425 protein-coding genes, 2 tRNA genes and 14 pseudogenes (1 of these 441 cut by a window edge) are annotated in these 450,476 nt (G+C 67.7%); 250 read left to right on the forward strand and 191 right to left on the reverse strand.

The features are described from left to right. From KO481_RS21135 to KO481_RS21145, 3 genes are all read left to right on the forward strand, one after another. Positions 1-203 carry the end of a C40 family peptidase gene (locus tag KO481_RS21135; RefSeq protein ID WP_215919047.1) on the forward strand. 385 nt of this gene lie to the left of the window's left edge, so the window shows 203 of its 588 coding nt (coding positions 386-588); the start codon falls outside the window, past its left edge; it ends in the stop codon at positions 201-203. 194 nt (positions 204-397) lie between these two features. Beyond that, on the forward strand, positions 398-1,408 hold the full coding sequence (locus KO481_RS21140; RefSeq protein WP_215919048.1) for an NlpC/P60 family protein: 1,011 nt from the start codon (positions 398-400) through the stop codon (positions 1,406-1,408). Between the two features lie 30 nt (positions 1,409-1,438). Then, positions 1,439-2,446: a peptidase MA family metallohydrolase gene (locus KO481_RS21145; RefSeq protein ID WP_215919049.1), complete on the forward strand. Its 1,008-nt coding sequence runs from the start codon at positions 1,439-1,441 to the stop codon at positions 2,444-2,446. A gap of 54 nt (positions 2,447-2,500) precedes the next feature. Here KO481_RS21145 and KO481_RS21150 read toward each other — a convergent pair whose 3' ends face one another. After that, entirely contained in the window at positions 2,501-2,845 is a 345-nt protein-coding gene (locus tag KO481_RS21150) for a nuclear transport factor 2 family protein (protein WP_215919050.1), read from the reverse strand. A 97-nt stretch (positions 2,846-2,942) separates the two neighbouring features. Between KO481_RS21150 and KO481_RS21155 the strand changes: the two genes are divergently transcribed. The 8 genes and pseudogenes from KO481_RS21155 (at position 2,943) to KO481_RS21190 (ending at position 9,590) form a co-directional block, all read left to right on the forward strand. Continuing rightward, positions 2,943-4,106, forward strand: a complete 1,164-nt coding sequence (locus KO481_RS21155) for a glycosyltransferase family 4 protein (protein WP_215919051.1) — start codon at positions 2,943-2,945, stop codon at positions 4,104-4,106. Positions 4,107-4,197: 91 nt separating this feature from the next. Beyond that, positions 4,198-4,608 carry a polyketide cyclase / dehydrase and lipid transport gene (locus KO481_RS21160; RefSeq protein ID WP_215919052.1) on the forward strand — a complete coding sequence of 137 codons (411 nt, stop codon included), beginning with the start codon at positions 4,198-4,200 and terminating at the stop codon, positions 4,606-4,608. Between the two features lie 46 nt (positions 4,609-4,654). After that, positions 4,655-5,092: an SRPBCC family protein gene (locus tag KO481_RS21165; RefSeq protein WP_215919054.1), complete on the forward strand. Its 438-nt coding sequence runs from the start codon at positions 4,655-4,657 to the stop codon at positions 5,090-5,092. 26 nt (positions 5,093-5,118) lie between these two features. Further along, entirely contained in the window at positions 5,119-6,429 is a 1,311-nt protein-coding gene (locus KO481_RS21170; protein ID WP_308166719.1) for an ArsA family ATPase, read from the forward strand. Next, positions 6,426-6,953 carry a hypothetical protein gene (locus KO481_RS43170; protein ID WP_245401278.1) on the forward strand — a complete coding sequence of 176 codons (528 nt, stop codon included), beginning with the start codon at positions 6,426-6,428 and terminating at the stop codon, positions 6,951-6,953. The genes KO481_RS21170 and KO481_RS43170 overlap by 4 nt, the downstream gene beginning before the upstream one ends. Then, positions 6,950-7,924 (forward strand): annotated as a pseudogene (locus tag KO481_RS21180) (ROK family protein); the annotation flags it as partial. The gene KO481_RS43170 and the pseudogene KO481_RS21180, both read left to right, overlap by 4 nt. A 436-nt stretch (positions 7,925-8,360) precedes the next feature. Next, entirely contained in the window at positions 8,361-9,086 is a 726-nt protein-coding gene (locus tag KO481_RS21185; RefSeq protein WP_215919056.1) for a lysophospholipid acyltransferase family protein, read from the forward strand. A gap of 27 nt (positions 9,087-9,113) precedes the next feature. Next, positions 9,114-9,590 (forward strand): MBL fold metallo-hydrolase, encoded by a 477-nt coding sequence (locus tag KO481_RS21190; RefSeq protein ID WP_215919058.1) that lies wholly within the window; start codon positions 9,114-9,116, stop codon positions 9,588-9,590. 3 nt (positions 9,591-9,593) lie between these two features. On the opposite strand, the gene KO481_RS21195 is transcribed toward KO481_RS21190, so the two are convergent. Continuing rightward, complete coding sequence (locus KO481_RS21195) at positions 9,594-10,091, reverse strand: polyadenylate-specific 3'-exoribonuclease AS (RefSeq protein WP_215919611.1); 498 nt, start codon at positions 10,089-10,091, stop codon at positions 9,594-9,596. Positions 10,092-10,252: 161 nt separating this feature from the next. Between KO481_RS21195 and KO481_RS21200 the strand changes: the two genes are divergently transcribed. The 3 genes from KO481_RS21200 to KO481_RS21210 all read left to right on the forward strand — a co-directional run bounded on the left by KO481_RS21200 (position 10,253) and on the right by KO481_RS21210 (position 12,830). Next, the gene (locus tag KO481_RS21200) at positions 10,253-11,638 is read left to right on the forward strand and encodes a class II 3-deoxy-7-phosphoheptulonate synthase (RefSeq protein WP_215919060.1); all 1,386 of its coding nucleotides are present in this window, start codon (positions 10,253-10,255) and stop codon (positions 11,636-11,638) included. 13 nt (positions 11,639-11,651) lie between these two features. Continuing rightward, positions 11,652-11,978: a hypothetical protein gene (locus tag KO481_RS21205; protein WP_215919062.1), complete on the forward strand. Its 327-nt coding sequence runs from the start codon at positions 11,652-11,654 to the stop codon at positions 11,976-11,978. Positions 11,979-12,257: 279 nt separating this feature from the next. Next, positions 12,258-12,830 carry a hypothetical protein gene (locus KO481_RS21210; protein WP_215919063.1) on the forward strand — a complete coding sequence of 191 codons (573 nt, stop codon included), beginning with the start codon at positions 12,258-12,260 and terminating at the stop codon, positions 12,828-12,830. Here KO481_RS21210 and pknB read toward each other — a convergent pair. After that, a complete protein-coding gene (gene pknB / locus KO481_RS21215) occupies positions 12,805-14,769 on the reverse strand; it encodes a Stk1 family PASTA domain-containing Ser/Thr kinase (protein WP_308166720.1) in 1,965 nt (654 codons plus the stop codon). The genes KO481_RS21210 and pknB overlap by 26 nt on opposite strands. A gap of 151 nt (positions 14,770-14,920) precedes the next feature. On the opposite strand from pknB, the gene KO481_RS21220 reads away from it, so the two are divergent. Next, complete coding sequence (locus tag KO481_RS21220; RefSeq protein ID WP_215919064.1) at positions 14,921-15,289, forward strand: Rv2175c family DNA-binding protein; 369 nt, start codon at positions 14,921-14,923, stop codon at positions 15,287-15,289. 49 nt (positions 15,290-15,338) lie between these two features. Here the strand turns inward: KO481_RS21220 and KO481_RS21225 are convergent, their stop codons facing one another. The 4 genes from KO481_RS21225 to KO481_RS21240 form a co-directional block, all read right to left on the reverse strand. Beyond that, positions 15,339-16,313, reverse strand: a complete 975-nt coding sequence (locus tag KO481_RS21225; RefSeq protein ID WP_215919065.1) for a phytoene/squalene synthase family protein — start codon at positions 16,311-16,313, stop codon at positions 15,339-15,341. After that, positions 16,310-17,935 carry an alpha-(1->6)-mannopyranosyltransferase A gene (locus KO481_RS21230; RefSeq protein ID WP_215919066.1) on the reverse strand — a complete coding sequence of 542 codons (1,626 nt, stop codon included), beginning with the start codon at positions 17,933-17,935 and terminating at the stop codon, positions 16,310-16,312. The genes KO481_RS21225 and KO481_RS21230 overlap by 4 nt, the downstream gene beginning before the upstream one ends. A gap of 129 nt (positions 17,936-18,064) precedes the next feature. Continuing rightward, complete coding sequence (gene crtI, locus KO481_RS21235) at positions 18,065-19,591, reverse strand: phytoene desaturase family protein (RefSeq protein ID WP_215919615.1); 1,527 nt, start codon at positions 19,589-19,591, stop codon at positions 18,065-18,067. A 21-nt stretch (positions 19,592-19,612) separates the two neighbouring features. Beyond that, positions 19,613-20,779, reverse strand: a complete 1,167-nt coding sequence (locus KO481_RS21240; RefSeq protein WP_215919067.1) for a polyprenyl synthetase family protein — start codon at positions 20,777-20,779, stop codon at positions 19,613-19,615. A gap of 259 nt (positions 20,780-21,038) precedes the next feature. Here KO481_RS21240 and KO481_RS21245 point away from each other — a divergent pair, with 259 nt between their 5' ends. Both KO481_RS21245 and KO481_RS21250 read left to right on the forward strand, forming a co-directional pair. Continuing rightward, positions 21,039-22,058 carry a methylenetetrahydrofolate reductase gene (locus tag KO481_RS21245; RefSeq protein ID WP_215919068.1) on the forward strand — a complete coding sequence of 340 codons (1,020 nt, stop codon included), beginning with the start codon at positions 21,039-21,041 and terminating at the stop codon, positions 22,056-22,058. Between the two features lie 164 nt (positions 22,059-22,222). After that, positions 22,223-22,987: a hypothetical protein gene (locus tag KO481_RS21250; RefSeq protein WP_215919069.1), complete on the forward strand. Its 765-nt coding sequence runs from the start codon at positions 22,223-22,225 to the stop codon at positions 22,985-22,987. Here the strand turns inward: KO481_RS21250 and KO481_RS21255 are convergent. The 5 genes from KO481_RS21255 to KO481_RS21275 all read right to left on the reverse strand — a co-directional run bounded on the left by KO481_RS21255 (position 22,971) and on the right by KO481_RS21275 (position 28,202). Further along, positions 22,971-24,179, reverse strand: a complete 1,209-nt coding sequence (locus tag KO481_RS21255; RefSeq protein WP_215919070.1) for a glycosyltransferase family 2 protein — start codon at positions 24,177-24,179, stop codon at positions 22,971-22,973. The two genes, KO481_RS21250 and KO481_RS21255, sit on opposite strands and share 17 nt — an antisense overlap. 163 nt (positions 24,180-24,342) lie before the next feature. Next, the gene (locus KO481_RS21260; protein ID WP_215919072.1) at positions 24,343-25,035 is read right to left on the reverse strand and encodes an LppM family (lipo)protein; all 693 of its coding nucleotides are present in this window, start codon (positions 25,033-25,035) and stop codon (positions 24,343-24,345) included. A gap of 148 nt (positions 25,036-25,183) precedes the next feature. Then, the gene (locus KO481_RS21265; RefSeq protein WP_215919074.1) at positions 25,184-25,960 is read right to left on the reverse strand and encodes a carotenoid biosynthesis protein; all 777 of its coding nucleotides are present in this window, start codon (positions 25,958-25,960) and stop codon (positions 25,184-25,186) included. Then, positions 25,957-27,555 carry a phytoene desaturase family protein gene (locus tag KO481_RS21270; RefSeq protein WP_215919076.1) on the reverse strand — a complete coding sequence of 533 codons (1,599 nt, stop codon included), beginning with the start codon at positions 27,553-27,555 and terminating at the stop codon, positions 25,957-25,959. Before KO481_RS21270 ends, KO481_RS21265 begins: the two co-directional genes overlap by 4 nt. Then, positions 27,552-28,202 carry a GNAT family N-acetyltransferase gene (locus tag KO481_RS21275; protein WP_215919078.1) on the reverse strand — a complete coding sequence of 217 codons (651 nt, stop codon included), beginning with the start codon at positions 28,200-28,202 and terminating at the stop codon, positions 27,552-27,554. The genes KO481_RS21270 and KO481_RS21275 overlap by 4 nt, the downstream gene beginning before the upstream one ends. Before the next feature lie 239 nt (positions 28,203-28,441). On the opposite strand from KO481_RS21275, the gene KO481_RS21280 reads away from it, so the two are divergent. From KO481_RS21280 to ileS, 22 genes are all read left to right on the forward strand, one after another. Then, complete coding sequence (locus KO481_RS21280) at positions 28,442-28,882, forward strand: SAV_6107 family HEPN domain-containing protein (protein WP_245401279.1); 441 nt, start codon at positions 28,442-28,444, stop codon at positions 28,880-28,882. Between the two features lie 122 nt (positions 28,883-29,004). Further along, positions 29,005-29,424, forward strand: a complete 420-nt coding sequence (locus KO481_RS21285) for an SCO2097 family morphological protein (RefSeq protein ID WP_215919080.1) — start codon at positions 29,005-29,007, stop codon at positions 29,422-29,424. A gap of 439 nt (positions 29,425-29,863) precedes the next feature. Next, positions 29,864-30,295 carry a division/cell wall cluster transcriptional repressor MraZ gene (gene mraZ, locus KO481_RS21290; RefSeq protein WP_215919082.1) on the forward strand — a complete coding sequence of 144 codons (432 nt, stop codon included), beginning with the start codon at positions 29,864-29,866 and terminating at the stop codon, positions 30,293-30,295. Positions 30,296-30,482: 187 nt separating this feature from the next. Further along, positions 30,483-31,454, forward strand: a complete 972-nt coding sequence (gene rsmH / locus KO481_RS21295; RefSeq protein WP_215919084.1) for a 16S rRNA (cytosine(1402)-N(4))-methyltransferase RsmH — start codon at positions 30,483-30,485, stop codon at positions 31,452-31,454. A gap of 40 nt (positions 31,455-31,494) precedes the next feature. Next, positions 31,495-32,523, forward strand: coding sequence for a cell division protein FtsL (gene ftsL / locus KO481_RS21300; RefSeq protein ID WP_215919086.1), 1,029 nt, complete (start codon positions 31,495-31,497; stop codon positions 32,521-32,523). Positions 32,524-32,669: 146 nt separating this feature from the next. Beyond that, positions 32,670-34,430, forward strand: a complete 1,761-nt coding sequence (locus KO481_RS21305) for a peptidoglycan D,D-transpeptidase FtsI family protein (RefSeq protein WP_215919617.1) — start codon at positions 32,670-32,672, stop codon at positions 34,428-34,430. A 174-nt stretch (positions 34,431-34,604) separates the two neighbouring features. After that, complete coding sequence (locus tag KO481_RS21310; protein WP_308166721.1) at positions 34,605-36,296, forward strand: UDP-N-acetylmuramoyl-L-alanyl-D-glutamate--2,6-diaminopimelate ligase; 1,692 nt, start codon at positions 34,605-34,607, stop codon at positions 36,294-36,296. After that, the gene (locus tag KO481_RS21315) at positions 36,293-37,768 is read left to right on the forward strand and encodes a UDP-N-acetylmuramoyl-tripeptide--D-alanyl-D-alanine ligase (protein WP_215919088.1); all 1,476 of its coding nucleotides are present in this window, start codon (positions 36,293-36,295) and stop codon (positions 37,766-37,768) included. Before KO481_RS21310 ends, KO481_RS21315 begins: the two co-directional genes overlap by 4 nt. Beyond that, positions 37,765-38,841 carry a phospho-N-acetylmuramoyl-pentapeptide-transferase gene (gene mraY / locus KO481_RS21320; protein ID WP_215919089.1) on the forward strand — a complete coding sequence of 359 codons (1,077 nt, stop codon included), beginning with the start codon at positions 37,765-37,767 and terminating at the stop codon, positions 38,839-38,841. Before KO481_RS21315 ends, mraY begins: the two co-directional genes overlap by 4 nt. Before the next feature lie 49 nt (positions 38,842-38,890). Then, entirely contained in the window at positions 38,891-40,339 is a 1,449-nt protein-coding gene (gene murD / locus KO481_RS21325; RefSeq protein ID WP_215919619.1) for a UDP-N-acetylmuramoyl-L-alanine--D-glutamate ligase, read from the forward strand. Positions 40,340-40,429: 90 nt separating this feature from the next. Beyond that, positions 40,430-41,893, forward strand: a complete 1,464-nt coding sequence (gene ftsW, locus KO481_RS21330) for a putative lipid II flippase FtsW (protein WP_215919090.1) — start codon at positions 40,430-40,432, stop codon at positions 41,891-41,893. A gap of 98 nt (positions 41,894-41,991) precedes the next feature. Next, entirely contained in the window at positions 41,992-43,113 is a 1,122-nt protein-coding gene (locus tag KO481_RS21335; RefSeq protein WP_245401334.1) for a UDP-N-acetylglucosamine--N-acetylmuramyl-(pentapeptide) pyrophosphoryl-undecaprenol N-acetylglucosamine transferase, read from the forward strand. After that, positions 43,110-44,669: a UDP-N-acetylmuramate--L-alanine ligase gene (gene murC / locus KO481_RS21340; protein ID WP_215919092.1), complete on the forward strand. Its 1,560-nt coding sequence runs from the start codon at positions 43,110-43,112 to the stop codon at positions 44,667-44,669. Before KO481_RS21335 ends, murC begins: the two co-directional genes overlap by 4 nt. Continuing rightward, positions 44,666-45,349: a cell division protein FtsQ/DivIB gene (locus KO481_RS21345; protein WP_215919093.1), complete on the forward strand. Its 684-nt coding sequence runs from the start codon at positions 44,666-44,668 to the stop codon at positions 45,347-45,349. The genes murC and KO481_RS21345 overlap by 4 nt, the downstream gene beginning before the upstream one ends. A gap of 361 nt (positions 45,350-45,710) precedes the next feature. Beyond that, on the forward strand, positions 45,711-46,934 hold the full coding sequence (ftsZ, locus tag KO481_RS21350) for a cell division protein FtsZ (protein WP_215919094.1): 1,224 nt from the start codon (positions 45,711-45,713) through the stop codon (positions 46,932-46,934). A 99-nt stretch (positions 46,935-47,033) separates the two neighbouring features. Then, positions 47,034-47,756, forward strand: a complete 723-nt coding sequence (gene pgeF, locus KO481_RS21355; RefSeq protein ID WP_215919095.1) for a peptidoglycan editing factor PgeF — start codon at positions 47,034-47,036, stop codon at positions 47,754-47,756. Between the two features lie 76 nt (positions 47,757-47,832). Next, positions 47,833-48,585 (forward strand): YggS family pyridoxal phosphate-dependent enzyme, encoded by a 753-nt coding sequence (locus KO481_RS21360; protein WP_215919097.1) that lies wholly within the window; start codon positions 47,833-47,835, stop codon positions 48,583-48,585. Positions 48,586-48,716: 131 nt separating this feature from the next. Then, positions 48,717-49,505: a cell division protein SepF gene (locus KO481_RS21365; RefSeq protein WP_215919098.1), complete on the forward strand. Its 789-nt coding sequence runs from the start codon at positions 48,717-48,719 to the stop codon at positions 49,503-49,505. Between the two features lie 124 nt (positions 49,506-49,629). Further along, positions 49,630-49,932, forward strand: coding sequence for a YggT family protein (locus tag KO481_RS21370; RefSeq protein ID WP_215919099.1), 303 nt, complete (start codon positions 49,630-49,632; stop codon positions 49,930-49,932). Between the two features lie 73 nt (positions 49,933-50,005). Then, entirely contained in the window at positions 50,006-50,839 is an 834-nt protein-coding gene (wag31, locus tag KO481_RS21375) for a DivIVA-like cell division protein Wag31 (RefSeq protein ID WP_215919100.1), read from the forward strand. A gap of 100 nt (positions 50,840-50,939) precedes the next feature. Continuing rightward, positions 50,940-51,140 (forward strand): hypothetical protein, encoded by a 201-nt coding sequence (locus KO481_RS21380; RefSeq protein ID WP_215919101.1) that lies wholly within the window; start codon positions 50,940-50,942, stop codon positions 51,138-51,140. 312 nt (positions 51,141-51,452) lie between these two features. Continuing rightward, positions 51,453-54,629 (forward strand): isoleucine--tRNA ligase, encoded by a 3,177-nt coding sequence (gene ileS, locus KO481_RS21385; RefSeq protein WP_215919102.1) that lies wholly within the window; start codon positions 51,453-51,455, stop codon positions 54,627-54,629. Between the two features lie 73 nt (positions 54,630-54,702). Here ileS and KO481_RS21390 read toward each other — a convergent pair whose 3' ends face one another. Continuing rightward, positions 54,703-55,365 carry a VOC family protein gene (locus tag KO481_RS21390; protein WP_215919103.1) on the reverse strand — a complete coding sequence of 221 codons (663 nt, stop codon included), beginning with the start codon at positions 55,363-55,365 and terminating at the stop codon, positions 54,703-54,705. A 10-nt stretch (positions 55,366-55,375) separates the two neighbouring features. Next, on the reverse strand, positions 55,376-57,022 hold the full coding sequence (locus tag KO481_RS21395) for a PucR family transcriptional regulator (RefSeq protein ID WP_308166723.1): 1,647 nt from the start codon (positions 57,020-57,022) through the stop codon (positions 55,376-55,378). 88 nt (positions 57,023-57,110) lie between these two features. Here KO481_RS21395 and pruA point away from each other — a divergent pair, with 88 nt between their 5' ends. The 5 genes from pruA to KO481_RS21420 all read left to right on the forward strand — a co-directional run bounded on the left by pruA (position 57,111) and on the right by KO481_RS21420 (position 62,345). Then, entirely contained in the window at positions 57,111-58,760 is a 1,650-nt protein-coding gene (gene pruA, locus KO481_RS21400) for an L-glutamate gamma-semialdehyde dehydrogenase (protein WP_215919106.1), read from the forward strand. Between the two features lie 4 nt (positions 58,761-58,764). After that, positions 58,765-59,739: a proline dehydrogenase family protein gene (locus KO481_RS21405; protein WP_245401280.1), complete on the forward strand. Its 975-nt coding sequence runs from the start codon at positions 58,765-58,767 to the stop codon at positions 59,737-59,739. A 330-nt stretch (positions 59,740-60,069) separates the two neighbouring features. Beyond that, positions 60,070-60,228 carry a hypothetical protein gene (locus KO481_RS21410; protein WP_215919108.1) on the forward strand — a complete coding sequence of 53 codons (159 nt, stop codon included), beginning with the start codon at positions 60,070-60,072 and terminating at the stop codon, positions 60,226-60,228. A 109-nt stretch (positions 60,229-60,337) separates the two neighbouring features. Beyond that, a complete protein-coding gene (locus tag KO481_RS21415; protein WP_215919110.1) occupies positions 60,338-61,570 on the forward strand; it encodes a helix-turn-helix domain-containing protein in 1,233 nt (410 codons plus the stop codon). Positions 61,571-62,036: 466 nt separating this feature from the next. Next, positions 62,037-62,345, forward strand: a complete 309-nt coding sequence (locus KO481_RS21420) for a hypothetical protein (protein WP_215919112.1) — start codon at positions 62,037-62,039, stop codon at positions 62,343-62,345. A gap of 378 nt (positions 62,346-62,723) precedes the next feature. Here the strand turns inward: KO481_RS21420 and KO481_RS21425 are convergent, their stop codons facing one another. From KO481_RS21425 to KO481_RS21470, 11 genes are all read right to left on the reverse strand, one after another. Next, entirely contained in the window at positions 62,724-63,050 is a 327-nt protein-coding gene (locus KO481_RS21425) for a hypothetical protein (protein WP_215919114.1), read from the reverse strand. Then, complete coding sequence (locus KO481_RS21430) at positions 63,050-63,418, reverse strand: hypothetical protein (protein WP_215919115.1); 369 nt, start codon at positions 63,416-63,418, stop codon at positions 63,050-63,052. Before KO481_RS21430 ends, KO481_RS21425 begins: the two co-directional genes overlap by 1 nt. Positions 63,419-63,532: 114 nt before the next feature. Then, entirely contained in the window at positions 63,533-64,279 is a 747-nt protein-coding gene (locus KO481_RS21435; protein ID WP_215919116.1) for a hypothetical protein, read from the reverse strand. Positions 64,280-64,319: 40 nt separating this feature from the next. Further along, positions 64,320-68,819, reverse strand: coding sequence for a transglycosylase SLT domain-containing protein (locus tag KO481_RS43175; RefSeq protein ID WP_245401281.1), 4,500 nt, complete (start codon positions 68,817-68,819; stop codon positions 64,320-64,322). 89 nt (positions 68,820-68,908) lie between these two features. Beyond that, the gene (locus KO481_RS21445; protein ID WP_215919117.1) at positions 68,909-69,076 is read right to left on the reverse strand and encodes a hypothetical protein; all 168 of its coding nucleotides are present in this window, start codon (positions 69,074-69,076) and stop codon (positions 68,909-68,911) included. A gap of 180 nt (positions 69,077-69,256) precedes the next feature. After that, the gene (locus KO481_RS21450; protein WP_215919119.1) at positions 69,257-69,589 is read right to left on the reverse strand and encodes a helix-turn-helix domain-containing protein; all 333 of its coding nucleotides are present in this window, start codon (positions 69,587-69,589) and stop codon (positions 69,257-69,259) included. Positions 69,590-69,708: 119 nt separating this feature from the next. Beyond that, positions 69,709-71,679, reverse strand: a complete 1,971-nt coding sequence (locus tag KO481_RS21455; protein ID WP_245401282.1) for a hypothetical protein — start codon at positions 71,677-71,679, stop codon at positions 69,709-69,711. Continuing rightward, a complete protein-coding gene (locus tag KO481_RS43985) occupies positions 71,676-71,879 on the reverse strand; it encodes a DUF6011 domain-containing protein (RefSeq protein WP_281066160.1) in 204 nt (67 codons plus the stop codon). The genes KO481_RS21455 and KO481_RS43985 overlap by 4 nt, the downstream gene beginning before the upstream one ends. 41 nt (positions 71,880-71,920) lie before the next feature. Then, a complete protein-coding gene (locus KO481_RS21460; protein WP_215919121.1) occupies positions 71,921-72,199 on the reverse strand; it encodes a hypothetical protein in 279 nt (92 codons plus the stop codon). Between the two features lie 52 nt (positions 72,200-72,251). Next, the gene (locus KO481_RS21465; RefSeq protein WP_215919123.1) at positions 72,252-72,668 is read right to left on the reverse strand and encodes a hypothetical protein; all 417 of its coding nucleotides are present in this window, start codon (positions 72,666-72,668) and stop codon (positions 72,252-72,254) included. Between the two features lie 101 nt (positions 72,669-72,769). Then, positions 72,770-73,015: a helix-turn-helix transcriptional regulator gene (locus tag KO481_RS21470; protein ID WP_245401283.1), complete on the reverse strand. Its 246-nt coding sequence runs from the start codon at positions 73,013-73,015 to the stop codon at positions 72,770-72,772. 138 nt (positions 73,016-73,153) lie between these two features. Between KO481_RS21470 and KO481_RS21475 the strand changes: the two genes are divergently transcribed. From KO481_RS21475 to KO481_RS21490, 4 genes are all read left to right on the forward strand, one after another. Further along, positions 73,154-73,738, forward strand: coding sequence for a helix-turn-helix domain-containing protein (locus KO481_RS21475; RefSeq protein WP_215919125.1), 585 nt, complete (start codon positions 73,154-73,156; stop codon positions 73,736-73,738). After that, positions 73,735-74,871 (forward strand): tyrosine-type recombinase/integrase, encoded by a 1,137-nt coding sequence (locus tag KO481_RS21480; protein WP_215919126.1) that lies wholly within the window; start codon positions 73,735-73,737, stop codon positions 74,869-74,871. Before KO481_RS21475 ends, KO481_RS21480 begins: the two co-directional genes overlap by 4 nt. Then, positions 74,872-76,161: an MFS transporter gene (locus tag KO481_RS21485; protein WP_215919127.1), complete on the forward strand. Its 1,290-nt coding sequence runs from the start codon at positions 74,872-74,874 to the stop codon at positions 76,159-76,161. A gap of 284 nt (positions 76,162-76,445) precedes the next feature. Continuing rightward, on the forward strand, positions 76,446-77,105 hold the full coding sequence (locus tag KO481_RS21490; RefSeq protein ID WP_245401284.1) for a C40 family peptidase: 660 nt from the start codon (positions 76,446-76,448) through the stop codon (positions 77,103-77,105). A 41-nt stretch (positions 77,106-77,146) separates the two neighbouring features. On the opposite strand, the gene KO481_RS21495 is transcribed toward KO481_RS21490, so the two are convergent. Both KO481_RS21495 and KO481_RS21500 read right to left on the reverse strand, forming a co-directional pair. Further along, positions 77,147-77,341 carry a hypothetical protein gene (locus KO481_RS21495; protein WP_215919128.1) on the reverse strand — a complete coding sequence of 65 codons (195 nt, stop codon included), beginning with the start codon at positions 77,339-77,341 and terminating at the stop codon, positions 77,147-77,149. Between the two features lie 380 nt (positions 77,342-77,721). Beyond that, entirely contained in the window at positions 77,722-78,600 is an 879-nt protein-coding gene (locus KO481_RS21500) for a UTP--glucose-1-phosphate uridylyltransferase (RefSeq protein WP_215919129.1), read from the reverse strand. 164 nt (positions 78,601-78,764) lie between these two features. On the opposite strand from KO481_RS21500, the gene KO481_RS21505 reads away from it, so the two are divergent. The 3 genes from KO481_RS21505 (at position 78,765) to KO481_RS21515 (ending at position 84,324) form a co-directional block, all read left to right on the forward strand. Further along, positions 78,765-80,258, forward strand: a complete 1,494-nt coding sequence (locus tag KO481_RS21505) for a DNA polymerase IV (RefSeq protein ID WP_215919626.1) — start codon at positions 78,765-78,767, stop codon at positions 80,256-80,258. 106 nt (positions 80,259-80,364) lie between these two features. After that, positions 80,365-80,883 (forward strand): WKL family lipoprotein, encoded by a 519-nt coding sequence (locus tag KO481_RS21510; RefSeq protein ID WP_215919130.1) that lies wholly within the window; start codon positions 80,365-80,367, stop codon positions 80,881-80,883. A gap of 177 nt (positions 80,884-81,060) precedes the next feature. Then, on the forward strand, positions 81,061-84,324 hold the full coding sequence (locus KO481_RS21515) for an arabinosyltransferase domain-containing protein (RefSeq protein ID WP_215919628.1): 3,264 nt from the start codon (positions 81,061-81,063) through the stop codon (positions 84,322-84,324). A gap of 81 nt (positions 84,325-84,405) precedes the next feature. Here the strand turns inward: KO481_RS21515 and KO481_RS21520 are convergent, their stop codons facing one another. Both KO481_RS21520 and KO481_RS21525 read right to left on the reverse strand, forming a co-directional pair. After that, entirely contained in the window at positions 84,406-85,128 is a 723-nt protein-coding gene (locus KO481_RS21520) for a sensor domain-containing protein (RefSeq protein WP_215919131.1), read from the reverse strand. Next, the gene (locus tag KO481_RS21525) at positions 85,125-86,075 is read right to left on the reverse strand and encodes a hypothetical protein (RefSeq protein WP_308166725.1); all 951 of its coding nucleotides are present in this window, start codon (positions 86,073-86,075) and stop codon (positions 85,125-85,127) included. The genes KO481_RS21520 and KO481_RS21525 overlap by 4 nt, the downstream gene beginning before the upstream one ends. Before the next feature lie 87 nt (positions 86,076-86,162). Here KO481_RS21525 and lspA point away from each other — a divergent pair, with 87 nt between their 5' ends. The 3 genes from lspA (at position 86,163) to KO481_RS21540 (ending at position 88,477) form a co-directional block, all read left to right on the forward strand. Beyond that, positions 86,163-86,822 carry a signal peptidase II gene (gene lspA / locus KO481_RS21530; RefSeq protein WP_245401285.1) on the forward strand — a complete coding sequence of 220 codons (660 nt, stop codon included), beginning with the start codon at positions 86,163-86,165 and terminating at the stop codon, positions 86,820-86,822. 94 nt (positions 86,823-86,916) lie between these two features. After that, entirely contained in the window at positions 86,917-87,825 is a 909-nt protein-coding gene (locus tag KO481_RS21535; protein WP_215919632.1) for an RluA family pseudouridine synthase, read from the forward strand. Continuing rightward, positions 87,797-88,477 carry a hypothetical protein gene (locus KO481_RS21540; RefSeq protein WP_245401286.1) on the forward strand — a complete coding sequence of 227 codons (681 nt, stop codon included), beginning with the start codon at positions 87,797-87,799 and terminating at the stop codon, positions 88,475-88,477. The genes KO481_RS21535 and KO481_RS21540 overlap by 29 nt, the downstream gene beginning before the upstream one ends. A gap of 169 nt (positions 88,478-88,646) precedes the next feature. On the opposite strand, the gene KO481_RS21545 is transcribed toward KO481_RS21540, so the two are convergent. Beyond that, positions 88,647-89,216 (reverse strand): Uma2 family endonuclease, encoded by a 570-nt coding sequence (locus KO481_RS21545; RefSeq protein WP_215919134.1) that lies wholly within the window; start codon positions 89,214-89,216, stop codon positions 88,647-88,649. A 197-nt stretch (positions 89,217-89,413) separates the two neighbouring features. On the opposite strand from KO481_RS21545, the gene KO481_RS21550 reads away from it, so the two are divergent. Next, entirely contained in the window at positions 89,414-91,876 is a 2,463-nt protein-coding gene (locus tag KO481_RS21550) for a cation-translocating P-type ATPase (protein WP_215919135.1), read from the forward strand. Between the two features lie 117 nt (positions 91,877-91,993). After that, positions 91,994-92,812, forward strand: a complete 819-nt coding sequence (locus tag KO481_RS21555; RefSeq protein WP_215919136.1) for a PhzF family phenazine biosynthesis protein — start codon at positions 91,994-91,996, stop codon at positions 92,810-92,812. 37 nt (positions 92,813-92,849) lie between these two features. Here the strand turns inward: KO481_RS21555 and KO481_RS21560 are convergent, their stop codons facing one another. Beyond that, a complete protein-coding gene (locus tag KO481_RS21560) occupies positions 92,850-93,896 on the reverse strand; it encodes a beta-ketoacyl-ACP synthase III (RefSeq protein WP_215919137.1) in 1,047 nt (348 codons plus the stop codon). Between the two features lie 117 nt (positions 93,897-94,013). Here KO481_RS21560 and KO481_RS21565 point away from each other — a divergent pair, with 117 nt between their 5' ends. The 3 genes from KO481_RS21565 (at position 94,014) to KO481_RS21575 (ending at position 96,048) form a co-directional block, all read left to right on the forward strand. Beyond that, a complete protein-coding gene (locus KO481_RS21565) occupies positions 94,014-94,595 on the forward strand; it encodes a TetR/AcrR family transcriptional regulator (protein WP_215919138.1) in 582 nt (193 codons plus the stop codon). A 302-nt stretch (positions 94,596-94,897) separates the two neighbouring features. Next, positions 94,898-95,542 carry an NADPH-dependent F420 reductase gene (locus KO481_RS21570; protein WP_215919139.1) on the forward strand — a complete coding sequence of 215 codons (645 nt, stop codon included), beginning with the start codon at positions 94,898-94,900 and terminating at the stop codon, positions 95,540-95,542. Positions 95,543-95,649: 107 nt separating this feature from the next. Further along, positions 95,650-96,048, forward strand: coding sequence for a VOC family protein (locus tag KO481_RS21575; RefSeq protein WP_215919140.1), 399 nt, complete (start codon positions 95,650-95,652; stop codon positions 96,046-96,048). A 51-nt stretch (positions 96,049-96,099) separates the two neighbouring features. On the opposite strand, the gene KO481_RS21580 is transcribed toward KO481_RS21575, so the two are convergent. Further along, positions 96,100-97,365: an SLC13 family permease gene (locus tag KO481_RS21580; RefSeq protein ID WP_215919141.1), complete on the reverse strand. Its 1,266-nt coding sequence runs from the start codon at positions 97,363-97,365 to the stop codon at positions 96,100-96,102. 415 nt (positions 97,366-97,780) lie between these two features. On the opposite strand from KO481_RS21580, the gene KO481_RS21585 reads away from it, so the two are divergent. Together KO481_RS21585 and KO481_RS21590 are read left to right on the forward strand one after the other, a co-directional pair. Next, entirely contained in the window at positions 97,781-99,553 is a 1,773-nt protein-coding gene (locus KO481_RS21585; protein ID WP_245401287.1) for an ATP-binding protein, read from the forward strand. Then, positions 99,550-100,269, forward strand: a complete 720-nt coding sequence (locus KO481_RS21590; RefSeq protein ID WP_215919143.1) for a response regulator — start codon at positions 99,550-99,552, stop codon at positions 100,267-100,269. Before KO481_RS21585 ends, KO481_RS21590 begins: the two co-directional genes overlap by 4 nt. A gap of 13 nt (positions 100,270-100,282) precedes the next feature. Here KO481_RS21590 and KO481_RS21595 read toward each other — a convergent pair whose 3' ends face one another. Further along, positions 100,283-100,900, reverse strand: a complete 618-nt coding sequence (locus tag KO481_RS21595) for a class I SAM-dependent methyltransferase (RefSeq protein WP_215919145.1) — start codon at positions 100,898-100,900, stop codon at positions 100,283-100,285. A gap of 343 nt (positions 100,901-101,243) precedes the next feature. Here KO481_RS21595 and treZ point away from each other — a divergent pair, with 343 nt between their 5' ends. Beyond that, positions 101,244-102,983, forward strand: coding sequence for a malto-oligosyltrehalose trehalohydrolase (gene treZ / locus KO481_RS21600; RefSeq protein WP_215919147.1), 1,740 nt, complete (start codon positions 101,244-101,246; stop codon positions 102,981-102,983). A 220-nt stretch (positions 102,984-103,203) separates the two neighbouring features. On the opposite strand, the gene KO481_RS21605 is transcribed toward treZ, so the two are convergent. Together KO481_RS21605 and KO481_RS21610 are read right to left on the reverse strand one after the other, a co-directional pair. Further along, the gene (locus KO481_RS21605) at positions 103,204-103,773 is read right to left on the reverse strand and encodes a hypothetical protein (RefSeq protein ID WP_215919149.1); all 570 of its coding nucleotides are present in this window, start codon (positions 103,771-103,773) and stop codon (positions 103,204-103,206) included. A 54-nt stretch (positions 103,774-103,827) separates the two neighbouring features. Then, positions 103,828-104,592 carry a class I SAM-dependent methyltransferase gene (locus KO481_RS21610; RefSeq protein ID WP_215919151.1) on the reverse strand — a complete coding sequence of 255 codons (765 nt, stop codon included), beginning with the start codon at positions 104,590-104,592 and terminating at the stop codon, positions 103,828-103,830. Positions 104,593-104,652: 60 nt separating this feature from the next. Here KO481_RS21610 and KO481_RS21615 point away from each other — a divergent pair, with 60 nt between their 5' ends. Further along, the gene (locus KO481_RS21615; protein ID WP_215919152.1) at positions 104,653-105,342 is read left to right on the forward strand and encodes a winged helix-turn-helix transcriptional regulator; all 690 of its coding nucleotides are present in this window, start codon (positions 104,653-104,655) and stop codon (positions 105,340-105,342) included. Between the two features lie 221 nt (positions 105,343-105,563). Then, positions 105,564-106,832 carry a serine hydrolase domain-containing protein gene (locus KO481_RS21620; protein ID WP_215919153.1) on the forward strand — a complete coding sequence of 423 codons (1,269 nt, stop codon included), beginning with the start codon at positions 105,564-105,566 and terminating at the stop codon, positions 106,830-106,832. A 171-nt stretch (positions 106,833-107,003) separates the two neighbouring features. Here KO481_RS21620 and ilvA read toward each other — a convergent pair whose 3' ends face one another. Further along, positions 107,004-108,359: a threonine ammonia-lyase IlvA gene (gene ilvA / locus KO481_RS21625; protein WP_215919154.1), complete on the reverse strand. Its 1,356-nt coding sequence runs from the start codon at positions 108,357-108,359 to the stop codon at positions 107,004-107,006. Between the two features lie 221 nt (positions 108,360-108,580). Here ilvA and KO481_RS21630 point away from each other — a divergent pair, with 221 nt between their 5' ends. Beyond that, the gene (locus KO481_RS21630) at positions 108,581-108,805 is read left to right on the forward strand and encodes a hypothetical protein (protein WP_215919155.1); all 225 of its coding nucleotides are present in this window, start codon (positions 108,581-108,583) and stop codon (positions 108,803-108,805) included. A 347-nt stretch (positions 108,806-109,152) separates the two neighbouring features. Next, positions 109,153-110,190 (forward strand): LacI family DNA-binding transcriptional regulator, encoded by a 1,038-nt coding sequence (locus KO481_RS21635; RefSeq protein WP_308166727.1) that lies wholly within the window; start codon positions 109,153-109,155, stop codon positions 110,188-110,190. Positions 110,191-110,211: 21 nt separating this feature from the next. On the opposite strand, the gene dnaE is transcribed toward KO481_RS21635, so the two are convergent. Then, entirely contained in the window at positions 110,212-113,763 is a 3,552-nt protein-coding gene (gene dnaE / locus KO481_RS21640; protein ID WP_215919156.1) for a DNA polymerase III subunit alpha, read from the reverse strand. Positions 113,764-114,079: 316 nt separating this feature from the next. Here dnaE and KO481_RS21645 point away from each other — a divergent pair, with 316 nt between their 5' ends. Next, entirely contained in the window at positions 114,080-115,252 is a 1,173-nt protein-coding gene (locus KO481_RS21645; RefSeq protein WP_215919157.1) for a T6SS phospholipase effector Tle1-like catalytic domain-containing protein, read from the forward strand. Between the two features lie 119 nt (positions 115,253-115,371). Here the strand turns inward: KO481_RS21645 and treY are convergent, their stop codons facing one another. Further along, positions 115,372-117,783 (reverse strand): malto-oligosyltrehalose synthase, encoded by a 2,412-nt coding sequence (gene treY, locus KO481_RS21650; protein ID WP_245401288.1) that lies wholly within the window; start codon positions 117,781-117,783, stop codon positions 115,372-115,374. 113 nt (positions 117,784-117,896) lie between these two features. Continuing rightward, a pseudogene (gene glgX, locus KO481_RS21655) lies at positions 117,897-120,026 on the reverse strand (glycogen debranching protein GlgX); the annotation flags it as partial. Positions 120,027-120,235: 209 nt separating this feature from the next. Between glgX and KO481_RS21660 the strand changes: the two are divergent. Both KO481_RS21660 and KO481_RS21665 read left to right on the forward strand, forming a co-directional pair. Beyond that, positions 120,236-121,093, forward strand: a complete 858-nt coding sequence (locus KO481_RS21660) for a helix-turn-helix transcriptional regulator (RefSeq protein WP_308166728.1) — start codon at positions 120,236-120,238, stop codon at positions 121,091-121,093. Positions 121,094-121,162: 69 nt separating this feature from the next. Beyond that, on the forward strand, positions 121,163-122,143 hold the full coding sequence (locus KO481_RS21665; protein ID WP_215919160.1) for a quinone oxidoreductase family protein: 981 nt from the start codon (positions 121,163-121,165) through the stop codon (positions 122,141-122,143). A 5-nt stretch (positions 122,144-122,148) separates the two neighbouring features. Here the strand turns inward: KO481_RS21665 and KO481_RS21670 are convergent, their stop codons facing one another. Beyond that, on the reverse strand, positions 122,149-122,487 hold the full coding sequence (locus KO481_RS21670) for a GNAT family N-acetyltransferase (RefSeq protein ID WP_215919162.1): 339 nt from the start codon (positions 122,485-122,487) through the stop codon (positions 122,149-122,151). Between the two features lie 38 nt (positions 122,488-122,525). Between KO481_RS21670 and KO481_RS21675 the strand changes: the two genes are divergently transcribed. From KO481_RS21675 to KO481_RS21690, 4 genes are all read left to right on the forward strand, one after another. Continuing rightward, positions 122,526-122,777: a hypothetical protein gene (locus tag KO481_RS21675; protein ID WP_215919164.1), complete on the forward strand. Its 252-nt coding sequence runs from the start codon at positions 122,526-122,528 to the stop codon at positions 122,775-122,777. Between the two features lie 2 nt (positions 122,778-122,779). Then, positions 122,780-123,178, forward strand: coding sequence for a DNA-binding protein (locus tag KO481_RS21680; protein WP_215919166.1), 399 nt, complete (start codon positions 122,780-122,782; stop codon positions 123,176-123,178). A 113-nt stretch (positions 123,179-123,291) separates the two neighbouring features. Further along, positions 123,292-124,560 (forward strand): adenosylmethionine--8-amino-7-oxononanoate transaminase, encoded by a 1,269-nt coding sequence (locus tag KO481_RS21685; protein WP_215919168.1) that lies wholly within the window; start codon positions 123,292-123,294, stop codon positions 124,558-124,560. 142 nt (positions 124,561-124,702) lie between these two features. After that, positions 124,703-125,563, forward strand: coding sequence for a class I SAM-dependent methyltransferase (locus KO481_RS21690; protein ID WP_215919170.1), 861 nt, complete (start codon positions 124,703-124,705; stop codon positions 125,561-125,563). A gap of 11 nt (positions 125,564-125,574) precedes the next feature. On the opposite strand, the gene KO481_RS21695 is transcribed toward KO481_RS21690, so the two are convergent. Beyond that, on the reverse strand, positions 125,575-125,757 hold the full coding sequence (locus KO481_RS21695) for a hypothetical protein (protein WP_215919172.1): 183 nt from the start codon (positions 125,755-125,757) through the stop codon (positions 125,575-125,577). A 201-nt stretch (positions 125,758-125,958) separates the two neighbouring features. On the opposite strand from KO481_RS21695, the gene KO481_RS21700 reads away from it, so the two are divergent. Both KO481_RS21700 and bioD read left to right on the forward strand, forming a co-directional pair. Next, positions 125,959-127,146, forward strand: coding sequence for an 8-amino-7-oxononanoate synthase (locus KO481_RS21700; RefSeq protein WP_215919640.1), 1,188 nt, complete (start codon positions 125,959-125,961; stop codon positions 127,144-127,146). 34 nt (positions 127,147-127,180) lie between these two features. Continuing rightward, positions 127,181-127,861, forward strand: coding sequence for a dethiobiotin synthase (gene bioD, locus KO481_RS21705; protein WP_215919174.1), 681 nt, complete (start codon positions 127,181-127,183; stop codon positions 127,859-127,861). Positions 127,862-127,972: 111 nt separating this feature from the next. Here the strand turns inward: bioD and KO481_RS21710 are convergent, their stop codons facing one another. Continuing rightward, a complete protein-coding gene (locus KO481_RS21710; protein ID WP_215919176.1) occupies positions 127,973-128,575 on the reverse strand; it encodes a TetR/AcrR family transcriptional regulator C-terminal domain-containing protein in 603 nt (200 codons plus the stop codon). 112 nt (positions 128,576-128,687) lie between these two features. On the opposite strand from KO481_RS21710, the gene bioB reads away from it, so the two are divergent. From bioB to KO481_RS21735, 5 genes are all read left to right on the forward strand, one after another. Beyond that, positions 128,688-129,707 (forward strand): biotin synthase BioB, encoded by a 1,020-nt coding sequence (bioB, locus tag KO481_RS21715; protein WP_215919178.1) that lies wholly within the window; start codon positions 128,688-128,690, stop codon positions 129,705-129,707. A gap of 121 nt (positions 129,708-129,828) precedes the next feature. Continuing rightward, positions 129,829-130,038 (forward strand): biotin synthase auxiliary protein BsaP, encoded by a 210-nt coding sequence (bsaP, locus tag KO481_RS21720; protein WP_215919641.1) that lies wholly within the window; start codon positions 129,829-129,831, stop codon positions 130,036-130,038. Further along, on the forward strand, positions 130,038-130,757 hold the full coding sequence (locus tag KO481_RS21725; protein WP_215919179.1) for a DUF2567 domain-containing protein: 720 nt from the start codon (positions 130,038-130,040) through the stop codon (positions 130,755-130,757). The genes bsaP and KO481_RS21725 overlap by 1 nt, the downstream gene beginning before the upstream one ends. Before the next feature lie 263 nt (positions 130,758-131,020). Next, on the forward strand, positions 131,021-131,215 hold the full coding sequence (locus KO481_RS21730; RefSeq protein ID WP_215919180.1) for a hypothetical protein: 195 nt from the start codon (positions 131,021-131,023) through the stop codon (positions 131,213-131,215). A 71-nt stretch (positions 131,216-131,286) separates the two neighbouring features. Further along, positions 131,287-132,483: a dipeptidase gene (locus KO481_RS21735; protein WP_215919181.1), complete on the forward strand. Its 1,197-nt coding sequence runs from the start codon at positions 131,287-131,289 to the stop codon at positions 132,481-132,483. Positions 132,484-132,497: 14 nt separating this feature from the next. Here KO481_RS21735 and KO481_RS21740 read toward each other — a convergent pair whose 3' ends face one another. Further along, a complete protein-coding gene (locus tag KO481_RS21740) occupies positions 132,498-133,142 on the reverse strand; it encodes a DedA family protein (protein ID WP_215919182.1) in 645 nt (214 codons plus the stop codon). A 91-nt stretch (positions 133,143-133,233) separates the two neighbouring features. Further along, on the reverse strand, positions 133,234-133,992 hold the full coding sequence (locus tag KO481_RS21745; protein ID WP_308166729.1) for an NUDIX hydrolase: 759 nt from the start codon (positions 133,990-133,992) through the stop codon (positions 133,234-133,236). Between the two features lie 77 nt (positions 133,993-134,069). On the opposite strand from KO481_RS21745, the gene nadA reads away from it, so the two are divergent. From nadA to nadC, 3 genes are all read left to right on the forward strand, one after another. Continuing rightward, positions 134,070-135,095 (forward strand): quinolinate synthase NadA, encoded by a 1,026-nt coding sequence (nadA, locus tag KO481_RS21750; RefSeq protein WP_215919184.1) that lies wholly within the window; start codon positions 134,070-134,072, stop codon positions 135,093-135,095. Positions 135,096-135,097: 2 nt separating this feature from the next. Then, entirely contained in the window at positions 135,098-136,888 is a 1,791-nt protein-coding gene (locus KO481_RS21755) for an L-aspartate oxidase (RefSeq protein WP_215919185.1), read from the forward strand. Between the two features lie 66 nt (positions 136,889-136,954). After that, on the forward strand, positions 136,955-137,815 hold the full coding sequence (nadC, locus tag KO481_RS21760; RefSeq protein WP_215919186.1) for a carboxylating nicotinate-nucleotide diphosphorylase: 861 nt from the start codon (positions 136,955-136,957) through the stop codon (positions 137,813-137,815). 126 nt (positions 137,816-137,941) lie between these two features. On the opposite strand, the gene KO481_RS21765 is transcribed toward nadC, so the two are convergent. Next, positions 137,942-139,114, reverse strand: coding sequence for a winged helix DNA-binding domain-containing protein (locus tag KO481_RS21765; RefSeq protein WP_215919188.1), 1,173 nt, complete (start codon positions 139,112-139,114; stop codon positions 137,942-137,944). A 170-nt stretch (positions 139,115-139,284) separates the two neighbouring features. Between KO481_RS21765 and KO481_RS21770 the strand changes: the two genes are divergently transcribed. Next, the gene (locus KO481_RS21770; protein ID WP_215919190.1) at positions 139,285-140,175 is read left to right on the forward strand and encodes an arylamine N-acetyltransferase family protein; all 891 of its coding nucleotides are present in this window, start codon (positions 139,285-139,287) and stop codon (positions 140,173-140,175) included. 258 nt (positions 140,176-140,433) lie between these two features. Further along, entirely contained in the window at positions 140,434-141,996 is a 1,563-nt protein-coding gene (locus tag KO481_RS21775; RefSeq protein WP_215919192.1) for a serine/threonine-protein kinase, read from the forward strand. Positions 141,997-142,121: 125 nt separating this feature from the next. Here the strand turns inward: KO481_RS21775 and KO481_RS21780 are convergent, their stop codons facing one another. Both KO481_RS21780 and KO481_RS21785 read right to left on the reverse strand, forming a co-directional pair. After that, the gene (locus tag KO481_RS21780) at positions 142,122-142,325 is read right to left on the reverse strand and encodes a hypothetical protein (protein WP_215919194.1); all 204 of its coding nucleotides are present in this window, start codon (positions 142,323-142,325) and stop codon (positions 142,122-142,124) included. Positions 142,326-142,345: 20 nt separating this feature from the next. After that, on the reverse strand, positions 142,346-142,747 hold the full coding sequence (locus KO481_RS21785; protein WP_215919196.1) for a PPOX class F420-dependent oxidoreductase: 402 nt from the start codon (positions 142,745-142,747) through the stop codon (positions 142,346-142,348). A 189-nt stretch (positions 142,748-142,936) separates the two neighbouring features. Here KO481_RS21785 and hisD point away from each other — a divergent pair, with 189 nt between their 5' ends. The 4 genes from hisD (at position 142,937) to hisH (ending at position 146,820) form a co-directional block, all read left to right on the forward strand. Next, a complete protein-coding gene (gene hisD, locus KO481_RS21790) occupies positions 142,937-144,274 on the forward strand; it encodes a histidinol dehydrogenase (RefSeq protein ID WP_215919198.1) in 1,338 nt (445 codons plus the stop codon). An 85-nt stretch (positions 144,275-144,359) separates the two neighbouring features. Next, positions 144,360-145,484: a histidinol-phosphate transaminase gene (locus KO481_RS21795; RefSeq protein WP_215919642.1), complete on the forward strand. Its 1,125-nt coding sequence runs from the start codon at positions 144,360-144,362 to the stop codon at positions 145,482-145,484. A 2-nt stretch (positions 145,485-145,486) separates the two neighbouring features. Then, a complete protein-coding gene (gene hisB, locus KO481_RS21800; RefSeq protein WP_215919200.1) occupies positions 145,487-146,155 on the forward strand; it encodes an imidazoleglycerol-phosphate dehydratase HisB in 669 nt (222 codons plus the stop codon). Then, positions 146,152-146,820: an imidazole glycerol phosphate synthase subunit HisH gene (hisH, locus tag KO481_RS21805; RefSeq protein WP_308166730.1), complete on the forward strand. Its 669-nt coding sequence runs from the start codon at positions 146,152-146,154 to the stop codon at positions 146,818-146,820. The genes hisB and hisH overlap by 4 nt, the downstream gene beginning before the upstream one ends. Before the next feature lie 126 nt (positions 146,821-146,946). Here hisH and KO481_RS21810 read toward each other — a convergent pair whose 3' ends face one another. After that, on the reverse strand, positions 146,947-147,477 hold the full coding sequence (locus KO481_RS21810) for a hypothetical protein (RefSeq protein WP_215919202.1): 531 nt from the start codon (positions 147,475-147,477) through the stop codon (positions 146,947-146,949). Positions 147,478-147,696: 219 nt separating this feature from the next. On the opposite strand from KO481_RS21810, the gene priA reads away from it, so the two are divergent. From priA to hisI, 4 genes are all read left to right on the forward strand, one after another. Further along, entirely contained in the window at positions 147,697-148,428 is a 732-nt protein-coding gene (gene priA, locus KO481_RS21815) for a bifunctional 1-(5-phosphoribosyl)-5-((5-phosphoribosylamino)methylideneamino)imidazole-4-carboxamide isomerase/phosphoribosylanthranilate isomerase PriA (protein ID WP_215919204.1), read from the forward strand. Between the two features lie 3 nt (positions 148,429-148,431). Further along, positions 148,432-149,265 carry an inositol monophosphatase family protein gene (locus KO481_RS21820; RefSeq protein ID WP_215919206.1) on the forward strand — a complete coding sequence of 278 codons (834 nt, stop codon included), beginning with the start codon at positions 148,432-148,434 and terminating at the stop codon, positions 149,263-149,265. Between the two features lie 4 nt (positions 149,266-149,269). Then, the gene (gene hisF, locus KO481_RS21825; protein ID WP_215919208.1) at positions 149,270-150,043 is read left to right on the forward strand and encodes an imidazole glycerol phosphate synthase subunit HisF; all 774 of its coding nucleotides are present in this window, start codon (positions 149,270-149,272) and stop codon (positions 150,041-150,043) included. Positions 150,044-150,110: 67 nt separating this feature from the next. Continuing rightward, positions 150,111-150,467, forward strand: coding sequence for a phosphoribosyl-AMP cyclohydrolase (hisI, locus tag KO481_RS21830; protein WP_215919210.1), 357 nt, complete (start codon positions 150,111-150,113; stop codon positions 150,465-150,467). A 33-nt stretch (positions 150,468-150,500) separates the two neighbouring features. On the opposite strand, the gene KO481_RS21835 is transcribed toward hisI, so the two are convergent. The 3 genes from KO481_RS21835 to KO481_RS21845 form a co-directional block, all read right to left on the reverse strand. Continuing rightward, positions 150,501-151,010 carry a MarR family winged helix-turn-helix transcriptional regulator gene (locus tag KO481_RS21835; protein ID WP_308166731.1) on the reverse strand — a complete coding sequence of 170 codons (510 nt, stop codon included), beginning with the start codon at positions 151,008-151,010 and terminating at the stop codon, positions 150,501-150,503. 157 nt (positions 151,011-151,167) lie between these two features. Beyond that, positions 151,168-151,770 (reverse strand): permease, encoded by a 603-nt coding sequence (locus tag KO481_RS21840; RefSeq protein ID WP_215919212.1) that lies wholly within the window; start codon positions 151,768-151,770, stop codon positions 151,168-151,170. Between the two features lie 115 nt (positions 151,771-151,885). Then, positions 151,886-152,107, reverse strand: coding sequence for a hypothetical protein (locus tag KO481_RS21845; protein ID WP_245401289.1), 222 nt, complete (start codon positions 152,105-152,107; stop codon positions 151,886-151,888). A gap of 599 nt (positions 152,108-152,706) precedes the next feature. Between KO481_RS21845 and KO481_RS21850 the strand changes: the two genes are divergently transcribed. The 11 genes from KO481_RS21850 to KO481_RS21900 all read left to right on the forward strand — a co-directional run bounded on the left by KO481_RS21850 (position 152,707) and on the right by KO481_RS21900 (position 164,135). Beyond that, entirely contained in the window at positions 152,707-154,266 is a 1,560-nt protein-coding gene (locus KO481_RS21850) for an anthranilate synthase component I (protein WP_215919216.1), read from the forward strand. 25 nt (positions 154,267-154,291) lie between these two features. Beyond that, positions 154,292-155,095: a TIGR02234 family membrane protein gene (locus KO481_RS21855; protein ID WP_372452101.1), complete on the forward strand. Its 804-nt coding sequence runs from the start codon at positions 154,292-154,294 to the stop codon at positions 155,093-155,095. Between the two features lie 213 nt (positions 155,096-155,308). After that, positions 155,309-156,133 (forward strand): indole-3-glycerol phosphate synthase TrpC, encoded by an 825-nt coding sequence (gene trpC, locus KO481_RS21860; protein WP_215919220.1) that lies wholly within the window; start codon positions 155,309-155,311, stop codon positions 156,131-156,133. After that, entirely contained in the window at positions 156,130-157,392 is a 1,263-nt protein-coding gene (gene trpB, locus KO481_RS21865) for a tryptophan synthase subunit beta (RefSeq protein ID WP_215919222.1), read from the forward strand. Before trpC ends, trpB begins: the two co-directional genes overlap by 4 nt. Continuing rightward, a complete protein-coding gene (gene trpA / locus KO481_RS21870) occupies positions 157,389-158,180 on the forward strand; it encodes a tryptophan synthase subunit alpha (RefSeq protein ID WP_215919224.1) in 792 nt (263 codons plus the stop codon). Before trpB ends, trpA begins: the two co-directional genes overlap by 4 nt. Before the next feature lie 73 nt (positions 158,181-158,253). Further along, a complete protein-coding gene (gene lgt / locus KO481_RS21875; protein ID WP_215919226.1) occupies positions 158,254-159,435 on the forward strand; it encodes a prolipoprotein diacylglyceryl transferase in 1,182 nt (393 codons plus the stop codon). Positions 159,436-159,675: 240 nt separating this feature from the next. Further along, positions 159,676-160,167: a TM2 domain-containing protein gene (locus tag KO481_RS44830; RefSeq protein ID WP_215919227.1), complete on the forward strand. Its 492-nt coding sequence runs from the start codon at positions 159,676-159,678 to the stop codon at positions 160,165-160,167. A gap of 121 nt (positions 160,168-160,288) precedes the next feature. Continuing rightward, positions 160,289-161,047: a transporter substrate-binding domain-containing protein gene (locus KO481_RS44390; RefSeq protein ID WP_245401290.1), complete on the forward strand. Its 759-nt coding sequence runs from the start codon at positions 160,289-160,291 to the stop codon at positions 161,045-161,047. A gap of 15 nt (positions 161,048-161,062) precedes the next feature. Next, entirely contained in the window at positions 161,063-161,731 is a 669-nt protein-coding gene (locus KO481_RS44395) for an amino acid ABC transporter permease (protein WP_215919229.1), read from the forward strand. Between the two features lie 81 nt (positions 161,732-161,812). Next, a complete protein-coding gene (gene pyk / locus KO481_RS21895) occupies positions 161,813-163,234 on the forward strand; it encodes a pyruvate kinase (RefSeq protein WP_215919230.1) in 1,422 nt (473 codons plus the stop codon). Between the two features lies 1 nt (position 163,235). Continuing rightward, positions 163,236-164,135, forward strand: coding sequence for an acyl-CoA thioesterase (locus tag KO481_RS21900; RefSeq protein ID WP_245401291.1), 900 nt, complete (start codon positions 163,236-163,238; stop codon positions 164,133-164,135). A 150-nt stretch (positions 164,136-164,285) separates the two neighbouring features. Here KO481_RS21900 and KO481_RS21905 read toward each other — a convergent pair whose 3' ends face one another. The 4 genes from KO481_RS21905 to KO481_RS21920 form a co-directional block, all read right to left on the reverse strand. Continuing rightward, on the reverse strand, positions 164,286-164,744 hold the full coding sequence (locus KO481_RS21905) for a hypothetical protein (protein WP_308166732.1): 459 nt from the start codon (positions 164,742-164,744) through the stop codon (positions 164,286-164,288). A gap of 97 nt (positions 164,745-164,841) precedes the next feature. After that, the gene (locus KO481_RS21910; protein ID WP_215919231.1) at positions 164,842-165,489 is read right to left on the reverse strand and encodes an arsenate reductase/protein-tyrosine-phosphatase family protein; all 648 of its coding nucleotides are present in this window, start codon (positions 165,487-165,489) and stop codon (positions 164,842-164,844) included. Positions 165,490-165,639: 150 nt separating this feature from the next. Beyond that, entirely contained in the window at positions 165,640-166,152 is a 513-nt protein-coding gene (locus KO481_RS21915; protein WP_215919232.1) for a phenylacetaldoxime dehydratase family protein, read from the reverse strand. 165 nt (positions 166,153-166,317) lie between these two features. Further along, positions 166,318-166,404 (reverse strand) — tRNA-Leu (locus tag KO481_RS21920). A 199-nt stretch (positions 166,405-166,603) separates the two neighbouring features. Between KO481_RS21920 and KO481_RS21925 the strand changes: the two genes are divergently transcribed. The 11 genes and pseudogenes from KO481_RS21925 (at position 166,604) to KO481_RS21970 (ending at position 177,729) form a co-directional block, all read left to right on the forward strand. After that, on the forward strand, positions 166,604-167,221 hold the full coding sequence (locus KO481_RS21925) for an ANTAR domain-containing response regulator (protein WP_215919651.1): 618 nt from the start codon (positions 166,604-166,606) through the stop codon (positions 167,219-167,221). A 173-nt stretch (positions 167,222-167,394) separates the two neighbouring features. Next, complete coding sequence (locus tag KO481_RS21930; protein ID WP_372452096.1) at positions 167,395-168,645, forward strand: branched-chain amino acid ABC transporter substrate-binding protein; 1,251 nt, start codon at positions 167,395-167,397, stop codon at positions 168,643-168,645. Between the two features lie 135 nt (positions 168,646-168,780). Continuing rightward, positions 168,781-169,818, forward strand: coding sequence for a branched-chain amino acid ABC transporter permease (locus KO481_RS21935; protein ID WP_215919233.1), 1,038 nt, complete (start codon positions 168,781-168,783; stop codon positions 169,816-169,818). Further along, positions 169,818-171,047, forward strand: a complete 1,230-nt coding sequence (locus KO481_RS21940) for a branched-chain amino acid ABC transporter permease (RefSeq protein ID WP_215919234.1) — start codon at positions 169,818-169,820, stop codon at positions 171,045-171,047. The genes KO481_RS21935 and KO481_RS21940 overlap by 1 nt, the downstream gene beginning before the upstream one ends. Further along, positions 171,044-171,988: pseudogene (locus tag KO481_RS43190) on the forward strand (ABC transporter ATP-binding protein); the annotation flags it as partial. The gene KO481_RS21940 and the pseudogene KO481_RS43190, both read left to right, overlap by 4 nt. Before the next feature lie 249 nt (positions 171,989-172,237). After that, entirely contained in the window at positions 172,238-172,933 is a 696-nt protein-coding gene (locus KO481_RS43195) for an ABC transporter ATP-binding protein (protein WP_245401359.1), read from the forward strand. 83 nt (positions 172,934-173,016) lie between these two features. Next, a complete protein-coding gene (gene polA / locus KO481_RS21950) occupies positions 173,017-175,752 on the forward strand; it encodes a DNA polymerase I (protein WP_215919236.1) in 2,736 nt (911 codons plus the stop codon). A 101-nt stretch (positions 175,753-175,853) separates the two neighbouring features. Next, a pseudogene (locus KO481_RS44835) lies at positions 175,854-176,012 on the forward strand (type II toxin-antitoxin system Phd/YefM family antitoxin); the annotation flags it as partial. Positions 176,013-176,104: 92 nt separating this feature from the next. Further along, positions 176,105-176,503, forward strand: coding sequence for a type II toxin-antitoxin system VapC family toxin (locus KO481_RS21960; RefSeq protein WP_215919238.1), 399 nt, complete (start codon positions 176,105-176,107; stop codon positions 176,501-176,503). 88 nt (positions 176,504-176,591) lie between these two features. After that, on the forward strand, positions 176,592-176,801 hold the full coding sequence (locus KO481_RS21965; protein WP_215919239.1) for a DUF4351 domain-containing protein: 210 nt from the start codon (positions 176,592-176,594) through the stop codon (positions 176,799-176,801). A gap of 490 nt (positions 176,802-177,291) precedes the next feature. After that, positions 177,292-177,729, forward strand: a complete 438-nt coding sequence (locus KO481_RS21970) for a 2-isopropylmalate synthase (protein WP_215919240.1) — start codon at positions 177,292-177,294, stop codon at positions 177,727-177,729. 87 nt (positions 177,730-177,816) lie between these two features. Here KO481_RS21970 and trxA read toward each other — a convergent pair whose 3' ends face one another. Beyond that, the gene (gene trxA / locus KO481_RS21975) at positions 177,817-178,185 is read right to left on the reverse strand and encodes a thioredoxin (RefSeq protein WP_215919241.1); all 369 of its coding nucleotides are present in this window, start codon (positions 178,183-178,185) and stop codon (positions 177,817-177,819) included. A gap of 312 nt (positions 178,186-178,497) precedes the next feature. Between trxA and KO481_RS21980 the strand changes: the two genes are divergently transcribed. The 6 genes from KO481_RS21980 to KO481_RS22005 all read left to right on the forward strand — a co-directional run bounded on the left by KO481_RS21980 (position 178,498) and on the right by KO481_RS22005 (position 185,185). Further along, positions 178,498-180,435 carry an alkyl/aryl-sulfatase gene (locus KO481_RS21980; RefSeq protein ID WP_215919242.1) on the forward strand — a complete coding sequence of 646 codons (1,938 nt, stop codon included), beginning with the start codon at positions 178,498-178,500 and terminating at the stop codon, positions 180,433-180,435. A gap of 139 nt (positions 180,436-180,574) precedes the next feature. Continuing rightward, entirely contained in the window at positions 180,575-181,654 is a 1,080-nt protein-coding gene (locus KO481_RS21985) for an isocitrate/isopropylmalate dehydrogenase family protein (RefSeq protein WP_215919244.1), read from the forward strand. Between the two features lie 260 nt (positions 181,655-181,914). Then, a complete protein-coding gene (locus tag KO481_RS21990) occupies positions 181,915-182,823 on the forward strand; it encodes an ABC transporter substrate-binding protein (protein ID WP_215919246.1) in 909 nt (302 codons plus the stop codon). A 70-nt stretch (positions 182,824-182,893) separates the two neighbouring features. Beyond that, entirely contained in the window at positions 182,894-183,802 is a 909-nt protein-coding gene (locus KO481_RS21995) for an amino acid ABC transporter permease (RefSeq protein WP_245401363.1), read from the forward strand. Next, positions 183,799-184,590, forward strand: a complete 792-nt coding sequence (locus tag KO481_RS22000) for an amino acid ABC transporter ATP-binding protein (RefSeq protein ID WP_281066150.1) — start codon at positions 183,799-183,801, stop codon at positions 184,588-184,590. The genes KO481_RS21995 and KO481_RS22000 overlap by 4 nt, the downstream gene beginning before the upstream one ends. A 115-nt stretch (positions 184,591-184,705) precedes the next feature. Further along, a complete protein-coding gene (locus KO481_RS22005; protein WP_215919250.1) occupies positions 184,706-185,185 on the forward strand; it encodes a DUF4383 domain-containing protein in 480 nt (159 codons plus the stop codon). A 10-nt stretch (positions 185,186-185,195) separates the two neighbouring features. On the opposite strand, the gene KO481_RS22010 is transcribed toward KO481_RS22005, so the two are convergent. Then, positions 185,196-186,113 (reverse strand): LysR family transcriptional regulator, encoded by a 918-nt coding sequence (locus KO481_RS22010; protein ID WP_215919252.1) that lies wholly within the window; start codon positions 186,111-186,113, stop codon positions 185,196-185,198. Positions 186,114-186,184: 71 nt separating this feature from the next. Between KO481_RS22010 and KO481_RS22015 the strand changes: the two genes are divergently transcribed. Beyond that, positions 186,185-187,549, forward strand: a complete 1,365-nt coding sequence (locus KO481_RS22015) for an FAD-binding oxidoreductase (protein WP_215919254.1) — start codon at positions 186,185-186,187, stop codon at positions 187,547-187,549. Between the two features lie 126 nt (positions 187,550-187,675). Here KO481_RS22015 and KO481_RS22020 read toward each other — a convergent pair whose 3' ends face one another. Continuing rightward, a complete protein-coding gene (locus KO481_RS22020) occupies positions 187,676-188,386 on the reverse strand; it encodes an SDR family NAD(P)-dependent oxidoreductase (RefSeq protein ID WP_215919256.1) in 711 nt (236 codons plus the stop codon). A gap of 88 nt (positions 188,387-188,474) precedes the next feature. Between KO481_RS22020 and KO481_RS22025 the strand changes: the two genes are divergently transcribed. Together KO481_RS22025 and KO481_RS22030 are read left to right on the forward strand one after the other, a co-directional pair. Next, complete coding sequence (locus KO481_RS22025) at positions 188,475-189,086, forward strand: TetR/AcrR family transcriptional regulator (protein WP_215919258.1); 612 nt, start codon at positions 188,475-188,477, stop codon at positions 189,084-189,086. A 297-nt stretch (positions 189,087-189,383) separates the two neighbouring features. Next, the gene (locus KO481_RS22030; protein WP_215919260.1) at positions 189,384-190,319 is read left to right on the forward strand and encodes a hypothetical protein; all 936 of its coding nucleotides are present in this window, start codon (positions 189,384-189,386) and stop codon (positions 190,317-190,319) included. A 76-nt stretch (positions 190,320-190,395) separates the two neighbouring features. On the opposite strand, the gene KO481_RS22035 is transcribed toward KO481_RS22030, so the two are convergent. Then, the gene (locus KO481_RS22035) at positions 190,396-190,659 is read right to left on the reverse strand and encodes a hypothetical protein (RefSeq protein ID WP_215919262.1); all 264 of its coding nucleotides are present in this window, start codon (positions 190,657-190,659) and stop codon (positions 190,396-190,398) included. Positions 190,660-190,873: 214 nt separating this feature from the next. Next, positions 190,874-191,062 carry a hypothetical protein gene (locus tag KO481_RS22040; RefSeq protein WP_215919264.1) on the reverse strand — a complete coding sequence of 63 codons (189 nt, stop codon included), beginning with the start codon at positions 191,060-191,062 and terminating at the stop codon, positions 190,874-190,876. A 177-nt stretch (positions 191,063-191,239) separates the two neighbouring features. On the opposite strand from KO481_RS22040, the gene KO481_RS22045 reads away from it, so the two are divergent. Continuing rightward, positions 191,240-191,713 carry an alpha/beta fold hydrolase gene (locus KO481_RS22045; protein WP_215919265.1) on the forward strand — a complete coding sequence of 158 codons (474 nt, stop codon included), beginning with the start codon at positions 191,240-191,242 and terminating at the stop codon, positions 191,711-191,713. Positions 191,714-191,929: 216 nt separating this feature from the next. Then, the gene (locus tag KO481_RS22050; RefSeq protein WP_215919266.1) at positions 191,930-192,274 is read left to right on the forward strand and encodes a TraB/GumN family protein; all 345 of its coding nucleotides are present in this window, start codon (positions 191,930-191,932) and stop codon (positions 192,272-192,274) included. 400 nt (positions 192,275-192,674) lie between these two features. On the opposite strand, the gene KO481_RS22055 is transcribed toward KO481_RS22050, so the two are convergent. From KO481_RS22055 to KO481_RS22070, 4 genes are all read right to left on the reverse strand, one after another. Further along, positions 192,675-193,493, reverse strand: coding sequence for a class I SAM-dependent methyltransferase (locus KO481_RS22055; RefSeq protein ID WP_215919267.1), 819 nt, complete (start codon positions 193,491-193,493; stop codon positions 192,675-192,677). An 8-nt stretch (positions 193,494-193,501) separates the two neighbouring features. Continuing rightward, positions 193,502-193,960 (reverse strand): GbsR/MarR family transcriptional regulator, encoded by a 459-nt coding sequence (locus KO481_RS22060; protein ID WP_215919268.1) that lies wholly within the window; start codon positions 193,958-193,960, stop codon positions 193,502-193,504. 32 nt (positions 193,961-193,992) lie between these two features. After that, positions 193,993-194,928 carry an alpha/beta hydrolase gene (locus KO481_RS22065; protein WP_215919269.1) on the reverse strand — a complete coding sequence of 312 codons (936 nt, stop codon included), beginning with the start codon at positions 194,926-194,928 and terminating at the stop codon, positions 193,993-193,995. Positions 194,929-195,030: 102 nt separating this feature from the next. Next, a complete protein-coding gene (locus tag KO481_RS22070) occupies positions 195,031-195,222 on the reverse strand; it encodes a hypothetical protein (protein WP_215919270.1) in 192 nt (63 codons plus the stop codon). 181 nt (positions 195,223-195,403) lie between these two features. On the opposite strand from KO481_RS22070, the gene KO481_RS22075 reads away from it, so the two are divergent. Next, positions 195,404-195,574 carry a hypothetical protein gene (locus KO481_RS22075; RefSeq protein WP_215919272.1) on the forward strand — a complete coding sequence of 57 codons (171 nt, stop codon included), beginning with the start codon at positions 195,404-195,406 and terminating at the stop codon, positions 195,572-195,574. A gap of 77 nt (positions 195,575-195,651) precedes the next feature. Further along, the gene (locus KO481_RS22080; protein WP_215919274.1) at positions 195,652-196,362 is read left to right on the forward strand and encodes a PIG-L deacetylase family protein; all 711 of its coding nucleotides are present in this window, start codon (positions 195,652-195,654) and stop codon (positions 196,360-196,362) included. Positions 196,363-196,375: 13 nt separating this feature from the next. On the opposite strand, the gene KO481_RS22085 is transcribed toward KO481_RS22080, so the two are convergent. Continuing rightward, complete coding sequence (locus KO481_RS22085) at positions 196,376-196,933, reverse strand: HD domain-containing protein (protein ID WP_215919279.1); 558 nt, start codon at positions 196,931-196,933, stop codon at positions 196,376-196,378. 19 nt (positions 196,934-196,952) lie between these two features. Continuing rightward, on the reverse strand, positions 196,953-197,423 hold the full coding sequence (locus tag KO481_RS22090; protein WP_215919281.1) for a cupin domain-containing protein: 471 nt from the start codon (positions 197,421-197,423) through the stop codon (positions 196,953-196,955). 211 nt (positions 197,424-197,634) lie between these two features. Between KO481_RS22090 and KO481_RS22095 the strand changes: the two genes are divergently transcribed. Further along, complete coding sequence (locus KO481_RS22095) at positions 197,635-198,792, forward strand: glycosyltransferase (RefSeq protein WP_215919283.1); 1,158 nt, start codon at positions 197,635-197,637, stop codon at positions 198,790-198,792. Positions 198,793-198,841: 49 nt separating this feature from the next. After that, positions 198,842-199,036 carry a DUF3046 domain-containing protein gene (locus tag KO481_RS22100; RefSeq protein WP_215919285.1) on the forward strand — a complete coding sequence of 65 codons (195 nt, stop codon included), beginning with the start codon at positions 198,842-198,844 and terminating at the stop codon, positions 199,034-199,036. A gap of 15 nt (positions 199,037-199,051) precedes the next feature. On the opposite strand, the pseudogene KO481_RS22105 reads toward KO481_RS22100, so the two are convergent. Beyond that, positions 199,052-199,237, reverse strand: a pseudogene (locus KO481_RS22105) (CGNR zinc finger domain-containing protein); the annotation flags it as partial. On the opposite strand from KO481_RS22105, the pseudogene KO481_RS22110 reads away from it, so the two are divergent. From KO481_RS22110 to recX, 6 genes and pseudogenes are all read left to right on the forward strand, one after another. Beyond that, positions 199,237-199,557: pseudogene (locus KO481_RS22110) on the forward strand (pyridoxamine 5'-phosphate oxidase family protein); the annotation flags it as partial. The pseudogenes KO481_RS22105 and KO481_RS22110 overlap by 1 nt on opposite strands. Positions 199,558-199,797: 240 nt before the next feature. Then, positions 199,798-200,700, forward strand: coding sequence for an SAM-dependent methyltransferase (locus tag KO481_RS22115; RefSeq protein ID WP_215919287.1), 903 nt, complete (start codon positions 199,798-199,800; stop codon positions 200,698-200,700). Between the two features lie 83 nt (positions 200,701-200,783). Further along, positions 200,784-201,719, forward strand: coding sequence for a hypothetical protein (locus KO481_RS22120; RefSeq protein WP_215919288.1), 936 nt, complete (start codon positions 200,784-200,786; stop codon positions 201,717-201,719). A 109-nt stretch (positions 201,720-201,828) separates the two neighbouring features. Then, entirely contained in the window at positions 201,829-202,863 is a 1,035-nt protein-coding gene (locus KO481_RS22125; RefSeq protein WP_215919289.1) for an Lrp/AsnC family transcriptional regulator, read from the forward strand. Positions 202,864-203,005: 142 nt separating this feature from the next. Next, the gene (gene recA, locus KO481_RS22130; protein WP_215919290.1) at positions 203,006-204,049 is read left to right on the forward strand and encodes a recombinase RecA; all 1,044 of its coding nucleotides are present in this window, start codon (positions 203,006-203,008) and stop codon (positions 204,047-204,049) included. Between the two features lie 607 nt (positions 204,050-204,656). Beyond that, positions 204,657-205,271 (forward strand): annotated as a pseudogene (recX, locus tag KO481_RS43200) (recombination regulator RecX); the annotation flags it as partial. Positions 205,272-205,578: 307 nt separating this feature from the next. On the opposite strand, the gene KO481_RS22140 reads toward recX, so the two are convergent. From KO481_RS22140 to bla, 3 genes are all read right to left on the reverse strand, one after another. Continuing rightward, a complete protein-coding gene (locus KO481_RS22140; RefSeq protein ID WP_215919291.1) occupies positions 205,579-206,754 on the reverse strand; it encodes an erythromycin esterase family protein in 1,176 nt (391 codons plus the stop codon). Positions 206,755-206,801: 47 nt separating this feature from the next. After that, the gene (locus KO481_RS22145) at positions 206,802-207,785 is read right to left on the reverse strand and encodes an MBL fold metallo-hydrolase (RefSeq protein ID WP_245401293.1); all 984 of its coding nucleotides are present in this window, start codon (positions 207,783-207,785) and stop codon (positions 206,802-206,804) included. Positions 207,786-207,903: 118 nt separating this feature from the next. Next, on the reverse strand, positions 207,904-208,776 hold the full coding sequence (gene bla / locus KO481_RS22150) for a class A beta-lactamase (protein WP_372452102.1): 873 nt from the start codon (positions 208,774-208,776) through the stop codon (positions 207,904-207,906). A gap of 231 nt (positions 208,777-209,007) precedes the next feature. Here bla and KO481_RS22155 point away from each other — a divergent pair, with 231 nt between their 5' ends. After that, positions 209,008-209,919, forward strand: a complete 912-nt coding sequence (locus KO481_RS22155) for a LysR family transcriptional regulator (RefSeq protein ID WP_245401369.1) — start codon at positions 209,008-209,010, stop codon at positions 209,917-209,919. A 25-nt stretch (positions 209,920-209,944) separates the two neighbouring features. Next, positions 209,945-210,931, forward strand: coding sequence for a serine hydrolase (locus KO481_RS22160; protein WP_215919294.1), 987 nt, complete (start codon positions 209,945-209,947; stop codon positions 210,929-210,931). A gap of 141 nt (positions 210,932-211,072) precedes the next feature. Here KO481_RS22160 and KO481_RS22165 read toward each other — a convergent pair whose 3' ends face one another. The 3 genes from KO481_RS22165 to KO481_RS22175 form a co-directional block, all read right to left on the reverse strand. Next, positions 211,073-212,314, reverse strand: a complete 1,242-nt coding sequence (locus tag KO481_RS22165) for a serine hydrolase (RefSeq protein WP_215919295.1) — start codon at positions 212,312-212,314, stop codon at positions 211,073-211,075. Positions 212,315-212,619: 305 nt separating this feature from the next. After that, a complete protein-coding gene (locus KO481_RS22170) occupies positions 212,620-213,963 on the reverse strand; it encodes a bifunctional o-acetylhomoserine/o-acetylserine sulfhydrylase (RefSeq protein WP_215919297.1) in 1,344 nt (447 codons plus the stop codon). Positions 213,964-214,058: 95 nt separating this feature from the next. Then, on the reverse strand, positions 214,059-215,237 hold the full coding sequence (locus KO481_RS22175; protein ID WP_215919299.1) for an FAD-dependent monooxygenase: 1,179 nt from the start codon (positions 215,235-215,237) through the stop codon (positions 214,059-214,061). Between the two features lie 102 nt (positions 215,238-215,339). On the opposite strand from KO481_RS22175, the gene KO481_RS22180 reads away from it, so the two are divergent. Continuing rightward, entirely contained in the window at positions 215,340-216,230 is an 891-nt protein-coding gene (locus tag KO481_RS22180) for a LysR family transcriptional regulator (RefSeq protein ID WP_215919301.1), read from the forward strand. A 135-nt stretch (positions 216,231-216,365) separates the two neighbouring features. On the opposite strand, the gene KO481_RS22185 is transcribed toward KO481_RS22180, so the two are convergent. Next, positions 216,366-217,193: a glutamate ABC transporter substrate-binding protein gene (locus KO481_RS22185; protein WP_215919303.1), complete on the reverse strand. Its 828-nt coding sequence runs from the start codon at positions 217,191-217,193 to the stop codon at positions 216,366-216,368. 65 nt (positions 217,194-217,258) lie between these two features. After that, on the reverse strand, positions 217,259-217,987 hold the full coding sequence (locus KO481_RS22190) for an amino acid ABC transporter ATP-binding protein (RefSeq protein ID WP_215919656.1): 729 nt from the start codon (positions 217,985-217,987) through the stop codon (positions 217,259-217,261). Positions 217,988-218,096: 109 nt separating this feature from the next. Here KO481_RS22190 and miaB point away from each other — a divergent pair, with 109 nt between their 5' ends. From miaB to KO481_RS22205, 3 genes are all read left to right on the forward strand, one after another. Then, positions 218,097-219,635: a tRNA (N6-isopentenyl adenosine(37)-C2)-methylthiotransferase MiaB gene (gene miaB / locus KO481_RS22195; protein WP_308166734.1), complete on the forward strand. Its 1,539-nt coding sequence runs from the start codon at positions 218,097-218,099 to the stop codon at positions 219,633-219,635. 444 nt (positions 219,636-220,079) lie between these two features. Continuing rightward, positions 220,080-220,829, forward strand: a complete 750-nt coding sequence (locus tag KO481_RS22200) for an Rv2732c family membrane protein (RefSeq protein ID WP_308166735.1) — start codon at positions 220,080-220,082, stop codon at positions 220,827-220,829. A 127-nt stretch (positions 220,830-220,956) separates the two neighbouring features. Next, positions 220,957-222,696, forward strand: coding sequence for a DUF8728 domain-containing protein (locus KO481_RS22205; RefSeq protein WP_245401294.1), 1,740 nt, complete (start codon positions 220,957-220,959; stop codon positions 222,694-222,696). A gap of 13 nt (positions 222,697-222,709) precedes the next feature. On the opposite strand, the gene KO481_RS22210 is transcribed toward KO481_RS22205, so the two are convergent. Both KO481_RS22210 and KO481_RS22215 read right to left on the reverse strand, forming a co-directional pair. Further along, on the reverse strand, positions 222,710-223,333 hold the full coding sequence (locus KO481_RS22210) for a flavin reductase family protein (RefSeq protein ID WP_215919305.1): 624 nt from the start codon (positions 223,331-223,333) through the stop codon (positions 222,710-222,712). Positions 223,334-223,472: 139 nt separating this feature from the next. Continuing rightward, positions 223,473-224,999, reverse strand: coding sequence for a DUF349 domain-containing protein (locus tag KO481_RS22215; RefSeq protein WP_215919307.1), 1,527 nt, complete (start codon positions 224,997-224,999; stop codon positions 223,473-223,475). A gap of 351 nt (positions 225,000-225,350) precedes the next feature. Here KO481_RS22215 and KO481_RS22220 point away from each other — a divergent pair, with 351 nt between their 5' ends. The 9 genes from KO481_RS22220 (at position 225,351) to KO481_RS22260 (ending at position 235,044) form a co-directional block, all read left to right on the forward strand. Next, positions 225,351-226,133: a class III extradiol ring-cleavage dioxygenase family protein gene (locus KO481_RS22220; protein ID WP_215919308.1), complete on the forward strand. Its 783-nt coding sequence runs from the start codon at positions 225,351-225,353 to the stop codon at positions 226,131-226,133. After that, positions 226,130-227,041, forward strand: a complete 912-nt coding sequence (gene miaA / locus KO481_RS22225) for a tRNA (adenosine(37)-N6)-dimethylallyltransferase MiaA (protein ID WP_215919310.1) — start codon at positions 226,130-226,132, stop codon at positions 227,039-227,041. The genes KO481_RS22220 and miaA overlap by 4 nt, the downstream gene beginning before the upstream one ends. Before the next feature lie 129 nt (positions 227,042-227,170). Further along, positions 227,171-228,064 (forward strand): diaminopimelate epimerase, encoded by an 894-nt coding sequence (gene dapF / locus KO481_RS22230; RefSeq protein ID WP_215919661.1) that lies wholly within the window; start codon positions 227,171-227,173, stop codon positions 228,062-228,064. A gap of 70 nt (positions 228,065-228,134) precedes the next feature. Then, positions 228,135-229,655 carry a GTPase HflX gene (gene hflX, locus KO481_RS22235; protein ID WP_215919312.1) on the forward strand — a complete coding sequence of 507 codons (1,521 nt, stop codon included), beginning with the start codon at positions 228,135-228,137 and terminating at the stop codon, positions 229,653-229,655. A 254-nt stretch (positions 229,656-229,909) separates the two neighbouring features. Further along, on the forward strand, positions 229,910-231,076 hold the full coding sequence (locus tag KO481_RS22240) for a PucR family transcriptional regulator (RefSeq protein ID WP_215919663.1): 1,167 nt from the start codon (positions 229,910-229,912) through the stop codon (positions 231,074-231,076). A 43-nt stretch (positions 231,077-231,119) separates the two neighbouring features. Beyond that, on the forward strand, positions 231,120-231,671 hold the full coding sequence (locus KO481_RS22245) for a nuclear transport factor 2 family protein (RefSeq protein ID WP_215919314.1): 552 nt from the start codon (positions 231,120-231,122) through the stop codon (positions 231,669-231,671). Between the two features lie 119 nt (positions 231,672-231,790). Then, positions 231,791-232,663: a lysophospholipid acyltransferase family protein gene (locus KO481_RS22250; RefSeq protein WP_215919316.1), complete on the forward strand. Its 873-nt coding sequence runs from the start codon at positions 231,791-231,793 to the stop codon at positions 232,661-232,663. A gap of 158 nt (positions 232,664-232,821) precedes the next feature. Then, on the forward strand, positions 232,822-233,967 hold the full coding sequence (locus KO481_RS22255) for an acyl-CoA dehydrogenase family protein (protein ID WP_215919318.1): 1,146 nt from the start codon (positions 232,822-232,824) through the stop codon (positions 233,965-233,967). Positions 233,968-234,231: 264 nt separating this feature from the next. Next, complete coding sequence (locus KO481_RS22260; RefSeq protein ID WP_245401296.1) at positions 234,232-235,044, forward strand: IS3 family transposase; 813 nt, start codon at positions 234,232-234,234, stop codon at positions 235,042-235,044. A 64-nt stretch (positions 235,045-235,108) separates the two neighbouring features. Here KO481_RS22260 and KO481_RS22265 read toward each other — a convergent pair whose 3' ends face one another. Beyond that, positions 235,109-236,023, reverse strand: coding sequence for an IS3 family transposase (locus KO481_RS22265; RefSeq protein WP_215919665.1), 915 nt, complete (start codon positions 236,021-236,023; stop codon positions 235,109-235,111). Then, positions 235,966-236,277 (reverse strand): transposase, encoded by a 312-nt coding sequence (locus KO481_RS22270; RefSeq protein ID WP_215919322.1) that lies wholly within the window; start codon positions 236,275-236,277, stop codon positions 235,966-235,968. Before KO481_RS22270 ends, KO481_RS22265 begins: the two co-directional genes overlap by 58 nt. A gap of 650 nt (positions 236,278-236,927) precedes the next feature. Between KO481_RS22270 and KO481_RS22275 the strand changes: the two genes are divergently transcribed. Next, the gene (locus tag KO481_RS22275; RefSeq protein WP_245401297.1) at positions 236,928-237,782 is read left to right on the forward strand and encodes a terpene synthase family protein; all 855 of its coding nucleotides are present in this window, start codon (positions 236,928-236,930) and stop codon (positions 237,780-237,782) included. Between the two features lie 122 nt (positions 237,783-237,904). Beyond that, positions 237,905-239,185 carry a sensor domain-containing diguanylate cyclase gene (locus tag KO481_RS22280; protein ID WP_215919667.1) on the forward strand — a complete coding sequence of 427 codons (1,281 nt, stop codon included), beginning with the start codon at positions 237,905-237,907 and terminating at the stop codon, positions 239,183-239,185. A gap of 87 nt (positions 239,186-239,272) precedes the next feature. Here the strand turns inward: KO481_RS22280 and KO481_RS22285 are convergent, their stop codons facing one another. Further along, positions 239,273-240,079, reverse strand: a complete 807-nt coding sequence (locus KO481_RS22285) for a helix-turn-helix domain-containing protein (RefSeq protein ID WP_215919326.1) — start codon at positions 240,077-240,079, stop codon at positions 239,273-239,275. Positions 240,080-240,358: 279 nt separating this feature from the next. Between KO481_RS22285 and KO481_RS22290 the strand changes: the two genes are divergently transcribed. After that, the gene (locus KO481_RS22290; RefSeq protein ID WP_215919328.1) at positions 240,359-240,532 is read left to right on the forward strand and encodes a hypothetical protein; all 174 of its coding nucleotides are present in this window, start codon (positions 240,359-240,361) and stop codon (positions 240,530-240,532) included. A gap of 324 nt (positions 240,533-240,856) precedes the next feature. Here the strand turns inward: KO481_RS22290 and KO481_RS43205 are convergent. After that, positions 240,857-241,165: pseudogene (locus tag KO481_RS43205) on the reverse strand (XdhC family protein); the annotation flags it as partial. Between the two features lie 424 nt (positions 241,166-241,589). Between KO481_RS43205 and KO481_RS44840 the strand changes: the two are divergent. Together KO481_RS44840 and KO481_RS22300 are read left to right on the forward strand one after the other, a co-directional pair. Beyond that, a pseudogene (locus KO481_RS44840) lies at positions 241,590-241,811 on the forward strand (cupin domain-containing protein); the annotation flags it as partial. A 44-nt stretch (positions 241,812-241,855) separates the two neighbouring features. Next, positions 241,856-242,035, forward strand: coding sequence for a hypothetical protein (locus KO481_RS22300; RefSeq protein WP_215919331.1), 180 nt, complete (start codon positions 241,856-241,858; stop codon positions 242,033-242,035). A gap of 286 nt (positions 242,036-242,321) precedes the next feature. On the opposite strand, the gene KO481_RS22305 is transcribed toward KO481_RS22300, so the two are convergent. The 3 genes from KO481_RS22305 to KO481_RS22315 all read right to left on the reverse strand — a co-directional run bounded on the left by KO481_RS22305 (position 242,322) and on the right by KO481_RS22315 (position 244,219). Continuing rightward, positions 242,322-242,735, reverse strand: a complete 414-nt coding sequence (locus tag KO481_RS22305) for a nuclear transport factor 2 family protein (protein WP_215919332.1) — start codon at positions 242,733-242,735, stop codon at positions 242,322-242,324. A gap of 72 nt (positions 242,736-242,807) precedes the next feature. Further along, positions 242,808-243,269 (reverse strand): SRPBCC family protein, encoded by a 462-nt coding sequence (locus KO481_RS22310; protein WP_215919333.1) that lies wholly within the window; start codon positions 243,267-243,269, stop codon positions 242,808-242,810. Positions 243,270-243,328: 59 nt separating this feature from the next. Continuing rightward, complete coding sequence (locus tag KO481_RS22315; RefSeq protein ID WP_215919334.1) at positions 243,329-244,219, reverse strand: helix-turn-helix domain-containing protein; 891 nt, start codon at positions 244,217-244,219, stop codon at positions 243,329-243,331. A gap of 656 nt (positions 244,220-244,875) precedes the next feature. Between KO481_RS22315 and KO481_RS22320 the strand changes: the two genes are divergently transcribed. After that, positions 244,876-246,579, forward strand: coding sequence for an alpha/beta fold hydrolase (locus KO481_RS22320; RefSeq protein ID WP_215919335.1), 1,704 nt, complete (start codon positions 244,876-244,878; stop codon positions 246,577-246,579). Positions 246,580-246,611: 32 nt separating this feature from the next. On the opposite strand, the gene KO481_RS22325 is transcribed toward KO481_RS22320, so the two are convergent. The 6 genes and pseudogenes from KO481_RS22325 to KO481_RS22350 form a co-directional block, all read right to left on the reverse strand. After that, on the reverse strand, positions 246,612-248,141 hold the full coding sequence (locus KO481_RS22325; RefSeq protein ID WP_215919336.1) for an alpha-keto acid decarboxylase family protein: 1,530 nt from the start codon (positions 248,139-248,141) through the stop codon (positions 246,612-246,614). A 261-nt stretch (positions 248,142-248,402) separates the two neighbouring features. Further along, the gene (locus KO481_RS22330) at positions 248,403-248,777 is read right to left on the reverse strand and encodes a nuclear transport factor 2 family protein (protein ID WP_215919337.1); all 375 of its coding nucleotides are present in this window, start codon (positions 248,775-248,777) and stop codon (positions 248,403-248,405) included. A 40-nt stretch (positions 248,778-248,817) separates the two neighbouring features. After that, positions 248,818-249,531: an SDR family NAD(P)-dependent oxidoreductase gene (locus tag KO481_RS22335; RefSeq protein ID WP_215919339.1), complete on the reverse strand. Its 714-nt coding sequence runs from the start codon at positions 249,529-249,531 to the stop codon at positions 248,818-248,820. A 108-nt stretch (positions 249,532-249,639) separates the two neighbouring features. After that, positions 249,640-249,921: pseudogene (locus KO481_RS22340) on the reverse strand (muconolactone Delta-isomerase family protein); the annotation flags it as partial. Positions 249,922-250,057: 136 nt separating this feature from the next. Further along, complete coding sequence (locus KO481_RS22345; RefSeq protein ID WP_215919341.1) at positions 250,058-251,473, reverse strand: MFS transporter; 1,416 nt, start codon at positions 251,471-251,473, stop codon at positions 250,058-250,060. A 418-nt stretch (positions 251,474-251,891) separates the two neighbouring features. After that, positions 251,892-252,230 (reverse strand): annotated as a pseudogene (locus KO481_RS22350) (IS1380 family transposase); the annotation flags it as partial. A gap of 133 nt (positions 252,231-252,363) precedes the next feature. Between KO481_RS22350 and KO481_RS43995 the strand changes: the two are divergent. After that, positions 252,364-253,350, forward strand: coding sequence for a LysR family transcriptional regulator (locus KO481_RS43995; protein WP_215919343.1), 987 nt, complete (start codon positions 252,364-252,366; stop codon positions 253,348-253,350). Between the two features lie 229 nt (positions 253,351-253,579). Next, complete coding sequence (locus KO481_RS22360; protein WP_215919345.1) at positions 253,580-253,828, forward strand: hypothetical protein; 249 nt, start codon at positions 253,580-253,582, stop codon at positions 253,826-253,828. 364 nt (positions 253,829-254,192) lie between these two features. Here KO481_RS22360 and KO481_RS22365 read toward each other — a convergent pair whose 3' ends face one another. From KO481_RS22365 to KO481_RS22385, 5 genes are all read right to left on the reverse strand, one after another. Next, positions 254,193-255,599 (reverse strand): MmgE/PrpD family protein, encoded by a 1,407-nt coding sequence (locus tag KO481_RS22365; protein ID WP_215919346.1) that lies wholly within the window; start codon positions 255,597-255,599, stop codon positions 254,193-254,195. A gap of 827 nt (positions 255,600-256,426) precedes the next feature. Further along, positions 256,427-256,798: a DUF2255 family protein gene (locus KO481_RS22370; protein ID WP_215919347.1), complete on the reverse strand. Its 372-nt coding sequence runs from the start codon at positions 256,796-256,798 to the stop codon at positions 256,427-256,429. A gap of 13 nt (positions 256,799-256,811) precedes the next feature. Beyond that, complete coding sequence (locus KO481_RS22375) at positions 256,812-257,843, reverse strand: zinc-binding dehydrogenase (RefSeq protein ID WP_215919348.1); 1,032 nt, start codon at positions 257,841-257,843, stop codon at positions 256,812-256,814. A gap of 64 nt (positions 257,844-257,907) precedes the next feature. Beyond that, positions 257,908-258,228, reverse strand: a complete 321-nt coding sequence (locus KO481_RS22380; RefSeq protein WP_215919349.1) for a carboxymuconolactone decarboxylase family protein — start codon at positions 258,226-258,228, stop codon at positions 257,908-257,910. Positions 258,229-258,491: 263 nt separating this feature from the next. Continuing rightward, positions 258,492-259,385 carry a helix-turn-helix transcriptional regulator gene (locus KO481_RS22385; protein WP_215919350.1) on the reverse strand — a complete coding sequence of 298 codons (894 nt, stop codon included), beginning with the start codon at positions 259,383-259,385 and terminating at the stop codon, positions 258,492-258,494. 238 nt (positions 259,386-259,623) lie between these two features. Here KO481_RS22385 and KO481_RS22390 point away from each other — a divergent pair, with 238 nt between their 5' ends. The 4 genes and pseudogenes from KO481_RS22390 to KO481_RS22405 form a co-directional block, all read left to right on the forward strand. After that, positions 259,624-260,079, forward strand: a complete 456-nt coding sequence (locus KO481_RS22390) for an alcohol dehydrogenase catalytic domain-containing protein (protein WP_215919351.1) — start codon at positions 259,624-259,626, stop codon at positions 260,077-260,079. A gap of 92 nt (positions 260,080-260,171) precedes the next feature. Continuing rightward, positions 260,172-260,876, forward strand: a complete 705-nt coding sequence (locus KO481_RS22395) for a tetratricopeptide repeat protein (RefSeq protein ID WP_215919352.1) — start codon at positions 260,172-260,174, stop codon at positions 260,874-260,876. A gap of 49 nt (positions 260,877-260,925) precedes the next feature. Continuing rightward, on the forward strand, positions 260,926-262,452 hold the full coding sequence (locus KO481_RS22400; protein ID WP_215919354.1) for an amino acid permease: 1,527 nt from the start codon (positions 260,926-260,928) through the stop codon (positions 262,450-262,452). Positions 262,453-262,567: 115 nt separating this feature from the next. Further along, positions 262,568-262,896 (forward strand): annotated as a pseudogene (locus KO481_RS22405) (integrase core domain-containing protein); the annotation flags it as partial. Between the two features lie 538 nt (positions 262,897-263,434). Here the strand turns inward: KO481_RS22405 and KO481_RS22410 are convergent. Beyond that, positions 263,435-263,920 carry a hypothetical protein gene (locus tag KO481_RS22410; RefSeq protein ID WP_215919355.1) on the reverse strand — a complete coding sequence of 162 codons (486 nt, stop codon included), beginning with the start codon at positions 263,918-263,920 and terminating at the stop codon, positions 263,435-263,437. 101 nt (positions 263,921-264,021) lie between these two features. Here KO481_RS22410 and KO481_RS22415 point away from each other — a divergent pair, with 101 nt between their 5' ends. Further along, entirely contained in the window at positions 264,022-265,245 is a 1,224-nt protein-coding gene (locus KO481_RS22415; protein ID WP_215919356.1) for an alpha/beta fold hydrolase, read from the forward strand. Between the two features lie 213 nt (positions 265,246-265,458). Here the strand turns inward: KO481_RS22415 and KO481_RS22420 are convergent, their stop codons facing one another. Beyond that, positions 265,459-265,809, reverse strand: a complete 351-nt coding sequence (locus KO481_RS22420) for a DoxX family protein (RefSeq protein WP_215919357.1) — start codon at positions 265,807-265,809, stop codon at positions 265,459-265,461. A 49-nt stretch (positions 265,810-265,858) separates the two neighbouring features. On the opposite strand from KO481_RS22420, the gene KO481_RS22425 reads away from it, so the two are divergent. Further along, positions 265,859-266,230, forward strand: a complete 372-nt coding sequence (locus KO481_RS22425; RefSeq protein WP_308166736.1) for a winged helix-turn-helix transcriptional regulator — start codon at positions 265,859-265,861, stop codon at positions 266,228-266,230. 92 nt (positions 266,231-266,322) lie between these two features. Here the strand turns inward: KO481_RS22425 and KO481_RS22430 are convergent, their stop codons facing one another. After that, entirely contained in the window at positions 266,323-267,348 is a 1,026-nt protein-coding gene (locus KO481_RS22430; protein WP_215919358.1) for a TIGR03617 family F420-dependent LLM class oxidoreductase, read from the reverse strand. A gap of 33 nt (positions 267,349-267,381) precedes the next feature. On the opposite strand from KO481_RS22430, the gene KO481_RS22435 reads away from it, so the two are divergent. Together KO481_RS22435 and KO481_RS22440 are read left to right on the forward strand one after the other, a co-directional pair. Continuing rightward, positions 267,382-267,549: a hypothetical protein gene (locus tag KO481_RS22435; RefSeq protein WP_215919359.1), complete on the forward strand. Its 168-nt coding sequence runs from the start codon at positions 267,382-267,384 to the stop codon at positions 267,547-267,549. Between the two features lie 96 nt (positions 267,550-267,645). After that, a complete protein-coding gene (locus KO481_RS22440; RefSeq protein ID WP_215919360.1) occupies positions 267,646-268,293 on the forward strand; it encodes a PadR family transcriptional regulator in 648 nt (215 codons plus the stop codon). A 247-nt stretch (positions 268,294-268,540) separates the two neighbouring features. Here KO481_RS22440 and KO481_RS22445 read toward each other — a convergent pair whose 3' ends face one another. The 6 genes from KO481_RS22445 to KO481_RS22470 all read right to left on the reverse strand — a co-directional run bounded on the left by KO481_RS22445 (position 268,541) and on the right by KO481_RS22470 (position 277,164). After that, a complete protein-coding gene (locus KO481_RS22445) occupies positions 268,541-271,033 on the reverse strand; it encodes a beta-glucosidase family protein (protein ID WP_308166737.1) in 2,493 nt (830 codons plus the stop codon). A gap of 44 nt (positions 271,034-271,077) precedes the next feature. After that, positions 271,078-272,718, reverse strand: coding sequence for a sulfatase family protein (locus KO481_RS22450; RefSeq protein WP_215919362.1), 1,641 nt, complete (start codon positions 272,716-272,718; stop codon positions 271,078-271,080). A gap of 51 nt (positions 272,719-272,769) precedes the next feature. Beyond that, the gene (locus tag KO481_RS22455; RefSeq protein ID WP_215919364.1) at positions 272,770-273,015 is read right to left on the reverse strand and encodes a hypothetical protein; all 246 of its coding nucleotides are present in this window, start codon (positions 273,013-273,015) and stop codon (positions 272,770-272,772) included. A gap of 113 nt (positions 273,016-273,128) precedes the next feature. Further along, positions 273,129-274,409, reverse strand: coding sequence for an MFS transporter (locus KO481_RS22460; RefSeq protein ID WP_215919366.1), 1,281 nt, complete (start codon positions 274,407-274,409; stop codon positions 273,129-273,131). Next, positions 274,406-275,278, reverse strand: coding sequence for an alpha/beta hydrolase (locus KO481_RS22465; RefSeq protein WP_215919368.1), 873 nt, complete (start codon positions 275,276-275,278; stop codon positions 274,406-274,408). The genes KO481_RS22460 and KO481_RS22465 overlap by 4 nt, the downstream gene beginning before the upstream one ends. Further along, positions 275,275-277,164 carry a sulfatase family protein gene (locus KO481_RS22470; protein WP_215919370.1) on the reverse strand — a complete coding sequence of 630 codons (1,890 nt, stop codon included), beginning with the start codon at positions 277,162-277,164 and terminating at the stop codon, positions 275,275-275,277. The genes KO481_RS22465 and KO481_RS22470 overlap by 4 nt, the downstream gene beginning before the upstream one ends. Before the next feature lie 224 nt (positions 277,165-277,388). Here KO481_RS22470 and KO481_RS22475 point away from each other — a divergent pair, with 224 nt between their 5' ends. The 5 genes from KO481_RS22475 (at position 277,389) to KO481_RS22495 (ending at position 283,090) form a co-directional block, all read left to right on the forward strand. Continuing rightward, complete coding sequence (locus KO481_RS22475) at positions 277,389-278,348, forward strand: formylglycine-generating enzyme family protein (protein ID WP_443677999.1); 960 nt, start codon at positions 277,389-277,391, stop codon at positions 278,346-278,348. Between the two features lie 70 nt (positions 278,349-278,418). Beyond that, the gene (locus tag KO481_RS22480; protein ID WP_215919374.1) at positions 278,419-280,185 is read left to right on the forward strand and encodes a sulfatase; all 1,767 of its coding nucleotides are present in this window, start codon (positions 278,419-278,421) and stop codon (positions 280,183-280,185) included. A 319-nt stretch (positions 280,186-280,504) separates the two neighbouring features. Continuing rightward, entirely contained in the window at positions 280,505-281,275 is a 771-nt protein-coding gene (locus KO481_RS22485) for a DUF8020 domain-containing protein (RefSeq protein ID WP_215919376.1), read from the forward strand. Then, positions 281,272-282,027 carry a DUF8020 domain-containing protein gene (locus tag KO481_RS22490; protein ID WP_215919378.1) on the forward strand — a complete coding sequence of 252 codons (756 nt, stop codon included), beginning with the start codon at positions 281,272-281,274 and terminating at the stop codon, positions 282,025-282,027. Before KO481_RS22485 ends, KO481_RS22490 begins: the two co-directional genes overlap by 4 nt. 157 nt (positions 282,028-282,184) lie before the next feature. Beyond that, positions 282,185-283,090, forward strand: coding sequence for a TIGR03619 family F420-dependent LLM class oxidoreductase (locus KO481_RS22495; protein ID WP_215919380.1), 906 nt, complete (start codon positions 282,185-282,187; stop codon positions 283,088-283,090). Here KO481_RS22495 and KO481_RS22500 read toward each other — a convergent pair. The 8 genes from KO481_RS22500 to KO481_RS22535 form a co-directional block, all read right to left on the reverse strand. Further along, positions 283,078-283,683: a TetR/AcrR family transcriptional regulator gene (locus KO481_RS22500; protein ID WP_215919382.1), complete on the reverse strand. Its 606-nt coding sequence runs from the start codon at positions 283,681-283,683 to the stop codon at positions 283,078-283,080. The two genes, KO481_RS22495 and KO481_RS22500, sit on opposite strands and share 13 nt — an antisense overlap. Before the next feature lie 88 nt (positions 283,684-283,771). Next, positions 283,772-284,602: an IclR family transcriptional regulator gene (locus KO481_RS22505; RefSeq protein WP_215919384.1), complete on the reverse strand. Its 831-nt coding sequence runs from the start codon at positions 284,600-284,602 to the stop codon at positions 283,772-283,774. 175 nt (positions 284,603-284,777) lie between these two features. Then, on the reverse strand, positions 284,778-286,226 hold the full coding sequence (locus tag KO481_RS22510) for an NCS1 family nucleobase:cation symporter-1 (protein ID WP_215919386.1): 1,449 nt from the start codon (positions 286,224-286,226) through the stop codon (positions 284,778-284,780). A 27-nt stretch (positions 286,227-286,253) separates the two neighbouring features. Then, positions 286,254-287,753, reverse strand: coding sequence for a CoA-acylating methylmalonate-semialdehyde dehydrogenase (locus tag KO481_RS22515; RefSeq protein WP_215919388.1), 1,500 nt, complete (start codon positions 287,751-287,753; stop codon positions 286,254-286,256). Between the two features lie 56 nt (positions 287,754-287,809). Continuing rightward, positions 287,810-289,129 carry an aspartate aminotransferase family protein gene (locus tag KO481_RS22520; RefSeq protein ID WP_215919390.1) on the reverse strand — a complete coding sequence of 440 codons (1,320 nt, stop codon included), beginning with the start codon at positions 289,127-289,129 and terminating at the stop codon, positions 287,810-287,812. Beyond that, on the reverse strand, positions 289,126-290,151 hold the full coding sequence (locus KO481_RS22525; protein WP_215919391.1) for a TIGR03842 family LLM class F420-dependent oxidoreductase: 1,026 nt from the start codon (positions 290,149-290,151) through the stop codon (positions 289,126-289,128). Before KO481_RS22525 ends, KO481_RS22520 begins: the two co-directional genes overlap by 4 nt. Positions 290,152-290,165: 14 nt before the next feature. Then, positions 290,166-291,587, reverse strand: a complete 1,422-nt coding sequence (gene hydA / locus KO481_RS22530; RefSeq protein WP_215919392.1) for a dihydropyrimidinase — start codon at positions 291,585-291,587, stop codon at positions 290,166-290,168. 15 nt (positions 291,588-291,602) lie between these two features. Beyond that, complete coding sequence (locus KO481_RS22535) at positions 291,603-292,451, reverse strand: nitrilase-related carbon-nitrogen hydrolase (RefSeq protein WP_215919393.1); 849 nt, start codon at positions 292,449-292,451, stop codon at positions 291,603-291,605. A 109-nt stretch (positions 292,452-292,560) separates the two neighbouring features. On the opposite strand from KO481_RS22535, the gene KO481_RS22540 reads away from it, so the two are divergent. Continuing rightward, entirely contained in the window at positions 292,561-293,979 is a 1,419-nt protein-coding gene (locus tag KO481_RS22540; protein ID WP_215919394.1) for an aminotransferase-like domain-containing protein, read from the forward strand. A 51-nt stretch (positions 293,980-294,030) separates the two neighbouring features. Here KO481_RS22540 and KO481_RS22545 read toward each other — a convergent pair whose 3' ends face one another. Beyond that, positions 294,031-294,873, reverse strand: coding sequence for an alpha/beta fold hydrolase (locus KO481_RS22545; protein ID WP_215919395.1), 843 nt, complete (start codon positions 294,871-294,873; stop codon positions 294,031-294,033). Between the two features lie 124 nt (positions 294,874-294,997). Here KO481_RS22545 and KO481_RS22550 point away from each other — a divergent pair, with 124 nt between their 5' ends. Continuing rightward, the gene (locus tag KO481_RS22550) at positions 294,998-295,561 is read left to right on the forward strand and encodes a TetR/AcrR family transcriptional regulator (RefSeq protein ID WP_215919396.1); all 564 of its coding nucleotides are present in this window, start codon (positions 294,998-295,000) and stop codon (positions 295,559-295,561) included. Positions 295,562-295,715: 154 nt separating this feature from the next. Here KO481_RS22550 and KO481_RS22555 read toward each other — a convergent pair whose 3' ends face one another. Together KO481_RS22555 and KO481_RS22560 are read right to left on the reverse strand one after the other, a co-directional pair. Continuing rightward, the gene (locus KO481_RS22555) at positions 295,716-296,723 is read right to left on the reverse strand and encodes a HEAT repeat domain-containing protein (protein WP_215919397.1); all 1,008 of its coding nucleotides are present in this window, start codon (positions 296,721-296,723) and stop codon (positions 295,716-295,718) included. A 4-nt stretch (positions 296,724-296,727) separates the two neighbouring features. Continuing rightward, positions 296,728-297,393 (reverse strand): HEAT repeat domain-containing protein, encoded by a 666-nt coding sequence (locus tag KO481_RS22560; protein ID WP_215919399.1) that lies wholly within the window; start codon positions 297,391-297,393, stop codon positions 296,728-296,730. A gap of 288 nt (positions 297,394-297,681) precedes the next feature. Here KO481_RS22560 and KO481_RS22565 point away from each other — a divergent pair, with 288 nt between their 5' ends. Together KO481_RS22565 and KO481_RS22570 are read left to right on the forward strand one after the other, a co-directional pair. Beyond that, complete coding sequence (locus tag KO481_RS22565) at positions 297,682-298,743, forward strand: alpha/beta hydrolase (protein ID WP_215919401.1); 1,062 nt, start codon at positions 297,682-297,684, stop codon at positions 298,741-298,743. A 220-nt stretch (positions 298,744-298,963) separates the two neighbouring features. Continuing rightward, entirely contained in the window at positions 298,964-299,920 is a 957-nt protein-coding gene (locus KO481_RS22570; protein ID WP_215919403.1) for a cyclase family protein, read from the forward strand. A gap of 372 nt (positions 299,921-300,292) precedes the next feature. On the opposite strand, the gene KO481_RS22575 is transcribed toward KO481_RS22570, so the two are convergent. The 4 genes from KO481_RS22575 to KO481_RS22590 are packed head-to-tail and all read right to left on the reverse strand — an operon-like array spanning position 300,293 to position 302,193. Continuing rightward, positions 300,293-300,859, reverse strand: a complete 567-nt coding sequence (locus KO481_RS22575) for an NADPH-dependent F420 reductase (protein ID WP_215919405.1) — start codon at positions 300,857-300,859, stop codon at positions 300,293-300,295. Further along, positions 300,856-301,311 (reverse strand): nitroreductase/quinone reductase family protein, encoded by a 456-nt coding sequence (locus KO481_RS22580; protein WP_215919407.1) that lies wholly within the window; start codon positions 301,309-301,311, stop codon positions 300,856-300,858. The genes KO481_RS22575 and KO481_RS22580 overlap by 4 nt, the downstream gene beginning before the upstream one ends. A 44-nt stretch (positions 301,312-301,355) precedes the next feature. Continuing rightward, on the reverse strand, positions 301,356-301,805 hold the full coding sequence (locus tag KO481_RS22585; protein ID WP_215919409.1) for an iron chaperone: 450 nt from the start codon (positions 301,803-301,805) through the stop codon (positions 301,356-301,358). Between the two features lie 31 nt (positions 301,806-301,836). Continuing rightward, positions 301,837-302,193 (reverse strand): VOC family protein, encoded by a 357-nt coding sequence (locus KO481_RS22590; protein ID WP_308166738.1) that lies wholly within the window; start codon positions 302,191-302,193, stop codon positions 301,837-301,839. Positions 302,194-302,353: 160 nt separating this feature from the next. Between KO481_RS22590 and KO481_RS22595 the strand changes: the two genes are divergently transcribed. After that, entirely contained in the window at positions 302,354-305,155 is a 2,802-nt protein-coding gene (locus tag KO481_RS22595) for an ATP-binding protein (protein WP_215919411.1), read from the forward strand. A gap of 480 nt (positions 305,156-305,635) precedes the next feature. On the opposite strand, the gene KO481_RS43215 is transcribed toward KO481_RS22595, so the two are convergent. The 3 genes from KO481_RS43215 to KO481_RS22610 form a co-directional block, all read right to left on the reverse strand. Then, complete coding sequence (locus tag KO481_RS43215) at positions 305,636-306,199, reverse strand: DUF3558 family protein (RefSeq protein WP_245401299.1); 564 nt, start codon at positions 306,197-306,199, stop codon at positions 305,636-305,638. Between the two features lie 749 nt (positions 306,200-306,948). Further along, positions 306,949-307,125: a hypothetical protein gene (locus KO481_RS22605; protein ID WP_215919415.1), complete on the reverse strand. Its 177-nt coding sequence runs from the start codon at positions 307,123-307,125 to the stop codon at positions 306,949-306,951. A 250-nt stretch (positions 307,126-307,375) separates the two neighbouring features. After that, the gene (locus KO481_RS22610) at positions 307,376-307,981 is read right to left on the reverse strand and encodes a response regulator transcription factor (protein ID WP_215919417.1); all 606 of its coding nucleotides are present in this window, start codon (positions 307,979-307,981) and stop codon (positions 307,376-307,378) included. 173 nt (positions 307,982-308,154) lie between these two features. Here KO481_RS22610 and KO481_RS44400 point away from each other — a divergent pair, with 173 nt between their 5' ends. From KO481_RS44400 to KO481_RS22635, 5 genes are all read left to right on the forward strand, one after another. Continuing rightward, positions 308,155-309,783 (forward strand): sensor histidine kinase, encoded by a 1,629-nt coding sequence (locus tag KO481_RS44400; RefSeq protein WP_215919419.1) that lies wholly within the window; start codon positions 308,155-308,157, stop codon positions 309,781-309,783. Positions 309,784-309,937: 154 nt separating this feature from the next. Continuing rightward, positions 309,938-310,228 (forward strand): hypothetical protein, encoded by a 291-nt coding sequence (locus KO481_RS22620; protein ID WP_215919421.1) that lies wholly within the window; start codon positions 309,938-309,940, stop codon positions 310,226-310,228. Positions 310,229-310,248: 20 nt separating this feature from the next. Next, positions 310,249-310,596, forward strand: coding sequence for a DoxX family protein (locus KO481_RS22625; protein WP_215919423.1), 348 nt, complete (start codon positions 310,249-310,251; stop codon positions 310,594-310,596). A 164-nt stretch (positions 310,597-310,760) separates the two neighbouring features. Further along, positions 310,761-310,922, forward strand: coding sequence for a hypothetical protein (locus KO481_RS22630; protein ID WP_215919425.1), 162 nt, complete (start codon positions 310,761-310,763; stop codon positions 310,920-310,922). Then, a complete protein-coding gene (locus tag KO481_RS22635) occupies positions 310,919-311,170 on the forward strand; it encodes a hypothetical protein (protein ID WP_245401300.1) in 252 nt (83 codons plus the stop codon). Before KO481_RS22630 ends, KO481_RS22635 begins: the two co-directional genes overlap by 4 nt. A gap of 137 nt (positions 311,171-311,307) precedes the next feature. Here the strand turns inward: KO481_RS22635 and KO481_RS22640 are convergent, their stop codons facing one another. Further along, positions 311,308-312,159, reverse strand: a complete 852-nt coding sequence (locus tag KO481_RS22640; RefSeq protein ID WP_215919427.1) for an isocitrate lyase/PEP mutase family protein — start codon at positions 312,157-312,159, stop codon at positions 311,308-311,310. A gap of 396 nt (positions 312,160-312,555) precedes the next feature. On the opposite strand from KO481_RS22640, the gene KO481_RS22645 reads away from it, so the two are divergent. Together KO481_RS22645 and KO481_RS22650 are read left to right on the forward strand one after the other, a co-directional pair. Then, complete coding sequence (locus tag KO481_RS22645; protein WP_215919429.1) at positions 312,556-312,837, forward strand: hypothetical protein; 282 nt, start codon at positions 312,556-312,558, stop codon at positions 312,835-312,837. Positions 312,838-312,839: 2 nt separating this feature from the next. Beyond that, positions 312,840-313,325, forward strand: coding sequence for an SLOG cluster 4 domain-containing protein (locus tag KO481_RS22650; protein ID WP_308166739.1), 486 nt, complete (start codon positions 312,840-312,842; stop codon positions 313,323-313,325). On the opposite strand, the gene KO481_RS22655 is transcribed toward KO481_RS22650, so the two are convergent. Further along, positions 313,302-313,472: a hypothetical protein gene (locus tag KO481_RS22655; protein ID WP_215919692.1), complete on the reverse strand. Its 171-nt coding sequence runs from the start codon at positions 313,470-313,472 to the stop codon at positions 313,302-313,304. The genes KO481_RS22650 and KO481_RS22655 overlap by 24 nt on opposite strands. Positions 313,473-313,883: 411 nt before the next feature. On the opposite strand from KO481_RS22655, the gene KO481_RS22660 reads away from it, so the two are divergent. From KO481_RS22660 to KO481_RS22675, 4 genes are all read left to right on the forward strand, one after another. Next, positions 313,884-314,522 carry an HD domain-containing protein gene (locus KO481_RS22660; protein WP_308166740.1) on the forward strand — a complete coding sequence of 213 codons (639 nt, stop codon included), beginning with the start codon at positions 313,884-313,886 and terminating at the stop codon, positions 314,520-314,522. Positions 314,523-314,829: 307 nt separating this feature from the next. Then, positions 314,830-315,672, forward strand: a complete 843-nt coding sequence (locus KO481_RS22665) for an SH3-like domain-containing protein (RefSeq protein WP_215919433.1) — start codon at positions 314,830-314,832, stop codon at positions 315,670-315,672. Positions 315,673-315,711: 39 nt separating this feature from the next. Then, positions 315,712-316,419, forward strand: a complete 708-nt coding sequence (gene scnC, locus KO481_RS22670; protein ID WP_215919435.1) for a thiocyanate hydrolase subunit gamma — start codon at positions 315,712-315,714, stop codon at positions 316,417-316,419. Position 316,420: 1 nt separating this feature from the next. Then, a complete protein-coding gene (locus tag KO481_RS22675) occupies positions 316,421-316,831 on the forward strand; it encodes a thiocyanate hydrolase (RefSeq protein ID WP_245401301.1) in 411 nt (136 codons plus the stop codon). Between the two features lie 253 nt (positions 316,832-317,084). On the opposite strand, the gene KO481_RS22680 is transcribed toward KO481_RS22675, so the two are convergent. After that, entirely contained in the window at positions 317,085-317,780 is a 696-nt protein-coding gene (locus tag KO481_RS22680) for an aquaporin (RefSeq protein WP_245401302.1), read from the reverse strand. A 306-nt stretch (positions 317,781-318,086) separates the two neighbouring features. Here KO481_RS22680 and KO481_RS22685 point away from each other — a divergent pair, with 306 nt between their 5' ends. From KO481_RS22685 to KO481_RS22700, 4 genes are all read left to right on the forward strand, one after another. Then, positions 318,087-318,986, forward strand: coding sequence for an NAD(P)-dependent oxidoreductase (locus KO481_RS22685; protein ID WP_281066152.1), 900 nt, complete (start codon positions 318,087-318,089; stop codon positions 318,984-318,986). After that, positions 318,983-319,621, forward strand: a complete 639-nt coding sequence (locus KO481_RS22690; RefSeq protein WP_215919438.1) for a TetR/AcrR family transcriptional regulator — start codon at positions 318,983-318,985, stop codon at positions 319,619-319,621. Before KO481_RS22685 ends, KO481_RS22690 begins: the two co-directional genes overlap by 4 nt. 60 nt (positions 319,622-319,681) lie before the next feature. Next, positions 319,682-320,647, forward strand: a complete 966-nt coding sequence (locus tag KO481_RS22695) for an aldo/keto reductase (RefSeq protein ID WP_215919439.1) — start codon at positions 319,682-319,684, stop codon at positions 320,645-320,647. Between the two features lie 257 nt (positions 320,648-320,904). Then, positions 320,905-322,143 carry a thiolase family protein gene (locus KO481_RS22700; protein WP_215919440.1) on the forward strand — a complete coding sequence of 413 codons (1,239 nt, stop codon included), beginning with the start codon at positions 320,905-320,907 and terminating at the stop codon, positions 322,141-322,143. 235 nt (positions 322,144-322,378) lie between these two features. Here the strand turns inward: KO481_RS22700 and KO481_RS22705 are convergent, their stop codons facing one another. Continuing rightward, positions 322,379-323,008 (reverse strand): TetR family transcriptional regulator, encoded by a 630-nt coding sequence (locus KO481_RS22705; protein WP_215919441.1) that lies wholly within the window; start codon positions 323,006-323,008, stop codon positions 322,379-322,381. Between KO481_RS22705 and KO481_RS22710 the strand changes: the two genes are divergently transcribed. Next, positions 323,007-323,447, forward strand: a complete 441-nt coding sequence (locus KO481_RS22710; protein WP_215919442.1) for a winged helix DNA-binding protein — start codon at positions 323,007-323,009, stop codon at positions 323,445-323,447. The genes KO481_RS22705 and KO481_RS22710 overlap by 2 nt on opposite strands. Positions 323,448-324,503: 1,056 nt before the next feature. Here the strand turns inward: KO481_RS22710 and KO481_RS22715 are convergent. Beyond that, the gene (locus KO481_RS22715) at positions 324,504-325,889 is read right to left on the reverse strand and encodes a hypothetical protein (protein WP_215919443.1); all 1,386 of its coding nucleotides are present in this window, start codon (positions 325,887-325,889) and stop codon (positions 324,504-324,506) included. Positions 325,890-326,323: 434 nt separating this feature from the next. Continuing rightward, positions 326,324-326,944, reverse strand: a complete 621-nt coding sequence (locus tag KO481_RS22720) for a TetR-like C-terminal domain-containing protein (RefSeq protein ID WP_215919444.1) — start codon at positions 326,942-326,944, stop codon at positions 326,324-326,326. A gap of 44 nt (positions 326,945-326,988) precedes the next feature. On the opposite strand from KO481_RS22720, the gene KO481_RS22725 reads away from it, so the two are divergent. Together KO481_RS22725 and KO481_RS22730 are read left to right on the forward strand one after the other, a co-directional pair. Then, positions 326,989-327,318 (forward strand): hypothetical protein, encoded by a 330-nt coding sequence (locus KO481_RS22725; protein ID WP_215919445.1) that lies wholly within the window; start codon positions 326,989-326,991, stop codon positions 327,316-327,318. Between the two features lie 134 nt (positions 327,319-327,452). Then, complete coding sequence (locus KO481_RS22730) at positions 327,453-327,782, forward strand: hypothetical protein (RefSeq protein ID WP_215919447.1); 330 nt, start codon at positions 327,453-327,455, stop codon at positions 327,780-327,782. 208 nt (positions 327,783-327,990) lie between these two features. On the opposite strand, the gene KO481_RS22735 is transcribed toward KO481_RS22730, so the two are convergent. Continuing rightward, a complete protein-coding gene (locus tag KO481_RS22735; protein ID WP_215919449.1) occupies positions 327,991-328,662 on the reverse strand; it encodes a lysophospholipid acyltransferase family protein in 672 nt (223 codons plus the stop codon). A gap of 594 nt (positions 328,663-329,256) precedes the next feature. Here KO481_RS22735 and KO481_RS22740 point away from each other — a divergent pair. Then, entirely contained in the window at positions 329,257-329,469 is a 213-nt protein-coding gene (locus KO481_RS22740; RefSeq protein ID WP_215919677.1) for a cold-shock protein, read from the forward strand. A 345-nt stretch (positions 329,470-329,814) separates the two neighbouring features. On the opposite strand, the gene KO481_RS22745 is transcribed toward KO481_RS22740, so the two are convergent. After that, positions 329,815-330,405, reverse strand: a complete 591-nt coding sequence (locus KO481_RS22745; RefSeq protein ID WP_215919450.1) for a GNAT family N-acetyltransferase — start codon at positions 330,403-330,405, stop codon at positions 329,815-329,817. A 395-nt stretch (positions 330,406-330,800) separates the two neighbouring features. Continuing rightward, positions 330,801-331,955 (reverse strand): BTAD domain-containing putative transcriptional regulator, encoded by a 1,155-nt coding sequence (locus KO481_RS44845; protein ID WP_372452098.1) that lies wholly within the window; start codon positions 331,953-331,955, stop codon positions 330,801-330,803. Between the two features lie 314 nt (positions 331,956-332,269). Here KO481_RS44845 and KO481_RS22755 point away from each other — a divergent pair, with 314 nt between their 5' ends. The 4 genes from KO481_RS22755 to KO481_RS44000 all read left to right on the forward strand — a co-directional run bounded on the left by KO481_RS22755 (position 332,270) and on the right by KO481_RS44000 (position 336,160). Then, a complete protein-coding gene (locus KO481_RS22755) occupies positions 332,270-332,716 on the forward strand; it encodes a hypothetical protein (protein WP_215919452.1) in 447 nt (148 codons plus the stop codon). Between the two features lie 110 nt (positions 332,717-332,826). Then, entirely contained in the window at positions 332,827-334,287 is a 1,461-nt protein-coding gene (locus KO481_RS22760) for a serine/threonine-protein kinase (protein WP_308166741.1), read from the forward strand. Between the two features lie 18 nt (positions 334,288-334,305). Continuing rightward, positions 334,306-335,802, forward strand: a complete 1,497-nt coding sequence (locus tag KO481_RS22765; protein ID WP_215919453.1) for a serine/threonine-protein kinase — start codon at positions 334,306-334,308, stop codon at positions 335,800-335,802. Between the two features lie 229 nt (positions 335,803-336,031). Next, the gene (locus tag KO481_RS44000) at positions 336,032-336,160 is read left to right on the forward strand and encodes a hypothetical protein (RefSeq protein ID WP_281066153.1); all 129 of its coding nucleotides are present in this window, start codon (positions 336,032-336,034) and stop codon (positions 336,158-336,160) included. Between the two features lie 30 nt (positions 336,161-336,190). On the opposite strand, the gene KO481_RS44850 is transcribed toward KO481_RS44000, so the two are convergent. Further along, positions 336,191-336,376, reverse strand: coding sequence for a hypothetical protein (locus tag KO481_RS44850; protein ID WP_372452104.1), 186 nt, complete (start codon positions 336,374-336,376; stop codon positions 336,191-336,193). Here KO481_RS44850 and KO481_RS22770 point away from each other — a divergent pair. The 3 genes from KO481_RS22770 (at position 336,290) to KO481_RS22780 (ending at position 338,726) form a co-directional block, all read left to right on the forward strand. Next, entirely contained in the window at positions 336,290-336,574 is a 285-nt protein-coding gene (locus KO481_RS22770) for a hypothetical protein (RefSeq protein WP_215919454.1), read from the forward strand. The genes KO481_RS44850 and KO481_RS22770 overlap by 87 nt on opposite strands. 449 nt (positions 336,575-337,023) lie before the next feature. Beyond that, a complete protein-coding gene (locus KO481_RS22775) occupies positions 337,024-338,028 on the forward strand; it encodes a quinone oxidoreductase family protein (RefSeq protein WP_215919455.1) in 1,005 nt (334 codons plus the stop codon). After that, positions 338,025-338,726: an SDR family NAD(P)-dependent oxidoreductase gene (locus tag KO481_RS22780; RefSeq protein WP_215919456.1), complete on the forward strand. Its 702-nt coding sequence runs from the start codon at positions 338,025-338,027 to the stop codon at positions 338,724-338,726. Before KO481_RS22775 ends, KO481_RS22780 begins: the two co-directional genes overlap by 4 nt. 162 nt (positions 338,727-338,888) lie before the next feature. Here the strand turns inward: KO481_RS22780 and KO481_RS22785 are convergent, their stop codons facing one another. The 3 genes from KO481_RS22785 to KO481_RS22795 are packed head-to-tail and all read right to left on the reverse strand — an operon-like array spanning position 338,889 to position 339,785. Next, positions 338,889-339,038: a hypothetical protein gene (locus KO481_RS22785; protein ID WP_215919457.1), complete on the reverse strand. Its 150-nt coding sequence runs from the start codon at positions 339,036-339,038 to the stop codon at positions 338,889-338,891. 8 nt (positions 339,039-339,046) lie between these two features. Next, entirely contained in the window at positions 339,047-339,367 is a 321-nt protein-coding gene (locus tag KO481_RS22790) for a putative quinol monooxygenase (RefSeq protein ID WP_215919458.1), read from the reverse strand. Between the two features lie 25 nt (positions 339,368-339,392). Beyond that, positions 339,393-339,785 (reverse strand): nuclear transport factor 2 family protein, encoded by a 393-nt coding sequence (locus KO481_RS22795; RefSeq protein ID WP_215919460.1) that lies wholly within the window; start codon positions 339,783-339,785, stop codon positions 339,393-339,395. Positions 339,786-339,875: 90 nt separating this feature from the next. On the opposite strand from KO481_RS22795, the gene KO481_RS22800 reads away from it, so the two are divergent. Beyond that, entirely contained in the window at positions 339,876-340,730 is an 855-nt protein-coding gene (locus tag KO481_RS22800) for a MerR family transcriptional regulator (protein ID WP_215919462.1), read from the forward strand. 140 nt (positions 340,731-340,870) lie between these two features. Here KO481_RS22800 and KO481_RS22805 read toward each other — a convergent pair whose 3' ends face one another. The 4 genes from KO481_RS22805 to KO481_RS22820 all read right to left on the reverse strand — a co-directional run bounded on the left by KO481_RS22805 (position 340,871) and on the right by KO481_RS22820 (position 346,113). After that, entirely contained in the window at positions 340,871-341,536 is a 666-nt protein-coding gene (locus tag KO481_RS22805) for a peroxiredoxin-like family protein (protein ID WP_308166744.1), read from the reverse strand. A gap of 122 nt (positions 341,537-341,658) precedes the next feature. After that, positions 341,659-342,282 carry a TetR/AcrR family transcriptional regulator gene (locus KO481_RS22810; protein WP_215919466.1) on the reverse strand — a complete coding sequence of 208 codons (624 nt, stop codon included), beginning with the start codon at positions 342,280-342,282 and terminating at the stop codon, positions 341,659-341,661. Positions 342,283-342,521: 239 nt separating this feature from the next. Further along, positions 342,522-345,803, reverse strand: coding sequence for a protein kinase domain-containing protein (locus KO481_RS22815; RefSeq protein ID WP_215919468.1), 3,282 nt, complete (start codon positions 345,801-345,803; stop codon positions 342,522-342,524). Positions 345,804-345,861: 58 nt separating this feature from the next. Continuing rightward, positions 345,862-346,113, reverse strand: coding sequence for a hypothetical protein (locus tag KO481_RS22820; RefSeq protein ID WP_215919470.1), 252 nt, complete (start codon positions 346,111-346,113; stop codon positions 345,862-345,864). Here KO481_RS22820 and KO481_RS22825 point away from each other — a divergent pair. After that, on the forward strand, positions 346,098-346,538 hold the full coding sequence (locus KO481_RS22825) for an SDR family NAD(P)-dependent oxidoreductase (protein WP_281066154.1): 441 nt from the start codon (positions 346,098-346,100) through the stop codon (positions 346,536-346,538). The genes KO481_RS22820 and KO481_RS22825 overlap by 16 nt on opposite strands. Before the next feature lie 43 nt (positions 346,539-346,581). Next, positions 346,582-346,833, forward strand: a complete 252-nt coding sequence (locus KO481_RS22830; RefSeq protein ID WP_215919474.1) for a MoaD/ThiS family protein — start codon at positions 346,582-346,584, stop codon at positions 346,831-346,833. On the opposite strand, the gene KO481_RS22835 is transcribed toward KO481_RS22830, so the two are convergent. Then, complete coding sequence (locus KO481_RS22835; protein WP_215919475.1) at positions 346,746-348,272, reverse strand: MFS transporter; 1,527 nt, start codon at positions 348,270-348,272, stop codon at positions 346,746-346,748. The genes KO481_RS22830 and KO481_RS22835 overlap by 88 nt on opposite strands. Before the next feature lie 106 nt (positions 348,273-348,378). Here KO481_RS22835 and KO481_RS22840 point away from each other — a divergent pair, with 106 nt between their 5' ends. Next, entirely contained in the window at positions 348,379-348,801 is a 423-nt protein-coding gene (locus KO481_RS22840; protein ID WP_215919476.1) for a MarR family winged helix-turn-helix transcriptional regulator, read from the forward strand. A 343-nt stretch (positions 348,802-349,144) separates the two neighbouring features. On the opposite strand, the gene KO481_RS22845 is transcribed toward KO481_RS22840, so the two are convergent. Both KO481_RS22845 and KO481_RS22850 read right to left on the reverse strand, forming a co-directional pair. Next, positions 349,145-349,306, reverse strand: a complete 162-nt coding sequence (locus KO481_RS22845; RefSeq protein WP_215919477.1) for a hypothetical protein — start codon at positions 349,304-349,306, stop codon at positions 349,145-349,147. 10 nt (positions 349,307-349,316) lie between these two features. Next, entirely contained in the window at positions 349,317-350,009 is a 693-nt protein-coding gene (locus KO481_RS22850) for an alpha/beta fold hydrolase (RefSeq protein ID WP_215919478.1), read from the reverse strand. A 153-nt stretch (positions 350,010-350,162) separates the two neighbouring features. On the opposite strand from KO481_RS22850, the pseudogene KO481_RS22855 reads away from it, so the two are divergent. Then, positions 350,163-350,432: pseudogene (locus KO481_RS22855) on the forward strand (transposase); the annotation flags it as partial. A 1,707-nt stretch (positions 350,433-352,139) separates the two neighbouring features. Here the strand turns inward: KO481_RS22855 and KO481_RS22860 are convergent. Together KO481_RS22860 and KO481_RS22865 are read right to left on the reverse strand one after the other, a co-directional pair. Further along, positions 352,140-352,799 carry an HAD family hydrolase gene (locus KO481_RS22860; RefSeq protein WP_215919479.1) on the reverse strand — a complete coding sequence of 220 codons (660 nt, stop codon included), beginning with the start codon at positions 352,797-352,799 and terminating at the stop codon, positions 352,140-352,142. Next, a complete protein-coding gene (locus KO481_RS22865) occupies positions 352,796-353,641 on the reverse strand; it encodes a GntR family transcriptional regulator (protein WP_215919480.1) in 846 nt (281 codons plus the stop codon). Before KO481_RS22865 ends, KO481_RS22860 begins: the two co-directional genes overlap by 4 nt. Positions 353,642-353,850: 209 nt before the next feature. Between KO481_RS22865 and KO481_RS22870 the strand changes: the two genes are divergently transcribed. The 5 genes from KO481_RS22870 to KO481_RS22890 all read left to right on the forward strand — a co-directional run bounded on the left by KO481_RS22870 (position 353,851) and on the right by KO481_RS22890 (position 357,757). Next, positions 353,851-354,687, forward strand: a complete 837-nt coding sequence (locus KO481_RS22870) for a helix-turn-helix domain-containing protein (RefSeq protein WP_215919481.1) — start codon at positions 353,851-353,853, stop codon at positions 354,685-354,687. 110 nt (positions 354,688-354,797) lie between these two features. After that, the gene (locus tag KO481_RS22875) at positions 354,798-355,520 is read left to right on the forward strand and encodes a hypothetical protein (RefSeq protein WP_215919483.1); all 723 of its coding nucleotides are present in this window, start codon (positions 354,798-354,800) and stop codon (positions 355,518-355,520) included. Between the two features lie 493 nt (positions 355,521-356,013). Further along, entirely contained in the window at positions 356,014-356,235 is a 222-nt protein-coding gene (locus tag KO481_RS22880) for a helix-turn-helix transcriptional regulator (protein ID WP_215919485.1), read from the forward strand. Further along, the gene (locus tag KO481_RS22885; RefSeq protein WP_215919487.1) at positions 356,235-356,453 is read left to right on the forward strand and encodes a helix-turn-helix domain-containing protein; all 219 of its coding nucleotides are present in this window, start codon (positions 356,235-356,237) and stop codon (positions 356,451-356,453) included. Before KO481_RS22880 ends, KO481_RS22885 begins: the two co-directional genes overlap by 1 nt. Then, positions 356,453-357,757, forward strand: a complete 1,305-nt coding sequence (locus KO481_RS22890; protein WP_245401305.1) for a site-specific integrase — start codon at positions 356,453-356,455, stop codon at positions 357,755-357,757. Before KO481_RS22885 ends, KO481_RS22890 begins: the two co-directional genes overlap by 1 nt. 43 nt (positions 357,758-357,800) lie before the next feature. Here the strand turns inward: KO481_RS22890 and KO481_RS22895 are convergent. The 6 genes from KO481_RS22895 to KO481_RS22920 all read right to left on the reverse strand — a co-directional run bounded on the left by KO481_RS22895 (position 357,801) and on the right by KO481_RS22920 (position 361,618). Further along, positions 357,801-357,874 (reverse strand) — tRNA-Pro (locus tag KO481_RS22895). Between the two features lie 110 nt (positions 357,875-357,984). Beyond that, complete coding sequence (locus KO481_RS22900) at positions 357,985-358,407, reverse strand: hypothetical protein (RefSeq protein ID WP_215919489.1); 423 nt, start codon at positions 358,405-358,407, stop codon at positions 357,985-357,987. A 123-nt stretch (positions 358,408-358,530) separates the two neighbouring features. Next, the gene (locus KO481_RS22905) at positions 358,531-358,743 is read right to left on the reverse strand and encodes a hypothetical protein (RefSeq protein ID WP_215919490.1); all 213 of its coding nucleotides are present in this window, start codon (positions 358,741-358,743) and stop codon (positions 358,531-358,533) included. Between the two features lie 132 nt (positions 358,744-358,875). Next, complete coding sequence (locus tag KO481_RS22910) at positions 358,876-359,370, reverse strand: carboxymuconolactone decarboxylase family protein (RefSeq protein WP_215919491.1); 495 nt, start codon at positions 359,368-359,370, stop codon at positions 358,876-358,878. Between the two features lie 580 nt (positions 359,371-359,950). After that, positions 359,951-360,679 carry a uracil-DNA glycosylase gene (locus KO481_RS22915; protein ID WP_308166745.1) on the reverse strand — a complete coding sequence of 243 codons (729 nt, stop codon included), beginning with the start codon at positions 360,677-360,679 and terminating at the stop codon, positions 359,951-359,953. 72 nt (positions 360,680-360,751) lie between these two features. Then, on the reverse strand, positions 360,752-361,618 hold the full coding sequence (locus KO481_RS22920) for an LLM class F420-dependent oxidoreductase (protein WP_215919492.1): 867 nt from the start codon (positions 361,616-361,618) through the stop codon (positions 360,752-360,754). Positions 361,619-361,775: 157 nt separating this feature from the next. Between KO481_RS22920 and KO481_RS22925 the strand changes: the two genes are divergently transcribed. Then, positions 361,776-363,017 (forward strand): kynureninase, encoded by a 1,242-nt coding sequence (locus tag KO481_RS22925; RefSeq protein ID WP_215919493.1) that lies wholly within the window; start codon positions 361,776-361,778, stop codon positions 363,015-363,017. On the opposite strand, the gene KO481_RS22930 is transcribed toward KO481_RS22925, so the two are convergent. The 3 genes from KO481_RS22930 to KO481_RS22940 form a co-directional block, all read right to left on the reverse strand. Next, positions 362,997-363,995, reverse strand: a complete 999-nt coding sequence (locus KO481_RS22930) for a serine hydrolase (RefSeq protein WP_215919494.1) — start codon at positions 363,993-363,995, stop codon at positions 362,997-362,999. The two genes, KO481_RS22925 and KO481_RS22930, sit on opposite strands and share 21 nt — an antisense overlap. A gap of 133 nt (positions 363,996-364,128) precedes the next feature. Then, entirely contained in the window at positions 364,129-364,809 is a 681-nt protein-coding gene (locus tag KO481_RS22935) for a PASTA domain-containing protein (protein WP_215919495.1), read from the reverse strand. Between the two features lie 120 nt (positions 364,810-364,929). Further along, a complete protein-coding gene (locus tag KO481_RS22940) occupies positions 364,930-365,790 on the reverse strand; it encodes a LysR family transcriptional regulator (protein WP_215919496.1) in 861 nt (286 codons plus the stop codon). A gap of 145 nt (positions 365,791-365,935) precedes the next feature. On the opposite strand from KO481_RS22940, the gene KO481_RS22945 reads away from it, so the two are divergent. Next, a complete protein-coding gene (locus KO481_RS22945) occupies positions 365,936-367,123 on the forward strand; it encodes an MFS transporter (RefSeq protein WP_245401396.1) in 1,188 nt (395 codons plus the stop codon). A gap of 144 nt (positions 367,124-367,267) precedes the next feature. Here the strand turns inward: KO481_RS22945 and KO481_RS22950 are convergent, their stop codons facing one another. The 8 genes from KO481_RS22950 to KO481_RS22985 form a co-directional block, all read right to left on the reverse strand. Then, the gene (locus KO481_RS22950) at positions 367,268-367,738 is read right to left on the reverse strand and encodes a MarR family winged helix-turn-helix transcriptional regulator (protein ID WP_308166747.1); all 471 of its coding nucleotides are present in this window, start codon (positions 367,736-367,738) and stop codon (positions 367,268-367,270) included. Further along, on the reverse strand, positions 367,735-368,562 hold the full coding sequence (locus KO481_RS22955) for a class I SAM-dependent methyltransferase (protein WP_215919500.1): 828 nt from the start codon (positions 368,560-368,562) through the stop codon (positions 367,735-367,737). The genes KO481_RS22950 and KO481_RS22955 overlap by 4 nt, the downstream gene beginning before the upstream one ends. A gap of 120 nt (positions 368,563-368,682) precedes the next feature. Continuing rightward, positions 368,683-369,777, reverse strand: a complete 1,095-nt coding sequence (locus KO481_RS22960) for a phosphotransferase family protein (RefSeq protein ID WP_215919502.1) — start codon at positions 369,775-369,777, stop codon at positions 368,683-368,685. Beyond that, positions 369,774-371,003 (reverse strand): acyl-CoA dehydrogenase family protein, encoded by a 1,230-nt coding sequence (locus tag KO481_RS22965; protein WP_215919504.1) that lies wholly within the window; start codon positions 371,001-371,003, stop codon positions 369,774-369,776. Before KO481_RS22965 ends, KO481_RS22960 begins: the two co-directional genes overlap by 4 nt. A gap of 106 nt (positions 371,004-371,109) precedes the next feature. Beyond that, positions 371,110-372,048 carry an alpha/beta fold hydrolase gene (locus KO481_RS22970; RefSeq protein ID WP_215919506.1) on the reverse strand — a complete coding sequence of 313 codons (939 nt, stop codon included), beginning with the start codon at positions 372,046-372,048 and terminating at the stop codon, positions 371,110-371,112. A 97-nt stretch (positions 372,049-372,145) separates the two neighbouring features. After that, positions 372,146-373,477, reverse strand: a complete 1,332-nt coding sequence (locus tag KO481_RS22975; RefSeq protein ID WP_215919508.1) for a class I SAM-dependent methyltransferase — start codon at positions 373,475-373,477, stop codon at positions 372,146-372,148. Between the two features lie 259 nt (positions 373,478-373,736). Continuing rightward, positions 373,737-374,270 carry a hypothetical protein gene (locus KO481_RS22980; protein WP_215919510.1) on the reverse strand — a complete coding sequence of 178 codons (534 nt, stop codon included), beginning with the start codon at positions 374,268-374,270 and terminating at the stop codon, positions 373,737-373,739. Between the two features lie 253 nt (positions 374,271-374,523). Beyond that, complete coding sequence (locus tag KO481_RS22985; RefSeq protein ID WP_215919512.1) at positions 374,524-375,606, reverse strand: DNA polymerase III subunit beta family protein; 1,083 nt, start codon at positions 375,604-375,606, stop codon at positions 374,524-374,526. Positions 375,607-375,811: 205 nt separating this feature from the next. Here KO481_RS22985 and KO481_RS22990 point away from each other — a divergent pair, with 205 nt between their 5' ends. After that, the gene (locus KO481_RS22990) at positions 375,812-377,551 is read left to right on the forward strand and encodes an amidohydrolase (RefSeq protein WP_215919514.1); all 1,740 of its coding nucleotides are present in this window, start codon (positions 375,812-375,814) and stop codon (positions 377,549-377,551) included. 3 nt (positions 377,552-377,554) lie between these two features. On the opposite strand, the gene KO481_RS22995 is transcribed toward KO481_RS22990, so the two are convergent. Continuing rightward, positions 377,555-378,424: an RNA polymerase subunit sigma-70 gene (locus KO481_RS22995; protein ID WP_215919516.1), complete on the reverse strand. Its 870-nt coding sequence runs from the start codon at positions 378,422-378,424 to the stop codon at positions 377,555-377,557. A 468-nt stretch (positions 378,425-378,892) separates the two neighbouring features. On the opposite strand from KO481_RS22995, the gene KO481_RS23000 reads away from it, so the two are divergent. The 3 genes from KO481_RS23000 to KO481_RS23010 all read left to right on the forward strand — a co-directional run bounded on the left by KO481_RS23000 (position 378,893) and on the right by KO481_RS23010 (position 384,578). Then, positions 378,893-381,331 carry a beta-glucosidase family protein gene (locus tag KO481_RS23000; protein WP_215919518.1) on the forward strand — a complete coding sequence of 813 codons (2,439 nt, stop codon included), beginning with the start codon at positions 378,893-378,895 and terminating at the stop codon, positions 381,329-381,331. 640 nt (positions 381,332-381,971) lie between these two features. After that, on the forward strand, positions 381,972-384,035 hold the full coding sequence (locus tag KO481_RS23005; protein WP_215919519.1) for a neutral/alkaline ceramidase: 2,064 nt from the start codon (positions 381,972-381,974) through the stop codon (positions 384,033-384,035). Positions 384,036-384,098: 63 nt separating this feature from the next. Beyond that, positions 384,099-384,578, forward strand: a complete 480-nt coding sequence (locus KO481_RS23010; RefSeq protein WP_215919520.1) for a nitroreductase family deazaflavin-dependent oxidoreductase — start codon at positions 384,099-384,101, stop codon at positions 384,576-384,578. Positions 384,579-384,590: 12 nt separating this feature from the next. Here the strand turns inward: KO481_RS23010 and KO481_RS23015 are convergent, their stop codons facing one another. Further along, positions 384,591-385,076: a universal stress protein gene (locus tag KO481_RS23015; RefSeq protein WP_215919521.1), complete on the reverse strand. Its 486-nt coding sequence runs from the start codon at positions 385,074-385,076 to the stop codon at positions 384,591-384,593. 78 nt (positions 385,077-385,154) lie between these two features. On the opposite strand from KO481_RS23015, the gene KO481_RS23020 reads away from it, so the two are divergent. Next, positions 385,155-385,658, forward strand: a complete 504-nt coding sequence (locus tag KO481_RS23020) for a gluconokinase (protein ID WP_245401306.1) — start codon at positions 385,155-385,157, stop codon at positions 385,656-385,658. A 32-nt stretch (positions 385,659-385,690) separates the two neighbouring features. Here KO481_RS23020 and KO481_RS23025 read toward each other — a convergent pair whose 3' ends face one another. After that, complete coding sequence (locus tag KO481_RS23025) at positions 385,691-386,605, reverse strand: dienelactone hydrolase family protein (RefSeq protein WP_215919522.1); 915 nt, start codon at positions 386,603-386,605, stop codon at positions 385,691-385,693. Positions 386,606-386,884: 279 nt separating this feature from the next. Here KO481_RS23025 and KO481_RS23030 point away from each other — a divergent pair, with 279 nt between their 5' ends. Next, entirely contained in the window at positions 386,885-388,333 is a 1,449-nt protein-coding gene (locus tag KO481_RS23030; protein ID WP_215919523.1) for an ammonium transporter, read from the forward strand. Between the two features lie 150 nt (positions 388,334-388,483). Here the strand turns inward: KO481_RS23030 and KO481_RS23035 are convergent, their stop codons facing one another. Next, positions 388,484-388,900, reverse strand: a complete 417-nt coding sequence (locus tag KO481_RS23035) for a MarR family winged helix-turn-helix transcriptional regulator (protein WP_215919524.1) — start codon at positions 388,898-388,900, stop codon at positions 388,484-388,486. Then, positions 388,890-390,266: an MFS transporter gene (locus KO481_RS23040; RefSeq protein WP_215919525.1), complete on the reverse strand. Its 1,377-nt coding sequence runs from the start codon at positions 390,264-390,266 to the stop codon at positions 388,890-388,892. The genes KO481_RS23035 and KO481_RS23040 overlap by 11 nt, the downstream gene beginning before the upstream one ends. 155 nt (positions 390,267-390,421) lie before the next feature. Here KO481_RS23040 and KO481_RS23045 point away from each other — a divergent pair, with 155 nt between their 5' ends. Further along, the gene (locus KO481_RS23045; protein ID WP_215919526.1) at positions 390,422-391,843 is read left to right on the forward strand and encodes an amino acid permease; all 1,422 of its coding nucleotides are present in this window, start codon (positions 390,422-390,424) and stop codon (positions 391,841-391,843) included. A 27-nt stretch (positions 391,844-391,870) separates the two neighbouring features. Here the strand turns inward: KO481_RS23045 and KO481_RS23050 are convergent, their stop codons facing one another. After that, the gene (locus KO481_RS23050) at positions 391,871-392,500 is read right to left on the reverse strand and encodes a LysE family translocator (protein WP_215919527.1); all 630 of its coding nucleotides are present in this window, start codon (positions 392,498-392,500) and stop codon (positions 391,871-391,873) included. A 297-nt stretch (positions 392,501-392,797) separates the two neighbouring features. On the opposite strand from KO481_RS23050, the gene KO481_RS23055 reads away from it, so the two are divergent. Next, positions 392,798-393,208 carry a hypothetical protein gene (locus tag KO481_RS23055; protein ID WP_215919528.1) on the forward strand — a complete coding sequence of 137 codons (411 nt, stop codon included), beginning with the start codon at positions 392,798-392,800 and terminating at the stop codon, positions 393,206-393,208. Positions 393,209-393,264: 56 nt separating this feature from the next. On the opposite strand, the gene KO481_RS23060 is transcribed toward KO481_RS23055, so the two are convergent. Together KO481_RS23060 and KO481_RS23065 are read right to left on the reverse strand one after the other, a co-directional pair. Further along, a complete protein-coding gene (locus KO481_RS23060) occupies positions 393,265-394,401 on the reverse strand; it encodes an acyl-CoA dehydrogenase family protein (protein WP_215919529.1) in 1,137 nt (378 codons plus the stop codon). A 54-nt stretch (positions 394,402-394,455) separates the two neighbouring features. Beyond that, positions 394,456-395,604 carry an acyl-CoA dehydrogenase family protein gene (locus tag KO481_RS23065; RefSeq protein ID WP_215919530.1) on the reverse strand — a complete coding sequence of 383 codons (1,149 nt, stop codon included), beginning with the start codon at positions 395,602-395,604 and terminating at the stop codon, positions 394,456-394,458. 158 nt (positions 395,605-395,762) lie between these two features. Between KO481_RS23065 and KO481_RS23070 the strand changes: the two genes are divergently transcribed. Continuing rightward, positions 395,763-396,371 carry a TetR/AcrR family transcriptional regulator gene (locus KO481_RS23070; protein WP_215919531.1) on the forward strand — a complete coding sequence of 203 codons (609 nt, stop codon included), beginning with the start codon at positions 395,763-395,765 and terminating at the stop codon, positions 396,369-396,371. Positions 396,372-396,377: 6 nt separating this feature from the next. On the opposite strand, the gene KO481_RS23075 is transcribed toward KO481_RS23070, so the two are convergent. After that, entirely contained in the window at positions 396,378-396,779 is a 402-nt protein-coding gene (locus tag KO481_RS23075) for a hypothetical protein (RefSeq protein ID WP_245401307.1), read from the reverse strand. Between the two features lie 272 nt (positions 396,780-397,051). On the opposite strand from KO481_RS23075, the gene KO481_RS23080 reads away from it, so the two are divergent. Both KO481_RS23080 and KO481_RS23085 read left to right on the forward strand, forming a co-directional pair. Continuing rightward, a complete protein-coding gene (locus KO481_RS23080; RefSeq protein WP_215919532.1) occupies positions 397,052-397,414 on the forward strand; it encodes an ACT domain-containing protein in 363 nt (120 codons plus the stop codon). Between the two features lie 9 nt (positions 397,415-397,423). Beyond that, positions 397,424-397,849 (forward strand): pyridoxamine 5'-phosphate oxidase family protein, encoded by a 426-nt coding sequence (locus tag KO481_RS23085; protein ID WP_215919533.1) that lies wholly within the window; start codon positions 397,424-397,426, stop codon positions 397,847-397,849. A gap of 113 nt (positions 397,850-397,962) precedes the next feature. Here KO481_RS23085 and KO481_RS23090 read toward each other — a convergent pair whose 3' ends face one another. Beyond that, on the reverse strand, positions 397,963-399,321 hold the full coding sequence (locus KO481_RS23090) for a wax ester/triacylglycerol synthase domain-containing protein (protein ID WP_215919534.1): 1,359 nt from the start codon (positions 399,319-399,321) through the stop codon (positions 397,963-397,965). A 128-nt stretch (positions 399,322-399,449) separates the two neighbouring features. Next, positions 399,450-400,643: an MFS transporter gene (locus KO481_RS23095; protein ID WP_215919535.1), complete on the reverse strand. Its 1,194-nt coding sequence runs from the start codon at positions 400,641-400,643 to the stop codon at positions 399,450-399,452. Positions 400,644-400,799: 156 nt separating this feature from the next. Between KO481_RS23095 and KO481_RS23100 the strand changes: the two genes are divergently transcribed. After that, the gene (locus KO481_RS23100) at positions 400,800-401,291 is read left to right on the forward strand and encodes a MarR family winged helix-turn-helix transcriptional regulator (protein ID WP_215919536.1); all 492 of its coding nucleotides are present in this window, start codon (positions 400,800-400,802) and stop codon (positions 401,289-401,291) included. Between the two features lie 476 nt (positions 401,292-401,767). Further along, positions 401,768-402,157: a hypothetical protein gene (locus KO481_RS23105; RefSeq protein ID WP_215919537.1), complete on the forward strand. Its 390-nt coding sequence runs from the start codon at positions 401,768-401,770 to the stop codon at positions 402,155-402,157. Positions 402,158-402,237: 80 nt separating this feature from the next. Here the strand turns inward: KO481_RS23105 and KO481_RS23110 are convergent, their stop codons facing one another. Further along, complete coding sequence (locus KO481_RS23110; protein ID WP_215919538.1) at positions 402,238-404,235, reverse strand: APC family permease; 1,998 nt, start codon at positions 404,233-404,235, stop codon at positions 402,238-402,240. Between the two features lie 368 nt (positions 404,236-404,603). Beyond that, complete coding sequence (locus tag KO481_RS23115) at positions 404,604-405,452, reverse strand: LLM class flavin-dependent oxidoreductase (RefSeq protein WP_245401308.1); 849 nt, start codon at positions 405,450-405,452, stop codon at positions 404,604-404,606. Between the two features lie 110 nt (positions 405,453-405,562). Here KO481_RS23115 and KO481_RS23120 point away from each other — a divergent pair, with 110 nt between their 5' ends. Further along, the gene (locus KO481_RS23120) at positions 405,563-405,997 is read left to right on the forward strand and encodes a T6SS immunity protein Tdi1 domain-containing protein (RefSeq protein ID WP_215919540.1); all 435 of its coding nucleotides are present in this window, start codon (positions 405,563-405,565) and stop codon (positions 405,995-405,997) included. A 672-nt stretch (positions 405,998-406,669) separates the two neighbouring features. On the opposite strand, the gene KO481_RS23125 is transcribed toward KO481_RS23120, so the two are convergent. Further along, on the reverse strand, positions 406,670-407,140 hold the full coding sequence (locus KO481_RS23125; protein ID WP_215919541.1) for a DIP1984 family protein: 471 nt from the start codon (positions 407,138-407,140) through the stop codon (positions 406,670-406,672). A 735-nt stretch (positions 407,141-407,875) separates the two neighbouring features. Next, a complete protein-coding gene (locus KO481_RS23130) occupies positions 407,876-409,966 on the reverse strand; it encodes a trehalose-6-phosphate synthase (protein WP_215919542.1) in 2,091 nt (696 codons plus the stop codon). 98 nt (positions 409,967-410,064) lie between these two features. On the opposite strand from KO481_RS23130, the gene KO481_RS23135 reads away from it, so the two are divergent. The 4 genes from KO481_RS23135 to KO481_RS23150 all read left to right on the forward strand — a co-directional run bounded on the left by KO481_RS23135 (position 410,065) and on the right by KO481_RS23150 (position 413,042). Further along, positions 410,065-411,051 carry a carbohydrate kinase family protein gene (locus KO481_RS23135; RefSeq protein ID WP_215919543.1) on the forward strand — a complete coding sequence of 329 codons (987 nt, stop codon included), beginning with the start codon at positions 410,065-410,067 and terminating at the stop codon, positions 411,049-411,051. A gap of 135 nt (positions 411,052-411,186) precedes the next feature. Further along, a complete protein-coding gene (locus KO481_RS23140; RefSeq protein WP_215919545.1) occupies positions 411,187-411,378 on the forward strand; it encodes a hypothetical protein in 192 nt (63 codons plus the stop codon). Positions 411,379-411,388: 10 nt separating this feature from the next. Further along, on the forward strand, positions 411,389-412,294 hold the full coding sequence (locus tag KO481_RS23145) for a hypothetical protein (protein ID WP_372452105.1): 906 nt from the start codon (positions 411,389-411,391) through the stop codon (positions 412,292-412,294). A 412-nt stretch (positions 412,295-412,706) separates the two neighbouring features. Continuing rightward, the gene (locus tag KO481_RS23150) at positions 412,707-413,042 is read left to right on the forward strand and encodes a hypothetical protein (RefSeq protein WP_215919549.1); all 336 of its coding nucleotides are present in this window, start codon (positions 412,707-412,709) and stop codon (positions 413,040-413,042) included. Between the two features lie 223 nt (positions 413,043-413,265). Here the strand turns inward: KO481_RS23150 and KO481_RS23155 are convergent, their stop codons facing one another. After that, entirely contained in the window at positions 413,266-413,697 is a 432-nt protein-coding gene (locus KO481_RS23155) for an actin-binding ADF family protein (RefSeq protein ID WP_215919551.1), read from the reverse strand. 157 nt (positions 413,698-413,854) lie between these two features. Between KO481_RS23155 and KO481_RS23160 the strand changes: the two genes are divergently transcribed. The 3 genes from KO481_RS23160 (at position 413,855) to KO481_RS23170 (ending at position 417,292) form a co-directional block, all read left to right on the forward strand. Next, positions 413,855-414,391, forward strand: coding sequence for a GNAT family N-acetyltransferase (locus tag KO481_RS23160; protein WP_215919553.1), 537 nt, complete (start codon positions 413,855-413,857; stop codon positions 414,389-414,391). 893 nt (positions 414,392-415,284) lie between these two features. Next, the gene (locus KO481_RS23165; RefSeq protein WP_215919555.1) at positions 415,285-416,175 is read left to right on the forward strand and encodes a GNAT family N-acetyltransferase; all 891 of its coding nucleotides are present in this window, start codon (positions 415,285-415,287) and stop codon (positions 416,173-416,175) included. Positions 416,176-416,536: 361 nt separating this feature from the next. Further along, entirely contained in the window at positions 416,537-417,292 is a 756-nt protein-coding gene (locus tag KO481_RS23170; protein ID WP_215919557.1) for an alpha/beta hydrolase family protein, read from the forward strand. Between the two features lie 455 nt (positions 417,293-417,747). Here KO481_RS23170 and KO481_RS23175 read toward each other — a convergent pair whose 3' ends face one another. After that, positions 417,748-418,446, reverse strand: a complete 699-nt coding sequence (locus KO481_RS23175) for an SDR family NAD(P)-dependent oxidoreductase (protein WP_215919559.1) — start codon at positions 418,444-418,446, stop codon at positions 417,748-417,750. Between the two features lie 154 nt (positions 418,447-418,600). On the opposite strand from KO481_RS23175, the gene KO481_RS23180 reads away from it, so the two are divergent. Continuing rightward, positions 418,601-419,443, forward strand: a complete 843-nt coding sequence (locus KO481_RS23180; RefSeq protein WP_308166750.1) for a helix-turn-helix transcriptional regulator — start codon at positions 418,601-418,603, stop codon at positions 419,441-419,443. 169 nt (positions 419,444-419,612) lie between these two features. Here the strand turns inward: KO481_RS23180 and KO481_RS23185 are convergent, their stop codons facing one another. Both KO481_RS23185 and KO481_RS23190 read right to left on the reverse strand, forming a co-directional pair. Continuing rightward, a complete protein-coding gene (locus KO481_RS23185; RefSeq protein ID WP_215919560.1) occupies positions 419,613-420,284 on the reverse strand; it encodes a CoA transferase subunit B in 672 nt (223 codons plus the stop codon). After that, positions 420,281-421,027 (reverse strand): CoA transferase subunit A, encoded by a 747-nt coding sequence (locus KO481_RS23190; RefSeq protein WP_215919561.1) that lies wholly within the window; start codon positions 421,025-421,027, stop codon positions 420,281-420,283. The genes KO481_RS23185 and KO481_RS23190 overlap by 4 nt, the downstream gene beginning before the upstream one ends. 168 nt (positions 421,028-421,195) lie before the next feature. Here KO481_RS23190 and KO481_RS23195 point away from each other — a divergent pair, with 168 nt between their 5' ends. Next, on the forward strand, positions 421,196-421,975 hold the full coding sequence (locus tag KO481_RS23195; protein WP_215919562.1) for an IclR family transcriptional regulator: 780 nt from the start codon (positions 421,196-421,198) through the stop codon (positions 421,973-421,975). 33 nt (positions 421,976-422,008) lie between these two features. Here the strand turns inward: KO481_RS23195 and KO481_RS23200 are convergent, their stop codons facing one another. The 4 genes from KO481_RS23200 to KO481_RS23215 form a co-directional block, all read right to left on the reverse strand. Next, complete coding sequence (locus KO481_RS23200) at positions 422,009-422,818, reverse strand: carbohydrate ABC transporter permease (RefSeq protein ID WP_215919690.1); 810 nt, start codon at positions 422,816-422,818, stop codon at positions 422,009-422,011. A gap of 38 nt (positions 422,819-422,856) precedes the next feature. Next, complete coding sequence (locus tag KO481_RS23205; RefSeq protein WP_215919563.1) at positions 422,857-423,810, reverse strand: carbohydrate ABC transporter permease; 954 nt, start codon at positions 423,808-423,810, stop codon at positions 422,857-422,859. Beyond that, on the reverse strand, positions 423,807-425,111 hold the full coding sequence (locus KO481_RS23210; protein WP_215919564.1) for an ABC transporter substrate-binding protein: 1,305 nt from the start codon (positions 425,109-425,111) through the stop codon (positions 423,807-423,809). Before KO481_RS23210 ends, KO481_RS23205 begins: the two co-directional genes overlap by 4 nt. Before the next feature lie 393 nt (positions 425,112-425,504). Beyond that, entirely contained in the window at positions 425,505-425,936 is a 432-nt protein-coding gene (locus tag KO481_RS23215; protein ID WP_215919565.1) for a VOC family protein, read from the reverse strand. A gap of 1,228 nt (positions 425,937-427,164) precedes the next feature. On the opposite strand from KO481_RS23215, the gene KO481_RS23220 reads away from it, so the two are divergent. The 11 genes and pseudogenes from KO481_RS23220 to KO481_RS44405 form a co-directional block, all read left to right on the forward strand. After that, positions 427,165-427,986 (forward strand): FAD binding domain-containing protein, encoded by an 822-nt coding sequence (locus KO481_RS23220; RefSeq protein ID WP_215919566.1) that lies wholly within the window; start codon positions 427,165-427,167, stop codon positions 427,984-427,986. After that, positions 427,983-430,697 carry a molybdopterin-dependent oxidoreductase gene (locus tag KO481_RS23225; RefSeq protein WP_215919567.1) on the forward strand — a complete coding sequence of 905 codons (2,715 nt, stop codon included), beginning with the start codon at positions 427,983-427,985 and terminating at the stop codon, positions 430,695-430,697. The genes KO481_RS23220 and KO481_RS23225 overlap by 4 nt, the downstream gene beginning before the upstream one ends. A 16-nt stretch (positions 430,698-430,713) precedes the next feature. Next, positions 430,714-431,685, forward strand: a complete 972-nt coding sequence (locus KO481_RS23230) for an antibiotic biosynthesis monooxygenase (protein WP_215919569.1) — start codon at positions 430,714-430,716, stop codon at positions 431,683-431,685. Positions 431,686-431,732: 47 nt separating this feature from the next. Further along, positions 431,733-432,821, forward strand: a complete 1,089-nt coding sequence (locus tag KO481_RS23235; RefSeq protein WP_215919571.1) for a hypothetical protein — start codon at positions 431,733-431,735, stop codon at positions 432,819-432,821. Beyond that, complete coding sequence (locus KO481_RS23240; protein WP_215919573.1) at positions 432,818-433,324, forward strand: nucleoside deaminase; 507 nt, start codon at positions 432,818-432,820, stop codon at positions 433,322-433,324. Before KO481_RS23235 ends, KO481_RS23240 begins: the two co-directional genes overlap by 4 nt. 165 nt (positions 433,325-433,489) lie before the next feature. Further along, a complete protein-coding gene (locus tag KO481_RS23245) occupies positions 433,490-435,658 on the forward strand; it encodes an acyltransferase family protein (RefSeq protein ID WP_215919575.1) in 2,169 nt (722 codons plus the stop codon). A 239-nt stretch (positions 435,659-435,897) separates the two neighbouring features. Beyond that, a complete protein-coding gene (locus tag KO481_RS23250; protein ID WP_215919577.1) occupies positions 435,898-437,070 on the forward strand; it encodes an aminoglycoside phosphotransferase family protein in 1,173 nt (390 codons plus the stop codon). 170 nt (positions 437,071-437,240) lie between these two features. Continuing rightward, a complete protein-coding gene (locus KO481_RS23255; protein ID WP_215919579.1) occupies positions 437,241-438,500 on the forward strand; it encodes a cytochrome P450 family protein in 1,260 nt (419 codons plus the stop codon). 819 nt (positions 438,501-439,319) lie between these two features. Then, on the forward strand, positions 439,320-442,838 hold the full coding sequence (gene car, locus KO481_RS23260) for a carboxylic acid reductase (protein WP_215919581.1): 3,519 nt from the start codon (positions 439,320-439,322) through the stop codon (positions 442,836-442,838). Between the two features lie 84 nt (positions 442,839-442,922). Beyond that, the gene (locus KO481_RS23265) at positions 442,923-443,660 is read left to right on the forward strand and encodes a hypothetical protein (protein ID WP_215919583.1); all 738 of its coding nucleotides are present in this window, start codon (positions 442,923-442,925) and stop codon (positions 443,658-443,660) included. Beyond that, positions 443,641-443,859, forward strand: a pseudogene (locus tag KO481_RS44405) (transposase); the annotation flags it as partial. The gene KO481_RS23265 and the pseudogene KO481_RS44405, both read left to right, overlap by 20 nt. Positions 443,860-444,111: 252 nt before the next feature. Here KO481_RS44405 and KO481_RS23275 read toward each other — a convergent pair. The 7 genes from KO481_RS23275 to KO481_RS23305 form a co-directional block, all read right to left on the reverse strand. Further along, positions 444,112-444,951 carry an SAM-dependent methyltransferase gene (locus tag KO481_RS23275; protein ID WP_215919585.1) on the reverse strand — a complete coding sequence of 280 codons (840 nt, stop codon included), beginning with the start codon at positions 444,949-444,951 and terminating at the stop codon, positions 444,112-444,114. Between the two features lie 170 nt (positions 444,952-445,121). After that, complete coding sequence (locus KO481_RS23280; RefSeq protein ID WP_215919587.1) at positions 445,122-445,889, reverse strand: ESX secretion-associated protein EspG; 768 nt, start codon at positions 445,887-445,889, stop codon at positions 445,122-445,124. Further along, entirely contained in the window at positions 445,886-447,232 is a 1,347-nt protein-coding gene (locus tag KO481_RS23285; RefSeq protein ID WP_215919589.1) for a hypothetical protein, read from the reverse strand. Before KO481_RS23285 ends, KO481_RS23280 begins: the two co-directional genes overlap by 4 nt. After that, positions 447,232-447,648 carry a hypothetical protein gene (locus KO481_RS23290; protein ID WP_215919591.1) on the reverse strand — a complete coding sequence of 139 codons (417 nt, stop codon included), beginning with the start codon at positions 447,646-447,648 and terminating at the stop codon, positions 447,232-447,234. Before KO481_RS23290 ends, KO481_RS23285 begins: the two co-directional genes overlap by 1 nt. Before the next feature lie 67 nt (positions 447,649-447,715). Next, positions 447,716-448,285, reverse strand: coding sequence for a DUF3558 domain-containing protein (locus KO481_RS23295; RefSeq protein ID WP_215919593.1), 570 nt, complete (start codon positions 448,283-448,285; stop codon positions 447,716-447,718). Between the two features lie 352 nt (positions 448,286-448,637). Then, positions 448,638-448,838, reverse strand: a complete 201-nt coding sequence (locus KO481_RS23300) for a DUF397 domain-containing protein (protein WP_215919595.1) — start codon at positions 448,836-448,838, stop codon at positions 448,638-448,640. After that, entirely contained in the window at positions 448,835-449,728 is an 894-nt protein-coding gene (locus KO481_RS23305) for a DUF5753 domain-containing protein (protein WP_215919597.1), read from the reverse strand. Before KO481_RS23305 ends, KO481_RS23300 begins: the two co-directional genes overlap by 4 nt. Before the next feature lie 480 nt (positions 449,729-450,208). Here KO481_RS23305 and KO481_RS23310 point away from each other — a divergent pair, with 480 nt between their 5' ends. After that, on the forward strand, positions 450,209-450,400 hold the full coding sequence (locus KO481_RS23310) for a hypothetical protein (protein WP_215919599.1): 192 nt from the start codon (positions 450,209-450,211) through the stop codon (positions 450,398-450,400). Positions 450,401-450,476 lie beyond the last annotated feature (76 nt).

The following is a 450,476-nucleotide window of genomic DNA, read 5'->3' on the forward strand; positions in this document are numbered from 1 at the left end:
GCACCAGCTACGAGCAGCTCAATGCCGGTGCGCCCGTCGCGCTGAACAGCCTGCAGCCCGGCGATGTCGTGTCCTACTACGGTGGCAGCCACTCCGGCCTGTACGTCGGCAACGGCAATATCGTGCACGCCTCCACCTACGGCAAGCCCGTCGCCGTCGCGCCGCTGTACTCGATGCCGATCGCCGGGGCGCGCCGCTACTGATTCACCAATGGTCCAGCGACCGTGATCATTTCGTGCCCTGCTGGACACGGGCGGTCGCCATTCCGTAACCTGATCGAGACCTTCGTGATGACCAGCTCGGAACACGAAATGAGGCAGCGCAGGCAGTGACCGCCCAGTATCGGAACAGACGAACCAGACGCCTGGTAGGAGGGTCACTGGCGGTAGGCGCGCTGATGCTCAGTGCCGGATCCGGCGGTGGCGCCTCCGCCGACCCGGTCGGCGCGCCCACCAGCGCGAGCGACGCGGTGCAGAAGCTGCTGGATCTGTCGCATCAGTCCGAGCAGCTCAATCAGCAGGCCCTGAAGGCGCAGGATGATCTGAACGCCAAGCAGGCCGTCGAGCGCGACGCCGACGGGAAGCTGGGCATCGCCAATCAGGCCGTCGCCGCGGCGCAGGCGCAGGTCCACAAGTATCAGCCCGCCGTGGACCGGACCGCCATCGCCGCCTATATGGGCGCCCGCACCAACCGACTGTTCTCGGTGCTGGCCAGCGATTCCCCGCAGCAGCTGCTCGATCAGATGTCCACGCTGGATGTGCTGCAGACCCAGACCAGCGCGCAGCTCGCGCAGTACTCGAAGGCCACCAACGCGGCGACCGCGGCTCAGTCGATCGCCTCGAAGGCCGCGGACTCCGCACACGCCGCGGAGCAGAAGGCGGACGCGGTACGCACGGATCTGGAGCGCAAGCGCGCCGATCTCCAGGGCGCGATCGCCCAGGTGATCCGCGCGTGGGGCCAGCTGTCGGCGGGCGACCGGGCCTCGCTGTCCGGTTCGCTGTTCCCGCCCGGTTTCGATCGATCGACGCTGCTGCGGGGTCTGGTTCCCGGCAGCGGCACCAGTGCGCTGGCCGCCGCGCTCACCCGGGTCGGCGATCCGTATGTCTGGGGCGCCACCGGTCCCGACCAGTTCGACTGCTCGGGTCTGGTGCAGTGGGCCTTCCATCAGGTGGGCATCAACCTGCCGCGCACCAGCGAGGAGCAGGTCACGGTCGGCACCCCCGTGGCCCGGGATCAGTTGCAGCCGGGCGATGTGGTGTTCTTCTACTCCGATGTCTCGCACGTAGGGATCTACGCCGGGAACGGAATGCTGTTGCATGCGTCGACATTCGGCGTGCCTGTTCAGGTGCAGCCGATGGGGTCGTTCCCCTACTACGGGGCGCGGCGGTACTGGATCGGGATGCCGTAACCACACCGAAGTGAGCGTGAGCGTGCTGATATGACTGCGTTGACGCAAGTTCGCGGCTGGCTGGCCGCAAAACGACGGTTCGAATTCGTCGCCACCGTCGCGACCGTGATAGCCCTCACCGCCATCGGGGGCGCGCTGGTGCTGCTGCCGCGCTCGGCCCTGCCGCTGCGGCCCACCCCCGCGGCGGCGGAGGCGGCCGAGCCGGCGCTTCCGGCCGATCCGCAGCTCACCGAGCTGCGCCGGACCATGGAGTCCTACGGACCCGTTGTCACACAGCAGGTTTCCGATACGGACGGCCGGCTGTCCGTGGTGCTGGGGCACCCCTACCAGCGCGCCGACGTCGACACCTTGGCCGGTGACATCGGGGCGGCCGTCGCCTCGGTCACCCAGCTCTGGGGGACCGACTGGGCGCGGGCCGCGGTGGTCGCGGTGGCGTCGGGCCCCGCCGAATTCGCCGCCCTCACCCACGCCACCGGCGAGGTGTCCGATCAGATTGCCGCCGCGTCGGTCTCGGATCCCTTCGTCCCGGGCACCCGGCCTACCGGGCAGCGCGTCGTCTTCAGCGCCGGCGCCGGCCATCGCCTGGGCGCCGATGGCCTGCGGGACACGTTGCGCCACGAGCTCACCCACGTCGCCGCCCGCGCCGTGACCGTCGACGGGTCCCCGCAATGGGCCCTCGAGGGCTTCGCCGAATACTCCGCCCACCGCGGGGAGAATCGCGCCTTCGCCCAGCTCGCCCCCACCCTGACCGCGAACGCTCGCGCGGCGGTACTACCCGCGGATCTGCCGTCCGACGACGCCTTCGCTCCGGCCCCCGGCAGCAACGCCGCCCTGGCCTACGAGCAGGGCTGGTCCGCGAATGCCTTTGTCGCCGACCGGTACGGCGAGCCGAAACTCGTCGATTTCTACCGTCATATGGCAACCGGTCCCAAGGATGCGGCCGCGCTCGACGGCGCGCTGCGCGAGACGCTCGGCATCGGCCACGCCGGGTTCGTCGCCCGCTGGCGCGACTGGATCAAATCCCACGCGACGGCGTGACCGGCCGCCGTCACGACGGTCCAGCGGCAGGAATCGCGGCGTGTCGGCGCACCGTTATGCGGCCCCGTTGGGGATCCCCTTGGCGCCCCACAACTCGGCGATGCGACCGTCGGCGACGCGGAAGATCTCGACCAGCGTCGCGGTCTGGCCGTTCTCGGTCATGCCGTGCACCGTGGAGCGCAGGGCGACCCGGTCACCGTCGCCGAAGATATCGTCGATCGCGGTGAACGACTGCGGGTACATCGACGCCATGGCCTCCCAGGCCGAGCGGACGGCGTCACGGCCCGCGTCCAGGGGATGGCTGTAGAAATCGGGGGCGAAGAGCTCCGTGATCGCGTCGAAGTCGCGGTTATTGAAGGCCTCGTGCATTCGGCGGCCGAGTGCGATGGAATCAGTCACGTGTCCATACCACCGGCGATCAGGATGCGGCACAAGTTATTTCACGGCCGTCGAGCCGGGGCGAACGGTGTCGCCCACTCTCGTTAGACTCGCCCGCATGGCGCGCACCCTGCTGGTCACCAACGATTTCCCCCCTCGACCGGGCGGAATCCAGTCGTACCTGCACGCGCTGGCGCTGCGGTTGCCGCCCGACGAACTGGTCGTCTACGCGCCGCGGTGGCGCGGGGATTCGCACCTGAAGTTCGACGCGCAGCAGCCCTTCCAGGTGATCCGCCATCCCACCACGCTGATGGTGCCGACGCCGCTGGTGCTGCGACGGGCGGCGAAGCTGCTGCGCGACGAGCGTTGCGACACGGTCTGGTTCGGCGCGGCAGCGCCGCTGGCGTTGCTGTCGCCGATGCTGCGGCGCGCGGGTGCCCAGCGGATCCTGGCCAGCACCCACGGGCACGAGGTCGGATGGTCGATGCTGCCGGGCGCGCGGCAGTCGCTGCGCGCGATCGGCAATACGACCGACACCATCACCTATGTCAGCAAGTACACGCGGCGGCGGTTCGCGGCCGCGTTCGGACGGCATGCGGCACTGGAATATCTGTCGCCGGGCGTGGATGCCGAGACCTTCCGACCGGATCCGGCCGCGCGTGCCGAGCTGCGCGCCCGCTACGGCCTGGGCGAGCGGCCGACCATCCTGTGCCTGTCCCGGCTGGTTCCGCGCAAGGGGCAGGACATGCTGATCATCGCGATGCGGGAGATCAAGGACCGGGTCGACGGCGCGGTGCTGGTGATCGCGGGCGGTGGCCCGTACGAGGATCGCCTGCGCGCGCTGGCGACGGCCCTCGAGCTGGACGATCACGTCGTGTTCACCGGCCGGGTGCCCTCGGCCGAGCTCGCGGCGCACCACACCATCGCCGACGTCTTCGCGATGCCGTGCCGCACGCGCGGCGCCGGGCTGGACGTCGAGGGGCTGGGCATCGTCTATCTCGAGGCCTCGGCGAGCGGTGTTCCGGTGGTGGCCGGAAAATCCGGCGGCGCACCGGAAACCGTGCAGGAGGGCCGCACCGGACATGTGGTCGACGGCCGCTCGCCGGTGGAGATCACCGATGCGATCGTCTCGGTGCTGTCCGACCGGGATGCCGCCGCGGAGATGGGCGCCGCCGGACGGGAGTGGGTGCGGTCGCAGTGGCAGTGGGACGCCCGCGGTGCGCGGCTGCGCGACCTGCTCGACGGGAAGGTGCGGTCGAGCGGCGCGGATCGTTTGGGCTAGGCGTACCTCCGCATTCGCTCCGGCCGCATTCGCTCCGGCCATCCGCGGTCTCGGGACGGCTGCGCCGACAGCGTCCACTAAGCTCACCCGCATGAGTAGCATCCAGGTGGCCGACCAGACATTTGTCGCAGCCCCCGGGTCCGCCGTCGGCGAGCTGCTGGCCGATCGGGCCCGGTGGCGCCGCTGGTGGCCCGATCTCACCCTGGAGGTGCGAGAGGACCGGGCCGACAAGGGAATCCGGTGGACCGTCGGAGGCGCGGTGACCGGCACCATGGAGGTGTGGCTCGAGCCCTCGCTGGACGGGGTGATCCTGCACTACTTCCTGCATGCCGAGCCGGCGCGGCCCGTGACCGCGGGCCCGGCGGCGATGCGCGAACTGCTGGCGGTCAATCGGGCCCGCCGCGTCGCGGGCAAGAAGATGTCCTTCGAGATCAAGGCGCGCCTGGAGGCAGGGCGCGCGGCCGGGGAGCCGCCCGCCCACTCCCGCCTCGTCACCACCTGAATCCCGTTCTCCCGCACCGCACGCCGGAAAGGAATCGCTTTCAGCCATGGCCGACCGGACCCAGAGGTCGATCATCATCGATGCCCCGTCGGATCAGGTGATGGCCGTCATCGCCGACCTGGAGTCGTACCCGGAATGGGTGGCGGCCGCGCGTTCGGTGGAGATCCTGGACAAATTTCCCGACGGCCGCGCGCACACCGCGCGGTTCGTGCTCGACGCGGGCGTCGTCAAGGACACCTATGTGCTGTCCTATACCTGGCGCCCGGACGGCAAGGCGGTGAGCTGGCAGCTGTCCAGCGGTGACCTGCAGAAGGCCCAGGACGGCAGCTACGAGCTGATCGCGCAGTCCGACGGCACCACCCAGGTCGTCTACGAACTCACCGTGGACCTGACCATCCCGATGATCGGCATGTTCAAGCGCAAGGCCGAGAAGGTCATCACCGATACGGCCCTGAAGGAACTCAAGAAGCGGGTCGAGGGCTGAGGCGAAGCGGACCGGGGCGAACCGGCGTGCCGACCCGGCTGGAGCTGTTCGCGGGCAAGGGCGGCGTCGGGAAGACGACGCTCGCCTGTGCGGCCGCGATGTCGTACCGCGATGCGGGGGAGCGGGTGCTGCTCGCCTCGCTGGACCAGGCGCACTCCCTGGGCGATGCGCTCGGCTTCCGGTTCCCGCACGACCCCGGCACGGTGGCCGGGATCACCACGGTGCTGCCCGATCTGGATGTCATCGAGCTGGATTCCCTTGCGCTGCTGGAGGATCGCTTCCGTGACGTGGTCCGCACGCTGGACGGCGCCGGCCACGAACACGGGGTGGACATCGCGGCGCTGGACCCGGCCGAGCTGACCGGGCTGCCCGGCGTGCAGGAACTCTTGATGCTCACCGAGATCGCCGAATTCGCTGCCGACGACGACTGGGACGTGATCGTCCTGGACTGCCCGCCCTCTGCGGACATGCTCCGCATCGTGACCGGTCCCGACACGCTCCTGGGCTACCTCGAGCGGATCTGGCCGGCGCACTCGCGTGCGTTGAGCGCGTCCGGCCGGAACGTGCGGCTCGCGGTCCTGGCCGCGACCGTGGAGCGCATCGCCACCGCGGTGACCGGGGTGCGCGACCTGCTCGCCGATCCCGAACGCACCGGTGCGCGACTGATCACGGTCGCCGAGCAGGTCGCGTCGGCTGAATCGGCGCGGATGCGTTCGGCGGCGGCACTGCTGGGGCTGCGGCTCGAGGAGGTGGTGGTCAACAAGGTGCTGCCGCCGCTGGAACCGGCGCCCGCCGCCGCGGATTCCACCCGGCATCCGGCGGTCGAGTGGTATGCGCGGCGCCGCGCCGAACAGCTCGCCGTCGTGGCCGCGCTGCGCGCGGGAATACCGGAGGTTCCGGTCCGGATCGTCCACCACAGCGGGCCCGAGCCGGTGGGCCTGCAATCGTTGGCGGCCCTGTCCTTCGTGCCGCTCGCGGCGGTGCCGGGGGCGCCGCTCGCGGTGATGGACATGCCGGGAAAACGGGCGGAGGACGCCGGAGACCCTATGCTTGGCGACGACACCGCGGCCGCGCGGCCCGTCGAGGCGCAGGTACAGCTGGAATCGGGTACGGGGCTGCGGTCGGTGTACACATTGCGACTGCAACTACCCGTGGTCGACCCGGCGACGCTGCGCCTGGGACGAGTGGAGGACGATTTGATCGTGGGAGCGGACGGAATCCGGCGCAGGCTGCGCCTGGCCCCGGTGCTGCGGCGATGTGCGGTCGAGGGCGCCGAACTCGACGGCGGCCGCCTGGTCGTGCGTTTCCGTCCCGATCCCGAGGTGTGGCCGCGATGACGGACGACCGGCAGGGCCCGGAGGGGAGCCCCGACGACTGGCACGACCCGTCGCACGAGTCGGGTCTGGGCGAGCTCACCGAAGAACTGCGGCTGCTGGCCGAGGCGGTACTAGAGCGGGTCGAGCCGATGCTGCGCCGCGCGTCGGCCGAAGGGCGTGCCGAATGGGGTGGCTGCGGCTGGTGCCCGGTGTGCGCGGCGGCGGCACTGGCGCGCGGAGAGCACCACGACGTGGTCGCCGCTCTGGCCGGGCACGGGACCGCGATCGTGACGGTGTTGCGCGAGGCGCTGGCCGGTATGCCGGTCGACCCCGTCATGCCCACCGATTCCGGCACCCCGCCCGAGGGGCGGATCGGCGAGCCCGGCGATGCGGCCCAGTTCCCGGCCTCCGGTGAGACGTCCGGCACCGCCGGGGATCGCGCCGCGCCCGGACCCGAATCGCGTTCCGGGAGACTCGGACCCGATTCCCCGCCCGGCGGCACGAAACCCAGGTACGTCTCGATCCCGGTGCAGATCAACCGATGACCACGCGCATCGGGCGGGAGCGGCCCCTGACCGTCGGAATCGACGTCGGCGGCACCAATATTCGCGCGTCGGTCGTCGACGGCGCGGGCGAGGTGCTCGACACGGTGCAGGCCCCGACCCCGCATTCGGAACAGGCGCTCGAGGACGGGCTCGAGCGCGCCGTGCGTGAGTTGTGTGCGCGCAACACGATCGGCGCGGTCGGGCTCGCGGTGGCCGGATTCGTGGACGAGACGCGCACCTCGGTGCGATTCGCCCCGCATCTGCCGTGGGAGGACTCGCCCGTCGCGCGCCGGCTGTCCGACCGGCTCGGGCTGCCGGTGATCCTCGAGCACGACGCCAACGCCGCGATGTGGGCGGAGTATCGCTTCGGCGCGGCGGCCGGCGCCCACAACGGGGTACTGGTGGCCATCGGCACCGGAATCGGCGCGGCGCTGCTGGTCGGCGGGCAGCTGTACCGTGGAAGCTTCGGCGTGGCACCGGAACTGGGGCACCTGCAGGTCGTCCCGCACGGCCGGGCCTGCCCCTGCGGGAAGCGCGGCTGCTGGGAAAGGTACTGCAGCGGAACGGCTCTGGTGGATACCGCGCTGGAGATGCTGGCCACCGATCCGGCCCGCTCCACGGTGCTCGCACGCGAGTCCTACCGGGATCCCGGCTCGCTGACCGGTCGCCGGGTGGCGGGGGCCGCGCAGGACGGCGATCCGGTGGCGCAGCTGGTGATGGCCGAGTTCGCGCGCTGGCTCGGGCTCGGGCTGGCGTTCGTCAGCGACATCTTCGATCCGGACCTGATCGTGATCGCGGGCGGGGTGAGCTCCTCGGCGGGGCTGTTCCTGGACGAGGCCCGCGAGCACTACGCCGCGGCGATCACCGGCGGACGGCATCGGCCGATGGCCCGCATTCGCGCCGCACAGCTGGGCGAGGGCGCGGGCATGATCGGCGCGGCCGAGCTGGCCCGGGCCGCCCTCGGTGAGCAGGATGCCCCGGGCGGTGCGGTGCCGGCGCCGGGCCGGGCCAAACGGGGGCGCGGTGCGGCGCGCGCGAGACCCGCGGACGGCGCCCCGCGGGCGTCCGATTCCGGCGAGAGCCGGTCGGAGCCCGCCGGACCCGAGCGCCGCAAGGCCACCTCGCCGGCGCGCAGCTCCAGCCCGGATGGCGCGGCGGGAGCCCGTCGGTGACGGCGATATTCCCATGATGTGAAATCGCTCGTGCGGGCTTGGTCACAGCTGGTCGACGGCGGTAAAGTCGGCAGCGGATCGTGGTGCCCGCAACGACGCCGGTCTCGGAACCGCACTGTGTTCACCCGCCCCACCAACTCCGCACGCTCGGTCGGCTTACTCCACTGCATTTGCCCACCCCGCCGGCTCCGCAAGCTTCGCCGGCTCACCATCCCCGTAGAGGTGAAAGGACGCAATGTTCTACTGGTTCTTGAAGTACGTGTTCCCGGGGCCGTTCATGCACCTGTTCAACCGGCCGACGGCCGAGGGCGTGGAGAACATCCCGGCCGACGGACCGGTCATCCTTGCGGGCAATCACCTGTCGTTCACCGACTGGCTGTTCACGCCGCTGATGAGCCCGCGGCGCATCACGTACCTGGCCAAGGCCGAGTACTTCACCACCCCCGGCCTCAAGGGCAAGCTGCAGAAGTGGTTCTTCGCGGGTTCGGGTCAGTACCCGATCGACCGCAGCGGAGCCGATGCCGCAGAGAGCGCGCTGAACACCGCCCGCAAGCTGCTGAACGAGGGCCGTGTGGTCGGGCTGTACCCGGAGGGCACCCGCTCGCCCGACGGCCGTCTGTACAAGGGCAAGACGGGTGTCGCGCGTCTGGCGCTGGAGACCGGCGTTCCGGTAATCCCGGTGGCGCTAGTCGGCACCGACGAGGTGTGCCCGCCCGGGCCGTTCCGGTGGCGCCTGCGCAAGGTGGGCGTGAAGTTCGGCAAGCCGATCGACTTCTCCCGCTACGAGGGCATGGGCGGCAACCGCTTCGTCGAGCGCGCCGTCACCGACGAGATCATGTACGCCCTGATGCGAATGTCCGAGCGCGAGTACGTCGATGTCTACGCCTCCAGCCTGAAGAAGGGCGTGCCGTCGGGCAGCCGCCCCGCCGCCGACCGTGTCCCCGAGACCATCGCGAGCTGATCCGAGCCCCACTCCGTCTGCACGGCCGTGGGATTCGCCGAACGGCTGCACGACATTTCGGCGCCGATCTACACCACCGCGGGCGTGGCCCGGAAGCTGACCGACCTCGGTGACCGGGTACACGTCGTCGACCACGGCGACAAGTTCCGGGTCGCCGGATTCGACGTGGAGGTCGCGGGATCGAAGCACCATGTTGCCCACCCGGATTACCCGCCGTGCGACAACATCGGGTTCCTGGTCGACGGCGAGCTCTTTCACCCCGGTGACGCGCTCACCGAGATCGAGGTCCCGACCCTGCTGCTGCCGGTCGACGCGCCCTGGCTGACGGTGCCCGCGATGCTCGAATACCTGCGCCGGGTGGATCCGCAGCGCACCTTCGGTATTCACGACGGCCTGCTGAACGACTGGGGATTGCAGGTGGTCGACCAGTTCCTCGCCCTCGAGGCCGACCGGGCCGGCAAGGAGATCCGCCGGCCGGCCGCGGGCGAGAGCATAGACCTGTAACGACTACAACGACGGCATGCGCCGATGCGCCTCGATGGCCTCGTACTTCGCGAGGTTGTGCCGCGCATCGGCCAGCGCGTCGTGGGCATCGGCCGGCACCGGCGGCAACGCCGGCCGACCGGCCATCTCCCAGTGCTGGCGCAGCTCGTTGGTGTAGCGGGGGAGCGTATTGGGCAGATCGACCATCGAACCCCACAGCTGGCACAGGGCCACGTGGTCGTACGCGCCCACCCAGGCCCACAGCTCCGGCTCCACGCTCGGCCGCGGCACGAGGAACCGGTAGAGCTCGTCGCGGATCTGCGCCCGGGTGCGCCACAGCGGTGAGGAGGGCGCGGGCAGCTTCGGCAGCACATTGCGCCGCACCCACGGACCCGCCTTGTCGGGGTCGAATTCGCTGGAGACCGCGTAATATTCGCGCCCGTCCTCACAGACCACACCGATCGAGACGAGGTCGATCGTCACGCCGTCCTCGATGAATTCCGAATCGTAAAAGTAGCGCAGTGAGATCGGTTTCCCCTCGGTTCAGCGCCGGGCATCGCGACCGGCGGGTGCGGGCCGTGCGCCCGTCCGTCGGTAGAGGTTACGGCGTGTTCGCGGCGCGCCGATGTGGTGCCCCACCCTCCGGGTTCGCGCGCGTTCCGCGGGAACTTTATTCTTATGTCGTGAACTGGACCGTCGACGTACCGATCGATCGCCTGCCGGAGCTGCCTCCGTTGCCCGCGGAGCTGCGTCGGCGACTGGACGACGCGCTCGCTCGCCCCGCCCTGCAGCAGCCATCGTGGGATCCGGAGATCGCCGCGAACATGCGCACGGTTCTCGAGAGCGTGCCGCCGATTTGCATGCCCGCCGAGGTGGATGAGCTGCGCGCCCGGCTGGCCGAGGTCGCGCGCGGCGAGGCGTTCCTGATGCAGGGCGGCGACTGCGCCGAGACCTTCGCCGACAACACCGAGCCGCACATCCGCGGCAACATCCGCACCCTGCTGCAGATGGCGGTCGTGCTGACCTACGGCGCGAGCCTGCCGGTGGTCAAGGTGGGCCGCATCGCGGGGCAGTACGCCAAGCCGCGCTCGGCCGACACCGACGCCAAGGGCCTCAAGTCCTATCGCGGCGACATGGTCAACTCCATCGTCGCCGATCCCGCACTGCGCGGACACGATCCGTCGCGCCTGGTCCGCGCCTACGCCAACGCGAGCGCGGCGATGAATCTGGTGCGCGCGCTGACCGGCGCCGGCATGGCCGACCTGCACAAGGTGCACGACTGGAACCGCGATTTCGTCGCCCAGTCGCCCGCCGGCGCCCGCTACGAGCAGCTGGCCGAGGAGATCGACCGGGGGCTGCGGTTCATGACCGCGTGCCGGGTGCAGGATCCGAGCCTGCAGGCCGCCAAGATCTACGCCAGCCACGAGGCGCTGGTGCTCGACTACGAGCGGGCCATGCTGCGGCTGGCCACGAACGCCTCCGGCGATCCGGTGCTGTACGACCTGTCCGCGCACTTCCTGTGGATCGGCGAGCGCACCCGCCAGCTCGACGGCGCGCACATCGCGTTCGCCGAACTGCTGGCCAACCCGATCGGGCTCAAGATCGGCCCGACCACTGCCCCCGACCAGGCGGTGGAGTACGTCGAGCGGCTGGATCCGAACAACGAGCCGGGCCGGTTGACGCTGGTGGCGCGCATGGGCAATCACAAAGTGCGCGACGTGCTGCCCCCCATCATCGAGAAGGTACAGGCCACCGGCCATCAGGTCATCTGGCAGTGCGACCCGATGCACGGCAACACCCACGAGTCCTCGACCGGGTACAAGACCCGGCACTTCGACCGCATCGTCGACGAGGTGCAGGGCTTCTTCGAGGTGCATCGCGCGCTGGGCACTCACCCGGGCGGCCTGCATATCGAGCTGACCGGTGAGAACGTCACCGAATGTCTCGGTGGAGCCCAGGACATCTCGGATCTGGATCTCGAGGACCGCTACGAGACGGCCTGCGATCCACGCCTGAACACCCAGCAGTCGCTGGAGCTGGCCTTCCTCGTCGCCGAGATGCTGCGCTAGGCTTGCCGACGCTATGGATTTCGAGGATGAGGGGCTGGCGGTGAACCTCGTCTTCCGCGGTGCCGGGATGTTGCGGGTGGACCCCGCCGACCGGACCATTCTGCGGCTGCTGCGCGATCGCGACCGCGACGGCATCCCGTCGGAGGTGGTGCTGCGCGATGGCAGCCGCCTGCTGATCTTCAACATCTCCTGGGGGTTCGATCCCGCGGCGGTCTCGGCGCAGGTGACCACGAATATCAGCCCCAGCATCGGCGGGGCGCCGGTGGATGTGTTCACCACCGATGCGGTCGTGGCGATCAACGACCCGGAGACCGGCGCACCACTGCTCGCCGTGGCCTGAATCGGGCCGATCGATCGAATCGGGCATACTCGCGGCAATTCTTGTCTATTCTGGCGTGTGCGTGATGGGGATCTACTGTGTGGCAGTGGATTCCGGCCGACTCCGCCTTGAAATCCGTTGTGCCGGGGCAACTTTCGATCCGGGATTGGTGATGTGGGTAGGATCACATCCAGAAAAAGTTTGCCAAACTGTTGCTGAGGTCGAATTGCTGGGTTAGGTTTCCAGTGTTCATGCTTCAGTTCTACGGACCGCATGCGGGAAACTTCGCGGGAGGACCTGATGAAGGTTATATCGGTAGCAGATGAGTTGCTCGAGGGAATGTATGTGCCGTCCACGGATTCGGACCGGTACGCCGCGGGCTCGGATGTCATCGCCAATGCCATAGCTGTGAGCCCCATACTCGTCGATCCCGTGGGCGTGTATCGATCCGAGGCCGCCGCCCGGCCGGTCGCCGATCGGCCCGCGGTGCAGGACCGCGCCGCCCGGCGCGCTGCCGGTGGTGATCGGCTCGGTGGCGGCGCGCGCCGCCCGGCCCTGCTCGTTGCGGCCGCCCTGGCTACCTACGAGACCGTCGTCGACGGGATCCCGGTCTCGGTGGCGATCGAGCGCCCGGAGGCGGACCGGGCAGGGGAGGCGTGGCGTTGCCGGATTCGCGTCATCCGCGGCACCGGCCGGCGCGAGCAATCCCAGGTTGTCGGGGTCAGTGCCGAGGCGGTGCTGCGGGAGGCGATCGAACTTGCCGCGACCCGGCTGGGTGTCGCCGGGGCCGATCTGCTGGGCGAGGCGAGCGTGGGAATCGCGGCGCCCGCGCGGGCCGCGCGGCCGGTCAGAAGGGAAGGATGGTCAGCGTGATCGTGCTGCCCGGTTCGACGTTCGCACCGCCGGTCGGCGACTGCACGCGGACCGTGCCCTGATCGGTGCTGAACACCCGGTTCACCACGACCTTGAAGCCCTGGCCCTCCAGTTCGGCGCGCGCGGTGGCCGCGCTCTTGCCGATCTCGTCGGGCACCTGAACCGCATTCGAGACATACAGCGTGACCGAGCTACCCGACAGCACCGAGGTGCCCGCCGGCGGATCGGTCCCCACGACCTGGTCGGCCTTGTAATGAGGGTCGAAATGAGTTCTGGTGTCCTGCACGGTGATTCCCGCGCGCTGCAGCGCCGCCTTGGCGTCGTCGGTGCTCTGACCGCTCAGATCGGGCATGGTGACCTGCACGGATCCCTTGCTGCGGAACACCTTCACGTCGGTGCCGCCGGGCACCACCGTGCCCGGTGCCGGACTCAGCTGCGCCACACTGCCCTGGGGTGCGGTGCTGGCGATCTCGCCGCTGTCGACCGGAATCAGTCCCTGATCGCGGATGGCCTGGTCGACGGTGCTCACGTCCTGACCCGACCGGAACTGCGGCACCCTGGGCTGCCCGGTCGACACCAGCACCGCCACCGTCGACCCCTTCAGCACCCGGGTCCCGGCGGACGGATCGGTGCCGACGACGCCGCCGATCGGAACGGTGTCCGAGGCCTTGTCGCGGACCGTGGTGGAGAACCCGTCCTTGCGCAGCTCGGCGGTCGCGGTGGTGGTGTCCATCCCCGCGATCGCCGGGACCGCCGAATAACGCTCCACCGCCAGATACCAGCCGCCGATGCCCAGCAGCAGGGCAAGCGTCACCACGATCGCCGCCCAGATCAGCGCGAGCCGCCGGGATCGGCCGCGGTCGCCGGCGTATTCGGGATAGTAGGGCTCCGGCTCGGCCGGCCGGGCATATCCGGTGGGCTGGGCGTGCATGCGGGTGTCGGTGAGCACCCGGGTGTGCGGCGAGGCGGGCTGGTCGGGCGCGAGGCGCGTGGTCATTTCCGTGCGAGCCGGCGGCGGTGGGGGCGGCACGGCCCGGTAGCGCGCCGAGACGTGCTCGGCCGACTCCTTGGGCGCGGGCACCCGGTAGCTGGGCAGGCCCAGCTCCCGGACGATGCGCCGCAGCTCGCCGGCCATCTCGGCGGCATCGGCGAAGCGGTGCGCGGGGTCGCGGGCGGTGGCCCGGGCGACCAGGTCGTCGAATTCCGGCGGCACGCCCTCGATGAATTCGCTCGGGCTCGGAACGTCCTTCTCGACGCGCTGATACGCGATCGACAGCGAGGTGTCACCGGTGAACGGCACTCGGCCGGTGAGCAATTCGAAGATCAGTACGCCGAACGAGTAGACGTCGCTGCGGGCGTCGGTGGTGCCGTTGGTGACCTGCTCGGGCGAGAGATAGGCGGCGGTGCCCAGAATCACGCTCGCCGAGGTCATGTTCGAGGCGGCCACGGCGCGCACCAGGCCGAAATCGGCGATCTTCACCTCGCCGGCATCGGAGATCAGCACATTCTCGGGCTTGATGTCGCGGTGCACCAGCCCGGCGTGATGCGCCACCCCGATGGCGGCCAGCACCGGCTCGGCGACCGCCGCCACCGCGTGCGGGGGCATCGGGCCGCGTTCGCGCAGCAGCTCGCGCAGCGTGCCGCCCTCCACCAGCTCCATGATCAGGAACGGGTGATCGCCGTCGATGCCCTGGTCGTACACCGCCACCAGGGACGGGTGCTTGAGCTTGGCCACCGCCCGCGCCTCGAATTCGAAGCGGGTCAGGAATTGTGGGTCGCCGGCGAAATTCTGATCCATCACCTTGATCGCGACGGGCCGGTCAAGGCGGGTGTCCACGCCCCGGAACACCATCGACATGCCGCCGCGCGCGATCGGTGCGTCGATGCGGTAGCGCCCGTCCAGCATCTGGCCGATCAACTGCTGTCCTCCGACTTTCACAAAGCTCTCACCTCTGGGTATGGCGCCGATCCGCGGCGCGATCTCGGCGACGAGCGAGTGCCGCCCCGGTGGCGGCCACCCCCGATCGTATAGGCGGAATCGCGGTGGGTGTCTCACGACGTGCTCCGGCAAACCGACTACCGTGTTCGGTGTGAGTGCATTTCCATGCAGCGACGACATCCTGCCGGAGTCCGTCACCCTGCTCCCGCTGCCCGATGTGGCGGACCAGCTGGGTATGGCCGTGACCCGGGTACATCAGATGCTGCGAGATCATCAGATCATCGCGATCCGCCGCGAGGGCATCGCCGGAATCCCCAAGGATTTCTTCGACTCCGACGGCGAGATCACCAAGCATCTGCCCGGCCTGATCACTGTGATGCGCGACGCGAAATACAGCAACGAGGAGATCCTGCGGTGGATCTACCTCGACGACGAGTCTCTGCCCGGGCGTCCGATCGATGCCCTGCACGGCCCGCTCGCCCGTGAGGTGCTGCGCCGCGCCGCCGCCGATCCGTTCTGAGGATTGCCCGCCCCTTCGCACCCGCGGCCGGTCTACGCGGGTGCGGGGGTCACGCGCGGCCGCGGCGCAGCGTGAATTCCGTTGCCGCGACGCGGAGTCTGCGTCGCCGCGGGACCACCGCGCGCCGGGCGAAGATCTCGTAGTCCTGCCGCTCCACCTCGTCCAGGATGCCCGCGTACAGCACCGCGGCGGTCCGGATCGCCGGACGCACCCCCGGTCGTAGCAGGCCGATGCCCGGTTCGGCGGTGCGATAGAGGTCGCGGTTGACGGCGATCAGGTGCGCCAGGGCGCGACGCAGCCGCGGCTCGACGCGGCCGGAATCGCGGCAGTGCCGCAGCAGCTCCTCCTCGACGCCGAAGGCCGCCAGCTCGGCCGTCGGGAGGTAGATCCGCCCGCGATCCAGATCCTCGCCGACGTCGCGCAGGAAATTGGTCAGCTGGAACGCCTCGCCGAGGGCGGCCGCGGCCGGTTCGGCCTCGGGCACCGAGACCACCGTGCCCAGCACCGGCAGCAGCTGCAACCCGATCGCGGCCGCCGAGCCGCGCATGTACTCGCGCAGTTCTGCCATCGTGCGGTACCGGGTGCGGAACAGCGCGGTTCCGGGCACGTCCATGCGCATGGCGGCGAGGAAGACCCAGAAGTGCTGCGGCGCAATGCGATATCGGATGATGGTGTCCGCGACCGCCGCCAGGACGGGATCGTCCGGATCGGCGGGACCGCCGTCCAGTCGTTCGCGCAGGCGCCGCTCGATCCGATCCAGGCGGTGCGCCGCGTCGGAGTCGCCCTCGGATGCGCCGTGATCGACGATGTCGTCGACGGTCCTGGCGAACGCATAGAGCGCATGCACGGCCGGGCGCCGCTCGGGCGGTAGCAACCGCGTGGCCAGGAAGTAGGTGCGCCCGTGCTCGGCGGCGATCGCCCGGCACCGCCGATACGCCGACGACAGCTCCCCGCTCGTGGCGTCGGCGATAGTCGTGCTGAAATCCGCCGAATCCCGGACGCCGTCGCCGGCGACGGCGGTCATCGCGCAGGCGGGCCGGCGTCGGCGGTCGCTCGGCCGGTGTCGCCGCGCAGCCGCAGCGGATCGACAGTGCGCAGCGACAGCGCCGCCACCACCGCGACGAAGGTGGCCGCCGCGACATGCCAGAAGTTGTACATACCGATGGCTCCACCGGGCTCGAAGACCAGCATCAGCCAGGTACACAGGCCCACCAGCACCATCAGCGTCCCGGTGGACATCGCGAATCCGGCGGCCAGCGCCAGCGGCCACGAGTAGTACCAGGGCAGCGCGGCGGGGGACAGGATGACGATCGCGATGAACGCGATCAGGATGCCCATCACCGCATCCTTCTCGCTGAGCTTGAAGCGCCACCACGTCCACAGCAGGACCACCACCAGTGCGACGGCACAGATGCTCCGGGTCCAGTACAGCACCGATTCCAGCTGCCACGGCGTGAACCAGGTGACCATGTGCGCCATGATCGTCGGCAGCGAGAGCCAGTTGATGATCTTCTTCGATCCGGACAGCGCGGTCAGCCAGCCGATACCGACGCCCGCGACGGCCGAGGCGGCCGCGAAGACCACCGCGAATATCGAGATGCCCAGCCCGCCGATCTTGGCGAAGGTCCACATCGGGTGCGGCAGCGGCCCCTCGTTCAGGGCCGCGCGGCGTTCTCGCTCGTGAATCATCCAGATCCACACCAGGAAGGGCAGCGCGACACCGGCGGTGGCCTTGATCGCGACGGCGACCGCGAGCACCACGAAGCCCCACGTGTGATGGTGCTCCAGGACCAGTGCGATCCCCGCGGCCATGAGCCCGACCATCAGCATCTCGTTGTGCGCGCCGCCGATCAGGTGGATGAGCACCAGGGGATTGAGCACCGCCAGCCACAGGGCGACCGTCGGCTTGCCGCCGAGATGCTTGGTCAGGTGCGGGACCGCCCACATCATCAGCGCCAGACCGGGCAGCATCACCCAGCGCATGACCCAGGTGCCCGCCACCACGTTGCTGCCGGTGACGGTGGTGATCCACTTGCCCAGTAGCAGGAAGATGGGGCCGTAGGGGGCGGTGGTGGTGGTCCAGACCGGGCTCACGTTGTCCAGCAGCACGCCCGGGTTGGCGACCGGGCCCACCTTGTAGGGGTCGAAGCCGTCGCGCAGCAGCGCGCCCTGCGCCAGGTAGGAGTAGACGTCCTGGCTGAACATCGGGACCGCGAACAGCAGCGGCAGGATCCAGATGCCGACGATCGCGCGCAGCTCGTTGAGCGTCACGTCGCTGTAGGCGGCGTCGCGCCCGATCGTGATGCGGCCCAACCGGACCCAGGCGATGATCATCGCCAGCACGCCCAGCCAGACGACCATCGTCGCCAGCGCGTACCCGTGCCCGAAGCGCAGCCACGAGAGGTGCGCGGACTCGAGCAGCGGATCGTTGCGGCGGGTGGCGCCCGCGCCGAGACCACCGACGGTGATCAGCAGCGAACCCCAGAAGCCGAGCAGCGCGGCCTTGCCCTCGGGGCTACGGAAGAAATCGGCCGAGAAGCGCAGCCACCACCGCGAGGTGCGCGGCATCACCGCGGCCGCGGTCTGCGGGGCCTCGGTGGTTGCCGTGGGTGTCACGGTGGCGGTCAACGGTTCGGGGGTCGGCATAGGTAGTCGTTCCCCCCAGCAATTCCGGTGCGGTCGAGACCGCGGTCAATAGGTCGCGGGCCAGTTTAATAGTCCGGAAGGAACACTAGCGCGCCGGTTCGTGTCGATTGGTTGCCGGGATGGCATACATCACGCGGATCGGCCGCGCGAACCCGTGATCCGCTGGGCGGCCAGCTTTCCCGACAGCAGTGCGGTCGGCACGCCGACGCCCGGGGTGGTGCCGCATCCGGCCAGCACCACGTTGCCCGCGGCGCGCGGCAGATTGCGGGTCCGGAACGGTCCGGTCTGACGGAACAGATGCGCCGCGGAGAAGGGCGTGCCCGCGATCATGCCCTGATCCGCCCAGGTCCGCGGCGTGTCCAGGTGGTCGGCGGTGAAGTGCTCGGCAATGCCGCGATAGCCGCGGCCCTCCAGGACCGCCAGCAGCTCGCGCAGGTAGGGCGGGCCCAGCCGGGGCCAATCCAGCGGCGCCGCAGTCAGATTGGGGCACGGGGCCAGCAGCGACAGCGGCTCGTGGCGGGTCCCGCGGTCGATGAACAAACCCGGATCCGACAGTGCGGGCCGGGTCAGCAGCAGCGAGGGGTCGCTCATCAGCCGTCCCCGGCCGGGCCGGGCGGCGATCTCGGTGAACGTGCGATCCCAGGCGCGTCCGAAGTCGATGGTGTGGTGGGCCTGCACCGGCCAGCCCGCGGCGATCTCGGCCGGGATAGTGCCGTGCGCGACGACCGCGGAGGGGGAGGCCCGCAGCGGGCGCCGCCGCGCGATCCCGAACCGGTGCAGGGAGCCCAGGTCCGCGGTGAGGACGACGGCGTCGCACTCGTAGGTTCTCGTGGCGGTGTTCACCCGGAGCGCGCGACCGTCGCGGTAATCGATACCCGTTGCCTCGATGTTCAATTCCAGCGTCCCGCCGGCCGCGGTGAACGCCCGCGCCAGCGCCGCCGTGACCGCGCGCATGCCCCCCTCGGGGAAGTACACGCCCAGGCAGGTGTCCATGTTCGGGATCGCACCGTACACGCCCAGCGCCTGCGCGGGCGCCATGCCCGCGTACAGCGCCTGGAAGGTGAACAGCCGGGCGAGGCGCTCGTCGTGCAGGGTCCGTCGCACGCGCGGCCCGAGCCGGCCGAACGCACCGAGCCGCACGAGTTCGGTCAGGGCCGCCCGTTTGCCGGGGTCGGTGACCATATCCAGCGGGGAGTCGAAGTTCGTGTCCATGAACGGCCCGTAGGCCGCGCCGTAGATCCGCCCCAGCCAGTCGCGCAGCCGCCGGTAGCGCGGGACCTCGTCCGGCCCGCACGTGCGGGCGACCTCGGCCGCCATCTCGTCCGGATCCGAGTGGACCGCGATCGTCGTGCCGTCGGCGAAGCGCGCTCGATAGGCGGGTGTCAGCGGATGAATGCGCAGGCCGCAGGATTCGGCGTCGGTTCCGACGGCGGCCAGCGCCTCGCCGATCAGCTCGGGCAGCGTGAGAACCGTTGCTCCGGAATCGATCTCGTAGTCCGGACCGCGATACACCCCGACTCGCCCGCCGGGATGGTCCGCACGTTCGAGCACGGTGACCGAGTGTCCGGCGCCGGTCAGGTAGAGCGCGGCCGACAGCCCGGCCAGGCCCGCGCCGACCACGACGACGCGTTCGGTCGCGCCGGAGACGGTCTTCATCGTCATGTGCCGCGCGCGACCTTACGAGACGCGCTTGGTCGCTGCCACGGCCATCGCCTCGAGACGTGCCTTCGCGCCGGGCGTCGCCGAGCAGGCCGCCAGGGCCGCGAGGCCGCGGTCGGTGAGGTCGGCGATGCGGCGCTCGACGTCGTCGACCGCGCCCAGGCCTGTGATCACCTCGCGGAGCCGGGTGACGTCGTCCGGGCTCAGGTCGGTGCCGATCCGGGTCCGGATCAGTGTGGCCGCGGCCGGATCGACGGCGTCGGCGCGGCGCAGCGCCTCCGCGATGAGCACGGTGCGCTTGCCCTCGCGCAGGTCGTCCCCCGACGGCTTACCGGTCACGGCGGGATCGCCGAAGACGCCGAGCAGGTCGTCGCGCAGCTGGAAGGCCAGGCCGATATCGGTACCGAATTCGCGGTAGGCGGTGATCAGCGCCGGATCGGCGTCGGCCAGGGACGCGCCCAGGTGCAGCGGCCGTTCGATGGTGTACGCGGCGGTTTTGTACCGGTTGATCCGCATCGCCGATTCCACCGAATCGTCCGCTTCGGCCTCGCCGTGGATGTCCAGCAGCTGCCCGCCGAGCACCTCGGTGCGCATGGCGGCCCACACCGGCGTGAAGCGGGCGCGTGCCGCGGGATCCAGCCGCGCGCCGGCGACCATGTCATCGGCCCACGCCAGCGCCATATCGCCGATCAGAATGCCGACGCTGGCGCCGAAATGCCCTGCGTCGCCGCCCCATTCGCGGGAGCGATGCTGATCCTCGAAGGCCACGTGCACGGTCGGGAAGCCGCGCCGGGTGCGGGAGGAGTCGATGATGTCGTCGTGGATCAGGGCACACGCCTGCACCAGCTCCAGGGCGGCGCAGGCGCGCAGCACGGCCGGGGCGTGCGGTCCGTCCGGATCGCCGCCCGCGCCGAGCCAGCCGGTCCAGGCGAACGCCGGGCGGGTGCGTTTGCCGCCGCGCAGCACGAAGTTCTGCAGCGCCTCGATCGCCTCGATCACCACGGGCCCCATGTTGCCGACGGTCTCTCGGCGCGTGGCGAAGAACCGTCTCAACGCCTCCTCGACGGCGCCGACCAGCCAGGTTGTGTCCGCGGGGGTCGGGCGGGTCGAGGTATCTGCTCCGGCGGGCAACGAAACCTCCCAGGTGAATGGCCGCGACAGCACCGCTGGAAATCGCTGACGCATATGGTTCGGACGCGCGGGCGTCCCTGGATGGGAACGATACTGCGTCGGTCGGCGGCGTCTTGCGGGCGTGTCGCCGTCGCCGTGCCTGGTCCCTCGGCCCCGCACGCCGAACCTCGGGGGGCATGGCGCCGTCTCCGGGCGCGTCGAGGCGGCAAACGGGGCTCTCACCTGCGGCTGGGCCGGCAGATTCGGCGCGTCGCGCTCGAGTACTGCGGGGCGCGGGGCCGGATGCGTACGGTGTCCGCATTACACTGGGCCGGTGAGTTTCGACAACGTACGGGGACGATCGACCCCTGGCCGACCCCGGACGCCGCAGGTCTCCGGAACTCGGTCCATTGTGGCGCAGCTGGGGCCGCGCCCCGACGGGAGCATCCCGTTCTCGGTGGAGTTCAATCCGCCGCGCGATGCCGCCGCCGAGGCACGGCTGTGGCGCGCGGCGCGCGAATTCGAGCGCATGCATCCCGCGTTCGTGTCGATGACCTACGGGGCGGGCGGCTCCACCCGCGACCGGACCGCGCGGGTGACCGGTCAGCTCGCCACCGAGACCACGCTGCTCACGGTGGCGCATCTCACCGCGGTCGGGCACAGCGTGGCCGAGCTGCGCTCCATCGTGGGTTCCTACGTCGACGCCGGGATCCGCAATCTGCTCGTGCTTCGCGGCGACCCGCCCGGGGATCCGCTGGGGCAGTGGAACAAACACCCCGGCGGCGTGGAGTACGCCGAGGAACTCGTGCGCATCGTGCGGGACCTGGGCGATTTCCACGTCGGGGTGGCCTCGTTCCCGCAGGGGCACCACCGCTCGCCGGACCTGGACCACGACACCGCCTACCTGTGCGCGAAACTGCGTGCGGGCGCGGAATATTCGATCACCCAGATGTTCTTCGACGTCGACCACTATCTGCGGCTGCGGGACCGAGTGATCGCGTGCGACCCGGTGCAGGGCGCCAAGCCGATCATTCCCGAGCTCATGCCGATCACCTCGCTGCGGACCGTGCAGCGCGCGGAGGAGCTCTCGGGCCGGACCCTTCCGCCCGCGCTGCTGGCACGCCTGGAGCGGGCCGCGGGCAACGATCCCGAGGCCAACCGTGACGCGGTGCGCGAGGTGGGCATCGAGATCGCCACGGAGATCGGGCAGCGGCTGATTGCGGAGGGTGCGCCCTGTCTGCATTTCATCACGCTGAACTTCGCCAAGGCCACCACCGAGGTGTTGACCAACCTCGGATACACCATGGCACCGTCGGCTGTCGAGGCTCAGCTGCGGAGTGTCGCACGCGAATAACGGTGGATTTGCTCTAGCTGCGCGTAGCGTTCTCGTTCGTCCCTGACGACGAGGAGAGCCCTGTGTTCACCCACCCCACCGGCTCCGCAAGCTCCGCCGGCTTACCATCCCCGAGGTTGACCCACCCCACCGGCTCCGCAAGCTCCGCCGGCTTACCGTCCCCGATGGTCGTGTTGCGCAATCTCGTTCGGATAGCCGGTGCGGTGACCGTCTCCGCGGCGCTGACCTGCGCGGGCGCCTCCACCGTGGTGGCCGCGCCACCACCTGCCCCCGCGGTGGACCCCGTCGCGGCCGGTTCGGATCCCTCGGCACTGGCGGCCGGTGCGCTCGCGGCGCTGGCCGCGGGCTGGCGCACCGACGCGGCCCAGAGCGATGCGCTGGACGCCTACCAGCGCGCGGTCGACGGGCTGCAGCGCTTCGGCATCGAGCCGTTCCTGTATCCGTCGGCGGCGGCGTTCTGTCGGCAGGGCACCACGATGGGCCTGGTTCCGGCGATCGCCGGTGCGGTACCGGGGCCGTGGCCCAAGACGACGGTGCAGGTACCCGGAGTCGATCTGTCCGCGGTGAAATCGGGACAGACCATGTTCGCGTTCGTGCCCTACGGTGTCGGGCCCGACGGCGCAGACACCTCCGGCATGCAGGTGCTGTGGTTCAACGCCGCCACCGGCCGCGGCGGCCTGGCGCCCATGGGCACGCTGACGCAGGTCGCCACGGCGATGGTGCCCGCTCAGGTGCCCGAGGAGATGCGCCCGCTCGCGCGGGAGGCCATCCAGAATTTCCTGGTCGCGTCGCTGCCCCTGGGCGGCGTGCGCGCGGTGCCGGTGGACACCGGCTCCGGCACGGTCCTGGCGGCCGTGTTCGGCACCGTCCGCAACGGTAACCGCGACTGCTTCTTCCTGCCGACGGTCGGCGTCACCGAGGTGCGTTGAGCGCGCTGCCGACCAGTTCGGCCCGCTCGGCGACGACGCGGCCCTTCCACGTGAGCTTCCCGGCCCGGTGCAGGCGGTGGGAGCGATACGACAGCCGCAGGTAGGCGGCGACGGAGACCGGATGTGCCAGGGCCCCAAGCAGGTCCGCCCGTTCGAGGCCGCCGCCGGACTCGAGGGAGCGGGCGGCGAGTCGTCCCGCGACGGCGCAGGCATATCCGGCCAGGCCGATGCGGCGCAGGCGGCCGCGACCGGCCACGGCGGCCAGCGGGGGCGCCCAGTAGGCGAGCGCGGCCACCGCGCCCACCGCGACGCTGCCGGTCACCGATCCGTAGGCCGACCACAGCCAGCGGGTATAGCCGGCGTCGAGTTCGGTTGCGCCCCGGTACATCCGGGTGTTCGCGATGCGTCCCGCGGCGACCACCTCGGTGCGCTGCCCGGCCCGGCGCAGTGCCCGCGCGAGGGCCAGATCCTCGGTGATCCGCGTGGCGACGGCGGCATGCCCGCCCACCGCGTGGTACGCCGCCGCGTCGAAGACCAGGAACTGCCCGCAGGAAACGGCCGTCGAGGGGCGCAGGCTGCGCCCGGCCAGCGGCATCGGCAGGGTCGAGGCCCACGACCAGCACAGCAGTGGTTGCACCAGCGCCTCGGCGGTCGATTCAGCCCGCTGGCGCGGCCATGGGGACACCAATCCCGCACCGGTGCGCCGCAATTCGCCGACCGCGGCGGCGATCGCGCCCGCGCCGATCCGGACGTCGGCGTCGAGGAATATCAGCACCCCGGCCGGGGCGGCGCCGGAATCCGCACCGGCCCCGGCGATCTCGGCCAGCCGGGCGCAGGCGGCGGTTTTGCCGGTCCACCCCGGTTCCGGCTCCCCCTCCGCGGCGATCACGGTGAATCGCTCGTCGTCCGCGGCCGCCGTGCGGGCGGCGGCGTAGGTGTCGTCCTCGGACCGGTCGTCCAGCACGAGCACGCGCATCCGCGAAATCCCGTGCTGCCGACGCAGATCCGCGATCAAGCCCGGTAAGCGCCCGGCCTCGTTGCGCGCCGGGATGCAGACCGTCACCGGTTCGATGACCGGCGGCCCCACGACGCCGAGTTGCCGCACGCCGAGCCGATTCACCGCGGCCAGCGCGCACCCGCCCGCCGCGATCGCCGTCCCGGTGGAAACGAGCCGCGCCAGTGTGGTTCTCATGCGTCGTCCATCCTCGCGTTCGATCCTTCCTCACATCGGTCGAATCGCACAGTGCACCATCGCGTGCCGGTATGTCACATCCGGTGACATTCATGCACAGAATCCGGCGTCGTGCCAGTGCTTCCGGAACCCGGCCGCCGGGGAGGCCGTCCGCGCGGGCGGGTCAGACCTTCTCGCGGGTGAGGTAGCGCGGGGCGGGGTTGCGGGCCATATAGGCGACGACGGCGACCAGGGCGGCGACGGCGAGGGTGATGCCGCCGACGATCCCGGCCCAGCCCGCGAACGACCGCGTATTGGGATCGGCGTAGCTGACCTCGGCGTGCAGGGTGCTGACATCCCCGGCGGGCAGCTTCCACGACACCACCGAATCGCCCCCGCGGGTGCCGTTGGTGGTGGCCACCCGGGCCGGGAAGGCGACGGTGAACTGGATGTCCGAGCCCTGCGGCGGGACGGATTTCAGGTCGGCGCGGCCGGACAGCGTCACCAGATCGCCGGTCCGGACGAACTGCAGGTTGAACATCCCCTGGGTCTGGCTGGACAGGCCGCCCAGTTCACCCACCTCGCCGAAGGTGAGATCGTCGAAGTAGACCTGGCTGCCCAGGTAGCCGTCCTGGGCATAGGGTTCGACTCGCACCTTGGCGGTCAGGGTGGGGGGAACCTTGAGCTGAGGTCCCTTGTCCTTGGCATTGGCGGGCACGACCGCGACGACGATCCGCCCCGACACCCGGTCGTTCGACGACACACCCATCGAGACCTGCACCCGCAGACATCCCGCGAGCAGCGGCATGAGCAGGGCGATCAGCAGTACCGCCGACCAGGTACGGCGGCGGGCCGGTGTGTTCGTGATCGCGGGCATCGGTGATGTCGGACTCGGTTGCACGGCTCACATCGTGCCATGACACGCCGACCTCATCGGAACGCGACGGCTCGGTGTCGGCGCGGCGCGGGGCCGGGCCCCGTCGCGGCCCCAGGCAAAGGCACGATCCGCGCGGCCGCCGGGCGACTCATCGGACCGATGGGCGCGCCGGACGCGCCGGCCGGATCAGGCTCAGCAGCAGCGGAAATCCCAGCAGGCCCATGCCCAGGAATCCGTACCCGGCCGAGGCGGGCATGCCCAGGAACACCGCATGGGCCAGGGCCGAGCCCAGCCAGGTCCACAGATAGACCGCCGCGGGTACCGCGAACGCGGCGGCGGGGCGGGCGGTGGCGCGGTCGAGCAGCTGCAACAGCGCGGCCATGAGCAGTGCGACGGCGAACCAGCCGAGATAGTTGGTGTACGGAATATGGCCGATGCCAGGCAGTCCGGGCCACGCCGAACACCAGGTCCACCGGCCCGCGGCGACCATCTGCGGATCCAGGAACAGATCCCAGCCGACCGCGCCCAGCGCCGTCATCGGAATCCGCAGGCGGGCACGGGGATACAGGCGTGCGGCCACCACCCACACCGGATAGAGCCCGCCGGTCCAGGCCAGCGGCACCAGCAGCGGCACGCTCGCGAGTTCGGGCCCCAGCCCGCCGTGTGCGTAGTGGTAGCAACCGAAGGGGAATCCCGTTGCGGTGCCCAGGATCTCGGCGGCCAGACCGAGACCCGAGACGATCACCAGGAATCCGGCGGCGTAGCGCGGTCCGCGTGTTGCCGCCGCGTGGGTGAGTGCGGTGAGCGCGGAAAGGACGACGACCGCGGCGGTCACTCGGTTCCGGCTCGCGCCGGAGGTCAGGGGATAGGCGATCTGGGTCAGGATCAGCAGCGCGGCGGCGAGCGCCGGAAGTCTGCGGATCACCGTCGACGCAGCCGGGGCCGCTTCAGGTCCCGCAGCACCAGCCGGGCCGCGCTGCGTCCGCTGGCCCCCGACACGCCACCGCCCGGGTGGGTCGAGGCGCCGGTCAGATACATCCCGGGCGCGCCGGGTACCCGCTGCCCGGACAGCTCCGGCAGCGGGCGCCAGAAGAACATCTGGTCCAGCGACATCTCCACGTGCATCACATTGCCGCCCAGCAGCCCGAGCTCGCGCTCCAGATCGGCGGGGGTCTGCACGAAACGGTTCAGCACGGTGTCCGCGAAACCCGGTGCGGCGGCGTCGAGTTCGGCGATGATGCGGTCGCCCTCGCGTTCGGCGTGTGCGGCCCAGTCGCTGCCGTCGGCCAGATGGCGAGGGTGCCACTGCGCCCACAGGGTGAGCTGATGCTGCCCGGGCGGCGCGATGGACGAGTCCAGTGCGCTGAAGCTCATCGCCAGCACCACCGGCCGGGGCGGCAGTTCCCCGGCCAGCGCGGCGCCGTGCGCCAGGCGCAGCTGCCTTCGGTCGGTCGCGAGAAGCTGCAGCCCGCGCGCGGATTCGTGCTCGGCGGCGCCCGGATAGCGGGGCAGCGCGCTGGTGGCCGCGCGCACCACCATGCCGATGCCGGGGCCGACCCGGATGCGCCGTCGCCAGTCGTCGAGCACGCCGGCGTCGAATCCGCCGCGCCCTAGCAGATCCAGGGTGGTCAGGATATGAGTGCCCGAGATGACGGTGTGTGCGAACAGGTTTCGCCCCGAAGCGGTCCGCACTCGCCAGCCCGCACCCTCGCGGCGCAGCTCAGTGACCGCGTCCCCGGACGACACCACCCCGCCGTCCGCGCGCAGCCGCGCCACCAGAGCCGTTGTCAGCGCGCCGCTTCCGCCCACCGCCCGGCCGGGCGGCAACGTATGCATCAGCGCCGCGAATCCGGCCATCGGCGCGGTGCCCGGCTCGGACATCGGCGGGCCCGACTGCGCGCCGAACCAGGCCAGCGCCGCCTTGAGCCGTTCGTCGTCGAAATAGCTGTCCAGCAGCGCATCTCCGGACTGCAGGAACTCACGGGACAGCACGCTGCCAGCTGTGCTCGTGCGTACCCCCGCCCCACCGCCCCGATCGGGCCGCGCGTTCAGCCCCCAGAACGAGCGCAGCAGCCGTCCGGGGCCGGGCGGACCGGAGAAGGCCCGCATCACCCGCTGTGTGCGCGGCCCCCACGTCCGCACGAAGCGCCGGTAGGCGTCGGCGTCCCGGTTGCCGCAGGCCGTCGCTATCGAGGCGCAGGTACGGTCCAGGTCGCGGTGGAACACGAGCGGAGCCAGCTCGGTGCCGGGCGGGGCCGGCGCGAAACCCCACGGGTCGCAATCGATGTAGCGCAACCCGAACCGCTCCAGCTCGAGCTCCTCGACGATGCCGGTGTGCCGGATCATGATGTGTGCCGAGGATCCGCGGTCGACCAGATGCCCGGGGAAGCGCTCCACCGTGGAGACCGCGCCGCCCAGCACCTCGTCGCGCTCGAGCACCTCGACCGACTCGCCCGCGCGGGCCAGGTAGCACGCGGCGACCAGCGCGTTGTGGCCCGATCCGATGATCAGGACTGTCACCGCACGCGTTCCTGCGGTGCGGTCACCTCGGGCGCCTCCAGCGGCAGCCGCCGCCCGAGCACCGCGAAGCGCCGCGTATCACCGGAGAACACGAAATGCCTTACCACGTCGGTGAATCCCTGCCGCCGATACAGCCGCCAGGCACGGTTGTCCTCGTAGTCGACCTCGGGCGTGGACAGCAGCGCGGCCCGCTCGGTCCGGTGGCGCAGCAGCCGCGTCAGCAGCAGCGCGCCCAGGCCCTGGCCCTGGGCGGTGGGGTGCACATGCAGCTCGGTCAGCTCGAAGTAGTCCGAGAGCAGTTCGCGTGCGGCGTGTTCGGCCCAGCCCGAGCGCCGCATGCCGCTGTGTACCTGCTGGTGCCACCACTGGTGCGGGGCGCCGTGGTAGCCGTAGGCGATGCCGACGATGGGGGCGCTGCGCAGGTCGAACTGCCCGTTGTCGTCGGGAACCACGGCGGCCACGGCCTGCCAGCCGGGCCGGGAGATGTGCTCGGTCCACATCGGTGCGCGATGGTGCTCGGTGCCGCGGGGGTAGTCCATCGCGGCGACGTAGACGGCCAGCGCGTCGTGCAATCGGGTGCGTAGGACGGGCGCGGTGAGGTCGACGACGACGGGGGCGGGGGTGGGGTGAAGTCTGACGGCGGTCATATCCGGTCGGCGCGGCTCTCGTTCTCACCTCGCGCTCGTCGCGAGCACGAGCGCGAAAGTTGTCGGTGGTCGTCTCTATATTCACACTCGATTGAAGCGTTCGAAAACCTGTTCGGTTCGTGTGGTGGGTGCTGCACTCCCCGCACGTACGGGGTTGAGCCTGGAGGTGCCGCGATGGCTGGTCGGATCGAGCGTAATGTGCGCGCCGCGCGTACGGGGTCGAACTTGGAGGTGCCGTGATGGCCGGTCGGATGGACCATCCAGGACATTCGGGGCGGGCGGGCGGTTTGCTGGACCGGGCCGACAGCCTGTTGCTGCAGGCCGCGGCCGAACCCGATCCACGCGAGCGGTTCCGCACCGCCTATCTCGCCGCGCTGCGCGGTGCCGGCGCGGTGCTGGCGCTCACCGGTGCGGACCGGGCGCCGCGGGCGCGCTCGCGCAACGCCTGGGTGCTGATGCAGCAGGCGGCGCCCGAGTTCGTGATGTGGTCGGACTACTTCAGCTCCCACTCCGAGACACGCGCGGCGATCGAGGCCGGACTGGACCGGCCGATCGATGCGCGCCAGGCCGACGAGTTCGCCTCGCGCGTAGGGGCGTTCCTGCACGACGTGGAGGATTCGATCAGCGCGGCGGCGCGGATGCGCCCGATCGCGGGGTGGCTCGCCGACGGCTCGGCGTGAACATCGGCGAGTAGGTGGTACCGCGCTGATCGAACTCGTATCATTGGTGGCAGGTAGCCGCCAAGGTCGGCTGTCTGTCGTCTACCCGGAGGCGACCACCACCTAGTGCCGGGGGAGGTACCGTGCCACTCTCCGAGCACGAGCAGCGCATGCTCGAACAAATCGAGAGCGCGCTCTATGCTGAGGACCCCAAGTTCGCCTCGACCGTCCGAGGTGGGCGCCTACGTTCTGCTACGGGCAGACGCAGACTGCAATCGGCCGCCCTGTTCGTCCTCGGCCTGTGTCTACTTATCGCCGGTATCGCCCTGCCCGTGAAACCCGGTGGGTTCCCGATCATCAGCCTGCTCGGATTCATCGTGATGTTCGGTGCCGGCGTGCTGCTGCTGTTGGGTAGCTCGGGCGCGGCGGGCGCCGGTCGTCGCGGCGAGGATCCGCAGCAGGGTGGCACCGCCACCGGCCGCGGCAAGCAGCGCAAGGCGGGTGGCAGCTTCTCCGCCCGCATGGAGGACCGGTTCAGGCGCCGGTTCGAACAGGACAATTGACTCCGGCCCGGATCCGTATGACGGATCCGGGTTTTCGGTTCCACTCCTTTCGGGAGTGAGGCTGTGCCACGACACGCCGTACGTTGTGCGGCGTGTCGCTTTATTTTCGGTGCCGCCCTGCGCTGCCCACCCCCTCCCGCCAGATCTCCCCACCTCTCCCCACCGGACCCCCCACTCGCACCCTATGGGCCCACCTGCCCGGGTGCGATCTGCGGGTTTGCTGATCGTTTTCGGGTTCCCCGTCGCTTCCGGCTCGCGTGTCGCGGATCTCGGCAAAATCTCCCCACCCCGGTGATAGCTGGTATGACCTGCGAAATCGGGCGCGCGGGGAGCGAGATCACCCTCGCTTTCGATTGAAAGTGGGGGAAAGTGGGGTAATGTGGAGCGCGCACCAGCGGAGGCCTACCAGACGAGGTGATCACACGGGAGGTGTCGGGGATTGTTTCTCGGTACCTATACGCCTCGGCTGGACGACAAGGGGCGACTGACGTTGCCTGCGAAATTTCGGGACGAACTGGCGGGAGGGTTGATGGTCACGAAGGGTCAAGATCACAGCCTTGCCGTATATCCGAAGGAGGAGTTCACCGCGCTCGCGCGGCGAGCCGCCGCGGCGTCCCGGAACAATCCGCAGGCACGAGCCTTCGTCCGAGCCCTGGCCGCCTCCACGGACGAGCAGCGTCCGGATACCCAGGGTCGCATCACGTTGTCGGCCGAACATCGCCGTTACGCCAACCTGTCCAAGGACTGCGTGGTGATCGGCTCGGTCGACTTCCTCGAAATATGGGACAAGCAGGCGTGGGAGTCCTACCTCGCCGAGAACGAGGAGGATTACTCGCTGGCCAGAGACGAGTCGCTGGGCGGAATCTTCTAGCCCCGCGAGCGAGGCGAGTGCCCTGCGGCCTCTGCCCGGGCATGGACCCTGACGTACTTCCCCAACGCCAGGTGCCGTGCTTCGGTCAGAGACCCCGGGGCATTCGCCCACCGACTTAGTGAGTCCAATCCGCATAGATCGTCGCCAGGTGCGGCGTAGGAGACGTGAGCAGGATCGGGAGGTCGAGGTGGATCATGCAGACCACACCCCCCGGCATGTTCCCGTCCTGCTGCATCGAGCCGATGAAATCCTCGGTCCCGCACTGGAATCCGGCGGCGTTCTGATTGATGCCACGCTCGGCCTGGGCGGGCACTCGGAACATTTCCTGCGCACCTATCCGGAGATTCGTCTCATCGGGCTGGATCGCGATACCAACGCGCTGCGCCTGGCCGGCGAGCGCCTGGAGCCGTACGCGGACCGAATCACCCTGGTGCACACCACCTATGACGGCATCGCCGATGCGCTGACCGAGGCCGGGCTGGCGGCGACCGATTCGGTGCGCGCCATCCTGATGGATCTGGGTGTCTCCTCGATGCAGCTCGACGAGGCCGACCGCGGCTTCGCCTACTCGGTGGACGCGCCGCTGGACATGCGGATGGATCCGACCACCGGCCCGACCGCCGCCGACGTGCTCAACACCTATAGTCACGGCGAGCTGGCCCGGGTGCTGAAAACCTATGGCGAGGAACGGTTCGCGGGCCGCATCGCCAGCGAGATCGTCAAACGCCGTGCGCGCCAACCCTTCACCACCAGCGCCCAGCTGGTCGAGGTGCTGTACGCCGCCATCCCGGCCGCCACCCGGCGCACCGGCGGGCATCCGGCCAAGCGCACCTTCCAGGCGCTGCGCATCGAGGTCAACCGGGAGCTCGAATCTCTCGAGGCCGCCCTGCCCGCGGCCCTGGACGCGCTGGAGATCGGCGGGCGCATCGTCGTCATGTCCTATCAGTCGCTGGAGGACAAGGTGGTCAAGCACGTGTTCGCCGCGCGGTCGGCATCGCGCACACCGATGGATCTGCCGGTCGAACTGCCGGGCATGGGGCCGGAATTCCGGGTGCTGACCCGGGGGGCGGAGAAGGCGTCGGCGGCGGAGATCGAGGACAACCCGCGCGCGGCTCCGGTACGGATGCGGGCGGCGGAACGAATTCAGGCGACGCCGTGAATTCAGCAGGCGACGCGAAAACGGTAGGGGAGGCTCGATTATGAGTGTGCGTACACGGGTGGACGCACCACGACGCGCCGTGCGAACGACGGAGCGATACGACACCGGGACCACACAGCGGCGCGCGGCGTCGCGGTCGTCGCACGAGACCGACAACACGAAGACCGGGGCCGCCAAACGGGCCTACGCCCGCCGCCGCAATCGGCTCGAGGGCGGCGTGAGCCTGCCGCCGCTGCCCGGCCGGGCCGCGATGTCGGGCCGGATTCCGTTCGTGGCCGCCATCATCGCCCTGCTCGGCTGCGGGCTGATGTGCACCCTGCTGCTGACCACCCGATCCGCCGAGGACAGCTATCACCTCGGCGGCGCTCGCAAGATCAATCAGCAGCTGACCGACGAGCAGGCCGAACTGCAGCGGCAGGTGGCGGCCGCGGATTCGGCCCCCGAACTGGCCAGCAGGGCACGGGAACTCGGCATGATCCCGGCCAAGGATCCCGCGCGGCTGGTGATCGCCCCCGATGGCACCGTGACCGTGATCGGCAAGGAGACGGCCCAGTCGGGTCCGCCCGCCCCGCCGCTGAACACCTCGCCGGCCGCACCGACGGCTGCGCCGCCGAATATGGTTCAGGCGCAAGGCGAACGGCTCGTCCCGGTCACGCCCGGGCAGAACCAGAACCCGGCCGCCCCAGGCACCCCGGCTCCCGCGCAACCGCCGGCCGCGCAGGACGTCGAGGCGCACGGCGCCGTCACCGCTCCGGCACAGACCCCCGCGGCTCCCGCCCCGGCGGCTCCGGCTCCTGCGGCCGCGCCGCAGAGCCCGGCACCTGCCCCCGCCGCATCCGCGCCCGCTCCGGCCGCTCCGGTGGATCGGCCCGCGCCGGTACCCAATTCGGCGCCCGCGCTCCCGACGCCGTCCGCACCTGCCCCGGCTCCGCAGGCGCCGCCCGTCGCAGCCGCGCCCGTAAATCGGCCTGCGCCCGTGGCGAATCCGGTCGCGGAGGCCCCGCTCGCCCAGATCCAAACCCCGGCTCCGAGGCCCGAACCCGCGGCCCCGGCCGGGGGAGCCCGGTGAGCCCGGCGGGTCGTGGTCGTGGCCGCACGCCGGCGCCGAGGCGGAAATCCGCGCGGGCCCCGCGTTCGCGCCCGGCCGCCAGACCACGGGTCGGCCTGCGCCCGGACACCTCCACCCGGCTCCGGTTCGGCACCGGCCGGGTGGTGATGCTGTCGGCCCTGTTGGTCGTGGCACTGCAATTGCTGTGGATCCAAACGGTATCCGCGCCGAAGCTGTCGGCGGAGGCGGCCAGCCAGCGCATCGTGCAGGTGGTCGACTACGCGCAGCGCGGCTCGATCACCGACCGCAACGGCCGCGCGCTGGCGTTCACCATCACCACCAAATCGCTGACCTTCCAGCCGGTCGTGGTGCGCAAGGAACTGGCCGACGCGCACGCCAAGAGCGCGCAGGCGCCCGACCCGGACAAACGGCTGCAGGCGATCGCCACCGCTATCCACGAGAAGGTGGGCAAGGATGCGCCGTCGGAGGAAGATCTGCTGACCAAGCTGCACGGCAACGATTCGTTCGTCTATCTCGTGCGCAACGTCGACGCGCGGATCGCCTCGGAGATCAACGACGAATTCCCCGAGGTCGGCATGGATCGCCAGGACACCCCCGTCTATCCGGGCGGATCGCTGGCGGCCAACGTCATCGGCGCCACGGGCTGGGACGGGCACGGACAGGTGGGGCTGGAATCCGCGCTGGATTCGACCCTCGCCGGCACCGACGGCTCGCACACCTACGACCGCGGCTCCGACGGCGCGATGATTCCGGGCAGCGAACGCAACCGCCAGCCCGCGGTGAACGGCAACGGCGTGGAGCTGACCCTGGATTCGGATCTGCAGTACTACGTGCAACAGCAGGTCCAGCAGGCCAAGGAGATGTCCGGCGCTCAGGACGCCTCGGCGGTGGTGCTGGACGCCCACACCGCCCAGGTGCTGGCGATAGCCAACGACAACACCTTCAATCCCTCGCAGTCACCGCAGTACTGGACGCCGGAGAGCCTGGGCAACCCCACGGTCACCGACGCGTTCGAACCGGGCTCGGTGAACAAGATCGTCGATGCCTCCGCGGCCATCGAATACGGCCTGACCACACCGGATGAGGTGCATCAGGTGCCGGGCAGCATCGAGATGGGCGGCGTGACCGTGCACGACGCCTGGGAGCACGGCGTGGTGCCCTATACGACGACCGGAATCTTCGGCAAGTCCTCGAACGTCGGCACCCTGATGCTGGCGCAGCGCATCGGCGAGGACCGCTACGCCGACATGCTGAAGCGATTCGGCCTGGGCCAGCGGACCGGTATCGGGCTGCCCGGTGAGAGCGCGGGCCGCGTGCCGCCGCGCGATCAGTGGTCCGGTTCGACCTTCGCGAACCTGCCCATCGGACAGGGTCTCTCGATGACCCTGCTGCAGATGACCGGGATGTATCAGGCCATCGCGAACGACGGCGTGCGGATCCCGCCGCGGATCATCAAGGCCAAGATCGCCCCGGACGGCGCCCGCACCGAGGAGAAGCAGCCCGACGGCGTACGGGTGGTGAGCGTGAAGACCTCCCAGACGCTGCGGCAGATGTTCCAGGCCATCGTGCAGAAGGACCCGACGGGCGGCTATCAGAGCGGCACCGGTACCCCGGCGGCCGTCGCGGGCTATCAGATCGCAGGGAAGACCGGTACGGCACAGCAGATCGACCAGGCGTGCAAATGCTATTCCGACAGCCGCTACTGGATCACGTTCGCCGGAATGGCGCCGGCGGACAACCCGCGCTACGTTATCGGCATCATGCTGGACGCTCCGATCCGCAGCTCGGACGGCAGCGGCGGGCAGTCCGCGGCCCCGCTGTTCCACAACATCGCCTCCTGGGCGCTGCAGCGTGACCGGGTGCCGCCCTCGCCGCCGGCGAAAGAGCTTGTCCTCCAGGCGATGTGAATGGCGGGTGGGTGATCGGCCGTACCGGGCGAGCCAATATCATGCCTGTGTTCCGGCGCAATACCCAGCCGCGTTGCCCGGCCGTGACACGGCGTCGGTACCCTGACTCGTCGATCCGAATCCGTCCGCGGACGATTTGCCGAGCGGAACCGCAGTGTGACCGAGAGGAGCTTTGTGCCCGTGCAGCCCAGCCCGCAGGTGCTGCGTCCGGCGGCGCCGCCGTCGACGGCGCTGCGCACGGTCGTCGAGCTCACGGGCGCCCGCCCGCAGGGTCCGGCCGGGGCGCTCGACGAGGTCGTCATCACCGGAATCGAACAACGATCGCAGGCGGTGCGCCCGGGCGATCTGTTCGCGGGGCTCGCCGGGGAGCGCGCGCACGGGGCCCGTTTCGCCGGTGACGCCATCGAACGCGGTGCGGTCGCGGTGCTGACCGACGCCGCGGGCGCCGAGTTGATCGGCGCGGTGGACGTTCCCGTGCTCGTGCACGAGAATCCGCGCGCGGTGCTCGGCGAGCTGTCCGCCGCGATCTACGGCAATCCCTCGCGGCGGCTGCGGGTGCTCGGTATCACCGGCACGTCCGGCAAGACCACCACCTCCTATCTCGTCGAGGCGGGCCTGGCGGCGGCCGGGCTGCGAACGGCACTGATCGGCACGATCGAGACCCGCATCGGCGGGCAGCGGGTGCCCAGCGCGCTGACCACGCCCGAGGCCCCGCAGCTGCACGCGATGTTCGCGCTGATGGCCGAGCAGGGCGTGCAGGCGGTGGTGATGGAGGTGTCCAGTCACGCACTGGCGCTGGGGCGCGTGGACGGGGTGCGGTTCGCCGTGGGTGCGTTCACCAACCTCTCGCAGGACCACCTGGACTTCCACGCCGACTTCGAGGACTACTACGCCGCCAAGCGCAGGCTGTTCGTACCGGATCCCGCGGCGGTCTCCTCGGTTGCCGCGGACTCCTGTGTGATCTGCGTCGACGACGCGTGGGGTCGCCGGCTGGCACGCGAGGTCGGCGGCCGTACCCCCGTGGTGACGGTGGCGACCGATCTCGGCGCCGCCGGCGAGGGCGCGGAGCCCGACTGGACCGCGGTGGCCGCGACGACTCTCGACGGCGGCGGGCAGCAGTTCACCGCGATCGGGCCGGACGACCGGGCCGGTGGGGCGGGGGAATGCAACGACACAGCGCTCAAACTCGGTGTGCGGCTGCGTCTTCCGGGCGGCTACAACATCGCCAACGCGCTGCTGGCGATCGCGGTGTGCGCGGCGGCCGGGGTAGACGCGGGCGTCGCGGCCGCGGCGCTGGCCGAGGTGGACGTGCCGGGCCGGATGCAGCGGGTCGACCGGGGGCAGGATTTCCTCGCGGTGGTGGACTACGCGCACAAACCGGCCGCGGTGGAATCGGTCATCGCGACGTTGCGGGAAACCCTGCGGGGCTCTGCGGGCAGGCTGGCCGTGGTCGTCGGCGCGGGCGGGGACCGCGACGCGGGCAAGCGCCCGCTGATGGGCGCGACCGCCGCGCGCGGTGCCGAGTTGCTGATCATCACCGACGACAATCCGCGCAGCGAGGACCCCGCGGAGATCCGGGCGGCGATCGCCGCCGGGGCGCAGGGGATCGCCGAGGGCGAGCGCGGCGAGGTCGTCGAGATCGGCGAGCGCGCCGCCGCCATCGCGGCGGCCGTGGAGTGGGCCCGGACCGGCGACGTGGTACTGGTCGCGGGGAAGGGGCATGAGACAGGGCAGGAGATTTCGGGTGTGAAGTATCCGTTCGACGACCGCGAGGTGCTGGCGGAGGCCCTCTCCCGAAAAACAGCCGCGTCGACCGCGTCAGGCCAGAGGTCGGCGCCCGATAACACAGATCTGACGGTTTCATGATCGAGATAACCCTGCGGGAGATCGCGGAGATCGTCGGCGGCACGCTGCACGACGTCCCCGACCCCGCGGTGCAGGTGACCGGCGCGGTCGAATTCGACTCGCGCCGAATCCATTCCGGCGATCTGTTCCTGGCGCTGCCCGGAGCGCACGCCGACGGGCACGACTTCGCCGCGGCCGCGGTGGCCGCGGGCGCCGTCGCCGTGCTCGCGGCGCGCCCGGTCGGGGTTCCCGCCGTCGTGGTTCCCCCCGCGACGGCGCACCAGCCCGCCGCCGGTGCCTACCTGCTGACGCACGACACCGACGGGTCGGCGGCCGCGGTGCTCGGCGCACTGGCGAAGCTGGCGAACGCGAGCGTGCGGCGGCTGAGCACGAGCGGCGAGCTGACCGTCGTCGGTGTCACCGGTTCCTCGGGGAAGACCTCGACCAAAGATCTGCTGGCCCAGGTGCTTTCGCCGCTCGGTTCGGTGGTGGCGCCGCCGGAGTCGTTCAACAACGAGCTCGGATTCCCGTGGACCGCACTGCGTGCGGACTCCGGCACCCGCTTCCTGGTGCTGGAGTTGTCCGCGCGCGGCCCGGGACATATCAAGGCGCTCACCGAGATCGCCCCGCCCGCGATCGGTGTGGTGCTGAACGTCGGCACCGCGCACCTGGGCGAGTTCGGTGGTCGCGAGGCCATCGCGCAGGCCAAGGGCGAACTGGTGGAGGCACTTTCGCCGGACGGGTTGGCGGTGCTGAACGCCGACGATCCGAACGTCGCGGCCATGGCGTCCCGCACCGGTGCCCGCGTGGTGACCGTCGGCCAGGCCGCGAACGCGGACATCCGCGCGGTCGACGTGCAGCTCGACGAGGCCGCCCGCGCCCGATTCACGCTGCGCGCCAAGGGTTCCGAGGTGCCGGTGCAATTGGCGGTGCACGGCGAGCATCAGGTCGGCAACGCCCTGTCCGCCGCCGCGGTCGCGCTCGAGTGCGGGGCCGATCTCGCCACCGTCGCGGCGGCGCTGGCCGGCGCCACCGCCGCCTCGAAGCACCGCATGGACGTGCGCACCCGCGCCGACGGCGTCACCGTCATCAACGACTCCTACAACGCCAACCCGGATTCGGTCCGCGCGGCGCTCAAGGCACTGGTGACGATGGCCAAACCACAGTCGCGGCGCAGCTGGGCGGTGCTCGGCGAAATGGCCGAGCTGGGCGAGGATTCGGTGATCGAACACGATCGCATCGGCCGCCTCGCGGTGCGCCTGGATGTGGATCGGCTGATCGTCGTCGGCACCGGACGTCCGTCACACGCGCTGCATCAGGGCGCGGTCATGGAGGGCTCCTGGGGCGAGGAATCGATCCTCGTCCCCGATATCGATGCCGCGCTCGGGGTGCTCGAGGCCGAGCTCGCGCCCGATGACGTGGTGCTGGTGAAGGCCTCGAATTCCGTCGGATTGTGGGCGGTGGCGCGGAAATTGATGGAGGAGCGCCAATGAGACAGATTCTGTTCGCGGCCGCGATCGCGCTGGCGGTGTCGATCCTGTTGACGCCGCTGCTGATCCGGATATTCGCCAAGCGCGGTTTCGGCCAGGAGATCCGGGTCGACGGGCCGGCCAGTCACCAGGCCAAGCGCGGCACCCCGACCATGGGCGGCGTGGCAATCCTGGCCGGACTGTGGGCCGGGTACTGGGGTTCGCATCTGATCGGAATCGGCTATCACGCCGACGGTCCCTCGGTGTCGGGCCTGCTGGTGTTGTCCCTGACTACGGCGCTGGGTGCGGTCGGGTTCATCGACGACTTCATCAAGCTGCGCAAGGGCCGCAACCTGGGCCTGACCGCGGCGGGCAAGTACATCGGGCAGCTTTCGGCGGCAGTGATTTTCGGCGTGCTGGCGCTGCAGTGGCCAGGGGCGAACAAGCAGACCCCGGCCAGCCGGCACCTGTCCTATGTCCGCGACATCACGACGGTGTCGATGGGCGTGATCATCTTCCTGGCCTTCGTCTGCCTGGTCGTGGTCGCCTGGTCCAACGCGGTGAACCTCACCGACGGCCTGGACGGCCTGGCCGCGGGCTCGATGAGCCTGGTGCTGGGCGCCTACGTGATCATCACCTTCTGGCAGTACCGCAACGCCTGCTCGGTGCACGCCGAGGCGGGCTGCTACAACGTCCGCGATCCGCTGGACCTGGCGCTGGTATGCGCGGCCGGTGCCGCCGCCTGCGTCGGATTCCTGTGGTGGAACGCGGCTCCCGCGAAGATCTTCATGGGCGACACCGGCTCCCTGGCCCTGGGCGGCCTGATCGCCGGGCTGTCCATCACCACCCGGACCGAACTGCTGATGATCGTGATCGGTGCGCTGTTCGTCGCCGAGACCACCTCGGTCGTGCTGCAGGTGGCGGTATACCGCACCACGCGCAACCGACTGTTCAAGATGGCGCCGTTCCACCACCACTTCGAACTCAGTAAATGGGCGGAGACTACCGTCATTATTCGGTTCTGGTTACTGGCAGCCATCGCGTCGGCAATCGGACTGGGCTTGTTCTACAGCGAATACCTCTCTCAGGTCGGGTAAAGCAGCAATGGTCGAACACACTCCGCGGGCCCTGCGTTCACCGGGGCCCATGCTCGAATTCCTGCGTGGCCGCGACGTTCTCGTTGCGGGTTGGGGCGTCTCCGGGCGCTCGCTGATCGATCCGCTGCGCGATATCGGCGCGCGCCCGGTCGTCACCGACGCCGGGACCGCCGCGATGACCGAGGCCGCCGAACTGGGGCTGGCCACCGCGGCCACCGAGAGCCTGCTCGAGCCCGGCGGGCTGGACCGCTTCGCGCTGGTGATCACGAGCCCGGGCTGGCGGCCCGATTCGCCGGTGCTCGCCACCGCGGTCGCCGAGGGCGTACCGGTCTGGGGCGATGTCGAGTTCGCCTGGTGGGTCGATCAGGCGCGGCTGTACGGCCCGGTGCGCAAGTGGCTGGTGGTGACCGGCACCAACGGCAAGACCACGACCACCCAGATGACGCACGCGATCCTGCGCGCGGCAGGTATCCCCAGCGTCGCCTGCGGCAATATCGGGCTGCCCATCCTGGATGCGCTGCGGCGCACGCCGGGCCCGCAGGTGCTGGCGGTGGAATTGTCCTCGTTCCAGCTGCATTGGGCGCCCTCGGTGCGGCCGGAGGCCGGCGTGGTGCTGAATGTGGCCGAGGATCACCTGGATTGGCACGGCGGACTGGATGCGTACGCCGCGGCGAAGGCGCGGGCGCTGATGGGCCGGGTCGGTGTCGTGGGCCTGGACGATCCGGTTGCCGCGGCACTGGCCCGCAAGTCGCGCGCGCGGCGCACGGTCGGGTTCCGGGTGGGCGTGCCCGCCGACGGGGAGCTGGGCGTGGTGGACGGCAAGCTGCTCGACCGCGCGTTCACCAAGGCCGCCATCCTGGCCGAGGTGCGCGACATCAGCCCGCCCGGACCGGCCGGGGTCGCCGACGCGCTCGCTGCCGCGGCGCTGACCCGATCCATCGACGTGGCACCGCAATTCGTCAAGGAGGGCCTGCAGGAGCACAAGGTGGGCCCGCATCGCGCGGCGTCGGTGCGGGAGCTGGCGGGCGTGGAGTTCGTCGACGATTCCAAGGCCACCAACCCGCATGCGGCGCGCTCGTCGATCCTGGCGCACGAGCGGGTGGTGTGGCTCGCGGGCGGCCTGCTCAAGGGCGCGCATGTCGAGGATCTGGTCGAGGAGACGGCCGAACGGCTCGTAGCGGCGGTGCTGTTCGGCAAGGATGCCCCGGTCATCGCCGAGGCATTGGCGCGACACGCGCCCGATGTCCCGGTCGTCGAGCTCGGTTCGGGTGACGATGCAGGGATGAGTGCGGAACTCACCTCCGAATTCGACGGTGCGGATGCGGTGATGGCGCGCGCGGTGCGGATCGCTGCCGGCTATGCGAATCGTGGTGACACGGTGCTGCTGGCGCCGGCCGCGGCGTCACTGGACATGTTCGCCGACTACACCCACCGGGGACGAAGTTTCGTCGCGGCGGTGCAGGCGCTCGACGAAGGAGACATCGGGAGCCCGGAGTGAGTGAGGCGGCGGCGTGAGCGAGCTTGCGAGCGAACCGATGACACAGCGACCCTCCGGCACGATGGCGCCGAGCGCTAGCGAGGCGGCATCGTGACGAAAGCGGCGCGCGGGAATTCGGGTACGTGGTTCGGCGCCTGGCTGGCGCGCCCGCTGGCCTCCTTTCATCTCGTCGTCACCATTGCGACGCTGCTGACCGTGCTCGGCCTGGTGATGGTGCTGTCGGCGTCGAGCGTGGAATCCTATGCCGACGACGGCTCGGCGTATTCGCTGTTCATTCAGCAGGCGATATTCGCGGTCCTGGGCACGGTGTTGTTCTATGTGGCGCTGCGCATTCCGCTGCGCCTGCTGCGCAGGCTGTCCTTTCCGATGTTCGCCCTGTCGGTGCTGGCGCTGGTCCTCGTGCTGATTCCGGGAATCGGCTCGGAGGTACAGGGTTCGCGGCGCTGGTTCAGTTTCGGCTTCATACATCTGCAGCCCTCGGAGATCGTCAAGGTGACCCTGATCGTCTGGGGCGCGCACCTGCTGGCCACGCGGCGCGAGGATGTCCGGTCCGCCGGATACAAGGACATTCTGATGCCGCTGGTGCCGGCGGGGCTGCTCTGCTGTCTGCTGATCGTGCTCGAGCCGAACCTGTCGACCACGATCGCGGTGGGCATCATCCTGGTGGCGTTGCTCTGGTTCGGCGGGCTGCCGCTGCGGCTGTTCGTGACGATCGGGGTGTCCGGCGTCGTGGCCGCGCTGGTGCTGGCCCTGACCGCCGGATACCGGTCGGACCGCATGCGCGCGTTCCTGAATCCCGGTGACGATCCACAGGGTATGGGTTATCAGGCGCGCCAGGCCATGTTCTCGCTGGCCGACGGCGGGATCTGGGGCCGCGGGCTGGGCCAGAGCCGGGCCAAGTGGAGCTATCTGCCCAACGCGCACAACGACTTCATCTTCGCGATCATCGGCGAGGAGCTCGGATTCCTCGGCTGTGCCCTGGTGCTGGGGCTGTTCGCATTGTTCGTCTACACCGGGCTGCGCATCGCGGCCCGCTCGGTGGATCCGTTCCTGCGGTTACTCGTGGGCGCCGCGACGACGTGGATCACCGGTCAGGCGCTGATCAATATCGGCTACGTCGTGGGGCTGTTGCCGGTGACCGGCCTGCAGCTGCCGCTGGTGTCCGCGGGCGGCTCGTCGCTGGCGATCACCCTGCTGATGTTCGGCATCATCGCCAATGCGGCCCGGCACGAACCCGAGGCGGTATCGGCCCTGCACGCGGGGCAGGACGGGCGGTTCAGCAGGTTGCTGCGGCTGCCCAGGCCGGAGATGTACACCCCGGCCCGGCCCGGTGCCGCGCGGTCGAGTGCCGGTCGGCGCGCGCCCGCGCGGTCCCTGAGCAGCGGGTCCGGCGGCGGCCGGCGGTCACAGCGCGCACTGCCGACGGGCCGGCGCCGGGTAGATTCGGATTCGGCACGGCGCGAGAGCCGCGGCGCTGCCTCGTGGCGGAGCACGCGGGCCTGGGAGCCCAGCTATCCGACGACACACGCGAGAGAACGGGGTAACTCCAGGTGACAACGTCCGCAGAGCGGCCCAGCGAGAACGAGGCTGGGGGACGGGCGCTCTCGGTGATCGTCGCCGGCGGTGGCACCGCCGGGCACATCGAACCAGCGATGGCGGTCGCGGACGCGCTGCGCCGGCTGGACCCCTCGATCCGGGTCACGGCGCTGGGCACGGGGCGCGGTCTGGAGACGACGCTGGTGCCCGAACGGGGATATCCGCTGGAGCTGATTCCGCCGGTGCCGCTGCCGCGCAAGCCCACCGCCGATCTACTGCGCCTGCCCGGCCGGGTCCGCGCGGCGGTGACGCAGACCCGGGCGGTGATCGACGCCGTGCGGGCCGATGTGATCATCGGGTTCGGCGGATATGTGGCGTTGCCCGCCTACCTGGCGGCCGGGCGCGGCCTGCGCGGGCGCCGGGCCGTGCCGGTGGTGGTGCACGAGGCGAATGTGAAAGCGGGCATCGCGAACAAGGTCGGCGCGCGCCGCGCGGCGCGGGTGCTGGCCGCGGTCGCGAATTCGGGGGTGCGGGCCGCGGGCCGCGCCGACGCCGAGATCGTCGGAATTCCGGTGCGCGCGGCGATCGCGACGCTGGACCGCGCGGGGCTGCGCGCGAGCGCCCGGGAGCATTTCGGACTGCCCGCGGACGGTCCGGTGCTGCTGGTGTTCGGCGGTTCGCAGGGCGCGCGCACGCTCAACGAGGCGGTCTCCGCGGCCGCGCCGCAGCTGCTGGCGGCGGGAATTTCGGTGCTGCACGCGCACGGACCGAAGAACTCGGTCCAGGTGGCCGCCGCCCCGGACGATGTCGCGAAATACGTTGCGGTGCCGCATGTTACAGTGCGGATGGATCAGGCTCTCGAAAATGCGGCGAAATATGTTGCGGTGCCGTATGTGTCGCGGATGGATCTGGCGTATGCCGCGGCGGACGCGGCGGTCTGCCGGGCGGGCGCGATGACGGTGGCCGAGGTGTCGGCGGTCGGGCTCCCAGCGTTCTACGTGCCGCTGCCGCACGGCAACGGCGAGCAGGAGCTCAATGCCCGTCCGATCGTGGCGCTGGGTGGCGGAAAGATCGTGCCCGACGCGGAGTTGACGGCGAAATACGTGATAGACGAGGTGATTCCGCTGCTGACCGATCCGGCGCGGCTGTCCGGTATGTCCGCGGCCGCCGCCGGGGCGGGCCACCGGGACGCCGCCGACGCGGTGGCGCGGATCGTGATGGAGGTGGCGGCGCGATGACCGGCGAGCGAGAGACCGAACTGTCCCCGCTGTTGCAGCGAGTCCACATGGTCGGCATCGGCGGCGCCGGCATGTCCGGCATCGCCCGGATTCTGCTCGCCCGCGGCGGCGCGGTGTCCGGCTCGGACGCCAAGGAGAGCCGCGGCGTGCTCGCGCTGCGCGCCCGCGGCGCCCAGGTCCGCATCGGCCACGACGCCGAGGCGCTGGATCTGCTGCCCGGCGGGCCCAGCGCGGTGGTCACCACCTATGCGGCCATCCCGAAGGACAATCCCGAACTCGTGGAGGCGAAGCGGCGCGGGGTGCCGGTGCTGCTGCGCCCGGCCGTGCTCGCCGAGCTGATGCGCGGGCATCGCACGCTGCTGGTGTCGGGGACGCACGGCAAGACGTCCACCACCTCGATGCTGGTCGTCTCGCTGCAGCACTGCGGCCTGGATCCGTCCTTCGCCGTCGGAGGCGAGCTGAACGAGGCGGGCACCAACGCCCATCACGGCACGGGCGGCTTCTTCGTCGCCGAGGCGGACGAGTCGGACGGTTCTCTGCTGCAATACGATCCCGACGTCGCGGTGGTCACCAACATCGAGTCCGATCACCTGGACTTCTTCGGCACCGATGAGGCCTACGTACAGGTCTTCGACGATTTCGTGGAGCGAATCACGCCGGGCGGACTGCTGGTCGTGTGCCTGGACGATCCGGGTTCGCGGGCCCTGGCCGAGCGGGTCGCGGTCCGGGATCTGGACATTCGCGTCCTGGGCTACGGCTCGGGGGAGCTGGCCGATGCCCCGGTGCCGGTCGGCGCGCGACTGCTGGCCTGGGAGCCGCGCGATGTGGGCGGCATGGCCACGTTCCAGCTCGACGACGAGCCCGCGCCGCGCACGCTGCGGCTGAACGTGCCCGGACGCCACATGGCCCTGAACGCCCTGGCGGCCCTGCTGGCCGCGCGCGACGGCCGGCGGACCGTGCCCGATGCGGCGTCCACGGGGGCCTCCGTGGTGACGCAGGCTGCCGCCTCCGGCCGTGTCGCTCCCGCCGAGGTGGGGGAGATCCTGCAGGGACTGGAGGGTTTCGGCGGGGTGCACCGGAGATTCCAGTTCGTCGGCCGGGAGAACGGGGTGCGCGTGTTCGACGACTACGCCCACCATCCGACCGAGGTGCGCGCGGTGCTCGGCGCCGCGGCCGAGCTGGTCCGGCAGGAGGCCGCCGACGGCGCGCGCTCGCGGCAGGGCCGGGTCATCGTGGTGTTCCAGCCTCATTTGTACAGCCGCACAGCGACATTCGCGGCGGACTTCGGCGCCGCCCTCGATGTCGCGGACGAGGTCGTGGTGCTGGACGTGTACGGCGCGCGTGAGAAGCCACTGCCGGGGGTGAACGGCGCACTGGTGGCCCAGGCGGTCTCCAAACCCGTGCACTATCAACCGGATATGTCGCGGGTGGGCCGGCAGGCCGCGGGCCTGGCCCGTCCGGGTGACGTGGTGATCACCATGGGCGCGGGCGATGTGACGATGCTCGGCGGCCAGATCCTGGACGGCCTGCGGGTGCGCCCGTCCACTGGGCGATGAGGCTCGTGCCCGCGTGGCCGCCCTCGCGCCGAATGCTCGTGTGGGGCTTGTCGGTTGCGGTGGTGGGGATCGCGCTGGCGGCGGTGGCGTGGTTCACGCCGGTGCTCGCGGTGCGCAGCGTGGTCATCGAAGGCCTGAAGACGGTGCCCGAGAAGCAGGTGCGCGACGCGCTGCAGGTGCCCGATGGTGTGTCGATGCTGCGGCTGGACACCGACGCCGTCGCGCGGCGGGTGGCCACCATCCCCAGGGTGCGCGAGGTGCGGGTGCAGCGGGTCTTCCCGTCCACGGTGCGGGTGACGATCACCGAGCGCGCCGCGGCGCTGTACTTCGACAGCCCGCAGGGCACGCACCTGCTCGACGACGAGGGCGTCGAATTCGCCATCGAGCCACCGCCTCCCGGTGTGCCCAAGCTAACCACCGATCATCCGAGCGATAGCGACGCGGTGACCAGGGCCGCGGTGCAGGTGCTGGACGCCACCCCGCCGGGGCTGCGGCCCCAGGTGGGTGGGGTTGTGGCGCGGTCGGTTTCGGACATCGAGCTGGATCTGCGCGACGGCCGCTCCGTGTTGTGGGGCGGCGCGGCCGATTCCGTGCGCAAGGCCGCGGTGGTGCTGCCCGTACTCACACGTCCCGGAAAGGTATACGACGTTTCGAGTCCCGACCTGGTCACGGTAAGGTGAGTGATACCCGTTGTGCCCTTGCAGTTTTCGGCGCGTGTCGCGATACACGCCGAACTGCCGCGGGCACTAGGAACGATTCACCACACCGGGAGTGGCGGTTCGCGATACGATGCGGGGCGGGCTCGGACGAGACGGATCGCACAAGATTCTGGTTCTCGCGTCGGCGCGCCTGCGCGCGGATTGCGGCGGGTACGAATAGCGTTCCGCAGCAGTCGGATACTTGACATAACTCCAACCCTGTGGTTGAGGTTTAGGGTTTCCGGGCGGAAGCCCGGGTTAGCCGGGCCGAAACCACCCGGGGTCGGCGCTCTGCCGAGATTCCGAAAACGACAGGCTTTAGATCGAAGGAAGGCGAGAGCCCATGACGCCCCCGCACAACTACCTTGCAGTGATCAAGGTCGTCGGTATCGGCGGCGGCGGCGTCAACGCCGTCAACCGAATGATCGAACAGGGACTCAAGGGAGTCGAGTTCATCGCCGTCAATACCGACGCGCAGGCGCTGCTGATGAGTGATGCGGACGTCAAGCTCGATGTCGGTCGTGAGCTCACCCGCGGCCTGGGCGCCGGTGCGGATCCGGAGGTGGGCCGCAAGGCCGCCGAGGATCACAAGGACGAGATCGAGGAGGTGCTCAAGGGCGCCGACATGGTCTTCGTCACCGCCGGCGAGGGCGGCGGCACCGGCACCGGCGGCGCGCCCGTGGTAGCGAGCATCGCCCGCAAGCTCGGCGCGCTGACCATCGGCGTGGTGACGCGGCCCTTCTCGTTCGAGGGCAAGCGCCGCAGCAACCAGGCCGAAGCCGGCATCCAGGCGCTGCGCGAATCCTGCGACACGCTCATCGTCATCCCGAACGACCGGCTGCTGCAGTTGGGCGACGCGGCCGTCAGCCTGATGGATGCGTTCCGTTCCGCGGATGAGGTGCTGCTCAACGGTGTTCAGGGCATCACCGACCTGATCACCACCCCCGGCCTGATCAACGTCGACTTCGCCGACGTCAAGAGCGTGATGTCGGGTGCCGGCTCGGCCCTGATGGGCATCGGCTCGGCGCGCGGCGAGGGCCGCTCGGTCAAGGCCGCCGAGTCGGCGATCAACTCGCCGCTGCTGGAGGCCTCGATGGACGGCGCACACGGGGTGCTGCTGTCGATCGCGGGCGGGTCGGATCTGGGTCTGTTCGAGATCAACGAGGCCGCCTCGCTGGTGCAGGAGGCCGCGCACATCGAGGCGAACATCATCTTCGGCACCGTCATCGACGATTCGCTCGGCGATGAGGTTCGCGTCACGGTCATCGCGGCCGGGTTCGACAGCGGCGCTCCGACGCGGCGCCTGGACGCGCCGATCACCCGCTCCACCATCGGCACGGCGCGGGCCGGGGAGGTCGGCCAGAGTCATGCCCGCGAATTCCCCTCGCGTACCGCGGATCCCGCACCTCCGCCCGCGGCGGCGCCGGTATCCCGAGGCCCCGCACCGTCCTACGAGCCGCGCCCGGCCGTGGAGCCTACGGTCGCCCACAACTCCCGCGCGCACATCCAGCCTCCCGACGAGGACTCGGACGACGACGTCGACGTGCCGTCCTTCATGCGGCGCTGAGAAATTCCTGCCGAACACACCCGCTCCCGCGCCAAGGAGCGGGTGTGTTTCGCGTTGGGGGCGTGGGGCGGCGCCGGACGCGCGATTAATCTCGGGGGTATGACTTCGGTGACGGTGCGGACCAGACGGGTGACCACGACGCGGGCGGGCGGGTTCTCCAAGGCCCCGTACGACTCGTTCAATCTCGGTGATCACGTCGGGGACGATCCGGACGCGGTGCGCCGCAACAGGGTGCGGCTGGCCGAGGGGATCGGGCTCGCACCCGACCGGCTGGTCTGGATGGAGCAGGTGCACAGCCGGACCGTGGCTATCGTGGACGGACCGCGGCCGGAGCCCGTGCCGGTCACCGACGCGCTCGTGACGACCGTGCCCGGGCTGGCGCTGGTGGTGCTGACCGCCGATTGTGTGCCGATCTTGCTGTCCGATGACGAGGCCGGGGTGATCGCGGCCGTGCACGCGGGCCGGGTGGGTGCGCGGATCGGAATCGTGCCGCGCGTGCTCGAGGCGATGCAATCGGTCGGCGCCCGTCCCGAACGTATCGGTGCGTTCCTCGGCCCCGCGGCCAGCGGGCGGCAGTACGAGGTCCCGGCGGCGATGCGTGCCGACGTCGAGGCGCACCTGCCCGGCAGCGCCACCACGACGGCCAAGGGCACCCCGGGCCTGGACCTGCGCGCGGGCATCCGGCGGCAGCTCGAGGCGGCGGGCGTGGGCGCCGTCGCGGTCGATCCGCGGTGCACGATCGAGGACCGGACGCTGTTCAGCCACCGCCGCGGCGCGCCGACCGGCCGCATCGCGGGTGTTATCTGGATGGAAACCGCGTGAGTGCGCAGGGGCAGAGCGGCCCGGGAACACGCCCGGGGTGCTTCGTGACGAGTGTCGCAATCCGGGGAGCCGAGTCATGACGAGCGAATCAACCAGTGCCGCTATCGAATCCGGGACGCGCGCCGAGGCGCTGTCGCGGTCGCTGACGGGTCTGCTGGACCGGATCGACGCCGCCTGCCACGCCGCCGGGCGCGATCCGGCACAGGTGCGATTGCTGCCGGTCACGAAGTTTTTTCCGGCCTCGGACGTCGAGATTCTCTACGGTCTGGGGCGGCGTGAATTCGGTGAGTCGCGGGAGCAGGAGGCCGGGGCGAAGGTGGACCAGTTGCGCCGTCTGCCCGGCATCGAATGGCACATGATCGGGCGCTTGCAGCGCAACAAGGCAAAAGCCGTTGCCCGGTGGGCGCATACGGTGCATTCGGTGGACAGTTCGCGCCTGGTAACCGCCCTTGACGCCGGTGCGGAGGCCGCCCTCGAGGCCGGTGCGCGCGTCGCTCCGCTGCGTGTGTTGCTACAGGTCAGCCTCGACCGCGATCCCGGTCGCGGCGGGGTGTTTCCGGACGATTTGCCCGCTTTGGCCGATCAGGTCGCAAACTCGGAAAATCTGCAGCTCGCGGGCCTGATGGCGATCCCTCCGGTGGGTGTCGACCCCGAGCCGGAGTTTGCTCGACTGGCCGCCCTGCATGCCCGATTGTTAATGCAACACCCCGCGGGGACCGAACTCTCCGCAGGCATGTCGGAAGATCTGGAGGCGGCTATTCGACACGGCTCAACGTGTGTGCGTGTCGGTACCGCCTTGATGGGCGCTCGACCGATAACCTCGGGATAGCAAACAAACCTCATCAGTCACATTCGAAACATATGCTTGGGGCTGAGAGGATTGAGCAAGACTTCAACACCCCAGGCCAGCCGGGGCCGTAGGAAGGTCGACCAGATGAGCGAGCGCAGCGAGGTGGCAGCATGAGTACGCTGCACAGGTTCAAGGCTTACTTCGGCATGGTTCCGCTCGAGGAATACGAGGACGACTACGTCGACGACCGCGGCCCGCGGGGTGGAGAGGAGCGCAGCGCCCGGCGCCCGCGCGAATTCGCCGAGCCCCGCTACGAGGCGAGCGGTGCCCGCTCCCGCTTCGACGACGATCGCTACGAGCCGGAGCAGAACTACCCCGAGCCCGCCTATAAGGCTCCCTACCAGCCCGGATACACCGTCTCCAGGCGCAGTGAATTCGGTGACGACGCCTATCCGGAGGATCGCTACGAGCCGCCGCGCCGGCCCACCCGCATCGAGTCGGCCCCCTCGGGGCGCTCGCGTGGTCTCGGCACCGGCCCGTCGATGATCCGCGGCACCACGCACGGTGCACTGGCGGTCGATCCCGAGGTCGAGCGCAGGATGGAAGAGCGTCGGCTGGAGGAGCGGGCCCGGTTCGAGCCCGCCCCGCGCCGCTCGCCGGTCTTCGAGGACGGAGGCCCCTTGTCCAAGATCACCACGCTGCGCCCGCGCACCTTCACCGAGGCCGCGATCATCGGTGAGCGCTTCCGTGACGGCACCCCGGTGATCATGGACCTGGTGGAGATGAGTAACTCCGATGCCCGTCGCCTGGTCGACTTCGCCGCCGGGCTGGCATTCGCGCTGCGTGGCTCGTTCGACAAGGTGGCCACCAAGGTGTTTCTGCTCTCACCGGCCGATGTGGATGTATCGGCCGAGGAGCGCCGCCGCATCGCCGAAACCGGCTTCTACAACCAGAAATAACGCTCTAATCGGACGTTGCGCCGCGGCCGTGCACCCGGCTGGCGCGCGACGCGCGGGGGATGCCGCGCCGTAGTGAACGGCGCGGGGAGTTTGCAGGACACCGAATCTGAGGCAGAGTGGGCGGGTGGCCCTGTTCAGTGTGTTGAACTTCCTGCTGTTCGTCTTCTGGTTGCTGCTCATCGGCCGGATCATCGTCGAGTTCATCCGGAACTTCGCCCGTGAGTGGCGTCCCCGCGGGATCGTCGTCATCCTCCTCGAGGTGGTCTTCACGATCACGGATCCGCCGGTGAAACTGCTGCGACGGCTGATACCCCCGGTGAACTTGGGCGGAATTCGGCTCGATCTGTCGATTATGGTGTTGATATTCATCGTGTTCATCTTGATGTCCGTCACCGGCACGCTCGGGCAGGTGCGCGCGCCGGTGTGACAGAATGGGTCGAGAAGAATAGCTTGCTTGATCTACCGCTAGACCTCCGTACGAAGCGTGAAGGGATCCTTCCATGCCGCTGACCCCAGCCGATGTGCACAACGTCGCGTTCAGCAAACCGCCGATCGGGAAGCGCGGCTACAACGAGGATGAAGTCGACGCGTTCCTCGACCTGGTCGAGCAGGAGCTCTCACGCCTCATCGAGGAGAACGCGGACCTGCGCCAGCGGGTTGCCGAGCTGGATGTCGAGCTGTCCGATGCGAAGGCGGCCCCCCGCCCGGCGCCGCAGGCAGTGAAACAGGCTCCGCCGCAACCGGAACCGCCCAAGCCCGTACCGGTCACGCCCGTGGCGCCGATGCCGATCGCGCAGCCCGCACCGGTCAAGGACACCGGCGTTGCCGATGCGAACCTACAGGCGGCCAAGGTGCTCAGCCTGGCCCAGGAAATGGCCGACCGGCTCACCAGCGATGCCAAGTCCGAGGCCGAGCAGCTCCTCGCGAACGCGCGGGCTAACTCCGAGCGACTGGTCGGCGAGGCGCGCACCCGCTCCGAGGGCATGGTGTCCGAGGCCCGCCAGAAGGCCGAGACCCTGCTGACCGATGCGCAGAACCGTTCGGACACCCAGCTGCGCCAGGCCAAGGAGAAGGCCGATTCGCTGCAGGCCGACGCGGAGCGCAAGCACAGCGAGATCATGGCGACCATCACCCAGCAGCGCAGCGTGCTCGAGAGCCGTATCGAACAGCTCAAGACCTTCGAGCGCGAGTATCGGGTGCGGCTGAAGTCCTACCTGGAGTCGCAGCTCGAGGAGCTGGAGAACCGCGGCTCGGCGGTGCCTGTCGACGGCGGCGACGGATTCGAGGGGGCCGGCAGCAACCACGTCCCTGCCAGCTTCGCCAAGGGCAACTGAGTTCGACTCGACAGCCGCCGCTTCTGTAATCTGGGATTGGCGCAACACGAAGTTGTGCTCGGAAGACCGTCGAGCCCGCAGGCACGCCTAGGGGGTGACCATGCTCGTCCTGACGCTCGTCCTGGCGGCGATCGGATTTGCCCTGCTGGTAGCAGCACTGACCACCGGTTCGGTGGTGTGGGCCTGGGGCTGCATCGTCGTCTGTGTCATAGGCGCGGTGTTGTTGCTGGTGAGCGCGCTGTCGCTGCGCGATTCCGATGACGACACCCAGTCGCGCCCCGGTCGTCACGTCAAACACTGACGCCGTGTCCGCTCCGGCCGTCAGGTGCGCCGGAAATAGTGTTGACCGCACTGGCTACAATCAAACCTGAAGTGCGGCGTTGATCCGGCAATCACCGGGGAGCCTTCGGAAGAACGGCGTCGCGAGCTGCGGCGCTCAGTAGAACCGAACGGGTGAGCCCGTCACAGCTCACAATGAGAGGTCCGGAGCTATCACTGCCCGCCAGCACCGGACAAGCGGGGTGGTACCGCGGTTTCGGCGCACCGGCGCCGGCATCGTCCCCGTGCCCCTGGTTGCGCCGCAGGCGCCCGGCACGAGGAGATACGTCCCGAGATGGCGGACGAGACAACCCCAGGCAACGCACCTAACGACGCCTACCCCCGCGTCGATCTGGGCGCGGGCGGGCAGGTGTCCTTCCCGGATCTGGAACGGCGGGTGCTCGACTACTGGGCCGCCGACGACACCTTCCACGCGAGCATCGAGAACCGCTCCGGCGCACAGGAGTTCGTCTTCTACGACGGCCCGCCGTTCGCCAACGGTTTGCCACACTACGGCCATCTGTTGACCGGGTATGTCAAGGATTTAATCCCTCGATTTCAGACTATGCGGGGGAAGAAGGTCGAGCGGCGATTCGGCTGGGATACCCACGGGCTGCCCGCGGAACTCGAAGCGGAGAAGCAGCTCGGTATCACGGACAAATCACAGATCGAAGAGATGGGCCTGGCGAAATTCAATGCCGCGGTCAAATCCTCGGTGCTGCGCTACACCGGTGAGTGGCGCGATTATGTGACCCGTCAGGCCCGCTGGGTCGATTTCGACAACGACTACAAAACCCTCGACCTGGACTTCATGGAGTCGGTCATGTGGGCATTCAAGTCGCTGTACGACAAGGGCCTCATCTACCAGGGTTTCCGGGTCCTGCCCTACAGCTGGTACGAGCAGACGCCGCTGTCGAACCAGGAGGCCCGGCTCGACGACGCCTACCGGATGCGCCAGGATCCGGCGGTCACCGTCGGCATGGTCCTGCGGGTCCCGGGCGATCATCCGCTGCACGCCCTGAACGGGGTCAGCGCGCTGATCTGGACGACGACGCCGTGGACGCTGCCGTCCAACCTGGCGATCGCGGTACATCCCGACATCACGTATCGGCACATCCGGATCACCGGCGGCGCGCAGGAGGGCAGGGAGTATCTGCTTGCCGCCGAACGGGTGTCGCACTATGCGCGCGAGTTCGGCGAGGAGCCGCAGGTGCTCGGCGAGTACGCGGGTGCCGCGCTGGCCGACCTGCGCTACGAGCCGCCGTTCGACTTCTTTGCCGGACACCCTAACTCGCACCGGGTGCTGACGGCCGACTACGTCACCACCGACTCCGGCACCGGGATCGTGCATCTGGCACCGGCATTCGGTGAGGAGGACATGGACGTGGCCTCCGCCAACGGGATCGAGCTGGTGCAGCCGCTCGATCCGGGCGGCCGGTTCACCTCGATGGTCCCGCCGTATGAGGGCCTGATGGTCTTCGACGCCAACCCGGTCATCATCAAGGATCTCAAGGCCGCCGGAAAGCTGGTGCGGCACGAGACGATCGAGCACTCCTACCCGCACAGCTGGCGTTCGGGCCAGCCGCTGATCTACATGGCGGTGCCGTCTTGGTTCGTGGCCGTCACCAAGTTCCGTGACCGGATGGTGGAGCTCAACAAGCAGATCACCTGGGTCCCCGATCACATCCGGGACGGGCAGTTCGGCAAGTGGCTGGAGAACGCGCGCGACTGGAACATCAGCCGTAATCGCTACTGGGGCTCGCCGATCCCGGTCTGGATCTCCGACGACCCCGAGTACCCGCGCATCGACGTGTACGGCTCGCTCGATGCGCTCGAGCGTGACTTCGGCGTGCGCCCGGCGGATCTGCACCGCCCCGCCATCGACGAGCTGGTGCGCCCGAATCCCGATGACCCGACCGGGAAGTCGATGATGCGCCGCACGCCCGAGGTGCTGGACTGCTGGTTCGATTCGGGCTCGATGCCGTACGCGCAGGTGCACTACCCGTTCGAGAACAAGGAGTGGTTCGAGGGCACCGACACCGAGTCCCCGCACAACCCCGGCGATTTCATCGTCGAGTACAACGGCCAGACCCGCGGCTGGTTCTACAACCTGCACGTGCTCTCGACCGCGCTGTTCGACCGCCCCGCGTTCAAGTCCGTTGTCGCGCACGGCATCGTGCTCGGCGACGACGGGCTCAAGATGTCCAAGTCCAAGGGCAACTACCCGGACGTCAACGAGGTGTTCGACCGCGACGGCTCCGATGCGATGCGCTGGTTCCTGATGGCCTCGCCGGTGCTGCGCGGCGGCAACCTCATCGTCACCGAGCGCGGCATCCGCGAGGGCGTGAGCCATGCGCTGCGGCCGCTGTGGAACGCGTGGACGTTCCTGCAGCTGTACGCCTCGAAACCCGGTACCCCGCGCACCGATTCGCCACATGTGCTGGACCGCTACATCCTGGCCAAGCTGGCGCAGGCGCGCGAGGTGATGACCGATGCGCTCGAGGCGTACGACATCGACACCGCCTGCGAGGAACTGCGCTCGTTCGCGGACGCGCTGACCAATTGGTATGTGCGCCGGTCGCGTTCGCGGTTCTGGGAGGAGGACCGCGATGCGATCGACACCCTGCACACGGTGCTGGAGGTCACCGCGCGCCTGGCGGCGCCGCTGCTGCCGCTGGTCACCGAGGTGATCTGGCGCGGGCTGACCGGCGGGCGCTCGGTGCACCTGACCGACTGGCCGCGGGCCGACGAGCTGCCGCGGGATCCGGAGCTGGTGGCCGCGATGGACGAGGTCCGCACGGTCTGCTCGACGGTGCTGAGCCTGCGCAAGGCGCAGAATCTGCGCGTGCGCCTGCCGCTGTCGGAGGTGACCGTGGCCGCCGCGGACGCCGAGGCCCTGGCGCCCTTCACCGATCTGATCGCCGACGAGGTGAACGTCAAGAAGGTCGACCTGACCGCGGATGTCGCCGCGCACGGCCGCTTCGAGCTGGTCGTGAACGCCCGCGCCGCGGGTCCGCGCCTGGGCAAGCAGGTGCAGACGGTGATCAAGGCGGTCAAGGCCGGGGAATGGTCCGAGAGCCCCGAGGGCGTGGTCACCGCGGCCGGAGTGGAACTCCTGCCCGAGGAGTACACCCAGCGCCTGGTGGCCGCCGAACCCGAATCCACCGCCGCCCTGCCCGGCAATTCCGGTCTGGTGGTGCTGAATTCGCATGTCACCGAGGAGCTCGAGGCCGAGGGCTGGGCCCGCGACCTCATCCGCGACCTGCAGGAGACCCGCAAGTCGCTGGGCCTGGACGTCTCCGACCGGATCACGGTCGTCCTGGATGTGCCCGTCGAGCACAGTGCCTGGGCGCACACCCATCGCGATCTGATCGCGGGCGAAATCCTCGCCACGACACTGACCTTCGGTGACGCGGGCGCGGCGGCGTCCGAGATCGTCGGCGGGGTCAAGGTTTCGATCACCAAGGCCTGACTCGATCGCCAGGGCCGAGCGGTCCGGTGTGCCGGGCGGATTTCCGAGAATCCGTCCGGCACAGCGGGCCCGGTCAGAACAGGGCGACGGCTCCCTTGGGGCCCTCGACCACGGCCGACAACATCTCGCGGATCCCGGGGCGCACCGCGACCGCGGTCCGGGGTGCGTCGTCCGCCTCGGCCACGTCGACCGAGATCGCCCGCAGCCGAGCGGATATCGCGTCGGGATCGGGATGCACCGCGGTCAGCCGCAGCAGGTTGAGCCGCGGCAGCGCGAACGAGGGATGCGGGCTGTCGCCCCAGTCGATGAGGAACGGAACCAGGCCGGTGGGGGATCCGGCGGTGAGCCGCCACCGCAGCGTCTCCCCGCGCGGGGTGGTGCGGGACATCTCCGACGCGTCGCCGGGATCGAATCCCTGTGCGCGGACCGCGGCGATCGCCGCATCGATGTCCTGCACTCGCACGGCCCACGACACCAGCCGGGGTCCGGCCAGCGAATCGACATCGAACGGCCGGGGACTCGGGGGCTCGGGCTGGTCCGGATCCGGGCCGATGATCTCCAGATAACCGCCGTGCCCCAGGCCCAGACCCACGCCGAGGCCCAGCAGAAAGTTCCGGGTTCCGCGCCCGGGGTGCCGACCGCCCTCGACGGGCTCGAGGCCCGTCAGGTGGGCCACCGTCTCGACGGTCTCGGACAGCCGCGGCGTCGCCAGCACCAGATGATCGAGTTCACTCACGCCCTCGAGCCTAGGCCCGAACCTGCGACGGTGGCGGGGTGTCGGCCTGACGGTGTACTGCCAGTTGGATTTCCAGCAGCAGGCGGTCGGGGGCGGAATCCAGATCCAGTCCCATCAGCTGGGTGGCGCGGCGGATGCGGTAGCGCAGGGTGTTGGGGTGGATGCGCAGGTCGGCCGCGGCCGCGCGGACGTCGCCGCGATGGGCCAGGTAGACCTCCAGGCTGGAACATAGGTCCGCGGAATACTTTTCGTCGTACTCGGCGAGCGTGTCCAGGCGCGGGTCGCGCAGCTGCGGGCGATCGCCGATGAGGGTGAGGATTTCGGCAAGGAGCACCGTGGTGCGCGATCGGGCCAGGGTGGTGACGGCCTCGTCGGCGGGCAGTTCGGCGGTGCGGTCCAGGACGCGGTCCACCTCGGCGCGGGCGCGGGCGGCGTCGGCCAGCCCGTCCACCGGGGCGGCGATGGCCGCACGCAGGTTCAGCGCGGACCGCTCGGCGAGCTGCCCGATCACCTGCCGGGTCCACGAGGTGACCCGCTCTGCCGAATGGTGTTCGGGGAACAGCACATAGAGCCGGTCGCCGATCAGCGTCGTCACGCAGTCCTGCCGGAAGGCGCTGGCGTGCAGGCGGAGTGTGACCGCGGCCCGGTGCATTGCCTCGGCGCTCTCGGTGTGCCGGGCGAATCCGACGATCGCCGCGCGACCGTTCACCGCCATTCCGAAGGTGTCGGCGAAGGCTGCGATGTCCAGGTCGCCGCCGTGCTCACCGAGCAGTCGCTGAATCAGTAGCGTGTCGGCGGTCGGCGCATGGCGGGTGCGCCAGATGGCGCGCGCCGCAATGGATGTCGCCCCGCGCAGGACCCGTGGACTGTCCGGCGCCAGCGGCTCGGCGCCCTCCTGTACCCAGATCGTGCCGAGCACCGTGCGCTGACGCATGCCCGGACCACCCGGTTCCCGGATGCCTATGGCAATGCGCCGCCGGGTATCCCACTCCGGCTGGGCCGGAACCTCCACGGCCTCACCGGTATTGCGCAGCCGATCGAAGACCCCCTCGCGCTGGAGCCAGTGCAGGTACCCGGTCGGGCCCTGCCGCCCCAGCACCGACAGGCGTCGCACGGCATCGGCGCTGGCGGTGTTGTCGGCCGAATAGGCCAGCAGCCGGTACTGGTCGTCCTCGATGGTGACCAGCCCCCGGGTCGACTCGGCCACCGACTGCGCCAGCCCGAACAGGTCGGTATCCAGCGGCGGCGCCGCGGTGGTGCTGCGTGTCTCGCCGTGTCCGGTGATCCGCCCGATGAGCGCGTGCACCATCTCCCATCGCGCGTGCGGGTGCACCGCCACCAGCGCCACCCCGGCCTCGGCGGCCGCCGCGCGCAGCCGGTCCGCGCCCTTGGAGAACACCACCCGCGGGCGGTACTGCGACGGGCAGCGCGCCGCCAGCTCCCGCAGCCACCGCTGCGCCTCGGCGTCGCCCACCCCGACCTGCAGGTATACCTCGGGCAGCGGCTGGGTGGGCGGGGACTCCAGGGCCGGATCGTCGACGTCCATGAACGCCACCGACCCGACGAGCACCTCCTCGCCCGCCGGCGCGTCGACCAGCGTGACGACCGCGCTGGTGAGCGCCGACAGCAGCTCCGACAGCGCAATGAAGTGGCTCACACTCTTCATTCAATCGGACGAAAACGTATCGTGCAATTCGTCCGGTCGAACAAGGGGTGAGCACACCGGAGGGTGTTTATTTCTCGCTATGGACGCGATCACCACGGTCCCTGTACCGTCCAACGAACCCGTCAACTCCTATACACCCGGCAGCCCCGAACGCGCCCGGTTGCGTGCGGCCCTGGCCGAGTTGACCTCGCAGCCCACCGAGATCTGCCACGTGATCGATGGCCGCCATCGTCCCGGCACGGGAGCCGCGGTCGATGTGGTGCAGCCACACCAGCACGCGGCCGTGCTCGGCACGCTGCATGTGGCCGAGGCGCAGGAGGCCCGCGACGCGGTGACCGCCGCGACCGAGGCCGCATCCTCCTGGCGCGCACTGCCCTTCGACGATCGCGCCGCGATCTTCCTGCGCGCGGCGGATCTGCTAGCCGGGCCGTGGCGCGAAACCATTGCCGCCGCAACGATGCTGGGCCAATCCAAGACGCCCTATCAGGCCGAGATCGACGCGCCGTGCGAACTGGTCGACTTCTGGCGGTTCAACGTGCACTTCGCCCGCGAGATCCTGGCCGGCCAGCCGCAGTCCTCGCCCGGGGTGTGGAACCGCACCGACTACCGGCCGCTCGAGGGGTTCGTCTACGCGATCACCCCGTTCAACTTCACCGCGATCGCCGGGAATCTGCCCACCGCGCCGGCTCTGATGGGCAACACCGTGGTGTGGAAGCCGTCCCCGACCCAGGCCCTCGCCGCCTATCACACGATGCGGCTGCTCGAGGCTGCCGGGCTGCCGCCGGGCGTGATCAATCTGGTGCACGGCTTCGGGCCCGAGGTGTCCGATGTCGCGCTGACCGATCCGCGGCTCGCGGGCATCCACTTCACCGGTTCCACCCGGACCTTCCAGCATCTGTGGCGCGAGGTCGGCGCCAATATCGACCGGTACCACGGCTATCCGCGACTGGTCGGCGAGACCGGCGGCAAGGACTTCGTGCTCGCGCACCCCTCCGCGGATCCGGATGTGCTGAGCACGGCGCTGATTCGCGGCGCCTTCGAGTTTCAGGGTCAGAAGTGCTCGGCGGCCTCGCGGGCATTCGTGCCGCGCTCGGTGTGGGCGCGGATGGGCGCGGAGCTGATCGACAAGGTCGGCTCGCTGCGGTACGGCGATGTCACCGACTTCACGAATTTCGGTGGCGCCGTGATCGATCGGCGTGCCTTCGACCGCAACGCCGCGGTGCTCGAGCGCGCCAAGTCGACGCCGGGCCTGACCGTCGCCGCGGGCGGCACCTGCGACGACAGCGTGGGCTACTTCGTCGATCCGACCCTGCTGCTGGGCGACGATCCGGGCGACGAGGCGTTCCGGACCGAATACTTCGGCCCGATCCTGTCGGTGCACGTCTACGACGACGCGCGGCCCGGCGCCTTCGAGGACATGCTCGGTGTGGTCGACGCGGGCTCGGCCTACGCGCTGACCGGCGCGATCGTCGCCCAGGACCGGCACGCGGTGGAAAAGGCGAGCCAGGCACTGCGTTTCGCCGCCGGGAACTTCTACGTCAACGACAAGCCCACCGGCGCGGTGGTGGGGCAGCAGCCCTTCGGCGGCGCCCGCGCCTCGGGCACCAACGACAAGGCCGGGTCGCCGCTGAACCTGCTGCGGTGGGCCTCACCGCGCTCGATCAAGGAGACCTTCGTCCCGGCGACGTCGCACGAATATCCGCATCAGGCGAGCGAATCGGAGGCGTAGCGAGATGGGTGTACCAATCATGGCCAATCCTCTGCGGCCCGCCCTGCTGGCCGCCGCGCGCTCCGCGCGCGCCGAACGCAGCATCACCCGGATGCCGGTCACCCGGCGCATCGTCGACCGGTTCGTCGCTGGCGATAGCCGCGACGCCGCCCTGGCCGCCGTGCGGGATCTGGTGCGGCGCAACAGATTCGTGACGATCGACTACCTGGGCGAGGACACCCACGATCCCGCGCAGGCCGAGCGGGTGGCGGGGGAGTACCTGCGTCTGATCGGCGAGCTGGCCCAGCTGCCGCTCGAGGTGGGCGAGCGCGGTCCGCGGCCCCTGGAGGTTTCGGTGAAGCTGTCGGCGCTCGGGCAGGCGCTGCCGGACGACGGCCACGCCGTCGCGCTGCGCAACGCCCGCACGATCGCGGAATCCGCGGCCGCGGCGGGGATCTGGATGACCGTCGATGCCGAGGACCACACCACCACCGAATCGACGCATGCGATCGTGCGCGAGCTGCGGCGCGAGCATCCCGAGACCGTCGGCACCGTGCTGCAGGCCTATCTGCGGCGCACCGAGGCCGACTGTCGTGCCTTCGCCGCCGAGGGCGCACGGATCCGGCTGTGCAAGGGCGCTTACAGCGAGCCCGAATCGGTGGCCTTCCGCCGCAAGCGCGAGGTCGACGAGTCCTATCTGCGGTGCCTTCGAATCCTCATGCGGGGCAGCGGATATCCGATGGTGGCCACGCACGATCCGGCGATGATCGAGGCGGCGGCGCTGCTGGCGACCGCCGTGCCGCGCGGCGGTACGGACTTCGAATTCCAGATGCTGTACGGGATCCGGCCCGCCGAGCAGGAGCGGCTGATCGGGCTGGGCCAGCATCTGCGGGTCTACGTGCCCTTCGGGGACCAGTGGTACGGCTACTTCGTGCGGCGGCTGGCCGAGCGTCCCGCGAACCTGATGTTCTTCCTGCGCGCAGCCGCCCCCGAGCTGTGACGCACGCCACTGTTCCATTAATTAGTGGCATGTACCACCAAACGGTGGCAGATGATGCTATAGTTCTCAGCGAGGCAGTGGTAGGGCCGGATCGCTCCCGATGAGGGGGGAGCGGCCCGGCTACCTCGGAAATTTTCCCCGGCAATGCTGGACGGCCGGGGAAGAGAACCGCTGCTCGGCGGGCGCGATGCCCCTGTAGTGACGCCAACTTGTCGCGTCCGCCGAGCAGCGTGGCAACCGCCTCGTTTCGGTCGAATCCGCCTCCCGTAACATGGCGCGGTTCGATCGATTGTGATGAGGGAGACAGTGACCGACCCAGCGTCCACCGCGGTGACCTCGGAGCAGACGGCGCCGGGTGCGCCGATGTCAGGGCGGGCCATTGCCGTCGCCAGCTTCATCGGCACCGCGATCGAGTTCTACGACAACTCCTATCTAGCGTTTGCTGGTTTGGAGTCACGCCAAGATGGTGAGTTGACCTGCAGAAAGTAGGTTGTCTGCGTTGTCTGGCGTTGGGTAGTGAGTGCTGTTACTGCGTACCGACTGCGTACCCGGCTACCCTTGGCTGATAGCTCCCCGCCCCCCGAAGAGTGAGCATCTGATGAACGAGATCCCGCCGAACGAAGTCGGCCGCAGACTGCGCGAGATCCGGGTCTGGCGCGGCTTAAGCCTCGAGACGGCCGCCGGGCTCGCCGGAATCTCGTACGGCTACCTCGGCCGCCTCGAGCGCGGGGAGCAAGCCCTCACCAATCGCCGCACTCTGGAAGCTATCGCGCACGCGCTGCGCGTCGCCCCCTCGGAGTTCAGCGCGCAACCCTGGGAGAGCACCGGCGGTGTCTCCTCCGACGCATACGCCGGGCTGGTCGCGATCGAGAACGCCCTCGAGATCTGCGAACTCGGTGACGACCCCGGCGGTCCGCTGCGCGAATGGCCGGAAATCCTCACCGACCTAGCGGTAGCCGAAGCCCTGCGCGAAGCCACCGACTACCCAGCCGTCTGTGAACTGGCGCCGAAGCTCCTGATCGAACTGCACGCCGCCTACGTGCGCCGCCCGGACCTTCGTAAGGAAGTCCTGATCGGTCTGATTCGCTGCTACTACCCTCTCGCCACCACGGCGAAGCGGCTCGGCGTGCGCGGCCTGCCGATCATGATGGTGAAGGCCGCCCAAGCCTGCGCCGAGGAGTTGGGTTCGCCGGCATGGATCGGTTTCACGACGTGGCTGCGTGGCACCGTGTCCGGGTCGATGTCCCGTGAACAGCAGTACCAGCGGGCGATAGCCACCTCCGAGCGGATATCGAAGCACCTCGACGACCCCGAGGTGATCGAGGCATACGGCATGATCCACCTGTCTGCCGCTCTGGCTGCTGCGGTCCAGGACGACCGCTCGACCGCCGATACTCACCTTGCCGAGGCTGCCGCGGTAGCTGACCGCATGGACGACGAGATAGGCACATTCGGGCGACTCTGGTTCGGCCGCACCAACGTCGACGTGTGGCGGTCCTCGATCGGCCTCGAGCTGGGCGACGGGATAGCGGCCGTCGAGCGGGCGAACGGCGTACCGATCGACTCGATTCCCTCGAAGTCCCGGCGGGCGAACTACTACGCCGAGGCGGGGTGCGCCCTGCTCGCCGATCCCGCGTACCAGGATCGGGGAATGGGATTGCTAGTCAAGGCCGAATCCCTTGCGCCGCAACAGGTTCGGAGCGATTTCTTCGTGCGTGAGGCTGTGTCGAACCATCTGCGCACCGCCCGCCGGGATGCTGGCGGCCGTGAACTGCGCGGGCTGGCGTGGCGGCTTGGCATCGCCCCCGAACTCCGCCCACAGTCGCACTGATCCTGTCCCAATTTGTCCTCCTGTCCTTTCGGGACAAAAGTGCTGTGCCGCAGGTCATAGCGTCGGTTGTAGCTTCGACGTCGGGGTGAGCGGACAAGATTCGCCCTTGAACTGCCTTGCACCGCCCCCGGCGTTGAAGCCTTCCACTGACCAGGGAGGGCAACGTGAGGGCACAACCAACGGCGTTCGCGTGGATCGACCCGGACAGCGAGACGCCCGCATGGCACCGAGCCCAAGTGCAACGGCTCGCGCGGCATCTGGGATACATGCTGCTCTGGCCAACCGCCAGCCTGATTCCCCTGGTGGATCAAGTCAGGGCATCGGACGTCGACTGTCTAATCACCCCCTCGCCGGAACACCTCTCCCCGCTCGAGTTGAACTCGATCATGGCGGTGTGCCCGGTCGAATCCGCTTCTCCCCGGTTGTCGTTCTCGAAATGGATCGCCGTCGACGCAGGGAGGGCTCAATGAGCGCGCTCACGGCCTGGGTGCTGGTCGGAGTCTGCGCGGCGATCTTCGGCATCGTGGTGACGTTGATGCTGCGCGCCGACCGTGAAGAGGTGCGCGCCGCCCGCGAAGCACCGACCCAGCGACTCCGGCCCGTCGTCGGCTGGCTCCACGAGGCCCCTGCCGAGCCGTTCAACGTGCCGCAGGCACACCGCGTGATGCAACAACACCGCCTCTGCCACCGCGAAGATTGCGGCCGAAAGCGCGCCGCCTACACAACCCTCGTCGAGGCCCGGCGTCTCCGGCCGGATTCAGGGAGGAACTACTGATGGACGTGCTCCCGTGGGCTATCGCGGCCGGGATTGTCGTCGCGGTGCTCGGCTACGGCGCGTTGCGGGCATGGTGGGAGAACCGGAAGTGATGCGCAAGGGGGTGCGCCTGCCGCATCCCCCAGCTTGCCGACGCCGACAATCTCAGCGACCAGCGATTTTGCTGGCGTCGACAAAATGATCCGTGGGTATGCGGCCGGTGCGTACCCGAATTCGGGTAGGGTTACCCGGGTTGGGGTACCCCTTGACCTGCCTACTTCTGCGATCCCCGAAGGTGGGTACGCACTGAGCGCCTACCCACCCCGACGGGCGGGGAGGCGCCAGCGGGCGGTAGGAGGTCGCCCAGCCGTCGCACTCGACCCGCGCTTCACGCCGGACTCACTCAGCCCGGCCGACCCGCTCATACTCGGCAGGCTCCAACTCCCCATCCCCACGCAGCGTGAACAACCGCACCCCCGGCCACGCCGCCATCACCTCCCGCGGCAGCGACGTCCGCAACACCTGCACAGGGCCACCCGCCCGCAACTCCTCGAGTTCCGCCTCCAAGCGTTTCACCTCGGGCCGGAAATCGTAGATCTGCCGGATATCGTTGCTGCACGCCTCCCGCGTCCGAGCGAGCTCCCCCTCCAAGCGCTCGATCAGCTGAGCACGTAGCCCGTCCGGCGCCTGGACACCCCCGCCGGCCGAACGCTTCGCCCGCAACATCACGCACCCCGCTTCGCGTGACGGGAGCGCCACGACGCCTCTGCGGCTCGCACCTTCGCCGAATTCTTCTCCGGCGCACCGACCTCCAGCTTCGCCAGCAGTAGCGACAGCGTTCGAGCATGCGCCCTGTGCTCGGCGATCCCTGGGTGAAGGCGCACCATCCCCGAGGATGACACCGACGTCTCGCCCTCCGCGGCGATCGCGGCCTGTAGCGACTCCATCCGGTCCCGCAAGGCTCGCACCGCCTCCAACAGTTCACGGCCGCGCGAATCAGGCTCGAGGCCAGCGTCGTCGAAGTCCTGCAACAGCGACTCGACCAGCAGATCACCCGCCGATTTCGCCGGTACAGCGGCCAATTTCCGGGCCATCAGGAGGCCTTTCTCGTCGTCGATTTCGGGTATTTTCCGGATGCAGGCAGCATTTTCAGCAGTGCCTCCCGGTGCCGCTGGTGTGCCCCGGGGGAGGGGTTCCCCTACCCCCCCTCAGCGGTCGGGATCGAACGTGCGGGCGTCCACGAACTTGGGCCGCTGCCATCCGGAGGGGCCACTGGTCTTCATGCGCTGGCGGAGCGTTTGGGCGTTGTATTGGATGGTCTGCCTGCTCTTCTCGGCTGCGTTGGCGCGTTTGAGGGCGGCGACGTAGAGCGGTGCCCGACGGCGTAGCTCGGCCTCGATGTGCGCGTTTGCCGTGATGCCGCGGGACTGGAGGTATGGCTGCAACTCTTCGAGCAAGGTGCCGAGTTGGGAGGGGTTGGCGTCGGCGATGGTCTGGGTCAACACGGGGGTGAGGGCGTCGATGCCGTTCTTGCCGTCGAGGATCCTGCGGGTGCGTTCCCAGTATCGCGACATGCGGGATTCCTCGGCGGCGTCGCCGGGGATGATGAGCTTCTGGCGTTCGTATTCGGCGTCGGCGTTGGCGGTGTCGCGGAGTGCGGTTGCTTCGTCGAGGGCGCTGTCGATGGCCTTGTCTGCGTCGCTGCCGGTGAATCGGTCGATCGCGGCGTGCATGCCCTCGGCGGTGTAATGCGTGGGGTCGATGGTCGCCAGGAACTTGCCAAATTGGTCGGCGACGCGTTCGAGGGTGTCGTGTGCGCGGGCGGTGACCGTGCCGTCGGCCACGCGGGGGGCGTAGCTGTACGGGACTGGCAGTGTGTCGGGCTGCGGCTCGGCCTGCAGCGGCGGCAGATCGACCGACAGCGGTTCCCGGGTGTAGTTGGCGAGCTGCGTCATGGGGTTACGCCTTTCTTCTATGTCACGTGACAGCTGTGGGTTAGGGCATGGCGGCCATGAGGCCGATCGCGTCCTTCTGGGCTTGGCGCTCAACGAGGTCCGCGAGGTCGGAGACGCTGGCGACGCGGGCGTTGATGGTGGGCGCGAATGTGCGGCCCGCGCCGGCGCTTTGAGGTGCCGCGGCGGGGCTGAGGCTGGAGGAGTCGATCCGGTTCGGCGACCACGCCGAGTTGTTGATCGATTCCAGGAGCGGGAGCGCCGAGTCGAATGTCTCGGTCTGCTTTGGGGACAGGACGCGTTCCGGCTTGAGCGTCTGCTTCAGCATCAGACCGATGCCCGAGGCGATCCCGCCGTCGTCGTAGCCGTGGCCGTGCCCCCATTCGGTCGACAGGTCGTTGCCGTAGTTCGCGCGGTAATACCGCAGTGCCGCGGCCATATTCGCGGCAGGATCGTTGATGTCGTTCGGCAGCGACGGGTCGCGCCACGTCGCGAACGTCGACGGGATAGTCTGCAGAAGCCCCTGCGACGGGTGCCCGGCCTGGGCATTGCTGTCCCAGAGGTTCACCGCGGTCGGGTTGCCACCGGACTCCGTGTTGACTTGGGCCAGCATCGTGTTCACGTTGGCGTCGGTTGGCGCGAATCCTTCTTTGGCGAGGATCTGCGCTGCCAGGCCGCGCCACTGCTCGGCACCGCCGGAAGCGTTCCAGATGCTCGTGGCCTGTCCGGTCTTGTCCTGTCCGATTGAGCCTGTCGTGGTGGACAGGGTGGACAGGTCCGGTGTGACGACGCTCGGGAGGTTCCGAGGCGTGTAAGTGTAGGTGCCGGACAGTTGCGGGTTCTGCTGGTTCAGCCATTGGCCGGCGGTATTGATGTCGGTGGCATAGGTGCCCTGATCGGACAGGATCGACTGACCGAGACCGAGGGAGGACAGGAAACCTTGCGCGAGGATCCCGGCAGCGCTCGAGGCGATCCCCGGCAGCGTGTATTTCTCCGGCAGGCCCTTCTTCGTGGCGGACTGCAAGGTGTTCTGCGACTGCAGGTACTTGTAGTCCGCGGCCTGCTTGTCCTGGGCCGTCGAGGACGGGTTGGCGTAGACGGCGTTTCGCTCGGTGTTGGCCTGGTCGACTGCGGCACGGTCCTGGAGGGTCGTGAGTTGGTCGTCGGTCATCGGTGCTGGCGCGGGCGCCTGCGGGTTGATGACCGACGGCGGGGCGGTCCCGATCTGCGGCGCGGACTGCGGCGCGGCGGACGGTCCGAGCTGTCCGATCGAGGCGGGCAGCTGGGGAGACAGGGACAGCGCGGCCGGGTCGATCGACTCACTGTTGAGTCCGTCGAACAACCCCATGCCGTACTTGCGGACTGCGTCGGCCTTGATCACGTATTCACCGGTGGACAGGCGGGTGACGATGCTGTCCGAGGTGTCCGTGCCGGGTCCCCAGATCGGTCCGCCGTCCGAGTGACCGGTCAACAACTGTCCGAGCTTGTCCGGTGTGACCGGACCGGACGGGATCGGACCGGTTGGCGAGGGCACGTCCGGGTGGTACTTGTCGGGCAAACCCTGTCCGGCGGCGAACAACTGGACGAAACCGGGCACGGACTGCTCGGTGTCCAGAAGTCCTTGGATCTTCTTGGTGAGAGCGTCGACCGAGGTGTCAGCCTGGGAGGTATCCAGGGTGGCGGTCGCGTGGAAATCTTTGTCCAGCAACCCGTAATGCTGGAGGAGGGTATCGGCCTGCGTCTGGGTATACCCCATCTGCATAATCTGTTGCTCGGCAGAGCTTTTCGACGCGTCGGAGGATTTCTGCGCGTCCTGCTGCACCTGGTCGGCAGTTTCACCGGAGCGGCGCCCGTGGTCGATGACTGCGTTGGTCAAGTTTTCCCACGACGGGGCGAGGTTTTGATTGATCAGGTTGTACAAATTCTGACCGGCCTGGGAAGTGGTGTCGATTTTCCCGGACGCGTCGATCACCGCGCCGCCCGCGGACTGCGCGCTGGTACCCAACGTGGTCAGGGCAGCGTTCATCTTTTCCTGCGCAGCCTCGACGGTCAGGTTGCCTTGCCGCTGCCGCTCCAACGCCTGTGTAGCGGCATCGATCTGTGTAGCGGCGTCCTTGTTTTTGTCGCCCAGTTCTTTGATGGCGTCGGTGACCGGTTGCACACTGGTGACGTCCAACGCCCACTCATCGCGCATGCCCTGCAGCTTGCTGGCGGCTTCCTTGCCGCCGTCGCCCATGCCGTTGAGGCGGGTGATCATCGCATCGAAATCAGCCTTGTGGCCCGTGATTTTGTCCGCAAGCTGGTCATTCGACAATCCGAGTTGATCGAACGCCGACTTGACGGCTTGGCTGTCGCGGCCGACCGAGTCGCGCAGGGCGGTGTTGTTCGCGACACCACCACCGATGCCGAACAGGCTGTTGCCGAGTTCGGCGACACCGCCGTAGACCTTGTCCCGGAATCCGGGCACGTCCGCGGCGTTCTGCACCAGCCCGTCCCGGAAGTTCTTGATGCCGGCGGCTTCCCGGTCCAGGACACCGGTATCGGTGATGCCGTGCGAGCTCTCCAAGGCCTTGTATAGGGAGTTGTTGTCCGCGACTGCCTGCAAGGCTTGGGTGCGGAACCGCTGGACAGCGTCAGCGCCTCTGTTCGCGCTGGCGGAGAAGTCGAGCACGACCGATCCCGCGGCGATCAGTCCCGCGGTCCATGGGGAACCGAGCAGTCCGAGCAGTTCCCCGCCCGCGGCCTTCCACTTGTTGAGGCCCGTCGCGCCTTCTCCGACCGCGCCGGCGCGTTTGGCGAGCAGGTCTACCGCGCCAGTGACGCCGTCGATGATGGGTTTCACCGACTTGAATGCGACGTACGCGGCGGCGGCGTCCTGGACTAGCTCGGGATGATCTTTCAGCAGGGATGCGGCGGCCTGGAGGAACGGCAACGCAATGTCCGACCACGTGCTGAATCCCCCGTACACGGCTTTGAGCAGGGCTGGCAGATCCTCGAGGACCGGTTCGAGCTTCTGCAGATCACCCCGGGCATTCGCGAAGAACGTGGACAGATCCGTCTGTCCCCGCGGCGATTTCAGGAAATCGGCCATGTGCTTGGTGACATTGTCCAGCGACTCGAGAGTCTGGCCGCCGTCTCCGGCCGCTCGGAAGATGGAGCCGATCGAGGATCCGACATGCTCGGCGACCTGCCCGAACTCCTTGAGGGAGGTGACGCCGTCGTCGATTTTCGCCTTCAGCGAGCCGTCCACGGCACCGCGCTGGATGAAGGCATCGAACTTGCTGGCGGCCTGGTCGATGCCGAGGCCGAGCCCGGGCAGCTCCGTGGATCCGACCGAAATCAGCTTCAACATCGAATCCGTCAGCGGAGCAGCGGCTTTCGAGGCATTCGCGATGCTGAGGCTCGTGTTGTCGAATGCCGTGTGAAGATCCAACTTCGCGGAGTCGGTCGTCAGTGCGGCCAACGTGCCCTTGAGTCCGGAGTTGACGGCGGTGTCGATGCCGACGATGCCCGCCTTCAGGTTCGGGAGCTGTACCGCGGCCATGTGGGTGAACGCCGGGCCGAGACCGGAAGTCAGCGCGTCCTGTCCCGCCTGCTGGGCGTCATGCCATGCCGGGCCCAGGCCGCGGATGTCGGCGACGAGTTCCTTGGCGTTCGGGGAGAGCTTGGCCAGCGCATCGGCGACCTTCGAGCCCCCACCAGTACCCGCCGCGGCGGTGGCCTGCGCTTTCGTCAGCTCTTGCTGTGCGACGGTCTGGGCGTGGATGGCCTGAACGACCGCGTCGGAGCCGGACACACCCTTGGCGTTCGCCGCGGCGGTGTCTTGCGCCTGATCGGCAAGCTTTTCGCCAGCTTCCTTCGAATGCTGGACGGCTTCCTGGTACTGGAGCAGTGCCCGCTTGCGGGTATCCGCGTCGGCAGTGGGGTCGAACTGCACCTTCTGCAGGGCCTTGGCCGCCTCGTCCACGTTCAGCGCTGCATCTTGGACGGCGAACTTCTGATCCTGCAACTGGTCGTTCATGTCGCGGATCGAGCGAGACGCTTCCTTGTATGCGTCGCCAAGCTTCTGATTCGCTTGCGCTGCACTGTATTCCGCGTTCGAGACGGCGTCGAGGGCGTCACGCTGCTTGGTGACCGACTCCGTCGAGTCGGCCGAAGCGCTGCTGATCGCCTTGAAAGCGGCTGGTACTCCGTGGATTCCAGCGGCGATAGATCCGATCGAGGCGAGCCCTGCGAATCCGCCGGCGGGCGCCAGCAAGGCAACCGACCGGGCAGCCTCGGCCGCTGCCTCACCGATTGAGGCGATCTCCGCGAGCACCCCTGCCGCGCCGACGATGCCGCCAACCCTCAGGTTGAGGGTGCCGGCGCTTTTGAGGTCGTCGGCGAGCTTGCCGAAATCACTGCTTGCCCGCCCGGTGCTGCTCTTGTCGAGTTGCGCTCGGAGGGTGACGCCCTTGGCGTCCTGCTCGGCGCGCCAGCGGTCGAGGGTCGCGTCCGCCTCGGAGGTTTGCGCCTTGATCAGCGCATCGACCTCGAGCTGCATCGCCTTCAGCTCGGAGCGAGACTTCTCGAGGAATCCGGTAAACGAGGGCTGAATGCGGATGCTCGAGGTTCCGACGCTGTAATTAGGCATTACGCGGCCTCCCCGATGCGGTGCACTGCGGCGGTATCGGCAGGGTCCGGATCGGGCGGGCGAGCCTGCGAAACCAATGCCTGAAAGTCCTGTTCGCTCAACGCGGCAATGAAACTGACAACACCGTCGACGAGTAGTTCCAACGGTGCGACTTGTGCAGTAGCCATGCTGATTCCCTTCCGCGGATACAGAAAAGGTCCGCGAGCGTCTTCCACACGCTCACGGACCTTTCTCTCTCTGCCCGAGATGGTGACTATGACGACCTCGTACCATGCATGGCTCCCCGTTTCGGCGAACCATCTCCGAGATTACTCCAGTGGGCACACAGCTATTTCGCCGAAGCGAAATCATGCAGGTCGCTGTCTCAATGCCTCCGCGTATTCCTCGACGATGCGGCGGGAGAACAACCACCGCCCACCGACGCGTACGCCGTCGAGGTCCGAGGCGAGTTGCTGCACACGCCTCGGAGTGCATCCGAGCACCCCCGCCGCGGTGGCGCTGTCGATGGGATCGGGGGTTGCGGGATCCTCGGGGTACTTCGCGGCGCCGGAGCGGATCTCGCGGTGCAGCCTGATGAACAGGTCCCGAATCGGCGCCGGGATTGGTTCACCGGTCCGCTGATGCACCACCTCCGCGACACAGCGATAGGCCGTCCGCACCTCGAGGTCGGAGATGTTCATGTGGTCGCTCCTCTGTTTTCCCAGGTGAGTCGTTCTGAGGGGGTGGAAGGGTGGAAGTGCTTTACACCCCTCTTTCCGCAGGTCGGGAGGGAGGAAGGAAGTTCCACCCTTCCACCCCCTTAGTCCGTTGGAACCAGTCGGTAGAGGGAGCCATCGAAGGTGATGACTCCGTCGCTTTGAAGCTCGGCAAGCTCGGCCTCGAAGCGATCGCGCAGCTTCGCCGCGAGGTTGATCCGGAGGTCTTTTCGAGTCGCTGAGCCACGTCGCTCGAGGCATCGGACGATGGACCCGTGAATCCGCTTACGGTCGTGGCTATCGGCCCGGTCGGTGAGGATGTCGGCCTCGTCGGCCTTCAGTTCTGCGCGTGCTCGACTCGCCTCCCGGACGCGCTCATTCAGGATTCGCGCCATTTTCGTGCGTACCCGATCCGACATATTCAGGATCGTTCCGGCGAGTTTCCAGTCGTCCATGGTGATCAGCGGCACGCCGCTATTGCAGCGACCATCGAGAATCATCAACGCGGCGGCCACCTTCAACTGCATCAAATTCCGGTGCGAATCCAGCGGGGAATTATCTGCGCCAGTAATCCGGCGATGCCGATCCAACCGGATCTTGTTCACCACGGCCGCCGGAACATTCAAGATGACGTCCTCGGCCTTGTATCCGGTGATCTGCACCGTGCGCGCCTCGATCACGGGTAGTTCGGCGGCACCGCTTCCGTCGTCGGTGACCAGTTCCGGCGGTGGCGCGTACGGGTCTTCGACCGGCATCCATAGGAATCGCTGCGGCAGGCCATCCTTAGCCGCGGACAGCAGCGATCCGGCGTTCTCTGGCTGTACTCCGACGATCACGCACAGCCGATACGAGTGCTCGGCTACCGCGGTGGTGGTGGCCTTGGCGGCGTTGTTGAATCCCAGTGCCTCACCACTGAAGACCTGGAGTAGTTGGCTCTCGAGGGTGGCACCCTGGCGAGCCATCAACGATTCAAGTGTGCGGATCTCGTTGATAGCCATCAGCGCTCGCGTGAGCCGTTCCCCGGTGCTCTCGTCTTCGCGAATGAACGTCTTGGCGAGTCCTTCGCCCGTTCCGGGATTCAATGGCATCACGGGGATGTCGTGGCCGGAGCTGTCGACGAACCGGACTACCTGCCGCGCTGCCCGGTCTGCGGCACCCTTGCCGAGGCCGGATTCTCCTGCCGCTGCACAGAACAGGTTCAGGGATGCGTAACCGGCGACGATCGCGGGAATCTTGACGTTGGGTTCCACACTCACCGCCGCCCGGCACAGGACGCATCCGAGGGTCGCCCACGGCGATGCTCCGAGGCTGCGCGCGGCGTCGCGGATGTGGGTGAGAATCGGTCGGCGTTCCCAGAACTCGGCGTGCGGGTCCGCGTCGACCGTCTGTTGCGGCTCGCTGAGCATGACCGGGACCAGGTCGGAGATCTCGAATCCAGCGGCAAGGTGATCGGCCATGTCCTTGCCGACCTTGGCCTCCGCCATCGACACCGATGCACAGATACCGCGCAGATGCTCGGCTACCGTGCGGGCTCGCTGCTGACCTTTGCCGCTGGCGTCCCGGTCCTGCACGATGACCACTGGGCGCCCGGTGAGTGGCGTCCAATCGGCCCGATCGGGCGGGGTGCTCGCGCCCTGCGCCTGCGTGACAGCATGCGCATCAACGGATTTCGCGGCCCGAACGTCGTGCTCGCCTTCAACCACATAGACGATCACGCTGGTGTCGTCGGGCAAGTTCTCGATGTTGAACAGAGCGCGACCCTGCTTGTTGCCCTTCTGGGCGAACTTCTTGCCGCTGCCACGCGGGTAGTAGCGCTCGACGATCCGGCCGTCGCTGTACGGATACTTGCTGTCGTCGAACAGGTCCCTAGGGCTGAGGCCGAGATCGGCGAGAACCTGCACCTTGTCGCCGTTGTGGACGTAGAGAATCACGCCGCCCTCGATGCGACGGAACGTCGTGCCGCGGTCCTGATTGCTGTGGCCGGGCGTGGATGCTGCACCGTGGTCCCCCCGATCGACCACGGTGCAGCCCTGCGCGTTGAGCGCGTCCACCAGGCGCTGATAGGCGTCGTTCAACTGCCCTCCTGCGTGATCTTGCGCCGACAGGTCGGACCCAAGTGCAGCGCAACGGATTTCGAGGCCACGAGCCACTGATTACAACGGCTGCAACGGATGGCCAGTCGGAATCCGCGCGCCTTGGCTTCGGCCAACACCTGAGCGTCGAGCCGGTCCTCTTCGCGTTCCGTGGGCCAGATGCGGCCCGAGGGCGCGCCCATCGCGGACACGCCCCCCAAGTCGTCTCGATCTCGATTTCGGCTCACTCACCACCCTCTTTCGGTAGCTCCGCGCCCAGCAGCGCGAGTACGGCAGCCTGTGCTTTCTCCCATCGCCGCGCGGCCCGCTTGATGATCAATGCGTGATCGCGCCAGGCATCCGCAATCGCCTGTGGCGCAACGTCTCCCGATGCGTCGGCGTTGAGATGAGGTATCGCCCACCAGTTCGTTGCCCGCAAGTCGCGCTCGGCCGCTGCCAGCGCCTCAAGAGCGGCCTGGAGTTCGGCCGGATGCCCAGCGAATCGGTTCTCCACGGTCGTCATGACTCACTGCCTTGCTCGTCGGAGAACTGCTCGAGGACCACATAGACGGCGCTCACTGGGCCACCGCCTCGACGATCCGGCCGCGGTCGATCAGCAGCGGTGCGGGGCTGTCGTCGAGCAGATCCGCCGCACGAACGCCCGCAACCAGGGCGGCCCGGACGAATTCCGAGACCGTCATGCGCGCACGGTGTTCGATCCGTGCGCGCCATGCCTGGGTGGTGATGCCGAGTTCGTTGGCGATGACATCGGCGGGCAGATGGTCGACGGCCGCCGCGAGCTGGTCTACGGCGCGGTCGGCGCGGGTGTCGTCCGCCTGGCACCCGATTCCGGGCGCGCACCGGAACAGCTGTGAGCCGTTCTCGTCGCGGTCACCGTTCGGCACCCAAGGACCGCGGGCATTTCCGCAGTGGACGCAGACCGGCAGGCTGCGGTGGTTACCGCGGGCCGGATGGGTAGGTATGGTGTTCATAGGGATTTCCTCTGCAAAATTGCTGGTAGGGGTTGTTCCGTAGGCCCGGATGGACGGCTGGACCCCGTCCTCCGGGTCGCCTGCATTTCGAATGGGCCGGTTCACGCGACTTCCGGGTTGCCACCCCGCCGCGACGCCGCCTCCTGCGCCTCGAGCCAGCGAGTCACTTCGGTACGCCTGTACACGACTTTCTTGGATCCCAAGACGAACGAAGCGGGGCCGGTGTGGGTGTGCCGCCAGTACCGAAGCGTTCCCGGCGCGATGCCCGTCAGCTCGGACACCTCCCGCGTGGTCATGTACTGGCGTATTTGCTGCGCGACGTCCTGATGCGTCCTGATGTCCGGCATCGAACCCTTCCCTTCGTTTAAGCGCTGAGGGCTTGGATTTCAAGCGCTTTGCCCGTTGGTAACGGTAGCTATGTTGTCTTGTTTGTGCAAGCTGTTGCAGCTTGGCAAATATGCCCAAGACGCTTAGAGTGCGTTGGCATGGCCGATGATGAAGAGCGCGACCTGTACAGAGCCGATGAAATCCGCGAGCACGCTGAGGCCTTGCAGCAGATCCGGGACCAGGAGATCGAGGAATACAGGCGGCAACTCGAGGCGGAGCACGAACCAGAGCTGCAACGTCACCGGGAGTCGATGCGTGAGGCTTTCGAGTGGTACGAACGGGCATTCGGTGATCGGACCCGGCAGTGGAGGAAAGCTCGGAACTGGTCGCAAGAAGACCTCGCGAACAGACTGACCGACCACGGTTTTGAGATGCACCAGACCACCGTTGCCAAGATCGAGCGAGGCACTCGACCCTTGCGGGTTGCGGAAGCTGTGGCTATCGCACAGATCTTTGGCGTGCCACCGCTGACCGTGTTCTACGGAGCCGGGCCGGAAGATGAACCCATGTCCGCATCGTCGATGCGCGAACTAATGGAGTCCTACGAAGAGTCCATCACCAGGGCTGAAGAGCAGCTTGAAGATGCAGCTAAGCAGGTGGCCTACTGGGCGCGGCAACGTGCCGTTGCGACGGACGCGCTGAATCGAGCCGCGCTGGAAGCGGACAGGACGCGAGAGCCGTGACCATCCGCCGCAACCGCCGATCCGGTGTAGAAGACCTCTGGTGGATGACCGTTCGCAACGAGGACGGCACCACCGAGAAGGTCCACACCAAGCTCAACGGTAAGGGAAAGCGTTGGCGTGCAAGGTATGTCGATGACGCGGGGGAGGAGCACACCCAGCGCTTCACGAAGAAGACCGAAGCGCAGGAATGGCTCGACGGGCAGACCGCTGCCCTAGTCGCCGGAACGCACGTCCCGCCGCGCGACGCCAAGATGACGGTAGGGCAATGGTGCGATGAATGGCTGAAAGGCTATGCGGTACATCGTGATTCGACGGTTCGGCAGGCCAAGACGCACATAGCGCAGATCAAGAACCAGTTCGAAGACATCCCGCTCTCGGCGGTGCGGCCGTCCCACGTGAAAGAGTGGATCGCGACTCTGAAGGCGCGCGGCCATGAACCGAGCTACGTGCACGCCCTGCACTCCAGGTTGTCGCAGATCTTCGGAGATGCGGTGCTCGATGGCGTTCTGGGGCGAAACCCGTGCTCCAAACGCACATCGCCGCCCGTGGGCAAGCAGAAACCATATTGCTGTACGACCGAGCAGGTATGGGCGATCTACGATGCGATGCCTGAGCATATGCGGGTGGCCGTGCTACTCGGTGCGTTCGCCGGCCTGCGGATTGCCGAGATTTCCGGCCTGCGGGTGGCTGACGTGGATTTCATCCGCGGCATCGTGCATCCAAAGCAGCAGTGGCCCGCTAAGCCGCTGAAGACGCCCGGGTCGGATGCTCCGGTGCCGATCCCGAACGAGCTGGCGTTGATGCTGTCGGCCGCGGTGAAGGAGCGACGCGGTGAACGGGTCGTGTGCGACGACGCCGGACACCCCGTACCGCCACTGCAACTCAATCGTGCCCTGATCGCCGTTCGCGGGAGTATCGCCGGGTTGCCGGAGAAGTTCGGATTCCAGGATCTCCGGCACTACCTCGCGTCCCTGCTGATCGCGAACGGCGCAAATATCAAAGTCGTGCAATCGCGGATGCGGCACGCCGACGCCAAGACGACGTTGGACGTGTACGGCCACCTCTGGCCGGAGACTGACGAGTCGACGCGCATGGTCATCGCCGCCGTGATCAAGGAGCGTATGGCCTCCTAGATGGTGCTGCGTACCTACTGCGTACCAGTGCCCCAGAATCGCAATAAATCACCAGGTAAGACGGCTCTGATCGAGTTCTACGACTACTACATCTACGGCACCGCCGCGGCCCTGGTGCTGAACAAACTGTTCTTCCCGGCGCTCTCGCCGGTGGCGGGCACCCTGGCCTCGCTGGCCACCTTCGCGATCGGATTCGTCGCCCGGCCCGTGGGAGCGATCATCTTCGGGCACTTCGGCGATCGCATCGGGCGCAAGGCGACCCTGGTGGTCTCGCTGCTGCTGATGGGCCTGTCCACCGCGTTCGTCGGCCTGCTGCCGAGCTATGCGAGCATCGGTGTGGCCGCGCCGATCCTGCTCGTCGTGCTGCGGGTGCTGCAGGGCATCGGCCTGGGCGGTGAATGGGGCGGCGCCGCACTGCTGTCCACCGAATACGCCCCGCGCGGGCGGCGCGGGCTCTACGCGGCCGCACCCCAGATGGGTTCTCCGATCGGCTTTTTCGCGGCCACCGCACTGTACTGGGCGCTGTCGGAATGGCTGCCCAAGGACGCCTTCGACGGCTGGGGCTGGCGGGTGCCGTTCCTGCTGTCGTTCGTGCTCGTGGCGGTCGGGCTGCGGATCCGGCTGCGGGTGGCCGAGACTCCGGCGTTCGCGAAGTTCCTGGCCACCGCGCACGCGGCGAAGGTGCCGACCGTGGAGGTGGTGCGGCGGTATCCGAAGCAGCTGCTGCTCGGGGCCGGCGCCATCGTGATTGTGTACGTGATGTTCTACACCGCGTCCACGTACTGCCTCACGTACACCACGAAAAACCTCGGTGTTCCCCGCAATACGGTGCTCGGCCTGAGCCTGATCGCGGTGACGGTGCTCGGCGTGTCGACCTACGTGGTGGCGCGCGGATCGGATGTGCTCGGACGCCGCCGCCTGATGCTGGCCGGGGCGGTCTTCAGCCTGGTGTGGAGCCTGGTGATGTTTCCGCTATTGAACACGAGGAACCCGATCCTGATCGCGGTGAGCCTGTCGGGCGCGCTGCTGTGCATGGGCATCGTGTGGGGCCCGCTGGGCGCGTTCCTGCCCGAGTTGTTCGGCACCGAGGTGCGCTATTCCGGCGCGGGCATCGCCTACAACCTCGGCGGCGTGCTGGGTGGCGGCGCGGCGCCGCTGATCGTGGCCCAGCTCGGCCAGACCCGCGGCACCACCGCGGTCGGGTTTTTCATGGCCGCCATGGCGGTGATATCGCTGGTGTCGATCCTCGCGCTGCCCGAGACGCGGCATCGGGAGCTGAGCGAGGTCTAGCCGGCGCGGCGCCGAAACCCCGTCCCGACCGGGATCGTTCTGTCCTGTTACGCATTGGTTCTTGTGTGGTGCGTGGGACCTGAGGTACAACAGCTATGTCAGAGCAACTCTGACGGTCTAGTTGAGCTTCGCGTTCCATCCGATCGACCCACCCGAAAATATGCACCACCAGGCTTGTCGTCCCGGTCGAGATGCCCGTGGGGAAGCGGTCATCCTGCGCTCGTTGTGTGCTGACGGATCGCCGGGTCACTGGCCGCGGCGGTGTGTCACCCGAAGGGCGAGCCATGGCACGAACGAAACCGCGCAACAGCAGATCCCGCCGATTCCTCCTCCTGGCCGTGATGGGGATCCTGACCCTGTCGACGATGGCGGAGACGACCGCCACGGCGGTCGCCGATCCCGGAATTCCCCTCACCGCGCCGACCGCCGATGCTCCGGATCCGGTTGCCGCCTCCACCGTCGCGAATACCGGCAGCGCCGAGACCGGCAGCGCATCGGATCCCATCGCCGGGGGCACCGGCAGCGCCTCCTCCGGTTCCGGCAGCGGCTCGGCGTCGGGCAGCGCCACCGGCTCGGCCAGTGTGCCGCTGGCCAGCCCCCGCGCGATGGCGGCGCTGTCCATCGCGAAGACCCAGGTGGGCAAGCCCTACCAGTGGGGCGGCACCGGACCGAACGCCTTCGACTGCTCGGGACTGGTGCAGTGGGCCTATCGCTGGGTGGGCATCTTCCTGCCGCGCACCACCTGGCAGCAGGCCAGGGCGGGTAGCCCGGTGCCGCTGGGATCGATTCAGCCCGGCGATGTCGTGGTGCTGAACCCGGACGGCTCGCATGAGGGCATGTACGTCGGCAACGGCACGGTTATCAACGCCTACGACTACGGCGTCGGAGTGGTCTATTCGCCGCTGCGGCAGTTCCACATCTACGCGATTCGCCGCTTCTTCTGACAGAAGCGGCGAATCGCGGTGGAGGACGGGGGCGTCGGTGCTCACACGCCGACGGCCTCGGCCATTTCCTCCTCCGCCTCGACCGCGGTCTCCCGAGGTGCCGTCGCGGTGGTGAGCGCGCTCGCGTGCCGCCTCGCGGCGGTGTTCGGTTGCGCCGCGCCGGTGTTCGCGATCCCCTCGGCCGGCGCTCGTACCGGCTCGCGGCCAGCAGCGTCACCGGGCCCGCCGCGAACCACAGCAGCAGGCTCGCGATCCGGCCTTCGAAGCCGTTGCCGCCGAAGTAGAGCAGGCGGCGCGCGCCCTCCACGAACCCGGCGCCGTTCCAGAAGTTGTGCAGCGCACCGAGGAATCCGTCCTGCAGCTGCGGTGAGTAGACCCCGCCCGAGGTGGTGAAATTGATACAGCCATCCCATCGCCCAGATCTGCGCGTAGTCGTGATCGATGATGTGGAAGACCGGTCCGGCCAATGCTCAGGGCCACCAGCAGGAAGAACAGGCCCTGCCCGGTCGGGTCGCCGGGGGCGAGGGCGGTGATGTCGGTGGTCGTCAGCGGTACCTGCTGGGCGGCGGTGACCTGGCCGAAGACCTCCTGTACGGCCGGGGGAGCTTTCGCTCGGTTACCCGCCGGCCAGCTGACGCAGTCGCGGGCCGTACTGCGGGTGGTTCATCGCCGAGGCGAACTGCGCGATCAGATAGTCGGCCGGATTGCCCGTGTCGTACCAGCGGCCGCTGATCACCTGGCCGTAGGCGGCATTCGCGGCGGCGAAGGCGTTGATCGCGTCGGTCAGGTACACCTCGCCGGTGCCGTGGGTGTACCACTCGGTGACCTGCTTGTCGAGCTCCTCGATGATGCCCGGTGTCACGACGTATCCGCCGACGGCGGCGAACGCCGAGGGTGCATCCTGCGGCTTGGGCTTCTCCACGAGCCCGGTGATCCGCATCAGGCCGTTGTCGAAGGTCTCCTCCACGACCGGCACGCCGTAGCGGACCGAGTCCTGCGGCTGCATCGGCATCAGCGCCAGCACCGGGGACTTCGTCTTGTTGTAGGCGTCGATGAGCTGCTGGGCGCGCGGCACCTCGGCGACGAACACGTCGTCGGGCCACAGCACCAGCATCGGCTCCTCGCCCAGGTTCCGCGCGGCGTTGAGCACCGGGGTGCCGTTGCCGTACGGGCCGTGCTGGTCCAGGTAGGTGATGTGGCCCAGGCGGCCCAGCTCGCCGACCTCCTCCACGGCGTCGGCGTAGGCGGCCTTGCCGTCGGCGCGCAGCTGCGCCACCAGCGCTGGATTGGGCCGGAAATGGTCCTGGATCAACGACTTTCCAGCGCTCACCACGATCGTGATGTCGGTGATGCCCGAGGCTACGAGCTCACGGACGGTGTGCTCGATCACCGGCTTGTCGCCGACCGGCAGCATCTCCTTCGGGATCGCCTTGGTCAGCGGCAGCAGGCGGGAGCCGATGCCCGCGGCGGGGATCACGGCCTTACGGATAGTCATTGTCCGATCATCACATACGGCCGCGGCCGAATATGTCGGTAGCCGCGCGTAGATTTCCGGATATGAGAATCGATCCCGGCCCGGCTACGACACGGCTTTTGCCTGGTCAGCCGCAGTCCTCCGGGGTCGCCGAGGCGCACCGGGCGGGTGCCGTGGCCCGGCCGATGGCGCAGGAATCCCACAGCAATTCCGGGTCGGACGCGCCGGCCGAGCGGGCGCAGCGCGCGCGGCGCTGGGTGCTGCACATCGACATGGATGCCTTCTTCGCCTCGGTCGAGCAGCTGACAAGGCCCACGTTGCGCGGTCGTCCGGTGCTGGTGGGCGGCATGGGTGGGCGCGGGGTGGTGGCCGGGGCCAGCTACGAGGCGCGGGTCTTCGGGGCGCGCTCGGCGATGCCCATGCATCAGGCGCGGCGGCTGGTCGGGGTCACCGCGGTGGTGGTGCCGCCGCGCGGGGTGGTGTACGGGGAGGTCAGCGGGCAGGTTTTCGAGGCGATGCGCTCGCGGATTCCGGTGCTCGAGACGCTCTCGTTCGACGAGGCGTTCGGCGAGCCCGCCGAGCTGGCGGGGGCCAGCGTGGCCGAGGTGCTGGCATTCTGCGAATCGCTGCGCGCGCTGGTGCGCGAGCGCACGGGCCTGGTCGCCTCGGTCGGCGCCGGTGCGGGTAAGCAGCTGGCCAAGATCGCCTCGGGCCTGGCCAAACCCGATGGGGTGCGGGTGATTTCGCCGGGGGAGCAGCGCGACCTGCTGGCCGCCCTGCCCGTGCGCAAGCTGTGGGGTGTCGGGCCGGTGGCGCAGGGGCGGCTGCGGTCGGTCGGCATCGAGACCGTCGGGGCGTTCGCGGCCCTGCCCGAATCGGAGGCGGTCTCGCTGCTGGGCGGCAGCATCGGCGCGGCGCTGCACCGGCTCGCCCGCGGCCTGGACGATCGGCCGGTCGCCGAGCGGGCCGAGGCCAAGCAGATCAGCGCCGAGACCACATACGAGACCGACATCGTGGGCCTGGGCCAGCTGCGGTCCGCGATCGAGGAAATGGCCGCGTCCGCGCACCGCCGCTTGGAGCGCGACGGCCGGGCCGCCCGCACGGTGGTGCTGAAACTCAAGAAGGCCGACATGAGCATCGTGACCCGCTCCTTCACGCTGCCGTACGCGACGGAGGATCCGGCCACCCTCACCGCCGCGGCGCTGCGCTCGGCGATCGACCCGGCCCAGCTCGGGCCGATCCGGTTGGTCGGTGTCGGTTACGGCGGCCTGTCGGAGGTGCGGCAGGAGTCGCTGTTTCCGGAGTTGGATCAGGACACCGCGCCGCGCGTCGCGGCGGACCTGGAGGAGTTCGTCGCCCCCGAGCCGACCGTCGTCGCGGCGTCCGCCGCGGGCCCGGCCGGCACACTTGCCGGCCCGGGGGATTCCGCTGATCCCGAGGCCGTTTCCGCAGCGGCACATGCGGTTCCGCCCCCCACGCGCTCGTACACCACCGAATATTTCTATCCCGGCCGCGATGTCACCCACCGCGAGCACGGACACGGCTGGGTGCAGGGCAGCGGACACGGCCGTGTCACCGTCCGATTCGAGACCCGCTCGACAGGGCCGGGACCGGCGTATACCTTCTCTGCCGACGATGTGGATCTGGGCCCGGCCGATCCGCTCCTTAGTCTTCGTTGAAAGTTCCCGGGTAGCGTGAGGCCACTCGTGCAGCGCCGCCGGTCGGATGGTAGTTGTCACGGTGCACACATTCGTAACAGACCAACTCGAACGTAAAGGACGAGAATTGAAGCTTCAGAGGACGGGACGGATCGCCGTCGCCACGCTGGCCGTGGTGGCCGCGTTGGGATTGTCTGCCTGCGGTAGCGGTGACAAGCACTCGAGCTCCAATCACGCGACGATGACGACGAGTGCGGCGGCAGTCTCGACGGCGAACCGGCCGCCGGTGCCCACCGTGGATCAGCTGAACCAGGAGTTGAAGGAGACCCTGGACCCGAAGGTGCCCTCCGCGCAGAAGGTTCAGTATCTGGAGAACGGGGCCACCGCTTTGCAGAAGGATCCCCAGATGATCAACAAGCTGATCACGGCCTACCAGCAGAACAACGCGAAGATCACCGTCACCGGTGTGAAGGACCTCGGCGATCCCACCAGCATCACCGCCTACGCCAACTTCTCCATCAACGGCGGCCAGAACAACATCGCCACAGTGCCATTCGTCGCGCAGGATGGCGCCTGGAAGCTCTCGCTGGACTGGGCGTGCAGCGGCCTGAAGAACCTGAACCAGTCCTCGCCCGCCTGCACCTAGGCAGACGGTCCTACGCGTCCGGACGGGCCGTGAATCGTGGTACGAACCGCGTTCACGGCCCGCCCTGCGGTTGGGGGAGACGAGGCCCCGGGCTTCTTAAGGCCCACCTGAGAATCGTCAAGCGATTTCGCCGGTTACGAGGCGGTCGCGCTAACATCTGCCTCCGTGACGGACACGATGGTGAGGGCCGACGAGGCGCCCGCGGCTGGCGAGCACCCCGAGAAAACCGGCCCGGGCCGCCGGAACCGGTCCAAAATCGTGGCGTTCATCGCGGGCTTGCTGGGCGCGCTGTTCGCCGTCGTCGTGCCGCTGCTTCCCGTGCACGTCGACCACACCACACTCTCGTGGCCGCAGCAGAATTCCGCACGCGGCATCACCGCGCCGCTGGTGAGCTACGCCCCCTTGACTTTTGACGCGAGCATTCCGTGTTCGGCTGTGGCGCAACTGGGTTCGCGCGGCGGGGTGGTGCTGTCCAGCATGCCGGACGGTGCGCCGGACCTGGACCGGTACGGCTTCGTCGCGCGGGTGAACCCCGCTCGCGAGGGCAAACCGGCCACGTTCGAGACGGTGATGCGCAATCAGTCGCTGCTGAACGTGCCGTTGACCCAGCTCCGGAACTGCACGTTCACCGTGCACGCCGACATCTCCTCCGCCACAGCGACACTCGCCGGATCCCCGGTGAATCCGGTGACCCTGACCGGCGATTGGCGTCCGCAGCTGGTCGGCATCTTCAGCGAGCTGCCACACCCGGCCGGTACCACCGCGTCGGCGCAGGTCGACAGCCGGTTCTCGATCGTGCCGACGGTCGCCAAGCGCGCGGCCACCGTGCTGGCGATCGCGTGCACGCTCATCGCGCTGATTGCCCTGTATCGCTTGGATATTCGTGACGGCCGCCGGTTCCGGCGGCTGCTGCCGCAGCGTTGGTGGACCTTCAAGGCGGTGGACGCGGTCGTCTTCGGCACGCTGGTGGTCTGGTATTTCATCGGATCCACCACCTCCGATGACGGCTACCAGTTCGGCATGGCGCGAGTGTCGCTGGTGTCGGGCTACATGGCCAACTACTTCCGCTACTGGGGCGTGCCCGAAACACCGGTCGGCACACCATGGTTCGACCTGCTGGCGCGGATGTCCGAACTGAGCACCGCGAGCCCGTGGATGCGCCTGCCCACGCTGCTGGCCGGGATCCTGTCCTGGCTGCTGATCAGCCGCGAGGTGATTCCGCGATTCGGCGCGGCCGTCCGCCATAACCGTGTCGCGGTCTGGACCGGTGCGCTGGGCTTCCTGGCCATCTGGCTTCCCTACAACAACGGGCTGCGCCCCGAGCCGGTCGTGGCCGTAAGCGTGCTGCTGACCTGGTGCTTCGTGGAGCGGTCGATCGCGATGCGGCGGCTGCTGCCCTACGCGCTGGCGATCATCGTCGCCGCGTTCGCCTGTACGGCAAACCCGTCGGGCCTGATCTGTTTCGCGCCGCTGGTGGCCGGGATGCGGCCGGTGTGGCGGTTCGGCATCACGCGGGCCCGCGAACTGGCGGGGGCTGATTCCGGGACGAAGGTCTCGGCGTGGGGCTGGGTGCGCGCCTACGGGGCAGTGCTGGCGCCGCTGGCCGGGGCCGGTTCGCTGATCCTGGCCGTGGCGTTCTCCGTGATTCCGCTGTCGGGCATGTTCGAAACCAATCGCGTGCACCAGATCGCCGGTCCGGCCTCGCCCTGGTACGACGAATATCTGAGCTATCAATGGCTTTTCATGCCGACCGCCGACGGTTCCATCGGCCGCCGGTTCGGCATGGTCGTGATGTGGCTGGGCCTGCTGGTCTGCGCGTTCGTGCTGCTGCGCAAGGGCGGTCGGATTCCGTTCACCGCGCCCGGGCCGACGAAGCGGCTGCTGGGGCTGACCTTCGGCGCGATGCTGTTGCTGGCGCTCTCGCCGACCAAGTTCACCCACCACAACGGCGTCTACGCCGGACTCGCCGGGTCGGTCGCCGCGCTCACCGCGGTCGCGGTCGGGCCTCGCGTCCTGCGGTCGCCCCGCAATCGGGCACTGTTCGCGGCGGTGGTTTCGCTCATCCTGGCGCAGGTCTTCACCAGCGTGAATCAGTGGTGGTGGGTATCGAGCCTCGGGATTCCGTGGAACGACAAGCCGCCCTCGGTGCACGGCTTCCTACTCGAGAAGGTGTTCGTCGCGGCCGCGGCGGTATTCCTGGCACTGGCGGCGTGGTGGCACGTGCGGGCGCCGGAAAAGGGTGTGCCGCATCGGATTTCGCCACGCGCCTGGAAGCTGGCGAAGATCCCGCCACTGACGGTGGCGGCGGCGATCCTGGTGCTGTTCGAGGTCGCCTCGTTCGCCAAGGGCGTGGTGGCCCAGTATCCGGGGTTCTCGCTGGCCGCCTCGAATGTCGATGCGGTGCTGGGTAAGCCGTGCGGCCTGGCCAACGATGTACTGGTGGAGCCGGATCCGAACGCCTCGCTGCTGACCCCGCTCTCGGGCAATCCGTTCCGCAATTTCTCCAACGGTGCGACGGGGTTCGTGCCCAACGGCATCGGCGACCTCACCCCCGACGGCGAGCCGACCAGTGCCAGCAGTATCGCGAGCACGAAAGCCTTCAACACCAAGTCCGGCGGTGACACCGGGACCGAGACCGACGGGGCCCCACTGCCCTTCGGCCTGAACTCGATCACCACACCCGAACTCGGCACCTCCGGTCAGCAGGGCCAATCGGATCTGACGACCGGCTGGTACCGCCTGCCCGCGGCGGGCGACCGCGGCGGCATCATCGCGATCGCCGCCGCCGGGCGCATCCGCTCGGCGGACAAGGACGGCATCGTCACCCCGGGCCAGTCGGTCGAGGTCGAGTACGGCACAACCGATTCCGCCACGGGTGCGCAGGCGCTGGGCCGGGTGACACCGATCGATATCGGGCCCGCACCCTCGTGGCGGAATCTGCGCGTGCCGCTGGATCAGATTCCCGCCCAGGCGAATGTCGTTCGCATCGTGGCCAGTGCCCACAGCCTCGATCCGGGCCAGTGGATCGCGCTGACCCCGCCGCGGGTGCCGCGCACGGTGACCCTGAACGACCTGATCGGATCGCATCAGCCGGTGCTGCTGGATTGGGCAGTGGGCCTGCAGTTCCCGTGCCAGCGGCCGTACGACCACAAGGACGGCATCGCCCGGATCCCGGGCTGGCGGATCCTGCCCGACCGGGGCGGCGCGCACGACACCAACCTGTGGGAGAGCCACGACGGCGGCGGCCCGCTGGGCTGGAGCCAGGAGTTGCAGCGCTCGAGCACGCTGGCCACCTACCTGAAGGACGGCTGGCGTGAGGACTGGGGCGAGCTGCAGCGCCTGACCCCGATCGACCCGTCCGCGGTCCCGGCGACCCCGGCGGTCACCCAGGACACCCACGGCGGGCTGTGGACACCGGGCCACATCAATACGGCCTGGTAACTCCGGCAGACGCAGTGCGCCGCACCCGTTTCCGGTTCGCGGATTCCATCGCGGGGCTTCTTGCCCGGACCCGAGGCTCGCCTAGGGCCCCGAGATCCCCTGCAGGCGCCGGATTTGTGCATCGGTGAGGTCCCGCAGCGCGGCCGGGTCGACGGGTTTCTGTGCGGCGCGGGCGATTTGGACGATCGTGCTCCCGACCAGGGCCAGCGTCGCCGCGGAGTAGAGCGTCAGGCCCTGGCTGGAGGTCTGGACCTGGAAGGAGATCGACGCGTCGCCCGCTTTCGGTTCGCTCAGCCCGCCGATCCGGTAGCTGACCGCAGTGCCGTCGGCGTCGGTGCCCGAGTAGGAAGTGCATCGGCGCACCAGGTCCTCGACGGTCGAGAAGGCCTGCGCCGCGGCGCTGTTCGGGTAACTCGCCGCATCGATGTCGACGCTGTCGAAATCCGGTGACGAATAGTGCACCGCGCCAGCGGCGCTCGCGCCGGGAACCTGTTTGGTCACCCCGTCGAGCACTTTCGCGCACGCCGCGGGATCGGTGTGCGAGCGGTCGGGCGGGGTCTGGCCGTTACCGCCGGAACCGTCGTCGATCCGGGTGAACCCGGAGGGCATATCGGCCGCGGTGAGCAGCTTCGCCTGCAGCGTGGCCGAATCGGCGAAGGGGGCGGCGGTCACGGTGGGCGGGGGCGTCGCCGCCGAGCCCAGCGTCGGCAGCGAATTACCGTGGTGCGAGCCGCAGGCCGTCACGAACAGCGCCGTGCCGAGCAGCAGGATGCCCGCGCGGCCGGGCCCGATGATGCGCCTCACCGGTCCCACTGCACCCGCGTGCTGGTCTTCTGGCACAGCAGTACCGCGCTCTTGGGGTCGCGATAGGACTGGCTGCCGCCGACGGTGATCGAGCCCGAAACCGGTAGCGGCAGACCGAGATCCACGGTGATAGTGCCGGTACCGTGCATCACGTAGTCGACGATGTCCAGCGTGCCGGCGCTGCTGGGCAGATCCCAGACCTTCGATGTCGGCGTCTGCGTGACGTTCAGCGCGATGGTGAGCAGATTGCCCTCGCGCCTGGTCAGGGTCGCGGTGGTGACCTGATTCAGCGGCACGTCGGCGGACACCGGCTGGTGCACGGTCCACACCGCGCCCTCGCCGACCGGGTCGGCCGGGAAGGCGATCGACTGATAGACCGCCTGATAGAAGGCCTGCTCCAACGCGGAGCGGGCAGCCTCGGAGGTGGACGGTGTCGGGGTCATCCGCAGCGCGGTGATCGCACCCACGTCGCTCATGGCGAAACCCGCGTGCGAACCATCGGCGGACTGCAGCTGCTGGGCCAGATCGGGATTGGAGGAGGTGGCCGAGCCCAGGGTCAGATCGACGCCGTCGGAGCCCGTGCGCGCGGTGAGCGGGATGGTAATCGCGGGCGGGGAGAAATCGTGCGCCGGCTGGTTGTTGAGCTGCTGCTCGATATGGTGGTCGGTGTGCAGGGTGACCTGCTGGGTGTTGCCCACCGCGAAGGAGCGGCGCAGCGCCTCGCGCGGCTCCGCTCCGGGCTGCAGCACCGTGGTCACCACCGCCGCGATGGGCATGGTGACCTCCTGGTCCAGCGCGGATGGCTCGACTTCGGCTTCGGAGCGGGGCTCGGTGATGTCGCTGCACGCGACAGCCATGCTCGACAAGGCGACCGCGAGAACCATGAGCACCACACCGGGGCGGGCCGCGCGGATCCTCGTGCGGGGATGGGAAGACAACACCGTCACGCGAACAGGTTACGACCGGTACCTGAAAATCTGCTTTGACGCGACCGTGCGACCGGGGCGGTGGGGCTGTCACAGCCATGAGGAATGATGTCGGATGTGAGTATCGACCGGCCGCGCGAGCAACACATCGACGACCACGACGAGCCGCCCCGGGAGGAGGCCGCCGCCGCGGCCGGTGCATCGCCTCAGGATGCCGAGCCCGAACCGGCGGCCGGATCGCTGCGGCGCCGCACGCTGCCGGTGCTGCTGGCCGTCGCGGCCGTGGCGTTCGCCCTGGATCTGGGCACGAAATGCCTGGTGGTCGCGAAGATGACGCCGGGTGAGCCGGTGTCGATCATCGGCGATGTGGTGCGGCTGGTCCTGATCCGCAATCCGGGCGCGGCGTTCTCGATGGCCACCGGGATGACCTGGCTGCTGACGCTCATCGCGGCGGCCGTCGTCGTCGGGGTGATCCGGATCGGGCGGTCGCTGCGCTCGGTGGGCTGGGCGGTCGGGCTGGGCCTGGTGCTCGGCGGCGCGATCGGCAACCTGACCGATCGGCTGTTCCGCGCGCCGGGCCCGCTGCAGGGGCATGTGGTCGATTTCATCTCCGTGACGAAATGGTGGCCGGTGTTCAACATGGCCGATTCGGCCATCGTGTGCGGCGCGATCCTGCTCGTGGTGCTGACCGTTTTCGGATTCGAGCCGGACGGGGGGCGCACCCACTCGGGTCGTTCCGACTCCGACACAGAGGGGGAGGCCGAATGAGCGCAGCGCAGCAGAGCGAATCATGGGCACAGCGGGCTTCGCTCACGGCGGAGCCGAGCGTCAGCGAGGCGCAGTCGTGAGAGAGACACGCGCGATGCCGGTGCCCGACGGCCTGGACGGGATGCGGGTGGATGCCGGGTTGTCGCGGTTGCTGGGCCTGTCGCGGACGGCCGTCGCGGCGCTCACCGAGGAGGGCTCGGTCCAGATCGACGGCTCTCCGGTCGGAAAGTCCGACCGGCTGGCCGGCGGGGCGTGGCTCGAGGTGGAGTTCCCGGAGCCCAAGCGCGAGCTGACCGTCGAGGCGACGCCCGTGGAGGGCATGAAGATCCTGTACGCCGACGACGACATCGTCGCGGTCGACAAGCCCGTCGGGGTCGCCGCGCACACCGGGGTCGGCTGGTCCGGACCGACCGTGGTGGGCGGGCTGGCCGCGATGGGCTATCGGATATCCACCTCCGGCGCGCACGAGCGCCAGGGCATCGTGCATCGCCTCGATGTCGGCACCTCGGGCGTGATGGTGGTGGCGCAGTCCGAGCACGCCTACACGGTGCTCAAGCGCGCGTTCAAGCAGCGCACCGTCGACAAGCGCTATCACGCACTGGTACAGGGACATCCGGACCCGTCGAGCGGCACCATCGACGCACCGATCGGGCGGGCCCGGGGCAACGACTGGAAGTTCGCGGTGACCGCGGACGGGCGGCCCAGCGTCACCCACTACGACACGGTCGAGGCGTTCCAGGCGGCCAGCCTGCTGGACATCCACCTGGAAACCGGCCGCACCCACCAGATCCGGGTGCACTTCTCCGCGATCCGCCACCCCTGCTGCGGCGACCTCACCTATGGCGCGGACCCGCGCCTGGCGCAGCGGCTGGGGCTGGAACGCCAATGGCTGCATGCCCGCTCGCTCGGTTTCGCCCATCCCGCCGATGGGCGCTGGGTCGAGATCACCAGCGAGTACCCGGCAGATCTGGAGCATGCGCTGGACGTCCTGCGGCATGCGTGAGCGCCTGCGCATCGCCGGATTCGCCGGTGCCGCGGTCGCTGTCGTCGTCCTGATCCTGGTCCTCGGCTGGGCCAACCCGCCGGTGCGCTCGGTGATCTCGACCGACCGGCTCGGCCCGGACTCGGGCGAGCCGGTCGCGGATTACCTGGCCCGAGCCCGAGAGTCCTTGTCGGGCACGGAGAATGCCGAGCACTGGGCCCTGGTGTCCTTCAGCGCCGGAGTGACCCCGGACCGGATCCCTGAATCCGTTCCGGGGCTGCGGATCTCGAACGTGATCTACGACGTGCCGATCGATCGCGTCTACACCCCTCCGATCACCGTGCCGGTGCCCGCCGGGGATGCGGCCGCCACAGCCTCGGCCACAGCCGCAGCGGGCGCACTGGAGAACACCGAGACCTCCGACGACCGCACCCGCCGCATCGCCGCGGTCATGGCCACCCGTCTGCACGCCGGATGTGCCTGCGCGGTAAACCTGGTCGTGCGCGGCCGGCTGGATCAATTGCGCACACTGACTACGCATGCCGGTGTTCGCGCAGTGCAGGCGTTGCCACCCGACGCCGCCGCCGACACGTTCGCGATCGTGCCGCTGTTACCGGAGCAGACCGGCCTCGCGGTACCTGGCCCCGATGACGGACCGGTACCGGATCGCTGACTCTGTCGGCGCCCGCTGGCCCGGCGGGCCTGGACGGCCACGGTCCGACATCGGTGCCACGCTGCCCGAGACGGCCGATCCGACGATGCCGCAGGCCACCGCGCCCGCACCGTCCTGCCAACGCGGACAGTGGATCCCTCGGACGGGATGCCGGAAGAGCCGTGTGCTCCTACTGGGTCGAGCGGCGTGCGGTGAGGGCACCGAGATCGATGGTCAACGGGAATGGAGCATCTACCGAGACGACGCCGGCGGCGCGGGGGATGATGTGGTAGTTGCCCTCGGTATCCAGGGTGTAGATCGTCAGGCCCGCCGGTTCGGGCTCCAAGATATCGATGACCCAGTGGTGGGTAATACCGTTGGCTGCGAATTCCCCGGCCTTGACCGAGAAATTGCGTACTGCCGATTCGCCGGACGTCGCGATCTCAACCGCCAGTACGATCTGATCGGCGCGAATCCGAGCCTGCTCGTCGACCCCGACCGGCGCGACAACGATATCGAGAACTCGTCGCGGCGAGGGTCCGAGGAGTTCGGCCTCGAGTCCGGAGAAGGACTCCAATCCCGGAGGTGCCTGAGAGTCGAGTTGGACCATCAGTCGCGAGATTGCACGGCTCCGCAGCGGCGTGAGGCAGCCGTTCGCGAGTAAGAGTCCGTTCTCGATCTCGTTGCGATGGGGCTCGTCGGTCCGAAGGGTGTCGAATTCCTCGGCGGTGATCGGTCGCCCGTAGGGGGTTGGCGCCATCTCCATCCTCATCGTTCGTCTGTGGGGTTGTTACTGGTGGCGTGCCGTGAGACGAGTTATGAGCGTCGTGGCCGATTCTCCGCCGCCGGACGTCCATCGCACCGCACACATCTCGATCCCGCAACGTGCAGCGGTGCGGATCCGGCAACAGTGCAGCTTCCGTAGTCGCGGACGGTGTGCGCTCTAGGCTGGGGAGCATGTCGACTACCCAGCGGGAACTGCGCGCGACCGGTTTGACCTGGGCGGAGGTCCAGGAGCGGGTCCGGGACGGGCGGACCAACGACATTCCCGGCCGGACCGGACGCTCGGTCGCCGATATCGTCCGGGCCAACGTCTTCACCAGGATCAATGCGATTCTGGGCGTGCTGTTCCTGCTGGTGTTGGCTACCGGGTCGATCATCGACGGGATGTTCGGGCTGCTGATCGTGGCCAACAGCGTGGTGGGCATCGTGCAGGAGCTGCGCGCCAAGCAGACCCTGGACAAGCTGGCGATCGTCGGGCAAGCGCGGCCGATCGTGCGCCGCGACGGCGCCGCGCGGGAGGTGGCCCCCGGCGAGGTGGTGCTCGACGACGTGATCGAGCTGGGGCCGGGCGATCAGATCGTCGTCGACGGCGAGGTGCTCGAGTGCGAACTGCTCGAGGTCGACGAATCGCTGCTGACCGGTGAGGCCGACGCGATCGACAAGGCCGCGGGCGCGCAGGTGATGTCGGGCAGTTTCGTGGTGTCGGGTTCGGGCGCCTATCGCGCCACCAAGGTCGGCCGCGATGCCTACGCCGCCCAGCTGTCCGCCGAGGCCAGCAAGTTCACCCTGGTCGACTCCGAGCTGCGCAACGGCATCAACTCGATCCTGAAAGTCATTACCTGCCTGCTGATTCCGGCGGGCCTGGTGACGATCTACAACCAGCTGTTCTCCAGCCACCAGCCGTGGCGGGAGGCCCTGAACGGCATGGTGGCCGCGCTGGTGCCGATGGTGCCCGAGGGCCTCGTGCTGATGACCACGATCGCGTTCGCGGTCGGCGTGGTGCGGCTGGGGCGGCGCAAATGCCTGGTGCAGGAGCTGCCCGCGATCGAGGGCCTGGCCAGGGTCGACGTGGTGTGCGCCGACAAGACCGGCACGCTCACCGAGAACGGCATGCGGCTCGCGGAGATTCGCCCGGTGGGCGACGCCCGCACGCCGCCGCCGGCCGAGCAGGTGCTGGCCATGCTCGCCGCCGACGACCCGCGGCCGAATGCCAGCATGCTCGCGATCGCGGAGGCGCTGCCCGACGCGCCGGGCTGGGGGTCCACCGGCATCGCCCCGTTCTCCTCGGCGAAGAAGTGGAGCGGCATGTCCTACGGCGAGCACGGTGACTGGCTCATCGGCGCGCCCGACGTACTACTGGACCCGGATTCCGAGATCGCCGCCACCGCACAGGAAATCGGCGCGCAGGGACTGCGCGTACTGCTGCTCGCCCGCAGCGACCGGCCGGTGGAAGCGCCCGGCGCGCCCGGCGAGGTCACCCCGGTGGCGCTGGTGGTGCTGGAGCAGAAGGTGCGGCCCGACGCCCGTGCGACCCTGGAATACTTCGCCGGCCAACAGGTTTCGATCAAGGTGGTCTCCGGCGACAACGCGGTCTCGGTCGGCGCGGTTGCCACGTCGCTGGGCCTGACCGGCGGAGATCATCCGGTCGACGCGCGCGAATTGCCCTCCACCCAGGATGCTTTGGCGCCGATCGTGGAGCAGCAGACCACCTTCGGCCGGGTGCGACCGGATCAGAAGCGGGCCATGGTGGCCGCGCTGCAGTCGCGGGGCCACACGGTCGCGATGACCGGCGACGGCGTCAACGACGTGCTCGCGCTCAAGGACGCCGATATCGGCGTCGCGATGGGCGCGGGCAGTCCGGCCACCCGCGCGGTGGCCCAGATCGTGCTGCTGGACAACAGGTTCTCCACGCTGCCTTACGTGGTGGCCGAGGGGCGACGGGTGATCGGCAACATCGAGCGGGTCTCGAATCTGTTCCTCACCAAGACCGTCTACTCGGTGCTGCTTGCCGTGCTGGTCGGCGTGGCCGGAATCGGTTCGCAGATCTTCCACTACGACCCGATCCCGTATCCGTTCCTGCCGCGGCACGTGACGATCGTGGCGTGGTTCACCATCGGCATTCCGGCGTTCATCCTGTCGCTGGCGCCCAACAACGAAAGGGCGCGTAGGGGTTTCGTGCCGCGGGTGCTGCGCCTGGCGGTGCCGTCGGGGGTGGTGATCGGTGCGATGACGTTCGTGGCGTACCTGTTCGCGTACCGCGGCGCCCACCAGAGCCAGGCGGAGAAGGTGCAGGCGAGCACGACGGCCCTGATCACGCTGCTGATCGTGGCGGTCTGGGTGCTGGCGATCGTGGCCCGGCCGTGGGTGTGGTGGAAGCTACTGCTGATCGCCGGATCCGTTGTGGGCTACGCCATCCTGTTCGGCGTGCCGTTCACCCGGCACTTCTTTCAGCTGGATCCGTCGAACCTCGAGCTGACCGGGGTGGCGGTGCTGTGCGGCCTGATCGGGATCGTCCTGGTCGAATTGGCCTGGTGGTTGCTCGGGGATGGTAAGCGCGCGGAGCGGGCGGGGCGGGTGAACTCAGCGGCGTTGGCGCAGCATCCGCTGCAACGCGGACGGTCCGCCGAAAAGGGCTGAATTCGAAGCGGTTTCGCGTCCCGGCACCGGGACGGACGTGTGGAACTGGTCACCTGCTTTGGCGCGCCGTACGCCCGTTGTATCGCGTGTCGATTGCACGCGGGTACCTTCGGCAGTATGGAGGTGCTGCTGCATCAGATCGACGCGTTCGCCGACGGCCCGTTCACCGGTAATCCGGCGGCGGTCATGCCGTTGCTGTCCTGGCTGCCGGACGGGCTGCTGCAGCAACTCGCCGAGGAGAACAATCTCGCCGAAACCGCTTTCTACACTGCGGCTCTGCCACTCGAGGCAGGTGACCCGCCGGGCGAGGGCCCGGCGTACCACCTGCGCTGGTTCACCCCCGCCACGGAGGTCGACCTGTGCGGCCACGCGACGCTGGCGACCGCCGCGCATCTGCTCGAGGACATTCATCCGGGCCTGGACCGCGTGCAGTTCTTCACGCGCAGCGGCTGGCTCGCGGTGGACCGCACCGACGACGACGAACTGGTGCTGGATCTGCCGCTGGCCGAATCCCTGGACGTGATACCGGATCCGGTGCTGGTCGCCGCCCTGGGCGTGCACCCGATCCGCGCGGTGACCGGGCCGGGCGAGGTGATCGTCGTGGCCACCGAGCGGGAGGTCCGCGAGGCCCGGCCGGATCTCGGGGCGTTCCCGAAGGTGCCGCGCGCGGTGATCCTCACGGCGCGGGGCGATTCGGTCGATTTCGTCTCCCGCGTCTTCGCGCCGGATCTCGGCATTCCGGAGGATCCGGTCACCGGTTCGGCGCACGCCCAGCTCACCCCGCTGTGGGCCGCAGAGCTCGGGCACAACGATCTGCGCGCCCGCCAGCTCTCCCGCCGCGGCGGCGCGCTGCGCTGCGTGCTGGACGGCAACCGGGTGCTGCTGCTGGGACGCTGCCGCCGGTACCTCGACGGCGTCGTGACGCTGCCGGACTGAGCCGGGCCGATCGGATGGGCCCGGCCCGCCGGCGCGGTCAGTCCTGCGGCCCGATGGCCGGGAGCGTCACCACCTGGCCCGCGTAGGCCAGGCCCGCACCGAAGCCGAGCAGCAGGGTGGTGTCGCCGGGTTTCGCGGCGCCCGACCGCAGGAGCTGCTCCATGGCCATCGGGATGGAGGCGGCGCTGGTGTTGCCCGTCTCGACGATATCGCGGGCGACGGCGACGGATTCCGGCATGTGCAGCGCCTTGACCAGCGCGTCGGTGATGCGGCTGTTGGCCTGGTGCGGGACGAAGGCATCCAGGTCCTCGACGGTGACCCCGGCCTGGTTCAGCGCGTCGCGGCACGCCTTCTCCAGAAAGGTGACGGCCCAGCGGAATACGGCTGTTCCATTCATTCTGATGTAGGGCCGCTCGGAGGTGCCGCCGCTCGCCTCGGCCGCCGCAACCTCGGCGAAGTACTGCTGAAAGTCCTTGTCCTGCTTGATCGCCGCGGTCTGGCTGCCGTCCGAACCCCACGCGACCGGGCCGATGCCCTCGGTCTCCGACGGGCCGACGACCACCGCGCCCGCGCCGTCGGCGAAGATGAACGCGCACGTGCGGTCGGTCGGATCGAGCAGATCCGACAGGCGCTCGACCCCGATCACCAGCACATGGCGAGCCTGACCCGCGCGCACCAGGTTCGCCGCATTGGCCAGGGCGTAGCAGAAGCCCGCGCAGCCGGCCGAGATGTCGAACGCGGCGGTGTCGTGCATGCCGAGCTCGGTCGCCACGACCGCACCCGCCGAGGGACCCAGCACCATCTGCGACGAGGTGGCCAGGACCACCGCGTCGACCTGCTTGGCGGTCAGATTCGCCGCCGCCAGCGCGCGGCGCGCGGCGATGGTGCTCATGGACACGATGGTCTCGTCGGGCTCGGCCCAGCGGCGCTCGGCGATGCCCGAGCGGGTGCGGATCCACTCGTCGGACGAGTCGATCCGGTCGACGATCTCCGCATTGGGGACGATCCGGCGGGGCCGGTACGCGCCGATACCGAGGGCAGCGGCATGGGCGACGGGGGCGGCGGTGGCGATCTGCGCGGGCATGCGGGTCCTTCGTTCCTCGTGAACCAATCGGTTCACAGGATTAACGTTTAACATGAACCGATCGGTTCAAGCAAGAGTCGAATCGGTGACGGGTCAGGGCATCAGGAGGAGTACCCCATGGCAGCGGGACCGCGCGCACGGTTGATCGCCAGCACCATCACCACGGTGCAGGAGCACGGTGTGCACGCGGCGGGCCTGAGTGAGCTGCTCAAACGCAGTAATGCCTCACGCAATTCGCTCTATCAGCACTTTCCGTCCGGAAAGGGGGAGTTGGTGGAGACCGCGGCCAGGATCGTCGCCCGGGTCGTGTACTCGCATATCGCGAGGATGTCCGACGCGCTGGCGGGCGCGCCGACGGTCGAGCGCTGGCTCGAGGAGTTCCTGGCCTTCTGGCGCGCCCCGCTCGAATCCAGCGACTACCGCGAGGGGTCGTTCATGATGGCCGCCGCGCTGGACGAGATGAATCCGACGGTGCAGTCCACCGCGGGCCAGGCCTTCGCCGAGTGGACCGCGAGGCTCGCGGACGGCATGGTCGCCGCGGGGCTGGACCAGCGCACCGCGTGTTCGGTCGCGGGGCTGCTGCTGTCGGTGGTGGAGGGCGCGATCGTGCAGAGCCGCGCGCTGAAATCCCTGCACCCGTTCGACGACGCGCGCGCCCAGTTGACGGTGCTACTGCGGCACTACCTGCCGCAACGCTGACGCGGGCACGGGGCTCGCCGTGCGCGTGGCCGCGCCGCGCCGGTCGGTCGCACCCGGCCCCGGACGGCCGGACTTCGCGATCAGGCCGTCGCGCCCTCGTATGGCGTAACCGCCGCGTCCCGACATTACTGCAACCTCACGGTGCCGGTCCATGGTCTGTGAGGGCCGGAGGCACGCGGGTCCGGCCGAAAATTGCGCGCCGCGCGTCGCCCGGCTGTCGTAGCGTTTGGCGTGGGCGCCGCGTCGGCGTCCGAGCCCGGCCGCGTCCTGGGACGATGCGGCAGCACAGCGGAGGACATGGGATGAAGATCGGCACGATCGGTGCGGGACGTATGGTCGAGGCGCTCGGCGGGCGCTGGGTGCGCGCCGGGCACGAGGTGATGATCGGCGCGCGAAATCCGCAGAGCGCGAAGGAGGTTGCCGATCGCATCGGTGCGGCCGGCAGCGGAAGCCTGTCCGAGGCTGCGGAATTCGGGGACGTCGTGCTGTTCGGCGTGAAGAAGGACGCCGTGGAGTCCGCGCTGGAGGCGGCGGGCGCGCGCGAGGGCAGCCTGTCCGGCAAGGTCGTCATCGACTGCGGCAACGCCGTGAACACCGCGGATTTCTCCCTGATGACCTGGGAGGGAAAGTCTTTCGCCGAGCATGCCGAGGCGATCGCGACCGGCAGCCGCGTCGTCAAGGCGTTCAATCTCGCTGCCTACACCGTCTGGGAGCTGGATCCGGTCAGCTACGACGGACGCCCGCTGGCCGTGCCGTTCTGCGGGGAGGACGCGGCGAAGAAGCTGGTGGAGCCGCTGATCACCGATCTGGGCGCCAGCGCCCTGGACATCGGTGACCTGCGCCAGGCCCGCCACCTCGAGGCGATGGGCGTGGTCATCGTCAAGATGCTGTTCACGGGCCACGGGCTCAACAGCGTGTTCCAGTTCATCGAGGCGGCGCCGGCGTAGGGGCAATATCCGGGACATTTCCGGGGCGGCTCAGGGTGGTGCGGGGCGCACGAGCTTGCAAGAGTGGAATGGACAGCGAAAACGCGAGGTGAAGGGAGCGCGGGGCAGTGTCCATTCAGTTCAATCACACCATTGTCGCCAGCCACGACAGCCACAAGTCCGCCGAGTTCTGGGCGGAGATTCTCGGTCTGGAGGTCGGGGCGGAGGCCGGACGGTTCGTCCCGGTCACGGTGGCGAACGGGGTCACCTTCGACTTCGCCGATGTCCCACCGGACGTCACCGACATCCAGCGGGCGCACTACGCGTTCCTGGTGTCGGAGCAGGAGTTCGACGCGGGCCTGGCGAAGATCCGCGAGCGGAACCTGACCTACTGGGCTGATCCCCGCCAGCAGCACGAGAACGAGATCAACCACAACGACGGCGGTCGGGGCGTGTACTTCCTGGATCCCAGCGGACACGCCCTGGAGATGCTGACCGTCCCGTACGGGGGCTGGCCCGCACAGTGATTCGGCACATCGGGCCGCACCCCCGTCATCGGCGGTGCGGCCCAGTGCTTTTCAGCTCGCGGCGGCCACGAGTCCGAGGATGCCCGGCACGATCAGCGACAACGACACCGACAGCACGAAGAGCCTGCGGAACAGCGTGTTCTGTTGTTCCCGAGCGCTGTTGGCGATGATCAGCGTGCCCGCGACGTGCACCGGGTTCATCACGGTCAGCGCGGCAGGGACGCAGACCGCGCACACGATGAGGAACAGCTGCCCGGATCCGAGGAAGGCCGTGAACACCAGCGGCATCATCAGATTCAGCACGCCGAGGGTGGAGCTTTCGATATTGCACAGCAGTGCGGTCATGTAGGCGACGACGAGGATGAGTGCGACGCCGGTGCCCAGATGGTGCAGCAGGCCCTCGATCGATTTCATCGTGCCGATGTTCTGCATGAGCCCGAGATAGGTCAGCAGCCCGGTCAGGAGCAGGATGCTCGACCACGGTACGCGGTCCAGGATCGCGCGCTCCGGCGGCCGGAATGCGATCTGCAGCAGGGCAACCAGCGCCATCGCGGTGAGGCCGACATCCCACTTCGCGAACAGCACGAGCGCCAGGAACACCGGCAGCGCCAGCCCGGAACACCACAGGTATGCCTTCGACACCGCGGGTGCCTCGCCTTCGGGGGCATGCTCCGGTGTGGTCACCGCGGGAGCCGGGGTCACCGGCGCCGCGCCGCGCCGCTGCCGGAGCCTGTCCAGCAGCTGCAGCGCGAGCACCACGAGGGCCGCGACGAGCACCGAGACTGCCCACAGGCCCCAGGTCGAATAGTGGACGTGCAGTCGCTTCGCCGCGGTCAGCACGCTGGCGCCGGTCGGGTTGAGCGGGGACAGTCCCGCGGAATTCGCGCCGATCACCACTGCCAGCTCCGACACGTAGAAGGAACTGCGGTACCGCACGCCGAAGTGCGCGACCACCGGCACGAGGAAGGCGATCGGCGCGGTGGAGAACGCACCGGCCGAGGACAGCGCTGCGGCCAGCACGAAGCCCACCCACGGCACGAGCAGCTGCCGGTCGCCGACCGTGGCGTAGACCTTCTCCACCACGGCGCTGAGCGCGCCGCTGCGCTCCACGTGCGCGAAAAGCAGTGAGACGCCGGCGATCAGCACGAGCAGGTCGCCGGGGAAGGACGCGTACATCTTGGCGGCCGTCACATGGGACAGGACGAGGATCGGCAGCGCGGCCGCGAGGGCGAGAACACCGATGTTCATCCGGCGCCAGACGGCCACCACCAGCACGACCACCAGCAGGGCGAGGGACAGCCCCTGGGTCATAGTCACTGAACAACTCCTTGAAACAACCACCGAGCGGAACACATGCCCGGCGATGACTTGCTTTGTTACTGACAGACGTTCGAACCATTCGGTGGGCTGCTCGTGATCGGCTCCTGAACCTGATGGCCGTACGTCGGTGTGCGGCCGCGTTGCGACAGTAGGTGGTTCGGATCACAGTGCGCGCGGTTGTGCGCACAACCCGCGCAACCTGCAATTCCCGCGTTCTGTGCATTGTGTGCAGGGGTGGTCGTTCCCGCGACGCCCGGCCGGTCCTTCCCGGTGTCGAGCGCCGACCCGACTCCGGTCTCTTCGCATATCGCTACCGGTGAGCGAATGGGCTGTCCGAACGGCGCTCTTGTGCTCATTCTGCTCAGCTGTGGTAGAACGGACGGCGATGTACGTGTTTGGCCGCGGTGTGCGGATGCGAACACAGATCGTGTTACTGCAGGTACTGCTGGTTGCGCTGGCGCTGGGTATCGCGTTCGGCGTGTTCGCGTATGTGAGTGAGCAGCGCGTGTCCGAGGAGTACGGGCAGCGGGCGCTGGCGATCGCGCGCACCGTCGCGGCGGATCCAGAGGTGCGTGAAGATGTCGCGCGCTACTCATTGGCTAATTTGCCGACGGGCTCGGAATCGGATCAGGAGCTGGCAAAGGGGCGGCTGCAGACGCTCGCCGAGGATGCCCGGGCGCGCAACGACGCACTGTACGTGGTCCTCACCGATTCCCACGGAATCCGCCTGGCGCACCCGCAGCTCGACCGGCTGGGGGAGATGGTCAGCACCGACCCCTCCGCGGCGCTGCACGGTGCGGAGGTGGTGATCCGGCAGCGGGGCACCCTCGGCGAATCAGTCCGCGCGAAAGTTCCTGTGCGACAACCGAATAGCACCGGCGTCGTGGGGGAGGTGAGCGTGGGCATCTCGACCGCGGCGGTGCACGACCAGCTGCTGCGGGATCTGCGGCGGGCCGGGCTACTGGCCGGATTCGCGCTGCTGGCGGGCGTGCTGGGCGCGCTGGCGCTGGCCCGCCGCTGGCACGGGCTGACCCTGGGCCTGCAGCCGCCGGAGCTGGCCGAGCTGGTCCGCGAGCAGGCCGCGGTGCTGCACGGCATCGGCGAGGGCGTCGTCGCCGTCGACACCCGATGGCGCGCAACGGTTGTCAACGACGAGGCGCGTCGGCTGCTGGGGATCGAGGGCGCTGCCGGGACGAGCCTGGACGAGCTCGGCCTGACCCCGCGGATCACCGAGGTGTTCCGTGCCGCCACGGCCCGGCCGGTCGCGGCCGCGGTCGGGGATCGCCTGCTGGTCGTCACCGCGCGCACGGTCAGCCGCGAGGGACGCGAGCTGGGTGCGGTGCTCAGCGTGCGCGACCGAACCGACGTCGAATCGCTGACCCGCCAGCTCGATGCGGTGCAATCCATGAGCACGGTGCTGCGGGCCCAGCGTCACGAATTCGCCAATCGCCTGCATCTGCTCAGCGGCCTGCTGCACGGGGGTCGCGCGGAGGAGGCGTCGCAGTACATCGACGAGCTGCTCGGCTCGGGCCCGCTCGGCGCGGCCCTGCCCGGCATGGACACCCTGCGCGACCCCTACCTGCAGGCATTCCTGGCCGCCAAGGCCGCGCACGCCCGCGAGAGCGGCGTGGAACTGCGCCTGGGCCCCAATACCTGGGTGGACGCGAATCTCGTTGTGCCCGTGGACGTGACGACGGTGCTTGGCAATCTGCTGGACAACGCCATCGAGGCGGCGCGAACTGGCGCGGGGACGTCCGTGCACGCCGACCCGCCGGATGCCGCGGGGAACGACGGGCCGTCGGCGGCGGTCGCGGCGCGGGACACCGGGCGGCGACCCGGCGGGCGCGAGTTCCGCGACGCGGCGACCGCGACCGTCGATCAGGGATTACCGCTGGTCGAGGTCGAACTCGTGCAGGAGGGTTCGACGCTGCACATCGCGGTCGCCGACAGCGGCGCGGGAGTCGCCGCCGAGCTGGCGGAATCGATCTTCGCCGAAGGGGTTTCGACCCGTCCGGACGGCGGAGCACCCGGCGGGCGCGGGGTCGGCCTGGCGCTGTCGCGGCAGGTGGCCCGGGCCCTGGGCGGGGATGTGGTGCTGGCGAATCGCGGCGGGGGTGAATCGGACCTGCCCGGTGCGGAATTCATTGCCCGGTTGCCCGGGGTGCTGGTGGAAGGAGCGACATGATCCCATCCGATCTGAGGGTGCTCGTGGTCGACGACGATTTCCGGGTGGCGAACCTGCATGCCGGAATCGTCTCGGCGCTACCGGGTTTCACCGTCGGGGCGACCGTGCACACGCTGGCCGCGGCTCGGTCCGCACTCGCCGCCGACGATTGGAGCGGTGGGGCGGGGGTAGGCGGCGCCGCCGCATTCGATCTGGCGCTGATCGATGTCTACCTGCCCGACGGCTCCGGGGTCGATCTGGTGCGCGAGATCCGCTGCGACGCCATGATGCTCACGGCGGCGACGGAGGCGGAGACGGTGCGCGCGGCGTTGTCCGCGGGCGCGCTCGCCTACCTGGTCAAGCCGTTCGATCATGCCGCCCTGGCGGCCCGGCTGGCCGGTTACGCCCGATATCGCCGCCTGCTGTCCGCGCCGGTCGTCACGCCGCGCGACATCGACTCGGCGCTCGAGGCGCTGCGCCCCGCCGGCGTGGCGGGACCCGCGGCGGCATCGGGCTCGCCGACGAAAGATCTGGTGCTGCGGGCAGTCCGGGATTCTCCGGCGGCGCTGTCGGCGGCGGAGGTCTCCGCCGCCACCGGCGTCTCCCGCGCCACCGCCCAGCGCTACCTTGCCAACCTGGTGGCCGCGGGCGCGCTGCGCATGCAATTGCGGTACGGCAGTACGGGGCGCCCCGAGCAGGAGTACGCGGCCGTCGCCGGGACGAACTCGCGCACCTAGCGCGACGACCCGGTTACGGCGAGACGGCGACCCCGAGGCTCAGCGCGGCGACGAATTTCGGGCCGGGATGCTGATAAAAGGTGTCCAGGTCACGAATCTCGAATCCGGTGCGCTCGATCGTGCCGCGGATGTCGCGGTCGAGGTGGCAGCCGCCGAACAGGGTGCTCTGGACCGGATCCAGGCGGTGCTGCCAGGTCTGGACCTTCGCATCGGGGGCGAGGCCGTGCTCGACGAAATGCACTGTGCCGCCTGGTATCAGGACCCGCCGCAGCTCCCGCAGCGCGGCATCGACATCCGGGATCGTGCACATGGTCCAGGTCGACAGCGCGGTATCGAAACTGTCGTCCTCGAACGGCAGCCGCTGCCCGTCGAGCCCGGCCCGCAGCACCGGTACGGTGGCCCGGGCCAGCCGCTTGCTCGCCAGCTTCCAGCCGAGATCGGCCGGTTCGACCGCGCTCACCGACTCCACCGCGTCGGGATAGAACGGCACATTGTGCCCCGACCCGAACCCGATCTCGACCACGCGCCCGTGCAGCCCCGCAGCGGTTCGCCGCCGGATCGGATCGTGGGCCGCCCGCCCACAAGCCACATTGATGATCCGAGGCAAGACCCGCTCGCTGTAGATACTCACCCCTCCACTGTCCCAAGCCGCACGCCCGCGAACCACCCTGAGCCCACCCTGAACTTCCGCTCCGAGCACGCGAGTAGCACGCGTCGAGCACGACGGACTCGTGGCGCCGGTTGCTTCCTCGATAGTCGCGCACAGAGTGGATTCTCCTGGTCTGCGCACTCCGAACCGGCGTTCGTCCTTCGATAGTCCGATGCCGTGGAGATCGTGATCGACGACGCAGGGTGGCCGGACGATCGCCGAGGCGACCGGTTCCGCCCGTGATGCAGGCTCGCCGGGGGGCCGGGCGCTCGAAGAGCCATGCGGGTGAGGTCGCGCTCGGGTGCCTTCGTGCGATGCTGGGGCGGTGACGCTGTTCGAGGTGTGGGCGCCGCGGGCGCGGCGGGTGCGGGTCGAGGTGGACGGGCGGATGCATCCGATGACCGCGGGGCCGGGCGGGTGGTGGCGGGCCGAAGTCGCCGCCGATCCGGTCGCGCGGTACGGGTTCGCGCTCGACGACGATTCGCCGGTGCTGCCCGATCCGCGCTCGGCGCGGCAGCCGGACGGGGTGCACGGGCGGTCCGCGCTCTACGCGCCGGATCCGGCACAGTGGACCGACTCCGGGTGGACCGGGCGGCAGCTCGCGGGATCGGTGTTCTACGAACTCCACGTCGGGACCTTTACTCCGGAGGGAACCTTCGACGCGGCGATCCATCGGCTCGATCACCTGGTGGACCTCGGTGTCACCACGGTGGAGCTGATGCCGGTCAACGCTTTCAACGGGGTGTGGAACTGGGGCTACGACGGGGTGCTGTGGTATGCGGTGCACGAGGCGTACGGCGGGCCGGACGGCCTGCAGCGTTTCGTGAATGCCTGCCACGCAAGGGGTTTGGCGGTGGCGCTCGATGTGGTCTACAACCATCTCGGGCCGTCCGGCAATTATCTGCCGCGGTTCGGGCCGTATCTGAGCGAGGGGCGCAACACCTGGGGGCAGAGTGTGAATCTGGACGGCCCCGGCTCGGATGAGGTGCGCGCCTTCATCATCGGCAATGCGCTGCGCTGGTTCGGCGAATTTCATATCGACGCACTACGTCTGGACGCGGTGCACGCGCTGGTGGATCGCCGCGCGATCGGGTTGCTGGAGGAGCTGGCGGCCGCGACCGAGGCGCTGTCCGCGCGGCTGGGGCGTCCGCTGACCCTGATCGCCGAGAGCGACCTGAACGACCCGCGCCTGATCACCCCGCGCGCGGCGGGCGGATACGGTCTGCAGGGCCAATGGAACGACGACCTGCATCACGCCGTGCATACCGCCGTATCGGGCGAGAGGCAGGGCTACTACACGGATTTCGGTTCGCTGCGCTGCCTGGCCGACACCCTGCGCCACGGATTCTTCCACGCCGGAACCTATTCCAGCTTCCGCGGGCGCGTGCACGGCCGCCCGCTGAACACGGCGGTGGTGCCGGGGAGCGCGCTGCTCGCCTATACGTGCACCCACGATCAGATCGGCAACCGCGCCCTCGGCGATCGTCCCGCCGCCTACCTCACCGACGGTCAGCTCGCGGTGAAGGCGGCACTGATACTGGGCTCCCCGTACACGCCGATGCTGTTCATGGGCGAGGAGTGGGGTGCGCGAACCCCGTTCCAGTACTTCACCTCCCACCCCGAACCGGAGCTGGCGGCCGTGGTCGCCGCCGGTCGCAGGGCCGAATTCGCCGATCACGGCTGGCCCGCCACCGACATCCCCGACCCCCAGGACCCGGCCACGTTCGAGCGCTCGAAACTGGACTGGTCCGAACGGGAGAGCCCCTCGCACGCGCGCCTACTGGCCTGCTACCGCGCGCTGATCTCTCTGCACCGCACCCACCCCGGCCTCGCCGATCCCCGCCTGAACCGCCTCGCCGTCGAATACGACGAAGATGCCCGCTGGATCATCCTGCACCGCAACGATGTTCACATCGCATGCAACCTAGCGGACCATCCGGTAGACATCCCGATCACCGGAACCCCACTATTGGCCTGGTCGCCGATCGACCAACACCCGGGTCATACCACTGTGCCTGCCCACTCGTTCGCAGTCCTGGAGACCGCTGCACCACTGCCACACTGACATTCGCGACGCACGCCGGACGGATGCGTCGAGATCATCGAGCTCGCCCCGCCGCAGAACTGATGGTGCAGCCGACGAGCTGTTCTGGCACACCGCAGCAATCTGATATCGGCCGAATCGTTTTCCTCCCAGCCGAATTCGGCGAGGGCTTGCGATACGTCGCGTCGTCCGGGGGATCGGTAGCTTGGACGGCCGCTGTTCCGGTCGGGCGGCCGGAGGCTCAGTGGATTTCCGGGATTCCTGTCTGTGAGCTCATTTCGGGGGTGAAGACGACCATGACGTCGTCGGTGCCCAGCCAGAAGCTTGTTGCCGGGCCTGTGTCTGCCGAGCGTCCGGCGGCGATCCAGACCGCTGTTCCTCGGAAGCCGAGCCGGATGGCTGATGGCACTCGGATCGTGCCGCTGGGATCGCAGTCCCAGCAGATATCGGCAGCGATGATCTTCTTGCCGATCAACCCGGCCCAGTGCGGGTGCTCCGACACCGGCACCGCGACACTGCCTCCGGGGGCCATCAGGAGGAAGTCGACCATCGGCCTCGGGAAGATCTCGAGGCCGTATTCGGTGAAGGTGTTGTTCCAGATCGCCGAGTAGCGGTCGCCGTTGCGGAAGGTCAGCTCGACGCCCATCGTCGGTTCGTGCCAGTCGCCGAAATCCCACTCCTCGGCGAGCCGGCCGTCGTCGCCGGTCGTCAACGGGTAGTACATGACATCGGCGAGACGCTGACCACGCAGCTCGGCCACGACTGCTTCGAGGCGTTTCTCGGCAGTGGATATCGACGGCGGTGGCGGCACAACACGATTGTCGTCCGGGCGAACGGATGCCAGTCGGGCAAAGGCGCTGGGGGATCAGGGTTTGACGGTGTGCAGGATTTGCAGGCCGTGTGGGGTTGTTTCGGTATGCCGCACATCCAGTCCGGCGGTGCGGCATTGATCGGCCAGCCACTGGTGCGGCAGCCGGAGTTTCGGATAGCGACCGGTGTGCAAGTGCCATGTCCCGTCGAGGCGGGTGTGCAGGAGGTCGTGGACCATCACCGTGTCCTGGTCGACATAGTCGAGGAAGCAGGTGAGGATCTGGTCGTCGGTGTGGCGGACCGGGATGAACCGGTCGGTACCGCGGCGTTCGGCGGTCAAATCGCGGTAGGTGACGACGAAGCTGCCGCCCGAGCGCAATGCCAAGGCGACGTCGGTGATCAGCCGCTGCACGTCGGCGCGGCTCGGCAGGTGCGGCAGGGTGTCGCCCATGCAGACCACGGTCGAGACCGAGCCGGGCGTGGCGTGGCTGGACAGAGCGCCGCGCAGATCCGCATGGAGGGGGCGCACGACCCGGTTCACACCGTGACGGTTGGCGTGATTCCGAAGTTCGGCCAGGAGAACGGCACTGGTATCGACAGCGATCACCGACGCGTAACCGAGCCGAACCAGCGCCAGGGTCTGCGGTCCGGGGCCGCAGCCGAGGTCCACGGCCGCCGCCTGGTCCTCGGCACATACGGTGAGCCCCAGCCTGTGCAGGAGGTCGAACTGTGCCGTGACGGTCGCATCGATGTCACCGCCCAGCATCCATGTGTAGTGCGGGGCGAGCAGATGGTCGTAATGTTCCGCGGCGGTGGTCATGACACCAGCCTGCCGCGCCGGTAGCTTCGTGACCGGTACAAGAACTGGACTGGGGTGTGGATGCGGCGCGAGATCGAATACTGCCCGGTGTCGGCGGGAATCGAGGTGATCGGTGATCGATGGACCCTCCTGCTGGTGCGTGAGTTGCTGGTCGGTTCGCATCGGTTCAATGACATCCATCGTGGGTTGCCAGGGATCAGCCGCACCTTGCTGTCGACCCGCCTGCGCCGGCTACAGGCGATCGGGTTGGTGGCTCGTGTCGTCGATGCCGACGGCCGACCCGAGTATCGGCTCACACAGGCCGGGGCCGCACTCGAATCACTGGTATGGCAGCTCGGTGATTGGGCACGGCAATGGAGCTTCGGAGACCCTCGGCCCGAACAACTCGACCCCGGCTGGGCGCTGTGGCGGTTGCGGCAATTCGTGCGCACCGAAGTTCTTCCCGCCCAGCGTGTTTGCGTCGAATTCATCCTCGGCAACCACGGTCATGCCGAGGAACACGGCTGGCTCGTATGCACGCCGCGGGAGGTCAGTGCCTGTCTGCAGCATCCCGGATACGACACCGATCTGTGGGTCACGACCGAACTTGCCGAGCTGTATCGACTGGTAGCTGGGACTCGCACCATCGCGGACACACTGCGCGCGGGTCGCCTTCGCGTCGTCGGCGAGCCCGCCTTGGCCTCCGCCTTCCCCGGCTGGTTCGCTTGGCGAACACCGGCATCCGCAGACCGACCGCCTGCGGCCGGCTAACGGACCTTCGCCAGAGTATGACCGCGGCCGCTCGGCCGCCAACGTCCACGACGTTCACGTGCTGACGGCGCTGGTGAAAGCCGTCCCGGCAGTGCGGTCCCGGCGTGGCCCGCGATGACGACGGCCTGGCGAGTCGGGCCGAGGCATTCGTTGTGTCACGACTGGTAGGCGATATCACCGGTACCCGTGCCGGGATTCCGGCACGCCCGTACCGTGGATATGTGAGCAACGACGCTTTCTCTTCCGGTCCGGCGACCCTTTCCGCCGGCATGGGCGGGTCCGCCGCCGCCGAGTTCGGGCCGCTGGTGCGGGCATTCGCCAGGTTCGTCGGGGATCGGCCCGGGGCCGGGGGAGGGCTGGCGGTGTTCCGGCACGGCGAGCCGCTGGTCGACATCTGGATCGGGGAGGCTTCCCCGGCCACCGCAACCGCCGCTGCGACCGCGTGGACGCGGGATACCGGCGCCATCGTGTTCTCCGCGACCAAGGGCGTCGCCTCCACGGTCGTGCACCGGCTCGCCGATCGGGGGCTGCTCGACTACGACGCGCCGGTCGCCGCGTACTGGCCGGATTTCGGTGCTGCGGGCAAGGACCGGATCACGGTGCGCCGGTTGCTCACCCATCGGGCCGGGCTGTCGTCGCTACCCGCGATCGCGGCCGGGGCCGACGATGTGCTGGACCACCGGCTGATGGAGCAGCGCCTCGCCGCCGCGACGCCCGACCGGCTGCTGGGCGTTCCCGCCTATCACGCGCTCACCTACGGGTGGCTGCTGGCGGGGCTGGTGCGCGCGATCACCGGCGCGAGCATGGCCGAGTTGTTCCGTACCGAGGTGGCCGAGCCGCTCGGCGTCGACGGTATTCACCTGGGCCGCCCGCCGGCCGGGTCGCCGACGGTCGTTGCGCCGCTGCGGGGTTCGCGGCTGGCCGCGGTCCGGGCGCCGATCGGGGCGATGTTCCTGGGCCACGCCTACGGCATTCCCGGCCCTGTCGGCGCTGCGACACGCGCTCTGTTCCTGCCCGGTGTGGAGACCATCCTGGAGGGGGACGATCCGCCGATCCTGGACACCGAACTGGGCGCGGGCAACGGCGTGTGCACCGCCCCCGCCCTCGCCACCCTGTACGGCGCCCTGGCCTGCGGCGGGATGGTGTCGAACCGTCGCTATCTCTCGGCGCGCACGGCCGCCGCGCTGCGCCGGGTGGAGACCTACCGCCTCGACCACACCCTGTTCTACATGCCGATGATGTGGCATCTGGGCTATCACTCGATGCCGGCCGGGGGCACGCGCACCGGCTTCGGGCACATCGGGCTGGGCGGCTCGTTCGGCTGGGCCGAGCCGCAGCTGGGCCTGTCGGTCGGATTCGTGCACAACCGCCTGGACATGGGCACCTTCGCCTGGGACCAGATCGCCTCCACCTGGATCCTGCCCCTGGTCGTGCGCGGCGCCCGCGCCACCGTCCGCCGCGCACCAGCAGCCCCCCGCCGCGCCGCCTAGGCCCGCTCCCGCGGCGAGTCGCGCGGCGGGCACCCCGCCATCTCGGCCGCGGGTGCCGCTCGAGATGGCCTCATCGGGGATGTACCACATCGTGAACGTGGCCGAGACGGCGAGCGCAAGATCTGCCGTGACGGGTTCCGGTCCGGGGGGACGGGAACCCAGCACACGTCGTCAGGTGAGGTAGCGGTAGGCCGGAGATCCCGGATCCAGGCGCTCGCACCGCAGGGGCGATTCCCGCATGCGCTCGAGCAGGGGTTCCAGATCGGCAGGGGCGCCCAGTTCGATGCCGACCAGGGCGGCGCCGGTCTCGCGGTTGTTGCGCTTGACGTATTCGAACAGCGTGACATCGTCGTCCGGGCCGAGCACCTCGTCCAGGAAGCGGCGCAGCGCGCCGGGTTCCTGCGGGAAGTCCACCAGGAAATAGTGCTTCAGGCCCTGATGCACCAGCGAGCGCTCGATCACCTCGCCGTACCGGGACACGTCGTTGTTGCCGCCCGAGAGCAGGCACACCACCGTCGAGCCCGGCTCCACGCCGACATCGGCCAGCGCCGCGACCGCGAGCGCCCCCGCGGGCTCGGCGATGATCCCCTCGTTCTGATACAGCTCCAGCATCGCGGTGCAGATCGCGCCCTCGTCCACCAGCATCACGCGGAAAGATCCTGCGCCCCTGGGGGATTCGGTCGCGGTCAGCAGCGGCAGCGACGCGTGCGAGATGACCTGCCCGCCGAAGCCCGCGACCGCGGTGTAGGGCAGATCGCCGATCCGCCGCACCGCCGCGCCGTCCACGAAGGGATCGATCTGCGGCAGTGTCACCGGCCCGCCCGCGACCAGCGCGGCGGTCAGGGACGCCGCACCCGCCGGTTCAACCGCCAGGATCGCGGTGCCGGGCGAGCGTTCGCGCAGGTAGGTGCCGACACCGGCGAGGCAGCCGCCGCCGCCGACGGGAACGATCACCAGATCGGGTGCGTGCCCGAGCTGCTCGAGGATCTCCGCGGCGATGGTGCCCTGCCCGGCCGCGGTACGCGGATCGTCGAAGGGCGGCACCATCGTGGCACCGGTGCGCGCGACATCGGCGGCCGCGGCCTCCGCGGCCGCGTCGAAGGTGTCGCCCACCGCGAGCAGTTCCACGAAATCCCCGCCGTGTGCGCGGATCCGGTCCCGCTTCTGTTTGGGTGTCGTGGTCGGGACGTAGATGCGGCCGCGGATTCCCATCGCGCGGCAGGCGTACGCCACGCCCTGCGCGTGGTTTCCGGCGCTGGCGGTCACCACGCCCGCGGCCCGCTCGGCCTCGGTGAGCTGCACAATCAGGTTGTATGCGCCGCGCAGCTTGTACGAGCGCACCGCGGTGAGATCCTCGCGCTTGACGTAGACCTCCGCCCCGGACAACCCCGACAGCCGCTCGACGCGCTGTAGCGGCGTCGGCTCGATAATCCCCGAAATTCGCTTGGCCGCTGCATCGATCTCGTCCGCGCTCAGCATGGGCGATGGACCGGACAGTTTCTCTGCGACATCAAGGGGATTGGACACGCGAACATGCTAGCCGGGCGGCAGCGCGGCTGATCGGCCAGTATGTCCGTTCCGGCTCGTCGGCGGCGGTGCGGTCCGGTTCCGTGCCGCCGCGGTGCGTCGGAGGGTGGTTCGCGGTAGTCGCGCGAGGACGCGGACGACGGGCCTGTGGGGAGGTGGGCGGCGAACCGTGCCCGAAATGTTCGTTGGACCGAACTTCGACATCCGTGTACCCTGACGTGATGGCAGTGGTGCACCGTCCGTCGCGAGTGGCGCGGACCGTCGACATCGCCGGCACCCGGTGGCCGGTGTACAAGCTGGAGGCTCTGGGCCTCGGCTTGCTGACCTGCGTACTGCTGCTCTTGATCGTCGGATCGCCACAGGTCGCCGTGCTCGCCGCCGCCGCGGTGGGCGCGCTGCGCTGGAGCATGGCTCTGCTCGTTCGCCGGATTCGCCCGGTTCTCTAGCCCGACACGGTGCGCTCACTGCGCCTCGGTGGTCGACCTTTCCCGCACGGTGTCGATGTTCGCCGCGCCTGCGAATCGTCAGCCGGGCTCGATGTCGGGGCATCGATTCCGAAAGGTGTTGGCTACTGCCGATTTTCGAACTCGAATCCGATGGTGGCGGTGATGGCCTCGGACTTGCTACCGTGAGCGTTAACATCGATCGTCCCGGCGCGCAGTCCGGGCGTCCGTCCGCGATACCGCTTGAGGCCCACGACGATTCGGCCCGATTCGCTCGGGCCGGTGGGGCGGTGCGGGCGTTAACCTGAATCATGGATCGAGGCCGGTGGCACGGCACGGAAGGTTGTGATGTGAGGGACCGCAATGGGCACCCCCCGGGCAGGACCGACCGCCCGGCCGTGATGACCGACGTGGCCAAGCTGGCCGGTGTGTCGCATCAGACGGTCTCGCGAGTGCTGAACGGGAGTCCCCAGGTGCGCCCGGAGACGCGGGAGCGGGTGCTCGCCGCCGTGGCCGAGCTGGACTACCGGCCCAATGCCATGGCGCGCGGCCTGGTCAGCAGGCGCTCCAAGGTGCTGGGCGTCGTCACCTTCGACACCGTGCTGTATGGTCCGGCCTCGATGATGCTGGGCATCGAAAGGGCCGCGCGCGCAGCGGGTTACGGCGTCAGCATCGCCACCCTCGAGCGGGTCGACCGGGAGGGCGTGCTGGATGCGGTGAACATGCTCGCCGATCAGGGGGTCGACGGTGTCATCATCATCGCGCCCCAGCTGGCCTCCGTGGCAGCGCTGCGCAGCCTGCCCGCCCAGCTGGTCGCGGTGGCGGTGGAGGCCGGTCAGGACGCGGGGCTGCCCGCGGCATCGGTGGACCAGTTCGAGGGCTCCCGGCTGGCCGTGCAGCACCTGCTGGACCTGGGGCATCGCACGGTGTGGCACGTGTCGGGGGACAGCGACTCGATCGAGGCGCGCGATCGCCTCGACGGCTGGCGCTGCACCCTCGATGCCGCGGGCGCGGAGATTTCGCCGGTGATCGGCGGCGATTGGAGCCCGCGCTCGGGCTACCACGCGGGCCTCGCGCTGGCCGATCAGCCCGGGGTGACCGCGGTCTTCGCGGGTAACGATCAGATGGCGCTGGGCCTGCTGCGTGCGTTCGCCGAGCGCGGCATCCGGGTCCCGCAGGACATCTCGGTCGTCGGTTTCGACGACATTCCCGAGGCGGCGTACCTGACCCCGCCGCTGACCACCATCCGGCAGGACTTCGACGAGGTGGGCCGGCGCAGCATGCGGCTGCTGCTGGAACTGCTCGAGACCGAGGGACGCGTCCCCGACCCGGCCGCGGTGGTTCCGGAGCTCGTGGTGCGCGAGAGCTCCGGCCCGCCCGTGCACTAGGCGAGCCGATGCCCCGGGCCGCTAGCCGGCCAGGCAGCCCGGGCCCAGCAGCGCCTTCAGATCACCCATCAGCGCCGAGGACGGCGACACCCGCAGGTTGTCGGCGACCTTGAGCAGCGTGGTCTTCTCGCGGGAACCCACGTGCCGGATGTGCACGTCCGCGGTGCCGGGGTGGCTGGACAGCACCCGCTTGAGGGCGCTGACCTTGTCGGGGGTGCACAGGCGGGTCGGAATCGTCACCGCGAGGGGCTTCTCCATGCCGACCGCGGACAGGTCGGGCACCACCAGATCGTTGGCGATGAGCGAGATCCGGTCGTCGCGCGCGGAGACGCGCGCCTTCACCAGCACGACCGCGTCCTCGACGACATCCATGCCGTAGACCGAATAGGACTGCGGGAAGAACAGCACCTCGATGCCACCGGTCAGATCTTCCAACTGCGCCGAGGCCCACGGCAGGCCGTTCTTGTTGATGCGGCGGTTCACCGAGGCGAGGATGCCGCCGATGGTCACCTGGGCGCCGTCCTTGACGTCGCCCTCCAGGATCGTGGGGATGGGCGTATCCGCCTGTGCGGCAAGCACATGCTCGACGCCGTTGAGCGGGTGCCCGGACACGTACAGGCCCAGCATCTCCCGCTCGAGCGCCAGCTTGTGCTTGGACTCCCACTCCTCCTCGGGGACCTTCACATCGAAGACCGACGAGATGCTGTCGTCGCTGTCGTCGAGGCCGCCGAACAGGTCGAACTGGCCCATCGCCTCGGCCTTCTTGGTCGACATGACCGCGTCGATGGCGTCGGAATGCACCAGCAGCAGCCCCTTGCGGGGATGGCCGAGCGAATCGAAAGCCCCTGCCTTGATGAGGGATTCGGTGACCTTCTTGGTGCAGGCGACGGTGTCGATCTTGTTCAGGTAGTCGGAGAAGTCGGTGTATTTGGACTTCTCCTTGCGCGCGGCGATGATCGAGGCCACCACGTTCGTGCCGACGTTACGCACCGCGCCCAGCCCGAACCGGATGTCCGCGCCGACCGAGGCGAAGTTCTGCTCGGACTCGTTCACATCCGGCGGCAGCACGGTGACACCGAGGCGGCGGCAGTCGGACAGGTAGACCGCGGCCTTGTCCTTGTCGTCGCCGACGGAGGTGAGCAGGGCCGCCAGATATTCGGCCGGATAGTTGGCCTTGAAATAGGCGGTCCAGTAGGAGACCAGCCCATAGGCGGCGGCGTGCGATTTGTTGAACGCGTACCCGGCGAACGGGAGGATGGTGTCCCACAGCGCCTTGATGGCGGCCTTGGAGTAGCCGTTGTCCACCATGCCCTTTTCGAAGCCCTCGAACTCGGCTTCCAGGACCTCGGCCTTCTTCTTACCCATCGCGCGGCGCAGGATATCGGCTCGGCCGAGCGAGTATCCCGCCACCTTCTGCGCGACGTGCATGATCTGCTCTTGATAGACGATCAGACCGTAGGTCTCACCGAGGATGTCCTTCAGCGGCTCCTCGAGCTCCGGATGGATCGGCTTGACCTCTTGGCGGCCGTTCTTGCGGTCCGCGTAGTCGTTGTGCGCGTTCATGCCCATCGGACCGGGCCGGTACAGCGCGCCGACGGCGACGATGTCCTCGAACGCGGTGGGCTGCATGCGTCGCAGCAGATCGCGCATCGGGCCGCCATCGAGCTGGAACACACCGAGCGTATCGCCGCGTTGCAGCAGCTCGAAGGTCGCCTGGTCGTCCAACGGCAAGGCGTCCAAGTCGATTTCGATGCCCCGGTTCAACTTCGCGTTGTCGATCGCGTCGCCGAGCACCGTGAGGTTGCGCAGGCCCAGGAAGTCCATCTTCAGCAGGCCGATGGCCTCGCAGGAGGGATAGTCCCAGCCGGTGATGATGGCGCCGTCCTGGGCGCGTTTCCAGACCGGGATCGCTTCGGTGAGCGGATCACACGACATGATCACCGCGCAGGCGTGCACGCCCGCGTTGCGGATCAGGCCCTCGAGACCCTTGGCGGTCTCGTAGATCTTCGCGATCTCGGGATTGGACTCGATGAGGGCGCGGACCTCCGCGGCCTCCTTGTAGCGCTCGTGCTCGGGATCGGTGATGCCCGAGACCGAGATGTCCTTGGCCATGATCGGCGGCGGGAGCGCCTTGGTGATCTGATCGGCGATCGCGAAACCGGGCTGCCCGTGCAGCACGCGCGCCGAATCCTTCAGTGCGGCCTTGGTTTTGATGGTGCCGAAGGTGATGACCTGGGCCACCTTGTCGACGCCGTACTTCTCCGAGGCGTAGCGCACCATCTCGCCGCGGCGGCGATCGTCGAAGTCGATATCGATATCGGGCATCGACACGCGCTCGGGATTGAGGAAGCGCTCGAACAGCAGGCCGTGCGGCAGCGGGTCGATATTGGTGATGCCCAGCGCGTAGGCGACCAGCGAGCCGGCCGCCGAGCCGCGGCCCGGGCCGACGCGGATGCCGACCTCGCGGGCGTGATTGATCAAGTCGCCGACGACCAGGAAGTAGGCCGGGAAGCCCATCTCCAGGATGACGCCGATCTCGTACTCCACCTGGTCGAGATACTTCTGCGGCGGGCCGTCCGGGAAGCGGCGCAGCAGGCCCCGGCGCACCTCCTCGCGCAGCCAGCTGGCCTGGTCGTACCCCTCGGGGACCGGGAAGACGGGCATCCGGTCGCGGTGGGTCCAGACCTCCTCGTAGGACTGCACCCGCTCACCGATCAGCACCGTGTTGTCGCAGGCGCCGGGCACCTCGGCATCCCAGATTGCGCGCATCTCGTCGGCGGACTTGAGGTAGTAGCCGCTGCCGTCGAATTTGAAGCGGGTCGGGTCCGAGAGGGTCTTACCGGTCTGAATGCACAGCAGCGCCTCGTGATTGGTGGAGTCGGACTGGTGCACGTAGTGGCAGTCGTTGGTGGCCAGCGCGGGGATGCCCAGCTTCTTGCCGACCTCCAGCAGACCCTGGCGCACCCGGGTCTCGATGGACAGGCCGTGGTCCATCACCTCGAGGAAGAAGTTGTCCTTGCCGAATATCTCCTGCCATTTGGCCGCGGCCTCGAGGGCCTCGCGCTCGTGCCCGAGGCGCAGGCGGGTCTGCACCTCACCGGACGGGCAGCCCGTGGTGGCGATGATGCCCTCGGCGTATTGGGCGATGATCTCCTCGTCCATACGCGACCACTTGCCGAGCTGGCCCTCGAGCGAGGCCAGGCTGGACAGCTTGAACAGGTTGCGCAGGCCGGTCGCGTTCTCCGCGACCATCGTCATGTGGGTGTAGGCACCCGAACCGGAGACGTCGTCACCCTTCTGGCTCGGATCGCCCCACTGCACGCGCTTGGTGTTGAAGCGGGACTCGGGGGCGATGTACGCCTCGATGCCGATGATCGGCTTGATGCCCTGCTTCCTGGCCGAGTTGTAGAACTCCGAGGCGCCGAACATGTTGCCGTGGTCGGTCATGCCGACCGCGGTCATACCCAGCCGCTCCGCCTCCTTGAACAGGGGCGTGATCTTCGCCGCGCCGTCGAGCATCGAGTACTCGGTGTGATTGTGGAGGTGAACGAACGATCCCGGCGAGGCTGACACGGCTTGGATTCTAGATCGTGCCACCGACACCTGAATCCCGCCGCGCCGGTGCCGATCCGGACCCCTGACGTGGTATGGGGCACGCGGCCCGGTGACCTGCGTGGGCTCGGTGGGCCTCGCGCGACACTCCGGTTGCGCCGCGCCGATCGGCCCGGCTCCGCGGCCGGGGAGGGGCGCCCGGCTCTCGCCGACGCGGAAATTGAGTGTGTGGGGAGCGGGGTTTGCGGGAATGATTAGATCTGCGCGGGGGCGTGGCGGCGATTCGGGTAGTGCGCTACGCAGGATTCGGAACCATATGGGGCGGGAGGATCGTGTTATGAAACGACTGGTGGTGTGTTGCGACGGCACCTGGGGAGCCGAGAGCAACCCCTCGGTGACCAACATAGTCAAGATCGCGGAATCGGTGCGGCTCAGTGCCACCGATACCGCCGGGGGCCCGATCGGGCAGCGCGTGTTCTATGTCGACGGTCCCGGCTCGCGAGGATATCTGGCCGACAAGTATCTGGGCGGCGCGTTCGGTCTCGGTGCGGATGCCGGGCTGTCGACCATGTACTGGCAATTGGCGCTGAACTGGGAGCCGGGTGATGAGATCTTCATCTTCGGCTTCAGCCGCGGCGCCTATATCGCCCGGAGTCTGTCCGGGCTGATCAACCGGATCGGGCTGCTGACCGCCGATGCGATGATCGACGGGGCGTTTCCGGAGGCGATGCGGATCTTCCGGCAGCGCAAGGATCATCCGGACGATCCGGATCCGGCGCAGTGGGCGCAGTTCCGCTCCGAGCACTGCCGCTGGCCGGTGCCGATGAAGTTCGTCGGCGTCTTCGATACGGTGGGTGCGATGGGTGTGCCCGGAATCACTTCGGGCCGTTACCGATTCCACGATCTGCGGCTCGCGCGGACCGTGCACTGCGCGCGGCAGGCACTGGCCATCGACGACCGGCGCCGGATCTTCTCGCCCTGCCTGTGGGAGGTCACCGACGAGGCGGGGGTGACCCAGCAGCGGCCGGACCGGGTCAAGCAGGTGTGGTTCGAGGGCAGCCACACCGACGTCGGGGGCGGTATGGCCGACAGCCGGCTCTCGGACCGGTCGCTGCGCTGGATGGTTCACGAGGCGCAGGGCCAGGGGCTGGAATTCGACGAGGACCGGCTCGAGGAGCTGATCGCCCGCGGCGCGACCGCGACCGGCCCGGTGCGCGCGCACGACTCGATGACCATGGGCTGGCGACTGCTGAATCTCGCCGCGCGGCTGCGCTATCCGCGCAGCACCCGGTTCTACCCGGACTCCTGGCGCCGCCTGGACGCACCGGAGGATCAGCGGGTGTCCCTGGCCTCGTGCGCGCAGCCGAGCGTCACCTACGATCCGCCGAACCTGAAGCGCTGGGCGGAACACTGCAACAACTGCATGCCCACCGAACCGACGGAGCACACGGCCGCACCGGCCGCGAGCCCCGCCGCAGCAACCGAGGCCGCGGTTCCGCAGCAGGTCTGAGCCGGCCTCGGGGGGCTGTTCAGCGGACGAGTAGGGCGACCGGTAGGCGGGTGAACAGCTTCTCCAAGCGGACGCGCCCGGTGGATGTCGCAGCCCCCGTCGGTCGGTTGGGGAGCTGTTCAGCGGACGAGAAGGGCGACCGGTAGGCGGGTGAACAGCTTCTCCAAGCGGACGCGCCCGGTGAAGGTGTGCCCCGTCAGCCGGTCGGTCCAGGTGCCCGCGGGCAGGTCCAGGGCCGCGTCGCCCCAGCCGTTCTCGGCCAGCCGGACGCTGTGCCGGGTGGCGGCGGCGATCAGCTGTGGCGGCTCGTCGGCGCGGCCGCGGGCGAACGCCACCAGATGCCCGGCGGTGTCGCCCGCGGCGAACAGCGGTGTGTACGTCCCACCGACGAAGCAGTCGGGCCGCTCGCGGCGCAGCCACAGCGCGTATGCCACGATCCACATCTTCACCGCCCCGGAGACGTCGGGTTCCGGTGTGCCGGTGAGCGTTTGCAGCATCGACAGGCGATGCCCGAAGTCGACCGGACGGCGATTGTCCGGATCGACGAGCGAATCCTCCCACAGCTCGCAGCCCTGATAGATATCGGGAATTCCGGGACCACACAGCTGTAACAGCTTCTGCGACAGCGCATCCGACCAGGCATGCGGGGCCAGCTTGCTCACCAGCGCGGACAGCTCCGCGCCGACCGGCCCGTCGATCACGGTGTCGATCCAGTTGTGCAGCGCCATTTCGAAATCGAGATCGGGCTCCTCCCAGGAGGACTTGGTACCGGCCTCGCGAACCGCCTTCTCGGCGAACAGGTGTAGCCGTTCCCGCAGGCCGGGCACCGCCGCGGCCGATCGCCCCTCCGCGGGCCACACCCCGAACATGTTCTGCAGCAGGAACAGTGCGGTCGCGCCGTCCGGCGGTGGTGCGATCGCGCTCCAGGCGATCACCGCCTTGGACCAGCGGTCCGCGGCCTGCGACAGCACCCCGATCCGGGCGCGCACGTCCTCGCCGCGCTTGGTGTCGTGGGTGGACAGTGTCGTCATGCCCGCGGGCCACCGCTGCGCCCGTTCGGCATTGGCGAGATGGAACTCGAGCACCGACCGCCCGAACCGGGCCGGATTGCCGCCCACCTCCTGCAGCGACACCAGCCGCGCGCCCTGGTAGTACATGGTGTCCTCGACCGCCTTGGCGGTCACCGCCCCGCCCACCTGATGCAGCCGCATCGCCGCCTCGCCGTTGACCGCGAGCGCGGTGGCCAGCACCGAGAGCGGTGCGTACAGCTCGCTGTTGCGCTTGCACACCTTCGTCACCACGGTGGTGACCGTGCCGGCCAGCGGCGAGTAGTCGGTGCGATACACCGGCATGAACGCCAGCACCTCGATGGTGGCGTTGGTCAGCGCCATGGTGTCGAAGGATTCGGCGTTGGCGTCGCGTTTGATCGCGGCCACCAGGCGGCGGACCTCGGGCGTCAGCATGGTCTCCGCCACCGCGCGCTTGATGCGGTGCTCGTTGTTGCCGATCCACGCGCCGTTGCTGCCGTGTCCGCAGAACCGGCGGGACAGCTCGGTGAGCACCTTCTCCCCGGACGGGTCGATCAGCACCCCGCCCAGATCCGCCAGCGCGTCGTACCCGGTCGTGCCGTCGATCGGCAGATTCGCGTCCAGCGGTTCGCGATTGGACAGCACCTTCTCCACCAGCAGCAGCCGGCGCGGTCCGATCAGCCGCCGCAGCCGCGTCAGGTAGGCCGCGGGATGGGCAAGCCCGTCCGGGTGGTCCACGCGCACGCCGTCGATCAGGTCGTGTTCGCACCAGGCGGCCAGCTCGCGATGGGTGATCTCGAAGACCTTGGGATCCTCCTGGCGGATCGCCGCCAGGCCGGATACCGCGAAGAACCGCCGGTAGGTGCAGATTCCGGCCTTCCAGCTGACCAACCGGTAATGCTGTTTGTCGTGGATCCGCAGCGGGTTCTCACCGTCGGTTCCGGGCGCGATCGGGAAGCGCAGATCATGCAGCGCCAGCATCGGTTCCGGGCCGCTACGGTCGACCGTCAGCGCGGCGGGATCGTTCTCGTTCTGCAGCACCGGCAGCGCCAGCCGCCCACCCGCTCCGTTGCCCGGGCTCCAATCGATGTCGAAGAAGCTCGCATACTGCGAGTTGCGGCCGTGCCGCAGCACATCCCACCACCACGGGTTCTGCCTCGGATCGCCCACTCCCACATGGTTGGGCACCAGATCGACGATCAAACCCATACCGCGGCTGCGCAATTCATCGGAGAGGGCCTTGAGGCCCGCGGGCCCGCCCAGGGCCGGGGACACCGCGGTCGGATCGGTGACGTCGTAGCCGTGCGTGGATCCGCGCACCGCGGTCATGATCGGTGACAAATACACGTGCGAGATGCCCAGCTGCTGCAAATATTCCGCGATCGCGCGGGCATCGGCAAAGGTCAGTGCGTCGGGGCGCAGCTGTAACCGGTAGGTGCTGCGGACGGCGGTCTGCCGGACCACCGGCATCGTGAGCGATTCTGGTGTAGCGAATTCTGTCATCTCGGTCTTGATCTCATCATGGCGTGCGTGTGGCTCTACATCGGCGCCCACGCGGCCCCCTCGGCGTGGGCGCCCCCGGCGCCCGGCGCGGGCGTGCCCGGCCCGGGCGCCGGGTCGGTCCGGCGCAGGACCAGTAGGCAACGCGCGGGCACCGGCACCACGGCGGTACTGCCGTAGTGTGCTCGGGCCCGCCCGGTGGGAGCCGAACAGTCCAGCGCCACAGACCATCCGACGCCGAAGTCCGGTCCGGGCAGGGTGAAGTCGATGGGGCCGTCGTGGGCATTGAAACACAACAGGAACGAATCGTCCCAGATCCGCTCGCCGTGGGGTCCGGGCTCATTGATTCGCGCGCCGTTGAGGAAGACCTCGAGCGAGCGGCCGAATCCCGAATCCCAGTCCGCGGCGGTCATTTCCGCGCCGCCGGGGGTGAGCCAGGTGATATCGGGCGCCGCGTCCCGCCCGCCGCGGTCCGGATCGGAGGAGGGGCGGCCGTCGAAGAAGCGGCGGCGACGGAACACCGGATGCGCGGAGCGCAGCGCGAACGCCGCGCGGGTGAATTGCAACAGATCCGAATTCTTCTGCGCCAGTGACCAATCCACCCAGGACAGCGGGGAGTCCTGGCAGTAGGCGTTGTTGTTGCCCTGCTGGGTGCGGCCCATCTCGTCGCCGTGTAGCAGCATGGGGGTGCCCTGTGACAGGGCCAGGGTGGCGATCAGGTTGCGGGACTGGCGTTCGCGCAGCATCAGCACCTGCGGGTCGTCGGTGGGGCCCTCCACCCCGCAGTTCCAGGATCGGTTGTAGCTCTCGCCGTCGTGATTCTCCTCGCCGTTCGCCTCGTTGTGTTTCTCGCTGTAGGACACCAGATCCCGCAGGGTGAAACCGTCGTGGGCGGTGACGAAGTTGATGCTGGCGCCGGGGCGGCGGCCGGTGGCCTCGTACAGATCCGAGGAACCGGTGAGCCGGGAGGCGAACTCGCCCAGCGTCGCCGGCTCACCGCGCCAGTAATCGCGCACGGTGTCGCGGTATTTGCCGTTCCACTCCGTCCACAGGCTCGGGAAGTTGCCAACCTGATAGCCGCCCTCGCCGACGTCCCACGGTTCGGCGATGAGCTTGACCTGGCTCACCACCGGATCCTGCTGCACCAGATCGAAGAACGTGGACAGGCGGTCCACGTCGTGCAGTTCCCGCGCCAGCGTGGCGGCCAGGTCGAAGCGGAAGCCGTCGACGTGCATGTCCAGGATCCAGTAGCGCAGCGAGTCCATGATCAGCTGCAGGGTGTGCGGGTGTCGCACGTTGAGACTGTTGCCGGTGCCGGTGTAGTCGACGTACCGCTGCGGATCATCCTGTGCCAGACGGTAGTACGCCGCGTTGTCGATGCCGCGGAACGCGAGCGTGGGGCCCAGGTGGTTGCCCTCGCCGGTGTGGTTGTACACCACGTCGAGGATCACCTCGATGCCCTCGGCGTGCAGGGCACGCACCATCGCCTTGAATTCGGTGACCGCGGCCCCGGCGCGTGGATCGGCGGCGTATTCACAGTGTGGCGCGAGATATCCGAAGCTGTTGTAGCCCCAATAGTTTCGCAGCCCCTTGTCCAGGAGCATGCGATCGTGCAGGAACTGGTGCACCGGCATCAGCTCGATCGCGGTGACGCCCAGGCTCTTCAGATGATCGATCACGGCCGGATGGGCGATTCCGGCGTATGTGCCGCGTAATTCGCGGGGCACCCGAGGATGGGTCATCGTCATGCCCTTCACGTGGGCCTCGTAGATGACCGTCTCGTGGTAGGGCCGCCGCGGCGGACGGTCGTCGGCCCAGTCGAAGAACGGGTTGATCACCACGCCGGTCATGGTGTGCCCCAGCGAATCCCGGCCGTAGGTGTAGAGCGAGGGATCGTTGTCGAAGCGGCCCGCGAACGCCTTGCCGTACGGGTCCAGCAGCAGTTTGCTCGGATCACAGCGCAACCCGCGCTCGGGATCGTACGGGCCGTGCACGCGGAATCCGTAGCGCCGGCCCGGCGCGACGGCGGGCACGTAGGCGTGCCACACGTATCCGTCGACCTCTTCCAGCGGGATGCGGGCCTGGGTGCCGTCGCGGGCGATCAGGCAAAGCTCCACCCGCTCGGCAACCTCGGAGAAAACTGAGAAGTTGGTCCCGGCGCCGTCGTAGGTGGCGCCCAGCGGGTACGCGGCGCCCGGCCAGACGCCGAGCGGCGCTACGTCACCGAGGGCGTCGGGTGCAACCATGCCCCCGACAGTAATGGGCGTTGCGGACCCGCCGGTGCGGGTGGTGCGGGAGTTGCGGCGCGGCACACATCCGCCGCGGCATCGGCGCCGGACGCGTTGTGCTCGCCTCGTCGCGACCGGGCCGGGTGCGCTTTGTTGCCGATCGGTGATCGACCTGCGCAAATGGCTGGAAAACGGCCCGGGTGAACGGCGCGTTCTATGGTGAGACGGTGAGTGGTACGTCCGTGAATCAGGATCGTCGCGTCGCCCGGGACCGCCGCCGGGAGGAGTTGCGGGAATTCCTGCGTAGTCGCCGCGAACGGCTGACACCCGCTGCGGTCGGACTTCCCGATGCCGGGCGGCGTCGCACGCCGGGACTGCGGCGCGAGGAGGTCGCCGTGCTCGCCGGGGTGGGCGTCTCCTGGTACACGTGGCTCGAGCAGGGGCGCGATATCAAGGTCTCCGACGACGTGCTGGACGCCGTCGCGCGGGCGCTGTCCCTCGACGACATCGAGCGCGCGCACCTGTACCGGCTCGCGGGCCTGAATCCGCCGCAGCGGTCCGCCGCACCCTCGGTGTCGGCGTCGCCGCAGATGCAGCGGCTGCTGGACACCTGGGCGCCGCGACCGGGCTACATCCGCGACCGGCACTGGAACTTCACGGCCGTCAACGACGCCGCCCGCGCGGCATTCGGCTACGGCGACACCGACCACAACTGCCTGGTCTCATACTTCACCAATGTGCGGTTCCGGGTGATGCACCAGCACTGGGACGAGGCCGCCCCCGACGTCGCCGCCGGATTCCGCGCCGACGCCGCCCGTTACCCCGCCGACCCCGAATTCGACCGCATCGCGGGCGATCTGACCCAGGTCAGCCCCGAATTCGCGGAGCTGTGGGCGCGGCACGACGCGGCCGAGCATACGACGGCGATCAAGGCCGTCGACCATCCGGAGGTCGGGGTGATGGTGTTCGAGGCGTCGCTGTTCCCGGTGCCCGAGCTGCCCGGTCACCATCTCATCCTGCACAACCCGGTGGGCGCCGAGACGAGCGAGCGGCTGGAGCGGCTGGAGCGGTTGCTGCGGGCATAGCCTGGTGTTGTCACACCCCCCATAAGCCGACACTGCCTACCTCGTCGCGGGGGCCGCAGGATCGTTGTCATGAGCAACAACCAGCAGATGACGGCGATCACCATCCCCGAGTTCGGCCCCGCCGAGGTGCTCCGGGCAGCATCGGTGACCATCCCCGAGCCGGGGCCCGGTCAGGTCTCCATCGACGTGGCCTACGCCGGTGCGAACTTCGCCGAGATCCTCTACCGGCAGGGCGTTGTCGATGTGCCGCTGCCGTTCGTGCCAGGCATCGAGGTCTCCGGCCACGTCCGGGCGGTCGGTCCGGATGTGGAGGGCCTGTCCGTGGGGCAGGCGGTGGCGGCGCTGACCATCGTCGACAGCGGCGGCTATGCCGAGGTGGTGGTCACCGCCGCCGACCTGGTCGTGCCGGTGGACGAGCGGTCCCTGCCCCTGGCCACCGCCGCGGCGCTGCCCTCCAACAGCACGACCGCGTTCCTGGTGCTCGACCGCGTCGCCCGCATCGAACCCGGCGAGAGCGTACTGGTACACGCGGCCGCCGGCGGTGTCGGCAGTCAGCTCGGCCAGGCCGCCCGGCTGCTGGGCGCGGGCCGGGTGGTCGGCACGGTGGGCAGTGTGGGGAAGATCCAGGCCGCCAAGGCATTCGGCTACGACGAGGTGATCCTGCGCGACGACGTCGCCGATGCGGGGTTGTTCGACATCGTGGTCGACATGGTGGGCGGCCCCACCCGGCGCGCCAGCGTGGACCGGCTCGCGCCGATGGGACGAATGGTGGTGATGGGCAACGCCTCCGGTGCCGAGGATGTCGGATTGTCGTCCAACGAGCTGTGGTTCACCAACAAGACGGTCTCCGGATTCAATCTGGCCGCCTTCTCCGCGGCCTACCCCGCCGACGCGGGGGCCGCGCTGCGCCGGGCGATCGCCGCGGCCGCCGACGGGAAGCTGCGGATCGGGGTCGAGACCCTGCCCCTGCGGGATGCGATCGAAGCGCACCGCCGCATCGAGTCCGGTTCCACCACCGGAAAACTGGTGCTCGAGGTCGTCCCGTCCTGACCGGCTCAGTGCAGGGGGCGACGCCAGGTCTGCCCGGTCAGGTCTTTGCCGAAGCTGTGGTGCGGCGCGGACGCCACGAGCTCGAATCCGGCGCGCTGGTAGATGTGGCGGGCGGAGGTCAGCACGTCGTTGGTCCACAGCACCATCTCGCGATAGTCGGCCGCGGCGGCGAATCCGAGGCAGTGCTCGACCAGCGCCGAGCCGACGCCCCGCCCGCGTGCGGACGGCTCCACCAGCAGCAGCCGCAGGCGGGCGGTGGCCTCGTCCTCCCGCATGCGGAACACCGCGCCGAGCCGTTCGCCGCCGGATTCGGGTCGACCCGAATCCCGGGTGGAGGTCGCCATCACCACAATCGATGGTTACCGCTGGTAGCATCGGCGGCATGGTCAGTAAGAAGTATTCGATCAGCCTACCCGAGGATCTCGCCGAGCAGGCCCGCGAGCGAGCCCGCGACGGGCTGTCCGCCTACATCGCCGAAGCCCTGGAGCATCGGGTGGCGATGGACAAGTTGCGCGAGCTGATCGACGACTACCACCGCGATCACGAGGCGTTCACTGCGGAAGAACTCGCCGCCGCGCGCGAAGAGCTCGGATTCGAGCGCCATCACCGAAGCACGCAGGCCGGTGCCGCCTGAGGATGGATCTACTTCTACTCGACTCCGAAGGGCTGTCCCAGCTCTACCGTAAGCAGGGGCGCACCCCGCTGTTCGTCGAGGCAGCCGAGACGGCAGGGGTGCGGGTTGCGACCACTGCGATGACCGTGATCGAAGCCGACGGCGCGAAGGTGCATCAGGTGCGAATCAGCTGGGTGCTGAGCCACATCGATGTCCATCCAATCACGCGCGAAATCGCCATGACCGCAAGCACTTTGCTGCGCAGCCACAATATGAGCGGGCACAAGTATGCGATAGACGCCACCGTGGCTGCCGCCGCCATGGATGCCGTTACTCGTGGACTGGTCACCGTGCTTACGTCCGACCCGGACGACCTGACCCGACTCTGCGAAGGCTCGACAGTCAGGATCGTGAAGATCTAGATCGCGGCTCGCGGCGGTTTTCGGCTCGCGGGGTGGTGTCGATGCGGTGTGGCGGCGATTCGGCGGGATGGTAACTTGAACGGTGTTCAAGGACGCTTTCGTGAAGGAATCCCGTGGCCCTGACCCCCGACGAAATCACCGCGCTCGACGCCGCCCACGTGTGGCACCCCTACGGCGGCTTTCCGGCGACGACCGAACCGCTGGTCGTCGCCTCGGCCGCCGGTGTGCGGCTCAGCCTGGCCGACGGCCGTGAGCTTATCGACGGAATGAGCTCGTGGTGGGCCGCCATCCACGGCTACCGGCATCCGGTGCTGGACGCGGCGCTGGTCGAGCAGGCGCGGCGGATGAGCCACGTCATGTTCGGCGGCCTGACCCACGAGCCCGCGGTGCGGCTGTCCGAGTTGCTGGTCGAGCACACCCCGGCGGGGCTGGACAAGGTGTTCCTGTGCGATTCGGGGTCGGTGTCGGTGGAGGTTGCGGCCAAGATGTGCCTGCAGTACTGGCGGGCGCTGGGCAAACCAGGAAAGCGGCGCATGTTCACCTGGCGCGGCGGGTATCACGGCGACACCTTCACCCCGATGAGCGTCTGCGATCCCGACGGCGGCATGCACTCGCTGTGGACCGATGTGCTCGCCGAGCAGGTCTTCGCCCCCGTGCCGCCGAAAGACTATGAGCCCGGCTATGTTTCGGAGCTCGAGCGACTGCTGACGGCGCACGCCGACGAGACGGCGGCAGTGATCGTCGAACCGATCGTGCAGGGCGCGGGCGGGATGCGTTTCCATCATCCCCGCTACCTGACCGACCTGCGCCGCCTCTGCGACGAGCACGGCGTGCTGCTGGTCTTCGACGAGATCGCCACCGGATTCGGCCGCACCGGAACGCTTTTCGCTGCCGACCGGGTCGGAGTGCGCCCCGATGTGATGTGCGTCGGAAAGGCGCTCACCGGCGGCTACCTGAGCCTGGCTGCGGCCCTGTGTACCTCGGCCATCGCCGAGACGATCAGCGCTGGGCACGGCGGGCTCATGCACGGCCCGACCTTCATGGGCAATCCGCTCGCCTGCGCGCTCGCGGTCGCCTCGATCGAACTGCTGCTCTCGCGCGACTGGCGCGCCGAGGTTTCCGCCATCGAATCCGGCCTGCGTGCCGGATTGGCGGCCGCGCAGGAGGTTCCGGGCGTGGTGGACGTGCGCGTGCTCGGCGCGATCGGCGTCGTCGAACTGGAGCACCCGGTGGATATGCGCAAGGCCACCCATGCCGCCGTCGATTCCGGCGTGTGGCTCCGGCCCTTCCGCAACCTGATCTACACGATGCCGCCGTTCATCAGCGGCGCGGACGACATCGCACGGATCTGCGCGGGAGTGGTTGCGGCGGCCTCGGTCTGAGACCAACCACGGGCGGGGCCCCATTCTTCTTCAATCCGGATTTCCGCCGTTATCGGAAATTTATTTTCGTGTGATATGATGGAAGAAATCCAGAAATCCTCTGTCTATTATCGGTGTTCGCTCGTACTCGACGAATATTCCGATGACGGAGAGAATTTCGATGGACGGTATGGAACCCAGCCGCACGGCACTCATGGCGGCCGCCGCGCGCGCGGCGCATCTCCTGGTCGACCGTCCGCCCCACCTCTTCGAGGACACCGTCGCGGCCGCGCTGCTCGGCGATCGTTCCGACGAGCTCATCGCCTACCACCGCTTACACGGCGATCACATCGTGCTGGCGGGTACCCGCGCCCAGGTGACGGCGCGTGCCCGCTACACCGAAACCCGGCTCGCTGCATCGGGTTCCGATCAATATGTGGTGCTCGGAGCGGGACTCGACACCTTCGCCTATCGTGCGTCCCTGGCGCGCGCCGTGTCGGTCTTCGAGGTGGATCACCCCGGGACCCAGCAGTGGAAAAAGCGGGCCCTCTCGGACGCGGGCATCGAGCCGCTGGGGCGAATATCCTTCGTGCCCGCCGACTTCGAACACGACGACCTCGGGAAACGGTTGGCGGACCACGGATTCGACTCCGCGCGTCCGGCCCTGGTGAGTTGGCTGGGTGTCGCCATGTACCTCACCCGCGCCGCGATCGAAACCACGGTCGCAAAACTGGGAAGGCTCGCACCCGGCAGCGAGCTGATCATGGAATACGCCCTGCCGCCCCACATGCGCGACGAAACCGGTTCCGCCTATGCCGAATTTGCTCTTCCCGCCGCGGCCGACCATGGCGAGCCATGGCGCAGCTGCTACACCCCGGACGAACTGACCGATCTACTCCGTGCGGCCGGATTCACCGCGGTGCACCATATTTCGCAACGCGCGGCGGTACCGGAACGCCTGTGGCAACGGGCGGATGTCCTGAAACCTGCCGACCTGTGCCGCCTCGCCGTTGCGCGTATCTGATCGAGCCGAGATCAGCGGCGCCCCGCCGACTTGCCGATCGCGTATCCGACGAAGAGCCCGATGAACAACCCGATCAGAAATACAACGAGCAGAAAGATCAGCACCCCGTTCCGGATCTTCCGCAGAATTCCCGACCCCTGATAGTGCTGCGCGGCATCGACGGACTGGACGAGCAGGGCGTGCATCACACTCATGGCCCGGGATGCTGCCAGATCCGCGTGACGGCGTCGACTCGAGAGCGAACCGTCCGACCGCCGCCGAATGTCTCGAGGTCGATCACTCGGGCAGCGCTCGTGCGCCGGCGCCCGACGAGTGCTCTACGTCTGGCGAAAACGATGCGGGGCTTGATCCTGAACGGTGTTCAAGTATGCTCACACGCTGTGAGCGAGCGAACCATGAGTGCGGAGTGCGGCGGCGACCCGCTGCGCTGGCTGGATGAGCGGGCCACGGCGCGGGTGGGCGCGGGACTGCGGCGGAAGCTGCGGGCGCGGGTGCCGGAGCAGGGGCTGATCGATCTGGCCTCCAACGACTATCTGGGGCTGTCGCGGCATCCGGAGGTGATCGCGGGGGCCGTCGAGGCGGTGCGCACCTGGGGTGCGGGGTCGACCGGGTCGCGGCTGGTGACCGGGACGACGACCGCGCATGAGGAGTTCGAGGCGGAGCTGGCCGAATTCGTGGGCGCGGAGGCGGGGCTGGTGTTCGCCTCCGGATACGCCGCCAACCTCGGCGTGGTGACCGCCCTGGCCGGACGCGGGTCGCTGGTGGTCTCCGATGCGGGCAGCCATGCCTCGCTGGTCGATGCCTGCCGGCTGTCGCGGGCCCGCGTCGAGGTCGCGCCGCACAACGATGTCGAGGCGGTGGATCGGCTGCTGGCCGTCCGCACCGAGGAACGCGCGCTGGTGCTCACCGATTCGGTGTTCAGCGCCGATGGCGATCTCGCGCCGCTGGCCGAGCTGCACCGGGTGGTGCGGGCCAACGGCGCGGTGCTGATCGTCGACGAGGCCCACGGCATCGGCGTGCGCGGCGCGGGCGGCCGGGGGCTCGTGCACGAGCTCGGCCTGGCCGGGCAGCCCGACCTGATCATCACCGCGACGCTGTCCAAAGCTCTTGCCGCCCAGGGCGGTGCGGTGCTGGCCGACGAGCGGGTGCGCGCGCATCTGATCGATGCGGCGCGCACCTTCATCTTCGACACCGGGCTCGCCCCGGCCGCCGTCGGGGCCGCGCGCGCCGCGCTGGGACTGCTGCGCCGCGACCCGGACATGGGTGCGCGCGTGCTGTCCCGTGCGGCGCAGATCGCCCGCATCGCCGGTGTGCCGCAGCCGGATTCGGCGGTGGTCTCGGTGGTGCTGGGCCGGGCGCAGGTTGCCTACGATGCCTCTCAGGCGTGCCGCGCTCGCGGCCTGCACGTCGGCTGCTTCCGCCCGCCATCCGTCCCGGAGGGCACCTCGCGGCTGCGCCTGACCGCCCGCGCCGATCTCACCGACGACGAGATCGCCACCATCGGAACGGTGCTGGGCGAGGTGCTGGAGCAGGCACGGGCCCTGGAACCCGACCCGTCCGGGCTCGCGCCGCTGCCCGCGTGACCGTCGCCGATATGGCTGTGACAGTGAGGTTTTCATGAGTGTTCTGATCGTGACCGGTACGTCCACCGACGTCGGCAAGACCGTCGCGACCGCGGCGCTGGCGGCCGCCGCGCGCGCGGCGGGTCGCTCGGTGGCGGTGTGCAAACCGGCACAGACCGGGGTCGCCCCGGGCGAGCCCGGCGATCTGGCGGAGATCACCCGGCTCGGGGGCGTGACCCGGACGCTCGAATTGGCCCGCTACCCCGACCCCCTGGCCCCCGACACGGCCGCGCGCCGTTGCGGGCAGCCGCTGCTGACGCTGGCCGAGACGGCCGCCGGCATCGAATCGCTGGCCGATGCCGACCTCACCCTGGTGGAGGGCGCGGGCGGGCTGCTGGTCCGGCTCGGCGATTTCACCGTTCTCGACCTGGCGCAGAAGCTCAACGCGCCTGTGCTGGTGGTGGCCGCCGCGGGCCTGGGCACCCTCAACCACAGCGAGCTCACCACCCGCGCCCTGTCCGCCGCCGGCGTGCCCTGCGCGGGGCTGGTGATCGGATCCTGGCCCGCGGCGCCGGATCTGGCCGCGCGATGCAATCTCGGCGACCTCGCCGCGGTCACCGGCGTCGACGTCGTCGGCAGCATCCCCGCGGGTTCGGGCGCCCTGCCCACCGACCGGTTCGCCGCCGCGGCACCCGGCTGGTTCGAATCATCCTGGGCTGCACGGTACCTCGGCTGATCCGATGAGTTTTACAGTGGAGTCGGTCGTGCCGTTCATCGGGGAAGTGCGCAGCGAAGAACTCGAAGAGCTCACCGTCACACACTGATTCGCGCGGGGATTACCGTCCGTTCAGCGGACCCTGCTGCCCAGCAGGTGTCGCACGCCGCCGAGGAACAGCTGCAGGCCGAAGTCGAAACGCTCCGTCGCGCTGCGGGTGTCGCCCGTTTCGAGGGACTCGTACAGCGGGGAGTCCTGCTCGGCCAGCGCTCCGGCCGAATCCATCTGCATGCGGGACTGCTCGTCGACCGTCGCGCCGAGCACGTAGTACAGCAGCGTGTAGGCGGCCTGATCGGCCTCCTCGCGGGTCATGCCGCCGCGAATCAGCGCGCCCGCCAGGCGTTCCCGGCCCTTGCTCGTGGTCAGGCGCGAGGCGTAGGTGGCCGAGACGACCTCGGCGCCGTCGCGGTACGCCAGCAGGCAGGAGCGCAGCCGGTGCGCCAGCTCGCCGATCTGCCCGGACCACTCGTCCGCATCGACGGGATCCTCCATCGGCCCCAGGATGCGGTCCGCGACCGCGCCGAGCAGGGCCTGCTTGTTCGGGAAGTGCCAGTAGAGCGCCCCCGGCTGGACGTGCAGCGAGGTGGCCAGGCGGCGCATCGTCAGATCGGCCAGGCCGTACTGATCGAGAATGGCGACGGCGCCGTCGATCACGTCGGTGCGATGCAGCTGCACGGGCTGGTCACCTCTCTGCCTTTGACTCCGGACCCACACTACCCTAGCCTGAACGCCGTTCAAGAACATCGTTCAAGTTGGGGCCGGCCGGCCCGACGAAGGGAATCGTGCAGTGACCCAGGCACCCGTCAGGACCGACACCGACATTCTGGCGATCGCCCGCGAGCAGGTGCTCGAGCGCGGCGTCGGGCTCACGCAGGAACAGACCGTCGAGGTGCTGCGGCTGGACGACAACCGGCTCGAGGAGCTGCTGTCCCTCGCGCACGACGTGCGGATGAAGTGGTGCGGCCCCGAGGTCGAGGTCGAGGGCATCATCTCGCTCAAGACCGGCGGCTGCCCCGAGGACTGCCACTTCTGTTCGCAGTCCGGGCTTTTCCAGTCCCCGGTGCGCGCGGCCTGGCTCGATATTCCCTCCCTCGTGGAGGCCGCTAAGCAGACCGCCAAGACCGGGGCCACCGAATTCTGCATCGTGGCGGCCGTGCGCGGGCCCGACGAGCGGCTCATGGCGCAGGTTGCCGCGGGTGTGGAGGCCATTCGCAACGAGGTCGACATCCAGGTCGCCTGCTCGCTGGGCATGCTGACCCAGGAGCAGGTGGACCAGCTCGCCGCGATGGGCGTGCACCGCTACAACCACAATCTGGAAACCGCGAAATCGCACTTCCCGAACGTGGTGACCACGCACACCTGGGACGAGCGCTGGGGCACCCTGCGCATGGTGCGCGAGGCCGGGATGGAGGTCTGCTGCGGCGGCATCCTCGGCATGGGGGAGACCATCGAGCAGCGTGCCGAATTCGCCGCGCAGCTGGCCGAATTGGAGCCCGACGAGGTGCCGCTGAACTTCCTCAACCCGCGCCCGGGCACCCCGTTCGGCGACCTCGAGGTACTGCCCGCGGCCGAGGCACTCAAGGCCGTTGCCGCGTTCCGGCTCGCGCTGCCGCGCACCATCCTGCGCTTCGCCGGCGGCCGCGAGATCACCCTCGGCGACCTCGGCGCCAAGCAGGGCATTCTCGGCGGCATCAACGCCGTCATCGTCGGTAACTACCTGACCACCCTGGGCCGTCCGGCCGAGGCCGACCTGGATCTGCTCGGCGAGCTGAAGATGCCGATCAAGGCGCTCAACGAAACCCTCTAGCCCGGCGCGTGGGCGGGGAGCCGCCGGTACGCTGCAGGTATTGTCGAGCAGCCCGGCAGCTGCACATCGATGACGAGCGCAACGATTCATGGAGGGGTCCGACGAGGTGGAAGTGCGGGAGATGCAAGAGCGCTACAACCCGTTCACGGGCAAGCGAATCGTCGCGGGTATCGACGATCCGGTCCCGGCGGCCGCGGCGCTGGGCCTCGAGCCCCCGCGGTTCTGTGAGCACTGCGGGCGTCGCATGATCGTGCAGGTGAGTCCCGAGGGCTGGTGGGCGAAATGCTCCCGGCACGGGGTCCTGGATTCGAAGACGCTGGATCATCGTTGATGGCCCACCAGGGTGTCGCCAGCGCCGAGACATCGGGCGCGCGGCGGCGCGAGCTGCTGGCCGTGCTGTGGGTGCTGCTGGGCGTGCTGGTGGTGAGCGCGCTGGGCGGGGCCGTGTGGGCGCTGCTGGCCCCGACCGAGCGGGTGCTGGTCGTCGATCCCGGGCGGGGCGCGGCGCTGACGGGGGAGAGCGTGCACCGGTTCGACGCGGTGGCGATCTTCATCTGTGTCGCGATGGTCACCGGTCTGCTGACCGCCGCGGCGGCGTGGCGCGTGCGCCGGGCCCGCGGCCCGATCCTGCAGTGCGCCCTGCTGATCGGCTCGCTGGCCGGCGCCGAGCTGATGTCGTGGCTGGGCGAGCTGGTGGCGGGCCGGCTGCATCCGCACGCGTCGAATCCACCGCTGCACAGCATCGTCGGGCTGCCGCCGACGATTCCCGGCTGGCGCACGCTGGTCGACCACTGGATGCACTCGTCGCAGTCGGCGGGCGTCTGGACCGTGGTGCTGGTGCAGCCGCTGTTCGCCGCGCTGGTGATCCTCGTACTTGCCGCCATCAGCGCCCACGGGGACCTGGGTGCCACCCCACGCGCGGCCGAATCCCCGGACGGCGCAGGGCCGTACGCCTCCGAGGTCAGCTACGGCCCCTACGGAACTCCCGTATCCAGCGTCGGAGCGTCGTTCGGCAACACCGGACGGTTCGAGGGCGTCGAGTCCCATTGATGCGCGAGGACCGGGCCGGTCCTCGATGGTTGCGGCAGTTCGTTACTCGTTGCCGCCGGTTGTGCCTCGACCCGGATTCGACGGCGTGTGGGTGCCGGATCCGGTGGTGTGGAAGTGATTTCGCGCGAGTGTGGCGTGCCGATCGTCGGCGTACCGACCGACACGACCGCCGATAATTGGGTGGCAGGTGAGGGCGACGAGGGTTACCGTCGACGGCGATCGGTCGCCCGTACACCGGCGAGCCACACGAGAGGAGGTCGGCGATGAACAGCACAACGCCCCCCGCGCACGCCTCGGCGGAGTCGGCGGATTGCGCGTCCGCGCAGCCCGCCGAACGCGCCGGCCTCACGGCCTGGCGCAACCGGCACGAGTTGCGGAGATCCAGTGCGGCCCAGCCCATTGCGAGTAAGCGGGCATATCGGCGCGGCATCAAACACCGCAAGCGGGACGAGGACTGATTCGAAAGAGTCGTGACGCTCGACGAGGTGTCGGGTGGGAGGGCGCCGCGCGGTTGGTATAGAACAGGCTGATGACCCCCGACCAGCTCGAGCGTGCCCGCACCCTGCTCCGCGACACCCCCGTGGTCGACGGGCACAACGACCTGCCGTGGGCGATGCGCACGCACGGCCGTTACGACATGGACGCCCTCGACCTGGCCGCGGATCAGAGCGCGAGCCTGCACACCGATCTCGATCGGCTCCGCGCGGGCGGGGTCGGCGCCCAGTTCTGGTCGGTGTACGTGCGCTCCGACCTGGCCGGGGACCATGCCGTGAGCGCGACCCTCGAGCAGATCGATTTCGTCCGGGCATTCACCGAGCGGTTCCCCGACCGGCTGTATCCGGCATTCACCGCCGATGACATGGAATCGGCTCGGGCGCAGGGCCGTATCGCCTCGCTGATGGGCGCCGAGGGCGGTCACAGCATCGACTGCTCGCTGGCCACGCTGCGCGCGCTGTACCGGCTGGGCGTGCGCTATATGACCCTCACCCACAACGACAATGTGCCGTGGGCGGATTCGGCCACCGACGAACCGAAGGCGCACGGGCTCACCCGATTCGGCCGGGAGGTGGTCCGTGAGATGAACCGCCTGGGCATGCTGGTCGACCTGTCGCACGTCTCCCCGGACACGATGCGGGCCGCCCTGGCGACATCCCGTGCGCCGGTGATCTTTTCGCATTCCTCCGCGCGGGCGATCTGCGATCATCCGCGCAATGTCCCCGACGACGTGCTGGCGCTGCTGCCCGGCAACGGCGGCATCGCGATGGCGACGTTCGTCCCGAAATTCGTGCTGCCCGCCGCCGTCGAATGGACCGCCGCGGCCGATGCCAACATGACCGCGCACGGTTTCCATCCGCTGGACACCTCTCCGGCGGGTATGGAGTGTCAGCGCGCGTTCGAGGCCGCGCATCCGCGCCCGGTGCCGACCGTGGCGACCATCGCCGACCACCTCGACCATATGCGGGAGGTGGCGGGCATCGATCACGTCGGCCTGGGTGGCGACTTCGACGGCACCGCCTTCGTCACCGCGGGCCTGGACGACGTCGCGGGATACCCGAATCTCGTCACGGAACTGCTCGAACGCCGATGGTCGGCCCGGGACATCGGAAAGCTGCTGTGGCACAACGCCGTCCGGGTGCTGCGCGACGCCGAGGGGGCCGCCCGCGAGCTACAGCGCACCCGTACGCCCTCGATCGCCACCATCGAGGAGCTCGACGGCAACGGCTGAGTCCGGGTAGGTGCTCAGCCGTCCTTGTGCGCGGTCTCGTACTGCGCCTCGATGACCTTGGCGTGCCGGCGTTCTCGCAGCTTCCAGACGATCACGCCCAGTACGACGATCACCACCACCGTGATGGTCATGCCGCGCCCGACGTTCGCGGCCAGCTTTTCCGCGGAGTGCCCGGCCACGAATCCGAGCACCACGAAGGTGGTGCCCCAGATGATGCCGCCGGTGGCGTTGAAGGTCAGGAAGCGCCCGTACGGCATCCGGGAGGTGCCGACCAGCGCGGGCATCACCGCGCGGAAGAAGGCGGTGAAGCGGCCGAGGAACACCGCCGAGCCACCGCGGCGAGACAGGAAGTCCTGCGCCCGATCCAGCCGTCCCCGGTATCGATCCAGCGCGGACATGCCGAGCAGGCGGTGGCCGAAATGCTTGCCGACCTCGTACCCCACGCTGTCGCCGATGATCGCGGCGAGCACCACCAGCAGGATCATCGCCCACAGCTTCACATGGCCCTGGCTGGCCGCGATCCCGCCGATCACCGCGGCGGTCTCGCCCGGGATGACGAAGCCGACGAAGATCGCATCCTCGGCGAACACCAACAGGCCGACGGTCAAATAGACCCAGACCGGCGCGATGTCGAGGATCCGCTGCATCAGCGAGTTCATGCTGTCACGCTACCTGGTGCCGGGGGGTGGGCCCACGTGTGTGGCCACCGCGACACCCGTGCGCGCGAGCCGCCGGCGCACGGGCCGGCCCTCAGCTCGGCGGCCGCAGCGCCGCGAACTCGTCCGTGACGCGGATCCTGTCGTCACTGAATCGGTACAGCGCCGCCGGGCGGCCGCCCGCTCGCCCCGACGCCGCGGTCTCCCCGGTGGGCGTGATCACCTTGCGGCGGCTCAGAACTCGCTGCAGATTGGTGGTGTCGACCTCGTATCCGAGTGCCGCGCAGTAGATTTCGCGCAGGATCGCCATGCTGAACCGGTGCGGGGCCAGGGCGAAGGCGATATTCGTGTAGGAGAGCTTGGCGGCGAGCCGGGCGCGGGCGTGCCGGGCGACGGTGCCGTGGTCGAAGGACATGTCCGGCAGCGCCGAGACCGGATACCAGCGGGTGTCGTCGGGTAGCTTCGGGTCCGCGGTGAGGGGCACCAGGCCCAGATAGGCCGACGCGATGCGCCGCGGCGGCGGCACCCGGTGCGGATCGCTGAACACCCAGACCTGCTCGAGGTGCAGCAGCTCGCGCACATCGACCTTCTCGGCGAGTTGCCGTCGTGCCGACACGTCGAGGTCCTCGTCGTCGCGCAGCCGCCCGCCGGGTAGCGACCAGGTGCCGGTCTGCGGTTCCATCGCCCGCTGCCACAGCAGCACGGCCAGTTCGGTCCGCCAGCCCGGCGCACAGCGCGGGGTATCGGGATCGATCGGTTCGCTGTCGCGCTGACCTGCGTCGATGGTGTCGCGGAAGCGACGAACCTGGAACACGGCGGTGAGCGATTCGTGAATGGTGCTACTATGGGGCACGTTTTCGATTATAAGTCGAAAACCGGGTGTATGCGAAATCGGCGAGGGTGCCGATCGCATGAGAGAAGGAGCCAGCCATGGCGACTGCGACGTTTGCCGGGCGCGTTACGGACGGGCCGACGGGGTTCACGGGTGTCGAGGCCACCCCGGAGTGGGCCGAGGAGATCAAGCGGCTGGCGCGCGAGCGCAATGCGACCATCCTGGCGCACAACTATCAGCTGCCCGAGATTCAGGACGTGGCCGACCATGTCGGGGATTCGCTGGCGCTGTCGCGGATCGCCGCGGAGGCGCCCGAGGACACGATCGTGTTCTGCGGCGTGCACTTCATGGCCGAGACCGCGAAGATCCTCAGCCCGGACAAAACCGTGTTGATCCCGGACCAGCGCGCGGGCTGCTCGCTGGCCGATTCGATCTCCGCCGACGAGCTGCGCGCCTGGAAGGCCGAGCACCCCGGGGCGCTGGTGGTCTCGTACGTGAATACCACGGCCGCGGTCAAGGCGCTCACCGACATCTGCTGCACCTCGTCCAACGCCGTGGACGTGGTGGCCTCGATCGATCCGGACCGGGAGGTGCTGTTCCTGCCGGATCAGTTCCTCGGCGCCCACGTCAAGCGGGTGACCGGCCGCGAGAACATGCACATCTGGGCGGGCGAATGCCACGTGCACGCGGGCATCAACGGTGACGAGCTGACCGCGCAGGCCCGCACCCACCCCGACGCGGAACTGTTTGTCCACCCCGAATGCGGTTGCGCCACTTCGGCGCTGTACCTGGCGGGCGAGGGCGCGTTCCCTGCCGACCGGGTGCACATCCTGTCCACCGGCGGCATGATCGATGCGGCCAAGGTCGCGAAGTCGAACCAGGTCCTGGTGGCCACCGAGATCGGCATGCTGCACCAGCTGCGCAAGGCCGCCCCCGGCATCGACTTCCAGGCCGTCAACGACCGCGCGTCCTGCAAGTACATGAAGATGATCACCCCGGCCGCGCTGCTGCGCTGCCTGGTGGAGAATCGCGACGAGGTCCACGTCGACCCGGAAACCGCCGCGGCGGGCCGGGATTCGGTGCTGCGCATGATCGCCATCGGCAACCCCGGCGGCGGGGAATAGTCATGGCCGGCGGAAATCGGGTGGGGGACAGCTGCGATCCGGCGATTCGGTGGGAGGCCACGGCGGATCTCGTGGTGATCGGCGGCGGGGTGGCCGGGCTGACCGCCGCCCGCACCGCCTCGCTGCGGGGCCTGCGGGTGCTGACGCTGAGCAAGGGCGGGCCGAACGACACCTCCACGCAGTACGCGCAGGGCGGGATCGCCGTCGTCGCGCCGCACGGTGATTCGGTGGAGTCGCATGTGCACGACACCGTCGTCGCGGGCGTGGGACTGTGCGATCCAGGCGCGGTGCGCTCGATCGTGGAGGGCGGGCGCGAGGCCGTCGCGGCGCTGACGGCTCTGGGCGCGGTCTTCGATCTGGGCCGGGACGGGCAGATCTCCCGCACCCGGGAGGGCGGGCACAGCACCCGCCGCATCATTCATGCCGGCGGGGACGCCACCGGCGCGGAGGTGCAGCGCGCGCTCAACGCGGCCGGAATGCCGGTACTGTTCGGCGCGGCCGCGGTGCGCGTCGTGACCGGCCCCGGCGGAGTGCAGGGCGTGGTCGCGGTGTCGGACAGGGGTTTCGGCGTCGTGCACGCGCCCGCGGTGCTGCTGGCGACCGGGGGTCTCGGGCAGCTGTACGCCCGCGGCACGAACCCGCCGGGCGCCACCGCCGATGGGATCGCGCTGGCGCTGCGTGCCGGGGCGGCCGTGGCGGACCTGGAATTCGTGCAGTTCCATCCGACCGTGCTGTTCAGCCGGGGCGGGCGCGGGCGACGGCCGCTGATCAGCGAGGCGGTGCGGGGCGAGGGCGCGATACTCGTGGATGCGCGGGGCAATTCGGTGACCGCGGGGGTGCATCCGCGCGGCGATCTGGCGCCCCGCGACGTGGTGTCCCGGGCCATCGCGGCCCGGATGCACGAGCTCGGGGACGACCACGTGTATCTCGACGGTCGCGCGATCGAGGGCTTCGCACAGCGGTTTCCGACCGTCACGGCCTCGTGCCTGGCGGCGGGCATCGATCCCCGAACCGACCTGATCCCGGTCGCGCCCGCGGCGCACTACCAGTGCGGCGGCATTGTCACCGACCCCCACGGCCGCACCGCGGTGCCCGGTCTCTACGCGGCCGGCGAGGTCGCCCGGACGGGTCTGCACGGCGCGAACCGGCTCGCCTCCAATAGCCTGCTCGAAGGCCTGGTGGTGGGCGAGCGAGCCGGCGCGGCGGCGGCCGAGCGGCGCGGCGAATCGGATCCCGTCACCGAGATCGGCGAGCTGACCTTCCCGCGTGCGGATCGAGAGTCGTTGCAGGCATTGATGACCGATCACGCCGGCGTCGTCCGCGACGGCGACGGCCTGCGGGCGGGCCTGCTGCGGTTGATGCGCCTGATCAAGGATCGCGAGGGTGCCCGGGCGGAGCGTCACGGCGGGCCCGCGGGCGCGGCTCCGGACGGGTTCGGAAACGTTCCCGACGCGCCGGATCCGGCCTCGGTCTCGGCGGGCGGGTACTCGGAATTCGCTCCGGTGGGCGATGATTCGCGCGCCGGCGCGACGTTGCCGGGCGGACTGTCCACGGCTGTCGCCGGTCTCGAGGACGCCGCCCTGACACTCACCGCCCGCGCGCTGCTCGTGGCGGCGACCGCCCGCACCGAGAGCCGCGGCTGCCACACCCGGTCCGATCATCCCGACGCCCGTGACGACCTGCGTCGCAGCCTGCCGGTCCGGCTCGGCGCCGACGGCCGGCCGCAGCTGGTCGCCGACGGCGCCGCCCTGCCCGGCGACTGGGCCCCGCTGACGGTGCCCAGGGCGTCGTAAAGCGATGCCGGGCACGAGATTCGGCGGGCAGACCGCCGAGCGGAGACTGAATTCTAGGAGCGCACGATGAGCTTGGATGCCGGACTGGATCGCGAGGAGATCCTGACCCTGATCCGCACCGCGCTGCACGAGGACCTGCGGTACGGACCCGATATCACCACCGCGGCAACGGTTCCCGCCGATGCCACCGCGAAGGCGGCGATGGTGTCGCGACAGCCCGGTACCGTCGCCGGCATCGACGTCGGGCTGCTGGTGCTGGACGAGGTGCTCGGCGCGGGCAACTACCAGGTCACCGAGCGGGTGGCCGACGGCGCCCGGGTGGCGACCGGCGACGTGACGCTCGGCGTGGTGGCGCCCACGCGCGGACTGCTGACCGCCGAGCGCACGATGCTGAATCTGGTGACCCATCTGTCGGGCATCGCGACCGCGACCGCGGCGTGGGTGGACGCGGTCTCCGGCACGACATGCCGCATTCGCGACAGCCGAAAGACGCTGCCGGGCCTGCGGTCCCTGCAGAAGTACGCGGTGCGGGCCGGAGGAGGGGTCAACCACCGCATGGGCCTCGGCGACGCCGCGCTGATCAAGGACAACCACGTCGCCGCGGCGGGGTCGGTGGTGGCCGCACTGCGCGCGGTGCGCGAACTGGCCCCCGATATCGCCTGCGAGGTCGAGGTGGACACCCTCGAACAGCTGGACGCGGTGCTGGAGCAGGACGTGGAACTGGTGCTACTGGACAATTTCCCGCTCTGGGCCACGCAGGCGGCCGTGCAGCGCCGCGACTCCCGCGCGCCGCGCACCAAGCTCGAATCCTCCGGCGGGCTGTCGCTGGACATGGCCGCCGAATACGCCGCCACGGGCATCGACTACATGGCGGTCGGCGCGCTGACCCACTCGGTGCGAGTGCTGGACCTCGGGCTCGATATGTAATACCCGCACGGCCGGGAATCCCGCTGTAGCGCACCGGATTACGTGTATCGCTGCGCTACGGGGCCGTCGGCCCGCGGCGCCACGGGGCCGTCGGCTCGCAGATCAGGATCCCGCGGTCGGCGAGGCTCAGGCGGTGAGCTCGCGCTCGAGCGGCGTGCGGAACCGTGGTACGGCGCGCACGTCGCCGTACCACCGCTGCATCCGCGCCGCCTCGGCCTCGATCGACGACTTCGCCTGCGCCCCTATGTCTTCCAGGAGGCGCCAGGCGATCTCGCCGTCCGCGCGCTGGCCCCAGCCGCCGACGATCCGCCCGTCCCACCAGACGGTGGGGCCGATATTGCCGTTGGTGTCGAACAGCGCGGGGCCGTGTGGGCCGAGGAACCAGTCGCGCGACTGCCAGCCCATGGGGGTGGGGTCCAGCGCGGGGAGCAGGGCGGGGCCCGGCTCGGGCACGGGCACCGGGTCCAGATCGTCGGCGAGCACGACGCCGGTGCCCTCGTCCAGGTCGACCTCCTCGATCTTCAGCTGTGCCAGCGCCTTTCGTGTCTCGCCCAGGGTCCAGCCGGTCCACCACTTCAGATCGGCGACGGGCGCCGGGCCGAAGGCCAGCAGCCAGCGCCGCGCCAGCTCGGCCTGCGCCTGATCCGCGGGCATCGCGGGAACCCCTTCGGGCAGCCAGGATTCGATCGGCTCCCAGACGTATTGGGTGCTGGCCCAGGTGCCGTTCGGGCGGCCCCGCACGATCCGGCCCTCGCAACCGAGCGTCAGCAGCACCCAGGTGGTGATGTTCGTCGGTTTGGAATACGGCTTGCCCGGCGCGGTGTCGACCCGGGTGCGTAGCCGTGGCACCGCCGCGCCCAGTTGCGCGCCGGTGGCGCTGCCGCGATCCAGCAGCTCCCGGTGCGTTTGCTCCTCCACCTCCGCCAGCCACGGGCCCACCTCCCCGTCGACGACCTGCTCCAGATATTTGGCGTAGTTGCGCCGCTGCTTGCCCGCCAGGGCGTCCGCGACCGCCGCCTGCAGGGCGGGGACCAGCTCGACCGGAGCGACGAACATCGTGCGGCGCATCGCCAGCATCCGCAGCAGCGTCCGGTCCGTATACAACGCCTGCTCCACCTGTGCGGGTTCGAGTTCGCGGCTGCGGGCGGCCACGGCCAGGAATACCGTCGCCGGATCGGTGGCGTGCAGGACGACCAGGGAGCGGGCGATCTCGGCGGGGTCGTCGACCCGGGTGGCGGATGCGAGCCGATGTCGCGTCGCCAGCCGAGCCCGCCGCTGCGCGGCATCCATCGAACGCATGGGCGAATGCTATCCCGATCCGGCCGCACAGCGCTGGATCACCGTTCGGCGGCGGTGTCGCCGCTTCCGGTCGGCCCGCGAGAAGTGGATGATTCGGCGGCCGCGATCTTGGTGCGGAATAATGATTCGGGGGCGAGGGGTTGATCGAGGCAACTGGACAGGGAGGCCATATGCATATGCCCGCGGACCCGGCATATCACTGGGACGGCGATGCGCTGGACCTCGAGGCGTACCTCGCGCGGATCGGATTCCGGGGCGAGCGCGGGCCGACCGTCGAGACGCTGCGCGCGCTGCAATTCGCGCACACCACGAGTATCCCGTTCGAGAACCTGGAGCCGGTGCTCGGCCGGCCGGTGCCGCTGGATCTGGAGTCGTTGCAGGACAAGCTCGTTCGCGGCCGCCGCGGCGGCTACTGCTACGAGAGTGTGATCCTGTTCGCCGCCGCGCTGGAGCGGCTGGGTTTCGGCATCACCGCCCTGCAGGGCCGGGTGATCATGGGCGCGAGCGCCGGACTGCGGCCCGCCACCCACTCGATGCTGCGCGTCACCACCACCGAGGACGAGCGAGTGTGGCTGTGCGACGTAGGATTCGGCGCCGGCCCGCTCGCACCGCTCGAGCTGAACCCCGATGCCGGCGAGGTGCGGGCGGGGGAGTGGCGATTCCGGCTCGAGCGCACCCGGGGCGAGCTGGGCGGCGAGGAGTGGCTGCTGCATCACTTCGCCCGCGACGGCTGGATCCTGCGACACAGCGTCACCCTGAATCCGCAGTACCGCATCGACTTCGAGGTGGGCAACCACTTCGTGTCCACCTCCGCGCGCTCGCCCTTCGTCGCCCGGCCGTACGTGCAGCGGTTCCATCCCGAGGTGCATCACGTGCTCGATGCCGCCACCCTGGTGACCGAGTATCCGGACGGCACCTCGCAGACAAAGGAATTGACGCCGGCCGATCTCCCCGCGACGCTGGCCGAGACGTTCGATATCGAACTGTCCGACGCCGATGCCGCCGCACTCGTCGCGGCGCCCTGGGCGCAGAGGTGGGCGGGAGACGTCGGCGCCGCCTAGTCGCCACGGCATCAACGGGGGTGTGCGACAGGTCGCCTTCGGGATGAAATGTGATATGCAACACGGTTTATCTCGCCGGGGTCGCAGGGTGATCTCACACCTGTCACACAGAGGCCGTACATATTGTCTCCGGATCACACTCCGGCGTCGGCGTCGGGCGCCGAGCCCGCTACACTCGTCGGGAACACGCGCGGGCCACCGCGCAGGGTAAGTCACGGATCGCGAAGAATTCGGAGTAGTGCCATCGAAACCGGCCAAGTGATCGCAGGGCATTACCGCCTGGTCGAGCGGATCGGTAGCGGCGGCACAGGCGTCGTCTGGCGCGCCGTCGACGAGCGGCTCGAACGGTCGGTGGCGATCAAGCAGATCCTCACCCAGCCCAGCCTGCCTCCAGGCGAAAAGGAGATCGTGCGCCAGCGTGCCTCGCGCGAGGCGCGCAACGCGGCCCGGTTCCAGCACCCCAATGCGATCGTGGTCTTCGATATCACCGACCACGACGGTGATCCGTGCCTGGTTATGGAGTATCTGCAGTCGCAGAGCCTCGCGATGGTGCTGGCCGCGCAGGGCACCCTGCCGCTGGCGCAGGTCGCGCGCATCGGCGAGCAGGTGGCCTCGGCCCTGGTGGCCGCGCACCGGGCGGGCATCGTGCACCGCGACGTCAAGCCGGGCAACATCCTGCTGGGCGAGAACAGCACGGTCAAGATCACCGATTTCGGCATCTCCAAGGCCAAGGGCGACGTCGCGCTCACCGCGACGGGCTTGATCTCCGGGACCGCCGCCTACCTCGCCCCGGAGGTGGCACGCGGCGCCGAGCCGACCCCCGCCGCCGACGTCTTCGCCTTGGGCGCAACGCTTTTCCACGCCCTCGAGGGCGAGCCGCCCTACGGCAGCAACCCGAATCCGCTGGCGCTGCTGTACGCGGCGGCCAACGGCCAGCTCAGCCAGCCGCGCAACGCCGGCCAGCTCACCGACCTCCTGCTGGACCTCCTCAGCTTCGAGCCCGAGGACCGTCCCAGCATGACCGAGGTCCGTGATCAGCTCGCCGATTTCGCCGACGGGGCCGACGACGCCGTCGCGACCAGAATGCTGGCCACCCATCGTTCCGCCCCGCGGCGCCAGGCCACCCGCACGCTGGATCGTCGTGCGGCACAGGCGGATATCTCCACCGCGGAGATGATGGCGCAGGAGGCACCGGTCTCCGAGCCCAACCTGCCCCCCGTGCGCCCGCCCCGCCCCGGCGCCCACCCCACCCGCTCGCATCGGCTGCCGGTGGAGCCGGAGCCGCCCCGCCGTCGCAGCCCGTGGCTGATCGTCGGCGGCGCCGTAATCGCGGTGGCCATCGTCGGCGCGGCCATCTACACCCTCTTCGGCGGTACGCCCCCGAGTTCGTCTGCCACGCAGGGTGATTCGTCCTTGACCAGCGCCGCCGCGCAGAGCACGACGGCCTCGGCCTCGGCCCTGGGCGAGACCAAGAGCAACGGTCAGGCCGATGCCGGCTCCGCCGCCACCATGATTCAGCAGTTCTACAACGACCTGGTGTCCGGCAGTGCCAATCTCAGCGATGCCTGGTCCCTGCTTACCCCGGCGGCCCAGCAGGTGTACAGCGACCAGCAGTCGTTCGAGAACTACTGGACCAAGAACCCCGTGACGAAGTGGAGCAGCGTCTCCGGTGCGGGCGGCACGAGCACCGCCGCCAGCGGCGACGGCTCGGTCGACATGCGGGTCGGGAACGTCACCAACGGCGGCAAGTCGCGGTCGATGACCCTGCGGGTGGTCCTCGGCAGCAGCGGCACCCCGCTCATCGACAGCAACACCAAGTAGCGTCGAATCGGACCGCCGGGACTGCCCGGTGGTCCGATTCGACCTCTGCGGGATATCTAGTGCAAGAACTGCCCACTATGTTGCCGGGTTAGTCCCAGCAAGGTCGCGTCGGCATCGACCCTGCGTCAAGCCTGAGTCGTTACGGACACGTCAACCGTGGAGAGCGGAACATCCAGTTTGGCTGCGATGATCGTACGGGCTTCGTAGCCCACATCGGAGAGATGCCGGGCTTGTCCGCAAGGACCTCCCGCGTAGATGGCGGGAATCGTGATCTCCCACCACTTTTCCACATTAATGGCATGAACATCGTAAATGCTGATCGTGCCCATCTATCTGTCTCCTCGTGGTACTAATCGCGCGCGACCGCGTAACCCGACACTCCCGTCGGCCGGATAGCGAGCTTCACGCGGTCCTTGGCGTCCGGTGGGACGACCGGGCCACCGCCGTAGCGCTGGGACAGGCTCGAGTACAGCGCGCCCTCGGGGTCGGGGTCGATATGGTCGAGCACGCCGCGAACCTCGATGTAGCGGTAGGGCTTGTCCGGGTCGAAGATCGAGATCGACACCCGCGGCTCGGCCGTCAGGTTCTTGAACTTCTGCCGGGAATTGGTGTGCGTGAACCAGATGAATTCGCCGTCCCAGACGAACCACATCGGGTTCACCTGCGGCGCGCCATCGGGCCGGGTCGTGCCCAGGCTTGCGAAGACCGGGCGTTCCAGCAGGTCGCGAGCCTTATCGGGGATGACGGACATATCTGCTCTCCTCACAGCTGCTTCATGGTTGCTCAGTCATCGAACAGCATCGCGGGCCCTCGCGCGCCCGCCGCCCCCGCCGGGGCCGGAGGCGACGCCAAAATGACTAGGCCGACCCGATAGTCTGGTGCTTGGTCCGGTGACTTCCCGCCCGGGCGATGACCAGCACAGAAGAGGTTTCACACCGCTATGACAACCCGCATCGAGCTCGCCCGCGTCGATTTGCGCGGTCGTACTCCCACCGCCGCCGAGCTGCGCGCCGCGCTGCCGCGCGGGGGAGTCGACGTGGACTCGGTGCTGCATCATGTGCGGCCGGTCGTGGAGGCGATCCGCGATCGGGGTGTCGAGGCGGCGCAGGAATTCAGCGTGCAGTTCGACGGCGTCGCTCCCGCTTCCGTCCGGGTCCCGGCCGCCGAACTCGACGCCGCGCTCGAAAACCTCGATCCCGCGGTGCGCACCGCGCTGGAGGTCGCGATCGAGCGCACCCGCCTCGTGCACGCCGATCAGCGGCGCACCGACAAGACCACCCAGGTGGTGCCCGGTGGCACCGTCACCGAGCGCTGGGTTCCGGTGGAGCGCGTCGGGCTGTACGTGCCCGGCGGCAATGCGGTCTACCCGTCCAGCGTCGTGATGAACGTGGTACCGGCCCAGGCGGCGGGCGTGGATTCGCTGGTGGTCGCCTCGCCGCCGCAGGCGCAGTTCGGCGGCCTGCCCCACCCGACGATCCTGGCCGCGGCGAAACTGCTCGGCGTTGAGGAGGTCTGGGCCGTGGGCGGCGCCCAGGCCGTGGCCCTGCTGTCCTACGGCGGCGTCGACACCACCGGCGAGCGCCTGGATCCGGTCGACATGATCACCGGCCCCGGCAATATCTACGTCACCGCGGCCAAGCGCCTGTGCCGCGGCCTCGTCGGCATCGACGCCGAGGCCGGACCCACCGAGATCGCGATCCTCGCCGACGCCACCGCCGATCCGGTGCACGTGGCCGCCGACCTGATCAGCCAGGCCGAACACGACGTGCTGGCCGCCAGCGTCCTCGTCACCGACAGTGCCGCCCTGGCCGATGCGGTCGATGCCGCGGTGAACGCACAGCTCGAGGTCGTCAAGCACCGGCACCGGGTGTCGGAGGCGTTGTCCGGCAAGCAGTCCGGGGTCGTGCTCGTCGACGACGTGGATCAGGGGCTGCGCGTGGTGAACGCCTACGCCGCCGAGCACCTGGAGATCCAGACCGCGCAGGCGCCCGCCGTCGCGGCCCGGGTGCGCAGTGCGGGAGCGGTTTTCGTCGGCGCGTGGTCGCCGGTGAGCCTGGGCGACTACTGTGCCGGATCCAATCACGTGCTGCCCACGGCCGGCTGCGCCCGGCACTCCTCGGGCTTGAGCGTGCAGACATTCCTGCGCGGCATCCATGTCGTCGACTACAGCGAGGCGGCGCTCAAAGACGTTGCGGGACACGTGGTTGCGCTCGCGAATGCCGAAGATCTGCCCGCCCACGGCCAGGCCGTGCGGGCGCGATTCGAGGCGCTGTCGTGAACGGAGCGAAGCGGAGTGAACCGATGAGCCAGCCAGCCGTTGGCACGACGGAGCCGAGCGCCAGCGAGGTGGAGTCGTGACAACCGTGACACACATTCCTGGGTCCGCCGTGTCCCTGGACGACTTGCCGCTGCGGGAGAACCTGCGCGGCAAATCGCCCTATGGCGCACCGCAATTGACCGTCCCGGTGCAGCTGAACACCAACGAGAATCCGCATCCGCCGAGCCGGGCGCTGATCGACGACGTCGCCGAATCGATCCGGGCCGCGGCGGCGGATCTGCACCGCTATCCGGACCGCGATGCGGTGGCGCTGCGCACCGACCTGGCCACCTACCTGACCCGGCAGACCGGGGTGGCCCTGGACGTGTCGAATGTGTGGGCCGCCAACGGTTCCAACGAGATCCTGCAGCAGCTGCTGCAGGCCTTCGGCGGGCCCGGCCGCAGCGCCATGGGCTTCGTGCCCTCGTACTCGATGCACCCGATCATCTCCGAGGGCATCGATACCGAGTGGGTGGAAGCCAAGCGCAACGACGACTTCTCCCTCGATGTCGACTATGCGCTGGCGCACATCGCCGAACGCCGCCCCGACGTGGTGTTCGTGACGAGCCCGAACAATCCCACCGGGCACAGCATCCCGCAGCCGGACCTGATCCGGATCCTGGAGGCCGCGCCCGGCGTCGTGGTCGTCGACGAGGCCTACGGCGAATTCTCCGCCGTGCCCAGTGCGATCGAGCTGATCGACCGGTTCCCCTCGAAACTCGTTGTCAGCCGGACGATGTCCAAAGCATTCGCCTTCGCGGGCGGGCGCCTGGGCTATCTGGCGGCCGCGCCGGCGGTGATCGACGCGATGCTGCTGGTGCGACTGCCCTACCACCTGTCGGTGGTCACCCAGGCCGCCGCGCGGGCGGCCCTGCGCCATGCCGATGAGACCCTGGCCACCGTCGCGGAATTGGCTGCCCAGCGGGACCGGGTCGCGAAGGCGCTGGCGGACATGGGATTCCGGGTCTCGCCCAGCGATGCCAACTTCCTGCTGTTCGGTCGCTTCGCCGACGCACCCCGGGCCTGGCAGCACTACCTCGACGAGGGCGTGCTGATCCGCGACGTCGGCATCCCCGCACACCTGCGGGTCACCATCGGCCTGGCCGCCGAGAACGACGAATTCCTGCGGGTCAGTGCGATTTTGGCCGCCACCGAGCGGGTGGAGGCGTGAGTATGAGCACCGAGATGAAGGCGAGAATGCAGCGAACGGCGCGGGTGGAGCGCACCACCAAGGAGTCCAGCATCGTCGTCGAGCTGAACCTCGACGGCACCGGGACGACGGACATCTCGACCGGCGTCCCCTTCTACGACCACATGCTGACCGCGTTGGGTGCGCACGCCAGCTTCGATCTCAGCGTTCGCTCCGAGGGCGACATCGAGATCGAGGCGCACCACACCGTCGAGGACACCGCGATCGTCCTCGGCCAGGCACTGGGCCGGGCCCTGGGCGACAAGCAGGGCATCCGCCGCTTCGGTGACGCCTACATCCCGATGGACGAGACCCTCGCGCACGCGGCGGTCGACGTGTCCGGGCGGCCCTATTGCGTCCACATCGGCGAGCCGGATCACCTGCTGCACGCGGTGATTCCGGGTTCGCCGGTCCCCGGATCGGCCAGTTCCGCGCTCAGGCCCGGCGCACCCTATTCCACGGTGCTGAATCGGCACGTGTTCGAATCGATCGCGCTGAACGCACGGATCGCGCTGCACGTGCGGGTGCTCTACGGCCGCGATCAGCATCACGTCACCGAGGCCGAATTCAAGGCCGTGGCGCGGGCTCTGCGCGCCGCGGTCGAGCTCGATCCGCGGGTGAACGGCGTCCCGTCGACGAAGGGGACGCTGTGACAGAGCCCATACATGCCCCCACCCCACCGCCCCGGTCGAAATCCGTCGCCCTGCTGGACTACGGCTCGGGCAACCTGCACTCGGCCAACCGCGCCCTGATCCGCGCCGGAGCCGACGTCACCGTCACCGCCGACCCCGAAATCGCCTTGGCCGCGGACGGTTTGGTGGTGCCGGGCGTGGGCGCGTTCGCGGCCTGCATGGCCGGGCTGCGTGCGGTGCGGGGCGAACGCATCATCGGCAAGCGCCTCGCCGGGGGCCGTCCGGTGCTGGGCATCTGCGTCGGCATGCAGATCCTGTTCGAGCGCGGCGTCGAATTCGGCGTGGAGACCGACGGGTGCGCCGAATGGCCCGGGACAGTGGAGCGGCTGCCCGCGCCGGTGCTGCCGCACATGGGCTGGAATACGGTGCAGTCACCGGCCGACAGCGTGCTGTTCGCCGGGATGGACGCCGAGACCCGGTTCTATTTCGTGCACTCCTATGCCGCGCAGCGCTGGACGTGGGACGACGACGGCGCGATTGCCCCGGCCAAGCTCACCTGGGCCGAGCACGGCGCCCCGTTCCTGGCCGCGGTCGAGAACGGGCCGTTGTCGGCCACCCAGTTCCATCCGGAGAAATCCGGCGACGCCGGCGCGCAGTTGCTCCGCAACTGGGTGCGGTCGCTGTAGGTTGCCGACGGCGCCCATTAGGGTCGGAGTCGGTCGGGGATCACGGCGAAAGGGGCGTGTGCCATGGGAAATGGTCTGGCCTCCGGATCCACCGCGGCCGGGTCGTCCTAGCGCGCGCCGCCGCGCTCAGTGCGCGGGCGAACTCACCGGCAGTGGCTGCGGATCGACCCGCTCGGTCAGCCACTGGCCGTTGACGTTGTCCAGGTACACCTGCATCACGCTGCGCCCGGGGCGGGGCAGGCCCAATGTCGCGTCGCTGCGGGTCGTGTCGTCGACGGACACCACGATCTGCGCGTGCGCGGCATCGGCGGTGTCGGTGCCGCACTCCACCGACAGCACATCGGAACTGGTGTGCGTCGCCACGGCCTGATTGCGGCGGTCCGTGCTGGTCCGCTGGAATTGATCGCGGAACGGGCCGGTGGAGTGGTCCAGGACGCGGCGGTTGTAGTCGTCGTAATCGGTGAAGGTGTAGGTACTGAGCTGGCGGCCGAAATCACAGGCGGCCAGCTGTGCCGGATCGGTCGGGTTGGCCGCCGCGACCGCGCCGATTCCCGGGATCACACCCAGACTCGCCAGCGCCACCATGCCGACGCCCGCGGTCGGTCGGACGGGGACGATGCGGGCGGGGATCGAAGGCCGCAATGCTCTCCGGGACATGACTGCACCCCTTTGTTGCTCGACGAACAGAACGAAACCCGTGTCCCACCCCGGAATGCGCACCCGGGACGATGCCCGAGTTCGTTCTGCGCCTACTGACACGCGTGGTGTTGGAGTTGCCCATCGGGGCGCGCGGCAAACCTCGCCACGGCCGGTCCCGGCGGTGTGCAGCCCAGGCCCGCGGCCGGGACCGGCCGGTATGCCCAGTAGGCTACTGCCGTGAATCTTGTGCTGCTCCCCGCCGTCGATGTCGCCAATGGTGAGGCCGTGCGCCTCGTCCAGGGGGAGGCGGGCAGCGAAACGAGCTACGGATCGCCGCGTGAGGCCGCCCTGGCCTGGCAGCAGGCCGGCGCCGAATGGGTCCATCTGGTCGATCTGGACGCCGCCTTCGGCCGCGGCTCCAACCGCGACATGATCGCGGAGGTGGTCGGCGAGCTCGATGTAAAGGTGGAGCTGTCCGGCGGCATCCGCGACGACGAATCGCTGAAGGCCGTGCTCGCCACCGGCTGCGCCCGGGTCAACCTGGGCACCGCGGCCCTCGAGAATCCGGAGTGGGCCGCCCGCGCGATCGGCGAGTACGGCGACCGCATCGCCGTCGGCCTCGACGTGCGCCTGACCGAGGGCCAGTACCGGCTGCGCGGGCGCGGCTGGGTCAGCGACGGCGGCGACCTGTGGGAGGTGCTCGAGCGACTCGAACGCGACGGCTGCTCGCGGTATGTCGTCACCGACGTCACCAAGGACGGCACCCTCACCGGGCCGAATCTGGATCTGCTGCGCGAGGTCTGTCAGGCCACCGAAGCGCCGGTCGTCGCCTCGGGTGGGGTCTCCACCCTCGACGATCTGCGGGCCATCGCCGGGCTGGTACCGGACGGCGTCGAGGGCGCGATCGTCGGAAAGGCCCTCTACGCCGGGCGATTCACGCTGCCCGAGGCATTGGCCGCGGTGCGCTAGGCGATGACGACCCCCGCCGAGCGCGTCACGCTGCTCGCCCTCGCGAGCGAGGTATTGGATTCGGCCGCACCGCGTTTCGTGCAGGGTGTCGGTGCGCCCAGCGCGGTCGAGAAGGGGCGTGGCGATTTCGCCACCGAGCTGGACCTCGAGCTGGAGCGCACGGTATCCGCGAGCCTGGTCGAGCGCACCGGGATCGCGGTGCACGGCGAGGAATTCGGCGGCCCCGAGCTCGGCTCGGGCACCTCGTGGGTGCTCGACCCCATCGACGGTACCTTCAATTATTCGGCGGGGCATCCCCTGTCCGGGATTCTGCTGGCATTGATCGAGGACGGCGTGCCGGTGCTGGGCCTGACCTGGTTGCCGCTGCTGGGCCGTCGCTACGCCGCGGCGGTCGGTGGGCCGCTACTGGTGGACGGGGATCCGGCGCCGCCGCTGGCGCCCGGCAAACTCGCCGAGGTGATGATCGGCTTCGGCGCCTTCAATCTCGATGCGCACGGCCGCATTCCCGGACGGTTCCGCTTCGACCTGCTCGGCGCGCTGAGCCGGCTCTCGGGCCGGGTCCGTATGCACGGTTCCACCGGAATCGACCTGGCGTTCACCGCATCCGGGGTGCTGGGCGGGGCCGTCGTCTTCGGCCACCATCCGTGGGACAACGCCGCCGGGGTCGCGCTCGTGCGGGCCGCCGGGGGAGTGGTCACGGATCTGCGGGGCGAGGAGTGGACCATCACGTCGGGTTCGGTGCTCGCCGCCGCACCGGGGGTGCACGAGGAACTACTGGACATGATCGATACCGCGGTGGACGAGTCCGCCCGGGGACTGAACACACAACGGAGCTGAACGAATGACACTGGCTGTGCGCGTGATTCCGTGCCTGGACGTGGATGCCGGGCGCGTGGTCAAGGGCGTGAACTTCGAAAACCTGCGGGACGCGGGCGATCCCGTCGAACTGGCCGCGACCTACGACGCGCAGGGCGCGGACGAGCTGACCTTCCTCGACGTCACCGCCTCCACGGGCGACCGCGGCACCATGATCGACGTGGTGACCCGCACCGCCGAGCAGATCTTCATTCCGCTCACCGTCGGCGGCGGCGTGCGCACGGTCGACGATGTGGACCGCCTGCTGCGCGCGGGCGCGGACAAGGTGTCGGTGAACACCGCCGCCATCGCGAATCCGCAGATCCTACGCGAGATGTCGGAGCGGTTCGGCTCGCAGTGCATCGTGCTGTCCGTCGATGCCCGCACCGTCCCCGAAGGCACGGATCCGACCCCGTCCGGGTGGGAGGTCACCACGCACGGCGGCAAGCGCGGCACCGGTATCGACGCCGTCGAATGGGCCGTGCGCGGAGCCGAACTCGGCGTGGGGGAGATCCTGCTGAACTCGATGGATGCCGACGGCACCAAGGCGGGGTTCGATCTGGCCATGATCACCGCGGTGCGGGCGGCCGTGACGGTTCCGGTGATCGCCAGCGGCGGTGCGGGCAGGGTCGCGGACTTCGCGCCCGCGATCCAGGCGGGCGCGGACGCCGTCCTGGCGGCCACCGTCTTCCACTTCGGCGAGCTCACGATCCCCGAGGTCAAGAATGCAATGCGCGCCGAGGGGATCGTCGTCCGGTAGCCGGGGCGGGGTGCGCGCCGCCACCGCCCGGTTCGGCACATGTGCCGCTCTTGGTATAACGGTGTACGTGAGTCTGGATCCCGCTATCGCCGCCCGCCTCAAGCGCAACGAGGCCGGGCTGGTCGCCGCGGTCGCGCAGGAGCGCGGCACCGGCGATGTGCTCATGATGGCGTGGATGGACGACGAGGCGCTGGCCCGCACCCTGGCCACCCGCAAGGCGACGTATTACTCGCGCTCGCGGCAGCAGTACTGGGTCAAGGGTGAGACCTCGGGGCACACCCAGTACGTGCACGAGGTGCGATTGGATTGCGACGGCGATACCGTGCTGCTGATCGTCGACCAGGAGGGCGCGGCCTGCCACACAGGCACCCACACCTGCTGGGACGGGGACGTGCTGCTGTCGGATCCGTTGGGGCAGAACTGATTCGGCGCAGACGCGGTCCGATGCGGAACCGGTCTAGGTGTCCGCTTCCTCGTCGACCGGCCGCTGGCCGTTGGTGCGGCCGATCCCGCGGGTGAGCCCCGCCTCGAGCTGCGCGACGACCGCCTCGCCCAGTTCCAGGAGTTGTTCGGTCTGGCGGTCGTCGAGGCCGTCGAAGACCAGGCCGTGCACGGCCTCGAGGTAGCCGGGCGTGGCCTGCTGGACCTTCCGGTATCCGGTCTCGGTCAGCACCGCATCCGCGCCGCGCCGCCCGGCCAGCACCTGCCGCTGAGCCCAGCCCAGTCGCTCCAATTTTGTTACTACGTGGGACAATCGGGATAGCGAGGCATTTGCTCGAGAGGCCAGCTCACTGAGCTGAAGTCGATGTTCGGGTTCGGCGGCCAGTAGCTCGAGCACAACGTATTCGAAGTGGGTGACGCCGGCCTCGCGCTGCAACTGCGTGTCCATGGCCGCGGGCAGCCGCGTCGTCAGCGCGACAAGAATTCGCCACGCTCGTTGTTCGACTGGGTTAAGCCACTTCGTCACTTCGCGCCTCTCTTACAGCCAAGTGACGTTATCTCGTTAGCGAGACTAGTGAATCTTGAATCTTCAATCCACGGTCACCTGCAGAGAGTTAGTTTGCCATGATTTCGCTCGCGGGTCACGGGTGGGCTGTATGACGTGACATCTCTCACGTGTGTCGTTACTGCTCGGAGGGCTTGTCCGCCGGTGGTTCCGGGACGGGTGCGGTGGGGGCGGCGGCCGGTTGCCGGTAGGCGGGGGCCTTGCGGTGCTTCGCGCCGTGGCGGGTGCGCAGCCGTCGGCGGATCCGCAGAAACAGGACCAGCACGAACAGGGCCGCGGCGACGATGGCCCCGATCAGTGAGGCGCCCCGGAATCCCGGCGCGTTGACATCGAGCACCCGCTCGCCCGCATGCGCGGCGTTGCTGCCGCCCAGGACGATCGTGAGGGTCATCAGGTTCGGCAGCGCGACGGCCAGGGCCAGCACGGCCGAGCCGCCGGCGAGGAATCGCCCGCCCCGCCACCGCCACATCGTCACGACGGCCAACAGCAGGAACAGCGGCACGATCGTGCAGAAGAAGCCCAGAGCCAGGCCGGACCAGATGCCCTTGGAGAAGCTGCCGTGCCCGGACATGGCGGCGATGCGCTGCGCCCACCAGCGCGGAATGAACGAGGCCAGGATGAAGTAGGCGACGACCAGCGCCATGACCACCGCGAGCACGCCGATGATCCGATTGCGCCACTTGTGGGTGCTGGGCGATTGCTCGACATGCTGCGAGGTCATACGACCAGGGTAAGCATGATTTGCCCGATAATCGGCGATACACACGCCCGGTTGCCGGCCCGGGAATGAACAGGGCCGGACCGGTTGCCCGGTCCGGCCCTGCCGATGGCGGCCGTCAGACCCCGAGAAGGATGGCCACCTCGGGGTTCTTGACATCCATGACGTCCAGGATGCCGTGCGCCTTCAGGAACGGCTCGAGCTCCTTGATGCGGTCGCTGTGCTCCGCGTACTCGTCCGGGAACTTGCGCCGGTCCAGGTTCTCCAGGGCCTTGACGTACGTCACGAACGAGGCCAGCGCGTTGTACTTGGTCGTGCCCCCGGCCTGCTGCTGGTTCATCTGCATCATCCGAGATGACTGGCCGGGCACGTGGCCCATCGGCTGCGGCGCCGCGTGCCGGGGCCCCTCCGGTGCCATCGGTTGCGAGGGATACATCGGTATGTGAGCTCCGCTCTGTGTCGGCGGCCACCGCGTCGCTCCGGCGTAGTCCGCCCGGTTCGCCGCTGCGATCAGCACTGGCGCCGCTGAGCGCCGAGCACCGGCGAACCGGACACGGACGGCGCGTCGACGACTCGCGCCCCGGTGGTCCGGCGGATGGCCTGCTGTCCGGTTTGGTTGTCTAGCTGAGGGTGATGCGGTCGATCAGATGCCGGTCGGGCCGCGTAACGCCGGTTCGGCCGGGTCGTGCTCGCCCCCCGTGATTCGCAGCTGGCCAGGGCACTGCTGTGTCTCTTGTAGCCCCCGCGATCGGGTGCGCGGGCTTCATCAGGCGGGCTGTCTTCGTCACGTTCGCGGCCGCCGGTGCCGGCGGCCGCGAACGGGCGTTGGTAAGGGTAGCGCCCAGCCTTGCCGGATATGGCGATAATGCGGTTCCCGCCCGAATCGGGTACCCCACCCCGCCACCAGGGTGCGGTTCCCGGCCCTGAAATGATGGGGAGATGCACGGCGCAACTGATCGTCCGGGGACCTCGACCACCACCACCCGCGAGGACTTCCGGGTCCTCGCGGCCGAGCACCGGGTGGTCCCGGTGACCCGGAAGGTGCTGGCGGACTCGGAAACTCCGCTCTCGGCCTACCGCAAGCTGGCCGCGGACCGGGCGGGCACGTTCCTGCTCGAGTCGGCCGAGAACGGGCGATCGTGGTCGCGATGGTCGTTCATCGGGGCGGGCAGTCCCACCGCGCTGAGCGTGGTCGACGGGCAGGCGGCCTGGCTGGGCGCCACCCCGGCCGATGCACCGTCGGGCGGCGATCCGCTGGTCGCGCTGCGCGATTCCCTCGAGTTGCTGCGGACCGAGCGCCTGCCCGGCCTGCCCCCGCTCACCGGTGGTCTGGTCGGCTACCTCGGCTACGACATCGTGCGCCGGATGGAGCGCCTGCCGGAGCTGGCCGTCGACGATCTGCACGTGCCGGAGATGGTGATGCTGCTGGCCACCGATCTGGCCGCGTTCGACCACCACGAGGGCGCGATCACGCTGATCGCCAACGCGGTCAACTGGAACGGCACCGACGAGCGCGTCGACGAGGCCTACGACGACGCGGTCGCCCGGCTGGACCGGATGACCGCGGCGCTGGCCGCGCCCGCGGAATCGACGGTCTCGGTCTTCGACCGCCCCGAGCCGGATTACCGCCGCCAGCACACCTCGGAGGAACACGGCGCGGGCGTGCGGCGGCTGGTCAAGGAGATCGAGGCGGGCGAGGCCTTCCAGGTGGTGCTCTCGCAGCGGTTCGAGATGGACTACGACGGCAGCCCGCTGGACCTGTACCGGATGCTGCGCGCGTCGAATCCGAGCCCGTACATGTACCTGATGCACATTCCGGACGGCTCCGGCGGCACGGCCTTCTCGATCGTAGGTTCGAGCCCGGAATCGCTGGTGACGGTGAAGGACGGCGTGGCCACCACGCATCCGATCGCCGGTACCCGGTGGCGCGGGGCGACTCCCGAGGACGATGTGTTGCTGGAGAAGGATCTGCTGGCCGACGAGAAGGAGAACGCCGAGCACCTCATGCTCGTCGATCTGGGCCGCAACGATCTGGGCCGGGTGTGTACCCCGGGCACGGTGCGCGTCACCGACTATCGCCACGTCGAGCGGTACAGCCACGTGATGCACCTGGTGTCCACGGTGTCGGCGCAGCTCGCCCCCGGCCGCATCGCCCTGGACGCGGTGCAGGCGTGTTTCCCGGCCGGCACGCTGTCCGGCGCGCCGAAGGTCCGCGCGATGGAGCTGATCGAGGAGCTGGAAACGACCCGCCGCGGCGTCTACGCCGGCGTCGTCGGCTATCTCGATTTCGCCGGCGATGCCGACACCGCGATCGCCATCCGCACCGCGCTGCTGAAGGACGGCATCGCCTACGTGCAGGCCGGCGGCGGCATCGTCGCCGACTCCGAGCCCGAATACGAGGACAACGAGTCCCGCAACAAGGCGATGGCCGTGCTCAAGGCCGTTGCTGCGGCGCGGACGGTCCGCGCCTTCGCCCCGGAACCCGGTGATGCCGAGTGACGGGGACAGATATGGATGCCGAATGATGAACGCAGTGGAACCCGATAGGGCGCACGAGAATCCGGACGGGGCGGCCAAGCGTCGCCGGCCGGTCGGTCCCGTGGTGCTGCTGGTGCTGGCCGCGGCCGCGCTGTGGATCGCCTCCCGGATGACGTGGGTGACCATCGTGTCCTCCGACGGGCTCACCACCCCGCGCACCAACCGCCTCGACGGCGGCGTGTGGTTCGGCGCGCTCACCCCGCTGGCGCTGGTGCTGCTGGCCGCGGTCGCGGCCGTGTTCGCCACCCGGGGCTGGCTGCGCCGCCTGGTCGGCGTGGTCGTCGCGGTGGTGGCCGCGGTGGCCGCCGTACCCGGGTTCGCGCTGCTGACCCACCACGGCGCGGTCGGCTCGCGCGCGGCGAGCCTGGTCGACCTGCCCGCTCGGGCGCACGTGGACCTGGTGCGCGTCTATGCGTTCCCGGCCACGCTCAGCGTGCTCGGCGCGATCATCGCCTTCGCGGCGGGCGTGCTGCTGGCCCGGATGCCCGAGAGCACCGCGCGAATGTCGGGAAAGTACGACAATCCGGTTTTCCGGCGGGCGGCCGCGGCCGAACAGGTGGCGCGCCAGCGCGCCGCGACCGATTCGTCGCCCGGCGAGGGCGCTGCGGCATCCGCCGAACACGGCGGGGCAACGACCGCCGCCGCCGCCGCGCCGGGTACGTCCGCCGCGGAATCCGCTGCGCCCCAGCCCGACTCCGCACCCGCGCAGCCGCTGTCCGAGCGGGTGCTGTGGGATGCCCTCGACGCGGGCGCGGATCCCACCGACGACGAGGCCGGACGTGACCGGTGAGGCGTACCCGCACCCGCGACGGGGTCTCGGTCCGCGGTGGCGCCCGGGGCCGCAGCGCGGCGGTATGCGGGGGCGGAGCTCGGGGTGCGACGAGGAACACCCCGGCGTCGGCGGTGTGAACATGGCCATTTACTCTTTAACCGCACCGGTGAGACAGCGCCTGGGGGGATTCTCAGGTATGAAGTCCGTCTCCCCAGAAAGGATTCGAGCCAGATGACGGTACTCGACTCGATTCTCGACGGGGTCCGCGCGGATGTGGCCGCACGGGAAGCCCACCTGGATTTCCAGGCCGTCAAGAAGGCCGCCGCGGCGGCCCCCTCCCCACGCAACGCGCTCGCTGCGCTGCATCAGGACGGCGTCGGAGTCATCGCCGAGGTGAAGCGCGCCAGCCCCTCCAAGGGCGAGCTGGCCGACATCCCGGATCCGGCCAGCCTGGCGAAGGCGTACCAGGACGGTGGCGCGCGGATCATCAGCGTGCTCACCGAACAGCGCCGCTTCCACGGCTCGCTCGATGATCTGGACGCCGTGCGCGCGGTCGTCGATCTGCCGATTCTGCGCAAGGATTTCGTCGTCGGCCCGTACCAGATCCACGAGGCGCGCGCCCACGGCGCGGACGTGATTCTGTTGATCGTGGCCGCCCTGGAGCAGGACGTGCTGGCCTCGCTCATCGACCGCACCGAATCACTCGGCATGACCGCGCTGGTCGAGGTGCACACCGAGGTGGAGGCCGATCGCGCCCTCGAGGCGGGCGCCTCGGTCATCGGCGTGAACGCCCGCAACCTCCGGACCCTCGAGGTGGATCGCGACGTCTTCGCGCGCATCGCGCCCGGGCTGCCCACCGAGGTCATCCGGGTCGCCGAATCCGGGATCAGCGGCACCGCCGATCTGCTTGCCTACGCCGGAGCGGGTGCGGATGCCGTGCTGGTCGGCGAGAGCCTGGTGATCAGTCGCGATCCGCGCGCGGCGGTCTCGGAGCTGGCCACGGCCGGCACCCACCCGTCCTGCCCGCGCCCGCTGCGCCGGGGAGCCGCACGATGACCCAGACCACCCAGCCCCCGCTGCCACCGGCGAGCGCGGGGGTGACCCAGCGCAGCCACGAGCCCGATGCGGGCGGCCACTTCGGCGTCTACGGCGGGCGGCACGTGCCCGAGGCGCTGATGGCGGTGATCGAGGATGTCACGGCCGAATACGACAAATGCCGGGTCGACCCGGACTTCCTGGCCGAGCTGGATCGGCTGCAGCGCGACTACACCGGCCGCCCGTCGCCGGTCTTCGAATGCAGACGGCTCTCGGAGCACGCGGGCGGCGCCCGGATCTTCCTGAAGCGGGAAGACCTGAACCACACCGGCTCTCACAAGATCAACAATGTCCTCGGCCAGGCGCTGCTCGCCAAGCGGATGGGCAAGACCCGGGTCATCGCGGAGACCGGCGCCGGCCAGCACGGGGTCGCCACCGCGACCGCGTGCGCCCTGCTCGGCCTGGACTGCGTGGTCTACATGGGCGCGGTCGACACGGTGCGCCAGCAGCTCAACGTCGCCCGGATGCGCCTGCTCGGTGCCCAGGTGATCTCCGTGACCAGCGGCTCGCAGACCCTCAAGGACGCCATCAACGAGGCGCTGCGGGACTGGGTCACCAACGCCGACGACACGTACTACGCCTTCGGCACCGCGGCGGGCCCGCATCCGTTTCCGCTGCTCGTGCGCGATTTCCAGCGCGTGATCGGCATCGAGGCGCGCGCTCAGCTGCTCGAGCAGGCCGGTCGGCTGCCCGATGCGGTGACCGCTTGCGTCGGCGGCGGATCCAATGCGATCGGCATCTTCCACGCCTTCATCGACGATCCCGGCGTGCGGCTGCTGGGCTTCGAGGCGGCGGGCGACGGCGTCGAAACCGGAAGGCATGCGGCGACTTTCACCGGCGGTACGCCGGGCGCGTTCCAGGGCGCGTACTCGTATCTGCTGCAGGACGAAGATGGCCAGACCATCGAGTCGCATTCGATCTCGGCGGGTCTGGACTATCCGGGCGTCGGCCCCGAGCACGCCTACCTCAAGGACATCGGCCGCGCGGAGTACCGTCCGGTCACCGACGCCGAGGCGATGGACGCGCTGCTGCTGCTCTCGCGCACCGAGGGCATCATCCCGGCCATCGAGTCCGCGCACGCGGTGGCGGGGGCGCTGCAGCTGGGCCGCGAAATGGGCAAGGACGCAATCATTCTGGTGAACCTGTCCGGTCGCGGCGACAAGGATATGGACACTGCGGCAAAGTGGTTCGGCCTGTTCGACGAGGAGACTGACAAATGAGCCGCCTGGCGAGTACGTTCGCGGCGTGCCGCGCCGAGCACCGGGCCGCGCTCGTCGGCTACCTACCGGCCGGCTTTCCGGATCTGGCCGGATCCATCGCGGCGTGCACCGCGATGGTCGAATCCGGTTGCGACATCATCGAAGTCGGCGTCGCCTATTCCGATCCGGTGATGGACGGCCCCACCATCCAGGCCGCCGCCGAGCAGGCGCTGCGCGGCGGGGTACGGGTGCGCGACGTGTTCACGGTCGTCGAGGCGATCACCAAGGCCGGCGGTAAGGCCGTCGTGATGACGTACTGGAACCCGGTGCTGAAGTACGGCGTCGACAGCTTCTCGCGCGATCTGGCCGCCGCGGGCGGCCTGGGCATGATCACCCCGAACCTGATCCCGGAGGAGGCCGACGAGTGGCTGGCCGCCTCCCGTGAGCACGACCTGGACCGCATCTTCCTGGTCGCGCCCTCCTCCACCGAGGAGCGCCTGGCCATGACGATCGAGGCCAGCAGCGGCTTCGTCTACGCCTCCTCCACGATGGGCGTGACCGGCGCTCGCGACGCGGTCTCCTCGGCGGCTCCCGCCCTGTGCGCGCGCATCCGTACCCACTCCGACATTCCGATCGGCGTCGGCCTCGGCATCCGCGACCGCGCCCAGGCCGCCGAGACCGCGGCCTTCGCCGACGGCGTCATCGTCGGCTCGGCGCTGGTGACCGCCGCCGGTCAGGGCCTGGACGCGGTCCGTGCCCTCACCGCCGACCTCGCCGCGGGCGTGCGATCGGCGACCGTGGCGTCCTAGGGTCCCGAGCCCGTCAGCCGGGGTTGGCGGCGCCGATTCTTGCGATGTCAGGGGGCTCCGTTACGGTGGGCGCGTGACCTTCCAAGTCCTGGCCGACAGTGTCGTCTCGAACTCCGCCGCCGCGCACAGTGCCGTGCTGGCGTATATACCCAGCCCGCCGCGGGGCGTGTGGTACCTGGGACCGCTGCCGCTGCGGGCGTACGCGGTCTGCATCATCATCGGCATCGTCGTCGCGATTTGGCTGGGCGAGCGGCGCTGGGAGCAGCGGGGCGGCAAACCGGGTGCGGTGCTGGACGTGGCGATGTTCGCGGTGCCGTTCGGGCTCGTCGGCGGGCGGCTCTACCACGTGGCCACCGACTGGTACCGGTATTTCGATCCGGGCAAGAATCCGTGGGACGCGCTGAAGGTCTGGGACGGCGGCCTGGGCATCTGGGGCGCGGTGCTGCTCGGCGGCATCGGCGCCTGGATCGGCTGCCGGGTGTACCGAATTCCGTTGCCCGCCTTCGGTGATGCGATTGCCCCCGGAATTCTGCTGGCGCAGGCCATCGGCCGGCTGGGCAACTACTTCAACCAGGAACTGTACGGCCGCGACACCACCAAGCCGTGGGGCCTCGAGGTCTACCTGCGCTTCGATCACAATGGGCAGCTGGACATGATGAACGGTGTGTCCACCGGCGTCGTGCAGCGGGTCGTGCAGCCCACGTTCCTGTACGAGCTGCTGTGGAATCTGCTGGGTGTCGCGGTGCTGCTCTGGATCGATCGGCGGTTCCGCATCGGGCACGGGCGGCTGTTCGCGCTGTACGTCGCGGTCTACACCTTCGGCCGATTCTGGGTGGAGCTGCTGCGCGACGACGACGCCACCCACATCTTCGGCGTCCGGATCAACTCGTTCACCTCGACGATCGTATTCGTCTGCGCCATCGCCTATTTCCTGCTCGCCACGAAGGGGCGCGAGGCCGCGCAGGCCCTGCAGCCCGGTGGTGACCGCCCCTGGCCGTGGCAGCTGTCCGCGCTGCGCACCTACGGCGCGAAATCGGCGCAAGGCAACGCCGACGAGGCCGGCACGGATGCGGGCGAATCGGAGGAGAGCGAAGCGGTAGCCGAGGCCGAGGAGCCGGAGTCGGCGGACGAGGAGGCAGGGCCCGGCCCCGAATCCACGCCGGGGCAGCCGGAAACGGCGCCCGATGCCGAATCCGCAACCGAGGAGACCGACGCGACCGACCACTCGGTCAGCCCCGGCAAGTCCTCGAAGTAGAATACGAAATAAACTGCGGCACAGCCGGACTCGACATCTCGGGTCCGGCTGTGGCACATTCTGCGGGGCGTCCCGCAACGAATGCAGTGCCGCAGGCGATTACAGATCAGCAACTCGTGGGGGCCTGGGGATGCGGCGGCGAAATCCGCCGAGTAGAAAGAGAACCGACGTTCGGGCCGCCCAACTGGGGCGGCGGGACGGGGAGTCCGGTCGCACGGTGACCGGGGGAACGAAAGGAACATGTCAGTGACCGACCCCTACCAGCAGCAGCCCGGGTACGGACCGCAGTACGGCGCGCCGGGCACCGGCCCGGGTATGGGTGGACAGGGAGCCTACGGCCAGCCGCAGGACGCCTTCGGGCAGCAGCCGAATCCCTACGGCCAGTCCGATCCCTACAACCAGCAGATCTACACCCAGGGCAACCCGTACAACGGCGCGACCCCGCCGATGTACGGCCAGCCCAACGTCGACCTGCAGGCCCCCTTCGGCCGCAACATGGCCGGTGAGCCGTATTCGGACAAGTCGAAGCTGACCGCGGGGCTGCTGGAGCTGTTCCTCGGTGGATTCGGCGCCGGGCGGTTCTACCTCGGGTACAACGGCATCGCCGTGGCCCAGCTGCTGGTCACCATCTTCACCTGCGGGCTGGGCGGCATCTGGCCGCTGATCGACGCGATCATGATCTTCACCGGCAGTGTGCGTGACCCGTTCGGCCGCCCGCTGCAGGAAAGCTGAGCGGGAGTTTCGCGCAACTCGAGCGCAATGCTCTGAAGGCGTGCCCGCATGTCGTAGGCTGTTCCGGTTCTGTATGTCGTGTCCGGGACCGTACGCCCCGGACCGCTGGAGAGGTACCCCATTGCGCCGCAAGCTTTTCGCCGCCGTGTTCGCCATCGCCGCCGTCACCGGCCTCACCGCCGCCTGTGGCACCAGCAGTGACTCGAACACGCTGAAGATCGGTACCGAGGGCACGTATTCCCCGTTCAGCTACCAGGGGAGCGACGGCAAGCTCACCGGCTACGACATCGAGGTTGCGCAGGCGGTGGGGAACAAGCTCGGCAAGAAGGTCGAATTCACCCAGACCCCCTGGGACTCGATCTTCGCGGGCCTCGAGTCCAAGCGGTTCGACCTGATCGCCAACCAGGTGACGATCAATCCGGACCGGCAGGCCAAGTACGCGCTGTCCCAGCCGTACACCACCTCCGAGGGCGAAATCCTGACCCGCGCGGACGACCACTCGATCAACACCCTGTCCGATCTGCGCGGCAAGACCTGCGCCCAGTCCTCCACCAGCAACTGGAGCAAGGTGGCCTCGGACGCGGGCTGCAAGATCGAGGCAGTGGAGGGCTTCGTGCAGGAGGTGCAGTTGCTCAAGCAGGGCCGCGTGGACGCCATGGTGAACGACAGCCTTGCGGTCGGTCAGTACACCAAGCAGACCGGCGACACCTCGGTGCGGGTCGCGGGCCAGACCGGTGACACCAGCAAGCAGGCCTTCGCCGCCCGCAAGGACGAGGGCAAGCTCGTCGGCGAGATCAACACCGCGCTGGACCAGTTGCGCGCGGACGGCACCCTGGCCACGATCTCGAAGAAGTACTTCGGCACCGACGTCAGCAAATAGGCCGGTAATCGATCCATGGACTCCTCCACCTGGGAGCTGATCCGCCACAACCTCGAGCCGATGCTCACCGCGACGGTCACCAAGACGTTGCCCCTGACGGCGATCAGCTTCTGCATCGGGCTGGTCATCGCGCTGTTCGTGGCGCTGGCGCGGATGTCGAAGGTGTGGCCGGTGGCCGCGGTGGCCCGGTTCTACATCTCGATCATCCGCGGCACACCGCTGCTGGTGCAGCTGTTCATCGTGTTCTACGCGCTGCCCGAGCTGAACATCGTGATCAACCCGTTCCCGGCCGCGGTGATCGCCTTCAGTCTCAATGTCGGCGGTTATGCGGCCGAGGTGGTGCGCGCGGCGATTCTGTCCGTGCAGCAGGGCCAGTGGGAGGCAGCGGAGGCGCTGGGCCTGTCGTACTCGCAGACGCTGCGCTCGATCATCCTGCCGCAGGCCGCGCGGATCGCGGTGCCGCCGCTGTCGAATACGCTCATTTCGCTGGTGAAGGACACCTCGCTGGCGTCCACGATCCTGGTAACCGAACTGTTGCGGGTGGCCCAGTTGGCGGCCGCGCCGACATTCGATTTCTTTGCGCTCTACGGCGTGGCGGCCATTTACTACTGGGTAATTTGTTTGGTGCTCGGATTTGCGCAAACCCGCCTGGAAACCCGGCTGGCGAGGCACGTCGCGCGATGACGCAGATCATAGGTCGGACCTATTGATAGCGAAGGGTATGCCCGGTAAGCGAAGCCTTCGCGGCAGGGCTAGGCTCGAGCCGTGATGCGACGGACAAAAATTGTGTGCACCCTCGGGCCGGCAACGGCCTCGGAGAGCCGGATCCGCGAACTTGTCGACAGCGGCATGGACGTGGCCCGGCTGAATTTCAGCCACGGCGAACACGCCGATCATGCTGCCAACTATGAGAAGGTTCGCAAGGCCGCCGACCGAGCGAGTCGCTCCGTGGCCATTCTCGCGGACCTGCAGGGACCCAAGATCCGGCTCGGCCGGTTCATCGACGGTAAGACCGTGTGGGCGACCGGGGAGGAGGTGCGCATCACCGTCGACGACGTGGAGGGCACCCACGACCGCGTCTCCACCACCTACAAGGAGCTGGCCAAGGACGCCAAGGCTGGTGACCGGCTGCTCGTCGACGACGGCAAGATCGGCCTGACGGTGCTGCGCGTCGAGGGCAACGACGTGGTCTGCAAGGTGACCGAGGGCGGCCCGGTCTCGAACAACAAGGGCGTCTCGCTGCCCGGCATGGACGTGTCGGTGCCCGCGCTGTCCGAGAAGGACATCGAGGACCTGGAATTCGCCCTGGAACTGGGCGTGGACTTCATCGCGCTGTCGTTCGTGCGGTCCCCGGCGGACGTGGAGCTCGTGCACGACGTGATGGACCGGGTCGGACGCCGGGTGCCGGTGGTGGCCAAGCTGGAGAAGCCCGAGGCCATCGACAACCTCGAGGCGATCGTGCTGGCCTTCGACGCGGTCATGGTGGCGCGCGGCGATCTGGGCGTGGAGCTCCCGCTCGAGCAGGTGCCGCTGGCGCAGAAGCGCGCCATCCAGATGGCGCGGGAGAACGCCAAGCCGGTGATCGTGGCGACCCAGATGCTGGAGTCGATGATCACCAACTCCCGGCCCACCCGCGCCGAGGCCTCCGATGTCGCCAACGCGGTGCTCGACGGCGCCGATGCGGTGATGCTCTCGGGCGAGACCTCGGTCGGCGAGTATCCGATCGAGACGGTGCAGACCATGGCCCGCATCGTGCACGCCGTGGAATCGGAAACCTCCACGCGCGTACCGCCGTTGACGCATGTGCCGCGGACCAAGCGGGGTGTCATCTCCTACGCCGCGCGCGACATCGGCGAGCGGCTCAACGCGAAGGCGCTGGTGGCGTTCACCCAGTCCGGCGACACGGTGCGCCGCCTGGCCCGCCTGCACACCCCGCTGCCGCTGCTGGCGTTCACCCCGCTGCCGGAGGTGCGCAGCCAGCTCGCGCTGGCCTGGGGCGTGGAGACGTTCATCGTGCCGACGGTGCGTACCACGGACGAGATGATCGGTCAGGTCGACAAGGAATTGCTGTCGCTGAACCGGTATGCCAAGGGCGATCTGGTGGTGATCGTGGCCGGTTCCCCGCCGGGTACTGTCGGTTCCACCAACCTCATTCACGTGCACAGGATCGGCGAGGAGGACCACTGAGTTGAGTTCGTCACTGGGCGAATCGGTGTCGACGGAACACGGCGATCTGGAGGTCCTGCTCGGGCTGCTCGATCTGGAGCAGACCGGTGAGGACACCTTCCTGGGCCAGCACCCGGAGAAGGTGTGGAGCCGCACCTTCGGCGGGCAGTTGGTGGCCCAGGCGATTGTGGCGGCGGGTCGCACCGTCGGCCCCGAACGTCCGGTGCACGCGGTCAACGCGCACTTCGTGCGCGGCGGTGATGTGAAGCAGCCGATCGAATACCGGGTGGAACGCCACCGGGACGGGCGCGCGTTCGCCAATCGGACCGTCACCGCCTATCAGGACGATCAGGAGCTGTTCGTCATGCTGGCGGCCTTCCAGGACTACGGAAAGGGCCTCGAGCACGGCACGCCGCTGCCCCAGGTACCCGACCCGGACGGGCTGCCGCGGGTCGAGGAGTCCTTCGAGGGCCTCGAGGACCGGCTGCAGATGTTCGTGAACGCGCCGCATCCGATCGATATGCGCTACACGAACGATCCGGCGTGGATTCTCAAGGGCACCGGGGAGACCCTCAACCATAACCGGGTCTGGATGCGCGCGGACGGCACGCTGCCCGACGACCCGCTGATTCACGTTGCGACGCTGGGCTATTCGTCGGACACCACGGTGCTGGATTCGATCATCACCACGCACGGGCTGTCGTGGGGCTTCGACCGGATCGTCGCGGCGACGGTGAACCATTCGATCTGGTTCCACCGGCCGTTCCGCTTCGACGAGTGGGCGCTGTACGCGACCCAGTCGCCGGTGGCGGCCGGCCAGCGCGGACTGGCGATGGGCCATTTCTATTCGCGCGCAGGGGAATTGCTGGCGACCGTGGTCCAGGAAGGCGTCATCCGCCACTTCCCTGCTCGAAGCAAATAATCCTGTCGCAGCGGGACAACTGATTTCGTAAGCACATGGGTAGCTCACCGGGGATGGGCCCACCGTGAGCGGGCCGTCATCCGCCGGCCCGACGAGCAAGTCTCGCTGTATGCAACGGCACGCTGAAGTCGCGGGGAGGCGGGGGAGCGTTCAGATCAACTCGCGGTTCTCTTCGAGGTCGAAGCTCTCGCGATGCAGGGTGTGGATCTCGTAGGGCACCGCGTCCTCGGCAGAAATGCGCAGCATCAGCCGGCGTTCCAGCTGGGCCAGGTTCGCCTCGGTGAGCAGTTTCGCGTCGCCGACCAGGCTCAGTGCGATCTCGTAGGTGCGGCGCTCGCCCGCGACGGCGCCCGGATGGTCCAGGTGCCATTGGTTTTCGAGCACCAGATGGTCCGGCTGATCGGGATCGACCGGTAGCGTGAAGCGCCACGCGAACAGATCGCGGTCTGCCACGTGGTCGTCCACCACCTTGCGCACGACCGTTACGACGCGTTCGAGCGTTTCGGGTGTCACATAAACATGGAGTGAAACATCCGAAATTTGTTTCGGCATGTCTGAGTCCTGTTCTTGTGTCGAACCTTTGGCGGCGGTGCGATACGGGGAAAGCACGGTTCCATTCGCCGGGGAGTGTAGTCGCTCTCCGGCGTAAATGGGGAGGACACTTTCGTATACCCCCTCTATGCGGCGGACACACCCGCCGAATTTGTCAGGCGTGACGGCCGATTCGAGCGGAATTCGGCGACGGCGCCGGACCGGGTCGCGGCGCCGGACCCTGCGCGCGTCCACCGGGCAATACCACCAGCCGCGGGCGCTCAGTCGGGGCCGTGGACCGGCCGGCGTGCGGGTGCAGCGCCAGCAGCAGCGGAACCAGGGCCTCGGCGATGCGGTCGCCGGTCTCGCAGTATTTCGCCGCGGGCAGACCCACCGGATCGGCGATGTTCTCCCGGCCCACCATCGTGAGATCGTTGCGGGCGGCATCGATGCCGGCGACGGTGCGCGCACCGGTGACCTTCGCGATGCGATGCGCCTGCAGCAGGGTGAAGGTGCGGGCGGCGGCCTCGGGCGCCAGGTCGGCAACCTCGTCGCGGATCTGCTCGGCCATGGCCAGGATCAGGTCGGCGTTCGCGATCATCTCGGGCTTCAGCCGTCGTGCGCGGAAATTGCGCGCATCCGCACCGAGTCCCGTGATCGTCTGTGCCGCAAGTGGTTCCACACCGAATCCGACCAGGGCCCGCGTGCCCGCGCTCTCGGCGGTCAATTCGTCGAATCCGTATTCGGCCGCCAGCGCGTGCGTGAGACGTTCGGCGATCACCGAGCGGCACACGTTGCCGTTGCAGACGAACAGGACGTGCATGGCAGGTACGGTAGGCGGCGCCGGACCCGGGGAGAAGGTCTCAGTGACCGAGATCTATCGGCACGGTCATAAGTTCATGTCCGGGTCGCGGGTCACCCACGCGGTGTTTTCCGGCCGGTTGCCGAGTGTAAAGATCGCCGGCAATTGTTTTTATCCGGAACTTTCCGGGTAATAAGTACTTTCGCCGACGACCGGATCGATCTTCGGATCCTCCTGTTCGACCCGGCCGCGCGTGGAGAACAGCCGCCCGCGCATCGCGACGGTCGGCGCCACCCGGGCCAGGCCGGTCGGGGTGGTCATATCGTCGTACATGGTGTCGATGCCGCCGCGCAGGAAATACGCCTCGTGCCAGAATCCGGTACCGCCGGAATCGCGCAGGAACTGCTGCCACCATTCCCGGTGCGGATCGGAGCGGGTCCAGCGTTCGAGGCTGTCCAGATCGCGCCAGTACTGCCGCGCGCCCCAGTGCGGCGGAATCAGTGACCAGATGATGTCCTCGTGCAGCAGCAGCCCGTCGGGGCGATCGCGATGCGAGCGGATGAGCTTGGGCCCGAGCCCGAGTAGCCGGAGTATGCCGCGCGGCTTCCGCACCCGCATGCCGAGATAGATGACGACCAGGTCCGGATAGTCGGACAGGTCGGCGGTGAGCCGTTGAACTCGCACGGGCGACCTCCATTCGAGCCGGGGTCGTGTTTTCACACTACGCGGATCTACACACCCCGTCACCGAACGGTTCGATCGGCGATGATCATGGTGGTCCGCTACCGGGGTTACGAGCGAGAACACGTGGCGGTTCACTTCGCCTCGTGGAGATTTCGTGAAGATTCTTGGTGCCGACTGTGGGACTCGAACCCACACGTCCGTTAGGACAACGGTTTTTGAGACCGCCGCGTCTGCCTGTTCCGCCAAGTCGGCGCACCGGGTGCAAATGATAGCGGGTGAGAGGGCCGGTCACCCAATCGGTGTGACGCTGCCCGGTTCGCCCTGGGTAGGTGGGTTCTGGGCGAAGTTGAACGGTACTCTTTAGGGCACTCGGATGCGTGGCGGTCCGTCGAGGGCGGCGGCGGACGGTAAACATCGGGTGTCGGCATCGGAAACCACGAGGGGTCTGTCTATGGGAACGTCAACAGGGGGCGCGAAGAAGGATGGGGCTGCCGCCAAGCGGGTGGTCGTGGCCGAGGACGAGGCCCTCATCCGGATGGACCTGGTGGAGATGCTCTCCGAGGAGGGCTATCAGGTGGTGGGCGAGGCGGGCGACGGCCAGCAGGCGGTCGATCTGGCCACGGAGCTGCGCCCCGATCTGGTGATCATGGATGTCAAGATGCCGCGCCGCGACGGGATCGACGCCGCGGCGGAGATCGCATCGAAACGCGTTGCGCCGGTTGTGATTTTGACCGCATTCAGTCAGCGTGATCTGGTCGAGCGGGCGCGCGACGCGGGTGCGATGGCCTATCTGGTCAAGCCGTTCACCAAATCGGATCTGGTGCCGGCGATCGAGCTGGCCGCGAGCCGGTTCCACGAGATCAGCGCGCTCGAGAACGAGGTCGCGAATCTGACGGACCGGCTGGAGACGCGCAAGCTCGTCGAACGCGCCAAGGGTGTGCTGATGCAGACGCAGGGGCTTTCCGAGCCGCAGGCCTTCAAATGGATTCAGCGCACCGCGATGGATCGCCGCACGACGATGAAGGCGGTTGCGGAGGTCGTGCTGGAGAATCTCACGCCCAAGTCATAGTCGCTGCGGATTAGCTGCTGTGTTAACACGGTTGAAACAATATTTGGGATCTAAGTAACACAAATGGTCCGAATGTGATGCGGAGCTAACGTCACCCCGCTAAGTTCTGAGCTTGGTCGACATGGTCGGCCCCCTCGGTGAACCCGAGGGATCGCTGGACATAGAGGTGTATCTTGCTTGGTTCACTCACCCGGGGCTCCACGCGCAGTCGCGTGGCCCGCGGCGCATTGGTGATCGGGGCCGCGGCCGTCCTGGCCGTGGCTGGATGTAGCAGCAAGTCGACGACGACCAACTCCGGCGGCAGCAGCGCTGCCGGCGGCACACAGTCGATCAAGGCGCTGGTGCAGATCGATCAACAGGGCAAGGCGGTGTCGCAGACGGGCACCGCCACTGCCGCCGATCCCGCCGGTGACGGCAAGGCCACCTGCGCGCCGACCACGGCGATCGCGATGGCCGGCGCCCTCACCGGTGCGAATGCGGCCCTGGGCATCAATATCGACGACGGCGCGAAGCTGGCGGTGCAGCAGCACAACAAGGCCAATCCGGGCTGCCAGGTAGTGCTGAAGAACTTCGACACCGAGGGCGACCCGCAGAAGGCCACCCAGGTGGTCCCGACGGTGATCAGCGATCAGTCGATCGTTGGCCTGATCGGCCCGGCGTTCTCCGGTGAGACCAAGGCGACCGGCCAGGTGCTCAGCGATGCCGGTCTGCCCGCGCTGACCTCCTCGGCCACCAACGCCTCCCTGACCAAGAACGGCTGGAAGACCTTCTTCCGCGGCCTGGCCAACGACGACGTGCAGGGGCCCTCGGTGGCTCACTACATGACCGGCACCGGCGGGTTCAAGAAGATCTGCGTGGTGCAGGACGACTCCGACTACGGGGTGGGCCTGGCCAAGTCGGTGACCGCGGCCCTCGGCTCGGCAGGTGACGCGTCGTGCGCGGCCAATGTGAAGACCGGTGACAAGGACTTCTCCGCCACCGTGTCCAAGCTGTCGGCGGCCAAGCCGGACGCGATCTTCTACTCCGGCTACTACGCCGAGGCGGCCCCGCTCGTTGAGCAGCTGCGCTCGGGCGGCGTGACCGCGACCTTCGTCTCCGATGACGGCACCAACGACCCGCAGTTCACCAAGCAGGCCGGTGATTCCAGCAAGGATGCGCTGCTGTCCTGCCCCTGCGGCCCGGCGCCGGATACCTTCGCCACCAACTACAACGCCCTCAACGGCCAGGCTCCGGGCGTGTACTCGGTGGAGGCCTACGACCTGACCACGATCCTGCTCAAGGCCATCGACGCGGGCAAGGTGACGCGTGCGGACGTGCTGAACTACGTGCGCAGCTACGACAGCCAGGGTCTGGCCCGTCACTACAAGTGGGACGCCACGGGTGAGCTGTCCAACGCCACGATCTGGATGTACCAGGTCAAGTAGGCGCCATCCGTAACGGCAACAGCGTGCACCGGGCCGGGGCAACCCCTCCTCCCGGTGCACGCCCCTTCCGTCACCACGGCGGGGGCACATCGGAACGCCCGTTGCACGCTGTTACCACGATGACGAGAGTTTGGAATGTCTGTAACCGCTTTGGCTGATCCCGTGCTACTGGCCTCGGGAACTATCGATTTCAACATTTCCGGGGTGTTCGACCAGTTCTGGCAGCTCACGGTCGACGGCTTGAGCTACGGCGCGATCTACGCGCTGGTGGCCGTCGGCTACACCCTGGTGTACGGCGTATTGAGGCTGATCAATTTCGCCCATTCGGAAATTTTCATGCTGGGTATGTTCGGCCAGTATGTCGGACTGGAGCTCCTGGGCTTCACCGCCAGTGGCAATACCTATACCGAGGGCACCGTCATGACCATCGTCTACATCCTGGTGGCGATGATCATCGGCATGCTGGTATCCGGCGGCGCCGCGGTGGGCCTCGAGCGGGTGGCCTATCGGCCGCTGCGCAAACGCGGCGCCCGGCCGCTGATCTTCCTGATCACCGCGATCGGCATGTCGTTCGTGCTGCAGGAGTTCGTGCACTATGTGCTGCCGAAGATCGTGCACGGTCTCGGCGGCACCAATCCGCAGCAGCCCATCAAGCTGGTGCAGCCCAAAGAGGTGTTCTCGCTCTTCGGTGCCTCGGTGACCAATGTGGCAATCGTGATCGTGCTGGCGGCGATCGCGCTGGCCGCGGTCACCGAGATCATGATCAACCGCACCAAGTTCGGCCGCGCCATCCGGGCGGTCGCGCAGGATCCCGATACCGCGACGCTGATGGGCGTCTCGCGCGAGCGCGTCATCATGCTGACCTTCCTCATCGGCGGCCTGCTCGCCGGTGCGGCCGCGACGCTGTACACGCTGAAGGTGCCCCAGGGCATCGTCTTCAACGGCGGATTCATCCTGGGCGTCAAGGCATTCAGCGCCGCGGTGCTCGGTGGCATCGGCAACCTGCGCGGTGCGCTGCTGGGCGGCCTGATCCTGGGCCTGGCCGAGGATTACGGCCAGATTCTGTTCGGCACCCAGTGGCGCGACGTGGTCGCGTTCGTGGTGCTGGTGGCGGTGCTGATGTTCCGTCCGACCGGCATCCTCGGTGAGAGTCTCGGGAAGGCGCGTGTGTGATGAGTGAGGCGACCAAGGTGCCGGTGGCACCGACTCCGCCGGATCAGTCGCGCGGCGTCGGCGACGCGATCCGCGGCTGGTGGGGCGGGCTGTCCCGGCCACAGCAGTGGGCCTTCGGCGTTCCGGCGGTGATCGTGCTGGGGCTGATCGCGCTGTACCCGCCGCCGATCATCAATACCCCGGGCACCAGCTTCGGCGGCGTGATGGCGCAGTTCGCCATGTACGCGCTGATCGCGATCGGCCTGAACGTCGTGGTCGGCCAGACCGGCCTGCTGGATCTGGGTTATGTCGGCTTCTACGCCGTCGGCGCGTACACCGTCGGCATCCTGACCAGCCCGAACAGTCCGTTCCACTCGAACGGCGGCTTCTTCGACACGAAGTGGGCGTGGCTGGCCTGTGTGCCGCTGGCGATCATCGTCACCGCGCTCTCGGGCTTGGTGCTGGGCACCCCGACACTGCGGTTACGCGGTGACTATCTCGCGATCGTGACGCTCGGATTCGGTGAGATCGTGCGGCTGCTCGCGGACAACCTCGGCGGGGTCACCAACGGCAGCCTCGGGCTGTCGGCGATCTCGTATCCGCATCTGGGTGAGTCCAAGACCCATCCGGGCGGCTACTTCTCCTCGGGCAACCTCGGCTCGCACAGCTCGAACCCGCTGGACCGGGCCAATTCCGGGGTGTGGTGGTTCTGGATCGGCATGCTGCTCGTGGTTGCGGTCCTGATGCTGGTCGGCAACCTGGAGCGCAGCCGCGTCGGCCGCGCGTGGGTGGCGATCCGCGAGGACGAGGACGCCGCCGAGATCATGGGCGTGCCCACGTTCAAGTTCAAGCTGTGGGCGTTCACCATCGGTGCGGCCGTCGGCGGCCTGTCGGGCGCGCTGTATGCCGGTCAGGTGCAGTTCATCAACCCGACCGGGTTCAACGTCATCAACTCGATGCTGTTCCTGTGCGCGGTGGTGCTCGGCGGTCAGGGCAACAAGCTCGGCGTGATCGTGGGTGCGTTCCTGATCGTCTACCTGCCCAACCGGTTCATGTCGGTGAACGTGGGCGGGCAGTCGCTGGGTGACTTCAAATATCTGTTCTTCGGTCTCTCGCTGGTGGTGGTGATGATCTTCCGTCCGCAGGGGCTGTTCCCCGCGCGGCAGAAGTTGCTCGCCTACGCCCGGCAGGTGTATCGAGCGGTGCGGCGACCCGGTGCGGCCGTCGAGGCGACGGGAGCGAACGCATGACGACTCCTGGAGGCGCACTGTTCGACAACGAGGACATGGCGGGCGGCTACGCGCCGGCGCCCGAGGTCGAATCCGCGGGCGTGCTCGATGTCGAGGCCGTCATGCCGGAGCTGGCCGATGCCGAAACGGTCGCGGAGGTCGTTGCCGCACACCGGGATATCGAGACCGAGGTCGGTGCGCCGCTGCTGAGCACCGACGGGCTGACGATGAAGTTCGGCGGTCTGACCGCACTGGATTCGGTGAGTTTCGAGATCCGCCGCGGCGAGATCCTGGGACTCATCGGTCCCAACGGCGCGGGCAAGACCACCTGCTTCAACGCCATCACGGGCGTGTATCGCCCCACCTCCGGCACGGTGTTCTTCGACGGCAAGCCGTTGACGAAGACCAAGCGGAACCAGATCACCCGCCTGGGCATCGCCCGGACCTTCCAGAACATCCGGTTGTTCGGGGAGATGACGGCGCTGGAGAACGTGGTGGTGGGCACCGACGCGCGGCACCTCACCTCGATTCCGGGTGCGGTGTTCCGCTCTCCGCGGCATCGGCGCGAGGAGCGCGATGCCATCGAGCGCGGGATGGCGCTGCTGGAATTCGTCGGCATCGCGCCGCGTGCGGTGGAGAAGGCGCGCAACCTGTCCTACGGCGATCAGCGCCGGCTGGAGATCGCCCGCGCGCTGGCGACCGAGCCGAAACTGCTCTGTCTGGACGAGCCCGCGGCCGGATTCAACCCGAGCGAGAAGTCGGCGCTCATGGATCTGATCCGTAAGATCCGCGACGACGGGTTCACCGTGTTGCTGATCGAGCACGACATGCGGCTGGTCATGGGCGTCACGGATCGGATCGTGGTGCTGGAGTTCGGACGCAAGATCGCCGACGGACTGCCGCAGCAGATTCGCGAGGATCCGGCCGTCATCGCGGCGTATCTGGGTGTGCCGGACCAGGAGTCCGGGGCCGAGGCCGCCGCCGCGGTGCCGGAGCCCGAACCGTCGGTGTTCGTGAATCCGGCCGCGGCGGCCGAAACGGCGATCATACCGGCGGTCCCCGGTCCGGACGCTATGCCCGACGTTGCCTTCCGCAAGCCCGACCCGGTCCCCGCCGCGCCCGCGGCAACGGGCTCGGATCCGGTGTCCGCGAGCGCGCTGACGACCGGCGGCTCGGGCACGGGTTCCGAACCGCTGCTCGTGGTCGAGGACATGGTTGTCAACTACGGCAGAATCCAGGCGCTGCACGGCATCTCGCTGCAGGTGTCGCAGGGCGAGCTGGTGACCCTGCTGGGCGCCAACGGTGCGGGCAAGACCACCACCATGCGCGCGCTGTCGGGCCTGCTGCCGCTGAGCCGCGGACGGATCACGTTCGGGGGCAAGGACGTCACCCGCATGCGGGCGCACGAACGGGTGGTCGAGGGCCTGATCCAGGCGCCCGAGGGTCGCGGTGTGTTTCCGGGCATGACCGTGCAGGAGAACCTCGATATGGGGTGCCACGCACGGCCTTTCAAGCAGAAGTCGGAGTACAACACCACCGTCGACTGGGTCTTCGAGCTGTTCCCGCGGCTGGCCGAGCGGCGTAAACAGGTGGGCGGCACCATGTCCGGCGGCGAGCAGCAGATGCTGGCGATCGGGCGTGCCCTGATGGCCCGGCCCAAGCTGCTGCTGCTCGACGAGCCGTCGATGGGCCTGGCTCCGATGGTGATCCAGCAGATCTTCCGGATCATCAGCGAGATCAATGCCCAGGGCACCACGGTGCTGCTCGTGGAGCAGAACGCCCAGCAGGCGCTCACGCGCAGCCATCGCGCCTACATCCTGGAGACCGGTGAGGTCACCAAGACCGGCGGCGGTAGGCAGCTGCTGACCGACCCGGCGGTCAAGTCGGCCTACCTGGGCGTGGCGTAGGCACCGGCCGGGATGACGGGGATTTCTCGTCATCCCGGCAGGTCCGGCAACGCTTGTCGGTGGGGGTCCCTAGACTCTGTGCCGTGACTTCAGCCACCAGCGATCAGCGTCCCAGCACCGTGCCCGCCCCCGATTCGGGAGCGCAGCCGACCCTGTTGTTGCTGGACGGGCATTCGCTGGCCTATCGCGCGTTCTACGCGCTGCCCGCGGAGAACTTCAAGACCGTCACCGGGCAGACCACCAATGCGGTCTACGGCTTCACCGCCATGCTGATCAACCTGCTGCGCGATGAGAAGCCCACGCATGTCGCCGCGGCGTTCGATGTCAGCCGCAAGACCTTTCGCACCGAGGCGTTCCCGGAATACAAGGCCAACCGCGCCGCCACGCCGGACGAGTTCCGCGGCCAGGTGGAGATCACCCAGGAGGTGCTGGGCGCGCTGGGCATCCCGGTCATGGCGATCGACGGCTACGAGGCCGACGATGTGATCGCCACGCTCACCACCCAGGCGGTGCCGCAGGGCTTCCGTGTGCTCATCGTCACCGGCGACAGGGATTCGCTGCAGCTGGTGAACGGCGATGTCACCGTGCTGTATCCGCGCAAGGGCGTCTCGGATCTGACCAGGTTCACCCCTGAGGCGGTCGAGGAGAAGTACGGCCTGACTCCCGCCCAGTACCCGGATTTCGCGGCCCTGCGCGGCGACCCGAGCGACAATCTGCCCGGCATCCCGGGCGTGGGGGAGAAGACCGCGGCCAAGTGGGTGCGCGAGTATGGCGATCTGGCCACCCTGGTCGACCGCGTCGACCAGGTGAAGGGCAAGGTCGGTGATGCGTTGCGCGCCAACCTGTCCAGCGTCGTGCTCAACCGGCAGCTCACCGAGATGGTCAAGGACGTTCCGCTGCCCTACACACCCGATCAGCTGGCCCAGCAGCCGTGGGACCGGGACAAGATCCACCGGCTGTTCGACGATCTGGAATTCCGGGTGCTGCGCGACCGGCTGTTCGACACGCTGGCGGCGCCGGAGCCTGAGGCCGAGGGCGGCTTCGAGATCAGCGGCGGCGCGGTCGAGTCCGGCGGGGTCGCGGCCTGGCTGGCCGAGCACGGGAAGACCGGTCTGCGCCACGGCATTTCGGTGGTCGGCACCGGTACCCCGGTGAACGGCGACGTGAAGGCGATCGCGATCGCCGCCGCCGATGGTGAGGGCGGGTATTTCGACGTCGTCGGCCTCACCCCGGAGGACGAGAAGGCCCTGGGTGACTGGCTGGCCGACCCGGCGGTGCCCAAGGCCGTGCACGAGGCCAAGGCCGCCGTGCACGCGCTGCGAGCGCGTGGCTGGCGCCTGGCCGGGCTGTCCAGCGACACCGCGCTGGCCGCGTATCTCGTGCGTCCCGGGCAGCGCACCTTCAATCTCGACGATCTGTCGCTGCGCTATCTCTCGCGCGAGTTGCGCGTGGAATCCGATGAGCAGCCGCAGCTGTCCCTGCTGGACGAGGAGGGCCAGGTCGACGCCGAGCTGGCCCAGGGTGAGATGCTGCGCGCCCGGGCGGTCGCGGACCTGGCCGACGCCTTCGACGAGGAACTGCGGGGCATCGAGTCCACCGGTCTGCTCACGGATATGGAGCTGCCGCTGCTGGGCGTGCTGGCCGAGCTCGAGGAGGCCGGCATCGCGGTCGATGTCGCCGAGCTCGAGCAGTTGCAGTCCGAATTCGCCGACCGCGTGGCCGATGCCGCGAGCGCGGCTTACGGGGTGATCGGCAAGCAGATCAACCTCGGCTCCCCGAAACAGCTGCAGGTGGTGCTGTTCGAGGAGCTCGAGATGCCCAAGACCAAGCGCACCAAGACCGGCTACACCACCGATGCCGACGCGCTCGAGTCGCTGTTCGAGAAGACGCAGCATCCGTTCCTCGAGCATCTGCTCGCGCATCGCGACGCGACCAGGTTGAAGGTCACGGTCGACGGCCTGCTGAAGTCGGTCGCCGACGACGGTCGCATCCACACCACCTTCAACCAGACCATCGCCGCCACCGGCCGCCTGTCCTCGACGGAGCCGAATCTGCAGAACATCCCGATCCGCACCGACACCGGACGCCGCATTCGCGACACCTTCGTGGTCGGGCCGGGCTTCGAATCCCTGATGACCGCCGATTACAGCCAGATCGAGATGCGTATCATGGCGCACCTGTCCAAGGACGCCGGGTTGATCGAGGCGTTCAACTCCGGCGAGGATCTGCACAGCTTCGTCGCCTCCAAGGCGTTCGACATCCCGATCGCCGAGGTCACTCCGGAGATGCGCCGCCGCATCAAGGCGATGTCCTACGGCCTGGCGTACGGGCTGTCCGCCTACGGCCTGTCTCAGCAGCTGAAGATCAGCGCCGAGGAGGCCAAGGCGCAGATGGAGGTCTACTTCAACAGGTTCGGCGCCATCCGCGACTATCTGTTCGACGCGGTGGATCAGGCCCGCAAGGTCGGCTACACCGAGACCCTGTTCGGCCGCCGCCGCTACCTGCCCGACCTGGATTCCAGCAACCGCCAGCGCCGCGAGGCCGCCGAGCGCATGGCCCTGAACGCCCCGATCCAGGGCACCGCCGCCGACATCATCAAGGTCGCGATGATCAACGTGCAGCGCGCCATCCACGAGGCCGGACTGACTTCGCGCACCCTCCTGCAGATCCACGACGAACTGGTCTTCGAGGTAGCCCCCGGCGAGCGCGCCCAACTGGAATCCCTTGCCCGCGAACACATGTCCAAGGCCATCGAACTGTCGGTCCCCCTGGAGGTCTCGGTAGGCGTCGGCCGCAGCTGGGACTCCGCCGCCCACTGAACAGGCCCGCGCGTCGAGAGCGCGTACGGTCCGGGTTTCGGCCCCGAGCGAGCGGGCGGCGAAAGTAGACATAGGTAGACAATGCCGTTTAACCTGGTCGCATGAAGTCGATTTCCGTTGGTGAGTTGCGCCAGAATCCGGCCGAGATGATCGCCGATGTCGAGGCCGGTGAGGTCTACGAGCTGACGAAACACAGTCAGCGAGTCGGCTTCATCGTCCCGGCGACATCGTCCGCGCACATCATCGCGCCGCGAAAGGGTACAGGTGGAGCGCGTACTCGCCGTATCGCTCGGCACGAGCTTCGGTCCGCCGCGACAATCGACGAGCTGCTGGAGTCCGAAAAGGGTGAGTGGTGACCGATTACTATCTCGACAGTTCGGTAGCGATCAGAATTATCCTGGGGCATTCGCCGGACGCCGCAGCCTGGTTCGACGAGACCACCGCCAACGAATCCGATCGAGTGATCTCCTCCCGATTGCTACGAACCGAGATCACCAGAGTCCTTCGCCGCGAGGGACTTTCAGTGTCGGATCGCGATCAGATCATCGACTATGTTCATTTGGTCCCCGTGGACCACGCGATCCTGAACGAGGCTGAGGCGATCATCTCCCACGTTCGGACCCTTGATGCCATCCACCTGGCGTCGGCACTTCGATGCGGGCTGGACGAGCTCGTCGTCGTCACCCATGACAAGAACATGGGGCAAGTGGCCGACCACCTGGGATTCCCGGTGCACTATCCGGTCCTTTAGTTTTGTGCCGGATCGACTCGATCGAGCCTCGGGAGGTTGCCGACGCCGATCGATGCGGGGCCCGATATCCGACGTCAAGGAGGTCATCGTGACAACCGCCGAAATGCTCGAAGCGCGTGGTGAAGCACGGGGTGGAGCGCGAGACCGTGCCACCATGCTGCTGAGGCAACTGGCCAAGCGGTTCGGGCCGTTGCCCGCCGCGGTCCAGGAGACCGTTCGTGCTGCCGATGTCGATCGGCTTGAGCTTCGGGCTGATCGGGTCCTGTCACCCGCTGCTCTGGACGAGGTACTGGCCTGAGTCGGGCTCTGCGCTCGGGTCGATGTGCGGGCCGATCCTGTGTTCGCTGTGTGAGGTACTGGACTGATCGGCCGGATTCCAATAGATTGCCGTCGAGTTGCTGGAGGTGTGGGGGTGGGGTCGGTGGCCGCTGCGGACGTGTCGTCGGGCGTTGGTTCGCCGTTTGCGGACGTTTGTGACAAAGTTACCCATCGGTTCCGGGCGATTGTGGTTGCTATCTGCGGATTCGGTCCATATCCTCATAGCCGTGCCGAATTCCGCCGCTAGCCACAGCGCTACACGCAACGTCGCCGACCGCGACCGTGTGGTGCTCATGCCGCTTACCGCGATGGTGGCCGCCGGTCGACTTCTCGTAGTTCTCCGCCGTAGCGGGGTCTGATTCGGACCGGCCCCTCGCTGCGGCCGATGAACTTCATTCTTTACTGCGCTGGTCCCGTCAATTCGGACACGTTGTCACCCCTGACACGACAAGGCATCGGGAAGACCTGCCATGACACTCACAATCGACACACATGCCTTCATCACCGCCGCTCCCCGCGCCATGCGCGCCGAGAGCACCGGCCTGACCCCCGCCGAGTTCTACGATCGCTACTGCGATCACGCGGGACCGATCACGCTCGGCGAATGGACCCCGGCAGGTAGCCGCCGCGAGTCCGCCACCTACACCGCAACCCTCGAATTCGGTGATCGGCTGTGCACCGTCGTGGCGGCCGGCAGCCCGGTCGCCGCGCTGACCTCGGCCCTCTACGACGAGGGCTACCCGGTTGAGATCCTGCAGTTCCATCAGCGGCAAACTGCCTCGGGCATAGCCACTTTCGTGCAGTGCGATTTCCACGGCCGCCGCGGCTGGGGCGCCGCCCTCGCGGGTGACGGCGCGGAATCCACTGTCCGGGCGATGCTTTCGAGCATCAACTCGTTTGCGGGCTGAACTACCGAACGGTCACTGACACGAGATCGCCCCCGCCGCAAGCGAATGCGGCGGGGGCGATCCGAGTCGATCCGTTGGGACGGGTCGTTACGCCTGCTCGCCCTGCTCGGCGAGCTGCTTGCGCACATCGTCCATGTCCAGGGCCTTCACCTGAGTCACCAGATCCTCGAGGGCGGCCGGGGGCAGCGCGCCCGGCTGTGCGAACACCAGCACGCCCTCGCGGAACGCCATAATGGTCGGGATCGAGCGGATGTTGGCCGCGGCGGCCAGGCCCTGCTGGGCCTCGGTGTCTACCTTGCCGTGCACGACGTCGGGGTGCTCGTTCGAGGACTTCTCGAACGTCGGGCCGAACTGCTTACACGGTCCGCACCACTCGGCCCAGAAATCGACGAGCACGACATCGTTTCCGGTGACTACCTCGTCGAAGTTCTGCTCGGTCAGTGTCTGGGTGGCCATTGGTGTCCTCTCCTGTCGTTGGCGTGCTGTGTAACGCCGGACGCCGCGGATATCTTCCACGCGTATTGGTCGGCATGTCCAGGTCAGTGGGCATGTGAGCGTCATCGCAGCGGGATGCCGCGGTGGCGCGTCGACCGCACCGTCCAGCCGGAACGACGGTCGCAGTAGTGGGTAATACCCACCACGGTAGCCGGGGAATCACGGTGTTCGCGATATGCCGGGAGTTCGCTACAGTCACCGTGTAGGGGTTCGACGCCTGAGTGTGGGTTGGCTGCGGCCGAGTTGTTCCGCGCCCAACAGAAAGGTGTTGTCATGCCCCAGACGGAGTCCTCGGATCCGGCGCCGGCCGCCAAGCCGGCCACCGACGCCACCCGCGCGGCGCAGTTGGACTTCATCGCCGGGTTGCCACTCGACGATCGTCGTGATCTGGACGATTCGGTCCGCGGCTTCGTCGGCACGCTCGATCCGCCGGTGATCACCTTCCCGGACGGCAGCCCCCTGATGGACCTCGACGGCCACGCATTCGTCACCGACACCGACGCGCCCGACACGGTGAATCCGAGCCTGTGGCGGCACGCGTTGGTGAACAAGCCGCACGGGCTGTTCCGGGTGATGGACGGTGTCTATCAGCTTCGCGGCCTCGACATCTCCAATATGACGATCATCGAGGGCGACACCGGGCTGATCGTCATCGATCCACTGACCTACATCGAAACCGCCAAGGCCGGGATGGACCTGTACTTCCGGCACCGCCCGCCCCGTCCGGTCCGGGCCGTGATCTACACCCACAGCCACGCCGACCACTACGGCGGCGTCAAGGGAGTCGTCGACGAGGCCGACGTGCTGGCCGGACGGGTCGTGGTGATCGCGCCCGAGGGCTTCCTGAAGGAGGCTGTCGCCGAGAACGTCTACGCCGGCAACGCCATGTCCCGGCGCGCGATCTACATGTACGGGATGGTGCTGGCCCGCGGGCCCCGTGGGCAGGTCAATGCCGGCCTGGGCAACGGGCTCCCGCACGGTGGCACCTCCTCGCTCATCGCGCCGACCGACACCGTGACCGACACCGGCGAGAAGCGCACCGTCGACGGGGTCGACATGGTGTTTCAGATGGCGCCGGGCACCGAGGCGCCGTCCGAATTCCTGATCCATTTCCCCGGTAGGCGGCTGCTGTGCTCGGCCGAGGACGCCACCCACACCATGCACAACCTCTACACCTTGCGCGGTGCCCAGGTCCGCGACGCGGCGACCTGGTGGAAGGTCCTCGACGAGGCGATCGAGATGTTCGGCGCCGACACCGACGTCGTGATCGCCCAGCACCAGTGGCCCCGCTGGGGCGCCCCGGACGTCGTCGCGTTCCTGGAACAGCAGCGCGACCTGTACAAATACCTGCACGATCAGTCGCTGCGGCTGGCCAATCAGGGCTACACCATGTCCGAGATCGCCGAGCGAATCGAATTGCCGCCCGGGTTGGCCGGGCAATGGCACTGCCGCGGCTACTACGGTTCTGCCCGGCACAACAGCAAGGCCGTCTACCAGCGGTACCTCGGCTGGTACGACAGCCATCCCGCGCACCTCGACCCGCTTCCCCCCGAGCGGTCCGCCCCGAAATACGTCGAGTACATGGGCGGCGCCGACGCGGTGCTGAAGCGTGCCCGCACCGCCTACGAGTCCGGTGAATATCGTTGGGTCGCAGAGGTTCTCACCCACGTGGTGTTCGCCGATCCCGGCAACGCCGATGCCCGCACGCTGCAGGCCGACGCGCTCGAACAGCTGGGCTATCAGACGGAGAACGGTCCCTGGCGAAATGAATATCTCATGGGCGCAATGGAATTGCGTCACGGCGTGCGAGACCTGGGGGCCATTCAACTGGCCGGACCCGACGTGCTCGACGCCATGACCCTCGAGATGCTGCTGGACTACCTCGGCATCCGCCTCGACGGTCCCGCCGCCTGGCACCGCACCGGCCGCTTCAACTGGTTCTTCGCCGAAATCGAAGGCACCACCGAACAATTCGCTGTCCGGCTCAGCAACGCCACCCTCGTGTACACCGCGGGCAAGCTCCTACCCGATCCCGACGCCGCCGTGCACTGGAAACGAAGCGCCTTCCAGAACGTCATCGTCGGCGCGAGCACGCTCGATCGGGAGATTGCCGCCGGAAGCGTGCGCGTCGAGGGCGATCGTGCCGCCCTCACCGGCCTGTTCGAGCTGCTCGACACGTTCCCGTTCTGGTTCCCCATCGTCACCCCGTGACTCGTCGATTGCCGGCCCGGCGCCGCGGTCGGCCCGCTGACCTGCGGTTAGCATGGGGTGTGCGCAGTGGATACTCATCGGTTGCCCGACGAACCAAGCGGGCCGTGGCCCCACGGCGGATCAGCCAGGCCGGTGAGCGGTGACCGCGCGCACCGTACGGTTGGGGCTGATCGAGGGCGACGGCATCGGGCCCGAGGTGGTGCGGGCTGCCCGGGACGTGGCCGACGAGGCGATGGCGGTGGTCGAGGCCCCGGCGATCGAATGGCTGCCGCTGCCGATGGGGCAGCGTGCGATCGCCGAATGCGGTGACCCGCTACCGATCTCGACCCTGAAGATGCTCGAGACCCTCGAGGGCTGGATCCTCGGCCCGCACGACAACGTGTCCTATGCGCCCGAACACCGCACCGGCGCCCCGCCCGGCGGCGCGATCCGCAAGCGGTTCGGCCTGTACGCCAACATCCGCCCCGTGCGGGCGTTCGCGGGGGTGCGCGCCACGACTCCGGGGATGGACCTGGTGATCGTGCGGGAGAACAGCGAGGGCTTCTACGCCGACCGCAACATGGTCGCCGGTTCCGGCGAGTTCCAGCCCACGCCGGACGTGGCGATGTCCGTAGGAGTGTTCAGCCGGGCCGCCACCGAACGGATCGCGCACGAGGCATGCCGCCTGGCCCGCTCGCGCCGCGGCCTGCTGACGATCGTGCACAAGGCGAATGTGCTGCCGATGACGATGGGCCTGTTTCGCGATGTCTGCTACGAGGTGGCCGCGCGGTATCCGGGCCTGATCGTCGATGACGAGCACGTCGATGCCACGGCCGCTCATCTGGTCCGCGCGCCCGCCGACTACGACGTGCTCGTCACCGAGAACCTGTTCGGCGACATCCTGTCCGACCTGGCCGCCGAGCTCGGCGGCTCACTGGGCATCGCCGCCTCGCTGAACTGCTCTGCGGACCGGGCGATGGCACAGGCGGTGCACGGCGCCGCGCCGACGCTGGCCGGGCGCAACCGCGCGAATCCGGCGGCGCTGCAACTATCCACGGCGATGTTGTTGCGCTGGTTGGGCTCGCGCCGCGACGAGGCCGGGCCGATCCAGGCCGCCGAGCGCATCGAGCGGGCGATCGCGGCCACGTTCAAGGCCGGTATAGCAACCGCGGACCTGGGCGGATTGGCCTCTACCAGCGAATTCACCGAGCAGGTGCGCGCCCGGCTACATCAGTGGTGACCTCTGGTGCCACCTCGCCGGGGACGGGCCCACCGAGTGTGGCCGTCAACGGCCGGCCCGACGAGCAACTGGTGTTGAGCAACGACACGCTGAAATCCCGGGGAGGCGGGGAAGTAGTTCCGGGGAGGCGGGGGAGCGGTTCCGGCGAGGCGAATATGCATTAACCTTCTGTAACCGACCGCCACAGTCGGTCCTGATCGCCTAAATTTCGAACGGCGGGCGATGTCGTGTTATCGCTCACCCAAACATGGAGGGCTGCTGTGTCTGTTCGATCCGGAGCTCGCGGGTACATCCTGCGGGCCGCATGTATTGTCGCCGGTGGTGCGTTGGTGCTGACGGGCTGTACCAAGAACTCGGAAAGTAACGCGCCGACCGTTGCCAAAGTCCAGGTGAACAAGGTCGACTCCCTGGCCTCGCAACTTCCCGACAAGGTCAAGCAGGCCGGCAAGCTGGTGGTCGGTGTCAATCTGCCGTACTCGCCCAACGAGTTCAAGGATCCCTCGACAGGCAAGATCGTCGGTTTCGACGTGGACCTGATGGACGCGGTCGCCGCGACCCTGGGCATCAAGGCCGACTACCAGCAGGCCGACTTCGAGAAGATCATCCCGAGCATCCAGGCCGGCACCTACGACCTCGGCATGTCCTCCTTCACCGACAACACCGACCGCGAGAAGTCCGTCGATTTCGTCGACTACTTCTCCGCCGGCAGCCAGTGGGCCCAGCAGGTCGGCAAGCAGATCGACCCGAACAACGCCTGCGGCAAGAAGGTCGCGGTGGAGCGCACCACGGTCCAGGAGACCGACGAGCTGCCCGCGAAGAGCAAGGCCTGCACCGACGCCGGGAAGCCGAAGATCGATATCGTCGCCTTCGACGATCAGGCCGCCGCGGCGAACGCGCTGGTGCTGGGCCAGGTGGACGCCTTCTCGGCGGATTCGCCGGTGACCGCGTACGCGGTCAAGCAGAACAAGGGCAAGATCGAGACGGACGGCGCGATCTTCTCCTCGGCGCCGTACGGCTGGCCGATCGCGAAGGGCTCGCCGCTGGGCCCGGTCCTGCAGGCCGCGGTGCAGCACCTGATGGACGACGGCGACTACCTCAAGATCTGCCAGAACTGGGGTGTCGAGCAGGGCGCGATCACCAAGTCGGTCACCAACGGGGCCAAGGGCTGACACGGTGAACTCACCGGACCCTGAAAAGTCCACCGGCGGCGCGGCGGATAGTTCGCCCGCCGCCGGTTCACTGACCGAGCCCGCGCCGATCAAGGCGGTGCCGCTGCGGCGGCCGGGCCGGTGGCTGGCGGCGGTCGTACTCGCGATCCTGTTGGCGCTGTTCCTCTACGGCGCCGCCACCAACGACGGTTACCAGTGGAAGACCTACTGGGACTACCTGTTCGACGTGCGGATCTTCGACGGCGCGGTGGTGACCCTGGAGCTGACCATCCTGGCGATGATCATCGGTGTGGCGCTGGGTGTCGCCTTGGCGGTCATGCGACTGTCGCCGAACCCGGTGCTTCGCTCGGTGTCGTGGGGCTATCTGTGGATCTTTCGCGGCACCCCGGTTTATGTGCAGTTGCTGTTCTGGGGCCTGTTCCCGTCGCTGTACAAGGTCATCGAGCTCGGAATTCCCTTCGGCGGACCACATTTCACGCATTGGGATGTGCAGCAGTGGCAGGCGCCGTTCCTGTTCGCGATGATCGGTCTCGGCCTGAACGAGTCGGCCTACATGGCCGAAATCGTCCGGGCCGGTATCAATTCCGTGGGTGAGGGGCAGCGGGAGGCCTCGGTCGCGCTGGGCATGTCCTGGACGCAGACGATGTGGCGCACGGTGCTGCCGCAGGCGATGCGGGTGATCATCCCGCCGACCGGCAACGAGCTGATCAGCATGCTCAAGACCACCTCGCTGGTGACCGCGATCCCGCTGACCATCGATCTGTACGGCCGGGCGCACGACATCGCGGCGGTGAACTTCAAGCCGGTTCCGTTGCTGCTCGTCGCCGCGACCTGGTACCTGATCATCACCAGCGTGCTGATGGTCGGGCAGTACTACCTCGAGCGGTACTACTCGCGCGGGTCGAGCCGGGAGTTGACCGCGCGTCAGCGCCGGGCGCTGGTCGAAACCTCCGCGAACATCGGGGATATGGGCAAATGACTTCTACCGCAAGTAATTCCGATGCTACGACCCCGATGATCCGGGCTCAGCAGGTATGCAAGAGCTTCGGCAGCGTGCAGGTGCTCAAGGGCATTTCCCTGGAGGTGACCAAGGGGGAGGTGTTGTGCATGATCGGGCCCTCCGGATCGGGCAAGTCGACCTTCCTGCGGTGCATCAATCACCTGGAGACCGTGAACGCCGGGCGGCTGTACGTCGATGGCGAGCTGGTTGGATACACCGAGCGCGGCGAGCGTCTCTACGAGATGAGTCCGCGCGATGCGGCCCGGCAGCGCCGCGATATCGGGATGGTGTTCCAGCACTTCAACCTGTTTCCGCATCGCACCGCCCTCGAGAACATCATCGAGGCGCCCACGCAGGTCAAGAAGGTCCGCAAGGCCGACGCGATCACCCGGGCGAAGGAACTGCTCGATCGGGTCGGCCTGGCGGACAAGGCCGAGTCCTATCCGTCGCAGCTGTCCGGCGGGCAGCAGCAGCGGGTCGCGATCGCGCGCGCGCTGGCCATGGATCCGAAGTTGATGCTCTTCGACGAGCCCACTTCGGCGCTGGACCCCGAACTGGTCGGCGACGTCCTGGCCGTCATGCGCGAGCTGGCCGCCTCCGGCATGACAATGGTGGTGGTGACGCACGAGATGGGCTTCGCCCGCGAGGTCGCCGATCAGCTGGTGTTCATGGACGGCGGTGTCGTGGTGGAGTCGGGCGTGCCGCGCGAGGTGCTGGCCAATCCGCAGCAGGAGCGGACCCAGATGTTCCTCTCGCGGATTCTCTAGCGCCCGCCGGAGCGAAGCGGAGGCAATCGGATACAGCCTTCCACCCGGCGGCCCGGTCAACTACGCTATGTCGTACGCAATGCTGCGTAGTGCCCGCCGGGTGGGAGGTCATGCAATGAGTGTCAGTGATGCGGCCGTTTCTCGAGATGCGGTGCCGCGCTGGAGTTTTCTGCAGTATGCGGTGTTCGTCATCGCCCTTGTGCACGTCGTGTGGGCCATCGCGGGGTGGATAGCGCAGCCCAGCTTCGCCATCGGCGAGCACGCGCCCACGACCTCGGTCGTCTGTATGGACTACAACGGCTGGCACGCGGTGGCCGGTCTGGCGCTGTTCGGCCCGGCGCTGTTCCTGGTGGTCCGCAAGTCGTGGGCGGCGTGGTGGTGCATTGCCGCGGCTCTCGGTGGCGGTTTCGTCGCGGGCATCTGGGCCTGGTTCTCGCACCGCGTCGCCTGGATTCTTACCTTCCCGCACAACCACATGGACGCGGTCGTGCACGTTGCCACCGGGGTGATCCTGTTGGGGCTGGTCGGCATTCAGGCCGGGCTCGACGGCGGCGTGCGGGCGGTGCTGGCGGACTCCGCCGTTCGCACGCGCTGATGCGCCGACATCACTGTGAGACCATCGCAGTGCGCAGCTCCCGGCCCAGGGCGATGCGCAGCTGACCGAGCAGCACCTTCGCGGCGGGGCCCAGCTGTCCGCGGGCGTGCCAGACCAGGCCGAGGCGGCCGCGCAGCTCGGGGTCGGTGATCTCGACCGTGCGGACGCCCGCGGCGGCGGCCTGCGCGGGCGGAATGTCGGGGACGATGGCAATACCCAATCCACCGGCGGCCAGCTTGATGAGCAATGCCGGTGCGGCGGCCTCGAATTCGATGCGTGGTGCGAAACCCACGGCGGCGCAGGCGTGTTCGAGCACGCCGCGGATGCCGGTGCCGCGGGTCAGGGAGATCAGTGGACGGTCGCGCAGCTCGGAAAGCGTTGTCCGATCCCCGAATTCGGCATCGTCCACCGCGACGACGGCATTGATCCGGGTATCCAGCACGATCTCGACGCCCAACGCCGGATCCGGCTCGCCGCTCAGTCCGATCAGCGCGATATCCAGGTCGCCGCGCGTGACGGCGGCCAGCATGCGGTCCGTGGTGTCCTCGGTGAGGCTGATCGCGACCTGCGGATGGTCCCGATGGAAGGCCGTCAGCACTCCCGCGACATCGAATTCGTCGTAGGCCGCGCCGGAGATCAAACCGACCCTGACGTGCCCGCGCACGAGCCCGGTGAATTCGTCGACCGTCTGCGAAATCCGCTGTGCCGCAGCCAGGGCCGCCCGCGCCTGGGGTAGCACCGCCGCGCCGGCCGCGGTCGGGGTGATCGACCGCCCCGACCGGTCCAGCAGCGGCTGCCCCAATTCCCTTTCCAGCTGCCGGATCTGCGCGGACAGGCCTGGCTGGGTCAGATGCAGACGGGCCGCGGCGCGGGTGAAATTCGCCTCCTCGACCACGGTCACGAAGTAGCGCAGCTGCCGCAGTTCCATAAATGATGATTATAGCTTCGAGAATATCTATCTGTTGTACTTCTGGAGTGCAGCTGGGCAAGATCAATGTCATGACACAGACGCACTCGCTCACCGAACTTCCCGAGGTCGCCGGACCCGTTTTCCTCCCGGGCGAATCCGGGTACGAGGAGGAGATCGCGGGATTCCAGACCGCGTACACCCATCGGCCCGCACTCGTGGTCGGCGCGCTGCACGCCGAGGACGTCCGCAGCGCGGTGGAATACGCGGCGCGGCACAACCTTCCGATTGCGGTGCAGGCCACCGGCCACGGGCTGTCGGTGGCCGCCGAGGGGGGCGTGCTGATCAGCACCCGCCGGATGCGCGACGTCGTCGTCAACCCGGCCGCCCGCACCGCCCGGGTGTCGGCGGGGGTGCAGGCGCAGGCCCTCATCGAGGCGGCGGCCGCACACGGCCTCGCCCCGCTGAACGGCTCGTCCCCGACCGTCGGCGTGGTCGGCTACCACCTCGGCGGCGGTCTGGGCATACTGGCCCGCACCTACGGCTACGCCGCCGATCATGTCCGCGCCATCGACCTGGTCACCGCGGACGGCCGCCTGCGCCACCTGACCCCCGGCGACGATCTGTTCGGCGCGGTGCTGGGCAGCGGCGGCAACCTCGGCGTCGTCACCGCCCTGGAGCTGGAGCTGTTCCCGATCGCCACGGTCTACGGTGGCCAGCTCACCTTCGCCACCGAACTCGTCGCACCCGCCCTCGAGGCCTGGCGCCGGTGGACTCGCGATCTTCCCGAGGAGATGACCTCGGCGATCACCGCGATGACCATGCCGGACATCCCGGTGATCCCGGAACCGCTGCGCGGCAGGTACATCGCCACGATCAATATCGCCTATACCGGCGCCGAGGCCGAGGGCGAGCGCCTGATCGCGCCGCTGCGCGCCATCGGTGAGCGCCTGGTGGATTCGGTGCGCACCATGCCGTACACCGAGACCGAAACCATCTACAGCGATCCGCCCTTCCCGCACGCCTACGCCGCCACGAACGCGCTGCTGTCCGAGCTGACACCCGAAGCGGCCCAGGCATTCCTGGACGTGACCGGTCCCACGTCATCGGTTCCGGTGGTGGCCGGGTTCCGTCATCTGGGCGGCGCGCTGCGCCGGCCCGGACCCGCCGCCGTGTCGATCGGTCACCGCGACGCGGAATATGTGGTCCGGTTCATCACCGGCCCGGAGGGCGAGGGTACATCGGTGCGGGAGCGTCACGACCTGATCGCACAGGCGCTGTCCCCGTGGACGATCGGCCACCACCTGAACTTCCTCTACGGCGGGGCTGAGTGGGCCGACGAGGCCCAGACGCGGGCCGGCTACGGTACCGAGACCTACGAGCGCCTCACCGCGGTCAAGTCGGATGTCGACCCCGCCAACCTGTTCCGGCACAACCGTAATATCCGGCCGCGCTGACCGCGGCGCGGGAGTTCAGTTGGCGACGTCGTCGTAGCCGTCGCCAACCTTCTGCCCGGCAATGGTATTGGTGAAGTCCGTGCCTGTGGCACCGCAGACGCCCCACTTGGGATCTTCCCGCGCCGATCACAGGCCGATGATCGTCTCGAATCGGTCGCGTTTCGAGTAGAGCTCCCAGGCGGCATCGGCCAGTATCGCGGGATTCAGCGGTTCCGGCAGCAGCGATGGATCCCAGTGCGCGGCAACGTATTCGGCCGATTCGCTGCCGCCCACCATGCCCGCGACCTGGACCAGCCCCGCGTAGAGGCCGGTATCGGACAGCGAGGCATGCAGATTGTGCAGGTAGGCCCGAGCCGCCGCGGCGGCGACCGCCACGTTGCCGACCTGCGGGAACGGCACGTCGTTCGGGCCCGCCAGCCCGAACAGCACCGCGCCCTCGCCGCGCTCGAGCATGGCGGGCAGGGTCAGGCCGATCAGCTCCGCGGGCGTGCGCAGGAGCATGTCCAGGCCGAATTCGAACGAATTCGGATCCGCCGCACGGATATCCACCTGACGCGGTATCCATTCCGGACCGGCGGGTGCGTAATGGATGACATCGATGTTGCCGAATCGCTCGCCGATGCGATGGAGCACCGGGCGCAGCCGGGTGCGGTCGGACAGGTCCGTTGCGAAGCCCGCCGCCTCGACGTCGTGTTCGGCCAGCTCCGCGACGAGCCGGTCGAGCTTGTTCTGCGTGCGGGCCACGAGTGCGACTCGGAAGCCCTCGCGGCCGAATCGGTGGGCGACCGCGCGCCCGAAACCGGGGCCCGCACCGAATACGGCAATGGTCTTCGACATGCTCTCTCCAAAGTTGACGGTCTCGTCAAGTTGCATTCGGAACGGTACGTGTAACTCGACGATGTCGTCAACTTATAGAATCGGGCCCATGACACCGTCGACCCCGCGTCCGCTGCGCAGCGATGCCCGGCGCAACCGGGCGCTGCTGCTGGACGCCGCGCGAGAGATGTTCGCCGACCACGGAATCGACGTGGCGATGGCCGACATCGCCCGGCATGCCGGGGTCAGCAACGGCACTCTCTACAATCGGTTTCCGACCCGGGACGCTCTGATCGAGGCCGTCTTCGTCGATCGCCTGGAATCCCTTGCCGCCCTTGCTGATCGTGCCGCCGCGGACCCCGACCCGTGGCGCGGCTTCGTCGCCTATATGACCGGAATGTGTGAATTGCAGGCCGGAGACCGCGGTTTCAACGAGGTCGCCGCGCGGGGGATGAAATCTGCTGCGGCACAACCGCTCCGCGATGCGGCGGGGGCCTCGTTGGCGGAGCTTTTCGGCAGGGCGGCGCGCGCGGGCGCCCTGCGGCCCGATGCGAAGGTCGACGATCTGGCCTTCGTGATCTGGGGGATATCCCGAACCGTCGAGATGACGCGCGGCTACGCGCCGGACGCGTGGCGTCGCCACCTGGCCCTGCTCATCGACGGCTTTCGGGCCGCGGAGGTGCCGCCGCTGCCGGAATCACCGAGTCCTCCGGCCCACTGACGGGCCCGGACGTAATCGGTTCCGCCGCAGGCTATCCCGGCCTGGGTGCGGTCGGTCGACCTTCCGCACTCGGGTCGCGCTCGAGGTGGCGGGTGTGCCGGACGGCGTCTCGGAGCGAGTTCGGCGAGGGGGTGCTCGTCGGGGCCCAGTAGGACCGAGTGCTGGGCCGATGCCGGCTGTGCCCTGTCTGCGTTGCTGGTGTGGGGGCTGGTCCGGTCGCGGTGTCGTCACGATTTCTCGCACATACGTGCGAATCGCAGCGGTGCGCGGTACACCGGAGGGGGAGAGGACGACAGTATGAGCGCCGATCGATCCTGGGATACCGTCACCGCCGCGCTCGATCGCGCGTGCGGCCCCGGCAGGCCCAGCGGTGAATGGATTCGCTACCTGTGTCCTGTGCACGAGGGCGACGGGCGTTCTCATCACCCCTCGCTGGGGGTGGCCTACAACCGGCGAAAGGGCAAGACCGTCGTCCGCTGCTTCGCCGGTTGCGTCGACGAGGCGGTGCTGGCCCGCCTCGGCCTGCGGGTTCGCGACCTCTTCGATCGCCCGCTCGATCGTGAAATATCCGGTCGTGCAACGGGTTCTGTCGATCGCGCCGCGGAGCCGGCACTGGCCGACCGGGCCATCCTGGCCGCCGGACTGCCGCTGGACCGGCATCGGCCCGAGCTGGGCCGCGTCACCGGGCGGGCCCGCACGATCGCGACCTACATCTACCGATGGCCGGACGGTAGCCCGGAGGGTCGCGTAACCCGTCGGCACACGCCCCGCGAGCGCGGTCACGACAAGCATTTCTGGCAGGAGCATATGACCGAGACCGGCTGGCGGCGTGGGGGATTCGCCGCCATCCCGTTTCAGCTGCCCGATATCGTGCCGGCGGTCGCGGCCGGTGCGGACATCCACCTCTGCGAGGGGGAACGGGATGCCCGCACCGCCCGTCGCGCGGGCCTGTTCGCCACCACCAACGCCGGCGGCGCGCTGAGCTGGCATCACGCCCACGCGGCCTGGCTGCGCGGCGCCCGTCGCGTATGGATCATCGCCGATCGCGACGCACCCGGCTATCGCCGAGCCGTCAGGGTCGCGGGCACCCTCGCCGGGACCGTGGGCCAGATCCGGATCGTGCAGGCCCGGGACGGAAAGGACCTCACCGACCACGTCAACGCGGGTCATCAGGTCGAGGAGCTGGATCCGGTGCCGCTGTTGGACGCGTACTACGCGGGGCAATGCCGGTGACCGGATGAAGTCGACCCCGGCCTTCGAAAAGGCCGGGGTCGCGTGCGTTATGGGTTGAGCTTGTCGCCGGGGCGGATCACCACGTGTGGCAGCGCCCGTCGGGGCGGCCCCACTGATCGTGCTGATCGTTGTGCCAGTTGCCGTGGCGGTCGCAGCGCCAGTCGTCGTTGTGCGGATTGCGCCAGCCGGGGTTGTTGTATCCGCCCCAGTCGGGCGACTCGTTCGACTGCTGATGCGCCGGCATGGGAGCCTCCGCGAGGGCCGAGCCCACGGCGGGCGCGACCAGCAGAGCGCCCGCGGCGGTCGCCACGAACAATGTACCGAAGAGCTTTGTTTTCACAACTGCTCCCTTTCTCTTGCGTTGATGACCTGTGGATCGAAACCAGTGCAGAACGGGCGGGCAGAAAGCATCCAGATTCAGCCGCGCCCACAGGCTATCGTCGCAAATCGCCATTCACCGTAAAAATGTCAATGCCAACGGTCGCGGGGCGATTCGCCGATCGAAAAACCTCGCAAATGCACCTGCTGTATCGGCGTTCAGGCGATCGGGCGTGCTAGAAGGTTATGCCACCTTGAATGTCGCGTGCCTGCACGGCATTCCCGGACGCGGTGCCGGTGATCTCGTTGGTGGTGTCTCCATGACTTCCGGCGGCGGAAATTTTGACCCACTCGTTGCGTAGACGTGCCGCGAACGCCGGGTCGACCTGTTCGGCGTGCCGGAGGATCTCGGCCAGCCGCAGCACCGGAGGCGAGCCCGATGGGGCGCCCGTCGCTGCTTCGAGCGCCGCGGTCTGCTCCGTGTTGCCCGCGAATTTGGCGCGTACTGCATCGTAGAAGCTCGACCGTATCGCGCGTCGAATTCACCGCGTCCTCCGTGCTGGGATTCATTGCTGCGGCGCAACATCATCGGCCACCGAACGATGATTTCGGGCACCTATATTCTCTCCGGCTCGCTGCTGTTGATCTCGGCGGCCCTGTTCTATTCCGGCGTCCCGAACGCGGTCACTCGGACGATCTGCTGGTGCGTCATCTTCTTCGTCGCTTCGACCGGCGCCAGGTCCGCGTACCTGACGGTCAGCGAGATCTTCCCGCTGGAAGTCCGCGCGAAGAGCTTCGCGCAGATGCGTCGTGAAGCGGCTGCGCGAGCCGACGCCGTCGTGGAATTTCGCCGCCAACCTCCGGCACCGCCGAAATGCCCGGTGGTTCTGCTTTCCGCCGGCCGAGTTCCAAGAGGTGCCGGTAAGCATTTGACCGACATCCAGGAACACCAGCGCCAGTATGTCGACTCGCTCGAGAATGCGCGCTTCGAGACCGTGGACTCGATGCACATAATCCAGGCCGAGCAGCCCGAACTGGTGTCAGCCCGGATCCGGGAATTCCTACCGGCGAGCTGAACCGCTCACGACCGCGGACGCTGCCATACCCGGCCTTCATCAGCTTCGCGCTCGTGCCGCTACTCGAGCGGTCCGCTGCGCCCGTCATCTTCGACGCGAACAACGGGGTGGCGTCACTGAACCGGGCCAGTGGGTGATTGGGAAAGGTCACGAATATCGTGGGGTCGCTTATCTCGCATTTCGGGACCTATCGGGTCAGGTTGCGCAGCGGTTTCCGTGGGCCTGGCGGCGCGCGGCGCAGCGAGGTCCTCGAGTGAACGAGGGCAACTCTTCACGGATATGGAAGCACCCGAACCGGGCAGCCTCGACGCTCTCATGGCCGCCAGCCACGACGGCCTGTTCGCGACCGACCTCCGACGCCTGTCCCCCTCCGACGCAGCCATTGCCGGCACCGTGACACGGCAGCGTTACGGCACGTACTACTCGGACCTGAGCCCATTGGACGCCTACGATGCCATCGTCCACATCCCCCGTGTCACTGCGGCTGACCCCGATGTCGACGCGTTGACTCATGCGCCCCGCGAGGTACGGGATGTGTTCTCTCGGTGGAAGTCTCGGTAACACCCGAGGGTTGTCGGCAAGGGCGGGGTCACCTCACCGATAGCCGCATCCTGTCCGAGGCTCATGCTCGATCAACCGGTGCATCAGAACTGCCGCCACGCGACCAGGCGCGGTCCGGAAGACTCCTGCCTGGTCGGCGAAGATCACCGCGTCAGATCGAAGATTCGCGGTCGCCGGTGAGTTGCGATGCTGCTCATCCTCGACGTTGGTGGGTTCGGTGGTCTAGTGCACTAGAACCCCTGAATCAGGGGTGAAAATGGTGCGCAATCGGGGACTCGAACCCCGAACCCGCTGATTTCGAGGTTGCAGATCACGCGGGGAGACAATAAACGAAATACTCACCGCGGCTGACGATCTCGAAGATCCGAACGCAGTAGCGATAAGGCCGGATTGTTTGGGGTCAGAACTGGTAGCGCAGGATGCGTGCGCCCTGACGGGACAGGGCCGTGCTGTGGGCCATGGCGCGGGTGAGGGCGCGCAGGGGTTGCGGCCAGTCGGCGATCTCCGGTGCGCGGGTGAGGAAGTCCTCGTCGACCAGAGTGAGACCGGTGCTCCAGGTCTCCGGTATGCGCGGATCGTCGAACCCGGCGGCGGCCTTGATACCGAGGGCCTTGATGGTGGGGTGGTATTTCATCGCCCATGCCGCGAAGCGGGTGTAGCCGTTGAGGGCGATCTCCCCGGTCGTGAAATGTGTTGTGAGAGTGTGGGTCACGAGCTGGAACGAATCGCCGGGTAGGAAGGGGATCAGTCCCTCGGCGACGATCATAGCGGGCCGGTCGTGCGGTATGTCCGCCAGCCAGTCGGTGTCGGTGATATTTGCCCCGATCAGATGTGAAGGCTCGGGGAGAAATTGCGGTCGCAGATCCACTACCTCGGGGAAATCGACGTCATACCAATCGATTCCGGCGGACGGTTGGCACCGGATCATCCGGGGATCCAACCCACATCCCAGGTCGAGCACCACCGCGTTGGGATGCGCGGCGGTGAACGACCGCACGGCGTCGTCCAACATTTTGGAGCGCAGCGCTGTTTCGTAGGTCAGGCTGTCCTTGATCTTCAACTTGCTGAAGTCGTAGTCGATCTGGTCCGCGATTTCCGCGGAGCGGGTGTCGCCGAGCATCGGCACAGGCAGCTTGCTGTCGAGGGCCTTGGCCCACAGTGTGATCAGCAGGGTTTCCTCGAGCTGATTCAGAGTCAGACGGGTATGTTGCGTAGTCACGAGATACCTCACGTTTTCATGGGATGCTCCGCGGAAAGGTCGCGGAGCCAGGTCAATGCCTGCTGGGCGGCGCGAATACGCTCGGTGCGCGCGCGATTTCCAGGGGCGAAGAGGGCGAGGCCGGCGTCAGCAATATCGCCGAACGCGCCGAGGCCGGCGATCTTGCGCTGGATCACCTTCTGCCAGGCATCGTCTTCGATGCGGTAGTAGGCAGTGCGATCACCCGGGATGCGCACCTTGCGGACCAGGCCGATAGTGGCGAGCAACCGCATATTCGAGGTCAGCGACGCCCGGCTGGCCTGGATGGCGTCGGCGACCTGCCCCGCCGACTGCTCGGGCGGGTCGCAGATCATGAGCAGTCCGAGAATGCGCCCGGTGATCGGCGTGAGCCCCCACTCGTCGACGCAGAAGGTAGTCACTTGCTCCACCCACTGCATGATGTCGTCCTGTTGGTGCTCGCTTGGCATCGGTGCGCCTCCTCGGCTACTGGTCGGTGGGATCACTCAATCATGGCGGCCACTGACTCCCGAGTCGGCGGTGCGGTGATGGTCGCGAGCCGCGTCTTGCGCAGGTAGAGGTCGAACCAGTCGATGGCCAGCGCCATCGATTCCTCGAGTCCGGGACCCATGTAGAGGCCGAGGACGTCGTAGGGCAGTACCACCAGGCGCTTCGGCTCGCCCGCCTTGGCGAACGCGCTCTGTCCCTCCTCCAGCATGTGGTAGGGGTCCCAGCCGCCATTGGCGATCATCAGCAGCGGGGTGGGTGCCAGCAGGTGAATGAGGTTCTCGGGGGCGAAGGTCAGCAGATGCTCGTGCGAGTCGAGTGTCTTCTCGTTGCGATAGGTCGGGAACATCTCGGCCGCCAGATCCGGGGTGTCACGCACGCTGTCGTAGTCGAGTTCCAGATGCGGAATCCGCGCGCTCGCGCCGCCCTCGTACCGCCTCTGCCAGTCCTCGTCCAGTTGATCGCGCAGCGTCCGCACACCGGCCCGACTACTCAACCGCTCCAGGTACCGCCAACCGTTCCAGGCGCTGGGGCTCTGCACCACAACGCATTTCGCGCGCCGATCCAGCACTGCGGCTTGCACCGCCACCGAACCGCCGACGCTGACGCCCCACAGTCCGATGCGCTCTGCATCGATCTCGGACCGCCCTTGCAGGTAGGAGATCGCACTGCGGAAATCCTCCACCTGTCGTTCGGGATAGTCCTGCCCGCGCGGCTCGCCGTCGCTGGACCCGACGGTGCGGTAGTCGATGGCCAGTACCGCGAACCCGGCCCCAACGAAGTAGGGCGCGAAAACCGCGAGGGCTTCCTTGACCATCACACCGCTGTGTCCGAGCACCAGGCCGGGGACCGGCCCGTCGGCCTCGGGCAGATACAGGTCAGCGGCACACCGGGTGCCCAGGCTGTTGAACGTCACATGCTCAGGTGTCATGCCCATTCCTCCGCAGTCGATGTTGCTAGTCATTTCAGCGTTGACTGAAATTACTAGCAGGATAGCACGAGGGAGAGGGGCGGTCCGGGTTTGTGAAAGGGGTTACATGTCAGGCGGATTCGCTGGCCACAGGGCCGTCGGGAAGATGTCGACGATTTCATCGCGGACGCTGATGCTCATGGCGTCGACCTCGAGGACCACCGCACCGCCGGGTGAGGGCCGGCGGGCGCGGCAGGTGTTGAGCAGGAGACTGGCGTCGGCCACGGCGTCGGTACCGATGTCAGAACTCCGCATGTCTGCGACGGAGGCGCACCTGCGCTCGGGACGGCACGGCTCACATCCCCTCCGGAACAACCCTGATTTTTCCCTGATATCGACGCTGACCTGGTGATATTCCGGCGGGGAGTCGGCAGTATGGATGGTGTCGGATCACGCAGACGAAAGGTTCGACGGAAACCTTCGGGAGGAATGGAACATGTTCTGGAAGATCCTGGGCGTCGTCGCGCTTGTGTGGCTGGCGTTGATCGTGGTCGGCGCGCTGGTCAAGGCGCTGTTCCCGATCCTGATGATCAGTGCCGTGGTGTTCGGGCTGTACCTGCTGTACAAGGCGGTGTCGGGCTCGAAGTCCACGGTCGACAAGATGTAGACGTCGTGCACGCTGGGGCCGCCCGGGCCGAAGGTGCCGGGCGGCCCCTTGTCGTCTCCGATGCTTGAATAGGTGACATGGAGCAGGTACCCGAGGACTGGCAGCGCGGGCTCGTGATCGTCGCCCACCCGGACGATATCGAGTATGGGGCTGCGGCCGCGGTGGCCCGCTGGACGGGGCAGGGCAAGCACATCCGCTATGTGCTGGCCAGCAGCGGGGAGGCCGGGATCGCTGGGCTACCGCCCAATCAGGCCGGGCCGCTGCGGGAGGCGGAAGAGATCGCCGCCGCCAAGGCCGTGGGTGTGGACGAGGTGGAGTTCCTCGGATATCCGGACGGGCGGATCGAGGAGAGCCTGGCGCTGCGCCGCGATCTGGCCCGGGCGATTCGCCAGCATCGTCCGGATATGGTGGTCCTGTTCAATTTCGGCGGCACATGGCAGCCGGGATACCTCAACAGCGCCGACCACCGTGCGGTCGGCCGGGCCGCGCTGGACGCGATTGCCGATGCCGCCAACGAGTGGATCTTCCCCGAACTGGGGGGCCTGCCCATCTGGTCGGCCAGGTGGGCGGCGGTCGCAGGACCGGTCGTCACGCACGCCGTCGATGTCACCGATTCCTTCGATGCCGCCCTGGAATCGATTGCGGCGCATGGGCGTTATCTCGCGGCCCTGAGCTCGGATCCGATGGCCGAACAGGCCAGGGCGATCGTCGAGCGGGCCACCGAGCCCGTCGAGGGGTTCGCCGCGGCCCGCGCGGTCGGATTCGAGCTGTTCTATTTCGGCGGCTGAGCGAGCCGGATTGCTACCGCCGAGCCGCCCGGGCGACGCGCTCGACGACCGGGCGCCAGGATTCCAGCGCCCCCACCGCAAGGCCCACGACCTTGCCCGCATCGTCGGCACGGCGCAGGGTGAGCGCGGCGGCGAAGTCCGGATCGGCCTCGAAGGCGGCCGCCTCGGCGGCGCTCATCGGTCCGCCCTGTGTCACCAGGGTGCGCAGGCTCGAGGCCGAAAGGCTCGCCGCGTGCCTCGAATCAGTCGCCGCCAGATAGCGTTTCGCGACGACGTGCAGTTCGACCAGCCGGGCCACGCGCGCGCCGAGCAGCTCGCGGACCGCCGCGGCGCCGTGTCGGCCGTGGCCCGCGTCGTCGCCGGGCACCAGGGCATGGCCGATATCGTGCACCAGGCCCGCGACCTGCAGCTCCTCATCGCGGGGACGGTCGCGGCGCAGCAGTTCGGCGCACTGGCGGTCGTGATCGAGGATGTCGACCGGATCGCCGCTGCGGTCGGGCATGTCCCAGGCATCCTCGCAGTCGGCGAGCAGGGACATCAGCTCGTCCACGGTGGTGAGCGGGGCGATCATGCGGTGCGTGCGTCCGGGATCACGGCGCGGGATGATGCGGATCGACCCACGGCACGGTCTCGGGTTCGCCCTCCACCTCGTCGATATCGAGGTTGACCACCACGGGTTCCTGGTCGTTGCGGATCACCACGCACCGCAACGTCGCGTCGTCCTGCGCGTTGATCTCCTGATGCGGGACGAATGGCGGTACGTAGATGAAGTCGCCGGGCCCGGCCTCGGCGAGATATTCCAGGCGCTCGCCCCACCGCATCCGGGCCCGGCCCGCGACCACGTAGATGACACTCTCCAGCGGACCGTGATGGTGCGCGCCGGTGGCGGCGCCGGGCTCGATCGCCACGGTGCCGGCCCAGATCCGTGCCGCGCCCGTCATCGCCCGGCTGACCGCGGCCTCGCGGTGCATGCCCGGGGTCTGCGCGGTATTGGGGTCGAGTTGGTCACCGGGCACCACGCGGACGCCGTGCTCGCGCCAATCTTTCGGGTCGTCGGCCATGACATCCTCCTCGCTGGCTGATTTGCCATGCTAACCAATCGCCTCCGGTAATGCCTGGTACTGGTGCCGCTCGGAGCGTGCGATATCGCTGTGGCAGGGAGATCGCTGGGGCAGGGCCCGACATGGCGCCGGCGCAAGAGGATAGGGTGGCCCGCCGTCGAACGGCCGGACGGGAGCGATGACGCAGGCCCCGATATGGCAGTCTGTGCCCATGCGAGTGGCGGTGGTGGCAGGGCCGGATCCGGGACATGCGTTTCCGGCGATCGCGCTGTGCCTGCGGTTGCTGGGCGCGGGGGACGAGCCGGTGCTGTTCACGAGTCCGCGATGGTTCGACGCGGCGCGCGCGGCCGGGATCGGGGTGCGCCGGCTTCGGGGACTCGCGCCCCGGCCACAGGACGACGACGGCGATGCGGGACAGCGCATTCACGAGCGTGCCGCGCACATCTCCACCGAGATCCTGCCGGAGCTGGGCGCCATGCTGCCGGAGTTGGTGATCTCCGATGTGCTGACCGCGGGCGGCGGCATGGCGGCCGAACGGCTCGGGGTGCCGTGGCTGGAGTTGTCGCCGCATCCGTTGTATCTCCCATCGAAGGCGTTGCCGCCCATCGGAAGTGGGCTCGCACCCGGGGAGGGATTTCGCGGCCGTACGCGAGATGCGGTGCTGCGCGGCATGACCGCGCGCGCGATCACCCGCGGGGACCGGCAGCGCGGCGCGGCGCGCACGAGTGTCGGTCTGCCCGAGGCGGATCCGGGCCCCACGGCCCGGCTGATCGCTACCCTGCCCGCCCTCGAGATGCCGCGACCCGACTGGCCGGAGCGCACACACGTGGTCGGTCCGCTGCTCTGGGAGCCGACCGCCGAGGTCCTGCCGCTCCCGCCGGGCGAGGATCCGCTGGTGGTGGTCGCACCGTCGACCGCGCAGACCGGTGTCGGGGGAATGGCGCGGTCGGTCCTCGACGCACTCGACGGAGCCGGTGTGCGCGTGGCGATTTCGATGCTCGACGCCCCGCCGCAGGAGTTGCCGCCGTGGGCCGTCGCGGGTTTGGGCCGCCAGGACGAGCTGCTGCGGCGGGCCGCGGTCGTCGTCGGAGGCGGCGGGCACGGGCTGCTGGCCAAGTCGCTGCTCGCCGGGGTGCCGATCGTTACCGTGCCCGGCGGCGGCGATCAGTGGGAGCTGGCGAATCGTGCCGCCCGCCAGGGGAGTTCGATCGTGGTCCGGCCCTTCACCGCCGAGTCGGTGCGCGACGCGGTGCGGCGGATGCTGGACGAGCCGTCGTTCTCGCGGGCCGCCGCGACCGCCGCGGCGACGGTGGAGCAGGTCGAGGACCCGGTCGAGATCTGCCATCGGGTGGCGGCCGGAGCCGAGTGAGCCGCGTGCGCTACGACGTCGGCATCCGGTGCGCTGTACTCTCGGAACAGTGCGATTGACGGAATTTCAGGAAATGTTGCACACCCAGTTCGGGGTGTCCCGGGGCGATGTCCTGCTGTCCGATCACGTGCTGCCGTCGATGGGTGGGCGCACCGGCTCCCAGGCCATCGAGGACGGCGTCGATCCGCGCGATGTCTGGCGCGCGCTGTGCGCCGAGTTCGATGTGCCGCGCGGCCGCTGGTGATCGACCGCTGACAGCTCAGGATTTTCTGGCGTAGTGCCGGGCCGCCTTGGCCTGGTTGCCGCACGTGGCCATCGAATGCCAGCGGCGGGTGCCGTTCTTCGAGGTGTCGTGGAAGTACAGGACGCAGCGCGGGTGGGCGCACTGCTTGATGCGGCCGGGGGAGTCCGCCAGCAGCCGCAGTAGGTCGTCCGCGGCCAGCCAAGGGCGGCAACCCCGGCTTCCTGCAGGTGCTGTCGGACGACGTGCTGCGCTGGCCGGACTACCGCGGCAACTCGATGTTCATGACACTGGGCAATATCGCGTCGGATCCGCGCTGCGGGCTCCTGATCCTGGACTGGGAAACTGGAGCGCTGCTGCAGGTCACCGGAACAGCCGAAATAAATTGGGACGAACGGACTTTCGCGACCGATGCGCAGTGCTCGATCGATTTCGCCGTCGACGAGGTGGTCGAGATCGCGCACGCGATTCCGTTGCGCTGGGGACCGTCGGAGCTCTCGCCGGCGAATCCGATGCTCGGATGACGGGTTCCCGCCGCTCCGCGCACCTGTGAGCTGACGCCGGAATCCGCTGTGCCGCAACCACACCCGCGGACCTACCGAGGTCGTCCGATCGTCGCCCCGGTGGTCACGGCGTGCGGCATATGCTGCGCTGAGCCACGTACGACGGCGGAAATCATGCGAAATACGCGATCCTGTGGAGGAATGTGGCACGACGGCGCTGCCGACTGCCCATCGGGGCCACCGCTCGCTAGCGTGATCGGCATGCGTAGCGATACGGACAACTGGGATATCACCACCAGCGTCGGCTCCACGGCGTTGTTCGTGGCGGCGGCTCGTGCGCTGGTCGCCCGCGAGCCCGACCCCCTGGCCAGTGATCCGCTGGCCGATGTATTTCTGCGGGCCGTGGGCGGGGAGTGGGCGGAACTGATCGACGGCGATCCTGAACTCACCCGCGACCATCCGCTGCGGTCGGCGGATTTCGGCGTGGCCTTCCGTGCCCATCAGGCCGCTCGCACCCGGTATTTCGACGACTACCTGCGGGCCGCCCGCGATAGCGGGATCCGGCAGGTCGTGATCGTGGCCGCCGGGCTGGACTCGCGCTCCTACCGGTTGTCCTGCCTCGCGGGCGCCGTCGTCTACGAACTCGATCGCGCCGCGGTACTGGACTTCAAGCGCGAGGCGTTGGCCGCCGCGGGATACCGGCCGATCGCCGATCGCCGCGAGGTCGCGGTGGATCTGCGCGAGGACTGGCTCACCGCCCTGCGGCACAGTGGGTTCGACCCGGATGCGCCCACGGCATGGCTGGTAGAGGGTCTGGTCATCTACCTGACCCCGGCCGACCAGGATCAGCTGTTCCAGACGCTCGAATCGGCCAGCGCCCCGGGCAGCCGCGCCTCGATCGAGCAGATGACGCCACTGCCGCGGGAGTCCTACGAGGAACTCGTCGCGCAGGAGGCGAGCACGGACGACGTTACCTACAACGACTGGGCCAGGATGATCTACAACGACCCGAGATCGGATGCCGCACAGTGGTTCTCCGAGCGCGGGTGGACCGCCGACCGCACCGAGCTCACCGACTACCTGCGGGCCGCGGGTCGCGCGGTGCCCGAGAACGGGGCGCACGTTTCGGCCCTGGTCAACATGGTCACCGTCACGCGCCGGTAACCCGGCGCAGCCATCGAACCGCCGCGCATCTCCCGGAAATAGAGGACTATGGAGCCACGGATCCGATGGGGAGGTGCGCGCCAATGGAAATCGCGCGGATTGCCGAGGCTTTCGAGGGGCTGGAGCGAGTTCGGGTCACGGTGGGGGCCGGCCGGGTAGCCGTTCATCTACCGGCCCTGGACGATACGGTGAATATCGACCCCGCTCGGGTGTTGAGGTATAGGCATATCCGAGCGCCGTACGGGGGCCCGGCGGTGGAATTCGTGATGAGTGGCGAGCGGCAGGGTGTATCGCCGTTGATCTTCACTTCCGATGATGTCGTCTATCCGCCTGCCCCGGCCGATGCGGTGCTGGATTCGCCCATCGGGTTCACGATCACCGATGCGCCGCCCATGGTGGCGTATACGGAGATGGAACGGATATCCGAGGGGGTGGCGTCGGAATGCGCCCGTCCCGGCCTGATCGAGCTCGGAGGCGTCAGTGCTCGTCTGCTGCTCGTGCGGTGTTTCATCGTCGCGGCCACACGGCTCGGCCTGCGACCGATACGTAGTGTGGCGTGGTGGCAGCGGGCCTGGGATGCACTCGGCGGCGACGTCTTGCTGCCTCCGTTTCGGGACGATCCTGTCTGGGACGCACTGGTACAACAGGCATCCCGTATCGCCGTGACTCCGGGGAGCCGGAGTGAGGACGAGTTGGAGGCGCCCGTCGAGCTCGCGAACTTTCGTGCACTGGAGCCGATGCTCACTGCGGTGAGGCTCGATGATGAGTTTGTATCATGTTGGCGGGCAACGATCCCGATCTCACCAGCGCAATTCGTGCGGGTCCTGCTGGATCGGATCGACGCGGGCCGGGTGGCGGTGGCGCTGTACCCGGGTGGGGGCGGAAGCGTGGATCTCACACTGAGCGCGGGGGTTCCTCGGCGTTATTGCAGTTCAGCTGATCTGATAAGGATGATCTTCATCTCGATGAGGTTCGTATCGACGACGCGCTGGCGCATGGGGGGTTGTTTCAGAAGATGATATTCAATACCAGGCGTTTTGCCGTGCTGACGGGGTTCAAGACATATCCCAACCACGGATTTCGAGGCCGACGGTAGCAGCGTGCCCCGCCGAGCCTACCGTGATCGTTGTGTCTGTCGACGAGACATATGAATCGTCCGTGATGGATCTGCTCGACAAGCAGATCGTGCACGGCCTGGTCACCGATCCGCGCATCCCGTTCGCGACGCTGGGGGTGGTCCTGGGCGTCTCCGAGCAGACCGTCGCGCGGCGCTACCGGTCGTTGGTGGCGCGCGGCATCATTCGCATCAGCGGTCTGGTGAACGCCGTGCCGCTGGGCGGTACGCGCTGGCTCCTGCGGCTGCGGTCCACCCCGGACAAGGCGCTGCGGCTGGCCGAATCGCTGAGCCGGTTGCCCGATGTCAGCTGGGTGACGCTGCTCTCGACGGGGTCCGAGGTGACCTGCGTGAGCCGGACGCGCTCGACGGAGCAGCGAGATGCGTTGCTGCTCACTGTGCTTCCGCGTGCTCCCCAGGTCGTCGGGATCAACGCCTACGAGATCATGCACCGGTTCCCGTTGATGGAGGAGTGGCCGAAGTTCGGGCGCCTGCTCACCTCGGATCAGCTGGCGCGGCTGGGTCCACCGCGGCGGGTGATCGATCGGTCCGCCGCCGAGCCGCCGGACCTCACGGCCCCGGACGAGGCGATGCTCGCGCTGCTGGCCCGCGACGGCCGGGCGCCCTACGCCCGGATCGCTGCCGCGACCGGCTGGAGTTCCACCAGGGTCGCGCGGCGCATGGCCGAGCTGGTGGCGGCCGGTGTGCTGTATTTCGATCTGGATTTCGCGCAGGAGAAGATGGGGTACGCGGTGCGGGGCTGGTTGTGGCTGCGGGTGCGCCCGGCCGCGCTGGACGCGGTGGGGCGGGCGATCGCCGCGCATCCCGAGGTGGGATATGTGGCGGCCGCCACCGGTGCGACGAACCTGATGGTCTCGCTCGCCTGCCGCGATATCGGGCATCTGTACCGGTACATCACCGAGCGCCTGGGCCCGCTCGAGGGCATCACGGATGTGGAGGTCACCCCGGCGCTGCGGGTGTTCAAGCAGGCTCAGGCGCTGATGAGCGCCGACCGCATCGCGCCGGTGGCGATGCCGGGCGGCAGATAGGCGATCGTTTCGCGCGGTGTGCTGGCGCGTCGCTTGCATCGAACATCTGTTCGTCTAAGCTGGCCGTCAGAACTTGTCGGTGCCGCCCTCTACTGTGGGCGCTAACCACATAAGGACCCACCCGCGAGAAGGGGAACAGACGATGGCACCACAGGCCTACGACCGCGATAAGGCGCTCGAGCTCGCCCTGGCGCAGGTTGAGAAGAGCTTCGGCAAGGGCGCGGTGATGCGCCTCGGTGAGGAGGCGCGCCAGCCCATCTCGGTCATCCCCACGGGGTCGATCGCGCTGGACGTCGCCCTGGGGCTGGGCGGTTTGCCGCGCGGGCGCATCGTCGAGATCTACGGTCCGGAATCCTCCGGTAAGACCACGCTCGCCATGCACGCGATCGCCAATGCGCAGGCCAGCGGCGGCGTCGCGGCCATGATCGACGCCGAGCACGCCATGGATCCGGATTACGCCCGCAAGCTGGGTGTCGATACCGATGCACTGCTGGTGTCCCAGCCCGACACCGGTGAGCAGGCGCTCGAAATCGCCGACATGCTGGTGCGCTCCGGCGCGCTGGACATCATCGTCATCGACTCGGTGGCCGCGCTGGTACCCCGCGCCGAGATCGAGGGCGAGATGGGCGACAGCCATGTCGGCCTGCAGGCCCGCCTGATGAGCCAGGCCCTGCGAAAGATGACCAGCGCCCTGAACAACTCGGGCACTACCGCCATCTTCATCAACCAGTTGCGCGAGAAGATCGGCGTGATGTTCGGCTCTCCCGAGACCACCACCGGTGGTAAGGCGCTGAAGTTCTACGCCTCGGTGCGCCTGGATATCCGGCGCATCGAGACCCTGAAGGACGGCACCGACGCGGTGGGTAACCGCACCCGCGTCAAGGTCGTCAAGAACAAGGTTGCGCCGCCGTTCAAGCAGGCCGAGTTCGACATTCTCTACGGTGTGGGCATCTCCAAGGAGGGCTCGATCATCGATATGGGTGTCGAGCACGGATTCATCCGCAAGTCCGGCTCCTGGTACACCTACGAGGGCGATCAGCTCGGCCAGGGCAAGGAGAATGCGCGCAAGTTCCTGCTCGAGAACACCGACGTGCGCGACGAGATCGAGAAGAAGATCAAGGAAAAGCTCGGCATCGGTGCGGATGTCACCGCAGACGCGGGTGCCGAGGCGCCCGTCGACTTCTGAATCGATGCCGGACCGGGAAACGCCGGGGTCCGGGTCGTCTCGGGCCCCTGGCGTGACTCGGCTCGAGGCGGTGGAGCGGCTGCGCCAGCAGATCGAGCAGGTGGAATCGGGAGGACGGTCGCGGGCGGACGACCCCGCCGACCACTCCGGATCGGCTCGGCCGCACCGCCGTTCGGGGCGCGGGAAGCGTCCCGCACCAGGGGAGAACGAAGCACCCACCGGCCTCTGGAGATCCGATGGTGGGGCGATCGCGCCGGACTCCGGCGAGGAGCTCCGGGGCGATCATCCTCGCGACGAGGAATGTGCTCGCGATGATGCCGATGAGTTCGTCCGGACTCGTGCCGAACCGGTATTCGGGAATCGTCCCGGTGCAACGGATCCTGTCGGCCGCCCGGCGCGAGGGGGCCGGGCACATCGGCCCTCGCCCGGTGGCGCGGGGCCACGCGGCGATACTGCCGAGCGGTCGGAGGAAGGGCCGTTCGGCAGTAACGCGGTTGCGGCCGAGCGCTCCGCTGGTCGAGGAACACGGGGCGATATCGTTGACGTGCCAACATCGGATCGGCAGCTCTCTCGAAGAACCGAGGGTGAAGCAGGCCGCGTCGGAGGATTGACCCCCGATGATGAGTCGGCGGAGTCCGAGCGGCGTACCCGGCGCGGATCGCGGCGGAACGGTGCAGAGGCGGGCCGCGGATCGCGGCGGAGCGGCGCGGATGCCGGGCACAGGTCGCGTCGGAACGGTTCGGACACCGGGCGCGAGCCGCAGGGCGGGACGGAGGCGCAGGCAAAGGACGTGTGCCTGCGGTTACTGACCGACCGAGCCCGCAGCCGGGCCGAGCTCGCGGACAAGCTGGCGGCCAAGGGATATACACCCGAGATCGCCGGGCGAGCGCTGGATCGGCTCGCCGAGGTCGGACTGATCGACGACGCGGCATTCGCCGAACAATGGGTGCACTCCCGGCACACATATTCGGGCAAGGGAAAGAAGGTGCTCGCGCAGGAACTGCGCCGCAAGGGCATCGCACCCGAGGACTCCGCACCGGCACTCGAGGCCATCAGCGGCGATGACGAACGGACCCGCGCCGCGGATCTGGTCCGTCAGAAACTACGCACCCTGCCCCGAGATCTCGACCGCGACAAGGCAACCCGTCGCCTGGTCGGCATGCTCGCCCGCCGCGGCTACGACCCGTCCACCGCCTTCGCCGTGGTGTCCTCGGAGCTCGCGCCCGCAGATTTTCCCGACCCGCCCCGCCGGGAAGCGCCCGATCCCGCGAGATCCGGCCCCAGATCTGATCCGGAGGGGCCCGTTGACGATTCCGCCGCGGAGCTGGTCCGTCGCAAGCTCCGCGGCATGCCACCAGATCTGGCCCGCGACAAGAAAATCAGCCGCCTGGTAGGTGTGCTGGCCCGTCGCGGTTATCCGTCCTCTCAGGCATACGTCTTCGTCAAGGCGGAACTGGCCGCAAGCGAGGATTAGCCGGACCCTGGCGTCGGCGTGCGGTTCCGGTCAACACCAAAGTCGGGATCGCGGTTCATGGGAGCCAGTGGACCGGGGTGACCTCGCGGAAGTGGATCAGGATGTCGAACGCGCCGGACAGTGAGCCGACGGTGATCCGTCCGGCCGCGTCGCTTGCCGGGGTGTAGACGCCGCTGATGGTGCGCAGTGCGGCCGGGCGAGGCACCGGAGTGGTGCGAAGGTCCATCCAGAGGGCCGGCAGGGCGGATTCACCCAGGGCCGCATCGACGAGATCCGGTGCCGGGGCGGGAACTTCGGCAACGCCGAGGTTGCCATGGTGGAAGCCGATCGCGACCGAGGCGTAGGCGGGGCCGAAGTGTTCGCGCAGCACGCTGCCGATGCTGACATTGTCGCCGTCACCGGCGGTCAGGCCGAAATCCGGTCCGCTCGCGGACGTGTGGGCGATTCCATCCCACAGGACCGTGCGCAGGTCGGTACGGCGGTGATGCTCGATGATCGTCTCGGCCCAGACGGCGTCGTCCCCGACGAAGCTGCCTCGTCCCGCGACGCTGTTTTCATGGAACTCGACGATCAGCCGCATGCGGTCCCGCGCGTCCGCGGGGATGGTGGGCAGCGCGTCCAGGAGTGCCGCGGCGTCGTGCGCGTGGTCGGCGAATCGGCGTCCCGGATGCGTCCCGTTCGCTCGCTGCACATGCTCGTCGAGGGTATGGGCGGTGCGGATGACGTCGAGATGCGAACTCAGCTCGGGCAGCCGGTCCGATGCGTGGGTCCGGACGGCCGCGGCGACCGCGTCGTAATCGTCCGGCCCGGCCTGTGCCGGTTTGATGCCGATGATCCGGACCGGATCCTGGGCGTGGTCGCGGTTGAAATCGCGAATCCATTCCAGTGCGGCCGCCATCTCGGCCGTGCGCCACGGCCGCCACGCGGCACCGAGCACGGCCGCGGCCGAGCCCTCGCCGGTCAGCACGAACTGGTCCATGGCCGCACCGATGGTGCTGCTGTCCTGCAGGGCGAGTGTGCGAAATCCATGGTGCTGCACCAGAATTCGGAACAGCGCTGCCCGCGCGGCGAAGGTTTCCTGAGCGAAGCGGGTCGATTCCCCGATCCCGACCACGCTCGCCGCGGACAGAGACAGCGCGATGTGATCGAGTGCGGCATCGTCGAGTGGCCGCGGAGCCGGGTAGTCGCCGAGGGTGGCCGGATGCGCGGACGAATCGGTCGTGACGTTCATGCCGCCAACTCTCACACCTGAAGTTAACTTTAGGTCAAGCGGCGGCGTCACGCCGGAAATGTGCCCAGATGCTCCAGTGCGACGAACTGGCTCCCCGGCGCGGCCTCGGCCACCGCTCGGCGCAACGATTCCAGGCCGCCGGTCTCTTTCGCGGGCCGGGTCAGTGGCACGTCGAAATCGTCCCAGTGCGTCGGCAGGATGTAGTGCGGATTTCCAGTGGCGCGCAGGAGGCGTGCAACGTAATCGTGCACCTTCGTGCCGCCGACCGGCAGCATCAGTACGTCCGGACGCAGGCCCGTCAACTCGGATTCGATGTAGTTCGAACCGCCGAGGTTCAGCGCCGATCCGCCGGGAGTGTCCACCTGATAGGCCAGCGTCCCGCCTTCGACCAGATCGCGGATCGTCTGTGGGCGCGGCGGTGGTGCCGCGGGGCGCGTGCCCGGGAACGGGACCTGAGCCCGGGGGCCGACCTGCGAATGCAGCGAGCGCATGACCCGGATCTGGTAGCCGTCGCCCTCGAGGTATTCGCCGCCGCTGGCCACCGACAGCTGACTCTCCGGCGCGCCGAGCGCCAGCAACAGATTCAGATGGGATTCGGTGCCGATCACGGTCGCCCCGGTGCGATGCGCGAGATAGGGGACGTCGGTGATGTGGTCGAAATGTCCATGGGTGACCAGGATGTGGTCCGCGCGCAGGTCGCCGCTGTCCACGTAGCGGTCGATCAGCGCCGTGTCCACCGACAGCGGCGTGTTCGGATCGTAACCCGCCGGGGTGTAGGTGCCAGTTTTGAATCGCGTCAGCCACGGGTCTATCAGCACCGATTTCTCGCCCATCGGGGAGGAAATTCGGAGCTGCCAGCCATTGTTGCCCCACCAGCGCAGTGTGATTCCGGTGAGCTTCCGTGGCGATTGCGACACGGGATGTGTCCCCTCGCTTGCGGTTCCGCATGCTGCGCCGCCCGCGACCACCGCCATTCCGGCCCCGATGCCGAACAGACCACGACGGGTCAGCGCCGAATCTTGCGTATTCATGTGATCCTCGAATCGATCTAGATTGTGAGTTGACCGACCACACCCGATCCGCCGCGGTGTGACTCGCGAATCATGGCGAGCTGGTCCAGCCGCGACGCCATCCGCGCTGAATTGTGGTTCAGCCCAACGCCTTCAGGGCATCGGCCGTAGCCTGGGCGATGAGCGCGTTGTCGTAGGTGTCGTCGCGGTGGTCGCGGGTGGACATCACGGTCAGCACGATCGGGGCGCGACCGGGCGGCCAGATCACCGCGATGTCATTGCGGGTGCCGTACTTTCCGTTGCCGGTCTTGTCGCCGACCGTCCAGCCCGCCGGCACACCTGCCCGGATGAGATCCGCGCCGGTGGTGTTCTCGCGCAGGAGCGTCGTCAGCAGGGCTCGATTGTCCGCGGGCAGCGTGGTGCCCAGCACATAGGTGCGCAGGTCGGTCGCGAAGGCGCGGGGCGTGCTGGTGTCACGGGTATCGCCCGGTGTCGCCTCGTTCAGGTCGGGCTCGAGCCGGTCGCTGCTGGTGACCTGATCGCCGATCGCCCGCAGGTCCTTTTGCAGCGCCTTGGGACCGCCCAGGACGCCGGACAGGAGGTTCGCGGCAGTGTTGTCGCTGTAGCGAACCGCGGCGTCGAGGAGTTCGCGGATCGTCATCCCTTCGGCCACATGCTGTTTCGTGACCGGCGCGTAGGCAAGGATGTCTGCGGTGGTGTAGGTGATGCGGCGATCGAGCTCGTCCGGTCCCGCGGTGGTGAGCACTGCGCCCGCGGTCATCGCCTTGGCGGTCGAGCAGAACGGAAACCGCTCGTCGGCGCGGTACTCGACGGTGTGACCAGAACCGGTGTCCAGGGCGAAAACGCCCAGCCGCGCCCCGAATCGCGTTTCGAGTCCAGCGAATTGGTCGCGCACCGCCTGGCCGTCGACCGGTGTTGTCTCCGGAGCTGGCGTGGTACGCGTGGATGTCGCCGGATGCCCCGCAGCGCAGGCGGTCAACGGCGCGAGCATCGTCGCCGCGATGAGAGCCACAGCGCTCCGGCGGATTCCGGAGCCGTATCTCCGGGAGCGTTCGCTGCGGCGTTTGGCGCGAATGGAGTCGAACCTCATTGTCGCCTTCCGATGAGTGGTGCGACCGCCGGAGCGGCGGCTGCGGACGAGCCTCCCATTCGGGAGCGATGCTGTCCAAGACTGTAATGACTGTAACGATGCTGAATTGGCATAGAATGCGTAGCCGTGGATATGGTCGCCGCCTGCCGGGCCTTCGTATCGGTCAGCAGTCACGGCAGTTTTACTGCCGGGGCCGCTGCGGCGCAGATCCCGCAATCCGTGGCCAGCCGTCGCATCGCCGCGCTGGAACAGCATTTCGGGGTGCGGCTGCTCGATCGGACCTCCCGCACCGCAGTGCTGACGCCGTTCGGGCGGGACATGCTCCCGGCTGCGCGGCGCCTGATCGAGCTCGCCGAGGCGATGGACCTCGAGGCCGAGCGCGCCCGGCGGCGGCCGTTGCGGGTGGCGGTGCCCGCCACCTGCGGTCCGCTCCCGCTGGCCAGGCTGGTTGCCGGCGGACAGCAGTGTGGCCTGAACCTCGATTTGCATCCGGCCGGGCCGCGCGAGCGTGCCGAACTCGCCCGCACCCAGGAGGTCCGCGCCGCGCTGGCCGCCGTGCCCGCCGACCGCGGGCGGTGGCGAATTCCGTTGGGGCTGGCCGATACTCGCGGGCCGCACGTCTCGCCGATCTACCTCGAGACGCTGCGGGCCTCGCGCGCGGATCGCGACGGGCGCCGCCGCAGGATCTGGATCCAGCCGGAGGACGATGTGCCACACATCCGGGATCGCCTGGTGCGCCTGCGGGATTCGCTCGGGCTGCAGCCGGTTCAGGTGGTCGTGGGCGAGGCGCTGGTCACCGCCGTCGCCGAGGTGCTCGGTTCGACCGATCTGCTGCTCTGCTCGCCGGCCCAGGCCGCCGAATTCGGCCTGGCATGGCGGCCGATCGGTGAGCTGGAACCCGCACGCGGCTACGACATCCAGGCCGGGCAGCATGAGGATGCCGAGCGCCTGCGGGCACTGCCGTCGGCTCTGATCGGGCGGTGTCTGGGCGTGCCGGACGACGGTGCGGGTGGCGACGGATCCGCTGGCGAGCATGGCAGCTGACGATGTGGCGGGATAGCGGCGCCGAGTGCATCGGCAGCGCGATCAGGGATTGGAGGCGGGCCACGGACGACGGGCCCGCCGCGACAAGGGAACAGCGGGGACGGCAATGGGCATGACCACGGCGCTGCGCGAGGCGCGGCGGGAACTCGACGACGCGGGGCTGCGCGGCTCGATTCTGGTGCGCGATCTGGACACCGGGGACGAGCTGGGCATCGACGCGGAACTCGAGTGGCCGGCCGCGTCGCTGGTGAAGGTGCCGCTGGTGGTCGCGACCCTCGAGCGGGTGGCGCGCGGCGAGCTGGACCTCGGCACGCCGATCACGGTGCTGCCGGGCCGGATCGCCACACCGGGGCCGGTCGGGGTGGCCAAGTTCCGGCATCCGGCCACCATCGCGCTCGACGACCTGCTGTATCTGAGCATCGCCATCAGCGACAGCGCGGCCGCCGACGCCCTGTTCGCCCTCACCCCACCCGCGGCGGTAAGTGCGGAACTGCGGCGCCTCGGCTTCGAGGGCATCACCGCGCGCCATCTGATGGACGATCTGTCCCGGACCCCGGAGGAGGCCTTCGAGCCCGCCCGCGCCTACCTGGCCCACACCCTGGCCATCGAGGCGGCTACGACCGGCGACGGACATGCGGTGCCCCAGCTCGATATCAGCCACGCGAACACCGGCTCGGCCCGGGCCTTCGCGGATCTGCTCCAGGGCCTGTGGCGGCCGGTCACGATCGGAGCGGCGACCGCGGCCAGAACCCGGGAGATAATGGGGGACAACGTTATTCGCCACCGTCTGGCGCCGGACTTCAGCTCCGACGCCTCGCGCTGGTCGTCCAAAACGGGCACGCTGCTCAACTTCCGTCACGAGGTGGGCGTCGTCGAGCACGCCGACGGGCAGGCCCTCGCCGTCGCCGTGCTCACCCAGTCGCGCGTCCCGGCCGTCGTACAGCCCGGCGCGGAGGCGGTCATGGCCAAGGCCGCCCGAATCATCCACAACGAGTTGCGCATTCGGCTGTGAACCGACACGCATCGGACATAAGGCCGATCGCCCGCCGGTCGGATTCTCGATTTGCGCAGCCGCACAGGGCCTTTAGTCGGGGATCGCCCTACGCCGACAACCGGCGGACCGTGATATCGAACGCCGCGTGCGGTGAGCTGTTCAGAGCGTGAACACTGCCGCGTCTGATGGGGCGATGAGGCGGGCGATCTGTGCGCACAGCTGTACCGGGCGTTCCATGTCCGTGGATGCCTTGCCGCTGGTGAGAATCGCTCCGGACAGCCCTCGCGCCGGATCCGCCCAGCCGTACTGGGTCGTCAAGCCGCTGCGGCCGAAATGAGATTCGGTGTGGCTGCCGAATTTCGAGCGGCGGCCGCCCAGCTCGTAGCCGGCCACGCTCACCCGCCCGGCCGCCGACGGTATCCACGGCGCGGGGGCCGCGGCCGCACGCACGGTCTCCGGCTTCATGACGCGCACGCCATCTAGTTCGCCTCCGCGCGTGAGGATTTCGTAGAAACGCGAGAGTTCGTAGGCGGTGGTGACCAGGTTGCCCGAGGGCAGCTCGGCGGTGAGGAAGTCGCGGTTCTTCTGCTCGGAGATCGGTCCGTTCATCGCACCGCCGAGCGCCTTGTGCGCCAGGAACTTCATGACCCGGGACGGTTTCGGCCCGGTCGGCACGCTGGGCACGACCAAGTCCACCTCCTCGGGGCGGACACCGAAGTTGTTCCAGCGGAAGCCGAGTGGGTCGAGAATCTGCTCGGCCAGGTGCTCGCGCATGCGCTTGCCCGTGGCCCGCTGGACCAGCAGCCGCTGGATCAACCCGCCGGTCATCGCGTGATAGACCCGCAGGTGCCGCGGCCAGGTCCGCTTCAGATCGGCCAGCGCCCGTGCGGCCAGCTCGTCGTCGACGACCAGCTCGAAGCCGCGGTACGGTCCGGTCACGAACGGCACCCCGGCCGCGTGCGCGAGCACGTCGCCGATGGTGATCGATTGCTTTCCGTTCGAGGCGAATTCGGGAATGTGGCGGCACACCGGATCCTCCAGCGCGAACACGCCCTGCTCGATGAGCATGAACATCACCGCCGCGGCCACCCCCTTGGCGGTGGAGAATCCGCAGAACGGACTGTCCGGGGTCACCAGCACCTTGGCCGCGGCCGGGTCGTCCCCGGGCGCGTTGCCCCAGCCGTGCCCGATCCCGCGGTTCAGTACGATCCGGCCGTTGCGCCGCAGGCAGACCTGGATCGCCGGAGTGGTACCGAGCCGATACCACTGCTGCACCGAGCCCCACAGCGCCTCGACGTGTGCGGTGGTCAGCCCGGCCGCGGCGGGATCGTCCTCATCTCCGATGGTGGTGACCGCGGCCAGATCCTCGGCGACCGGTACCAGTGCTGCGGGAGTGCTCATGCCTCCACCTCGCCGACGCTCGGCTCCGGCATGACCACTCGAGTGGTCGCGTTGCCCGTTCGCTCGCTCATGACCCCCAGCATATGGGTGCAACTCGACCGGTCTCGTTGCCGCGAGGACGGGGTACTTCACATCCCCGGATGAGCCCCCGTCTCGCTAGGACAACTCGGGCCGCTCGCAAGCGTTCCGGTCGCCGTGCGCGGAGGACCCAGGGAGCTCGATGCACCAGGCAAGCCGGGCGCATCACGAGCACGATGCGGGCCGCTGGCCGTGGTGCGGCCACGACCAGCGAATGTTGGCCGGTTCTACCGCGCGGCCTCGAAGCCCGCACGAAGATCCGCGAGGATGTCCTCGATTCCCTCGATGCCGACCGCCAGGCGCACCAGCCCCGGGGTGACGCCCGCGGCCAGTTGCTCCTCCGGGGTCAGCTGGGAATGCGTGGTGGAGGCCGGATGGATCACCAGCGACCGCACGTCGCCGATATTCGCGACGTGGCTGTGGAGCTTCAGCGCCTCGACGAAGCGCTTCCCGCTGTCCACCCCGCCCGCCAGCTCGAAGCCGATGATCGCGCCGACTCCGTTGGGCGCCAGCTGCTTTCCGCGTTCGTACCAGGGCGAGGAGGGCAGGCCCGCATAGGAGACCGACGTGACTTCCGCACGCTCGGTGAGGAATTCGGCGACCGCGAGGGCGTTGCTGACATGCCGCTCGATCCGCAGGCTCAGCGTCTCGAGGCCCTGGCTGATCAGGAAGGCGTTGAACGGCGCGATCGCCGAGCCGAGGTCGCGTAGCAGCTGCACTCGTGCCTTCAGGGCGTAGGCGGGCGCGCCCAGATCCGCGTAGACGACGCCGTGGTAGCTCGGGTCGGGTTCGACGAATCCGGGGAAGCGAGGCTTGCCCTCCGCGTCGCGCACGGTCCAGTCGAAGGTGCCGCCGTCGACGAGGACACCGGCGATCGCCGCGCCGTGCCCGCCGAGATATTTCGTCGCCGAATGCACCACGATGTCGGCGCCGTGCCGCAGCGGCTGGATCAAATACGGTGTGGGAACTGTGTTGTCGACGATCAGGGGTACGCCCGCCGCGTGCGCGATCTCGGCGAGGGCGGGGATGTCGAGGATGTGATTCTGCGGGTTGGAGACCGTTTCGCCGTAGAGCGCCTTGGTATTCGGCCGGATCGCGGCGCGCCACTGCGCGAGATCGTCGGGGTCGTCGACGAATTCGACCGTGATGCCGAGCTTGGGCAGGGTGTAGTGGAACAGATTGTAGGTGCCGCCGTATAGCCGCGGGCTGGACACGATGTGATCCCCGGCGCCTGCGATATTGAGGATCGCCAGGGTCTCCGCGGCCTGTCCGGACGACAGCAGCAGCGCGGCGACGCCGCCCTCGAGCGCGGCGACCCGCTGCTCGACCGCATCCTGGGTGGGGTTCGCGATGCGGGTGTAGATATTGCCGGGCTCGGCGAGGCCGAAGAGGGCAGCGGCGTGTGCGGTGTCACGGAAGGTGTAGGAGGTGGTTTGGTAGATCGGCAGGGCCCGGGCGTTGGTGGTGCCGTCCGGGATCTGGCCGACGTGGATCTGCTTGGTCTCGAAACTCCAGGCGGCGCTGGGGTCTGCGGTGGCGTCGCCGGGCGATGCGGGCTCGTTGGAGGTCATTCGGCAACGGTAGAAAATGCGTCCCCACCTGGAAATATTTTGACGCGCCGTGATTCCGGCGCGGCGGGCGGGTGGGCCCGCCCGCCGCCGCGATGTCACGCCGAGGCGGCGTCGTCGATGGTGTCGCGGTAGGACTCGGTGATGTGGGTGAGGGCATCACCGGCGCGCTCGCGCCGATCCATCTCGCGGTTGGCCAGCACCACCGAGTTGGTGGCCGGGCGGCGGCGCCGTTCGTATCGCGCCAGCGCCTCGACCGGGTCGGATCCCGCGAGCTCCGCGGCGAGCACGCGCGCGTCGAGAATTGCCTGAGAGCCTCCGTTCGCGCCGACCGGATACATCGGGTGGGCCGCGTCGCCGAGCAGGGTGACCCGGCCGTGGCCCCACTGCTCGAGCGGGTCGCGGTCGACCATCGGGTACTCCAGAATGTTCGGGGTGGCCGCGATCAGGGCGTGCACGTCCAGGCTGCCCAGAGACCAGTCGGCGAGCAACGGCAGCACATCCCGCGCGTGTCCCGCGCGGTCGACGCCCGCGTCGTCGGGGATCGTGCCCGGATCGGAAACCTTCGCTATGGCAACCCAATTCACCAGCACCGTGTCGCCGGGGGCGGTGGCCTCGGTCACCGGGTAGATCACCATCCGGGTGTCCCCGCCGTTGACCAGCAGCATGGTTCGTCCCGTCAGAAACGGTGCTGCCGCAACCATTCCGCGCCACATCCGCATGCCCGACCAATGCAGCCCGGGCTGCCCGGGATGCAGCCCGGCGCGCACGACCGAATGCAGGCCCTCGGCGCCGATCAGCACGCCCGCGGAGCGGGTGTGCTCGCGGCCGGAGGCGCGATCCAGGGTGGTGACCCGCACCGCGCGGTCCGACTGGGTGAAGTCGGCCAGCCGCGTACCCTCCCGCACCGCGTCCGCGCCGAGCCGGTCCCGCACGGCGGTCAGCAGCATCGACTGCAGTTCGCCGCGATGCACCGAATACTGCGGCGCCGGATGACCGGCCGCCGCGCCCCGCGCTTCGGACATCAGGGTGCGTCCATGCCGGTCGACGTACACATGTTCGGCCGTCGGGACTGCCGCCGCGGCGAGCCGGTCGCCCAGGCCCAGTTCCGTCAGCGCCGCGACCGCCTGCGGCTGCAGGTTGATGCCGACGCCCAGCGGCGCGATGGTACGGGCGCTCTCGATCACCTCTGCGTCGATTCCGGCCGCGTGCAGGCTCAATGCGGCCGTCAGGCCACCGATGCCCGCGCCGGCGATCAACACGTTCCGCTCGTTCATGACCACTCGTTTCTCGAGGTCGAAAAGCTGTCACATTCAGCGTGCGCCGGTCGTTGCCAGCAGTCCAACAGCTGGTTGTGATCGGAGCTAGCATTATTGGTTATGGAATTACGGCGCCTGGAGTACTTCGTCGCGGTCGTCGAGGAGGCCAACTTCACCCGAGCCGCGGAGCGCGTGCACGTCGCGCAGTCGGGCCTGAGCGCCCAGATCCGCAAGCTGGAACGCGATCTCGGCGCGGTGCTGCTGCGCCGGTCCGGTCGTACCGCGACCCCGACCGAGGCGGGCTACGCCGTACTGCCCTATGCGCGTGCGGCATTGGCGGCTTACGCCGGGGCCCGCGAGGCGGTGGCCGAACTCGAGGGGCTGGTCCGCGGCCACCTGCGGCTGGGCATGACCGCCTCGGTGTCGGCTTTCGACCTGCCGGGCCTGCTCGGCGCGTTCCACGAGAAGTATCCGGGAGTGCGGATAACGTTGTCGGAGAACGCCTCCGACGCCACGATCGAGGAGTTGCGGGCCGGACGGCTCGATCTCGCCTTCGCAGGGGTGGGTGCGGGCCTGCCCGCGGATCTGGCCGCGGAGATCTTCGCCGACGAGCCGGTCGTCGCGGTGGTTGCCGCGCATGACGCTGTGCGAGAAGAAATTACGCTCGAGGCCCTGTGTGAGCGCGATCTGATCTGCCTGCCACCCGGCGCGGGCTTGCGCGCCGCATTCGACACGGCCTGCGCGGCGGCCGGTATGCGGCCCCGGATCGTCTTCGAGGCCGGTGATCCGCACATGCTGGCCCGCCTGGCGGCCCGCGGCCTGGGCGTCGCGATCTTGCCGCATGCGGTTGCCGCCGCCCACTCGGACCAGGTCGTCGCGGTTCCGATCGCCGGTGCGGACATCCGTGCCCGTATCGCCCTCATCCGCGTGGCCGAGACCGAAACGAGCCCAGCGGCAAGAGTATTCGCCCGCACCGCCGCGGCATGGGTCCGTACTGTACTTCGAACGTGAGGATCAGCCGTGCCGTGGACGTCCGCCCCGGGCCACCGGGAGTGGCGTGGGCTCGGCGGCCCGGAGCAGCGCCATTTCAGGATGCCCGCGGCGACAGGGGCGGTCGACCGTTGCGCTCAGGCTGAGCCCAACCGGTCAGTATCGGTCCACCCGCGGCGGTGCCGGGACGAGGAAGGAGCTGCCGAGATTCCGCTCCAGCGATGCCTTCCACGAGCCGTCGGCGATCATCGCCTGGATGGCATCGTTGATCCGGTCGCGGGATTCCTTGTCGCCCTTGCGTATACCGATGCCGAGCCGCTCCATGGTGAAGGGCTGGCCGACCACCTTCAGCTGGCCGGGGGATTGCGCGGCATAGCCGGACAGGATGATGTTGTCGGTGGTGACCGCGTCGACGGCCTTGCTCTTCAACGCCTCCACGCACAGCGAATAGGTGTCGTACTCGCGCAGGGTCACCCCGGGCGCGAAGTACTGCTGAATGTCCTGCGCCGGAGTCGAACCCCGAACCGTGCACAGTGTCTTGCCGCCCATCGCCTGCGGCCCGGTGACCGCGGTATTGTCCGCGCGCACCAGCAGGCTCTGCCCGGCGTCGTAGTACGGGCCCGCGAAATCCACCTTCTTCTTGCGCTCGTCGGTGATCGAATAGGTGGCCACGACCATGTCGACCTGGCCGTTCTGGATCAGCGTCTCGCGCTGGGCCGAGGGCGCCTCCCGGAAGGTGATGTCCCTGGGCCGGACGCCCAGCTTGCCCGCGACATAGGTGGCCACGTCCACGTCGAAGCCGGAGAACGTGCCGTCCTTGCGCTCGAGCCCCAGCCCCGGCTGATCGAATTTGATTCCGATGGTGAGCTTTCCGCCCGCCGCGTGCTGGCTGGCCGTCTCGGAGCTGCCGCCGCCGCAGCCGCTCACTGCCGCCGCGAGTACCAGGGCGCCGATGCCGATGCGGAGGGCACGGGTAATCCTCATCGAATGCCTTCTCTCATATGAGCGGAGGTGATCGGTGGCATTACTTCAGTGTGCGGTACTTCGGGTCAGTGACTCAGGATCTTGGCCAGAAAGTCGCGGGCCCGCTCGGATGCCGGTGCGGTGAAGAAGGTTTCGGGGTCGGTGTCCTCGACGATCCGGCCGTCGGCCATGAACAGCACCCGATCCCCGGCGCGGCGTGCGAAACCCATCTCGTGGGTGACCACCACCATGGTCATGCCCTCCTTCGCCAGGGAGACCATGACCTCGAGCACCTCGCTGACCATCTCCGGATCGAGGGCCGAGGTCGGTTCGTCGAACAGCATCACCTTCGGATTCATCGCCAGCGCGCGGGCGATCGCCACTCGCTGTTGCTGCCCGCCCGAGAGCTGCGCCGGATACTTGTCGGCCTGATCCGCGATGCCGACCCGCTGCAGCAGCTCCATCGCCCGGGTGCGCGCGGCCTCCTTGTCGATGCCGCGCACCTTGACCGGCGCCAGCATCACGTTCTGGACGATGGTCTTGTGCGCGAAGAGGTTGAACGACTGGAACACCATGCCGACCTCCGCGCGCAGCTTGGTCAGCGCGCGACCAGCGGCCGGCAGCTGCACGCCGTCGATGGCGATGGTGCCCGAGTCGACCGATTCCAGGCGGTTGACGACCCGGCACAGCGTCGACTTGCCCGAACCCGACGGCCCGACCACGATCACCACCTGCCCCCGCGGCACGTCGAGATTGATATCGCGCAGCACGTGGAGATCGCCGAAGTGCTTGTCCACCGTGCGCATCGAGATCATCGGCGGCCGGGCGGCCGTGGAGGCAGCGCCGGAGGTGGTCTCGGCAGCGTCGTTCATGCTCTGCAGACCCTATGGCCAGAGGGCTCTATTTGCGTAATACCCTGGACGGGTGAATTCGTCCACGCAGGTGACAGTATCCCCGGAGGGGGGAGCCTCTTCTCGCACGTACGAGGTGCGCACGTTCGGGTGCCAGATGAACGTGCACGACTCCGAACGGCTGTCGGGCCTGCTCGAGGACGCCGGATACACCCGTGCCCAGGCGGGCGCGACCGCGGACCTGGTGGTCTTCAACACCTGTGCGGTGCGGGAGAACGCCGACAACAAGCTGTACGGCACGCTCGGTCACCTCGCCCCGATCAAGGCGGAGCGGCCCGGCATGCAGATTGCCGTCGGCGGCTGCCTGGCCCAGAAGGATCGTGACACCGTGGTGCGCAAGGCGCCGTGGGTGGACGTGGTGTTCGGCACCCACAACATCGGTTCCCTGCCGGTGCTGCTCGAGCGGGCCCGGCACAACGAGCAGGCCCAGGTAGAGATTCTCGAATCGCTCGAGGCGTTCCCCTCCACGCTGCCCGCCAAACGCGAGTCGGCCTATGCGGGCTGGGTGTCGATCTCGGTCGGCTGCAACAACACCTGCACCTTCTGCATCGTGCCCGCGCTGCGTGGCAAGGAGGTCGACCGCCGTCCCGGTGATGTGCTGGCCGAGGTACAGGCGCTGGTCGATCAGGGCGTGCTCGAGGTGACGCTGCTGGGGCAGAACGTGAACTCCTACGGGGTCAACTTCGTCGATCCCGAGCAGCCGCGCGACCGCGGCGCGTTCGCTCAGCTGCTGCGCGCCTGCGGGCACATCGAGGGCCTGGAGCGGGTGCGGTTCACCTCGCCGCATCCGGCGGAGTTCACCGACGACGTCATCGAGGCGATGGCGCAGACCCCGAACGTGTGCCCCCAGCTGCACATGCCCCTGCAGTCGGGCTCGGACCGGGTGCTCAAGGCCATGCGCCGGTCCTACCGCACTTCGCGCTACCTGGGCATCATCGAGAAGGTGCGCGCGACGATGCCGCACGCGGCCATCACCACCGACATCATCGTCGGCTTCCCCGGGGAGACCGAGGAGGATTTCCAGCAGACCCTGGACGTGGTGCGGCAGGCGCGCTTCACCAGCGCATTCACCTTCCAGTACTCGATCCGCCCGGGCACGCCGGCGGCCACGATGGCCGATCAGATTCCCAAGGCGGTGGTGCAGGAGCGCTACGACCGGCTCGTCGCGCTGCAGGAGGAGATCTCTCTCGAGGCCAATCGCGCGCTGGTCGGCACCGAGGTGGAACTGCTGGTCGCGGACGGCGCCGGGAAGAAGAACGCCGCCACCGCCCGGATGAGCGGCCGGGCCCGCGACGGTCGCCTGGTGCATTTCCGCCCGCCGGCGCAGCAGAACATCCGCCCCGGCGACATCGTCACCGTCGACATCACCGCCGCCGCGCCGCACCACCTGATCGCCGACGGCGAGATTCACAGCCACCGCCGCACCCGGGCGGGAGACGCCCACGAACGCGGCATCACGCCCAAGACCGCTCCGATCGGCGTCGGGCTGGGCCTGCCCCGGATCGGTGCGCCGGAACCGCTGCCCGCCGTCGCGGGCTGCGACGTGGTCTGAACATCCGATTGCGATGCCGGGTCGTAGTGCTGCCTTCGACGCGGGGTCGTAGTGCTGCTTGTGTCGTGGTCTGAGTACTCGATTGCGATGCCGGGTCGTAGTGCCGCCTTCGACGCGGGGTCGTAGTGCTGCTTGTGACGTGGTCTGAGCACTCGATTGCGATGCCGGGTCGTAGTGCCGCCTTCGACGCGGGGTCGTAGTGCTGCTTGTGACGTGGTCTGAGCACTCGATTACGACGCCGGGTCGTAGTGCCGCCTTCGACGCGGGGTCGTAGTGCTGCTTGTGACGTGGTCTGAGCACTCGATTACGACGCCGGGTCGTAGGGCCGCGGCAGCGAGTCGTAGGGTGGTGGCGTGACTCGGTGGCGATGCTCGGGCGCGAGGCCCGGGCGAGCTCGACGGCCGATCACCGCACGCCGATATCGCACCGAATGGTGGAGAGCTGATGTCCGAAGAACACGCACGGCCCGCGTCCGATGACGCGGATGACGGCGATCGCAGGGACGATCACACGGCGCACGGTGATTCGACCGGCGGCGCCGAGGCAACCGGCGAGACCGGCCGGGCGGCAGGCGATTCCAGCGGCGATGACCAGACACAGGAGGCGGGCCGGGTGAATCCGGACCAGGCAGAGATCTTCGAGTCCTACCACGACGACCTGGCGGCCGTCGAACGCAAGATCGCCGGGGAGATCGACCCCGGGTACCGCGCGATGGTGGTCGCGGGTGCGGTCTTCGTGCTGCTGCTCACGCTGGTGCTGCCGCACGCCGGGCATACGCGCGGGCTGGACATCCTCTTTTCCGACGACACCGCCGCCGCCGATCGCATCGGGCTGCCCTCGCGGGTGTTCCAGTGGTTTGTGCTGATCTTCGGCATCGGATTTTCCTCGCTGGCCCTGCTCACCCGGCGCTGGGCGTTCGCGTGGGTCGCGGTGGCGGGGACGGCCGTCGGCAGCGTGTTCGGGGTGCTTTCGATCTGGCACCGCCAGACCCCGGGCATCGGCAACTATCGCGGCGCCGGGCCCTCGGTCGGACTGATCCTGGGCGCGATCGCGATGATCGTGCTGACGTTCCACTGGCTCAAGGTCGTCTGGAGCCGCACCGCGGTGCAACTCGAGGCCGAGGAACAGCGCCGCATCGCTGCCGCCGAGGAGGAGGAGCGCAGCCGCCGCTGGCTGATGGGCGAGGAGGACTAGTCCCTCGGGCGGTGATGTGGATCTCGGGATCCCCGGGTGCTGTGGCAAGATTCGCAAAGGGTGCAAGGGCCGTTGCCTGCTGGCAACGGTGTCCTGGCAACGTCTTTCGAATCTGGGGATCTGATGAATGGTTGAGGTAACGACAGCGAGGCCGCACGTTTCCGTGGGGCCGCAAGAGGTTTCGGCCGGGCCGCGGGAGGGACTGCGGCAGTGGCGTTTACGGCCGTCGTGGCCGGCGGTGGCCGCGATCGTGGGCGGCGTTCTCGCACTGGCATGGCGCGCGGCGCAATACGGCAACTGGCTGGTGGACGATGCGGGCATCACGTTTGCCTATGCGCGCAGCGTCGCCGACGGTTTCGGGCCGGTGCTGCAGCCCGGGGCGGCGCCGGTGGAGGGATTCTCCGATCCCACCTGGCTCGCGGTGCTGGTGGTGGGCAAGTGGTGTGGCCTGTTCGACTCCGGCAGCCTCTTCGGCGTCCCCGACTTCGTCCTCTATCCGAAGGCGATCGCGCTGCTGTGCTGCGCCGGAATCCTGGTCACCTGTTATGTCGCCGCGCGCCGGGTGTCGCGTTGGCCCGCGGTGATCACGTTCGCGACAGGCGTTGTGCTGGCGGCGATTCCGTCCTTCGTGATCTGGTGCTTCTCGGGGTTGGAGAACTCGCTGTTCGCGTTGGTGGCGTGCGTGCTGGCCGTCCGGCTGCTGGTCGCGGTGCTGGACCGGCGGCTGTGGACGCCGTCGGTGGCGGTGACCGCGGGTGTGCTCGCGGCGTTCGCGGCGTTGACCCGGCCCGACGGCCTGATCTATGTGGCCGCATACCCCCTGCTGTCGCTGCTGCTGGTCCGGCGGGCGACGTGGCTCAAAATGCTTGGCCACGTGCTGTATTCGGGTATCGCGTTCGCGGTTCCGTTCGGGGCGTATCTGCTGTGGCGGTACGCCGAGTTCGGTCGGCTCGTCGCGAATACCGCGGTGGCCAAGCGTCAGGCGCTGCCGGCCGTGCACGACCTGAGCAGGGTCGGGGATCTGGTGCAGTACGTGGGCGCGCCAGCGGTGATCGCGGCCGCCGTGGTGCTGGGGCTCGCCCTGGCCACCCGCGGCCGGTGGCGCGACGGCGTTGCCGCGCTGCTGGTTCCGCTGGCGCTGGCGATGCTCGCCTACTGTGTGCTGGAGCCGGATTGGATGGCGCAGTTCCGGTTTGCCACCCCAGTGTGGGCGCTGGCCGCGTTCGTCGTGGTGATCTCGGCGGCGCAGGTGCTGGCCGGGCTGCGTACCCGGGCCCGGGCGCTGGTCGCGCTGGCGCTGGTGTTCGCCATGATCCCGTCCGGCGTCGCGCTGGCGGATGCGGCGCGGGCCTATCGGGCCAATTCGGATGTGCCGCTGTGCTGGATCGCCATTCGGTTCGGGCGCTACATGAACGGCTACGCCGACATCCTCGGCCTGCCCCAGGCCACGTTGCTCGCGCCGGACATGGGCGGCAGCGCGCTGACCTCGCGGCTGCGGCTGATCGATCTGGCCGGGCTCACTGATGCGCGGATGGCAGACATCCGCTCGGGCAAGGCCGGCGTCACCGTCGCGGACTACGTATTCGACGACCGCAAGCCCACATTCATTCACGTCCACGGCGTCTGGGTGGCCCACGGTGTCACCCTCGATCCGCGGATGCCGCGCGACTACTACCCGATCCATCAATGGCAGTACATGGCCAACTCGGACGAGGACTGGGTCCGCAAGGACGCCGTGCGCAACGCACAGCAACTCCGGCAGCTACGGCAGTACTCCGAAGAGGTACTGCCACACCTGCTGCCGGACTACCAGCGGACCGGTGAGTGCGGAACGGTACTGCGACCGGGCCAGACGATTCCGCACTGACCGGCGGGCCGGCTCAGCTGCTCGACACCGGCTGAGGGATCTGCCATGCGACGGCCAGCCGGGACGGCTGCAGCCGGGTGCCCTCGCCGAAGAACTCGCAGAACTTCATGATCAGCGGATCCCAGGCGTCCGCATCCACGTGCGCGGTGCCCGGAATTACCAGCGACGCGTCGACGTGGGCGCGGATCACCCGGACGGTGTGCGCGGTGACCGCGGAGCCGAAGGGGACCGAGGAGATCACCTCGCACTCGAGCTGAATCGGGCATTCGGCGACCCGGGGCGCCGCGACGAGGTCCGCCTCGAGCTGGGTCAGCCCCGCGGCGCCGAACTTGTCCGGCTCGTAGCGATACCCCTTCTCGATTCGGTGCGGGGTCCGTTCCGGCGATCCGGTCAGCAGCGCCAGCCGGTCCACCGCCGTCACCAGATCCGATGACGGCAGATTCAGCACGCACTCGCGTTCGCGCAGCATGTTGGTGGTGGTCTGCGACGCGGTGTTCATCCCGAGCATGCCCTGATCGCCGAGCCACCACGCCGAGGACATGGGCGCGAGGTTGGGGCTGCCGTCGGGATTGCGAGTGCCGATCAGCACCACCGGCGTGCCGAAGTAGAGGACTTTGAGATCTACGACCTGATGCATGAGATCCACGATGCCGGTGGGCACGAGACTGCGCTGGCGGCAATCGGACATGGCGCTGACGCCGAGTCCGATTGCCGCGCAACGAGGTTCGGAGCTTCGCCGGGACCTGACGATCCGGCCGACCCGCCAGGGCTGAGCGTCAGCGACGGGTGACGGCCCCTTCGGCAGCCTCGGCCCATTCGCGCCACTGCTTGGCCTGTTCCAGGGCCTTCTCCGCGTCGCGCGTGCGGCCGGCCGCCTGCGCCTTGGCCGCCTGCTCCTCGAATTGCGCCACGCGCTCGCGGAACTGGGCCGCGCGGGCCATCGCCTCCGGGTCGGTGCGCCGCCACTGGGCATCGACCGCGTCGCGGACCTGCTTCTCCAGGGCGCGGAGCCGACCCTCGAGATCCTGCATGCGTTCGCGCGGCACCTTGCCGATGGCATCCCACCTGTCCTGCAGTTCCCGCAGTGCGGTGCGCGCGGTGTCCAGATCGGATTCCACGTGGGATGCCACGCGCTCCTCGAACGTGGCCAGCAGGTCCTGCTTGGCGGTGGCGTTGTGATCGAATTCGGCATCCCGCTCGGAGGCGGCGGCGTTGCGAGCACCGAAGAACACGTCCTGCGCACTCTTGAAGCGCCGCCACAGCTGATCGTCGGCCTCGCGCGGGGCGCGGCCTGCGGCCTTCCATTCGTTCAGCAGGTCACGGAAGGTGGCGGCGGTGGCGGCCCAGTCGGTCGAGGCGGACAGCTCCTCGGCCTGGGCGCACAGCTCCTCCTTGCGGGTCTTGGCCGCCGCGCGCTCGCGGTCGAGCTCGGCGAAGTGCGCGCCCCGGCGGCGGTTGAACGCCTCGCGGGCCTTGGAGAAGCGCCGCCACAGCGCGTCGTCGACCTTGCGGTCCACGCCGCGGATGGTCTTCCACTCGTCCAGGATTTCGCGCAGCCGATCGCCCGCGGCCTTCCACTGGCTGGAGTCGGCCGCGATCTGCTCGGCCTCCGCGCACAGGGCCTCCTTGCGCTCGGTCTGCTCGTGGCGCGAACGCTCCCGCTCCTGTTTGGCTTGCGCGGCGGCCTCGTCCGAGTGCTCGGCGATGGCCTGCAACCGCTGCGCGAGGCCGTCGATATCGCCGATGACCGCCGCGGTCGGCAACGATTCGGCAAGCGCGACCGCGGCCGCCTTCGTCTTGCGGGCGTCGGTACCGGCCGCCAGCCGCGCCTCCAGCAGGGCGATCTCGGTGGCCAGATCGTCGTAGCGCCGGCCGAAATGTGCCAGCCCCTCCGCGGCATCGCCGGCCTGCCAGGAGCCGATCATGCGCTCGCCCTCGGCGGTCTTCACCCAGGCGGTGCCGTCGTCGTCGACGCGGCCCCACCGGCTCGGATCGCTGGCCACGGGCACGGATACCGGGTGCGGATGCTCCTGCGGCGCGCCCGCCGGGGTGACCGCATGCGGCTTGGGGGCCTCGTGCGGCGCGGCCTGTGGTTTGGGCGCGGCCGGTCGTGGGGCGCCGGGCTTGGGCGCGCCCGGTTTGGGGCCGCTGGGCTTGGGAGCCGTGCCCCCGGGCTTGGGCGCGGCGGCGCCTGCCTCCGGCGCCGCGTCGGCGGGCGTGGGTCGCGGTGCGGGGGTGCTGGACTGCTGCGCCGTGCCGGTGTCGAGCTGGGCTGCCTTCTCGGTTCCGTTGTTCTCGGTCATCACTCCTCGTCCCTGCCGCGCGTCACGGCTGCCTGGTTACGCCCTAGCTTCATCCCATTCAACCAGGCAGATGTCAGATATGCCGCCTCTTGCCCTCGGTGGCGCACCATGTATGAGCGCGACGGCCGCGTGCGGAGGCCTCCGGGGCCGTGCGCGGCGCCGCGTGGACGGGGCCGCCAGCGGTAGCCGCGGCGGCAAATGCGTGGTAGGGAGGGTTGCCCGGCGGGTTGAGCTGGGCGTGCGGGTGACTGGGAACCCGGATGCGTCGCCGTGTTCGACGGCACGCGGGTTGCCGCGCGGTCCGCCGACTTCGCTGCCGGGTCGATCCGATGGGCCGCTACGGTTGACGGCGTGTTCAGTCTTGCCGCGTTGATTCCGTCGCCGCCCGTGCTGGTCCCCGAGCTGTGCGGCGGCTGGCCGGCGGTCGACGACGAGCATCCGGCGGCGCAGGTGCCCGCGCTGCGGGAGGCGGTGCTCGCGGCGGGGCGCGCGCTGGCGGGCGAGACGATGCGGTGGACGGTGGTCGGTGTCGCCCCCGAGGATGCCGGGGCCGAGCTCGACTATGTCGATGCGGTCGGCACGTTCCGCGGCTTCGGCGCGGATGTGCCTGTCGCGCTGTCGGATTCGGCGCTGGAGGACGGCCTGCCGCCCGATCCGGACCTGCCGCTCCCGGTGCTGATCGGGGGATGGCTGCGGGGGCGGGTGGCCCCGGAAGCAACCGTCGAGGCGCGGCTGATCGCGGCCGACTCGGCCGTCGCGGACTGTGCGGCGCTGGGCGCGCGCCTGCGCCGCGACCTGGATGCCGAGCCCGGGCCGCGCGGGGTGCTGGTCGTCGCCGACGGTGCGACCACGCTCTCCACCAAGGCGCCCGGCTACCTGGACTCCCGGGCCGAGGCTGCGCAGGCGGGGATCGATCGAGCGCTCGACGCCGGGGACTGCGCGGCGCTGGCGGAGCTGGATACCACCCTGTGCGCGGAGCTGGGCGTGTCGGGGCGGGCGGCCTATCAGGTTCTGGCGGGCCTGTTCGGCACCGGCGCCGCGGACGGGCGCCCCGGCGTGGAAACCCTGTATCGGGCCGCGCCCTTCGGCGTCGGCTATCACGTGAGCCTCTGGCGTCCGGGAGCCGGGGCGTGATCACCCCGATCGCGGTCGTCGGCCCCACGGCGACTGGAAAGTCCGATCTCGCACTCGAGTTGGCGCAGCGCCTCGACGGCGAGATCGTCAACATCGATGCCATGCAGCTGTATCGGGGGATGGACATCGGCACCGCCAAGCTGCCGGTCTCGCAGCGCCGCGGCATCATCCACCACCAGCTCGACGTGCTCGAGGTCACCGAGACCGCCACCGTCGCCGCGTATCAGCTCGCCGCGACCGCCGATGTCGAGGACATCATGGCGCGCGGGCGCACCCCGGTCATCGTCGGCGGATCCATGATGTACGTGCAGGCACTGCTGGACCGGTGGGACTTCCCGGCCACGGACCCTGACGTCCGGTCGAAATGGGAGGCGCTGCTCGCGGACGGCGGGGTCGAGGCGCTGCACGCCGCCCTGCGTACCGCCGATCCCGTTGCGGCGCAGACTATCCTGCCGACCGACGGCCGGCGCATGGTGCGCGCGCTCGAGGTCGTTGAGCTCACCGGACGTCCGTTCGCGGCGTCGCAACCGCAGGTCGGCGAGCCGCACTGGGGCACGATCATTCTCGGCGTGGATCGGGAGACCGCCGAACTCGACGCCCGCATCGAGCTGCGTACCGCGACGATGTTCGAGCACGGCCTGCTCGACGAGGTATGCGCGCTGATCGAGCGCGGACTGCGGGAGGGACAGACCGCCCGCCGCGCCATTGGCTACGCGCAGGTCCTGGCGTATCTCGACGGCGAATACGACCTGGACCACGCGCGGGAACGCACCCTCATCGGCACCCGGCGCTACGTGCGCCGCCAGCGTTCCTGGTTCCGCCGCGATCCGCGTGTCCGGTGGCTGGACGGCGCCGATCCTCGGCTGCCGGAGGTGGCGCAAGACCTGGTGCGCTCACCCAGGCGGTGAGCCGAGCGCGGCGGTCGTGTCGGATGAAATTGCGCGGTGGAGGGCGTTGATCAAGTGGCCGGCAGTTCGGTCCGCGGCCCCGCGGCAGGCGGCTCGGCAATGAACAGGGAGAATGCGGACGTGCCCGATATCGAATTCACCAAGGGTCATGGCACCCAGAACGATTTCGTGATCCTGTTCGACCCCGAGGGCGAGCTGGAGCTCACCGAGACACGGGTGGCGGCGCTGTGTGACCGCCAGCGCGGCCTCGGCGCGGATGGCGTGCTGCGGGTGGCGTGGGCCGAGCCGCTCGTCGAATCCGGGGTGCTGGACGGGCTGGCCGAGGGGATCGGTCCCGACGACTGGTTCATGGACTACCGCAACGCCGACGGGTCGGTCGCGGAGATGTGCGGCAACGGGGTGCGGGTGTTCGCCCACTTCCTCGCGGCCATCGGCGCCGAGACCACCGGCGAGTTCGTCGTCGGCACCCGCGCCGGGGCGCGCCCGGTGACCGTCCATGCCGCAGACCCGGTCCGCGGCGAGGTGACCGTCGGGATGGGACGAGTGCGCGAGCTCGGCGCGTCGACGGCCACCATCGGCGGCTGGGCCTATCCGGGCATCGGCATCGATGTCGGCAATCCGCATCTGGCGTGCGTGGATCCGGGCCTGACGGCCGAGGCGCTGGCGAAACTGGACCTGACGGTGGCCCCCGGCTACCAGCCTGAGATGTTCCCGCACGGTGTGAACGTGGAGATCCTGACCGCGCTCGGCGACGCCTGGCCCACGCCGCGCGCGGTCGATATGCGCGTCTACGAGCGCGGCGTCGGCGAAACCCGTTCCTGCGGAACGGGAACCGTCGCGGCGGCCGCGGCCGCGCTGGCGCAGGAGGGCTTCTCGATCGCGAACGACACCGGCGAGGTGCTGGTGCGTGTGCCTGGGGGCGAGGTCACCGTGTGCATCGCCCAGGGCGAGGCGACGTTGCGCGGACCCTCGGAGCTGGTGGCCTCCGGGCGTGTCGCCCGGGACTGGTGGGACGCGGCCTGATCCGAGTGTTTCCGCACAGCGAAATAACTCGGGTGCGTCCATGCGTTCAGTCGTGGGAGCATGGAGGCATATGAGGAAATCCGAAACGTTCGAGTTCACGCCCGTCGACGAGTTCGACCCGGCGCGGGACGACGACGCCCGAAACGGCTGGGCCGCCGAGCCCACGGTTGGTGAACTGCAGCTCGAGGAGCGCAGTTCGCTACGCCGGGTCGCGGGCCTGTCCACCGAACTCACCGACATCACCGAGGTCGAGTACCGGCAGCTGCGCCTGGAGCGGGTGGTCCTGGTCGGGGTGTGGACCGAGGGCACGGCCGCGCAGGCCGATGCCAGCATGTCCGAGCTCGCCGCGCTGGCCGAGACGGCCGGCTCGCAGGTGCTCGACGGGCTGATCCAGCGCCGCGACAAGCCGGATCCGGCCACCTACATCGGCTCGGGCAAGGCCGACGAGCTGCGCACGGTGGTGCTCGACACCGGCGCCGACACCGTCATCTGCGACGGTGAGCTGACTCCCGCGCAGCTGAATGCGCTGGAGAAGGTCGTCAAGGTGAAGGTGATCGACCGGACCGCGCTGATCCTGGACATCTTCGCCCAGCACGCCACCTCCCGCGAGGGCAAGGCGCAGGTGTCGCTGGCGCAGATGGAGTACATGCTGCCGCGGCTGCGCGGCTGGGGTGAGTCGATGTCCCGGCAGGCCGGTGGCCGCGCGGGCGGTGCGGGCGGCGGCGTGGGCACCCGTGGTCCCGGTGAGACCAAGATCGAGACCGACCGCCGCCGGATTCGCGAGCGCATGGCCAAGCTGCGCCGCGAGATCAAGGAGATGAAGACCGCGCGCGACACCAAGCGTTCGCGGCGCACCTCGAGCGGCATCCCGCAGGTGGCGATCGTCGGTTACACCAACGCGGGTAAATCGAGCCTGATGAACGCGCTGACCGGCGCGGGCATCCTGGTGCAGGACGCGCTGTTCGCCACCCTGGATCCGACCACGCGTCGCGCCGCCCTGGACGACGGCCGCGAGGTGGTCTTCACCGATACGGTCGGCTTCGTGCGGCATCTGCCCACGCAACTGGTCGAGGCGTTCCGCTCCACCCTCGAGGAGGTCAGCGGCGCGGATCTGTTGCTGCACATCGTCGATGGCTCCGACGCGATGCCCGAGGGGCAGATCAAGGCGGTGCGCGAGGTCGTCACCGACGTCCTGCGCGAGCAGCGCGACGCGGGGGCCCGCCGCGATGGGCAGGCCTATACGCCGCCGCCGGAGCTGTTGGTGGTCAACAAGATCGATGCGGTCGAACCGGCGGACCTGGCGCATCTGCGGGCGTTGCTGCCCGGGGCGGTGTTCGTCTCCGCACGCACCGGGGCCGGGTTGACAGACCTGCGCGATCGGCTCGCGGAGATCCTCGGCGGGCTCGATGTCGAGGTCAGCGTGCTGTTGCCGTACGACCGGGGTGATCTGCTTTCCCGGATCCACGCGGACGGCCGCATCATCAGCTCCGAGCACGAGGAGTCCGGCACCCGGATCCGCGCGCGAGTCCCGCACTCGCTGGCCGGACCGCTGGCCGAATTCGCGCACGCCGGCACCGCGCTGCAGGACTGAGTCCGGACCCGCCCGGTCGAGCCCGTATACCGGGGTATCGGGGGGCGCGAAAGCTCGAGTCCCACCCTGTCGGACATTCGGGCGAATCGCTGCGAAATCCGCGCGCTCTTGCGACCCTGGTCGGATTGTCCAGGCGGTATGGAGTGCAGTTCGTGAACGAGACCGTGTTTGTGACGAATCCGGGCGTGCCGGAGGCGCCCGGGCCGGATTCGATCGTGGCGGGTCCGTTCGCGATCGGTTCGGCGACGCCGCGAATGTCGGTCCTGGGGGCCGATGCCGCGTCCGTGCTGCGGGTCGTCGAGTATTTCGACCGCTGCGACGAGTCGGCGGCCAATGCCGACGCCGTGATCCGGGCCGCCGCGCTGCTGGCCGAGTGCGTGGCGGGCGCGGCGTGGTCATCGGGGACGACGATTCGATACGACGCGGCCGGTCGGCTGCTGTCGGGCGGTGCCGCGCCGCCGCCGGAGGCGATCGGTGCGGACCCGGCGGTGTGGCTCGAGCGGGCCGGCCTCGCGCATCCGCTCGACGCGGTCCTGCTGGAGCGGTTGCGGCATTGCCTGCGGGTCGCGGCGCGGCCGTCGGCGGGATCGCTGCGGCTGGACGATCCGGCGCTGCTCGAGGTCGTGCTCTCGGAGCGGGAGCCCCGCGCGGACCGGGTGCGAGCCATGCGGCTGCTCGGAATCGATCCGGCGCGTGCGGTACGGGTGCTGGCGGTGGCGGGACAGTGCACCGCGGAGGCGGTGCGCATCATCGGCGAGCGGGCTCCCGTGCTGCGGTCGGGGGTGATCGGCACGACGACCGCGGTGCTCATCGGGGATGCCGGTGCGGTGCGGGAACTGTCCGATGGTCTGAATTCCGCTGTGGTGCAGGCCTTTCCGTCATCTCGGCTGGGTGCGGCCGGGCCGTGGGTCGGGATGGGGGAGCGGGCGGGTGCGCTGGCGGCGGCGACCTCGTGGGAGCAGGCCCGGCGGGCGCTGCGGTTCGCGTCCTCGACCTGGCACGGCCGCCGGGTTATCGCGTTCGATCGGCTCGGGTCGCTGGACCTGCTGGCCGATCTGCCCGTGCACCGGCTGCTGGGTACCCGGGATGTCGTGCGGGTCAACGAGTTCGCCGCCACCGAGGCGGGCGCGGCGGCGGTGGACACGCTCGAGGCCTTCTGCGTCTTCGGGTCGCTGCGTCGCACGGCCACGGAGCTGCACCTGCATCACAGCACTGTCGCGGCGCGGATCGCGCAGGTGGAGGCCGCACTGGGATGGGATGTCGACAATGCCGTGGACCGTTTCACGGCCACGCTGGTGCTGACGGTGCGCCGCATTGCGATGTCGTCCGCGGAGCTCGCGGGTGGCGGCCCGACGAGCGTCGGGCCGGGCGCGGAATTCTCGCGACGGGCGGCGGATGCTCCGGACGCGTCGGACCGGTGATGATCGGCAGGCATATTCGGTACGGCAAGAAGGAGTTTCGCACATGGCCGTCGTAGACCCGAACCGCACCTGGGCCCCGCTGGAGCGCCGCCTGGCGGAGACCACCGACGAGCGGCACCGTCGCGCGCTGAGCATCGTCATCGAGCACATGAAGGCCGAGGCCGTGCCCGATCTGGACGGGCTGATGCGCACGCTGGCGCCCGAACCGGACTACCACTTCTGGAACGACGGCCAGGACATCGGGCCCAAGACCTACGACGGCGTGCGCGGCTATTACCAGGCATTCGTCGAAAGCCGTTCGAACATCTTGGAATTCGACATCGACCGGCTCGTCGTCGATGAGCACTGTGTCGTCACGGAGGGCTACCTGCGCCAGCTCTACCCCGGTTCGTACGCTGCGCAGATCGGCATTCCGGTGGACGATCCGGACGCGGACTACCTGATCGTGTTCCGGCAGCTGCTGCTGTGGCCGATCGACGAGCAGGGCCTGATCATCGGTGAGGATTCCTATCATTCGGGTCCCGCGGAGATCCGCAAGCTCTCGCGCGACGAATTGCCCAGGGAATACCTGGAACTCGTGCACGCGAACTCGTGAGGTGAACGGCGCGGTCCGGCCGCGCCGATCATCGCGCAACCCCCGGTAATGCCTTGTCGGCATGGTCTACCCGGGCTCCGATATCCTGTCGGACAGGAACAACCTGCAGGGAGGGCTTCTTGTCCGGCTTTGATTCGACGACGACCGCCGCCGCCGAGCCGGTGCTATCGGATGGTGCGCCACTACGAATATCGTTCCGTGAGAACGATATTCGTGCATTGGAGGCGATCGTCGCCCCGATCCGGGCGTGGACCAGCCCGGTATTTCACGGATTGGACAACATTCCGGCCGACGGTCCGGTGCTGCTGGTCGGCAATCACAACTTCCTGGGCATCGATACCCCGGTGCTGTGGCCCGAGCTGGCCCGCCGGACCGGCCGCGCGCTGCGGGGGCTGGCGGAGAACGTGCTGATCACGGTGCCCGGTGTGCGGCACGCGCTGCACGGCATCGGATGCGTGCGGGGCAGCCGTGCGAACTGCCGCACCCTGCTCGAACAGGGCGAGATGGTGCTGGTCTTCCCCGGCGGCGGCCGCGAGGCCGTGCGCCGCAAGGGGGAGAAGTACGTGCTGAAGTGGGAGGGACGTACCGGATTCGCCCGGATGGCGATCGAAACCGGTGCGCCCATCGTCCCGCTGGCCATGATCGGCGCCGACGACGCGTACGACATCATCTTCGACGGCGACGAGCTGCCCATGCGGCCGCTGCGGATGCTCGTGGAGGCGCTCGGGCTGCGTGGCAACCTCACCCCGCCGCTGGTGCGTGGCCTCGGGCCGACGCTGCTGCCGAAGCCGGAACGGTTCTATTACGCGGCGGGTACGCCGATCGAGACGACGCCGTGGGCCGATGCCACGGACCTGGACGCGGCCGCCGCCGAGTTGCAGGAGGTGGTGCGCAAGGCCCTCGAGGAGGAGCTGAAGTTCCTGTTCGCCGAGCGGGAACGCGATCGCGGGCGGACCCTGTGGGGCCGGGCGCGCCAGGCGATCGGGCTGTAGTCAGGTTTACCAGGGTTCAGGCCGCCATCGTCGTTGGCATCGCCCTGTGCAACGCAGTTGGAACCCCTTTTCTGGGGTTCGAAGTGAACGACGATTCGACTTCCGGGTACGGTAGGGCTACAGGCGACGTTGCCGATGTGGTCACCTAGGAGGTTGGCGTGGAGCGCACCCTTTTCGAACCCGAACACGAGCTGTTCCGGGAGTCGTTCCGTAAGTTTCTCGAGCAGCATGTGGCCCCGCATCACGAACAGTGGGAGCACGAGGGCATCGTCGACCGGGCCGTCTGGCTGGAGGCGGGCAAGCAGGGGTTCCTGGGCATGGCCGTGCCCGAGGAGTTCGGCGGCGGCGGCGTGAAGGATTTCCGCTACAACGCCATCCTCACCGAGGAGACGGTGCGCGGACAGTATTCCGGCCTGGGTTTCAGCCTGCACAACGATGTGATCGCCCCCTATCTGCTGGATCTGGCGAACGAGGAGCAGAAGCGGCGCTGGCTGCCCGGATTCTGCACCGGTGAGATCATCACCGCCATCGCGATGACCGAGCCCGGCACCGGCTCGGATCTGCAGGGCATCAAGACCCGCGCGGTGAAGGACGGCGACGACTGGATCCTCAACGGCGCCAAGACATTCATTACCAACGGCATCAATTCCGACATCGTCATCGTGGTCGCCCAGACCGATCCCGAGAAGGGCGCGACGGGATTCTCGCTGCTGGTGGTCGAGCGGGGCATGCCCGGCTTCGAGCGCGGCCGCAACCTGGACAAGATCGGCCTCAAGGCCCAGGACACCGCCGAGCTGAGCTTCACCGACGTGCGCGTGCCGGGCAAGAACCTGCTGGGCACCGAGGGCCAGGGCTTCATTCACCTGATGCAGAACCTGCCGCAGGAGCGCCTGTCCATCGCCGTCATGGCCGCCGCCGCCATGGAGGCCAGCGTGGACATGACCGTGCAGTACGTGCGCGACCGTAAGGCATTCGGCAAACCCATTGGCGCCCAGCAGAACACCCGCTTCGTGCTGGCCGAACTCGCCACCAAGACCACCGCGGTGCGCGTATTCGTCGACCGCTGCATCGAACTGCTGAACCAGGGGAAGCTGACCGTCGAGGAGGCGGCCATGGCCAAGTGGTGGAGCACCGAGGAGGAGCTCGACCTCATCAACAGGTGCCTGCAGCTGCACGGCGGCTACGGCTACATGCGCGAATATCCGATTGCCAAGGCGTACATGGATGCTCGCGTGCAGACCATCTACGGCGGCACGACCGAGATTATGAAGGAGATCATCGGGCGTTCGCTGAAACTGGCCTGATAGGGGGTGGTTTTCACCGTCAGGAGAAGGCTGTGGTCCCGGTTTGGTCCCGGTTCAGATCTGAAACTGCACCGTTTTCCGGGTGGTACCCCGTTGGGGTATCACCCGCTGGGCGGGTGAAGACACCATCGATCGCATCCCGTGTATGGGTCTCCTGGTCCGGCCACAAATGCGTGTAGACATTCAGGGTCACGTCTGGACTGGAAAATTCTGAGCCCAGCGGCCAAGCGCCGGGCCGTGGACATGCTCACTCGGGTCAAGAGTATGTCCGAGCGGTTCGCGTGCAGGGTCGTCGGGCTGCACAGGTCGACGTATCGGCGGCTGCCTGCCGCGCAGACCCTGGCCGATCCGGACGCGGGTTTGCGGACCTGGCTCCGCGCCTACGCGGTGACACACCCCGGTCACGGGTTCAGGCGGGCCTGGGCGACGTTGCGGTTCGACCAGGGCGCAGGTGTCAACATCAAGAAGGTGCACCGGCTCTGGCGCGAGGAGGGCTTGCAGGTCCGCGAACACCATCCCCGGAAACGGGCTGGCACCTCGTCGGCGCCGCCGATCGATGCCGATGCCCCGAAGGTGGTGTGGGCGTTGGACTTCCAATTCGACTCCACTGTCGATGGCCGAGCGGTGAAGATCGCGTCGATGATCGACGAGCATACCCGCGAATCGTTGCTGCATCTGGTGCAACGCTCGATCACCGCCGAACGGCTGGTCGCCGAGCTGCAGAAGGTGTTCACCATGGCCGGCGGCCCGCCGCGGGTGCTGCGAATGGACAACGGGCCGGAGATGATTTCGGTTGCACTGCAACGGTTCTGCGCCGACCGGGTCGGGATCTCCTACATTCCGCCAGGCACGCCCTGGAACAACGGATTCGTCGAATCGTTCAACCGGCGGTTGCGGACTGAGTGTCTGAACCGCAACCACTGGACCAGCCTCCTGGAAGCCCGAGTGGTGATCGGCGATTTCAAGACCGACCACAATCGGCGGCACCGACATTCGGCGCTGGGCTACCTGACACCGGCCGAGTACGCTGCGGCCTGCACCCACACCGACCACCCGGTGGCGTGCGGGACCAACTGAACACGGAACGAAATCACCTGGCTCTATTCCCGGGTTGATCCGGCCCCCGGAGAGTGAGCCGCTCTTACGAGAGTCGAGACTCCGGTTGGGTAGCGTGCCATAGCATCTCATACTCGTCGGGGCTGAGGTGGCCGAGGTAGCTGTGGAGGCGTTCGGCGTTGTAGAAGTTATCGATCCAGTCGGCCATCGCTATGGTCAACTCGAGGCTCGTGGGCCACTTTCTGGTGTTCAGCAACTCGGTTTGCATTCGCCCCCAGAACGCCTCGATGGCAGCGTTGTCGAAGCAGTCGCCAACGGTTCCGAAGGAGGGAATCAGATTGTGCCGGCGAAGGTTCTCTCCGAACGACCAGGATGTGATCTGAGTGCCGTGGTCGGCATGCAATATAGCGCCGTGGTATCTTTTCCGTTCCCGGACGGCCATATTCACCGCATTATTGACCAGAGCTGCGTCCGGGATTGTAGAAAACGACCTCCCGACAACCTTTTTGCTGAAGCAATCGAGAATCGCGCAGCAATAGACCTTTCCATCACGAGTGGGATGCTCGGTGATGTCCGTGCACCACAGCTCGTTCGGCTTGTTCGCGACGAACATGCGGTTCACCAGGTCCGATGGCGTATGAACACCCAGCAGATTCGGTTTCCTTCCCTTCTGGAGCGGCAGACCCGAGAGCTGCAACTCGCCCATGATCGAGTGGATCAGCTTATGATTAACCACCATGTCGCACTCGCTCAGCAACGCTGCCTGAATCCGCCGCCGCCCGTAGCTTCCGCGAGAACGCAGGTGGATCTTGCCGATCTCGTCGGCCACAATCGTTCGCCGCAGGAACCGAATCGATAACGCTGGCTTGCGCAAGCGATGAAAAGTGGCCCGGTTCAATCCGGCGATACGGCAGGCCGCTCGGCCTGAATGCCCACGCGCGATCAGCCTTTCGACGATCGCGTATTTCCTTTTGGGGAGATCACCACCTGCCCGTCGAATAGTTCACACGCGTCTCGGGTGAGTTTCAGCTCGGCCTCCAACTGGGCAATCCGGCGATGCGCCGAGGCCAACTCATCGGCCTCGACGCTCGGCACGCCGTCACGGACTCCCGCATCGACCAGTGCCTGAGCCTTCCATTTGAACAGCGTCGCCGCGGAAATCCCTGTCTCAGCAGCGATCTCAGCGACCCGTTCCCCAGCGCGCAGTCGCACACACACCTGCCGGCGCACGGACTGCGGATACGATTTCGGCACTATGACCTCCTGACGGTCAGTCTGCCGCAACTCTCACAAGGGTGGTCTCCCTTCCGGGGGCCGGATCAGGTGGTCTCGTCATCGGGGACAGCTCATGGCGGATGCGCATTATTTGATGATTCCCGTTGCAACCCACCGATTCTCAGCCAAACCGTGTACTGCCCGTGTACTTGGGGCAGATTTGAGTGGCGTGCACAGGCTTGGTGGAGCCTCGATGGCGATCGATTGCAGTTGTGAGACTGCCCCGCCGAGGACCAATCCATCCGGTTTGGGATGCTTGTGCTTTTCGTCGGTTTTATGGTGTTGTGTTTTGTACCGCCCGAGGACCGGCCGGTGGCGTCACGGTGGGTCTGGTGATCTCTCCGGCGGTGGGTGATATGGACGACCGGTGAGGACACGCCATGGTGGATTCGGACATGGTCACAGTCGAGGCGGAGCTTGCGGCGATGCGTTCGCAGTACCGGGAGGTGGTGCGGACGGGGCCGCGGTGGTCGTTGCGGTCGCTATTGAGCACGCCCGAGGGCGATATCGCGGCTTATTGTGAAGGTTTCGGGCCCAGCAGGTTCGGCGACGAGGCGTGTGCGGGAGTGGAGCGGTTCTGCCGTGGTCATGGGATCTGGCTGGAACCGGGTGGGGCGCACTACAACAGCATGACCCCGTACCTGCATCCGCATACGATCACCGTCGAGCGGATGCGAATCATCGGGATTTTCAACGCGATCCTGTTCTGGCTCAACGACACTGTCGGCCGGGAGAAGTTCGCCCATCTCTCGGCCGACGAGCAGCACAGGGCTCTGGAAACTGTCGAACGACTTTGCAGGTTACTGGAATCACGACATACGGGAGCCAAGCCCGCAGCCGTGGAGGTCGCGACGTCGGAACTGCTGGCGCTGCTGACCAGGCATGCGGATCCGGGGTGGCTGGTGCGGTTCCTCGGCTCGACGATCGAGCATCTACGTCCGGCGATCCGGGACCAGAATGCGCGTGCGCGTGGGGGATTGCTGAGCGTCGTCGGCTATATCGAGCTGCGGGCCCGGGTGTCGGGGATGTATCCGGCGATCGGGTTGTGCGAGTTTGCCCGGGACGAGTATCTGCCGTGGGAACGTCTCCCGGCGAGATTGGGTGTGGGCTTGCGCCGGTTGCAGCTGTTGACCGTGGAGATCGGTGCGTTGATGAACGACCTGTTCTCCTTTGAGAAGGAGTGCATCGTGGATGGCTCGGATTTCAACCTGGTCCCGGTGTGCCTGCTGAACACGCCGGGAGCCACGTTGATCGACGCCGTGCACGAGGCGGCGCGCATCGTGCGGGACAGGTTGACCGAGTTCGGTGTTCTGCACGCGCGTGTGGGTGATGAGTGTGGTGGGTTGGCCGATCGGGGTGTGGTTGAGGCGGTGTCGGCTCATCTGGAGGATTTGGTGGGATGTGTACGGGCGACCTGGGTGTGGCAGATCACCACGGCACGTTATAAAGGTGTGTCGGTCTTCGCCGAAAATAATGCTGGATGAAGCATTTCCGGATGGCGTCAATTTCTTGTGCTGCACTCAGTCGGTGGCGGTACTGTGTGATCCACGCGGCGACATCCTCATCGGAGAGGGTGGCGTGGAGCGGCTGAGGTTCCTGGGGTGTGATGGACGGCAGTGAGCGAGATGCCCTGGCGGCGGCGTGGCGGCAGGCACTGACGCGGATCGACGAGGGGCCCGAGGCGTCTGCACAGGCTGGTGACCTGTTGGCGGAGTTGGTGGAGGATCTCCTGGCTGGCCTGGTGGCCGAGGAATTCGACGCCGATAAGGGTTTTGGGGTTGGCGCGGCGGTGGCGGGTGCGGGGTGGACCGATCCTGAGGTACCGACCCTCTGTGCCCGCGTTCTGCAGCCGATGGTGGATCACTGTGATCGGCCCGATGCCGGGGCGCGGTTCGCGGTGTTGTGCGCTGCCCTCGGGCAAGGCCATCAGACCCGGCGTGCACAGGCCCGGCCCGATCGGGCGCGTGACCCCGAGCCCGGCCTGCTGGAGGTGAATGCGAGGTTTCGTGTCGTGTTCGACAATGCGGCGGTCGCGATCGCGATCGGTGATACCGATGGGGTGCTGGTCGAGGCCAATCGCGGGCTGGCCGAGATGATCGGGGTGCCGGTGGAGCAGTTGCGGGGGATCTCGGTATACGACTTCGCACACCCGGACGATCAGGAGGAGATCCGGGCTCTGGTGTACGAGAACCTGGTTCCGGCCGGCCAGGGCACGGTCAAACTGGAACGGCGCCTGTTACGGGCGGACCAGAGTGTGGGCTGGGTGGCGTTTTCCATCACTTACGTCCAGGGCATGGACGGGCAGGACGACTATCTGCTGGCCGTCGGGGAGGACGTCACCGAGCAGCACCGGCTGCGCGAGGAACTGGCCTGGCAGGCCCGCCATGATCCACTCACCGGTCTGCCCAACCGCCGCTACCTGGTCGAACGGATCGGCGAGGTGACCGCCGCCGCCGGTGCCGAGGACTACGTGGGCTTGTGTTTTGTGGATCTGGACCGGTTCAAACCGATCAACGACACCTACGGGCACGGCACCGGCGATCGGGTGCTGTGTCAGGTCGCGGCCCGTTTCCGCGACAGCATCACCGAGCCGGACTGCTTGATCGCGCGGATCGGGGGCGATGAATTCGTCGTGCTGATCCCGCCACCGGCGGGGAGTTACCTCGTGGACCAGGTGGCCGATCGGATATTGGCCTCGTTGACCGAGCCGATCACGGCGAATGGTCACCGGTTGCGTATCTCGGCCACCATCGGGGCGCTGGTCACTCCGATCGCGGGTTCGGACGCGGAGGAGTTGCTCGATGCTGCCGACACTGTCCTGTATACGGCGAAGGCCGACAGAAAAGGGCACTCGGTCCTGCGCAGGTCACATGCCTCGGCACGGTGACGCGGCAGGCAGCGGTATTGATCCCGTACGGGTACGAAACCCGTAGGCCGGACAGTGGTCTCGCGGTTCGAGCGTGACTGTTGCGTGTTACAGGGGTGAACCGGCTGCGGCTGCGGTGACGATGTCGCTGGTGCGGTTGGGGGCTATGGCCTTGAGGCACAGGCGATCCCAGGTCTGCCGGTAGGTGCTCAACTCGTCGTGCCGGTGCAGAAAGCAGGTGCCGGTGGCGTGGCGGGTGTGGACGATGTCAGTGAGGCTGGCGTCGGCGAATCGCAAGATGGTGAATCCGTTCGGGCTGATGATCGGCCCACCGGCGTGGTCGGGCATGATCTGCACAATAATGTTGGGGCGGTCCGCGATCTGCGCCAGATGTGCCAGCTGATCACGCCAGACCTGCCACCGGCCGAGCTGGCGGCGCAGCGCCACCTGCTCGATCACCACCCACAGTCGCGGCGGATCCGGGCGGGTCAGTATCCGCTGGCGCTGGTGAAGGAGATCGAGTCGGCGCTCGAGGTCCGCCTCCTCCGCGTCCGGGTGGGCCAGGGCCAGGACCTCCCGGGCATAGGCGGCGGTCTGCAACAGGTCGGGAATCATCGCGGGCGCATAGCAGCGCAGGTGCGTCGCGGAGTCCTCGAGAGTCAGGTAGGTATCGAGCCACCGTAGCTGCGGGCCGGTGGCGCTGGCCAGTCGCGCCAGACCGAGGTATTCCGCCCGCGCCGCGGGATGATCGACACCGTACACGGTCAACAGGCCCTCCACGTCCGTGATGCGCACCGCCGCCCGCCCGGCTTCGAGACCGCTGATCCTCGACGGTGACGCCGCGATCGCCCGGCCCGCGGCCTCGCTGGTGATCTCGGACGCCTCCCGTAGATGCCGCAACCGTGTCCCCAGCACACGGGGTAGCTCTGTGGGGGCATCGGATGAATAATCGTTTCCACCAACCGCATTCGCCGTCGTGGTCGTACTGTCTGTCGGCAACTCTCACATCTCCGGGTCGATCTCGAGCAACACGGCCCGGTGGGGGTACTCATGTCCGAGTTACACCGGCCACAGGGCGTGACCGGCGGATCTCTCGCAGTTCAGCGAGCGCATCCGCCGGGTACCCGCCATCGGCGGCTAACAAGCAGAATACGCGGCAATGTCCAACCCGCGCACCGCATTCCGAGGAGAATCATGACCGTCGAGCTCGCCATCACCCAGGTCTGGGACCTGCCTTCCCGCGAGGCTCTGCTCGTTACGGGCCCATTGACGTCCGGGAAAATCAACCAGGGCACGGTGCTGCGCAACGCGACGGCCGGCGCCGAGATCGCCGCGCGGGGGCTGGAACTGCAGGTCGTAGTCGGATAGGAAGTTGTCCTGATGCCGCAGGCTTTCGTTCTCGGCGTGGTGGCCGGTGAGCGCGGCCTGGATGGAGGCGGGGCCGGATATCGGCGATCGTGGCGCACACCAGCTCGGCGATGCGGTGCGCGAGGTCAGTATTCGTGGCTGGGGTGGTCACCGGGGGCCGCCTTTCGGTGGTCCTAACCGGAAAATGACATGGTGAGCAGGCAGGCGACAGCGCCCGGCGGAGCCGGGCTGGTAGGCGAGTGCGGTCAGCTGGGCGATATGGTTGCGGATGCGGCGGTCGGTGTTGAGGCGGCGGTCGTGGTAGTCAGGACCGAGGTCCTGGTAGCGGGCGGCAGGGTCAGACAATAGGTTCTCACCGCCGCAGGTCAGCCCGACAGCGAACGGATCGTCGGTGCTCAACCCGTAGCTCCGCAGTTGCGGCCGGCCGTCGCGCACCACCTCGTTGGCCAGCTCGTACACCGCAGCCTCGACGCATCCACCGGATGCCGACCCGGCAACGACGCCGTCGGGGGCGACCATCATCACCGCACCGACCGGTCGCGGCGACGATCCGGGGGTGCGGACCACCGTGGCGACACCGGCGGTGCCACCTGATCGCCAAATCGACGTCAGCTCCGCCAGTATGTCGCGCACTGCCGCCCGCGCCTTTCGGTCGTGGCCCAGGCGATCGGCCGTGGTAATCGCACCTTCATATGATGCAGCGCCTCGGCCCCGTGCGTGTCTCACAAGACCGTAACCCCGGCCTCCGGGTGTCCAAGGGCTCCGGGTGCCGCAAATGTTCCTCCAAGGTCGAGGCGCGCCGGCGAAGGCAGCCTTCGCCTGAGCACTCTCTAGCGGCGACTCATCCCCATCTGCTGAAAGAATGGCACCCCACGAAGAACGTCGATATCGACCCGGCCACAATCGGCGAAGGCAGTGGAAGCTCCCTAATCGGCTGCCCGCCAGTGTCATCGGTGTGGCTCGCTAATGGCTTGCGTCCCATCGGGTTACCGTGCGGGTGTGGTCCGAAGGAACGCCTTCCCGGGGCGTCGCCGGCTCCGGTGGGTAGGCTCGAATCGTGCCCGACACCCGCCGGAAACCCGCTCCGGTTACGCAATTCACGGAGAAGCGGGGACTGCTCGGACATGGGGACGGTATCGCGCCGCACCGTCACGTCCAGGGACAGCTGCTGTATCCCTCGGCGGGCGTACTCGCCACCACGACCGAGCGGGGCACGTGGATTGCCCCGGCTAACCGGGTGGCCTGGACCCCGCCGGGTTTCGAGCACGACCACCGCGCGTACGGGCAGACCGAGGTTCGAGTGGTGGAGCTCTCCGGCGCGCTGTGCGCTGGTGGAACTACCAGGCGTTCGCGACATGGTGGACGGACCTGGTGCACAACGCCGCCGACGCTTCCCGCCAAGGAGAGTTCCGGCACCGGGTCGCTCGGGCCGACCTGGAGCGGCAGTTCACACCCGGCTCGGCGAACCGGCTGCTCAGCGAGTTCATCGCCGGGCTGAACTGAGAAAGTACACCGCCGACCGCAGGCGCATGCTCCCGCCGATTGTTCCTATTGGATTGCACAGCAGTGTATTTCGACAGGCGAACCGGAACAGCGGATCCCGTCGTCCCGCGGTCGGAGAACTTCTCGGGATCGTGGTCCGCGGCGACCACTGGTTCGCATATCAGGCACGATCCCTGAGTAGGGCGCGACTGGCTGAATGTGCTCGGTTCGCCGACCGGAACCTACCGGAATTCGCGCCGGAAGGGCGGGCATGCATGGGAAGCTTCTCCGGTGAAATCGCCTGAAGTCAGGCGGGTCTCACGGTCTGCATAGTGCGCTCGGTCTCCCAGAAGGCACGCAAGGCCAGGATCTTGCCCGCCTCGTCCACCCGGTAGGTGAACACACCTTCTGCGTCGATCACCTGGCTGCCGTTGCGGCTGCGGACCTTGCCGGTGTAAGCGATTTCGTTCCCGCAAGCGAAGGAGTCCTCGAACAGGAACTCGATCGACTCGCTGGGCGCGATGGCCTTGTCCCAGAACGCCGAGATGGCGTCGCGGCCCCGATGGCCCTTACCTTCCGGATCGAAAACCGAAGGGCCGACCGGGTCTTCGACGACGGCGTCCACGGCGAACATATCCAGCCAGGCGTCCTTGTCACGCACCCCGACCGCGGCCAGCAATGCCTGGCTGGCGGTGCGCGCCGGATGGGTGGCGGTGGTCATGATCTTCTCCTTCTGTCGGGCGTCTCATGGATGGTGACCAGGTGGTCGAGCATGAAGCGGCGAATGATGCCATCAACCGCGGTGGGTCCGGCGAACGTCCGGAGTGGCGGCGTACTCCGCCAGTCCGTTCGTCATCGACTGCATGAAGCGACGAAGGTACCACTGGAAGAACCAGCGCATGCCCCGGCGCGCGCGGTATGTTCCGTGCCAGCGGATTTGGGTTCCGCCATCGGGAGTCTCCCGCAGTTCGATGGCGGCGCGGTAGTCGGCCATCTGTGGGTTTTCGACACCCTCGTATGCGAATCGGCGCAGCGAGTCGAGGGAGGTGATCCGCTCCTTGGTAACCACTTTGCCGGTGCGGAAGGCTCGGGTTGCTCCGACACCATCTCGTCCTTCGGGTGAGAGGTTTTGGGACAGAGCGGATTCCAGTGCATCGACCGGCGACCATTCAGGCCAGCTCTGTGCATCGAGCAGCAACCCCCACACCGCTGCCGGTGGTGCCGCCGATGCCGCGATGACGTCATACGATTGCATGACAAGACCCTATGGCCGGGTCGGCCAGCGTTCCCATGCTCGAGATTGCTGTGCTGCGGTCAACGATTGCGATAGGCCGAGGGGCGGGTTCCAGCGTGCCGCACGAAGGCGGTGGACAGCGCGCCCGGACTGCTGAAACCGCAGCGCGACGCGATCTGGGCGATCGGGAGATCGGTGTCGCGTAGCAGCCGCTTGGCCTTTTCGATTCGCAGCCGGGTGAGGAAGCGGTAGGGCGTCATCCCGGTGACGTCCTTGAAGACCCGGACGAGGTGGAAGACGCTCAAGTGCACCTCACCCGCGATATCGGCCAGGGTGACCGGATCGGCTATCCGATCATGCATTATCGCCACCGCCGCGTGGACGCGCTTGTCCTCCCGTATCGGGGCGCGGGGAGCCGCCGACCGGGTATGACGGCTGAGCAGATGCATGCTCAGGAAGGCCGCGGCGGACTCGGCGTAGAGGTCGTCTTCCGCGCCGGACGAACTAAGCGCTCGAATGATCTCCTCGACCAGCGGATCTCCCGCGGCCAAGGATGCGGCGACTGCCTCGAAGTCCACACCACGGCCACCCAACTGAGCCGCGGTCGAATCGATTGTGCCGCGCGGGATGTGGACCTGCAGACTGCGCATCGGCCCGCCGCAGCGATAACTCCGCCGGACCGGCTGATCCGGAAGTCGCAGGTCGAGTCGTCCCGGCGTCCACTTGAAGCGGGTGCATCGCCCGCCGCTTCGTGTCTCCAGCACCCCTTGTCCGGAGATCGGCAGCACCAGGTGCAGATCCGCAGCCGCGGGCAGCGCCATGTCCTCGGCGACAGGCACATGCTCGAACCGCTGCACGAGCAGCGACCCCCAGCCGGCGTCCTCCCAGCTGCAATACGTCCGCCGAACATAGCGATCCATGTCGAAACCGACATAGGGCTGCAGATCCAGACGTGCGGAGTCGAACACCATATTGCCGAGGCTACCCCCGCATGATCGCCGCACCAGCGGATGAAGCCCGCAAAGCTGCTCCAGCGCACAGTGTTTCGACTACCTTGCGCCGCGCTGAACACCGCTTCACGTTCGCATATGTGCGGTCGTCGAAAGAAACACTCGCTCCGAACGGGGCACGCTATCAGGTCGCAGCCACAGCGACACATCCGACGCAAGCGACAACCGAGTGACCACACCGGCCCCTCGGTGCACAACCTTGTCGGTCAACGCCCACAGCACATCCGCCCGCACAGTCAGGCACGGTCGGCATTGCCATTTAGAGACAGGCAGACTTGTATATAGCAAGACAACTGCCACCGCGTTGTCCATTCAAATGCATGTTCTGCCTGCAATTTCTGGGCAAATTACGAAAGTAGTCGTATAGTTTCTGATGTTGCCCGAAGATGCAGAGTCTCGAAGGTGTCATGACCACCGAGTTGGCGATTGCCACACAGTTGGGGCCCAACGGCAAGCAGATCACCCGCGTCGGGTTCGGCACATATGCGATCGGCGGGTGACAACCGTGACGAACAACAGTGACTTCTTTGACAACAACCGGCCCGACGATTCGTCTCGACTTATTCTAACGGGCGCCCATCAAGGCAAAATTCGGTTACGTCTGAGGGGAGAGCTACATGCGCACGACTGTCCATCCGGTGTCTGCCGGTGACCTCGAGGTGGTTGCCGACGCGGTGGCCAATGCACATGTGGTTGGCGGTGACTCGGGGCGAGTCCTGCTCGACCGTCTTGGTGAGCCCGCGCCCGGTGAGCCTGCGTTCTCGTCCGATTTCGCGACGACGACTTTTCGGACGGGCTCGGTGCGGGGCGAGTGGGTCGCCGCGCCCGGTACCGCAAGCTCCGGCGTGGTGCTGTACTTGCATGCCCGGCGGTTCCAGTACGACGAACCTGCCGGTGTCTTCGCCGGCCGGCTGTCGGCGGCGACCGTCCTGCCGGTGCTGCTGGTCGACTACCGGCTGGCCCCGAGGCACCCGTACCCCGCCGCCCTCGATGACGTGCTCGCCGCCTACCAAGCCCTGCTGGATCAGGGAATACCAGCGAAACACATTGTGCTCGTCGGCCATTCGGCCGGAGCCACCCTTGCGCTTTCGGCCCTGCTCGCCCTACACGAGTCCGGTCGACCCCTACCGGCGGGCGCTGCCGCGATCTCCCCGATCACCGACTTCACCCTCAGCGGCCACTCTCTGGTCACCAACCGCGGCAAGGACACGGTCACCGAGGCCGAGGTAAGGCAAGCCCGCGACGCCTACCTGGGCGACGCGAACCCGGCCGCAGCGCCCCAATCCCCGCTGGCCGGGGATTGCGCCGGGCTGCCACCGCTGCTGATTGTGTGCGGCGAGGTGGAGCTGCTGCGCGACGACGCAACCCGGTTCGCACAACGGGCGGCCGCAGCCGACGTCGAAGTGAGTTTGGACGTGTATGAAGGCATGCCACACGGATTCCCGCTGCTGCCAACCGAAGCCGCACGCGCCGTACTTGACCGGATAGCCGCCTTCACCGCCCAGCGGCTTACCGCCGCGCCCCCGGCTTCCGGCGACCGACCGCTGACAATCCGGCGCATCGGATGGGCGGCCTGCGAGATTGTCACCCAACGCGGTACCCGCGTGCTCGTCGACCCCTACCTGGCCGGCTCCGAAGGATTCCACACCGGACTTCCGCAAAGTCCAGTCCATGCGGCCGAGGTCGCCCGAGCCGACGTCATCGCCGTCACCCATGCCGGCTACGACCACCGAGGCCAGGCCCTGCAGATCGCCGAGGCCGGGCAGGCCACGATGGTCTGCGGAACCGCGCTGTTTCGGGCCGCGCTGGAGGCCGGCATTCCCATGCAGCGCCTCAGCCCGATGGTGTCCGGAGTGGAGTTCCACTTCCGCGACGTGACAATCAAGTCCCTGCCGGCCCGGCATGAGTCCACCATGACGCTCGATGGCCAGTTCCTCGCCGACCAGCCGCAGAGCTTTCTGCTCACCACCCGCGATGGGCAGCGGATCTTTTGCGGTGGGGACACGTCCCTGTCGGAGGATCTGCGGACCTGGGGGGAGCTGTACCGGCCGCAGATCGCGATCCTGGGCATTGGCGGCCTTTGGGTCGGTGCGGTGAAGGTCGTCGAACTACCGCCAGTCGACGCCGCCCTCGCCACACGCTGGCTCGGTGTGACCACGGTGATCCCGGTGCACTATCCGCCCAATGATCCCGCGCCCGCCCAGCTCGCTGCCGACCTCGCTGCCGCTGGCGCCGCAGTAGAGGTGGCTGTGCTCGACTTCAACGACACCTGGACCGCACCGCCACGAGCAGACATGGCGTCGGATCAGCAACTGAGCTGAGTTCCCACTGCTCGCTGAACAAGCAGTCGCGGTTACGCGTTGTACAGCGATGCCTGATTGTCACCCAGCTTTAGCGCCAAGCGTGAGGCGGCGTAGGTGTCGGTGACTACTTCGATGTAGGCGGCGGTCTCTACCTCGGTCGCCATCGCCATTGCCTGGTCGAGTTCGCCACAGGTGGTGGTTCGCGCGGTGTACCAGTCCTCAGCTCCAAGTGCATGTGGTAGGTCGGTGTAGTTCCAGTGCGCGATATCGTTGTAGGAGATGTCAGGATCCTTGCAGAGCAGCCGCTCGATGAGGTAGCCGTTGTTATTGAGCACGAAGATGATCGGCCTCAGACCACGTCGCGCGAATTGGCTGATCTCTTGCGCGGTGAGCTGGTGGGATCCTTCACCGGTGATCAGCAAGATCCGGCTCTTGGGCTGCGCCACTGCTGCACCGAAAGATGCCGGGGTGGCCCATCCGATCGAGCCCCATAGGGTCTGATTGTGAAACTCAGCACCGCGTGGCAGGTGGGCGAAGCCCAGACCCATGGAGACCGTTCCGGTTTCGGCGATGATGATATCGCCAGGCTGGAAGAATCGCTCCCAGCGAGGATAAAGTGCTTCGGCGCTGATCGGATCGTTGCCCGCCCCGACGGGTTCACCTGGCGATTCTCTCCGAAGCGGTTGGTGGCGTGAGCGTTTGGCGACGCGGCTAGTCAATTCGATCAGCACGTCGCGCATTTCGACGTCCGTGTATACATCGTTGCCGACCTTGCAATGGTGGTGGCCGATGGTCGTCGTACGGGTGGGCTCCAGGCGCGCAGTGAAGGCGCCCGAGTTGAAATCGGTCATCATCGTGCCGATGCATACGACGTGATCGCAGGATTCGACGAAAGCTCGAACGTCTTCGTCCATCAATCTGCCGTCATACATCCCGATGTAGCCGGGCTGCTGTTCGTCAAGGATCGATTTGTCTGCGAACATAGTTGCGAACGGCAGCCCCGAGGCGTCGACGAAGCGCTGCACGTCGTCGCGAAGTCGCAGCCGAGCAGCCAGTAGGCCTGGCAGGACACAGGCGGTGGCGGCGTTGTCAACTGACCGGTGGATAGCGTCCACCGCGCGCGCCAGGCTGTCAGGGTTGCTGAAAGGTGGCTCGTGCGGCTGGGCGCGGCCGGCCACCGGCCTGTTGGCTAAGTCGGATGGGAAGGCCATGTACACCGGGCGGCGGTGGTATAAGGCGGCCGCGATGAGGCGTTCGGTCTCGAACGCGACCGTCTGGGGTGTCATGATCGCGCTCCCGCACACGACCCACTCGGCCATGTTCTTGAAGCGATCGAACTCGCCGTTGCCCAACGTGTGATGCACCAACGCGTGTGTGGCCTGGACGGGCATGGTTGGCATGCCGGTTAGATGGAATAGCGGCAGGTTTTCGGCGTATGAACCGGCGATCGCGTTGATGGCACTGAGTTCACCCACGCCGTAGGTGGTGCTGAATGCGAAATCGCCCGGGACACCGAAGATTGCGCCAACTCCGATTTCGTCCAACCGCCGAAGTACGTACTGGATGACGGTCTCGGTCATGGCGCTCCTCGGCTCGTTTTATGGGAATGGCCCGCCGAGGTCGGCGGAATCTTGGTTCTTTGGGAATCCAGACCTGTGGCGTGATGTTATGTCGCAGGCACTCCGGCGCAGTTTTGCGTGCGCCCACGACCGCCATATCAGAAATCCCTATTGTGCGACCCACCGCAGTCGATAAAGATCGGCCACAGTGTGCCGGTTTGTCATAGAGGTTTCCTTCTATTGTCTTGCCTTGCAGTGTGTTCGGGCAAAGGCGGCTCCTGGTCAGTCGAGTTTGGACACCTGGTAGTGGCAGATCTGGCTACCGTTCGGCGAATGGGTCACCAGCACGGACAGGTACACCGAGAGGGTCGGTCGGTCGGTGAACGAGAAATCGACGCCCAGGTAGCCGAGGACGAGGTCGTCGGCGAGCCGGCGGGTCTCCAGAATCCGGTACACGGCTGTCATTCTGAGCGGCTGCGAATCGTAGTAATCAGCGATTCCCTGCCGTCCGACCGTGTACGGGTGCAGTCCTTGAAAAATCGCATCCTCGGTGAAATTGTCGGCGACGCGGTGGGGTTCGTGTGCATCGACCGCGGACTTCCAGCGGTCCAGCACATCGCGCAGGATCTTGTCGTCGGCTGCCTTGCTGTTGGTCATGTCGTGCTCCGTGTTGTGCATCGAAACGTCCATAGCGAGTTCAGTGGCCCGCGCTCTGGCCGCCGTCGACGTGCAGGATCTCCCCGGTGACGAACCGGGCCTGCTCGAGATAGATGATCGCTTCGACGACGTCGTCGATCTCACCCATCCGCCCGACCGGGTGCAGTGCGGCCAGGGTTTCGTGTGTTTCGGGCGAGTGCATGGGGGTGCGGATGATGCCCAGCGCCACGGCATTGACCCGGATACCACGGGCCGCATACTCGATTGCCAGCGATTTGGTCACCGCGGTCAGCCCGCCTTTGGTCAGCGAGGCCAGCGCCGAGGGCACCTGCGAGTTGGCGTGATCGACCAGGGAGGTGGAGAGGTTCACGACGTGCCCACCGCTGCCTGTGGCGAGCATCGCGGCGACGGCGCCGCGCGAGATGTCGAAGAAGCCGCGCAGGTTGATTCCGGTAACGGCGTCATAGTCGGCGTCGGTGTAGTCGGTGAACGGCTTGCTGATGAAGATCCCGGCGTTGTTCACCAGTGTGTCGATCCGGCCGAACCGCTCCAGCGCACGATCGACGACCTGCGCGCCAGTACCCGGGCGGGATAGATCGCCGGGCACGGCAAGTACCTCGGGATCATTGGACGGGCCGATGGAGCGGGCGGTCGCGACAACGGCATAGCCGAGCTTGCGATAGGCGGGGACCAGTGCCGCCCCGATGCCCTGGGACGCGCCGGTGACGATTGCGACTTTTTGTGTTGAATTCATGGCAGATTGCTCATTTCTGGAATCGGATGATCAGAGTTGGTCGGCGGCGGTGACGGTTTCGGCGAGTTGCCCCGGAGACAAGGGAGGGCATCAGGCGCGGGTCTTGGCCGGATCGTTCGGGTGCGGCGACAGGGGCGTGACCTCGTCGGTGCGCCAGACGCGCAGCGGCATCGAGGCGAGCGTCATCTCCAACTGCTCCGCATCCTCGGCGGCGAAGAGCCCGAGCGTTTGCCATTGGCCCGGCTGGAGCGGAGGGCGCCACAGCCGTAGCAGCTGGCCCTCGTCGGCAAGTTCGCGAGAACGGGCGGCCTCGCGAGCGCGAACGCGTTCGACTTCTTCATTCGGCGTGCCATCCGGCACGTGGGTGGTCATGGTCACCAGAAACTCCATCGCCAGCACCTCCTTGATCGGCAAGTTCGTTGAGCCGGCCAGCGGGATCGGTTGCTGAGACCCATGCTCCCGCCTGTCCTTCGGATCGCACAAGGGCAACAGCCTGGCAATCACCTGGTTCCCGGCTCCGGGACGGTCATGACTCCTGGTACTCATGGCGTGCAGGTGCGCGGCCGGACTGTCCTGCCCGACGGACGTCAGCGGTCGCGGGCAAAGCCAGCAGGGCGGTCACGCCGAACGCGATCGCGACCACCACGAACGGCCGGTGGATCGCGCTTCCTCCAGTGGACAGCAGCGATCCGAGCAGCGCGATGCCGAGCGCGCTGCCGGTCTGTCGAGCGGCGTTCAACACGCCACTGGCCATCCCGGCCTGACTCGCAGGCAGCGCCTGCATCGCCACCGAGGTCATCGAGGGCATGGCGAGCGAAATGAACCCGAACACCACCGATCCGGCGAAGAACCACGCCAGCGATGTGTTGTCACCGAGGAAGGCCAGCAGCACCGCTCCCACGACGCCGGCGCTCGCGCCGAGCAGCATCGGGATCCGGGCGCCGACCTTTGCGGTGAGTTTGCCGCCGCAGAAAGCGTTGAGCCCGACGATCGCGGTCATCGGCACCAGCAGCAGGCCCGCCGCCAGCGCGGACTGATGTCGGCTCTGCTGCGGGTACAGCGGGATGCACAGCAGCGAACCGTAGAGGCAGAAGTTGAACAGCAAGCCGATCCCATTGGCGATGCTGAACCGATGGCTACTGAACACCCGCAGTGGCAGCATCGGCGCCTCCGTCCGGTGTTCGGCGAGCACGAATACAGCTCCGGCGACCAGCCCGGTCACGAGCAGTGTCACCACCATCGGATGGGACCAGCCGAGCTGGCCGACCTCGATCAGACCGGCGGCGAGCGTGCCCAGCGCGACGATGCTGAGTAACTGGCCGGTCCAGTCGAAGCTGGCGCCGGGCTGCCGTGGTGTTTCGGAGACAGTGCGCACGGTCAGCACGATCGTGGCCAGCCCCACTGGAACGTTGACCAAGAAGATCGCCCGCCAGCCGATCGTAGCGACAGCGAGGCCACCGAGCACCGGGCCGACGGTGAGCCCGATACCGCTCATCCCACCCCAGATGCCTAGGGCCTGCGCACGTCGCGATGGGTCGGGGAACTCGTGCACGATCAGGGTCAGCGAGGGCGGCAGCAGCCCGGCCGCGCCCACACCCTGCAGCAACCTGGCGGCGATGAGCACCGTCATGTTCGTGGATAACGCACACATCGCCGACGACACCACGAACACGACGAGGCCGATCAGGAAGACCTGCCTGGCGCCACGACGGTCGGCGACGGTCCCGGCCGTGAGCAGCACCGCGGCCAGAGCCACGGTATAGGCGTCGGCGACCCACTGCAACGCACCGCGGCTGACTCCGATGGTGTCCTGGATCGCTGGCAGCGCGACGTTCACGATCGTCGCGTCGAGGGTGATCATAAGGAAGCCGATGCAGATCGCGGTCAACGCGAGGCGGTGCCGGGCAGCCTGGGGTCCTGTGTGGGTCTCGGTTGTCGTCACTCAACCAGGCAAACGCACCGCGCGTAGGGAGGCCACGACCGATTTTCTACCTCTGTTCGGCGTCGCCTCTCACCCAGAGCGCGCTGTGGCCCGGATTGCGCTTCGCTGGCAGCCGCTCACAATCCCCTCCGCGCGTGTTGACAACGGAATAGTCGGTCACACCGCGACCGCGTCACCCGCAATCGGACACCAAGCCTCGATCCACCGACCTGGGTTTCGGGTTGGTCTGCGGGCCGAAGGCGCGCAGACCACGGTTTCGGGCGCGAAGTAACCGCTGGTCTGCCCAGCATTTCCACGTGGATTCGGTTCGGGCCGCCTGGGGCCGGGATGGTCAGTTGGCGGCGGGTTGTGGCGGTGTGTAGCCGATCGTGTTGTGCCACAACATGAGCCATGTATCGGACCAGGGCCAGGCCGGCTCGTCCAGCTGTTTGGTGTGGCCGAAGGTGAATTCCCGCAACAAGGCTCCCACCGTCGAGGGCGCGTACACGCCGTCGAACAGCGTCTTGCACCCGCCGCTGCGCAGCAGGTCGACGTCATTGATGTTGTCCGCGCCCGCGCACATTCCCGCGATCAGGGTGGCCAGTTTCGGTGCCCCGGACTTGATCCGTGGTGCGCCGATGGCGATTTTCTCGGTCAACAACCTGGTCAGGCCGGTTTGCTCGGCCAGGGTCATCACCGGAACCAATCCTGCTATCGACACGAGGTCATCGTCATCGAACCTCGCCGAGGACTCGGCGAACCTGTGGAACAATCGCACTGAAAGTATCTTTCGGATCTGGCTCTGATTGTTGTGTGGTAACTCCAATCATCCCAGGTCAGAAGGCACTTTCTTCATATCGACACACCCGAATCCACCGATTTCATCGGTGGATCGAGGCTAAGATCGATAGATGGAACTGCGGCAGCTGCGCTATTTTGTCGCTGTAGCCGAGGAACTCCACTTCGGCCGCGCCGCTGAGCGGGTCTATATCTCGGGCCCTGCGCTGTCCCAGCAGATCATTGCCCTGGAACGAGATCTCGGGGCGCAATTGTTCCGCCGCGACCGGCGCAGTGTACAACTGACCGAAGCCGGGCGATCACTGCTCGAAGACGCACGTCAGATCCTCGCCCTCGTGGACGGAGCGCGGCAACGAGTCCGCCAGCGGGCGGCCGAAGCGATACCGCTACGGCTGGGCTACGTCAGTTGGTTGCCTGACAACGTTATCGCCTGTGTCGGCCCGACGGTGGCTCTGCGAATCGACGACTGGGTGCTGCCGTCTCACGTGCAGGCGGACCGGACCGCTGGAGGTAGCCTCGACCTCGCGCTGGCCTGGATCAGCGCGCACAGTGCCCATATGCACGGTCTCAGCGCGCATCTCCTTCGCGCAGAACCCCTCCAGGCGGTCTGCCCCGGAGTGAGTTCCACCGAGCCGGTGTCCGCGGCCGATATCACCGTGCTGATCGACAGCGACGACTGGGCCTGGTCATCATGGCACCAGTTCGCCACCGAATTCGCCATCCAGGTCGGCGCGAGCATCGCGAAGATCGATGACGGTGGCGTAACGGGGGACGCGTTCTACGCTCACGTCCGCGATATCAACGCACCTGTCCTCGCCTCACCCAAACACCACACCGCCGTCACACCACCCACCCTGGGACACCGTCCCGTTGCCGGCCCGATTCCGCTGTGGACGTGGTCACTATTGCACCGCGCCAACGACGACCGCGCGAGCGTTCGGCACGCCGTTGAGGCGCTGGTCACACTCGCCCGCGACAACCGCTGGACGGTCCCTCCGCCCGGCTCATGTTGGACACCAGCCGACGATCCGCACCGCGACGCGCTCGTCAGCGGCGATAGTCCACCGGTTGCAGTGGAAAGTCCGGCCGATCAGAGGTAGGAGCGCCGTCCTGGACTCTGCGTCACGAGCGGATTTAAATCGTGTTGGGGATCTCGGAAGGACACCGCATGACACGCGCCGTTGTCGGGGATCCAGCGCAGACTGTGGCACTGCCCCCACGGTTACCTGCACAATCCAATACCGATTCAGGCAGCCCCCAGCATCCCGTGTCGGCCCTCAGCGGTGGCCGAAGGAACGAACGGTCGATGCTGAAAACGGGGTATTGGACATGGAAAATGTGCGTATAACCGAAGTCGACGACGTGCGGGTGACTTGGCGCTTGATCCGCCACCACATCATCACAATCATTGCCGTCGACTATGCACGGGATGCCACGGTGGTCTCCTTCGGTCCGGACTACTTCCCCGACCTGGCACAGGTTCGCGAACTGTTTCCAGAACTGGCGAAGCTTTGGGACGCGGTCCGACACGAATTCTGGACCACCTTCATTCCGCCACATCCCCAGCCGCAATCGTGAAGTCGCAAGCAGTCGGCACGACTGTATGCAGGCCCGCAAGCCCTCCGCTTCCACGCCTCGAAATGACCCTCTGACCGTACGGTCACTTGCCTCAAAATCAACGAGATCGACCGCCCTCCCGATGTCTCACGAAGCTGAGTCACCCCAGCTCACTGCTCAACGCTGCCTCATAATCAATGAGAACACGACAATTCGTGGCCGAACGGCTTCGCCACCGCGATGCGCGACCGCTTCAACAGGCCGGCCCGGCACAAGTTCTCGATGTTCGGCGCGAACAGCGACGGCGCATTGGGCGGTATCGGGGTGTGGCCGACGCGCAAGACTGACGACTTGTGCCGCAGAGTTCGTCGATGAATCTCGCCCGCTATAACCGTTGTCGCCTGCGGGGGCGTCGCGTCGCAGGACTCACTGCCCCGAGCAGGCTGGTGAGTTCGGCGATCGGAACGTCCTGCAGGTGCTCGACTGCAGTGATTATGTCCACCCGTAGGCCGTCATCGGCGAATGGCTCACCGAGCCAATGGAACTTGTCGACGACACGTTCCCACGACATCGGCCGCGTCGGGGATCCTTCGAAGTCGGATTGCTCACGGTCCAACCCGCGCCCGTCGCGCAAAGCGACGTGTACGCGGGCCGAAGTCCGTTCTGGGTAGGCCGCGGTCAAGTCTGCGGCCGACCGCACGTCGACGCGGGTCAGCAGATCTTGGACATCGCCGCGGCGGACTCGCTCAGTCGCGAGCTGTTCAGGCCCGACCTGCCCGTCGAGAAGCGCCACCGCGCTGAGGTATTTCAGGTTGTAGTCGGCCTGTTCCTTGGTCCAGGGGTGGTCTTTGTCGCCATAACTGCCGCCGCCCGCGAAGTCGTATGCGCCTTGAAAGACCTCGAGCGTCACATGGGCTACATCGTCACCGCTGAGATTGTACTGGTCACGGATTGCCAGTATCGCGTCGATGATGGCCTGGCCGTGGATCAGCGAGCAGTACTGTTTGAGATAGGTCTGTTCGACAGCGGTCAGTGAATGGTCGACAGTGCGGAAGTCGATAGGCTGGTCAAGCAGTTGGACCAGGCCGAGGGGGCCATCGATCAGTGCTTTCGGGCCGGTGACCCCACGCGCAGCCAACAGCGTTGTATAAACGGCGCGCATCCCGGTAATGGCCGGCGAGATGCCCTTCCAGTTCGACACCGGTTCGGTATGCACCGCCGCCAGGGACACGTTGTCAGTAGTAGACGCGCTGATGGCCGCCGCTGTGCCGTCCGCGTCGAGTCCGAGCAGTTTCGATGCTCCGGCCGCAACAGACATCGCCAGCTGAAGCGCATGGTTGAGCCCGCGCGCCATGAGCGGAACCTGCGCGCTGAACCGGCATTGCACCTCATAGGCGAGTGCCAACGCCAGCAAGAAGTCCGCGCCGGTGGCCTCGACGTGTTCGGCCATCGCCAGGACGGCGCCGAAATTGTCGGCGGGATGGCACAGCCCGCCGGGAGTCAAATACGTGTCGAGTAGATCGGGATAGCGCACCAGCACGGCGTTGAAAAACGCTGCTTGATCAACCGAGGTGCGCCCTCCACCGACAAACGTGGCCGTGGGCTGGCTGCTGAATTGTTCGGCCTGCGCCCGCATCGCGGGAATTAGCTCGCCGTCGAGGGCTCCCAGTGCGCACGCGATGCTGTCGAGCACATTGCGCTTGAGCATCTGCAGCGACACTGCGGGAATGTTGGAGACGCTGGCGTCGACAACGAACTGACCAAGCTCGTCTACCGCGTGGGTTGCCGTCATCTGAAAGGCCTTTCGTCGGAGTGCGAGCCACCGCGGGTAGATTGCGCTTGTCAAGACGGCACAGCCCTCGAGTTCTTGCCCTGCGGGTTGGCTGGTGCTTATGTCGACGATTTCGATGATCTTGACAAATTGCCGTAGCGATATGCGGCAACTCGCGGTTATCGATATGTGAATCGATTCATCCACACGGCCGTTATAACAGCTATAGCGTGGTCCATAAAGGACACATTAAGCAACACTGGCAAAGTGTACTCGTACCGCACAATTCCAACAAGCAGAGGAGACGTTCGGATTGCCAAGACCTATTCGTGGTGACCGGAGCGAGCGATTGGACGCTCGAGGACGGCACCAGGCACCCGACGGTTATGGGGCTGAAAAGTTTGCGGCCCCGTACGGCGAACCCACAGAAGCTGGCGATGAGGTCGTGGTGTCCACTCCCGGCGCCGTAGTGCCCCACGTGGATGTGATGAGCCCGCGGCCCTCGATGGCTGGCAGTGAGCAGATCGTTCACTCAGAACCGCTGCCGCCTGAAAAACTGTAAGCCCCTGTCCATCATTCGGGGTGAACCTCACGGTTGGCGGCGGCTGCGTAAGCGACTCCGGGGTTTACTCAGTCCTAGCGGACCAGCAACGCCACGCGTAATCTCCGTCCGCTGCGATCGGGCGCAGGGTGCGAACCGCACGACGGCCAGGCGGGCCTGTTCCTGGGTCGGGCCGGCGTAGATGCCGTCGACCCACACGTCGCCGGTGAAGGTCTGCGCTGGTCCCTTGGTGGTGGGTGGGCGGGTGATTACTTCCATGTCCCTCCTCGGGATGTGTGGGCCGGGATCATCGGGGAACGAGCTCGAGGGTTGCGGCGAAGGCGAGCGGGGTCAGCGAGCGCTCGATGATGTCCGGATAGGCGGCGTACTTGGTGCGGTAGGCGGCCGCCACGGCGTCGAGCCGGCCGGGGTCGGCGTCTTCGAAGCGGACGTCCCTGCTGATGCCGCCGGCGTTGATGCGGCCCTGGGAGCGGGTTTGCGTGCCGCGAAACCAGGCGCCTTCCCGGCCCCGGACCGAGCAGATGTAGATGCCCGCACTCTCGCGCACGACCCACATGGTCACCGGGTCGCGGAGGGTGCCGTCGCGTCTTTCGGATTGCAGTCGTAGTTCCTGCGCGCTACCGATGCGGTCGAGTTCGGCCTCGGTCCATGCAGCCATGACGGTGCCTCCTTCAGGGGCGGACGAGGACCTTGAGTGCTTCGCGGTCGTTCATGAGCCGGTAGCCCTCGGCGACATCGTCGAGATCGACGGTGCGGTCGAAGACGCGGCCCGGGTGGATGTCGCCGTTGAGAATGTGAGGCATGAGCTCGGGGATGTAGGCGCGGGAGGGTGCGACGCCGCCGGTGAGGGTGAGGTTGCGCATGAACTCACCGAACCCGAAGGGGATCGCGGGGTATTGCGGCGCGCCCACGCGGCTGATGACGCCGCCGTCGCGGACCACCCCGGCCGCCTGGACGAGGGCGGCCTCGAGGCCGACGCATTCGAGGACCCGATCGGCGCCGCCGCCGGTCAGCTCGCGCACGGCGGCGACGCCGTCCTCGCCACGGTCGGCGACGACGTCGGTGGCGCCGAACTCGCGGCCCAGGTCGGTCCGCGCGGTGTGCCGCCCCATCAGGACGATCCTTTCCGCGCCGCGCAGCTTGGCGGCGATGACCGCAGACAGGCCGACCGCGCCGTCGCCGATCACGGTCACGGTGTCACCGGGTGCGACGCCCGCGGTGTGGGCGGCGTGATAGCCGGTGCACAGCACGTCGGACAGGGTCAGCAGGTCCGGCAGCAGCTCGGAGTCCTCGGCGACGGGGAGGGTGATCAGGGTGCCGTCGGCGTAGGGGATGCGCGCGGCCTGGCCCTGGCCGCCGTCGATGCCGCCCACGCCCCACGGTCCACCGTGGACGCAGGAGGTTTGCAGCCCCCGGCGGCAGTACTCGCAGGTGTTGTCGGAGTAGGTGAACGGGACGACGACCAGGTCACCCGGCTTGACGGTGGTCACCTCCGAGCCGATGTCCTCGACGACGCCGAGGAATTCGTGGCCCATGTGGCGCGGGTTGTCGGTGCGCGGGGCGGACTTGTACGGCCACAGATCGCTGCCGCACACGCAGGCGAGCACGGTGCGGATCACTGCGTCGGTGGGGTTCTGGATCTTGGGGTCGTCAACGTCTTCGACGCGAACGTCGCCGGCCTGGTACAGCAGAGTTGCGCGCATAGCGGGCGCCTTTCTTTGGATGGTGTGCCGGGTATCGCCGCCCGATGTTGTGGCGGCCGCCGGGTCACTCTTCGGTGATCTTTTTCAGTTCGGTGATCGCGGACATCGCATTGGGCCATCCGGCGTAGAACGCCAGGTGGGTGATCGCGGCGACGAGTTCGTCCTTGCTCAGCCCGTTCTCCAACGCCAGACGCAGGTGCGAGCGGAGCTGCTCGGTGCGGTACAGCGAGGTCAAGGCGGCGACCGTGACGAGGCTGCGGTCCCGGCGCGAGAGTCCCGGGCCGGCCCACACCTGCCCGAACAGCACGTCGTCGGTCAGCCTCACCAGCTCCGGTGCGGTGTCGCCGAGCAATTGCTGAGCGCGTGTCTTGGCTTGGTCTGTCATGTGTCCCTGCTTTCGTCTCTGCACGTGCGATGTGTGCGCCGTCCGCGATGCATCGCGGAAGGGGGTAGAGCAAGCGGGGAACGTTCCTGTGCTAATTCAAACTATGACCCATCCCTACGACCACGCACCACGCCGCATTGTTCGGGGGAGCCGCCAACGGGGGTGTGACACAGCCCCCCAGCGCAGTGTGGCGACGAAGGATCCGGTATACATCCAGCTGCGGTGCGGGCCGCCGGGCTATCGCCGATGTAGCTGTAGACGAATCAACTCCGTTGTCCAGCAGCCGGTTTCGCGGCGTGGCGAGGTGCGGTCATGTCCAGCAGGACCATAGCGTCGTAGTCGGGAGTGCCGGGTTCGGCGATGTATATGCCCAGTCGTTGGCCGGGGGTGGCCTCGAGCTGCATGCCCTGGAAGCTGAGAGTGATGGTTCCGACGTGGGGGTGGTGGAAGGTCTTCTTCTGTGTGGCGCGGCCGGTGACGTCGTAGCGTTCCCAAAGCTTGGCGAAGTCCGGGCTCTTCAGCAGCAGTTCGCCGACCAGGGCGGCGAGATCAGGCGCGTCGGGGTCGGTGCCAGCCAAGGCGCGTAGGCGGGCGACGCAGCCGCGGATCTGGTAGTCCCAGTCGGCGTAGATCTCGCGGGCCGCCGGGTGCAGGAACAGGAAGCGGGCGAGGTTGCGCTGTGTGGCGGGCCAGTCGTCGATGCCCGCGTAGAGCGCGCGGGCGCCGGGGTTGTACGCGAGCAGGTCGAGGGTGCGGCTGGTGATGTAGGCGGGGTTCGGGCGCAGGCTTTCCAGCAGTATCTTCAGTTGCGGGCGCACCGTGCGGCTGGGGACGGCTGGGGGTTCGGGGGCGTAGCGCGCGGCGCGGGCGGCGAGGTCACGCAGGTGGTTGTGCTCGTCGTGGTCGAGTTTCAGGGCGCGGGCCAGTGCCTCGACGACGGCTGGGCTAGGCCGGGTCTCTTTCCCGCGTTCGAGCCGGGTGTAGTAGTCGATGCTGATGCCGGCGAGCGTGGCGACCTCCTCGCGACGCAGCCCCGGGGTGCGGCGGACCCCGGTGCTGGGCCCGAGACCGGCCTCGGCGGGGGAGACCTGCGTCCGTCGGGCGGTCAGGAAACGGCCGAGTTCGGTACCGCCACCAGGGGTTCGCTCAGCTGCCATGAACTCAGTGTGCCCCCGATGCGACTCATGCGCCCGTGTCCAGGGGGGTCGTGTCACACCCCCGCTGACCGCTCCCCGGTAAAACTCGTCCTGCCTGGTCGGCGACTTGGCGGGCATGGTTAGTCAGAGGGAAGATCTTGCTCCGCTCCACGGTCCGACAGAGTTCCCGCCTTCTGGACCTGGCTGGTCACATTTCCTTCTCCGCAAGCAAATGGACAGACGAGTGGAAGGTAACGCTATGCGAGCAACCGTGATGCACGGCGCCGGGGATGTTCGGGTGGAGCACCGGCCCGATCCCACGATCAAGGCTCCTATCGACGCGGTCGTCCGTGTGGTGCGCGCGGCCATTTGCGGCAGTGATCTCTGGCCGTACCAGTCGATGCCGGCCACCGAGCAGGGGCGGCCGATGGGACACGAATTCCTCGGTGTCGTGGAGGATCTGGGCTCGGAGGTGTCGGGGCTGAAGCGCGGCGATCTGGTTGTGGCGCCGTTCATGGCAACGGCACCGGCGAGGCCTCCGTCCGCGCCGACCTTGCGTGGATACATTGTCTCGAAGGCGATCACGCTGCCGCGATCGAACAACTCCAGCGCACCGAGACGATCTCCCGTGCTCTCGGCCGCCGATCCCGGCAGGCCCGCGCAATCACCATGCAGCTCTGGGTTCGACACCTCACCGGAGACTACTCCCGGATAGACACGCTCTTGACCCGAGGGAGGGAACTCTACCGAGCCATCGGCAACCGCTCCGGCGAGGCTTTCCTCCTCATACACGCCGGGTGGATGTGGATGTGTACAGGCGACTACAGCACCGCCGCAGACTTGATCCGGCAGGCGCATGCCCTCTACGAGGAACTCGGCAACCGCAGCGGCGTCGCCTCCGCGCTGAACCATCTGGGGCAGGTGTCCGGCTATCTCGGCGACCTCACCGGCGCCGAGGACCTGATCCAGCAGGCACTCACGGCCTACCAGGCCCTCGGCAACCGGACCGGTGAGGCTGAAGCCCTCGCCAACCTGGGCTGGGTCCGACACCAGGCACTAGCTTGGCTCTCAGTCAGCGAATGCGTCCGGAGGAAGTGCTGGGTTGACAAGGGGATTGAGAGCCGTGAGTCCGCCACCGAGGTTCCCGATCATCGTTGCCAACAAGGCGAATATGCCTCGGCCAGTGACAGATTCGCTGCGGTGCACGACAACGAAACCGACGTGCACGGCGCGTTGGAGAAGCCCCTGACAGGGTTCGGTGGCATGGGGGGGCTCCGACCCGGCCGGTACCGCGTGGGCCAAGGCATACGACACAGCCGTGGGGTCGGCGTTGCAGGCCTCGTCGAAGATGGTGTCGGCCTGCGCTCGCACGCGGGATCTGCTCGCGGCCAGCGCGTTCAACCACGCGGCGGGAGCGGCCGCGGCGACCCTGCCCGCCGCTACGCCACTGGCGGCTTTGGGGAAATTGCCCTGAATCCGATCGAAATACCTATTCACCGTACCGCTATATAGCGGTACGGTGATTGACGTCTCGTTACTCATCGATTGAAAGGCCATCGCTATGGCGACCGTGCAACCTGCCATCGAGAGGTCGGTGTCGGCCGATGCGTTACAAGCGGAAGACGCCGGTTATCACAAGTCGTTGCGTCCGCGTCAGTTGCAGATGATCGCGATCGGGGGTGCTATCGGTACGGGTCTGTTCCTCGGTGCGGGCGGGCGGCTCGCGAGCGCGGGGCCCGGGCTGTTCCTGGTGTATGCCATCTGCGGGCTGTTCGTCTTCTTCATCCTGCGGGCGCTCGGCGAGTTGGTGCTGCATCGGCCGTCGTCCGGCTCGTTCGTCTCCTACGGCCGGGAGTTCTATGGTGAGAAGCTCGCCTTCGTCGCGGGATGGATGTACTTCTTCCAGTGGGCCATGACCGGCATCGTGGATATCACTGCAATCGCCACGTATGTTCACTACTGGGGTGCCACACAAGCGATTCCGCAATGGGCGATAGCCCTGGCCGCCCTCGCCATCGTGGTGGGTATCAACCTGATCTCGGTCCGGTGGTTCGGGGAACTCGAGTTCTGGGCCGCGCTGGTCAAGGTCATCGCGCTCGTGACGTTCCTGGTGGTCGGCACGGTGTTTCTCGCCGGCAGATTCACCATCCGGGGCGCCCATACCGGTTTCGGGATGGTGTCCGCGCACGGCGGACTGTTCCCGACCGGGGCAATGCCTCTGGTCTTCGTCACTACGGGCGTCGTATTCGCCTACGCGGCAGTCGAATTGGTCGGAATCGCCGCCGGGGAGACGGAGAACCCGGAGAAGATCATGCCCCGCGCGATCAACTCGGTCATCGCCCGTGTGGCGCTGTTCTACGTCGGATCGCTGGTGCTCCTGGGACTGCTGCTGCCCTATACCGCGTTCAAGTCGGGTGAGAGCCCGTTCGTCACGTTCTTCGCGAGACTCGGGGTGCCCGGTGCCGGTTCGATTATGAATATCGTCGTTCTGACCGCGGCCTTCTCGAGCCTCAACGCTGGCCTGTATTCCACGGGCAGGATCCTGCGGTCGATGTCGATTAACGGCAGTGCCCCTGTGACGGCATCGCGGATGTCGTCCTCCGGGGTTCCGTATGTCGGCGTTCTGGCAACCGCCACCATCGCACTGGTGGGCGTGGGTCTCGACGCGGTCATTCCGGACAAGGCATTCGAAATCGTCTTGAATATGTCGACACTCGGCACCATGACCTCGTGGGCGACGATCGTGCTCTGCCAACTCCAGCTATGGCGCTGGGCCCGCACAGGCCGTGCGCAGCGCCCGGCATTCCGGCTGATGGGTGCCCCCTACACGAGTATCGCGACGCTGATGTTCCTCGCGGCAGTCGTCGTGCTTATGGCTTTCAGCAACGATGCTGTGCAGCGTGGTGCGGTCATCGCCGGCGTGTGCGTCATGGCGCCGCTGCTGACCGTCGGCTGGTTCCTCGTGCGCGGGCGAGTGCTGCAGGCGATGCGGGAACGCGTGGGATTCACCGGACAGTTCCCGGTTCTCGCCGAACGACCACTACAACTCGAAGGGCGTGAAGCGACCACACCGCCGGAGGAACGGTGATGTGATTTTCGAAGAGGATGGCCCCGAATCCATGTCATCGTTGGCCGGTCGGCTCCCGGAAGATGGATTGGGACCGCTCTCTTTGTCGTTGTCAGGGTGCTTTGGTGAGCTCGATGCTCGTCGTGGCGAGGTTGCCGGTTGCATACTGCACACCGACCGCGGGTCTCAATTTCGTTCCCGCTGATTTGTCCACGCGCTCAACCGTTTCGGCGTGTCCGGGTCGGCGCGGCGGGCGACAATGCCGCGATGGAAAGCTTCTTCAGTCTGCTGCGACGCAATGTCTTGGACCGGCAGCGGTGGGACACCCGCGAACAGTTACGAATCGCGATCGTCACCTGGATCGAACGCACCTAGCACCGCCGGCGTCGACAAGCCCGCCTCGGCCGGTTGACCCCGATCGAATTCGAAACCACCATGTCCCCAGCAGCACAACGAGCTACTTAACCACTGCCACCCGATCGTGCAGCAGCCCCGGGTTTGACCGGGCACGCTGGCTCGGAGTATCGCGCGATACTGGCGTGCCAGCGCCCCCGAATGGACGAATTGCACAACACTGGCTCGATCAACACGTCGATCTGCTGTTTCGCGATAGCGAGAGTGGTTCGGGTGCGATCGATCTCGCCATCAGCTACGTCGGCGCCACACCCTGGCTTCACAGGACGCTGCGGAATGAACTCATCGACGCCGCGCTACGTGGCACGCCACACGCAGTAGCAGCTCTCCTGGCCGGAATGCTGAACCAGGAGACCGGATATGACGTCGATTCGATCATTGCGGTCCTTCGGAAGAACATGGACGTGTTGGGCAGGGTCGCTGCGGAGGCAGCGCAGCTCGTTCAGGACGCTCCTGAAGGTGCATCCGTGCTCGATGCCGCGGTCGACTTCTGGAAAGCCCTGCTGGACGCGCACCGTCGCGTCGTTCCGACAGAGGTGGTCCCGTCATCGGGGACCGGTCAAGGCAGGCCGTCCGCACGCGAGGGGCGTTATTCCATCGCTCCGACATCCTCGGCATTCCCGCTCGTAGTTGGACCGACGTCGTCGATCGTGCGCGTCAGGCGTGACGCCACTTTGCTATCGTCGTGAACCGACAAGGCCTGGTTGACGATCAGCCAATCTGATATGTCGTCACCGCGGGCGTACTTGCGAAAACAGTTGTAGATCGCGTAGTAGGCGAACTCGACCGGGTCGGGGAAGGCCAGATCGTCGTCTTGCAGCGCGGTGATGGGCTCGAGGTACCTGCTGCCGATATCCGCGAGATCCACACCGGCGTGAGCGGAGCGAAGGGCATCGGCCGGAAGCTCGACATCCACGTGGTGCCACATCCCGACAACCGAGTCGCGGTAGCGAAGCGGGGCGCGCTCGCCCTGGACGTAACCGATCCAGGTCGGCAGGGCAGCCTCGCACAGAGATAGGTGCACCCGTCGTCGGCGATCAGCTCCCAGTTGGAAGAACAGTTGCCTCGGCGTCATGAGCGATTCTAACGAAACGTCACGACAACGCTTCGTTGTTCCCAGCGGCGCGAATATTGTTGTTGGATCGACCGGTTGGGTCCATGGTAAATAAGAACCTCATGAGCTCGACACTTTCCGTCTCTACGCTGCCCGCTCGTGAAGAACTGGACCGGCGGCTTGCCGCGCTCCCCATCGGCTACCACGACCTGCATCCCGATGCGAGTGTCAACTACCAGATGAACCGCTTCTACAGCTGGGTCGGTGGCCCCACCATGCTGTCGGAGATGCGCGAAGCCGTTGCCGGCGTGGACGACTACCCGACCTTCGCCCGCATCTTCCTGGGCTTGGGCGAGAAGGCCCTGTCTGCGGGCGAAAACCTGAAGGGGGCCGCCTACATTCGGATCGCCGAGTTCTTTCTGCCCACCGGCGACGATCGGAAGCTGCCTACTCGTGACCGGTTCGTCCGGACCGTGCTCGACCACTACCGGGTGCCTGCCGAGAGCCACGGCCGCATCCCGTTCCAGCAGGGCTGGCTGTCGGCCTACCGATTCACCCCGGCCGAGTCGCTCGGCACCATCGTGGTGTTCGGCGGGTTCGACTCCTATATCGAGGAGTGGCTGGCGGCCGGCTTGGCCCTGCGTGACGCGGGCTACGACGTCGTGCTGTTCGAGGGGCCGGGCCAGGGCGCGACGCTCGAGGAGGCCCACGTGCCGTTCCAGGCCGACTGGCAGACGCCGGTCGCGGCCGTGCTGGACTTCTACGATCTCGACGACGTCACTTTGATGGGCTTCTCGATGGGCGGCGGGCTAGTCCTGCGTGCCGCCGCGCACGAACCGCGCGTCCGCCGCACCGTCAGCTACGGCGTGATGACCTCGTTCCTGGATGTCAACCTGCACATCTTCCCGGAATCGGTTCGCGCGCAGCTGCTCTCGTGGCTCGACAACGGTGACGCCGCCGAACTCGACGACTTCATGAGCAAGGCCGCCGCGCAGAGTCTGCTGCTGGAATGGGCGATAGAGCAGGGCAAGCACACCACCGCCACCGACACCACATTCGAGATGTTCCAGACCTACCGCGACTACGAGACAGCATCGATCTCGGCGCGGGTGACCCAGGATGTGCTGCTGTTGCACGGCAACGAGGACCACTACATCCCGAACCAGCACTTCGTCGACCAGGTCGCGCTGCTCACCGCCACCAGCTCGCTCACCGCCCGCGTCTTCACCCGCCATGAGCAGGCCCAAAATCACTGCCAGGTAGGCAATTTCGGGCTCGCCCTGCGCACCATCATCGACTGGCTCGACAGCCTGCGTCGACGCGACGACGCACTGGCAGCGTCCTGAGCAGGGTTCGATCCCGCCTCCACGAGCACCCGCTACCCCGCCGGTAGCTCGCATAAGGCGGGAGAGGAGGCGGTAGCCGTGATGCCGGTGATGGGAGCGTGAGCCACTGGTCACCGGCGCCGGCCGTCGCCGCGCGGCTCCTGCTGCGAGGCTGGAAGTGGAGGACTCCGCCCCCGAAAATTCCTGAGGGCGTAGCGAACTGCTTCTCAGAGTTCAGGCGACAGTGAGAATGAGCACGACTGACGTCGCGATCGAGAGCGCGAGGAAGATCATGGCGCCCAGCATGTTCCGGTCGCCGCTGCGGATGTGGGCCCCGATCGCGCCGGTGAAGTAGAGCACCAGACCGATCGCGGCGGCGATCGCCAAGGGCGAGAACCAGATTCCCCAGAAGAGGCCGACCGCCGCCGCGATCTGCAGGCTCCCGAGCACGGTGAGTTGGGAGGTGGTGAGGTGGACCGCTTCCGCGAATTGGCGTATCCACGCGGGGCGGACGAACTTCATCGCCCCGGACTGGAGCATTGCCACGGCGAGTAGGACGGACAAGATCAGAGCTGCGATGTGCATAACGGCTAACCTAGGAGTCCGATAGGTACCTTTTGGTAACCTTCGGACCGTGAGCGCCCCTACCGAAATCATGTTCATGTCGGACTGTCCCGCGCGCACTGCACTCGAGGTCATCGCGAACAAGTGGTCCGTAGTCACCCTCTACGCGCTCAAAGATGGCCCCATGCGGCACAGTGAACTTGTTGCCCTGTCCGGCGGGATCTCGCGGAAGGTGCTGACCCAGACCTTGCGCCGCCTGCAGAGCAACGGCCTCATCGATCGACAGCGGTATGCCGAAGTGCCCCCCCGAGTGGAATACAGCCTGACCCCGCTCGGCCGGACGCTCCAGGAGCCGATAGCGATGCTGACGGAGTGGGCGCAAGCGCACGGGGAAGCGCTCGTCGACTTCCAGGAATCAGCGGCCGCGAACCAGACGTACTAGGTTGCGGCAGCTCAAATTGCATTCAAAACCACTGCGGCACAAGTAGTTCCATCAGGGTCAGCTTCCGCGACGCTGACCTGCCGGTCTACACGTCACTGCGGGCCCTGGCCACGCAGCGATTCGATGGCGAGCCGCAGCCTCGCGTCCGCCGGTCCGGTCGGTGGCACCGGCAGCACGATGCCCTCGGCCAGTCCGTCGTAGCGCTCGCGGACGAGTTCGGGCAGGGTGTCGTAGTCGGCGCACAGCAGCAGGATGTCCAGGACGTCGTCGGTCAGCACCGCGCTCAGCCGATCCCACCGCTCGGCTCGGACCAGGGTGCGTAGGCGGTCGAACAGATCGGGGAGCCCGAGGCGGGTGAGCGCCGGACGGTAGGACGGGGTGGAGTACAGGAACGCCAGCAGGCGGCGCATTCGCTCGCGTTCGCGCCGCACCGCGGTCTCGTCGCCGCCGGTGGCGATCGGGGCGGCCACGACGATGCCGGGCGGGGTCCGTGAGCCCCGGTCGGCACCCTCCCGCAGCGCCGGGCAGACCACCTCGGCCAGGTAGCCCGGATCGGAGTTGGTGGAGTGGGTGATCACGCCGTCGGCGAATTGGCCTGCGAGACGGCACATTCCGGCATTGACCGCACCGAGGAAGACCGGTGGGGCGGCGGTGTCGCCGGGTCCGGGGTTGAAATAGGGCTGCAGCCGGGTCAGCCGGTAGTTCTCGCCCTCGTGATGCACCGGTCCGCCGGTGGCGAAGGCGGCGAACAACTCTCGCAGCGCGGCCACGTAATCGCCCATGCGGGTGACCGGTTCGGTCCAGGGCATGCCGAAACGGTCCTCGATGTTCTGCTTGATCTGGGTGCCCAGACCCAGTTCGAAACGGCCGCGGGAGAACGTCGCGAGGTCCCAGGCGTTGTAGGCCACCAGCGTCGGGCTGCGGACGAAGGCGAGGGTGATCGCGGTGCGCAGGGTGATCCGGGTGGTGTGCTCGGCGGCCAGCAGGGCGACCGCGAAGGAGTCGTGGATCGTCTCGGGGATGTGGAGCCCGTCGTATCCCAGCTCCTCGACTCGGCGGGCGGTGCCCGGCACCTGCGTGAGCGGCAGGCGCGGATCCAGGGCGGCAAAGACTTTCAATCGAGTGTCTTCCTCGGCGTCGGTGGGTGGTCAGTGCTGACGGTAGCGGCGAACGCGCGGCAGCTGCTCCGGGAGGCGGTGCGGCAACGGCATCTCGAGCGCGCCCTGACCCAGTGGCCCGAGCAGGACCTGGAAACCCTTGCCACCCTGCTGGGGCGGTTCCTCGAAGACACCTCGCACACCGCACTCGTCGAGGACTGACGCCGCGTCGGAGCCCGGTACGCCGATGCCGGCGAGTGGTAATTCTACTCAACTAGTGGAATACTCACTTCGGATGACCTGCGGAAGGACACTGGGGTGAAACTGGAACTGCTACTGCTCGGCATCCTCGGCTTGCGTCCGGCCACCGGGTACGAGCTGAAGAAGTACTTCGACGCGCACGGTCGCTTCCTGCGGGCGAATACCCAGATGAGCCAGGTGTATCGCGCGCTGGCGAAGATGAACGAGGACGGCTGGGTCCGCTTCGAGGTGGATCCGCGCCCCGGCCCGCAGGACGCCAAGACCTATCACCTGACCGATGCGGGATTGACCGCGCTGCGCGAGTGGCTCGCGGGCCCGTACACGCCGCCGGAGTGGTTCACCGACCGGGAATTCGTGGCGCGCCTGAGCTTCGCCGGCTACCTGACCGAGGACGAGTTGCTGCGGCTGATCGATACCGAGCTGGACACCAGGCGCGCGCAGGTGGCGCGTGACCGCAATCGGGACCGCAGTCTGGACTTCGACGCGGTCCCGGCCTTCGATGCCGAACTCGAGTTCGGCATCGGAAATCGGTTGCACGAGTGGGGCTCCAATGGCATCGACCTGTACATAGAGCACATCGCGCGCCTGCGCGAGGACCTGGTCAGCGGCCGCCTGCGCGCGGAGGGCCGCGCCGCGCTCCAGGGCGCGGCCGACGGCGCGCAAGCCCCGGCCCCGAAGGGCAAGCGCGTCACGACCAGTCGATGAGCGGCGAGGGAAAGTAATCCCACCCGGTGCGCCACGGCGCCGCGAGCCGCGCGTGGCCGTGCTCTGCCGCTGTCCGAAAGATAGTCCTCGACAAAGGATTCGACCACACCGCGCGCGGCCTCCGAGGTTGCCGACACGGTCGTGCCCGTCGCGAGCGAGAGCTGCGGACCGGCCAGGGGCCGGGCGTCGAACGACGCGCTCGGCCGGAACGGCGCGATGCCGTCCCGGCCGAGCGCGCGGAGGGGACTCAGCGCCGTGCTGGGGAAATCGCGGTGGGCGCGCTGAGATCGGTCACGCTGGAGCCGACGCGGACCTCGAAGGTGACCGGTTCGCGCAGCCACTCGTGACGCTCGGCCGACCAGTGCCGCAGGGCGCGCGGCTCGATCTCCATCCGCGCGGTGACGGTCTGCCCGGCCTCGGCGCGCACGACGGCATACCCGGCCAGCCAGCGGACCGGCCGATCGACCGCGGAGGGTCCGGACACCGAAAGGTAGGCCTGCACCACGTGTTTGCCGGCCCGATCGCCGGTATTGGCGACGTCCACGACGACGGAGACCGACCCGTCCGAGTTCTCCACCGCCTCCGGCTCGCCGATTCGCCACGTGGTGTAGCCGAGGCCGTATCCGAACGGGATGGCGGGCGCGGGCCTGCCGCCGGCTGCCAGCCGCAGCCACGCGCGATATCCGAGGTGGATGCCCTCGGTGTAGTCCAGCCGGCCGTCGCGGGGTTCCACGTCCCAGACCGGGACGTCGGCCTCGGCAGCGGCCCAGGTGGTCGGGATGCGGCCGCCGGGTTCGGTTGCGCCGCACAGGACATCGGCCAGCGCGCCGCCGAACTCCTGGCCCGGGAACCAGGTGAGCAGGACGGCCGGGACCTCCTCCAGCCAGGGCATGACGACCGGGCCGCCGGAATTCACGACCACGACGGTGCGGGGGTTGACGGCCAGCACGCGGCGCACCAGCTCGTCCTGGCCCTCGGGCAGCGCCAGGGCGGAGCGGTCGAAGCCCTCGGATTCGAGGTTCTCGGTGGTGCCCACCACCACGACCGCGACATCGCTGTCGGCGGCCAGGCGCACGGCGCGCTCGAGCTCCTGCGCCGGTGTGCCGTAGACGTCCTCGGTGCCGAGAGTGACGCGCGCGATCGGGAACCCGCCCGGCAGCTCGGGCCGCAGGGTGAGCGAGATATCCACGGGGCGAACGGATTCCAGCTCGATGTCAAATACCTGGGCGGGCGGGTGCATGATCGCCTTGACCACGTCATCGTCCTCCGGGCGCACGGTGTCCGAGCTCAACACCCGGCCGTCCACCCGGAAGACGACCTCGCCGAGACAGGAGAAGCCGATCCGATGCAAGCCGTCGGCGGCCGGGGTGTAGCGCGCGGTCACCTCGATCGTGGCGGCGCGGGCGAGCCGCTCGTCGCCGAGCCACCCGAAACGTCCGGTCGGGAAGATCTCCTCGTCGAACGCGGTGCCCTCGGCATCGAGGTAGCGCACGCGGACGCCGGCAGCCCCGGTCGCGGGATCGACGACCGAATTCCGTTCGAAGGCATACAATTCCGGCTCCGGGATAACCCCCGCGGCGTAACCGACCCGCGCCTCGCCGAAGGTCTCGCGCAGCCCGTCCAGCGGCGAGACTACGACCTCCGGGAAGACCATCGCCGACCCGCCGCCCTGATTGCGGCCCCGGCGGGCATGATGGCCGATGACCGCGAGCCGGGTCCCGGCCGCCGGTGCGACCGGCAGCAACCCGTCGTTGCGCACCAGCACCATGGCGTCCGCGGCGACCTCGCGCAACAGCGAGCGAATCTCGGCATTCGACCACGGCGCGGGCTGATCTGCCACGGGCGCAACCGAATCCAGCGCCCCCACGCGCGCGGCGAGCCGCAGCAGACGAAGAACCTTGTCGTCGATGACGGCCGCGTCGACCTGCCCGGCGCGCACGGCGCGCACCAGCGCCTCGCCCCACGCGGTGTCGGGGCCGGGCATGACCAGATCCTGGCCGGACGAGGCGGATTCGACGGTGTCGCGCACCGCGGTCCAGTCCGAGACCACGGCCCCGTCGAATCCCCACTCGTCCTTGAGCGGTTCGCGCAGCAGGGGATTGGCGCTCATGGTGGCGCCGTTGACCTGGTTGTAGGACGACATCACCAGCCACGCACCGCCTTCGGCGACCATGCGCTCGAACGGGGCCAAATAGACCTCGCGCAGCGTACGCTCGTCCACCCGGACGTCCACGGTGAAGCGGTCGGTCTCACTGTCGTTGGCGACGTAGTGCTTGGCCGTGGCGGCGACCCCGTGCGCCTGGACCGCCCGGACGTAGGCGGCGCCGAGCACTCCCGACAGCCACGGGTCCTCGCTGAACGACTCGAAATGCCTTCCACCGCGCGGGGATCGGTGCAGGTTAACGGTGGGGCCCAGCACGACATCGACCCCCTTGGCGCGGGCCTCGGCGGCGATCAGCGCGCCGAGGCGGCGAATCTTGTCCACGTCCCAGGTCGCGGCCACCGCGGTGGCCGACGGCAGGCTCGCCGAGGGGTCACGGTCGTCCATCGAGACGCCGCGCACACCGGACGGGCCGTCGGACATGACGATCGAGCGCAGTCCGATGGCGGGCTCTTCGTGCAGTGACCATATCGAGGCGCCGCTGAGCAGGCGGACCTTCTGTTCCAGGCTCAATTTATCGGCCAGTGCGGCGAGATGGCCCTCGAGCTCGGGCGCGTCGGTGTGCAGGGGTGTATTCACGAGTACTCCGGTCTCTGAAAGTGTTGGTGGTGGCGGGATTCGGTTCACGCGTCGGCCTGCTGCGGTGCGGTGGAGCGCACTCCGCGCAGGCGGGCGAGCATCGCGGCATTGTCCTTGGTCTCCCCGGATCCGTCGGCCTTGGCCGCGTCGAAGAACCGCTGGAACAGCGCGCGCTCCTCGGGATTCATGAGCGGGCCCTGCGCGGTCCAGGACGCGCCGAACGCGCCGTTGTCCGGGTGCAGCCGCCGGTGCAGATCCTCGGCCTGATCGGCGCGGCCGGTGGCGCGCAGATGTTCCATGAACTGTTCGGGCTGGTTGTACAGGACCGGCCCGTTCTGCAGGGTGACCTGCATCGGATCCGGGAGCGCGCCGGGCGTTCCGGCGTAGAAGTCCCACCACTGCTGCAGCTTCGAGCGCATGGCGTCGGCCAGCTCCGGCTCGTCGGTGATCAGATTCCGGGTCAGGTAGGGGTCGGCGCTCACATCGAACAGCGACTCCCACTCGGCCTTGAAGCACCCGGGATGATAGGTGCGGATGTAGAGATGGTCATGGGTGCGGACCGCGCGCTGATACGTGTGTGCGCCGTGCCCCCACACCAGGTAGTCGCGGGACTCGATCGCCTCGCCGCGCACCGCCCCGGCGAACGAACGGCCCTGCCACTTCGGCGGAATCGGCAGGCCCAGCAGCTCGCAGACGGTCGGGGCGTAATCGATGTTGTACAGCAGCGCGTCGTTGCGCCGGCGTTCGGCGCGATCGGTGACGCCGGGCCAGTACACGACCATCGGCAGGTGGTGGACCGCCTCGTTGGCCAGGCCGTGCTCGGCGTAGGAGCCCTGCTCGCCGAAGGACTCGCCGTGGTCCGCGCTGACGATGATCGCGATGTCCTCGGTCAGGCCGAGCTCGGCGATGGCGTCGCGCAGGCGGCCGAAGTGGTGGTCCCAGAACATGATTCCGCCGTCGTAGCCGTTGATCAGGTGCTCGAAATCGGCGCGGTCGGCGATCTGGTCGGGCATGTTGTGCGGCACCCGGCTCTTGCGGGGAACCGTCGCGTAGTGCAGATCCCGGGCCGTGCGGGGACCGTAGATGTCCTGGTGGGCATCGATCGCCGCCTGGTCCGGCCACGCCGGCGCCGGCCCTGCCGCAGCCGCCCGCTCGGTCCACTCCCGGTCCTGCAGGTAGTCGGTGTGCGGGTCCCAGTAGGTCAGGTGCAGATACCAGTTCTCCTCGTCCTGATGCCCCGCGATCCACTCGATCGCCTTGTCGGTCACGGCATTCGCGGGCTCGTCGCCGAACTCCGGTGTGGCGCGCATGGATTCGCGGAAGTTGCCCAGGAAGTAGTGGGCGCGGTGGCGCTCGGCGAAACTCGAGATCGCGGCGGTGTAGTAGCCGCACAGGCCCAGGTACTGCCCGAGCAGCGGGCGCGGCAGCTGTGGGGCGTGACCGGTGTCCATGCGGTACTGGGCGGCCTGGCCGGCGTGCCCGATGACGCCGTTGGTGATGCCGAACTGGCCGCTGGTCAGCGCGGTCCGCGACGGCAGGCACGGCGAATCCGAACAGTAGTAGCGGTCGAAGCAGACCGAATCGCGGGCCATGTCGTCGAGATTCGGGGTGATCTCACGCTGGTACCCGTAGGGGCCGGTGTGATCGGCCCGCAGGGTGTCCACGTCGACATAGATGATTTTCATGGTTTTCCTTTCGCCCACAGCATCTTTCGGTGCTCGTGGATGGGCTGTGAATCAGCGGGAACCGCAGTCGTCCAGCCCGCGGGCCAGCAGATCGCGCTCGTCGCCGCCGACCGTGCGGGCCAGCGTTACCGATGGCGCGCAACCGCTTTCGGCCGAGTCCTCGGGAGTCTGCAGCGATACCGCCGGCCGCGGGCCGGGGCCGGTCCACTCGCCCTGGGGAACAAGGAGGGTCGTCACCGCCACCTCCGGGCGGCCGGCGGGATCGACGGTGGTGAAGGCGATTCGCCACGCGTGCACCGGTACATGTGAGATCGGCGTGATCGCCCGAACCTCGACGGGAGTGCCGGGTGGGGCCGTTGTGCGATCGTGGCGTGGCCGAACCTGGTCATAGGCTTTCTCCTTCCCGCGATTCAGCGCGCCTTGACCGGCACGATGGCCAGCGCGCCGAGTCCGGCGACGGCCGCGACGATCGGATACAGCGCGCCGTACCCGCCGGTGACGGAGACGATCGCCGCGGCGGTCATCGGGGCGATGGTGTTCGGCAGGGTTGCGGCGATATTGATGATTCCCAGATCGGTTGCCGCGCTGTTTTTCCCGGGCAGCACCTCGGTCACCAGCGCCTGGTCGACGGCGAGGAAGGTGCCGAAGCCGATGGTGAGAACCACGATCGAGCAGATCAGCCCGACGCGGGTCGGGCTGGCGAGCGGGATGAGTGCGGAACCGGCGATGATCAGGCCGCCGACCAGCACGATGGGCTTGCGCCGCCCGATCCGGTCGGATATCACGCCCGAAACGCTGGTGGCGAGCAGGAATCCGGGCAGGCTCGCGATGCTCAGCACCGGCGCCATATGGGTGGCGTCGTGCACGCTGAGCCCGATGTAGTCCTCGAGGATGTAGAGCTGGAAGGTCAGGACCATGTAGTAGCCGCCGCAGATGAGGAAGCGCCCCAGGAAGACCCACGCGAAATCGGGATGCCGCACCGGATTCACCCACAGGGATCGCAGGAATCCGCCGATCGAGAAGTCCGGGCGCGGTGCGGCGCGGTTGTCCCGGTCCGGATTCAGGATCAGGAAGATCGTCACCGTGAGCGCGATGCCGATGGCCCCCACCAGGTAGCCTGCTGGGATCCGGGTGGCGAAGGACGAGCCGACGACGGGCGCGAGCATGGCCCCGCTGATGGTCCCGAGCCCGGCCAACGCCGAATAGCGCCCGCGCCGGTGCACCGGGACCCGGTCCGGCTGGATCGCCGTCAGCGGTCCGCCGAGCGCGTTGAATCCGACGTGCGCCACCACGGCGGCCGCGAGAAGCATTGCCACGGAACGCGATACGCCCGCGGCGACCAATCCGACGCAGCCGACGAGCGCGCCCCCGAGAATCCAGGGGGTCCGCGCGCCCCAGCGCGTGCGGGTGCGATCGGACATCAGGCCCACCAGTGGCTGGGCCACCATCGAGGCGATCGCCACGGACGCGTGCAGCACCGCGAGCGTCTCGACCTTGTGGACGCTGTCGAAGTTCTGGATCTGCAGGGCCGCGAAATAGCCGACGATCCCGTAACTGAACTGCGGGCAGACGCTGGCGAACGGAATGGTCCGGAACAGCCGGCGCAGCCGGGCCTCCGAAACCGGTTCGGCCGCAGGCACATCGAAACTCATGGCAACCCCGGTGCCGCTAGCGGGGGCTTGCTCGCTCATCGGTCTCCCACGGACGGCCGGTCGCTGGTGACGCCCAGGCGCTCGGTCAGGAAGTCCAGCGTCGGCCCGAGCGCGACATCGCTGTAGGCGACGGCGTGACGATGCCCCGGGACGAGCAGGGTGCTCACCGTCGCGCCGACCGGGCGGAGCCGGTCGGCGAGCTCGGTCATCTGCGTGGCGGGGACGAGTTCGTCGGCGGAGTTGAACAGCAGGGTGGGCGGGGCGCCGGGGGAGACGTGCAGCGCGGGCGAGGCCGCGGCGGCCCGGTCCCGGCAATTCGGCAGTACCGCAACGCATCCGAGATATGCCGCGGCAGAGCCCGTCGCCATCGTCACGTCCTTCGGTGAGGTGTGCGCGGTGAGATCGTAAGGGCCCGACCACCCCACGACGGCGGCCAGCGGCGCATGGTCGGTGATCACGGCCTGCATGAGCAGATTCGCCCCGGCCGAGGTGCCGAGCCCGCCGATCCGGTCGCGGTCCACCCCGAAGCGATCCGCGGCGGCGCGGACATAGCCGATCGCCGCCTCGACGTCGCGGTACTCGCGGGGATCGCGAGGCGCGGACAGGTCGTAGTCGATATCGAAGACGACCAGGCCACGCTGCGCGGCAGCGCGCGCCTCGCTGTCCAGGAGCTGCCGGCTGCCCTGCACCCACGCGCCGCCGTGCACGAAAATGGCTGCGGGATAGTGGCTTCCGGGGTGTTCGGCGGCAGCCCTGTACACCGTCATGGGCATCGGCCCATGGTCGGTGGGATAAGTGGTGTCCTCGATGCCGGGGGAGGCCGGCTGCGCGGAGGCGATTCCGGGCGCCGCGAGGATGCCGATCGTCGCGGCGGCCGCGACCGCCATCGAGCGGGTCCTGATCTTCATTGTTCTCCTCGGCTACCAGTCGGCGCGGGGGCGCCGGACAGCTGGAACCGGGCCATCATCTGCGCGGCCTCGGGACTGAATTTCGCTGCCTGAGCGATGGTTTCGGGTGGGAAGGAGAACAGCACCAGGTTTGGGGTGTACGTGTCGTCGAGGCGGGCGAGCAGATAGCGCGCCGCGCCGGAGACGTAGCCGCCGAGCCCTGCCGCCGCATCGGCGATGGCCTGGTGGTGCGGGAGCAATTGGGCATCGGGCAGCGCGGTGAGTGCGGCGAGCGCCTCGAGCCGCACCGGGCGCGGCTGTGCGGCGTCGATGTACTCGGTCAATCGCGCGACCGCGTCCTTGTCTCCGGCGTACCGGGCCAGCGTCTCCAGGCAGGGGATCAGGACGAAGGGATCGGTCTCGGCGGCGACGATGCCTGTGAGTCTGGCGCTGACCGCCTCGTCGGGCGCACCGGCGGCCAGCACGCCGATCGCGGCCCAGCGGCGCACGGTGGCGTCGGGGTCCGCGAGCGCGGCGGCGAACAGCGGCGAGTCGCCCGGCGTCCGGTCAGCCACCGCGTCGGCGACGTTCAGGACGCGGTCGAGCGGATAGGCACCGGGCACGCGCGAGGCGTCGTACCCCTCGTCGGGGGAATCCTCGGGCAGAAATCCGTTGTCGTGCACCGCCAGAGTGTGTTCGCGCAGTGCCACGGCCAGGCGCCGCTCGACCTCGGTGTAGGCCGGGTCACCGGCCAGGTTGTGTACCTCGTCCGGATCGGTGTCGAGGTCGTACAGCTCGACGCCCGGCTTGGGGTTCCAGAACACGGACTGAATCTCGTCCAGCCGGCCGGCGAGATGCTCCGTCTCCCAGGACTGGTAGCCCGCGGCCAGCCAGGCGTAGGGCTGATGCTGCCCCCACGGCCGGTGCGGGTGATAGTTGCGGATATACCGGAAGCGCTGGTCGCGAACGGTGCGGATAACGTCGTAGCGCTCATCCATGCGATTGCGGCCGCCGAAGGCGTAGGTGGGATCCGGACCGAATGCGGTGCGCGCCAGGCTCTTTCCCCGCATGTGGTCGGGCAGCGGCGCGCCTGCCAGCTCGAGGAGCGTGGCCGGAATGCGGTCGGTGGTGACGGCGGCGGCCACCCGGGTGCCCGGCGTCGGGAAGAGTCCGGCATACCGCGCAGGCGCCTTGACGATCAGCGGCACCCGCAGCCCCTCGTCGTAGCAGAAGCGCTTCGAGCGCGGATTCACCCCGCCGTGGTCGGAGGTGTGGATGACGATCGTGGAATCGGTCAGTCCGTCCTCGTCGAGCTGGGCGAGCAGGGTGCCGACGTAGGCGTCCATCGCGGCGATGCGGTCGTAGTAGCGTGCGATATCACCGCGGATCTCGGGCGTGCCGGGAAGATAGGCGGGCACGCGCACCCGGGCCGGGTCTACGCCGGGTTCGGTCGGCATGAACACCGAGCTCTCGTGGGTGCCGTCGAAGTTGAACACCGCCAGGAAGGGTGCCCCGGGCGCGCGGTCGCGCCAGTGCGCGGTGCTCGAGGACTCGGCCCAGATCGCGTCGGGATCGACGGCCGCGTTGTAGTCGGTCTTGGCGTTGTTGGTGCAGTAATAGCCCTGGTCGCGCATGATTTCGGGGTAGGTGCGCAGCCAGGACGGCATGGGCGCGGCCGCCCGCATGTGGTTGGCGGGGGCGTGGCTCTCCGGGCGCAGCCCGGTGAGCATGGCGAAGCGGGAGGGCGCGCAGACCGGCGCGACGCTGAAGGCGTGATCGAACACGACGCCGTCGCCGGCCAGGCGGTCGAGGTTCGGGGTGGCGGCCAGCGGATCGCCGTAGCAGCCGAAGCGAGGCGGACAGTCCTCGCTGACGATCCAGAGGATATTGGGCCGGTCGAGTGGCATGGGATCGGTCCTTCTGAGGAAGAGGGGAAACGTGCCGCGGGGAGCGCGGGTCCACTCCAGCTATACCACAAGTGCCATAGTTTTCGAGGTGGAAACTATTCCATTTGTCGAGTAGTGTTGCTATAACACTAGTGGCATAGTTTGCGAGTGTGGAACGACGCGCCGCGTCGCCCGCTCGGCGGGGGCGCGACCGAGCCGATCCGAGCCAGGAGGTCTAGCATCCGATGCACCCGACCGACCATGCTGCCGAGCGGCCAAGCTGTTGTCCCCCCGCCCGTGGCGGCGCGGCGGCAGCCCCCTCGATGCCGTGCCCGAGCCGTGGTGGCGACCCGGGTCGCCCGGACACCGCGGGCATGGTCGCGCTGCCCGGCGGCGAGTTCGCCATGGGTACCGCGGATCCGATCGGCTATCCGGGAGACGGTGAGGGGCCGGTGCGCCAGGTGCGCCTGTCCCCGTTCCTGATCGACGCCGCCGTGGTGACCAATGACCAGTTCGCCCGCTTCGTCGACGCCACCGACTATCGCACCGAGGCCGAGCGCTTCGGATGGTCGTACGTCTTCGCGGGCTTCCTGCCCGCGGTCCTGCGGCGGGAGTCCCCGCGCCCCGAGCGCACCCCGTGGTGGTGCGGGGTGAGCGGCGCGCGGTGGGACCGGCCCGAGGGGCCCGACAGCGACCTGGCCGGCCGCGGCAACCACCCCGTCGTGCACGTGTCGTGGAACGACGCGGACGCCTACGCCCGGTGGGCGGGCAAGCGCCTGCCGACCGAGGCGGAATGGGAGTACGCCGCCCGCGGTGGGCTCGCGGGCGCGCGCTATCCGTGGGGAGACGAACTGGATCCCGGCGGCGAATACCGCTGCAACATCTGGCGCGGCAGCTTCCCCAGCAAGAACACCGCCGCCGACGGGTTCCGCGGCACCGCCCCGGTGGATGCGTTCGAGCCCAACGGGTTCGGGCTGTACAACATGTGCGGCAACGTCTGGGAGTGGTGTGCGGACTGGTTCTCGCCCGAACACCGGCCGGACTCGATCGACCCCACCGGCCCGGTCGCGGGCCGCGACAAGGTGATTCGCGGCGGCTCGCACATGTGTCACGAATCCTATTGCTTCCGTTACCGGGTCGCGGCCCGCTCGGCCAACAGTCCGGACAGTGCCGCGGGGCACACCGGATTCCGTTGCGCCGCATAAACACCACACATCATTCCGGCACGGCAACCGTGCACCGGAGTTCCGACACCACGAGACCAGGAGACTGCCTGTGAAGGCCATCATGGTGATGTTCGACAGCCTGAACCGGCGCATGCTGCCGCCGTACGGATGCGACTGGACACACGCGCCCAACTTCGCCCGGCTCGCCGAGCGCACCGTCACCTTCGACAACGCCTACGCCGGATCGATGCCGTGCATGCCCGCCCGGCGCGAAATCCACACCGGCCGATACAACTTCCTGCACCGCAGCTGGGGCCCGCTCGAGCCGTTCGACGACTCCATGCCGGAGCTGCTGAAGCAGCACGGAATTCACACCCACCTGGCCAGCGACCACCCGCACTACTGGGAGGACGGCGGCGCGACCTATCACGGCCGGTACACCACCTGGGAGTTCTTCCGCGGGCAGGAGGCCGATCCCTGGAAGGGACAGATCGCGCCGCCGGAGATGCCCGCCGACGACCTCAAGCGGATGCGCACGCCGCAATACACCCAGGACTGGGTGAACCGGCAGCACATGCCGACCGAGGCGGAGCACTCGCAGACGCTGACCTTCGACGCGGGCCTGGAATTCATTCGTACGAATGCGGCGTCGGATCGCTGGTTCGTACAGATCGAGACCTTCGATCCGCACGAGCCGTTCTTCAGCCACAAGAACTACAAGGATCTCTACCCGCACGACTATGACGGCCCGCACTTCGACTGGCCCGACTACAAGCGGGTCACCGAGACCGCGGACCAGGTCGAGCACGCCCGCCTCGAGTACGCGGCGCTGCTGTCCATGTGCGACCACTCGCTGGGGCGGGTGCTGGACATGATGGACGAGCTCAACCTGTGGGACGACACCATGCTGATCGTCAACACCGATCACGGATTCCTGCTCGGCGAGCGCGGCTGGTGGGGAAAAGCCGTGCAGCCCTGGTACAACGAGCTGGTTCACCTGCCGCTGTTCGCATGGGATCCGCGCGCCGGGGTCGCGGGGGAGCGGCGCGGGTCGCTGGTGCAGACCATCGATCTGGCGCCCACGTTGCTCGACTACTTCGGCGTGGGGATTCCCGCCGACGTGCAGGGCGCGCCGCTGCCGATCGCGGCGGACAGCGGTGCCCGCACGGCTGGACTGTTCGGAATGTTCGGCGGCCACGTCAATGTCACCGACGGCCGCTATGTATACATGCGCGCCTGCGCCACGGCGGCCAACGAGCCGCTGCTCGAGCACACGCTGATGCCGACCCACATGCGCGGCCGTTTCACGCCCCAGGAACTGCACGGGATGGAGCTGACCGATCCATTCGAATTCACCAAAGGCGTTCGGCCGCTGCGCATATCGGGCCGATCGCTGATCAACCCGTTCATGCACGGCACCTTGCTGTTCGACCTGCTCGCTGATCCCGGCCAGCTCGAACCGTTCGTCGATGACGAAATAGAGTCCCGCATGGCCGATTTGATGGTCGAGCTGATGCGCGCGAACGATGCGCCGCCGAGCCAGTTCGAGCGACTCGGACTGCCCGTCGAAGGACCGGTCGGGGCCGAGCATCTGCTGGTGCGGGCGCAACGCGAGCAGGCGTTGATCGCGGCGGAACCGCTTCCGGGCCGGGACGAATTCCCGCAGGGACGTTTGTCGCTCGAATCGCCGCTACACACCCTGATCGCCGATCCCGCGGCCCTCGAGGCGCTGCGCCGGCATGTGCCCGCGATCGTGGATTCGGAATTCCTGCAAATGCTCGGGCCGCTCGCGCTCTACGATTTCGCGTCCGTGGCCGCCGGAATTGTGTCGGTAGCGGGTCTGCAGGCACTGGCGAAAGAGCTCGCCATGCTCTGATACTGCCGCTCGCCGAAATTCTCGGATCATAATTCGGGAGCATTACCGTCGCTGTAAGGCGTCGGGGGATTTTGTCTGGCCGTGGCCTGCGTATGTGCAGGCCACGGCCATTTTTTGTTTCCGGACGGCAGCTGTTCGGGGCGCTGAATTTATTTTCCTGAATGACTCGAAAGCCCTCCATGAGAACCTTCTGTGAACTAGTGTCGTTCACTAGCGCGCGCGGCCGCTGGAAGCTACAGCGGCCTTATCGATGCCGCCCGGATTCGGCAACCCTCATTCATCGACCCGGGCGAGTGTCTCGAATTATTTAGGAAATCCCATGAGAATTCGCAAAGGTACCTGCGCCGTGATGCTCGCCGCCGGGGTCGCGGTGGCCACCGCCGCGAACACCGTCGCCGTCCCGAGTTCAGCAGCCCCACTTCCCAGCCAAGCGACCGTCGTGCCCGACACCGTCGCGGCGGCCGTCGCCGCCGGATACCGGGCGCACGTGGTCGATGGCGCCGTGCTCGCGACCATCCGGACCGGGGCCTTCACCCTCGGCAACCGCTCCATCGAGCTGCGAGACCCGCAGGGCGCGGTAAAGGACACCGTGCCTTTGTCTTTCGTCCTGGACAACGCGGAATATCCGATCGACGCCCAGATCTCGCCCGACGGCAAGACCCTGCGCATGACTCCGCGACTGCTCGCGGGCCACCGGGTGGCGACGCCGATCGCGTCCCCGCTGGAGAACCAGCTGGCTATGAACGACCTGATCAACTCCGTCAGCTTCGGCCTGTCCGCGGGCTCGCTGATCGGCACCGTTATCGGCGCGGTCGTCGGCATCGGCGCCGGTCTGGTTGTGTCGGGCGCCTCGTGCCTGGTGCTGACCATCGGCTGCGTGCTCGCCGTGGTGCCGATCGTGACCCTGCTGGGCGGGGTCGGCGGGCTGGCCGGGCTCGCACTCGGCGGCGCCCCCGGATTGATTGCGGGCCTGTGGAATTACTACACGACCATGACCGCACCGCCCGGGCACAGCAAGTACGCCGATCAGCTGCCCGGCCTGCCACAGAATCGGCAGCCGCAACCTCAGCCGAACGGAGCGAAGCGATGAGGGTGCGTACTCGTGCCGCCGTCCTGGCCACGGCCGCCGCGTTATCGACGGCCGCAGCCCAGGGCACCGCGCAGGCCGATCCGGCTCCGGCCCCCGGGGCCGGCGTGAATTTCCGGACCGTCGTCGACAACGGCTGGGTGACAACATCATTGGGCGCCGGGCACTTCACCGCCGCCCCGGACGGGCACTCCATCCTCGTGGTCGACGAGCTCGGCCGGACCGTCGGGCAGCTGCCGCTGTCGATTCGCCTGGCCGACCGCGAATACGATGTCCGCCAGTCGATTTCGCACGACGGCCGAACCCTGCGACTGGCCGCCGACTCGAGCAGCGCGCGGACCGTGGCCCAGCCGGTGGCCTCGCCGCTCGAGAATCAGCGCGCCGCCAATGACAGTCTCGCCCAGCTGGGTCTGGCCTCGGCGCTGGGCCCGCTGGCCGGCGCGGTGGCGGGCGCGGTCCTCGGCGCGGTCGTCGCGCTCGCCATGTGCGCGATCCTCACCGTGGGCTGCCTGCTCACCGGTCTGCCGATCATCGGCGTGTTCGCCGGGGCCGGCGGGCTGGCCGGCACGATTCTGGCGGGCGGCGGCGCGGCGGCCTGGGGCGCGTGGAACTACCTCCAGACCCTGGCCGCCCCGCCGGGCACGAGCCCCTACGCCAAGAACGGCGAAGGAACCGACGGCGCCGGCGTGCCCGACTCCGTGCTGCGGGTGCCGAAGCTGGCCACCGGCTCCAGCAGCGGCAGCGGCAAAGGCTGAAAGGGTATGTCGCACATGCCTCAGGCGGTCAGGTCTTCTGGGCGGCATGGCACGGAGATCGACCGCGGTCTTGCCTTGACGCTCGCGGCAGGGTTTAGCGTTCGGCGGCATCGTCGTTCGGTCACCGCCGGGCGGCACCGACCCCAGGAGTTTCGGTATGCGGTTTGCAACCAGCTACTACACGGCGTTCAACGGCAGCGATCCCGATCGGCTCGTCACCTACGCACAGCATGCCGAGCGGTGTGGGTTCGAGGGGTTGTACGTCACCGATCACATCGCGCTGTATCCCGGCGCGCGGTTCGGGGCGGGCGAGCTGCCCTCGACGCTGCCGTATTTCGATCCGCTCGATTGCCTGAGTTTCGTTGCCGGGCAGACACATCGGATACTGCTCGGCACGGGTGTGCTCCTGCTGCCGTACCGGCATCCGGTGGTGCTGGCCAAGCGCTTGGCGACCATCGATGTGCTGTCGCGGGGGCGTCTGCGGTTGCTCACCGTCGGTATCGGCACGCTGCCGGGGGAGGCCGACGCCATGGGGGTGGACTTCCGCAGTCGCGGCAGGCGTGCCGACGAGGCCATCGATGTGCTGCGCCTGCTGTGGTCCGGCGGGGCGGACGGTGTCAGCTACGACGGCGAGTTCTTCGCCCTCGACAACATCTGCAGCTACCCGAAACCCCATGGCGTGAGCGAGCTTCCGATCCATGTCGGCGGCTCGAGCCCGGCCGCGGCCCGGCGCGCGGGACGCCGCGGCGACGGCTTCTTCCCCGGCGGCATGCTCACCGAGGACGAGCGCGACCGGCAGTTCGCGCTCGCCCGCCGGGCCGCGGTCGACGCGGGACGCGACCCGGAGGCACTCGAGTACACCAGGCGGGGATCGGCCGACATGTCCGCCGACCGGGTCCGGGAACTCGCGGACCACGGGGTCGACCGTCTCGTCGTCGATTTCGGCGGCGGCGCGCCCGAGGAGCAGCTCGACCAGATGTCGCAATTCGCCGAACGTTTCGGTCTCACCCGACGGTCCGACCCGGCGGTCCAGGCCTCAGCGCGACCGGCTCAGCGGGCGTAGTCGGCCAGGAGTAGTCGCGTTGCCAGGCGCACGTCGTCCTCCGCGCGGCGCGGAGAGGTCTTGTGCCCCAACGCCGATACCAGCACGCCCCACCAGCTGTAGACGAGCAAGCGGATCACGTCCATGTTCGCGCGGTCGGGCGCCAGCTCGGTGAGGGTGCGCAGAATCGCCTGGGGCAGTACGGTTTGCGACATCAGGCCGTCCTCGGTGGGGCCCGTCATGTAGGTTCCGGCGGCGGCCTGCAGCATCGCGCCGCACAGGCGCGGCGTGCGCAGCAGCTCGCGGTTCAGCGCCACCAGATTCTCGCCGAGCTCGGCGATCGGATCCGGGCCGCCGGTGGCCCACCGCGCATCCAGGAACCGGCCTATCTTCGCATCGAACAGGGCCGCGAACAGGTGCGTCTTGGACGGGAAGTAGCGATACAGCGTGCCGATTGCCACCCCCGCCGCCTTGGCGACGTCGACCATCTGGACCCGGTCGTAGTCCGCGGCGGACCCGAGCTCGGCGGCCGCGTCCAGGATCCGCTCGCGCCGCACCATCTGCCGTTCGGATACGGGCGCGGCGGGTGAACGCACCTCGGCGATTCGCGCCATATTCGTACCTTCCTGAAGAGCAGTGGAGACGACAACGGACAAACGGAACACCCAGAATAGAGCCCACGTGCCGGATTGCCGATCACGGTCAGGATGCGAAGGCCTGCCCCACGTGCGCGCCGGGGACGATCGTGCGCAGGTAGCCGTGCATTTCACCGGAGACCGTGCGTACCGCCTGAATCAGTTGCGGCGCCACCCTTTCCAGCGCGGCATCGGACGCGCCCACCAGCGAGATCGCGCCGATCGGACCGTCGGGCCCGCGCACCGCGGCCGCGGCACAGCCGATTCCCGGCACGCATTCGCCGCGCTCGTAGGCCACCCCGCCGGCGCGCCGGATCCGGCCCAGCTGCTGGTGCAGCACCCCGCCCTCGCCGATGCTGCGCGGGGTGCGGCGCACCAGGCGGGGCGAGTATTCGGTATCGATCTGCTCCGGGGGCAGCCATGCCAGCATCGCCTTGCCGAGCGCGGTACACGAGGCCGGGGCGCGTCCGCCGACCCGCGACGGTATGTCGGCCGCCGCGCGACCGCCCACCTTGTCCAGGTAGTACACCTCGGGGCCGTCGAGGACGGCCAGGTGCACGACGAGCTCGGTGCGCAGCGCCAGGTCGAACAGGACCGGCGCCGCGGCGGCGCGCAACGCGTCGTGCCCGGTCTCGCGGCCGCCCAGGCACAGGGCGCGTTCCCCGAGCCGATAGCCGCTCGCCGTGCGCCGCAGCCAGCGCAGCCGGACCAGTTGTTCGAGGATCCGGTAGGCGGTGGACCGGGGCAGGCCGGTCTGCTGCGCGATCTGCTCGAGGGCCCGCCGGGTGTGCGGGCGATCGAAGCAATCCATGATCAACGAGACCCGCTCGATCATCGAGGGCGGCAGCGTATGCCGCTCGGGCGTGGATCGGGCATCGGTGCTCACCATCGAGGTCATGCCATCCGCCTTCGAAAAACTGAAATTGATTCTAGTTAGACGGTAGCAGTGTGGCGCGTCGTTGCACAGGGTTTTCGCGCGGCTCGGGAGGCGAGTTTTCGGTGGGTCCGGGTGCGACGGGCATCGGGGGTTGATGCTGCGCCGGCCGATCGCGAGACCGGCCGGCGCAGCGGGCTCACTCCGCCGCGGGACGCCTCCCGGCGCTGAGTACATACATCAGTCCGCCGCCGAGCAGCGCGCCGACCGGCCACGACAGCGCGGTCACGTACTGCGAATGCGGCACCAGCGCCACCAGCACCCCGGCCACCCCCGCGATCACCAGGGCGATCAGCGCGCGCGGGTTGAAGCCGCGGGTGTAGTGGTAAAGGCCCTGCGGCGCCTCGGAATACAGATCGGCGACGACGGTGCGCTGGCGGCGCAGCAGGTAGTAGTCGACGATCAGGATGCCGAACACCGGGCCCATCAGTGCCCCGACCCCGCCCAGGAAGTAGACGATGAAATTCTGGTTCTCCCACAGCTTCCAGGGCAGCACCAGGATCGACAGCACGGCGGTGATGACGCCGCCGGTGCGGAACGAGATGTATTTCGGTGCGGTATTGGAGATGTCGTAGGACGGGGAGACGAAGTTCAGCACCACATTGATGCCGACGGTCGCGATCGCGAACACGGCCGCGGCGATGATCACGATCGTGTTGTCGTGGATGTGGGCAACCAATTCCACCGGATCCGAGAGCACCTTGCCGTACACCTTCAGGGTGGCCAGCGAGATGATGATCGAAATCACCACGAACGCGGTCTCGTTGACCGGAATACCCCAGGCATTACCGCGCACGATGGCCTTCTTGCTGGGCGAGAAGCGCGCGAAATCGGCGTAGTTCACCAGCGGCCCGGCCATGAACGCCACCATCAGGAATGCCACCCCGACGAAGGCGGCCACGGTCTTGCCGCCCGAGAGCGGCGCGCCCGATCGTGCGCCGAAATCGATGCTCCAGCCCGCCTTCGCGAAAATCCAGATCGCGAGGGCCAGCATGCCGATCCACACCACCGGCCCCGCGAAATCCGAGGCCTTGCGCACGACATTCATGCCGTAGCTGATGATCAGCAGTTGCACCGCCCACAGCACCAGGAACGACATCCAGCCCAGCATGGACAGCCCGATGAAGCTGTGCACGGTCAGCGATTTCAGACCGGGCGCCACGCGCAGCAGCAGCACGATCAGCGCGGTGGAGGCCAGATACGTCTGGATGCCGTACCAGAACACCGCCACCAGCGCCCGCAGTAGCGCCGGGATATTCGCGCCGAATATCCCGAACGCGCCGCGGGCGAACACCGGGAACGGCACCCCGACCCGCTGCCCGGCCACGCCGATCAGATTGCTGCCGCCCCAGAGCATCAGCACGCCGACGAACAGCGCCAGCATGGTCTGCCAGCCGGTCAGCCCGAGCGCCAGCATGCCGACCGCGAAGCCGTAGCTGCCGATGCTGTGCGCCGAGGTCATCCAGAGACAAAACAGGTCCCAGGTGCGCCACACCGCATTCTCACTCGTGGTGGGCGTCAGGTCCGGATTGACCAGCGCCGAACGTTCCGGTGTGCCCTCGGGCTCCCGAACCTGTGTGTCTCTCATCTTCTTTCCTAACTCTTCCCGGGAGGGCTAATTGTTCTGCGGGAACCCGAGATTGATGCCGCCGTGGCTCGGATCGAGCCAGCGCGAGGTGACCGCCTTCTCACGGGTGAAGAAGGCGAACCCGGAGGGTCCGTATGCCTTGGCGTCACCGAATATCGACGCCTTCCAGCCGCCGAAACTGTGATACGCCACCGGGACGGGAATAGGCACATTGACTCCGATCATCCCGACGGTCACCTGGCGCTGGAACCGCCGTGCCGCACCACCGTCGTTGGTGAATATGGCAACCCCGTTGCCGTAGGGTGACGCATTGATCAACTCGACGCCGGCCTCGAAGCCGTCCACGCGCACGACCGACAGCACCGGGCCGAAGATCTCGTCGCGGTAGACATCCGAGCCGGTCGGCACGTTGTCGATGAGCGTGGGGCCGAGCCAGAAACCCTCTGCCGCGCCGTCGAATTCGCCCTTGCGGCCGTCCACGACGATATCGGCGCCGTCGCGGGCGGCGATGTCGAGATATCCGGCGACGGTGTCGCGGTGCGCCCGGGTGATCAGCGGGCCCATATCGCAGCCGCGGCGGCCGTCGCCGGTGCGCAGCCCGCCCATCCGCTCGGCGATCTTTTCGACCAGTTCGTCGGCGATCGAGTCGACGGCCAGCACCACGCTCACGGCCATGCATCGCTCGCCGGCGGAACCGAATCCGGCGTTGATGGCGGCGTCGGCGGCCAGATCCAGATCGGCGTCCGGCAGCACCAGCATGTGGTTCTTGGCCCCGCCCAGGGCCTGCACGCGCTTGTCGTGCGCGGAGGCGGTCTGATAGACGTAGCGCGCGATGGGGGTGGAGCCGACGAAGGAGATCGCCGCGACGTCCGGATGGGTCAGCAGCGCGTCCACGGCCTCCTTGTCGCCGTGCACGACATTCAATACCCCGGGCGGCAACCCGGCCTCGGTGGCGAGCTCCGCGAGCCAGTTCGAGGCCGAGGGATCCTTCTCACTCGGCTTGAGCACCACGGTATTTCCCGCGGCGATCGCGATCGGGAAGAACCAGAGCGGCACCATGGCGGGGAAGTTGAACGGGGTGATGAGGCCGACGACGCCGACGGGCTCGCGCACCGAGTACACATCCACGCCCGTTGAGGCGTTCTGGCTGAACTCGCCCTTGGTCAGATGCGGCATGGACAGGGCGAATTCGACGACCTCGAGGCCGCGGGCGATCTCCCCGGCGGCGTCGCTGAGTACCTTGCCGTGCTCGGCGGTGAGGATCTGCGCCAGTTCGTCCTTGCGGGCGTTGAGCATTTCGCGGTAGGTGAGCAGGAATCGGCTGCGGGTGGCGATCGAGCTGTCGCGCCAGGTGGGCAGCGCCGCCGCCGCCGAGGCGACGGCCGCGCCCACGTCCGCGGTCGTGGCCATGCGCACCTCGCGCTGCGTGGTGCCGAGGGCCGGGTCGAAAACCGGTGCGACGCGGTCGGATTCGCCGGGCCACGGCTTGCCGTCCACCCAGTGGTCGAGGATATTTGTCACAGTCATCTCCTTCGGGGATGGTGAGCCGGCGGAGCTTGCGGAGCCGGCGGGGTGGGTGAGTACTAGCCTTCCTGAGCTGCGGCGAGCACCTCGCGGATCGCGGCCGCCGCGGTCTTCACCTCGTCGGCGGTGACCACGCACGGCGGTACCACGTGAATTCTGTTGTCGGCCCCGAACACCAGCACGCCGCGTTCGGCAAGCCCGGATTTGATGCGCGCCATGGTGTCCGCGGACACGGGGGTGCGCTCGGCCCGGTCGGAGACCAGTTCGATCGCCCAGAACACGCCCTCGCCGCGCACCTCGCCGACGAGCGGAATGTCCTGTGCCAGTTCGGCAAGGGCAGGGCCGATCGCCTCGCGGCCGATCTGCGCGGCGTGCTCGACGATGCCCTCGGACGCCATCGCATCCAGCGCGCCCACGATCGAGGCGCAGGCCAGCGGATGCCCGCTGTAGGTGAGCCCACCCGGGAATACCCGATCGTCGAAGGTGTGCGCCACCGTATCGGAGACGATGACGCCGCCGACGGGCACGTAGCCGGAGTTGACGCCCTTCGCGAAGGTGATCAGGTCCGGCTTCCCGCCGTGGCCGTCGAACGCGAACCAGCGTCCGGTGCGGCCGAATCCGCACATCACCTCGTCGAAGATCAGCAGGATGCCGTAGCGGTCGGCGATCTCGCGGACGCCGGCCAGATAGCCGGGCGGCGGCACCAGGATGCCCGCGGTGCCGGGCACGCTCTCCAGCAGGATTGCCGCGATCGTCTGCGGCCCTTCGGATTGCACCACCCGCTCGAGGTGGCGCAGCGCGCGTTCGGATTCCTGTTCGGGCGAATCCGCCCAGAACTCACTGCGATACAGGTAGGGCCCGAAGAAATGGACATGGCCGCGGGCGTATTCGTTGGGCATGCGCCGCCAGTCGCCGGTCGCGACCACCGCGGCGCCGGTATTGCCGTGGTAGGAGCGATAGGTCGAGAGCACCTTGTCCCGGCCGGTGTGCAGGCGCGCCATGCGGATGGCGTTCTCGTTGGCGTCGGCGCCGCCGTTGGTGAAGAACACCTTGTTGAATCCGTCGGGCGCGAGGGCGGTGATCCGCTGGGCGGCCTCGCCGCGGGCGAGATTGGCCTGCGGGGGACCGATGGTGGCCAGGCGCGCGGCCTGCGCGGTGATCGCCTCGATCACGGCCGGATGCTGGTGCCCGATATTGACATTCACCATCTGGCTGGCGAAATCCAGGTATTCCTTGCCCGCATGGTCCCAGACCGTGGTTCCCCGGCCGCCCGCGATCACCAGCGGGTGCAGTGTGGCCTGCGCCGACCAGGAATGGAAGACGTGGGCGCGGTCCAGGTCGTAGGTGTAGGCGTCCAGGTCGGTCTGTGTCGTGGTCATTGCGGTACCTGCACAGCCGTGATCGCCGGCGTCAGCTGTGGGATGAGGACATCCCCGTACACGCGCATGGTCTCCTCCTTGTTGTCGTGCTGCAGATATCCGGCGAACTGATCGACGCCGAGTTCGGCCAGGCGTTGCAGTTTGGCCAGGTGCTCGGCGGGGGTTCCGAGAATGCAGAACCGCTCGACGATCTCGTCGGTGACGAAGTCCGCGTGGGTGTTTCCGGCGCGGCCGTGTTCGTTGTAGTCGTAGCCGTGCCGCCCGGCGATGTAGTCGGTCAGGGCCTGCGGGACGCTGCCGTCCGCGCCGTAGCGGGCGACGATATCGGCGACGTGATTGCCGACCATGCCGCCGAACCATCGGCACTGATCACGCATGTGCTGGCGGTCGGTGCCGATGTACATCGGCGCGGCCACGCAGATCTTCACCGCGTCCGGATCGCGGCCGGCCCGTGCGGCGGCCTGCTTGACGGTGCCGATCATCCACTCGGCGATGTCGAGGTCGGCGAGTTGCAGGATGAATCCGTCGGCCACCTCGCCGGTCAGCGCCAGGGCCTTCGGGCCGTAGGCCGCGACCCACACGTCGAGCTCGGAACCGGTGCTCCACGGGAATTGCAGTGTGCGCCCGTCGCATTCGACGGGCCGGGAGTTGGCCAGCTCCCGGATCACGTGGATCGAATCGCGCAGGGTCTGCAAGGTCGTGGGCTTGCCGCCGCCCACCCGTACCGCCGAATCGCCGCGGCCGATACCGCAGATCGTCCGGTTGCCGTACGCCTCGTTGAGGGTGGCGTAGGTGGAGGCGGTCACCGCCCAGTCCCGCGTCGCGGGATTGGTGACCATGGGGCCGACGGTGATCCGCTTGGTCTCGTTGAGGATTCGGCTGTAGAGCACGTACGGCTCCTGCCACAGGATGTGTGAATCGAAGGTCCACACATGGCTGAAGCCGTATGCCTCGGCCAGTTTCGCAAGGTGCACCGTGCGCGCCGAGGGCGCATCACACTGCAGTACAGCGCCGAATTGCATGGCCCGCTCCTACTCTAGATCAGATACTGACAGGGGTCGCGGCGCACGAAACGCCCATCGCCCTTGCGGCCCAGGTACTTCCCGTCGTCGATGACGACCTTGCCGCGCGAGATCACCGTGTCGACGTGCCCGTCGATCTCGTAGCCCTCCCAGGCGGAGTGATCCATGTTCATGTGGTGGGTCTTGTTCAGGCCGATGGAGGTGTGGCCGCTCGGGTCGTAGATCACCACGTCGGCGTCCGCGCCCGGGGCGAGCACGCCCTTGCGGCCGTACAGCCCGAACATGCGTGCCGGTGTGGTGGAGGTGATCTCGACCCAGCGCTCCAGGGTGATCTTGCCGTCGGCGACGCCCTGATACATCAGGTCCATCCGGTGCTCGACCGAGCCGATCCCGTTGGGGATCTTGGAGAAGTCGCCGATTCCCATGTCCTTCTGCCCCTTCATGCAGAAGGGGCAGTGATCGGTGGCGACCATCTGAATATCGTTGGTGCGCAACGCCTGCCACATATGGTCCTGGTGGTGGTCCTCCTTCGCGCGCAGCGGCGTCGAGCACACCCACTTGGCGCCCTCGAAACCCGGCGCGCCCAGCTGATCCTCCAGGGACAGGTACAGATACTGCGGGCAGGTCTCGCCGAACACGTTGCGGCCCCGATCGCGCGCCGCGGCCAGCTGCGCCACGGCCTGTTTCGCCGAGACGTGCACGACATACAGTGGGGCGCCGGTCAGGTCGGCCAGCATGATGGCGCGGTGGGTGGCCTCCTCCTCGAGTTGCCAGGCCCGCGCGATGCCGTGGTAATACGGGTCGGTCTTGCCCTGCTCGAGCAGCTGGCTCACCAGCACGTCGATGGCGGGGCCGTTCTCGGCGTGCATCATCGTCATCAGGCCGGTCTCCGCGCCGGTCTGCATCGCGCGCAGGATCTGCGCGTCGTCGCTGTAGAACACCCCCGGATAGGCCATGAACAGCTTGTAGCTGGTGATGCCCTCGTTCGGCAGTTCGCGAAGCGCCTGCAGCGAGGCATTGTTCACATCGCCCACGATCTGATGGAACGAGTAGTCGATCGCGCACTGGCCCTCGGCCATCTTGTGCCAGGTCGCCAGGCTGTCCTGCAGCCGCTCCCCGAATTTCTGCACCGCGAAGTCGATGATCGTGGTGGTGCCGCCCCAGGCCGCCGCGCGGGTGCCGGTCTCGAAATCGTCGGAGGCGGTGGTGCCGCCGAAGGGCATCGACATGTGGGTGTGCGCGTCGATGCCGCCGGGGACGACATACTTTCCGGTGGCGTCGATGACGGTGTCGGCGGTCTCGGCCAGGTTCGCGCCCAGTACGGTGCTGCCCGGCTCGAGCAGGGCGACGATCCGCTCGCCGTCGATGAGGATGTCCGCGCTCGTGCGGCCGGTCGAGGAGACGACCGTGCCGCCGGTGATCAAAGTGGTTGGCATGCTGAGCCTTTCAGATCACGGCGCGACGATGGCGTCGTAGGAGTCCGGGCGGCGGTCGCGGTAGAACTGCCAGTCCCCGCGCACCTCGCGGACCAGGCCCAGATCCAGTTCGCGGATCACCAGCTCCTCGGTGCCGGTGGAGGCGACCTCGCCGACGTAGTTGCCGCGCGGGTCCACGAAATACGAACTACCGTAGAAAGTTACGGCCGCGTCGCCGAATTCGTCGCTCTCGGTGCCGATCCGGTTGTTGGCGGCGATGTAGTACTGGTTCGCCGCGGCCGCCGCGGGCTGCTCGAGCTCCCAGAGACGATTGGACAGACCGGGTTTGGTGGCCGACGGGTTGAAGACCAGCTCCGCGCCGTTCAGTCCCAGCGCGCGCCAGCCCTCGGGGAAGTGGCGGTCGTAGCAGATGTAGACCCCGACCCGGCCGACGGCGGTGTCGAATACCGGATAGCCGAGATTGCCGGGGCGGAAGTAGAACTTCTCCCAGAAGGAGGGCAGGTGCGGAATGTGGTGCTTGCGGTATTTACCCAGGTAGCTGCCGTCCGCGTCGATCACCGCGGCGGTGTTGTACAGCACCCCGGGCTGATCCTCCTCGTACACCGGCAGCACGATGACCATGTTGTGCCTGCGGGCCAGCTCGCTGAACCGCGCGGTGGTCGGCCCGGGCACGGATTCGGCGTACTCGTAGTACTTCTTGTCCTGAACATTTCCGAAGTACGGGCCGTAGAACAGCTCCTGGAAGCAGATCACCTGCACGCCCTCGGCGGCCGCCGCCTCGACGAACTTCTCGTGCTTGGCCAGCATGGATTCCTTGTCTCCGGTCCATGTGGCCTGGGTGATGGCTGCCTTGATGGTTGTCATCGGGGGGTTCCTCCTTCTCGATGTTTTGTTATTCTTGGTGCTAAACATTTCGTGAATATTTCATCGAGTACCGGAAGGGTAAACCTGCCGGACGCGTCCCGAGGTGAAAATGAGCAGACCGATCGAAATCGATGATCCGACCCCCGCCGGGATCGCGGGCGCCATCGCGCGCATGATCAGCAGCGGCGAGCTGGCCCCGGGCGATCGCCTTCCAACCGTGCGCGAGCTGTCGGCCCAGCTCGGCGTCAGCCCCGCGACGGTGAGTCACGGCTGGCAGGCGCTTTCCCAGGCCGGGCTGGTGGTCTCGCGCGGCCGCAGCGGAACCTTCGTCGCCGAGTCGACGTCCGCGGCCCCGCAGCCCGCGCCGCCGCGCGCGGGCCGAATGGTCAAGGGGGCTACCGCCGCCCGCCTCGATCTGTCGCTCGGCACCCCCGATCCGGCGCTGCTTCCCGAACTCGGCCCGCTGCTGGCGCATGTGGCGCTCAATTCCGAACCGACGGACTATCACCAGGCCCCGGTGGTGCCCGAACTCGGGCGCCTGTTGCAGCGGGACTGGCCCACCGCCTCGGGCGGCCTCACCGTGGTGGACGGCGCGATGGACGCGGTCGCTCGCGGGCTGCGCGCGGTGGTCCGCTACGGCGACCGGGTGATCGTGGAGAACCCCACCTTCCCCCACTTCCTGGACTATCTGGAATCCATAGGTGCACAACCTATCCCGGTGGCAATGGACGAAAGGGGCGTGCTCCCGGACGAATTCGAGCGCGCCCTGACCCTGGCGCCGGCCGCCGCCCTCATCCAGCCCCGCGCCCAGAACCCCACCGGCGCCTCGATGGACGCCGAACGCATCGAGGAGCTGGCAAAGATCCTGCGCCGCAGCGAAACCCCCTGCGTGGTCCTCGAGGACGACCACTCCGGAAGCATCGTCCCCGCCCTGGACCTGAGCATCGGCCGCTGGCTGCCCGACCGGGTTCTGCACGTGCGCAGCTACTCCAAATCCCATGGCCCGGACCTGCGCATAGCGGCGCTGTCCGGTCCCGAGGAGGTCATCGATCGGGTCGTGGCCACCCGCATGCTGGGTCCCGGCTGGACTCCCCGGATTCTCCAGCGCCTGCTGTACGAACTCCTGCGGGACGACACCGCCACCCGCGCGGTCGACAACGCCCGCACCCAATACCGAATCCGCAGAAGCGGTTTTGCCGACGCCCTGGATCGCAACGGAGTCGTGGTCCCGCCCGGCGAGGGCCTCAATGTCTGGGTCCCCGTCGCCGACGAACGCTCGGCGCTGGTCCAGTTGGCCGCCAACGGAATTCGCGTCGCACCCGGCGGCCCCTTCTACGCCGCGCCCCGCAACCATCCGCAAGCGGTCCGGGTGACGATCTCCCCGTTGCGCGGCGGCGGCGAAGAAGTGGCCCGAATCCTCGCCGCCTCCAGCGAACCTCAGTCCGGTGACTACTTCTCCCTCGGCCGACCGGATGGGGAATCCGTGACCCACCGTGCCAACGGCCCTACGACACAGGGCATGCGATAACGCGCGAAAACGGCCGGATGGGGTGAGCCATCCGGCCGTTCGCTCCCGAGATCAGGCCTTGACGAAGCGCAGCAGCGCCGCGTTGACCTCCTCGGCGTGCGTCCACAGCAGGCCGTGGGGCGCGCCGTCGATCTCGACGTACTCCGCGTCCGGGACGAGCTTCGCGAACCGCCGGCCCGTGGCGTCGATCGGCAGGATGTTGTCGCCGGTGCCGTGCAGGATCAGGGTCGGCAGCGCCGCGGCCCGCACCGCCTCGACGTCGGCGCGGAAGTCCTCGATCCAGGCCGGGACGACCGCGTAGGCGGCGATCGGCGCGCTCGTCGTGGCGGTGGTCCAGTTCGCCCGGACGACCTCCTCGCTGATGCGGGTGCCGAGGTTCTCGTCCAGGTTGTAGAAATCCTTGTAGAACTGGGTGTACCAGGCGTAGCGGTCGGCCCGCGCCGCGGCGGCGATGCCGTCGAACACCTCCTGCGGCACGCCCTCGGGGTTGTCCTCGCGCCGCACCAGGAACGGCTCCAGCGACGCCAGGAACGCCAGCTTCGCGATCCGTTCGGGCCCGTAGATCTTGATGTACCGGGCCAGCTCGCCCGTGCCCATCGAGAATCCGGCCAGGATGACGTCGCGCAGATCCAGCGCGGTGAGCACCGCGTTCAGATCGGCGGCGAAGGTGTCGTAGTCGTACCCGGTGCCGACCTTCGACGACCGCCCGAACCCGCGGCGATCGTAGGTGATGACGCGATATCCGGCATCCAGCAGTTCGCGGGCCTGCAGCTCCCAGCTGTCCCCGTTGAGCGGGTAGCCGTGGATCAGCACCACCGGCTGTCCGGTGCCGTGGTCCTCGTAGTACAGCTCGATGTCGGTGCTGTTCTCGGTGCCGACGGTGATGGATCCCATGACTGACTCCTCGCGATCGTGATGCCTGACCGGCCGGAGAACGATCGTTCTCCGTGACATCTGCTACCGTAGAGAACGTGCGTTCTCCGCGCAAGTGGAAGAGAGGTGTGAGGTGGATCACCAGGTGCAGAGTCCGGTTGACGACGTTCGTGCGCGGGTCATCCAGGCCGCCGACGCGCTGTTCTACGAGCGCGGGATTCAGGCGGTGGGCATGGACGCGGTGCGGGAGGCGGCCGGCGTCTCGCTCAAGCGGATCTATTCGCTGTTCGGTTCGAAGGACGAGCTGATCGCCGCGGTATTGCGGCGCCGGTCCGCCATGTGGGACGACGGCCTGGCATCGGTCGTGGGACCGGGGATGACCGCCCGGGAGCGGTTGCTGTCGATCTTCGATTTCCTCGACCAGTGGTTCCGCTCGCCGGACTTCCGGGGGTGCGCGTTCATCAACGCCTACGGGGAGCTGAGCTCGGGGTCCCCGGCGGTGCGGGACGCGGTGCGGGCGCAGAAGCGCGCGTTCGGCGAGTATGTCGCCCGGCTCGTCGCCGAGGTCGGCGCACCACCCGAGTTGGCGCCCCAGATCGCCCTGCTCGCCGAGGGGGCGCAGACCACGGCCGCGATCGCGGGCACGCCGGAGGCTGCCCACCAGGCCCGCGCCGCGGCACAAATCCTCCTCGATGCCGCGCTCCGGTAGCGGCCGAGCCGTCGACGAGTGTCGGCGGTGGAGTGACCGGCGATGAGCGACAGCGCCTACTCCTTGCCGCGGGCCATATCGCCCCTCAGTCGATGAGCATGAATGCTGTTGCGCAACAGTGCATTCAGAGTTGGAACCGGCTGTCGATCCGCAGTCAGCTCGGTGCGCTCAGCGTACTGACGAGGGCCGAGGCGAGCAGGGCAACGGCCCGATCGCTGTCGCGGACCAGCCCTTGCAGCGTGGGAAGCGCGATGGTGCCGGGCATTTCGGCGAGGGCCTGGGTCACGCGAAGTCGTACCGCCGGATTCGCCTCGTGCGCAACGAGTTCGGCATCGAGTGCAGCCATGATCCGGTCCGCCCACCGCGCGTCCCCGGCGAATGCTCCGAGCAGGTCGGCCGCCTCGACGTCGTTGGGGCCCTCGACCACGATGTCGACCAGTACCGGAATTGCCCGGGTGAGGCCGCGCGCCCCGGCGGCAAGGGCGGCGCGCCTGCGAACCGTCGAGTCCGGATCGCCGAGCGCGTCGGCCAGCAGCCGGGTCACGTCGTCGCCGGACAACTCGGCCAGGGCCTGGACCGCGCGCCGCCGCACGTCGGTGTCCCCCGAACGCAGGGCCGAGGCCATGCTCGCCACGCCGTCGCCGCCGGTCCGCGCCAGCGCCCAGCGCAGGGCGCCGGCAACGTTCGGATCGGATTCGGTCAGCACCGCCTCGGCGAGCAGTTCGGCGGGCAGCGGCACCTCGTCGGCGGGGGACAGGACCACCTGCTGCCGCCGCGCGGCATTCTCCGACCCCAGTCCGTGCAGGAGTTCGACCAGGCGCAGGACGTCCCGCCAGTCGGAGGGGCCGGCCGCATCGACCGTCCGGAGCCGCTCGAGTAGTTCCCGTTCCCGGTTCAGTCGGTCCTCGGTGTTCCGGATGAGGTCCCCGACCAGCGCGGACGGAGCGAATCCGGGATCGTCCAGGGCGCGGCCGATCTCGCGCAGCGACAACCCGAGCGACCGCAGCCCCTCCACCTGGAAGATCCGCCGGATGTCGGCGGGGCGGTACTCCCGATAGCCGCCCACGGTGCGGCCCGTCGGCCGGACCAGCCCGAGGGCGTCGTAGTGGCGGAGCATCCGCGCACTCACACCCGAGCGGCGCGCCACCTCACCGATCAACACGCAGTCATCTCCTCCCGTCCGCACCGAGCGCCACGACCCGCTTCGCCTCATCGACATCCGATTCGAATGCGGCATCGGGATCGCGCAGCAGCCGCAGCGTGGCCTCGGCATGCGCACGCACCGCCGGTTCCGGGCTCGCCGCCGCCGTCTGCAGGACCGGCTCGATCACCTCGCCGAGCGCGACGAGCGCGCGACTCAGGCTCGAGCGTAGCTGCCGGTCCCCGCGGCCGAACTGCATGGCGAGCTCCGCGGCGAGCCCGGCCCGCTCGTCCTCGGGTACGAGGACAACCGCGGCGCGCCAGGCACTTCGCGCCACTTCGTCGTCGGCGTCGTGCAGCAACGACCGCGTAATCGCGGGCCAGGCCTCCGGATCCGCGATCTTGGACAACGTGTGCAATGCCTGACTGCGGGCCTGCGCTCGGTCGGAACGCAGTTCGCCGCACAGTGCCGGCACCGTGATCCGCGACGGCAGGCGGGTCAGCGCCCACGTGAGCATGTCCCGGACGAAGAAGTCCGGCTCGATCGCGGAACGTGCCACCAGCGCGTCGACGTCACCGGGCTCGCCGCGGGTGCCGATCGCGAGCGCCGCCCGCAACCGCACCGACGCATCCCCGGCCGCCAGCGCGTCGAGCAACCGCGGGTCCTGCGTATTCCTGTGTACCGAATTCATGGGAATCACCTCCGACGGCCAGTGAAGACCTTGTCACAGTGGCAAGGTCAAGTTCATGACCGAGAGTCCGCACACCTCGGCACTCCGCTCGACGCGTCGAGGCCGTAGGATTCACGTCCGAGGCGGCGTTCTCTCGCGCCTTCGCCCGCGAGCACTTTGCGGCGCCCCGAGCCTGGCGGTCGACGCGGGACCACCACCCCGCTGAGCGTGTGAGCACAGAACATCAGCACTGGGTCACCCACTACGAGACGCAGGCGGCTCGGCGCCTTGCCGGAAAGGTCCGAATCAATGCGCTTTTCCCATTTCGTTCTGGCCGCCGTGATTTCCCTACTGGCACTTGCCATTCCGGCCGTCCCTCGAGCCGCGGCGGCGCCCGGTGACGGCATCGTCGACCGGGAGATCAGCTTCTCGGTGCGCAACGTGAACGCCTCCGGGGTGCCGTGCGGAACCGACGGCCGAAGCTACACGGTGCACGGGCACCTCACCGGTCCGGCGCGCGCGCTGGCCGGGCACACCGCCGCCGGCGCGGCACTGTATTTGCACGGACTCGAGGTCGGTGAGTGGTTCTGGCGGTTCGGCGCCGCGCCCGGCTACAACCACGTGCGGGAGATGGCCGCGCGCGGGCACGTGTCGGTCACGATCGACCGCCTCGGCTACGGCGCCAGCGGTCAGCCGGCGGGAACGCTCAGTTGTGTCGGCGGCCAGGCGACTGTCGCGCACCAGATCGTGCAGGAATTGCGATCGGGCAATTATTCGGCCGACGGCGGGGTGGTGGCGTTCGAACACGTTGCGCTGCTGGGACATTCGCTCGGTGGTGCGATCACGCAGATCGAGGCGTATTCGTTCGGTGATGTGGACGCCGTCGGGGTGCTCTCGTACTCCGATCTGGCCCTGACGCCCGAGCTGCTGGCCGGCACCCTGTCCTGGGGAACCACCTGCCTCACCGGTGGCCGGAAGTCCCCGGCCGGTGCGTCCGGATACAGCTATCTGACCCCGAGCGTCGACGCCTACCGCCAGGACTTCCTGGCTCAGTCGCCGCCGGCCGTACTCGCCGCCGCACTCCCGCTGCGTGCGATCAACCCGTGCGGTGACATGGTCTCCCTGACCGAGGCGACCGCGATCGACCCGCTTCGGCTCGGTGCGATCCACGTGCCGGTGCTGACACTCACCGGCACCAACGACCGCGTGTTCGACGTGAATCGTGCCCGCTACCAAGGGAAGCTGTTCACCGGTAGTACCGACGTCACCTCGGACATCCTGGACGGCGCCACCCACGGCCTGACCGTGGAACCCACAGCCGCACAGTTCCGTAACGACCTCGACAGCTGGCTGGGCGCCCACGGATTCTGAACCTGCGGCCCGTCCGTCAGCGCGTTACCGGCCTGGAGTGTCAGAGCGCGGTAGCGGCCCTCGGTGCGGCCTCTCCTCGACGACCGGCGCGGTCGATTGGAACACCCGAGAGGGCGTTGCCGGACGACGGATGGCGCCGAATGACTATGGCGGCCAAGGGGACCGGGATACGCTGTCCGCGATGCGTCGAATCGTGTAGCCGGAGGAGTTGAGGCTGGGTATGACGGCAGGGCGACCGATGCCCACACAGGACGACGTGCTCGGGTACTCCAACACGCTGTCGAACTGGGGACGGTGGGGTGATGACGACGAGCTCGGCACGCTGAACCACATCACCGATGACGTCCGGCTGGCGGCGGCGCGGGCTGTGCGCCACGGCAGGAGCGTGTCCTGCGCGTGGGAGGTTGCTGTGCCGGAGGAGATGGAGCGGTCGACGACGACCTGCCCGTGCGCCGCCGATATGCCGGGGATGGGGAACATGCCGCTGCCCGGATTCCGGAACGACCGGCACTGGGGCTATTCGAACGAGCGGCTCGGCATCCTGTTCCACGGCAACACCATCACCCACCTCGACTCGCCGTGCCACATCTTCTGGGACGGCACGATGTACAACGGGCGGCCACACTCATTGGTCGATGCCGCCACAGGATCTGCGTGGGCGGCCGTCACGGCGGCGGCGAACGGGATCATCACCCGTGGCGTCCTGCTGGACATCGCGAAGGTTCGCGATGTGCCGTGGTTGGAGCCAGGACAGGGAGTGTTTCCCGAAGATCTCGAGGAGGCCGAGCGTCGCCAGGGGGTGCGGGTGCGATCCGGCGATGCGGTACTCCTGCGGACCGGCTACGGCCGCGTCCGGCACGAGGCCGGTCCGACCAGCGGTGTCACGCAGGCTGGCTGGCACGCGTCCTGCCTGCCCTGGCTGCACGAACGGGAGGTCGCGCTGATCGGCGCCGACACCCCCCAGGATGTTCAGCCGTCCGGGTACGAAGACATGGCGTTGCCGGTTCACACCGTGGGTCTCGTCGCGATGGGCCTGTGGCTGCTCGACAACTGTGACCTGGAGTTGTGCGCGACGACCGCCGCCGAGCTCGGCCAGTGGGACTTCCACCTCGCAGTCGCGCCGGTCCGCTTCGCTGGTACGTCCGGCAGCCCGGTCAACCCGATCGCCACATTCTGACCGCGGCGCGCGAGGGGTGCAACGCCATGACGGGCCCGCACCCGTGGTACTCGGCCGGTTGGGCGCTGGTAGCGCGGTTCCGGTCGAATCACGCTGATACGGACCGAATCTCGGCCTTCTGCTCTGGTCGGACGTGACGGCGCGCCGGGATTCGCCGTCACACAGCGCTCGCCGCCGCACCGGTCATGCCGCCGAGGAGCCAGCCCGCGAGGATGTCGCTGGGCCAGTGTGCACCGAGGCGCGGTCGGGGAACCGCGCGCTGAGTATGACCCGGCGCTGTCAGTCAACGAAATCCGGGCCCACGCCGCCTGACGTCCCAACCCGCGAACGTCCCCGAAACCAGTGGTTTCGGGGCCGTTCGGCACGGTGGCCTCAGCGGGTGACCAGTCGGAAGGCGATGTCGCGGCCGTGGCCTTGGCCCATGGCCAGGGTGAGCCACAGCCGCATGACTCCGTCAACCACGTCGTAGGCCTGGTCACCGACATAGACCGGGCGCAGACCGACGGCCGTGATCAGTTCGTCCAGCTGGGTTTGATCCGCTGGTGCGCAGGAGTAGTACATGTCCGCAGGATCGCCGTCGAAGAGCGGGTCGATGAGGACCTCGGTGCCCACGCTGTTGAACACCCGGGCGTACCGGCACTTCGGCGCGTGCTCGGCGAAGGCGGCGGCTGCGTTGGCGGGGACGGCCATGACGTCGTTGGTAGCGTCCAGGACGAGTGTTCCGGCGAGGGCGGAGCCGTGGTCGCGGGCGAAGTCGCGCGCGGCCGCTGACGGGGTAGCGACGACGATGACGTCGCTACCCACCAGGGCCTCGGTGACGCCGAGGCTGCCCGCGCCCGGTGTCCGGGAACCGTAAGCGACGCGGTATCCGGCTGCGGTGAGCGCTGCGCCCACGGCGCGACCAACTCGTCCGGTGCCGATGATGGCGATGTTCCTCATCGGGCGGCGCTCCCGCTGAGCCGAACCACGGGGTACTCCCGCTCGGACTTGCGCTGGTACTTGTCGTAGCGCGGCGAGGCCGTGGTGATGCGTTGCCATGCCTGCGCCCGCTCGTCACCGGCCAGTCGCAGTGGGGCCACCGGCTGGCCCTCGCGGCCCGGCAGTTCGATCGCGGCGTGCTCGGGGTGCGCCATCAGATTTCCGTACCAGTCCGGGTTTCGGCTGCCGCCGCCGGAGGCCACGATCAGCCAGGCGTTGTCACCGTCGGCGAAATACGACACCGGAGATTCGCGGTGTTGCCCGCTGCGCTGGCCGACGGTGTGCAGGATCAGGACGTTCATGCCCGCGAATGTGCCCTTGCCGCGCCGGATCTTGGCGGTCATCCGGGTGTTCATCGTGCGCTGCATCCATCGGGAGAAGGCTCCGGGGGTGCCGCTCTGTTTGCTTGCCATTGTGGTGCTCCAATTGATTTCAGGGTGGACGGGTTTGGGGATGCTCAGGCGACGGCGGCGCGGGCGAGGTGCCCGATCTTCTGCTCGTCGTCGGCGGTCAGGGCGGTCAGCGCGAATACCGTGGGCCACATGGTGCCGTCGTCAAGACCTGCGATGTCGTTGAACCCGAAGGTGGCGTAGCGCGACTTGAACTTCGCTGCGGGCTGGAAGTAGCAGACGACCTTGCCCTCCTTGGCGTAGGCGGGCATGCCGTACCAGAGCTTCGGGGTGAGCTCGGGCGCGGCGGTCGTGACGACGGCGTGGACTCGAGCGGCGATGGCGCGATCGAATTCGGTCATCTCAGCGATTTTCGCGAGCACGTCCTGTTCGCCGTCCGCCTTGGCGGTGCGCGAGTTGCGCCGCGCGGCGGTCTTCAACTCCTTCGAGTGCTCCTTCATCGCGGCACGTTCTTCCGCCGAGAACGCCACGGCAGAGGTTGACTTGGTGGTGGTCATTGTGGTTCTCCTTCGATGGGATGGATGCGAGTCAGTTGTCTTGAATGAGTCCGAGGACATTGCCGTCGGGATCGGTGACGGTGGCGACTTGGCGGCCGCCGCCGACGTTGTGCACGGCTTCCTGCACGGTGGCCCCTGCGGCGGTCACGGCGGCGAGCGTCGCCTCGATGTCGGGCACATGCCAGTAGGCCACTGGCGTGGCCATGGCTTGCGGACCACCGTTCGGCACCAGGCCGATGTGCTGGCCTTCGGCGTCGAAGCCGACGTAGAAAGACGAGTCTGTTTGTGGCGGCATACCGAGCAGGGCGGCGTACACCGCCTTGGCGGCGGCGAGGTCGGTCACCGGATGCAGCACCGTCTTGATGCCCTGAGTAGAACTGCTGGTCACATTCGCTCCTGCCGCTGTCGTTCGCGTTGACCCCGGCGTGGTTTCGGCTTGGCCGGGTGTGCTTTCAGCATCGCTGCGGGAAGGGCCTGCACACATCCGTGCCGACCACGGATCGCACCACGGATCCCGGATCCGGGGCGGGTACGGCACACTGGGTGGCGTGGCGGCGACGGTAGACATTTCGGCTCGGGAGGCCGAGGTGCTGGAACTGGTTGGGGAGCACCTGAGCAATGCCGAGATCGGCGCCCGCCTGTTTATCTCGGTCCGCACGGTGGAGAGCCATGTCTCCTCGTTGCTGCGCAAATTGGAGGTGCCGGACCGACGTGCGCTCGCGCAGCGCGCCGCATCGTCTGTTCGTGCGGACCGGTCGCATCCGACGACGCCGGTGCTGCCTGCTCCGCTGACCTCCTTCATCGGCCGGACTCGGGAGCGGGCCGAGTTGGCCGAATTGCTCGGGCAGCACCGCCAGGTCAGTGCGGTGGGCCCGGGCGGGGTGGGCAAAACCCGGCTGGCATTGGCGGTCGCGGCCCAACTGGCCGGCGACTATGCCGATGGGGTGTGGTTCGTCGATCTGGTTCCGATCACCAATTCCGAGGTGCGCGCCGTCGCAGGCACCGCCGCGCTCGCCTTGGGTCTCGGCGAGCAGCCTGGTCGAGGGATCGACGAGTCGGTGTTGGCTGCACTGGCCGATCGGCATGCGCTGGTGGTGTTGGACAACTGTGAGCATGTGCGCGCGGGGGTAGCGCCCTTCGTCGAACGGCTACTTGCCGCCTGCCCGGGGGTATCGGTGCTGGCGACCAGTCGGGCCCGGCTTATGGTGCCGTTCGAACGGATCTATGTCGTGCCGCCGATGTCGCTGGCCGGTGCGGGCGGGTCGGACGCGGTCGATCTGTTCATGGACCGCGCCGCCGCGAGCGGCTGGCCGCCGAATCACGCGCTGCGAGATCAGGTTGCCGAGTTCTGTGCCCGGCTCGATGGTGTGGCGCTGGCGATTGAGCTGGCCGCCGCCCGCTGGACCACACTCGGGCTGGACGGCCTCACCGCCGGTCTCGCCGATCAGCTGCGAATGCTCGCGGGCGGCGCCCGGGAACAAGACCGGCACCGGTCGGTGCGGGCGGCGCTGGATTGGAGCCACACCCTGCTGGATTCGGCCGACCGCGTCGTGTTGCGTCGGGTGTCGGTGTTCATGAAGTCGTTCTCGGTCGCGGCGGCGGCGGAGGTCGTCGGGTCCGAAAAGGGAGTCGTCGCCGACGGATTGGCTCGGCTGGTAGAGCAGAGCCTGCTTGCCGCGACCCCGGCGGCGCATGGAATCGAGTACCGCGCGCTGGAAACGATTCGCCAGTACGGCGTGGAGCAGCTCGCCAACGCCGGTGAGCTGGACGATATCCGGTCGCGACATTTGCAGTGGTGCCTGCGCCAGGCCGCCGAGCTGTCCACCGTGCAGGTTGACTGGCGGACTCAATTCGACGCCGTGGCGGATGATTTCCGCGCCGCGCTGGCCTGGGCGGCCGACCGGCCTGGGCAGCGTGCGGATGCCGCTCGCCTGGCCCAACACCTGGCGCGACTGTTGTTCGGCAGGCACCTCCTCGGCGAATCCCTATGGCGTTACGAGCAAGCGGCCGGTCTCGTCGATGACCCGGCCGTCGCCAACGCCATGCTGCGCGACGCGGCGGCGGTAGCCGGATGCCAATTGCGCGGCGACGACATGTACCGCTGCTACCGCGCGGCCGCCGATGCCGCCCGGGCGGCCGGGAACGATGCGGGCGCCGCCCACGACCTGGCGACGGCCGTCGCCACCGCCTACCGGTTCGCCACCAAATTCGTCCGCGGCCTGGCGCCGGACGAGGCGGACATGCTCATTGCCGAGGCGCGGGAGCTGTCCGGAACGGATCCAGCCGCTCGAGCGGCGGTGGCACTGGCCGCGGCCGGGCAGACGCTGACCGCGGCCTTCGCGGCCAATGACCCACTGGGCGATGCCGCATCCGAGACGATTGCCGTCGCCGAGCGGGCGGTCGAGCTCGCGCACCGCACCGGAGATCCGCTCGCCGAATCCGCCGCGCTCGACACCTTGGCGGGCGCGCAGAGTTGGGTGGGTGACACCTTCGCCGCCGCGGCCACCGCCCGACGACGGGTAGCGTTGCTGCACAATGTCTCTGCTACCCCGGCAGGCACCCATGAGCTGGTCGAAGCGCTCGGCGAGGCGGTCGAGGCCAGCCTCGGCACCGGCGATCTGCACGACGCTCGCCGTTGGGCGCAGCAGCTCGCGGATCATCCGCTGCTGGCCGAGGTCGGCCATCGCGCCACGAGCTGGCTGTTAGTGACCGATGCGTTGCTTGGCAATGTTGCAGCGGTACTCGCGCACAGCGAGCGGTTCCTCGAAGCATGGCGGCGGGCGGGCAGCCCCGATCATTCAGTTCTCGGTCCGGCGGTGGCGGCGGTCGCGATGGTGCACGGCCTGCGCGGGGATCGCGACGCCTACGTCGCCTGGAGTGCGATTCTGTCTCAGCTTGGTGGCGGTCCGGAGCGCACGCAAGGCTACGGTGCGGTCTTCAACGCCATGGTCCTGCTGCACGACGGCTATGCGCGCGCCGCGCTGGAGCGGATGGAGCCCGCCCCCGGCGAGGTCTGGCGTTCGGTCACCTGGATCTGGCTGCACTGGTACGTCGCGCTGCGCGCCGAAGCCGCCGTCCTGGCCGGGCGCGCCGAAGCGGTGGACCGCCTGGCCGAAGCCCGAATTGTCGTGACGGGCAACCCCATTGCCAGTGCCATCGTGGCACGCGCCGAGGCAGTGCTCGACGGCGACCAGGATCGCGTGCTTGCCACGGCGGCCGCTTTCGACGCCGCAAGCTGCCGCTACCAGGCCGCCCGGACCCGGGTACTTGCCGGTGCTGCGCAGGCCGTCCGCGGCGCCGCCGAACTTGCCGAGATCGGCTGCGCGCCAATGGCTGCTGCGCAACGATAGGAACCCGCTGCGGGCGATTCGGTGCGCGGGATTCGCATCGGATTCCGGCCGTTGCGGGGGTAGGGCGAGCAGTCCGCTGGCGGTGGTCGGACGACCGCTCGGATCGATGGTCTCGTATGTCAAGCGATAGGTTTCGACGCCGAATCGGACTGCGCTGGTGTCGAATCTATTGCCTGCCAGTGTGGCCTCGAGGTCGTCGGACGAGTACATGTGCAGATGCTCGGCTTTGACGAGTCGTCCGCGAGTCCCGTCCGGCGGTGTTGGATGTGCCGACTCCGATGAACGATCGCACCCTGTCGTCAGCGCCGAGGTTCCGAGAACCAATGCGGCACCGACAATTCCCGCGGTCAGTCGGATTCTGCGGGCTCGATGAGTGCGATGGGTCTGGGTAGTCACTACGCATGTGCGCCGACAACCGACGGGGCGGCGACCTTGGACTGTGCTGCCCCGGCAGGGGCTGCGAATGTCCGGTGACGCGGGTTAAGGGAGTGACCTGAGAAGGGCTGCTCCGAGACGGTTCGCTTCGGCGCAGGGTTCGCCTTCGCCGGTCTGGACCCGTGCGTTGCGCACTGTGAGCACGATGCTGCCGAAAGCGGCCGGCGTTCCGGTGTAGCAACCCAGCTTGTTGGTGTCCTGCGCCGCGCGAAACACGACCACATCTCGGCCGTAGTACTGAGTCCTGTGCACGTCGTTGTACCTACCGGAGGCGAGCTGATCGTCCAGGGTGTTATTGGAGGCGGTGACGACCAGTTCGTAGGACTGATCGGCGGATTGCCACTTGCAGATGCGCGCGGCCGGGTTCCCGGCGTCGGCCACACGGCTCTTGGAGGACGTGTTCACACCCGCCGCGCTGAGCGCGGATTCCGACAGCGAGCATGCGTCCCACACGGATTCGGTGGCGGGGGCCGTTGTGGTGGAAGGGTTTCCAACTGCGGTGGTGGGGGGTGCGGTGTTCGCGGTCGTGGTGGCGGTAAGGGTCGCCGAGACAGGTCCACTCGGGCTCGGCGAGCTGTTCACCGCCGTGCCGCAAGCTGCGAGCAGCATCGCGGCTCCACATGCTATTGACGCGAGACGGCTCCCGGGCGCGCCCCAACTCCCCTTCGAGAGTTGACGAACCGTCCACGTTTTCGGACTTATGGTCTGTTCGTTGGATGATCCTCCAACTCCGGTAGCTGAGCTAACTGCCCCCGATTGTTGGGGGTGTGCTCGGGGCAGCGAGGTGATCGCTTTCCGCCCGCACGCGAACGGTGTAGGCCGGGTGGCTGAGCCGTGCCGATTCCTGTCGGTGCCTGCTGGCAAGAGTAAATCCTTTCCGTGGCAATCGTTTCCCTGGACGGGTACCGGTGTCGGCGGCGGAACGACTCGGGTGTTCGGTGGCCGATCGGACCTCCAGCCAGGTCAGTGCGGAAGCCCGTTGGGGAAGCAGACAGGACGCCAGATAGTTCCGCAGGCAAGGTTGTTCAGATCGGCCGAACCACTGGCAATTCCGCTGTTTGCGTTCACCTGCGACTCGCTCGCCTGGGGTCTGATCGGTGTCTCGGCCTGCGCGGGAGCGACGGACATCAGAACGGCACCGGTCAATAGCGCAGCAGGGACGACGACGCGATTTACTCGAAACATTTCAGCCCATTTTCTCACGTTGGATCCGGTCAAGGAGATGGCCTTGATGACCGTATCGAAAGGGCCGCCCTGTCCGTTAACGCATCCAAACGTCTTGCGTCGCAGTCGAATCGGTCTGCCGTCAGGTGGGTTTGGATGAGCTACCCGATTACCGAGTTCTGGAGCCGGTTCGGTCAGCAGACTCCGGGCACTTCACCGTGCAGGAGGATTTGAATGAAGCAGTCCAGATTCGCGCTGCCGGTACTCAGACCCGGCGCGGGAGTCGCGTTTGCCTCAGAGGCATTCACCATTGCCGCGAGCATGAGAGTCGCGGCCGCCACGGAAACAACCGCCTTGCGTTTGATGCCCACACTGATCTCCTTGTCCTCGTGCCGAGTCTCGGCGTCCTGTGACATGGCGCGATCGGTCCGCTGCGGCCGATTCGGGCACGCTCGACTCCGCGTATGCCTCATTCCACATGGAAGACTCTCACATGCAAACATCGACTATTCCTATAGTTGGGAAGTGCAGGTCGCACGCCCCTTCCAGTTGGTTCCGTTCGACGGGTCGGATCGAGATTGCGCGAGCTCCTCCCTCCGCTTTTCACCTAGGAAGACGGCGCTACAGCCAGCCAGCGTCGGTGGCACGGCGTACGGCGTCGACGCGGTTGCGCGCTTGCAGTTTGGCCACCGCGGCGGCCAGATAATTGCGCACGGTGCCGTACGACAGGTGCAGGCCTGTGGCGATCTCCTTGGGATCCGCGCCGGCCGCGTAACGGCGCAACACATCCACCTCCCGCTCGGACAGGGGGCTGTCCGCGGTGCGCAATGCGGTGAAGGCCAGGCTTGGGGCCAGGACCACACCACCGGCGGCGACGGTGCGCACCGCCTGCAGTAGCTCCCGGCGCGGGCTGTCCTTGAGCACGAAGCCGGCGGCGCCGATCTCGGTGGCACGCTTGACGTATCCGGGGCTGTCCAGCGCGGTCAGGATCAGGACCCGGCAGTCCGGGCAACGGTCACGCAGCCCGATCGTGGCGGTCAGCCCGTCCTGGCCGGGCAGGTCGATATCCAGGATGGCGACGTCTGCACGCTCCGCGATTGCTGTGGCCACGATCGACTCGCCGCGATCAAGTGCGGCCACGACCTCGACGTCGTCCTCCAATTCCAGTGTCGCTACGAGGGTCTCGCGCAGCAGACGCATATCCTCGGCCACCAGAACTCTGATCATGGTCATGCTCCTCACCGCAGGTCAGGCCGCAGTGCGCTTGCCTCGACGGCCCTTCCTGATATGCAATCATCGGCGTGTCTGTTTTGCCCCGCTTCACCGGGTATCTGTTCTTGGTTCTGTTCACGGTTTCGGTGTCACTGAGCGGAGCAGGTGCGGTACCGGTGATTTGCTGTGTGGCGCAAGTCGGCCTGCTCGTGTTGGCGCACCGTCGGCCTGGCAGCCGGGCGTGGGTACCGCCGGTCCAACTGCTGGTCACCTGCCTGTCGCTCGCCATACCGACCGGGGGCACGGCGAAGCTGGCCTGCCTGCTGGCGGCCACGATCCTGGTCTGCCTGCCCAGGCGGTGGGCCCGGATCGGATTCCTGCTGGTCGTCCTCTGTTCCGGCGGCGTGCACGGTGGCTGGCACGGTCACCTCACCGCCGCCGTGACCACGGCGGCGATCGGCCTGGTGGTCTATGTGCTGCTCCGCCTACCGGTGCTGACCGATCGACTGGCATCGAGCCGGCACGAACTCGCCGAACTGACGTTGACCCGGGAGCGCCTGGAGACGACGCAACGGCTGCGTGCGGCGCTGGGCGGTCGGCTCACGAACGTGATCGACCTGCTGCAGCGTGCCCGCGCAGCGGCCGGGACAGACCCGCAGCGCGCGCGGGACGCCGTCGGCACGGCCGGCGGCGCCACCCGGGAGATCATCGACACCGTCCGGCAGACGGCGAACCTACATCGCACTCTCACCAGGTTGCCCGTGGACGAGACGTTGATTTCGCGGGCGGTACCGCAGCTCACGCTGCTCGCACTGGTCGTCGGTCTGGCCGGGTGGACGGCGATCGAAACCCTGGAGATCGGGCGACCCTACTGGGTGACCACGCTCGGCGGCACGACGATGGAGGTGTTGCTGCTGGCCCAGCTGTGGCGGCCGCGGTGGGCCATCCGGCTGCTGCTGGCGCAGGCGGCGCTCGCGCTGGTGCCTTTGCCGTGGCTGGGGGCCTGGTCCGTCTGGCTGATGCTGCTGTCGGTGTCGACGCTGCTGGCGTTGCCCGGTGCGCCTGCGGTGCTCGTCGTGGTCGGCCTGTTCACGCTGCGGGCCGCCTACTCGGTGCCGACCCCCGGGCTGCCCGGCCACGGTGCCTGGCTCGTGCCGGCCGCCGAGGCCACGCTCGTGTTGTTCGGGCTCGCCCGGTTCCGCCAGCTCTCGATCCAGCTGAACGAGGCTCGCGCGGCGCTGGTGCGGATCACCGTGCAGGTCGAGCGCCTTCGCATCGCGCGTGACATCCACGATCTGCTGGGCCTGACACTGTCGGTGCTGGCATTGAAGTGCGACCTCGTCGGCGAACTGGTGACCCGGAGCCCGGACCGGGCGGCGGCGGAGATCGACCAGGCGCTGCGAATCGCCATCAATGCCCGGACCGAGGCGATCGCGCTGGTGGACGACACCACCGCCCGCTCGTTACGTCACGAACTGCAGCTGGCCCGACAGGCACTCGCCGCCGCCTGCAGCGACGTCGACGTGGCCTACGACGAGGACCTGCCTGAGCGGGCGGGTGCGGTGCTCGCGCCGGTGGTGCGGGAAGCGGTCACCAATGTGCTCCGGCACAGCATGGCCACCCGGGTGGCCATCGAATGCCAGCAGCGAAACGGCCGGCTGCGCCTGAAGATTCACAACAACGGCGCCACCGGCGTGCGCGGTGGCGACGGGCAGGGGCTGCGCAATATGCGCGCGCGGGTGACCGACGCGGGCGGGTCCTTCGCTGCCTCGGCCGCCGGCGAGGAGTTCCTGCTCACGGCATGCATTCCGTGCTGATATCGCCGAGCTGACATCGCCGACATGCAGAATGCACGGTGCGGACCTGTATACCGCACACGCGGCCGGTGCCCGGGGCACTACTGACGGCGGCGCTCGGATGTGAGGCTTTTCGTTGTCACCAAGACCACGAAAGTCACGAAGGAGCTACGTCATGGCCGTGCTGAGAGTGCACCGCTACCGCGTCGCCGACGGCGATCTCGACACTCTGCTCACGCAGCGTGCCACATTGATCGACGGAATCCGCAAGGCCGTACCGGGATTGACCCAGACCCGCCTCACGCGACTGGAGGACGGCAGCTACACCGATACCTGGTGCTGGGAATCGGCCGAGCAGATGCTCACCGCGCTCGGTGCGTCCCAGGGCCTTCCGCTCACCGCTGCGGCGATGGCGCTGACCGCGGACGCGACCGTCCAAAACGGCGAAATCGTCGACGAGCGCTAGTATTTCAGAAAGAGTCAGCAATGAATATCGCATATCACATCGTCGGTGTCGTCGCCGCCCTCTGGGTCGGCTTCTCCGGCTATTCGCTGTTCGCGCAGAAAAAATTCGTCGCCGATCCACTCGTCGAATACGGTGTGCCAAAGTCCTGGTGGAACTGGCTGGCACTGGCCAAATCCGCAGGGGCACTGGGCCTGTTCGTCGGATTCTTCGTCCCCGCCCTCGGGATCGCGGCCGCCGCGGGGCTGATCCTGTACTTCCTCGGTGCGGCCGCCACCACGCTCCGCGCGCATTCCTACAACACCACGGTGTACCCCGTGCTGTATCTGGTCCCCGTCGTCGCCACCCTCGCCCTGCAGATGACCCGGTAGGCGAATGCGGCCGGGCCGTCGGCGAACGTCGATACGCCGGCCGCATACCGCGGACGCACAGCGGACCCGTTGATGCGCTACCGAAGCTGTTCGCGCCCCGTACCTGAACCCGTCGAGGTGAATCATGCCCGTCCCCAGCGATTCCGCGGCCGCCGGCCACCTGGATGCGATACGCCGGCAAGCCCGGCACGGGCTCGCTGCTGCGGCCCGATCCACCCGAGCAGGTGGCCGCGCTCGCACAGGAGGCCCACGCGGCCGAGCTGGCCCGGCTCGAGGCACTCCGATCGCATCAGGTGCGAACCTCCATCGTGGAGCCGACCCGATGATGCTTCGGCCGCACCGGCGCGCACGCCACAAACACCCGACTGGGGACTACGGCCTGCTGACCGCCGCCGCGACCGTGACCAGCGACGAGTCCGCCCGCACGGTCTGCCACCTACTCGGCGCCAATGGCGTACGGGCTACCTCGGGCCCCACCGCCGACGCAACCCCATGGGGTGGCCGGATTCTCGTCCTCGTCTTCCCCGAGGACGCACCACGCGCCTACCAGGTGCTTTGCAGGCACGTGAGCTGAATTACCCGGCAGCAGACGGCACCCGCACATTCGGGCGCCGAAATGAACGTTCCGCGGTGAGGGGCCACCAGGGTTGTTACACGCCATGCGGGTCGATGTGTTGCCACCGCATCACCGCCGCAGCATCGTCACCGTGCCTACGCGAGGTCGGCGCGCCGATGGCGGGAGATGTTGGCCTCCAGCAAGGCAGTCGACGAGGCCACACCCACACCGCTCGCGCCGATCTCGGGCAAGCGTCCGTCCTCGGAACGCAGTTTCAGCAGCGCCTCGGTCATCGCCGCGTGCGCCGCGAACAGGCACGCCGTGGAGTAGATCGCCGCACCGACTCCGAGAGCCTCGAGTTCGGTCAACGACAGCCGCGGCGAGAGCCCGCCGGCGATCTGGTTGAACACCAGCGGTTTTGCGCCGATCACACCGCGGACCTGCCGGATCCTCTCCACACTGCGCACACCGTCGACCAACACGGCATCGGCGTCGGTTGCGGCCAAAGCCTCCGCACGACGCAGGATCTCGTCCTCGTCGGTGGCGTCGGTCCGCGCGACCACCACCAGATCGGTGCGCGTATGCAGCACCAGGTTCAGCTTCTCCAGATACTGCTCGAGCGGCAGGATCTGTTTACCCGCCACATGACCACACCGGCGCGGACGCTGCTGGTCCTCCAGAATCGCCCCCGAGGCGCCCAGCATCTCCAATTGCTCGACCACATGGCAGGCGACCTCCACGTCGGCGTACCCGTCATCGATGTCGACCAGCAAATGCCGGTCCGGAAACGCCAGACGCAACCGCTGCACGAACCCGACCATGTCAGGCCAGGCGATGAACCCGATGTCGGGTAGCCCATAGTGGGATGCAGCGAACCCGAAACCGGACACGAACATCCCATCGAAATACTGCGCGGCGATCGATGCCGAATACATGTCGAAAATACCGATCAACGGTGTCACCGCCGAACGGCCGATCTCCTCACGCAACGCAGTGCCGTACTGCATGATCTTCTGCCTTCCGCCTGTGCAGGGCGCTCGGCCGGTGAGACCGGCCGACCGTCACGATGGCTGAATCCGGTGGAACAGCTCGACCTCCGCTCACCCCCGAGATGGTGATGCAGCACGGACCTGGCGACGCCAGGCCTTGCGCTGGCGGGAACCGATATCTACAGACTGCTCCTTCGCCGCTGAGAACGCACCCGACATACTTTGCGGAGGTCGGCCCTGAGCCTCGCCGGTCTACCGCCTCGTCGATGATGGCCGGCAACGTCAGGAATCTGATCGCCAGAACAGCGGGCCCACGCTGCCTCCAACAGCAGGGCGGTCGCCACCATGACGACCCGCGGAGCCGACCAGCCGGCGCGCATGCTCGTTCCAGCAGGGGCACTGAGCACCGACCGGATGTCCGGCGTTTCCGTCACGGTGCGGTGGAACTCGCCTGGGTCGGGCCGTCGGCACAATGAACTCGCCCTCGATCACGCGGAAGGAGCCCCGGCTATCTGCACTGCCGAAAGTCCGCCGGAATTCGTCGCGGCAGCCGAACTCGACGCCGCCCGAGCCTATCTCGGCCTCGGCGATCTAGAGGCCGCCAGCGCACGCATCAACCGAGTGCGCACCGCCCGCGAGCTCCCCGACCGGATTAACCTCTTCACCACCTACACCGCAGAAAGCAGCAAGGAGTGACAGTGCCCCCGATCCAGGTCGCCGTCTGCGGTCCCCGCAACTGCACCGACACCGACGCGGCCAACGCGCGTGCCGTGGGCCGACTCCTCGCCGAAGCCGGCGCCACAGTGCTCTGCGGCGGAGGGCGCGGCGTCATGGCCGCCGTTGCCGAAGGAGCCTCAGTCGCGGGCGGACTCGTCATCGGCATTCGGCCCGACACCGACCCCGACGCAATCTGCGACGGCCTATCTGCGGTCCTCTATACCAATATGGGCGAAGCGCGGAACGCCATCTTGATCTGGTCCGCCGACGCTGTCATCGTGATCGGTGGATCTTGGGGCACTCTCTCCGAACTGGCGCTGGCCAACCGTCGCGGAGGCGTATCCGTCGTATCCCTCGGCGGGTGGCAGGTCCGAGACGCTGACGGATCTCCAGTCGAATCAGCCTCCACCGCAACAAGTCCTGAAGACGCAGTCTATCGAGCACTACGGACCAGTCCGACAGCTTGAAATAGCGTATCGCCAGAAAATCATTGCCCGCTCGCCGAGAATGCCAGCCGGGCGCTGCACGCCGCCCGTCAGGCGCTCGCGCTCGGCGAGATCGGAACGCTGGGACAACAACTCGAACAGCTCCGCGCCGAGACCGAAGAAGCCCACTGTTCCGACGATGAGCGGCGACGGCTGCTCGAGATGTGCCAGGCTGGGCTACGACGAGTTGCCTGGGCCGCGGGCCGGCACACGACAACTCCGCACTGAACAGCAGAACCGGACGCCCGCGACCCTCGTCACCAGGTAGGTCAGGACGAACCGACGGGCGGTTCATCGGATCCCCCGAGCGGATCACCTCGACAGAGCCATTGTTCACACATCCCCCGGGGAGGAGGGTGGGTATGTCCGGGTGGCGCCACCGGGGCTCCACCGCGACTTGACTGCCCAGCCGAGCAGCTCATGGTGCGTGGGCAGACACGTATCGCGGCCATAGCCATACGTGCAGGGCGTTGTGGGTGGCCAAGTCGGACGAATTCCGTGCGCGAACAAGTTGCCAGGCCAAACGAAAGGAGGACATTCGTGACCGAGCACATTGCAGGTATTCCAATTCCTGATAGCCGGCTGACTGCCGAAGCGACCGAATTGGTGCGCGACTGCTCGCCGCCACTGCTGTTCCATCATTCGCGCCGCGTCTACCTTTTCGGGATGCTTCAAGGACGCCGGCGCGGTTTGGAGCCCGATCAGGAGTTGCTCTACGTCGGCGCGATGTTCCACGACCTGGGCCTGACCGATGCCTACCGCACCACGAGGCAACGGTTCGAGGTCGACGGCGCCGACGAGGCGCGACGCTTTCTCGGCGCACACAGCCTCGACGACGACAGCCTGCGGCGGGTGTGGACCGCTATCGCGCTGCACACCACCCCCGGTATTCCTGAGCATATGGAGCCCGAGGTCGCGCTGGTCACGGCGGGCGTGGAGACCGACGTTCTGGGAATCGGCTATCACGATCTGGATCCAGCCGATATCCGGGCCGTGGTCGCCGCCCATCCTCGCCCAGACTTCAAGCGTCAGATTCTCGCGGCTTTCACCCATGGCTTCGCCGATCGCCCGGAGACCACATTCGGGACGATGAACGCCGATGTTCTCGCCCATTTCGTGCCCGGGTTCACCCGAACCGACATGGTCGAGGTCATCGAGGACAACCCCTGGCCCAACTAGGGACTGACGCCTCGGCGGCTAGGGCCCGATCGAGTGCGTTGGTGATAGCCGCTCGGTTCGTATAGAGCTACCGTTGGGAGAGTAATTGGCGCTCAGCCCGCAGGTCCGAAGAAACAACACGATCCTCGAGGTTCGCACTCAGGGGGCGTACGAGTTTCCCGGCCTGAGGGGGACGGATGTGAACTATCCCGGTGACGTCGGTACTCGTCCGCGGGCCGCGGGAACAGGATCGAGGCGTCCATCCGGAACAGGCGTTGACACGCAAAGCGGCTACCTGTCGAGATCGCTCACGGAAGGGAATCCCGTCATGACGATTACCGCGCGCGAGCGGGCCGACCGGCTCGACCTCCTCGGTCGGTTGCGGTCCGCCTTTCAGGACCTGCCGGATGCTCCGTACGAGCTGTCGAACGATCGCATCGAGGCATATCTGAAGACCTCGCACGACGTCGGCGGGATGCGCGATGCGCCGATCGAATTCCTCGAGAAGGAAGGCGAGCACTGGGAGCACAGCACGTATGTGATGGCCGAGGTGCTCGGGTGGCGTGGCATCTGGCTCTCGGAGGAGCGCAGGCGCCTGCACAACGTCGACCTGGGCAACACGATGTACTTGGGGCTGCCCTATTACGGCCGATGGTTGCTGGGTGTCGCGCGGGTGTTGATCGATAAGCACCTGGTCTCGTTGACCGAACTCACCGCCAGGTACAACGAGGTGAAGGCCCGTGTCGCCGATCTGGCGCCGCACGAGTTGCTGGAGCCGAAGCCGCGAACCATCGCCGACGGCAAGGACATTCCCCGCAACAAGCACCACGTGCACGCGGTCGGCAAGGGCGATCCACAGGTGTACGCCGGTCAAGCGCCTCCGGCCGAATTCGCGGTCGGTGACGCGGTGCGGGTCCGTGACGGGCAGGCACTGTTCTACACCCGTACCCAAGAGTTCGTTCGCGGCGCCGTCGGCGAGATCGTGACGCTCGCCTACGAGGCTCCGGCCGCCGAGGACGAGGCGTTCGACTACGAGGCCCTCGGTTCACCCCGGCCTGAATGGTTCTACATCGTCCGCTTCAAGATGACCGAGCTCTGGCCGGACTACACGGGCGAGCCGACCGACACGCTGCAGACCGAATTGCCCGAGCGCTGGATCCAGGCTGTGTGAGAGGCGAAACTCCAACTCCCGGAAAGGCTTTCGACCACCATGTCAACCACTGGGCACCAGCACGAGCATCGTCCGCCCGCGCCGATGGTCGAGGAGGTGTCCGACTTCGAGGTCCTGGAGGTTGCAGTGCGCGAACTCTGCCTCGAGAAGGGCATCTTCACCGCCGAGGATCACCGTGCGTTCACCGAGTTCGCCGAGCGCATCGGCCCGCTGCCCGCAGCGGCGCTCGTCGCCAAGTGCTGGCTCGACGAGGAGTTCAAACGCACCGCCCTGGCCGAGCCGATCGAGGCGTGCAAGGCCGTCGGAGTCGACTGGCTGGAACCCACAGGCTTCGGCACGCCCAGCGACTTCACCGCACTGCACATCCTCGAGGACACCCCGACGCTGCATCACGTCATCGTCTGCACGCTCTGCTCCTGTTACCCGCGGCCGCTGCTGGGCAACTCACCCGAGTGGTACCGCACGCCCAACTATCGTCGCCGGGTTGTCCGGTACCCGCGCGATGTCCTCGCCGAGTTCGGCACCTACCTGCCCGCCGACGTCGAGATCCGCATCGAGGACTCCAACCAGAAGCATCGGTTCATGGTGCTGCCGATGCGTCCCGACGGCACCGAGAACTGGTCCGAGGACGAGCTGGCCCGGATCGTCACGCGCGACTGCCTCATCGGCGTCGCCCTGCCCAAGCCTGGCGTGAGCGCGAACGTCACGGCCGACCGGATCCGCGAGGCGCATCGAGGAGGGAACTGACATGGCAGGGACGGACGAGCGGCACCGGTCCGCTGTGGTCGCGAAAGTCGACCCATCGCTATTGACTACTCACGTCCCAGTGCTCGATGACGTCGCCTCTCGCCACGAGCAGCTGTGGCCGGCGCTGAGCCGGAAGTGGTCGGTCGACAATCCCGTACCACCGTGGAAGAGCAGTCTCGACGGGATGTGCGACGCACTCGACGACGCTTCCCTGGTGCAGCCGGGAACGGTCCTGTCGTTCCGGGAGCGCCGCAACGAAGAGGACGCCCTGTCCCAGGAGCGGTACGTGGGCCTGCCGTTCCCCGAGAGTCAATTGCTCGCGCTGGCCCATTCGCTGGTCTGGCGCGGTGTCATCGACCAGGAGGCGCTGCGCGATCGCATGGCGACCGTGCGGCAACGCCTCGAAACCTGACATCGCCCCCCCCAAGACCAACCCTGGCCCGGAAGCGAGATCTCCTGCCGTACATGACGGTAGCTTCGGTCGACAGCGCCCGGGCGAAGGAATTCGTGATGTGCCGTTCGATCTCCATACGCATCCGATGGCTGGGGCCGCATCACTCGAGTGACAACCGGGCACGGTGTATCGGGAACGACGACTTGCGTCAGCTGTCGCTGCCGAGTTCCGTTTTCCCACAGTGAGTTCCGCCCGCCGTAGTACATGCCGGTCAGGTGTCGCGGGGAGGGAACCGTCGGAATGCGAGGCCTGCCGCTGCTGCACCGGCGAGTTGGGCGGGGATGTAGAGCAGTGTGGCGGGCGTGAACAGGTTCATCGTGATCGCGCCGAGGACGACGGCCGGATTGAAGGCGGCACCGAATACCCCGCCGACGATGACCCCTCCCGCCGCGACTGTGGATCCGATCGCCAAGGCTGGCATCGGGTTGGGAAACCGTGGCCCACCGGCGGCGACATTGAGCACCACGAACGCCAACGCGAAGGTGAACGCGAGTTCTATCGCAAGCGAGCCGACCAGTATCCGGCGGCTGGGGTCGATGTGCTGTGGTGCACGCGAGCCGACGACCGCCGGAACGACCAGTGCGGCAACCAGTCCGGCCGTCACCTGGGTGAGCCAGTAGCCGCAGGCAGTGCCAGGGCGGATCCGGCCGCGCACGAGCGCCGCGAAGGTGACCGCGGGGTTGTAATGGCCGCCGGATACGCGCTCGCCCGCGTACACCATCACCATCAGTACGACTCCGGCGGCCAGCGGCGCCAGCGCAGTTCCGCTGCGCGCGGTGGCTCCGACGGCGAAGACCACGAAGAACGTGCCGATCGCCTCGACAGCGAGTTTGGGGGCGATATCGAGCGCCGAGTCCGCGCGTCGCATGTCGGCGCGGGTCGTGTCGATGTCTGTCGTATCGGGCATGAGGCTCCACCTTTCCGAAACTTACAGGCTCGTATATGTGACGGTAGGCAGGCCGAGCCGTCTCATGCTCAGAGCAGCCTATGTTTGCAGTTGCAGACCGGTTACGAGGACGACAGCAGGGTTACGCTCACGTATCACACCTGGCGATATACAAAACTCGCAGTATAGTAATTGTCAGAGATGTCGAACCGGAGCATAGAAGCCCGGAGTCCGATCCGGGCAACCGCAATCATCCGGTCGACGCCCGGCAGCGATCACTGATACGCGCAGGATCGCGCCGGTATCCGGGATAGGAAGGAAATGCGCATGGCGGCAATAGGTTTCGTTGGCCTGGGAGCTATGGGAAGTCGCTTCGCGCGTCGTCTGCTCGACGGCAACACCGTGTACGGCACCAACCGCACCGCCGCGAAAGCGGCCGATCTCCTCGCGCGCGGCATGATCTGGCGGGACACACCACGCCAGGTCGCCGGCTCGGCGGACGTCGTATTCACGGCCGTGTCCGACAATGCGGCGTTGCAGGCGGTGTACGAGGGCCCCGACGGCATCGTGGCCGGATTGCGGTCCGGGCAGGTCGTGGTCGACATGAGCACGGTCGGTCCCGGCACCGTGGCAGAAATCGCCGACCAGGTCGAGTCCCGGGGCGCTCATATGGTCAGCGCGCCGGTGTCCGGCAGTGTGCCCGCGGCCGCCGAGGGCAGCCTGGTCATCATGGCCGGTGGACCGTTCGGCGCGGTCACCGCCATCGAACCTTTGCTGTACCGGCTGGGCCGCCAGGTCGCCTACGTCGGAACCCGAACCCAGGCCCTGACACTCAAACTGGCGATCAACGTCAGCCTCGCCAACCAGATCCTCGCCTTCAGCGAAGCGCTGATGCTGGCCGAAAAAGCAGGGATCGACCCCGCACAGGCCGCCTCGATAATGACCGACAGCCCCATCGGATCGCCCGCGCTGCAGGCACGCGCGCCGATGGCCCTGCACCTACCCCAGCGTGCGTGGTTCGATATCCGCGCCATGCGCAAGGACCTGTGCCTCGCGACCGACACCGCTGCCGGTCTCGGAATGCACATGGCCACCGCAACAGTCGCCCGCGACGCGGTCGAGCGCGCCGTGGATCACGGGTACGCCAACCGCGACCTGGCCGGGCTGTACGCAGCCCTGCACGGCCGGATACCGGCGACCGGCGAGCCGATCGGGAGCCGACGGTGACCGAGGCCCCCTCGACGGTGCACCGCGGCCGGCCCCGGGACGAGAAAGCTCGCGAGGCGATCCTGGACGCGGCGATGGACTCGCTGCTCGACCACGGTGTCACCGCCATGAACATGGACCTGGTGGCGGCAGCGGCCGGGGTCAGCAAGGCCACCATCTACCGCTGGTGGCCCGGCAAGGAAACCCTCGCCATGGACGCTCTGTACCGCACATGGGGGTCCGTTCCCGAGCCCCCCGACACCGGATCGCTACGCGATGACCTGCGAAACCTGCTGTGGCCGTGGACAGAACTGCTCACCCGACGCCCCTACGGACGGGTCATCGCCGGCCTGCTCGTCCGGGTCCGCGCCGACCCCGATTTCGCACTCCATTACCGCACACGTTTCCTGGACCAGCGCCGTGAACACGGACGCCTGATCCTGCAGCAAGCCATCGCCCGAGGCGAGATCCCCGCCCGCACACACACCGAGACCGTCCTGGACCTGCTCTACGGTCCCGTCTACCACCGGCTGATGCACGGCCACGCCCCGCTCGACCAGACCTTCGTCGAGGACATCGTCGACATCGTCCTGGACGGTATCCGGCCTCGAACCGACACCACGATCACCCGGCCGCAGCTCGGGCAGGACCCGTGACTGTCGTCGCGGCCGAGCTGCCCGGACTGCACAGATTCGCCGAACACCCTAGGAGGACATATGACAACCAAGGCGTTGACCACCACGGAACTCGGCTCGACCGGCATGCAGATCACCCGCGTCGGCTTCGGTGCATGGGCCATCGGAGGCGGTGAGTGGGAGTTCGGCTGGGGACCACAGCAGGATTCCGAGTCCATCGCGACAATCCAGCACGCACTCGAGGCGGGCGTCAACTGGATCGACACCGCGGCCGCCTACGGTTTCGGCCGATCCGAACGCGTGGTCGGCGTGGCGCTGCGGGACAGCGAGAAGCGCCCGTTCGTGTTCACCAAATGCTCGTTGCTCGACGATGGCACCGGACATGTGCGGCACAGCCTGCGCCGGGATTCGGTGCTCCGGGAGGCCGAGGCCAGCCTGGAGCGGCTCGGTGTGGACGCTATCGACCTGTATCAGATCCATTGGCCCGACCCGGATTCGGACATCGAGGAAGGCTGGGCCGCGCTCGCGGAATTGAAGGAACAGGGCATCGTCCGGCATATCGGGGTGTCCAACTTCGATGTCGCCCAGTTGCGCCGCATCGCCTCGATCGCACCGGTCGAGACACTGCAACCGCCCTACTCGCTGGTCGACCGGGCCGCCGAAGCCGAGGCCCTGCCCTACGCCGAAAAGACCGGCATCGGAGTCATCGTCTACTCACCGATGGGTTCGGGGTTGCTGACCGGTGCGATGACCCGGGAACGGGCAGCGCAGCTGCCCGGCAACGACTGGCGCGCACACGACGCCCGCTTTACCGAGCCCCAACTGTCGCACCATCTTTCGACCACCCAGCGGCTGCGCACGGTCGCCGACCGCTACGGCCTCACACCCGGCGCCGTCGCGGTCGCGTGGACGCTGAGCAACCCCGCAGTGGACGCCGCGATAACCGGCTACCGACGGCCCGAGCAGGTCGATCCGATCATCGCCGCCGCCGATCTCCGGCTCACCGAGAACGATCTCGCCGAGATCGATCCCCAACGGCAGCCCTGACCACCACGGACCGGGCTTGCGTCACACCGATCCATCGACGGCCAGTACAACAACGTTGCGGCGGCAACAGCCGTACCGGAAACAGCTAGGGCCGCGGCAGCAGCGATCCCGATACTGCCAGGATTCTGACGAATGCAGCCTCGGCGCTGGTGTCCCTTTGGGCTGAGGGGAATCCTTTCCGAAATCGAGGCAAGATCGAAAGCAGCAGCGACGGGTCGATCGTTGCGACCCTGACGACACTCTCGAAGGAGATCGTGATGACGGAAGCTTTCGTGCTCGGTGGCGTCCGGACGCCGTTCGCTCGATACGGTGGTTCGCTGTCGCACATTCGGGCCGACGACCTACTGGGGATGACGATGAAGGGTGCGTGCGAGCGCGTCGGCGTGGGTCTCGATCAGATCGAGGACATTGTCGCGGGTTGCGTCAATCCGGCCCACGAGGGGATGGGTGATGTCGCGCGGTGGGCGGCGCTGGCGGCGGGATTCCCCGACACGGTGGCCGGGGCGACGATCAACCGATTCTGCGGGTCGTCTCTGAGTGCGACCGTCAATGTCGCGCACGCGATCAAAGCGGGGGATCTGGGCGTCGGGATCGCCTGTGGCGTCGAGTCGATGTCGCGGTCGGGATGGGCGTACATGAAGGGCGACAGCCCGTTCGGCCCCCGTGGCCCGGTCATCCTGCTCGACACCATGTGGGCGGGCGCGGGCGGTCCCGCCAATCCGGTGCTGCTGGCGCGCAATGCTTACATCGGAATGATCGAGACAGCACAGAACGTCGCCGACCGCTACGGGCTGACCAGAGAGGAGATCGACGCGTTCGCGCTCCGGACGCAGCGAAACGCCAAGGCGGCCCGGGATTCCGGGCGGCTGGCCAAAGAGATCATGCCGGTAGAGATCGCCGCGACGAGGAAGACCCCCGCCCGCCTGTTCGAACACGACGAATTCATCCGCGACGACACCACCGCCGAAAGGCTGGCGTCACTGCCCCCGCAGCCGGGGACGACGCAGATGACCGCCGGGAACTCGACTCCCCTGACCGATGGAGCCAGCGCACTGGTGCTGGCCTCGGGTGAACGAGCGGCCGAACTCGGCGTCGAACCGCTGGCGCGGGTGGTGTCGTCCGCGGTGTACGGGATCGATCCGCTCTACATGGGTCTGGCTCCGGCGTGGGCTCTGCCGCTGGCGATTCGACGCGCGGGCCTGACACCCGAGCAGATCGACGTGTGGGAAGTACACGAGGCATTCAGCGCCCAAGCCCTGGGCGTGCTGCGTGAACTGCCCAACCAGCTGGGCGGTTTCATCATCCCCGACGAGAAGCTGACACCGAACGGCGGCGCGGTGGCAATCGGTCATCCGTTCGGCGCCACCGGCGCCCGCTACGTCCTGACCTTGGCAACCGAACTGCGGGAACGCAATGCGCGCTACGGCGCGATCGGAGTCTGCGTCGGATCCGGGCAAGGAGTCGCAATCGTCCTCGAAAACCCTTCCGCCGCCTGAGAAATCTCGTTCTGCCGGCCTCGGATCGGCACGGCCAGTGGATCTTCCGATTCCCCGCGCCGGCCGGTTCGGTCAGCGCCGTCAGCGGCATGACAGCGCGGTGCCTGCCGCCATGCCGCATGTTCACTGAATCAGCGGAAGTCGTCACGCATCGGTGAAGGGCGGCGGGCAGCCGGCGGGAAGGAAGGGGGACCGCAAGAGCCCCGGGATACGGCAAGAGGCCGGGATGGCTTCCTCAACGCTGTTTCGCGCTGCCCGGCGTGAGTTCCAGGGCGGTGGGGATTGCCGCGAAGGCGTGGTGCAGGCGGTCGATGAGGGCCGCGCGGCCACCGTCGCCGTCGGCCTGGACCCAGGTGCGACCGGCGATGCTCCAAGCCGTGGTGGTGAGTTCGGCGAGGATGTGTGGGCGCAGGTCGTCCGGGTCGAGGTCGAGTTTGCTTGTCAGGCAGGCGATTACCTGTTTCTCTATACCGGAACGGTGGTATTCGAGGTGGCCCATCAGAGTGGGGGCGGTGAGGACCAGTCGCCGGGTGGCGATGTAGCGGCGGTCCCAGTCCACGGGCAGGGCCTCGGCGGCCTCGGTGAGGATGTCCCGGAGCTCGGTGAGTACGGGACCGGTGAATTCCCGCTGTTCCAGTGCCGCAAGGTAATTCGACCAGAGCAGCGTCTCGGCCTCGACGGCGACGGCTTCCTTGGTGGCGAAGGCGCGGAAGAAGGTGCTGCGCGAAACCTCGGCCTCCTCGACCAGTTGCTCCACGGTGGTGGCGTCGAAGCCCTGCTCGGTGAACAGGCGCAGGGCGACGTCGGCGAGGGTGCGGCGGGTGCGCAGCCGCTTGCGTTCGCGTAGCGGCAGGGAGGCCGACATGACCACCACCGCCCCCACCCTGAACCCGTCGATCATCGGCCAGGCCGAGAAGCACCACGCCGCCGTCCTGACCCGGGCCCTGTCCGGCACCACGCTGAACGAGCAGCGCTGGATCACCCTAAACCAGGCCCTGGCCGCCGATGGCCCGGTCGAGCGGTCCGCTCACATCGACCGGGTCGCCGCGATGACGCAGTGGGAGCCCGCCACCGTCGCGGACGCGGTCACCGCACTGGTCGACGGCGGACTGCTGACCGAGTTGTCCGACGGTCAGGTGGGAATCACCGAAGCCGGTCGCGACATGGTCGCGCAGGTGCGCGCCGCGTCCGGCAAGATCCTGGGCGCCGCCTACGGCGCGGTCTCCGCCGAGGAGCTGGCCATCGCGGCCCGCGTGCTGGTCACCATCACCGCCCGCATGTCCGAGGAGCTGGCCCGCGCGTGAATCCCGTCCCCGGAAACGACTCGGCCCGCACCTGAGAGGCGGATGCCGGGGATCGTGCGACCGCGGACGCCACCTGACGCTGCGAGAACACCGCCACTCATCGCTGAGAGTCACAGCGCAGGCGGTTCAGACCGGGCGCTGACGTTCGTCAGCTCACCGTTTTCCGAGCGCGGCCCGCCAGGTTCGATCTCGGGGTGTAGGTCCCGGAAATTGGCTCGGACGTAGCCTGCCGTTGACCTTGAATGGCTACTCTGGCGCAGGTCGGCCCCTCTGCGATGGCGCAGACCCCTCGGCATTGCCCCCGGGCCCGTGTGGCATTCCTCGCGCGCGGTCGACCTCGGCGTACACCACCGCCGCGAGTTGCGAATCCAGCCCGCCCCGGTGAGACCGGGCGTCGGGCCAGGAATTCGGAGGTGCGCCATGACAGCAACCCCACGCGAACCACGCAGTGACGCGTTCGCTCGCCGGCCGGGAAAGCGGCACACGACCACACCCGCCATCACCAGCGATTCCGATGACGATCTGCCAGTGGTGCGCTGGCCGGAGCCGAGTCGGCTCGAATCGTGGTGGCACGCCATCATGCACCCCACCGCCGAGCCGCCCACATCCACATGACCAGAACCGGCTCGATCGGCACACAACGGTAGTTCCCAGCACGGACAATCCGACGAATTCCACCCGGGGTACGGGATTCCGGAGCATCACGATGGTGCGACCGTTCGGTATCTTTTGCGGGTAGCGTTCGGCGTATGGTGGTGCGCCATCCGGCGCCGATGCTCGCCGCGACCGGGCCCGCTCCCGCCGACGACGACACCCGGTACGGGGTGTGACCACCGTGTCAACGTCCAGTCTGCGGGCGACGGCGAGGAGTCGAAACGGTTCTATGACCGAAAACGCCTGGAAGACAAGATTTATCAGCAGGCTGTGCTCGCGCTGGCGCGGCGGCGTCTGGACGTGGTGTAGGCGCTGTTGCGGGAGCAACGGCGTCCACGAGCCACGTCCAGCGTGCGCGCGGACGGCCTGGTCAGCCTCGGTGGGGTCGGTCCCCGTGTTCTGCTAGTAGCCGCGGTGGACGCACAGGAGCTGCTCCTGAGTGCCGTTCTTGTCGCGGTAGGCAACGAGTGCTGGGCCCTGGGCACTGGAGTGGGCACCGAACCGGGTGTCGGTGCTCCAGCTGCTGCCATTGAATCGGGTCCACCACAGCTGCTTGTCGTTGGTGGCGCCGCGATGCGCGCAGTACAGGTGGTTGTCGAAGACGGCCAGAGCTGGGCCTTCGGTGCTCTTGTGAGCGGGCAGCGCGCTATCGCCGTGCCACCTACCGCCACTGAAGCTGTTCAAGTACAGAACCGACGAGTCATAGGCCGTGTACATCGCATACAAGGCGTTCTTGTAGACGGCGAGGGCGGGGTTGGAGTTGGTCTTGCCGGGTATCGAGCCTTCGCTACCCCAGCTGTTGCTGTTGCCGGACAGGGTTCGCCAGTACAGCTGGTTGTTGTTGTAGCCCTTGTAGGCGCAGAACAGCTTGCCATCATAGGCTGCCAGGCCCGGACCGTGACTGGTCCTGCCACCGATCCGGACATCATCGCTCCACGTGGTGCCGTCGAAAGTGGTCCACCACAGTTCGTTGTCGCTGCCACCACCGCGGTGTACGCAGTGCAACTTTCCGTTGTAGGCGGCCAGAGCGGGGCCTGCGCCACTGGTGTGGGCAGGGAACTCCGTGTCGTCCGACCAGCCGGTATCGGGATCGTAGACGGTCCACCAGAGCTTTTGATTGTTGTCGCCGCGGTGCACGCAGTACAGCTTTCCGTTCAACGCGGCCAGGGCGGGGTTGGATTTGGATTTGTGGGCGGCGAACTTCTCGTCCTGGTTCCAGCTTTCAGCGGTCTCGTAGACGGTCCACCACAAGCTGGTGTCGTCCTTGGGCGCCAGGGAGATCGGGATGAGCATCATCGGAGCGATCCACGGGGAAACCAGCCGGCATCCGTAGGTCTCGCCCACTGCCTTGATCCAGTTGGCCTTGAGCTTGCAGGATGCGTCGATCAACGGCGCGAACGGTTTCAGCTTCGGGAACTGCTGCAATGCCGAGCCGATGTACTCGGTGAGATGGGCAGCCGCAATAGCCCCTTCCTTGTTGAGGACCATCTCGAACCCCCACCACTTCGTGTTGAAGTGGACTTCGATCCCTTTGGCGGCCATCTCGCGCTGTGCGTCTCGGATCTGGTCCTGGCTCGCCCGCGGCAACTCGGCGATCTGCTCATCCTCCAGACGCCGCGCCTCGGCCAGTCGCTCGGCCGCTATCTGCTGCGCCTCCGTCTCGCTCACCGCATACCCCGGCTCCACCTCCTCCCGTGGAACGCCCTGCTCGATCAACTCCGCGGTACCGGCACCGCCCTTGCCGTCAGTCTGCTGAGCAACCTTCGCGGTCGGATGTGTTTTCGACATGGCTCGATTCCGTTCTGTCGGTGGTCGACCAGTGGAACTTTGCGTAACGAACTGCACCTGGTGTCGCCGGTGCCTTGCCCCCTTGACAAGAGGATATCCGCTTCGGGACCGTCGATGCTTCGGCTTGTTTCGAAACATCTGCACGGTCTGGTTCAGCGGAGCCAACCGAGCTGCATGGGAAGGCTCAGAGCCCTCCACCCGAACTGGCACAGACGGCGAATCGTGCGGCCGGTGAGCAGTGCCGATCGAACGTGTGGCGCAACGCTTCTCAGCAATCCGGTGATCCCGCTCGGATGCCGTTCGAGGAATAGCCGTCGGGTCCGGCTGTGCCGCAGGGCCTCGGGTGACCGGCGCGCCCCGGACCTTGTCACCTATCTCTGGACGGTCGACGCCGAACTCGTCCAGGGATAGGTAGCAAACCGCAACTCGAGGCATTAGGGTGTCGTCCGGCTAGTGGCTGGGCGGTGATCGTGGCGCGGTGCTGTGGGGCTGGTGTCGTGTGGCCATATGGCGCTCAGCACGCGGTTCGGCCAATCGTCGGGGATGCCTGCGAGGGTGACGTAGCGGCCGTAGAAAGAGCCGATGAGCATGCTGGTGAGCGCGTCGAGGTCGGCGGAGTCCGGAAGATCGCCTGCTGCCAGCGCTTGCCGGAGCAGCGCTCGTCGCGGCTCGACGAGGCGGGTCTTGAAGAGCTCGAGCAGTTCGGGGTGGCGTTCCTCTTCGGCAAGCAGTGAGCCGAGGATGGCCAGCGCGGGAACAGCTCGCAGGTTGCTGTGGAAGTTCTCCAGGATCGCCAGGGCGTGGGCACGCGGGGACGGGGCACCGGCTGGTGGTTCCTCGACCCGTAGCGCGCCGATCACCGCGGCGACCAGCTGCGCCTTGTTCCGGTACCGGCGTCGGAGGCTGGGCGTGGTGGTGCCTGCGGCGGCGGCCACGGCTTCCAGTGACATGCGGGCGTAGCCGAGCTCGCCGAGGTGGCGGGCGGCGGCTGCCAGGATCGCTTGGTCCAGGGCCGGGTTCCGCGGTCGTCCGGCTTTCGGTTGCAGGGTGCTCATTACGATGCGATAGTACATCGAAACGTAATTGAGAAGGGTTCACCATGACCGAGCCTTTGCCGGCGAGCGCGGTTGTTCGCGTCTCACGCGCCACCTTCGCCCCGAACCTGTTTGCCGAGGTCGACACCCTGAACACGAAGCAAGCGGAGTACCTGATCCCGGCCATCGAGCAACTGCCGGGCCTCATTCACTTTTACTCGGGCGTCTCGCCGGAGGGCTCGATTATGCAGATCAGCGTCTGGGACACCGACGAGCACGCGGCGCAACTGAACGGGCTGAAGGAGATGGCCGTCGTAGCGCGCGGGGAGGCGGAGGCGGTCGGTGTCACGTTCGAACGCCCGATCGTCCACTACCCGATCGACTGGACCATCTGACCTGATCCGGTAACGCGGCATCAGACTTGCAATGCGGCTTGAAACCGGTTGGCCTGCAAAGGTTCCGCGCCGGATCCTCGAACGCGGGATTGTCCGGTCCACCGGGAAAACTGTTCACCGAAGAAAGGATCACTATGACCGAGACCTTGCCGACGACCGCGGTTGTCCGCGTCGGACTCGCTAGTTTCGACCCGAGCAAGTTCGCCGAGTTCGACGCCCTCGCCAGGAAGCAGGCGGAGTACCTGACCCCGGCCATCGGACAACTGCCGGGCATTCGCCACTGGTACAGCGCCGTCTCGCCGGATGGCTCGTATGCCAATGTCAGCATCTGGGACTCCGAAGAGCACGCAGAGCAGATGAATAACCTGAACGAAATGGTCGTCGTCGCACGCGGCGAAATGGCGGCGGTCGGTGGCATGACGTTCCACCCGATCGTCAACTACCCGATTACCTGGACCATCTGATCTGACACGGCAACCCGGGCTCACTACGCCACCCGCCCCGGCGGGATCCGGTCGAGGCCTTCTCGGCCCGGCGGGATCTCGTCGAGGGGCCCGGCATCAGCAGGCGACCCGATAGTGAGATGAATATCCTCGGAGGGGAATTAGAGACGCCGCGACGATCACGATCTCGACCGACCGGCTGGGAACACTTTGCGGTCAGCGACTACATCTACGCAGGGTTGTCACGGCGTGCGTACTCGTCCACGTACTCCTGCCCGGACGCACGGTGTAGTTCGGCCATCAGTTGATCCGTGGCCGCGCGCACCACCCGGTGATCCTGCGCCAGCTCCGCGAACCGAGCCAGGTCCAGTGGTGCACCGACCGTGATGCCGACCCGTCCGAACCGCAGTCGTCGCGACCCGCGCGGGTTCACCTGCTCGGTCCCGGTCATCACCACCGGCAGGACCGGCGCTCCGGTCGTCAACGCAACCCGCATGACCCCGGTTTTGCCCTTGTACAGTCGCCCGTCCGGTGACCGGGTACCCTCCGGATAAATCCCCCAGATTCCGCCCTCGCGCAGAATCCGCTCTGCGGTCCGCAGTGCTGCTGCCGCCGCGTCCACGTCATTGCGATCGATCGGCACCTGGCCTACCGCGGTAAGGAACCATCGCATCAGCCAACCCTTGAGCCCGGTCCCGGTGAAGTACTCCGCCTTCGCCACGAACGTCATCCGCCGCCGGATCATCAGTGCCAGGAAGAACGAATCTGCCACCGCCTTGTGATTGCTCGCGAGGATCACCGGTCCGGACTTCGGAATATGGTGCATTCCGGTAATCCTCGGCCGCCCGATCATCCACAGCACCGGCCCGATGACGACGTACTTGAACAGTAGATACCACACACTGCACTCCATCCGTAGACACGTGAGTTCGAACAGATGACTGGACCGCCGCCACCACTGCCGCGGTCGACCTGGCAACCGCCCTGCGAACACCTCGACATCGGTTGGCGGCCCTGGCGCTTCGCTCATCCGCGACCACCCATCCTCACGAGTCCATGGCAGGGACATACCCGCCCGGGGTCGTCTCTGTCGCCCGAGCGCTATCGCGTTTCACATCGGTGTCTTATGTCGTGTGAGATCCCCCGAAAAAGTCGGTTGAGTGGGACGAACTCGCTGGACCGATCGCATCCTTACCGAAACCCCACTAGTATGCAGCAACTTGTGAGCAACTGGTGGGGTTCGGAACTGGTGAGAATCGGTATTCGCGCAGTCGGTATTCGGGGCGTCGGTGTCCTACTCACTCATCTGAACCGGACGTTGCGGGACTGAGGTCGCTTACTGCCCGGCCGCAGGAGCCACGTCGGTCCTCGCATTTTCGGTGTGGCTCACCGCCTCGGAAGCCCTCCTGGGAAGGCCGAACAAGCGATGATCAATCCGGTGACGGGCAATCATGACCGTCACGACTCGACTACCTCACATGAAGCGGGTGTGGCCATGGCCGGCAGGCAGAGCGGGACTGTGAAGTTTTTCAACGACGAGAAGGGGTTCGGTTTCATCACTCCCGATGGTGGAGGGAACGACCTGTTCGTGCACTTCAGGGCGATCCAGTCCGAGGGCTTCAAGTCGCTCAAAGAGGGTCAGAGGGTGTCGTTCGTTGCCGTCCAGGGGCAAAAGGGCATGCAAGCCGATGAGGTCCGGCCGGAGTGATGGGACCGCGGTCATGAGCCACCCGGTCAACCCGGAGTACATCACAGTCTCCGGATTCATCAGGCGGTTCACCGGATGCCCGCGACCGAGTTGTGGCCGCACAATGAGCGGGCCTCTGCCCGCCGCGGTGACAAGACCCCACGGGCCCAAACCAGCCCTGACCGCTGGGCGGGCCGGTCAATTGCGTGAGCGTGCCACGACCGGGTGAGCGGAAGTCGGTGCTTGCCAAGGAGTTCGGCATCAGCCGCGAAACCGTTCACAGCTACCTGCGGGCCGAGGCGTCACAGGCCGAGCCGGGCCCGGGGTGTACCCCAACACCACAGCGTGTGCGAAGGAAGTGATCGGTCAGGCCCAGTCGCCTCGGATGCGGGCGTGTAGGTGCATGTCGTGTCGGCCGTCGTCGTGCACCGCGGCGCTGCGCTTGGTGCCCTCCAGGAGATAGCCGGACTTTCTGGCAACCCGGCACGAGGCATGGTTACGCGTCGAGTGGTCCAGTTCCAGGCGTTGGAAACCGATCTCGTCGAGAGCCCAGGCAGTCAATGCCGACAGGGCGCGCGAGGCGACACCGGCGCCCCGGGCGGCCGGGAGCACCCAGTAGCCGACGCCAGCGATGCCGTCGTCGAAGTCCAAGCCGCGCAGCGCGATCCGGCCGAGCACCTCCTCGCCGTCGCGGGTGACAGCCCAGTGGCCGCCCTTCTCCTGTTGCCAGTCCTGACGGTATGTGTCGAACCATTCCCGGACCTGAGTCTCGGCGGAGGGTCGGCGCGTGTGCCAGCGGCGGGTCTCGCCGTCCTGATAAGCGGAGAGAAAGGCTGGCGCGTCGGCTGGCTCCCAGGGGCGAAGCAGCAGGCTCCCGGCGGCGGGAAGAACGGGTTGAGGGGAGCCAGCGAGAACCCCGGAGGGGACTGCGGGCGGCGTCGACAGGGCGCGAGTCATGGGCCATGATCCTCCGACGACGACGCCGCACGTCAAGGCCGCAGACACAACCCTTCACCAGGTGCGGAAGCGAGACCGTTAGCTCCACCTGCTCGGGTTTGGCGCTATAGAACCTCATCAGCTCCCCGACCTCATCAGGGGCCTGTGCGGTCTTGCCGCTCTCCATATAGCTCAGCTTCGCCGATGTGCAACCGATCTTCTTGGCTGCTGCCAGCTGGGTGATCACCCTGGGCACGACCCACGCCGCAGCCGAGCGAACTCGAACACCATCCGGACGGGCCGGTTGCTCACCTGCGGTTCGCTCGAATCGGCGGCTGCTGGCTGATCTTTCGGCGAGAGTCGGACGATGCCGGGGAGGAAGCGCGCGGATAGCTCGATTCATGGACAGGGTCTGATCAGTGCTCGGCCTCGAAGATCAGGGAAACACCGCAGATGCAGATCTCGTCACCACTATTCAGAAGTTCGATGGCGCCACGGGGCAAATCGACGCCACGAAGCTGCGTGAGGTTGAGCGAGCCGCGATCCCGGACCACGAGTCCGGCGCGAGTGTGCAGGACCTCGGCGTGGTAGCGACTGACATCCTCACGGTCGATGACGATGTCATTGTCGGGTGCCCGGCCGATGCGCAAACCGGCGCGGCCTATCGGGAACGCGGCGTTGTCGGAGGCGCGGCGAAGTCGACCGCGCCGCAACGCATCCGGCAGGGCGCCGACTGTGGTCCGCAAACTCGGGCCAGCGACGGGCCCGAGCTGGCCGGCGTGAACCTGCTTCTCCAGCTCCAGCAGCGCAGGACTCGGGTCCAGGCCGAGTTCCTGATGGTGGAGCAACCGCATCTGCCGGCATGCCTGACGTGCTTCGGATTGACGTCCGGCCAGAGCCAGCGCCCAGATCAGCCGAGACCAATGTCGATCGGCGTAGGGGTCGTCCCGAACCAGCGCCTGCAAATCGGCGACGGCCTCGTTGTACCGGCTGGCACTCAACCGCGCATCTACCAGCGCCGAGAGAGTTTCGCGCCGTTCATTGTCGAGTGCGCGGCCGATTCGGTCGAAATATCCGATAGTTCGCAGATTCGCGAATGCTTCACCATTCCACTGCGACAGTGCCTGCTCGAGTTCGACCACGGCGCGATCGGCTGCACCCGCCGCGAGCGCATCCAGACCGCTCCGCCGCAAGCTGGCGAAAATGTCTGCATCACAACACCAGTCGTCGACATCGAGGAAGTAGCCGGGCGCAGCGGTGCGCAGCAGTGGCGGTGCGCCGGCCTGCTCGAGTGAGCGGCGTAGTTTGGATACCATCGCATGTAGATTCGTCTGTACCTGCGACAGCAGTGCGCCGTCCCACACCGTATCTGCGAGCGCTGCGGCCGACACCACTCGCTGGCGCTCGATCGCCAGGCGTGCGATGAGAGCCTGCCGACGTGGGCCGCCGACCGCCACCGACTTACCACCCACCTCGACTCGCACCGGGCCGAGCACCGAGATGAACAGCGGTGCGGCAGAGGACCGGTTCACCGCGCACCTCCTCGCTATTTCCGTATGCGGAAGATTCACGCGCCGTGGGGCTTCCGTTGTACGCGCTCTGTATTGGATATCAGCACAGCGACCCCGCGCCCGACGCAGGCCTCCCCGGCCGAGCAGACTGCCGCCGAGCAACCTCGTGTCGGCGGGTCGATGCCGGGCGCCATTGCGATGACGACGCTGACGGCTGCGTATGCCGCGCCGACGGGCTTGTGGCCGGACGAAGGTGTTTCAGCTCGGCGAATTCCGGCCGGCAGCGGCGGGCAAGGTGACGGCAAGGTCATGGAAAGGGCCATCTGGCAGCCTGATCAAGACCGACGAGAGTTTGCTGAGAAAGGATCGATCCAATGCGATGGTCAACTATGGCGGTCGTGTCGGCAGGGGCTGTGGCGGCCACATTGCTGCTGGCCTCGGGCACGGCCGACGCCCACCCGGGAGGGCCGCAGTACAGCTATGACCGGTTCCAATCACCGTCCGGCAACATCGCGTGCATGATCACCGGCGGCACCGATGTCCGCTGCGATGTCCACGATTTCGCGTTCACGCCGCCAGCGCGGCCCGCCGGTGGTTGTGGCGCAAGCGGATACGGGCACACAGTCACCATGTCGGTCGGCAGCGCGGCGCAGTTCACCTGTGCCGGAGATACCGTCGCAGACTCGAGCCTGCCGGTGCTCGACTACGAGACCACCACGGGGGTAGGGCAGGTCGAGTGCTACAGCACCACCGACTACATGTACTGCAGTGCCGGCAGCCACTACTTCCGCCTGTCCCGCGACACCTACGCCTTGCAGTGAGCACGACGCGCGCGATCGCCAGCGGTGTATCGCGCGCGTACTGGTCGTCCGTCGGCGTCGCTGCATGCCAGTGCGGTACCGTCCAGCACAGGAAACGGGAGGCGGGAATCGTGCAATTGGCGCCCGGGAGCGTGTTCGCCGGATACCGGATCGTGCGCCGACTCGGGGCGGGCGGTATGGGAACCGTCTACCTAGCACAGCATCCGCGGCTGCCTCGCCAGGACGCACTGAAGATCCTCAATCCGGCCCTGGGGCGCGATAGCGGTCTTCGCGCTCGGTTCCTGCGTGAGGCCGAACTGGCCGCGCGCGTGGAGCATCCGAACGTCGTATCGGTTTATGACCGCGGCTCCGTCGATGACCTGCTGTGGATCGCCATGCGCTATGTCGACGGCCTCGACGCCGCTGCGCTGATCCGCTACGGACCTACGGTCTTGACACCGGACCGTGTGCTGCGCATCGTCTCCGACGCCGCGCGAGGGCTCGACGCTGCGCACCGCTCGGGTCTGCTGCACCGGGATGTGAAGCCTGCCAATATCCTCATCTCGGCCGGCGACGACGGCGCCGATATCGCGCGTATCACCGATTTCGGAATCGCGCGATCAGTTGATGCCGTCACGAATACCACCACGGGCTCGGTGTTGGCGTCGTTCGCCTACGCCTCACCTGAGCAGCTCAATGGTGAGCCCCTGGATCCGCGCACGGATGTCTACTCGCTCGGTTGCTCGTTGTACGAGATGCTCACCGGTGCTCCACCATTCGAACGCCGGTCTGCGATCGCGGTAATGACAGCTCACCTCACCGAACCGCCACCACGGCCGTCAGCGGTCAACCCCGCACTCCCAGAGGCGCTGGACGTCGTGATCGCTCGGGCGTTGGCCAAACATCGCGACGAGCGATATGCCGGTTGCGGGGAGCTGGCAGACGCAGCGAACGCCGCATTCGCAACAGCCATCGAGACACCGACCGAGCTGCGCTCCGCGGTACCGGCCCGCTCGCGCCCGCGCTGGGCGGTTCTCGCGGCCGCGGCGGCATCTCTGCTGATCACTGCCGCGACAACGGCGGGAATCCAGATGTGTGGCAATGCTTCCGCACACCCCAAGCCCGCACCCACCGCGGCATCGACGACGGCGCGCACGACCACCACCGCTGCACCGTCGGCGTGGGGGCCGGGTGCCTACATCGTGGCTGCGTTCCCGGGACTGCTGCCCGCCGATCCGACGGCCACCGGATATCAGGGAATGCGATGCGCGCTCAACGACGCCCAAGGGCGCTGGGTGCAGTGCCCGGCCGGCGACGACAGCGCGTTCAGCGTGAATATTCACTGTGACCCCAGCCGTTCGCAGTTGACCTACTCGTCGAATATGTTCGGTCGCAGCAACATCCATGAAGAACACTGGACGCACGCGTCCGGTAGTGGCAGTGTCCGATGGGCCACCGACTCCCTCGCCGGTTTCGGGTTGCTGGACGTGGAATTCGACGACCCGGGGCGTTGGTTCTGCATCGTCACTGCTTCCGGCGGAACCGGAGGCCAGGATGTGGCCGGCCGTTGGTGGGCGCACGCACCGCTGTGATGCTGGACGAGAGAAACGATGACGCTGCCGATCGATTCCCTGTTCGCCGGATACCGCATCGACGGAGTACTCGGTGTCGGCGGCATGGGTGCGGTCTACCTGGCCCGCGATCCACGGCTGCCACGCTCGGTCGCACTGAAAGTGCTCGACCGCGCGAATGACGCGGAGCTTCGGATGCGGTTCGAGCGCGAAGCCGAACTCATTGCGCGCCTGGACCATCCGAACGTGATCGAAGTATATGACCGTGGCACGACCAACGGGCGACCCTGGATCGCCATGCGGCACATCGCCGGCACCGACGTCGCGCGACTCATCGCGCAAAGCCCTGCGGGGCTGCCGGTTCCCCGGGCCCTGGCAATCCTGGATCAGGCCGCGGCAGGACTCGACGCGGCACATCGCAAAGGCCTGGTACACCGCGATGTGAAACCTGCGAACCTGTTGGTCGGCGAAGACAACGGCGCCGATCACGTGGTCGTCACCGATTTCGGGATCGCATGGTCCGCCGAGGTCACCCCGCTGACCGAATCCGGGACATTGGTCGCGACACTGGCCTACGTTGCACCCGAGCAGATCATGCCAGATCCGGTCGATCGCCGGGCCGATGTCTATGCACTGGGCTGCACACTATACGAGATGCTCACTGGCTCAGTGCCATTCGAGCGTTCCAGCGTCGCTGACATCATCCTGGCACATCTCAATGACACACCACCTCCACCTACCTCTCGCATCGGATGTCTACCGCCCGCAATCGACGCCGTCATCACCATCGCACTGGCCAAGCGCCCCGAGCTGCGCTACGACAGCTGCGGCGCCCTTGCGATAGCCGCTCGACAAGCGCTCACTCCCGTCCCCCGAGTCTCTTCGACGGTAGAAGGCATTGCTCCGCAACGTCATCACCGGAAAAGGTGGGCCGCGGTCACTGCCATCGCTGTACTCGTGTCAGCGCTGGTGGCGATCGTTGCGGTACGCCCCTGGCGACCGCCTGCCACCGCAGTAGCGCCGGTATCATCGCCCACCTGGCCGATCTCGACCGTCACGACGGCCGCAACCACAACTACCGCGAATGGACGCGGGCCGGTGGTCACCGCCTGGGGACGCGACAACGACTTGGTCGCCCTACTGCCGCAACTGCTTCCAGTCAGCCCCGATGCCGCCGGGTATGGGGGTGCGCGCTGCACCGACGTAAACCAGCTCAACAACGGTCACGCTCCCGCAGTCGAATGCACGCAGGACAGCGGAATCACCTGGACCGTGTGGACCTTCCGCCCCGGCGATCCCCGCCGCGACTCCATGTATGCCACCGCACAGCACGACAGCACGATTCGAGACCAGAGCTGGACCCGCGCATCGAGTCACGGCAAGCTCCGCGATGGCACAGATCCCGGCAGCGGACAGGGCTGGCTGACTATATGCTTCGACGATCCTGCCCGTGCGTGGCTGGTGATCGATGTCGAAGCGGCCGGTCGTACTGGCCAGAATCTGGTCGACGAGTGGTGGGCGGCTGCTCCTGTGTGATGGTACGCCGACTACCAGTAGTTTGTTGACTTCGATGTATCAGCAGCATTCTGCAGACCGATGTACAAGCCAACCCGGTGCCGCAACCACTGCCGGAAATCAACGCCGAGGTTGATCAGCAATGACCGAACTCACGTTCAGCCAACGCTTCTGGGACTCCCTGACCAGCGCAAATCGGGTCGTCGATACCCCCCATACGTGAGGTTCCCCGTCGCGTCCGGACGCGTTGATGATCCGCGACCCCGGCAAGCCGATCAGGCAGAACGTCGCCGGGGTCGACATGACCGGTGAGGTGCCCGGCACGCTGCGGCAGTGGATTCCAACCGGGAAGGTGACTGGATGGCTGTTGTCCACCTAGCAATCCGGTACATAGACGGTCGCCGACCGCTCACGCTCGATCGTCAACTGGTGCCCGACTATGCACTCCGTCCCCGCGAAACAAGCAACTGAGGCGCAGCAGCCGTAGCCAGTCTCTGGGTAGATAGCGGTGGTCTTGGCGGTGAGCGATGGCGTGGTCGAACAGAGGCCGCAGCTGCTCGACCATCAGCTCTGCCGAGCCGAGCCTCTGGTGCAGAGCGGCCTCGCCGACGACGAACGCGAACTGAACCGTCACAGCTCGGGGGTCGTGACGGTTCATGGGAGTACACCGAACTCGACCGGCAGTTCAGAGCCCGAGTTCGTTGTATCGGCGTGCTGGATCGATCCTCGTGCCGGAGTTGATGCCGCTGGTGACTGGTTCAGTGTCGAGATCGAGCCGGTGGTGTTGGCGTAGTGCGTGTTCGGCATCGGTTTGGTCGGGTGTGAGTTGGGTTCGGCGGTGTTTCTCGGCCTGCGGGTCGGTGAGTTCGCTACGCTCGTCGATTGCAGGGCCGGGATGTGCTGCACCCAATCGGCACGCCCACAGTTCGGGCAGGAGATGTCATGGTCCATGTGGCTGCATCAGACCAGCAGTAGGATTGGCCATGATGTCCTCCAGTTCGATCCGATCCTCGGATTGCGGTAACCGGCGTGAGCATCGCAACAAATCTTGGCGAGCCGGCATCACCGGATTCTGGTGATGCCTGCGTGCAGCGCACTTCCAACTACCTGGACAGGTTCTTGCTTCTACAAGGAATAGGACCCCAATCAAGCCTGTTTACCTGACCAGGACAGGTAAATGCCTGACCGTCGGCGCCGTCGGATCGACGACGCCGTGACGTGAAGCGGCCGAGGAGTTCTGACGTGAAAGCAATCCAGATGACGCACCAGGGTGGCCCAGAGGTATTGCGGCTGGTGGAGTTGCCCGACCCGGTGCCCGGTCCGGGCCAAGTGCTGGTCCGGGTCGAGGCCGCCGCGGTCAACTTCTCCGACGTCATGCGCCGCCGCGGCGACGTCTACCCGGTCCCGACGCCCAGCCCATTCGTCCCGGGCGCGGAGGTGGCCGGGACTGTTGCCGCCGTCGGAGCGGGCGTCGACAACCTTCCGATCGGGACCCCTGTCTTCGGCACCGTCGGGACCGACGCCTCGGGCGGCTACGCGGAGCTCGCGGTGGCCTGGGGTGCGAGCCTGATCCCGATTCCCGCCGGTCTGACCCCTGAGGCGGGCGCGGGCATTGTTGTGTCGGGCTTGGCCGCCACCGTGATGCTGGAAGATCTCGCCCGCCTCGAGCCCGGCGAGACCGTCTTCGTCCCAGCCGCGGCCGGGGGTGTGGGCAGCTATGCGGTTAAGATCGCGAAACTGAAGGGCGCCACCGTGATCGCCGGGGCAAGTACCGCCGCCAAGCGTGAGATCGCGCTGAAGCTCGGGGCCGATCACGCCGTCGACTACACCGCCCCGGACTGGACCGATCAAGTTGCGGCGCTCACTGGCGGACGCGGCGTCGACGTCGCCCTCGAGATGACCGGCCCCGCACGCCTGATGGAGACGCTGAAGATCCTCGCGCCGTTCGGGCGGGTCATCGTCTACGGTTCGGTCTCCGGAACCGTAACGGGCCTGAACCCCGCCGCCCTGCAACCGCTCCTCTACGACCCTGCCCCGAGCCAGGCCCTGATCGGCTTCAATCTCGGCACCTGGTTCGAGCACCGCCTCACCGACGCGGGCGCCGCACTGGGACGGTTGGTCGACCGGATCGCCTCCGGTGCGATCGCTGTCCCCGAGATTCACACCCTGCCGCTGGCCGAGGCCGCCGAGGCCCACCGCCGCCTCGAAAAGGGCTTCACCACCGGCAAATTGGTGCTGAAGCCATGACCGCCGCGACACCCGAACGGGTCGCCGTCATCACCGGCGGTGCGGGCGCGATCGGCTCCGCGATTGAGCATGCAATGCGGGCGAGCGGGCACCGCACGGTCGTGCTCGACCGCGGTGGCGATATCGACGTCGATCTAGCCGACGAGCGGTCTACCCGGCGGGCCGCCACGCAGGTCCTCGAAAGCTACGGCCGCGCAGACGTTCTCGTGCACAGCGCGGGCGCCTTCGACCAGGCTTCGCTCCAGGAGTTGGATGCCGGGATCTGGCGCCACGTCCAGGCGGTGAATGTGGAATCGGTGCTGTGGCTCGCGCAGGCGTTCACGCCCGGCATGGCCGAACGCGGCTTCGGCCGCATCATTTTCGTCACCTCCGACACACTGTGGGAACCGCCCGCACCGGTCCTGCTCCCTTATGTCGCCAGCAAGGGCGCACTGACAGGGATCATGCGCTCGCTGGCGCGGGCGCTCGGTCCCGACGGGATCGCGGTGACCGCGGTGGCGCCGGGACTGACCGATACGCCGGGGTCACGCACGGTCAACTCGGACGACGATTTCGCGGCCCAGGTCGCGCGGCAAGCCCTGCCCCGCCGTCTGGTCCCCACCGACACGGCGGCGACCGTCGCGTTCCTGGCCTCCGACGCGGGCGCGGCGCTGACCGGTCAAACCCTGATCGCCGACGGCGGTCTGGTGCTGCGCTGACCGCGGGTGGCCCCGGCAGCGCCGTCCGGGGCCACCCCGATACCTGTTCGAGACAGCACTATGTTGTTCCTCATGACATCCGGTCCACAGCCCCGCGGCCGCGTTCCCGCGTCGACCGCGGCCGCCGGTGGTCTGGTCGGTAATGCGGGCACGACAGTTGCTTCAGGGCCTGGGCTTGCACACGGGCCATGAGCTACTGCTCATGCATCTGGGTGTCTCGTAGGCGGCGAAATGGCCGCCCCGCGTGGGCGTGCCGTAGTAGCGCAGATCGGTGTAGCGGGTTCGTGCCCAGCGTTCGGACAACTCGGTCATATCGCTCCCTAGTGGTTGCGCAGTGCGATTCCCTCGCCCTGGAAGATTTCGTCGTAGAAATGGATGACCAGAGGCTGAGTCAGCATCGTTTCGAACGTGGCGGTGAAGCCGTTCTCGGTGCGCCAGTCGAGATAGTCGGTGTAGTTGTGGCGTTCGGTCCACCGGGTCAGCCCGCCGACATGATCGGCGTCGTCCTGGTCGCGCAGGATGCGAATGTCCTCACATCCGTTGTGCTCGAGGCTTTCTCCGAGGATCTGCAGGAGGAGTTCCGCGACGTCATCGCCGCGGCCGGGCTGCGCGAACAACTCGGTGACTACCGTCGTGCTCATCAGGTGCTCCCTTCGCGGTGTTCGCCTACACAGGCCGAGGGGCGTGCTGCTCGGCGGTGACGGGCCGGTTGTGCAGGGTGATGAGGCTGGTGATCTTGCCGTCCGCGACGGTGAAGTAGTTGGTCAGGATGAGCTCGGCCGGCAGGTTCGTCTTGTCGTAGTCGCCGTCGTAGCGCGCTCTCACGATCGTCAGCGTGTGGTGGGTCACGATCTCGGTCACCGCCATCGTGACCTTGTCACCGACCAATTCGTGTTCCGCCCACGCGCGAATCGCGTCAGCACCCCAGAATTCCCGCTGCGCATCGTTGACGAGGGCGTCGTCGGCGAACGTGGCCATGATCGCGTCCAGGTCGAAGGCATTGACGGCCGCGATGTGGGCGGCGATGAGGTCCGGCAGTTGGCCGGTCATGGTTTTCATGCCATGACCTTCGACCGTACGGCTACCGGAGGGTCAACTCTCTGGGATGTGCTGGACCCTCCGGTAACAGGAGAGTTGATACTGGGTGACATGCGCGAGGGCCTGACGATCGGCGAGTTTTCCCGGGTGACGCACCTGAGCGTGAAGACACTGCACCACTACCACGACGTCGGGTTGCTCGCGCCGGTGCACGTCAGCCAGGGCACCGGGTACCGCTACTACTCGCTCGACCAGGTCCCGATCGCGCAGGTGATCGTCCGGTTGCGCAATCTCGACATGCCCGTGCCGGACGTGAAAGCCGTCCTCGCCACCCAGGACGTCGACGCGCGTAATCAGCTGATCACGTCGCATCTCGCCCGGCTCGAGCACCAGCTTTCCCGGACGCAAAGTGCCGTCGAAGCATTGCGCGACCTGCTGAACCGGCCGGTGCGCGGGCCTGCCATCGAGCACCGCACTGTCGCTGCCCAACCCGCAATGGCTATTCGCGAGGTCGTCGAACGCCAGGACATCGTGAGCTGGTGGCAGGGCGCACTCGGTGAACTCTATGGTCTTGCCGCAGCTCAGAAGCTCCGCCCGACCGGACCGGTCGGGGGCGTGTTCGCCAACGAGATACTCGTGCACGAGCAGGGCGAAGCGCTGGTGTTCGTTCCAGTCGACCTTTCGGCGGGCAATGACGCGCGTCCGATCGGACGGGTCAAGCCCCTCGTCGTGCCCGGCGCCGAACTGGCGGTCGCTACCCACCACGGCCCGCTGACCACCATCGACCTGACCTACGGCGATCTGGGCACGTACACCGCACGCCACGAGATCGGCATCGACGGACCACTACGCGAGTACTACCTCCGCAACCCGCTCAACGCTACCCCGGAGGAAGACCCCGTCACCGAAGTCGGCTGGCCCATCTTCAGATCCGACGGTCGGAGCGATGTTCCTGGCGTGCAGTAAAAACTCTCCGACGCCGGGCTCGCCGCCACGGGTCAAGCTTCCATGACCTCACGGGCGGCGAGCTGCGCACCCGGCCGAAGCGACGAAACAGCAGTCGCCAAGCCGCTGTGCGCATCTCGCCTGCTGTTTCGATGTGATGCTCAGTCGAGCTTGTCGAGCGCGCCGAGGATGTCGGAGGTCTCGGTACGGGTGGCGTAGTTGGGGTGGACGTCGATCCAGCGGATCGTCTTGTCCGCGCCGATGATGAGTACCGTCGGCATCGGCAGGCCGAATCCGTTGTCGGCGTTGACAATCGACAGATCCAGACCCAGGCTCTGCTGGGCCTCGCGCACCTCGTCGGTGGGCGCGGTGAGGATGCCCAGTTGCCGGGCGATCTGGTTTCCGGGATCCGACAGCACGGTGAAGGTCAGATCGTTCTTCTCCGCCATGGTCATGGAGCCGTCGGGATGCTGCGGGCTGAGCGCGATCAACCCGACGCCCCGCTCGGCCAGGGCGGGCACCAACTGCTCCTGATATGCCCGCAGGGCGAGGTTGCAGTAAGGGCACCAGGCCCCGCGGTAGGTGATGAGAACGGTCGGCTTGTTCGCCAGGGCGGTGTAGAGGGTGGTGGGCAGACCGTTCATGTCGAGCAGGTCGGCGTCGGACACCATGGTGCCCGGTCGTGCGACGCCGTCGGGGATTCCGCGGGTGGCCAGGTCCGACTGCTCGGCGCCGAAGGCGGCCAGGGCGGATGCGGGGAGCTGGGTGGCACTCGACTGATGCATGAGCTCGACGCGTTCGGCGATGGTGGTGTTCGTAGAGGTCACGTCCGTCCCTTTCCAGGCATGGGAAGCGAGGAGGCGAGCACCCGGCCGGTCGGCCGGAGCTCGGCGAAAATGGCTTCGCTTCTCCAGTCCTACAGACATGAAAATGGATTATCAATGCCAATTTATGTGACCGGGAGGGTTCGGGATTCGATGTGCTCGATCATCGTGTCCAATGCGGTTTCCAACGGCGCCGTGTCACGTTGCAGCTGAGTCAGCAGCAGTGCGCCCTGCAACGCCGCCAGGGTGGTGGTGGCGATCTTGTCCGGGTCGGCAGCGGGCTCTAAGCGGCCCGCTTCGGCCATCGCCCGCAGTCCGGAGCGAACTCCGAGTTCCCAGCGTTGGAACGCGACGGCGATATCGGCCCGGGCGGCCGAATTGATCTCGGCCAGTTCACTACCCAGCGACCCCAGCGGGCAGCCGCCCCGGCAGTGCAGCCGCTGCTGATGCGCGACCAGGAAGTCGCGCCAGGCCCGGAACCCGTCGACGGTGTCCAGCCGGGCGAACATGGGTTCCTGCCCGCCGACGACCGTGTCGCTCTGATAGGCGATCACCGCGCGGATCAGCGCGTTCTTGTCGGTGAAGTAGTGATAGACCTGAGAATTGCTTACCCCGGCGGCATCGCGCACATCCTCGACCTTCGTCGCGGCCACACCGTGCTCGAACATCAACTGCGCTGCCGCCATTACGATCCGTTGCCGCGTCTGCTCACCCTTCGGCGTCAACCGCCGCGTCTTCGTACCGCCCATGCCTCCACAATATCGGATTTTCTGGAATCGACAGTCCATTTTCATGGGCTCACGATTGGCCTATCGAAGCCAAAATCCTCTGTCGAGGGAGAGCATCATGAAGGACCTGCACGCGCGGTACGGCACCTACGCACTGGTCACCGGGGCATCGTCGGGCATCGGCGCCCCGAGATCACCCACATGCCGGACTTTCTGGTTGCGGCCGCCGTTCTTCACGCTGAGGTTCGCCATCCATTGGATCAGTGCCCTTCGACGTATTCTGCGATCCAGGCTGCGATTTGCGCACGGGAGGTGAATCCGAGTTTGGTGAGGATGTGCTCCACGTGGCCCTCGGCGGTACGTTGGGAGATCACCAGTTTCGCCGCGATCTGCTTGTTGGTCAGGCCCTGGGCGACGAGGTCTGCGACCTGCCGCTCACGCCTGGTCAGAGGCACATCCGGACCTGATGTGAGTATCTTGTCGGTGGGTTGCTCGCCGAGTGCGTAGGCGACGGCTTCGTCCATCCTCATCGCCCCGCCGCGCCGGAAGGCCGAATCGTACCCACGTGCGCCGAGGGCGGATCGCGCCAGCCGGACGCATTCGTCGTGATGCTGCAACATTATTGGGATCATGCTCGTGGTGTTACCCACAGACCGGTCTAATTCCCGCGCGGCTCCCATCAGTACAGCCGCGCGCTCGGCGTCACCGTCGGCGCACACAATCCAGGCCAGTGCTTCGAGACTCAATGCAGCGACGACCGGGCCGCGCACCCGCCGGGCGACCTGCAGCGCCTGCTCGAGCAGTTGCATTGCCCGCGACCCCTCACCTCGCTGCCAAACCGCAACGCCCATGCCCCACAGCGCCGTCGACCGGAAGAACGATTCGCCGCATGCTTCGGTGACAGAGAGCATTTGCCGGTGAATTTCGATCGCCTGTTGTGTATCACCGCTCCGACCGCGCACCCAACCGAGCGCGGTTAGAGCCATGAGGTACAGAAACCCTCGCCGATTCGAGCTGAACGTTTCGACGGCACGTTCAAAGAGGGAAGACGCGCGAGCAAGCTCACCACTATAGAATGCCACGGAGCCGTCCGCGTAGGCGATCAGCGCCTGGACCATGGGGGTGGAATCGTGCGCCGCCAGCGCGTGTGCCTCCTCCGCCAGGGCGGTTGCCGCCTGCAACTCGCCCTGCGCCACCGTCATGATGCAGCCTACTTGCAGTGCTTTTACGCGGTCAGGTATGGGTATCGATTGCCGGGCAGGGTGATTCAGAACGCCGTCGATCCAGCGCCGGCCTTCACCGTAGAGACCCCGATAGACCCAGAACGGAAGTAGCGCGGCGGCGGTGCGTAGCCCGGCCTCGGCGGCCTGTTCGGTGCCTTCGCTGAGGCTGCACTCGAGCGCGTCGCGTAGGTTCGGCACTTCGCGTTCGAGCCTGGCGATCCAGGATGGCTGCTGGTCGCTGATCCATCCGGTCTCTGCGTCCAGTACCAGCTGCTGGTACCAGTCGCGGTGCCGGCGCCGTAACTCTTGCTCCTCGCCGGACTCGCGCAGCTTCTGCCGACCGTAGTCGTGCAGGGTCTCCAGCATTCGGAACCACACAACACCATTCGACTCGTCCCGGATCAGGATCGACTTGTCCACCAGCGACGACAGCACATCGAGCGGGTCCTCCGGCGCCGGACCGTCACCACACACCTGTTCTGCGGCGTCGAGTTCGAAGCCGCCGTCAAACACCGACAACCGGGCCCACATCCGCTGCTCAACCGGGGTGCACAGGCCGAAGCTCCAGTCGATACACCACCGCAGCGTCTGCTGCCGTGTCGGTGCGGTGCGGCTGGCGCGAGTCAGCAGCGCGTACCGGTCGTCGAGGCGCTGCAGGATCTGCTCGGGCGAGAGCGTGCGCATCCGTGCCGCGGCCAGTTCGACCGCCAGCGGAAGTCCGTCCACTCGTGCACAGATCCGCGCGACGGTGAACTTGTTGTCCTCCGAGAGTTCGAAACCCGGCACCGCCGCGGTCGCGCGTTCGGCAAACAACGTCACCGCGTCGTATTTGGACAGTCCTCGCAGCGACGGCTCCCGATCCGGATCCGGCACCGTCAGCGGCGACACCCGCAGCACCGCCTCGCCGGCGATATCCAGCGGTTCGCGGCTGGTGGCCAGGATCCGCAGGTTAGGACAGGCCCTTAACCAGGCCTCGACCAGCTCCGCCACCGCCGCCACCAGTCGCTCGCAGTTGTCCAGCACTAGCAGCATCTCCTGCGTGGACAAGAACTCGACAATCGTTTCCGGCAGCGGGCGTGCCGGATCGTCGCGCAACCCCAGGGTGGCCGCCACCACCTCGACCAGCAGTAATGAGTCGGACACGTCGGCCAGCTCGACCACCCGCACTCCGTCGGGGAACTCGCGGCGTACGTTGGCCACCGCTCGCAGCGCCAGCCGCGTCTTGCCGACGCCGCCGATCCCGGTCAAAGTCACCAGCCGCGACGAGGACAGCAGACTCTTCACCTTCGCCAGCTCGCTGCGGCGGCCGACGAAACTGGTCAACTCCAGCGGCAGAGTACCGCCCCGAACCGCCGCCGGCGCCGAGGTCCGCTGGGACCCCCCTAGAGGCGGCGTCGGACCTCGACGCGCTGAGACCGGTTCTGCTTGCAGCGCCATCTCGTCGACCTGGTACCCGCGGTGGCGCTGCACCTGCCGGATCGCTTCTCCGAACTCCGCCGCCGACGGCCGCTCACGCGGATCGCGACTCATCGCCGTCGCCACCACAGAGGAAGCGTCCGCGGCGATGCCGTCCTCGCGCAGGTCTGGCACCGGCTGGGTCGTGATCCGCAGGAACTGGGTCACCACGTTCTCTCCGCTGCGTCGCTCGAACGCCGCATGCCCGGTCAACGAGCAGAACAGGGTGGCACCCAGCCCGTAAACGTCCGCGGCCGGGGTTGGAGCCTGGCCCTCGAGAACCTCCGGGGCGATGAACGCCGGGGACCCCGTCACGGCGCCCGCGGTCGTCTGGAATCCGCCGGAGATCCGTGCGATGCCGAAGTCGGTCAGTGAGGGCTCGCCGTAGTCGGTGAGCAGAATGTTGCCCGGTTTCACGTCCCGGTGCACGATGCCCAACCGATGCGCGGTCTCGAGCGCTCCGGCGATCTTCACTCCGATCCGCAACACGGTATCCGTTGGCAACGGCCCCTGCCCGCGAATCCGGGCGTCCAGCGAACCCAGAGGGTGATACGGCATCACCAGAAACGGGCGCCCGCTCGCTGTGGCACCTACCTGCAGCACCGCAACGATGTTCGGATGCCCGGTCAGCCTCCCCATCGCCTGCTGCTCCCGGACGAACCGCGCCCCGTCATCTTCATCCAGCTCGGTGGTCAGGACCTTCACCGCTACCGTGCGGTCCAGCGCTGTCTGTGCACAGCGGTAGACCACACCGAAACCACCCCGCCCGATCTCCTCCGCATCGGCGAACCCGGCTACGCTCAACTCCTCCGCGATCGGTGCGGATTCATCACGGACTGTCTGTAACGGATCTCCCTCGGCCATCGGCTACAACCATCCGCCAGTACGCTGCCGACAACGGGCAGCATGTGCTAACTGTGCATCAATTACTACGATATCCCACCCGTACGCCGACGACCGCAGCGACTTCCGAATAACGGCCCTGTTCACCATTCGGCGGTATTGGATCATAAACTCCGTCAATTGAATTACGTGGCGAAGGCATGTCCTGTGCCCAACCGGCCATCCCGGCCGAAAGGATGGCAAAATGGGCCGGCAGCCAGCTCGGGGCGAATTCGCGACGTAGCTGCTGCCGGTAGAGCTGTTCATCGGTGAAGATTGCGCGGTCCAGCACGCCGCTCTCGGTATCGACCAGCCTGGGACATCGACATTTCGGACCAGCTCGGCAGTTCGCCTCGAGGAGCCACGCTGGGAGGCAAGCTCGATGGGCAGGTCATCGCTGGGACCGGCAGCCCAATGGGTACCGGTGCCGATTTAGCCGCCGGGCTGGCTGAACGAGGTCCAACTATCACGCTCATCGATCGCAATGACTCCTCAGTGACTCAGCGAAAGATCGAGGAGGCCGACGGCCGTTGTGCCTCGTTCATCGCTGATGTAACGCCAGAGGAACAGATCAGCGAGCTGGCTTATAACATTCGCGATGTGTTCGAGCACATCAACATGCTCGTAAAAGATGCCAGCATCAGTATTGTCCGCCCATTCAATGGCACCGGCACTGACCTCTGGCAGCGCATGAGTATGCCGCGCAGGGGGACGTAACGCGAGAGAACATCGAGCGAGCTGCTGCTCGTGTGACCGAGATTTGGAAGGTCACGTCGACGCCCCCGACTTCGCCGCCATCGCCGATCTCACCGTTCGCAGCAGCGAAACCCTCGACTCGGCCTCCGAGGCCGCCATCGCCGACCTTCGTGTCGCGCTCACCGATCGCTACGGCGAAGGCATGGACAGCTTGCTCGATGTTGCCGCCTACCTCATCGGCGACGAACTCACCCGCGATCCGTCGGCCTCGCTGACGTCCTGGGTAGACGTGCTGCCCTCCTTCGCGGGCGGCTGAGCTACCTCGGCCGGTTGCCCTGCGGCGGCGGTGACGCCGAATGCGGCGAGTAAGGCGGCGAGCGCGAGGATTGCGGTGCTGGCTTCGAACGCGATCCGGAATCCTTGGGTCAGTGCGGTTTCGGGCGTCGCGCCGGTGCCGAGGAGCCCGGTGCTGCGATGAAACGCCACCGTGCTGAACACGCCGAGGCCGAACGCACCGCCCAACTGTTGTGTCGTGGTCACTAGCCCCGACGCCAATCCCGCGATGTCCTCGTGAGTTTCGCCGACCGCTGCGATCGTGATCGAGACGAACCCCAGGCCCATGCCGAACCCGGCGATCAACAGGCCGGGCAGCAACGCAAGATAGCTGCCGGTGGGAGAGAGGCGCGAGAGCAGAAACATGCCGCACGCAGCTGCCGCCATCGCCGTCGTGAGTACCGGCCGGACGCCGAGGCGTGGCGTGAAGCCCATGGCGGCACCGAATCCCGCAGTGACCAACGCACAGAACGGAAGCCAGGCCAACCCAGTGCGCGCCGGACTGTAGTGCAGCACCTGTTGCATGTACAGCGAGACGAACAGCAACATCGACAGAATGGCCGAGCAGAACAGCACATTGGCCGTGTTCGCGACAGCGCGGTCTCGATCGCGGAAGAAGTCAAGCGGGATCAACGGTGTGGCGTAACGCATTTCCCGCACCATGAAGGCCGCGAGCAAGCCGACGCCGATGGCGATCCGGATTGCCGTGGTCGTGCCTGCCGCTCGCCCGCTGTCAACCAGTCCGAGGTCAAGTGCGGCGACGGCTCCGGTGACCAATGCCGCGCCGATGCCGTCGAGCCGGGTGTTGTCCTGCCGCACACGAGGTTTCGTCGGAACGAGTCGCGGGACCGCGATGAACGCGATGATGGCCACCGGCACATTGATCAAGAAACACCAACGCCAACTGGCGTATTCGGTGAGCACGCCCGACAACACCACGCCGACTGTGGCCGCCATTCCGCCGAGTCCGGCCCAAATGCCCAGGGCGCGCGTGCGGTGACGCGGATCGGTGAAGAGTCCGGCCACGATGCTCAACGCGGCAGGCCCGGCCAGTGCGCCGCCGATGCCCTGTCCCGCGCGGCTGGCAATGATCATGGTCGCGTTCTGTGCGAGCCCGGTGGCCAGCGATGAGGCCCCGAACAGCGTCACGCCGACCAGGAAGACCCGCTTCCCGCCGAACAGATCCGCACAGCGTCCCCCGAACAGCAGGAAGCCGCCGAACAGCAGCAGGTAGGCGTTGATAATCCAGGTCAGATCGCTCTGCGACATGTGCAGCGATCGTTGAATCGTGGGTAGGGCGACGTTGACCACGGTGTCGTCGAGATTCAGCATCATCTGCACCGAGCACAACAAGGTGAGCCCGAGATAGGCCGCGGTCGAGGGCTTGGCCCGCAGGCCATCAGCGGGAAGCGGGACGTTCATGAGTTCCTTCCAGATAATAGTGGTAGACCACCAATATTGGCCTAGTGTGGCAGCTGGACTGGTGGTGGTCAACCACCAATATTCGAGAAGTGGGTACAGTACGGTCATGAGTGACGACAGCGGAGTGCCGAGTAACGCGGAGCTGGTCGATGTGTTGCAGCGCGCCGTCGGCCTGGTCCGCGCCCACTTCGCCGCAGGCACCGCGCGGCTCGGTGTCACGCCCGCAGAAGCCAAGGTGCTCAACCAGTTTACGGAGCCGATGACCCTCAAGGAGTTGTCAACCAGGCTCGGTGCGGACCTGTCCAATACCGCGACGACCGTCGATCGGCTCGAATCGCGTGGACTGGTGCGCAAGGAAATACACCCCGGCGATCGCCGAGCGCGCCTGTTGACGTTGACGGACGACGGCCACGCGCTTCGACAGAAGCTTGACGCCGAGGTGTTTCGCAGCGTGCCCGCGCTGGAAGTGCTGGACGCGCGGGCACGTCGAGAACTGCACGACCTACTGAAGCAGGTCGTGAGCCCCTAGTCGAAATCGGTACTGCGGCCCGCAACGACTCCACCGACGACCGATTCTGCGAGATCGCCCAGCCCGGCAGCAACATGCCCGCCCCGCAACGGCCGCCCGCATCACTCGCACCACCCCCCAGCGCCCGACGATAGAACCCCACCAGCCACCACAACCCCCCGAGACAAATCACCAGCTCCCAGCATGATCGACAGTCCCTCCAATGGAGCTGCACCCATCGGGGTTGCCGTCGATCCATTCGTGAAGTGGCGCCAGGCCCTCGAAGTAGTCGATCGGTGCGCTCAGGCGGCAGACGAACACGTCAGCGGTCCCCTCGGAATATGTAGCAGCAGTTCAACTTTGGCTAGACATAGCCGCCCGGTGCCTTCTTGGTCGCGGTGATGGTGCAGGCAAGGAATTGTGCCCAGCTTGTATGGGCGTAGGCGGCCCATCGATGCGCGGAGGTCGGGCTGACGCCGAACATGTCGGTGACGACGATCGGGTCGAGGTCGGTGATGTTGGCCATCATTGCGGGCCTACGCCTGTGCCTCGACGGTCCTGGCGGCGTCACGGATCACGTCGAGGACGAATTCAGGGTGCGAGAGCATCGGGACGTGGCTGCTGTCGATGTCATAGGTCTTCGCGCCCATGCGCTTGGCGGCGGCCCGCTCCAGGTCGGGGTTCACGGTACGGTCATTGTTGCAGACGATGTACCAGCTCGGCTTCGTCCGCCAAGCCACGCCGGGAACCTGCTGGTTGAAGAGGTCGGCGACCGGCACGGCGCCCACGGACAAGACCAGCTGCTGCTCGGCTTCCGGGAGGTCACCGCAGAAGTCGGCGACGCCCTCGGGCTTGAGCCAGACGCGGTTGTCCTTGACCTCGATCTTCGAGAAGACGGGCGTCTTCTCGAACTTGTCCTGCTCGTCCTGCGACGTCTCGTTCTCATCCGGGCCGAGTGCGGCAATGTACACCAGAGCCTTGACGCGGTCGTGAACGCCCGCCTTGGTGATCAGGGTCCCGCCGTAGGAGTGCCCGACGAGCACGACCGGGCCGGGCACGTGGTTGATGGTGAAGGTAACGGCGGCGACATCGCTTTCGAGCGAGTCGAGGCCGTGCTGCGAGGCGAACACCTCATGGCCTTCAGCCTGGAGGGTGGGGATGAGCTTGTTGAAGCACGATCCGTCGGCCCAGAGCCCGTGGGCAAACACGATGCTAGCCTTGCTGGCCATAACATTTCCTCCTCAACGGTATCAATGCATGATGGCGTCCAACGTGTCACTTTACGTGGTGGACGTGCATGTCGCTCGATCCCGTCAATTGGCCATGGGGGCCGCCTCTGGCCGGCTGCCCCAGATTCCAGACAAACAGTGCTCCGTAGGGACGATCGGCGCTGCCGGGTGTTGTCGGTCCTGGTCACCGCCGGTCAGGCCGGTGACAGCCCGCAGTTCACTGCGGTGCTGGACGGTATTTCGGTTCCGAAACTCGGTGGCGGCCGGGCGCGGGTGCGACCGGATCGGGTGTTGGCCGACAAGGCGTATTCCAGCCGTGGTAACCGGGAGTGGTTGCGTCGTCACGGGATCGCCGCGACTATCCCGGTCCCGGCGGACCAGGCCGCGCACCGGCGGCGTCGAGGCCGTGCCGGTGGCCGGCCGTAGTGAACATCGACCAATGGTGCGATCGCCTGTGCTGCGGCATACGAGGATCCGTACTCATCCAGACGCTCGAGGGCCAGACGCACGGCCTTCTCACGAACCCCGGGCGGATAACGCTTCGACATGATGGAAACCATCTTCCACTAGGAAGAAGCGGCCCCCAACCCGTGACGATTCATATGGCCGAACGTGTTTGGAGTGAGAAGGATCTGGTCAGGCGGGCAAATCGGCGCCTGGCCGTCCTACAACATGCTGAGGAGGTCAGCGGCAACGTCGCTGCGACGTGTCGCTACTACGGCATCAGCCGCAACGTCTTCCCCAACTCCGAATCGTCAGATAGCAAAAGACCCCTTCCGACCCTGGTCGGAAGGGGTTTTTCTATGTCGGGCTGACAGGATTTGAACCTGCGACCACCTGACCCCCAGACTCATCATGGTGGCATCTTCGCACGTCAAGCACGTTATTCGTAGTTCGCCTGCGTGTCGTATGCGCTGGTCGTGTACTGCCGCTTACGCCGTGCGGCCCCAAATTGGCCCCAACATTCGGGGTCGGGTGGGAGACCCGTTCAGCCTGGTTGGGGGTATGTGGAAGAGCTTCCACGGCCTTCGGCCGTGTGCCCCTGGGTGGTGGCGCCTGCATTGTGTTCCCGCGCCCCTCCAACCTCAAGGGCGCCTACGGCGTCGCCTTCGGCGATGGCCTGCGGCCACCCTTGACCTTGGAGCCTCTACGCGAGAAGAGCAGGCGTTAACGGGCAGGCCGGGGGCCTGCCCGGGGATGGCGCAAGCGCCACCCCCCAGGGGCAAAGAACCCGCCGGCGCCCGCGGTTCGGCGGTTGTGCAGCTGCGGCCGTGGCAGCGGGCCCGAGGGTCGGCGCGTCGGCATCGTGGTTCGATCGTCGGCGGCCGACGGGACATCTCCCCTGACCGTCCCCCCGGCCCTTCCTCCGAAGGCTTTACGAGCACGGATCGGTGCTTGCTCAAGGGTGGCCGCAGGCCATCGGCGGAGCCGACGCGACGAAGGAGCGCCCTTGAACAAGTGGCGAGCCGGGCTCAGGCTGAGAGCCAAGGAAGGGCCTTCCCTTCGTGTTCACGAGGTCCGGCGATCCGTCGATCGGATGCCGGTTTTGGGCGTTTTTCCGCGCTGCTGAAGTGGGCCAGAGACCGGCCAGAGACGGTCCAAGCACGGCCGCTTGTTTTACAGTGTCCAATGCCATGTCAACATGCCGTGAGCTGGTTGAAGGGCATGATTTCTGCTCACTCACCCACCCCACCCCTCTACGACATCTCATACCCACTTCGTGTGCACGAGATGTCGTAGAGGGGTGGGGTGGGTGAGCAATCAGAAATCAAAAGATCAAGTAAAGGTGAGGTTGGTGTGTGGTTGAGAGAAAAAGAAGTGGTTGGGTTGGGTGCGTATCGGTGGGTTTGCGTGTGGGTTGCGTTGGTAGACGTATCGCCTTGCCTTCGGCGGCGCTTTCAGCTGGTCAAGTTGTGTTTGTTAGTGCGGCTAATGGTTGATGCGTATGCATCAATGACCGGACAGGTCGGGTCTACCGTGCGTCCGGGGGTTGATGCATACGCATCAACGATCTGTCGGGCCACGGCCGCCGCAGGATTGATGCATATGCATCAAGACCCTCTTACGCGGGGATGTAACGAAACTCGACGGCCGCACACGGTGTAACGAAACACAGCGGGGAGTTGCCGCTTATGCGGGGAGCAGCTGTCCCATTCGGCCGATCACGGAGGTAGCGCCGGCATCAGCGAGAGACGCAGTCTTTTCAGGGCGGTTTGCGTACCCGACCGACACCATATCGGCCGCTTGCGCCGCCTCGATATCCGTGACGGAGTCCCCAACGAATACGCAGTCATCCGGGGTCGTTTGGAGGTCCGCGACGGCGCGGCGCAAGAGGAAGGGGCTCGGCTTCAGCTGCGAAACATCGGCGGAACTGCGGCCGTAAATGCCATCAAAACTGCCGAGCAGTCCGCGCCGAGAAAGGTACAGCTCGACGGCACTATCTGAGTTGTTACTCACGACCGCAAGTCGATGCCCGAGGCGGCGAAGCTGCACGATCACGTCCGCAGCCTCCTCAGTCGGAGCCGCGACCGAAACCGCGTCTCGCTCGACCAGTTGGAACCGCTGCTCGACCCTGGCAGCTTCGACTGGTCCGATACTTGCCGCGAACTTCAGGACGTCGAACGGGTCCGAAGCTGCCTGAACGGATGCCGGCATCGGTCGATCAATTTCGGCGCGTAGCGCCTGGGCAGCGACACGATTGGAGATCCCCGAGAAGACCCGGCAGATCGGCCCGTCGAAGTCGACCAGCACGACCGTACGGCCGCCTACGAGGGCATCGGCGGGCGTCAACGGTGGTATTCCTCCGCCACGGTGGTCCAGATGCTTTCGAACCACATCTGGGACTGCCGGACGAATTGAGCGTCGCGGGCATCTGGGTCCGACTGTTGCGAGAACTCGAACAGCGTCGTGTCCTTCCCCATCAGATCCCAGATTCCGACCGTCTCGTCGCCAAACTTCAGCGAGTGTTCCTGGACTGGGTAGTACCCGAAGAAGGCGTACGTGCCGTTCAAGATGTAGAGCTTGAACAGCGGTACCGCTGGATATGTCCGGACTTCCGCCGTCGCGCTCGATATCAAACCCAGGTTTACCAGTTCGTTGACTGCATCCACAACCGCGAGGGCGTGGCGCTCCATGATCCGCGTCGCACGCTGGCGGAAGTCTGGACTATCGGTCAAGTCGTCGACGCGGGCGGGCAAGGCCCAGGGCTTCGAGGCGTCGGGAACGAGCAGCCGCACCTGGAGCGAATCCGGTCGCAGACGGCCATCGCGGATCTTGTCGATCGGCTCGGCAATCGCGCCGTGCAATGTCTCCCCAGAGAAGCCTGCAAAGTCGATCGTGACAACTGACTCGCCGAAGGCCCGTTCGATGTGGGGCCGAAGCCCGACTGGGCGTTCTGTGCGCTCACGCACGAAAACGCCGCTACCCTGCCTCGACACGATGAGGCCCTCGTCGCGTAGCACCCGAATCGCCTGCTGAATCGTCATCCGCGCGACGCCATACCGGTCCGCGAGCTGCGGTCCAGACGGCAGCTTTTCGCCTGGCGTGAACTTGCGGGTCAGGATGGCCGCCCGCAGGTTGTTCGCGACCTGGATGTAGGGCGGGCGCGGGTCGTCAGGGTCGAGTGCGTCCATGGCCATAGCCTAGCTGCACATTGCCGCACCTTTCTAGGCAGCCTAGAAGAATCGGTTGCGTTGGCAGTGATGACCGGCTACGCTCAACTTGGCTAGAAAAGCTAGAAAACTCCCCGGCAGTTGGTAGCTACCGGGGAGTCGAGCGCCAAAGCGGTTCGCAGCCGCTTCAGCATTCGTGCACTTCAGAGGGAATTGGAGGTCCCTGAAGCATGTCCAGTGTAGAGCGGCAGTTAACGCCGAACCAGCGCCTCGCTCACGCGCTGTCGGAGGCTGGTCTGACTCGCGAGGAGTTGGCCGAGAAGATCCAGGTCGATCCGAAGACAGTCGAGCGGTGGATCGTGAACGGTCGGACTCCGTATCCGGCGCATCAGCATCGCATATCGGAAGCGGTGGGAGTCGAAGAGCAAGCGTTGTGGCCGGGCGGCTTTAAGCGAAGCAGTCGGCCGCGGCCGGCGGGTGAGAACTCCCGCTTGCGGGAAGCGTTGTTCAAGGCCCGGATCACACCTGAGCAGTTGGCCGAGAAGCTGGAGATCAATCCGCATACGGTGCAGCGGTGGATCTCTCGGGGCACGCTGCCACATCCGAGGTTTAAGAGTGCTACCGCGATTGAGGTAGGCATCCCGGAATCCGAACTCTGGCCGCAGAAAGGCGATGTGGTCAGGGGTGGTGCGCCGAGCCAGTCGTCCACGCCGCCAGTGGGGTGGGTGGATGACGGCAAGAAGCCGCCGGAGGGGTCGGAGTGGTGCTATGAGACGACCTGGGACGGCCGCACGATCCGGGGAGAGCGGCTCGGAATGCGTCCGGCGGCGCAGTCGAGCACCGAAGCGCCCCGGCAGTCGGAACCCGATCGTGAGCCGAAATCTCTTGCGACAGTTCACGAACTGCCGGGCATCGAACGTGAGCCTGAGACTAACGCGGTCGGCGAGGCGCGGATGCGGGAACTGATGAGCTGGATACCGCCGCAGCGGTCGGCGCTGGCGGACTACCAGCCAGGCAGTGCCCTGGCCGCCGCCCTTGCCAAAGACCGGGACGGGATCGAGCGGTGACCCGAGGATGTCCCAGGAAGTCCTGCTCTGTCCTGATGTCGTCCCCTCAGTCTCTGTTTCCGTTGTTGGGCAACATTTTTCACGCGAATGCCGATGGAAGGAGTGAGCCGATGACTGTTCGTATCAGGCCTCGCGACATCGTGAGTTTGACGGTTCTGTCCGAGCATTACGGCGCGCCGCTGGACTTGGTTGCCGACATGCATGGGGTGTCCATGCGGTCGGCGCGGAAGCTGGCCCTGCGGTGGCGTGAGGCTGGTCTGATCGGGCCGTTGCAGTGGCCGATTCCGGGGCCGGGGTGGGTGGTTCCCACGACCGTGACCGCCGAGAAGTACCTGGGTTTCCAGGTTCGGCACTGGGCGCCGACGCTGCACATGGTCGACCATCTGACCTCGGTGTTGCGGGTGCGGCTGGCGTTGGTCGGCCTGGACTCGGAGCGGTGGATCTCCGAGCGGACCTTGCGACACGATGTCGGCCCGACCAGGTTCGGGGTTGCCCGCCCGCACATCCACGATGGCCGCTACCGGAAGCCCGAGGGCGGCTGGTGGGCGGTCGAGGTCGAGCTAACCCCGAAGACCGTGAAAACGGTGGCGCTGGCGTCGGTGCTCGGTGCCCACCAGGCCGCGGAGCGCGGCGGGTGCGAGGGCCTGGTCTACTACTGCCGGGGCGAGCGGGTGAAGAACGTCATCCGCGAAGCCGCGCAAGGGCTGGACGTGACGACCGGCCCGGACGCACGGCTGGAGGATCTGGACAAGTTCCTGGCCAAGCCGCGCGCTGGCGCGGACTCTCGGCCCGCTCTGCGGTTGGTCGTCGGCGGCGACTGGACACAGCCGTGAACGCCTTGACAGTCCTGTCCAGCCGCCCGCCCATGGGTGGCAACAGCGTCCACTCGGCTCGGGAGCGACTTGACGGCTGTCAACACTGGCTGGACAGGACCGTCCAGCCGCCCGCCCGCGTGATCAAGTTCGGCGGTATCGACACCGCTTCCGACGCGGTGGAATTCGCGTCGGGCGGGCCGCGCGGTGGACAGGCTGTCAACCGATCGGCGCGTGGTGGACAGCCTGTCCAATCCGGAAATCCTAACCACGTGAGGGCATCTGATCAGTGGAAATGCACTCTTTCGGCTCGAAATGGTCGGGCACAATACGCCGTTTCTTCGGTGGAGTCCATGACTGGACAGCGGTTCGGCTCCGCTGGACAGCGACCCGAACGGGTTGACAGCGCTGGACAGCGGGTTACCAACCGTCCTTGTCCCGGTTGACAGCCGTCCAGCCGCCCCCGTCTTCCTCCTATCCCACTGTCTACCCATTACGAAAGTTGAGAACTGACATGAACCCCACCACGACCGACGATCGGCTTCTGCAGGCCCCCGACTGCGAGGCGCTGACCGGTATCCCCGCCTCGACGTGGCGCTACTGGGCGCACATCGGCGACAAGACCAAGCCCGCCAGCTTCAAACTCGGGCGCCGCCGCGTCTGGCGCGAAAGCGGCATCCGAGCATGGATCGCCGCGCAGGAAGCCGCACAGGCCGGGATGGGGGAGAGGCAGTGATGAGCACCGAGGAGCAGATTCGACCCTCGATCTGGTACACCACCGAGGAAGTCGCCGCGCTGTTGAAAGTGGACGCTTCGAGCCTGCGGCGCTGGCGCACCGCCAGCCCGCCGCAAGGCCCGCCGTTCGTCACCCTCTCCGGCCGGACCACCCGCTACAGCGGCGCTGACCTCATGGAGTACCTGAACAGCAAGCGTATCGACCCGAGGGTTGCGTAATGGACGGCCAGGTGGACGTGGTTCCGCTCGGTGTAGCTATCACCGGCTACGTCGAGGTCCGCGGTAAGTCAGGACGATGCCGGGCGCGGGTCCGATGGACCGATCCGGTTACGAAACGACGTGATTCGAAATCTGAGTCATTCGCGACGGAGGACGAAGGGCGGGCCTGGGTCGAAGGTATCGAGCAGGCCGCCGCCCGCGGAGTCCACCCGAAGACCGCCACGTCCACGCTGGCCGAATTCGGAAATGCCCACTGGGACATCGCAATGCGTGGAACCGAGCCGAAGACGCTGGATGTCTACGGCCCCGGTTGGCGGTTGCGGGTCGTGAAGTCCCTGGGGCACTTGCCGATCACGATGGTGACGACTGGTGTCGTGGATCGTGCCGTCACGAAATGGATCAAGGCCGGGTGCAGCGAATCGACCATCAAGAACACGCTCGCGGCGTTGGCTCGGGTGCTCGACCAGGCGGTACGAGACGAGGTGATCGACCGCAACCGGGTCAATGTCACCGGGTGGCAACGCCAGCTCGTGAAGACCGAGGACGAGATCGATGATCCGCGCGCCCTCGCGCTGCCGGACTGGGACGTGCTTCGGCAGCTGTCCAAAGCTCTCGTGGAAGCATCGGCCGGCGCTTTCCAGGGCTGGGGCGATGCGGTCGAATTCGCGGCCTGCACCGCCAGCCGGATCGGCGAAGTATCGGGCTGCCGTATCCGCGACATCGACACGGACGAATGGATCTGGACGTTGCGTCGCCAGACCACACCGGGGCCGGGCGGAATGATGGACAAACGCACGAAAGGCAAACGGGCGCGGTCGGTTCCACTGATCGCGGAAATCCGGCCCTTGATCCTGCGACGGATCGCCGAAGCCCGAGCACGGGTCGCCGCGGACCCGTCGCTACGCAGCGCGAGCGCGGATGAGCGGACCGAGGCCCTGCTGAACGCGCGGCTGTTCGTCGGCCCGCGCGGCGGGCGGATCGCCACCGGCGTACTCCGGGACGCGACCCATTGGGACGACGTTGTAACGAAACTCGGGTACGAGCATCTCCGGCGGCACGATCTGCGGCACACCGGACTCACCTGGTTCGCCGACGCTGGGGTACCGCTACATCGGCTTCAGGCCATTGCCGGACACACCGATCCGCGCATCACCCAGCGGTACCTGCACCCCAACATCAAGGCCCTCCAGGACGACGGGCAACGGGTGTCGCGATTCCTCACGAACGGCCCCGAAGTGCCCGAATACCCACCCGATACGCCGAGTGGCCCCAGATTGGCCCCAAGGCTACGGGTAGTCGAATAACAGAAAACCCCTTCCGATGCTGGTCGGAAGGGGTTTTTCTTTGTCGGGCTGACAGGATTTGAACCTGCGACCACCTGACCCCCAGTCAGGTGCGCTACCAAGCTGCGCCACAGCCCGTGGCCTCCGCTTTTGCGGTGCTCGACGAGATTACCCCACCACCCCCCGGTTCAGCCAAATCGCCACCGTACGGCGGGTTGTGGGGGGTGGTTCGGGGGGTGGGGCGAGGGCTACATGCCGCTGCTGAGGGAGGAGATTCCGCCGCCGCCGGGGGTGACGTTGATCGTCGCGGGCGGGGTGGGGGCGGACGAGGTGTAGTCGTGCGAGCCGAGCGGGGGAGTGTGGTAGGCGCAGTACGCCACGGCGTGGACGGGGCCGGCGGGGAGGTTCAGGAGGGAGACCCTGATCGTCTGGCCGGGGCCGGCGTACGAATCGGCGCCGCCGGAGCCGAAGGTGGCGTTGCTGTCGGCGTTCACCGCCCAGCAGACCGTGCCCTTCTGGGTGTTCTTGTTGTGTACGGTCGCGGTGATCGCGCCGGGGCCCGAGGCAGTGAACTGCACGTCGGGCGCGGCCAATGCGGGGGCCGCCGAGGCCGAGCCGGGCGCTGCGAGCGCCACGGTTCCCGCGGCGAGAATCCACACTGCACGTCGCATCTGTATTCCTTTGTTCACATAGACCACGCGGAACAGGCTTGTCGCCCAACACCGTAGCGGCATTGCGCGGGACCGGCAGCACTTCCGGCGAGCGAGATGTGGAGTGCGGTGTGGGGATTCGCGTCAGGCGGCCTCGTGATAGAGGTGGTCGAAGACGCCCGGCTGCAGTGTTATCGCCTCGAGCCGGTCCTTGGCGGCGGCCAGAAGTTCGGGCGCTGCCGCGGGGGCGCCGGATGCGGAGTTGTGTACGTGGTGGAGCCATCCCGAGGCTCGCAGCAGTTCGACGACCGCCTTGTCGAAATCGGAAATTGCTCGGGTCACGGTGAGATCGTCCACGGGATTCCTTCATTGCACGGAAAGAATCAATTCTACTTGAAGCAGACCGAGCGGTCGGTGGCATCGAATGAGAAGTGGCGATGGTCACCGGTCCCGGATCGCAAGGGATCCGGGACCTGGCTCCGGCATTGATTACCCGGCGCTCTTCACCATTTCGGCGAACATTCCGGGCTCGTAGGAGCCCGCGGGCATCCGCACGATCACATTCATCCGGTTGGCGGCGTTGATCATGCCGAGCAGGCACACCAGCGCGACGAGTTGATCGTCGTCGAAATGCTTGCGCACCTGGTCCCAGGTGTCGTCGCTGACGCCCTGGTGCAGGTCGGCCAGGCGGGTGCCCTTCTCGGTGAATGCCAGGACCGCGCGCTCGGCGTCCGTGAACACCGTGGCCTCGCGCCATGCGGCGATCAGGTTGAGGCGAACCGGCGTCTCGCCCGCGGCCGCGGCGTCCTTGGTGTGCATATCGGTGCAGAATCCGCATCCGTTGATCTGGCTGGCGCGGATCTTGACCAGCTCCTGGACAGTTTTCGGCAGCGTGGACTGATCGAGCATCAGGCTGACTCCGGCGAACCTCTTGCCGAACTTGGCCGCGAATTCGTTGCCCATCATATCGATTCTGGGGTTCATGACTGTCTCCTGTATTTCCGCTTTCCGGGGATGCACATGAGATGGCGGCGAGTCCGTTCTTGTGACAGCTCTGCGGAGTGAGGAGGGTCACATGGCGGCCGAACGCCTTCTCCAGCCGCGGAGCCGCTGACAGCTAACTGTCAGCTTCCTAACGGCTCGTGGTCAGTTCGGGACGGCAGAGTGGTGCCAATCGGAAGCAACACCAGCTTGCGAGAGTGACATGAATTCCATTGGACGAGAGGTAGAAATATGATCCCGGTAATCATCGACACCGGCAGTGCGGCTCTTTCCGGTCTGCTCGGCACGGGAAGTGCCGCAGTCAATGGGATTCTCGGCACCCTGTGGACGGGATCCTTCGGATAGTCGCTCACCAACTTCGACCGGGCGGTCCCTCATCCCGATTCGGTCGAATCCGGGTCGCGCACAACGTGACCCACACCTCAGAACCCCGGGCGACCACCCCGGGGTTCTGTGCGTTGCCGGGATGTACTGCGTGCAAGGAAACCCATGGCTACTTCGGGAATCCGACGGGCGGGGCCGAGATTCGTTGGCGCGCAGAGATTGCCCTGCCCGGGCCGCATCAATTCGGTGGGCCCTGCAGTCCTGCGGCATGAGCGGCATCGATCAACACGGCCTCCAGCATCGCGGGCGTGAGCCGTCCGGTGAAGGTGTTCTGCTGGCTCACGTGATACGAGCCGAATACGGTGAGTTCGGACCGCCCCGGCAGCTCGGGCTCGATCCGATACCGCACGCCGTGGCCGAATTTCGGACGTGGACGCGGCACGCCCCAGCCCGCTTCGGCCAGCGTGGGGAACAGCGCCTGCCAGCCCCATCCGCCCAGCACGACGATCGCCCGCAGGGTGGGCGCCAGCAGTTCGAGTTCGATCCTCAGCCAATGGCGGCAGTTGTCGCGCTCGGACGGGGTGGGTTTGTTGTCCGGCGGTGCGCAGTGCACCGGCGCGGTCACCCGGGCGCCCAGCAGGCGCAAGCCGTCGTCGCGGTGGGTCGCGGTCGGCTGATTGGCCAGTCCCGCGGTGTACATCGCCGCGTACAGCACGTCGCCGCTGCGATCGCCGGTGAACATGCGTCCGGTACGGTTGCCGCCGTGCGCGGCCGGGGCCAGACCGACGATCAGCAGCGGCGCGTCGGCCGGGCCGAACCCGGGAACCGGTCGCCCCCAATAGGTTTCGTCGCGATACGCGGCCCGCTTGGTGCGTGCGGTCTCCTCGCGCCATGCGACCAGCCGAGGACAGGCGCGGCAGTCTGCCACCGCGCCGTCCAATTCGGCGATCGACTCGCATCGGGGCACGAAACCATTGTCCAGGCCGGATGCTCACGCGCCGGCCGCGGGGGTGGACTGTGCGGCGAATCGGTCCGATGCTCAGCCGATCTCGGCCAGCCGTGGAGCAATCTCTTCTCCGTACCGGGTGACCCAGCCCGCAGGGTCCGGATTGCCGGGCAGCGGGCCGATGTTGATCAGGTCGAAGCCGAGCGCGGCGTACTCCTCGGCGGTCTTCAGATAGGTGTCCGGATCGGCGAACGGGTCCATGAATTGGCCTCCCGTCAGCCGGATTTCGGCGAAGTCCCGGCCGACGGCGTCGCAGTGGCGGCGCAGCACGTCGAGCTTGTGCGGCAGCTCCGGCAGGGGCGAGGTGGTGTTCCACAGGTCCGCGTACTGCGCGACCATGCGCAGGGTCTTCTTCTCCCCGCTCCCGCCCAGGTAGATCGGCGGCCGCCGGATCGGCTGCGGCCGGCAGATCGTCTCGGCCAGCCGGTAGTGCTTGCCCTCGTAGGGGCCGTCGTTTTCGCTCCACATCTGCAGGCAGATCTGCAGCGTCTCCTCGAGCATCTCGAACCGGTCGCGCAGCGGGGGATACGGCACGCCCAGCGCGGTGTGCTCGCGCTCGTACCAGGCCGCGCCCAGGCCGAGCATGGATCTGCCCTGCGAGAGCACGTCCAGGGTGGTCGCGATCTTGGCGAGTAGGCCGGGATACCGGTAGGTGACGCCGGTGACCAGCATGGTCAGTGCGATGCGCTCGGTCTGCGCGGCCAGGAAGCCCATGCTGGTGTAGCCCTCGAGGAACGGATCCTCGGCCTTGCCGACGGTCTCCATCTGGAAGAAGTGGTCGGCGAGGGTGAACATGTCCGCGCCCGCCTGTTCGGCGGCGACCGCGGTGCGGCCCAGCATCGGGCCGAGTGCGGCGGGATCGCCCGGCAGGAAGTCGATGTAGTGGATGCCGAAGTGCATGGTGGTGGTCCCTTTCGTCGGCTGTGACAATCACAAGTCTAGACTAAACAGTTAGAACTGAACAGTTCAGCTGTCAGGATCCCGGAAACCGCATCTCCGCGTCGGACCGGGCGGCTGTTCGTTACTCTTCGCCCGTACACCACGAGATCGGACGCTGATGACCACACCTGCACTCGCCCGGGCGGCGGCCCTGGACGCCGCGGATCCCCTGCACTCGTATCGCGATCTGTTCGTCGGCGCGCAGGATTCGTCGATACCCGCCTACCTGGACGGGAATTCGCTGGGCCGCCCGCTGCGAGCCAGCCTCGACCGGATCAAGGCGTTCATCGTGGAGGACTGGGGCGGACGCCTGATCCGCGGCTGGGACGAGCAGTGGTTCGACATGCCGATCGCGATGGGCGACATGCTCGCCGCCACGGTTCTCGGTGCGGCCGCCGGGCAGACGACGATCGGCGACTCCACCACGGTCCTGCTGTACAAACTTGCCCGCGGCGCGCTCGCGATGCGCCCGGGGCGCACCGAGATCGTGGTGGACCGCGACAACTTCCCCACCGACCGCTATGTGCTCGAGTCCATCGCCCACGACCTCGGCCTGACCCTGCGCTGGATCGAATCGGACCCGCGCGGCGGGGTCGACGCGCAGGAACTCGCCGCCGCGGTCTCCGAGCGCACGGCGCTGGTGGTGCTCAGCCACGTCGCCTACCGGTCGGCCTATCTGCTGGATGCCGCGGCCGCGGCGCAGGTGACGCACGACGCCGGCGCCCTGCTGCTGCTGGATCTGTGTCATTCGGTCGGCTCGGTGCCGCTCGAACTCGATTCCTGGGGAGTGGATTTCGCGGTCGGATGCACCTACAAATATCTCAACGGCGGCCCGGGGTCGCCCGCGTTCGCCTACGTGCGGGCGGAGTATCTCGACGACTTCCGCCAGCCGGTGTGGGGCTGGATGGGGCGTGACCAGCCGTTCGAGATGGCGCAGGGATACGAACCGGCACAAGGGATCCGGCGGATGCTCAGCGGCACGCCACCGATCCTGGGCATGCTCGCGATTCAGGACACCCTCGAACTGATCGGCACGGCCGGCATGGCCGCGGTGCGCGCCAAATCCGTTGCGCTGACCGGCTATGCGCTCGAGCTCGTGCGCGAGCACCTGGTGCCGCTGGGTGCCGAGATCAGCTCGCCGCTCGAGCCGGAGCGGCGCGGCGGGCACCTCATGATCGACCACCCGAGGTTCGCGGAGCTCACGGCGAAGCTGTGGAATCGGGGCGTGATTCCGGACTTCCGGCCGCCGCGCGGCCTGCGACTGGGCCTGAGTCCGCTGTCCACCAGCTTCCGCGAGGTGACCGTGGGCATCATCGCCGTCCGCGAGGAACTGGTCCGGTCAGACCAGCCTGCCCTGTAGGACCCGCACGCCCGCGGTGAGCGCGGCTCCGCCGTTGCTCCAGCTGACCGAGGCGGGCTGCGAGCTGAGCACGACGACCGCGTAGTGCATCGGCTTACCGGGGCCCGCGCCGACCAGGCCGGTGGTGTCCAGCGTGGTGCCGCTGTCCAGGGACATCCAGCCCTGCTTGATGGCCCAGTCGGTGCCGGACAACCCGTCGGGGATGCCGAAATACTGATCGGTGCCGTCGGCGGCGGTCTGCTGCGCGCCCTGCAGGCCGTTCATGATCACGTCGCGGGCCGGCGCGGGCACCGCGGTGTCCAGGTAGCGATAGATCGCCACGACATCCTGTGCGGTGGTGAGAGTTTCGCCCCACTGGTCGGGATCCGAGGGCGGCTGGGTGCCGGTCAGCCCGAGCAGTCCGGCCATCCGGCTCACGATCGCGCCGCCGCCGTCGGTGTCCCACAGCGCATCCGCGATACCGTCGTCACTGGTCGAGAGCATCTGATCCAGCTGGGACGCGGTCGCCGGATCGGCCTGCCAGCCTTGGGAATTCAGCTCGTCCAGGGCGATCAGCAGCTTCACCACCGAGGCCGTGTAGAACTGCCCGCCGCTGTTGAGCTCGGCGACCGTGGCGCCGGTGCCGGTGTCGACGACGTCGATGCCGACCTGGGTGCCGGGCGAGGCCACGACGATGGCGGACTGCATCTGCTGTGCCAGCGCCTGGGGCGAGGGCTGCGCCGGGGCGGGGGCGGTGCCCGCGGAGCCGGTCGACGGCAGCCCGGGTAGCGCCGGCAGTGCGGGAAGGCCCGGTAAGGGCGGCAGTGGCGCGGGCGCGACGGCGGGTGCCGAATTACGGTGTGCGGCAACCGTTCCGTGCGCCGCGGCTCGTGCCAGCGGTGTCGCCACGGCTCCGGCGACGAGCGCGACGGCGGCGACCGCGCCGACGACGAACCACAACTTTCCACGGCGCGCCCCGCGTGGCGACTTCGTCTGCATACCTAATGTATCCGCGCGGGCCTGTGAGCAGGCTGGGAGCGCAATGACAGCTTGCTGCCAAGCCTCCTTGTCACGCGGTAGCCGCACCGGCCGCCGGTTCGGCCTCGGCCCAGGCGGCACTGAGGATTTCGCGTCAGTCCGCCGTGCGGCCGCTCGGCTCGGGCAGTTCCGGAATGGAACGCAACGGCGGGAACGGGTGACGGGGTTCGCGCACGCCGCTGCCGCCGTCTCGCCGCAACCACAGTCGCACCGGCGACCCGGCGGGCACCCGCGCGCCCCCTTCGGGGCTCTGATCGGTGACGATCCAGCCGGATTCGCCCGGACCCGGCAGGGGCGTGCCGGGATCGCCGCTGATGGCCGTCAAGGCGTTGTGCGCCAAGACCTCCCGGGCCTTCTCGTATTCCAGGCCCAGTACGCCGGGCACCTGAGCCGTCGATCGCCTGCGCCGCTCCCGCATGACGGCGCTGACCACGTCGGAGACCGTGTCGCCTTCGATATCGATATCGACTTCGCCTGCGGCGCTTGGGGATTCGGCCTGGCGTCCCGTGCGCTCCGGTTGCTCGTCGAGGTCGCGCCAGCGCTCCCAGGCCGACTGCCGGGTCACCCCGAGGTAGGTGGCGATCTCGGCCCACGACTTCGACTCGCGTCGCGCGATCCGCACCGCGTCGAGTTCCTGCTGATCCAGCAGGCGGCGCACGGCGCCGATATCGCTCAGCGCGGTGAGGGCGTCGTCGCCGGTGCGCGGTTTGCCGCGCCGGGTCGTGAGCCGTCGCCAGGCGGCCGCACCCTCATCGTGGGACTCCGACTTGCTCATGCTGCAAGGTTAACCTGACACCCGTCGCCCGCCCAGGGGTTGCGATGCCGCTCTGAGCGAACGCCGGGTCCCTCCGGAGCGCGGTCGCCGGCCGGGGGGCCGCAGCAGCCGACGCACGAATTACCTTCGGAGCGTGTCGATTACCGTCTGCGCCGCGTGTGAGGGCGTGCGCTGGGCGTCGTGCGCCACGGTCAATTTCCATGGAATCGCCCCGGCCTGCGGATCCAATGCGACGAGCGCCGGATGCCGTCCGGCTACGGACCGGGGGACCAGCACGACGCCGAAATCCTTGGCCGCCAGCTCGAGCGCGAACTCCTGGTCGGCCACCTCGATGACGGGGCGGCGCAGCGGAAACCACTCCTCGGCGATGCGGCGGATGCCCCAGCCCGGGGGATAGTCGATGAACCGCACGCCCGCGACCGCCTCCGGTGTGATCGCCATATTCGCGAGTCGATGCTGCGGCGGTACGCACAGCACGATGGTCTCCTCGCTGATCGGATACAGCCGCAGCCCCGCGATCTCATCCTCGGTGCCGGCCAGCAGCGCGATGTCGAGGCTGCCGTCCAGCAGTCCGATGATATTGCCGCGCACGCCCGCCATGCTCTGGCGCATCTGCACGGTCAGGGCCGGATAGCGCCGGTGCATATCGGCGAGCACGCCGGCCAGGTCCAGGGAGCGGATGTTCATGAGGTTGCCGATCACCACCTCGCCGCGGACCTCGCCGCGCGCGGCATCGATCGCATCGACGATCTCGCGTCGCGCCCGCAGCATGGACTTGGCGGGCCCGACCATGGCCCGTCCGGACTCGGTGAGCTCGAGCGCACGGGGCGTCCGGTCGAACAGCCGCACACCGAGCTCGCGCTCGAGCTTGGCGATGCTCGTCGACACCGCGGACTGCACCAGGTTCAGCGATCTGGCTGCCGCGGTGAAGGACCCGAGGTCGCGGCAGGCCAGAAAGCATTCGATCTGACGCAGCTCCATGGCTGTCAGCCTACCTGTGTATCTATGTTGTCGATGGGGGTATCGAAATTCATCGCTTCCATTGATTGCCCTAGCGGCCGATCATGGACAAGTGACTATTTCGACCGCCCCGGCTCCCGCCCCCGCCCAGGCCCGGCTGACCCGGATGCTCGTGCTCGTCTTCGCGGTGACGGCCGGTTCGTCCGCGGGATGTCTCTACTACCTGCAGCCGCTGCTGCATCAGGTCGGGGGCGACCTTCGGATCTCCACCGCCACCGCGGCGCTACTGGTCAGCGCGGCGCAGGTGGGCTACCTGTCCGGCCTCGCGCTGCTGGTGCCGCTCGGCGACTTCGTCGAGCGCCGCCGGATGGTGCCCGCGCTGCTGGCGGCCTCGGTCGTGGCGCTGGCGGTCTCCGCGGCGGCGCCGACCTTCCCGATCCTGCTGATGGCCGTGTTCGCCACCGGCGTCACCGCCTCGGCCGCCCAGGTCGTGGTGCCGTGGGCGTCGGCGCTGGCCGAACCGGCGCGTCGCGGGGAGATCGTCGGCACCGTGATGAGCGGGCTGCTGCTGGGCATCCTCCTGTCTCGGGTGCTGGCGGGCGCGGTCGCGCAGCTCGGCGGCTGGCGGTCGGTGCTGATCGCCGCCGCGGCAATTCAGCTGGCGATGTCGGTGAGCGTCTATCTGCTCACGCCGGTCACCGGTCGCGCCGCGTCGGGGGAGCGGTACGGGGAGGTGCTGGTCTCGATCCTCGCGCTGATCCGGCGCCACCCGATGTTGCGCCACCGCATGGCGCTCGGTTTCATCGGCATGGCGTGCTTCTCCGCGGTCTGGACCGCGCTGGCATTCCTGCTGTCGGGGGCGCACGGCAGCCCATATCACTACTCCCAGTTCGTGATCGGACTGTTCGGCATCGCGGGGGTGGCGGGTGCGCTGGGTGCGCCGGTGGTGGGCAGGCTCGCCGATCGCGGACATCTGCGCACGGTGACGACGCTGGTCTGGGTGGTGCTGCTGGCCAGCTGGGGGCTGCTGGCCTGGGGCGGGCACGAACTCGCGATCCTGATCGTGGCGCTGCTGGTCTTCGACTTCGGAATCCAGGGGATCCAGCTCTCCAACCAGAGCGCGATCTATGCGCTGGATCCGGCCGCGCGCAGCCGCCTGACCACCGCCTACATGGTGACCTACTTCCTCGGCGGCGTTGCCGGATCGGTCACCGCGGGCTGGGCCTACCAGTCCGGCGGCTGGGCGAGGGTGTGCGAGATCGGTTTCGCGGCAACGGTTTTCGGTACCATCCTGTGGGCTGCGTTCGCCCGGCACATTCCCGCGCGGGCGACCACCGCCGATACCCCGGACTGAGTCGGCGGCTGCCGTCCGCGGCATGCGTCTCGGCCGCCATCCCTCCGACGTCAGGGATCTGAGTGCGACAGCGCGGGAATCGTGGATAGGCGCGATACCCGGCGGCGGGCGCGTGGCCCCGGCGCGGAGTCGGTCGGGGCCAGGCTACGGACGGGGCCACGGGCGGCCGTGGTAGCGCTCGATGTCCGTGTTGAACCGCTCGAGGTAGCCGACCAAGGCGCTCAGCTCTTCGGGGGACCACTCGGCCAGGATGGCGTCCAGGTGTCGAACGGACTCCGACCGGTCGGCCTCCAGTTGCCGGGCGCCCTCCGCGCTGACCTGGAACTTGCGGGCCATGCCGCCCTCGGGATCGGGGATGCGGTCCACCAGCCCGGCGCGCCGCATGGCCGCGGTCTGCCGGTTCACCGTCGAGGTGTCCAGGCCCAGGGCCTCGCTCAGCTGTCCGATGGACATTGCGCCCTCGACGCGCAGCCGGGACAGCAATGTGTACGCGCTGCGATCGAGACGGGCGGCGCTGCGCTGTGTGGTCAGGCTGTATCGCCCGAGCAGCATCGTCTCGAACTCGAGCTGGCCGGTGAGGCTTTCGGCGGGTTCGTCCGGCGGCCGCGGTGTCACACCGTGCTCGCGTGGATCAGGCCCGGTCCGTCGGCGGGGCCCGGGTCGGGGCGCCCGGAATAGTTCGAGATGGCCTGGGCCGCGAACAGCACCTCGACCCGCGTGAAGCCCAGCGCGTGCAACTGCGCCCGGTATTCCTCGGCGGTGCGGGCGGTCAGCCAGGGTTCGCCGACCGCGGCGACACGTTCGGCCCGTTCCCGCTGCGCCGCTGCGTCCACCACCGCCGGAGCCAGAAAGTCGAACACCACCTCCCCGCCGCCGCCCTGTCCGGCGATATAGCTCAGGGTGCTCTCGATCGCCGCCGCGGTCAGGTACATCACCACCCCTAGCCACAGGAACAGTGCGGGACGCGCGCGATCGAATCCGGCCGCGGCCAGGCCGTCGGCGAGGGATTCCCGCTCGAAATCGACCGGAGCGTAGCTGAGCGTGCCGGGGATCGCGATGCTCGCCTCGGCCAGCCGGGTGCGTTTCCACGCTTGGGTGTCGGGGTGGTCGACCTCGAAGAAGTGCACGTCGGGGTGGGGATTGCGGTAGGCCGAGGTGTCCAGGCCCGCGCCGAGCACGACCACCTGCCGGGTTCCGACGGCGACCGCGGCCGCCACGGTATCGTCGGCGAAGCGGCTGCGGGCGGCGATGAGCAGCCGCCGCGTGCGGATCCGATCCGGATCCAGGGCGGTGTCGAAGATCTCGGGCCGGCCGGTGGGCGGGCCGACGATCTTCGCCGCCAGGGGATCGGTGAATATCCGTGGCTCGTCGAGGGTTTGGTGATCGGCCCGAGCCCAGGCCACCGCGATCGCTGTCTTGCTCGGTTCGCCGGTCTGCATGGCGTCACATTACCGCCGGGCGCACGCCACATCCGTGCGCGATCGGTCACAAACGGCCTCGGGTTCGTTCCCGGCCGTGGGTCGACGCGCTGCAGCTGCCGCCGGGGAAGTAGTCGGGTGTTAGATCCCGGCGGAGGTCGCCACCCGGTCGGCCGTATCCACCACCGCGGCAATCTGTTCCGCCGTCGGCGTGCCCGCGGCGGCCCGGTTGCGCGGATCGTCCTGTGCCCTGCGCATGACGCCCTCGGCGATGATCGCGACCTTCCACAGTCCCAGCGCGTGCCAGAATCCCAGTGCCGCGGTGTCTCTGCCGGTCGCGGCGAGATATTCCGCGGCGATCTCGGCGCGCGAGGGGAAGCCGGGCAGGGTGCACATGGCGAAATTGCCCACCCCGGATTCGCCGGGTTCGGGCCAGTACGCCAGCAGGCTGCCGATATCGGCGAGCGGATCGCCCAGCGTGCACAGCTCCCAGTCCAGCACGGCGTCGATCGCGCCGGACTTCGGATCGGTGATCACGTTGCGGATGTGGAAATCGCCGTGTACCAGCGCGATCTCGTGCTGCTCCGGGATCGCGTCGCGCAGCCGCTGGGTGAGGCGATCCAATTGCGGCAGCTCGCGGGTGCGCGACTGTTCCCACTGTCGTGACCAGCGCGCGAGCTGACGCCCCGCATACGGTTTGTGGCTGGCCAGATCCGTCAGGCCGGTCGCGTCGAGATCTACCGCGTGGATGCGGGCCAGCGTGCGCGGCAATGCCGTTCCGATCGCGTGGCGATGCTCGGGCATCAGCGATTCGGCGATGGCGACGCTGTCGACGACCAGGCCGCCGACGAATTCCATGAGTACCACCGGGGTTTCGCCGTCGCGGAACACCCCGTGCACGCGGGGGACCGGAACCTCGGTCGCCTCCAGCGCGGACAGGATCCGCGCCTCGCGCGCCACGTCGTGCGCCGAGGCGAGCAGCCGGCCGAGCGGCGGACGGCGTAACACCCAGCGACGGCCGTCGGCATCGCCGAGCTCGAAGGTCAGATTTGATTGGCCGAGCCCAACCCTGGTGGCGCGCAACGGAAGCCGGTGCTCGAGGCCCGCGTCGGCGAGCCAGCCGCCGATCGCGGCCTCGTCCAGATCGAAGCCGCCCTTGCCGTCGGGCCGGATGACCGAACCCGAATCCTGTTGTAGCTGTTCCGATCCCGCGTGCGGCGGGGTGTCGTCCGTCATGCGCCGGCGACCCCGCGCTGCCGATACCGGCCCAGCTCGGCCCGCGCGATGCTGCGCTTGTGCACCTCGTCCGGGCCGTCGGCCAGGCGCAGGGTGCGCAGATGCGCCCAGAAGCTCGCCAGCGGGAAATCCTCGGTGACACCGGCGGCGCCGTACACCTGGATCGCCCGATCGACGATCTTCAGCGCCATATTCGGGGCCGCGACCTTGATCGCGGCGATCTCCACCCGCGCCTGCTTGTTGCCGACGGTGTCCATCATCCACGCCGCCTTGAGGGTCAGCAGGCGGGTCTGCTCGATCTCGATGCGGGCCTCGGCGATCCAGTCCTGGATGTTGGCGCGGTCGCTGAGCTTGGCGCCGAAGGTGGTTCGCGATTCGGCACGGCGGCACAGCAATTCCAGGGCCCGCTCGGCCATGCCGATGGCGCGCATGCAGTGGTGGATGCGGCCGGGCCCCAGGCGGGCCTGGCTGATCGCGAAACCCTCACCCTCGCCGGCGAGTACGTCGTGCAGCGGCACCCGGACGTTGTCGAAGGTGATCTCGGCGTGCCCCTCGCGATCGTTGTATCCGAACACGGGCAGGTTGCGCACCACCGTGACGCCGGGCGCGTCGATCGGAACCACCATCATCGACTGCTGGCGGTGCGGCGCCGCGGCGGGATCGGTCTTGCCCATCACGATGAGCACCCGGCAGTTCTGGTGCATGGCGTTGGAGGCGAACCACTTCCGCCCGTTCAGCACGTATTCGTCGCCGTCACGCCGCATGCTCATCTCGATATTGGTGGCATCCGAACTCGCGACGGCTGGTTCGGTCATCGCGAACGCCGAGCGGATGGTTCCGGCCAGCAGCGGCTCCAGCCAGCGCTGCTTGTGCTCCTCGGTGCCGAACAGTGTCAGCACCTCCATGTTCCCGGTGTCCGGGGCCGCGCAGTTGCACGCCTCCGGGGCCAGCGCCGGGCTGCGGCCCATGATCTCGGCCAGCGGCGCGTACTCCAGATTGGTCAGGCCCGGACCCCATTCCGGATGCGGATGGAACAGATTCCACAGCCCACGCTCGCGCGCTTGGGCCTTGAGGTCCTCGAGGATCTGCGGATGGTGGTGCGGGTCGCCCGCCGCGCGCATCTGCTCGGCATAGACGGACTCGGCCGGGTAGACGCACTCGTCCATGAAGGCCGTGAGGGTCTTGACATATCCCTGTGCGCGGTCCGAACCGGTGAACAGGTCCATCGGGCTTTCCTTCCTACGGGCCGCACCGTCGCGACCGGATCGGGTGGTGACATCGGCCGTACACCGAATCTAATCTCGAGAAACGAATCCCACGTCGAGTTGCGGGTCAGGCGCCGTGGACGTCGCGGGCGAAGTCGATCAGCGCGGTGTTGACCTCCGCGGCGCGCTCCTGCTGAATCCAGTGGCCCGCGCCGTCGAGCAGCAGGGTGCCGCGCAGGTCGGTGAGCACCGCCGCGAGCTTCGACGGCGGGGAGAACCGCAGCACCGCGTCGTCCGCGCCGGCGATGAAGAGCGCGGGGCAGGTAATCTTCGCGTCGGCCAGCTGCGCGGACAGCTCCCAGTCGCGGTCCAGATTGCGATAGTAGTTGAGCCCGCCGGTGAAGCCTGTTTCGCTGAATACTGCTGTGTAGTAATCCAATTCGGCCTGGCTCAGCCATGGCGGCAGCGGCCGGTCGGCGCCGTCGCCCGTGGTCAGGTCGGCGACGGTGAGGACATCGTCGTGCAGCAGGGATCGCCGGACGTCGGCGGCCATCGCCGCGTCGGGGATGTCCCGCTGCTGGAACCAGTTCATGTAGAAGTCCTCGCCCAGCCGGGCGCGCAGGATCGATAGGGGCGGGGCCTGCGGGCGCGGTGCGATCGGGACGCTCAGGCCCGCGACCGCACGTACCCGGCCGGGGTGGCGCAGCGCGGTCTGCCAGACCACCGAGGCGCCCCAGTCGTGGCCGACGAAGAGGGCATCCTCGAGCTCCAGCGCATCGAGCAGCCCGACCATGTCCCCGCAGAGTGCCGCCATCGCGTACGCCTCGACCTCCGGGGGCCGCGAGCTGCCGCCGTAGCCGCGCATATCCGGTGTCAGCGTGCGGAATCCGGCCGCCGCGAGCGCGAAGACCTGGTGTCGCCAGGAGAATCCGAGCTCGGGAAAGCCGTGGCAGAACACCACCGGCGGCCCCTGGCCGTGGTCCACCATGCGGAGTTCGACGCCGTTCGTCGCGATCGTGCGGGTGCCCAGTCCGAGCCAGTCCTGGACCATCGTATTCGCCTGCATCCTCGCCCCATTCGTCCCGCGAGGGCGGTGTACCGATCGCGGTGCCCGCCACGGTATTCAAACTTGACGTCGAATTCAAGTATGGCGTGTAAAGCGCTCAGAACCACGGGCGGCGGGTGCCGGGGAGATCGGCGTCGCCGCGTTCGCCGGGTACCACGCCCAGCACCTGGTGCAGTCCGAGCTCGCCGTCCTGGAAGCCGACCGCGGAGGCGGCCATGTAGAGCCGCCAGACCCGGGCGCGCCCCGCACCGGCCAGGGACACCGCGCGATCCCAGTTCTCCTCGAGGTTCGCCACCCACCGGCGCAGTGTCAGCGCATAGTGCTCACGCAGCGATTCGACATCGCGCACCTCGAAACCGGCGCGTTCCATCGCGAGCACGACCCGTCCGACGTCGATCAGCTCCCCGTCCGGGAAGACATAACGCCCGACGAAGGACCGCCCGCCTATCACCGAGCCTCCTGCCGCCGAGATCGCATGGTTGAGCAGGCGGCCCCGCGGGTCCAGCAGGGCGCGCAGGGTGTCGAAGTACTCCGCGGTGCGCTTCGTACCGACATGTTCGAACATGCCGATCGAGGAGATCGCGTCGAATCGCTCGCCGCGCAGCTCGCGGTAGTCGGACAGGCGGATCTCCACGCTGTCGGACAGGCCCGCCTCGGCGACCCGCTTGCGGGCGAGCTCGGCCTGGGCCCTGCTGATCGTGACGCCCACGACCCGCGCGCCGTACACCGAGGCCGCGTGCATCGCCATGGAACCCCAGCCGCAGCCGACGTCGAGCAGGCGCATGCCGGACCGCTCACCCAGGCCCAGCTTGCGGCAGATCAGATCGTGTTTCGCCGCCTGGGCGCCGGTCAGGTCGACCGCGGGGTTCGCGCCGTGGCGATCGAGGTCCCCGGGTGCGGCGAACCGCCCGCAGGAGTAGGTCATGCTCGGGCCCAGCACGAGGCGATAGAAGTCGTTGCCGACGTCGTAGTGATGGCTGATCGCCGCGGCATCGCGACCCCTGGTGTGCAGGCGGCCGCGCCGGGGCCGGGCCTCCTCGGGCGGTACCGGCGGCCGCCGCCCCAGCGCGCCGAGCTCCCGGGCGGCACCGACGGCGTCACGCGTGGTTGCCAGGGCTCGCCGGACGGAGGCGGGGGTGATGTCCGTACTGCGCGGCGCGGTAGACCGCAGGGCGCGAACGGTTTCGAAGATGTCGCCGTCGAGATCCACACTGCCCGAGACATATGCGCGCCCGAACCCGAGTTCGCCTGGGGCCCAGACCAGATGGCGCAGCGCATCCCTGGACAGCACCCGCAGCGTGCCGGGGAAATCACCCTCGGGTCGTATTGTGCTGCCGTCCCAGAACTCGAAGCCGATCGCGGGCGCGGGCCCCAGCATGGCCCGGATCAGTGGGTGACATGCTTCGGCGACCGTTGCGTGTTGTCCCATGTTTCCCACTATGCCCGCGATTTTCGCGCGGGGCCCGGCGGCGGGCCGGGGGCCGGGTATTAACGAAAGCTCGTCGCGATATTCGGCAGTGGTCGGCGGATCCGAGCGCCATGGTGCACTCCCGTGCGGCCGTCGTCCGGATGCACTGTCGGCGCCCGGCGGAGTGGATGTCGAGAGCCGCTTCGACTTCGTCATTCGGCGGTCGTCGGCGGATCGGGGGAGCTGTGGCGGGCTTTCGGCGCGGCTGCGGCCCGGTGCGCTATCGGCGTCCGTCGGGTGCGCTCGCCCGGCGCTCGGTGGAGTTTGCGGCGATGGCCGCTTCGACTTCGTCGACGGCGGTGCGAATGGTTGCGCCGTACGCGTCGTTCCCGAGGGCGTCGAAGTACTCCCGGGCGGCGGCGAGGTGGTGCTGCGCGGCGTCGAACGAGCCGAGCCGGCGCAGATTGTCCGCGATATTCAGGTGCAGGGACGGGTAGAACCCGCGAACGTGGAGCCCGGCGTGATGCCGCTGGGCGCGGTCGTCGGTGAGGGAGTCCGCTGCGTCCAGTGCGCGGGTGTCCCACATCAGTGCCTGCGCCGCGTCGTCGTGCAGGTCGGCCAGGTAGTGCGCGAGCGTGCAGCGATGCAGCGGATCGCCCTGCGGCCCAAGCGAATCCCAGATCCGCCGCAGGGCGTCGCGAGCGGAGTCGGGATCTCCGGCGCGCCCCGCCGTCACGGCTCGGGTGAGCGCGGCCATCGTATCGTCGGCACTCGACGTGGGACCGCCGGGCGCCGATTGTGCAGCGGTGTACATCTCTGATTCTCCTTGCTGGAGCAGGTGTTCGGGGGCGAGCAGTACGGTTGGGAGCGGGCGCCGGGCGTGCCGGGGAGCTGGGCGCAAGGCGCAGGCGGCGTCGGCGAGCCAACGCTGGTGAGGACCGAGAGTGCCATGCTGGGCCGGCTTCAGTGTGGTGCGCGCGTCGGGTCGTGCCTCGCGCTGAGCGGGTTGGCGCGGCCGAGCGCTGTGGCGTCTCGATAATTGCGGTCCGGCCGATCGGGTCTCGACCCTAGGCTCCGGCGCTGCTGCCCGGCGCACACGGCATAGCGAGGGTGGTGAGCTCGCCGGCGGTGGCCGATCGGATGACGATGGGGTCGGCCGGGCCCGCGATATCGAGCATGATTTCGGGGCCGACGGCGCCGGCGATCGCGGGGGACAGGGTGGCGGGGTCGAAGGCCAGCCGGACGCCGGATCCGTTGACGGCGGCCGGAATTCGTCGTGCGGCACCCACGGGGTCGGCGGATACCGTGACGGTCCCGGCATTCCCGTCGGTCTCGACGACGCAGCGCAGCGTGCCGTCTCCGGCCTCGCGCACCGCGGCCAGGAACGCGTCGCGGTCCACCACGACCCGGGTGCGGGGCGGGGCGAGGGCCGCGAGCATCGCCCGGTAGTCGGGAAACGGCTCGTCGATGCTCGGGCAGCGATGCTCGGAGTCGAGACCGGTCACCGTGAGTGCGTCCGGGGCGGGCGCCAGGCGGACCTGTCCGGCCCGCCGGAGCGGTTCGATCGATGTGGTGAGGGCGTGTGTCCGCACGACCAGCGACCAGGGCCGCGCGGGCGCCCGTGTCGGAACGAGCGCCCGGGTCGAGAGCCGGTAGCGATCGGTTGCGGTCAGGGTCACCGAATCGCCGTCCGCCTCGACGAGAATCCCTGTCAGCGCGGGTATTTCGGCATCGCGTGCGGCCGCGGACCGTACCTGCTCGATCGCCTCGGCCAGGTCGGCGGCCTGCAGCGCGACGAGATCCGGATCGGATTCGGCGACCAGCGCATCCTTGATCCGCGCGACGGCCGCCGCGGCCGCCCGGGCCCGCCGCTCCAGCGTGTCCACGTGGGTGTCGAGCAGCCGCCCGGCGCGCGCGGCGTCGCCGTTCAGCACCGCCGCGACGGTATCCAGCGGCACGTCGATCTCGCGCAGCCGCCGGATAGTCGCGGCGCGATCCCGCTGGTCGGGTGTGTAGTAGCGGTACCCGGTGACGGCGTCGACGTGTGCGGGCGGGAGCAGCCCGCAGTCGTCGTAGAACCGCAGCGCGGTCGCGGTCAGCCCGCTGGCCCGGGCCAGCGCCCCGATCGTGATGTACTCGGAATCGGTCACGCGACCCATCCTGAAGCCTCGGGTAACCCGAAGGTCAAGTCCGGGGCGGGTTGCAGCGCATGACCGGTGCTGTGGGCCCGGCGTTGTCCCGGCGATAAGCGTTGTGCCTGCGATAATCGGCCGGGCGTAGTTCCCAGGAGCTCGACCCCATTGCAGTTATGGTGCAATACCGTCTCGGTGTCCGACGAATGAACAGGAGCGCGGCATGGGGATCAAACGACGCGGGCTCATGGTCGGCGGTGCGATGGCGGCCGCGGCACTCGGTGGTGCGGCGGCGTGCTCGGCCTCGAGAGGCGGCAGGGCGGCCGACATGATCTTTGTCGGCGGTCCCGTCGTCACCGTCGGCCCCGGCGCGCCGGAGGTCGAGGCGCTCGCGGTGACCGGTGGGCGGATCACGCTGGTCGGGACCCGATCCGGGGTGATGGAGCTGCGGGGCCCGCGCACGAAGGTGGTCGATCTGGCCGGGCGCGCACTGCTGCCCGCATTCGTCGAGCCGCACAGTCATCCCTCGCAGATCGCCGCCGCGCTGGCGCCACCCGCGGTCGATGTGCGGCCGTTCGTGGTGCAAACCGGTGCGGAGGTGCTGCGGAAGCTGACCGATGCGGTGCACCGCGCGCCCGCGGGCACGCCGGTGTTGTTGTACGGCATCGACATTCTGTTGCAAACCGATCTCCAACTGCCGACGATGCAGCAGCTCGATGCGCTCGCACCGCACAATCCTGTGGTGCTGGTCGCGAACAGCGGGCATGCCGCCTACGCCAATTCCGCGGCGTTCGCGCTGGCGGGAATCACCGCCCGGACACCGGATCCGACCGGCGCGCGCTATGTGCACGGCCCGGATGGGCAGCTCACCGGCGAGGTGCTCGAGGTCGCCGCGATCATGCGGTTGGTCGCGCCGTTCGCCGAGAACGCCGAGTCGGCGATGCCGGGCAATATGCGCTGGGCCTACGGGCAGCTGGCCGGGGCGGGAATCGCGACCGCGAGCGAGCACGGCTACCAAGACTCCCAGCGTGGGCTGTACACCGCCATGGCCGCGGACCCGGACTGCGAGCTCCGCATCCGCGCCTACGAGATCGGCACCCCGCAGCTGGCCGCCGACCGCGGACACCTCGCGCCGCACGCCTGGCCCGGTGGGGACACGCTGTTCGCCCAGATCGGGATGAAGATGTGGGCGGACGGCTCGCCCTGGCAGGGCAATATCGACACCACCTTCCCGTATCTCACCGACGAGACGACCGCCCGGATGGGCCTGGGCCCGCATCACCACGGCGGCATGAATTACACCCCGGAGCAGGTCCGGCAGCTGGCGACGGCCTTCGTGGGTCAGGGCTGGCAGCTGGCCTGCCATGTGCACGGCGATGCCGCCATCGATGTAGTGCTGGACGCCTACGAGCAAGCGCTGACCGGGATGCCGAGCGATCTGCGGGTGCGCCTGGAACACTGCGGCGCCATGCGCCCGGATCAGTTCACCCGGGCACGGCGGGCAGGCGCGACGGTGAGCCTGTTCATGGAGCACGTCTACTACTGGGGCGATGTGCTCATCGACGAGCTGTTCGGAGCCGAGCACGGCGCGCACTGGATGTCCGCGCGCGCGGCCCTGGACGCCGGGTTGCGGATCTCCTTCCACAACGACGGCACCGTCACCCCGCCCGACCCGATCGGCAACATCGCGACCGCCGTCACGCGCGTCGCCAAGGGCAGCGGCCGGGTCCTGGCGCCGGAGCAGCGCATCGGCATCGACGAGGCCATTCGGGCCCAAACCATCGACGCCGCATGGCAATTGCATCTCGACTCCGATATCGGCAGCCTCGAGCCGGGCAAGTGCGCCGATCTCGTCGTGCTGTCCGGCAATCCGCGCACCACGGCTCCGGAACGCCTGCGCGAGTTGACCGTTCAGGCGACCTACCTGATGGGCCGGCAGACCCACGGCGACACGCTTGCGTGAGGCCTAGTCGCTCCGGCCTGCTGCGGTGAAAGTCTCAGGGATTCCGAACCTTTCCGGCCGACCGGGGGCGAGGAAGGTCACGACTCGCGCGACGCCTCCCTCGACCACCGACAGCACCTGGATGCAGAAGAGGCGGTAGGTGTCGTCCGGTTCGCGTTCGTAGACCGCGAATGCGGGCGATTCGTTGGCGCGGATCGGGACCATGCGCCACCGCCCCGGCGTCCGCAGGACGTTGTCGGCGAGGAATTCGCAGACGGCCTCGCGGCCCGAATACCACGCGGGGACGGGCGGCATCCCGAATTCCACCTCGGCACGCAGCAACTCGGCGAGGCCGCGAACATCGGCATGTTCGAATGCGGCGGCGTAGCGGTCGAGCAGGGTCCGGATGCCCGGCTCGTCCGGCTCGCTGAGCTCGTCGGGTACCGGGCCGGCCGCGGCGAGCTGGGTGCGGGCGCGTTGCAGTGCGCTGTTGACGGCCGCGGTCGTGGTGTCCAGCATCGTGGCGACCTCGCTCGCCCGCCAGCCCAGGACGTCGCGCAGCACCAGGGCCGCGCGCTGCCGGGCCGAAAGGTGTTGCAGCGCTGCGATGAACGCTAATCGGATCGTGCTGCGGTGGCTCACCACCGATGCGGGGTCGCCCGTCGCGGCGTGCAGGATGCTGTCCGGCGCGGGCTGGAGCCAGGGGATGCCCCGCTCCGGATTCGCCGCCGAGGCGCCTACGGTTTCGGCCGCCGTGAGCCCGGACGGCAGCGGGCGGCGCTTGCGGGTTGAGCTCCTCGAAGTCGGACAACGCCACCGGCGCGCCCTCGCGTTCGACGGAATCCCGCAGGACCATGACGCTCCTTCGATTCGGCCGGACGTCTGCGGCCGCACCCGTTGTTCTGCGTGCCGCCCGGCTCCGGGCAGAGGTCTTCGTTATAGAGACAATCGTGGGCGGTAGAACTCATCGCGCCGGCGGGATTTCCGCGATCGCGTGGGGCCCGACAGTGCATGGGGCTGGCGTGTACGACGATGGATCCATCGGTAACTATCAGTTTTCCGGTATGTCCTTCGACAGGCGTTCGGCGTAGAAAAGGCTGATAACCATAGATTCGCCCGCGAGGTCGGCGCCGGCGATCCGCCCTTCGATTCGAGGAGGTTCATGGTGAAGCAAGTCGTGCCGATCCTGATGGGTGGCCTGTTTCTGGCCGCGCTCGCGGCCGCGCCGGCGCAGGCCGGGTCGGGCACGTACGAGGCCGGGTCGGTCAAGGTCGGCTGACGGCGATTCCTAACCAACCGATCACTCGGTCGGGTAGCCTCGGGGACGATTCTTTCGCAGTCGAGACGAACGGGGCCGTGTGCATGAACGACCGGATCGAGGAGTTGCTGGCGAAGCTGGATCTGGCGGGGAAGATGCGGCTGATCTCCGGCGCGAGCATGTTCCGGATGGCGGGCGATCCGGCCATCGGGCTCGCCGATATGCCGGTCTCGGACGGGCCGTCGGGCGTGCGCGGCGAGCTGTGGGACGAACGCGACCCGTCGGTGAGCCTGCCCTCGGGCACGGCCCTGGCGGCGACCTGGGATCGTGAGCTGCTCGGCGAGATCGGCGCGCTCATCGCGGCGCAGGCCCGGCGCAAGAACGTGTACGCGGTGCTCGGGCCGACGGTCAATTTGCATCGATCCCCGATGGGCGGAAGGCACTTCGAATGCTTCTCCGAGGATCCGATGCTGACCGCGGAGATCGCCGAGGCCTACGTGCGCGCCGTGCAGGCGCACGGGGTCTCGGCCTGCCCGAAGCACTACGTGGCCAACGATTCGGAGACCGACCGCTTCACCGTGGACGTGCGGGCGGACGATCGCACGCTGCGCGAGCTGTACCTGTATCCGTTCGAGCGCAGCGTGGCCGCCGGGGCCTGGATGGTGATGGCGGCCTACAACTCGGTCGACGGTGTCACCATGACGGAGAATCCGCTACTGGCCGAACCGCTCAAGGGCAGTTGGGGTTTCGACGGCGTCGTGGTGTCGGACTGGACCGCGGTGCGGTCCACCGAGGGCGCGGCCGCGGGCACCGATCTGTGCATGCCGGGACCGCCGATGCTGTGGGGCGAGCCGCTCGAGCAGGCCGTGCGTTCGGGCCGGGTGCCCGAATCCGCGATCGACGAGAAGGTCAGGCGCATACTGCGCTTCGCCATGCGAGTGGGCGCCCTGGACGGAACACCGCGTGCCGTGCCCGAATTCGACGACGAGCGGGCGCGAGAGCTCGTGCGCCGCGCGGCCGCCGACGCGATGGTGCTGGTGCGCAACGAGGGCATCCTGCCGCTGGACATCGGGAATGCCGCACCGGGCGCCAGGGATTCGGCATCACCCGCGGAGAAATCGGGGCCTACGATCGCGCTGCTCGGCCCGGGGGCGGCCGAACCGCGATTCATGGGTGGCGGTAGCGCGACCGTCATCCCCGCCCACACCACCTCACCGTTGGAGGGGCTGAGCGCCGTGCTGCCGGTGGTGCACACCCCGGGCGTCCGGTTGTCGGACGCGCTTACCCCGGTGCCGCTCGAGCTGATCACCGATCCCGAGACGGGCACCCCGGGTCTGTCACTGCGATATCTGAACGGCGACACCGTGATCGACACTCAGCATCGTGCGGCGGGCAACCTCGTGTTGTTCGGCGACCCTGCGGCGGCGGAGGCCACCGAGATCGAGCTGAGGACCCGTCTTCGCGCCGACGTGGCGGGGGATTGGCGCATCGGCGTCGGCGCGATGGGGCGGGTCCGGCTCGAAATCGACGGCGACCTGGCCGATTCCGGCGAGCTGGTCATGACCGGCGGCGATCCCGTTGCCGCACTGCTGGATCCACCGCAGCGCACGGTGCTCAGGCCCCTGTCCGCCGGGCAGGAGGTCGACATCCGCATCACCATCGGGAATCTGACGCCGTTGCCCGGCCTGGGCGTATTCCTGGGCGTGACTTTCGGTGCGACGCGCCCGCGCCGCCCGGCGGCGGAGGAGTTCGCGGCGGCGGTGGAGGCCGCGCGCACCAGCGACGTCGCGGTGGTCGTCGTGGGCACCACCGAACAGATCGAGAGCGAGGGCATCGATCGGACCACATTGCGGCTGCCCGGACGCCAGGACGAACTCGTCGCGGCCGTCGCGGCGGTGAACCCGCGAACCGTCGTCGTGGTGAATTCCGGTGCGCCCGTGGAGATGCCCTGGCGCAACGAGGTGGCTGCGGTGCTGCTGTCCTGGTTCCCGGGGCAGGAGTTCGGCGCCGCGCTGGCCGATGTCCTGACCGGCGTGCGCGAACCCGGCGGCCGCCTGCCCACCACGTGGCCCGTCCGCATGGACGACGTTCCGGTGCTGCGCACCACCCCCGACGAGGACGGCGCGCTGGTCTACCGGGAGGGCGTGCACATCGGCTACCGCGCGTGGCTGCGTGCGGGCGTGCGGCCCGCATACCCGTTCGGGCACGGACTCGGCTACACGGAGTGGGAATCGAGCGACCTGACGGTCACCGGCCGCGTCGCGTCGCTGACCGTCCGGAACATCGGCGCACGGGCGGGCAAGCATGTCGTGCAGGCCTATCTGTCGCGTGCGGACAGCGCCATCGACCGGCCGGTGCGCTGGCTGGCCGCGTTCGCCACGCTCACCCTCGAACCCGGCGAGGCCCGGCGCGTGGACATCGCCCTGCCACGGCGCGCATTCGAGCACTGGACGGCCGAGGGCTGGATGATCGAACCGGGCACGTTCACCGTGCGGGTCGGCAATTCGGTCGACGATCTGCCGCTGACGGCGGACGTTGCCTAAGCCGGCGGCCCGCCTCGATCGAACCGATACCCGCAGCGGCGAGCGGACCACCGCGACCGGCCACTAACCCGGTCCGGCCGAACCCGGCGCGGTCCTGCTCGGACCGTGCTCGTGGTGCGGGTTCCGGCCCGGCTGGGAACTGTCTGTCAATCGACCCAAGGTTCCCTCAGAGTGGACTTGCGGCCATTGTTACCTCCCTTGCGCGGCTGTACTTTTCGGGTGTCCGTACGGATTGTTTCGAAAGGGTCAGCCATGCTCATCATCCCTGCGATTGTCGCCCTCTGCGCCACCGGAAGCGCCGGCGCCGGACTGGCCGCCTGGGCCGGAATGCTGTCGGGAAACATCTGATACCCCTCGAGAGGACCGGTCCGGCCTCCGGGATCGGTCCGGCACGCCCGGTGTGATCGCTGTGACGATCGCACCGGGCGTTTTGCTGTGTGCGCCATCGTCGTTCCCGTAGCAGATTTCCGGGTGTGTCCGCTGGTGAACAGCCCTGCCGCCGCCGATGATGGACCCGCGGACTGGCGTACTGGTCACTTGACCAGTACGCTGCGCCGAACAGGTCTACAGCATGACGCAGGACACAGCGAGCGCCCGCAGGGGCGGCGCCGCCCTGCCACACGAACGAAGGAGCGCGGCGTTGACGGTTTCGCGTCGATCGGTACTGACGGGCATCGCGGCCGCGGCGCTGACCGCCGGGGTAGCCGGAACGAATCCCGCTGCGGCCCAGTCCCTTCACCGCGACGCCGACGGCCAGGACTATCTGATCGGCTGCGGCATCGGCGATATCACCGGCGCCCCCGCGGGTCAGGGCATGATGGGTTACTCCGAGACCGACCAGGTGACCACCGGCCTGCTGATGCGCTGCTGGTCCCGGGCGTACATCGTGGTCGACCGGGCCACCGGCGGCCGCATCGCCTTCGTCAACACCGACAACGCGTGCCTGTTCCAGTCGGTGCAGCTCGAGGTGCTGCGGCGGCTGGCCGCGCGCTTCGGGGAGCTGTACACCGAACGCAACGTCAACCTCAACGCCACCCACAACCACAACTCCTGCGGCGGCACCGCCCGCGAATACGCGTACTCCGCCGCCGCGTACGGGTGGCAGCAGAACTCCTTCGAGGCCGAGGTGAACGGCATCGTCTCCGCGATCGCCCAGGCCCACGCCCGCCTGGCTCCCGGGACCATCCTGCTGGGGCACGGCGAACTGCACGACGCCAGCGCCAATCGTTCCATCCAGGCCTTCGCGCTGAACCCGGCCGAGGAGAAGGCGCTGTTTCCGCACGCGATCGACCCCCAGGTCACGGTGCTGCGGCTGCGTCAGGGTGGGCGGGACGTCGGCGCGATCACCTGGTTCGCCACCCACGGCACCTCGCTGACCGACCGCAACACCCTGATCTCGGTGGACAACAAGGGCTACGCCAGCTATCGCTGGGAGCACGACGAGATGGGCGTGCGTCATCAGGACGGGCAGCCCGGCTTCCTCGCGGCCTTCCCGCAGACCAATGCGGGTGACATGACGCCGAATCTGAACTGCACGAAGATGCATCCGTCCGGGCCGACCACGGACCAGCGGCTCAATTGCTCGATCATCGGCGAGCGCCAGTATCAGGCCGGGCGCAAGGCCTTCGCGGCAGCGCGGCCGATGACCAAGGGCGGCGTGGATGCGGTGTCGCACTACGTGAACATGGCCGATGTCGCGGTCGACGGCTCGTACACTCCCGACGGCAAACCCGGGCGCACCACCCCGGCGATGATGGGCGCCGCCGCGGTCGCCACCAGCGAGGAGGACAACTTCAACTCGCAGGTGTGGTTCCTGCACGAGGGGGATTCGAATCCGGTCGTGGCGGCGCTGGGTGGGGTGAATTCACCTGTCGAGCAGTGGATTCGGGATATGCAGGCGCCCAAGCTGATCATCCTGCCGCTCGGCGTCATGCCGCCGCGACCGTGGAATCCGCAGGTGCTGATGATTCAGATCATGCGCATCGGCGATCTCGTATTGGCTTGCGGCCCCGCGGAATACACCATCACCGCGGGCTACCGGATCCGCCGCCTGGTCGCCCACGCGCTGGGGGTGCCGCTGGAGAACGTGCTGATGCAGGGCTACGCCAACGGTTACAGCCAGTACGTGACCACGCCGGAGGAGTACGTTTCGCAGCAGTACGAGGGCGGGGAAACTCAGTTCGGCCGCTACACCCTGCCTGCGTACATGCAGGAATTCGACCGGCTGGCACGGGCGCTGGCCGCCCGCACCGACCTCGGCCGCGGCCCCGCACCGCTGGACTGGGCCTCCGGCCCGCAGCCGAACTTCCTGCCCGCGGCACCGCCGGACGCCCCCGTGGCCGGCCATGCCTTCGGCGACGTGCTGACCCAGCCCGGCGACTCCGTCCCCGGGCGCACCGTCGCCGCGGAGTTCTGCGGCGCCTACCCGACCAACGACTTCCACACCGGCGGAACCTATTTCGAGATCCAGCGCGCCGGCGGAACCGACTGGCAGCGAATCCACGACGACAACGACTGGTGCACCGAACTGCACTGGCGCCGCCCCGACGCCCAGCCTGCCGCCTCGATCGTCCGCATCCAATGGACCATCCCCGGCGACGCCCGCCCGGGCCGCTACCGAATCCGCTACACCGGCGACATCCGCGACGCCGCCGGCACGCTGACCCGTTTCACCGCCACCTCCGCGGAGTTCACCGTCGCCTGAATTCCCGGGCTCGGTAACGTGTCGGCGACAGGCGCGACATCGGCAGCGACTACCGTTGTGCGGGTGCCCAAGAGTCCACTTCCCGCCCTCGGTCGTGCGATCGGGCGTCGCCCGCTGGTGATGCGGGCCGCGCCCGCGATCCTGGCCCTGGAACGCCTGGTCCGGCGCGTCACCCGGGGCCGCCACGGAGTGCTGGACCTGGCGGGTCTGCCGTCTATGCAGCTGACCGTCCCGGGCCGGAAAACCGGTGTGCCCCGGACGGTTTCGCTACTGTATGTGCCCGATGGGCCGGACACGCTGCTGCTGGTCGGTTCGAATTGGGGACGCCCGCAGCACCCGTCCTGGTCGGCGAACCTGAATGCCGCCGAATTCGCCGAAATCCACACCCGCGGAGAGCGTTTCGAGGTCAAGGTGCGGCGGATGTCCGGTCCCGACCGGTACCGTGCCTGGAATCGGGCGCTCGCCGCGTGGCCCGGCTATGCGATGGAACAGCGCCTGGCCCCCGACCGGCCCTTTCGCCTCTACGAGCTCACCAGAATCTGATCCGACCGGCGCTCACGGCACCACGGTTACCGGCCAGCGACCAGCCTTGACCAGCCGCACCGCGACCGATCCGACGAGCCGGTGCCCGGCCTTCTCCGAGGCGCCGACGATGACCGCGTCGGCCTTGAGCTCGTCGGCGGCCGCGGCCAGGCCGGTGTAGGCGTCGCCGCGGCGGGTCAGGAACTTCCACCGCGTGGTGTACACGTCCTTGACCCGCTCGGCGTGTTCGGCGATGGTGTGGGCGATGTCGTCGGCCATCTCGGCGGTCACGCCCTGTACGTCGGCGCCGTAGGCGCTCTGCATCGCCATGAACGGTTGCACGTACACGATCGCCAGCAGCGCGTGCTGGCGGCGGGCCAGCCCGCCGGCGTACGCGGCCGCGCGCCACGACGCGTCGCTGCCGTCGACACCCGCCAGCACCACCCGGGGACCGTCGGTGCCCAGTTCGAATCCCGACCTCGCGTCGGCCGACCATTCCGGAGTCTTCTCCTGCGCCACGATTCGAGCCTAATCGAGCGGCGCGAGGTCGTCCGGGTGGTGGGGCACGGACCCGGCGCGTACCGGTAGGGTCGCCGAATGGCTAAATATCGGCTACCAGTGGCCGTCATGGGTGTGTCCGGTGCTGGTAAGTCGACCGTCGGGGTGCGGCTGGCGCGGGCGCTGGGTGTGGAGTACGAGGACGGCGACGACCTGCATCCGGCGGCCAATGTCGCGAAGATGGCGGCCGGTCACTCGCTCGACGATGCGGACCGGATCCCCTGGCTGGATGCGGTGGGCGCGTGGCTGGCCGGTCACGGCGGGGTGGTGAGCTGTTCCGCGCTCAAGCGGTCCTACCGGGACCGACTGCGTGCGGCCGCGCCCGGGGTGTACTTCGTCGAACTCGATGCCCCGCGCGAGGAGCTGGTCCGCCGGATGACCACGCGCAGCGGCCATTTCATGAAGGTGCAGATGCTCGACTCGCAGCTGGCCACGTTCGAGCCGCTGGACCCGGACGAGCCGGGCATCTCCGTGGACGCCATCGCCGAGCCGAGCGGTATCGTCATGGAAGTACTTGCCGCACTGGAGATTCCCGCCGAGTAGGGCCCATCCGGCGGGTCGATCGGCGGAACCGGTCAGCCGAGATGCTGTCCGTACCAGGCGGTCACCTTCTGCCAGGCCTGCGCCGCATCCGCCGCGTTGTAGCGCGGCCCGGTGTCGTTGAAGAAGGCGTGGTCCGCGCCCGGGGCGATGTACGTCTCGTGCGTCAGCCCCGCCTTGGCCATCGCGGACTCCGCGGCCGGGCGCGTCGCGCCGACGCGGGCGTCGAGGCCGCCGTAGATCGCCAGGATCGCGGCCTTGGTCCCGGACAGGTCGCCGCCCTGTGGAAACGGCCCGTAGAACGGCGTCGCGGCCGCGATATTCGGGGTGCCCGCGGTGAGCACCATCCAGGTGAGCCCGCCGCCGAAGCAGAAACCGGTGACGCCCAGCTTCTTTCCCGGCACTCGCCGCCCGAGCTCGGCCGCCCCCGCCTGCAGATCGGCGACGAAGCGGTCCTGGGGGATCTTGCCCAGCGCCGCGGTGGCCGCCGCGGGCTCGGAAAACGTTGCGGTACCGCCCTCCTCGGAGAGCAGGTCGACCGCGAGGGCGCTGTACCCGATCCCGGCGAAGCGGCCGGTGACCGAGCGGATGAAGTCGGTGAGCCCGGTGTTCTCGTGGATCACCAGCACGCCACCGCGCGGCGAGGGCGCCGCCGCCCAGGCCGCCTGCAGCGTGCGGTCCTGCGGGCCGGGGAAGGTGATGGGGGAGGAGGGCAGCGCACCCGCCGCGCCGGGCGGCCCGGCCGGTGTGGGCGTCGGCGCGGCGGCGGGCGAGGAAGGCGCCTGGTTCGTGTCGCCGTTCGACGACGAGCACGCGGCCAGCAGCGCCGAGGCCGCGGCGGCCCCCAGTCCCATCATGCCCAGGCGGCGCATGGCCTCGCGACGGTCGAGTATGCCGTCGGCGTGGTCGGTCGCGATCTCCTCGGCGATGTACTGCTGCAACGGCTCCATGAGCTCACCCTAATGCGAGGTCGCAGGGCCCGGCGGGCATCCATCGAAGCTCGAGGTACCCTGTGGACACCGGTCGGGATGATCTTGTACCGCTGGCGGATTTCCGTCGCCACGCCGGGAGACATCCAGAGTTAACGCGGCCTAACGTGGTCGAAACCTGATCTGGCCAGACTTTAGCTCACCGCTTGTGACGCGGCCCACGTGCGGCATCCGAGCGCGGCAAGGTCCCGGGCGGCCCCTCGCGAGCCTGCCCCAGTTTCGGCAGAGAGGGCGCCGAACATGACTCCGTATCATGATTGGCTCAACCCCGGCGACAACGCGTGGCAGCTGGTCGCGGCCACCCTCGTCGGACTGATGAGTATCCCCGGAATCGCCATCCTGTACGGCGGTCTCGTACAGAAGAAGTGGGCCGTCAACACCATGCTCATGGCCTTCACCGGGTTTGCCCTGGTGCTGGTCGTGTGGGTGCTGTGGGTGTTCAAGATGGGGTTCGGTGAACCCATGAAGCTCGGGCCGGGCATCCTGCGCGCGGCCGTCGGCGTCCCGCACACGATCCTGGGCAGCGACAACCAGAATCAGGCACTGATCCCGCTGCTCGACGGGACGATGCCGAAGTTCCGGTTCAGCGAAACCACGCTGGCCTATTTCCAATTCGTGTTCGCGGGCATCACCCCGCTGCTGTTCCTGGGCAGCGTGATCGGCCGGATCAACTTCCGGGTGTGGCTGCTGTTCGTGCCGCTGTGGGCGACGTTCGCCTACGGCGTCAACGCCTTTCTGTTGTGGGGTGGCGGCTGGTGGTCGCAGATGGGTGCGCTGGACTACTCCGGTGGGTACGTGATCCATTTGGCCGCAGGCACTTCCGGCTTCGTGGCGGCGGCGGTGATCGGCCCCAGGCTGGCCCGCGACCGCGAACGCGCGGTACCCAACAATCTGCCGATGGCCGCGGCCGGTGCGGGCATCCTGTGGCTGGGCTGGAACGGCTTCAACGGCGGCGACATGTACTTCTCGGGCGCGAATGCCTCCGAGGCCGTGATCAATACCAACCTCTGCACCGCGGTGGCGCTGCTGACGTGGGTGATCTGGGATCTGTTCGCGGGCCCGCAACGCAAGCCGACCTTCCTGGGCGCGGTGAACGGCATGATCACCGGCCTGGTCGCGATCACCCCGGCGGCCGGTTTCGTGAACAGCTTCGGCGCCATGGTGATCGGCGTCGTCGCCGCGACGCTGGTGTGGCTGTCGTGGAACAAGCTGGGCCGCACCAGATTGTTCAAGAAAGTCGACGACGCACTGGGCGTCTTCCACACCCACGGCGTCGCAGGACTCGCGGGCGGCCTGCTCGTCGGCGTGCTGGCCGACCCGAGAATCATTGTGTACCTGGGCAATGGCAAGGACGTGCAGGACGTGTCCTACGGCGGCTGGCTCTACGGGCACCACCCGAAGCTGCTGCTGTGGCAGGCCGGGGCCGCGGCGACGGTGATCGTGTGGGATGCCTTCGTGACGTTCGTGCTGCTGAAGTTCCTGTCGCTGTTCATGAAACTGCGCATGGACGACGCGGCCCTGGAGAGCGGCGATATCGCGGCCCACGACGAGGAGGCCTATCCCGACGAGAGCCTGATCGGGGCGGGCGTGGCGAGTGTGGCGGGCGCGAGAGCGGCGGTTGCGGAAAATGGCAGCAGCGCACCACCTTCACGCTCGAGGTGGCGAGAGCGGTTGTCCCGCAAGGAATAGCGGCACGATAACACGGGCAAGTCCGATAGCTGTCGCCCCGGGTTCGCGTCCCGGGGCGACGGCGTGTGCGTCGCCGCCGGGGTGCGCTCGAGCCTCTCGTCGGCACGTGGGGTCGGGGATTCGGTACGGGCCGGTCCGGGACTCCGGGTGTCAGCGATCGATCTTGCGCAGCAGGTCACGGAGTGCGAGCAGCTCCGAATCCGTCAGCACCCCCAGCGATTCCGGCGCGGGCTCGTGCGTCGCCAGCGCCTTCGCGACGACCTCGCGCCCGTGATCGGTGATCGACACCACCTTGCACCGCCGGTTGCCTGGATCGACCGTGCGCAACACCAGCCCGCGTTCCTCGAGATCGTTCACGGTCACCGTCGCCGCGGGGGAATCCATGGCCGCCGCGGCGGCGAGCTCCTTCACCGTCATCGAGCCCGATCGCAGCGTCCGCAGGATCTTGATCCGGCTGAAGGGCAGGCCCGTGCGCTCGGTGACCGCCCGCTTCCACTTGTCGCGGGTGCCCACGACGTGAAGTAGCAACTGCCACACCTCATCCGGTGTGGGTCCGTCATCCGGCATGGGTGGGAACCTTCTGTTCGAGCAGGTGGGAGATCCCGGTGCGGGACCGTTCGGCCCACGCGGTGTTGGCCGCCGCTCCGAGCCCGACCACGCCCACCGCGAGGCCCGCCAGCACCCACCATAGGCTTGCGCCGGACATGATGCCGCACAGCGCGACACCGATGCTCACTCCGACCTGACGGCTCGTGGACGCCACCGCCGAGGCGGCGCCCGCTCGATCCAGCGGCATGCCGCTCACGGCCGCCGTCGTGATCGGCGCGTTCACCATGCCGAAGCCGATGCCGAAGACCGCGAACATCACCGCCACCGCCCCGATGGGCGTGCCGGCGCTCAGGGTGGTCAGCGCGACCGTGGCCACGGTCATCAGGGTGCCCGCGATCAGCAGCGAGGGCCTGGTGCCGTAGCGGCCGACCAGCCGGCCCGACAGCGGCGAGCAGACGAGCATCGCGACGGCCATCGGCAGATACAGCAGCCCGGTGTGCGTGGCCGAATAGTGCCGCGTCCCTTGCAGATACAGCGAGGCGCTGAACATGAACGCGCCCAGGCAGGCGAAGGCGAACACCGCGATCACGGTCGCCGAGGCGAACGGGAAGCTCCGGAAGAAGCGCAGATCGATGAAGGGCGAGCGATGCCGGGACTCGACGTAGCAGAACGCGGCCAGCGCGATCGCCGTGATTACGAAGATCGCGGGGCGGTGCTCGATGAGCCCGAAGACCAGGCTGAACATCACCGCGATCGCCAGCACCTGGCCCGCCGGATCGATGCCGCGCCGGCTGATCGACTTGGATTCGGGCACATAGATCGTGGTGAGAACCAGGGCCGCCGCGCAGATCGGCAGGTTGATCCAGAACACCGACTGCCAGCCCAGCGCGTCGATGAGTACGCCGCCGACCATCGGTCCGAGTGCGGTGGAGATGCCGGTGACCGCGCCCCAGATGCCGACCGCGCGGGCGCGTTCGACCCGATCGGTGAAGACGGTGGTGATGATCGACATCGCCACCGGATTGAGCATCGATCCGCCGATCGCCTGCACGAACCGCGCCCCGATCAGCACGTCGATGCTGGGCGCGAGGCTGCACAGCAGTGAGCCGGCTGCGAAGACCAACAGGCCGATGCGGAACATCCGCTTGCGGCCGAAGCGGTCCGCGGTGGCCCCGGACAGCATCAGCAGACTGGCCAGGGTGAGGGTATAGATGTCCACGATCCACTGCAGCCGCGAGAACGGCGCGTGCAGGTCGGCCCGGATGGACGGGATCGCGACGTTGACGATCGTGGCGTCCATCGACGAGATCAGCAGGCTCAGGCAGCACGTCACCAGCACGATGGTTTTTCGGCGCGAGCTCAGCCCCGCAATCGTTGTGGACACACAAGGATTGTGAATCTACAACTGTTCTGCATGCAAGTACGGGAACTGTGAACCATGCCACCAAATGGCGGTCCATGTGGACCATACCGCTGGTTGACGGGCCATTTTTTCGGTAACCGAGCGAGTCGTCGAACCCACCCGGTACCGTGCGTCGCATGACGACGGACCGCAGAGCCGGGGCGCCGAGCGCGCCGGCGACCGAACCCACGGGTGAGGAAGAGGGCTACAAGCGGGGGCTCAGCCCCCGCACGATTCAGATGATCGCGATCGGCGGGGCCATCGGTACCGGCCTGTTCTACGGCGCCGGCGGGGCCATACAGCAGGCCGGACCCGCGCTGATCCTGTGCTACCTGGCCGCGGGCGTGGCGATCTTCGTGATCATGCGGGCGCTGGGCGAGCTGCTGACCTACCGCCCGGTCTCGGGCAGTTTCGCCGAGTACGCCCACGAATTCCTCGGCCGCTTCGCCGGCTTTGTCACCGGCTGGACGTACTGGGCGGTGTGGGTGTCCACCTGCATGGCCGAGATCACCGTGGCCGGCAAGTACGTCAAATACTGGTTCGCGGTCCCGGAGTGGGCCACCGCCCTGGTGGTGCTCGGCGTGCTGTTCGCGGCGAATCTGATCTCGGTGCGCCTGTTCGGCGAGGGTGAGTTCTGGTTCTCCGCGATCAAGGTGACCGCGATCATCGCGATGATCGTCATCGGCATCGGCGTGCTCGTCATCGGGTTCGGGCACGCGCCGAATCCCTCGGTGCGCAATCTGTGGGATCAGGGCGGGGTGTTCCCCAAGGGGTTCGGGCAGGCGCTGCTGGCGTTGCAGATCGTGGTGTTCGCCTATGTCGGCGTGGAACTGGTGGGCGTGACCGCCGGTGAGGCCCGCGATCCGCGTACCACGCTGCGCAAGGCGATCAACACGCTGCCGGTGCGGATCGGACTGTTCTACATCGGCGCGCTGCTGGTGATCATGTCGGTGGTGAGTTGGACCCAATTCCATGCGGGCACCAGCCCGTTCGTCGAGGTGTTCCAGCAGATCGGCATTCCCGGGGCGGCCGGGATCATCAACTTCGTGCTGCTGACCGCCGCGCTGTCCTCCTGCAATTCGGGGATCTACTCCACCGGGCGCATGCTGCGCAGCCTGGCGCTGCGCGGGGAGGCCCCGGCCGGGCTGGGCGCGCTGAGTCGCGGGCAGGTGCCGTACACGGGCATCATCGTCTCGGCCGCGGCGATGGTGATTGGCGTGATCGTGAACGTCATCTCCCCGGACAAGGCGTTCAACTACATCACCTCGGTCAGCACGATCGGCATCATCGTCGTCTGGGGCATGATCCTGGCGTGCCACATGGTCTATCGCGCCAAGGTTCGCCGCGGCGAGCTCCCGGCCAGCGACTATCGCCTGCCCGGCGCCCCGGTGACCAGCGCACTGGCGCTGGGATTCCTGGGTCTGGTGGTGGTGCTGCTGTTCTTCACCGACAGCGGCCGCACCGCCGTCGTGGTCGGCGTGGTGTGGATGGCGCTGGTGTGCGCCGGATATCCGATCGTCAGCCGTCTTGTCCGGCGGCCGGATTCGGTGAACGCGTAAGGAGTTATCGCTTGCGTTCGGCCGTCGCTACCGGCGGTCGAACGCGAGATCGAGGCCGAACGCCACCAGCACGGTTCCGGTGATCGCGTCCGAGGCGCGGCGTACGCCGTCCCGGTTCAGCCAGGTCCGGGCGAAACCCGCCGCGCAGATGATGGCGGTGAACCAGATCAGACCCTCGATGTTGTGCACCGTTGCCATCGCCGTACCCATCAGCAGATGGGACGACCCGGCCGGAATGAACTGCGGCAGCATCGCCATATAGAAGACGCCCACCTTGGGGTTGAGCAGATTCGTTCCGAGGCCGCGCGCCCAGGCGCGGACGACACCGCCGGACACCTCGACGGTTTCGGCCCCGACCGCAGCGCCCCGCCTGCGCAGCGCCCCGCGTACCATTCCCAGTCCCATCCAGACCAGGTAGATCGCGCCCACGATCCGCAGCGCGGTGTAGGCCATCTCCGACGCGCTGAGCAGTACCGTAATGCCCGCGGCCGCGGCGACTCCCCATATCAGGGTGCCGCTGCCGACCCCGACCGCCGTGGCGAAGGCATAGCGCCGATCTCGTCCGACCGCGGCGCGCAGCACCAGCGCGGTATCGAGCCCGGGAACAACGGTGAGCAGACCGGCGACAACGGCGAACGACAGCAGGGCGTGCAACATGCCATCACGGTAACGGGCGCCATTGCCGGAGGCCGAGGCCGCGCGGGGGTGAGGGCATGGCTCGGGGCGATGGCGGGTAACCGCTACCGCGCTTTTCGGTCTCGAATTAATATGCTCCCACCAGGGAAATGTTTGCGAAATTAAATCACGGGGTAAACTTTTATTTTCACCGTAATTGAATTATTCGCGTGAAATGCGATGCGGCACAATGGTTCCCATATCTGGGAAGTTTCTTTAATTTGTTGTTGTGGTAAAAATCTGCTCGCACGAAACCACAACCGATGAAGGAAATTTTCGATGATCGAAGCGAAAAGGATTGCGGCCGCGTGCGCGGGGGCGATCGGAATTGTTGCCGCGACAGCGGCTCTCGTGCCCGCCACCGCGTCGGCGGCGGCCTACGGCAATCAATGTGGCAACGGCTACAACGTGATCGACTCGCACCCGCTGCGGGGCGGCACCGTCTACCTCACCTACAACGGCGAAAAGAATTGCGTCGTGACGATCCGGGACGACCGGGGCGCGAACATCGACATGGCCGCCGGTGTGGAGTTGTCGAAGAACCATCGCGATTTCGCGCAGGATAAGAAGCCGTACACCTGGTACGCGGGTCCGGTCTATCTGCAGGCGGCGCATCAGTGCATCGACTGGGGCGGGCTAATCGGCGGTACCGACAACATGTGGATCGGGCGCAACGTGCACTGCGGATAGTCGGAGAGGCCCCTCGGCATGAACGTCATGCCGAGGGGCCCTTGCGTATTCGGGCCCTACAGCTCCGCGAGCTGATGGTCGCCGACGTGGGCGGCCAGCCGGCGCAGGTGATCGGTGGAGTCGCCCAGCGTGTGCTCGATCGCGGTGAGGCGGGCCAGGTAGTGCCCGACCGGATACTCCGCGGTCATGCCGATGCCGCCGTGCAACTGCACCGCCTCCTGGCCGATGTGCCGCCCCGAACGCCCGACGCGCAGCTTCGCGCGCGCGGCGATCATCGGATCGACGGCGCCGTCGGCCAGCGACATGGTCACGTAGTAGCTCATGCTGCGGGCCAGCTCGAGCGAGACGTACATGTCGGCCGCACGCTGGGTCAGCGTCTGGAAGGTGCGCAGCGCCACGCCGAACTGCTTGCGCGTCTTCAGATATTCGGTGGTGAGGCGCAGCGCCTCCTCCATCGCGCCGACCGCCTCGGCGCACAGCAGCGCCTGCGCGCGCACGGTGGCCGCGTCGATGTGCTCGGCCGCATCCGGCGCCGAATCGCCCACCGCGCCCAGCGCAATCGCGGGCACGGACGCGAATTCGATATCCGCCCCGCGGGATCCGTCGTGAGCGCGGTACGGGCGACGCGTGACGCCCGCGGCGGCCGGATCGACCAGGAACAGCCCGGTGCCGGATTCGGTAGCGGCGCTGACGATCAGCAGATCCGCGCTGTCGCCCGCGGCGACCGGATGCTTGCGGCCGCTCAGTTCCCACGAATCGCCGCGGCGCACGGCCGTTGTGGCGGTGGCCGGTGCGGGGTAACGGTGGCCCGGCTCGGTGTGGGCGAAGGCCAGCCGCAGCTCGCCCTCGGCGACCTTCGGCAGAATCTCCTTGCGCTGCAGCTCGGTTCCGGCCGCGGCGATCAGCCCGCCCGGAATCAGCGCGGCGGTCAGCACCGGCTCGGGCGCCAGTCGGCGGCCCAGTTCGGTGGCCACCAGCATGGCCTCGACCGGTCCGGCGCCCATGCCGCCGTCGTCCTCGGCGAAAGTCAGCCCCAGCACGCCGATTTCGGCGAGGGTGCGCCAGATGGCCGGGTCGTGTCCGAGGTCGGTGGCGATGACCGCGTTGCGCCGCTCCGCGGTGTATCCGCGGGCGAGGAGGTCGCGCACGGTGTCCTGCACCATGCGCTGTTCATCGGTGAGTTCGAAATCCATGAACGGCCCTTTCATTCAGCCGGTTCGGGTGTGCGGGTCGGGGGTGGTAGCGGCTTACAGCCCGAGGATGGTGCCGGAGATGATGCCGCGCTGTACCTCGTTGGACCCGCCGTAGATCGAGGTCTTGCGGTAGTTCAGGTAGGTGGCGGTGGAATGCCGCTCCCAGTCCGGAGTGTCGCCCTCGACCGGCAGGGCCTGCGGACCCGCGATGTCCACGAGCAGCTCGGTGACCGCCTGCTGCAGTTCGGTGCCGCGCAGCTTCAGGATCGAGGACACCGGATTCGGTTTGCCGTCGGAAGATCCGGCGGCGACCCGCAGCTGCACCAATTCCAGTGCGAGCAGCTCGTTTTCGAGCTCGGCGATGCGGGCGGTGTACAGCGGGTCGCTCAGCAGTCCCGCCTCGCGCGCGTATTCCTTGGCCAGCCACAGCCGCACCTTGGTGGCGCCCACCCCGGCGATGCCGGTGCGTTCGTTGCCGAGCAGGAACTTGGCGTAGGTCCAGCCCTGATTCTCCTGCCCGACAAGGTTTTCCGCCGGAACGCGGACGTTCTCGAAGAACACCTCGTTGACCTCGTACCCGCCGTCGATCAGCTTGATCGGGCGCACCGTCACTCCGGGGGTGTCCACCGGGAACAGCAGCATCGAGATCCCGGCCTGCTTCTTCGGCGCGTTCGGGTCGGTGCGGACCAGACAGAACATCCAGTCCGCGTACTGCGCCAGGGTGGTCCAGGTCTTCTGGCCGTTGACGATGTAGGAGTCGCCGTCGCGCACCGCGGTGGTGCGCAGCGAGGCCAGGTCCGAGCCGGCGTCGGGCTCGGAAAAGCCCTGGCACCACCAGATGTCGAGGTTGGCGGTGGCCGGCAGGAAGCGTTCCTTGAGCTCCTGCGACCCGAAGTGCGCGATGACCGGGCCGATCATGTTGGCGTTGAAGGTCAGCGGCTCGGGCACCGAGGCCAGCTGCATCTCGTCGTGCCACAGGTGGCGCTGAATCGGGGTCCAGTCCCGCCCGCCCCACTCGACCGGCCAGTTCGGCACGGCGTAGCCGTGGGCATTGAGGATCCGCTGGGTCGTGACGAATCCGTCGCGGCCGATCTCCTGGCCCTGGCGGTAGGCATTGCGGATGTCGGCGGGGATTTCGCGGCGGAAGAAGGCGCGCAGTTCCTCGCGGAAGGCGAGCTCGTCGTCGGTGAGCGCCAGTTGCATGAGACCTCCAAATCGTGGTCGCACCGGTCACCTCGACTCGGCGGCGGACCATCCGTACACCGGAAATGGTACACATAGAGTGGTGTGTATCAAATTGAGTGGGGAGGTGCTGCGATGCGAGGTGCGTTCTCCCGGGCTGCGGCACCTATGCTGGGCGAATGACGCCCGGTGACACAGCACGCGGTGAGACCGCGCGAACGCGCGGGCGTCCGGCGACGGCCAGCCCCGAGGCGGTGCTGGATGTCACCTTGGCCGCGTTCCGTGCCGGCGAGCGCGTCGATGTGAATGCGATTGCCGCCGGGCTCGGTGTGAGCCGCGCGAGCATCTACCGCTGGTTCGGTTCCCGCGACGGGCTGCTGGGCACGGCGCTGGCCCGCCAGCTCGAACGGATGGTCGTGGCCGCGGACCGCCGCTGCCAGGCCCGCGGGGCCCATCGGGTGTCGCAGGTGCTGGACCGCACGGTGCGCTGGCTGGCCGAGGACCCCTCGGTGCGAACGTATTTCGACAACGAATCCACCGCCGCGCTGCGGCTGATCACGCGCAGCGACGGGGCGGTGCATCAGGCGACGGTCCGCGCGCTGGGCGAGCTGATCCAGCGCGCACAGGAGCAGGACGGCTACCGGCCGCCGATCGACCGGGAGACCCTCGCCTACGCGCTGGTCCGGCTGGTGGAGGCATTCCTCTACAACGACGCGGTCGCCGGATTCCGCGGCGAGGTGGACCGGCTGCGCCAGGTGCAGGAGGCGCTGCTCGGGGTCACCCCGTGAGGGGCGTCAGCTCATGATCGTGCCCGAGCCGATCGCCAGATAGCCCAGGCTCAGCGTCATCAGGAACCAGCCCGCGCCCTGCCAGATCGGCCACGCCCGATGCCGCTGCCAGGCGCGATAGGTGGCGATGAACGCGCCGACCGTACCGGCGACCAGGATCAGCCCGGGCCCGAGCAGGATCGCGATGCGGGATGTGGTGTCGCAGAAGGTATGTGCCACCTGTCGGCAGGGCTCCCGGCGTCCGGCCCACTCGTCGACCCCCGCGAACACCAGCGCCGCGACGACGAGCACGCCGACGCAGTAACCGGCCGCATGGCGGTACATCTCCGGATCGTGCCAGCGCTTCTCGACGTCGTCGCGCGCCATGTCATCCGGCCCTGGGTCGTCGGGCCCGTCACCGTCGGCCATCTACCGCCCACCTCCTCGCCGTGTCGCTGCGAATCCTTGCGCTCCGTCAGTGTCTCGCACGCCACCGACACCTCACGCTGAGCGCTGGGTAGTTGCCCCACGACGCTAGCTGGACACCGCACAGCGCCGGGTAGACGCTCCGTGGCATCGGGCAGATTGCCCCGCGGCACCGACGATCCGACGCGGCGTCACCTGTTCCCGCGCGGCCCAGTCGTTCCTGGGTTGCCGACACGGGGTCCGGATGGCATCCGCGCCCACCTAGGATTGCCCGCATGAGTGCCCAGCGCCTGCACATCGTGCCCTCCCGGTTCGCGGTCGAGCATTTTCCCGAGGCCACGTTCCCCGAGGACGACGAGTGGATCGCGTTGGTGCGGGCGCCGGAGGGGCTGACCGTGGTGCGCGACGCGCCATCGTGGGCCGAGGGGGAGATCTGGATCGGGCTGTACGGCGATCCGGCCAAGCACGGGCGCGAGACCGGGATGCCCGCCGCGATTGTCGGGCCGCTGGCCGAGGCCGGTATTCCGGTATTCGTCACCTCCACCTATCACGCCGATCTGGTCCTGGTGCCCGAACACCGGCTCGCCGAGGCCACCGCGACCCTGCGAGAAGCCGGTCACCGGATCGACGAACGGTAGTCTCTGCTGATGCGAACCACTCTGTCCGCCAAGGCCGTCGCGGGTATCAACGGCGGCCTGCTGGCTCACCTGGTCACCATCGATGAGGACGGCGCGCCGTACGTGCGGTGCGTGTGGACCAAGGCCGAGGCCGAGACCCTGACCATCGGCACCATCGGCCTGGACAAGCGTTATGTCCGTAATCTGCAGCGGGATCCGCGCGTCAGCATCTCGTACGAGTCGGGCCGGATCGACGATCACGGTCTCGCCGAATACCTGGTCGCCGAGGGCCGCGCCGAGATCACCGAGGGCGGCGCGCGGACCCTGCTGCGCGAGCTGGCCAAGGCCTACATCGGCCCCGACGTGGACTTCCTGTCCGATCCCTCGGTGGGGGAGGGCCATCTGGTGCGGGTCCGGCTGACGAAGGTCAGCGGCAGCGGCGCCTGGCTCGACTGAGTTCACCCGCAGGATATGTGGATCGCCGCTGTCCCGAGGTTCACCTGCCGCGAGGTTCACGCATCGGGCAGGCCTCGGGACGCGGCCGAAAACGACGCGCCGCGCGGACGGTGTCAGGCCAGCGCCGCGGCGAGTTCGCCGAACGCGTCCACCAGCAGATCGCAGTAGGTGTCCAGATCTGGGACGATGTCCGGATCGCACGCCACCGAGACCGCGAATGCCTTGTCGGCGCCGACGAACGAATGCGCCAGGGCGATATCGGGATAGACCGGCGGCAGCATGCCCGCGAACCGGAACCTACTGCCCGGCAAGGACAATTCCGCCGACAGCTCGCAGCGGATGCTGGTCAGGATCGTGTGGGCGGGGTCGGGCGCGTTCGGATCGGCGGCCGGCAGGGTGCCGAACCGCGCGCGATAGCTGCGGCTGGGCAGGCCGTCGACGAGGCCGAGCCGGATCAGCTCGCGGGGACTCGACGCCGAACCGCGGCGGGCGCGCAGCGTGGCGTCCACGGCACGGGCGCGGTCCGCGAGTCCCGATTCGCCGGGATGCAGATCGATCACGTCCGCGCCGACGCGGTTGACGCCCATCACCGTCGCCTCCGGCACCGCGATCGTGACGTAGGCCGCGAGATCGTCCGGGCAGGGCGCATCGTGCTTGCCGAAATACCGTTGCATGGCAAGGGATATGGCGGTCAGCCCGACCGCGGTGACGGTTACGCCCGGCACCCGGACGGCCGAAACATCCAGCGGCACAGTGCGCATCGCGCGCCCGCGGCCGACGCGCCGGTTGAGCGCCGTCTTCGTCCGCGGCCGCTGCGTCAGCCAGCCCTCCCCGCCGTCGCGGGCGATGTTCCGGTTCTCGCGGCCGACCGCGCCGATGAAGCGTGCCAGCCGCCAGGGCGTGGACAGCGCACCGGCGACCGCCGCGGGCCAGGCCCGAACCCGTTGCGCGGCAGCGGGTTGCCCGTCGATGTGCACGGGCGCCGGCGTCGCGGCGAACAGCGCCTCAGACAGCGACGTCATCGCCGGGCCCGCCATCAGCGCGTGCGAGGTGTGCATCAGCACGACCGTCCCGGCGCCGGTGAGGGTGTCGATGCCCGACACATCGGGAAAGATGTGCAGCCGCCACGCGCACTCCCGCGCATCCAGCTGCTCGATGAGCAGCTCGGCCATCGCGTGCTGACACGCGGCCCACGTCATCCCGGCCGGATGGGCCACCAGATGATCCTCGACCGGACTGTCGTCGGCGACCCAGAACGGATGCGCGAATCCGCCGGGCGCCTCGTGGATCCGGCGGCGCAGCGGCTCGAATACCGCTGCGCGCGTGGTGAAGTGCGCGACGACCTCCTGCGCGGTCGGCGCCGGGCCGTCCGCGCTGTCGAACACCCACCACATCGGCCAATCGGTATTGCGCCCCGACCTGGCCAGGTAGTAGTAGACGGCGTCATTGGCCACCAACTGCGCTGCGTGCATCCGTGTGTCCCCGTCGATCGTCGATTTCCGTCACTGTAGCGTCGGGCCGCGCCCACACACCGATCGGATCCGGGAGGGGCAAACGTTACGGCCGCCGAATCGGTAGGGCGGGCGGCTGTGGGCGGGACTCAGTGTGCCGCCGTCACAAGGGATTCCGGTCGCTCGGTGGCGTCTGCGGAGTCCCGGCGCTCCAGCACTCCCGACACCACCGCCAGCATCACGGCGCTCCCGGACAGCGCCACGCCGACCCAATTCGGTGCGGTGTAACCGTATCCGGCCGCGATGACCAGGCCGCCCAGCCAGGCCGCCAGGGCGTTGCCGAGGTTGAAGGCGCCGATGTTCAATGCCGAGGCCAGAGTCGGCGCGCCGGCCGCCTGGTCCAGGACGCGCTTCTGCAGCGGGGGTACGGTCGCGAAGCCGAGCGCGCCGATCAGCACCACCGTGACGGCCGCGGCGACCTTGTTGTGCGCGGTGACCGTGAACAGGCCCAGCACCACCGTCAGCGTGCCGAGGGTCGTGTACAGCATGGGCATGAGATGACGGTCGGCGTACCGGCCGCCGATCAGATTGCCGATCAGGAAGCCGAGGCCGAACAGCGCCATGATCCAGGTGACCGAGCCGTCGGCGTACCCGCTGACCCGGGTCATCGTCGGCGCGAGGTAGGTGATCGCGGCGAAGACGCCGCCGAATCCCAGCACCGTCATCGCCATCGCGAGCAGCACCTGCGGGTTGGCGAGCACGGCGAGCTCGCGGCGCAGCCGGGCATCGCGCGGCGCGGGCGTATCGGGCACCAGCGCCGCGATGCCGAGCATGGCGAGCACCCCCACCAGCGCGATCAGCCAGAACGTGATTCGCCAGCCGAAATGCTGCCCGAGCAGCGTGCCCAGGGGCACGCCGAGCACGGTCGCGACCGTGAGGCCGGTGAACATGAGCGCGATCGCGCCGGCGCGCCGGTCGGGGCGCACCAGCGATCCGGCGACCACCGAGCCGATCCCGAAGAACGCGCCGTGGGCCAGCGACGCCACGATCCGGCCGGTCAGCATCAGGCCGAATGTCGGTGCGACGGCGGACAGTACGTTCCCCGCGACGAGCAGGACCAGGCTGATCAGCAGCATCCGCTTGCGGGAGACGCGGGTGCCGAGGCCGGTCATGATCGGCGCACCCGCCAGGACGCCGATGGCATAGCCGCTGACCAGTAGTCCCGCGGTGGGAATGGACACCCCGTAGCCACCGGCGATGTGGGGGAGCAGCCCGACGACGGCGAATTCGGTAGTGCCGATGGCGAAGGCCCCGAGCGCGAGGGCCAGGAGTGCCAGTGGCATGGGACGAGCCTCCTAAGTTTTGTGCACAAGATGATTGCAAGCTCTCACAATAATTGCAAACGCTCTATAGTTGCAAGCGCCGGATATCTCGGAGAGCGGCTATCCTGGAACCGAGCCGGTCCACGGGCCTGGCGACCGACGAAGAAAGGTGCAGATATGACCGCCGACGCCGCCCTCACCGGGCTTGCCGACGGCTGGTACGCGCTGTCGGTGCTGCACGACCGCATCGAGGCGCAGATCGAGCGGTCGCTACAGGCCGGTCACGGGCTCAGCGTGCGCGAGTACTCGCTGCTGGTCGTGCTGAGCCGCCAGCACGACGGGCCGGGCGGGCACCTGCGCATGAATCAGGTCGCCGATTCGGTCGCATTGAGTCAGAGCGCGACGACCCGCCTGGTCACCCGCCTCGAGGATCGCGGCCTGCTGCAGCGCTACCTGTGCCCCGACGACCGCCGCGGCATCTACACCGACGTCACGCCGGCCGGCCTGGAGCTGCTCGACGCCGCGCGGCCCACGCACGACGAGGCACTGTCCGGCGCGCTGCGCCAGGCCGCCGCGGATCCCGGCCTCGCGCCGCTGGTGTCGGCGGTGGAGGCGCTCAATGCCGCTGTGACAGACGGTGATCGGCCGCGCGCGTATCGCCTCGGTTGACGACGTGCCGTCCGGTGCGCTGAGTCAGGCGGCCGACGGGGCCCCAGAAGGCGCTGAATGTGGCTGTTGCGGATGGTGATCGGCCGCGCGCGTATCGCCCCGGCTGATGACGTGCCGTCCGGTGCGCTGAGTCAGGCGGCCGACGGGTCCGGAGGCGCTGAATGTGGCTGTTGCGGATGGTGATCGGCCGTGCGCGTGTCGCCTCGGCTGATGAGGTGCTGCTTGGTGTGCTGGGACAGGCGGGCGCCGGGGCCCCAGAAGGCGCTGAATGTGGCCGTTGCGGACGGTGACCAGCGGTCGGTGCGGGCGTGGCGGCTTCCGGGCGGGTTCGGTCTGGTGCCCGAATCGCGCGATTCCCGGGTGGGCCAGGGATTTTTGCGGTCAGGCGCGCAGGCTGGGCGGTGCGATCGGGAAGTTCGCCGCGGCGGGTGGAAAGGGGGCTTGATCGAAGCCGGGCGGCATGCTTTAAAGGACATATGGTTTGGGGGGTACTCGTCATCGCCCTCGCGACCGGGATACTGTTCAGCTCCTTCTTCACCGAGACGTGGGCGCAGGACGCCCGGTACGCCGCCGAGTCGATGGGCCCCGCGGTGGGACCGGAGCCGCGGCGGCTCGGGCCGGGCGCGGCCTGGTCGCGGGAACTGCCGCCGTCGAGCTCGGTCATGCCCGCCGAGCGCACGATCGACCGCGAGCCGGCCGAGCGCACGATCGATCGCGAACCGGCCGTGCGGGAACAGGCCTACGTGATGCTGTGCGCGCAGGCGCGCCGCCTGGATGCCATTACACGCTGGTTGCGGGTGTGCTCGGCGTTGTACCTGCTGCTCGGTATCGGCGCGGATTGGTTGTGTTCCACCCTGATCCGTTGAGGGCGGCGGCGCATCTCGGAGGGCTCAGCATGCGGGGCGATCGAGGCTCGGGGACGGTGGGGTCGGCCGGTTCGCCGATCTCAGTGCGTCCGGGTGATGCCGCGGCGAATCTCCCCGGGGCTGTGCTGGATTCGTTCCGGCGACCGCGTGTGCGAGGATCGCAGCTGGTACGGCACGCTCGTCACCATCACCCCCGGCACGAACAGCAGCCGTGCCTTCAGGCGCAGTGAACTCTGGTTGTGCAGCAGGTTTTCCCACCAGCGGCCCACCACGTACTCGGGAATGTACACCGCGACAACGTCGCGCGGGCGGGACTGCCGCGCTCGTTTGATGTATTCGATGACGGGCCTGGTGATTTCGCGGTAGGGCGATTCCACGACCTTCAGCGGAATCGCCATACCGGCCTGCTCCCAGTCCCGGGTGAGCTCGTGGGTGTCGGAGTCGTCGACGTTCACCGACAGCGCGGTGAGCGTGTCCGGGCGCGTCGCCCGCGCGAACAGCACAGCGCGCCGAGTCGCCTTGTGCCAGCCCGACACCAGCACGATCGCGTGCACCCGCCCGGGCAGGGTCTCGACCTCGCCGGGGTCTATCTCGAGCTCGGACCGCACCCGCGAATAGTGCCGGTGAATCCCGGCCATGACCGCCACCAGCACCGGAATCGCGAACACCACCAGATACGCGCCGTGGGCGAACTTGGTGATCATGACCACGATCAGGACGACGCCGGTGAAGCACGAGCCGAACGCGTTGATGATGCGCGCCCGATGGATGCGCGCCTTCTCGGCGGCCGTTGTCGCGGTGCGTAGTTCGCGGTTCCAGTGCCGCACCATCCCGGCCTGGCACAGCGTGAACGAGGTGAACACCCCGACGATGTAGAGCTGGATCAGTCGTGTGGTCGATCCGCCGAACGCGTAGATCAGTCCGGCCGCCACCACCGCTAGGAGAATGATGCCGTTGGAGAAGGCCAGGCGATCGCCCCGGGTGTGCAGTTGGCGCGGCATGTAGCGGCGCTGGGCGAGAATCGAATTGAGCAGCGGGAAGCCGTTGTAGGCGGTGTTGGCCGCCAGGATCAGGATCAGCGCCGTGGTCACCATCAGGTAGTAGAAGGCGATGCTGTGCCCGCCGAATACCGCCGCGGAGATCTGTGCGATCACCGTCTTCTGCGCGTCGGTGTTGCAGTTGCCGGGGAAATTGGTGATGTCGCAGGTGTTCTCGGTGACCTTGGTGTGCGTGAGCATCGCCAGCGCCGTCACGCCGACGAACATGGTGATCGCCAGCACGCCCATCGCCGTCATGGTGCGGGCGGCGTTGAGCGCCTTGGGTTTGCGGAAGGCGGGCACGCCGTTGGAGATCGCCTCGGCGCCGGTCAGCGCCGTGCAACCGGAGGAGAAGGCGCGCAGCAGCAGGAAGGCCACTGCCGCGCCCGACAGCCCGATCTGCTGGGGGTGGATTTGATAGTGGGCGCTCTCGGCGACCGGGGTGTGCCCGAAGAAGGTCTGCCCCAGTCCAACCGCGGTCATCGCCAGCACCCCGACGACGAATCCGTAGGTGGGTATCGCGAACATCCGCCCGGATTCGCGCACGCCGCGCAGATTCATGGCGGTCAGGAACACCACGAACCCGAGGTTGATCGCCACCCGGTACGGATTCAGCCCTGGCAGCGCGGAGATGATGTTGTCCACGCCCGAGGCGACCGACACCGCGACGGTCATGATGTAGTCCACCAGCAACGCCGCGGCCACCACCAGGCCCGCCCCCGCCCCGAGGTTCTCCGCGACCACCTCGAAGGACCCACCCCCCGACGGATAGGCCTGCACCACCTGCCGATACGACAGCACCACCACGGCCAGCAGCACGACCACCCCCGCCGCAACCCACCACGCCAGATGCAGATACGCCACCCCGGCCAGGGTGAGAATCAGCAGAATCTCCTGCGTCGCGTACGCAACCGAGGAAAGTGGATCACTGGCGAAAATTGGCAGCGCAATCCGCTTCGACAGCAGTGTCTCCCCGAGCCGATCGCTGCGAAACGGAAGCCCCAGCACCAGCCGCTTCGCGACATCGATAAGTGAAACCACGATGAGCCAGCCTTAAGCGTGTGCGGTTGCTGATGGGAAGCGGGACGTAGGGAAAACGGTAAAAGTTGCCTCTTGATCGTATAGACCTCGTCGGGACGGCACCGGATTTCCAGCTGGACCGCTAGGTTGGCTTACCTTCGTGAGCAAGGCGGCTACAACATACGGGCTACAGGTGGGTGGGCGCCGCGGTCACCATGCCCGGTCCAGTACTTGCCTGCTCGCCGAGCTGCTCAACCAGGCGGTGCAGGTGGGGAAGCACGGCCGTCCGGAGCCGGGAGGCCGCAGACCGGGAATTCGCGGCCGCAATCTGTGCCTGACTCCGGCACCCGAGCCGACTTGCTGCCCGGGTGTCGGAGCCGGATGAGTCGCTACTCGGCGTGCAGGAGCCGGCGGGTCAGCGGGACCACCTCGCCGATCCAGCGGCGGAGCTGGGCTTCGTCCTGCGATTCGGGCCAGTAGACGAAGGTGTCGAAGCCGGTCTCGGTGGCGAGGTCCGCCAGGATGCGGGCCCAGCCCGCGGCGTCGGTGCGGATGGGTTCCTCGCCGCGCAGGGTCACCGCGCCGGGCGTCTCGGTGATATGGCCGACCAACTGGGCCATCCGGGTGATCGCTGCCGGGTTTCGGCCCGCGTCGACCGCCGCGGCCGAGATGATGTCCTGTGCCGCTTGCCATTTCTCGTACGGCAGGTAGTGCGGGATGGGCGCGGCCCAGCCGTCGGCCAGGCGTCCGGTCAGAGCATGCGCCTTGGGACCCACACTGCCGTACCAGATCCCGACCGGATGTGCGGGCGCCGGACCGGCCTGCACGCCGTGCACCGCGTAGTAGGTGCCGGTCTCGTGCGCCTTGGTCTCCTCGTGCCACAGCGCACGAATGATCCGAGTTGCCTCCTCGAGCGCTTGCAGCGCTTCGGGATTCGTCCGCGTGGGCCCGCCCATCGCGGCGATCCCGGCCCAGAAGGCGCCCGCGCCCAGAGCCAGCTCGAACCGGCCGCCACTGAGCAGATCCAGGGTCGCGGCCTGTTTGGCGAGCACCGCCGGCCCGCGCATGGGCAGGCTCGCGACGTCCGGGAACACCCGCAGCCGCTCGGTCTCGGCGAGCACCGTCGCGATGACCGACATCGTGTCCGCCAGCGCCCCGGCATACGGATGGTCCTGAATGCCGAGAAGATCCAACCCCTCCCGGTCGGCCAGCCGAGCGAGAGCCCGAATCTGGGTCAAGTCTGCTGCAGTGGGTGCGAGCTGAATACCGAATCGAAGTTCCACCCTGTCCGATATACACATCGGCGGCGGGGTCCGGCCACTGAGGTCCGCTCTGGTTGGATGTGCCGGTGACCACCGTCCCGTATCGCTTCATCGGCCCGCACCGAATCGACGAGGTGATGCCCGCCTGGACCGACCACCTGGCGCGGTTCGATACCGTGGTCGGGTACTCGGACCTCGGGCATGCCTTTCTGATGAGCACCCGCACCGGCGAGTATGCGATCCTCGACCCGTACAGTCCTGGTTTCAACAGCTACGGGGCGTGCGCCGACCTCACCGAATTCATCGACCGGGTGCTGTTCGATCCGAACGTCATCACCCACATCCTGCAGCCGCCGCACGTCAACGCGATTCGCAACCGGCTCGGGCCGCTCGGTCCGGACGAGGTGTACATCGCCACTCCCTACCCGTTCCTGGGCGGCTCGGAGGACCCCGAGTCGTATCACAAGGGCGGTGTCTGGGTCTTCTTCGACCTCGTCGCGCAGGCTCAGGGCCTCGAATAGCGGCCGGTGCAGATCACGGCACAGCCGCGCGGCACAGCGGGTGCGCCCACTGCGGCGGTTCGCGGCGAGGTAGTTCGTGTGGCCGATCCCTCGACTACTACCGGTCACCAATGCGGTCTTGCCGACCAACCGCTGCCTCATGTCGCCCCTTCGATCCGAACTACGGTGCGCGACCACGCATCAGCGCCGATGATCTCGGCCACGACCGCCATCGGCGAGGGCGATACCCGCTGAACGGGAACTGGACAACCGCAACAGCCTTCGGCTGTCAGATGGCGCCGTTGATGAGGGGGCCATCAACGTGATCAACGCGGTGGGCGCGGCGGAGCTGGTCACCGAATCGATGACGTCTACCGCAGGTTGATTGCCGTCATCCGGCGCGACCGAGCCGCCGACGACCAGTTATCGATCATTGATAGCCAATGACTACTGGCCGACTCGGATTTACTCGCTGGGTGGAGATCCCCTAGCCCGCCCTCGTCGTTATGGATCTGCACATGGTTGTGTGTCGTGTGCTGTGCACTGTCACCTGTGCGCGGTGCTGGGCTGCGTTGTGAAGCAGGGAGTCGAACCCCCGCACTGCCCATCGTGCGCCAAGAAAGTGGCCGATTACCCGTCGGCTCAGCGGGTCGTGCACGCCTCCGTAACGACTACCTGCTCCACCGTTCGTTGTCAGTCCAGGAGGTCTACCTCCCAGTTCACGCGCTGGATGCGCACGTCGACTTCGCGGAGTTGCAGGGCGAGTGAATCGGCTTGGGCGCGTAATTCGGCGACAGGCAAAGCGGAGAGCATCTTGAGTTCGGAACGCAGCTGACGCGCGTACCCGCCGTGATTCCTGCCTGTTGCCGCGTCTGCGGCGTCCGTAATGATGGAGTGTTGTAGGCGCAACGCATCGCGGCGAGCAAGTGCGTCGGTGAGCGTGCTTTCTGCATCGATGCGGGCGGCGGCGTTTGTGCGGTTGATCCGCCGGACGAGCGTTTCGAACTCGCGGATTACCTCTTCGGCCTCGGCGAGCAGGGCCGAGGCGTCCTCGGCGGGTTCCTCGCCCTCCTGGTAACGGGCGCTGCCCGCGATGCGAGCGCGTAGCTGCTCGATCCGCCGCGCGGAGTCCGCGCGCAACGACAACGCCTCTGCCAGCTTCAAATCTCTGACCTCCATTCGACCGTGGGCTGTCCATTATGGGTGGTGTCGAGCCCGTGGCTACAGGTGGGCTTCAAAGGTGCCGTCGGTGGGAACCTTGGCATGGCAATCCTTCTCAGCACTGGCGACACCGCGGCGCCAATGCTGAGGGAGAAAAGAAGAGACGGTTCGGCGCACTCTGGCCGCGAAAGCCCTGCCGCAGTGGGAGACCGTGGAGGTGATCTTCCTGGCGTTGTGCGAGATCGCCTACGCGGATCCGGATGACGTCGACCCCGACGAGGAACGCGCTCGGTAGGACCCGCCGCGGTCCCACCGTGCCGAGCTTCATTGGCGCTACCGCAAGGCCCGATACGGGGAGGTCACCTCGTTGCCGCGTACACGTGCCGAGAGGGCCCGGCAGGAAGCCGAGGCCGAAGCGGAGGAGGAGGCTTATCGGGCACGTAATAGCAGCTATGCCGACGCCTCTTGGGGCTCCGCGCCGAACTCTTTCGGGGGCAGCCGCGAGGACGACGAACCGCCGTTCCAACTGATAGCCGCCGATTTGGTTCACATCTCACCAGCGGCGGTCAGTTTTCATGTAGCGCAGGATGGATCGATCTGTTGGTATCGCCTGCATCTCGGTGTCGGTGGTGTCGTCCAGGCGCAGACTGATCCTGGCCGGGATCAAGCCCTGGCATCAAGTCTTAAGTAGCCGATTTCCGCGTGTTTCGTGATGTCCGAATCTGCCGAGTTGCGCGATCAGGACGGCTGGTATGTGATCGGCACTGCGGTCGGGTCGGGGGTGCGGATGCGGATGGCGTCGATGATGCGGGTTGCCCAGTCGATGGGGCGGTCGTGGCCTAAGAGGTGGGCCAGACGTTTCGCGCGAGTGCGGCGCTCGGTGCGGTCGAGGGACAGTGCGCGGGCGAGTGTGGCGGTGAGGTCTTCGGGGGAATGCGGGTCGGTGAGTAGGGCGGCGTCGCCGAGTTCTGTTGCGGCACCGGCGTAGCGGGACAGCACTAGCACCCCGGGCCGGGAGCCGGGTCCGGTCACTGCCGACTGGGCGGCGACGAATTCCTTTGCGGTCAGGTTCATGCCGTCTTGAAGGGATGTCACCCAGAACACGTCCGCGGCCAGGTAGTGGTCCATCACCTCGGAGAGCGGCAGGTTGTGCGGGATGTAGTCGATCGGTTGCCAATTGCCGACACGCCAGGCGTCGTTGATCTCGGTGGTGCGTCGCTCGAGAGCGCGGCGAGTGGTGTCGTAGGCGGAGATGCCTGGTTCCGGTGGTGGGCAGACGAGCCGGAACACCAATCGGCCGTGCAGGTCCGGGCGGTGCTCGAGCAACGCCGCTATGGCGTCGACCTTGTGTACGGGGGCTTTGGTGTAATCGAGACGTTCGACGGAGAGCACCAACGCGTGTCGGCTGGGCCGTATGCGCGAGGCGCGGCTGCGGGCGAGTGTTTCGATGGCTGGACGGTCGATACCCAGCGGATGGACACCCAAGGCTGGCAGTGTGGGCTGGCCGGCCAGGATTTGTCGAAAGTTGTCGGCGAAGGCATTGGTGTGAAATCCAGCCCAGTCCAACTGTATGAGCGAGGAACGAATTTCGTCTGCCGTGGGTAGGGCGGCGAACACCTCCGGCGGCGGAAAGGGAGTGTGGTGGAACAGTCCGATGCGCAGATCGGGTCGGATCTGGCGAAGCAGGCCGGGGACGAGCCATAGGTTGTAGTCGTGTAGCCAGACGGTCGCGCCGTGTGCTGCTCGTTCGCTGATATGCTCGGCGTATCGCTGGTTGATTGCACGATAGTGGGCCCAGGCTGCGGTATCGAAGCGCATGCGGTGCGGCTCGGACATGAGGATCGGCCACAGTGTGTCCTTGCACGCGCGATGGAAGTAGCCGCTCCATTCGTCGGGGGTCACCGGCAGCAATGACAATGGGGCCTCGTGCTCGCGTGCGTCGACACCGTCCTCACCGACCTGAGCGGCGACCCAGATGCCCGGCAACCCCTGAGCGAACAGGGCGGTCAGGCTGGGCAGAATCCCGTTGGGGCTGGACGGTGATCGTCGCTCGCCCCGGGGCACCGGTGGTCGGTGATAGCCGACTATCAGGCAGTGCCGGTCCTCGGTGCAGTTGTCCGGTGCGACCCACCCCAGCGCGTGCAGTGCTGTGAGAATGGCGCCCGCGCCCGGCCGCTCGGGGCGATGGATACGCGCGTCGAGGGGAACCGCCTGGTTCAGGGCGGGCTCGGCGGCGCCGACTATCACGCCGTGTGTGCCCAGTTCGAACAGCGATGCGTCGTTGAGCGAATCACCGGCCACCAGGACGGAATCCATTGGCCAACCGAACTTTTCGGCCAACGCCGCCACGGCGTTGCCCTTTGATGCGTTCGGCGGCACGACGTCGAAGTAGCGGTCCGCCGAGTACAGCCACCGGCATCCGAGCGCGTGGACAGCGGCGGTGAGTTCGTCGGTCAGCTGGCCCGATGCCAGGTGATACGAGCAGCGCCCGTCCTGCGCCACCCGCTGGTACGTCAGTTGCCCGAAGCGGCTCAACGCATGCCGAACTTGTTGTGTCCCAGGCCATCCGGTACGAAGGTGGGCCTGAATATCCCCGACCGGCCGCAAGTCGGTGCCGTCGACCACGGTGGCACCGACATCGGCGATGATCCAGCGTGGTCTCGGCACCAGCGGATCACGCAGCACATCGGCGACCGACGCCACGCCGCGGCCGGTAGCGAAAACCACCGTCACCTCGGGATGGCGAGCCAACACCGCACACAGTCGACGCCGGTCGGCGATCTCCCCGCCCAGCAACGTACCGTCCAAATCGGTGACCAGAATCCTCATCACCAATCCCAAGCTAACACCCGCAACATGAATCCCGGTGCCGCCGTGACCGTCTCGACCTCCCACATTCGGCACCTCACCCCCGGTACGCTCATCGGATGGGCACAGACGAGCCGGATAGGCGGGAAATTCTCGTGGTGGGCGCCTATTTCGTGGATCTGATCTTCCACGGGCTACCCGAGCCCGTCCGACCCGGCCGAGAGGTCTTCGCCGATGGGTTCACAATGATGCCCGGTGGCGCCTACACCCTGGCCATGGCCGCGCATCGGCTCGGGCACGACGTTGTGTGGGCGACCGACTTCGGCACCGACCCCTTCAGCACCCATGTCCTGCACGCGGCACGCGCAGAAGGATTGGACGAGAGCGCCTTCCGACATCAGCCGACCCCGCTGCGCAGCCTGACCGTCGCCCTGTCCACGCCCGAAGACCGTGCGATGGTCAGTTTCCAGGACCCGAGCTACCCGCAACCGCTCCCGTCGCTGCTACGGCAATACCGACCACGTGTCCTGATGGTGCCGCAACTACGCTACGACGCCGACACCGTGCACGCGCTGAAGCTCGCCCGCCACCTCGGCATCACCGTAGTGATGGACTGCCAAGACGTCGCCGTCGATGTCGATACCCCCGGAGTGCGAGCCGCGCTGGCTTCCACCGACATCTTCGCGCCCAACGCCGAGGAAGCACTGCGGCTGACCAGGGCACCGACCATGGACGATGCGATATCACGGCTGAACGAACTTGTGTCGACCGTGGTGATCAAACTCGGTAGCGCCGGGGCCACCGCAACATACGATGGCGAACGTTACGGCGTCGCCGCACCACAGATTTCAGCTCTGGATACCACCGGCGCCGGTGACTGCTTCAACGTCGGTTTCGTTCATGGCCTGCTCGCCGGCTGGCCGCCGGCGAAATGCCTCGCCGCCGCCGTGGCGTGCGGAACGGCAGCCACCACCGGCCCAGGGTCCAGCACCGCTCCGGGGACCGCCGACCTCGAGCGGTGGCTCGCGCGAACCACAATATCGAGTCGCGCGGCTACGGCCCGCGAACAACGCCAGCCAACGGCTCAGCCTCCCGCAACGCACTGAAATGCCGAGATTCAATGTTTCCGGTTGGTAGTAGCATGTGCTCCGATACTCTCGAGCGATTGAACATCTTACGATTCGATAATTGAAAGGTGTTGACGCACAATGATATTCGAGAATCAAGCACGGACTTCGACTGTGACTGCGGGTCCGCTGGTCGGCGCTGCGGCGAGCGGCAGCGACTCGCTGCCCGGGATCCTCCGGGCTGCTGAAGGCAAGAAGATCGCGGCCGTTGCATCGAACGGGCTACTGAGCCTGGCGGTGACCGACGGCGGGGTGCTGCTGGCCGCCGGTTACGACGCCAACGGGCCTGTGTCGGGGAGCCGCTGAAGGTAAGACGATTACGACGGTCGCCGCTGGTCACGATGTCAGTCTGGCGTTGACCACCGACGGGACGTTGCTCGCTGCCGGAGCCGACACCGACGGGCAAGTGAGCACAATCTTGCATGATTCCGAAGGCAAGCGGATCACCCGAATTGCCGGCGGCAGGAGGCACGTTCTGGCGGTGACCGAGGATGGCGCGTTGCTGGCTGCCGGATCCGACGTCTCCGGCTCGGTGTCGGGCATCGTGAAAGCCGCCGAGGGGAGAACGATTACCGCGGTAGCCGCAGGCAGCTACTTCAGTCTGGCATTGACGGCGGACGGATCCCTGCTCGCCGCCGGCGATCCAGAGTCGGTACCGGAGATCCTGCGTGCGGCCGAAGGAAAGAAGATCGCGTTCATCGGCAACGGCGGGAACTACATTCTGGCGGTGACGGCAGACGGGACTTTGCTGGCCGCCGGGGCCGGACCCGGGCCGAACCGCGGCCAAACGGTGGCGGAAATCCTCGCGGCCACCGAAGGCCGAAGTGTCCTCGACGCGGCCTGCGGCATCCATGACATCGTGGCGGTGCTTCGCGAGTCGGACGACTGTGGTCCGCTGCAGCCGCGCCAGATCTGCGCGTCGTTCGTCAAAGCCATCGATCACGAGGACGTCTACGCGCTCGCCTTGAAAGTCGGCACCGAACAGCAACTGTTGACCTCCGGAGACCCGTGCACAGCGATCGACACCCAGGAGATTCAGGTCACCCACCTGATCGTGCAGCGCGTCTCGCCTCCGCAGGACCTCGCTGTCGGATCCGCCTACTTCACCTATAACCAGGCCACCGGTGCGGTCGACATCGACACGGACAAGAGCCAGCTGCCCGCTGGACTGGTGTATGAAAGGTCCAGGCTGAACCGGTTCGTGTTCACCTGGAACGCGTGATCGGTGGCACACGGGTCGTCGCGGTATCCGAGGTGTTCGTGGTGGCTCAGATCCGGTAAAAGCCGCATAGCCGTGCTGTCCGAACCTGCCAGCTCGGGACGTCGGTGGCCGGAACGTGGTGCGGTGCAGAACGTCCGCTACTGCCGATTATGTGACGGCTGAGCTGAGCCACGCGGATCTTTGGAAGATCAACGGGCGGAGATCGTCTCAACCCTCGGCAACGCACCGCAAAGCCGATGTGCGTGTGTCCTTGGAGTAGACTGCTGGGGCGCTTCCTGCCTCCATTCAGGGCAAAATTGGCATCTTTTCCACGAATTTCAACTGGGCACAACCGATCTGGCATGACCACGACTTTCGCCTTGGGACGATCTGTGGGGGTCAGTATCGGGCTGACGCGAAGGAGGGCAATGCCATGTCCGACGAGCAAGCCGCACCTGAGACGACAGATCTAGGAGTGATCCCGATATCGGAGATCAAACCCGAGGACGTGGGCACGCTGACGCTGACCTACACCGACGGAGTACCGGGCCTGACCCTCAGTGGCGGGACAGTCGTCCCAGCCGACCTCACGGTCTCAGACGAGTCGGGCAACCCTGTCGCGGTGTACACCGCCGCCCCTATCGCCAGCGTCAATATCGCCGAGGTCTCAGCCAGACGCCACGCCTACGACTACGGTGTGATTCATCTCAACGCAGACCCTCTCTTCGAGGCGGAGCCCGGCGAGGCTGGGGGGTCCCTCGGAGGCTAGGCCCTCGTCGGCAGTTCGTTTGGGGCACAGCATCTCTGACACCGTGACGAATCCTGGCTACGCTACCCGAACGCAGGAAAGGGGAACGCGATGTAGTGGGTGTCCCACGACCGACGGTGTCTCAGGCGCGGGCTTGGGACGCGACGCCGCTGCTGCATCAAGCCAGCGCATGGTCGACCGGCGCGGTGATCGAAGCAACATCGCCGACTGGTGAGTTCCGCTGTCAGAGGTACTGCTTGATGCTGTCTGCCACGTAGTTCTGTTCGAGCTCGCTGACATCGGTGGCATTGAGATGGATGTTGACTCCGACGAGGACTCGCTTGATCGCCTCTTTGCTCGAGGCATACAGCATCTTGCTCTTGATCTTGGCGGTGTCCGGCGACCAGCTGATGAAGACCATCTTCGAGGTCGGTCGACCATCAGATGCCGTGACCTCCAAATCGACGAGTGCGTAGCGGCACTCGTCTCTCATCGCCGACAGGGTGTCGTAGAGCTTGCCGTAGTCGTCGGTGGCCGGAGCAGTGGATTCGATGACGATCACCGAGTCATTTTCGATCTTGTAGATGAAGTAGCGGTAGTTGAACGGGGGTCGCTTGGACTTGAAGTCGTTGAACTGCGTAACGACGTCGTCGTGCACTGTGACACCAGATGCCATGAGGGAGTCATCCTTTCGACATGATTCTGCAGAGGTTTGAGTTCTCTGCCGGTTCGTGCTTGCTGAGATGCCTTGTCGCTGAGATCATTCCACGTCAGGTCACCGGTCAGGTGCGGAACGAACCAACTCCCCGAGCGACCTCGATAGGATCGGCGGTATGGCCTATCGACTGGGCACCGATTCGGCGGTACTCGATTTCGCGGTCGTCTGGCGGCATCTGTCGACCGAGACGTACTGGAGCCGAGGACGCACCCTCGACCAGGTCGAAGACGAGTTCACTACCGCTTGGCGAGTTGTTACCGCGCATGAGTCGACCACCGGCATGCTGGCGGGCTTTGCTCGCGCGATATCGGATGGCATCGGCAGTGCCCTGCTCGCCGATGTGTTCGTCGCTTCCGACCATCGTCGCCGGGGACTCGGAAAACTCATCCTCAACCATATGATCGACGCCGGACCAGGGCGCGAATTCGGTTGGATCCTGTTCACGCACAACGCGCACAAACTCTACGAAGAATTCGGATTCGAGCGAATCGACTCACTCGCAATGATCCGCCTCCCTGGACCGCCCGGGCGCGATGAACATCGAGGCCAGAATCCTATAGCCGATTATCGAGCGATCACCCGGCGTACGGTTGGTCGGTCACCGGCGTGGCGCGGCACGCGGCGCGATGCCGTGACAACGGACGAAGCATGAAGAAATGCCACTGAATTGAGACTGGCGACGCCCGCCAAGATGCGAGACAAACCGGAAACGGCGAGGTCAGTCAGCTGGTGTTCCGCCACGACTTTCCGGACCCTACAGAAATATCAGGTGGTCCAGGGCATTTCAGCCCTGGGCTAGTGACCATTTCGGACCTTCAGGGGTATCGGTCACATCGATACCCGCAGCAGCAAGTCTATCCCGCACTTTGTCCAACTGGGCGATGAGCGGAGCTAGAACGATATCCGGCTGCAGGTCCTGCGGGTGGTGGACGTAGACGGACGACCCCGCACTCCGCTAACCCGCCGTGACGAGGCCATGCCGTGGATGTCGCTCATCGGCCTCGTCGCCAACGACGCGATCCCGCTGGAAGGAGCACAGGCCCTGCACGAGCAGATCACCATCGGCGCCGGCACGAACCACCGGGTATGTTCCCGTCGTTGTCGATCATCGGGGTGGCACGGGGAGGTGCAACTTTGAGTCGTCTCATTATGTGCTGTGACGGTACGTAAGCGAGACGCTCGGACGACCTCGGTCACGGCTGCGGGGCAACGTCATGACCACTCCAGTTCGCCGGAATCAACCAGGTCTCGGGGCATCCCGAACACGAGAGCCGACACCCGCGTGTGCGCGCAATTCAGCCTTGCAGATCACTTGTGTTGACTTCAGGACGTCTGTGTGCGCCGCACACAATCACATTTACCAGTACATCTTCTACGGATTGAGTCCGTGCTCGAATGCCGCACGATCCTCCGGCCCGAGGAGCAGAAGCGTCGAGGCCTGCGACGCATCATTGCCACGCACCCGAGACAGCTGGCATCGGCCCTGCGCCGCGGCGTTAACCTCGTGAAGGCCCGCTGGCGCGGGCCGAAAGCGAGGACACGACAATGGAATTGGTCACCGCACATCTCCGGCTATCCCCCCTGGACCCGGACACCGACGCGGCGGACTTGCACGTCGGCTACGGTGACCCGGAGGTCACCGCGCCTTGGCTGGATGAGGTGGCCTCGGTCGACGCGGTCCAGACCAGGGAACGGTTGGCCGCCCGGCTCGCTCCAGCCAACAGCCGGATGTGGACGGTGCGTCGGCTCGATGAGGACCCCGCGCTAGGGCTGGTGGAGTTGGTCGGTGGAGGTCCGGTGCCGTGGCTGTCCTGGATGCTGCGCCGGTCGCATTGGCGCCGGGGGATCATGGGCGAGGCGGTGGCCGCCATCGTCGAGCATCTCATCGCTGTGGAGGGGGTCCCACTGGTCGAAGTGTGGGCCAACGCTTCGAACACCGGTTCCATCCGGGTCGCCGAGCGTGCAGGCTTGACCGAGCGTGGCCGGTTCGCGGTGCCCGACAAGCGGACCGGAATGCGGGAGAAGGTCGTGCTCGGCCGGACCGGGCCCGGTGTGCGCACGTCCTTCCATGCCGTCCATGTGCTGTTGCCTGTGCGCGACGTCGAAACCACCCTGGCGTTCCTGGATTCCGCGCTGGGCATCGCCGTAGGCTTCCAGGTCGGGCCGCCCGGGGCGCCCATCAGATACGCCTCGGCGAAGCTGTGGCCGTGGTCCAACGGCCCGAGCCTGCGGCTGCGCGCTACCCCGCTAGGCGAGCAGATCGCGCCCGTGACGGTGCTGCTGGACAGCGCGGAGGCGGTGGACGAGGTGTACGGCCGGGTGGTGGCGGCCGGCGGGACCACCGAGGGGCCGCCGACTCGAGAGGGATGGGGCGACACCGTCTTCTGCTGCGTGCTGCCCGAGGGACACAGGCTGGAGATCAGCGGTCCGGTCTGAGTCCAAGCGGATACGCCGGCCGGACCGGACTGGCAGTGCTCGTGTCGGCGCCGAAGGCCACGGCGGCGACGACATCGAAGGTCGGGTGCATCGACTCCGCCGCCGCCCCCATCAGCATGGGAACATCCGGTAATCTATGCCGCATACCACGCATTTGGGTACCCGAATGCGTTGGCCGACAAGTGATCTCGTGGAACGCACGCTCATGGATCCCCTTTATGTCAAGAGGCAGTTCGGAGTCCGGCGTTAGGCTGTGTGGTGGTAGGTCTGGGTTGTGGCTTGTCCGAAGGATGGCGGACCCGGCGAGTTTGAAGACCCTGGCCGAATGCGGGGTGTCCGACCGGTGGTGTAGAACGCGGCTATGGATGTCACTTCGGAGGCGATGTCGGGCGGTGTCATCGAGCGCTTGTTCACAGTCGGGGATGTCCGCGGTATCGTCTGGTCGCCGACTGGTGCGACCAGCGCAAGACCACTGATTCTGCTCGGCCATGGCGGTGGTCAGCACAAGAGTTCCGAGGCATTGGTGGCCCGGGCCCGCCGCTATGTCACGGACGGCGGTTTCGTCGTCGCCGCGATCGACGCGCCTGGTCACGGCGCTCGCCCGCAGACCGAGCGCGGCCGGCAGCTGCTCGCTGCGATCAGGGAGAACGCCGCCGACGGTGTGACCAGGGCCAGCGATGTGCGGCGCTACAACACCGAACTTGCGGCACAGGTGGTCCCGGAATGGCAGGTTGCTCTTGACGCGCTGCTCACTCTCGGTGATGTCGCCGAGCCGGTCGGTTATTGGGGCGTATCGCTGGGGACGGCCCTCGGTGTCCGCTTGCTCGCCGCCGAGCCCCGCATTAGCGCGGCCGTTCTCGGTTTGGCCCATGGACAGGCTCTGCTCGCCCTCGCGGCCTCGATCACGATACCCATCGAATTTCTGCTCCAATGGGACGACGAAGTAGTGCCCCGCGATGCGGGTTTGGCACTGTTCGACGCGTTTGCCTCCGCGGAGAAGACTCTGCACGCGAATCCCGGACGCCACAACGAGACTCCGTCCTTCGAGGTGGAAAGTTCGCGCTGTTTCTTTGCCCGCCACCTCCTCACCCCGGTGGTTTTCGGAGTTGATCGGTGACGACACGAGTTGATGAGGGCGCGGAAGGTTCTCAGCCGTCTTTCGAGTCAAGCGACTTCTGTTCCGGTCGCGTCGACCGGGGCGGTTGACGAGGCCGGTGTGATGTCGCGAGGGCGTTCGAGCGGCTTGGGTCGACTTCGGTAGTGTGGCAAGAATATTCGCGGATTTCAGCCACGATCAGCACTCGGCCCGCGATCGGACGCACCCCGGCAGCCCTTGGTTCGAAATTCCATGTATCGCAACAGGAATCATCGACCAAGGGCTGCCCGCAAGATCATCCGGGGTTGACGCTGCAACCGGTCAGGATAAATCTCGAGCTCAGATTGACAGTCCCGATTCGGGCACCATTTCCGCTCCATCGACCTCACGTGCCGTCGACGCCCTGGACGCCCTGCTGCGCAATTGGCCGTCGGCACCCGCTGTTCTTCGAGACTGCTGATTTACCGGGGGTGGTTTCAGGACCAGGTGATCTCGCCGTGGCGGGAGACGAATCGTCCGGTGCCGGCCCCGGGGCCCTCGGTGGCGAGTGCCACGATGGCGTCGGTGCCTTCGGTGAGGGTTTGGGTTCCGGTGTGACCGTTCATGTCGGTGGCGGTGTAGCCGGGGTCGGCGGCGTTGATGCGGATGCCGTCGAGTCCTTTGGCGTACTGGGTGGTCAGCATCGTCAGTGCTGCTTTCGAGCAGGCGTACAGCGGCGCGATGACCTGTGACTCGGAGCGGTGGGGGTCGTGGGTGATGGCGAGGGAGCCCATGCCGCTGCTGACATTGATGATGACGGGATCGTCGGAGCGGCGTAGCAGTGGCAGGAATGCGGTGGTGGTACGGATCACACCGAGGAGGTTGACGTCGAGGACGGCGAGGGCGTCCCCAGCGGTGAGATGGCTGGGATCTCCGAAGGGACCTTGCACACCGGCGTTGTTGATCAGGACGTCGATTCTGCCCTCGTGCTCGGCAATGTTCGCCGCCGCAGCGGCTACCGAGATGCCGTCGGTCACGTCGATGGGGACATAGCGTGCGCCGAGTGTCGCGGCTGCGGATTCGCCCTGTTCGCGGTTGCGCCCTCCCAGGAGAACGACGTGTCCGCAGGCGATCAGGCGGCGGGCGGTCTCGCCGCCGATGCCTCTATTGGCTCCGGTGATAAGGGTGATGGTCATGGGTTCGATGGTTGCCTCGCCGGGGGAGTCGGGCCAGGGACGCTTCGACGGTAGGAAGACCAATACCACCCTCGCGGCCCAGCACCTGATCGGAGACGCAGGAGAATGAACAACATGTCGACGACACCCCCCCAGCGCTGGACTGGGCGCGACCATTCGCGCGTGGCGGGATCGGCTGCCCCCGTCGGCAGCCGGGCTGCCGGTCGTCCGCGGGCGCCGGGCGACCGGACTGCGGCGGGAAGAACTCGCTGACTTGGCCGGCGTTTCGGTCGATTACATTGTGCGCCTGGAGCAGGGGCGGGCGACGACACCCTCGGCGTCGGTGGTGGCGTCTTTGGCGCGTTCTCTGCAGTTGTCCACGATCGAGCGGGACCATCTGTTCCGCCTCGCACGGCTCGTGCCGCCGGCGGACGAGATGATTTCCGACCATGTTCCGCCTGGCGTGCAGCGGGTGCTTGTCCGTCTCGGGGACGTGCCGGTGGCGGTGTTCGCGGCAGACTGGCAAATGGTGTGGTGGAACCGTGGGTGGGCCGCTCTGCTGGGCGACCCCTCCGAGGTTCCGCCGCCCTTGCGCAATTTTGCCCGCGACCGGTTCCCAGTGAACGACGATCACACCTATCTGGCGCTGTGGCCGGTGACCGAAACCGACCCGGACACCACCGACCTCGCTCTCGTTTCCGATCTGCGCCGCGCCACCGCCCGATTCCCTCAGGACCGCCGCCTTGCCGCGCTGATCGCTGATCTGAATGCGGGCAACGCCAGGTTCGCAGAACAATGGGCGACAGGAGAGGTGGCTGCCAATCGCGAGGTTCGCAAGACCGTCCGGCATCCGTCGGTGGGTCCGGTCACGGTGGACTGTGACGTGCTGACCGACGGCGATTCCGAGCTCAAGATCGTGATCATGGCCGCTGTACCCGGCAGTGACGACGAGACCAAACTCCAGCTCACCACCGTCCTCGGAACGCACCCGCCGAGACAGGGTGAATTCCCCCGGTGAGTCCGGATCACAGTGAGCACCAAACCCGGGGCGATTCAGTGCCCGTCGCGGTCGTTCTGGCCCGACTCTTCCGCGCCCGATCCCGTTCCGTCCCTCGATGCCGGTAGTGCCACGGGTCGGCCATCTTCTCCGGGCTACCTTCGGCGGCCCACCGCGGCCGGCGAACGCCCTACTGCGCGACGCGCTCCTCGGCGCCCTCGCCGATCATCAGGTCGACGATCAACTCGGCCCCCGTCGCCGCCGCGATCTGATCGACCGTGACGTCGGGCGCGAGTTCGCGCAGTGCCAGCGCACCCGCACACACGTCGATTACGCCGAGGTTGGTAATGACGCGCTGCACCACTCCCTTTCCGGTCAGTGGCAGCGTGCACTGCTCGACGAGTTTGGCGCCGCCGTCGCGATCGGTGTGTTCCATGACGACGATGACGCGCCGGGCGCCGTGCACCAGATCCATGGCGCCGCCCATGCCCTTGACCATTTTGCCCGGCACCATCCAGTTGGCGAGGTCGCCGTCCTGCGAGACCTGCATGCCGCCGAGAACCGCGGTGTCGATGTGCCCGCCGCGAATCATGCCGAACGACAACGCCGAATCGAAGAATGCCGCGCCCGGGTTCACCGTGACGGTCTCCTTGCCGGCGTTGATGAGGTCGGGGTCGATCGCATTCTCGGCCGGGTAGGGGCCGGTACCGAGAATGCCGTTCTCCGAATGCAGAACTACCTCAACACCTTCGGGAAGGTAGTTCGGAATCAGGGTCGGCAGCCCGATTCCCAGGTTGACGTACTCGCCGTCGATCATCTCGGCCGCGGCACGCGCGGCCATCTGCTCCCGTGACCAGCTCATGCCGACACCGTCCGCTTCTCGATTCGCTTGTCCACCACGCCCACATGCACCACGCGCTGCACGAACACGCCCGGTAGATGTACCTGGGTGGGATCGAGTTCGCCCGGCGCGACCAGCTTTTCGACCTGTGCAATGGTGGTCCGGCCGGCCATCGCGGCCAACGGGTTGAAGTTCATCGCGGACTTGTTGAACACGAGATTGCCCTCGGTGTCCCCGATTTCCGCGTGCACCAGCGCGAAGTCGGTCACGATCGACTCCTCGAGCACATACGTCCTGCCGCCGAAGTCACGAGTCTCCTTGGGCGGCGACGCGATCGCCACGGAGCCGTCGGCGTCGTAGCGCCACGGCAGGCCGCCGTCGGAGACCAGGGTGCCGACACCGGCGGGCGTGTAGAAGGCCGGGATCCCGGCGCCCCCGGCGCGCAGCCGCTCCGCGAGCGTGCCCTGCGGGGTCAGCTCCACCTCGAGCTCTCCGGACAGATACTGGCGGGCGAACTCCTTGTTCTCGCCGACATACGACGCGGTGACGCGACGAATCTGCCCGGCCGACAACAGGATTCCCAGACCGCAGTCGTCGACACCACAGTTGTTGGAGAACACCTCGAGCCCGGTAACACCGCGATCGGCGAGTGCCGCGATCAACGCATCGGGTACTCCGCACAATCCGAAGCCGCCGACCGCGAGCGACGACCCGTCCGCGATGTCCGCCACGGCCTCGGCCGGAGTATTGCGAACCTTCCGCACCGACCCTCCTCTTCGTTCACTGAATAAACGTCGAACTTTGCGGGCGCCAGTGAACAACGTTCCGGGAGATCACCGGAAGAGCCGCCCGCACTTACAGCCGAAACTGTTCAACAACCGGTCGCGGCTCGTCGATGTGTCCAATATGTGAACGGAGTACGCTCTCGGGACATGGCGGCACCCGATGGATCTCATGTAGTCCGCCGAGCGGCAACCCTGCTTCGAGTGGTCGGTTCGGTCGAGCCGGCCGGCGCGTCCACCACCGAGATCGCGAAGAGGGCGGACCTGGCCCGTCCCACGGCGCACCGGCTGCTCACCTCGCTGGCCGCCGAGGGCCTGATCGACCGGGACTCGAAGACCGGTCGCTGGTCGCTCGGACCGGAGCTGTACCTGCTCGGCGCGGCGGCAGGAAGCCGCTACGACATCACCGATCAGGCCCGTGACATCCTCGGCCGTCTGTCGCGTGCCACCGGGGAGAGCGCGTTTCTCTCGGCCCGGCGCGGCGACGAAACCGTCTGCGTCCTCAGCGAGGAAGGCAGCTTCCCCGTCCGCTCGCACGTTCTGTACGAGGGCAAGCGATTCCCGCTCGGGGTCGCCTCGGCCGGCCTGGCGATACTGAGCCACCTGTCGGACCGCGAGGTCGACGATTATCTTGCGGGGACGGACCTGGCAGCGGAGTGGGGCGAGACGCACGGTGACGCAGCCTTGCGCGCTCGCATCGAGTCGACACGGCAGACGGGGTACGCGGTCAATCCGGCGCTCATCGTCGAAGGAAGCTGGGGGATGGGAGCGGTCGTGTTCGATCCCGGCGGGCGTCCCGCATGGGCGCTGAGCCTGACGGGCGTGGAAACTCGGTTCCGTTCCTCCCGTCACGCCGAGCTGGGCGCATTGCTCCTGGAACACGCGCACGTGCTGTCCAACCGACTGAAGTCGCGAGCGAGCGCTATCTGATCGAGGCGGTCAACGCGGTCGCCGGCGGCGGATCTACCGTCCACCGAACCCGGACATCGCGATTCCCTTGATGAATGCCCGCTGGGCGATGGCGTAGGTGACGAGCAGCGGAAGGAGTATGAGCATGGACGCGGCCATCAGCACGGGCCATTGGGAAATGTACTGACCCTGCATCCAGACCAGGCCGAGGGTGACCGTGGAGATGTCCTTGCGCTGGATCATGATCAGTGGCCAGAGGAAATCGTTCCAGACGTTGACCCAGGTGAGTACGGCCAGGACCATGACCGCTGGCTTGGCATGGGGGAGCAGGATTCGCCAGTAGATCTGCCAGGGTGTGCATCCGTCCAATACCGCGGCCTCTTCGAGTTCGATTGGCAGAGTACGGAAGAACTGACGCATCAGGTAGGTGCCGAAGGCGCTGCCGAACAGGCCGGGCACGATCATGGCCCACGGGGTATCGGTCCAGCCGAAGATCCGCATGAGGATGAACTGAGGGATGACGGTGACCGTGAGCGGCACCATGAGCGTGGCCAGGTACGCCACGAACAGCACCTCACGGCCGGTGAATGTCAGTCGGGCGAAGGCATATCCGGCCAGCGAGCAGAAGAACACCTGCCCCGCGGTGACGCACACCGCATAGCCGAGGGTATTGAGGAACATCCGTGCGAACGGCATCAGGTGAAACACCTGGGCATAGTTGGACCACTGCGGGTGGGGCGGTAACAGGTTCGGCGTGGTGACCTCGGATTCCTTTTTCAGCGAGCCGGACAGCGCCCACAGAATGGGGAAGAGCGCACACCACGCCATGGCGATGAGCGCTGCATAGACGGCGAACGCCCGCATGATGCCCCGGGCGCCGGCCCGCTGGGAGATTATCGACATCAGTCCTCCGTGGCGTGCCTGCGAGCAATGCGCAGTTGAATGACGGTGAGTGCCAGCAAGAACACGAAAACCAGCCACGCGATGGCGGAGGCGTAGCCGATGTCACCGAACGCGAAGGCGTTCTGGAAGATCATGATTCCGAAGACGTAGGTCGCGCTCTCCGGGCCGCCGTGACCACCGGTCAGGACGTAGACCTGGTCGAACGCCTGCACGGCGTTGATGATCGAGATGACGAACACGAACGACAGTGCCCCGCGGATCAGCGGCAGGGTGATCGACCAGAACCGCCGCAGTTCTCCGGCGCCGTCGATTTTCGCTGCCTCGTAAAGGTTCTCGGGCACGCCCTGCATGGCGGCGAGCAGCACGACGGTGGCGAACGGGACGCTCTTCCAGATACTGACCAGGCACAGCGAGACCATCGCCCAGTGCGGGTCGACCAGCCAGGGGACCGGGCCGAGGCCGATCCAGCCGAGCATGATGTTGAGCAGCCCGTTGTTGGTGTCGAAGACGAAACGCCATACGACGGCCATGACCACGCCCGAGACGGCCAGCGGCAGGAACAGCACGGTCCGGAATACGCCGATGCCCTTGATGTGCCGGTTCAGCAGTTGCGCGCAGAGCAGGCTGATGACAACGGTCGGTATCAGCGTTCCGAGGGTGTAGACGACCGTGTTGCGCAACGCGATCGAGAACAGCGGATCGGCGGTGAGCAGTCGGCGGAAGTTGGCGAGACCGGCAAATGTGCTGGGCCCGAACATATCCCAGTGCTGAAAGCTCAGATACAGCGAGAATCCCACTGGGAAGAGCAGAAATACGGCGACCGCGAGGAGGTTCGGCGCGACGAACAGGCGTCCGGCCCGCGCATTTCGGCCGGCGAGCGGGGAGCGGTGCGTGCGGTGCGGGGAGAGCGCCGGTGCGGGAGCACTCGGGTCGGATTGTTCGGCCGGTGTCATTGGTTGCGAAGCACCTCGTCGGTGTCGTGGGTGAGCCCGTGCCGCAGCGAATTCGCCGCGGCGGTCCCCCGGAGCACGGGCCCGAAGTCGCGGTCCATCAGGGCGTCGATCCGTTCCCACGCGGGAGTGACCGGAAGTGGACTCGAGTACGACGGCCCGCTGGTGAGAATGTCGAGATTGCGGATTCGGGAATGCGATTTCGCAAAGCCGGCCGACTGCACCGCGGACTTCAGCACCGGAACGAACAGGCCGGATTCGGCGATCACGGCCTGTCCCTCGGGGCCGCAGGCGAATTTCACGAATTCCCATGCTTGCCGCTTGCGCGGGCTCCCGGCCGCGATGGCCAGACCGGTCGTGCCGATATTCGACCGCCCGCCCCGGCCGCGCGGACCGCCGGGCAGGGCGGTGACATCGAAATCCAGGTCATCGGCGCTCGAGAACGTGCTCCATCGCCAGTGCCCGCCCATCGCCATCGCCGCTTTCCCCTGGGTGAACAGGTCCATCGTCGACATCGATTGCTGATCGGCGACGGTGGGCGCCACCCGGTGCTTGTTGGCCAGGTCGGCGTAGAACTGGACACCGTCGACGAACGCGTCGTCGGCGAAGTTGCACCGCGACGGGTCGGTCCGCGGAGTCGTCCACTCGGTCCCGTTGTTCATGCCGAACAACCCCGCCGAGTAGTACGGCACCCAGGTGTCCACGAACCCCCACTGGGTCACCTTCCCCGAGGCGTCGCGCTCGGTGAGAGCCTGTGCCGTACGGAGGAATTCGTCGAAGCTCCAACCGGTCGACCAGCGATCGGGCGGCGTGATCCCGGCCCGATCGAACAGCTTCCTGTTGTAGAACAGGAAATTCCCGGACCACTGTTCCGGCAGGGCGTACTGGCCGCCGTTGAAACCGAATGTGTCGTACAGGGCCGGAATGCTGTCGGCCTTCAGTGTGTCGCGGAAGCCGGGGTCCTGCCCGAGCATCGTGTTCATATCCAGCAGCACCCTCCGGTCCGCCAGACCGGCGTAGGTCTGCTCCCACGCCATCAGCACATCGGGGCACTTGCCGCCCGCGCAGAAGGTGAGCATCTGCTGCATCGGGTCCGGGCCGGACAGCACCGTCCGCACGGGAATGTCCGGATGCCGGCGCGCGAACTCGCGAATGACCCGCATGCGCCCGTCGGCCTCTTCGGGATTGGCCTGAAAGAAGAAGGTGAGCGAATCGTCGTGACCGCACCCCCCCAACGCCGGAACCAGCAGCGACGCCCCCACAACCCCCGCGCCGCACAGCAGCGCCCGCCGTCCCAATGTCATTACAGCCCAGATTCTGTGAGGTGTACCGGCGGCTTCGAACGCCGGGAGCGCAGCGTCCTCCCGCTCAGGACGACGCCCACCCCTCATGGTTGGGAGTCTCGAACTTCGGTGGCAGGACGCCGATACCGTACAACCAGGCCACAAAGAAACTCGGCAGCACGCAATCCTCCATCGAAGCTGTGTCGGCAAGGTAGTGAGCAACCACCACAACCCAATATGGCGGTGCGTTATATAACGTACCGCTACATAACGGCATGATCCGGCTCGAGATGTTCCCAGTCCTGAAGTGAACGCGGGGCCCGAGCGGTATCCACTCCGCCGCGGGCACCGCGAGACCGAGTCGGAACTCGAGTCTCGCGGCGTCGGCGGGCCGCCCAGCGCACCACGGTCACCTCACAGCGGTGCTGTGAGTTCCAGGTGAATTCCGTCGGGATCGTCGAACGACAGGATCGCGATGGCGAACTGCTCCATGTCGATGACCTCGCCGTGCTCGACACCTGCTGCACCGAGGCGCGCCGCTGCCTGGTACAGCTCGTCCTTCGATCCGACCGAGAAACTCATGTGGTCCAGTCCCACCCTTTCCGAGTCGAAACGATCGGTGGTCGCGGCGACCGGACGCAATCCCAGCAACATTCCGTTGGCCTGAAATACGCATCCGCCGTATAGCTGGAACGGGTCCGCCCGGACATCCGGATCGTCCGCGCTTCCCGGTGATTCCGCGACAACGTCGAAACCGAGCACATCCCGGTAGAAGGCGCGGGATCGCTCGATGTCGGTCACCGTCAGACGAACGTGATGGGTCCCGATGGTTGCAAGAACAGGCATGCAAGCTCCGAAGATAGTAGTTGTTGCGTGCGGTGGATACACCGACGGCGGACCTGAGAACCGCACCGGGCGCGCCCCTCGCCGGCGGGCCTCGGTTGAACCATAAGCTCGAGCTCACCTCGAGGGTAGCGTCGGATGCGACACGTTTCGCATCGTTTCCGACAGGGCGCAACCCCGGTGCGACCGCCGGCTGCCACCAACCCTCGCACTGGCACGGAGCCGAGACCATCGCTCGATCCGAGATATCGAGAGGTCCGTGAGATCTGTCGCGAACAGTGCCAGATCTGTCGGGCGCGACACTGCGAATCCAGCTTTCATCTGGCTAAGGTTTCATCAGCGTCATCGGCGACCATCGAGCCCTATCGCCACCGATTCCCGACGACGTCGGTCCGGACGCTACTCGATCACCCAGTGGAGATGGCATGAAGCTGCACTGTCGCCGCTGCCGCTCGTTCGAATACACCGTAACGAGCACCGGCACACAGACCACAGCTGCCGAACTATCGGCAGACAAACCGTCGGCGGACAATGGGACCCGAGGGTTTTTCGACTGCCTCGTCGCCACCGTCGGGATCGAACAGGGGGATGCCAGGCTGGCGAGCATCGCCACTCAGATCATTCGAGGGGCTGCCATCGAGACCGAGGCAGCCGAGATCGCGATATACGGCAATTTTGCCCTTGCGAATTCCCGAACCACCACCTTCCGGAACCCGGACCGGTCGGGTCCGCCGATCGAGATCGCCGATACCCTGGATATCCTGTCGGAGATCAGAGACCGCCTACAGGAACGCGGCGAGCACGTATATCTGATACCTCCAGGCTGCCGCACGCGCTTCCGAGACGACCCCGCCGAAGGTCGCGCAACCGAATATCTCGTCGATCTTTCGACCGGCGGTAACCCCCCTGCGCTCGGCAGGAAGTTCGCGGTTCACCAGAGCTGCCAATTCTGATCGACAACCCTGGGCGCAAACAGGTATTGACACCCACTCGGCCGGACTGCCAACCTGATAAAGCCGCGATGACGTTTCGTGTGTGGTTGTGAACTGGAGGCATATCAAGCTTTCCAGCGTTGATGACGTCCGCGATCGGCAACGACGCCGCAGACAAGTTGAATTGTCTAACAATTCGATCCGCGTATCCGAAATGTCCGAAACGACTCCTGCATCGACTCGGAACCCTCCAGCCGGTCGGTCCAGCGGAGCCTGAGGGCGAGCCGGTGGAGGCTGGTATGGATCTGAATACCGTCGTCGACGTCGTCCGCCGGCCCGCTCCCCGGCCGGGTGCGGACTGGCACACCGGAGACGCGTGGCTGGCCGGGGGCACGTGGCTGTTTTCCGAGCCGCAGCCCACCGTCCGCCGGCTGGTCGACCTCACCGAACTCGACTGGCCCGCCCTGGCGCCCGACGGCGATGGTCTCGAGATCGGCGCGACCTGCAAGATCAGGACGCTGCACGAATTCGAGCCACCCGGCGGCTGGCCGGCCGCCGGCTTGTTGCGCACCAGCTGCGAGGCGTTTCTGGCGTCGTTCAAGATATGGAATTCCGCGACGGTGGGCGGCAACATCTGCATGTCCCTGCCGGCCGGACCGATGATCACCATGACCGTGGCGCTCGCGGCGACCTACCGGCTGTGGGCCGTCGACGGAACCGAAAGGACGGTCGCGGCAAGGGATTTTGTCATCGGAAACCATCAGAACGTGCTGCAGCCCGGGGAAATCCTGCGGAGCGTTTACATCCCCGGCGACGCGCTGCGCAAGCGCTACACGCACCGTAGATTCACCCTCACCAAACTCGGCCGCTCCACGATATTCATGATCGCGACCCGGACGCCGGACGCCGGCGATCTGCTGCTCACCATCACCGCAGGTACGACGTATCCGGTTGTGCTGCAGTTCGATTCCGTGCCCGATGCCGAAACCATGCAGGACCGCATCGATGCCATCCCGCCCGGGGTCTGGTTCGCCGACCCCAACGGCACACCGGATCATCGCAGGCACCTGGCCAAGCACTACGCCGAAGAAATCCGGACCGAACTCGGGGGCTCGAGATGAGCTACACCGTCAACGGCAAGACGTTCTCGCAGGAGCCGCGCCCCGGTCAATGCCTGCGAACCTTTCTGCGACACCTCGGCTGGTTCGGGGTGAAAAAGGGTTGTGACGCAGGCGATTGCGGCGCGTGCACGGTCTGGCTCGACGGCCGTCCGGTGCACAGCTGCATCACGCCCGCGTTCCGCGCCGACGGGCATGCGGTGACGACGATCGAGGGGCTCGGTTCACCCGAGAACATGCATCCGATGCAACAGCAGTTCCGCGACGCCCCGGGGTTCCAGTGCGGCTTCTGCACCGCCGGCATGATCATGACGGCAGCCGCGCTGACCGATGAGCAAAAGCGGGACCTGCCGCACGCATTGAAGGGAAATCTGTGCCGCTGCACCGGTTACCGGGCGATCGAAGACGCGATCAACGGCGTGGGCGAGATCGAAGAGGCAACGGCGGGTCGGGTGATCGGCGCGAGTGTGAGCGCGCCCGCCGGGACCGGAGTGGTCACCGGGCGCACCGAGTACACGATGGACATCGAGCCGGAGGGCATGCTGCATCTGAAGGTGCTGCACTCCCCTCATGCCCACGCGCGCATCGTTTCCGTCGACAAGACCGCGGCGCTCGCCGTGCCCGGTGTGCACCGCGTGTACACGTGGGAAGACGTGCCCCGCAAGCTGTTCACCACCGCGGTCCACACCGATCATCTCGTCGACCCCGACGACACGTACATCCTGGACAACGTCGTGCGCTTCGCCGGCCAACGCGTGGTCGCGGTGCTCGCCGAATCGATCGGGGCCGCGGAGGAGGGCTGCCGCAAGGTCGTCGTCGACTACGAGATGCTGCCCGCGGTATTCGATCCCGAGGAGGCGATGGAATTCGACGCGCCGCAGCTGCACGGCTCCCACGACCCGTTCGTGCACGACCCGGTGCACAACATCCTGCTCGAGATGCACGGTGAAATCGGTGATGTCGCACAGGGTTTCGCCGACGCCGACGTCATTCACGAAGGCACCTACTTCTCACCGCGTATACAACACGTACACCTGGAAACGCACGGATCGATCGCCTGGATGGAAGCGGGCCGGCTGCACGTGCGGACCAGTTCGCAGTCCCCGTGGGTCGCCAAGGGGAAGCTGGCGCACCTGTTCGACCTGCGCCCCGATCAGATCCGGGTGTTCTGTGAGCGGGTCGGCGGCGGCTTCGGCGGCAAGCAGGAGGTGATCAGCGAGGACCTGGTGGCGTTGGCAACGCTCGACACCGGCCGCCCGACGTGCCTGGAGTACACCCGCGAGGAGGAATTCACCACCGCCTCCACGAGACATCCGATGAAGATCACCGTGAAACTGGGTGCGCGTGCCGACGGCACCTTGACCGCGTTCCAGTTCCGCAATGTCTCCAACACCGGCGCCTACGGCAACCACGGCGGCGAGACATTGTTCGCCGGTGGCTCCGCGATCGCGGCCTACCGCTGTCCCAACAAGAAATTCGACGGCTATGTCGTCTACACCAACACCCTGCCCAGTGGCGGGCTGCGCGGCTACGGCATGACTCAGCCGGTGTTCGCGGTGGAGTCGGCCATGCACGAGCTGGCCGTCGTGCTCGGCATTGATCCGCTGGAACTGCGCCGCCGCAACATCGTCCGGCCCGGTGACGCGCTGCTGTCCATGCACGACGAGGCCGACGACGTGTCGTTCACCGAGGACGGATTGGGCGCGTGCATCGACCGCGTCGATGCCGCGCTGCGCGCCCACCCGAACGGGCAGGCGCTGGGCGAGGATTGGCTGATCGGCGTCGGCACGGCCAGTTCGTTGCACGAGACCGCGCCGCCGACCGAGCACATCTCGGTCGGGCTCGCCACGCTGGGCGACGACGGCATCTACGAGATCGCCGTGGGCACGGTGGAGTTCGGCGAGGGCACCTCGACGGCGCACGTGCAGATAGCCGCGCACGAGCTCGGCACCACGCCGGCGCGAATCCGGCTTATCCAGGCCGACACCGACCGCACCCGTTTCGACACCGGCGCGTTCGCCAGCGCCGGACTGTTCGTCGCCGGCAACGCGGTCCAGCGGAGTGCGGCCGCGCTGCGCGACCGGATCCTGCGCTTCGCTTCCGCCTACACCGGAATCGTGCTGACGTCGTGCGCGATGGACGACGACGCGGTGCGTTGCGGCGACACCCGCGTTCCATTGGCCGAACTGGCGGTGGCCGCCCGGGACCGGGGTGGGCGGCTGACCGAATCACGCAAGGCGTACGGCTCGCCGCGCAGCGTGTCCTGCAATGCGCACGGATTCCGGATTGCGGTGCACCGAATCACTGGCGAGATCCGCGTCCTCTACAGCGTGCAGGCCGCCGACGCCGGGGTCGTCATCAATCCCGCACAGGTTCGCGGTCAGATCGAGGGCGGCGTGCTCCAGGGCCTCGGCGCCGTCCTGACCGAACACCATCTCATGGAGAACGGCGTCGTGGTCAACCCGACGCTGCGCAACTATCGCATCCCGACCTATGCCGATGCGCCGCGCACCGAGGTCATCGTGGTCGGCTCGACCGATTCGGTGGGCCCGGTACGGGCCAAGGGGATCGGCGAATCCTGCATCAATCCGGTGGCGCCGGCCATGGCGAACGCGGTATACGACGCGACCGGCGTCCGATACCGCGAGCTGCCGCTCACCCCCGACCGGATCTTCGCGGCCCTGCGGCCGGCCCGGCTGACCCCGACCGGCTGATCGCCGGAGCAGATCGATGACCCGCGAGAAGCCTGCGGTCGACGTCGCCACCGTCATCATCGGCGAAACGGTCCGCCCCGGCTGCGAAAAGGCCTTCCGGTCCTGGGCGGAGGGGCTCAACGGCACGGCCGCACACTATCCAGGATTCATCGCCGCGGAGATCAACCCGCCGACACCCACGCAGTCGCAGTGGTCGGTGATCTACCGATTCGACTCGATCCCGAATCTGCGGGCCTGGATCAACAGCGCCGCACGCCAGGATCGCCTCGCCGAGGGCCAACGCTACCTCGACGGTCCCGCCACGCAGCAGATCGTGACCGGCGCCGCCATGCCCGCCGATACCCTCGTCACCGCCGTGGTCACCCATCGGGTTCCTCCCGATCAGATGCCCGAGTTCCTGTCCTGGCAGCAGCGGCTTCGGTTGGCGGAGAAGAAGTTTCCAGGATTCCGGGGCTCGGAGATCTTCCGCCCGATCGAGGGTGTGCAGGACGAGTGGACCATGCTCTACCGATACGACAGCGCCGCCGATCTGGACCGCTGGCTGACCTCGAACGAGCGACGCCGGCTGCTCGACGAAGGCAAACGGTTCAGCGACTTCCGGTTGCGCACGATCGACACCTCGTTCGGCAGCTGGTTCGCGTTCGACGAGGACGGTGGCCGCGCTCGCACACCGTCGCGAACCAAGACGACGATCGCGGTGTGGGTCGGCCTCTATCCGACGGTCGTGCTGCTCACCTTGTTGATGGCGCCGGCGAAGCTGCCGCTGTGGCTGGGCATGCTGATCGGAAATCTGTTGTCCAGCTTCGTGATGACCTTCGTGGTCATGCCGTTCTATGTGAATCCACTGCTGGATCGCTGGCTGGACCCGGCGCCCGATGCGCCGCCCACGGCGACCAACGTTCGCGGTTACCTGTTGATCGCCGCGGTCATGGCGTTCTGGGGAGTGCTGATCTGGCTGGTGACCGCCGTGTTCTGGCACCTGCCATGAGACGGGTATGCGCTCCCGCCACAACCGATTAAGGAGAAGTGACCACAATGAGCAAATCCAACGGCAGCGCAGTCCCGAAATTCATGCGCCCGGTCGTCGCCGACGAACCATCCGCCAGCGCGCGCACCGTCGCCGAACAGGCGGTCTTGGCACTGAACGCGTCGATGATTCAGCTGTACGAGACCTCCCTGGAGAAATTCAAGAAGAACATGCGCGACCAGGTGCCCATCATCCTGGCGCTGTTCTCCGGCGCCGGCGGGCAGATGATCCTGTACCGGCCCGGCCACGAACCCGAGTACGCGCCGCCGGTGCCGATCGTGTACCAGCTGGCGAAGTCGGTGGGCCACAGCACCATGGCGATCTACGAGATCGTTTCACCGTACGTGTCCAATGCGTATGCCAACCAACTGTGGCGGCCGCCGATGGAGATGTACCGGGCGCAGCATCAGACCGCCTTCGAATCCCTCGACGATCTGGACATGTCGGACGACGACCGCTCGATCCTGCGCTCGATCCTGCAACGCAACATGGCCTTCATGGACGGATGCCTCGCCAAGGGTGGATACAGCTACGACGACGTGGAGCGGTTCATCCGCGACACCGAACCCTATTCGGCCAAGTCGATCGGCATCGGCTCCAGCCTCCAGGTCGGGCACTGGATGAGCGTCGTCGAGGAATGGAAGGAACGACTGGGCGACGACTGGGAACACGCCTACGCGGTCAGCAACTCGCTGTACGTCGCGCGGCAGAACAACATCCTCTACAGCGTCCTGGTCCAGTTCATGGGCACCGAGACGATGGGCGACCGGTTGCTGCTCATCGAGACGCCGCAATTCGAGACCACGCCCGAGACGCTGCTCGACGTGCTCGGCCGCATCGTCGCCGATCGGTCGCTGGGCATGGTCTTCTTCCAGGACTACTTCCTCATGGACGTCGAGCTGCTCGGTGGCGGCGGGCGCGCGGCCATCACCCGCGAGATGGCCCAGCGCGGACGTGAAGCGAAGCTGCCCACCCTGGCGCCGTTCCACTCCAACGATTGGCCGTGGAAGACGAACCCCAACAAGGGAAGTGGCCCGGCACGGCTGGAGGACGTCCCGGTGAACTGCCCGGTCCGCCCGGAACCGGTCACCCGATGACCGGCTCGACGATTTCCACGGATTTCGTGCATCGCACAATCGAGATCGCACGCAGGAGTGTCGCCGAGGGCGGGTTGCCGTTCGGGACCGTCGTCGTCAAGGACGGGGAGATCTTCGCCGAGGGCAGCAATTGCGTCCCGCAGACCCACGATCCGACCGACCACGCCGAGATCCGCGCGATCCGCGAGGCGTGCCGGAAGCTGGGCTCGGAATACCTGACCGGATGCACGGTCTATGCCATCGCCCATCCGTGCCCGATGTGCCTGGCGGCGCTGTATCTCTGTGCGCCCGACGAGGTCGTCTTCCTGGCCACCCGCGAGGCCACCGCGCCCTACCTGGCCGGCGGAAAGGACAAATACTTCGAACCCAGCACCTTCTACGGCGAGTTCGCCAAGCCGTGGGACCAGCGGCGTCTGCCCATGCGCTATCTGCCCCGCGACGACGCCGTCGCGGTGTACAAACTCTTCCGGTCACGCAACAGCGGCGGGCAACCGTTGTCATGACACCTGCCTGACTCGGTCGCTCCAGTAAGTCGCTGTCCGACATGCGGTGCAAACCTCCCCATTCGACCGCGATCACATCGCCTGCGCAACGAATAGAGATCGGAAGGACCGACACGCGGAGAGTCTTCGCGCCGCCGCCGACAATATCGATGAAAATGCAGCCCCATGACGGACACGGCCGAAAGCGGATTGATAGATCGGCAGGCAGACCCGATCTACGATGCGTCGCCGCCCCGAAAGGGGTTTCGGCCCGATATCGAGGGATTGCGAGCGGTCGCCGTGCTGGCCGTCGTGTTTTTCCATGCGGGTGCGCCCGGGTTCGGTGGTGGATTTGTCGGCGTGGACGTCTTTTTCGTAATTTCCGGCTTCCTCATCACCGGCATCCTCTACCGCGAGGCAACGGACACCGGCACTATCGCACTGGCCCGGTTCTACGGTGCACGGGCCCGGCGGTTGCTGCCCGCCGCGGCCATCGTGCTGGTCACCACCGCGATCGGCGCCGCGGTGCTGCTGCCGCCACTGCAGGCCCGCCAGGTTCTCGGCGACGGGATTGCCAGCGCGCTGTATGCCGGGAACTATCGGCTTGCCCTGCGCGGCACCGACTACCTCGCCGCCGACGCGCCGCCGTCGCCCTTTCAGCACTTCTGGTCGCTCGGTGTGGAGGAGCAATTCTATGTGCTGTGGCCGGTAATGATCATCGCCACGGTCTGGCTGGTGCGATGGCGCCGATCCCGAGCGGCCACGGTGCGCCCGTACCTGATGCTCCTGGCGCTTGTCGCCGCCGTCTCGTTCGCGATCTCGCTGATCTGGACCGGCACGCAGCCATCATGGGCCTTCTTCTCGCTGCCCTCCCGGGCCTGGGAGTTGGCCGCCGGCGGCATGGTGGCGCTCTCGGCCACCGCGTGGTCTCGGTTGCCGAAATCGGTTGCCGGGCTTGCCGGATGGATCGGTCTGGTCCTGATCGTGGCCACCTGCACCCATCTGAACGGCAGGACACCGTTTCCGGGCGTCGCGGCACTGCTGCCTGTCCTGGGCGCGGCCCTGGTGATCGTATCCGGTTGTGCGGAAACACGATTCGGTGTCGGTCGGGTATTGGTGCAAACACAGGTGCGGGCGATCGGCGGTGTGTCCTACGCCTGGTATCTCTGGCATTGGCCGGTGCTGCTACTGGCGCCGCACGTACTCGGCCACCCGCTCGGGCAGGTAGGCGCGCTCGGCGCAGTCGTGACGGCGGGCGGGCTCGCCATGCTGACCCGGTGGTCGGTGGAGAATCCGGTTCGTTTCGTCGCCCCGTTGCGGAATTCGGCCGGCCTCAGTCTGGCCTGTGGCGGAGTGTGCACCACAGTCGCCATCTGCGTGGCCCTGGCGTTGCTCGTGATCGTGCCTGCCCCGGTCGGTCGCGGCAAGGCGGAGCGGCCCCTCGCACTCGTGACGGCGGCCGCGCCGGCCCGTCCCGTGGTCGACCCGCACGACGAGGTGGTCGGGCAGTTGATGACACAAACTCAGGCCACAGTCGCTGCCTCAGCCGAAATCGGAGCTGTTCCATCGAATCTCACCCCCTCGCTCGGCACCGCGTCCGGTGACAAGGCAAGCGTATTCACCAATGGCTGTGTCCGCTCCTGGCGCGAGGTGGGCCAACCCGAGTGCGCCTCGGGTGATCCGGCCTCGTCCACCACGGTGGCCTTGGTCGGTGACTCGCATGCGGGGATGTGGAACCCGGCGTTCGAGCCGATCGCCCAGGCGCGGCACTGGCGGCTGGAAACCATGGCCAAAGTCACCTGCCCACTGCTCGACCTGCCCATCACCAGCCCCTATCTGGACCGCGAGTACACCGAATGCGAACAATGGCGCGGCCAGGTGATGTCCCGGCTACGGACCGAACGCCCGCGACTGATCGTGGTGGATATGTCTCGACGCTACGGCGGCGACTTCGGCTTCGTCTCCTACGACCACGCCTGGATCGATGCCCTGGCCCGTTTGGTTGCCCAGCTACGCGCGATCGGTTCGGCCGTCCTCGTGCTCGGCCCCGTCCCCGATCCACACACCACCGTGCCGGCATGCCTGTCCGAACACATCGACGACGCGTCGGCCTGTACCCCAGCGCGCCCGGTCGCGGTGAATGCCGCCGGCATCGCAGCCGAGCAGGCGGCAGCCACGGCAGGCGGCGGGCAGTTCGCCGATCTCACCTCGCTGTTCTGCACCGCGATCCGCTGTCCCCTCATTGTCGGCAACACGCTGGTGTACCGCGACGACAATCACCTCACCGTCAGCTACGCCCAGGCACTCGGACCGGTCATCGGCGCACTCACCGACCGCGAACTTGCCCACAGCTGAGCCGGTTCGGTCTGCCTACAGTTGCTGCGGGTCGATGTCTTCGAAGTCGACCACTCGGTAACACACGACGCGGGATCGGACTCCGGCGTGCGGGATTCGGTGTATCGCACGCACCATGTACTGCGGCAATAACTATGTCTTACAACGTGTTACGCGATTTTGAGGTACTGTCTGCGGGCGCCGGCCGGTCGGTCGGTGGCGCGTTCGTGTTGTCGTACTTCGGAATCGAGGCAGGCTTAATGAACCACAAGCTCTGGTTGCTCGGGCGATCGGCCACGGTCGGTGCTCACATGGCGGGGGAGATGATCACCCGGCCGAAGGCCCGCTCACTCGATGATGTCCCGGTCTCCGGTGAGCGCCTTACCCCCGAATGGCTCACGGCCGTACTGTGCCGCAATGTTCCGGGCGCGCAGGTGCTGTCGTTCGAGACCTCCAACGGCAGTAGCGGCACCTCCACCCGCGTCGCGATCCGGGTCGAATACAACGAGGCGGGCGCCGCGGCCGGGCTGCCGCGCGAGCTGTTCGCGAAGACGACCACGGCCTTCAGTCAGCGCATCCTGCTCGGCGGCGGCAAGATGATCAATGGAGAGACCCAATTCTTCAAGGACTTTCGGCCGCGCGTGACGATGGAGGCGCCGATCGGCTACTGGGGCGCGTCGGACCCGTCGTCGTGGCGATCGATCGCGCTGATGGAGGACATCGCCGCCACCCGCGACGCGGTGTTCAGCGAACCGACCGCGCAGATCGCCCGCGACCAGATGGAGGATCTGGTCCGCAATCTCGCTCGCCTGCACGGCACCTTCTGGGAGGACCCGGCGATCGAGGCCCTGAACACGCCGGCCTACATGCTCGGGGTGTACCTCGCGGCGATCGATATGAAGAAGCGCTGCGAGGTCGGCCTGCGCCGGGCCGCCGAGGTCGTCCCCGAAGCTCTGCAGGGGCAAGCGGATCGGTTGTGGGCGGGGGTCGAGCGGGCCATCGCGATAGCCACCGACGACATGCCCGCGACGCTGCTGCACGGCGACCCGCACATCGGGCAGACGTATCGCACGCGCGACGGGCGCATGGGATATGTGGACTGGCAGGTCGTGATGCGTGGCGGCTGGGCACACGATTTCGCCTACACGATCAACTCCGGTTGTGAGCCCGAGGACCGCAGGGCCTGGGATCGTGAACTGCTGCAGGCATATCTGGACGAGCTCGCGCAGGCCGGCGGTAAGGCGCCGTCATTCGACGACGCCTGGCTGCTGTATCGGCAGCAGTCCATGTTCGCCTACGCCGCATGGGCTTTCACGATCGGGCGGGCGGCATATCAGCCGAAGATGCAGTCGAACGAGACCTGCCTGGCGTTGCTGAAGCGCATCACCACCGCGATCGACGATCACGATTCGCTGGACGCGCTCGGCGTCTAGATCGTACGGCCCAACGGTTGCGCCGTCTCCGGTGCGACCGTTGGGCCGTGTCGTCACGTTACACGGTGCGGTGGTTGTCGCTGTACCATCGACCGGTCGTTGCCGAGCAACGATTCGCCACGATGCAGAACTACAGCCGATGTGTCATACGAACAGTCCGGAGTTTCTTGTTGAGTACGCCGCAGTCCGAGGTCCGCGCCCGATCGTGCCCGGTCGTTCACGGCTCGCCGATCGATTCCGACGAACCGCGAGTGTCGCTGTATTCGCCCGAGTTCGCTGCCGACCCGCACCGCTTCTACAGTGAGATGCGAAGGCAGTACGGATCATTGGCTCCGGTCGAACTCGCTCCGGGCGTGCCCGCGACGCTGGTGATCGGCTACCGCGCCGCCGTGCGAATCCTCAACGATCCCGAACATTTCCCGGCCGATCCGCGCACCTGGCAGGAGACGGTCCCGGCGGACTGCCCGATCCTGCCGCTGCTGGAGTGGCGGCCCATGGCCAGCCGTTGTGCCGGTGCGGAATTCGAGCGGTACCGGCAGGCCATCACGGCCGGCATCGGGGCCGTGGATCTCTATGCCATGCACGACATCGTGGAGAGCATCGCTACCCGGCTGATCAACGGGTTCTGCGGCACCGGCTCCGCGGAACTCATCAGCCAGTACGTGTATCCGCTGGCGTTCGAGGTCGTCAACGCTATGCTCGGCTGCCCGCCGGAGATCGGACAGCGGGTCGCCGCGGGAACGGCAGCATTACTCGAGGGCGTCGACGCCGAGAAGGGCAATCAGATGCTCGGCCAGGCGCTGATGGACCTGGTGACCCTCAAGCGATCCGAACCGGGCAACGACATCGTCACTGTCCTGCAACAGCATTCGGCCGCGCTGGACGATGTCGAGGTGTCGCATCATGTGTCCCAGGTCTACGGCACCGGCATCGAATTCGAACTGAATCTGATCGTCAACACCCTGCTGCTGATCCTCACCGACGAGCGCTTCGGCGGCAGTGTCCTGGGCGGGAACCTGTCCTCGCGCGATGCCCTGGACGAGGTCTTGTTCAACGACCCGCCGCTGGCGAATCTGCTGATCACCTATCCGCGCCAGCCGATCATCGTCGACGACGTGTGGCTACCGGCGCATCAGCCGGTCGTCATCAGCATGGCGGGCTGCAATACCGATCCGTCCATCCGGGCCGACGACCTCACCGGCAATCGCTCCCACCTGGCGTGGGGGATCGGCCCGCACGCCTGCCCCGCGCAGTCGCTGGCCTACCTGGTCGCACAGGATGCCATCGACCAGCTGCTGGACGCGCTGCCCGAAATGGAGCTCGACACCACGAAGGACACGCCGAGCTGGCGACCGGGTCCGTTCCACCGTGCGTTGACCGCCTTGTCGGTCACTTTCCCGGCGACCCCACCGTTGAACGTGCGGAATTAGGCCGCGCCGGCCGGGCAGACTCGTTTCGGCCGCACCGGGCCGGTTGCTTCGGGCCGTCTCGGGGCCGGGGGAGTCGCGGACACGGTGCCTCGTTTCTTCCACCCACTCTCCAATGCAGTCGATCTCCATACCGGGATCGGCGGCGATGCGGATAGAGACACCCGCCGCTTCGGCGCGTTCCTCCGGGGTCTCGGCCAGGTCCTTCATTGTGTCGACTCGGATGTAGCTCCCTGCCTGAGTGTCGGATACGACTCGACCGACGACGCCGTAGAACCGGGTTGCTTTCGCGTATTTTGCGATCAATTTCGAGCGGTCAGGGGCCGCGGTCACGCGCGATCCGGTATCGGCTGAGAGTATGACTCGCACGCTGCGTCCAAACAGCTCGAGGGTGCCCCTGGCGGTCGTCGAGTCCGCACCTAGTTCATCAATCGTCGCCTCGAGCGTCGTGAATGCTCCGTCGGTAATGACGACCCGGTGACCAACTTGGAATTCGACCATGTGTCCGACATTGCCACATTGCCTGGCGCATTGAGCGGGGACTATCTCCTGCGTCGGGGTTCGGGCGGGTCGTCGGGCAGGGTTCGGATGGCGGCGATGTAGACCATGGCCTCGTGGTGGTCGTGGCGGGTCTGGTCATACCGCGGCGAGTTCATGCTCGCCGTACGGGTCTACGTGAGCAATTTCACGCCCCAGTCCGAGCGCGCAGAGCGCGCACAGCGAGCGCCCGGGAATAACTATCCATGCTAAATGGTTGCATCGAACTAGAGCGGTTGGCCTCTCCGGAATTTAATTCTCTTGTACATTGAAGGAGATTTCGATATGTCGACTTCTGTCAAGGCTCGAGAAGCACGGCGACAAAATCGATTCGAGAAGTTGATCTCGAGCGACGCGCAACTCGGTTCCGCGCAGCCCGATCCAGCGATCACCGCCGAACCGGGCGACCCGGACGTATTACTCACCGACGTGATACGCACAGTGCTGAACGGCTATGCCGACCGGCCGGCTCTCGGCCAGCGCGCCGTCGAATTCGTGACCGGCGCAAACGGGCGCACCGTTGCCGAATTGCAGCCTCGTTTCGACACCCTGACCTACCGCGAGACCTGGTCTCGCGTCCGGGCCCTCGCCGATGCCCTGGCCGGCAACCCCGTCCAGCCGGGCGACCGCGTGGCGACCCTCGGCTTCACCAGCCTGGACTACGCGATCGTCGACATGGCGCTATCGCTGGCCGGAGCCGTCGCCGTTCCGCTGCAGACCAGTGCCCCGGTGCAACAGCTGCACCCGATCCTGGTCGAGACGGAACCGGTTGCGATGTTCTCCGCTGTCGACCACCTCGCGGACGCGGTCGAACTCGCACTCACCGCGTACACGCCGAAGCGCCTGGTGGTTTTCGACTACCACCCTCAGGTCGACGACCACCGAGAGGCCCTGGCATCGGCCGTCGCCCGCCTGGCGGACCGGCACGTCACGGTCGAGGCGCTCGGCGACGTCATCGAACAGGCCCCCCAGCACACCGACGGGCCGCAGATTCCGGGCGGCGACCACGACGCGCTGCGCCTGCTGATCTATACCTCCGGCTCAACGGGGGCGCCGAAGGGCGCGATGTACACCGACCGCCTGATGGCCAACTGCTGGCGGGGCTGGTTCAGCCTCGACTCGGACCTGGATCGCAAGCTGCCGGCAATCACATTGAACTTCATGCCGATCAGCCACGTGATGGGTCGGGTGATCCTCTATTCCACGCTGGGCTCGGGCGGAACGGCGTACTTCGCCGCCCGCAGTGACTTGTCGACCCTGCTCGAGGATCTCGCGCTGGTCCGTCCGACGAAGCTGGATCTCGTGCCGCGTATCTGGGAGATGTTGTTCCAGGAGGTGCAGAGCGAAGTCGACCGTCGTTGGAACGGCGGCGACCGGGAGGCCGTCGAACGGCAGGTCATGGTTGAGCAGCGCGAGAAGCTCATCGGCGGACGCCAGTTCTCGGCGATGACGGGCTCCGCACCCATTTCACCCGATCTGCGATCCTGGGTGGAAGAGTTCCTCGACATCCACTTGACGGAGGGCTACGGCTCGACCGAGGACGGCATCATCCTTGTCGACGGCCTGATCCAGCGCCCGCCGGTGCTCGACTACAAGCTGCTCGACGTTCCCGACCTCGGCTACTTCGCTACCGATAGGCCGCATCCACGCGGCGAATTACTGGTCAGGTCTCCGAATCTGATCCCCGGCTACTACAAGCGACCCGAGGTCACCGCCGAACTGTTCGATGCCGAAGGCTGGTACCACACCGGCGACGTGATGGCCGAGATCGGCCACGATCAGCTGGCCTACGTGGACCGTCGCAACAACGTGCTGAAGCTCTCGCAGGGCGAGTTCGTCACCGTCTCGAAGCTGGAGGCGGCCTACGGCGGTCACCCGCTGGTGCGGCAGATCTTCGTATACGGCAACAGCGCCCGGTCGTTCCTGCTCGCGGTGATCGTCCCGACCGGCGATGCACTCGACAGCGTCGGCGGTGACGTGGCCGCGGTCAAGCCGCTGCTGCGCGATGCGTTGCAGAGTGTCGCTCGGGAAGCAGGCTTGCAGTCCTACGAGATTCCTCGTGACTTCCTCGTCGAGACGACACCGTTCACCTTGGAAAACGGCCTGCTGACCGGCATTCGCAAACTGGCCCGCCCCAAACTCGTGCAGCACTACGGCCCAGCCCTCGAACGGCTCTACAGTGATCTGGCCGACGGCCAGACCGAGGTGCTGCGTTCGCTGCGCAAGGACGGTGCGAACCGGCCGACGGTGGACACCGTGATCCGGGCCGCCGGTGCGCTGCTCGGTGCGGCCACGGCCGAGGTGGCTCCCGACGCAGCGTTCTCTGATCTCGGCGGGGATTCGCTGTCGGCGTTGACCTTTGGCAATCTGCTTCGGGAGATCTTCGACGTCGACGTCCCGGTGGGCGTGATCGTCAGCCCGGCCAGCGATCTCGCCGCCATCGCGGGCTATATCGACGCGCAGCGTGCCGGTGGGGCCGAGCGGGCGACCTACGACACGGTGCATGGTCGCGACGCGACCGAGGTGTATGCCCGCGATCTGACGTTGGACAAGTTCCTCGACGAAGCCACGCTTGCGACCGCGCCGTCGCTGCCCAAGGCGAACCGCGACGTGCGTACCGTGCTGCTGACCGGGGCGACCGGCTTCCTCGGGCGCCATCTGGCGCTGCAGTGGCTGGAACGGATGGATCTGGTCGACGGCAAGGTCATCTGCCTGGTGCGCGCCAAGGACGACGCCGCTGCCCGGCAGCGCCTCGACGCGACGTTCGACAGTGGCGATCCGAAACTGCTCGAGCACTATCGGTCGCTGGCCGCCGATCATCTCGAAGTACTCGCCGGCGACAAGGGCGAGGCGAACCTCGGACTCGACGCCGCCACCTGGCAACGACTGGCCGACACCGTCGACCTGATCGTCGACCCCGCCGCGCTGGTCAACCACGTTCTGCCTTACAGCCAGCTGTTCGGGCCGAACGTCGTCGGTACGGCGGAGCTCATCCGAATCGCCCTCACGACCTGGATCAAGCCGTTCGTCTATGTCTCGACGATCGGTGTCGGTGACGGCATCGAACCGGGCACGTTCATCGAGGATGCCGACATTCGGCAGATGAGCCCCGCCCGCAAGATCAGCGACGATTACGCCAACGGATACGGCAACAGCAAATGGGGCGGCGAAGTCCTCCTGCGCGAGGCACATGACCTGTGCGGTCTGCCGGTGTCGGTGTTCCGCTGCGACATGATCATGGCCGACACCACCTACGCCGGACAGCTCAACGTGCCGGACATGTTCACCCGGATGATGCTCTCGCTGGTGGCCACCGGGATCGCGCCGTACTCGTTCTACGAATTGGACGCCGACGGCAATCGGCAACGCGCGCACTTCGACGGGTTGCCCGTGGAATTCATCGCCGACGCCATCTCGACCCTCGGCGCCGACGTGGTCAGCGGATTCGAGACCTATCACGTGATGAACCCCTACGACGACGGCATCAGCATGGACACCTACGTCGACTGGCTGACCGACGCCGGCTACGGCATCACCCGGGTACCCGAATATGCGGCCTGGTTGGCACGGTTCGAGACCACATTGCGCGGTCTGCCCGACAGGCAGCGTCACGCGTCGCTGCTGCCGCTGCTGCACAACTATCAGCAGCCCGAACATCCGGTCAACGGGTCCCTCGCGCCCGCGGATCACTTCCGGGCGGCTGTGCGCAACAACAAGATCGGGCCGGAAAAGGACATCCCGCACGTCTCCGCGCCGGTGATCGTCAAGTACATCACCGACCTGAAGCGGCTCAGTCTGCTCTGACCGGGTTTGCGCCGACGGCCTCTGGGACGTCGCATCCACCGCAAAGGGCTGCTGGGATCAGAAAACCACGAGATGATAGTCACGATGCTGACCTTGCGTGGTGCGGATCGGGCGTCGGCGCAGCCGGTAGCGGCGTTCGCCGGAGCGGTGGTCCGGATGGGCTACGTGCCGCCGCCCGGCGACGAGTTCGGCACAGCCCGGGTGCTGGTCGTCGGTGACGTGCTGCGCCGGGTACTCGAGGATGTGCACGGCGCGCAGGTGCTCGCGGCGCTGGTCACCGGCGAGCCGGACGTGCGCGTCGACGACGGGCTGATGATCCGTCCGGTGTCCGGTCCGTTCGGCTCGCTCGACTCGGCCGCCATCGGACTGGGGCACCGTCTGAGCCTGGTAGTCACCGCCACGAGCCCTGTTCCCGCCCAGCGGTTTCCGGTGCCGCGGCCGATCCGGGTCGGCGTAGTGCGCCGCACGCGCGGTCCGGAGCCGCGGGATCGGTCCACCCTCCGGTTCGTGCTGGCGACTACGCCGTATGCCGACGAGCTGACGCTCACCGCGACGTTGCTCGAGCATGCACAATCGACCCTGGATCGGTGGCGGACCCGGCTGGCGGAGTGGAGCCGGCACCCGAGCCGCCCGATCCCACCTGCGTGGCTCTCGGCGGTGATCGCGGCGTTGGATGATGATCTCGATCTGGCGGCGGTGCGGTCGGTGCTGGAAGAGCTCGAGGATTCGGCCGGGATCGAGCCCGGCGCGAAGTTCGAGACGTTCGCGTACCTGGATCGGGTTCTGGCGGTGGATCTGGTTCGTGACCTCGGCCGCAGGTAAAAGCTCGGCCCGTTGTCGATCGTTCGCGGCGGGCGGGTTTATACCCCGCGGGCGGAGTGCCGCCACCGTACCCACCGTCTCGGCCGGCTACGACGCGGGCAAGAAGATCAAGGGCCGCAAACGCCACATCGCCACCGACACCACCGGGCCGCTACTGGCCGGCGTGGTGACCGCGGCCTCGATCCAGGACCGTGACGCTGCGCACCGGCTGTTGGCCGCCGTGGCCGCCCGCTTCGCCACCGTGGCGCTGGTGTTCGCCTCTGGGGGTAGAACGAACGTTCGGCTGGCTGGTCAAACATCGCCGCTGTGTCCGCGACTACGAAACCCGCCCCGACCACCACGAGGCCATGGTCCACCTCGCCGCGATCCACACCCTCACCCGGCGACTGGCCCGCGACAGCGGGCCAGCCATCGGGTGAATGCGTGGATGGCGGCAATGCAAACCGTGGCTTCAGGGTTTGCGCCCCATTCCGCACCAGGCCCAGGCGGGACCCGTATGGGGTTCGACGTCGAACAGCGGAACCTCCGCCAGCTCGGGATGCCATTCCTCCAGCGTCGTGACGCCGGGCGCCAGCAGATGTGTTCCGGCGAAAAACTTTTCGGTCTCCGTGCGGTTACGGGTGATCATGGTTATGCCGCTGCGCTCCGCGGCTTCCGCGGCGCGCTGGGCGCCTCGGGTATTGAATTCCGCGGTGGCATGACTGACTGCCAGGGAACTCCCCGGCGGGACGGCGTCCAGGAACCGCGCGACAATATCGTGTATCCCGTCGGAGTCGCGGAAGTACATCAGCACCGAGATCAGCATGATCCCGATCGGCCGGTCCATGTCCAGAGTCCGGGTGAGTTCGGGATCGCGCAGAATCGACTCGGGCTCGCGCAGATCGGCATGGATGAAGGTGGTCCGGCCCTCGGGCGTGCTCTTCATCAGGGCCCGGGCGTGAGCCAGCACGAGCGGATCTTTGTCCACGTACACGATGCGCGTCGCGGGATTCACCTCCTGCGCGACCTGGTGGGTGTTGCGCGCGGTCGGCAGGCCGGTGCCGATATCGAGGAATTGGGTGATGCCCAGGTTGGTGATCGCGTACCGCACGGTGCGGCCCAGGAAAGCGCGGTTCGCCTGCGCCATGCTGCGGATGCCTGGGATGTGCGCGGCGATCTCGTCACCGAGCCTGCGATCGGCCGGATAGTTGTCGACGCCGCCGAGCCAGTAGTCGTAGAAGCGTGCCTCGTGCGGGGTAGTGGTGTCGATCGTGGTCGGTAGTCGTCCACCGGTCTCGTGGCCTTCCGGCATGGCGATCCTCTCCGCGATGGCCGCGGCGTTCGCACGGTGTGGCCACGCGCCGGCTCGGTGTGCTCTGTGCAGGCACAGAATATGCCCGCCACCGGCGGTGCGGGATCGTTTGCGGCACCGGCGCGTCAGCGCCCGCCCAGGATTCACATTCACTCGGGCGGGCGGGGCCGTTAGCGGGGGGAGGTGAGGGTGTGTTGGGTGGCGGCTATCAGGCTGTGGATGGTTCGGGTGAGCTCTTCGGGTTGAGCTGGGGTGAGGGTGAATTCGTTGCCGCGGTGGTGGTGGAGGAGGTAGCGGCCGTCGGTGGGGAGGTAGTCCATCCAGTGGACGCTGCGGCCGTCGTCGGTGGGGCGGGAGTCCGTTGCGGGGCCGGGGTGGACGGCGATTTCGCCTACCGAGGAGCGGGGGCGGCGGATTATGCGGTTGAGTTGTTCGGTGTGGGAGAGGTACAGGGGGTTGCGGGAGTATTCGGCTGTTTGCAGGTCGGAGCGGCGGCCTCGGATCGAAGGGTGGCCTCCCGGAGCGCATTTGGGGAGGCTGGCGGCGATCCGGGCGGGCAGGGAATTGGCGATGCCGTGTATGAGGATGATGTCGCCGCCGTATTCCGGTGTGCGGCCGGGTAATTGGAGCGCCAGGGTGGCCTTGTGATTGGCGACGCCCGCGTGCATGCGGACCGCTCCGGCGAAGTTGGGTCCGTAGTAGCCGTGCACCTCCACGCGCACCTGGGGTTCGAGCAGGGTGGTGAGGGCCTCGTAGAGCTGGGGGCCGATCATGCCATGGAGATGCTGGGCGGCGTGCATGCGCATGCGCTCGTAATCGTCCAGGGCCTCGACGCCCTCGGCGAGATAGCGCAGCGGGTAGGGCAGACGGTCCCGGCCCAGCGTCTCGAGCGCGATCGTGAACGCCAAACCGTCCAGGCGCCACTGGATTTCGTTCATCCGCCGATTACACCACCCGGCGGCAGCGCCGGCGGGAGGGTGCCGAGCAGCTCCGAACCGCGGTCGTAGACCAGGTAATCCTTGGTCTGGTGGGTGGACTCCTCGTCGGACTTGCCCTTGTTCGCGTGCGGCATGCCGGTCATGCTGTTGGTGCCGTTGGCTTTTGCCGCGTTCGCGGCCGCGGTGGTGCCCGTGGTCGTCGTGCCGGTGGTGGTCCCGGTCACGCTGCCTCCCTGGCCGCCGCCCGTCGAGCCGAGGCCGCTGATGCCCCCGCCGCCGTAACCGCCACTGCCCGTGCCTGTTCCGGTGCCGGAGTAGTCGGACGGAGTCGTGCTCAGTCCGGACAGCGACGAGCCGAGGCCGGAGGTGTTCTGGTACCCGGCGGTATTGGTGCCGTTACCGGAGGTGCCGGACCAGGAATTGCCGGAGGTGCCGGAGCCGGAATATCCACTGCCCGAGTCGGTTCCGGAGCCGCTGCCGATGCCGGAGCCGCTGTTCGCGCTGCCGCTGTTCCAGGTGCCGCCGGGCCCGCTGCTGCTGATCCCGTTGCCGCTGAGGTTGTTGCCACTGAGGCTGTTGCCGCTGTTCACCGTGGAGGAGGGGGTGGGCAGAATCGGACGCGCGTTGTCGACCTGGCTGACGATATTCTTCTGGTAGACATCGCTCATCACCCGCTGGGCCTCGTGCTCGGCCTCCTGCTGGCGGTAGTGCGGGCCCTTGAACATGCCTTGGAAGGGCAGGTGTTCGACGACCTTGTCGGTGATGCCGCCCGAGCCGGGCGGGGGACCGACGGAATCCTTTGCCTGGCCGAGGTAATCGGCATGGTAGGCCAGGCCGCGGGAGACAAGGCGTTGCGCCACAGTCAGTTTGCCGAGTTCGGTGCAGAACTGGTGGGTGGAGTCGATGAAGGCGGCGGCGGACTTGCCTTTCATTTTCTCTTGGACGCTCTGGTCGACGTTCTTGATGAATTCGTTGCGGGCGGTGTCGGTGTCGTCGGCGAGTTTCGACCAGGTGGTTGCGGCGTCGTTGATCGCCGAGGCCGTCGTCGGGGACACCGCGTCGTTCAGCGCGTTCCAGATCCGCGAGTGCTGCCAGGTGTTGAACGCCTCGAGCTTGTCGCCGACCACTACCGGTGTGTCGTAGCCGCCGGTGTGCTCGGATTTGAGCTGGTCGTAGTTGGTGTTCGCGACGCGGCGCTGGCCGTCGTACTGCTGCTGTGCCTTGGACTCCGTAGAGTTGCGATCATTGGCCTGATCGCTTGCGGTGGAACGGGATTTGTGGGCCATATCGACGGTGATGCCGACCACGCCCCCGACGACCGACGCCCAGTCCTGCCAACCCATCAGAGTTTCCCGGTCTGCTTGGAGATCGCGGCCGCGGAGTTGTGGTCGCTCGCGGTCAGCTTGGTGATGACGATGTTGTACGTGTCACGCATGGTGGTGACGATGTCGATCGCCTTCTTGTATTGGGCAGACAGAGAGTCCGGAGCTGTCGTGGCCTTGGCCTCGAACGCGGCCTGCAGGGCGACTGATGATGGCAGCGTGCCAAATCCGGTCAGGTAGCCGAGCTGATTGGCGCCGTGAAGTAGGTTGTTGTTCAGTTCACTCAGCATGGTCTCGCAGTGCTTCTTCAAGTCGACCGCAAGGCCCTCGTCGAGGCTGAAAGTTCCCTCGTCGGCTTGTTGTTTCAGGTTGCGCCAGTACGAAAGTTGATCGCCAAACTTCGTGGGCCCGGTTGCATCACCCTGCGGCTGTGTCATGTCCCCCTCCTCCTGAGAATCTTGATGATATCGCGCGGCCGGGAACGAGCCCAGTTGATGCGCTCTGTCACTTAGGCAGATTGGGCTCGAGTTCTCTTGCGTGTGCGATAGCGAGATCGCATGGAGGTAGTTGGGCGGCAGTTGCGCGGTCAGAGTAGGACCAGTCGACATCAACCACGATCGAACCTTGGGCGAATGGCAGCGCCACGTAGCACGCAAGCTTATCGGTGGCCATGTCGGCCTTCTGCTGATGTATCAGGCCCGTCCGTGATCCTATTTGGACGTCTCGGAAGCCAACCAGATTCGAATTGGCTCGGATCTGATCGGCAGTGGCTCGCATCGAGTTGATCCCAACCGCATATGGGCCTTGGGTGGACTGCCAGAAACAAGACTTCGAGAACGCGCTGACTGCTTGGCCGGAATCGACTGCTACATGCTTCGTGGTCGGGTCGGTTCCCGCCGCCTTCAGCGCATCGTCGGAAACCGAGTTGCATGGATTCCACAGCGGCTGGTTCAGATCGCCTGGACCTGCCGGTGAAGATGTCGTTGGGTTCTTGCTGGCGGTGGTGGTGCTTCCCTGGCTCGAACAGCCAGCAAGTAGTCCGATGACGGCGATTCCGGCGAGCGCCGCGCTCACGGCCATCCTCCCTGGGGCTGTGATGGTGCGCATTTCCCTCCTGAGCTAGCACGGACGACCCTCATAGAGTAGGACGCACCGGACGGCCGTCCGGTTCCAGGCTGATCGGGGTCGGAGTAGCAGAACGCGGCGATAGGTTTGGGGTGTCCGCTGCCATGGCGGATAGCTCCAGTTCGGAGCCGCTTTGTCACGACGCAGGTAGGGGAATCGTCAGGACGATGGCGGGGGAACTGTTGAACCGTGGTTGATGTGCGATGTTCCGTCTGCGCCGCTGGGATACGGCGCGAGCTGAGCGGCCAGTGGGTTCCGGCCCGCTCAGCTCGACGCCCTTTCTAGTAGGTCAACTTGCTGGCTAGTGGAACCGGTCAGCCTTCACCCGAGCGGTGAACGCGTCCCACTCGGCGGGGGTGAAGATCAACGTGGGGCCGGTGGGGTTCTTGGAATCGCGGACGCCGATCGCGCCGCTCGAGAGGTGGGCGACCTCTACACAGTCGCCACCTGCTTGGCTGTAACTACTCTTAAACCAACTGGCGCTGGACATTTCGCTGGTCACGCTGCGTACTCCTCTGCAATACCTTGCACCAGAAGCCTGGTGTCCTCCTCGCTCAAGGCTACCTGGCGGACGTCCGCCACCGTGGATCTGTGGCGCTCGATCACTGCATCGTCTTCCAGGAAGAGTGCGCCAGTGAAGCCTTCTACGAACACAACTGGCGGCTCGGGTATCCGAATAGGTTGCCGTGATGGGAATTCGAAGAGCGTGAACGATTGAACCACCAAGCCAGGGTGTGCGCCGGCATCGAATGGAACGACGCGGATCGATACGTTCGGCAGACTCCCGGCGCTGAGTAGGTGTTGAGCCTGTTCGGCCATGACGGTTCGCCCGCCGACCTGGTGCCGAACTGCTGACTCCGACAACAGAACTTCCAGCGCGAAGTCCTGATCGTCGATAAGTCTGCGTTGCCGACGAGCGATCAACTCCAGCCGCCGTTCCACATCAGTTGACGACATCAACGGATCGGTGGCGCTGACGATCCACCGCCGGTACCCCGGAGTCTGCAACAACCCCGGCAACAACGTCAGCTGAAACGTCGTCATCCGCGAACACGCTTGTTCGAGCCCCATGAAGTGATCGAAATGCGGATTCACCACGTCGGAATAAGCTCTCCACCAACCGATCGTCGGATCGCCCTTGGCGGCCCGAGCCTCCTGGAGCAGCCCGAAGATTTCGTTCGCCGCCGCCTCGTCGGCAGTATAGAACCGCAATAGTTCTCGAAACTGCGCGCTGCTGACCCGTACGGGCTGGCCTTCTTCCAACCGCCCCAGGCTGGATTTGGATATGTCGATCGCTACCGCCGCCGCAAGCTTGCTCTTCTTCGCCGCGAGCCGCAGATCCCGCAGCCGACGCCCGAGGGCGCGCCGGGGGAGGGTTGATCCGCCTGACATGTCGTACCTCGCTCTCTGATGCGGTCCATTACGGACCCCTTTGTACTGGACCTATTTCTGGTGAACCGCCGCATGGTGGACCTCCGGTCGATGCGAGCGGAAAGCTCGAATATGGGTGCGCTGCAACACAATCCCGGTGTCTACTGAGGTCGCCTCGATGACCGGGAAACCTTGGAACTGCTCAGCCGCACTTCTTTTCCGCCCGTGCGGTTCGTCCGAGAACATCTGCGCGATCGCCCGGAATGCGATCGCCGAGGTGGCCCCATAGTAGCCCCGGTCATCGGGACTTCCAAGTATCGGAGGTGCTATGCAATGACCAATAGTCAAGTCGCGGAGTCCAATACGATCCGGATTCCGCGTGTCGTCGAAGACATGCCGAAGATCAACGCGCGTACCGCGGTGGGCGATATTCCATTTCGATACTCGCATTTCTGTTCTCTCCCAATTAGGCACTCTCTCAACGCGGGAGTGAGCCATGGCGTGGACGCGGTCGACTCGGGCGCACGCAGGCCGACCGCGGTCGGCCTGATCCGGGCGGAAACGCCGGTCCCGGCGGCAACGCGGCATGCCCTGGCCCTGCCGCGGCACGCCCGCTCGCTGGGATACCGGTACGCGTACACCGTCGTGCGCCACGAGGCGCTGTTTTCCGGTTCGGAGGTGAGAGGCCTTTGAAGTGATTGTGTCGCAGCATGATCGCTGTAGCTGAGGGCAGTCTGATCCGGGAGACGCCGGGGAGGACGGGAAGCAG

The organism is Nocardia albiluteola (assembly GCF_018860155.1).
Lineage (GTDB): Bacteria > Actinomycetota > Actinomycetes > Mycobacteriales > Mycobacteriaceae > Nocardia > Nocardia albiluteola.

Excerpts from the sequence above, each read along its gene's own strand:
- KO481_RS21140 (WP_215919048.1), top strand. The coding sequence starts at position 398 with ATGCTCAGTGCCGGATCCGGCGGTGGCGCCTCCGCCGACCCGGTCGGC.
- KO481_RS21145 (WP_215919049.1), top strand. The coding sequence starts at position 1,439 with ATGACTGCGTTGACGCAAGTTCGCGGCTGGCTGGCCGCAAAACGACGG.
- KO481_RS21155 (WP_215919051.1), top strand. The coding sequence starts at position 2,943 with ATGGCGCGCACCCTGCTGGTCACCAACGATTTCCCCCCTCGACCGGGC.
- KO481_RS21160 (WP_215919052.1), top strand. The coding sequence starts at position 4,198 with ATGAGTAGCATCCAGGTGGCCGACCAGACATTTGTCGCAGCCCCCGGG.
- KO481_RS21165 (WP_215919054.1), top strand. The coding sequence starts at position 4,655 with ATGGCCGACCGGACCCAGAGGTCGATCATCATCGATGCCCCGTCGGAT.
- KO481_RS43170 (WP_245401278.1), top strand. The coding sequence starts at position 6,426 with ATGACGGACGACCGGCAGGGCCCGGAGGGGAGCCCCGACGACTGGCAC.
- KO481_RS21185 (WP_215919056.1), top strand. The coding sequence starts at position 8,361 with ATGTTCTACTGGTTCTTGAAGTACGTGTTCCCGGGGCCGTTCATGCAC.
- KO481_RS21205 (WP_215919062.1), top strand. The coding sequence starts at position 11,652 with ATGGATTTCGAGGATGAGGGGCTGGCGGTGAACCTCGTCTTCCGCGGT.
- KO481_RS21210 (WP_215919063.1), top strand. The coding sequence starts at position 12,258 with ATGAAGGTTATATCGGTAGCAGATGAGTTGCTCGAGGGAATGTATGTG.
- KO481_RS21225 (WP_215919065.1), bottom strand. The coding sequence starts at position 16,313 with ATGACCGCCGTCGCCGGCGACGGCGTCCGGGATTCGGCGGATTTCAGC.
- KO481_RS21230 (WP_215919066.1), bottom strand. The coding sequence starts at position 17,935 with ATGCCGACCCCCGAACCGTTGACCGCCACCGTGACACCCACGGCAACC.
- crtI (WP_215919615.1), bottom strand. The coding sequence starts at position 19,591 with ATGAAGACCGTCTCCGGCGCGACCGAACGCGTCGTCGTGGTCGGCGCG.
- KO481_RS21240 (WP_215919067.1), bottom strand. The coding sequence starts at position 20,779 with ATGCGTCAGCGATTTCCAGCGGTGCTGTCGCGGCCATTCACCTGGGAG.
- KO481_RS21250 (WP_215919069.1), top strand. The coding sequence starts at position 22,223 with ATGGTCGTGTTGCGCAATCTCGTTCGGATAGCCGGTGCGGTGACCGTC.
- KO481_RS21255 (WP_215919070.1), bottom strand. The coding sequence starts at position 24,179 with ATGAGAACCACACTGGCGCGGCTCGTTTCCACCGGGACGGCGATCGCG.
- KO481_RS21260 (WP_215919072.1), bottom strand. The coding sequence starts at position 25,035 with ATGCCCGCGATCACGAACACACCGGCCCGCCGCCGTACCTGGTCGGCG.
- KO481_RS21275 (WP_215919078.1), bottom strand. The coding sequence starts at position 28,202 with ATGACCGCCGTCAGACTTCACCCCACCCCCGCCCCCGTCGTCGTCGAC.
- KO481_RS21280 (WP_245401279.1), top strand. The coding sequence starts at position 28,442 with ATGGCCGGTCGGATGGACCATCCAGGACATTCGGGGCGGGCGGGCGGT.
- ftsL (WP_215919086.1), top strand. The coding sequence starts at position 31,495 with ATGAGTGTGCGTACACGGGTGGACGCACCACGACGCGCCGTGCGAACG.
- KO481_RS21305 (WP_215919617.1), top strand. The coding sequence starts at position 32,670 with ATGCTGTCGGCCCTGTTGGTCGTGGCACTGCAATTGCTGTGGATCCAA.
- KO481_RS21315 (WP_215919088.1), top strand. The coding sequence starts at position 36,293 with ATGATCGAGATAACCCTGCGGGAGATCGCGGAGATCGTCGGCGGCACG.
- mraY (WP_215919089.1), top strand. The coding sequence starts at position 37,765 with ATGAGACAGATTCTGTTCGCGGCCGCGATCGCGCTGGCGGTGTCGATC.
- murD (WP_215919619.1), top strand. The coding sequence starts at position 38,891 with ATGCTCGAATTCCTGCGTGGCCGCGACGTTCTCGTTGCGGGTTGGGGC.
- KO481_RS21335 (WP_245401334.1), top strand. The coding sequence starts at position 41,992 with ATGGCGGTCGCGGACGCGCTGCGCCGGCTGGACCCCTCGATCCGGGTC.
- murC (WP_215919092.1), top strand. The coding sequence starts at position 43,110 with ATGACCGGCGAGCGAGAGACCGAACTGTCCCCGCTGTTGCAGCGAGTC.
- KO481_RS21345 (WP_215919093.1), top strand. The coding sequence starts at position 44,666 with ATGAGGCTCGTGCCCGCGTGGCCGCCCTCGCGCCGAATGCTCGTGTGG.
- ftsZ (WP_215919094.1), top strand. The coding sequence starts at position 45,711 with ATGACGCCCCCGCACAACTACCTTGCAGTGATCAAGGTCGTCGGTATC.
- pgeF (WP_215919095.1), top strand. The coding sequence starts at position 47,034 with ATGACTTCGGTGACGGTGCGGACCAGACGGGTGACCACGACGCGGGCG.
- KO481_RS21360 (WP_215919097.1), top strand. The coding sequence starts at position 47,833 with ATGACGAGCGAATCAACCAGTGCCGCTATCGAATCCGGGACGCGCGCC.
- KO481_RS21365 (WP_215919098.1), top strand. The coding sequence starts at position 48,717 with ATGAGTACGCTGCACAGGTTCAAGGCTTACTTCGGCATGGTTCCGCTC.
- wag31 (WP_215919100.1), top strand. The coding sequence starts at position 50,006 with ATGCCGCTGACCCCAGCCGATGTGCACAACGTCGCGTTCAGCAAACCG.
- KO481_RS21380 (WP_215919101.1), top strand. The coding sequence starts at position 50,940 with ATGCTCGTCCTGACGCTCGTCCTGGCGGCGATCGGATTTGCCCTGCTG.
- ileS (WP_215919102.1), top strand. The coding sequence starts at position 51,453 with ATGGCGGACGAGACAACCCCAGGCAACGCACCTAACGACGCCTACCCC.
- pruA (WP_215919106.1), top strand. The coding sequence starts at position 57,111 with ATGGACGCGATCACCACGGTCCCTGTACCGTCCAACGAACCCGTCAAC.
- KO481_RS21405 (WP_245401280.1), top strand. The coding sequence starts at position 58,765 with ATGGGTGTACCAATCATGGCCAATCCTCTGCGGCCCGCCCTGCTGGCC.
- KO481_RS21415 (WP_215919110.1), top strand. The coding sequence starts at position 60,338 with ATGAACGAGATCCCGCCGAACGAAGTCGGCCGCAGACTGCGCGAGATC.
- KO481_RS21420 (WP_215919112.1), top strand. The coding sequence starts at position 62,037 with ATGAGCGCGCTCACGGCCTGGGTGCTGGTCGGAGTCTGCGCGGCGATC.
- KO481_RS21425 (WP_215919114.1), bottom strand. The coding sequence starts at position 63,050 with ATGTTGCGGGCGAAGCGTTCGGCCGGCGGGGGTGTCCAGGCGCCGGAC.
- KO481_RS21430 (WP_215919115.1), bottom strand. The coding sequence starts at position 63,418 with ATGGCCCGGAAATTGGCCGCTGTACCGGCGAAATCGGCGGGTGATCTG.
- KO481_RS21435 (WP_215919116.1), bottom strand. The coding sequence starts at position 64,279 with ATGACGCAGCTCGCCAACTACACCCGGGAACCGCTGTCGGTCGATCTG.
- KO481_RS43175 (WP_245401281.1), bottom strand. The coding sequence starts at position 68,819 with ATGCAGCTCGAGGTCGATGCGCTGATCAAGGCGCAAACCTCCGAGGCG.
- KO481_RS21445 (WP_215919117.1), bottom strand. The coding sequence starts at position 69,076 with ATGGCTACTGCACAAGTCGCACCGTTGGAACTACTCGTCGACGGTGTT.
- KO481_RS21450 (WP_215919119.1), bottom strand. The coding sequence starts at position 69,589 with ATGAACATCTCCGACCTCGAGGTGCGGACGGCCTATCGCTGTGTCGCG.
- KO481_RS43985 (WP_281066160.1), bottom strand. The coding sequence starts at position 71,879 with ATGGGCGCGCCCTCGGGCCGCATCTGGCCCACGGAACGCGAAGAGGAC.
- KO481_RS21460 (WP_215919121.1), bottom strand. The coding sequence starts at position 72,199 with ATGACGACCGTGGAGAACCGATTCGCTGGGCATCCGGCCGAACTCCAG.
- KO481_RS21465 (WP_215919123.1), bottom strand. The coding sequence starts at position 72,668 with ATGAACACCATACCTACCCATCCGGCCCGCGGTAACCACCGCAGCCTG.
- KO481_RS21470 (WP_245401283.1), bottom strand. The coding sequence starts at position 73,015 with ATGCCGGACATCAGGACGCATCAGGACGTCGCGCAGCAAATACGCCAG.
- KO481_RS21475 (WP_215919125.1), top strand. The coding sequence starts at position 73,154 with ATGGCCGATGATGAAGAGCGCGACCTGTACAGAGCCGATGAAATCCGC.
- KO481_RS21485 (WP_215919127.1), top strand. The coding sequence starts at position 74,872 with ATGGTGCTGCGTACCTACTGCGTACCAGTGCCCCAGAATCGCAATAAA.
- KO481_RS21490 (WP_245401284.1), top strand. The coding sequence starts at position 76,446 with ATGGCACGAACGAAACCGCGCAACAGCAGATCCCGCCGATTCCTCCTC.
- KO481_RS21500 (WP_215919129.1), bottom strand. The coding sequence starts at position 78,600 with ATGACTATCCGTAAGGCCGTGATCCCCGCCGCGGGCATCGGCTCCCGC.
- KO481_RS21505 (WP_215919626.1), top strand. The coding sequence starts at position 78,765 with ATGGCGCAGGAATCCCACAGCAATTCCGGGTCGGACGCGCCGGCCGAG.
- KO481_RS21515 (WP_215919628.1), top strand. The coding sequence starts at position 81,061 with ATGGTGAGGGCCGACGAGGCGCCCGCGGCTGGCGAGCACCCCGAGAAA.
- lspA (WP_245401285.1), top strand. The coding sequence starts at position 86,163 with ATGTCGGATGTGAGTATCGACCGGCCGCGCGAGCAACACATCGACGAC.
- KO481_RS21535 (WP_215919632.1), top strand. The coding sequence starts at position 86,917 with ATGCCGGTGCCCGACGGCCTGGACGGGATGCGGGTGGATGCCGGGTTG.
- KO481_RS21540 (WP_245401286.1), top strand. The coding sequence starts at position 87,797 with ATGCGCTGGACGTCCTGCGGCATGCGTGAGCGCCTGCGCATCGCCGGA.
- KO481_RS21545 (WP_215919134.1), bottom strand. The coding sequence starts at position 89,216 with ATGGCGCCAACCCCCTACGGGCGACCGATCACCGCCGAGGAATTCGAC.
- KO481_RS21550 (WP_215919135.1), top strand. The coding sequence starts at position 89,414 with ATGTCGACTACCCAGCGGGAACTGCGCGCGACCGGTTTGACCTGGGCG.
- KO481_RS21555 (WP_215919136.1), top strand. The coding sequence starts at position 91,994 with ATGGAGGTGCTGCTGCATCAGATCGACGCGTTCGCCGACGGCCCGTTC.
- KO481_RS21560 (WP_215919137.1), bottom strand. The coding sequence starts at position 93,896 with ATGCCCGCGCAGATCGCCACCGCCGCCCCCGTCGCCCATGCCGCTGCC.
- KO481_RS21565 (WP_215919138.1), top strand. The coding sequence starts at position 94,014 with ATGGCAGCGGGACCGCGCGCACGGTTGATCGCCAGCACCATCACCACG.
- KO481_RS21570 (WP_215919139.1), top strand. The coding sequence starts at position 94,898 with ATGAAGATCGGCACGATCGGTGCGGGACGTATGGTCGAGGCGCTCGGC.
- KO481_RS21585 (WP_245401287.1), top strand. The coding sequence starts at position 97,781 with ATGCGAACACAGATCGTGTTACTGCAGGTACTGCTGGTTGCGCTGGCG.
- KO481_RS21590 (WP_215919143.1), top strand. The coding sequence starts at position 99,550 with ATGATCCCATCCGATCTGAGGGTGCTCGTGGTCGACGACGATTTCCGG.
- KO481_RS21610 (WP_215919151.1), bottom strand. The coding sequence starts at position 104,592 with ATGACCACCGCCGCGGAACATTACGACCATCTGCTCGCCCCGCACTAC.
- KO481_RS21615 (WP_215919152.1), top strand. The coding sequence starts at position 104,653 with ATGCGGCGCGAGATCGAATACTGCCCGGTGTCGGCGGGAATCGAGGTG.
- KO481_RS21630 (WP_215919155.1), top strand. The coding sequence starts at position 108,581 with ATGGCAGTGGTGCACCGTCCGTCGCGAGTGGCGCGGACCGTCGACATC.
- KO481_RS21645 (WP_215919157.1), top strand. The coding sequence starts at position 114,080 with ATGAAACGACTGGTGGTGTGTTGCGACGGCACCTGGGGAGCCGAGAGC.
- treY (WP_245401288.1), bottom strand. The coding sequence starts at position 117,783 with ATGACAGAATTCGCTACACCAGAATCGCTCACGATGCCGGTGGTCCGG.
- KO481_RS21665 (WP_215919160.1), top strand. The coding sequence starts at position 121,163 with ATGAGCAACAACCAGCAGATGACGGCGATCACCATCCCCGAGTTCGGC.
- KO481_RS21670 (WP_215919162.1), bottom strand. The coding sequence starts at position 122,487 with ATGGCGACCTCCACCCGGGATTCGGGTCGACCCGAATCCGGCGGCGAA.
- KO481_RS21675 (WP_215919164.1), top strand. The coding sequence starts at position 122,526 with ATGGTCAGTAAGAAGTATTCGATCAGCCTACCCGAGGATCTCGCCGAG.
- KO481_RS21680 (WP_215919166.1), top strand. The coding sequence starts at position 122,780 with ATGGATCTACTTCTACTCGACTCCGAAGGGCTGTCCCAGCTCTACCGT.
- KO481_RS21690 (WP_215919170.1), top strand. The coding sequence starts at position 124,703 with ATGACGGAGAGAATTTCGATGGACGGTATGGAACCCAGCCGCACGGCA.
- KO481_RS21695 (WP_215919172.1), bottom strand. The coding sequence starts at position 125,757 with ATGAGTGTGATGCACGCCCTGCTCGTCCAGTCCGTCGATGCCGCGCAG.
- KO481_RS21700 (WP_215919640.1), top strand. The coding sequence starts at position 125,959 with ATGAGTGCGGAGTGCGGCGGCGACCCGCTGCGCTGGCTGGATGAGCGG.
- bioD (WP_215919174.1), top strand. The coding sequence starts at position 127,181 with ATGAGTGTTCTGATCGTGACCGGTACGTCCACCGACGTCGGCAAGACC.
- bsaP (WP_215919641.1), top strand. The coding sequence starts at position 129,829 with ATGCAAGAGCGCTACAACCCGTTCACGGGCAAGCGAATCGTCGCGGGT.
- KO481_RS21725 (WP_215919179.1), top strand. The coding sequence starts at position 130,038 with ATGGCCCACCAGGGTGTCGCCAGCGCCGAGACATCGGGCGCGCGGCGG.
- KO481_RS21730 (WP_215919180.1), top strand. The coding sequence starts at position 131,021 with ATGAACAGCACAACGCCCCCCGCGCACGCCTCGGCGGAGTCGGCGGAT.
- KO481_RS21735 (WP_215919181.1), top strand. The coding sequence starts at position 131,287 with ATGACCCCCGACCAGCTCGAGCGTGCCCGCACCCTGCTCCGCGACACC.
- KO481_RS21740 (WP_215919182.1), bottom strand. The coding sequence starts at position 133,142 with ATGAACTCGCTGATGCAGCGGATCCTCGACATCGCGCCGGTCTGGGTC.
- nadA (WP_215919184.1), top strand. The coding sequence starts at position 134,070 with ATGGCGACTGCGACGTTTGCCGGGCGCGTTACGGACGGGCCGACGGGG.
- KO481_RS21755 (WP_215919185.1), top strand. The coding sequence starts at position 135,098 with ATGGCCGGCGGAAATCGGGTGGGGGACAGCTGCGATCCGGCGATTCGG.
- nadC (WP_215919186.1), top strand. The coding sequence starts at position 136,955 with ATGAGCTTGGATGCCGGACTGGATCGCGAGGAGATCCTGACCCTGATC.
- KO481_RS21765 (WP_215919188.1), bottom strand. The coding sequence starts at position 139,114 with ATGCGTTCGATGGATGCCGCGCAGCGGCGGGCTCGGCTGGCGACGCGA.
- KO481_RS21770 (WP_215919190.1), top strand. The coding sequence starts at position 139,285 with ATGCATATGCCCGCGGACCCGGCATATCACTGGGACGGCGATGCGCTG.
- KO481_RS21780 (WP_215919194.1), bottom strand. The coding sequence starts at position 142,325 with ATGGGCACGATCAGCATTTACGATGTTCATGCCATTAATGTGGAAAAG.
- KO481_RS21785 (WP_215919196.1), bottom strand. The coding sequence starts at position 142,747 with ATGTCCGTCATCCCCGATAAGGCTCGCGACCTGCTGGAACGCCCGGTC.
- hisD (WP_215919198.1), top strand. The coding sequence starts at position 142,937 with ATGACAACCCGCATCGAGCTCGCCCGCGTCGATTTGCGCGGTCGTACT.
- hisB (WP_215919200.1), top strand. The coding sequence starts at position 145,487 with ATGAGCACCGAGATGAAGGCGAGAATGCAGCGAACGGCGCGGGTGGAG.
- KO481_RS21810 (WP_215919202.1), bottom strand. The coding sequence starts at position 147,477 with ATGTCCCGGAGAGCATTGCGGCCTTCGATCCCCGCCCGCATCGTCCCC.
- KO481_RS21820 (WP_215919206.1), top strand. The coding sequence starts at position 148,432 with ATGACGACCCCCGCCGAGCGCGTCACGCTGCTCGCCCTCGCGAGCGAG.
- hisF (WP_215919208.1), top strand. The coding sequence starts at position 149,270 with ATGACACTGGCTGTGCGCGTGATTCCGTGCCTGGACGTGGATGCCGGG.
- KO481_RS21840 (WP_215919212.1), bottom strand. The coding sequence starts at position 151,770 with ATGACCTCGCAGCATGTCGAGCAATCGCCCAGCACCCACAAGTGGCGC.
- KO481_RS21845 (WP_245401289.1), bottom strand. The coding sequence starts at position 152,107 with ATGAACCAGCAGCAGGCCGGGGGCACGACCAAGTACAACGCGCTGGCC.
- KO481_RS21850 (WP_215919216.1), top strand. The coding sequence starts at position 152,707 with ATGCACGGCGCAACTGATCGTCCGGGGACCTCGACCACCACCACCCGC.
- KO481_RS21855 (WP_372452101.1), top strand. The coding sequence starts at position 154,292 with ATGAACGCAGTGGAACCCGATAGGGCGCACGAGAATCCGGACGGGGCG.
- trpC (WP_215919220.1), top strand. The coding sequence starts at position 155,309 with ATGACGGTACTCGACTCGATTCTCGACGGGGTCCGCGCGGATGTGGCC.
- trpB (WP_215919222.1), top strand. The coding sequence starts at position 156,130 with ATGACCCAGACCACCCAGCCCCCGCTGCCACCGGCGAGCGCGGGGGTG.
- trpA (WP_215919224.1), top strand. The coding sequence starts at position 157,389 with ATGAGCCGCCTGGCGAGTACGTTCGCGGCGTGCCGCGCCGAGCACCGG.
- KO481_RS44830 (WP_215919227.1), top strand. The coding sequence starts at position 159,676 with ATGTCAGTGACCGACCCCTACCAGCAGCAGCCCGGGTACGGACCGCAG.
- KO481_RS44395 (WP_215919229.1), top strand. The coding sequence starts at position 161,063 with ATGGACTCCTCCACCTGGGAGCTGATCCGCCACAACCTCGAGCCGATG.
- KO481_RS21910 (WP_215919231.1), bottom strand. The coding sequence starts at position 165,489 with ATGCACGTCCTGTTCGTCTGCAACGGCAACGTGTGCCGCTCGGTGATC.
- KO481_RS21925 (WP_215919651.1), top strand. The coding sequence starts at position 166,604 with ATGGGAACGTCAACAGGGGGCGCGAAGAAGGATGGGGCTGCCGCCAAG.
- KO481_RS21935 (WP_215919233.1), top strand. The coding sequence starts at position 168,781 with ATGTCTGTAACCGCTTTGGCTGATCCCGTGCTACTGGCCTCGGGAACT.
- KO481_RS21940 (WP_215919234.1), top strand. The coding sequence starts at position 169,818 with ATGAGTGAGGCGACCAAGGTGCCGGTGGCACCGACTCCGCCGGATCAG.
- KO481_RS43195 (WP_245401359.1), top strand. The coding sequence starts at position 172,238 with ATGGTTGTCAACTACGGCAGAATCCAGGCGCTGCACGGCATCTCGCTG.
- KO481_RS21970 (WP_215919240.1), top strand. The coding sequence starts at position 177,292 with ATGACACTCACAATCGACACACATGCCTTCATCACCGCCGCTCCCCGC.
- trxA (WP_215919241.1), bottom strand. The coding sequence starts at position 178,185 with ATGGCCACCCAGACACTGACCGAGCAGAACTTCGACGAGGTAGTCACC.
- KO481_RS21980 (WP_215919242.1), top strand. The coding sequence starts at position 178,498 with ATGCCCCAGACGGAGTCCTCGGATCCGGCGCCGGCCGCCAAGCCGGCC.
- KO481_RS22000 (WP_281066150.1), top strand. The coding sequence starts at position 183,799 with ATGACTTCTACCGCAAGTAATTCCGATGCTACGACCCCGATGATCCGG.
- KO481_RS22005 (WP_215919250.1), top strand. The coding sequence starts at position 184,706 with ATGAGTGTCAGTGATGCGGCCGTTTCTCGAGATGCGGTGCCGCGCTGG.
- KO481_RS22010 (WP_215919252.1), bottom strand. The coding sequence starts at position 186,113 with ATGGAACTGCGGCAGCTGCGCTACTTCGTGACCGTGGTCGAGGAGGCG.
- KO481_RS22015 (WP_215919254.1), top strand. The coding sequence starts at position 186,185 with ATGACACAGACGCACTCGCTCACCGAACTTCCCGAGGTCGCCGGACCC.
- KO481_RS22020 (WP_215919256.1), bottom strand. The coding sequence starts at position 188,386 with ATGTCGAAGACCATTGCCGTATTCGGTGCGGGCCCCGGTTTCGGGCGC.
- KO481_RS22025 (WP_215919258.1), top strand. The coding sequence starts at position 188,475 with ATGACACCGTCGACCCCGCGTCCGCTGCGCAGCGATGCCCGGCGCAAC.
- KO481_RS22030 (WP_215919260.1), top strand. The coding sequence starts at position 189,384 with ATGAGCGCCGATCGATCCTGGGATACCGTCACCGCCGCGCTCGATCGC.
- KO481_RS22045 (WP_215919265.1), top strand. The coding sequence starts at position 191,240 with ATGATTTCGGGCACCTATATTCTCTCCGGCTCGCTGCTGTTGATCTCG.
- KO481_RS22060 (WP_215919268.1), bottom strand. The coding sequence starts at position 193,960 with ATGCCAAGCGAGCACCAACAGGACGACATCATGCAGTGGGTGGAGCAA.
- KO481_RS22065 (WP_215919269.1), bottom strand. The coding sequence starts at position 194,928 with ATGACACCTGAGCATGTGACGTTCAACAGCCTGGGCACCCGGTGTGCC.
- KO481_RS22070 (WP_215919270.1), bottom strand. The coding sequence starts at position 195,222 with ATGCGGAGTTCTGACATCGGTACCGACGCCGTGGCCGACGCCAGTCTC.
- KO481_RS22075 (WP_215919272.1), top strand. The coding sequence starts at position 195,404 with ATGTTCTGGAAGATCCTGGGCGTCGTCGCGCTTGTGTGGCTGGCGTTG.
- KO481_RS22080 (WP_215919274.1), top strand. The coding sequence starts at position 195,652 with ATGGAGCAGGTACCCGAGGACTGGCAGCGCGGGCTCGTGATCGTCGCC.
- KO481_RS22085 (WP_215919279.1), bottom strand. The coding sequence starts at position 196,933 with ATGATCGCCCCGCTCACCACCGTGGACGAGCTGATGTCCCTGCTCGCC.
- KO481_RS22090 (WP_215919281.1), bottom strand. The coding sequence starts at position 197,423 with ATGGCCGACGACCCGAAAGATTGGCGCGAGCACGGCGTCCGCGTGGTG.
- KO481_RS22095 (WP_215919283.1), top strand. The coding sequence starts at position 197,635 with ATGCGAGTGGCGGTGGTGGCAGGGCCGGATCCGGGACATGCGTTTCCG.
- KO481_RS22115 (WP_215919287.1), top strand. The coding sequence starts at position 199,798 with ATGCGTAGCGATACGGACAACTGGGATATCACCACCAGCGTCGGCTCC.
- KO481_RS22120 (WP_215919288.1), top strand. The coding sequence starts at position 200,784 with ATGGAAATCGCGCGGATTGCCGAGGCTTTCGAGGGGCTGGAGCGAGTT.
- recA (WP_215919290.1), top strand. The coding sequence starts at position 203,006 with ATGGCACCACAGGCCTACGACCGCGATAAGGCGCTCGAGCTCGCCCTG.
- KO481_RS22140 (WP_215919291.1), bottom strand. The coding sequence starts at position 206,754 with ATGAACGTCACGACCGATTCGTCCGCGCATCCGGCCACCCTCGGCGAC.
- KO481_RS22145 (WP_245401293.1), bottom strand. The coding sequence starts at position 207,785 with ATGAATACGCAAGATTCGGCGCTGACCCGTCGTGGTCTGTTCGGCATC.
- bla (WP_372452102.1), bottom strand. The coding sequence starts at position 208,776 with ATGCTCGCGCCGTTGACCGCCTGCGCTGCGGGGCATCCGGCGACATCC.
- KO481_RS22155 (WP_245401369.1), top strand. The coding sequence starts at position 209,008 with ATGGTCGCCGCCTGCCGGGCCTTCGTATCGGTCAGCAGTCACGGCAGT.
- KO481_RS22165 (WP_215919295.1), bottom strand. The coding sequence starts at position 212,314 with ATGAGCACTCCCGCAGCACTGGTACCGGTCGCCGAGGATCTGGCCGCG.
- KO481_RS22170 (WP_215919297.1), bottom strand. The coding sequence starts at position 213,963 with ATGACCTCCAACGAGCCCGCATCGCCCGGCGACGCCACCGCAGACCCC.
- KO481_RS22175 (WP_215919299.1), bottom strand. The coding sequence starts at position 215,237 with ATGAACGAGCGGAACGTGTTGATCGCCGGCGCGGGCATCGGTGGCCTG.
- KO481_RS22180 (WP_215919301.1), top strand. The coding sequence starts at position 215,340 with ATGGAATTACGGCGCCTGGAGTACTTCGTCGCGGTCGTCGAGGAGGCC.
- KO481_RS22185 (WP_215919303.1), bottom strand. The coding sequence starts at position 217,193 with ATGAGGATTACCCGTGCCCTCCGCATCGGCATCGGCGCCCTGGTACTC.
- KO481_RS22190 (WP_215919656.1), bottom strand. The coding sequence starts at position 217,987 with ATGATCTCGATGCGCACGGTGGACAAGCACTTCGGCGATCTCCACGTG.
- KO481_RS22200 (WP_308166735.1), top strand. The coding sequence starts at position 220,080 with ATGTCCGAAGAACACGCACGGCCCGCGTCCGATGACGCGGATGACGGC.
- KO481_RS22205 (WP_245401294.1), top strand. The coding sequence starts at position 220,957 with ATGGTTGAGGTAACGACAGCGAGGCCGCACGTTTCCGTGGGGCCGCAA.
- KO481_RS22210 (WP_215919305.1), bottom strand. The coding sequence starts at position 223,333 with ATGCATCAGGTCGTAGATCTCAAAGTCCTCTACTTCGGCACGCCGGTG.
- KO481_RS22215 (WP_215919307.1), bottom strand. The coding sequence starts at position 224,999 with ATGACCGAGAACAACGGAACCGAGAAGGCAGCCCAGCTCGACACCGGC.
- hflX (WP_215919312.1), top strand. The coding sequence starts at position 228,135 with ATGAGGAAATCCGAAACGTTCGAGTTCACGCCCGTCGACGAGTTCGAC.
- KO481_RS22240 (WP_215919663.1), top strand. The coding sequence starts at position 229,910 with ATGTCGGTCCTGGGGGCCGATGCCGCGTCCGTGCTGCGGGTCGTCGAG.
- KO481_RS22245 (WP_215919314.1), top strand. The coding sequence starts at position 231,120 with ATGGCCGTCGTAGACCCGAACCGCACCTGGGCCCCGCTGGAGCGCCGC.
- KO481_RS22260 (WP_245401296.1), top strand. The coding sequence starts at position 234,232 with ATGTCCGAGCGGTTCGCGTGCAGGGTCGTCGGGCTGCACAGGTCGACG.
- KO481_RS22275 (WP_245401297.1), top strand. The coding sequence starts at position 236,928 with ATGACCCCGTACCTGCATCCGCATACGATCACCGTCGAGCGGATGCGA.
- KO481_RS22280 (WP_215919667.1), top strand. The coding sequence starts at position 237,905 with ATGGACGGCAGTGAGCGAGATGCCCTGGCGGCGGCGTGGCGGCAGGCA.
- KO481_RS22290 (WP_215919328.1), top strand. The coding sequence starts at position 240,359 with ATGACCGTCGAGCTCGCCATCACCCAGGTCTGGGACCTGCCTTCCCGC.
- KO481_RS22305 (WP_215919332.1), bottom strand. The coding sequence starts at position 242,735 with ATGACCACCGCCACCCATCCGGCGCGCACCGCCAGCCAGGCATTGCTG.
- KO481_RS22310 (WP_215919333.1), bottom strand. The coding sequence starts at position 243,269 with ATGCAATCGTATGACGTCATCGCGGCATCGGCGGCACCACCGGCAGCG.
- KO481_RS22315 (WP_215919334.1), bottom strand. The coding sequence starts at position 244,219 with ATGGTGTTCGACTCCGCACGTCTGGATCTGCAGCCCTATGTCGGTTTC.
- KO481_RS22320 (WP_215919335.1), top strand. The coding sequence starts at position 244,876 with ATGCGCACGACTGTCCATCCGGTGTCTGCCGGTGACCTCGAGGTGGTT.
- KO481_RS22325 (WP_215919336.1), bottom strand. The coding sequence starts at position 248,141 with ATGACCGAGACCGTCATCCAGTACGTACTTCGGCGGTTGGACGAAATC.
- KO481_RS22330 (WP_215919337.1), bottom strand. The coding sequence starts at position 248,777 with ATGACCAACAGCAAGGCAGCCGACGACAAGATCCTGCGCGATGTGCTG.
- KO481_RS22335 (WP_215919339.1), bottom strand. The coding sequence starts at position 249,531 with ATGAATTCAACACAAAAAGTCGCAATCGTCACCGGCGCGTCCCAGGGC.
- KO481_RS43995 (WP_215919343.1), top strand. The coding sequence starts at position 252,364 with ATGGAACTGCGGCAGCTGCGCTATTTTGTCGCTGTAGCCGAGGAACTC.
- KO481_RS22360 (WP_215919345.1), top strand. The coding sequence starts at position 253,580 with ATGGAAAATGTGCGTATAACCGAAGTCGACGACGTGCGGGTGACTTGG.
- KO481_RS22365 (WP_215919346.1), bottom strand. The coding sequence starts at position 255,599 with ATGACGGCAACCCACGCGGTAGACGAGCTTGGTCAGTTCGTTGTCGAC.
- KO481_RS22370 (WP_215919347.1), bottom strand. The coding sequence starts at position 256,798 with ATGGCTGCATGGACCGAGGCCGAACTCGACCGCATCGGTAGCGCGCAG.
- KO481_RS22375 (WP_215919348.1), bottom strand. The coding sequence starts at position 257,843 with ATGCGCGCAACTCTGCTGTACCAGGCCGGCGACGTTCGCGTCGAAGAC.
- KO481_RS22380 (WP_215919349.1), bottom strand. The coding sequence starts at position 258,228 with ATGACAGACCAAGCCAAGACACGCGCTCAGCAATTGCTCGGCGACACC.
- KO481_RS22385 (WP_215919350.1), bottom strand. The coding sequence starts at position 259,385 with ATGGCAGCTGAGCGAACCCCTGGTGGCGGTACCGAACTCGGCCGTTTC.
- KO481_RS22390 (WP_215919351.1), top strand. The coding sequence starts at position 259,624 with ATGCGAGCAACCGTGATGCACGGCGCCGGGGATGTTCGGGTGGAGCAC.
- KO481_RS22395 (WP_215919352.1), top strand. The coding sequence starts at position 260,172 with ATGTGTACAGGCGACTACAGCACCGCCGCAGACTTGATCCGGCAGGCG.
- KO481_RS22400 (WP_215919354.1), top strand. The coding sequence starts at position 260,926 with ATGGCGACCGTGCAACCTGCCATCGAGAGGTCGGTGTCGGCCGATGCG.
- KO481_RS22410 (WP_215919355.1), bottom strand. The coding sequence starts at position 263,920 with ATGACGCCGAGGCAACTGTTCTTCCAACTGGGAGCTGATCGCCGACGA.
- KO481_RS22415 (WP_215919356.1), top strand. The coding sequence starts at position 264,022 with ATGAGCTCGACACTTTCCGTCTCTACGCTGCCCGCTCGTGAAGAACTG.
- KO481_RS22420 (WP_215919357.1), bottom strand. The coding sequence starts at position 265,809 with ATGCACATCGCAGCTCTGATCTTGTCCGTCCTACTCGCCGTGGCAATG.
- KO481_RS22450 (WP_215919362.1), bottom strand. The coding sequence starts at position 272,718 with ATGAAAATCATCTATGTCGACGTGGACACCCTGCGGGCCGATCACACC.
- KO481_RS22460 (WP_215919366.1), bottom strand. The coding sequence starts at position 274,409 with ATGAGCGAGCAAGCCCCCGCTAGCGGCACCGGGGTTGCCATGAGTTTC.
- KO481_RS22465 (WP_215919368.1), bottom strand. The coding sequence starts at position 275,278 with ATGAAGATCAGGACCCGCTCGATGGCGGTCGCGGCCGCCGCGACGATC.
- KO481_RS22470 (WP_215919370.1), bottom strand. The coding sequence starts at position 277,164 with ATGCCACTCGACCGGCCCAATATCCTCTGGATCGTCAGCGAGGACTGT.
- KO481_RS22475 (WP_443677999.1), top strand. The coding sequence starts at position 277,389 with ATGCACCCGACCGACCATGCTGCCGAGCGGCCAAGCTGTTGTCCCCCC.
- KO481_RS22485 (WP_215919376.1), top strand. The coding sequence starts at position 280,505 with ATGAGAATTCGCAAAGGTACCTGCGCCGTGATGCTCGCCGCCGGGGTC.
- KO481_RS22490 (WP_215919378.1), top strand. The coding sequence starts at position 281,272 with ATGAGGGTGCGTACTCGTGCCGCCGTCCTGGCCACGGCCGCCGCGTTA.
- KO481_RS22495 (WP_215919380.1), top strand. The coding sequence starts at position 282,185 with ATGCGGTTTGCAACCAGCTACTACACGGCGTTCAACGGCAGCGATCCC.
- KO481_RS22500 (WP_215919382.1), bottom strand. The coding sequence starts at position 283,683 with ATGGCGCGAATCGCCGAGGTGCGTTCACCCGCCGCGCCCGTATCCGAA.
- KO481_RS22505 (WP_215919384.1), bottom strand. The coding sequence starts at position 284,602 with ATGACCTCGATGGTGAGCACCGATGCCCGATCCACGCCCGAGCGGCAT.
- KO481_RS22510 (WP_215919386.1), bottom strand. The coding sequence starts at position 286,226 with ATGAGAGACACACAGGTTCGGGAGCCCGAGGGCACACCGGAACGTTCG.
- KO481_RS22515 (WP_215919388.1), bottom strand. The coding sequence starts at position 287,753 with ATGACTGTGACAAATATCCTCGACCACTGGGTGGACGGCAAGCCGTGG.
- KO481_RS22520 (WP_215919390.1), bottom strand. The coding sequence starts at position 289,129 with ATGACCACGACACAGACCGACCTGGACGCCTACACCTACGACCTGGAC.
- KO481_RS22525 (WP_215919391.1), bottom strand. The coding sequence starts at position 290,151 with ATGCAATTCGGCGCTGTACTGCAGTGTGATGCGCCCTCGGCGCGCACG.
- hydA (WP_215919392.1), bottom strand. The coding sequence starts at position 291,587 with ATGCCAACCACTTTGATCACCGGCGGCACGGTCGTCTCCTCGACCGGC.
- KO481_RS22535 (WP_215919393.1), bottom strand. The coding sequence starts at position 292,451 with ATGACAACCATCAAGGCAGCCATCACCCAGGCCACATGGACCGGAGAC.
- KO481_RS22540 (WP_215919394.1), top strand. The coding sequence starts at position 292,561 with ATGAGCAGACCGATCGAAATCGATGATCCGACCCCCGCCGGGATCGCG.
- KO481_RS22545 (WP_215919395.1), bottom strand. The coding sequence starts at position 294,873 with ATGGGATCCATCACCGTCGGCACCGAGAACAGCACCGACATCGAGCTG.
- KO481_RS22560 (WP_215919399.1), bottom strand. The coding sequence starts at position 297,393 with ATGAATTCGGTACACAGGAATACGCAGGACCCGCGGTTGCTCGACGCG.
- KO481_RS22565 (WP_215919401.1), top strand. The coding sequence starts at position 297,682 with ATGCGCTTTTCCCATTTCGTTCTGGCCGCCGTGATTTCCCTACTGGCA.
- KO481_RS22570 (WP_215919403.1), top strand. The coding sequence starts at position 298,964 with ATGACGGCAGGGCGACCGATGCCCACACAGGACGACGTGCTCGGGTAC.
- KO481_RS22575 (WP_215919405.1), bottom strand. The coding sequence starts at position 300,859 with ATGAGGAACATCGCCATCATCGGCACCGGACGAGTTGGTCGCGCCGTG.
- KO481_RS22580 (WP_215919407.1), bottom strand. The coding sequence starts at position 301,311 with ATGGCAAGCAAACAGAGCGGCACCCCCGGAGCCTTCTCCCGATGGATG.
- KO481_RS22585 (WP_215919409.1), bottom strand. The coding sequence starts at position 301,805 with ATGACCACCACCAAGTCAACCTCTGCCGTGGCGTTCTCGGCGGAAGAA.
- KO481_RS43215 (WP_245401299.1), bottom strand. The coding sequence starts at position 306,199 with ATGCTGCTCGCAGCTTGCGGCACGGCGGTGAACAGCTCGCCGAGCCCG.
- KO481_RS22610 (WP_215919417.1), bottom strand. The coding sequence starts at position 307,981 with ATGATCAGAGTTCTGGTGGCCGAGGATATGCGTCTGCTGCGCGAGACC.
- KO481_RS22620 (WP_215919421.1), top strand. The coding sequence starts at position 309,938 with ATGGCCGTGCTGAGAGTGCACCGCTACCGCGTCGCCGACGGCGATCTC.
- KO481_RS22625 (WP_215919423.1), top strand. The coding sequence starts at position 310,249 with ATGAATATCGCATATCACATCGTCGGTGTCGTCGCCGCCCTCTGGGTC.
- KO481_RS22630 (WP_215919425.1), top strand. The coding sequence starts at position 310,761 with ATGCGATACGCCGGCAAGCCCGGCACGGGCTCGCTGCTGCGGCCCGAT.
- KO481_RS22635 (WP_245401300.1), top strand. The coding sequence starts at position 310,919 with ATGATGCTTCGGCCGCACCGGCGCGCACGCCACAAACACCCGACTGGG.
- KO481_RS22640 (WP_215919427.1), bottom strand. The coding sequence starts at position 312,159 with ATGCAGTACGGCACTGCGTTGCGTGAGGAGATCGGCCGTTCGGCGGTG.
- KO481_RS22645 (WP_215919429.1), top strand. The coding sequence starts at position 312,556 with ATGTCCGGCGTTTCCGTCACGGTGCGGTGGAACTCGCCTGGGTCGGGC.
- KO481_RS22665 (WP_215919433.1), top strand. The coding sequence starts at position 314,830 with ATGACGATTACCGCGCGCGAGCGGGCCGACCGGCTCGACCTCCTCGGT.
- scnC (WP_215919435.1), top strand. The coding sequence starts at position 315,712 with ATGTCAACCACTGGGCACCAGCACGAGCATCGTCCGCCCGCGCCGATG.
- KO481_RS22675 (WP_245401301.1), top strand. The coding sequence starts at position 316,421 with ATGGCAGGGACGGACGAGCGGCACCGGTCCGCTGTGGTCGCGAAAGTC.
- KO481_RS22680 (WP_245401302.1), bottom strand. The coding sequence starts at position 317,780 with ATGCCCGATACGACAGACATCGACACGACCCGCGCCGACATGCGACGC.
- KO481_RS22685 (WP_281066152.1), top strand. The coding sequence starts at position 318,087 with ATGGCGGCAATAGGTTTCGTTGGCCTGGGAGCTATGGGAAGTCGCTTC.
- KO481_RS22695 (WP_215919439.1), top strand. The coding sequence starts at position 319,682 with ATGACAACCAAGGCGTTGACCACCACGGAACTCGGCTCGACCGGCATG.
- KO481_RS22700 (WP_215919440.1), top strand. The coding sequence starts at position 320,905 with ATGACGGAAGCTTTCGTGCTCGGTGGCGTCCGGACGCCGTTCGCTCGA.
- KO481_RS22710 (WP_215919442.1), top strand. The coding sequence starts at position 323,007 with ATGACCACCACCGCCCCCACCCTGAACCCGTCGATCATCGGCCAGGCC.
- KO481_RS22705 (WP_215919441.1), bottom strand. The coding sequence starts at position 323,008 with ATGTCGGCCTCCCTGCCGCTACGCGAACGCAAGCGGCTGCGCACCCGC.
- KO481_RS22715 (WP_215919443.1), bottom strand. The coding sequence starts at position 325,889 with ATGTCGAAAACACATCCGACCGCGAAGGTTGCTCAGCAGACTGACGGC.
- KO481_RS22720 (WP_215919444.1), bottom strand. The coding sequence starts at position 326,944 with ATGAGCACCCTGCAACCGAAAGCCGGACGACCGCGGAACCCGGCCCTG.
- KO481_RS22725 (WP_215919445.1), top strand. The coding sequence starts at position 326,989 with ATGACCGAGCCTTTGCCGGCGAGCGCGGTTGTTCGCGTCTCACGCGCC.
- KO481_RS22730 (WP_215919447.1), top strand. The coding sequence starts at position 327,453 with ATGACCGAGACCTTGCCGACGACCGCGGTTGTCCGCGTCGGACTCGCT.
- KO481_RS22740 (WP_215919677.1), top strand. The coding sequence starts at position 329,257 with ATGGCCGGCAGGCAGAGCGGGACTGTGAAGTTTTTCAACGACGAGAAG.
- KO481_RS22745 (WP_215919450.1), bottom strand. The coding sequence starts at position 330,405 with ATGACTCGCGCCCTGTCGACGCCGCCCGCAGTCCCCTCCGGGGTTCTC.
- KO481_RS22755 (WP_215919452.1), top strand. The coding sequence starts at position 332,270 with ATGCGATGGTCAACTATGGCGGTCGTGTCGGCAGGGGCTGTGGCGGCC.
- KO481_RS22765 (WP_215919453.1), top strand. The coding sequence starts at position 334,306 with ATGACGCTGCCGATCGATTCCCTGTTCGCCGGATACCGCATCGACGGA.
- KO481_RS44000 (WP_281066153.1), top strand. The coding sequence starts at position 336,032 with ATGATCCGCGACCCCGGCAAGCCGATCAGGCAGAACGTCGCCGGGGTC.
- KO481_RS22780 (WP_215919456.1), top strand. The coding sequence starts at position 338,025 with ATGACCGCCGCGACACCCGAACGGGTCGCCGTCATCACCGGCGGTGCG.
- KO481_RS22785 (WP_215919457.1), bottom strand. The coding sequence starts at position 339,038 with ATGACCGAGTTGTCCGAACGCTGGGCACGAACCCGCTACACCGATCTG.
- KO481_RS22790 (WP_215919458.1), bottom strand. The coding sequence starts at position 339,367 with ATGAGCACGACGGTAGTCACCGAGTTGTTCGCGCAGCCCGGCCGCGGC.
- KO481_RS22795 (WP_215919460.1), bottom strand. The coding sequence starts at position 339,785 with ATGAAAACCATGACCGGCCAACTGCCGGACCTCATCGCCGCCCACATC.
- KO481_RS22800 (WP_215919462.1), top strand. The coding sequence starts at position 339,876 with ATGCGCGAGGGCCTGACGATCGGCGAGTTTTCCCGGGTGACGCACCTG.
- KO481_RS22810 (WP_215919466.1), bottom strand. The coding sequence starts at position 342,282 with ATGGGCGGTACGAAGACGCGGCGGTTGACGCCGAAGGGTGAGCAGACG.
- KO481_RS22815 (WP_215919468.1), bottom strand. The coding sequence starts at position 345,803 with ATGGCCGAGGGAGATCCGTTACAGACAGTCCGTGATGAATCCGCACCG.
- KO481_RS22835 (WP_215919475.1), bottom strand. The coding sequence starts at position 348,272 with ATGAACGTCCCGCTTCCCGCTGATGGCCTGCGGGCCAAGCCCTCGACC.
- KO481_RS22840 (WP_215919476.1), top strand. The coding sequence starts at position 348,379 with ATGAGTGACGACAGCGGAGTGCCGAGTAACGCGGAGCTGGTCGATGTG.
- KO481_RS22845 (WP_215919477.1), bottom strand. The coding sequence starts at position 349,306 with ATGGCCAACATCACCGACCTCGACCCGATCGTCGTCACCGACATGTTC.
- KO481_RS22850 (WP_215919478.1), bottom strand. The coding sequence starts at position 350,009 with ATGGCCAGCAAGGCTAGCATCGTGTTTGCCCACGGGCTCTGGGCCGAC.
- KO481_RS22865 (WP_215919480.1), bottom strand. The coding sequence starts at position 353,641 with ATGGACGCACTCGACCCTGACGACCCGCGCCCGCCCTACATCCAGGTC.
- KO481_RS22870 (WP_215919481.1), top strand. The coding sequence starts at position 353,851 with ATGTCCAGTGTAGAGCGGCAGTTAACGCCGAACCAGCGCCTCGCTCAC.
- KO481_RS22875 (WP_215919483.1), top strand. The coding sequence starts at position 354,798 with ATGACTGTTCGTATCAGGCCTCGCGACATCGTGAGTTTGACGGTTCTG.
- KO481_RS22880 (WP_215919485.1), top strand. The coding sequence starts at position 356,014 with ATGAACCCCACCACGACCGACGATCGGCTTCTGCAGGCCCCCGACTGC.
- KO481_RS22885 (WP_215919487.1), top strand. The coding sequence starts at position 356,235 with ATGAGCACCGAGGAGCAGATTCGACCCTCGATCTGGTACACCACCGAG.
- KO481_RS22890 (WP_245401305.1), top strand. The coding sequence starts at position 356,453 with ATGGACGGCCAGGTGGACGTGGTTCCGCTCGGTGTAGCTATCACCGGC.
- KO481_RS22900 (WP_215919489.1), bottom strand. The coding sequence starts at position 358,407 with ATGCGACGTGCAGTGTGGATTCTCGCCGCGGGAACCGTGGCGCTCGCA.
- KO481_RS22910 (WP_215919491.1), bottom strand. The coding sequence starts at position 359,370 with ATGAACCCCAGAATCGATATGATGGGCAACGAATTCGCGGCCAAGTTC.
- KO481_RS22920 (WP_215919492.1), bottom strand. The coding sequence starts at position 361,618 with ATGCACTTCGGCATCCACTACATCGACTTCCTGCCGGGCGATCCCGCC.
- KO481_RS22925 (WP_215919493.1), top strand. The coding sequence starts at position 361,776 with ATGACCACACCTGCACTCGCCCGGGCGGCGGCCCTGGACGCCGCGGAT.
- KO481_RS22930 (WP_215919494.1), bottom strand. The coding sequence starts at position 363,995 with ATGCAGACGAAGTCGCCACGCGGGGCGCGCCGTGGAAAGTTGTGGTTC.
- KO481_RS22935 (WP_215919495.1), bottom strand. The coding sequence starts at position 364,809 with ATGAGCAAGTCGGAGTCCCACGATGAGGGTGCGGCCGCCTGGCGACGG.
- KO481_RS22940 (WP_215919496.1), bottom strand. The coding sequence starts at position 365,790 with ATGGAGCTGCGTCAGATCGAATGCTTTCTGGCCTGCCGCGACCTCGGG.
- KO481_RS22945 (WP_245401396.1), top strand. The coding sequence starts at position 365,936 with ATGCTCGTGCTCGTCTTCGCGGTGACGGCCGGTTCGTCCGCGGGATGT.
- KO481_RS22955 (WP_215919500.1), bottom strand. The coding sequence starts at position 368,562 with ATGCAGACCGGCGAACCGAGCAAGACAGCGATCGCGGTGGCCTGGGCT.
- KO481_RS22960 (WP_215919502.1), bottom strand. The coding sequence starts at position 369,777 with ATGACGGACGACACCCCGCCGCACGCGGGATCGGAACAGCTACAACAG.
- KO481_RS22965 (WP_215919504.1), bottom strand. The coding sequence starts at position 371,003 with ATGGACCTGTTCACCGGTTCGGACCGCGCACAGGGATATGTCAAGACC.
- KO481_RS22970 (WP_215919506.1), bottom strand. The coding sequence starts at position 372,048 with ATGCAGGCGAATACGATGGTCCAGGACTGGCTCGGACTGGGCACCCGC.
- KO481_RS22975 (WP_215919508.1), bottom strand. The coding sequence starts at position 373,477 with ATGGGACAACACGCAACGGTCGCCGAAGCATGTCACCCACTGATCCGG.
- KO481_RS22980 (WP_215919510.1), bottom strand. The coding sequence starts at position 374,270 with ATGTACACCGCTGCACAATCGGCGCCCGGCGGTCCCACGTCGAGTGCC.
- KO481_RS22990 (WP_215919514.1), top strand. The coding sequence starts at position 375,812 with ATGGGGATCAAACGACGCGGGCTCATGGTCGGCGGTGCGATGGCGGCC.
- KO481_RS23000 (WP_215919518.1), top strand. The coding sequence starts at position 378,893 with ATGAACGACCGGATCGAGGAGTTGCTGGCGAAGCTGGATCTGGCGGGG.
- KO481_RS23020 (WP_245401306.1), top strand. The coding sequence starts at position 385,155 with ATGGCTAAATATCGGCTACCAGTGGCCGTCATGGGTGTGTCCGGTGCT.
- KO481_RS23025 (WP_215919522.1), bottom strand. The coding sequence starts at position 386,605 with ATGGAGCCGTTGCAGCAGTACATCGCCGAGGAGATCGCGACCGACCAC.
- KO481_RS23030 (WP_215919523.1), top strand. The coding sequence starts at position 386,885 with ATGACTCCGTATCATGATTGGCTCAACCCCGGCGACAACGCGTGGCAG.
- KO481_RS23035 (WP_215919524.1), bottom strand. The coding sequence starts at position 388,900 with ATGCCGGATGACGGACCCACACCGGATGAGGTGTGGCAGTTGCTACTT.
- KO481_RS23045 (WP_215919526.1), top strand. The coding sequence starts at position 390,422 with ATGACGACGGACCGCAGAGCCGGGGCGCCGAGCGCGCCGGCGACCGAA.
- KO481_RS23050 (WP_215919527.1), bottom strand. The coding sequence starts at position 392,500 with ATGTTGCACGCCCTGCTGTCGTTCGCCGTTGTCGCCGGTCTGCTCACC.
- KO481_RS23055 (WP_215919528.1), top strand. The coding sequence starts at position 392,798 with ATGATCGAAGCGAAAAGGATTGCGGCCGCGTGCGCGGGGGCGATCGGA.
- KO481_RS23060 (WP_215919529.1), bottom strand. The coding sequence starts at position 394,401 with ATGGATTTCGAACTCACCGATGAACAGCGCATGGTGCAGGACACCGTG.
- KO481_RS23065 (WP_215919530.1), bottom strand. The coding sequence starts at position 395,604 with ATGCAACTGGCGCTCACCGACGACGAGCTCGCCTTCCGCGAGGAACTG.
- KO481_RS23070 (WP_215919531.1), top strand. The coding sequence starts at position 395,763 with ATGACGCCCGGTGACACAGCACGCGGTGAGACCGCGCGAACGCGCGGG.
- KO481_RS23075 (WP_245401307.1), bottom strand. The coding sequence starts at position 396,779 with ATGGCCGACGGTGACGGGCCCGACGACCCAGGGCCGGATGACATGGCG.
- KO481_RS23080 (WP_215919532.1), top strand. The coding sequence starts at position 397,052 with ATGAGTGCCCAGCGCCTGCACATCGTGCCCTCCCGGTTCGCGGTCGAG.
- KO481_RS23085 (WP_215919533.1), top strand. The coding sequence starts at position 397,424 with ATGCGAACCACTCTGTCCGCCAAGGCCGTCGCGGGTATCAACGGCGGC.
- KO481_RS23090 (WP_215919534.1), bottom strand. The coding sequence starts at position 399,321 with ATGCACGCAGCGCAGTTGGTGGCCAATGACGCCGTCTACTACTACCTG.
- KO481_RS23095 (WP_215919535.1), bottom strand. The coding sequence starts at position 400,643 with ATGCCACTGGCACTCCTGGCCCTCGCGCTCGGGGCCTTCGCCATCGGC.
- KO481_RS23100 (WP_215919536.1), top strand. The coding sequence starts at position 400,800 with ATGACCGCCGACGCCGCCCTCACCGGGCTTGCCGACGGCTGGTACGCG.
- KO481_RS23105 (WP_215919537.1), top strand. The coding sequence starts at position 401,768 with ATGGTTTGGGGGGTACTCGTCATCGCCCTCGCGACCGGGATACTGTTC.
- KO481_RS23130 (WP_215919542.1), bottom strand. The coding sequence starts at position 409,966 with ATGAGGATTCTGGTCACCGATTTGGACGGTACGTTGCTGGGCGGGGAG.
- KO481_RS23135 (WP_215919543.1), top strand. The coding sequence starts at position 410,065 with ATGGGCACAGACGAGCCGGATAGGCGGGAAATTCTCGTGGTGGGCGCC.
- KO481_RS23150 (WP_215919549.1), top strand. The coding sequence starts at position 412,707 with ATGTCCGACGAGCAAGCCGCACCTGAGACGACAGATCTAGGAGTGATC.
- KO481_RS23155 (WP_215919551.1), bottom strand. The coding sequence starts at position 413,697 with ATGGCATCTGGTGTCACAGTGCACGACGACGTCGTTACGCAGTTCAAC.
- KO481_RS23160 (WP_215919553.1), top strand. The coding sequence starts at position 413,855 with ATGGCCTATCGACTGGGCACCGATTCGGCGGTACTCGATTTCGCGGTC.
- KO481_RS23165 (WP_215919555.1), top strand. The coding sequence starts at position 415,285 with ATGGAATTGGTCACCGCACATCTCCGGCTATCCCCCCTGGACCCGGAC.
- KO481_RS23170 (WP_215919557.1), top strand. The coding sequence starts at position 416,537 with ATGGATGTCACTTCGGAGGCGATGTCGGGCGGTGTCATCGAGCGCTTG.
- KO481_RS23175 (WP_215919559.1), bottom strand. The coding sequence starts at position 418,446 with ATGACCATCACCCTTATCACCGGAGCCAATAGAGGCATCGGCGGCGAG.
- KO481_RS23185 (WP_215919560.1), bottom strand. The coding sequence starts at position 420,284 with ATGAGCTGGTCACGGGAGCAGATGGCCGCGCGTGCCGCGGCCGAGATG.
- KO481_RS23195 (WP_215919562.1), top strand. The coding sequence starts at position 421,196 with ATGGCGGCACCCGATGGATCTCATGTAGTCCGCCGAGCGGCAACCCTG.
- KO481_RS23200 (WP_215919690.1), bottom strand. The coding sequence starts at position 422,818 with ATGCGGGCGTTCGCCGTCTATGCAGCGCTCATCGCCATGGCGTGGTGT.
- KO481_RS23205 (WP_215919563.1), bottom strand. The coding sequence starts at position 423,810 with ATGACACCGGCCGAACAATCCGACCCGAGTGCTCCCGCACCGGCGCTC.
- KO481_RS23210 (WP_215919564.1), bottom strand. The coding sequence starts at position 425,111 with ATGACATTGGGACGGCGGGCGCTGCTGTGCGGCGCGGGGGTTGTGGGG.
- KO481_RS23215 (WP_215919565.1), bottom strand. The coding sequence starts at position 425,936 with ATGCCTGTTCTTGCAACCATCGGGACCCATCACGTTCGTCTGACGGTG.
- KO481_RS23220 (WP_215919566.1), top strand. The coding sequence starts at position 427,165 with ATGGATCTGAATACCGTCGTCGACGTCGTCCGCCGGCCCGCTCCCCGG.
- KO481_RS23225 (WP_215919567.1), top strand. The coding sequence starts at position 427,983 with ATGAGCTACACCGTCAACGGCAAGACGTTCTCGCAGGAGCCGCGCCCC.
- KO481_RS23230 (WP_215919569.1), top strand. The coding sequence starts at position 430,714 with ATGACCCGCGAGAAGCCTGCGGTCGACGTCGCCACCGTCATCATCGGC.
- KO481_RS23235 (WP_215919571.1), top strand. The coding sequence starts at position 431,733 with ATGAGCAAATCCAACGGCAGCGCAGTCCCGAAATTCATGCGCCCGGTC.
- KO481_RS23240 (WP_215919573.1), top strand. The coding sequence starts at position 432,818 with ATGACCGGCTCGACGATTTCCACGGATTTCGTGCATCGCACAATCGAG.
- KO481_RS23245 (WP_215919575.1), top strand. The coding sequence starts at position 433,490 with ATGACGGACACGGCCGAAAGCGGATTGATAGATCGGCAGGCAGACCCG.
- KO481_RS23250 (WP_215919577.1), top strand. The coding sequence starts at position 435,898 with ATGAACCACAAGCTCTGGTTGCTCGGGCGATCGGCCACGGTCGGTGCT.
- car (WP_215919581.1), top strand. The coding sequence starts at position 439,320 with ATGTCGACTTCTGTCAAGGCTCGAGAAGCACGGCGACAAAATCGATTC.
- KO481_RS23265 (WP_215919583.1), top strand. The coding sequence starts at position 442,923 with ATGCTGACCTTGCGTGGTGCGGATCGGGCGTCGGCGCAGCCGGTAGCG.
- KO481_RS23275 (WP_215919585.1), bottom strand. The coding sequence starts at position 444,951 with ATGCCGGAAGGCCACGAGACCGGTGGACGACTACCGACCACGATCGAC.
- KO481_RS23280 (WP_215919587.1), bottom strand. The coding sequence starts at position 445,889 with ATGAACGAAATCCAGTGGCGCCTGGACGGTTTGGCGTTCACGATCGCG.
- KO481_RS23285 (WP_215919589.1), bottom strand. The coding sequence starts at position 447,232 with ATGGGTTGGCAGGACTGGGCGTCGGTCGTCGGGGGCGTGGTCGGCATC.
- KO481_RS23290 (WP_215919591.1), bottom strand. The coding sequence starts at position 447,648 with ATGACACAGCCGCAGGGTGATGCAACCGGGCCCACGAAGTTTGGCGAT.
- KO481_RS23305 (WP_215919597.1), bottom strand. The coding sequence starts at position 449,728 with ATGTCAGGCGGATCAACCCTCCCCCGGCGCGCCCTCGGGCGTCGGCTG.